The 461,373-nt window shown below is 41.7% G+C and carries 423 protein-coding genes, 7 tRNA genes, 2 rRNA genes, 1 other RNA gene, 4 pseudogenes and 1 riboswitch (1 of these 438 only partly in view); of the genes and pseudogenes, 304 read left to right on the forward strand and 133 right to left on the reverse strand.

The genetic code is table 11. From position 1 onward, the window contains the following. Positions 1-101 precede the first annotated feature (101 nt). The 13 genes from rrf (NH153_RS17245) to ung all read left to right on the forward strand — a co-directional run bounded on the left by rrf (NH153_RS17245) (position 102) and on the right by ung (position 10,201). Positions 102-216: ribosomal RNA gene (gene rrf / locus NH153_RS17245) — 5S ribosomal RNA — on the forward strand. Positions 217-274: 58 nt separating this feature from the next. After that, positions 275-389 (forward strand): 5S ribosomal RNA (gene rrf, locus NH153_RS17250). A gap of 617 nt (positions 390-1,006) precedes the next feature. After that, positions 1,007-1,435 (forward strand): FKBP-type peptidyl-prolyl cis-trans isomerase, encoded by a 429-nt coding sequence (locus NH153_RS17255; RefSeq protein ID WP_063706214.1) that lies wholly within the window; start codon positions 1,007-1,009, stop codon positions 1,433-1,435. Positions 1,436-1,519: 84 nt separating this feature from the next. Continuing rightward, positions 1,520-2,137, forward strand: coding sequence for a histidine phosphatase family protein (locus NH153_RS17260; RefSeq protein WP_063706216.1), 618 nt, complete (start codon positions 1,520-1,522; stop codon positions 2,135-2,137). Positions 2,138-2,197: 60 nt separating this feature from the next. Next, a riboswitch (cobalamin riboswitch) is annotated at positions 2,198-2,265 on the forward strand. Positions 2,266-2,368: 103 nt separating this feature from the next. Then, positions 2,369-3,199 carry an ABC transporter ATP-binding protein gene (locus NH153_RS17265; RefSeq protein ID WP_063706219.1) on the forward strand — a complete coding sequence of 277 codons (831 nt, stop codon included), beginning with the start codon at positions 2,369-2,371 and terminating at the stop codon, positions 3,197-3,199. Further along, the gene (locus NH153_RS17270) at positions 3,192-4,181 is read left to right on the forward strand and encodes a FecCD family ABC transporter permease (RefSeq protein WP_063706221.1); all 990 of its coding nucleotides are present in this window, start codon (positions 3,192-3,194) and stop codon (positions 4,179-4,181) included. The genes NH153_RS17265 and NH153_RS17270 overlap by 8 nt, the downstream gene beginning before the upstream one ends. 3 nt (positions 4,182-4,184) lie before the next feature. Next, positions 4,185-5,246 carry a nicotinate-nucleotide--dimethylbenzimidazole phosphoribosyltransferase gene (gene cobT, locus NH153_RS17275; protein WP_063706223.1) on the forward strand — a complete coding sequence of 354 codons (1,062 nt, stop codon included), beginning with the start codon at positions 4,185-4,187 and terminating at the stop codon, positions 5,244-5,246. A gap of 1 nt (position 5,247) precedes the next feature. Continuing rightward, complete coding sequence (locus tag NH153_RS17280) at positions 5,248-6,054, forward strand: adenosylcobinamide-GDP ribazoletransferase (RefSeq protein WP_063706225.1); 807 nt, start codon at positions 5,248-5,250, stop codon at positions 6,052-6,054. Further along, positions 6,051-6,578, forward strand: a complete 528-nt coding sequence (gene cobU, locus NH153_RS17285) for a bifunctional adenosylcobinamide kinase/adenosylcobinamide-phosphate guanylyltransferase (RefSeq protein ID WP_063707175.1) — start codon at positions 6,051-6,053, stop codon at positions 6,576-6,578. The genes NH153_RS17280 and cobU overlap by 4 nt, the downstream gene beginning before the upstream one ends. Beyond that, positions 6,578-8,062, forward strand: a complete 1,485-nt coding sequence (locus NH153_RS17290; protein WP_063706227.1) for a cobyric acid synthase — start codon at positions 6,578-6,580, stop codon at positions 8,060-8,062. Before cobU ends, NH153_RS17290 begins: the two co-directional genes overlap by 1 nt. A gap of 9 nt (positions 8,063-8,071) precedes the next feature. Next, positions 8,072-8,671: a cob(I)yrinic acid a,c-diamide adenosyltransferase gene (cobO, locus tag NH153_RS17295; protein ID WP_054562333.1), complete on the forward strand. Its 600-nt coding sequence runs from the start codon at positions 8,072-8,074 to the stop codon at positions 8,669-8,671. A 1-nt stretch (position 8,672) separates the two neighbouring features. Further along, entirely contained in the window at positions 8,673-9,530 is an 858-nt protein-coding gene (locus NH153_RS17300) for a cobalamin-binding protein (protein WP_063706229.1), read from the forward strand. Beyond that, entirely contained in the window at positions 9,527-10,201 is a 675-nt protein-coding gene (gene ung / locus NH153_RS17305; RefSeq protein ID WP_063706231.1) for a uracil-DNA glycosylase, read from the forward strand. The genes NH153_RS17300 and ung overlap by 4 nt, the downstream gene beginning before the upstream one ends. Before the next feature lie 32 nt (positions 10,202-10,233). Here ung and NH153_RS17310 read toward each other — a convergent pair whose 3' ends face one another. Continuing rightward, complete coding sequence (locus NH153_RS17310) at positions 10,234-10,422, reverse strand: DUF3545 family protein (RefSeq protein ID WP_063706234.1); 189 nt, start codon at positions 10,420-10,422, stop codon at positions 10,234-10,236. A 187-nt stretch (positions 10,423-10,609) separates the two neighbouring features. Then, positions 10,610-11,560 (reverse strand): transaldolase, encoded by a 951-nt coding sequence (gene tal, locus NH153_RS17315; protein WP_063706236.1) that lies wholly within the window; start codon positions 11,558-11,560, stop codon positions 10,610-10,612. Between the two features lie 221 nt (positions 11,561-11,781). Between tal and yaaA the strand changes: the two genes are divergently transcribed. The 3 genes from yaaA (at position 11,782) to NH153_RS17330 (ending at position 14,034) form a co-directional block, all read left to right on the forward strand. Beyond that, positions 11,782-12,561: a peroxide stress protein YaaA gene (gene yaaA / locus NH153_RS17320; protein WP_063706238.1), complete on the forward strand. Its 780-nt coding sequence runs from the start codon at positions 11,782-11,784 to the stop codon at positions 12,559-12,561. Positions 12,562-12,679: 118 nt separating this feature from the next. After that, positions 12,680-13,615, forward strand: coding sequence for a mechanosensitive ion channel family protein (locus NH153_RS17325; RefSeq protein ID WP_063706240.1), 936 nt, complete (start codon positions 12,680-12,682; stop codon positions 13,613-13,615). 161 nt (positions 13,616-13,776) lie between these two features. Continuing rightward, complete coding sequence (locus NH153_RS17330; protein WP_063706242.1) at positions 13,777-14,034, forward strand: ribbon-helix-helix domain-containing protein; 258 nt, start codon at positions 13,777-13,779, stop codon at positions 14,032-14,034. Between the two features lie 228 nt (positions 14,035-14,262). On the opposite strand, the gene NH153_RS17335 is transcribed toward NH153_RS17330, so the two are convergent. From NH153_RS17335 to NH153_RS17360, 6 genes are all read right to left on the reverse strand, one after another. Next, positions 14,263-14,766: a hypothetical protein gene (locus tag NH153_RS17335; RefSeq protein WP_063706244.1), complete on the reverse strand. Its 504-nt coding sequence runs from the start codon at positions 14,764-14,766 to the stop codon at positions 14,263-14,265. 271 nt (positions 14,767-15,037) lie between these two features. Continuing rightward, the gene (gene serA, locus NH153_RS17340; protein ID WP_063706246.1) at positions 15,038-16,267 is read right to left on the reverse strand and encodes a phosphoglycerate dehydrogenase; all 1,230 of its coding nucleotides are present in this window, start codon (positions 16,265-16,267) and stop codon (positions 15,038-15,040) included. Positions 16,268-16,281: 14 nt separating this feature from the next. Then, positions 16,282-16,935 (reverse strand): ribose-5-phosphate isomerase RpiA, encoded by a 654-nt coding sequence (gene rpiA / locus NH153_RS17345; RefSeq protein WP_063706249.1) that lies wholly within the window; start codon positions 16,933-16,935, stop codon positions 16,282-16,284. Positions 16,936-16,989: 54 nt separating this feature from the next. Beyond that, positions 16,990-17,586, reverse strand: coding sequence for a 5-formyltetrahydrofolate cyclo-ligase (locus NH153_RS17350; RefSeq protein ID WP_063706251.1), 597 nt, complete (start codon positions 17,584-17,586; stop codon positions 16,990-16,992). Positions 17,587-17,599: 13 nt separating this feature from the next. Further along, on the reverse strand, positions 17,600-18,166 hold the full coding sequence (locus tag NH153_RS17355; RefSeq protein WP_063706254.1) for a hypothetical protein: 567 nt from the start codon (positions 18,164-18,166) through the stop codon (positions 17,600-17,602). 117 nt (positions 18,167-18,283) lie between these two features. After that, complete coding sequence (locus NH153_RS17360) at positions 18,284-19,801, reverse strand: S10 family peptidase (protein ID WP_063706256.1); 1,518 nt, start codon at positions 19,799-19,801, stop codon at positions 18,284-18,286. A 244-nt stretch (positions 19,802-20,045) separates the two neighbouring features. Between NH153_RS17360 and NH153_RS17365 the strand changes: the two genes are divergently transcribed. The 5 genes from NH153_RS17365 to mrcB all read left to right on the forward strand — a co-directional run bounded on the left by NH153_RS17365 (position 20,046) and on the right by mrcB (position 25,772). Then, positions 20,046-21,275, forward strand: coding sequence for a diguanylate cyclase (locus NH153_RS17365; RefSeq protein WP_063706258.1), 1,230 nt, complete (start codon positions 20,046-20,048; stop codon positions 21,273-21,275). A 181-nt stretch (positions 21,276-21,456) separates the two neighbouring features. Further along, a complete protein-coding gene (locus NH153_RS17370; RefSeq protein ID WP_054554260.1) occupies positions 21,457-21,795 on the forward strand; it encodes a P-II family nitrogen regulator in 339 nt (112 codons plus the stop codon). Between the two features lie 9 nt (positions 21,796-21,804). Continuing rightward, positions 21,805-23,034: an ammonium transporter AmtB gene (locus NH153_RS17375; protein WP_063706260.1), complete on the forward strand. Its 1,230-nt coding sequence runs from the start codon at positions 21,805-21,807 to the stop codon at positions 23,032-23,034. Positions 23,035-23,194: 160 nt separating this feature from the next. After that, the gene (locus NH153_RS21665; RefSeq protein ID WP_082401591.1) at positions 23,195-23,356 is read left to right on the forward strand and encodes a YqaE/Pmp3 family membrane protein; all 162 of its coding nucleotides are present in this window, start codon (positions 23,195-23,197) and stop codon (positions 23,354-23,356) included. A 91-nt stretch (positions 23,357-23,447) separates the two neighbouring features. Then, the gene (gene mrcB, locus NH153_RS17380) at positions 23,448-25,772 is read left to right on the forward strand and encodes a penicillin-binding protein 1B (protein ID WP_063706262.1); all 2,325 of its coding nucleotides are present in this window, start codon (positions 23,448-23,450) and stop codon (positions 25,770-25,772) included. On the opposite strand, the gene NH153_RS17385 is transcribed toward mrcB, so the two are convergent. The 8 genes from NH153_RS17385 to NH153_RS17420 all read right to left on the reverse strand — a co-directional run bounded on the left by NH153_RS17385 (position 25,756) and on the right by NH153_RS17420 (position 39,663). Further along, complete coding sequence (locus NH153_RS17385) at positions 25,756-27,411, reverse strand: methyl-accepting chemotaxis protein (RefSeq protein WP_167350248.1); 1,656 nt, start codon at positions 27,409-27,411, stop codon at positions 25,756-25,758. The two genes, mrcB and NH153_RS17385, sit on opposite strands and share 17 nt — an antisense overlap. A 344-nt stretch (positions 27,412-27,755) precedes the next feature. Next, positions 27,756-30,683, reverse strand: a complete 2,928-nt coding sequence (locus NH153_RS17390; protein WP_063706267.1) for a TonB-dependent receptor — start codon at positions 30,681-30,683, stop codon at positions 27,756-27,758. A gap of 490 nt (positions 30,684-31,173) precedes the next feature. Then, complete coding sequence (hemL, locus tag NH153_RS17395; protein WP_063706269.1) at positions 31,174-32,454, reverse strand: glutamate-1-semialdehyde 2,1-aminomutase; 1,281 nt, start codon at positions 32,452-32,454, stop codon at positions 31,174-31,176. 72 nt (positions 32,455-32,526) lie between these two features. Beyond that, complete coding sequence (locus NH153_RS17400; RefSeq protein WP_063706271.1) at positions 32,527-33,543, reverse strand: aspartate carbamoyltransferase; 1,017 nt, start codon at positions 33,541-33,543, stop codon at positions 32,527-32,529. 104 nt (positions 33,544-33,647) lie between these two features. Beyond that, complete coding sequence (locus tag NH153_RS17405) at positions 33,648-34,082, reverse strand: CopD family protein (protein ID WP_063706273.1); 435 nt, start codon at positions 34,080-34,082, stop codon at positions 33,648-33,650. A gap of 20 nt (positions 34,083-34,102) precedes the next feature. Then, positions 34,103-35,785 carry a chloride channel protein gene (locus tag NH153_RS17410; protein WP_063706275.1) on the reverse strand — a complete coding sequence of 561 codons (1,683 nt, stop codon included), beginning with the start codon at positions 35,783-35,785 and terminating at the stop codon, positions 34,103-34,105. 99 nt (positions 35,786-35,884) lie between these two features. Next, a complete protein-coding gene (locus NH153_RS17415; protein WP_063706277.1) occupies positions 35,885-37,216 on the reverse strand; it encodes a transporter substrate-binding domain-containing protein in 1,332 nt (443 codons plus the stop codon). A 71-nt stretch (positions 37,217-37,287) separates the two neighbouring features. Further along, on the reverse strand, positions 37,288-39,663 hold the full coding sequence (locus NH153_RS17420; RefSeq protein ID WP_082874101.1) for a diguanylate cyclase domain-containing protein: 2,376 nt from the start codon (positions 39,661-39,663) through the stop codon (positions 37,288-37,290). A 180-nt stretch (positions 39,664-39,843) separates the two neighbouring features. On the opposite strand from NH153_RS17420, the gene erpA reads away from it, so the two are divergent. The 4 genes from erpA to NH153_RS17440 all read left to right on the forward strand — a co-directional run bounded on the left by erpA (position 39,844) and on the right by NH153_RS17440 (position 45,227). Continuing rightward, positions 39,844-40,182 (forward strand): iron-sulfur cluster insertion protein ErpA, encoded by a 339-nt coding sequence (erpA, locus tag NH153_RS17425; RefSeq protein WP_036966451.1) that lies wholly within the window; start codon positions 39,844-39,846, stop codon positions 40,180-40,182. Between the two features lie 104 nt (positions 40,183-40,286). After that, the gene (locus NH153_RS17430) at positions 40,287-41,378 is read left to right on the forward strand and encodes an efflux RND transporter periplasmic adaptor subunit (RefSeq protein WP_063706279.1); all 1,092 of its coding nucleotides are present in this window, start codon (positions 40,287-40,289) and stop codon (positions 41,376-41,378) included. A 2-nt stretch (positions 41,379-41,380) separates the two neighbouring features. Continuing rightward, on the forward strand, positions 41,381-44,455 hold the full coding sequence (locus tag NH153_RS17435) for an efflux RND transporter permease subunit (protein WP_063706281.1): 3,075 nt from the start codon (positions 41,381-41,383) through the stop codon (positions 44,453-44,455). Positions 44,456-44,987: 532 nt separating this feature from the next. Next, entirely contained in the window at positions 44,988-45,227 is a 240-nt protein-coding gene (locus NH153_RS17440) for a helix-turn-helix domain-containing protein (protein WP_054562310.1), read from the forward strand. A gap of 118 nt (positions 45,228-45,345) precedes the next feature. On the opposite strand, the gene NH153_RS17445 is transcribed toward NH153_RS17440, so the two are convergent. Genes NH153_RS17445 through NH153_RS17460 form a run of 4 tightly spaced genes read right to left on the reverse strand, consistent with a single transcriptional unit; the run spans position 45,346 to position 49,080 of the window. Next, positions 45,346-46,725 carry an AmpG family muropeptide MFS transporter gene (locus NH153_RS17445; protein WP_063706283.1) on the reverse strand — a complete coding sequence of 460 codons (1,380 nt, stop codon included), beginning with the start codon at positions 46,723-46,725 and terminating at the stop codon, positions 45,346-45,348. A gap of 36 nt (positions 46,726-46,761) precedes the next feature. Next, positions 46,762-47,379, reverse strand: coding sequence for a peptidylprolyl isomerase (locus tag NH153_RS17450; RefSeq protein WP_063706285.1), 618 nt, complete (start codon positions 47,377-47,379; stop codon positions 46,762-46,764). A gap of 2 nt (positions 47,380-47,381) precedes the next feature. After that, positions 47,382-47,933 carry a YajG family lipoprotein gene (locus NH153_RS17455; RefSeq protein ID WP_063706288.1) on the reverse strand — a complete coding sequence of 184 codons (552 nt, stop codon included), beginning with the start codon at positions 47,931-47,933 and terminating at the stop codon, positions 47,382-47,384. 13 nt (positions 47,934-47,946) lie between these two features. Then, positions 47,947-49,080, reverse strand: a complete 1,134-nt coding sequence (locus tag NH153_RS17460) for a methyltransferase (protein ID WP_063707179.1) — start codon at positions 49,078-49,080, stop codon at positions 47,947-47,949. Between the two features lie 41 nt (positions 49,081-49,121). On the opposite strand from NH153_RS17460, the gene NH153_RS17465 reads away from it, so the two are divergent. From NH153_RS17465 to nqrM, 11 genes are all read left to right on the forward strand, one after another. Next, the gene (locus NH153_RS17465) at positions 49,122-49,709 is read left to right on the forward strand and encodes an alpha-ketoglutarate-dependent dioxygenase AlkB family protein (protein WP_063706290.1); all 588 of its coding nucleotides are present in this window, start codon (positions 49,122-49,124) and stop codon (positions 49,707-49,709) included. Positions 49,710-49,782: 73 nt separating this feature from the next. Then, a complete protein-coding gene (locus NH153_RS17470; RefSeq protein ID WP_054554277.1) occupies positions 49,783-50,094 on the forward strand; it encodes a BolA family protein in 312 nt (103 codons plus the stop codon). A 221-nt stretch (positions 50,095-50,315) separates the two neighbouring features. Then, positions 50,316-51,509, forward strand: a complete 1,194-nt coding sequence (gene fabV / locus NH153_RS17475; protein WP_063706295.1) for an enoyl-ACP reductase FabV — start codon at positions 50,316-50,318, stop codon at positions 51,507-51,509. A 348-nt stretch (positions 51,510-51,857) separates the two neighbouring features. Continuing rightward, complete coding sequence (locus NH153_RS17480) at positions 51,858-53,201, forward strand: Na(+)-translocating NADH-quinone reductase subunit A (RefSeq protein ID WP_063707181.1); 1,344 nt, start codon at positions 51,858-51,860, stop codon at positions 53,199-53,201. A gap of 4 nt (positions 53,202-53,205) precedes the next feature. Then, complete coding sequence (locus NH153_RS17485; RefSeq protein ID WP_063706296.1) at positions 53,206-54,408, forward strand: NADH:ubiquinone reductase (Na(+)-transporting) subunit B; 1,203 nt, start codon at positions 53,206-53,208, stop codon at positions 54,406-54,408. Next, the gene (locus NH153_RS17490; RefSeq protein WP_063706297.1) at positions 54,401-55,153 is read left to right on the forward strand and encodes a Na(+)-translocating NADH-quinone reductase subunit C; all 753 of its coding nucleotides are present in this window, start codon (positions 54,401-54,403) and stop codon (positions 55,151-55,153) included. Before NH153_RS17485 ends, NH153_RS17490 begins: the two co-directional genes overlap by 8 nt. After that, positions 55,153-55,785 carry an NADH:ubiquinone reductase (Na(+)-transporting) subunit D gene (locus tag NH153_RS17495; RefSeq protein ID WP_063706298.1) on the forward strand — a complete coding sequence of 211 codons (633 nt, stop codon included), beginning with the start codon at positions 55,153-55,155 and terminating at the stop codon, positions 55,783-55,785. Before NH153_RS17490 ends, NH153_RS17495 begins: the two co-directional genes overlap by 1 nt. Positions 55,786-55,795: 10 nt before the next feature. Beyond that, entirely contained in the window at positions 55,796-56,404 is a 609-nt protein-coding gene (nqrE, locus tag NH153_RS17500; RefSeq protein ID WP_016708692.1) for an NADH:ubiquinone reductase (Na(+)-transporting) subunit E, read from the forward strand. Positions 56,405-56,423: 19 nt separating this feature from the next. Further along, on the forward strand, positions 56,424-57,650 hold the full coding sequence (nqrF, locus tag NH153_RS17505; protein ID WP_063706299.1) for an NADH:ubiquinone reductase (Na(+)-transporting) subunit F: 1,227 nt from the start codon (positions 56,424-56,426) through the stop codon (positions 57,648-57,650). A gap of 112 nt (positions 57,651-57,762) precedes the next feature. After that, complete coding sequence (locus NH153_RS17510; RefSeq protein ID WP_063706301.1) at positions 57,763-58,794, forward strand: FAD:protein FMN transferase; 1,032 nt, start codon at positions 57,763-57,765, stop codon at positions 58,792-58,794. A 340-nt stretch (positions 58,795-59,134) separates the two neighbouring features. Further along, the gene (nqrM, locus tag NH153_RS17515) at positions 59,135-59,347 is read left to right on the forward strand and encodes a (Na+)-NQR maturation NqrM (protein ID WP_036966498.1); all 213 of its coding nucleotides are present in this window, start codon (positions 59,135-59,137) and stop codon (positions 59,345-59,347) included. 124 nt (positions 59,348-59,471) lie between these two features. Here the strand turns inward: nqrM and NH153_RS17520 are convergent, their stop codons facing one another. After that, positions 59,472-60,821, reverse strand: a complete 1,350-nt coding sequence (locus NH153_RS17520; RefSeq protein ID WP_205630236.1) for an alpha-L-fucosidase — start codon at positions 60,819-60,821, stop codon at positions 59,472-59,474. Positions 60,822-61,066: 245 nt separating this feature from the next. Here NH153_RS17520 and NH153_RS17525 point away from each other — a divergent pair, with 245 nt between their 5' ends. Then, positions 61,067-62,044, forward strand: coding sequence for a transposase (locus tag NH153_RS17525; RefSeq protein WP_063706306.1), 978 nt, complete (start codon positions 61,067-61,069; stop codon positions 62,042-62,044). Positions 62,045-62,257: 213 nt separating this feature from the next. Here NH153_RS17525 and NH153_RS17530 read toward each other — a convergent pair whose 3' ends face one another. Next, positions 62,258-63,613 carry a M14 family zinc carboxypeptidase gene (locus NH153_RS17530; RefSeq protein WP_063706308.1) on the reverse strand — a complete coding sequence of 452 codons (1,356 nt, stop codon included), beginning with the start codon at positions 63,611-63,613 and terminating at the stop codon, positions 62,258-62,260. A gap of 415 nt (positions 63,614-64,028) precedes the next feature. On the opposite strand from NH153_RS17530, the gene NH153_RS17535 reads away from it, so the two are divergent. The 6 genes from NH153_RS17535 to cyoE all read left to right on the forward strand — a co-directional run bounded on the left by NH153_RS17535 (position 64,029) and on the right by cyoE (position 69,607). After that, positions 64,029-64,448, forward strand: coding sequence for a hypothetical protein (locus NH153_RS17535; protein WP_063706310.1), 420 nt, complete (start codon positions 64,029-64,031; stop codon positions 64,446-64,448). A gap of 235 nt (positions 64,449-64,683) precedes the next feature. Beyond that, a complete protein-coding gene (gene cyoA, locus NH153_RS17540; protein ID WP_063706312.1) occupies positions 64,684-65,598 on the forward strand; it encodes a ubiquinol oxidase subunit II in 915 nt (304 codons plus the stop codon). A 2-nt stretch (positions 65,599-65,600) separates the two neighbouring features. Then, positions 65,601-67,589, forward strand: coding sequence for a cytochrome o ubiquinol oxidase subunit I (gene cyoB, locus NH153_RS17545; RefSeq protein ID WP_063706314.1), 1,989 nt, complete (start codon positions 65,601-65,603; stop codon positions 67,587-67,589). Next, positions 67,586-68,221 carry a cytochrome o ubiquinol oxidase subunit III gene (cyoC, locus tag NH153_RS17550; RefSeq protein WP_063706317.1) on the forward strand — a complete coding sequence of 212 codons (636 nt, stop codon included), beginning with the start codon at positions 67,586-67,588 and terminating at the stop codon, positions 68,219-68,221. The genes cyoB and cyoC overlap by 4 nt, the downstream gene beginning before the upstream one ends. Further along, positions 68,221-68,580: a cytochrome o ubiquinol oxidase subunit IV gene (cyoD, locus tag NH153_RS17555; RefSeq protein WP_063706320.1), complete on the forward strand. Its 360-nt coding sequence runs from the start codon at positions 68,221-68,223 to the stop codon at positions 68,578-68,580. Before cyoC ends, cyoD begins: the two co-directional genes overlap by 1 nt. Positions 68,581-68,722: 142 nt before the next feature. Beyond that, positions 68,723-69,607, forward strand: coding sequence for a heme o synthase (gene cyoE / locus NH153_RS17560; RefSeq protein ID WP_063706322.1), 885 nt, complete (start codon positions 68,723-68,725; stop codon positions 69,605-69,607). Positions 69,608-69,686: 79 nt separating this feature from the next. Here the strand turns inward: cyoE and NH153_RS17565 are convergent, their stop codons facing one another. The 3 genes from NH153_RS17565 to ettA form a co-directional block, all read right to left on the reverse strand. After that, positions 69,687-70,595 (reverse strand): histone deacetylase family protein, encoded by a 909-nt coding sequence (locus NH153_RS17565; RefSeq protein ID WP_063706325.1) that lies wholly within the window; start codon positions 70,593-70,595, stop codon positions 69,687-69,689. A 53-nt stretch (positions 70,596-70,648) separates the two neighbouring features. Beyond that, positions 70,649-71,014, reverse strand: a complete 366-nt coding sequence (locus tag NH153_RS17570; RefSeq protein ID WP_063706328.1) for a PilZ domain-containing protein — start codon at positions 71,012-71,014, stop codon at positions 70,649-70,651. Between the two features lie 325 nt (positions 71,015-71,339). Then, complete coding sequence (gene ettA, locus NH153_RS17575) at positions 71,340-73,013, reverse strand: energy-dependent translational throttle protein EttA (RefSeq protein ID WP_063706330.1); 1,674 nt, start codon at positions 73,011-73,013, stop codon at positions 71,340-71,342. A gap of 199 nt (positions 73,014-73,212) precedes the next feature. Between ettA and NH153_RS17580 the strand changes: the two genes are divergently transcribed. From NH153_RS17580 to NH153_RS17595, 4 genes are all read left to right on the forward strand, one after another. Continuing rightward, entirely contained in the window at positions 73,213-74,160 is a 948-nt protein-coding gene (locus tag NH153_RS17580; RefSeq protein ID WP_063706332.1) for a homoserine O-succinyltransferase, read from the forward strand. Next, positions 74,150-75,217 carry a homocysteine S-methyltransferase family protein gene (locus tag NH153_RS17585; RefSeq protein WP_063706335.1) on the forward strand — a complete coding sequence of 356 codons (1,068 nt, stop codon included), beginning with the start codon at positions 74,150-74,152 and terminating at the stop codon, positions 75,215-75,217. Before NH153_RS17580 ends, NH153_RS17585 begins: the two co-directional genes overlap by 11 nt. Before the next feature lie 9 nt (positions 75,218-75,226). Further along, positions 75,227-77,857 (forward strand): methionine synthase, encoded by a 2,631-nt coding sequence (metH, locus tag NH153_RS17590; protein ID WP_063706337.1) that lies wholly within the window; start codon positions 75,227-75,229, stop codon positions 77,855-77,857. A gap of 389 nt (positions 77,858-78,246) precedes the next feature. Beyond that, a complete protein-coding gene (locus tag NH153_RS17595; RefSeq protein WP_082874102.1) occupies positions 78,247-79,287 on the forward strand; it encodes a GGDEF domain-containing protein in 1,041 nt (346 codons plus the stop codon). Between the two features lie 40 nt (positions 79,288-79,327). Here NH153_RS17595 and NH153_RS17600 read toward each other — a convergent pair whose 3' ends face one another. Together NH153_RS17600 and NH153_RS17605 are read right to left on the reverse strand one after the other, a co-directional pair. Further along, positions 79,328-79,525, reverse strand: coding sequence for a CsbD family protein (locus tag NH153_RS17600; RefSeq protein WP_054562286.1), 198 nt, complete (start codon positions 79,523-79,525; stop codon positions 79,328-79,330). Between the two features lie 195 nt (positions 79,526-79,720). After that, complete coding sequence (locus NH153_RS17605; protein ID WP_082874103.1) at positions 79,721-80,488, reverse strand: substrate-binding periplasmic protein; 768 nt, start codon at positions 80,486-80,488, stop codon at positions 79,721-79,723. 169 nt (positions 80,489-80,657) lie between these two features. Here NH153_RS17605 and hrpB point away from each other — a divergent pair, with 169 nt between their 5' ends. Then, the gene (gene hrpB, locus NH153_RS17610; protein WP_063706340.1) at positions 80,658-83,078 is read left to right on the forward strand and encodes an ATP-dependent helicase HrpB; all 2,421 of its coding nucleotides are present in this window, start codon (positions 80,658-80,660) and stop codon (positions 83,076-83,078) included. Positions 83,079-83,228: 150 nt separating this feature from the next. Continuing rightward, positions 83,229-83,666: a membrane-bound O-acyltransferase family protein gene (locus NH153_RS17615; protein ID WP_063706342.1), complete on the forward strand. Its 438-nt coding sequence runs from the start codon at positions 83,229-83,231 to the stop codon at positions 83,664-83,666. Between the two features lie 4 nt (positions 83,667-83,670). Here NH153_RS17615 and NH153_RS17620 read toward each other — a convergent pair whose 3' ends face one another. Further along, positions 83,671-84,762 (reverse strand): alkene reductase, encoded by a 1,092-nt coding sequence (locus tag NH153_RS17620; protein ID WP_063706344.1) that lies wholly within the window; start codon positions 84,760-84,762, stop codon positions 83,671-83,673. A gap of 99 nt (positions 84,763-84,861) precedes the next feature. Continuing rightward, positions 84,862-85,749 carry a LysR family transcriptional regulator gene (locus NH153_RS17625; RefSeq protein ID WP_063706346.1) on the reverse strand — a complete coding sequence of 296 codons (888 nt, stop codon included), beginning with the start codon at positions 85,747-85,749 and terminating at the stop codon, positions 84,862-84,864. Between the two features lie 110 nt (positions 85,750-85,859). Between NH153_RS17625 and NH153_RS17630 the strand changes: the two genes are divergently transcribed. The 7 genes from NH153_RS17630 to NH153_RS17660 all read left to right on the forward strand — a co-directional run bounded on the left by NH153_RS17630 (position 85,860) and on the right by NH153_RS17660 (position 93,683). Further along, positions 85,860-87,041, forward strand: coding sequence for an MFS transporter (locus NH153_RS17630; protein ID WP_063706348.1), 1,182 nt, complete (start codon positions 85,860-85,862; stop codon positions 87,039-87,041). A gap of 89 nt (positions 87,042-87,130) precedes the next feature. Further along, on the forward strand, positions 87,131-87,598 hold the full coding sequence (locus NH153_RS17635; protein ID WP_063706350.1) for a nuclear transport factor 2 family protein: 468 nt from the start codon (positions 87,131-87,133) through the stop codon (positions 87,596-87,598). A 293-nt stretch (positions 87,599-87,891) separates the two neighbouring features. Beyond that, positions 87,892-88,482: a transcriptional regulator BetI gene (gene betI / locus NH153_RS17640; protein ID WP_063706352.1), complete on the forward strand. Its 591-nt coding sequence runs from the start codon at positions 87,892-87,894 to the stop codon at positions 88,480-88,482. Between the two features lies 1 nt (position 88,483). After that, positions 88,484-89,947 carry a betaine-aldehyde dehydrogenase gene (betB, locus tag NH153_RS17645; RefSeq protein ID WP_063706355.1) on the forward strand — a complete coding sequence of 488 codons (1,464 nt, stop codon included), beginning with the start codon at positions 88,484-88,486 and terminating at the stop codon, positions 89,945-89,947. Further along, on the forward strand, positions 89,947-91,617 hold the full coding sequence (betA, locus tag NH153_RS17650) for a choline dehydrogenase (protein WP_063706357.1): 1,671 nt from the start codon (positions 89,947-89,949) through the stop codon (positions 91,615-91,617). The genes betB and betA overlap by 1 nt, the downstream gene beginning before the upstream one ends. A 129-nt stretch (positions 91,618-91,746) precedes the next feature. Next, positions 91,747-92,964 (forward strand): hypothetical protein, encoded by a 1,218-nt coding sequence (locus NH153_RS17655; RefSeq protein WP_063706359.1) that lies wholly within the window; start codon positions 91,747-91,749, stop codon positions 92,962-92,964. An 11-nt stretch (positions 92,965-92,975) separates the two neighbouring features. Further along, on the forward strand, positions 92,976-93,683 hold the full coding sequence (locus NH153_RS17660) for a TorF family putative porin (protein ID WP_063706362.1): 708 nt from the start codon (positions 92,976-92,978) through the stop codon (positions 93,681-93,683). 76 nt (positions 93,684-93,759) lie between these two features. On the opposite strand, the gene NH153_RS17665 is transcribed toward NH153_RS17660, so the two are convergent. The 3 genes from NH153_RS17665 to NH153_RS17675 are packed head-to-tail and all read right to left on the reverse strand — an operon-like array spanning position 93,760 to position 96,114. Continuing rightward, a complete protein-coding gene (locus NH153_RS17665) occupies positions 93,760-93,975 on the reverse strand; it encodes a hypothetical protein (RefSeq protein ID WP_063706364.1) in 216 nt (71 codons plus the stop codon). 48 nt (positions 93,976-94,023) lie between these two features. After that, entirely contained in the window at positions 94,024-94,914 is an 891-nt protein-coding gene (locus NH153_RS17670; protein ID WP_063706367.1) for a dienelactone hydrolase family protein, read from the reverse strand. A 48-nt stretch (positions 94,915-94,962) separates the two neighbouring features. Continuing rightward, the gene (locus NH153_RS17675) at positions 94,963-96,114 is read right to left on the reverse strand and encodes a hypothetical protein (RefSeq protein ID WP_063706369.1); all 1,152 of its coding nucleotides are present in this window, start codon (positions 96,112-96,114) and stop codon (positions 94,963-94,965) included. Between the two features lie 127 nt (positions 96,115-96,241). Here NH153_RS17675 and NH153_RS17680 point away from each other — a divergent pair, with 127 nt between their 5' ends. Then, complete coding sequence (locus NH153_RS17680) at positions 96,242-96,706, forward strand: MarR family winged helix-turn-helix transcriptional regulator (protein WP_054554315.1); 465 nt, start codon at positions 96,242-96,244, stop codon at positions 96,704-96,706. 86 nt (positions 96,707-96,792) lie between these two features. Next, complete coding sequence (locus tag NH153_RS17685) at positions 96,793-97,542, forward strand: RIO1 family regulatory kinase/ATPase domain-containing protein (RefSeq protein WP_063706372.1); 750 nt, start codon at positions 96,793-96,795, stop codon at positions 97,540-97,542. A 32-nt stretch (positions 97,543-97,574) separates the two neighbouring features. Here NH153_RS17685 and NH153_RS17690 read toward each other — a convergent pair whose 3' ends face one another. The 7 genes from NH153_RS17690 to NH153_RS17720 form a co-directional block, all read right to left on the reverse strand. After that, on the reverse strand, positions 97,575-98,987 hold the full coding sequence (locus NH153_RS17690; protein ID WP_063706374.1) for a family 43 glycosylhydrolase: 1,413 nt from the start codon (positions 98,985-98,987) through the stop codon (positions 97,575-97,577). 250 nt (positions 98,988-99,237) lie between these two features. Then, positions 99,238-99,708, reverse strand: coding sequence for a PA2404 family protein (locus tag NH153_RS17695; RefSeq protein ID WP_063706377.1), 471 nt, complete (start codon positions 99,706-99,708; stop codon positions 99,238-99,240). Continuing rightward, on the reverse strand, positions 99,708-100,859 hold the full coding sequence (locus NH153_RS17700) for a PepSY-associated TM helix domain-containing protein (protein ID WP_105175283.1): 1,152 nt from the start codon (positions 100,857-100,859) through the stop codon (positions 99,708-99,710). The genes NH153_RS17695 and NH153_RS17700 overlap by 1 nt, the downstream gene beginning before the upstream one ends. A 100-nt stretch (positions 100,860-100,959) precedes the next feature. Then, entirely contained in the window at positions 100,960-101,799 is an 840-nt protein-coding gene (locus NH153_RS17705) for a mechanosensitive ion channel family protein (protein WP_054562265.1), read from the reverse strand. Between the two features lie 33 nt (positions 101,800-101,832). Next, the gene (locus NH153_RS17710) at positions 101,833-102,543 is read right to left on the reverse strand and encodes an LrgB family protein (protein WP_063706428.1); all 711 of its coding nucleotides are present in this window, start codon (positions 102,541-102,543) and stop codon (positions 101,833-101,835) included. Continuing rightward, positions 102,533-102,886, reverse strand: a complete 354-nt coding sequence (locus tag NH153_RS17715; RefSeq protein ID WP_063706430.1) for a CidA/LrgA family protein — start codon at positions 102,884-102,886, stop codon at positions 102,533-102,535. The genes NH153_RS17710 and NH153_RS17715 overlap by 11 nt, the downstream gene beginning before the upstream one ends. 69 nt (positions 102,887-102,955) lie before the next feature. After that, positions 102,956-103,747, reverse strand: coding sequence for a crotonase/enoyl-CoA hydratase family protein (locus tag NH153_RS17720; RefSeq protein ID WP_063706431.1), 792 nt, complete (start codon positions 103,745-103,747; stop codon positions 102,956-102,958). A 258-nt stretch (positions 103,748-104,005) separates the two neighbouring features. Between NH153_RS17720 and NH153_RS17725 the strand changes: the two genes are divergently transcribed. From NH153_RS17725 to NH153_RS17745, 5 genes are all read left to right on the forward strand, one after another. Next, positions 104,006-105,208 (forward strand): efflux RND transporter periplasmic adaptor subunit, encoded by a 1,203-nt coding sequence (locus tag NH153_RS17725; protein WP_240494387.1) that lies wholly within the window; start codon positions 104,006-104,008, stop codon positions 105,206-105,208. 9 nt (positions 105,209-105,217) lie between these two features. Then, the gene (locus tag NH153_RS17730) at positions 105,218-108,331 is read left to right on the forward strand and encodes an efflux RND transporter permease subunit (RefSeq protein ID WP_063706433.1); all 3,114 of its coding nucleotides are present in this window, start codon (positions 105,218-105,220) and stop codon (positions 108,329-108,331) included. A 119-nt stretch (positions 108,332-108,450) separates the two neighbouring features. Beyond that, positions 108,451-108,771, forward strand: coding sequence for an HI1450 family dsDNA-mimic protein (locus NH153_RS17735; protein WP_063706435.1), 321 nt, complete (start codon positions 108,451-108,453; stop codon positions 108,769-108,771). 11 nt (positions 108,772-108,782) lie between these two features. Continuing rightward, positions 108,783-109,616 carry a DUF481 domain-containing protein gene (locus tag NH153_RS17740; RefSeq protein WP_105175279.1) on the forward strand — a complete coding sequence of 278 codons (834 nt, stop codon included), beginning with the start codon at positions 108,783-108,785 and terminating at the stop codon, positions 109,614-109,616. A gap of 14 nt (positions 109,617-109,630) precedes the next feature. Next, positions 109,631-110,095: a hypothetical protein gene (locus NH153_RS17745; RefSeq protein ID WP_063706437.1), complete on the forward strand. Its 465-nt coding sequence runs from the start codon at positions 109,631-109,633 to the stop codon at positions 110,093-110,095. A gap of 50 nt (positions 110,096-110,145) precedes the next feature. Here NH153_RS17745 and NH153_RS17750 read toward each other — a convergent pair whose 3' ends face one another. Beyond that, positions 110,146-110,631, reverse strand: a complete 486-nt coding sequence (locus tag NH153_RS17750; protein ID WP_063706439.1) for an FKBP-type peptidyl-prolyl cis-trans isomerase — start codon at positions 110,629-110,631, stop codon at positions 110,146-110,148. Positions 110,632-110,643: 12 nt separating this feature from the next. Beyond that, the gene (ygfZ, locus tag NH153_RS17755) at positions 110,644-111,555 is read right to left on the reverse strand and encodes a tRNA-modifying protein YgfZ (protein ID WP_063706441.1); all 912 of its coding nucleotides are present in this window, start codon (positions 111,553-111,555) and stop codon (positions 110,644-110,646) included. Positions 111,556-111,675: 120 nt separating this feature from the next. Between ygfZ and NH153_RS17760 the strand changes: the two genes are divergently transcribed. Further along, a complete protein-coding gene (locus tag NH153_RS17760) occupies positions 111,676-111,927 on the forward strand; it encodes an FAD assembly factor SdhE (protein ID WP_063706443.1) in 252 nt (83 codons plus the stop codon). Positions 111,928-111,982: 55 nt separating this feature from the next. Beyond that, positions 111,983-112,327, forward strand: a complete 345-nt coding sequence (locus tag NH153_RS17765) for a hypothetical protein (protein ID WP_063707192.1) — start codon at positions 111,983-111,985, stop codon at positions 112,325-112,327. On the opposite strand, the gene nadB is transcribed toward NH153_RS17765, so the two are convergent. Continuing rightward, positions 112,302-113,924: an L-aspartate oxidase gene (gene nadB, locus NH153_RS17770; RefSeq protein WP_063706445.1), complete on the reverse strand. Its 1,623-nt coding sequence runs from the start codon at positions 113,922-113,924 to the stop codon at positions 112,302-112,304. The genes NH153_RS17765 and nadB overlap by 26 nt on opposite strands. A gap of 404 nt (positions 113,925-114,328) precedes the next feature. Between nadB and rpoE the strand changes: the two genes are divergently transcribed. The 10 genes from rpoE to pdxJ all read left to right on the forward strand — a co-directional run bounded on the left by rpoE (position 114,329) and on the right by pdxJ (position 122,850). After that, positions 114,329-114,910, forward strand: coding sequence for an RNA polymerase sigma factor RpoE (gene rpoE, locus NH153_RS17775; RefSeq protein WP_036969086.1), 582 nt, complete (start codon positions 114,329-114,331; stop codon positions 114,908-114,910). A gap of 1 nt (position 114,911) precedes the next feature. Next, positions 114,912-115,538, forward strand: a complete 627-nt coding sequence (locus NH153_RS17780) for a sigma-E factor negative regulatory protein (RefSeq protein ID WP_063706447.1) — start codon at positions 114,912-114,914, stop codon at positions 115,536-115,538. Between the two features lie 4 nt (positions 115,539-115,542). Beyond that, the gene (locus tag NH153_RS17785; RefSeq protein WP_063706449.1) at positions 115,543-116,496 is read left to right on the forward strand and encodes a MucB/RseB family sigma factor regulatory protein; all 954 of its coding nucleotides are present in this window, start codon (positions 115,543-115,545) and stop codon (positions 116,494-116,496) included. 3 nt (positions 116,497-116,499) lie between these two features. Then, positions 116,500-116,949: a SoxR reducing system RseC family protein gene (locus NH153_RS17790; RefSeq protein ID WP_063706451.1), complete on the forward strand. Its 450-nt coding sequence runs from the start codon at positions 116,500-116,502 to the stop codon at positions 116,947-116,949. 70 nt (positions 116,950-117,019) lie between these two features. Continuing rightward, positions 117,020-118,807: a translation elongation factor 4 gene (gene lepA, locus NH153_RS17795; protein WP_063706453.1), complete on the forward strand. Its 1,788-nt coding sequence runs from the start codon at positions 117,020-117,022 to the stop codon at positions 118,805-118,807. A 26-nt stretch (positions 118,808-118,833) separates the two neighbouring features. Further along, on the forward strand, positions 118,834-119,769 hold the full coding sequence (lepB, locus tag NH153_RS17800) for a signal peptidase I (RefSeq protein WP_063706454.1): 936 nt from the start codon (positions 118,834-118,836) through the stop codon (positions 119,767-119,769). A gap of 2 nt (positions 119,770-119,771) precedes the next feature. Beyond that, on the forward strand, positions 119,772-120,449 hold the full coding sequence (gene rnc, locus NH153_RS17805) for a ribonuclease III (RefSeq protein WP_054554337.1): 678 nt from the start codon (positions 119,772-119,774) through the stop codon (positions 120,447-120,449). Next, positions 120,439-121,371 carry a GTPase Era gene (gene era / locus NH153_RS17810; protein ID WP_063706456.1) on the forward strand — a complete coding sequence of 311 codons (933 nt, stop codon included), beginning with the start codon at positions 120,439-120,441 and terminating at the stop codon, positions 121,369-121,371. Before rnc ends, era begins: the two co-directional genes overlap by 11 nt. A gap of 17 nt (positions 121,372-121,388) precedes the next feature. After that, positions 121,389-122,075, forward strand: coding sequence for a DNA repair protein RecO (recO, locus tag NH153_RS17815; protein ID WP_063706458.1), 687 nt, complete (start codon positions 121,389-121,391; stop codon positions 122,073-122,075). A 43-nt stretch (positions 122,076-122,118) separates the two neighbouring features. Continuing rightward, entirely contained in the window at positions 122,119-122,850 is a 732-nt protein-coding gene (gene pdxJ / locus NH153_RS17820) for a pyridoxine 5'-phosphate synthase (RefSeq protein WP_054554340.1), read from the forward strand. A 68-nt stretch (positions 122,851-122,918) separates the two neighbouring features. On the opposite strand, the gene NH153_RS17825 is transcribed toward pdxJ, so the two are convergent. Further along, positions 122,919-123,245 (reverse strand): hypothetical protein, encoded by a 327-nt coding sequence (locus NH153_RS17825; RefSeq protein ID WP_063706460.1) that lies wholly within the window; start codon positions 123,243-123,245, stop codon positions 122,919-122,921. 28 nt (positions 123,246-123,273) lie between these two features. Next, positions 123,274-126,042, reverse strand: a complete 2,769-nt coding sequence (barA, locus tag NH153_RS17830; RefSeq protein ID WP_063706462.1) for a two-component sensor histidine kinase BarA — start codon at positions 126,040-126,042, stop codon at positions 123,274-123,276. Positions 126,043-126,122: 80 nt separating this feature from the next. Here barA and rlmD point away from each other — a divergent pair, with 80 nt between their 5' ends. The 5 genes from rlmD to eno all read left to right on the forward strand — a co-directional run bounded on the left by rlmD (position 126,123) and on the right by eno (position 133,619). Next, positions 126,123-127,448, forward strand: a complete 1,326-nt coding sequence (gene rlmD, locus NH153_RS17835; protein ID WP_063706464.1) for a 23S rRNA (uracil(1939)-C(5))-methyltransferase RlmD — start codon at positions 126,123-126,125, stop codon at positions 127,446-127,448. A 7-nt stretch (positions 127,449-127,455) separates the two neighbouring features. Then, positions 127,456-129,615, forward strand: coding sequence for a GTP diphosphokinase (relA, locus tag NH153_RS17840; protein WP_063706466.1), 2,160 nt, complete (start codon positions 127,456-127,458; stop codon positions 129,613-129,615). After that, entirely contained in the window at positions 129,615-130,415 is an 801-nt protein-coding gene (gene mazG / locus NH153_RS17845; protein ID WP_063706468.1) for a nucleoside triphosphate pyrophosphohydrolase, read from the forward strand. The genes relA and mazG overlap by 1 nt, the downstream gene beginning before the upstream one ends. A gap of 157 nt (positions 130,416-130,572) precedes the next feature. Then, positions 130,573-132,207, forward strand: coding sequence for a CTP synthase (locus NH153_RS17850; protein WP_063706470.1), 1,635 nt, complete (start codon positions 130,573-130,575; stop codon positions 132,205-132,207). A gap of 113 nt (positions 132,208-132,320) precedes the next feature. Then, the gene (gene eno, locus NH153_RS17855; RefSeq protein ID WP_062566760.1) at positions 132,321-133,619 is read left to right on the forward strand and encodes a phosphopyruvate hydratase; all 1,299 of its coding nucleotides are present in this window, start codon (positions 132,321-132,323) and stop codon (positions 133,617-133,619) included. Positions 133,620-133,667: 48 nt separating this feature from the next. On the opposite strand, the gene mutH is transcribed toward eno, so the two are convergent. Beyond that, on the reverse strand, positions 133,668-134,339 hold the full coding sequence (gene mutH / locus NH153_RS17860; protein ID WP_063707194.1) for a DNA mismatch repair endonuclease MutH: 672 nt from the start codon (positions 134,337-134,339) through the stop codon (positions 133,668-133,670). Between the two features lie 540 nt (positions 134,340-134,879). On the opposite strand from mutH, the gene rppH reads away from it, so the two are divergent. The 17 genes from rppH (at position 134,880) to NH153_RS17945 (ending at position 150,967) form a co-directional block, all read left to right on the forward strand. After that, entirely contained in the window at positions 134,880-135,398 is a 519-nt protein-coding gene (gene rppH / locus NH153_RS17865; protein WP_063706472.1) for an RNA pyrophosphohydrolase, read from the forward strand. 33 nt (positions 135,399-135,431) lie between these two features. After that, positions 135,432-137,708 carry a phosphoenolpyruvate--protein phosphotransferase gene (gene ptsP, locus NH153_RS17870; RefSeq protein WP_063706474.1) on the forward strand — a complete coding sequence of 759 codons (2,277 nt, stop codon included), beginning with the start codon at positions 135,432-135,434 and terminating at the stop codon, positions 137,706-137,708. Positions 137,709-138,046: 338 nt separating this feature from the next. Continuing rightward, a complete protein-coding gene (locus tag NH153_RS17875) occupies positions 138,047-138,856 on the forward strand; it encodes a sulfite exporter TauE/SafE family protein (protein ID WP_055020682.1) in 810 nt (269 codons plus the stop codon). A gap of 14 nt (positions 138,857-138,870) precedes the next feature. Continuing rightward, positions 138,871-139,674, forward strand: a complete 804-nt coding sequence (gene lgt, locus NH153_RS17880; protein WP_063706476.1) for a prolipoprotein diacylglyceryl transferase — start codon at positions 138,871-138,873, stop codon at positions 139,672-139,674. Positions 139,675-139,687: 13 nt separating this feature from the next. Further along, positions 139,688-140,539 carry a thymidylate synthase gene (locus tag NH153_RS17885; protein ID WP_063706478.1) on the forward strand — a complete coding sequence of 284 codons (852 nt, stop codon included), beginning with the start codon at positions 139,688-139,690 and terminating at the stop codon, positions 140,537-140,539. A gap of 26 nt (positions 140,540-140,565) precedes the next feature. After that, positions 140,566-141,447 (forward strand): UTP--glucose-1-phosphate uridylyltransferase GalU, encoded by an 882-nt coding sequence (galU, locus tag NH153_RS17890; protein ID WP_063706480.1) that lies wholly within the window; start codon positions 140,566-140,568, stop codon positions 141,445-141,447. 610 nt (positions 141,448-142,057) lie between these two features. After that, positions 142,058-142,444: an SPOR domain-containing protein gene (locus NH153_RS17895; protein ID WP_063706482.1), complete on the forward strand. Its 387-nt coding sequence runs from the start codon at positions 142,058-142,060 to the stop codon at positions 142,442-142,444. 73 nt (positions 142,445-142,517) lie between these two features. Next, the gene (locus NH153_RS17900; protein ID WP_082874106.1) at positions 142,518-143,126 is read left to right on the forward strand and encodes an SPOR domain-containing protein; all 609 of its coding nucleotides are present in this window, start codon (positions 142,518-142,520) and stop codon (positions 143,124-143,126) included. A 111-nt stretch (positions 143,127-143,237) separates the two neighbouring features. Next, a complete protein-coding gene (locus NH153_RS17905; protein ID WP_063706486.1) occupies positions 143,238-143,831 on the forward strand; it encodes a DUF4402 domain-containing protein in 594 nt (197 codons plus the stop codon). A 19-nt stretch (positions 143,832-143,850) separates the two neighbouring features. After that, positions 143,851-144,318 carry a DUF4402 domain-containing protein gene (locus NH153_RS17910; RefSeq protein ID WP_063706488.1) on the forward strand — a complete coding sequence of 156 codons (468 nt, stop codon included), beginning with the start codon at positions 143,851-143,853 and terminating at the stop codon, positions 144,316-144,318. Between the two features lie 8 nt (positions 144,319-144,326). Continuing rightward, positions 144,327-145,118, forward strand: coding sequence for a fimbrial biogenesis chaperone (locus NH153_RS17915; protein WP_063706490.1), 792 nt, complete (start codon positions 144,327-144,329; stop codon positions 145,116-145,118). A 20-nt stretch (positions 145,119-145,138) separates the two neighbouring features. Next, the gene (locus NH153_RS17920) at positions 145,139-148,096 is read left to right on the forward strand and encodes a fimbria/pilus outer membrane usher protein (RefSeq protein WP_063706492.1); all 2,958 of its coding nucleotides are present in this window, start codon (positions 145,139-145,141) and stop codon (positions 148,094-148,096) included. Between the two features lie 13 nt (positions 148,097-148,109). After that, positions 148,110-148,712, forward strand: a complete 603-nt coding sequence (locus tag NH153_RS17925; RefSeq protein ID WP_063706494.1) for an SPOR domain-containing protein — start codon at positions 148,110-148,112, stop codon at positions 148,710-148,712. Between the two features lie 54 nt (positions 148,713-148,766). Then, complete coding sequence (locus NH153_RS17930; protein ID WP_055020737.1) at positions 148,767-149,360, forward strand: FlgO family outer membrane protein; 594 nt, start codon at positions 148,767-148,769, stop codon at positions 149,358-149,360. A gap of 14 nt (positions 149,361-149,374) precedes the next feature. Then, positions 149,375-150,049, forward strand: coding sequence for a FlgO family outer membrane protein (locus NH153_RS17935; RefSeq protein WP_054562231.1), 675 nt, complete (start codon positions 149,375-149,377; stop codon positions 150,047-150,049). Positions 150,050-150,052: 3 nt separating this feature from the next. Further along, positions 150,053-150,718: a FlgO family outer membrane protein gene (locus tag NH153_RS17940; RefSeq protein WP_063706495.1), complete on the forward strand. Its 666-nt coding sequence runs from the start codon at positions 150,053-150,055 to the stop codon at positions 150,716-150,718. A gap of 174 nt (positions 150,719-150,892) precedes the next feature. Beyond that, positions 150,893-150,967, forward strand: a tRNA-Arg gene (locus NH153_RS17945). A gap of 24 nt (positions 150,968-150,991) precedes the next feature. Here NH153_RS17945 and NH153_RS17950 read toward each other — a convergent pair. Together NH153_RS17950 and NH153_RS17955 are read right to left on the reverse strand one after the other, a co-directional pair. Beyond that, positions 150,992-152,056: a zinc-binding dehydrogenase gene (locus NH153_RS17950; RefSeq protein ID WP_063706497.1), complete on the reverse strand. Its 1,065-nt coding sequence runs from the start codon at positions 152,054-152,056 to the stop codon at positions 150,992-150,994. Between the two features lie 207 nt (positions 152,057-152,263). Next, complete coding sequence (locus NH153_RS17955) at positions 152,264-152,995, reverse strand: glutathione peroxidase (protein ID WP_063706499.1); 732 nt, start codon at positions 152,993-152,995, stop codon at positions 152,264-152,266. A gap of 109 nt (positions 152,996-153,104) precedes the next feature. Between NH153_RS17955 and NH153_RS17960 the strand changes: the two genes are divergently transcribed. Next, the gene (locus NH153_RS17960) at positions 153,105-154,004 is read left to right on the forward strand and encodes a LysR substrate-binding domain-containing protein (protein ID WP_063706501.1); all 900 of its coding nucleotides are present in this window, start codon (positions 153,105-153,107) and stop codon (positions 154,002-154,004) included. Here the strand turns inward: NH153_RS17960 and NH153_RS17965 are convergent. Continuing rightward, positions 153,987-155,177, reverse strand: a complete 1,191-nt coding sequence (locus tag NH153_RS17965) for a flagellar assembly protein FlgT (RefSeq protein ID WP_063706503.1) — start codon at positions 155,175-155,177, stop codon at positions 153,987-153,989. The two genes, NH153_RS17960 and NH153_RS17965, sit on opposite strands and share 18 nt — an antisense overlap. A 110-nt stretch (positions 155,178-155,287) precedes the next feature. On the opposite strand from NH153_RS17965, the gene NH153_RS17970 reads away from it, so the two are divergent. Then, entirely contained in the window at positions 155,288-155,746 is a 459-nt protein-coding gene (locus NH153_RS17970) for an LPP20 family lipoprotein (protein ID WP_063706505.1), read from the forward strand. 130 nt (positions 155,747-155,876) lie between these two features. On the opposite strand, the gene flgN is transcribed toward NH153_RS17970, so the two are convergent. The 3 genes from flgN to flgA all read right to left on the reverse strand — a co-directional run bounded on the left by flgN (position 155,877) and on the right by flgA (position 157,404). Then, complete coding sequence (gene flgN / locus NH153_RS17975; RefSeq protein ID WP_063706507.1) at positions 155,877-156,308, reverse strand: flagellar protein FlgN; 432 nt, start codon at positions 156,306-156,308, stop codon at positions 155,877-155,879. After that, positions 156,301-156,621: a flagellar biosynthesis anti-sigma factor FlgM gene (flgM, locus tag NH153_RS17980; RefSeq protein ID WP_063706509.1), complete on the reverse strand. Its 321-nt coding sequence runs from the start codon at positions 156,619-156,621 to the stop codon at positions 156,301-156,303. Before flgM ends, flgN begins: the two co-directional genes overlap by 8 nt. Before the next feature lie 78 nt (positions 156,622-156,699). Further along, positions 156,700-157,404, reverse strand: coding sequence for a flagellar basal body P-ring formation chaperone FlgA (gene flgA, locus NH153_RS17985; protein ID WP_063706511.1), 705 nt, complete (start codon positions 157,402-157,404; stop codon positions 156,700-156,702). A 142-nt stretch (positions 157,405-157,546) separates the two neighbouring features. Between flgA and NH153_RS17990 the strand changes: the two genes are divergently transcribed. From NH153_RS17990 to NH153_RS18125, 28 genes are all read left to right on the forward strand, one after another. Continuing rightward, positions 157,547-158,479 (forward strand): chemotaxis protein, encoded by a 933-nt coding sequence (locus tag NH153_RS17990; RefSeq protein WP_063706513.1) that lies wholly within the window; start codon positions 157,547-157,549, stop codon positions 158,477-158,479. 21 nt (positions 158,480-158,500) lie between these two features. Beyond that, positions 158,501-159,331 carry a CheR family methyltransferase gene (locus NH153_RS17995; protein WP_063706515.1) on the forward strand — a complete coding sequence of 277 codons (831 nt, stop codon included), beginning with the start codon at positions 158,501-158,503 and terminating at the stop codon, positions 159,329-159,331. Between the two features lie 135 nt (positions 159,332-159,466). Continuing rightward, positions 159,467-159,877, forward strand: coding sequence for a flagellar basal body rod protein FlgB (gene flgB, locus NH153_RS18000; RefSeq protein ID WP_063706517.1), 411 nt, complete (start codon positions 159,467-159,469; stop codon positions 159,875-159,877). A 2-nt stretch (positions 159,878-159,879) separates the two neighbouring features. Then, a complete protein-coding gene (gene flgC, locus NH153_RS18005) occupies positions 159,880-160,311 on the forward strand; it encodes a flagellar basal body rod protein FlgC (RefSeq protein WP_063706519.1) in 432 nt (143 codons plus the stop codon). A gap of 13 nt (positions 160,312-160,324) precedes the next feature. Continuing rightward, positions 160,325-161,008 carry a flagellar hook assembly protein FlgD gene (locus tag NH153_RS18010; protein WP_063706521.1) on the forward strand — a complete coding sequence of 228 codons (684 nt, stop codon included), beginning with the start codon at positions 160,325-160,327 and terminating at the stop codon, positions 161,006-161,008. A gap of 52 nt (positions 161,009-161,060) precedes the next feature. Beyond that, entirely contained in the window at positions 161,061-162,428 is a 1,368-nt protein-coding gene (flgE, locus tag NH153_RS18015) for a flagellar hook protein FlgE (protein WP_063706523.1), read from the forward strand. 160 nt (positions 162,429-162,588) lie between these two features. Next, on the forward strand, positions 162,589-163,353 hold the full coding sequence (locus NH153_RS18020) for a flagellar basal-body rod protein FlgF (RefSeq protein WP_063706524.1): 765 nt from the start codon (positions 162,589-162,591) through the stop codon (positions 163,351-163,353). Positions 163,354-163,374: 21 nt separating this feature from the next. Further along, on the forward strand, positions 163,375-164,163 hold the full coding sequence (gene flgG / locus NH153_RS18025) for a flagellar basal-body rod protein FlgG (protein WP_063706526.1): 789 nt from the start codon (positions 163,375-163,377) through the stop codon (positions 164,161-164,163). A 15-nt stretch (positions 164,164-164,178) separates the two neighbouring features. After that, positions 164,179-164,862, forward strand: a complete 684-nt coding sequence (flgH, locus tag NH153_RS18030; RefSeq protein ID WP_063706528.1) for a flagellar basal body L-ring protein FlgH — start codon at positions 164,179-164,181, stop codon at positions 164,860-164,862. Between the two features lie 12 nt (positions 164,863-164,874). After that, positions 164,875-165,969 (forward strand): flagellar basal body P-ring protein FlgI, encoded by a 1,095-nt coding sequence (locus NH153_RS18035; RefSeq protein ID WP_054553304.1) that lies wholly within the window; start codon positions 164,875-164,877, stop codon positions 165,967-165,969. 193 nt (positions 165,970-166,162) lie between these two features. Continuing rightward, complete coding sequence (flgJ, locus tag NH153_RS18040; protein ID WP_063706530.1) at positions 166,163-167,131, forward strand: flagellar assembly peptidoglycan hydrolase FlgJ; 969 nt, start codon at positions 166,163-166,165, stop codon at positions 167,129-167,131. A 13-nt stretch (positions 167,132-167,144) separates the two neighbouring features. After that, on the forward strand, positions 167,145-169,154 hold the full coding sequence (flgK, locus tag NH153_RS18045) for a flagellar hook-associated protein FlgK (protein ID WP_063706532.1): 2,010 nt from the start codon (positions 167,145-167,147) through the stop codon (positions 169,152-169,154). Between the two features lie 2 nt (positions 169,155-169,156). Continuing rightward, complete coding sequence (flgL, locus tag NH153_RS18050) at positions 169,157-170,389, forward strand: flagellar hook-associated protein FlgL (RefSeq protein WP_063706534.1); 1,233 nt, start codon at positions 169,157-169,159, stop codon at positions 170,387-170,389. 347 nt (positions 170,390-170,736) lie between these two features. Continuing rightward, complete coding sequence (locus tag NH153_RS18055) at positions 170,737-171,708, forward strand: flagellin N-terminal helical domain-containing protein (RefSeq protein WP_063706536.1); 972 nt, start codon at positions 170,737-170,739, stop codon at positions 171,706-171,708. A gap of 431 nt (positions 171,709-172,139) precedes the next feature. Further along, on the forward strand, positions 172,140-173,114 hold the full coding sequence (locus tag NH153_RS18060; protein WP_063706538.1) for a flagellin N-terminal helical domain-containing protein: 975 nt from the start codon (positions 172,140-172,142) through the stop codon (positions 173,112-173,114). Between the two features lie 162 nt (positions 173,115-173,276). After that, positions 173,277-174,248, forward strand: coding sequence for a flagellin N-terminal helical domain-containing protein (locus tag NH153_RS18065; protein WP_063706540.1), 972 nt, complete (start codon positions 173,277-173,279; stop codon positions 174,246-174,248). 86 nt (positions 174,249-174,334) lie between these two features. Continuing rightward, positions 174,335-174,757: a flagellar protein FlaG gene (locus NH153_RS18070; protein ID WP_063706542.1), complete on the forward strand. Its 423-nt coding sequence runs from the start codon at positions 174,335-174,337 to the stop codon at positions 174,755-174,757. A gap of 25 nt (positions 174,758-174,782) precedes the next feature. Further along, on the forward strand, positions 174,783-176,189 hold the full coding sequence (gene fliD / locus NH153_RS18075; protein WP_063706544.1) for a flagellar filament capping protein FliD: 1,407 nt from the start codon (positions 174,783-174,785) through the stop codon (positions 176,187-176,189). A 38-nt stretch (positions 176,190-176,227) separates the two neighbouring features. Beyond that, the gene (gene fliS, locus NH153_RS18080; RefSeq protein ID WP_063706546.1) at positions 176,228-176,656 is read left to right on the forward strand and encodes a flagellar export chaperone FliS; all 429 of its coding nucleotides are present in this window, start codon (positions 176,228-176,230) and stop codon (positions 176,654-176,656) included. Next, the gene (locus NH153_RS18085; protein WP_063706548.1) at positions 176,646-176,945 is read left to right on the forward strand and encodes a hypothetical protein; all 300 of its coding nucleotides are present in this window, start codon (positions 176,646-176,648) and stop codon (positions 176,943-176,945) included. Before fliS ends, NH153_RS18085 begins: the two co-directional genes overlap by 11 nt. A 7-nt stretch (positions 176,946-176,952) precedes the next feature. Beyond that, positions 176,953-179,031: a motility associated factor glycosyltransferase family protein gene (locus NH153_RS18090; protein WP_063706550.1), complete on the forward strand. Its 2,079-nt coding sequence runs from the start codon at positions 176,953-176,955 to the stop codon at positions 179,029-179,031. A gap of 135 nt (positions 179,032-179,166) precedes the next feature. Beyond that, positions 179,167-180,486 (forward strand): aminotransferase class III-fold pyridoxal phosphate-dependent enzyme, encoded by a 1,320-nt coding sequence (locus NH153_RS18095; protein ID WP_063706552.1) that lies wholly within the window; start codon positions 179,167-179,169, stop codon positions 180,484-180,486. 1 nt (position 180,487) lies between these two features. After that, positions 180,488-180,976: a GNAT family N-acetyltransferase gene (locus NH153_RS18100; protein WP_063706554.1), complete on the forward strand. Its 489-nt coding sequence runs from the start codon at positions 180,488-180,490 to the stop codon at positions 180,974-180,976. Between the two features lie 4 nt (positions 180,977-180,980). Further along, entirely contained in the window at positions 180,981-181,748 is a 768-nt protein-coding gene (locus NH153_RS18105) for a cytidylyltransferase domain-containing protein (protein ID WP_267894591.1), read from the forward strand. 1 nt (position 181,749) lies between these two features. Further along, positions 181,750-182,787, forward strand: coding sequence for a pseudaminic acid synthase (pseI, locus tag NH153_RS18110; protein WP_063706555.1), 1,038 nt, complete (start codon positions 181,750-181,752; stop codon positions 182,785-182,787). Between the two features lie 5 nt (positions 182,788-182,792). Next, positions 182,793-183,044, forward strand: a complete 252-nt coding sequence (locus NH153_RS18115; protein WP_240494388.1) for a phosphopantetheine-binding protein — start codon at positions 182,793-182,795, stop codon at positions 183,042-183,044. Next, positions 183,031-184,593, forward strand: a complete 1,563-nt coding sequence (gene pseG / locus NH153_RS18120) for a UDP-2,4-diacetamido-2,4,6-trideoxy-beta-L-altropyranose hydrolase (RefSeq protein ID WP_063706558.1) — start codon at positions 183,031-183,033, stop codon at positions 184,591-184,593. Before NH153_RS18115 ends, pseG begins: the two co-directional genes overlap by 14 nt. A gap of 4 nt (positions 184,594-184,597) precedes the next feature. Continuing rightward, positions 184,598-186,106, forward strand: a complete 1,509-nt coding sequence (locus tag NH153_RS18125) for a class I adenylate-forming enzyme family protein (RefSeq protein ID WP_063706560.1) — start codon at positions 184,598-184,600, stop codon at positions 186,104-186,106. Positions 186,107-186,152: 46 nt separating this feature from the next. Here the strand turns inward: NH153_RS18125 and NH153_RS18130 are convergent, their stop codons facing one another. Genes NH153_RS18130 through pseB form a run of 5 tightly spaced genes read right to left on the reverse strand, consistent with a single transcriptional unit; the run spans position 186,153 to position 191,503 of the window. Next, positions 186,153-187,235 carry an FkbM family methyltransferase gene (locus NH153_RS18130; RefSeq protein WP_063706563.1) on the reverse strand — a complete coding sequence of 361 codons (1,083 nt, stop codon included), beginning with the start codon at positions 187,233-187,235 and terminating at the stop codon, positions 186,153-186,155. Between the two features lie 3 nt (positions 187,236-187,238). Further along, complete coding sequence (locus tag NH153_RS18135; protein WP_063706565.1) at positions 187,239-188,387, reverse strand: Gfo/Idh/MocA family protein; 1,149 nt, start codon at positions 188,385-188,387, stop codon at positions 187,239-187,241. Positions 188,388-188,447: 60 nt separating this feature from the next. Further along, positions 188,448-189,332, reverse strand: a complete 885-nt coding sequence (locus tag NH153_RS18140; protein WP_063706567.1) for an aldo/keto reductase — start codon at positions 189,330-189,332, stop codon at positions 188,448-188,450. Continuing rightward, positions 189,329-190,492 carry a UDP-4-amino-4,6-dideoxy-N-acetyl-beta-L-altrosamine transaminase gene (gene pseC / locus NH153_RS18145; protein ID WP_063706569.1) on the reverse strand — a complete coding sequence of 388 codons (1,164 nt, stop codon included), beginning with the start codon at positions 190,490-190,492 and terminating at the stop codon, positions 189,329-189,331. The genes NH153_RS18140 and pseC overlap by 4 nt, the downstream gene beginning before the upstream one ends. 9 nt (positions 190,493-190,501) lie before the next feature. After that, positions 190,502-191,503 carry a UDP-N-acetylglucosamine 4,6-dehydratase (inverting) gene (gene pseB / locus NH153_RS18150; RefSeq protein WP_063707199.1) on the reverse strand — a complete coding sequence of 334 codons (1,002 nt, stop codon included), beginning with the start codon at positions 191,501-191,503 and terminating at the stop codon, positions 190,502-190,504. Between the two features lie 193 nt (positions 191,504-191,696). Here pseB and NH153_RS18155 point away from each other — a divergent pair, with 193 nt between their 5' ends. Together NH153_RS18155 and NH153_RS18160 are read left to right on the forward strand one after the other, a co-directional pair. Next, positions 191,697-192,482, forward strand: a complete 786-nt coding sequence (locus NH153_RS18155; RefSeq protein WP_063706571.1) for a flagellin N-terminal helical domain-containing protein — start codon at positions 191,697-191,699, stop codon at positions 192,480-192,482. Positions 192,483-192,624: 142 nt separating this feature from the next. Next, positions 192,625-194,064 (forward strand): sigma-54 dependent transcriptional regulator, encoded by a 1,440-nt coding sequence (locus tag NH153_RS18160; RefSeq protein ID WP_063706573.1) that lies wholly within the window; start codon positions 192,625-192,627, stop codon positions 194,062-194,064. 29 nt (positions 194,065-194,093) lie between these two features. On the opposite strand, the gene NH153_RS18165 is transcribed toward NH153_RS18160, so the two are convergent. Continuing rightward, positions 194,094-194,684, reverse strand: a complete 591-nt coding sequence (locus NH153_RS18165; protein WP_063706575.1) for a DNA-3-methyladenine glycosylase I — start codon at positions 194,682-194,684, stop codon at positions 194,094-194,096. Positions 194,685-194,812: 128 nt separating this feature from the next. Between NH153_RS18165 and NH153_RS18170 the strand changes: the two genes are divergently transcribed. The 31 genes and pseudogenes from NH153_RS18170 to NH153_RS18320 all read left to right on the forward strand — a co-directional run bounded on the left by NH153_RS18170 (position 194,813) and on the right by NH153_RS18320 (position 225,463). After that, positions 194,813-195,925 (forward strand): sensor histidine kinase, encoded by a 1,113-nt coding sequence (locus NH153_RS18170; RefSeq protein WP_063706577.1) that lies wholly within the window; start codon positions 194,813-194,815, stop codon positions 195,923-195,925. Next, positions 195,922-197,325 (forward strand): sigma-54-dependent transcriptional regulator, encoded by a 1,404-nt coding sequence (locus NH153_RS18175; RefSeq protein ID WP_063706579.1) that lies wholly within the window; start codon positions 195,922-195,924, stop codon positions 197,323-197,325. Before NH153_RS18170 ends, NH153_RS18175 begins: the two co-directional genes overlap by 4 nt. A gap of 170 nt (positions 197,326-197,495) precedes the next feature. Continuing rightward, a complete protein-coding gene (fliE, locus tag NH153_RS18180) occupies positions 197,496-197,828 on the forward strand; it encodes a flagellar hook-basal body complex protein FliE (protein ID WP_063706581.1) in 333 nt (110 codons plus the stop codon). A 20-nt stretch (positions 197,829-197,848) separates the two neighbouring features. Then, entirely contained in the window at positions 197,849-199,564 is a 1,716-nt protein-coding gene (gene fliF, locus NH153_RS18185; protein WP_063706583.1) for a flagellar basal-body MS-ring/collar protein FliF, read from the forward strand. Continuing rightward, positions 199,557-200,597 (forward strand): flagellar motor switch protein FliG, encoded by a 1,041-nt coding sequence (fliG, locus tag NH153_RS18190; protein ID WP_063706585.1) that lies wholly within the window; start codon positions 199,557-199,559, stop codon positions 200,595-200,597. The genes fliF and fliG overlap by 8 nt, the downstream gene beginning before the upstream one ends. A 3-nt stretch (positions 200,598-200,600) precedes the next feature. Continuing rightward, a complete protein-coding gene (gene fliH, locus NH153_RS18195; protein ID WP_063706587.1) occupies positions 200,601-201,419 on the forward strand; it encodes a flagellar assembly protein FliH in 819 nt (272 codons plus the stop codon). Between the two features lie 17 nt (positions 201,420-201,436). After that, positions 201,437-202,771, forward strand: a complete 1,335-nt coding sequence (gene fliI, locus NH153_RS18200) for a flagellar protein export ATPase FliI (RefSeq protein ID WP_063706590.1) — start codon at positions 201,437-201,439, stop codon at positions 202,769-202,771. Continuing rightward, complete coding sequence (gene fliJ / locus NH153_RS18205; RefSeq protein WP_063706592.1) at positions 202,771-203,226, forward strand: flagellar export protein FliJ; 456 nt, start codon at positions 202,771-202,773, stop codon at positions 203,224-203,226. The genes fliI and fliJ overlap by 1 nt, the downstream gene beginning before the upstream one ends. Positions 203,227-203,338: 112 nt before the next feature. After that, the gene (locus NH153_RS21985) at positions 203,339-205,768 is read left to right on the forward strand and encodes a flagellar hook-length control protein FliK (RefSeq protein ID WP_063706594.1); all 2,430 of its coding nucleotides are present in this window, start codon (positions 203,339-203,341) and stop codon (positions 205,766-205,768) included. Between the two features lie 72 nt (positions 205,769-205,840). Beyond that, complete coding sequence (fliL, locus tag NH153_RS18215) at positions 205,841-206,362, forward strand: flagellar basal body-associated protein FliL (protein ID WP_063706596.1); 522 nt, start codon at positions 205,841-205,843, stop codon at positions 206,360-206,362. 9 nt (positions 206,363-206,371) lie between these two features. Continuing rightward, positions 206,372-207,463 (forward strand): flagellar motor switch protein FliM, encoded by a 1,092-nt coding sequence (gene fliM, locus NH153_RS18220; RefSeq protein ID WP_063706598.1) that lies wholly within the window; start codon positions 206,372-206,374, stop codon positions 207,461-207,463. A gap of 22 nt (positions 207,464-207,485) precedes the next feature. Beyond that, on the forward strand, positions 207,486-207,887 hold the full coding sequence (gene fliN, locus NH153_RS18225; RefSeq protein ID WP_063706600.1) for a flagellar motor switch protein FliN: 402 nt from the start codon (positions 207,486-207,488) through the stop codon (positions 207,885-207,887). Then, positions 207,884-208,267 carry a flagellar biosynthetic protein FliO gene (gene fliO / locus NH153_RS18230; RefSeq protein ID WP_063706602.1) on the forward strand — a complete coding sequence of 128 codons (384 nt, stop codon included), beginning with the start codon at positions 207,884-207,886 and terminating at the stop codon, positions 208,265-208,267. Before fliN ends, fliO begins: the two co-directional genes overlap by 4 nt. A gap of 4 nt (positions 208,268-208,271) precedes the next feature. Next, on the forward strand, positions 208,272-209,012 hold the full coding sequence (fliP, locus tag NH153_RS18235) for a flagellar type III secretion system pore protein FliP (RefSeq protein WP_063706604.1): 741 nt from the start codon (positions 208,272-208,274) through the stop codon (positions 209,010-209,012). Between the two features lie 40 nt (positions 209,013-209,052). Then, the gene (gene fliQ / locus NH153_RS18240) at positions 209,053-209,322 is read left to right on the forward strand and encodes a flagellar biosynthesis protein FliQ (RefSeq protein WP_063706606.1); all 270 of its coding nucleotides are present in this window, start codon (positions 209,053-209,055) and stop codon (positions 209,320-209,322) included. Beyond that, a complete protein-coding gene (gene fliR, locus NH153_RS18245) occupies positions 209,323-210,102 on the forward strand; it encodes a flagellar biosynthetic protein FliR (RefSeq protein ID WP_063706607.1) in 780 nt (259 codons plus the stop codon). It abuts the gene before it with no gap. A gap of 9 nt (positions 210,103-210,111) precedes the next feature. Further along, positions 210,112-211,242 carry a flagellar biosynthesis protein FlhB gene (flhB, locus tag NH153_RS18250; protein WP_063706609.1) on the forward strand — a complete coding sequence of 377 codons (1,131 nt, stop codon included), beginning with the start codon at positions 210,112-210,114 and terminating at the stop codon, positions 211,240-211,242. A 71-nt stretch (positions 211,243-211,313) separates the two neighbouring features. Next, positions 211,314-213,425, forward strand: coding sequence for a flagellar biosynthesis protein FlhA (gene flhA / locus NH153_RS18255; protein ID WP_063706611.1), 2,112 nt, complete (start codon positions 211,314-211,316; stop codon positions 213,423-213,425). 19 nt (positions 213,426-213,444) lie between these two features. Further along, the gene (gene flhF / locus NH153_RS18260; RefSeq protein WP_063706614.1) at positions 213,445-214,926 is read left to right on the forward strand and encodes a flagellar biosynthesis GTPase FlhF; all 1,482 of its coding nucleotides are present in this window, start codon (positions 213,445-213,447) and stop codon (positions 214,924-214,926) included. After that, complete coding sequence (locus NH153_RS18265) at positions 214,919-215,779, forward strand: MinD/ParA family ATP-binding protein (RefSeq protein ID WP_036970099.1); 861 nt, start codon at positions 214,919-214,921, stop codon at positions 215,777-215,779. The genes flhF and NH153_RS18265 overlap by 8 nt, the downstream gene beginning before the upstream one ends. 26 nt (positions 215,780-215,805) lie before the next feature. Next, a complete protein-coding gene (locus NH153_RS18270; RefSeq protein ID WP_054562345.1) occupies positions 215,806-216,516 on the forward strand; it encodes an RNA polymerase sigma factor FliA in 711 nt (236 codons plus the stop codon). A 40-nt stretch (positions 216,517-216,556) separates the two neighbouring features. Beyond that, positions 216,557-216,940, forward strand: a complete 384-nt coding sequence (gene cheY, locus NH153_RS18275) for a chemotaxis response regulator CheY (RefSeq protein ID WP_016708035.1) — start codon at positions 216,557-216,559, stop codon at positions 216,938-216,940. Between the two features lie 17 nt (positions 216,941-216,957). Then, positions 216,958-217,725 carry a protein phosphatase CheZ gene (locus tag NH153_RS18280; RefSeq protein WP_063706616.1) on the forward strand — a complete coding sequence of 256 codons (768 nt, stop codon included), beginning with the start codon at positions 216,958-216,960 and terminating at the stop codon, positions 217,723-217,725. 15 nt (positions 217,726-217,740) lie between these two features. Next, positions 217,741-220,031 (forward strand): annotated as a pseudogene (locus NH153_RS18285) (chemotaxis protein CheA). 63 nt (positions 220,032-220,094) lie between these two features. Beyond that, on the forward strand, positions 220,095-221,258 hold the full coding sequence (locus tag NH153_RS18290) for a protein-glutamate methylesterase/protein-glutamine glutaminase (protein WP_063706618.1): 1,164 nt from the start codon (positions 220,095-220,097) through the stop codon (positions 221,256-221,258). Then, positions 221,251-222,015: a flagellar motor protein gene (locus NH153_RS18295; protein WP_063706620.1), complete on the forward strand. Its 765-nt coding sequence runs from the start codon at positions 221,251-221,253 to the stop codon at positions 222,013-222,015. The genes NH153_RS18290 and NH153_RS18295 overlap by 8 nt, the downstream gene beginning before the upstream one ends. A 6-nt stretch (positions 222,016-222,021) precedes the next feature. Then, the gene (locus tag NH153_RS18300) at positions 222,022-222,981 is read left to right on the forward strand and encodes a flagellar motor protein MotB (RefSeq protein WP_063706622.1); all 960 of its coding nucleotides are present in this window, start codon (positions 222,022-222,024) and stop codon (positions 222,979-222,981) included. Between the two features lie 11 nt (positions 222,982-222,992). Continuing rightward, the gene (locus NH153_RS18305) at positions 222,993-223,763 is read left to right on the forward strand and encodes a ParA family protein (protein WP_063706624.1); all 771 of its coding nucleotides are present in this window, start codon (positions 222,993-222,995) and stop codon (positions 223,761-223,763) included. Positions 223,764-223,765: 2 nt separating this feature from the next. After that, on the forward strand, positions 223,766-224,524 hold the full coding sequence (locus tag NH153_RS18310) for a chemotaxis protein CheW (RefSeq protein WP_063706626.1): 759 nt from the start codon (positions 223,766-223,768) through the stop codon (positions 224,522-224,524). 21 nt (positions 224,525-224,545) lie between these two features. Continuing rightward, the gene (locus NH153_RS18315; RefSeq protein ID WP_063706628.1) at positions 224,546-225,043 is read left to right on the forward strand and encodes a chemotaxis protein CheW; all 498 of its coding nucleotides are present in this window, start codon (positions 224,546-224,548) and stop codon (positions 225,041-225,043) included. A 15-nt stretch (positions 225,044-225,058) separates the two neighbouring features. After that, entirely contained in the window at positions 225,059-225,463 is a 405-nt protein-coding gene (locus tag NH153_RS18320; RefSeq protein ID WP_055020709.1) for a DUF2802 domain-containing protein, read from the forward strand. A 26-nt stretch (positions 225,464-225,489) separates the two neighbouring features. Here NH153_RS18320 and NH153_RS18325 read toward each other — a convergent pair whose 3' ends face one another. Beyond that, positions 225,490-225,798 carry an EscU/YscU/HrcU family type III secretion system export apparatus switch protein gene (locus tag NH153_RS18325; protein ID WP_063706630.1) on the reverse strand — a complete coding sequence of 103 codons (309 nt, stop codon included), beginning with the start codon at positions 225,796-225,798 and terminating at the stop codon, positions 225,490-225,492. 5 nt (positions 225,799-225,803) lie between these two features. Next, entirely contained in the window at positions 225,804-228,587 is a 2,784-nt protein-coding gene (fliK, locus tag NH153_RS18330) for a flagellar hook-length control protein FliK (protein WP_063706631.1), read from the reverse strand. Between the two features lie 102 nt (positions 228,588-228,689). On the opposite strand from fliK, the gene ccmA reads away from it, so the two are divergent. The 10 genes from ccmA to NH153_RS18380 are packed head-to-tail and all read left to right on the forward strand — an operon-like array spanning position 228,690 to position 236,405. Beyond that, positions 228,690-229,310, forward strand: coding sequence for a cytochrome c biogenesis heme-transporting ATPase CcmA (ccmA, locus tag NH153_RS18335; protein WP_082874107.1), 621 nt, complete (start codon positions 228,690-228,692; stop codon positions 229,308-229,310). Beyond that, positions 229,310-229,996 (forward strand): heme exporter protein CcmB, encoded by a 687-nt coding sequence (gene ccmB / locus NH153_RS18340; protein WP_054553246.1) that lies wholly within the window; start codon positions 229,310-229,312, stop codon positions 229,994-229,996. The genes ccmA and ccmB overlap by 1 nt, the downstream gene beginning before the upstream one ends. Position 229,997: 1 nt before the next feature. Beyond that, positions 229,998-230,735, forward strand: coding sequence for a heme ABC transporter permease (locus NH153_RS18345; RefSeq protein WP_063706635.1), 738 nt, complete (start codon positions 229,998-230,000; stop codon positions 230,733-230,735). A gap of 2 nt (positions 230,736-230,737) precedes the next feature. Then, on the forward strand, positions 230,738-230,941 hold the full coding sequence (gene ccmD, locus NH153_RS18350; RefSeq protein WP_063706636.1) for a heme exporter protein CcmD: 204 nt from the start codon (positions 230,738-230,740) through the stop codon (positions 230,939-230,941). Continuing rightward, positions 230,938-231,417 (forward strand): cytochrome c maturation protein CcmE, encoded by a 480-nt coding sequence (ccmE, locus tag NH153_RS18355; protein ID WP_063706638.1) that lies wholly within the window; start codon positions 230,938-230,940, stop codon positions 231,415-231,417. Before ccmD ends, ccmE begins: the two co-directional genes overlap by 4 nt. Before the next feature lies 1 nt (position 231,418). Further along, complete coding sequence (locus tag NH153_RS18360) at positions 231,419-233,374, forward strand: heme lyase CcmF/NrfE family subunit (RefSeq protein ID WP_063706640.1); 1,956 nt, start codon at positions 231,419-231,421, stop codon at positions 233,372-233,374. Continuing rightward, the gene (locus NH153_RS18365; protein ID WP_063706642.1) at positions 233,371-233,940 is read left to right on the forward strand and encodes a DsbE family thiol:disulfide interchange protein; all 570 of its coding nucleotides are present in this window, start codon (positions 233,371-233,373) and stop codon (positions 233,938-233,940) included. The genes NH153_RS18360 and NH153_RS18365 overlap by 4 nt, the downstream gene beginning before the upstream one ends. After that, the gene (locus NH153_RS18370; protein WP_063706644.1) at positions 233,940-234,401 is read left to right on the forward strand and encodes a cytochrome c-type biogenesis protein; all 462 of its coding nucleotides are present in this window, start codon (positions 233,940-233,942) and stop codon (positions 234,399-234,401) included. The genes NH153_RS18365 and NH153_RS18370 overlap by 1 nt, the downstream gene beginning before the upstream one ends. After that, positions 234,402-235,664 (forward strand): c-type cytochrome biogenesis protein CcmI, encoded by a 1,263-nt coding sequence (gene ccmI, locus NH153_RS18375; protein ID WP_063706646.1) that lies wholly within the window; start codon positions 234,402-234,404, stop codon positions 235,662-235,664. It abuts the gene before it with no gap. A gap of 9 nt (positions 235,665-235,673) precedes the next feature. Further along, positions 235,674-236,405: an MlaA family lipoprotein gene (locus NH153_RS18380; protein WP_063706648.1), complete on the forward strand. Its 732-nt coding sequence runs from the start codon at positions 235,674-235,676 to the stop codon at positions 236,403-236,405. Positions 236,406-236,470: 65 nt separating this feature from the next. Here the strand turns inward: NH153_RS18380 and NH153_RS18385 are convergent, their stop codons facing one another. Next, positions 236,471-237,694 carry an EAL and HDOD domain-containing protein gene (locus NH153_RS18385; RefSeq protein ID WP_063706650.1) on the reverse strand — a complete coding sequence of 408 codons (1,224 nt, stop codon included), beginning with the start codon at positions 237,692-237,694 and terminating at the stop codon, positions 236,471-236,473. 371 nt (positions 237,695-238,065) lie between these two features. Between NH153_RS18385 and putP the strand changes: the two genes are divergently transcribed. After that, complete coding sequence (gene putP, locus NH153_RS18390) at positions 238,066-239,577, forward strand: sodium/proline symporter PutP (protein WP_063706652.1); 1,512 nt, start codon at positions 238,066-238,068, stop codon at positions 239,575-239,577. A gap of 62 nt (positions 239,578-239,639) precedes the next feature. Here putP and NH153_RS18395 read toward each other — a convergent pair whose 3' ends face one another. After that, a complete protein-coding gene (locus NH153_RS18395) occupies positions 239,640-239,942 on the reverse strand; it encodes a YebG family protein (protein ID WP_063707201.1) in 303 nt (100 codons plus the stop codon). 246 nt (positions 239,943-240,188) lie between these two features. Here NH153_RS18395 and NH153_RS18400 point away from each other — a divergent pair, with 246 nt between their 5' ends. Continuing rightward, positions 240,189-240,482, forward strand: a complete 294-nt coding sequence (locus tag NH153_RS18400) for a ComEA family DNA-binding protein (protein WP_063706653.1) — start codon at positions 240,189-240,191, stop codon at positions 240,480-240,482. Positions 240,483-240,510: 28 nt separating this feature from the next. Here the strand turns inward: NH153_RS18400 and NH153_RS18405 are convergent, their stop codons facing one another. The 3 genes from NH153_RS18405 to NH153_RS18415 form a co-directional block, all read right to left on the reverse strand. Continuing rightward, the gene (locus NH153_RS18405) at positions 240,511-240,813 is read right to left on the reverse strand and encodes a DUF6170 family protein (RefSeq protein WP_063706654.1); all 303 of its coding nucleotides are present in this window, start codon (positions 240,811-240,813) and stop codon (positions 240,511-240,513) included. After that, positions 240,813-241,331: a disulfide bond formation protein DsbB gene (gene dsbB / locus NH153_RS18410; RefSeq protein ID WP_063706656.1), complete on the reverse strand. Its 519-nt coding sequence runs from the start codon at positions 241,329-241,331 to the stop codon at positions 240,813-240,815. The genes NH153_RS18405 and dsbB overlap by 1 nt, the downstream gene beginning before the upstream one ends. Before the next feature lie 129 nt (positions 241,332-241,460). Next, positions 241,461-242,612 (reverse strand): chorismate mutase, encoded by a 1,152-nt coding sequence (locus NH153_RS18415; RefSeq protein ID WP_063706658.1) that lies wholly within the window; start codon positions 242,610-242,612, stop codon positions 241,461-241,463. A gap of 334 nt (positions 242,613-242,946) precedes the next feature. Between NH153_RS18415 and NH153_RS18420 the strand changes: the two genes are divergently transcribed. After that, a complete protein-coding gene (locus NH153_RS18420; protein WP_138624597.1) occupies positions 242,947-245,943 on the forward strand; it encodes a bifunctional diguanylate cyclase/phosphodiesterase in 2,997 nt (998 codons plus the stop codon). 13 nt (positions 245,944-245,956) lie between these two features. On the opposite strand, the gene NH153_RS18425 is transcribed toward NH153_RS18420, so the two are convergent. Next, entirely contained in the window at positions 245,957-246,286 is a 330-nt protein-coding gene (locus NH153_RS18425) for an SUI1 family translation initiation factor (RefSeq protein ID WP_063706660.1), read from the reverse strand. Positions 246,287-246,419: 133 nt separating this feature from the next. On the opposite strand from NH153_RS18425, the gene NH153_RS18430 reads away from it, so the two are divergent. From NH153_RS18430 to NH153_RS18445, 4 genes are all read left to right on the forward strand, one after another. Continuing rightward, positions 246,420-246,725 (forward strand): STAS domain-containing protein, encoded by a 306-nt coding sequence (locus NH153_RS18430; RefSeq protein ID WP_054562148.1) that lies wholly within the window; start codon positions 246,420-246,422, stop codon positions 246,723-246,725. Then, positions 246,725-248,395: an ATP-binding SpoIIE family protein phosphatase gene (locus tag NH153_RS18435; RefSeq protein WP_063706663.1), complete on the forward strand. Its 1,671-nt coding sequence runs from the start codon at positions 246,725-246,727 to the stop codon at positions 248,393-248,395. The genes NH153_RS18430 and NH153_RS18435 overlap by 1 nt, the downstream gene beginning before the upstream one ends. Positions 248,396-248,440: 45 nt before the next feature. Continuing rightward, positions 248,441-249,100 (forward strand): GAF domain-containing protein, encoded by a 660-nt coding sequence (locus NH153_RS18440; protein WP_063706665.1) that lies wholly within the window; start codon positions 248,441-248,443, stop codon positions 249,098-249,100. Between the two features lie 73 nt (positions 249,101-249,173). Continuing rightward, positions 249,174-250,364 (forward strand): amino acid aminotransferase, encoded by a 1,191-nt coding sequence (locus NH153_RS18445; RefSeq protein ID WP_063706666.1) that lies wholly within the window; start codon positions 249,174-249,176, stop codon positions 250,362-250,364. A gap of 70 nt (positions 250,365-250,434) precedes the next feature. Here the strand turns inward: NH153_RS18445 and NH153_RS18450 are convergent, their stop codons facing one another. The 8 genes and pseudogenes from NH153_RS18450 to NH153_RS18485 all read right to left on the reverse strand — a co-directional run bounded on the left by NH153_RS18450 (position 250,435) and on the right by NH153_RS18485 (position 258,662). Then, positions 250,435-251,184, reverse strand: coding sequence for a DUF3379 family protein (locus NH153_RS18450; RefSeq protein ID WP_063706668.1), 750 nt, complete (start codon positions 251,182-251,184; stop codon positions 250,435-250,437). Beyond that, positions 251,184-251,738: pseudogene (locus NH153_RS18455) on the reverse strand (sigma-70 family RNA polymerase sigma factor); the annotation flags it as partial. The pseudogene NH153_RS18455 and the gene NH153_RS18450, both read right to left, overlap by 1 nt. 72 nt (positions 251,739-251,810) lie before the next feature. Then, positions 251,811-253,460, reverse strand: a complete 1,650-nt coding sequence (locus NH153_RS18460; protein WP_063706672.1) for a BatD family protein — start codon at positions 253,458-253,460, stop codon at positions 251,811-251,813. Next, positions 253,454-255,331 carry a vWA domain-containing protein gene (locus NH153_RS18465; RefSeq protein ID WP_063706674.1) on the reverse strand — a complete coding sequence of 626 codons (1,878 nt, stop codon included), beginning with the start codon at positions 255,329-255,331 and terminating at the stop codon, positions 253,454-253,456. The genes NH153_RS18460 and NH153_RS18465 overlap by 7 nt, the downstream gene beginning before the upstream one ends. Position 255,332: 1 nt before the next feature. Then, the gene (locus NH153_RS18470) at positions 255,333-256,322 is read right to left on the reverse strand and encodes a vWA domain-containing protein (RefSeq protein WP_063706676.1); all 990 of its coding nucleotides are present in this window, start codon (positions 256,320-256,322) and stop codon (positions 255,333-255,335) included. Further along, positions 256,315-256,755 (reverse strand): DUF4381 domain-containing protein, encoded by a 441-nt coding sequence (locus tag NH153_RS18475; RefSeq protein ID WP_063706678.1) that lies wholly within the window; start codon positions 256,753-256,755, stop codon positions 256,315-256,317. The genes NH153_RS18470 and NH153_RS18475 overlap by 8 nt, the downstream gene beginning before the upstream one ends. 2 nt (positions 256,756-256,757) lie before the next feature. Further along, the gene (locus tag NH153_RS18480; protein ID WP_063706681.1) at positions 256,758-257,702 is read right to left on the reverse strand and encodes a DUF58 domain-containing protein; all 945 of its coding nucleotides are present in this window, start codon (positions 257,700-257,702) and stop codon (positions 256,758-256,760) included. 3 nt (positions 257,703-257,705) lie between these two features. Beyond that, the gene (locus NH153_RS18485; protein WP_054553219.1) at positions 257,706-258,662 is read right to left on the reverse strand and encodes an AAA family ATPase; all 957 of its coding nucleotides are present in this window, start codon (positions 258,660-258,662) and stop codon (positions 257,706-257,708) included. Between the two features lie 335 nt (positions 258,663-258,997). Between NH153_RS18485 and fadI the strand changes: the two genes are divergently transcribed. From fadI to NH153_RS18500, 3 genes are all read left to right on the forward strand, one after another. Continuing rightward, complete coding sequence (fadI, locus tag NH153_RS18490) at positions 258,998-260,308, forward strand: acetyl-CoA C-acyltransferase FadI (RefSeq protein ID WP_063529462.1); 1,311 nt, start codon at positions 258,998-259,000, stop codon at positions 260,306-260,308. Next, the gene (gene fadJ / locus NH153_RS18495) at positions 260,308-262,533 is read left to right on the forward strand and encodes a fatty acid oxidation complex subunit alpha FadJ (RefSeq protein WP_063706683.1); all 2,226 of its coding nucleotides are present in this window, start codon (positions 260,308-260,310) and stop codon (positions 262,531-262,533) included. The genes fadI and fadJ overlap by 1 nt, the downstream gene beginning before the upstream one ends. Before the next feature lie 137 nt (positions 262,534-262,670). Continuing rightward, positions 262,671-263,201 (forward strand): GNAT family N-acetyltransferase, encoded by a 531-nt coding sequence (locus NH153_RS18500; RefSeq protein ID WP_063706685.1) that lies wholly within the window; start codon positions 262,671-262,673, stop codon positions 263,199-263,201. Positions 263,202-263,214: 13 nt separating this feature from the next. Here the strand turns inward: NH153_RS18500 and NH153_RS18505 are convergent, their stop codons facing one another. Beyond that, positions 263,215-263,601 (reverse strand): MmcQ/YjbR family DNA-binding protein, encoded by a 387-nt coding sequence (locus NH153_RS18505; RefSeq protein WP_063706687.1) that lies wholly within the window; start codon positions 263,599-263,601, stop codon positions 263,215-263,217. Positions 263,602-263,791: 190 nt separating this feature from the next. Here NH153_RS18505 and efpL point away from each other — a divergent pair, with 190 nt between their 5' ends. The 7 genes from efpL (at position 263,792) to NH153_RS18540 (ending at position 271,068) form a co-directional block, all read left to right on the forward strand. Continuing rightward, a complete protein-coding gene (efpL, locus tag NH153_RS18510; RefSeq protein WP_063706689.1) occupies positions 263,792-264,364 on the forward strand; it encodes an elongation factor P-like protein EfpL in 573 nt (190 codons plus the stop codon). Positions 264,365-264,508: 144 nt separating this feature from the next. Continuing rightward, complete coding sequence (locus NH153_RS18515) at positions 264,509-265,237, forward strand: RDD family protein (protein ID WP_063706690.1); 729 nt, start codon at positions 264,509-264,511, stop codon at positions 265,235-265,237. Beyond that, the gene (locus NH153_RS18520) at positions 265,234-266,184 is read left to right on the forward strand and encodes a stage II sporulation protein M (protein WP_063706692.1); all 951 of its coding nucleotides are present in this window, start codon (positions 265,234-265,236) and stop codon (positions 266,182-266,184) included. The genes NH153_RS18515 and NH153_RS18520 overlap by 4 nt, the downstream gene beginning before the upstream one ends. After that, positions 266,174-267,634, forward strand: coding sequence for a hypothetical protein (locus tag NH153_RS18525; protein ID WP_063706694.1), 1,461 nt, complete (start codon positions 266,174-266,176; stop codon positions 267,632-267,634). Before NH153_RS18520 ends, NH153_RS18525 begins: the two co-directional genes overlap by 11 nt. Continuing rightward, positions 267,624-268,772, forward strand: a complete 1,149-nt coding sequence (locus tag NH153_RS18530) for a DUF4350 domain-containing protein (protein ID WP_063706696.1) — start codon at positions 267,624-267,626, stop codon at positions 268,770-268,772. The genes NH153_RS18525 and NH153_RS18530 overlap by 11 nt, the downstream gene beginning before the upstream one ends. After that, on the forward strand, positions 268,769-269,752 hold the full coding sequence (locus NH153_RS18535; RefSeq protein WP_063706698.1) for an AAA family ATPase: 984 nt from the start codon (positions 268,769-268,771) through the stop codon (positions 269,750-269,752). Before NH153_RS18530 ends, NH153_RS18535 begins: the two co-directional genes overlap by 4 nt. Then, a complete protein-coding gene (locus tag NH153_RS18540; protein ID WP_063706700.1) occupies positions 269,749-271,068 on the forward strand; it encodes a DUF58 domain-containing protein in 1,320 nt (439 codons plus the stop codon). The genes NH153_RS18535 and NH153_RS18540 overlap by 4 nt, the downstream gene beginning before the upstream one ends. A 70-nt stretch (positions 271,069-271,138) precedes the next feature. On the opposite strand, the gene NH153_RS18545 is transcribed toward NH153_RS18540, so the two are convergent. Beyond that, positions 271,139-271,615, reverse strand: a complete 477-nt coding sequence (locus NH153_RS18545; RefSeq protein ID WP_063706703.1) for a DUF4234 domain-containing protein — start codon at positions 271,613-271,615, stop codon at positions 271,139-271,141. 221 nt (positions 271,616-271,836) lie between these two features. On the opposite strand from NH153_RS18545, the gene NH153_RS21790 reads away from it, so the two are divergent. Further along, on the forward strand, positions 271,837-272,031 hold the full coding sequence (locus NH153_RS21790) for a hypothetical protein (protein ID WP_138624605.1): 195 nt from the start codon (positions 271,837-271,839) through the stop codon (positions 272,029-272,031). Here NH153_RS21790 and NH153_RS18550 read toward each other — a convergent pair. Together NH153_RS18550 and NH153_RS18555 are read right to left on the reverse strand one after the other, a co-directional pair. Further along, on the reverse strand, positions 272,028-274,142 hold the full coding sequence (locus NH153_RS18550; RefSeq protein ID WP_420820060.1) for a sensor domain-containing protein: 2,115 nt from the start codon (positions 274,140-274,142) through the stop codon (positions 272,028-272,030). The genes NH153_RS21790 and NH153_RS18550 overlap by 4 nt on opposite strands. Positions 274,143-274,318: 176 nt before the next feature. Beyond that, on the reverse strand, positions 274,319-277,039 hold the full coding sequence (locus NH153_RS18555; RefSeq protein ID WP_063706707.1) for an insulinase family protein: 2,721 nt from the start codon (positions 277,037-277,039) through the stop codon (positions 274,319-274,321). Between the two features lie 195 nt (positions 277,040-277,234). On the opposite strand from NH153_RS18555, the gene sixA reads away from it, so the two are divergent. From sixA to NH153_RS18575, 4 genes are read left to right on the forward strand one after another with little or no spacing between them, the layout of a single operon-like run. Next, positions 277,235-277,711 carry a phosphohistidine phosphatase SixA gene (sixA, locus tag NH153_RS18560; protein WP_063706710.1) on the forward strand — a complete coding sequence of 159 codons (477 nt, stop codon included), beginning with the start codon at positions 277,235-277,237 and terminating at the stop codon, positions 277,709-277,711. 50 nt (positions 277,712-277,761) lie between these two features. Beyond that, positions 277,762-278,112: a RidA family protein gene (locus NH153_RS18565; protein ID WP_054562122.1), complete on the forward strand. Its 351-nt coding sequence runs from the start codon at positions 277,762-277,764 to the stop codon at positions 278,110-278,112. Beyond that, positions 278,096-278,572: an ASCH domain-containing protein gene (locus NH153_RS18570; RefSeq protein ID WP_063706712.1), complete on the forward strand. Its 477-nt coding sequence runs from the start codon at positions 278,096-278,098 to the stop codon at positions 278,570-278,572. Before NH153_RS18565 ends, NH153_RS18570 begins: the two co-directional genes overlap by 17 nt. Beyond that, positions 278,569-279,303: an SDR family oxidoreductase gene (locus NH153_RS18575; protein ID WP_063706714.1), complete on the forward strand. Its 735-nt coding sequence runs from the start codon at positions 278,569-278,571 to the stop codon at positions 279,301-279,303. The genes NH153_RS18570 and NH153_RS18575 overlap by 4 nt, the downstream gene beginning before the upstream one ends. Positions 279,304-279,305: 2 nt before the next feature. Here NH153_RS18575 and NH153_RS18580 read toward each other — a convergent pair whose 3' ends face one another. Beyond that, positions 279,306-280,226 (reverse strand): AEC family transporter, encoded by a 921-nt coding sequence (locus tag NH153_RS18580; protein WP_063706716.1) that lies wholly within the window; start codon positions 280,224-280,226, stop codon positions 279,306-279,308. A 24-nt stretch (positions 280,227-280,250) separates the two neighbouring features. Then, positions 280,251-280,808, reverse strand: a complete 558-nt coding sequence (smrB, locus tag NH153_RS18585) for an endonuclease SmrB (protein ID WP_054553197.1) — start codon at positions 280,806-280,808, stop codon at positions 280,251-280,253. Between the two features lie 101 nt (positions 280,809-280,909). Here smrB and prmB point away from each other — a divergent pair, with 101 nt between their 5' ends. Both prmB and aroC read left to right on the forward strand, forming a co-directional pair. Next, entirely contained in the window at positions 280,910-281,845 is a 936-nt protein-coding gene (gene prmB / locus NH153_RS18590) for a 50S ribosomal protein L3 N(5)-glutamine methyltransferase (RefSeq protein ID WP_063706718.1), read from the forward strand. Positions 281,846-281,910: 65 nt separating this feature from the next. Beyond that, a complete protein-coding gene (gene aroC, locus NH153_RS18595; RefSeq protein ID WP_063706720.1) occupies positions 281,911-283,008 on the forward strand; it encodes a chorismate synthase in 1,098 nt (365 codons plus the stop codon). 59 nt (positions 283,009-283,067) lie between these two features. Here aroC and NH153_RS18600 read toward each other — a convergent pair whose 3' ends face one another. Continuing rightward, positions 283,068-283,907, reverse strand: coding sequence for a LysR family transcriptional regulator (locus NH153_RS18600; RefSeq protein ID WP_063706722.1), 840 nt, complete (start codon positions 283,905-283,907; stop codon positions 283,068-283,070). A 101-nt stretch (positions 283,908-284,008) separates the two neighbouring features. Between NH153_RS18600 and NH153_RS18605 the strand changes: the two genes are divergently transcribed. From NH153_RS18605 to NH153_RS18640, 8 genes are all read left to right on the forward strand, one after another. Then, positions 284,009-284,659 carry a glutathione S-transferase family protein gene (locus NH153_RS18605; RefSeq protein WP_063706724.1) on the forward strand — a complete coding sequence of 217 codons (651 nt, stop codon included), beginning with the start codon at positions 284,009-284,011 and terminating at the stop codon, positions 284,657-284,659. 175 nt (positions 284,660-284,834) lie between these two features. Next, positions 284,835-285,998: a GGDEF domain-containing protein gene (locus tag NH153_RS18610; protein WP_063706726.1), complete on the forward strand. Its 1,164-nt coding sequence runs from the start codon at positions 284,835-284,837 to the stop codon at positions 285,996-285,998. 105 nt (positions 285,999-286,103) lie between these two features. Beyond that, positions 286,104-288,545, forward strand: coding sequence for an HD-GYP domain-containing protein (locus NH153_RS18615; protein ID WP_063706728.1), 2,442 nt, complete (start codon positions 286,104-286,106; stop codon positions 288,543-288,545). Between the two features lie 122 nt (positions 288,546-288,667). Further along, positions 288,668-291,844 (forward strand): HD domain-containing phosphohydrolase, encoded by a 3,177-nt coding sequence (locus tag NH153_RS18620; RefSeq protein ID WP_063706730.1) that lies wholly within the window; start codon positions 288,668-288,670, stop codon positions 291,842-291,844. Between the two features lie 90 nt (positions 291,845-291,934). Beyond that, complete coding sequence (locus NH153_RS18625) at positions 291,935-292,504, forward strand: elongation factor P hydroxylase (RefSeq protein WP_063707205.1); 570 nt, start codon at positions 291,935-291,937, stop codon at positions 292,502-292,504. After that, positions 292,494-293,636 carry an ATP-NAD kinase family protein gene (locus NH153_RS18630; protein ID WP_063706732.1) on the forward strand — a complete coding sequence of 381 codons (1,143 nt, stop codon included), beginning with the start codon at positions 292,494-292,496 and terminating at the stop codon, positions 293,634-293,636. The genes NH153_RS18625 and NH153_RS18630 overlap by 11 nt, the downstream gene beginning before the upstream one ends. 2 nt (positions 293,637-293,638) lie before the next feature. After that, positions 293,639-293,917 carry a YfcL family protein gene (locus tag NH153_RS18635; RefSeq protein WP_054553188.1) on the forward strand — a complete coding sequence of 93 codons (279 nt, stop codon included), beginning with the start codon at positions 293,639-293,641 and terminating at the stop codon, positions 293,915-293,917. 149 nt (positions 293,918-294,066) lie between these two features. Continuing rightward, positions 294,067-295,626: an AbgT family transporter gene (locus tag NH153_RS18640; protein WP_063706734.1), complete on the forward strand. Its 1,560-nt coding sequence runs from the start codon at positions 294,067-294,069 to the stop codon at positions 295,624-295,626. A gap of 145 nt (positions 295,627-295,771) precedes the next feature. Here the strand turns inward: NH153_RS18640 and NH153_RS18645 are convergent, their stop codons facing one another. From NH153_RS18645 to NH153_RS18655, 3 genes are all read right to left on the reverse strand, one after another. Continuing rightward, the gene (locus NH153_RS18645; RefSeq protein ID WP_063706736.1) at positions 295,772-297,595 is read right to left on the reverse strand and encodes a DEAD/DEAH box helicase; all 1,824 of its coding nucleotides are present in this window, start codon (positions 297,593-297,595) and stop codon (positions 295,772-295,774) included. A 147-nt stretch (positions 297,596-297,742) separates the two neighbouring features. Continuing rightward, entirely contained in the window at positions 297,743-298,006 is a 264-nt protein-coding gene (locus NH153_RS18650) for a GrxA family glutaredoxin (protein ID WP_054553185.1), read from the reverse strand. 118 nt (positions 298,007-298,124) lie between these two features. After that, the gene (locus tag NH153_RS18655; RefSeq protein WP_240494389.1) at positions 298,125-298,583 is read right to left on the reverse strand and encodes a TlpA family protein disulfide reductase; all 459 of its coding nucleotides are present in this window, start codon (positions 298,581-298,583) and stop codon (positions 298,125-298,127) included. 329 nt (positions 298,584-298,912) lie between these two features. Between NH153_RS18655 and NH153_RS18660 the strand changes: the two genes are divergently transcribed. After that, a complete protein-coding gene (locus NH153_RS18660) occupies positions 298,913-299,359 on the forward strand; it encodes an Hsp20 family protein (protein ID WP_063706740.1) in 447 nt (148 codons plus the stop codon). 39 nt (positions 299,360-299,398) lie between these two features. On the opposite strand, the gene NH153_RS18665 is transcribed toward NH153_RS18660, so the two are convergent. The 4 genes from NH153_RS18665 to NH153_RS18680 form a co-directional block, all read right to left on the reverse strand. Continuing rightward, positions 299,399-299,923: a hypothetical protein gene (locus tag NH153_RS18665; protein WP_063706743.1), complete on the reverse strand. Its 525-nt coding sequence runs from the start codon at positions 299,921-299,923 to the stop codon at positions 299,399-299,401. After that, on the reverse strand, positions 299,920-301,104 hold the full coding sequence (locus NH153_RS18670) for a peptidylprolyl isomerase (RefSeq protein ID WP_063706745.1): 1,185 nt from the start codon (positions 301,102-301,104) through the stop codon (positions 299,920-299,922). The genes NH153_RS18665 and NH153_RS18670 overlap by 4 nt, the downstream gene beginning before the upstream one ends. After that, positions 301,104-302,117 carry a phospholipase C/P1 nuclease family protein gene (locus tag NH153_RS18675; RefSeq protein WP_063706747.1) on the reverse strand — a complete coding sequence of 338 codons (1,014 nt, stop codon included), beginning with the start codon at positions 302,115-302,117 and terminating at the stop codon, positions 301,104-301,106. Before NH153_RS18675 ends, NH153_RS18670 begins: the two co-directional genes overlap by 1 nt. 117 nt (positions 302,118-302,234) lie before the next feature. Then, positions 302,235-303,785, reverse strand: a complete 1,551-nt coding sequence (locus tag NH153_RS18680) for a cryptochrome/photolyase family protein (protein WP_171038272.1) — start codon at positions 303,783-303,785, stop codon at positions 302,235-302,237. Between the two features lie 131 nt (positions 303,786-303,916). Between NH153_RS18680 and NH153_RS18685 the strand changes: the two genes are divergently transcribed. After that, positions 303,917-304,699 carry a hypothetical protein gene (locus NH153_RS18685; protein WP_063706752.1) on the forward strand — a complete coding sequence of 261 codons (783 nt, stop codon included), beginning with the start codon at positions 303,917-303,919 and terminating at the stop codon, positions 304,697-304,699. On the opposite strand, the gene NH153_RS18690 is transcribed toward NH153_RS18685, so the two are convergent. Continuing rightward, positions 304,694-305,155: a globin gene (locus NH153_RS18690; RefSeq protein WP_063706754.1), complete on the reverse strand. Its 462-nt coding sequence runs from the start codon at positions 305,153-305,155 to the stop codon at positions 304,694-304,696. The two genes, NH153_RS18685 and NH153_RS18690, sit on opposite strands and share 6 nt — an antisense overlap. A gap of 243 nt (positions 305,156-305,398) precedes the next feature. Here NH153_RS18690 and NH153_RS18695 point away from each other — a divergent pair. From NH153_RS18695 to purF, 22 genes are all read left to right on the forward strand, one after another. After that, a tRNA-Met gene (locus NH153_RS18695) sits at positions 305,399-305,475 on the forward strand. A gap of 291 nt (positions 305,476-305,766) precedes the next feature. Continuing rightward, positions 305,767-306,222, forward strand: coding sequence for a ribosome maturation factor RimP (gene rimP / locus NH153_RS18700; RefSeq protein ID WP_054553177.1), 456 nt, complete (start codon positions 305,767-305,769; stop codon positions 306,220-306,222). 38 nt (positions 306,223-306,260) lie between these two features. Further along, positions 306,261-307,760, forward strand: a complete 1,500-nt coding sequence (nusA, locus tag NH153_RS18705; protein WP_063706756.1) for a transcription termination factor NusA — start codon at positions 306,261-306,263, stop codon at positions 307,758-307,760. 25 nt (positions 307,761-307,785) lie between these two features. Continuing rightward, on the forward strand, positions 307,786-310,449 hold the full coding sequence (gene infB / locus NH153_RS18710) for a translation initiation factor IF-2 (RefSeq protein WP_063706758.1): 2,664 nt from the start codon (positions 307,786-307,788) through the stop codon (positions 310,447-310,449). A gap of 110 nt (positions 310,450-310,559) precedes the next feature. Further along, the gene (gene rbfA / locus NH153_RS18715) at positions 310,560-310,964 is read left to right on the forward strand and encodes a 30S ribosome-binding factor RbfA (protein WP_063706760.1); all 405 of its coding nucleotides are present in this window, start codon (positions 310,560-310,562) and stop codon (positions 310,962-310,964) included. After that, positions 310,964-311,908, forward strand: a complete 945-nt coding sequence (gene truB, locus NH153_RS18720) for a tRNA pseudouridine(55) synthase TruB (protein ID WP_063706762.1) — start codon at positions 310,964-310,966, stop codon at positions 311,906-311,908. Before rbfA ends, truB begins: the two co-directional genes overlap by 1 nt. Positions 311,909-312,018: 110 nt before the next feature. Continuing rightward, complete coding sequence (gene rpsO / locus NH153_RS18725) at positions 312,019-312,288, forward strand: 30S ribosomal protein S15 (RefSeq protein ID WP_054553172.1); 270 nt, start codon at positions 312,019-312,021, stop codon at positions 312,286-312,288. A 242-nt stretch (positions 312,289-312,530) separates the two neighbouring features. Continuing rightward, entirely contained in the window at positions 312,531-314,660 is a 2,130-nt protein-coding gene (gene pnp, locus NH153_RS18730) for a polyribonucleotide nucleotidyltransferase (RefSeq protein WP_063706764.1), read from the forward strand. A gap of 128 nt (positions 314,661-314,788) precedes the next feature. After that, positions 314,789-315,667 carry a lipoprotein NlpI gene (gene nlpI / locus NH153_RS18735; protein WP_063706770.1) on the forward strand — a complete coding sequence of 293 codons (879 nt, stop codon included), beginning with the start codon at positions 314,789-314,791 and terminating at the stop codon, positions 315,665-315,667. Continuing rightward, complete coding sequence (locus NH153_RS18740) at positions 315,651-316,853, forward strand: tetratricopeptide repeat protein (protein ID WP_063706772.1); 1,203 nt, start codon at positions 315,651-315,653, stop codon at positions 316,851-316,853. The genes nlpI and NH153_RS18740 overlap by 17 nt, the downstream gene beginning before the upstream one ends. 212 nt (positions 316,854-317,065) lie before the next feature. Continuing rightward, positions 317,066-319,858 (forward strand): monovalent cation/H+ antiporter subunit A, encoded by a 2,793-nt coding sequence (locus tag NH153_RS18745; protein WP_063706774.1) that lies wholly within the window; start codon positions 317,066-317,068, stop codon positions 319,856-319,858. Then, positions 319,858-320,202, forward strand: coding sequence for a Na+/H+ antiporter subunit C (locus tag NH153_RS18750; protein ID WP_063706776.1), 345 nt, complete (start codon positions 319,858-319,860; stop codon positions 320,200-320,202). Before NH153_RS18745 ends, NH153_RS18750 begins: the two co-directional genes overlap by 1 nt. Then, positions 320,199-321,716: a monovalent cation/H+ antiporter subunit D gene (locus NH153_RS18755; RefSeq protein WP_063706778.1), complete on the forward strand. Its 1,518-nt coding sequence runs from the start codon at positions 320,199-320,201 to the stop codon at positions 321,714-321,716. The genes NH153_RS18750 and NH153_RS18755 overlap by 4 nt, the downstream gene beginning before the upstream one ends. Continuing rightward, the gene (locus NH153_RS18760; protein WP_063706780.1) at positions 321,716-322,252 is read left to right on the forward strand and encodes a Na+/H+ antiporter subunit E; all 537 of its coding nucleotides are present in this window, start codon (positions 321,716-321,718) and stop codon (positions 322,250-322,252) included. Before NH153_RS18755 ends, NH153_RS18760 begins: the two co-directional genes overlap by 1 nt. Beyond that, positions 322,246-322,515 carry a K+/H+ antiporter subunit F gene (locus NH153_RS18765; RefSeq protein ID WP_063706782.1) on the forward strand — a complete coding sequence of 90 codons (270 nt, stop codon included), beginning with the start codon at positions 322,246-322,248 and terminating at the stop codon, positions 322,513-322,515. Before NH153_RS18760 ends, NH153_RS18765 begins: the two co-directional genes overlap by 7 nt. Positions 322,516-322,523: 8 nt before the next feature. Further along, positions 322,524-322,856 carry a Na+/H+ antiporter subunit G gene (locus NH153_RS18770; protein ID WP_171038274.1) on the forward strand — a complete coding sequence of 111 codons (333 nt, stop codon included), beginning with the start codon at positions 322,524-322,526 and terminating at the stop codon, positions 322,854-322,856. A 141-nt stretch (positions 322,857-322,997) separates the two neighbouring features. Next, positions 322,998-323,792 (forward strand): tRNA pseudouridine(38-40) synthase TruA, encoded by a 795-nt coding sequence (gene truA, locus NH153_RS18775; RefSeq protein ID WP_063706786.1) that lies wholly within the window; start codon positions 322,998-323,000, stop codon positions 323,790-323,792. A gap of 158 nt (positions 323,793-323,950) precedes the next feature. Then, positions 323,951-324,826 carry an acetyl-CoA carboxylase, carboxyltransferase subunit beta gene (gene accD, locus NH153_RS18780; protein WP_063706788.1) on the forward strand — a complete coding sequence of 292 codons (876 nt, stop codon included), beginning with the start codon at positions 323,951-323,953 and terminating at the stop codon, positions 324,824-324,826. Between the two features lie 25 nt (positions 324,827-324,851). Further along, entirely contained in the window at positions 324,852-326,117 is a 1,266-nt protein-coding gene (gene folC, locus NH153_RS18785) for a bifunctional tetrahydrofolate synthase/dihydrofolate synthase (protein ID WP_063706791.1), read from the forward strand. An 11-nt stretch (positions 326,118-326,128) separates the two neighbouring features. Further along, positions 326,129-326,785: an SPOR domain-containing protein gene (locus NH153_RS18790; protein WP_063706794.1), complete on the forward strand. Its 657-nt coding sequence runs from the start codon at positions 326,129-326,131 to the stop codon at positions 326,783-326,785. Positions 326,786-326,846: 61 nt separating this feature from the next. Beyond that, the gene (locus NH153_RS18795; protein ID WP_036969851.1) at positions 326,847-327,341 is read left to right on the forward strand and encodes a CvpA family protein; all 495 of its coding nucleotides are present in this window, start codon (positions 326,847-326,849) and stop codon (positions 327,339-327,341) included. A gap of 18 nt (positions 327,342-327,359) precedes the next feature. After that, entirely contained in the window at positions 327,360-328,886 is a 1,527-nt protein-coding gene (gene purF / locus NH153_RS18800; protein ID WP_063706796.1) for an amidophosphoribosyltransferase, read from the forward strand. A gap of 82 nt (positions 328,887-328,968) precedes the next feature. On the opposite strand, the gene NH153_RS18805 is transcribed toward purF, so the two are convergent. Next, on the reverse strand, positions 328,969-329,568 hold the full coding sequence (locus NH153_RS18805; protein WP_063706798.1) for a Yip1 family protein: 600 nt from the start codon (positions 329,566-329,568) through the stop codon (positions 328,969-328,971). A gap of 229 nt (positions 329,569-329,797) precedes the next feature. Here NH153_RS18805 and miaE point away from each other — a divergent pair, with 229 nt between their 5' ends. From miaE to NH153_RS18820, 3 genes are all read left to right on the forward strand, one after another. Further along, positions 329,798-330,556 carry a tRNA isopentenyl-2-thiomethyl-A-37 hydroxylase MiaE gene (gene miaE / locus NH153_RS18810; RefSeq protein WP_055021736.1) on the forward strand — a complete coding sequence of 253 codons (759 nt, stop codon included), beginning with the start codon at positions 329,798-329,800 and terminating at the stop codon, positions 330,554-330,556. A 225-nt stretch (positions 330,557-330,781) separates the two neighbouring features. Further along, the gene (locus NH153_RS18815; protein ID WP_063706801.1) at positions 330,782-333,004 is read left to right on the forward strand and encodes a GGDEF/EAL domain-containing response regulator; all 2,223 of its coding nucleotides are present in this window, start codon (positions 330,782-330,784) and stop codon (positions 333,002-333,004) included. Positions 333,005-333,009: 5 nt separating this feature from the next. Beyond that, positions 333,010-334,914: a sensor histidine kinase gene (locus tag NH153_RS18820; protein WP_063706804.1), complete on the forward strand. Its 1,905-nt coding sequence runs from the start codon at positions 333,010-333,012 to the stop codon at positions 334,912-334,914. Here the strand turns inward: NH153_RS18820 and NH153_RS18825 are convergent. The 3 genes from NH153_RS18825 to NH153_RS18835 all read right to left on the reverse strand — a co-directional run bounded on the left by NH153_RS18825 (position 334,904) and on the right by NH153_RS18835 (position 337,023). After that, complete coding sequence (locus NH153_RS18825) at positions 334,904-335,656, reverse strand: transporter substrate-binding domain-containing protein (protein ID WP_167350249.1); 753 nt, start codon at positions 335,654-335,656, stop codon at positions 334,904-334,906. The two genes, NH153_RS18820 and NH153_RS18825, sit on opposite strands and share 11 nt — an antisense overlap. 85 nt (positions 335,657-335,741) lie before the next feature. Beyond that, complete coding sequence (locus NH153_RS18830) at positions 335,742-336,476, reverse strand: UDP-2,3-diacylglucosamine diphosphatase (protein WP_063706807.1); 735 nt, start codon at positions 336,474-336,476, stop codon at positions 335,742-335,744. A gap of 55 nt (positions 336,477-336,531) precedes the next feature. Next, entirely contained in the window at positions 336,532-337,023 is a 492-nt protein-coding gene (locus NH153_RS18835; protein WP_054562080.1) for a peptidylprolyl isomerase, read from the reverse strand. A 178-nt stretch (positions 337,024-337,201) separates the two neighbouring features. On the opposite strand from NH153_RS18835, the gene cysS reads away from it, so the two are divergent. Both cysS and NH153_RS18845 read left to right on the forward strand, forming a co-directional pair. Further along, the gene (cysS, locus tag NH153_RS18840) at positions 337,202-338,581 is read left to right on the forward strand and encodes a cysteine--tRNA ligase (protein ID WP_063706808.1); all 1,380 of its coding nucleotides are present in this window, start codon (positions 337,202-337,204) and stop codon (positions 338,579-338,581) included. Between the two features lie 136 nt (positions 338,582-338,717). Then, on the forward strand, positions 338,718-339,602 hold the full coding sequence (locus NH153_RS18845; protein WP_063706809.1) for a DMT family transporter: 885 nt from the start codon (positions 338,718-338,720) through the stop codon (positions 339,600-339,602). A gap of 51 nt (positions 339,603-339,653) precedes the next feature. On the opposite strand, the gene folD is transcribed toward NH153_RS18845, so the two are convergent. Beyond that, positions 339,654-340,508, reverse strand: coding sequence for a bifunctional methylenetetrahydrofolate dehydrogenase/methenyltetrahydrofolate cyclohydrolase FolD (gene folD, locus NH153_RS18850; RefSeq protein ID WP_063706811.1), 855 nt, complete (start codon positions 340,506-340,508; stop codon positions 339,654-339,656). 341 nt (positions 340,509-340,849) lie between these two features. Here folD and NH153_RS18855 point away from each other — a divergent pair. The 12 genes from NH153_RS18855 to NH153_RS18915 all read left to right on the forward strand — a co-directional run bounded on the left by NH153_RS18855 (position 340,850) and on the right by NH153_RS18915 (position 351,004). Beyond that, positions 340,850-340,926 (forward strand) — tRNA-Pro (locus NH153_RS18855). A gap of 50 nt (positions 340,927-340,976) precedes the next feature. Continuing rightward, a tRNA-Arg gene (locus NH153_RS18860) sits at positions 340,977-341,053 on the forward strand. 23 nt (positions 341,054-341,076) lie between these two features. Then, a tRNA-His gene (locus NH153_RS18865) sits at positions 341,077-341,152 on the forward strand. A gap of 15 nt (positions 341,153-341,167) precedes the next feature. Next, a tRNA-Pro gene (locus NH153_RS18870) sits at positions 341,168-341,244 on the forward strand. A 125-nt stretch (positions 341,245-341,369) separates the two neighbouring features. After that, positions 341,370-341,446 (forward strand) — tRNA-Pro (locus NH153_RS18875). Between the two features lie 363 nt (positions 341,447-341,809). After that, on the forward strand, positions 341,810-343,114 hold the full coding sequence (gene tig, locus NH153_RS18885; RefSeq protein ID WP_063706813.1) for a trigger factor: 1,305 nt from the start codon (positions 341,810-341,812) through the stop codon (positions 343,112-343,114). A 274-nt stretch (positions 343,115-343,388) separates the two neighbouring features. Beyond that, positions 343,389-344,006, forward strand: a complete 618-nt coding sequence (gene clpP, locus NH153_RS18890) for an ATP-dependent Clp endopeptidase proteolytic subunit ClpP (RefSeq protein ID WP_063706814.1) — start codon at positions 343,389-343,391, stop codon at positions 344,004-344,006. A 135-nt stretch (positions 344,007-344,141) separates the two neighbouring features. Beyond that, positions 344,142-345,425 carry an ATP-dependent protease ATP-binding subunit ClpX gene (gene clpX, locus NH153_RS18895; protein WP_054553147.1) on the forward strand — a complete coding sequence of 428 codons (1,284 nt, stop codon included), beginning with the start codon at positions 344,142-344,144 and terminating at the stop codon, positions 345,423-345,425. A 143-nt stretch (positions 345,426-345,568) separates the two neighbouring features. Next, positions 345,569-347,929 carry an endopeptidase La gene (gene lon / locus NH153_RS18900; RefSeq protein ID WP_063706815.1) on the forward strand — a complete coding sequence of 787 codons (2,361 nt, stop codon included), beginning with the start codon at positions 345,569-345,571 and terminating at the stop codon, positions 347,927-347,929. Positions 347,930-348,126: 197 nt separating this feature from the next. Beyond that, entirely contained in the window at positions 348,127-348,417 is a 291-nt protein-coding gene (locus NH153_RS18905) for an HU family DNA-binding protein (RefSeq protein WP_175580427.1), read from the forward strand. Positions 348,418-348,614: 197 nt separating this feature from the next. After that, entirely contained in the window at positions 348,615-350,516 is a 1,902-nt protein-coding gene (gene ppiD / locus NH153_RS18910; RefSeq protein WP_063706816.1) for a peptidylprolyl isomerase, read from the forward strand. Between the two features lie 89 nt (positions 350,517-350,605). Further along, entirely contained in the window at positions 350,606-351,004 is a 399-nt protein-coding gene (locus tag NH153_RS18915) for a GNAT family N-acetyltransferase (RefSeq protein WP_063706817.1), read from the forward strand. Positions 351,005-351,124: 120 nt separating this feature from the next. On the opposite strand, the gene NH153_RS18920 is transcribed toward NH153_RS18915, so the two are convergent. The 6 genes from NH153_RS18920 to pspF are packed head-to-tail and all read right to left on the reverse strand — an operon-like array spanning position 351,125 to position 357,491. Beyond that, on the reverse strand, positions 351,125-351,886 hold the full coding sequence (locus NH153_RS18920; RefSeq protein WP_063706818.1) for an ATP-binding cassette domain-containing protein: 762 nt from the start codon (positions 351,884-351,886) through the stop codon (positions 351,125-351,127). Further along, the gene (locus NH153_RS18925; protein WP_063706819.1) at positions 351,886-352,878 is read right to left on the reverse strand and encodes a peptide ABC transporter ATP-binding protein; all 993 of its coding nucleotides are present in this window, start codon (positions 352,876-352,878) and stop codon (positions 351,886-351,888) included. The genes NH153_RS18920 and NH153_RS18925 overlap by 1 nt, the downstream gene beginning before the upstream one ends. 2 nt (positions 352,879-352,880) lie before the next feature. Next, on the reverse strand, positions 352,881-353,774 hold the full coding sequence (locus NH153_RS18930; protein WP_054562068.1) for an ABC transporter permease subunit: 894 nt from the start codon (positions 353,772-353,774) through the stop codon (positions 352,881-352,883). Continuing rightward, positions 353,761-354,795, reverse strand: a complete 1,035-nt coding sequence (locus NH153_RS18935) for an ABC transporter permease (RefSeq protein WP_063706820.1) — start codon at positions 354,793-354,795, stop codon at positions 353,761-353,763. The genes NH153_RS18930 and NH153_RS18935 overlap by 14 nt, the downstream gene beginning before the upstream one ends. After that, positions 354,795-356,402 carry an ABC transporter substrate-binding protein gene (locus NH153_RS18940; protein ID WP_063706821.1) on the reverse strand — a complete coding sequence of 536 codons (1,608 nt, stop codon included), beginning with the start codon at positions 356,400-356,402 and terminating at the stop codon, positions 354,795-354,797. Before NH153_RS18940 ends, NH153_RS18935 begins: the two co-directional genes overlap by 1 nt. Before the next feature lie 15 nt (positions 356,403-356,417). Then, on the reverse strand, positions 356,418-357,491 hold the full coding sequence (gene pspF, locus NH153_RS18945) for a phage shock protein operon transcriptional activator (RefSeq protein WP_063706822.1): 1,074 nt from the start codon (positions 357,489-357,491) through the stop codon (positions 356,418-356,420). Positions 357,492-357,679: 188 nt separating this feature from the next. Between pspF and pspA the strand changes: the two genes are divergently transcribed. From pspA to NH153_RS19015, 13 genes are all read left to right on the forward strand, one after another. Next, positions 357,680-358,342 carry a phage shock protein PspA gene (gene pspA, locus NH153_RS18950; RefSeq protein WP_063706823.1) on the forward strand — a complete coding sequence of 221 codons (663 nt, stop codon included), beginning with the start codon at positions 357,680-357,682 and terminating at the stop codon, positions 358,340-358,342. A 57-nt stretch (positions 358,343-358,399) separates the two neighbouring features. Beyond that, positions 358,400-358,633 carry an envelope stress response membrane protein PspB gene (pspB, locus tag NH153_RS18955; protein ID WP_036969793.1) on the forward strand — a complete coding sequence of 78 codons (234 nt, stop codon included), beginning with the start codon at positions 358,400-358,402 and terminating at the stop codon, positions 358,631-358,633. Continuing rightward, complete coding sequence (gene pspC / locus NH153_RS18960) at positions 358,630-359,031, forward strand: envelope stress response membrane protein PspC (protein WP_063706824.1); 402 nt, start codon at positions 358,630-358,632, stop codon at positions 359,029-359,031. The genes pspB and pspC overlap by 4 nt, the downstream gene beginning before the upstream one ends. Before the next feature lie 62 nt (positions 359,032-359,093). Beyond that, positions 359,094-360,506, forward strand: a complete 1,413-nt coding sequence (locus tag NH153_RS18965; RefSeq protein ID WP_063706825.1) for a YcjX family GTP-binding protein — start codon at positions 359,094-359,096, stop codon at positions 360,504-360,506. Continuing rightward, positions 360,503-361,537 carry a TIGR01620 family protein gene (locus NH153_RS18970; protein ID WP_063706826.1) on the forward strand — a complete coding sequence of 345 codons (1,035 nt, stop codon included), beginning with the start codon at positions 360,503-360,505 and terminating at the stop codon, positions 361,535-361,537. The genes NH153_RS18965 and NH153_RS18970 overlap by 4 nt, the downstream gene beginning before the upstream one ends. A 134-nt stretch (positions 361,538-361,671) precedes the next feature. Further along, complete coding sequence (gene megL / locus NH153_RS18975) at positions 361,672-362,853, forward strand: methionine gamma-lyase (RefSeq protein WP_063706827.1); 1,182 nt, start codon at positions 361,672-361,674, stop codon at positions 362,851-362,853. Between the two features lie 226 nt (positions 362,854-363,079). Then, complete coding sequence (phhA, locus tag NH153_RS18980; RefSeq protein ID WP_054553132.1) at positions 363,080-363,877, forward strand: phenylalanine 4-monooxygenase; 798 nt, start codon at positions 363,080-363,082, stop codon at positions 363,875-363,877. 9 nt (positions 363,878-363,886) lie between these two features. Beyond that, positions 363,887-364,231: a 4a-hydroxytetrahydrobiopterin dehydratase gene (locus NH153_RS18985; protein WP_036969771.1), complete on the forward strand. Its 345-nt coding sequence runs from the start codon at positions 363,887-363,889 to the stop codon at positions 364,229-364,231. Positions 364,232-364,351: 120 nt separating this feature from the next. After that, positions 364,352-364,921 carry a hypothetical protein gene (locus tag NH153_RS18990; RefSeq protein WP_063706828.1) on the forward strand — a complete coding sequence of 190 codons (570 nt, stop codon included), beginning with the start codon at positions 364,352-364,354 and terminating at the stop codon, positions 364,919-364,921. Between the two features lie 699 nt (positions 364,922-365,620). Continuing rightward, a complete protein-coding gene (locus NH153_RS19000; protein WP_063706830.1) occupies positions 365,621-366,418 on the forward strand; it encodes an RHS repeat-associated core domain-containing protein in 798 nt (265 codons plus the stop codon). Positions 366,419-366,429: 11 nt separating this feature from the next. Then, a complete protein-coding gene (locus NH153_RS19005; protein WP_063706831.1) occupies positions 366,430-366,909 on the forward strand; it encodes a hypothetical protein in 480 nt (159 codons plus the stop codon). Positions 366,910-367,144: 235 nt separating this feature from the next. Next, positions 367,145-367,381 carry an RHS repeat-associated core domain-containing protein gene (locus NH153_RS19010; protein WP_063706832.1) on the forward strand — a complete coding sequence of 79 codons (237 nt, stop codon included), beginning with the start codon at positions 367,145-367,147 and terminating at the stop codon, positions 367,379-367,381. Positions 367,382-367,545: 164 nt separating this feature from the next. Further along, on the forward strand, positions 367,546-368,007 hold the full coding sequence (locus NH153_RS19015) for an ankyrin repeat domain-containing protein (protein ID WP_063706833.1): 462 nt from the start codon (positions 367,546-367,548) through the stop codon (positions 368,005-368,007). A 35-nt stretch (positions 368,008-368,042) separates the two neighbouring features. On the opposite strand, the gene NH153_RS21870 is transcribed toward NH153_RS19015, so the two are convergent. Then, on the reverse strand, positions 368,043-368,516 hold the full coding sequence (locus NH153_RS21870) for a hypothetical protein (RefSeq protein WP_167350247.1): 474 nt from the start codon (positions 368,514-368,516) through the stop codon (positions 368,043-368,045). 177 nt (positions 368,517-368,693) lie between these two features. Here NH153_RS21870 and NH153_RS19025 point away from each other — a divergent pair, with 177 nt between their 5' ends. Together NH153_RS19025 and NH153_RS19030 are read left to right on the forward strand one after the other, a co-directional pair. Further along, positions 368,694-369,302, forward strand: coding sequence for a hypothetical protein (locus NH153_RS19025; RefSeq protein WP_063706835.1), 609 nt, complete (start codon positions 368,694-368,696; stop codon positions 369,300-369,302). A gap of 331 nt (positions 369,303-369,633) precedes the next feature. Continuing rightward, positions 369,634-370,212 (forward strand): annotated as a pseudogene (locus tag NH153_RS19030) (RHS repeat-associated core domain-containing protein); the annotation flags it as partial. 556 nt (positions 370,213-370,768) lie between these two features. On the opposite strand, the gene NH153_RS19040 reads toward NH153_RS19030, so the two are convergent. From NH153_RS19040 to map, 6 genes are all read right to left on the reverse strand, one after another. Further along, complete coding sequence (locus NH153_RS19040; protein ID WP_240494390.1) at positions 370,769-371,860, reverse strand: efflux RND transporter periplasmic adaptor subunit; 1,092 nt, start codon at positions 371,858-371,860, stop codon at positions 370,769-370,771. Further along, positions 371,857-374,967, reverse strand: coding sequence for an efflux RND transporter permease subunit (locus tag NH153_RS19045; RefSeq protein ID WP_063706837.1), 3,111 nt, complete (start codon positions 374,965-374,967; stop codon positions 371,857-371,859). The genes NH153_RS19040 and NH153_RS19045 overlap by 4 nt, the downstream gene beginning before the upstream one ends. A 192-nt stretch (positions 374,968-375,159) precedes the next feature. Then, positions 375,160-375,558: a hypothetical protein gene (locus tag NH153_RS19050; protein ID WP_063706838.1), complete on the reverse strand. Its 399-nt coding sequence runs from the start codon at positions 375,556-375,558 to the stop codon at positions 375,160-375,162. 208 nt (positions 375,559-375,766) lie between these two features. Then, positions 375,767-376,594 (reverse strand): 2,3,4,5-tetrahydropyridine-2,6-dicarboxylate N-succinyltransferase, encoded by an 828-nt coding sequence (gene dapD / locus NH153_RS19055; protein WP_063706839.1) that lies wholly within the window; start codon positions 376,592-376,594, stop codon positions 375,767-375,769. A 9-nt stretch (positions 376,595-376,603) separates the two neighbouring features. Next, a complete protein-coding gene (gene glnD, locus NH153_RS19060) occupies positions 376,604-379,222 on the reverse strand; it encodes a [protein-PII] uridylyltransferase (protein WP_063706841.1) in 2,619 nt (872 codons plus the stop codon). Positions 379,223-379,234: 12 nt separating this feature from the next. Then, a complete protein-coding gene (gene map / locus NH153_RS19065; RefSeq protein WP_267894590.1) occupies positions 379,235-380,044 on the reverse strand; it encodes a type I methionyl aminopeptidase in 810 nt (269 codons plus the stop codon). Positions 380,045-380,291: 247 nt separating this feature from the next. Here map and rpsB point away from each other — a divergent pair, with 247 nt between their 5' ends. The 14 genes from rpsB (at position 380,292) to NH153_RS19135 (ending at position 393,675) form a co-directional block, all read left to right on the forward strand. Beyond that, positions 380,292-381,020: a 30S ribosomal protein S2 gene (gene rpsB / locus NH153_RS19070; RefSeq protein WP_054553123.1), complete on the forward strand. Its 729-nt coding sequence runs from the start codon at positions 380,292-380,294 to the stop codon at positions 381,018-381,020. 103 nt (positions 381,021-381,123) lie between these two features. Next, the gene (tsf, locus tag NH153_RS19075) at positions 381,124-381,975 is read left to right on the forward strand and encodes a translation elongation factor Ts (protein ID WP_063706846.1); all 852 of its coding nucleotides are present in this window, start codon (positions 381,124-381,126) and stop codon (positions 381,973-381,975) included. 151 nt (positions 381,976-382,126) lie between these two features. Beyond that, positions 382,127-382,876: a UMP kinase gene (pyrH, locus tag NH153_RS19080; RefSeq protein ID WP_063707209.1), complete on the forward strand. Its 750-nt coding sequence runs from the start codon at positions 382,127-382,129 to the stop codon at positions 382,874-382,876. A 14-nt stretch (positions 382,877-382,890) separates the two neighbouring features. Then, on the forward strand, positions 382,891-383,448 hold the full coding sequence (gene frr / locus NH153_RS19085) for a ribosome recycling factor (protein WP_063706848.1): 558 nt from the start codon (positions 382,891-382,893) through the stop codon (positions 383,446-383,448). 104 nt (positions 383,449-383,552) lie between these two features. After that, entirely contained in the window at positions 383,553-384,332 is a 780-nt protein-coding gene (locus tag NH153_RS19090) for an undecaprenyl pyrophosphate synthase (protein ID WP_054553120.1), read from the forward strand. Between the two features lie 22 nt (positions 384,333-384,354). Beyond that, complete coding sequence (locus NH153_RS19095) at positions 384,355-385,221, forward strand: phosphatidate cytidylyltransferase (RefSeq protein ID WP_063706850.1); 867 nt, start codon at positions 384,355-384,357, stop codon at positions 385,219-385,221. Beyond that, on the forward strand, positions 385,218-386,417 hold the full coding sequence (gene ispC, locus NH153_RS19100; protein ID WP_063706852.1) for a 1-deoxy-D-xylulose-5-phosphate reductoisomerase: 1,200 nt from the start codon (positions 385,218-385,220) through the stop codon (positions 386,415-386,417). Before NH153_RS19095 ends, ispC begins: the two co-directional genes overlap by 4 nt. A 1-nt stretch (position 386,418) precedes the next feature. Continuing rightward, positions 386,419-387,771, forward strand: coding sequence for a sigma E protease regulator RseP (rseP, locus tag NH153_RS19105; protein WP_063706854.1), 1,353 nt, complete (start codon positions 386,419-386,421; stop codon positions 387,769-387,771). A gap of 106 nt (positions 387,772-387,877) precedes the next feature. Then, positions 387,878-390,349, forward strand: coding sequence for an outer membrane protein assembly factor BamA (bamA, locus tag NH153_RS19110; RefSeq protein WP_063706856.1), 2,472 nt, complete (start codon positions 387,878-387,880; stop codon positions 390,347-390,349). A gap of 12 nt (positions 390,350-390,361) precedes the next feature. Beyond that, positions 390,362-390,880: an OmpH/Skp family outer membrane protein gene (locus tag NH153_RS19115; protein ID WP_054553115.1), complete on the forward strand. Its 519-nt coding sequence runs from the start codon at positions 390,362-390,364 to the stop codon at positions 390,878-390,880. Between the two features lie 9 nt (positions 390,881-390,889). Beyond that, positions 390,890-391,930 (forward strand): UDP-3-O-(3-hydroxymyristoyl)glucosamine N-acyltransferase, encoded by a 1,041-nt coding sequence (gene lpxD, locus NH153_RS19120; RefSeq protein ID WP_063706857.1) that lies wholly within the window; start codon positions 390,890-390,892, stop codon positions 391,928-391,930. Positions 391,931-391,940: 10 nt separating this feature from the next. Continuing rightward, a complete protein-coding gene (gene fabZ / locus NH153_RS19125) occupies positions 391,941-392,393 on the forward strand; it encodes a 3-hydroxyacyl-ACP dehydratase FabZ (RefSeq protein ID WP_054562040.1) in 453 nt (150 codons plus the stop codon). A gap of 2 nt (positions 392,394-392,395) precedes the next feature. Continuing rightward, complete coding sequence (gene lpxA, locus NH153_RS19130) at positions 392,396-393,166, forward strand: acyl-ACP--UDP-N-acetylglucosamine O-acyltransferase (RefSeq protein ID WP_063706859.1); 771 nt, start codon at positions 392,396-392,398, stop codon at positions 393,164-393,166. Between the two features lie 140 nt (positions 393,167-393,306). After that, positions 393,307-393,675, forward strand: a complete 369-nt coding sequence (locus tag NH153_RS19135) for a septal ring lytic transglycosylase RlpA family protein (RefSeq protein ID WP_063706861.1) — start codon at positions 393,307-393,309, stop codon at positions 393,673-393,675. Here the strand turns inward: NH153_RS19135 and cydC are convergent. Genes cydC through NH153_RS19160 form a run of 5 tightly spaced genes read right to left on the reverse strand, consistent with a single transcriptional unit; the run spans position 393,672 to position 400,062 of the window. Beyond that, a complete protein-coding gene (cydC, locus tag NH153_RS19140) occupies positions 393,672-395,432 on the reverse strand; it encodes a thiol reductant ABC exporter subunit CydC (protein ID WP_063706863.1) in 1,761 nt (586 codons plus the stop codon). The genes NH153_RS19135 and cydC overlap by 4 nt on opposite strands. Next, positions 395,425-397,185 carry a thiol reductant ABC exporter subunit CydD gene (gene cydD, locus NH153_RS19145; protein WP_063706865.1) on the reverse strand — a complete coding sequence of 587 codons (1,761 nt, stop codon included), beginning with the start codon at positions 397,183-397,185 and terminating at the stop codon, positions 395,425-395,427. Before cydD ends, cydC begins: the two co-directional genes overlap by 8 nt. Next, the gene (gene cydX / locus NH153_RS19150) at positions 397,175-397,327 is read right to left on the reverse strand and encodes a cytochrome bd-I oxidase subunit CydX (RefSeq protein WP_054553108.1); all 153 of its coding nucleotides are present in this window, start codon (positions 397,325-397,327) and stop codon (positions 397,175-397,177) included. Before cydX ends, cydD begins: the two co-directional genes overlap by 11 nt. A gap of 12 nt (positions 397,328-397,339) precedes the next feature. After that, entirely contained in the window at positions 397,340-398,479 is a 1,140-nt protein-coding gene (gene cydB / locus NH153_RS19155; protein ID WP_063706867.1) for a cytochrome d ubiquinol oxidase subunit II, read from the reverse strand. After that, the gene (locus tag NH153_RS19160) at positions 398,476-400,062 is read right to left on the reverse strand and encodes a cytochrome ubiquinol oxidase subunit I (protein WP_063706869.1); all 1,587 of its coding nucleotides are present in this window, start codon (positions 400,060-400,062) and stop codon (positions 398,476-398,478) included. The genes cydB and NH153_RS19160 overlap by 4 nt, the downstream gene beginning before the upstream one ends. Positions 400,063-400,485: 423 nt before the next feature. Between NH153_RS19160 and lpxB the strand changes: the two genes are divergently transcribed. The 6 genes from lpxB (at position 400,486) to NH153_RS19190 (ending at position 408,441) form a co-directional block, all read left to right on the forward strand. After that, a complete protein-coding gene (lpxB, locus tag NH153_RS19165) occupies positions 400,486-401,643 on the forward strand; it encodes a lipid-A-disaccharide synthase (RefSeq protein WP_063706871.1) in 1,158 nt (385 codons plus the stop codon). After that, positions 401,633-402,238 carry a ribonuclease HII gene (gene rnhB / locus NH153_RS19170; protein WP_063706873.1) on the forward strand — a complete coding sequence of 202 codons (606 nt, stop codon included), beginning with the start codon at positions 401,633-401,635 and terminating at the stop codon, positions 402,236-402,238. Before lpxB ends, rnhB begins: the two co-directional genes overlap by 11 nt. Next, on the forward strand, positions 402,238-405,729 hold the full coding sequence (gene dnaE, locus NH153_RS19175; RefSeq protein ID WP_063706875.1) for a DNA polymerase III subunit alpha: 3,492 nt from the start codon (positions 402,238-402,240) through the stop codon (positions 405,727-405,729). Before rnhB ends, dnaE begins: the two co-directional genes overlap by 1 nt. A 16-nt stretch (positions 405,730-405,745) precedes the next feature. Beyond that, complete coding sequence (gene accA, locus NH153_RS19180; protein WP_063706877.1) at positions 405,746-406,702, forward strand: acetyl-CoA carboxylase carboxyl transferase subunit alpha; 957 nt, start codon at positions 405,746-405,748, stop codon at positions 406,700-406,702. Positions 406,703-406,793: 91 nt separating this feature from the next. Beyond that, positions 406,794-408,104 (forward strand): tRNA lysidine(34) synthetase TilS, encoded by a 1,311-nt coding sequence (tilS, locus tag NH153_RS19185; RefSeq protein WP_063706880.1) that lies wholly within the window; start codon positions 406,794-406,796, stop codon positions 408,102-408,104. Beyond that, complete coding sequence (locus NH153_RS19190) at positions 408,097-408,441, forward strand: hypothetical protein (protein ID WP_063706882.1); 345 nt, start codon at positions 408,097-408,099, stop codon at positions 408,439-408,441. Before tilS ends, NH153_RS19190 begins: the two co-directional genes overlap by 8 nt. Positions 408,442-408,466: 25 nt before the next feature. Here NH153_RS19190 and NH153_RS19195 read toward each other — a convergent pair whose 3' ends face one another. After that, entirely contained in the window at positions 408,467-409,363 is an 897-nt protein-coding gene (locus NH153_RS19195; RefSeq protein ID WP_063706884.1) for a GGDEF domain-containing protein, read from the reverse strand. A 139-nt stretch (positions 409,364-409,502) separates the two neighbouring features. Between NH153_RS19195 and NH153_RS19200 the strand changes: the two genes are divergently transcribed. Next, complete coding sequence (locus tag NH153_RS19200) at positions 409,503-411,476, forward strand: monovalent cation:proton antiporter family protein (RefSeq protein ID WP_063706886.1); 1,974 nt, start codon at positions 409,503-409,505, stop codon at positions 411,474-411,476. A gap of 7 nt (positions 411,477-411,483) precedes the next feature. Here NH153_RS19200 and NH153_RS19205 read toward each other — a convergent pair whose 3' ends face one another. Then, positions 411,484-412,629 carry a patatin-like phospholipase family protein gene (locus NH153_RS19205; RefSeq protein WP_063706888.1) on the reverse strand — a complete coding sequence of 382 codons (1,146 nt, stop codon included), beginning with the start codon at positions 412,627-412,629 and terminating at the stop codon, positions 411,484-411,486. Between the two features lie 134 nt (positions 412,630-412,763). On the opposite strand from NH153_RS19205, the gene NH153_RS19210 reads away from it, so the two are divergent. Both NH153_RS19210 and ffs read left to right on the forward strand, forming a co-directional pair. Beyond that, the gene (locus tag NH153_RS19210; RefSeq protein ID WP_063706890.1) at positions 412,764-413,627 is read left to right on the forward strand and encodes a DUF3014 domain-containing protein; all 864 of its coding nucleotides are present in this window, start codon (positions 412,764-412,766) and stop codon (positions 413,625-413,627) included. 136 nt (positions 413,628-413,763) lie between these two features. Beyond that, an RNA gene (gene ffs / locus NH153_RS19215) (signal recognition particle sRNA small type) lies at positions 413,764-413,860 on the forward strand. A gap of 227 nt (positions 413,861-414,087) precedes the next feature. Here the strand turns inward: ffs and NH153_RS19220 are convergent. The 3 genes from NH153_RS19220 to NH153_RS19230 form a co-directional block, all read right to left on the reverse strand. Then, positions 414,088-415,467 (reverse strand): alpha-amylase family glycosyl hydrolase, encoded by a 1,380-nt coding sequence (locus tag NH153_RS19220; RefSeq protein ID WP_063706892.1) that lies wholly within the window; start codon positions 415,465-415,467, stop codon positions 414,088-414,090. Positions 415,468-415,714: 247 nt separating this feature from the next. Further along, the gene (locus NH153_RS19225; RefSeq protein WP_063706895.1) at positions 415,715-415,915 is read right to left on the reverse strand and encodes a hypothetical protein; all 201 of its coding nucleotides are present in this window, start codon (positions 415,913-415,915) and stop codon (positions 415,715-415,717) included. A gap of 225 nt (positions 415,916-416,140) precedes the next feature. After that, the gene (locus NH153_RS19230; protein ID WP_063706897.1) at positions 416,141-417,931 is read right to left on the reverse strand and encodes an ATP-binding protein; all 1,791 of its coding nucleotides are present in this window, start codon (positions 417,929-417,931) and stop codon (positions 416,141-416,143) included. Positions 417,932-418,209: 278 nt separating this feature from the next. Between NH153_RS19230 and NH153_RS19235 the strand changes: the two genes are divergently transcribed. The 5 genes from NH153_RS19235 (at position 418,210) to NH153_RS19255 (ending at position 421,483) form a co-directional block, all read left to right on the forward strand. Next, positions 418,210-418,509: a hypothetical protein gene (locus NH153_RS19235; RefSeq protein WP_063528276.1), complete on the forward strand. Its 300-nt coding sequence runs from the start codon at positions 418,210-418,212 to the stop codon at positions 418,507-418,509. Between the two features lie 187 nt (positions 418,510-418,696). Beyond that, entirely contained in the window at positions 418,697-419,542 is an 846-nt protein-coding gene (locus tag NH153_RS19240; protein ID WP_063706899.1) for an HDOD domain-containing protein, read from the forward strand. A 152-nt stretch (positions 419,543-419,694) separates the two neighbouring features. After that, positions 419,695-420,417, forward strand: a complete 723-nt coding sequence (locus tag NH153_RS19245) for an SIMPL domain-containing protein (protein ID WP_082874109.1) — start codon at positions 419,695-419,697, stop codon at positions 420,415-420,417. A gap of 3 nt (positions 420,418-420,420) precedes the next feature. Beyond that, positions 420,421-421,170 carry a hypothetical protein gene (locus NH153_RS19250; RefSeq protein WP_063706901.1) on the forward strand — a complete coding sequence of 250 codons (750 nt, stop codon included), beginning with the start codon at positions 420,421-420,423 and terminating at the stop codon, positions 421,168-421,170. 79 nt (positions 421,171-421,249) lie between these two features. Further along, entirely contained in the window at positions 421,250-421,483 is a 234-nt protein-coding gene (locus NH153_RS19255) for a hypothetical protein (protein ID WP_063706903.1), read from the forward strand. Here NH153_RS19255 and NH153_RS19260 read toward each other — a convergent pair. The 3 genes from NH153_RS19260 to NH153_RS19270 are packed head-to-tail and all read right to left on the reverse strand — an operon-like array spanning position 421,480 to position 425,465. Continuing rightward, a complete protein-coding gene (locus NH153_RS19260; protein WP_058586251.1) occupies positions 421,480-421,860 on the reverse strand; it encodes a diacylglycerol kinase in 381 nt (126 codons plus the stop codon). The genes NH153_RS19255 and NH153_RS19260 overlap by 4 nt on opposite strands. 20 nt (positions 421,861-421,880) lie before the next feature. Further along, on the reverse strand, positions 421,881-423,506 hold the full coding sequence (locus NH153_RS19265) for a phosphoethanolamine transferase (RefSeq protein ID WP_063706905.1): 1,626 nt from the start codon (positions 423,504-423,506) through the stop codon (positions 421,881-421,883). Positions 423,507-423,521: 15 nt separating this feature from the next. Next, complete coding sequence (locus tag NH153_RS19270) at positions 423,522-425,465, reverse strand: LTA synthase family protein (RefSeq protein ID WP_082874111.1); 1,944 nt, start codon at positions 425,463-425,465, stop codon at positions 423,522-423,524. Positions 425,466-425,640: 175 nt separating this feature from the next. On the opposite strand from NH153_RS19270, the gene NH153_RS19275 reads away from it, so the two are divergent. The 4 genes from NH153_RS19275 (at position 425,641) to NH153_RS19290 (ending at position 430,229) form a co-directional block, all read left to right on the forward strand. Next, the gene (locus NH153_RS19275) at positions 425,641-426,315 is read left to right on the forward strand and encodes a response regulator transcription factor (RefSeq protein ID WP_063706907.1); all 675 of its coding nucleotides are present in this window, start codon (positions 425,641-425,643) and stop codon (positions 426,313-426,315) included. Beyond that, entirely contained in the window at positions 426,315-427,724 is a 1,410-nt protein-coding gene (locus NH153_RS19280; RefSeq protein ID WP_063706909.1) for a sensor histidine kinase, read from the forward strand. Before NH153_RS19275 ends, NH153_RS19280 begins: the two co-directional genes overlap by 1 nt. Before the next feature lie 75 nt (positions 427,725-427,799). Beyond that, on the forward strand, positions 427,800-427,988 hold the full coding sequence (locus NH153_RS19285; protein ID WP_054553751.1) for a DUF3185 family protein: 189 nt from the start codon (positions 427,800-427,802) through the stop codon (positions 427,986-427,988). A 66-nt stretch (positions 427,989-428,054) separates the two neighbouring features. Beyond that, on the forward strand, positions 428,055-430,229 hold the full coding sequence (locus NH153_RS19290; RefSeq protein ID WP_063706911.1) for an exonuclease domain-containing protein: 2,175 nt from the start codon (positions 428,055-428,057) through the stop codon (positions 430,227-430,229). Between the two features lie 40 nt (positions 430,230-430,269). On the opposite strand, the gene queC is transcribed toward NH153_RS19290, so the two are convergent. Further along, the gene (gene queC / locus NH153_RS19295; RefSeq protein WP_267894589.1) at positions 430,270-430,950 is read right to left on the reverse strand and encodes a 7-cyano-7-deazaguanine synthase QueC; all 681 of its coding nucleotides are present in this window, start codon (positions 430,948-430,950) and stop codon (positions 430,270-430,272) included. Positions 430,951-431,072: 122 nt separating this feature from the next. Here queC and queE point away from each other — a divergent pair, with 122 nt between their 5' ends. Next, the gene (queE, locus tag NH153_RS19300) at positions 431,073-431,738 is read left to right on the forward strand and encodes a 7-carboxy-7-deazaguanine synthase QueE (RefSeq protein WP_063706915.1); all 666 of its coding nucleotides are present in this window, start codon (positions 431,073-431,075) and stop codon (positions 431,736-431,738) included. Positions 431,739-431,775: 37 nt separating this feature from the next. Here queE and NH153_RS19305 read toward each other — a convergent pair whose 3' ends face one another. The 3 genes and pseudogenes from NH153_RS19305 to NH153_RS21675 form a co-directional block, all read right to left on the reverse strand. Then, positions 431,776-432,741, reverse strand: coding sequence for an acyl-CoA desaturase (locus NH153_RS19305; RefSeq protein WP_063706918.1), 966 nt, complete (start codon positions 432,739-432,741; stop codon positions 431,776-431,778). Positions 432,742-432,814: 73 nt separating this feature from the next. Then, complete coding sequence (locus tag NH153_RS19310) at positions 432,815-433,303, reverse strand: DUF6622 family protein (protein WP_063706920.1); 489 nt, start codon at positions 433,301-433,303, stop codon at positions 432,815-432,817. A gap of 244 nt (positions 433,304-433,547) precedes the next feature. Then, positions 433,548-433,658, reverse strand: a pseudogene (locus tag NH153_RS21675) (thioredoxin-dependent thiol peroxidase); the annotation flags it as partial. A gap of 518 nt (positions 433,659-434,176) precedes the next feature. On the opposite strand from NH153_RS21675, the gene NH153_RS19320 reads away from it, so the two are divergent. Beyond that, the gene (locus NH153_RS19320; RefSeq protein WP_138625736.1) at positions 434,177-436,384 is read left to right on the forward strand and encodes a hypothetical protein; all 2,208 of its coding nucleotides are present in this window, start codon (positions 434,177-434,179) and stop codon (positions 436,382-436,384) included. Between the two features lie 313 nt (positions 436,385-436,697). On the opposite strand, the gene bcp is transcribed toward NH153_RS19320, so the two are convergent. Beyond that, a complete protein-coding gene (gene bcp, locus NH153_RS19325; protein ID WP_055199277.1) occupies positions 436,698-437,177 on the reverse strand; it encodes a thioredoxin-dependent thiol peroxidase in 480 nt (159 codons plus the stop codon). A gap of 10 nt (positions 437,178-437,187) precedes the next feature. Next, positions 437,188-437,721: a glycine cleavage system transcriptional repressor gene (locus NH153_RS19330; RefSeq protein ID WP_063706926.1), complete on the reverse strand. Its 534-nt coding sequence runs from the start codon at positions 437,719-437,721 to the stop codon at positions 437,188-437,190. 368 nt (positions 437,722-438,089) lie between these two features. Between NH153_RS19330 and bamC the strand changes: the two genes are divergently transcribed. Both bamC and NH153_RS19340 read left to right on the forward strand, forming a co-directional pair. Continuing rightward, entirely contained in the window at positions 438,090-439,151 is a 1,062-nt protein-coding gene (gene bamC, locus NH153_RS19335; protein ID WP_063706928.1) for an NlpB/DapX family lipoprotein, read from the forward strand. A gap of 71 nt (positions 439,152-439,222) precedes the next feature. Next, positions 439,223-440,590, forward strand: coding sequence for a YjiH family protein (locus NH153_RS19340; protein WP_063706930.1), 1,368 nt, complete (start codon positions 439,223-439,225; stop codon positions 440,588-440,590). 33 nt (positions 440,591-440,623) lie between these two features. On the opposite strand, the gene NH153_RS21680 is transcribed toward NH153_RS19340, so the two are convergent. Together NH153_RS21680 and NH153_RS19345 are read right to left on the reverse strand one after the other, a co-directional pair. Next, positions 440,624-440,770 carry a DUF2897 family protein gene (locus NH153_RS21680; protein ID WP_082874112.1) on the reverse strand — a complete coding sequence of 49 codons (147 nt, stop codon included), beginning with the start codon at positions 440,768-440,770 and terminating at the stop codon, positions 440,624-440,626. Between the two features lie 40 nt (positions 440,771-440,810). Continuing rightward, positions 440,811-441,347: an acyloxyacyl hydrolase gene (locus tag NH153_RS19345; RefSeq protein ID WP_063706933.1), complete on the reverse strand. Its 537-nt coding sequence runs from the start codon at positions 441,345-441,347 to the stop codon at positions 440,811-440,813. 235 nt (positions 441,348-441,582) lie between these two features. On the opposite strand from NH153_RS19345, the gene NH153_RS19350 reads away from it, so the two are divergent. After that, the gene (locus NH153_RS19350) at positions 441,583-442,176 is read left to right on the forward strand and encodes an MlaC/ttg2D family ABC transporter substrate-binding protein (protein WP_063706935.1); all 594 of its coding nucleotides are present in this window, start codon (positions 441,583-441,585) and stop codon (positions 442,174-442,176) included. Between the two features lie 301 nt (positions 442,177-442,477). Continuing rightward, entirely contained in the window at positions 442,478-443,815 is a 1,338-nt protein-coding gene (locus NH153_RS19355; RefSeq protein WP_063706937.1) for an ankyrin repeat domain-containing protein, read from the forward strand. An 83-nt stretch (positions 443,816-443,898) separates the two neighbouring features. On the opposite strand, the gene NH153_RS19360 is transcribed toward NH153_RS19355, so the two are convergent. The 5 genes from NH153_RS19360 to NH153_RS19380 are packed head-to-tail and all read right to left on the reverse strand — an operon-like array spanning position 443,899 to position 447,434. Continuing rightward, complete coding sequence (locus NH153_RS19360; protein WP_062566939.1) at positions 443,899-444,354, reverse strand: DUF2069 domain-containing protein; 456 nt, start codon at positions 444,352-444,354, stop codon at positions 443,899-443,901. Then, entirely contained in the window at positions 444,351-444,905 is a 555-nt protein-coding gene (gene wrbA / locus NH153_RS19365) for an NAD(P)H:quinone oxidoreductase (RefSeq protein ID WP_063706939.1), read from the reverse strand. Before wrbA ends, NH153_RS19360 begins: the two co-directional genes overlap by 4 nt. Continuing rightward, positions 444,905-445,252: an arsenate reductase (glutaredoxin) gene (arsC, locus tag NH153_RS19370; protein WP_063706941.1), complete on the reverse strand. Its 348-nt coding sequence runs from the start codon at positions 445,250-445,252 to the stop codon at positions 444,905-444,907. The genes wrbA and arsC overlap by 1 nt, the downstream gene beginning before the upstream one ends. Positions 445,253-445,306: 54 nt before the next feature. After that, entirely contained in the window at positions 445,307-446,767 is a 1,461-nt protein-coding gene (bepA, locus tag NH153_RS19375) for a beta-barrel assembly-enhancing protease (protein ID WP_063706943.1), read from the reverse strand. Position 446,768: 1 nt separating this feature from the next. Then, positions 446,769-447,434, reverse strand: coding sequence for a hypothetical protein (locus NH153_RS19380; RefSeq protein WP_063706945.1), 666 nt, complete (start codon positions 447,432-447,434; stop codon positions 446,769-446,771). Positions 447,435-447,589: 155 nt separating this feature from the next. On the opposite strand from NH153_RS19380, the gene NH153_RS19385 reads away from it, so the two are divergent. The 3 genes from NH153_RS19385 to NH153_RS19395 all read left to right on the forward strand — a co-directional run bounded on the left by NH153_RS19385 (position 447,590) and on the right by NH153_RS19395 (position 451,242). Next, complete coding sequence (locus NH153_RS19385; protein WP_063706947.1) at positions 447,590-447,808, forward strand: hypothetical protein; 219 nt, start codon at positions 447,590-447,592, stop codon at positions 447,806-447,808. Continuing rightward, complete coding sequence (locus tag NH153_RS19390; RefSeq protein ID WP_063706950.1) at positions 447,801-448,868, forward strand: AI-2E family transporter; 1,068 nt, start codon at positions 447,801-447,803, stop codon at positions 448,866-448,868. Before NH153_RS19385 ends, NH153_RS19390 begins: the two co-directional genes overlap by 8 nt. A 118-nt stretch (positions 448,869-448,986) precedes the next feature. Further along, on the forward strand, positions 448,987-451,242 hold the full coding sequence (locus NH153_RS19395; RefSeq protein WP_063706952.1) for an aminotransferase class V-fold PLP-dependent enzyme: 2,256 nt from the start codon (positions 448,987-448,989) through the stop codon (positions 451,240-451,242). A gap of 64 nt (positions 451,243-451,306) precedes the next feature. Here the strand turns inward: NH153_RS19395 and NH153_RS19400 are convergent, their stop codons facing one another. Next, entirely contained in the window at positions 451,307-452,338 is a 1,032-nt protein-coding gene (locus NH153_RS19400; protein WP_063706954.1) for a LacI family DNA-binding transcriptional regulator, read from the reverse strand. A 348-nt stretch (positions 452,339-452,686) separates the two neighbouring features. Between NH153_RS19400 and pgi the strand changes: the two genes are divergently transcribed. The 5 genes from pgi to NH153_RS19425 all read left to right on the forward strand — a co-directional run. Continuing rightward, complete coding sequence (gene pgi / locus NH153_RS19405; protein ID WP_063706956.1) at positions 452,687-454,333, forward strand: glucose-6-phosphate isomerase; 1,647 nt, start codon at positions 452,687-452,689, stop codon at positions 454,331-454,333. A gap of 269 nt (positions 454,334-454,602) precedes the next feature. After that, on the forward strand, positions 454,603-456,075 hold the full coding sequence (gene zwf / locus NH153_RS19410; protein WP_063706958.1) for a glucose-6-phosphate dehydrogenase: 1,473 nt from the start codon (positions 454,603-454,605) through the stop codon (positions 456,073-456,075). A gap of 5 nt (positions 456,076-456,080) precedes the next feature. Next, positions 456,081-456,791: a 6-phosphogluconolactonase gene (gene pgl, locus NH153_RS19415; RefSeq protein ID WP_063706960.1), complete on the forward strand. Its 711-nt coding sequence runs from the start codon at positions 456,081-456,083 to the stop codon at positions 456,789-456,791. Positions 456,792-457,446: 655 nt separating this feature from the next. Beyond that, positions 457,447-460,083 (forward strand): TonB-dependent receptor, encoded by a 2,637-nt coding sequence (locus tag NH153_RS19420; protein WP_063706962.1) that lies wholly within the window; start codon positions 457,447-457,449, stop codon positions 460,081-460,083. Between the two features lie 156 nt (positions 460,084-460,239). After that, positions 460,240-461,373: the 5' portion of a tryptophan halogenase family protein gene (locus tag NH153_RS19425; protein WP_063707217.1), read on the forward strand. The gene runs 414 nt beyond the window's last position; 1,134 of the gene's 1,548 nt are visible here — the first part of the coding sequence; its start codon is at positions 460,240-460,242; its stop codon lies off the right edge, out of view.

The following is a 461,373-nucleotide window of genomic DNA, read 5'->3' on the forward strand; positions in this document are numbered from 1 at the left end:
GCGTAACAGACAGAAGTTAAGACACTAAAGTAGACATTTACTTGATATCAGAATTCCGAATTTATTAATTTGCTCTGATGAGCGAATTAAAACCAAATTTGCTTGGTGACAATAGCGTTTTGGACCCACCTGACCCCATGCCGAACTCAGTAGTGAAACGAAACAGCGCCGATGATAGTGTGGCATTTGCCATGTGAAAGTAGGACATCGCCAGGCTCCAAATTCAGTCGCAAGACTTTAAATTAAAAATAATAAGAAAATTGAAAAGAATTTTCTTGGTGACAATAGCGTTTTGGACCCACCTGACCCCATGCCGAACTCAGTAGTGAAACGAAACAGCGCCGATGATAGTGTGGCATTTGCCATGTGAAAGTAGGACATCGCCAGGATCCAAATTAGAGAAAGCCCGATTCGAAAGAGTCGGGCTTTTTTCGTTTTAGCTATCAGCTTTCAGCCGTCAGACGTCAGCTGAAATACAGAGATATCAGAGGTTAGATGTCAGTTGAACTGTGTGGTTGTTTAGTACCGAGACTCCCTCAGCAACATCCCCGTAGGAGGCACTTCAGTGCCGAATAGACAGGAGACATCAGACGTCAGATAATAGATGTTAGTTGATCTACCGGGTTGTTATGTAACTGAGTCACCCTCAGCAACAAAACCCCGTAGGAGGCACTTCAGTCGAATTCAGACCAGAACAAACATATTCATGGCTAAAGCCAATCCTACAAGCACACTTTACCTAAAGCCTAAAGCCTAAAGCCTCCGGCAGAGGGAGACGCAGCACCAAACAACCCCACCGTGCGGCTGAACGCTGACGGCTGAAAGCTGATAGCTCTGTGTTGGGTTTCGCTGCGCTCTACCCAACCTACGCCAGATCCTCAAACTTTACTCTTTCTAACTCGTATCTTTCCCCTCTCTAACTTGCAACTTTACTCTCACAAACTTGCTTCACTTACCTTGTTATGCGATAAAGCGTTTTATATTTGTAATACAATTAAGGTTTGCTGTGTCTCGTAAGAAAACGACCAAGTCAAAAGGCTCTTCAGGTTTAAATCGTAAAAATAGTGAAGCATTTATTGCTAAGTTCTCATCGCATCCAGATACGCATCTATGCCCGTCGGGTTTAATGTATAAAGTGATTGATGATGTTGCAGGAGAGAGCGTATCAGAGTTCGATACAGTGGTTATTAATCAACGTATTATGCTTGCAGATGGCAGTGTCATTGCCGACAGTTATAAAGCGGGTATGCCTGAGGTTTTCGCATTATCCGAAGCTATAGAAGGGTTAAGAGAAGGGTTGCTATTAATGAATATCGGCTCTCGTTATGAATTTGTGATCCCCCCAGAGCTTGCTTGGGGTAAAAAAGGTAACGGTGGCAAGATTGGCGCAAATGCAGTGCTGCATTTTGATGTTCGTTTAATGCGTTTAGCTTAACTCTCTGAGCATAACAGCCTTAGCATAAGTCGACAGAGTATATAAAACGCGTTAACGTTCACTATTGGTATACTGAGGAACATTATGGACGCATTTACTTCACGAGTTTACTTTCTTCGCCATGGCGAAATCGCTACGCCTGGAATTCTTTCTGGGCAAATCGATGTCGATTTATCAGAGCTTGGTCTTAAACAAATGCGCCAAGCTTCTGCTGAGCTCATAAATTTAAATGCCATATATAGCTCTCCGCTAAAGCGTTGCTCAGTCCACGCTGATTATTTAGCAAAACAACACTTATGGCATGTACAGTATAATAATGCCCTGAAAGAGTTTAATTTTGGTGATTGGGATGGCCAAGATTACCAACAGCTTTGGCAGCAAACGAGTAAACCTCATATCGGTGATTTTTGGCAGCACCCTTGGCAAGTAAACGTACCTAATGGTGAATCTATGGCAGACTTTTACGCTCGGGTAGAGGCATGGTGGCACACGTTTTTGCAATCATTGTGTGAATCTAAGCATGAACAGTCATTGGTAATTAGCCATGCTGGGGTGATTAAACAAATTCTCGCTATTGTTTGTCAGATGCCAAAACAATCAGCCACACATTTAAATGTTTTCCATATTCCTTATGCAGGGCTAATTACAGTTGATGTATATATAGATGAACAAGGACAAGCTTGGCCTAAAATTGTTTTTTAGCCATCTAGAGCGATATTCATTGAATTATTTACTTAGCCCGCCATAATACTCATATGCTATGGAATGGGGTGAAATTCTCCAGCTGTTCCCGCAACTGTAATCCATCTAAATAATGGTCAGCCAGATACTTAGCACTAACAATTAATCATCGAGCGGGTCAACTCACGTCATTTTCTGGTACTTACCAGTGCTTTCTTGTGCGTTGCGATTACTCGCCAAGAGAGAATAAGCTTGCAACAAAATAGCCTTAGCGCTGCGCCATTAATATCAGTGTCTGATTTAAGTTGGGGTACTGCGAATAAAACGATACTTAAATCAATTAACCTTGAGTTAAAAGCAGGGCAATTTATCGGTCTACTCGGCCCTAATGGGGCGGGTAAATCAAGCTTGCTGCGTTGCCTTTATCGTTACTTGAAACCTCAGCAAGGGGTTGTGCTGCTTAGCGGTCAAGATATTTGGCAAATCAGTGCTGATGAATATGCAAAGCAGGTTGCTGTGGTTTTACAAGAGTCTCCATCGCAGTTTAATTTGTCTTTGTTCGATGTAGTGAGTTTAGGCTTAACACCTCATAAGCGACTTTTCAGCGGCACTTCTGCCAATGATAAGCAGCGAATATATCAAGCTATAGAGCAGGTTGGTTTGTCTCATCATAGTGAGCAAGCATTTGATTCGCTCTCAGGTGGCGAAAAGCAAAGAGCGCTTATTGCACGCTCTATCGTACAACAACCTAAGTTGCTCATCATGGATGAGCCTACCAGTCACCTTGATGTTAAATACCAAATTCAAATAATGGAATTAGCAAAGTCCCTTGATGTGACTGTGCTTGCCTCGTTTCATGACTTAAATCTTGCCGCGAGTTTATGTGATGAACTCATCGTGATTGATGAGGGGTGTTTGGTTTGTCAGGGGCAACCAAAAGCGGTTCTTACTGAGCAGCTGTTGAGTGATGTATTTGGTGTCTGCGCAGCGGTATCTGCTCACCCGCAATCAAGTACTGATAAGTTTATTCCGCACATCACTTATTTTTATGGCTATCAGACACAGGAGCATCAAAATGACTGATGCAATGCGTTTAAGTATATGTGTTGTCGTAGGGCTTATTAGTTGTTTTTTAGCACTGAGCTTTGGTGCTGCAAATACGCCACTGAGTGATGTTTTTAATGGCTTGTTTAGTCAAGGTAGCGATGAATTTGTACAGCGTATTATTTGGCAATTGCGTATGCCAAGAACGGTGCTGGCATTTTTAGCGGGATCTGGGCTGGCTCTGGCAGGACTAATTTTACAGACTGTAACCCGAAACCCGCTTGCTGACCCTTACTTGTTTGGTATTTCTTCTGGGGCTTCATTTGGTGTGGTGTGTTTTATAGCCCTAACCGGTGTGAGTTTTGGCTTTAGTATGTCAGTTGCTGCATTTGCCGGAAGCTTACTTTCTATGCTGTTGCTTATTGCTATAGCAGGGCGTCGTCATGTTGGCCAAGTTGAAGCCATGTTACTCGCTGGTGTTGCTTTATCTTTTTTATTTAGTGCTCTGACTAGTCTGCTGCTTTATTTTAGCGATCCGCAAGCCATCACCGCCATTTTGTTTTGGACGATGGGCAGTTTTTCTCGTGCCCAGTGGGACACTCTTTGGCTGCCATTTGCCGTTATTATTGCCTGTATGACGCTGATGATTGCATTTCGTCGTCAGCTAAATGCAATGCTGCTCGGTGATGAAAGTGCAGCGACTTTGGGTATTCATGTGCAACGCTTTCGGATCATGATGCTGCTGCTAAGTTCATTAATAACAGCGGTGCTTGTTGCTATGTGTGGGGGTGTTGGTTTTGTCGGCCTGATGATCCCACATATTGTGCGCTACTTTTCGCCGCAAGGCAGCAGCCATAACTTAGTTATGACATCCTTGGTAGGTGGCATTTTTATGGTGTGGGTCGATGTGTTATGCCGAACCCTATTGAATAACCAAGAACTACCTGTTGGTGTGATCACAGCCGCTATCGGTAGTGTGTTCTTTTTATTCTTACTTTATTTTCGTAAACAGAGCAGGTAGCTAATGTTTAATATCATGCCTCTTAATCAGCAATTTTCAGCTTTAATTCAACAAAAAATAGACCTTAAAACAAAGCCGCTAGGCGCTTTAGGTCAGCTTGAAAGTTGTGCCAAACAATTAACGCTTATTTTTTCAAAGCAGCTTGATAGTGAGCAGGCGCTAGTTGCCTTTAAACCGGTTATTTCAAACCCTTCTCTAATTGTATTTGCGGGCGATCATGGTGTGGCAAGCCAAGGTGTGTCAATTGCTCCTAGCAGCGTTACATCACAAATGGTGGCAAACTTTGCAGCAGGAGGCGCTGCGATCAACGTGTTTTGCCGTCAGCTGGGCTGGCAGCTGGAAGTTGTTGATGCAGGAACACTCAGTACTTCACACGATAAAAGTGTGCATAACCAGCGTTTAGGTGACATCACTGCACCACTGAATACAGAAATGGCCATGTCACTTAGCCAGGTTGAAAAAGGGTTTGCATTAGCCAAGCAGCGAGTTCATTCACTCTATGAGCAAGGCTGTAATACCATCGCCTTTGGTGAGATGGGCATTGGCAATACCACAAGTGCTGCGGCATTAATGGCTGCCTTGTTGTCGTTACCAGTCAGCCAATGTGTTGGTAAAGGCACAGGTGTGAGCGACGAGGTTATCGCTAAAAAAATCAAGGTTGTCGAGCAAGCCCTCCAATTGCATCAAGCTCATTTTGACGACCCATTAATGACGCTTGCGGCATTAGGTGGTTTTGAAATTGTTCAGATCACCGGTGCTATTTTAGCTGCTGCGGAGCTTGGCATGGCCGTGATCGTGGATGGCTTTATTTGTACTGCAGCGGCACTTGTTGCAACTCACATTAATGCAAACGCTCGCGATTACATGATATTTGCTCATGCCTCTGATGAACAAGGGCATAAAGCAATGCTCAATGCCTTGCATGCAGCACCATTATTGCAGCTTGATTTACGTTTAGGAGAGGGCACCGGGGCTGCGCTTGCTTTACCTTTACTGCAAGCATCTTTGGCGTTTTATAATGACATGGCAAGTTTTGCCGATGCCAATGTTGAGCAAGTTGTCTGATATGAGCGCTGAACAACACACTTCTGATTCTATCCCAAGTCAGCTTCAGCTATTTTTGCTAGCGCTTAGTTTTTTAACGCGTATCCCCGTTAAATTAAACTTTGCAGTATCGAGTCAGGCACTCAATCAGGCCAGCCGCTATTTTGCATTGGTCGGTGTGATATTAGGTGCACTTTTAGCGTTGAGTTTTTTACTGTTAAGTTGGTTATTCCCTGCTGCCATTGCAGTCGCGTTAGTTATGGCGTTTAGCTTGATAATCACAGGGGCATTTCATGAAGATGGCCTTGCTGATGTCTGGGATGGCTTTGGTGGTGGTTGGCACGTTGCAGATAAGCTGAGCATTATGAAAGACAGTCGCTTAGGTACCTATGGTGCTGCAGCGCTTGTGATGGCCTTATTAATTAAGTACCAAACACTTGTAGCACTTAGTGAAGTAACCAGTACTGTGATTATTGCACTTGTTTTAGGGCAAAGCTTAAGTCGGGTTGTCGCAACAAGTTTAATTGCAGACATGGACTATGTAAGTCAGGACGCCACATCTAAAGTAAAACCAATTGCGATGCATTTAAGCACGCAAAGTTATCAAATACTGTTAGCAACAGGCGGTGCGGTGTTAGCAATTGCATGGTTGTTTTTTGGCTTCACTTTAGGGCAATTATTAATACTCATCAGTGTGCTTTGTGTTACTCGCTTACTATTGAAGCGCTGGTTTGAAAAACAGCTATCAGGCTACACCGGCGATTGCTTAGGAGCAGCCCAGCAAGTATCTGAGCTTGTTACTTACCTTTGCTTGGTGAGTTTATTATGAGCCAACAACATACTTTAATTTTAGGCGGTGCTCGCAGCGGTAAAAGCCGTTTTGCTGAGCAGCTGGCAACAGATTCAAACAAGCCGCTTATCTACATTGCCACAGCAAATGCGGGTGATGAAGAAATGACAGCCCGAATTAACAGGCATCAAGCAGAGCGCGCTAAGCATTGGCAACTTGTCGAAGAGCCTTTGTATTTGGCTAAAGCACTACAACAACATAGCCGAGCTGAAAACTGTATTCTAGTGGACTGTTTAACCTTATGGTTGAGTAATTGCTTATGCCAGCATGGTGAAGCATTTTGGCTTGAGCAAAAAGCGGCCTTACTCGATGTGCTATCGCTATTGCCGGGTGAGGTGATTTTTGTCAGCAATGAAGTCGGTCATGGCATTGTGCCGCTCGGTGAATTAAGCCGTCAGTTTGTTGATCATTCAGGTTGGTTGCATCAAGCCTTAGCACAGCAAGTTGCACGTGTTGAGTTTGTAATTGCAGGTCTTGCACAAACTTTAAAAAGAGAACAATGATGAAAACATTAATGGTGCAAGGCACGACCTCAGATGCAGGTAAAAGTACCCTTGTAGCAGCACTTTGCCGGATCTTTGCAGAGCGAGGCATAAAGGTTGCGCCCTTTAAGCCACAAAATATGGCGCTAAATAGCGCCGTAACCGCAGATGGTGGCGAGATAGGTCGCGCACAAGCTTTGCAAGCTGTGGCCGCAAAAGTCCCCGCAGAAGTCGATTTTAACCCTATCTTATTAAAACCTAACAGTGATACTGGGGCGCAGGTAATCGTTCATGGTAAAGCGCTGTCGAATATGGAAGCGGGCAGTTATCACGACTACAAAAAAGTGGCGATGGATGCAGTTCTTACTTCGCAGCAGCGCTTAAGTGAGCGTTTTGAATTACTGGTTGTGGAAGGTGCTGGGAGCCCCGCAGAAATTAACCTGCGAGAAAACGACATTGCTAATATGGGTTACGCTGAGGCGGTTGATTGCCCAGTGATCATCATTGCCGATATCGATAAAGGCGGCGTTTTTGCCCATTTAGTCGGAACATTAGCCTTGTTGTCTGAGTCAGAGCAGGCTCGCGTTAAAGGCTTTGTAATTAATCGTTTTCGGGGGGATATTGCGTTATTGCAAGGTGGCCTTGATTGGTTAGAGCAATACACCAATAAACCAGTGCTTGGGGTGCTACCTTATTTACATGACTTAGCACTCGATGCTGAAGATGCCGTTGCTATAACTAATCAGATCGATAAACCACAATTACGCATAGCAGTGCTGCTACTTCCTCATATTAGTAATCACACAGACTTTGATGCACTGCGATTACAACCCGAAATCGATTTACAGTATGTACGTCATACCCAGGCTATTCCAAGTGTTGATCTGATTATTATTCCGGGCAGTAAAAATGTACTGAGCGATTTAGCGTTTTTAAAAAATGAAGGTTGGCATAAACAAATAACACGTCATTTACGCTATGGCGGTAAAGTGCTAGGAGTATGTGGTGGGCTGCAGATGTTAGGCAACTACCTTGCAGATCCATATGCTGTGGAGTCTAATTTAGGCAGTGCTGAAGGACTCGGACTTGCTGACTTTGAAACGCAATTAGGGCAACAAAAAGTACTAAGCCAAGTCTCTGGCATTCTTCATTTAAACAATCGCGATAAAGCAATTTCAGGTTATGAAATTCACGCCGGGATTAGTCAAGGGCCGGCACTTGATAAGCCATTTTTGAGTTTTAATGAACACCCAAGTGGATTCAAAGTAGATGGTTTTATTAGTGATGATAACCAAGTAGCAGGTACTTACTTACATGGCTTGTTCGATACCCCTGAAGGCGTATCTGAGCTAATAACTTGGCTTGCACCAAATAGCCAAATTAAGCCGATTGATATTAACTTAAACCGTGAACAGCAGTTAAACCGTTTAGCTAGTGTAGTAGCAGAGAATCTCGATATTGAACAAATCATCAATATTTATGAGAACTTCAGTTTAGAGACATAAGGAACAACAATGAGCGAACAGAATCAAGATAAGCACCAACAACGCCAGCAAAAAGTAAAAGAAAAAGTCGACGAACGGATTGCTGCTGCACAAAAAGAGCAGGGTATTTTTCAGGTTATAACTGGCAACGGTAAAGGGAAATCGACTTCTGGGTTTGGTACTGTTGCACGTGCGGTAGGTCACGGAATGAAAGCAGCTGTATGTCAGTTTATTAAAGGCACATGGGAGTGTGGTGAACGCAACCTACTCGAAAAAGCGGGGGTTGAATTTGTTATTATGAACACCGGTTTTACTTGGGAAACACAAAACAAAGAGTCAGATACCGCTGCTGCGCAAGTGACATGGCAAGAAGCAAAAAGAATGCTGAAGGATGAGTCAATTAACCTCGTTATGCTAGATGAAATAACCTATATGATCACCTACGGCTATATTGATTTAGACGAAGTGCTAGAAGCCGTTAGCTCTCGTCCTGCTATGCAATCGGTGATTATTACAGGTCGTGGTGCGCACCGTAAACTAACCGACTTAGCTGATACAGTCAGTGAAGTCAGAAACGTAAAACACGCTTTTGATGCAGGAATAAAAGCGCAAAAAGGGTTCGATTTTTAACATGAGAACCATCAAGTTTGCACTCTTAGGTGTTTTATTTTATTTGCCTGCATTGGCTCAGGCTCATGAAATTAAAGAGCCGCAGCGTATCGTAGCCTTAGCACCGCACATTGTTGAAAACCTATTTGCGATTGGAGCAGGAGAGCGCATTGTCGGTACCGTTGACTATGCAGACTTTCCTCAGCAAGCGAATGATATCGAACGAGTAGGCGGCTATTACGGAATTAACATGGAAAAGCTGTTGTCGTTAAAACCAGACTTAGTTCTGGCTTGGAAAACGGGTAACAAAGCCGAAGATCTCGCTTACATTGAAAAATTAGGTATTCCGGTAGCGTATAGCAATCCAAATCAGGTTGATAATGTGGCTGATGAACTACGTAAACTAGGCACGCTTACGCATTTGCAAACCAAGGCAAATAAAGTAGCTAAAGAGTTTGAAACTAAACTCAATGCTATTCGCAGAGCGCAAGAAGGCAAACCGAAAGTCTCGGTGTTTTATCAATTATGGCCTGAGCCAATGATGACAGTTGGCGGAAACACTTGGATCAATCAGCTATTAACTATTTGTCATGCGGATAATGTGTTTGCTAATAGCGATACCGACTACCCGCGCATTAGTATTGAAAATGTATTGGTTGCCAATCCAGAGGTAGTGATTATTCCAGATGAAAAATCGAAAAAGCCTCAGCCAAAAATTGATTGGCGACAATGGCCTGAACTACCTGCGGTGCAGCATAACCAGTTTATTAGTGTAAACGCAGACTTATTGCACCGTTTTACAACCCGTATGCTTGATGGTTTGACCGACATGTGTGGTAAAATAGACGTTTCTCGTCAGCAAATACAGGCTTCAAAATGATCGATTGGCAAACATTTCTAGATACCGAGCTTGCTAAACCCTACATGCAAGAAACCTTACAATATGTGGCCGATAGACGCGCAGCAGGCGTTAGCGTTTATCCCAAAGATGAACAGGTATTCTCTGCTTTTGATGCCACCCCTCTGAGTGAAGTCAAAGTGGTTATTTTAGGGCAAGATCCTTATCACGGAGAAGGCCAAGCCCATGGCTTGTGTTTTTCGGTATTGCCTGAAGTTAAAAAGCTGCCGCCGTCTTTGAAAAACATGTACAAAGAACTGGCAACAGATATCGAAGGTTTTGAGATACCTCATCATGGCTATTTGCAAAGTTGGGCTGAGCAAGGCGTGTTTTTACTCAACACTGTACTAACGGTTGAGCAAGGTCAGGCTAATTCTCATAAACACCTTGGTTGGGAGCAATTTACCGATGCAGTGATTGCGCTTATCAATCAGCACTGCGACGGTGTGGTGTTTGTGCTCTGGGGCGCACATGCTCAGAAAAAGGGTAAGCGCATTGATACCTCGCGTCATCATGTGATCCAAGGTCCGCATCCATCACCGCTTTCTGCACATCGTGGCTTTTTTGGTTGTCAGCATTTTTCAAAGACAAACCAGCTACTTACTGATCAAAATAAAGCACCAATCAATTGGTCATTGCCACAAATTCTATAGAAAAAATGCAAAAGGCCCTTACGGGCCTTTAATTAAAAATCTAATTCATCAAGCTCAATGCTTTCAGTGAAATAGTCTAACTCCTGTAGTTCTTTGCGAAGTCTGTGCTTATCTTTCAAAGCTTCGATTTCGCGCCATTTTCTTTTTTTGTTTTTTTGAGAGGTCTTTCTTGTTGTACTAGGACCTTCTAATATTTCTAAAATATCGTCTAGGCTATCCATGAACTTCTCCTATTGATTTTTTTAACCTCGGAAATACCTATACCACAGGCTGCTCAAAAATAGAATAAAAAAGTGACAATACTGTTACAGAACTGTGATTGATAGATGAATAGATCAATGAGCGGAGATTTTTTAGAAACAAAAACGCCACCTAGCGGTGGCGTTTTAAAAAATGATGTCGTGTGAATTACATCGCTTTGAAGCGAGCTTCTAATTCAATTTGAGCTTCAGCAAAAGAGCGGATACCTTCAGCTAATTTCTCTGTTGCCATAGCATCTTGGTTGTGTAACCAACGGAACTGGCTTTCAGTTAATGGTGCTGGTTTTTCTTCAACAGTAAAGTCGCTCTCTAGTAGGTATTCTTGTGCATCTGTTAATTGGCCAAGCTCTTCTAAAAGTGCTGGGCTAATCGTTAGCTTATCACAACCTGTAAGCGCGATGATTTCGCCTGTGTTACGGAAGCTTGCACCCATAACAACCGTTTTGTAATCATGGCGTTTGTAGAATTCGTAAATGCTACGTACTGACTGCACACCAGGATCGTTTAGCGGATCTGTTGGTTTTTCCATGCCGTTAGCAACGTGCCAGTCTAGGATACGGCCAACAAAAGGTGAAATTAAAAATACATTCGCATCGGCACATGCGCGAGTTTGTGCTTCAGAGAATAACAGCGTTAAGTTACACTTAGTGCCTTCTTTTTCAAGCTGTTCTGCAGCTTTGATGCCTTCCCAAGTTGATGCAACTTTGATTAGGATTTTATCTTTGCTAACGCCTTCTTTTTCGTAAAGGCTCAGTAACGTATGTGCTTTGTCGATAGTCGCTTGGGTATCAAATGATAAACGTGCGTCAACTTCTGTTGAGATATAACCCGGAACGATTTCGCTAATTTCTTTACCAATTAATACAGCAAAGTAATCACATGCTAATTCAAGTTGTTTAGCTGCATCTTGCTCGGTTTCTTTGGCATATTGCCACGCTTTATCTAAATAAGGCTTATACGCTTCAATTTCACTGGCTTTTAAAAGTAGAGATGGGTTTGTTGTTGCATCTTCTGGTTGGTGCTTTTTGATAGCTTCGATATCACCTGTATCTGCAACAATAGATGAATGTTGTTTAAGCCTTTGTAGTGCTGAAGTCATTTGCTTTCCTCATTCCAAGCAAGTTAATAGAAAATCCATTATAGCGGCCTTAATGCTGCAACACTATGACAGTGTTTAATAGGTCAAATGTCCTCAATTTGGAAAACTAAGGCATTATGTATGAAAGTGCAGCGGATTAAGGCAGGACGAAACAAAACGTGCATTTTGATTCAATTAATGTTGAAATTGACATCAAACAAATTACAAGTCAATAGCTAAGTATGATCACTGTTATTTCACCAGCAAAAAATTTAGATTACGAAACACCAGCCACGACCGATAAATTCACTCAACCTGAATTACTCGAGCACAGCGAAGAGTTAATGTCAGTTTGCCGTGATTTAACACCAGCTCAAATTGGTAGCCTAATGAAAATCAGCGATAAACTAGCTGGTTTAAATGCAGCACGATTCGCTGAGTGGTCACAGCCATTTACGCAAGATAATGCAAAACAAGCGGTGCTAGCATTTAATGGTGACGTATACGGTGGTTTAGAAGCGCAAACTCTTAGCGATGCTGACCTTGATTACGCACAGTCAAACTTACGTATTTTGTCTGGCCTTTATGGTGTGCTTAAGCCATTAGATTTAATGCAAGCTTATCGCCTTGAGATGGGCACTAAATTAGAAAACCCACGCGGTAAAAACTTATATCAGTTTTGGGGCAGTGTCATCGCCGAAAAGCTTAATACAGTGCTTGCTGAGCAAGATAGCAAGTATTTAGTAAACCTTGCTTCGAACGAATATTTTAAAGCGGTTGATAAAAAAGCATTAAACGCACAAATCATCACCCCACATTTTAAAGACTGTAAAAACGGCCAATATAAAGTGATCAGCTTTTATGCTAAAAAAGCTCGCGGCATGATGGCGCGTTACATCATTGAAAATAAAATTACCCAATTAAGTGATTTAAAAGATTTCACCGTTGCGGGTTATTATTTTAGCAGCGATGCAACAGTAAAAGAATTAGAGCCTGTTTTCTTACGAGAAGAACAAAACTAATTCTGAGTTTAAAAGAATTTGTTAAAGCCGTGCTAAGCACGGCTTTTTTGTGCTTGTATGAAACTGGCGCTTATTTTGCAAAACACTTGTTATGTTTCTTAATGTATCAGGTAGTCGCATGTTAAAAATACCAACCGTCGGTGAGGCCGAAAAACTTATAGAAGAAAAGCTCGGTGGCTGGGTTGATATCATCATAAGCCATATTCCAAATTTCATTGTCGCAGTGATCATCACCATTGTATTTTCATTGCTGGCGCGTCTTGTCGGTTCAATGCTCAGAAAACTATTACGACGTTCATTAGAGTCTTCACAAATCGCCGACTTAATGTCATCGATAGTGAAGGTTATCGTGTTATGCGTAGGTTTATTTGTAGCCCTTGATTTCTTGGGCCTCAGAGGCACGGTCACCTCATTACTAGCCGGTGCGGGTATCGTAGGCCTCGCTATTGGTTTTGCCTTTCAGGATATGACAGAGAATCTTATAGCGGGTATTGCTATGGGGATTCGCAAACCATTCAAAACAGGAGATGTAATCCGCACCGAGAGCGTGTTTGGTACCGTTAAGGCGATTAACCTTCGAAATACCCTCATTGAGAATTTTTATGGACAACTCATCTTAGTGCCTAACAAGATTCTATTTAGAAATATACTCAGCAACTACAGCACCTTAGGTGTGCGTCGTATCGAGGTGCCTGTGGGTATTTCGTATGCCGACGACCCCGAGCAAGCCGCTGAGGTGATTGTTAAAAAAATCAATGAGTTTGATTTTGTTATTAAACAAGAAGAAACCGCCGTATACGCCGAAAGCTTTGGTGATAGCAGTGTCAACTTATTGGTTTGGTTTTGGATTAAATATCCCGGCGAAGCGGATTTCATGACCGTTCGTCACAAGGCTGTTGTGGCAGTAAGAAACGCGCTAAGCGAAGCTGACATGACCATCCCATTCCCAATCCGCACATTAGATTTTGGTATCAAAGGCGGCGAGAAATTAAATGCCATGATAAGCGAAAAACACCAAGATAAAGACGTAGAAGCACAAGCGACTGGTGAGTAAAATTTACTGACTCATCGGCGTGATTTACACAGGGAAGTGTTTGAGGGGGGGGAAGCCAAGTAAAAGGTATAGTTGATTACTAGCACCAATAAGCTAAGCTTGATTGTAGTAGTACTAAGTAGGATTATATCTGGATTTGATCTGTTTAAGATGAGTAAATTATGGCGATGGTAAAAAAAAGTATCACTGTGACTGCCCAACAAGAAAAATGGATGCAAGCACAGCTCGCTTCAGGTAATTATGCGAGTGACAGTGAGTTACTTAGAGATTTGATTAGAAAAGAGCAAATGCGAGCTTCTGAAATTGAAGCTATTCGTATGAAATTGATTGAAGCAGAGAAAAGTGGACTTTCAGATAAATCACCAAGTCAAATGTTAGCTAGTTTCAAGGAAGAAGCGAGTAAGGATGGGAAGTTATAAACTTAATATTCAAGCCGAAGCTTCTTACTCAGTGATTATTGCTGCAATACCTAATTTTTAAGCAATAACAACGATAGCTTTCTAGGCAGAATGAATAAGTGAGCGCTCTCAATATTTTGGATGTTGCACAGTTTTGCCCAACGCCTCTGCCGATAATATCCTCTTTGCATTCCATGCTTTCACGTCTGGAACACTGAAAAATTATCTATTACAACTTTCATGTTGTAGCTATTTACATTCCTTATAAACTCTTTGTAAGATCTCACGTTTTGTGGGTATATCATCTCTTTGATTTTCAATGTTATAGATACTATCTACATACCCATTCATTGTAGTTAATCTAGTGATAACGTTATCAGTCATATTAAAAGCATTACAAGGCATTATAAACATACGTGTAGAAGTATTACCGTTCCAGTTAGTTACCCCGCTTGGTTTTCCGTAGAATCTATTACCATCCAGTTTTATTTCAAAGCCATCTAAATTTTCAATCCCTTCCCATTGTACCCAGAGCTTAACAGTTCCATCATCTTCAATTACTGCTCTTGTAAACCTGTATGCGGGGGTAAATGTAGAATCTCCCTCAAAGCGGGCATTGCTATCATAAATTTGCCAGTAAACTTCTTTATGACTTTTTCCTGTCATTGGATCAACATAGGTTTCTGTACTAGTTGATTTACAACCCACAAGAGAAGTAATTATGCTGACAGTAATTAAAAATAATTTTTTCATACTAATTCCTTTACTCGAATTAAAAAGCCTCCCAAATAGCTGTATAAAAAGGAGAGGTTGTTCCGTCAATAAAATATTTTTTACTCAACTAATCTTAACGCGAAATAAATTTCACGCCTATAATAAAGTATTGCACCCTAAAAACAGGTATGCTCAAATCGGCTTATCGCTGACAGCTTGAGGCTTACAGCTTTGTTAAAGTTTTGTCCTACAAAAAAAGCGCAACCAGTTTAACTGTTTGCGCTTTTTTATCTATTCGATATGCGAATTATTAGTGAAGGATACGGGCTCTAATTGTACCTTCAACAGCACTTAGTTCTTTAAGTGCCACTTCTGAGTGATCTGTATCGACATCAATAACTACGTAACCAATTGCTTCGTCAGTTTGTAAGTATTGAGCTGCGATGTTGATACCGTGCTGTGCAAACGCTTGGTTAATTTGCGTTAGGATACCCGGGCGGTTGTGGTGTACGTGTAATAAACGGCTACGGTTTGCAAGCTCAGGTAGTGATACTTCAGGGAAGTTAACCGCAGTAATGGTTGAACCATTATCTGAGTACTTAGCAAGTTTACCCGCTACTTCAATACCGATATTTTCTTGTGCTTCTTGAGTTGAACCACCAATGTGTGGCGTCAAAATCACGTTATCAAAACCACGTAGAGGAGAAACAAACTCTTCATCATTAGATTTTGGCTCTACAGGGAATACGTCAATTGCAGCGCCGCTCAGCTTTTTCTCACGGAGTGATTCAGCTAGTGCATCGATATCAACAACGGTACCGCGAGATGCGTTAATTAAAATAGCGCCTTGCTTCATTACTTCAAGCTCAGCCATACCGATTAGGTTTTTCGTTTGCGGCGTTTCAGGAACATGTAAGCTAATAACATCAGCACGTTGTAATAACTGAGTTAGGTTATGAACTTGCGTTGCATTACCTAGTGTTAGCTTGTCTTCAATATCGTAAAACTCTACGTTCATACCGATATTTTCAGCCATGATACCTAGCTGTGTACCAATGTGGCCGTAACCAATAATGCCGAGTGTTTTACCACGGGCTTCGAATGAACCATTGGCTGATTTTAACCAACCACCGCGGTGTGCTAGGGCATTACGCTCTGGAATACCACGAAGCAGTAATAAGATTTCACCAAGTACTAATTCTGCAACAGAGCGGGTGTTTGAGAATGGCGCGTTAAATACCGCAATACCACGTTCACGGGCACCTTGCAGGTCGACTTGGTTAGTACCGATACAGAAGCAGCCGATTGCGACTAGCTTTTCAGCTGCTTCTAATACCGCTTCATTAATATGAGTGCGAGAACGAAGGCCTACAAAGTGCACATCTTTAATGCGCTCAATTAGCTCGTCTTCAGGTAAGGATGTTTTTACGTAATCAATATTGCTGTAGCCATTACGCTTAAGCGTTTCTACAGCACTTTGGTGCACGCCTTCCAGCAAGAGAATTTTAATTTTGTCTTTTGCTAACGATACCTTACTCATATCCTCATTCCTATTTACTTTATTTGCGGCCCATTTTTGGTGCCGATAATGACTTTATCTGCACCGCGATGGGCAAATAAGCCGTTTGTTACTACACCAACAATCTGGTTGATTGTTAGCTCTAATTCTTTGGCATTGCTGATATCTAAATTATGTACGTCTAAGATGACGTTACCGTTATCTGTTACAACACCTTCGCGGTAAACAGGGTCACCGCCAAGTTTAACAAGTTCACGCGCTACATAGCTGCGTGCCATTGGGATCACTTCAACAGGAAGTGGAAATGCGCCTAATGTTGTAACTTCTTTTGATTCATCAACAATACATACAAATTGCTTTGCTACTGCAGAAACGATTTTTTCACGAGTTAGCGCAGCGCCACCGCCTTTGATCATTTCATTGTGTGGGTTGATTTCGTCTGCGCCATCAACATACACATCAAGACTTGATACTTCGTTTAGCTCAAACACTTCAATACCCAGTGCTTTTAACTTTTCTGTCGAAGCTTCAGAGCTTGAAACCGCACCAATAATGGTGTCTTTTACAGTACCCAGTGCATCAATAAAATGATTTACTGTAGAGCCTGTACCTACACCAACAATGGTATTTTTGTTTACAAACTCGAGAGCTGCCCAGGCAGCGGCTTTTTTTAATTCATCTTGCGTCATAATTATGTGCTCAGTTAGCTGTCAGAGAAGGCCTATAGTATACAAACAGTTTGCTTACCATTGGTAGATTTTCTCTGGGGTTATAATGTGTTTTAACGGTACATCCCATGATTCAATCGGCAATGCCGGCACATGCTGACATTGATGGGCAAGACCAATCAAAATTGGTTTTTGCCAATTCTCTAGGTAATACCGAGCCAACGTTTTGTCATAAAACCCACCGCCCATTCCTAAACGGTTACCTTGATCATCAAATGCCACTAACGGCATAAGTAAAATATCAAGCTTGTCTAAAGGACATATTTGACTGCAATTTAACTTGGGCTCCAAGATACCATAGCGATTTGCAGTCATGGGTGAATTTTCTTCATACCTCTGAAAGTATAAAGTTGTGCCATTGAAGGGGTGAATTATAGGTAAGTATAAATGCTGTTTTTGCATCCATAATTCTTTAATTAACAATGAGGTGTCTAATTCTCCGTCATTACTAAAATAAATGCCTATGTGGGCATTTTTGGTGGTTTTTAGTGATTTTAAGTGTTGAGTAAAATTCATTTTCAGCGCAATTGCTGCATTTTTTTGTTGTTCTACAGTCAGTGAATTGCGCTTTTTTCGAATGGATTGTCTAATTTCTGCTCGTGTGTTGCTCATGTCAATATTAGTATTAACTTTCTAAAAAGGAGAAAAGTTCAGGAAAAAGTTCCACCACACCTAAAATGATCAATAGCACAATGACCATCGCAATAAGCGAATAGAGTAGGGTGTTTGAACGCTTTTTAACGGGCTCTGTTAATTCTTCTTCAAGCAGTAGATCATCTTCTTGCCAGCTATCGTCGCTATCAACAACGCTGTTGTTCTCAAGTTCAGGTAAACGTTGCTCTAAGTCATCTAGCTTTTCTTCTAGGCGAATAAGGCTACTGGTGATGTAATCAAGCGCATCAAAAATGCGTTCTTCACGCTCTTTGGTTTGTGCTGCCGCATCTGTTGATTGCGTGCTGGTGGCTGCTTGATTAATTGGTTGGAGCTTGGCTTTAATACCTACACTGGCTAATAACTTAGCTTGCTTTAATGCTTTGTCTTGCTCGCTTGGTGCAAATAATGGCTTATGCTCAAACAGGGCAGCGACTTTGTCAGTGGTTGTTTTTAGTTTTGCGGCTAGTTGCTCTGTTGCTTGTGCTTGCTCAACACCGGCCTCAAGCCCTGCAAACATTACACGAAATTTTTCTGCCATTAGCTGATTATCCAAATCCTTAAATCAATGACTTGAGTATATACCCAAAAAGATTAGCGGAAAAACAAAAGCCCGTATAAAACGGGCTTTTTCTATTTTGGTTTGCAAATACGCTGGTTAGTATTTAGCAGCTTTGCCTTCGACTGGGAGTGATTTAAGGATAAAATCACGTAAGTCATTGTTTGATGACTCAAGATCTGCATGACGTAAATACATCATGTGACCACTGCGATAGCCTTTAAAGCTTAAGCGGTCTTTCATTTTGCCACTTGGGTCTAACTGCCACATTGTGTATTTAGCATCAAAGTAGTTTGTTGCACCGTCGTAGTAACCAGACTGGATCATCACGTTTAAGTATGGGTTTTGTGCCATCGCTAAACGTAAGTTTTCACCAGTATTGTTGCCTGTGCGATCCCAAGGGTGCACATTTCCGAACAGGTTATATTTGATATCTGTTTTGTAATTAAGCTCTTCACGAAGGTAATAGTTAATTGCAGGCGTGAATGAGTGTAACCATGACGTAAGCTCAGCCCAGTAATCAGGAGACTCACCTGCATCACGTTTGTCGATACCTAGGTAACGAGAATCTAAACGACCAACCGTTTGACCACGCTCACGTAATAGTTCTTTCCAGAAGAAGTTTGTTGGAATATCTAAGTTGTTTTGCTCAACAAACTTTTCAGATAAACCCGCGTATTTAGCTGCTTGCTTGATGATGGCTTGTTTTTCATCTGCAGGTAAGAAACCACCTTTAGCAATCGCTGGTAAGAACTTATTCACTGTGAATTGTTCAACTTCAGGAAGTAACTCGTCTAAGTCTTTTGCTTGTAAGTCTGCGCTAAGTGCTTTGTGGTACCAAGCCGTTGCCGCAAAGTAAGGTAAGCGGTTTGCAGCTTCTACAGGGCCCTCACGTTTAATACCAATTTCAGTTGGTGATACTAAAATAACGCCATTGATATACATCCACTGACGGTTTTGTAATTCGTGAGCAAGACCCGAAACACGAGTCGTACCATAGCTCTCACCAATTAAGAACTTAGGTGAGCGCCAGCGCTCGTTGCGCGAAACAAAGGTATTTAGCCACTCTGCTAAGTATTTGATGTCTGCGTTAACACCAAAGAACATTTTTTGCTGGTCGGATTTACTTGGTAGTTCACCCTTCTCGTTTTCAAGAACGCGCGAGTAACCAGTATTAACAGGGTTGATATAAACGATATCAGCCACATCTAAAATTGAATAAGGGTTATCTTTTACACCATAAGGTTGAACTGGGTAGCCCTCGTCATCAATTTTTAATACACGTGGTCCAGTATAAGCAAGGTGCATCCACACAGAGGCAGAGCCAGGGCCGCCGTTGAACGAGAATACAAGAGGACGTTTTGTTCTGTCGTCTACTTTATCGCGAGTATAATAAGTATATTGCAGTGTTGCGACAGCATTGCCTTGCTCGTCCCATACTGGTTGAGTGCCAGTGGTTGCGGTGTATGAAAAGCGTTCACCATTAATGCGGGCTTTGTGCTCAGTAACCACTTTACTGTCTACGTCGATGCGACGTTCATTATCAGCAAAGCTTGGTGTGCTGAAGGTCAGAGTTAGTGCTGTCACTGACAAGCCAATAAAACTAACTAGTTTCATGTTGATTCCTTATTATTCGAATTGCAGCTATTAAAAAGTAAAGCCAACTCGATGACAAACTAATGAGACTAGTGACCAATATTAGCCGTTAAACAGAAAAATAGCCGAAAATGCTGAGCGGATTACAAAAAAGTGCATTTTTTTAGCAAAGATATTTTGCTTAATTATTTAGCTAGATTAAAAAATGACGTATATTTAGCGTGTTTATAATCTGTGTACACGTGCTTAAGAAAGAGAAGTTGCAATGCAAAGAGTATTAGTAGTTGAAGACAGTAAAGTAGTACAGCAAGTGTTACGTCACCTCGCTGCTCACTATTTAGATGTGGCTGTCGACTTTGCGTGGTCTTTAAAAGAGGGCGTCTCTTTAATATCAGAGCACGATTACACCTTGGCTTTAGTCGATTTAACGCTACCTGATGCGATGAACGGCGAAGTAGCTAAATACACCTTATCAAAAAACATCCCGACCGTTGTTCTGACATCAAAGATTGATGAATACATTCGCCAGCAAATGTTAGAGCTGGGAGTGGTTGATTATGTCGTTAAAGATAACCGCGACTCCTACCATTATGCGATAAAACTTGTTGCACAATTACTTAGAAACGATGGTAGCAAAGCGCTGGTAGCGGATGACTCAGTACTAAGCCGCACTTTAATGAAGCAAATGCTCGAAAAGCAATTATTTGATGTGCGTGATGCCCAAGATGGTGAGCAAGCACTCCAAATACTTAAAGATGACCCTGAAATCAAGCTATTACTTACTGACTATGCTATGCCAACGATGGATGGTTTTGAGCTAGTTAAAGCGGTACGTAATTTCCGCGGCCGTGATGACTTAGCAATTATCGGCTTATCAGGTGCTGGTAAGCATGGGTTATCGGCGCGCTTTATTAAATACGGCGCAAACGACTTTTTAACTAAGCCGTTTATGAATGAAGAGTTTCATTGCCGCGTTATGCAAACCATGGAGCAGCTTGCTTTAATAGCAGATATAAAAGAAAGCGCATACCGCGACCATTTAACAGGCTTGCATAATCGTCGCTATTTTTATCAATACGCTGAAAAACTGCTTAAAAATGTTGAGCAAGAAAACGTACTGGCTTTGCTTGATATCGACTTCTTTAAAAATGTGAACGACCAGTTTGGTCACGAAGCCGGTGATCAGGCACTAAAACAAGTGTCTTCATTTTTAAAGACTAAATTTGATGACTTCACCATAGCGAGAATTGGCGGCGAAGAATTTGCTGTGGTACTGCATAATATGGATTTAGCTAAGGCCGAATCAAGGCTCAATACCTTCAGAGAGCAGTTAGCGAGTCATGCCTTTTCAATTAATGGTGAGCCTTACTCATTAACCATGAGTATTGGTATGACCCAATTCCAAAAAGTATCGCTTACAGCCGCAATGCGCATTGCTGATAAGGCGCTATACCAAGCTAAACAGCAAGATCGGAACTGCTTAGTGAAGCTATAGTTGTGCTAATTGCACCAGCGCTGGTTAATTGTTAAAAAAATGCACCATTAGGGTGCATTTTTTTTGTGCAAAAACCAAATTTGTTTTTTAACTTATTGAAAATAAATAATAAAAAATAGTGGCACAAAGGTTGGATTGTATAAGCCAACAGGATAACAATAAGCGTCCGAAGGGGGCCACTATGAAAATGATTAGTGCAATAATAAAGCCATTCAAACTTGATGATGTACGTGAAGCATTGGCTGATTTAGGCATTGAGGGGATGACAGTTGTCGACGTTAAAGGCTTTGGCCGTCAACGTGGTCATACTGAGCTATATCGTGGAGCTGAATACCAAGTCGATTTTATTCCAAAGATCAAACTTGAAATTGCAACTCGTAGCGAAAATTGTCAACGCGTTGTTGAAACCATCACAAAAATTGCTTCAACAGGCAAAATTGGTGACGGCAAAATTTTTGTTTACGACCTAGACCAAATCGTTCGTATCCGTACTGGCGAACTTGATGAAGAAGCAATTTAAGGGGGAATTATGGAAAACACTATCGTAGAGTTGAAGTTCTCACTCGACACATTTTACTTTTTGATGTCGGGTGTTTTAGTAATGTGGATGGCGGCTGGTTTCGCTATGCTTGAAGCAGGTTTAGTTCGTGCAAAAAATACAACAGAAATTCTAACTAAAAACGTTGCACTATTTTCTATTGCCTGCACTATGTTTTTATTAGTGGGTTACAACATCATGTATGTTGATAACGCAGAAGGTGGTTTTATCCCTTCATTTGGTGCATTAATTGGCACTCAAGCTGCTGATGCAAATCACTCTTTAGAGTCTGATTTTTTCTTCCAAGTTGTGTTCGTAGCGACAGCTATGTCAATCGTATCTGGTGCGGTTGCTGAGCGTATGAAACTATGGGCATTCTTAGTATTTACCGTTATCTTAACGGGTTTTATCTACCCAATCGAAGGCTACTGGACATGGGGCGCAGGCTTCCTTTCAGCAATGGGCTTTGTTGACTTCGCAGGTTCTGCCATCGTTCATGGCGCAGGTGCTGCTGCAGCGCTAGCGGGCGTACTATTCTTAGGTGCTCGTAAAGGTAAATACGGCAAAAATGGTGAAATCTACCCAATTCCAGGTTCTAACTTACCGTTAGCAACATTGGGTACATTAATCCTTTGGATGGGTTGGTTTGGTTTCAATGGTGGTTCTCAACTACTTGTATCTGACGCTGAAAACGCAACTGCAGTAGGTAAAATCTTCTTAAACACTAACGCAGCAGCAGCATGTGGCGCAATTGCAGCACTGTTTGTATGTAAAGTGTTATGGGGTAAAGCAGATTTAACTATGGTTCTGAATGGTGCATTAGCAGGTCTGGTAACCATTACAGCAGAGCCAGCATCACCAACACCATTACTTGCTTGTTTACTTGGTTTATTAGGTGGTTCTCTGGTTGTATTTAGCATCGTTGCTCTTGATAAAGCAAAAATCGATGACCCAGTAGGTGCTATCTCTGTACACGGTGTATGTGGTGCATTAGGTATCATGTTAGTGCCACTTTCAAACTCAGATGCAACCTTCGTTAATCAATTAATTGGCTTAGTATGTATCTTAGGATTTGTGTTCATCGCGTCATCAATCGTGTGGGCAATCCTGAAAAATACCATGGGTATCCGTGTTACCGAAGAAGAAGAATTAAACGGTATGGATCAACATGACTGTGGTATCGATGCTTACCCAGAGTTTGTATCAGTTCGCAGTAACTAATCTCAGTGCGTGCAATTGCACGCACACAACAATATCATTGTGTGTTCAAATCAAAGCTCTACTTAGGTAGGGCTTTTTTGCATTTAAATAAGCCTTTTCTGATAGGCGAAATAGCTATTTGTTGACTATGCTTAATATTCCAAACTAACAAGGAAAAACGATGGATAACAAACTCTTGCTTATAATAATTTCGCTGTTTTTACCGCCTGTTGCGGTATTTTTAAAAGCGGGTGCGGGTAAAGACTTAGTGATTAACATTATTCTATGCTTTATCTTCTTTATACCTGCTGTGATCCACTCACTCTGGTTGTGTACACGCTAAACGAGTTTAAGTGACTGTTAATTTTACAGGTGTTAACATTACGCTATTCACGGTGTAATCCTGTAAAATTAACTGACCTATAGCGAACTCAATGGCTGATAAAAAAACTCCTGCAAAAAAGTCGTCTAGTAAACCGAAGGCGTCGTCAAAAAATACTACCGCTAAACGTTCAAGCTCATCGCAAGCACCAGCGAAAGCGGGTGTGCTACGAAAACTTTGGTCAATTTTTTGGAAATTAACGATGGCAGTCATTATTGCCATGGTGCTGTATCTTATTTATTTGGATGCAAAAATTACTCGCCAATTTGAAGGCAACAAATGGCAGTTACCCGCACAAGTATATGCCCGTGCAATGAGCTTTTATCCTGGGCAGTATTTATCTCAGCAAGAGGTCATTTGGGAGCTAAACCGTTTAAATTACTCATCTGTAAATAAGCTAAGCCGAACAGGTCAGTATGTTAAATCTGCTAACAGTATTAAAGTGTACCGTCGTGAATTTGAGTTTTATGATGGCCTTGAGGATGCACACGTTATTGAGCTGCGTTTTTCAGGGCAGAAATTAGCAACCATCAAAGATAAATTTGGCCGTCGTTTAAATAATGCTCGATTAGAGCCTGTTCAAATAGCTCGTATTGGTAATGACTCAAAGCAAGACCGCGAGTTTGTGCCGCTTGATAAATTTCCGCCGATGCTAAAGGACACTTTACTGGTGGTTGAAGATCGTAATTTCTATCAACACCATGGTGTATCTGTGTGGTCAATTATGCGTGCTTTATACAGTAATATTAAAGCCGGACGTACAGTGCAAGGGGGCAGTACATTAACCCAGCAATTAGCAAAGAATATATACCTTACCCGTGAGCGTTCACTGGTGCGTAAGTTTAATGAAGCGCTTATCGCCTTGATATTAGATTACCGCTACAGCAAAGATGAAATTTTAGAAGCCTATCTGAATGAAGTGTATTTGGGTCAGTCTTACAATCAAGGTGTTCACGGTATGGGTCTTGCCGCTGAGTTTTATTTTTCAAAGCCTGTGGATGAGCTTGAATACGACCAAATTGCGCTATTAGTGGCTATGGTTAAAGGTCCTTCATATTACAACCCGCGTCGTTATAGTGAACGTGCAATGGAACGCCGTGATCTAGTACTACGTTTAATGGTTGAAAATAAGCTAATTGATACCCGTGAATATCGCGCAGCATTAAAGCGCCCTATTGATATTGCACCAATGAAAGACAGCCTGCAAAAGTCATATCCTGGTTACTTAGAGCTTGTTGACCGTGAGTTAAAACGTCTATTACCCGATCAACAAGTGTTGGATGCGGGGGTTCGAGTATTCACCTATTTTGATTTACAAAAGCAAACGGCCATGGAAGAGTCGGTTGAAGCAAGCCTACCATACCTTGAAAAGCGCCCTAATACCGAAGAACTTGAGGCGGCGATGATCTCTGTTAACGTTGAAAAGGGTGGGGTATCGGCGTTAGTTGCAGGCCGTGACGTGCGTTATTTTGGTTTTAACCGTGTGCTTGATACCAAACGTAATATTGGCTCATTGGTTAAGCCTGCGGTTTATTTAACTGCGTTTGAAAGTGGTCAGTTTAATGTTGCCACATTGGTGGATGACTCACCGCTGCAAGTGACTAATGAGCAGGGTAAAGTGTGGCAACCTGAGAACTTCGACAAGCAGTTCCGCGGCCCTATGCCTCTTTATAAAGCATTTAGTAACAGTATTAATATTCCTGCGGTTAACACGGGTCTTGATGTTGGTGTAGATAAAGTCGCTGATACCTTGAAGCGTTTAGGTGTAGAAGGACGTATTGATCAATACCCGTCGTTACTTTTAGGTGCACTTGAGCTATCTAGCTTTGAAGTAGCGCAGCTTTATACAACCCTTGCCGCAGATGGTCAGTACCGTGAATTAACGTCTATTTCAGCCCTTACAGACTCAGTAGGTAAAGTGCTTTATAAGCATGATGTCAGCTCACAAAAACGCTTTGATGATGCATCAATTTACATGACGAAGTATGCAATGAAGCGCGTGACTAAAGATGGCACGGCTAAACGCCTAAATGCTCATTTCCCATCGATTCAGCTTGCTGGTAAAACAGGCACTAGTAACGAATTACGCGATAGCTGGTTTGCCGGTTTTGACCAAAACACCGTGACCGTTGCATGGATTGGCCGCGACGATAACAAGAGCACAGGTTTAACTGGCAGTGTTGGCGCACTAGAAGCTTACATTCGTTACCTTAAACCACTCAACCCTGAAGCCATAGCAGATACTCGTCCGGCTTCTATTCGTTGGGCATTCATTAATGAAGAAACCGGCCTGCAAGCGCCTCCGGGTTGTGGCAAAGTGGTGCAGCTCCCCATTCGTGCAAGCGAGTTTGAGCCTAGACCTAATTGTCAGCGTTAAACTTGGCCATTGAATTATTTAGCTCAACACAAAGTTGAGCTAAATTTTGTACGCTATCCATTGCCATTAGTGCACTTTTCTCAGTATCTTTGGCAAGATCTCTGACATCTTCAGCGTGGTGTAAAGCGTTTTGAATGGCAGTGCCTTGCTGGCTGACTTGCACTGCAATTTGTTTTCCTTGCATGCCAATATCAGACATTGATGCTGCGACAGCTAATAAGTTATCTTTAGTGTGCTCAGCGCTTTGTGAACCTTGCTCCATCTTCTGTACACTTGCTTGCATTTTATCTTGGGTGAGTTTTGTTGCCCCCTGTAGCGAATTAATTATTTGATGGATCTCATGAGTTTGCTGCTGAGTGCGTTTTGCAAGTGTTCTTACCTCATCTGCGACTACGGCAAAGCCACGGCCTTGCTCACCGGCTCTGGCTGCTTCAATAGCTGCATTCAATGCAAGTAGGTTAGTTTGCTCGGCAATTTCATTAATACCATTACTCACGCTGCTAATCGCTTGGCTATCTTTCGCTAGTAAAGCTAAAGCGGCAAGACCCTCGTTAAACTCCTGCTGTAAAAGGCTCATATGTGTGGCTAAGTGTGCACTTTCATCTGCCCCTTTTTGCACTTGCTTAGCGGCTGACGAGGCTAACTCAATGGCTTGTGATGCAGACACTTCAACATGCTCTGCTGCTTGATTCATTTCAGATAACGATTGGCTAATCGTGGTAACTCTTTGCTGTTGTATTTGCACATCTTGATTCGTTTTTTCCGAATGATTCGTAACGCTATTCGTTGTTGCTATGACACTATTTGTTGTGTGTCTAACTTCATTCACCATTAAAGTAAATGATGCCAGTACATGATTAAATTCTTTACCAATTGTGGTTAGTTCATCATGTCCCGTTACGTTTAAGCGTGCTGATATATCACCTTGTGCTGCGCGGTTAGCCGTTTTAGAAAACAGATCTAATGTATCAACAACGAGCCGATAAAAGCCAAGCATTAAGTAACTGGCAATCATCAAAGACAAAAGAGCAGCTGCAATAACTAGATACAGTATGAATTGCTGCTGGCTTAACTTGTCGCTGATGATGCGCATAAGAGTGGGTTCAGTGGTTGCTATATAGCGCTCAATGCTTTCTTTTAAGCTGGTTTTTAAACTTAAAAATTGTGCTTGGCTCAATTCAATCGTATCTGGCTCGAGCAGCTTCTGAGTTATCTGTTGTGAGAACTGAGTTATGTTTTCAATGAGTGCCTCAGCAGCAGGGGAAAGCTGCTCTTTTAAGTTACTATCTTGTTCAATTGCAATCGTGAACGCATCTTTAAATTGCGATGATAGTTGCGGTAGCGCTTTAATTTGATTGGATAAAGTAATAAAACTTGCAGGTGTGAACTGGCCCTGTTTTAGTACTTGCTCAGTGCTCTGATAGGTTTCATTCAGGTGATAGATTATGTCAGGTAAGTGAGTGACAAGGGTGCGATTTAAATAATTGATTGCTAAATTTTGACTGACTGCTAATTGTGACTCAATTGATACTTGCTCCAGAATATTGCCAGTATTGTTAGCATTTTTTAAATACCCAAGTTGCTGCGCTGAGCTCTGCATTGCTTGTTGATTGTTATCGACAACATGTGTCAACAGCAAACGGTAACTCGTAATTCCTTTGTACTGTTGTTGTGAAATTTTAATATTTTGATTTAAAAGGCTTATTAAGAAAAACAAGCTAAGGCAAAGTGGGAAAACCAATAAACCAAATAGTAAAGTTATTTTGTGTTTGTACTTAAGTTGCGCCATTAAATTAACAGCAGGTGTAATTAGCCTATTCACAGTTGCCTCGAAACATTGTCAGTCGAAACTAGATAGACCGAGTTTAGGGCATATATTATTCAAAAATGTTAGAAAGTGATTGTTGTAATGGTTGTTATTAAAATAAAAGCCTCAAAAAGAGGCTTTTAGAGTCATTGCTTTTCTTACTAATTTAATGGAAATTAAAAGTCGTAAGAAGCAGATAGTTGGACTCGACGAGGAGATTGATAACTTTGCGCTAAGCCAAATGTTGCACTGTCATCACCAGCCGCCACTTCAGCAACTTCGTCATAACGAGTTGCTGTAGATGCATCAAATACATTGAAAATATCTAATGCGAAGCGTACTTTTTGATCATTGAAATGCAAGTTGTACGTAAAGTTAAGATCTAATCGAGCTGTCCAGGGAGTTGTTCCCATGCTGCCGCGAGGGTAGCGTTGATCGCCTACATAATAGGTGTCGCCATAAGAATATTTGTCTGGGTCTGGTGTATACCCTGCACCTAACGCTGTCCAAGGACGACCTGAAGCAACATTTAAGTTTGCACCTATTAAGAAGTCTTCAGTAACTGCATATGCACCGTAAACTTTAATATTGTGACGACGGTCCGCTGGTAAGTTACCGTTAGCACCATCCATTAGATAAGGGTAATCCCAGTCTTGTGTTAAACCTGCATCATCTTGACCATTATCAGATTTAACAAACCCTTCTGTGTTACCGTAGTTATGAGACCAAGTGTAAAGGGCTTTTAATGACCAAACTTTATCCCAGCTCTTCTCAATTGAAAGGTCAACAGCAGCGTAACGACGCTTCGCATCTGGATAACCTAGCTCTTCAGCCGTGAAGCTATACTCTTCAGTTACACCGTCACCATCTAGGTCGAAGTTAAATGTTGCACCATTACCTGGGTTAAATAAGAACCAGTTTTCACCAAGGTACTCTCCATCTTCATCAGTAAAGATATATGAGCCATCATCAATTTGATTGCCCAGTGTGCGGTATGTACCTTTGATGCTCCAAGACCAATCATCATTTATAGCCGCCTGATAACCAACAATAATTTCATCATTGTACATTGGCTCAAGATCTTTATCTGCTAAGGTATTTGATGCTTTTGCAGTACCGTCACCACCATTTGAAATAGCGATATCACCTAATTGATTGCTCAAACCTACAGGAGTACCGTCAGGATTAAGACCTTCATACTCGTACCAAGTTTGAATATATGTTTCAGCACCAGCAAGACGAATATTGGTATTTGCAGCAACTGGTAAATAATAGCGACCTGCGGTAACGAATAATTTACTATCGCCATCACCGTTAATATCCCAAGATGCACCTAACCTTGGAGCAATCTGGTTGTCTATAGAAACAAACTCATCGCCATCCGCGTTGTAGTTTGTGAAGCTGTCATTACGTAGACCTAAAGTTAGTGTTAGGGTATCAGTAACAGCCCATTGGTCTTCAATATAAATCGCCCAGTTTTCAACTTCGAATTCACCGCCATTCTTATAGTCACGAACACGAGTTGTTTTCATTTCTTCCGGCAGGACATAGCCATTAGGAAGACGAGCACCTTCTTCGTATGTTCTGTAATAATAGTAAACACCACCAGAGTTAATCGTAGTTGCATTTGATGTATTGGTTTCTGAGTCATAACCAAATCTTAATGTATGCTCATCATTTAAGTACCAATCAAAGTCAACACGCAATTGCTCTCGTTTATCTTCATTAGAGCCTACGGTGAAGTTTACATAACAAGTAGTATCAACACCTAAGTCCGCGTCATAGCCGGTAGGGCAGTCATCAAAGTCTGAGTAATCAGTTTCTGAGAATTTAACTTCACCGTACATAGCAGACACGCTTAAGTCATCAGTCAGATTACCTGTATAACGTACTGCAAAACTTTCACCACCGCGCTTGTGATAAGCTGTACCGCCATCTAATGTGTAGTTACCAGTACCATTCGGGTCTTCGATTGTGCTTTCAGAGTATGTGCGTTCATCACTAAAACCCCAAAGCATTAATTGATGATCCTCATTAATGTTCCAGTCAATACGGGCTAGATAGTAAGGGTCATCATCTTTTTCTTTTGTTAGAGAAGTTTGAGAAGCGTTACCGTATTCTTCTTCATTATCTCGGAAGGTATAAATCCCATAGAAGAAAAGCGTATCTTCAATTAACGCACCAGATGCATAAATGTTTGTTTCAAATGAGTTTACATAGTCATCTTGGTTGTTTACATATAAATCACCAATACAGTGCCCATCAGCATCTTCACAACGATCATTTTGTAAGTAAACTGAATTTGGTGATTGCTCTCGCAATGAATCAGGCGAGTAAATTGATTCAACACCAAAGTGAAAATCATTAGTACCTGATTTTGTTACGGCAGAGATTAGGCCACCTGTAGTTCGACCAAACTCAGATGAATAACCACCCGTTTTTACTTGGAAACTATCATATGCAGAGAATGGGATTGTCGCGCCACCCAAGCCATTACGGAAGTTAGTCATATTCAGACCATTTACGTAATAAGCATTTTCAGCAACAGATGAGCCTCCAAAAGATGCTTGATCGCCAAATCGGCTATCACCTTCAGTTGCACCCGGTGCTAGTAAAGCAACCGATGTTAGTGAGCGAGCGACTGGTAATAATTCAAGCTCTTCTGAGCTAATGTTCAATGATGATTCAGTAACAGAAACATCAACAGCTCGAACTGCGCCACCAACAACTGCAATACGTTCAATATTACCTTCAACTAATGGTATTTCGAGAAGTGCAGTTTTACCGACACCGATAATTACATCGTTGATCTGCGCTTTTTCAAAACCAGCCTGTGACACTGTTACGTTGTACTTACCTACAGGCACTTGGTTAAGGTTGAACTGACCATTTGCATCTGCAATGAGAGTTTTTTCATAACCTTTAGTTTTATCGGTAATAGTGATTGTTGCGCCTGCTAAAGAAACGCCAGACTGAGTTATGAGATTACCTTTGATTGCCCCATTAACATTGTCAGCCATGGCTGGCATAGCTGCACTTAAGGTCATCGCAACAGCAGCAGCTGTAAACGAACGCTTAAATGTTTTTGAAAAGTTGTTTTTCATTGAGCTTTCCCTGTGAAATTTTAGATTTGTTGTTATTTGTTAATAACCTTCACACCTTGCATTTATTTTTCTAAGGTTTTTACCTTCAAATAAAGGGTGAAACAAATTGGTAACACATTAGGAACATACTGATCAATTATTTATATTATAAATGCGATAAAACAACATAAAAACGGCTTGGAACGATCTAAATTGGTATTTAAATTGGTTTTATATACAAAAATAAAACAAATGTAATTATATGTAATTTTCTTAAGTATTTCTTAATTCTAGGTTTATTTATTTTAAAACAGTGAGTTGGGATGGTTTTATGTGTGTTTTAGTTACAATGAAAATAAAAATGCACCAATGATATACTTGCTATGTATAAATAATGTTTTAATTGTAATATTTTATTGATTTTTATTTTCCGGTGGGGATGTATTTATATTATATTTTGGGGCATCGAAGAATAGGCCACCGATTAAAGTGACCTATTTTATTTTTTAGATTAAAGCTTCGCGAATGCGCGCTCTGCAGCTGCAATGGTGTCGTTGATCTCTTTTTCAGAGTGTTCAGCGCACACAAAGCCAGCTTCAAACGCTGAAGGAGCTAGGTAAACTCCTTCTTCAAGCATTAAGTGGAAGAACTTTTTGAAGCGCTCTAAATCACACTCAGTCGCTTGTTGGTAGCTAGTTACTTTTTCTTTATCAGTAAAGAAGAAGCCGTACATACCACCTGCATAGTTTGTTGTAAGTGCAATGCCTGCTTTTTTCGCAGCGGCTTCAAAGCCTTCACAAATTGCTTTACTTTTAGCTTCTAGTTCATCGTGTAAACCTTCAGCACATAATAGCTCAAGTGACTTTAAGCCTGCTGCCATGGCAATTGGGTTGCCTGATAATGTACCCGCTTGATAAACAGGGCCAACAGGTGCGATGAAATCCATGATTTCTTTCTTACCGCCAAATGCACCCACTGGCATACCGCCACCGATTACTTTACCTAAACACGTTAGGTCTGGTTTGATGTTGTAGTAAGCTTGTGCGCCACCTAAGGCAACACGGAAACCTGTCATTACTTCATCAAAAATAAGCACAGATTTGTATTCATCACACACCTCACGCAGACCTTCTAAGAAGCCTGGTACAGGTGGAATACAGTTCATGTTGCCAGCAACTGGCTCAACGATGATACAAGCGATTTCGTCAGCGTATTTTGCAAAAATTGCTTTTACTTCATCAAGGTTGTTAAACGACACAGTTAAGGTGTGCTTAGCAAAATCTTCAGGAATACCTGGTGAGTTAGGTACACCCATAGTCAGTGCGCCTGAGCCTGCTTTTACTAGTAGTGAGTCAGCATGACCGTGGTAACAGCCTTCAAACTTTAAGATTTTGTCACGGCCAGTGAAACCACGTGCTAAGCGAATCGCACTCATTGTAGCTTCAGTCCCTGAGCTTACCATACGAACTTTTTCGATAGATGGTACTAGCTCTTTTACTTTTTCGGCCATTAAGATTTCAGTTTCGGTTGGCGCACCATAGCTTAGGCCATTTTCAACGGCTTCTAATACCGCTTGTTTAATGGCAGGGTGGTTATGACCCATGATCATTGGTCCCCATGAACCAACGTAATCGATATAACGGTTACCATCAGCATCAAAGGTAAAAGGGCCTTCTGCTTTAGTGATGAATAAAGGAGTACCGCCAACGCCATTGAAGGCACGAACTGGTGAGTTAACACCGCCTGGGATTGATTCTTGCGCGCGATTAAAAAGATCTTGGCTAATTGTCATGAATAGTCCTATTAGGTTGTCACGTTAAATGAGTTGGTTTGCGAGGGCTCAACGAGCCCCAAACGAAGCAAGTTAGCTATTACGTTTACGGCTAAACCAAGGCACGTCGACTTCATATTGCTCAACTTTGTCAGCAACATCTAAGGTTAGAGCAAACAACGCCATGCGAATTAACACGCCATTTTGTACTTGGCGGAAAATTGCTAGGTTGTCGTTGCTATTTAAATCGTTATCAAGCTCGTTTGCCTCTAAACGGCTGTCACGAGGGAGTGGGTGCATCAATACAGAGTTTGGCTTACAGTGTGCGTTGTAAATAGCCTGACTGATACGGAAACCACCACGGTATTTGTTAGCTTCTTCTTGTGAAGGGAAGCGCTCTTCTTGGATACGGGTTTGATACACAATATCGGCCGCCAAATTGCCTTCCATTTTATCAACAACTTGAATTTTATGGCCTGCGTTATCAACGGCATCTAAAATGTAGTCTGGCATTTGTAAGCCATCAGGTGCCACCATAGAGAATTTAACGTCTTTATAATGACACAGTAATTTAGATAAAGAGTGCACAGTACGGCCATATTTTAAATCACCCACTAAGGCAATATGCATACCGTCGATACCTTGGTTGAAACGGCCAAGTTCACGTTCAATCGTTAATAAGTCAAGTAAGGCTTGAGTTGGGTGCTCATTCGGGCCGTCACCGCCATTAATCACTGGCACGTCACACCCGGTGGCAAACTCAGCAACAGAGCCTGCGTCAGGGTGGCGCATTGCGACTGCATCTGCATACGCTGAGATAACGCGAGCGGTGTCATACAAAGACTCACCTTTTGCAAGCGCTGAGCTTTGCATGCCTGTTGTTTCGCGGACTAAACCACCTAGTAAGTTAAATGCCGTACCAAAACTTACGCGAGTACGCGTGCTTGGTTCAAAGAACAAGTTCGCTAAAATTGCGCCCTCTAAAACATTGGTGCGCTTTTGCTTTTTAGCATAAGGCTCCATTTTCTTAGCAACTGCAAAAATACGTTCAATACAATCTCGATCAAGCTGATTGACCGACAGGATATTTTCACCTTGGAAACTTAGCATGGGGTTTGTTCCTAATCACATTTATAGGGCGCTGGCACTCGGTATGGGAGGCCGCATAAATTTGCGCAGTACTATAGCAAATTTTTAGCGTACACAGCAGCAAATTATAAGTTAGGTTTAATAATTGCCAGTGCCACTATAGCTAAAAGGATGAGTACCGGAACTTCATTAAAAATACGGTAAAAACGATCGCTGCGTTTATTGCGATCATGCTTAAAATCAGCCAGTAATTTAAAGCAGTAGCCATGATAGATATAAAGAATAATTACTAATACGAGTTTGTAGTGCAGCCACATACTGTATCTAAACCAATCACGGCCATATTCAACAATAGTTAAAACGCCAAACACCAGTGTTAAAACGGCAAACGGGGTGACAAAATACAGTAAACGGCGCTCCATTACTTTTAGCATTGAGTTACAGGCTTTTTCTTCGCTCATCGCGTGGTAAACAAACAGTCGTGGCAGGTAAAAAATACCGGCAAACCAAGCAATCATAAAAAATACGTGGAAGGTTTTATAAACTAATAGCGCAGTCATTTAAGCATCCATTTTAATTGTTATAACAAGCTGTTGCGTATGGTAAGGATATGTCTGATTTGGTCCCAACGCAAAAGACCCATAATTTGTTGGTTATCAAGCAGGTTGTAAATATACACCGCACCGCTGCGTTTATCTTTAAGTAAATCAAAAGCATCGGCTAAAGTCGCCTGGCTGCTAAGACCGGCAAGGCTGACATATTTGATGTTACTGTTTTGGTCAGACATCAAACTTAAATCATATTCTGCAAGGCGATAGCCATTTTCTTCGTCATGGACAATAAGCGGTGTTTGGCTATCAAGGGCATCGAGCGATTTTTTGATTTGTTGTTTGTCGTCACTGTAGAGTAGTTTGAACTGCTCATCCATTTCATCCATCACACCTACTTTTTGTAAGGCTTCTGTGGCAGGGGATATTTGATATTCAAGCCCTTGGAAATCGAGTTGTTGCATAAAAATAGAGCGGTTACCAAAAAACTGCAACGCCGTGACATAAGCCGTTGAAATCACCAACATGGCTGGCACAATAATCTCTGGGCTTGAGGTTAACTCCATAACCGTAGTGAGTGCTGCTAGTGGTGCGTGCAATGTGGCAGCCAATAATCCCGCCATGCCAAGCATGCTATAAGTCCCTGTGATATCAACGCCCGGACTAATAAACTGCGCGAAAAAGGCCATTAAGGTGCCCATTAATACCCCAAGCCCAATGACTGGGCCGATAATCCCGCCAGGGATACCCAAGCCAATAGCAAATAAGGTGGCGAGTAATTTGGCAATCAAAATGGTTGTTAAAAACTGCACATCATCTGGTGATTCAATGGCAATAGTGATAGCGCTCATACCCGAGCCCATCGCATGGGGAACCATATAAGCAATTAAGCCCGCGATTAAACCTGCCAGCAATAGACGAGGGAACATACTTAGCGGTTTAAAGGTGCGGATTATAAGCATCAAGTTTTGGTTAAATGCATAAGCAACAGCACCAAGTGCCATACCAAATATGATTAAAAATGGGTAATGCCAGCCACTCAATGGATTCATGGTTATAAGGGCAAGCTCTGAAGCATCACCAAATACAAATTGAGTTGCTAATGCACCGGTAACCGCAGCGAGCATAATGGGCACGAAAATATGCACTTTATATTCCCTGAGCACTACCTCCATTACAAAAATAACGGCAGCAAGTGGGGTGTTAAATGAAGCCGCAATCCCGGCTGCTACACCGCATCCAGTGAGGGTACGCATGGCATTGTGTGGAAGATGTAACTTATCGGCCAATAAACTGGCACCTGTTGCACCCATGTGTACTGATGGGCCTTCTCGACCGACCGAAAAACCACTAATAAGGGCTAATGCACCACCGACAAATTGGTTTACCGTGTTGTAAAGCGGCATATGGCCATAGTGTTTTTTAATGCGGTGGATTACAAACGGAATACCCAAACGATAATGTTTAAATCCTGTAAGCGCCGCAAATAAGGCAATTAACAGCGCTGCACCAACTGGAAGTAATATTCGCTCAAAGGTCGGTAATGTTGTGAAGTCATCTGGCTTATCTAAAAATAAGCTTTGAAAAAACATGATGGTAAGGCGGAAGAATATGATTAACACTGCCGCAATTAGTCCTGCACTTACACCAAGTAAGCACAATTGCACAGATGTTTTAGGCTTTGCTAGGCGACGTCTCAGTCTCTCAAGCCACATGCATATTTCCTCACAGCACTTTTGAGCCGCAGTTTAGCAAATCAAATTCACTAAGTCGTTGGGATTTTATAATTTTATCCGCTTTTTGGGTAAATATAGCTAATCTGTGCCGTGTTGATTAATTTGCTGTGTTAATTCAGGTAAGCGGGCACGAATGGCGTTGGATAATTCATCTACAAGCGGGGCGTGTTTTTTATGAATAATGGTATTAACAGCCATTTGCCTTAATACAACCACAGAGAAGTCTTTTTTATAGGTATTGATATCATTATTGAGCGCAGGATAGAGAGCGTAATCAACACGGCCTTTTTTTAGCATGGTAAGCGTGTGACTTAAATCTTCGTTGTGCATGATCTCAGCTTTTATATCAAATTCGTTGAGGATTTCGACATCACCAATCGAACTCATAACCCGATTGCGAGGGTCGTATAAGTTATCCCGATCGCATGGCAGCGATTTTCTACATAGGAGCACCAAGTTGATAATACCAAGGCTTGGTTCTACGACAATAACATTCTCGAACTTTTTAAGGTTGCTTTTTGAACGCACGATATCGCCATCAACAATGCCTGCATTAAGTAATAACACACCTCTGCGGGATGGCGTTGCTTGCATTTGAGTTTTGATATTTAAATCATTATAAACCTGTTCAATAAACGCTTTAAAAGGGGCTATTCGCGGTATGTCTATATAGGTTAGTAACAACTTATTTGGTCGAGAGTAGTTTTGCACTAAAGATTGTTTAGCGGCAAATAAATCATTAAGTAAGGCAATTTTAGCTTTGTTTTCAGCGTCATTACGTATGCCAATCACTAATGGGAAGTCGGTAAATTGACTCACTATTTTGGGCTCTGGTAGGTTTTGCTGCTCAGCAAAATAGTTAAGTACTTTTGGTGCAGTAATCGCAAAATTAATCTGCTTAGTTTGCATCAAGTGAAATAGTTCTTCATCGTTTGCTGTTTGTACTATGCTACCTGCATAGGATTGAATCACTTTTTCAACCACATCTGGATAGATATAAGGCTCAACAACGCCGACTTTATTTTCACTAAAAAGCTGCTCAATATTTTCAAAATCTTGTGGGTTAGATTGGGTGGTAATGACGGCTAATTGAGAATTTAAAATAGTGGGTGAGGCAACAAACCCGGGCATCATTTCAGAGGGCCAAGCAGGGTAATAGCCTAGGTAGCCAGTTAACTGGGCTTTTTTTATTGCATCTTGCCAAGGTAAATATTCAACCTCAAGGTTTATCGATTTTTTAGCAAGCGTATCTCTTAATAATGCAATGGCATCGCCGCCATTTGCCATTGTACTACTTGCATAAGGAGGGGCTTCTAAAGAGGTAATTTTCCATGTTTCTTGGTACGTAGCATTGGCAACTGCAAATGAGCTGAAAACAAGTACGATAAGAGGAAAAATTCGAGTAAGCATGGAAACAGAATTATCATTAATTGTTTAATAAGTATACGTCTAATTTAAACTTAATAGCATTTTTTCTTTGCTTATTTGCAGCTAATAACATTACAGCTAAAGCAGTGATGTTTTTGGTCATACATACGTTTATCGGCCATGCTTAGCAACTCATCAAATGATTGGGCATCGTCGGGGTAAAGGGCAAAGCCAACACTTGCCTCAACAAGCAAGTCACCACACTCTGATTTTATCGGCGCCTTAATTGCGCAGATCAAACGTGATAGTGCACGGTTTATTTGTACTTGGTTCTCTATGTCGGTCACAATAACCACAAACTCATCACCACCAATGCGAGCAACGCAATCGGTCTTGCGAGCGGTGTCTTGCAGACGTTTGGCAACCTCTACCAGTACTTTGTCTCCTGTGGCATGACCGTGGGTATCGTTAATTGGCTTAAATTTATCAAGGTCAAAATACAGGCAGCCAACTTTAGAGCCAGTTCGTTCCACTCGCGCAAACTCTTGCTTGATAAATCGCTCAAGGGCGCTGCGATTCGCTAAACCTGTTAGGTGATCTGTTTGCGCTAATTGCCTAATTTTTTTCTCTGCCATAACACGTTTCGTGATATCGAAATTAACGCCAATCATACGGTTGCCGTATATTCGTCCATCGGCGTTGATATAGCGAGTTTTGCCAGAAGGTAAAACAATTTGAAACTCAGCATGAAACTCTTCGCCATTTAAAATTGCGAGTTTTAGCTTGTTTGTCACGTCTTCATATTCATCTGGGTGCAAGCTATTTGCCCAAGCTGAATAGTCCCCTTTAAATTCTGATTTTGGGATTTCAAATAAGGTGTGCATCCAGTCATCCCAAATCAGTTCATTGGTTTCAAAGTTCCACTCCCAAATACCAATATGGGCCGCATCAGCGGCCATGGCCATGCGTTGGTGTAAGTTTTCAAGCTCGGTTTTAGCTTGTTTTAGTTCAGTGACATCTTCAGAAACGTCCAATAAATACTGCGCTTTACCATTACTGTCTTTAATGGTGAGTTTTCGTGTTCTTAAGTAATGGGTATTGCCATCAATAGTAACTGGCTTTTCCTCTATAGTAAGGGTCTCATCACTTTTCAATACATCGCGGTCAGTTTGCACGAAGCTCACTGCTTGCTCATTACTGAAAATATCAAAGTCATTGAGCCCAATAAGTTGGTCTTTATTTTTGCCAAGTAATTGTTCGCCGGCTTTGTTGACATGGCTAAATGTTAAATGCTCAGCATCTTTAACAAACAACATGATGGGTAAATTATCGAAAATGGTTTGCGTGAAGGCCTCTTGGTTTCGAATATCAGACAAATCTTTTATCGTCGCCACATAAGGTCCTGACTCTTTTTTACCAATAGAGCTGATGGTTAACGTAATAGGAAAACGTTTTTTATTCGATCGTTGTCCTTTTAAGAGTCGACTGCTACTTTTTCCTGCCGTCCTTTTGCTAAGCTGTGAGTCTCGAAGAATCTCATCCAGTTCTAACGATTTTTCAGGGATTAGGGTACGAATATGCTTGCCTATTAAATCATGCGGCTGATAACCAAATACATGGATTGCAGCGGGGTTTGCAAATTCAATTTTTCCTTCATTATTAAAGCTAATAACCACATCTTGTACGGTATTTAGTACAGCTTTTAATTTCGCTGATAATAAGCTCCTTGCTCTGAGCTCAACAACACCCAATACAAACAGGCTTAATGCCACCAGTATAATGATAATAAGTTGTGCTAACGTCGAGTAGTCGTGAGTTGTAACATAGGTGGTGTATTCAGTTTCAAAAACCGACATCGAAATCATACCGATGTAATGCATTCCTGAAATTGCACTGCCCATTACCAAGGCAACAACTAGATTCATCCGTGTTTGATGAACCCCTTTGGTAAGTCTTAGTTCGTTAATTTTTAATGCAAGGCCTGACAACACAACCGCTACTATAATCGATAACGAGAATAACCAAGGCTCATAAGCCATATTGGCAGGCATAACCATCGCCATCATGCCAACAAAGTGCATCGAGCCAATGCCAGCGCCCATTAGCACACTTCTAAAAAGTAGCCCTTTGTCGGTTTGTAGTGCTGGTGATAGGACGATGTAACTGGCAAAGACACTTGGCAAAATTGATATCAAGGTAATGCTAATGTTGTATTCAATCGGGATGGGTAAGTTGTAGGCAAGCATGCCAACAAAATGCATACCCCAAATACCTATACCTAAAAAACACGACGCCATGATGGTCCAGATCTGACTTTCATTTTTTAGATAGGAGTGTTTGATGCGAGCTGATAATAAAAAAGAAATATACGAAGCAAATACGGCTGTAAGAATAGAAGCAAACACAAGGAGTAAATCGTATTCAGCCGGAATGACCTGCGCACTGCTTAATTGATCAGTTATAAAATGCAGCCTGAAATGCTCTATCACAATTATCTTCCCTCAGTGCAAAATCACGCCAGTCTAAATGTAGTACAAATTAACTTTAGTCCAAGGCAAATGGGTTATCCAGTTCGCTTGTTTATAATTGAGTTGACTCGTTGTCGATACTTGATTAAAACACTCGGGTATTAGATAATTGCAACCATTATAGGTTTTGAGGGTTTTGGTATGTCAGATGAGTTACCAATCAAGTTCAGCGATGCAGCAGCTGTTCGAGTTAAACAGTTAATCGAAGAAGAAGAGAATCCAGATCTTAAACTACGTGTTTATGTAACAGGTGGTGGTTGCTCAGGTTTCCAATATGGTTTTACTTTTGATGAAAAAGCTAACCCTGGCGATTTAGAAATTGTTAAAAATGGTGTAACGCTCGTTGTTGACCCTATGAGTATTCAGTACTTGGTCGATGGTACCGTTGACTATACTGAAGGGCTCGAAGGCGCACGCTTTTTTGTTAATAACCCTAACGCAACAACAACCTGTGGTTGCGGAGCCAGCTTCAGCGTTTAATGAATTATTTATGAAAGCCACTTAATGTGGCTTTTTTATTGCTTTAACTTCCCATAACATCCCGCCTTTGCTAAATTTTACGCATTATCAGAAGGAATTTTGCGTTGCCAAATATAATTAAAACAATAGAAAAAAAACCTTATATTTTAGCCATTGCCATTGTTTTGGTGATTGTACTGTGGATGCTATCTGGGGATAGCAAAGCAGATCAAAAAGCACAGCAAAGTGATGAGCATGCCCAAGAGCGATTACCTAAAGTTCAAGTGATGCCGTTGGTTGCTAAGAATATTAATAAAAACCTGACCTTTTATGGTAAATCAGAGCCTGACAAAATAGCGAATATTAGCGCAAGGCAAGCAGGACAAGTACTCGAAATATTGGTTGAAGAAGGTCAGTTTGTTAAACAAGAACAGGTTATTTTACGCCTCGATAAATCAGATTTAGCCGCTCAAATCACATCAGCAGAAGCCTTAGTTGCACAGTATCAAACTGAATACGAAGGCGCGCTTAAACTTAATCAGCAAGGTTTACAAAACAAAGTATTGACCATGCAAGCACAAGCAATGTTGCAACAAGCAAAAGCAACCTTGGTAAGCCTTGAATTAAAACTAGAGCGTACAGAGGTGCGTGCTGCTTTTGATGGCGTTATCAACAAACGTTTAGTCGAAATTGGTGATTATGTTGGCATAGGCGACCCTATTTTACAGCTTGCTGATTTAGACCCGTTAATTGTCAGAGCCGATGCGACTCAAAAAGAAGTACAAGGCTTAGAAGTTGGACAGGCTACTTTTGCTCATGTTTTAAATGACAAAACCTATCCGGGTCGAATTCGTTACATTGCATCTGTTGCGGATGACAGCACGAATACATTTCGTATTGAAGCGGCATTTGAAAACCCAGGTATGAAATATAAAGCAGGCTTTTCTACTCAGCTTAATATTGAGTTGCCAACTGAACCTGCCATGTTATTAAGCCCGGCTTTTATGGCGCTAGACGAACAAGGGAATATCGGGGTAAAAGTCGTTAATGACGACAATATTGTTGAGTTTAAATCAGTAAGTCTTGCAAAAACCACAGAGCAAGGCGTTTGGCTTTGGGGCTTAGGTGAGAAAGCGAATGTTATTACCCTTGGTCAAGGCTTTGTGCGTGCCGGTGACAAAGTTGAGCCTGTGTTTACTGAAGCAACGAGCAACTAGGTATGAAAAACTTAATCGAAGCGTCGTTGACTCACACGCGTACAGTTTTATCTATTTTCATCTTGTTGCTGATCTCGGGCTGGGTGACATATCAAACCATCCCTAAAGAAGCGAATCCTGATGTCACCATTCCTTTTATTTATGTGTCGATTATTCATGACGGTATTTCCCCTGAAGATGCTGAGCGGCTATTAGTTAGGCCAATGGAGATTGAGCTCCGCTCGATTGAAGGCGTAAAAGAAATGTCAGCGGTGGCAAGTGAAGGGCATGCCTCTGTGACCCTTGAGTTTATCGCGGGTATGGACCCAAAAGAAGCCTTAGCTGATGTACGAGATAAAGTTAGTTTAGCTAAGGCAAAACTGCCTTCTGAATCAGAAGAGCCAGAAGTTCATGAAATCTTGATGGAAGATGAGCAGCCAACCATTACATTAACCTTGTCAGGTGATGCGCCAGAGCGAGGTTTACTCACTCTTGCCCGTAATCTTAAAGATGAACTAGAAAGCATTTCTAGCGTATTAGAAGTTGATGTAGGTGGTGACCGCGAAGATATGGTCGAAATTGAGGTCGATCCACTTGCGATGATTTCTTATGGTCTTGAACCGAGTGACATCATTCAACTGCTATCAAATAACAACCGCTTAGTTGCTGCAGGGACACTCGATACTGGTAAAGGACGCTTTGCTGTAAAAATCCCATCGGTATTTGAGACAATTCAAGATGTGATGGAGCAACCGGTGAAAGTCGTTGGCGATAGAGTGGTGCGTTTTATGGACGTAGCAAAAATTCGTCGAGCGTATAAAGACCCAACCTCAATCGCACGTATTAATGGCCGCCACGCGGTTTCGCTGGAAGTAAAAAAACGTGCTGGCGAAAATATTATTGATACGGTCGATCAAGTTAAAAAAGTGGTGAATGAGGCCAAGAAAATTTGGCCTGATCATATACGAGTTGATTACACCGGCGACATGTCAAAAGACGTGAAAATGATGCTCTCTGATCTGCAAAATAATGTGCTGTCTGCTGTATTGTTGGTGGTTATCGTTATTGTGGCGGTACTTGGCGCGCGCACCGCCTTCTTAGTGGGGATTGCCATTCCGGGCTCATTCTTAACCGGGATTTTAGTGATCTCTGTGTTTGGTTTAACGGTGAATATCGTGGTGCTTTTTGCACTCATCATGGCTGTCGGTATGCTGGTGGATGGCGCAATTGTTGTTAGTGAGTTTGCAGATAGAGCAATGAGTGAAGGCAAACCACGCAAGGCTGCTTATAAATTGGCTGCTGAGCGCATGGCGTGGCCAATCATCGCTTCTACGGCAACGACATTAGCGGCCTTTGCACCATTGATATTTTGGCCGGGAATGATGGGCGAGTTTATGAAATACTTGCCGATTACGCTTATTGCCACCTTGTCTGCGTCATTACTTATGGCATTGGTGTTTGTGCCAACTATTGGTGGATTAATAGGAAAGTCACGGCCGCTCTCTGAACAGCAAAAACAGGATTTAGAGTTAGCAGAGTCCGGCGATTTAACGCAAATCAAAGGGATGCTTGGGCGTTATATTCGAGTGCTTGATTATGCAACAGAGCGCCCTTGGTGGAGCCTAGCTGCTGCAATCGTGTTTTCTATTTTGGTATTCTTTGCATTTGCTGTCTCTAAGCTAGGCGTTGAGTTCTTTCCTGATGTTGAGCCAAATGGCGTTAATATCAAAGTACGTTCTTACAGTGACTTATCTATATTTGAAAAAGACGTGATTATGAAAGACATTGAGTCACGCATTTTAAAAGTGGAAGGTATTAAAACTTTGTATGCTCGTACTGGCGGTAAAGATCAGGTAGGCACGTTTAGAATGAATCTAAAAGACTGGGATGAGCGTCCACCTGCCGAAGATATAATCAGCCAAGTTAACGAAATCACGGCAAGTTATGCCGGTGTCGAAATTGAACTTCGTAAAGATGAAAATGGCCCCGGTGGTGGTAAAGCGCTAAGTATTGAGCTGAGCTCTCGGTTTGTTGATGTGCTTAATAGTGAAGCAAAGCGAGTAAGGCAAGCCATCGAAAATGATGGCGCGTTTCGAAATGTTGATGATAGTGCTTCAAAACCGGGCATTGAGTGGCAACTTAAATTGAATCGTTCGGATGCGGCTCGTTTTGGTGCGGATGCCAGTATGCTAGGGGCGAATGTTCAGCTTATTACTAATGGTTTAAAACTAGGGGAATACCGCCCCGATGATGTTGATGACGAGATTGATATTCGCGTACGCTTTCCTCATGACAAGCGAGATTTAGGGCGTCTTGAAACGTTACGTGTAAAAACCATACACGGACAAGTGCCAATTAGTCATTTTGTTGAGCGCCAAGCAGCTCCTAAAGTGGATACTATCCGCCGTGTTGATTCTCAGCGCGTTGTAACCGTTAATGCAGACATGAAGCCGGGTGAACAACTTGCCAAAGCGTTGCCGCGCTTACAAGCGCAGTTAGAAGAGCAAGGGTTAGACCCGCGCGTGAAAATTAAAGTGCGCGGTGAAACCGAAGATCAAGATGAATCAGAAGCCTTCCTTGAACAGGCTTTTGTGGTTGCTCTGTTTGTGATGGGTATCATTTTGGTGACACAATTTAATAGCTTCTATCAGGCATTTTTGATTTTAAGTGCCGTGCTGTTTTCAACTGTGGGTGTATTCTTGGGCTTAATCGTATTACAGCAACCGTTTGGTATCGTGATGTCGGGCATTGGGGTTATCTCGCTTGCCGGTATTGTGGTTAATAACAATATAGTACTGATTGATACTTATAATGTTTTACGTAACCAAGGTCTGGCAGCAAAAGATGCGATTTTACGAACGGGTGCTCAGCGTTTAAGGCCAGTATTGTTAACGACTGTGACCACCATTTTGGGATTAATGCCGATGGTACTGCAAGTGAATATTGACTTATTTAACCGTCATATTGATTTTGGTGCGCCATCTACTCAGTGGTGGGTGCAATTGGCAACAGCCGTTGCGGGTGGTTTAACATTTGCCACAGTATTAACACTGGTACTTACGCCTTGTTTGTTAATGCTGCGAGACCGTCGTCGGTAATCGGTAAATTCGTTACTGATTAATTAAAAATGAGTGACCCTAGTGTTGGGTCACTTTAATCATCAGTAAAAAGAAGCCTAAAACTAACGCAGAGGCGATTAAAATATACACAAACCCTTTCTTGCCTTGCTTAATTGGTACACGATTTTGTTTTAAAAATAGGTACCATGCGACACATAGTACAATTGGCAACAAAAATAATATACGAAACATTTCTTAACCTTTTTCAGTATTTACATACACTTTAAGCATAAATATGCAGATTTTAAAGTGATACTTTCATCTTGTTAGACTTCCAATTGATCAATTTTTTGGTACAGTTAACCAGTTAACCAGTTAACTATAGAGCACATGCTTTAATTTTAGCTACACTTAGACTTGTATACTAAAACGGTCCATACCTAAAAGGTGGACATTTGTATAATTAATCATTCAAACTGAAAATTATTAGTATATAATGTGTCCAAGAGTGAGACGGGCAAATTTCACTCTTAAATTATTAACTTGAATCATCTAGTAGGAGATGTATTTTATGATGGGTAAAACAGTTTCTTCTGAAGAAAACTCGAAATTAACGAAATGGCTTAAAACTAAGCGTCATGAAAAAGGTCACACAATGCGTAGCCTTGCACAGGTTTTAGGTACGCCACATTCTTTCATTGGTAAAATTGAAAACCAAGAACGTCGTTTAGATGTAATTGAATTCATGCGTTATTGCGATGCTTTAGAAGTTGACCCATACGAAGGTCTTAACTTACTTAAAGACGCTTAATTATTCATTACTAAAAGTGAAACGCCGCTTTTAAAGTAATACAAATAGTGCAAGGAAGCGCTATTTAAAGTCCCTCCCTTGCATTTTCCTCACTTTAATCACATACGTATCAAATTTGTTAATTATTTTGATGATAGTTGTTTTCTAACGCATAAAGCTTATGGCGAATTAAGAATAAAAATACCAGTGATGGGATCACCATCAATGCAGTTAGTACAAAGAACATCGCCCAGTTTCCCCCCAACCAGTCATCAATAACGACGCCGCTGTAGCTTGAAAGTAACGTCCTACCTAAATTACCTAACGAAGCAAGTAGCGCATAGTGGGTTGCACTAAATGCTCTGTCGCATAGCATTGATATAAACGCCACCATGGCAACCAGTGACCAAGCTTGAGTAAAACCATCAACGATAATAGCAAACGCGTACAAGCTTAGTTTAGGACCTGCAATCGCAATCCAAGCAAAGGCTAAGTTTGAGGCTGCCATCGCAATACCACTAATAAATAAGCCTTTAACAATACCATAGCGTTGATTGAATAAGCTTCCTAGAAAAGTAAAAGCAATGGTGAGTACTGCAGTACCCACTTTGGAGAAGGTCGCAATATCGCTATTTGAAAAGCCCACTTCTTTATAAAACACGATAGACATTCGCCCTAAAAACGCTTCACCGATTTTAAATAAGAAAATAAAGGCTAATAAAGCTAATGCTGTTTTTACGCCATTGCGGGCGAAGAAGGTTCTGAAAGGGTCAAAAACGGTCACAGCAAGCCAAGCAATAACTTTAGCAAAGCGAGTCTGCGTACTTCCAGCCAGCTTTTGTTGATAGGTTTGCTCAAGCTCTGCTTGTACAGCATCGCGATTTGATTCGGGCTCTTTTGCCCAAAATACGCTGCTCATTAATAGCAGCATCACTACAGATAAGAAAAAGTAAACTTGCGGCCAATCAATGGAAGGAATGTCAGCCATATAAAATGGCAGGGCACCCAATAGGGCGTAGCCGCTCCACCAACCGGAGGTGGCCATTGCAGCCGCTGCGGTGGCTTTATGGCTTTCATTTTCGGCCAAAGTATCAATACGAAATGCATCAATAGCAATATCTTGAGTCGCAGAAGCGATTGCAATAACTAAACACAGCGCGGCAGCAAACCAGAGGTTAGCTTTAATATCGAGCCCTGCAAGTGAAAAGGTGCCAATAAAAATAACTGACTGACAAAGTAAAATCCAGCTACGGCGCTGGCCAAGCCAGTTAAACAAAACAGGTAACTTTACACGGTCAACAAGCGGTGACCATAAAAAGTTAATGCTATACGCGCCAAACACGATGCCAAATAACCCTATCATGCTGCGGCTTAGCCCTTCATCTTTTAGCCAAGCCGACATAACAGAGCCAATCAATACCCAAGGAAAGCCGCTGCTGATACCAAAGATAAATATATTGATTAAACGTTTATCTTTGAAGTACGAGAAATACTCTGAAATAGAAAGGGTTTTTGTCATAGTGTTGCCAGTTTTAGGGGCATGCGCCCCTATTTATTATTTATTAGCGTCAAGCACTTTTACGTTTAAGATAACAACAGGATCTTTGGGTACGAAGCTGTAACCAATTTTTTCGTTGAATGCAGTTTCTACACGCATTATTTTGTCTAATGTCTCGTAGCCATCCATTACCATACCGAATACAGCAAAACCCCAATCTCGACCAGGGTTAAGATGGTCGTTGTCGTCCATGTTGAAAAAAAACTGACGTGTACCCGAGTGTGGTTTGCGGTCTTGGTATGCCATAGCGATGCTATACATATCATTTTTTAAACCGTTACCACTTTCATTAAAAATCGGGTCGTTTTCATGTAGACCATCATAGTCTTTATCGTAACCACCGCCTTGAATAACAAAGTCACGCTCGTTGTCTTCATCACGTTCAACACGGTGAAACACACTACCTTGATAGCTACCATCAGCAACGTAAGTCAAAAAGTTATTTACTGTGATAGGTGCGCGCGAACGATCCATTTCGACCACAATACTGCCAAGGGTCGTGACAATTTCTACGCGAGGAAACATGTTATCTTTTTGAATGAATTTACCCTCTGTCGCTGCGAATGAACTGTGAGCAAAAAGCAAAATAAAACTGAGTAAAAAAATACGCTTCATAGTTAACCTTCTAAATAGGCGATTAATTCTGGGTCAGATACAATGCGGGTAATTATTTGCTCAGTCAACTTATTCAGCTGACCTTCTATTTTTGCACGGTCATGACTAAGTGGCCCTTCAAGGTTGGCATTACCTCGGTATACTTTGCTGAAAGTGCTTGAGTTTCTGATCACTCTTAAGCCTAACTCAATCGTTGCATCGCTTGTATGTGTCATCATTTTTTCAGTAACCACAGCTTGCAACTGGTGAATATCTAATTCAAATCGCGTTGAGGCAAGGTTAGATATATTTGCACCATTACGGCTTAACGCACTGTCTAAGGCACTTTTCACAGAGTCAGTAATTCCAGGGCTGGCAAGCGTTTTAGTTTTATCTGATTCAATGATTTTCAGAGTTACATTGTCGCCACGTAAATCAATTACGCTAGTACTTACACTGGTACTAAGATTTGAAATTTTCCCGCCTTGATAAACCGGATTCAATATTAATTGATTTGGTTGGTTGCTACACGCCGCAAGCGCAAGTACCGCACATAAAGGTAGTAGTTTTTTCATTTAGTCAGCTCCATTAATTATTCTTTGTTGCACTCAATACGACAAATTTTTTGTTAGACCCTAATAGCTTACAATTGCCGAACATGCGTTTTAACTTTTCATGATAGTCTAGATGACGATTACCAATAATTCTTAATTCACCACCGTGCTTTAATGTGTGTTTCGCCTGTTTGAACATTTGCCAAGCAATATGATCGGTGACCGCTTGCGCTTGGTGGAATGGCGGGTTACATAAAACAAGGTCTACACTGTTAGGTTGAAAATCGGTTAAGCAATCGTTTTGGACAAACTCACACTGGTCTAATTGCTCTGGTAAATTGTGTGTGATGTTTAATTTGGCTGATTCAACGGCCATATACGATTCATCAACGAAGGTTACATGGGCTTTAGGGCAACGTTTGAGAGTCATCAAGCCAACAACACCATTACCACAGCCTAAATCAATAATGCTGCGAGCTTTACTTGTTTGTGGCAAATAGTTAAAGAAAAAACGCGCGCCAATATCTAATGAGTCACGAGAAAATACATTGGCATGATTTTGAATTTCAAACTCACTGCCTTCAAGCGGCCAGTAAACTGGGAAAGGGGCTTTTTTATCAAGGTTACTTGTTTTACTAATGATTAATCGAGATTTTTTAACTGCTAAACTCGTTGATGTTTCCCCAATATACTGACTAAAAGCCTTAATTGTTGAGTTATGAATATCTTTCGTTTTACCCCCTGCAATGACGTCGATGTCCGCAGGTAAAGCAGTACTGATTGCAGCAAGTTGATGCTGCAAGTAGCCTAAATTGCGTGGCACTTTTAATATCACTAAATCAACCTGATTAGGTAATGCTGCTAATGAGTCCAGTTGCGTTAAAGAATTTGTCGATAACTCATTGGCCTGTAAATTATAACGGGTAGCTTGATGAGCAATATACGAGTCATTAACTGAATAAACTGTTAATGTATTAAAAGCACAGGCTAGGGCGCCAAAGCTATCATTGAGTATTAGAATTGAATTTGCGTTTGGATAGTGCTCTTGTACGTAATCGATAAGGTACTCATCGCCTGAGTCCCACGCTTGAAGACTGCGATTTTTTTGATCTAACGGAAAGCGTTCTAGTGTATAGGTGTTATCACCGAGCTGTGCTTGGGTGGTCATCATGATTTTACGAAAGTATTAATGTATAGGTAAATTCTAACATGCAACAGCCAAACGCCAACCCTAATCATTTGCCTGATGGGTTTTCTTACCAAGCTAATGCATTGAGCGCACAAAAAAGCCTCGAGTTATTTTACTATCTTCAGCAGCATCTTAATTGGCAGCAACCAAGTATAAAGGTATATGGAAAAAGCCATGTGATACCGCGTTTGCAATGCTTTATAGCTGATCAGGACGTAAATTATGGCTACTCGGGTTCACAGTTAATCGTTGAGCCATGGCCAGAGGTGCTTGATGCTATGCGTATACGCTTATCAAGAGCTTTGCAGATACCATTTAATGCGCTTTTAGTTAATTTGTATCGAGATGGTCATGATTGTATGGGCTGGCATAGTGACGATGAGAAAGAACTTGGTGAGCAACCAACTATCGCTTCAGTTTCACTTGGTGCTGAACGCGTTTTTAAAATAAAACACAAACATAATAATGAACAACATAGCATTGTGCTGCAAAGTGGCAGCTGTTTAATCATGAATGGTTTTAGCCAGCGTGATTACCAGCATAGTTTGCCAAAGCAGCAAAGACTTAAACATCCTCGAATTAATCTTACCTTTCGTTCAATCGTATAAAATCATTGGCAAAATGAGCCATGCCCTTGATATAGTAGCTGGCAATTATTTTCTTATTAAAGGTCTATGACAGATGTCAATGCAACAACAAATTGAGCAAAAGCTCGCTGCGGGTATCGAATGTAAACACCTGAATGTTGTCAATGAAAGCCATATGCATAGCCGTGGAACTGAATCGCATTTTAAAGTGGTGGTTGTTAGTGAAGAATTTGCAGGTAAACGTTTACTTGCCCGTCACCGTCAAATTAATGAACTATTAAAAGATGAATTAGCAAACCACATTCATGCATTAGCGATTCACACATTTACTCCAGAAGAGTTCAGTGAACAACATGGACAGGCACCTGAATCACCAAAATGCTTAGGTGGTTCAAAGTTCGACTAACATAGCGGGACAGTCACCCAAAGTTTGAAGGACAGTCACTCAAAGTTAGAAGGACAGTCACTCAAAGTTAGAAGGACAGTCACTCTAAAAGGCTTGTCACTTGGGGTTTTAAGCTCGAAAGATTTAAGTGGGTCTGAAAAGTTTTACTGATCAGACCTGTATTTTAACTATTAGCCTTTAAACTAGCGCTAATTTTTATTGTGATAGATATAGGATGATCAATGGTCATTAAGCCTAAAATTCGTGGATTTATCTGCACTAACGCGCATCCAGTAGGGTGTGCTGAGCACGTACAAGAACAAATTAATTATGTGAAAGCGCAAGGACCACTGAGCAATGCACCTAAGAATGTATTAGTGATTGGTGCGTCTACAGGTTACGGCCTAGCATCACGTATCACGGCTGCATTTGGTGGCGGTGCTAAAACGTTAGGCATTTTCTTTGAAAAAGAAGGAAGCGAACGTAAAACAGGTTCTGCAGGTTGGTACAATACTGCGGCTTTCCAAGCAGCGGCTGAAGAAGCTGGTTTATGGTCTAAAAATATCAATGGCGATGCGTTTTCTAACGAAATCAAGCAAAAAGCAATTGATATTATCAAAGCTGATTTAGGTAAAATTGATTTAGTTATCTACAGCCTTGCGTCTCCTCGTCGTACTGATCCAAATACAGGCGAAACTTACTCATCTACGCTTAAGCCAATTGGCGCTGATATCACCACGAAGAACTTAAATACTTCAAAGCGCGTGATTGATGAAGTAACCGTTGAAGCAGCAAGCCAAGAAGACATCGACAATACAATTAAAGTAATGGGCGGTGAAGATTGGGAAATGTGGATTGACGCATTAAAAGAAGCGGATGTACTAGCTGATAACTTCAAAACAACCGCTTACACTTACATCGGTAAAGAATTAACATGGCCAATTTACGGTCATGCGACAATTGGTAAAGCGAAAGAAGACCTTGACCGTGCAACGCAAGCAATCAAAGAGTCTACAAAAGACTTAAATGGCGAAGCGTATGTTTCTTCATTAAATGCGGTTGTGACACAAGCAAGCTCGGCAATTCCAATTATGCCTTTATATATCTCTGCTTTATTCAAAGTAATGAAAGCAGACGGCACATACGAAGGTACCATTGAGCAAATTCATGCGTTATTTACTGAAAACCTTTACGGCGAGACCCCACGTTTTGACGAAGGTGGTCACTTATTCCAAAACTACAAAGAGTTAGAAGATGATGTTCAAGCTCGTGTTCAACATGTTTGGGATACAGTAGATACAGATACGATTGACGAATTAACGGATTACGTGGGTTACCACAATGAGTTTTTACGTTTATTCGGTTTCGGTATCGACAGTGTAGATTACGAGCAAGATGTGAATCCTGATGTTGCGATTTCACAGCTTATCGATTAATCGCTGAACAAATTTGTTTTTAAAAAGTCGCTTTTTTAAGCGACTTTTTTGTTTCTGGATGAAAATAAATCTGCATCAATAGCACTTTGGTCTATATTGAATTTTATTCAAACGGTTTTTGCAGTCTAAATAACCACATCTGTCGTATAAATTTAATATTTGCTCTCGCATAGTCACCCTGATTGATGTTAAAATTCGGGTAATATATGTGAGGAGTTTACCGCGTTGCTTGTTTGGGGTGTTCAACAAGCTGTTCTTTGATACTTAGAATGTGACTTGAGCATATCAAATAGCGACGTGGTTGGTACGATTTTTCAGTTTCTTTCCGTTAATGTAATGCAAGTGCGTATGATCAACATAAAAAAAGGTCTGGATTTACCGATAGAGGGCGCACCTCAGCAAGTTATTCATGATGGTTCTGCCGTCAAACGTGTAGCTGTGCTAGGTGAAGAATATATTGGTATGCGTCCAACCATGCATGTTCGCGTGGATGACCAAGTCAAAAAAGGCCAGGTACTTTTTGAAGACAAAAAGAACCCAGGCGTCTTATTTACTGCACCAGCTTCTGGGGTAGTTAAAGAAATCAATCGTGGTGCTAAACGTGTGCTGCAATCTGTTGTTATTGAAGTTAATGGCAGTGAGCAAATCACCTTTGACTCTTTCAAGGCCGACGAGCTTTCGAGCTTAGACCGTGAAAAAGTGAAAGAAGTACTAGTTCAGTCAGGTCAATGGACAGCACTACGTGCTCGCCCATTCAGCAGAGTAGCTGCTTTGGATGCAAATCCTAGCTCTATCTTTGTGACGGCTATCGACACTAACCCGCTAGCTGCAGATCCTGCAGTAATCATTGCTGAGAACACTCAAGCATTTGAAGCTGGTTTAGCTGTGGTATCTCGTTTAACTGACGGCAAAGTATTTGTTTGTAAACAAGCAGGTAGCCAAGTGCCTAGCTCATCAATCCCTCAAGTAGAAGTACATGAGTTTGGTGGCAAGCATCCGGCAGGTCTTGTTGGTACACACATTCATAACTTAGACCCAGTTTCTGCAAGCAAGCAGGTTTGGCACTTAGGTTACCAAGACGTAATCGCGTTTGGTAATTTATTCCTGACAGGTGAAATCTTCACTGACCGTGTAGTTTCGCTTGCTGGTCCTCGTGTTAAAAACCCACGCTTAGTGAAAACTCAGCTAGGTGCATCTTTAGATGATTTAGTTGCTGGCGAATTAGAAGACGGTGATAACCGTGTAATTTCTGGTTCTGTATTATCAGGCGCTATTTCTCAAGGTCCACACGCGTTCTTAGGTCGTTACCATGTTCAAGTATCTGTATTACTTGAAGGTCGCGAAAAAGAGCTATTCGGTTGGATTGCACCAGGTGCTAACAAGTTCTCAGTAACACGTACCTTCTTATCTCACCTTACTCCTAGCCGTCTATTTAATATGACGACTTCAACAGGTGGTTCGAAGCGTGCCATGGTTCCAATTGGTAGCTATGAGCGTGTTATGCCTTTAGACATCCTACCTACACTATTATTACGTGATTTAATCGCACGTGATCTTGATGGTGCAATTGCGTTAGGTGCGCTAGAGCTTGACGAAGAAGATTTAGCATTATGTACCTTCGTTTGTCCTGGTAAATACGAGTACGGTTCAATCCTACGCGATTGCTTGACTACGATCGAGAAGGAAGGCTAGAGAGATGGGTTTAAAGAAATTTCTAGAAGATATTGAGCCGCATTTTGAACCAGGTGGTAAACACGAAAAATGGTATGCGCTTTACGAAGCTGCAGCGACTATTTTCTATACGCCTGGTTACGTAAATAAAGGCAAAACACACGTTCGCGATAACATCGACCTAAAACGTATGATGATTTTAGTGTGGATGGCGACGTTCCCTGCAATGTTCTTTGGTATGTTCAACATCGGTCATCAGGCCGCAGGTGCTTTAGCACAAGGTTTTGAACTAGCAAACACATGGCAAGTTGGTCTGTTCCAATTATTCGGTGGTGAATTAACTGCTGAATCTGGTTGGGGCGCGAAAATGTTTTACGGTGCCTGCTTCTTCCTACCTATCTATGCAGTAACGTTTGCTGTAGGTGGTTTCTGGGAAGTACTATTTGCTTCAGTGCGTAAGCACGAAGTAAATGAAGGTTTCTTCGTAACATCTGTATTATTCGCACTAATCCTGCCTGCAACGATTCCTTTATGGCAAGTTGCACTAGGTATTACGTTTGGTGTTGTAATCGCTAAAGAAATCTTTGGTGGTACAGGTCGTAACTTCCTTAACCCTGCTCTTGCCGGTCGTGCGTTCTTATTCTTCGCATACCCAGCGCAAATTTCAGGTGACACAGTATGGACTGCAGTAGATTCATTCTCTGGTGCGACTATGCTTGGTCAAGCAGTGGTTGGTTCACTTGATTACAACAACATGGAACTATGGTGGAATGCGTTCTACGGTTTCATTCAAGGTTCTGTCGGTGAAACGTCAACACTAGCACTATTAATCGGTGGTTTATTCCTAATTTATGTGCGTATCGCTTCTTGGCGTATCGTACTAGGTGTATTCCTAGGTATGGTTGCAACGGCATTCTTACTAAATACAGTTGGTTCTGAAACTAACGCAGTATTTGCTATGCCTTGGCACTGGCACTTAGTGCTTGGTGGTTTTGCATTTGGTATGTTCTTCATGGCAACAGACCCAGTATCTGCATCATTCACTGACAAAGGCAAGTTCGCTTACGGTGCGTTAATCGGCTTTATGGTTGTAATGATCCGTGTTGTTAACCCGGCATTCCCAGAAGGTATGATGCTAGCAATCTTATTTGCTAACTTATTTGCACCATTATTCGATCACTTTGTAGTGCAAGCTAATATCAAGCGGAGGTTGGCACGTAATGTCTAGTAATAACGAATCAATCGGCAAAACGCTATCCGTTGTTGTTGCACTATGTTTAGTGTGTGCAGTAATCGTATCGTTTGCTTCAGTTCAGCTTCGTCCTTTACAGCAAGCTAACAAAACACAAGATATTCAACGTAATATCTTAGCGGCTGCAGGTGTTGCAGTATCAGGTTCTGTATCTGATACATTCAACTCAAAAATCGAAGCTCGCGTTGTAGACATGAACACAGGTGAGTTTGTTGAAGGTGTTGATCCTAACTCATTTGATTTCGAGAAAAGCAAGTTCGATCAAAGCATCAGCTTCGCGTTAAAAGCAGAGGGTATTAAAGATATCGCTGGTATTCAGCGTATGACTAAAAACTCGCCTGTATACATCTCGAAAAAAGAAGATGGTTCTATTGATGCAATCATTCTACCTATCCAAGGTTACGGCCTTTGGGGTGTAATGTATGGTTTCCTAGCGCTTGAAAGCGATGCTGAAACTGTTAAAAACATCAATTTCTACAAGCACAACGAAACGCCAGGTCTAGGTGGTGAAATCCAAAATCCACAGTGGACTGCTAAATGGCAAGGTAAAGAGTTACCAATCAATATCATGAAGAGCGGTGCGAAGAACGAACATCAAATCGATGGTCTTTCTGGTGCAACATTAACTTCAAACGGTGTTGATCACACAGTTGACTTCTGGACTGGCGAGCATGGCTTTGGTCCATTCCTTGCGAAAGTACGTGAAGGAGCGTTGAAATAATGGCTGATACTAAAGAAATGAAGTCGGTCCTATTTGGCCCGGTATTCGCAAATAACCCAATCGCACTACAAGTACTTGGTATTTGTTCTGCGCTAGCGGTAACATCAAGCTTAAAAAATGCACTAATCATGTCAATCGCATTGACACTAGTAACTGCGTTTTCTAGCTTCTTTATCTCGTGTATTCGTAACCAGATCCCTTCATCTGTACGTATCATCGTGCAAATGACGATCATCGCATCACTAGTAATCGTTGTTGACCAAGTACTACAAGCATTCTCTTACGCTACGGCAAAAGAGCTTTCTGTATTCGTTGGTCTAATCATTACAAACTGTATCGTAATGGGTCGTGCTGAAGCATACGCAATGAAGTCACCACCAGTAATGTCTTTCTTAGACGGTATTGGTAACGGTTTAGGCTACTCAGTAGTTCTATTAACTGTTGGTTTCATCCGTGAGTTATTCGGTAAAGGTTCACTATTCGGTGTTGATATTATTCCACTAGTACAAAACGGTGGCTGGTATCAACCAATGGGTCTATTGATTTTACCACCGAGTGCGTTCTTCATTATTGGTTTATTCATCTGGGTACTTCGTACCGTGAAGAAAGACCAAGTAGAAGCAAAAGCGTAAGGGGCGAGCAGTGGAACATTATATTAGTTTATTTGTAAAAGCGGTTTTCATCGAAAACTTAGCTTTAGCCTTCTTCCTAGGTATGTGTACTTTCCTTGCAGTATCAAAGAAAGTAACTACGTCAATCGGCCTAGGTGTGGCAGTTATCGTGGTACTAGGTATCTCAGTACCAGTAAATAACTTGGTTTATCACGCTGTTCTTGCACCAGGTGCATTAGAGTGGCTTGGCTACCCAGAAGCAGACCTTAGCTTCTTACGTTTCTTGACTTTCATCGGTGTTATTGCAGCACTTGTACAAATTCTTGAAATGGCATTAGATAAGTTCTTCCCTGCACTTTACAACGCGTTAGGTATCTTCTTACCACTGATCACAGTTAACTGTGCGATCTTCGGTGCGGTATCTTTCATGGTTGAACGTAACTATAACTTCGGCGAGTCTGTTGTTTATGGTATCGGTTCAGGTGTGGGCTGGGCACTAGCAATTACTTTACTTGCTGGTATCCGTGAAAAAATGAAGTACTCAGACGTTCCTGATGGCTTACGTGGTTTAGGTATTACTTTCATCACTGTTGGTCTTATGGGTCTTGGCTTTATGTCATTCTCTGGTATTTCACTTTAATAGGTAGCGAGGATAAATCATGAATGAGATTTTCTTAGGTGTTGGTGTTTTCATCGCTATCGTTGTTATTTTAGTTTTAGTTATCATTGGTGCTAAATCTAAATTAGTAGCAAGCGGCGATATCACCATCGGTATTAATGGCGACCCAGAAAAAACTATTACAACATCAGCAGGTAGCAAGCTTTTAGGTGCACTAGCTGATTCAGGTATCTTCGTTTCATCTGCGTGTGGTGGCGGTGGCTCTTGTGGTCAGTGTCGTGTACACATTCATTCAGGTGGCGGTGATATCTTACCAACAGAACTTGATCACATCTCTAAAGGTGAAGCTCGTGAAGGCTGTCGTTTAGCGTGTCAGGTAAATGTTAAAAACGACATGGAAATTGAACTTGAAGAGTCAATTTTCGGTGTTAAGAAGTGGGAATGTACTGTTATCTCTAACGATAACAAAGCAACGTTCATCAAAGAACTTAAGCTTGGTATTCCTGATGGCGAATCAGTACCGTTCCGTGCAGGTGGTTATATTCAAATTGAAGCACCAGCTCACCACGTTAAATACGCTGATTACGATATTCCTGAAGAGTATCGTGGCGACTGGAACCACTTCGGTTTCTTCAATCTGGAGTCTAAAGTAGATGACGAAACAATTCGTGCATACTCTATGGCTAACTACCCAGAAGAAGAAGGCATCATCATGCTTAACGTGCGTATCGCTACGCCGCCGCCAAGAGACCTAAGCCTGCCATGTGGTAAAATGTCTTCGTACATTTGGTCACTTAAAGCAGGTGATAAAGTGACTATTTCTGGTCCATTCGGTGAATTCTTCGCGAAAGACACAGATGCGGAAATGGTATTCGTAGGTGGTGGTGCAGGTATGGCACCAATGCGTTCACATATCTTTGACCAACTTAAGCGTTTAAAATCTAAGCGTAAGATGAGTTTCTGGTATGGTGCACGTTCTAAGCGCGAAATGTTCTACGTAGAAGATTTTGATGGCTTAGCTGCAGAAAACGATAACTTCGTATGGCACACAGCACTGTCTGATCCACAACCAGAAGATAACTGGGAAGGTTACACAGGCTTCATCCATAACGTACTTTATGAAAACTACTTGAAAGATCATGAAGCGCCTGAAGATTGTGAGTTCTACATGTGTGGTCCTCCAATGATGAACGCGGCAGTTATCAACATGCTAAAAGATCTTGGTGTAGAAGACGAAAACATCTTATTAGATGACTTCGGTGGCTAACACCATACACAAAACAATAAGTTTTGGTTAGAATACAGGCCTCGTAGCACTCAGTGTTACGAGGCTTTTTTATTTCTATACCTAATTGTGTGGTATCCAAAAGGTGAATGCTATGAATAGAGTGTTTTATCGCCAAGGCTTGATGGCCTTTTTCCTACTAACTATGACTTTACTCATGGCTGGCTGCAGTCAAGCTGATAAGGCCGAAGAGCTTTATTTTGAAGGTAAGACTATGGGGACTACCTATCATATAAAGGTGTATGCAGAGCCATCGCAACTTGCAGGTGTTGATTTACATCCTGAAATTAAGCAAGTGCTTAAAGATGTAAACCAATCAATGTCGACTTACATTCCTGATTCAGAAATTAACCAGTTTAATCAACTACCAGCAGGGCAGGTGATGCCAATTAGTGCTGATTTTAGAAATGTGGTAGCTGAATCAATCCGCCTTGGTGAATCAACAAAAACGTTAGATGTCACTATGGGGCCCCTAATTGACTTGTGGGGCTTTGGTCCAGATAAAAAGCCAACTAAGCGCCCAACGGATGAAGAGTTGGCTGCAATGGTTGCTAAAATTGGCGTTGATAAGCTTAAACTTACTGATGCGGGTTTGATGAAAACAATTGATGGTTTAGAGCTGTCATTTTCTGCAACAGCTAAAGGTTATGGTATTGATAAAGTAGCAGAAGTAATTGAAAGCCATGGCCTGACTAATTATATGGTTGAGATTGGTGGTGAGCTACGTGTATCGGGTATTAAGCCAGACAACATCACGTGGAAAATTGCAATTGAACAGCCAGATGCTGAGCCAGGCGTTCGTAAAGTACATAAGGTAATTGAACCAGGTACCAATGGTATTGCGACATCGGGTGATTACCGAATTTTTTACGAAATGGATGGTGTAACATATAGCCACTTAATTGATCCAATGACAGGCATGCCGAGTCGTCATGATTTAGTATCTGTAACTGTATTAAGCCCATCAGCAATGACAGCCGATGGTTTAGCTACCGCACTAACTGTGATGGGCATGGAGCGTGCGCAGAAATACGCAGAAGAGCACGATTTGCCTGTGTATTTAATTGGTAAGTCTGACAATGGCTTAGTGACATATTCTAGCCCCGCTTTTAAACCTTATTTGTAGCAGGGCAAGAAGCAGTGTATACCCAAGCCGCCCCAAGATGCAGAATTCAGCGTTTCACAGGTGCTTAATATCAAGGCGTTACTTTGCAAAATGGCAGTCCCTTTTAAGAAGTAACAACGATGAGAGTAAGCGCCTGTGAAGCACCCAAAAGGTTGGTTTAAAAGCGATTTATACTGCGTTATTGATTTTAACAATAGAACCACTATTGCTTGCAATCAATGCCTTGCCTAAATCACTTTTAATTCCAACTGAAACTCGCACCTTGGGGTGGTTTGGGTATATAATACATGCAGCCCAATACATTGGGCTTGATTTAATTGCTGACGATAGGGGCAAAGCAATGTCACTTTTTCTTCTAACATTTGGTCTACTTATTTTAATTGTGGCAGCGATGGCTGTCGGCATGATTGTGCAAAAGAAATCTATGGCCAGTAGTTGTGGTGGCTTAGGCGCTGTTGGAATTGACAAAGCCTGCGACTGTGACGACCCATGTGACAAGCGTAAAAAGCGCATGGCAAAAGAACAAGCCTGGAAAGAGAATCAAATTCTTTAACCACAAAAAAGCGCCTAGAGGCGCTTTTTTAATACCTAAAATTTACAAGGACAGTCACTGTTAAATATGTTTTATGTGGACAGTCATCTTTATTTTTAAACCGTGGCTTTTAACTTTTTAGCGGCTAATCATTTGGTTTTAACGTTAGCTCAATGACCTGAACGTACTCTTCATTATCAAACTTCAAATTTTCTAACGTAATAACACCTTCAACTTGTTTAAAGTTAACAGGTTTTGAGGTCTTTAAATTTGTTGCAGACTTGATAGGAGTTGCAAGTTCTATACTTAATGTATCTGCTTGCCAGTTGAGTATATGAATAAAAATACTCTCATTATTATGAGTGCTCACTCCCCAGTTTTGCGGGGAAATAGGGCCGCCTCGAGTGCCGTATATACTCTTACCGAACACCTTTAGCCACTGACCAATTTCGGCAAAGGTTTTTAGGTTTTCTGGTTGGATTTTACCGTTTGGCATTGGGCCTGTATTAAGTAAATAATTAGCGTTTCTTCCAGCGGCACTTACTAAGGTTTGCACGAGCTCTTTAGTCGTTTTGTAATTATCATCAGTTAAACTGAATCCCCAGCTACCGTTCATTGTTTGTGCCATTTCTAATGGTAATTTACCTAACCGTTCTTGATTAGTAGGAAGCTGTTGTTCAAAGCCCTGATAATCCTCACCTGGAACAGTGAATCTGTGGTGGTTATTTACGATTAAGGTTGCAGGCTGTAGTTCATGGATCATTTTATAAGTGCGTTGTAGTTGCCAGTTATCCCAATTGTGGGAGTCTTCTTGATCCCACCAACCATCAAACCAAATACCACCAATTGGCCCATATTGAGTTAAAAGCTCTTTTAGTTGTGCATCTTGAAATTGCAGGTATTTTGCCCAATCACCACTTTTTTCTCGTTTGGTGTAATGGCCTGTTCGACCCCATGGATAGTAATCTGGGTGATGCCAATCAAGTTGTGAATAATAAAAGAAAAGTTGTAAACCATGTTTTTGAGCCGAGTTAGCGAGCTCTTTGATAGGATCTTTTTTATAAGGTGTACTATCGACAATATCAAAATTAGAAACTTTACTGTCGTACATGGAAAACCCATCATGATGCTTTGAAGTAATAACAATATACTTTGCTCCAGCATCTTTAAACGCCTTAACCCACTGTTCTGCATCGAAGCCTGTTGGGTTAAAAAATTCAGCTAAACGTTGATACTTGGGCCCCGAAATTCGTAAGTCTTCCATGATCCACTCGGCTCCATACGGGCTTCCTACACCACCAAGTTGACTATACAGTCCCCAGTGTAAAAAGATACCAAACTTATTATCTTGAAAACGTTCTCGGGCTTTTATGTTTTCAGGAGCGGGTGTGTAGGCTTGTGCTTTATCTGGGTCAATTGCAACCCCGGTTCCAGCGTGCCCAAGGCTCGAAAAAACAAGTAATAGGTTGATCAGTACGCAATTAAATGTACTCACTTTATACCTCATAAACTAGATTCTTTACTTAAAAGTAGCAGGAAATCATTGAGCGAAAAGTAAAGCAATTATGCATATTCGAAAATTTTATATATGCAGAAACAAAGGAATACGATGTTAAAAGTAAAACTCATTTACACGGACAGTCACTTTTAACTGTTCAGTTATTATTGCGGCAAAACAGATTTTGTCTACACTTTAGTTACAGCTAATGGATTTCAAATTATCAGTTCAAGGAGTGGACGATGGCTTTAGCAAGGAAGCGGCAAATCTGTTTGTCGAACACCAAGTATTACCATTGTGTTTCCCGTTGCGTTAGACGCGCTTATCTTTGTGGAGAAGACGCACTCACAGGTAAATCATATGAACACCGTCGAGGGTGGGTTGAAGAACGCCTACTTTTTCTTGCAAAAGTGTTTTGTATTGATGTGTGCGCTTATGCGGTGATGAGTAACCATACTCATGTTGTGCTTTATGTTGATGATAAAAAAGCAAATAGGTTATCGGATAAGGCCATTCTCTTACGTTGGTTTAAGCTCAGTAAAGCAACGCCTTTAGGTCAAAAATTCCTTCATGGTCAGCCGTTAAGTGACGGCCAACAAGTCTTCTTAAATAAAGAGGTTACTGAATACAGAGCGCGCCTTTCGAGTATTAGTTGGTTCATGCGAATGCTAAATGAATATATTGCCAGACGTGCAAATAAAGAAGACGAGTGCACGGGGCACTTTTGGGAGGGGCGTTTCAAAAGCCAGGCGCTCCTTGATGAACCTGCTCTATTAGCATGCATGGCCTATGTTGATTTAAACCCTGTTCGTGCAAAGGTCGCGAGATCGCCTGAACAATCTAACTATACAAGTTTTAAAAAGCGATGCCAAAGCGTAAAGGATTCAAAACAACCTAAGTTACTAGCTCGTTTTGTTGGTGGGATGAGTGAGTATAAATCAAAGGGAATACCTTTTGAGTTAAAGTCATACCTGTTACTGGTCGAGCAAACTGGGCGTTGTATTTGTACGGATAAGCCCGGATATATAGAGCATCATTTACCTCCTATTCTTGAAAGGCTGAATTTCGAACCGAAAAAATGGTTAACACTAACAACTCAGTTTGAAAATTTATTTCATGGAGCTGCAGGTAGAGCTGGGGCTATTGAACGTTATTGCAGTAAAACTGCCCGTAAGCGACGAAGTAACCTAACAAGCTGTAAGTTATTACTTGCTAGCTAAGCTTTAAAATAAATCTCTTTTAATTTTTGTAAATTATTGCTGCACTCTTGTACTTTCCATTCGCAGATAGCTATACCTTTTATCCTGGTTTTTATTTGCGTATTAAGCCAATAGGGTAGGTTGCCTGCGGAACGAATATTTTAGATCAAATAATCTAAGGTCTTTGAAGGTTTAGCAGGCACTTTTAACAGTGCCTGTCTTTCCAAATCGTGTTTATTCTAAATTGATTAACTCAGCCCCTAAAATAGCGTACTTATTTTTACCGTTTGCTTGTAAGAAAAAGGCGGCAGGTGCATGAAGTGAAGGTATTGATGTGAATACACTTTTGCACGCGTATACAGGCCATGTTGTAGCGTTATCTAGCATACTAATGTCGCCAGAAAAGCAATTGTACCCTTGTTTTAAAAGCGCTTTATATTTACTTTCTGTAAGCGTCAACGACTCATTTAAAACAAAACTGTTACCGGTTCTAAAGCTTAGGCTGCTTGCATCCAAACTCGTGTAACCTTGACGGATACTGCTTATATCACCCAATTCTTTAATTGTGGGTGACTGTCCTTTGTTATTGACTGCAATATCTATCTGGTAATCACCTAGCTCACTCTTTACAGTTACATCGTCTATTAGTAAGTCTACCCAATTGTCTTTAGCATTAAATGGAATGGCGTGATACTGGGCTATTTTAGCGCTTTGCCACTCTCCCGAAGTTATTGAATCAATGGTCTTTTTATATAAAACACGGTTAACTTTACGGGCTATTTGTCGGTTTGGGTCGTTTGGGTAAGCACCTGATTCAATTAATATAGTTCGGATACCTTTTTCTGAAAAAGTATCACCAAAACTACGGTAAGAGTAACTGTCGTTGTACTTCCCCAAGTGCCCTGGGATCATGGTTTCAACCGTTTTGGCTAAATGAGCAATAAACTGCATAGTCTCACCACGAATTTTATTTACTTCTCTTGCTTCATTATAGGCAGGTGCTAGCACTGAAATAGAGGTTTGTTTTCCCATTTTACCTGCACCGTAATATGCATTCTGATCATGTAAATTAAAGCCGAAGTCAGGTTTGAATTCATTTGCTGCAGCCATGAGTATTTGTCCTTCTTTTGTGCGAAGGGATTTTGCATCACGATTTAAATCAATGCCTTGAGCATTATGGCGGGTTTGAACAGCAGCGCCGTCTGGGTTCACCATCGGGATTATGAGAAGGGTTATTTTCTGTTGCCAGCTTTGTAGCCATTGTGCGTTTTCATCTGCGGTTATAAAGCTTAAAAAATCCATCAGTGCGGCAGTTGCTGTATTTTCATCGCCGTGCATTTGGCTCCACATCATCACTTTGATTGGGCCTGTGCCGATTTTAAGAGAATTAAGTGCCTGTCCTTGGAAAGAGGTGCCGATTTGTTTTAATACGACGCTGGGGTGTTTTGCTGCGCTTTTTAAGTGGGGTTCTATATCGGCGTAGTAAATCGCAGGTTTATCTAAGCCAGCTACAGCGGTATCTTCAATCGTTTTTGCAATTGTTGTATTACTCAATGCCAAAAGGGCTGTGGCGAGTGCGTATTGGCGCATAATTATCTCTTTTATTCTTTATTTTGATATTTGTAAGAATATTATATTTTAACTTGTTTGGCTAATCCTTGTTCAGTAATAAAGCTTCGATTGCTACTGACTAAGTATGCTTTAAATCGCTATTTTTATGCTATTTTCTTTTTCTTCATTGCTTTTCGCTATATAAAATACAGTATTAATTTTAATTACTTAGCTTAAAAAAAGACTGATTTTTTACGTTTTGTTATCAAATTGATAAACAACACTTAACCTTGCGCTGTTAAATTCTACTTGTACCGTCTGTTGACTTTGTTATACTCCACATCGAAATTTCAGTAATTACTGAAACTTTATTGATGAAGATCATGTTACCGCATTAAAAAATAGGGTAAGCCACTTACCTGAAATGCAGTAAAAGCGATAAAAGGCGTGAGTTTTGCGAGCAATTAATCAGTCACAAGGTGTCAAACAGTCTAGTTTAGCTAGATTGCAATTGGCTGCGCGTGCGTTTTTTGCTGGTAAAGAATTAATGTCAGTTTTAGCCTTGTTGCTGATTAATTCAGCTATGCTAATCAACGGTACATTAGAAGATGCTCACGGGCTAAGAAGCTTATTAAGCGAAGGTGCTTTATACGAAACACCATTACTTAATGTCTTGAGCTTTTTAGCTTACCCAGTGGTGTCTTGCCAGTTACTAATTGGTCTATGCTGGTTGGTCTTCCATTTCTTCCCTGCGCGTCGTGCAGGTGTCATTTTACGTAAAGCGGCCTTCGCTGCGCGTGAAACGATAAAGTCTTTAGTAGTACACAGCGCTCATGGCTGTCGTGCTCCTCCTCGTGTAAGTGGTTGTCTGTAAATAAGCTTTGTTGCTTAAGTTCAGCCATTTTAGTCGTTTACTAAGTTGTCTTTACTAAGCACCTAGTGGGCTTTTTACGCCCAAATTTCAGTCAGCCAACCTAAAATCCCTCACTTTTTAGCGTGTCGATTTGTCGTGCTCGTTAATCAGCAGGGGATATCTGTAGCATCTGTTGCAGAAAAGCGTCGTGTACTTATTTCGACAAGTGTTAACTTTTAGGTTGTAGGATATTCCTTTGTCAATTCGAAACCTTTGTAATATTGCTCTAGCGTCTTTAGTGCTTGCTTTGTCAGGCTGTAAAGGCGGGGTACTCGATCCAAAAGGTCAAATTGGTGTCGACGAGAAGTATTTAATTATCGTAGCTACGGTGTTAATGCTGATTGTTGTAATTCCAGTTATTGCCATGACAATTTATTTTGCATGGAAATACCGTGATGGACGAGATCAAGAAATTTACGCTCCAAAGTGGGCGCACTCTACCAAGATTGAAGCTGTAGTTTGGACCATTCCTATCATTATCGTTGCGATTTTAGGTGTGATCACATGGCAGTCAACACAACAACTTGACCCATATAAACCACTTGAAGGTAAAGGTAAGCACCTTACTGTTGAAGTTGTTTCTTTGAACTGGAAATGGTTATTCATTTATCCAGAGCAAGGTATCGCAACAGTAAATGAACTTGTTTTTCCTGCCAATGTGCCAGTGCAGTACAAGATCACCTCTGAAAGCACCATGAACTCGTTTTTCATCCCACAGCTTGGTAGCCAAATTTACTCAATGGCCGGCATGGAAACAAAGCTTCACCTAATCGCTGATGAGCCTGGTACTTTTAAAGGTTTCTCTGCTAACTACAGCGGCGCAGGTTTCACTGGTATGAAGTTCGATGCCATTGCAACAGCCACTGAAGCTGATTTCGATGCATGGGTTAACAAAGTGAAAAACACCGGTTCTGCACTGACTAAGCAAAGCTATGTTGAGCTTGCAAAACCAAGTGAATACGACCCAGTTAAATACTATGCCAGCGTAGATAAAGATATGTTCCATTCAATCGTAATGAAATATATGCAAGCGCATGGCTCACACGCTGCAATGCAACACGCTATGCCTGAGCACTCTGCTCACAAGAAGCACAGCGAGGACGAGGAATAATCATGTCGTTGTTAGGTAAATTAACATTAGACGCAATCCCGTACCATGAACCAATTATCATGGTTACCATGGCGGTCGTTGCTGTCTTAGGTCTGTTAGTGGCAGGCTTAGTAACAAAATATAAAAAATGGGGCGTGATTTGGCACGACTGGATCACCTCAATCGACCATAAGCGTTTAGGTGTTATGTACATCATTCTTGCGCTTATCATGCTTTTCCGTGGTTTCGCGGATGCTATTATGATGCGACTGCAATTAGCAATGGCTACCGGCGGTGCAAGTGGTTACTTACCACCAGAGCATTATGACCAAATCTTTACGGCGCATGGGGTGATCATGATCATCTTTATGGCGATGCCGTTTATGATTGGTTTAATGAACATCATTTTACCTCTGCAAATTGGTGCTCGTGATGTTGCATTCCCATTCTTAAATAACCTTAGCTTTTGGTTAACTGCTGGCGGTGCAATTCTTATCAATATCTCATTATTCTTTGGTGAGTTTGCAAAAACGGGTTGGGTTGCATATCCACCGTTGTCTGAATTGTCATTCAGTCCAGGTGTCGGGGTCGATTACTATATTTGGGCCTTGCAGATATCCGGCTTGGGTACCTTATTAACAGCGGTAAACTTCTTAGCAACCGTATTTAAGATGCGTGCGCCAGGCATGACATTGATGAAAATGCCAATTTTCACATGGACATGTACATGGGCAAATATCTTAGTGGCAGCATCGTTCCCTATTTTAACAGCGGTACTGGCAATGCTTACCCTTGACCGTTACCTAGACTTCCACTTCTTTACGAATGCGGCTGGCGGTAACGCGATGATGTACATCAACTTATTCTGGGCATGGGGTCACCCTGAAGTTTACATTCTGATCTTACCTGCGTTTGGTATTTTCTCAGAAGTAATCTCTACGTTTGCGGGTAAACGTCTGTTTGGTTATAAGTCGATGGTTTACGCAAGTGGTGCAATTTCAATTTTAGGTTTCATCGTTTGGCTTCATCACTTCTTTACGATGGGTTCAAGCGCTAACGTTAATGCCTTCTTTGGTGTTATGACCATGGTTATTGCAGTACCGACCGGGGTTAAGTTGTTTAACTGGCTGTTCACTATGTATCGTGGTCGTTTACGTATTACTGTGCCTGTCCTTTGGACTTTAGGTTTTATGGTGACGTTCACTATCGGTGGTATGACGGGTGTTCTACTTGCAATTCCAGGTGCTGACTACGTATTACATAACAGCTTATTCTTAATCGCTCACTTCCATAACACTATTATTGGTGGTGCGGTATTTGGTTACTTAGCAGGTTTTGCTTACTGGTTCCCTAAAGCAATGGGCTTCAAGCTTGATGAAAGCTGGGGCAGAAAGTCTTTCTGGTGTTGGTTAATTGGTTTCTTCGTGGCATTCATGCCGTTATACGTACTTGGTTTCTTAGGTATGACACGTCGCTTAAACCACACTAACAACCCTGATTGGAATATCTGGTTATACATTGCAGCTGGCGGTGCGGTAATCATTCTGTTCGGTATCTTATTCCAAGTTGTACAACTTGTAGTGAGCTTCAAAAACCGCGAGCAACTTGATGATACAACGGGCGATCCGTGGAATGGTCATACTCTTGAGTGGGCATCTGCTTCTCCTCCGCAGTACTACAACTTTGCAAAAATCCCACATATTGATGACATCGATGCGTGGACAGACATGAAAGAAAAAGGCCTAGCTTACAAACAAGAAACGTCTTATAGCCCAATTCACATGCCAAAAAATACACCGGCAGGTGTGTTAATGAGCGCAGGTATAACAACCTTCTGTTTTGCCATGATTTGGCACATTTGGTGGCTTGCAGCCTTTGGTTTACTGGGTGCTATCGTTGTATTCATCAAGCGTTGTTACACCAGCGATGTAGATTACTACGTGCAACCAGATGAAATTGTTGAACTAGAAACGGCTCACAATACAGCCGCTACGAAGGAGGTGAATGCATGAGTGCCATTCCTGCTGGACTAGACACCTTAAACGGCGCACACGGTCATGTCGATGCACATGACCATGAGCACCACGATACAGGTGGTAACACCGTATTTGGCTTCTGGCTATACCTTATGACTGACTGTCTGCTGTTTGCATCATTCTTTGCAACCTACGCAGTATTGTTCATGAACACCGCTGGCGGTGTGTCGGGTAAAGACATTTTTGAACTTGATTTTGTGGCGGTTGAAACCGCAGCACTACTACTTAGTAGTATCACATTTGGCTTTGCGATGATCTCTGCTCACGGGCAGAAAAAGGCGGCTACGTTAACTTGGTTGCTGGTTACCTTTGCTTTTGGCGCTGTGTTCATTGGTATGGAAGTGTATGAATTCCATCACCTAATTGCACACGGTAATGGCCCACAACAAAGTGCCTTTTTAACATCGTTTTTCTCTTTAGTGGGCTTACACGGTCTTCACGTTACTGCGGGTCTAATTTGGATGACGGTAATGATGATTGAAGTTATTCGCCGTGGTTTAAACCCACAAACAGTGACACGCCTAAGTTGTTTAAGCTTATTCTGGCACTTCTTAGATGTGGTGTGGATCTGTGTATTTACCGTTGTTTATTTAATGGGAGCAATGTAATGAGTCACAGTGAATCACATGTAATTAATAACTTAGAAGTACACGCACATAATGAGCAATCACATGGCAGCGTTAAAGACTATTTAATTGGTTTTGTATTGTCAGTGATTTTAACGGCTATTCCATTTTGGGCTGTAATGAGTGGTTCGTTTTCTAAAACGACCACCGTATGGTGCATAGTGAGCATGGCAATTGTGCAAATTTGGGTGCATTTGAAATATTTCTTACACCTAAACTTCAAAACTGAAGACGGCAAAGCAAGTTCAATGTCGTTTATCTTTAGTGCTTTAATCATCGTGATGGTGGTTGGTTTGTCGGTGTGGATCATCTACGAATCGAACGCCATGATGATGTACTAATAACAATTACTTTGTAATTGGTAAAAAGATTTACGAAAGGAGCTGGTTAGTCTGAGGTTGTGTCTCCAGTTCTTACAGTCTGTTACTAACTAGTTTCTTTCGTAATATTGCGTTTGTGCTGAAAATTAGAGGAGTCGAGGAAGTGTTTCGACGTTATTTAAATGTCACTAAACCTGGCATTATCATGGGTAATTTGATTTCTGTCGCGGGGGGATTCTTGCTAGCCTCTCGTGGTGACATTGACCCATGGTTAATGATCGCAACCTTGCTAGGGTTATCTTTAGTAGTGGCATCAGGATGCGCGATTAATAACGTAATTGATCGTGATATTGATGTTGCTATGGCGCGCACTCGCAAACGCGTCACAGTGACTGGCGAAATGTCAGCAAAGGCGGCTATGGCACATGGCATCGTGCTTGGTGTTATTGGTTTCGGTTTATTAGCTGTGTATACCAACGTAGTGGCACTCTTATTTGCTACTTTTGGTTACGTCATCTACGTAGGTGTGTACAGCTTATATATGAAACGTCGTTCTGTGTATGGCACCTTTGTAGGTAGTTTATCTGGCGCAGTACCGCCTGTTGTGGGTTATTGTGCCGTGACTGGGCAGTTTGATGCCGGTGCTGTGATTTTATTGGTCATGTTTAGTCTATGGCAAATGCCTCATTCATATGCAATTGCAATCTTTCGTTATAACGACTACCAAGCGGCCAGAATTCCCGTGTTACCTGTAGCGCAGGGGATCGAGAAGGCAAAGCATCACATTGTTTTATATATCGCCGTGTATGCGTTGGTTGTGATGTTATTAACCATTAGTGGTTATACAGGTTTAGCCTTTATGGCTGTAGCCTGTACAACGAGTTTTTGGTGGTTGCTAATGGCGCTCCGTGGCTATCGTCGCAATATTGATATAAGCGGGTGGGCGCGCCAAGTGTTTGCTTTTTCAATTGTAAACATCACGGTTTTGAGCATAGCGATGGCTTTAGATTACCATTCAGTAGCTCCACAGCTACTTGTTTTAACTTAGAAAAAAGTTGCTAACATATCCCAATGTTACAGTAGCAAAGGCCCGGAAGTCTCCTCCGGGCCTTTTTTCTTTATCGTTTTTAAAAGCGGGCAGCTTGCTCTACCACAATGCCATGACGAGCCGCTAAACGGCGATGGTCCTTATCATAACCACCTCCAATTACTGTTGCGACAGGCACATTGTGCTCAAGGCAACGCTTGAGAACTAAATGGTCGCGTTGCTCAATCCCTTGCCAGCTTATATCGAGTTTCCCTAAACCATCTTGCTGCCAAACATCAACACCTGCATCATAAAGCACTAAGTCTGGGTTTAAGGTGTTTAATAAATAACTCAGCGTATCGTCAACTACGCCTAAGTATTCACTATCAGCGACATTCGGCGCTAAACCTATGTCTAAATCACTGGCTGATTTGCGAAACGGAAAATTCTTCTCACAGTGAATAGAGCAGGTATAAGCATAAGGCTGATGCGCTAACATCGCAGCGGTACCATCACCTTGATGAACATCTAAGTCAAAAATAAGTACATTGGTCACTTCACCACTTTTTATCAGGGTTTCACTGGTAAACGCGAGGTCGTTTACCATGCAATAGCCCGAACCAAAATCAGTATGTGCATGGTGAGTGCCTCCAGCTAAGTGGCAAGCAATACCATGTTTAAGTGCTAAACGTGCCGTTTGCAAGGTGCCCAAAGGAGCGGTAAAAGTACGTGCCATTAGCTCTTTTGACCAAGGTAAGCCAATGCGGCGCATTGCTTTTTCATCTAATCGATTGTGCCAAAGGTCGTGGATATAGTTTTCGCAGTGCACTAATTCAAGAGGCTCAGGGCTGCCGAGCAGTGGTTGAGTTAGGTTATCATTTATTAATCCAAGGCTTTGTACATGCTCATATAAATAAGCAAACTTACTCATCACAAAGCGATGGTTAGGATCGAAACTAAACGAGTAATTTGGGTGATACACCAAGGGTAAGTGGGGATTTAACTGCATAGCTCATTGAATAGCTGAATTTGCTACAGCATAACGAATCTACCGATAAAAGTTTACTCTGGCGCGTGAATTAAATGGCCTAACTCGCGATGTAATAATGCTTCATCACCCAGATTTAGCTCAATCAACCGTTTTAAGTGAGTAATACTATCAATATCGATATGTTCACAGCGAAGGCCTGCATGTTGATGCTCAACATGACATAGCTCCACTTGCATTTTAATCTCGATTGATGACTCTGGCAGGGTAAAGATTAAGTCAGCTTTACTATGAATAGGCACTAAAAATGAATCACTTTTAGTAATAAGCGCACCTTGCAAAGATAGATCAAGTAACTGACAGTGATAGTCGTTACCTTCAATGCGAAGTATCGCAGGGCAATAAAATAATACCCGCGAAAACTCTCTGCGTTCATTCATAGCTGTATCTCCAACTTTATTAACGTATACCAATCCTTAATAATACTTAATCATTTTGAGGGATTAAACCTGTCGCTAACTGCGTTAAAAACTTCTGATTTACGACTGCATGGATGCAGAAGGTAGAGCAATGCAGGAGCAATTGCCGAGCATAACTAAATAACGAAATTTTTGCCTTGCTATCAACGAGGTTTCCTTGCCTCAAAATTGACTACATAATTAAGCGAATTGGTATTAATAAGTATAGATCATAATGGAGTGAGTGATAGTAAAGCTTACTGCAACAAAAAAGCCCCTAAGTTGGGGCTTTTTAAGTATCAGCTAATTAGCCAATTTTTTTGTATTTAATACGCTTAGGTTGTGCCGCTTCTGCGCCTAAGGTTTTCTTCAACCACTCTTCGTATTCTGTGTAGTTACCATCGAAGAAGTTAATTTGGCCTTCGTCACGGTAATCAAGAATATGTGTAGCAATACGGTCAAGGAACCAACGGTCATGCGAGATACACATTACACAGCCAGGGAACTCTAAAATAGCGTTCTCAAGTGCACGTAGTGTTTCAACGTCTAGGTCATTGGTTGGCTCATCCAGTAGTAATACGTTACCACCTGCTTTTAATAGCTTAGCTAGGTGTAAACGGTTTCGCTCACCACCTGATAAGTCTTTAACGAATTTTTGTTGGTCGTTACCTTTGAAGTTAAAGCGGCCAACATAGGCACGGCTTGGGAATTCAAAGTTACCAATTTTCAATACGTCTTGACCGTTAGAGATTTCTTGGAAAACCGTGTTGCTCTCGTCCATGTCGCCACGGAACTGATCAACCGTTGCAAGTTCAACGGTTTCACCAACAATGATCTCACCGCTATCTGGCGTTTCTTCACCACTTAGCATTTTGAATAGTGTCGATTTACCCGCACCATTGGCACCGATAATACCTACGATAGCGCCTTTCGGCATTGCAAAGTTTAGGTCATCGATTAATACGCGATCGCCAAAACTCTTCTTCAGGCCTTTCACTTCGATAACTTGGTCACCTAAGCGTGGACCCGGTGGAATGAATAGTTCATTCGTTTCGTTACGCTTTTGGTAATCGTTTTGCTGTAGCTCAGAGAACTGTGCCATACGTGCTTTAGACTTAGCTTGACGGCCTTTCGGATTTGAACGAACCCATTCAAGTTCTTGTGCGATTGATTTTTGACGTGCTTTTTCAGATTTCTGTTCTTGTTGTAAACGTAAATCTTTTTGCTCAAGCCACGATGAGTAGTTACCTTCCCAAGGAATACCTTCACCACGGTCAAGTTCTAAAATCCAACCTGCTACGTTATCTAAGAAGTAACGGTCGTGGGTTACAGCAACTACGGTACCTTCGTAGTCGTGTAAGAAGCGCTCTAACCAAGCAACTGACTCAGCGTCTAAGTGGTTGGTCGGTTCGTCAAGAATAAGCATATCTGGTTTTTCAAGTAGTAAACGACAGATCGCAACACGGCGACGCTCACCACCCGAAAGGTGTTCAATTTTTGCATCCCAAGGTGGAAGACGTAATGCATCAGCTGCACGCTCTAACACGTTGTCGATATTGTGACCATCGTGTGCTTGGATGATAGCTTCAAGTTCACCTTGCTCTTTCGCAAGTGCATCGAAGTCAGCACCGTCCATTGCATACTCGTTGTATACTTCATCAAGACGATTAAGTGCATTTTTAACTTCGCTTACTGCTTCTTCTACTGTTTCGCGAACTGTTTTGTTCTCGTCTAGCACGGGTTCTTGCGGTAAGTAACCGATTTTAGTGCCTGGTTGAGGGCGAGCTTCACCTTCAAAGTCTTGGTCAACACCAGCCATAATGCGAAGTAACGTTGATTTACCTGCACCGTTTAGACCTAGTACACCAATTTTTGCGCCTGGGAAAAAGTGTAAAGAAATATCTTTTAAGATAGTGCGCTTAGGTGGCACAACCTTAGAAACTCGACTCATCGAGAATATAAACTTATCTGGTAACACCATGAAAGGAGCCTTCAATTTATAAGAAAAATTAACAGCGTATATTGTAGAGGCTCTGTCGCGTATACGTCAACGAAACAGGCTTTTATGGGCTTTGCTTTCAAACAAATAAAATTCATTTGGACATCTAAACATCTAGAGGTTGAAATTTCTAACTATCCGTTCATAATTAGCAGTCAGATAAGTATGCTCGGAGCCAGCTATGCCCATTACAGTAAAAGATGAATTGCCAGCCATTGCAAAATTACGCCAAGAAAACGTGTTTGTAATGCCAAAAAGTCGCGCGAAAACGCAAGAGATACGCCCAATGCGTTTGGCCATCTTAAACTTAATGCCAAACAAGGTTGAAACCGAAGTGCAGTTTATTCGCTTGTTAGCTAATTCACCGCTACAAGTTAATGTTGAGCTGTTGCGCTTAGATACTCACCGCACCAGTAGTCACTCTGAGCAGCACATGGATACGTTTTATCGCTATTTTTCAGAAGTGAAAGATAATAACTACGATGCCATGATTATCACTGGGGCGCCGCTTGCTCATTTAGAGTATGACGAAGTTGCTTACTGGGACGAGCTAAAAGTTATTTTAGATTGGGCTGAGCAACATGTTACGTCTACGCTGTTTTCGTGTTGGGCGGCCCATGCGGGTCTATATCATCACTATGGTCTTAAGCGCGAACTTAAACCAAATAAATTAAGCGGCGTATTTACCCATAAAAGTTATTTTGACCATGCAGCACTCACTCGTGGTTTTGATGATACCTTTTTAGTGCCACACTCTCGCTATGGTCATATTGATATCGACAAGATCACTGCCTGCGATGATTTGGTGGTATTAGCTGGTTCTGAGCGAGTAGGTGCCTACTTAATTAAAAATAAATCAGGCAGCCAAGTGTATATTACGGGCCATCCAGAGTACGATGCACATACCCTTAAAGGGGAGTATTTGCGTGACCAAGAAAAATCAGCGGATGCACCTAAGCCAGAAAATTACTTCCCAGACGATAACCCAGACAACGAACCGTCGAAGACCTGGCAAAGCCATGCCTTTTTATTGTTTTCGAATTGGTTAAACTATTATGTGTACCAAACTACACCGTATGATATTAACTTAGTTAGCCAAGATGTAAGGACTAACAACTATGCCGAGTAATGCAGTGAATAAACGCGAACAATTAACCGAGGCGCTAAAACAGCGAATTTTAATCCTCGATGGCGCGATGGGCACCATGATCCAAGAACATAAATTAGAAGAACAGGATTATCGCGGTGAGCGCTTTAAAGACTGGCATGTACTTATTAAAGGCAATAACGATTTATTAAGCCTGACTCAGCCAAAAATCATTGCGGATATTCACCGTGCCTATTTAGAGGCGGGGGCTGATATCATCGAAACGAATACCTTTAATGCCACGACTATTTCGATGGAAGATTACGATATGGCGAGCCTTAGCCGCGAAATCAACCTCGAATCAGCGAAACTTGCACGCAGCGTCTGTGATGAGTTTGAAGCAAACGATCCTAGCAAACCGCGTTATGTAGCCGGTGTACTTGGACCAACATCAAAAACCTGCTCTATCTCTCCAGATGTAAACGACCCGGGTTACCGTAATATCAACTTTGATAAGCTGGTGGCTGCGTATGTTGAGTCGACACTGGCACTGATGGAAGGTGGGGCTGACCTTATTTTAATAGAAACCATCTTTGATACCCTTAATGCTAAAGCGGCTTCGTTTGCCGTAGAAGAAGCATTCGAGCAAGCTGGTCGTAGTTTACCGGTGATGATCTCAGGCACCATTACCGATGCCTCAGGCCGTACTTTATCAGGACAAACCACAGAAGCATTTTATAACTCAATTCGCCATATTAAACCGCTATCAATCGGCCTTAACTGCGCCCTTGGCCCTGATTTACTGCGTCAATATGTTGAAGAGTTATCACGTGTTTGCGAAACCTTTACCTCGGTGCATCCCAATGCCGGTTTACCGAATGAGTTTGGTGAATATGATTTAGAAGCCCCTGAAATGGCAAAAGAAATTATCGACTGGGGTAAATCTGGCTTTATTAATATTGTAGGTGGTTGTTGTGGCACCACACCGGCTCATATTAAGGCGTTTGCAAAAGGCCTGAGTGGTGTTAAGCCACGTCAATTGCCAGAGCTTGAAGTGCGTATGCGCTTATCGGGCCTTGAAGCGTGTAACTTAAACTAGGAAACCGACATGACTGACCAAATTGCTGTATTTACTAACGTCGGTGAGCGTACCAATGTAACTGGTTCGGCTATGTTTAAGCGCTTAATCATGGAAGAAGATTACGAGACCGCTCTTAACGTTGCCCGTGAACAGGTAGAAAATGGCGCGCAAGTGATTGATATCAACATGGATGAAGCCATGTTGGACTCAAAAGCGGCGATGGTAAAGTTTTTAAACTTAATTGCCTCAGAGCCTGATATCTCAAAAGTACCGATCATGGTCGACTCATCGAAATGGGACGTGATTGAAGCGGGCTTAAAATGTATTCAAGGCAAAGCCATTGTAAACTCAATTTCACTTAAAGAAGGTGAAGAGCCGTTCATCCGCCAAGCTAAGCTAATTAAACGCTTTGGTGCCGCAGCAGTTGTAATGGCGTTTGATGAAACAGGGCAAGCTGAAACCGCTGATCGTAAGTTCGAGATTTGTCAGCGTAGCTACAAAATTCTTGTTGAAGATATTGGCTTTCCGCCTGAAGACATTATTTTTGACCCGAACATTTTTGCTGTTGCAACGGGCATTGAAGAGCACGATAACTACGCGGTTGAGTTTATCGAAGGTACGCGCCGAATTAAGCAAGGCTTACCGCACTGTAAAGTGTCGGGTGGTGTATCGAATGTGTCGTTCTCGTTCCGTGGTAATAACCCAGTACGCGAAGCTATTCACTCTGTGTTTTTATACCACGCGATTAAAGCGGGTATGGACATGGGCATTGTAAATGCGGGTCAATTAGCGGTTTATGATGATATTCCTTTAGAGCTGCGTAAAGCCGTGGAAGATGTGATCCTCAATACCGACCCAGGTGCTGGTGAGCGACTAGTTGAACTTGCACCCAAATACTCAGGTATGGCGCAAGCGGAAAAAGTTGAAGATTTAGAATGGCGTACTTGGCCTGTTGAAAAGCGTCTTGAACATGCGCTAGTAAAAGGCATTACCGAATACATCGATGAAGATACCGAAGAGTGCCGCAAGGGCAAAGCTAAGCCTATCGAAGTGATCGAAGGCCCGCTTATGGACGGCATGAACGTCGTTGGTGACCTATTCGGCGCGGGTAAAATGTTCTTACCTCAGGTTGTTAAGTCAGCTCGTGTAATGAAGCGTGCCGTTGCCTATCTTGACCCTTTCATTGAAGCTGAAAAAGAAGAGGGCGCAACCAATGGTAAAGTGGTTATGGCAACCGTTAAGGGCGACGTACACGACATTGGTAAAAATATCGTAGGCGTGGTACTGCAATGTAATAACTACGAGGTTATCGACCTTGGTGTGATGGTGCCTGCAGAGAAAATTTTGCAAACCGCCATTGACGAAAAAGCCGATATTATTGGTTTATCAGGGCTTATTACCCCATCCCTTGATGAAATGGTGCATGTTGCCAAAGAAATGACCCGTCGTGGTTTTGAATTACCGCTACTGATTGGTGGTGCAACAACCTCTAAAGCGCATACCGCGGTTAAAATTGAGCCTCAGTATGATAAAGGTGTGGTTTATGTCAATAACGCCAGCCGCGCTGTGGGTGTGGTTTCTAATTTATTGTCAAAAGAGTTAAAGCCGGCATTTTTAGAGAAAACCAAGGCTGAGTATGAAAAAGTACGTGAACAACAAGCGCGTAAAAAGCCACGCTCAAAACCAGTTACTTTACAGCGTGCTCGTGACAACGCAGTAAAATTGGATTGGGACAACTACACACCACCTGTGCCGAAAAAGCTAGGTGTGACTGAATTTAAAAATGTTTCGATTGCGACGTTAAGACAGTACATCGACTGGACACCTTATTTCATGACGTGGTCAATCGCTGGTAAGTATCCACGTATTCTTGAAGATGAAATTGTGGGTGAACAGGCTAAAAGCTTATTCGCAGATGCTAATGCAATGCTTGATGAGCTAGAGCAATCAGGTGCACTACAACCTCTAGGTGTCATTGGTTTATTCCCTGCAAACCGAGTAGGGGATGATATTGAGATTTACACCGATGAATCGCGTACAACGCTTTTAACTACATCGTGTCATTTACGTCAGCAAACTGAAAAAACCGAGTTTGCTAACTACTGTTTAGCTGATTATATAGCGCCTAAAGGCACCCCAGATTACTTTGGTGCGTTTGCGGTTACTGGTGGTCTTGAAGAAGACGACCTTGCCGATGCCTTCGATGCTAAGCAAGATGATTACAATAAGATCATGGTTAAAGCCGTTGCTGACCGTTTAGCAGAAGCGTTTGCTGAATATTTGCATGAGCAAGTACGTAAAGAGTATTGGGGCTATGCGGTAGATGAAAACCTATCGAATGATGAACTTATTCGTGAAAACTACCAAGGTATTCGCCCAGCGCCAGGTTACCCGGCTTGTCCTGAACATACAGAGAAGAAGAAAATCTGGCAGTTACTTAATACCGAAAAGCGTATCGGCATGAAACTAACAAGTTCATACGCAATGTGGCCGGGTGCGGCGGTTTCTGGTTGGTATTTCTCTCACCCTGAAGCTAAGTACTACGCAGTGGCGCAAATTCAAAAAGATCAGGTTGAAGATTACGCTAAGCGTACCAACATGACTCTTGCAGAAGCTGAGCGTTGGTTGTCGCCTAATTTGGGCTATGAACCAGAATAATAACCTTTAGTTATTAGCTTTTGTTTAAATTAAAAACGAGCCCACAAATGGCTCGTTTTTTATGCTCATTTTTTATCATACTTTTTTCTTTTTAATTGTTTTAATACTGGCAAATTCCTTCTAATTTAAATATTTGTGTTAAAGTTATACCAATTCGCTTAATAAAGTGGTCTATTTTGAGGCAATAAAACCTCGTTGATAACAAGGCAAAAATTTCGTTATTTAGTTGTGCTCGGCAATTGCTCCTGCATTGCTCTACCTTCTGCATCCATGCAGTCGTAAATCAGAAATTTTTAACGCAGGTAGCGACAGGTTTAATCCCTCAAAATGATTAAGTATTATTGCGGATTGGTATTGTTGAGATTGATCAAGAAATCTAAGGTGAAATTGTGATTGATACAGTGAATGCAAGCGACAAAGATAAAGCACGATTTTTACGTGTTTTTGCATTTATTGGTTCGATCACTTCGTTTTTAATGGCGATCACCAGCTATCAAGATGGATACCATGCCCTTAGCTATTTATTGATTATTGGCGGCTTTGTGTTTGCCTCACCTTTCGTTATTAAAAATCGTGACGAAACCATAGCAGTACTTATGCTGTACGCTCTCTATTCGATGATGTGTTTTTTAATCGTATCAGGAGGTAGTAATGGCACGGGGCCATTGTGGTTGTTTATCGTATCTCCTGTGACCTTTTTTATTCGTGGCTTAAAGCGCGGAGCGTTCGATCTTATCTTGCTTGCCAGTATTATCTCGGTGCTTTTCTATTTTACCGATCAATTTGGTTATTACAGTTATCCGAGTCATTATTTTCCTACACGTGTCATGCTGTGTTTCTCGATTTTATGTATTTTGGGTGGCTTCTACGAATATTACCGCAACAAATACAGTTTGCAGTTAATGGAACAACTTAAGCTTAATCAAAAGCTTGCACGTACTGATGCGATGACTGAACTCGCTAACCGTCGCTACGCAACTGAGTGCTTGCAAGATAAGCGCTTTTGCGAAGGGGCTGTGTTCTTGCTGATGGATGTTGATAACTTTAAGCAAATCAACGACACCTACGGTCATCAAGTGGGCGATGAGGTGCTAATATTTTTCGCTGATGTCTTTAAAGAAGTGTGCACAGAAGAAGATGTTATTTCCCGTTGGGGCGGCGAAGAGTTCTTAATTGTGATCCCAACAGGGTATGAGCTTAGAGCCAGAAAAGTCGCTGAAAAAATCCATAAGAAGCTTGCTGAAAAGCCATTTACGAGCGGCCAGCATCGTTTTAATGTCACCTTAAGTATTGGTTTGTACGTGCGCGTTGCTGATGAGAGCGTGGATCACTGTTTGAACATTGCCGATAAACGGCTTTACCGCGCTAAATCGCAAGGTAAAAATCAAACGGTTGCTGAAGTTGATTTAGCGAAGCATGAGCCGGCTTGATAAATAAAGCCGCAATTAGCGGCTTTATTGATTGCTCAAATTAATGGCTTTTTTCAAAGTCGCTGACTTCACGCTCAGCTTCTTCCTTCGATTTACCGTATTTTTGCTGAAGTTTACCAACCAGCTCTTTACGGCTACCTTCAATTTTATCTAAATCATCATCGGTAAGGTCACCCCATTTACGTTGTGCTTTACCTTTAAGCTCTTTCCAGTTGCCTTCTAAACGATCGCTGTTCATCATAATCTCCTTACTTTGTTAAACATTCATCTTAGTAATAGCAATCGCTGTACCAACTTGGCGAATTTATTAACTGATTGATTTATAGTTGTTTTATGCTTTTACATATAATGAGTGGAATTTAAAAGTTTGCAATTACTACGTAGTTTTTAGAATCAGCCTGTAATATTTTCTGTTGCGCTAGTTTTTAGATACTTAGTGGCTTTTAGATGTATAGCGATTGATTATCCGCGTGTATTCTTCAGTTGATTTTAGTTTACGTAAGTTCTCGTTAAACTGGTCTCTTAAGGCTTCGTCTCGGAATAAAAAGCCACTGGGATTTTTGCCAAATAACGCAAATCGTTGTACAGGTTTAGAGACATCAATTTCGTCATTGATATTAATTAACGCTCGATAATAATCAAAAATTTTACCGTCCATCTGGATCACCTCGTAGCGCTCTCGATACAAAAGCTGTACTTGTGCAAGTTGATCATAGGTTTCTGCGTATTGTGGGTTTTCTCTGGCCATTGCTTGATATTCTGGTGTGAGTAATTCTTTTGCACCTTGCCATGAAAGAACACTAAAGTGTTTTAATTGTGCAATAGAGCTAAGCTGCAGGTTTTGCTTGGCCAGACTAAAAGCGAAGTTCTCGTAGCTGTAAGCAATATCTGAAAAGTAACCGCTCATTTGATGGGTTTCGATAATTTTTTCATTAATATCAGACACAACATCAACTAAGTTCTCAGTATACAAAGGGATCCGCCTTGCATAGGGAACGTAGACAAAGTGTATTTGATAACCGTGAACACCGAGTGTTGCACGAAGTAAGTCAGGAATAATACCTGTGTTGTCTTCAACCATCACCCAAGGTGGTAGTGTATTGCCAAGTGCAACCGTAATTTTTTGCTGACTAAACGCTTTTTGAAACGGGAAAACTAAAAGTAGCAAGGTGATTAAAATACGGGTGTAAATCCTGAACAAGTTAATTCCTTATTCTGATTTTTGTTTGGTCGTTTAATCAAGAATAAGTCTAAACTGGCAGAATGCAATGTTTTCACTTCTAAAGCCCGAGATAGAAAATAAGCCTATAGCCATCGCAATTTTTAGTTTTTTGATACAATGCGCGAAAAGAAAGTAAGAGATACCTAACGTGCTGCCAGTTCAAGATATTTATCAATCCCTGTTAACCACATTACAGAGTAACCCAATGGCTTTATTGCAAGCGCCACCGGGAGCGGGTAAATCGACATGGCTGCCTCTTACCCTAATGCGCGAAGGTCACTTTAAACGCATTGTTATGTTAGAGCCAAGACGACTGGCCGCACGCAATATTGCCCAGTATTTGGCAAGTCAGCAGAATGAAAAAGTCGGTGACAGTGTCGGCTTACGCATTCGTGGCGAATCAAAAGTAAGTTCTACAACTAAACTCGAAATTGTCACTGAAGGTATGCTGACGCGTATGTTGCAAAATGACCCAGAGCTTAGTGATGTTGATTTACTTATATTTGATGAATTTCATGAGCGCTCAATTGCCGCAGATACGGCTTTGGCATTTGCCCTCGAAACACAGGCGGCACTTCGCGATGATTTAAAAATCTTACTGATGTCGGCAACCTTAGATGGCGATCGTTACAGTGAGTTTTTCAGCTGTCCGATTATTTCATCACAAGGACGAAGCTACCCCATTGATGAAGTGTATATTCCACTTAAAGACGAAAGCCGTTGGCTCGATGACATACCTGCACTAATAAAACAGGCGCTTAGTGAGCAAACGGGCAGTGCTTTAGTATTTTTACCAGGGCAGCGTGAAATCATGCGCGTTCAGCAGTCTTTAAATGATTTAGGTGATAGCGTCGAAGTATTTAGCTTGTATGGTGAGCAAAATAAAAACGAGCAACAAGCTGCTATCGCGCCTGCTAAACATGGTAAACGCAAAGTGGTATTAACCACCAATGTCGCTGAAACCAGTTTGACCATTGAAGGAATACGCATTGTGGTTGATAGCGGCAAACGCCGTGCTGCCAATTTCAATTTAAAAACCGGTGTTACAGAGCTCGTTACGCAAAGTATTTCTCGTTCTTCTGCCATTCAGCGCGCTGGTCGTGCTGGGCGAATTGAGCCGGGGGTTGTGTATCGATTAGGCTCTAAACAAACTTTTGAGCGCCGTAATAGCCATGATGCGCCAGAAATTCTGACCAGTGATATTAGTCAGTTGTTATTAGAGGCAAAGCAGTGGGGGGCGTCACTTGCTGAGCTTAGCTTACTCGACCCACCTAGTAGCCAGCAGATTAAACAGGCAACGGCACTTTTGAAAATGCTCGAAGCTATTGATGAAAATGAAAAGCTAACAGCCCTTGGCAGCCAAATGCTGAGCTATGGAGCCGATATTCGCCTCTCGCATATGCTCATTAAGGCAAAGCAACTAGAGCAGCGCATGCCTGGTATTTATGTATTAGCGGGGTATTTAACGGCACTGCTTGAAAGCCGCATTAGTATGCCAGCTGATCTTAATTTGGCATTGCATAGCCAGCACAGCAAACCGCATCCAGTATTTAAGCAGCAATTAACATATTGGCTATCGCGCTTGCAACTCAAGCCGGTTAATGAGCTTAAAACAGAGCACTTGTCGCTGCTGGTGGCACTTGCCTTTCCTGACCGCCTAGCCAAAAAGCGCGGTAATGGTTATTTACTTGCCAATGGTGCGGGCGCCGACTTAAGTGAGGAGTTTTGGCATAACGATGATTATATTGCCATTGCACATATGGGCGGCCATAAAGGAAACCGTGTTTTTGCTGCTGTTGCCTTTATGCCAAGTGACCTTGAAGATGAGCTTTCGCATTTATTTACTGAGCAAACTCGCTGCGAATACGATGAAAAAGCAGGGCGTTTTATCCATCAAGATGAGCTCAAGCTCGGTGCTATCACCATAGCGAGTCAGCCAAGTAAACAGCCCCTAGATAAGAGCGAACGCACTAAAGCGTGGTTAAACTTATTTAGTAAGCAGGGGTTTTCGTTATTTAATGAACAGCCCGACAGTGAGCAGTTACTTATTCGAATGAGTTTGGCAAGTAAGCTGTTACCAGAATCATTCCCGCTTTTAAGTCATGATGAATTAATTGCCGATAACCAATGGCTTGCACCTTATTTGGATGATATTAAAAACCTTGAGCAATTAAAAAAGTTCAATTACAGCGAAGCAATTAAAAGCTGTTTTGATTGGCAGCAGCAAAGCTTATTGAATGAATTACTGCCCTTACGATTAACGGTGCCAAGTGGTTCAAATGTAAAAGTGACCTATCAGCTTGATGGCCCTGCGAAGCTCAGTGTACGCATGCAAGAAGTGTATGGTATGACCAGCACGCCTTTGCTGGCACAAGGTAAACTGCCATTATTAATGGAGCTATTATCACCAGCGAGGCGACCGCTGCAGTTAACTCAAGACTTAGCTAACTTTTGGCAAACGAGTTACCGCGATGTGCAAAAAGAAATGAAAGGGCGTTATCCAAAACATTTTTGGCCAGACGACCCAGCCACCAGCCAAGCAACTAATAAAGTAAAAAGTAAGATGTGATTTTAATGAAGCTGAGTGCTTAGCTCAGCTTCATCACTTGCCTTAGAGCTGCATGCTTCATAAACCGTTACAATTTCCAGCCTTGTTTTGGTATCCCTTTTGTTGACTGTTTAGTAGTCTAATTGAGTCATTAGTAAAAAGAGAAAGCCAGTGTCTGCAGCTATTACCCTTGCTCAATATGTTAAAAAACGAACAGGTGTGCCTCTGGGGCATAAAGATTCGCTGCGCAATATGCTGACACGCTCGCTGGGTGCGAGCTCGTTTTATCTGTTTTGGCGATATTGGAATCCGGTGTGGAGCTATTATTTATCTCGGTATGTAATGAAGCCTTGCAATGACATTATGCCGGTTTGGTGTGCGGTTGTTGTTACTTTTGCTGTCAGTGGGGCGCTGCACGATTTAGCAGTGAGTTTAGTGAAGTTAAAGCCACTATTCTTTTTTACTCCTTGGTTTACTGTGATGGGCGCTTTGGTATTAGTAAGCAAGTACAGCCAAATACAGTTTAGCTCTGCTCCTTGGTTGTTTAGAGCGCTCGCCAACATCAGCTTTATTGTATTGAGCTATTGGTTGACGAGCCACCTTTTTTAGTGCGTTATTGCGTTGCTAAGGGGTAGTCAGTGTAGCCTTTAGCACCGCCTCCAAATAGGGTATCTGGATCATGCTGAGCCAGTTCAATGCCTTGTTCAATACGCGCTGGCAGATCTGGGTTGGCAACAAACGGGCGACCAAAACCAATTAAATCAGCCCAGCCTGCGGCTAATGCTTGCTCTGCTTTCTCGTCAGTGTACTTGCCTGCATAAATCATTAGTCCAGCATAGTTCTTACGTAGCGCTTGCTTAAAACTTTGCTCCATTAAAGGCGCATCATCCCAATCAGCTTCGGCAATGTGCAGGTAAGCAACGTTGAGTTTATTGAGTACTTTTGCTGCGCCAATATAGGTTTCGAACGGGTTTTCATCGACCGTCCCATTGAGTGTTGTGAGTGGAGCAAGGCGTACGCCAACACGCTCAGCGCCAATTTCATCACATACCGCTTGTGTCACTTGTTGTAAAAAGCGTAAGCGGTTTTCTAAACTGCCGCCGTATTCATCGGTGCGTTGGTTCGACTCTGAATCAATAAATTGATTAATTAAGTAACCATTGGCAGCATGAAGTTCAATACCATCAAACCCTGCATCTACAGCATTACGGGCAGCTTGACGGTATTCGTTTATAACCTGTTTGATGTCGTCGTGGCTCATTGCGCGTGGCTGTGCTGTGGCAACAAAATCGGGTTTGTCATCTTCATCAATAAAAACTTTGACGTCTTTAGCTGCAATCGCTGATGGCGCAATTGGTTGCTCACCACCTGTGTTACTTGGGTGAGATACGCGGCCAACATGCCAAAGCTGAGCAAACATAATGCCACCAGCTTGATGAACTTTGTCGGTTACTTTTTTCCAGCCAGCAATTTGCTCGGCAGTATAAATACCCGGTGTCCAAGCATAGCCCTTACCTAGGGCTGATATTTGTGTGCCTTCGCTAATAATTAAGCCGGCGCTGGCACGTTGTGCATAGTAGTCGGCCATTAACTCATTGGCGATATCACCCGGTTGTGATGAGCGAGAGCGAGTCATTGGTGGCATGACAATGCGGTTTTTTAGTGTGTGACCGGCAAGTTGTACGGTATCGAATAATTTGTTCATTACGGCTCCTTGAAAGCGAATATGCTTTCAGCATAACGAAAATTATTTATGAAATTAATGCCACTAATCACAAAACACTTTTGTTAAAATTGCAAAAAACTACAGCGTTAACCTGGGTGCTATAAAGTCTAAAAACGCTAATACTCGTGATGAAACACCACTGTTTTGATAATACACCGCATGCACTTTTTCGCGGCGATTAGGGCTCAGTACCTCGCCTTCGAGCACTTTTACTAAACTGCCTGCTTTTAAATCTTCGTTGATCATAAATTCCGACAACAAGGTAATGCCGTGACCTTGAATACAAAGCTGGCGCACAGTTTCACCACTTGATGCACTGATTGAAAATTTTAGGTCTAAAGGCGTGGTTAGCGGCCAGTGATTTAAATGCGGCGCATCGGTAAAACCAATAAGCTGGTGCGAGGCTAAGTCGGTTAACTCATTTAAAGGTGATGAAGTCTTTAAATAATCCGGGCTGGCAACGAGCTGTAGTTTGCTAACTCCCAAAGTGCGCGCATGCAAGTTTGAGTCAGCAAGCTCGCCAATACGAATAGCAATATCGGTTTTATGCTCAAGCAAATCGATAATGTTGTCGTGGCTGGTGATCTCAAGTTTTATGTCAGGATAAGCTTGGTTAAAGGCTTTTAAATGTGGCGCTAATTGGTGAAACACAAAAGGACTTGCAGCATCGACTCTTAATTTTCCTGATGGGGCGCAGTGTAGAAGCTTTAAGGCTTCTTCGCCTTGTGCAAGCTGACTCAGTGCTTCTCTAGCATAGCCTAAAAATAACTGACCTTCTTCGGTCAGCTCAATGCGCCTTGTGGTGCGGTTGAATAAGGTAACGTTTAATGATTTTTCAAGCCGAGTTACCGCCCGTGATATTTTTGCAACTTGCTCATCTAAGGCATTGGCTGCACTTGAGAACCCGCCGGTGTCAACCACGCTAATAAATGCTTCTAAATCTTGGGTGTTGGAGATCACGCTCATGGTTTTACCTTTTCATTTTTGACAAAAGTATTTTGTCACTACTGCTATTTTTTGCAAATTTAATTTTAGCCACAATAGCCGCACTTTCAAAATTAAACAGAGGATATGTGATGCCAATAGCATTACTTGCGTTAACTCTCAGTGCGTTTGCCATAGGCACCACTGAGTTTGTGATTGTCGGCTTAGTGCCAACTATCGCTAATGATTTAGCGGTTTCGTTACCGAGTGCCGGGCTACTTGTTAGCTTGTACGCATTAGGGGTTGCGGTGGGGGCGCCAGTATTAACCGCGCTTACCGGACGCTGGAATCGAAAACATGTATTACTTAGCTTAATGAGCCTATTTGTAATCGGTAATTTACTGGCTTGGCAAGCACCTAGTTATGGTAGCTTGATCACCGCAAGGATTTTAACAGGCCTTGCCCATGGGGTGTTTTTCTCAATTGGTTCAACCATCGCTACTGGGCTTGTCAGTAAAGATAAAGAAGCCAGTGCTATTGCGATTATGTTTACTGGTTTAACGGTTGCATTAGTAACCGGTGTGCCATTAGGGACTTGGATTGGTCAGCACTTTGGTTGGCGAGCGACCTTTTTAGTGGTGTCTTTACTGGGCTTAATTGCACTTGTTGGTAGCGCGTTTTTAATTCCGAGCAATTTAAAGCAAAGTAAACCGGCTACTTTGAGTGAGCAATTAAAAGTAATGGTGCAGCCTAGGCTTTTACTCGTGTACTTGATGACCATACTTGGTTATGGTGGCACATTTACTGCCTTTACCTATTTAGCGCCTATTTTAGAGCAGCAAACTGGATTTGCATCAGCCACCATTAGTTTAATTATGCTGGTATATGGGGTATCGGTTGCTGTTGGCAATATCTACGGCGGTAAATTAGCCGATAAAAAAGGCCCCATTAGTGCGCTGACTATTATCTTTAGTGCTTTAAGTATTGTGCTGTTAGTGCTGACCTTTACCATGCAATCTAAAGTCACTGCGGTACTGACCATACTTGTATGGGGGGCATTTGCGTTTGGTAATGTGCCTGGGCTGCAAGTTTATGTGGTTAAACTTGCCGAAAAGTTTACACCCAATGCCGTCGATGTGGCCTCTGGGTTAAACATTGCTGCGTTTAATATCGGTATTGCGCTGGGCTCAGTGTTAGGTGGCATTGTCGTTGAAAACTACTCATTGCAAGACACTGCTTGGATTGGTGCTATCATCAGTTTAGCGGCGCTAATTGCAACACGATACAGCGGTTATTTAGATAAACGTGAGATCATAAAGCCACAAACAGCTTAAAACTAAATTGTTGATAGTTCGATGCTTTGTCGTTATTTTAGGTGCGTAGTTTGATTATTAGTCATTAACTAAAACCACAAGGAATAACGATGAAGCCCCTTTATTTTCTAGCTATTTGTTTGCTAAGCACATTTAGCAGCCAAGCAAAGCAAGCTAACCCAGAGCTCACAGCATTAGCACAGCAGTACTTTAATACCATGGTTGCAACACAAGCACCCAATGCCACCAACAAAGAATTAGAAGCCTTTTTAGCTTTATTAACTGACGATGTAGCAAATCAACACTTACCTTATCAAACAGATGATTCAAGAGAGCCAGATGGCAAAGCGATGATGCGTAAAGGCATGACTTTTTACCTTGGGGCGCACACTGAATACCAAGCAAACTTACTCGATACCTTTATTTTTAATGATTCTGCCATTGCTTTGCGTTATACCCATCACGCTAAAGGTATACACCCACAAAACCAGCAAGAAATTGAATACACGCAAACCATTATGGATGTGCTCGAAATCGAAGATGGCAAGATAGCGGTGATTCGTAAATACCACGAATGAGCTTAGCTTAACTTTTAGCCTAAAATGAGCGCTTTTATAAGCGCTTTTTTATTAAAAATACGCCTGCAATAAATTTTCTCTTTTTTCCGCATTTCAGCTTAAATTCATACTTTTTAGGCTTTATTTTGAATAAATTTAAAACTTTTTTATATTCCGGATAATAAACGTAAGAACAGTGGGTTAGCTTAACTTACGAGTGTAGCTTTGCGGTTGTTTACAATTTGTCAACCTTGAATTGCCATGCTCATTACCTTAACCTTTATTTTAATTGAACGTTCAATCAATAAAAAATTATGCCGAAAGTTGGAATGGAACCTGTTCGTCGTCAGCAGTTAATTGACGCCACAATAGAGTCGGTTGCAGAGCTTGGTTTGCAAGGCACCACCATAAATAGCATTAGTAAAAAGGCAGGCTTATCGTCTGGCATTATCAGTCATTATTTTGGTGGTAAGCAGGGCTTAATTGAAGCCACTGTGCGTTATTTATTGACGAGTTTAAAGCAAGCTCTGATGAATCAAGTAACGCCGCATACTAGCCCAGAGCAACGATTAATGTTTATCGTTGAAGCAAACTTTTCGCGTATTCAGCAGCAAAGCAATAACACCAAAACTTGGTTGAGCTTTTGGGCGCATTCTATGCACGACGCCCAGTTGCATCGCTTACAAAACGTAAATAGTAAACGTTTATTTAGTAACTTATTAAGCTCATTCAAACAGTTAATGAGCGATAGTGATGCCAACTTAGCTGCTGAGTTAAGTGCAGCCATGATCGATGGTTTATGGCTAAGAGCCGTATTAAGTAAGTCAGACCAAGATCAATTCGAACATTGTGAGCAATTAGCTAAAGACTACATTCGTTCACTGATAAAACAGTATGGAGCCTAAAATGACCACACCTGTTTACGAAAATTTTATTAATGGCCATTTTTTAAAGAATCAAACTGGCGATACCTTTGCAGTTAAGAATCCTGCAACGGATGAAGTAATCTATCACGTTGAAATCGCTGATGAGTTTATTCAAAACGCGTCAATCGAAAGCGCAAAACAAGGGTTTGCAGCGTGGTCTGCAATGACGCCAATTGAGCGTAGCCGTATTTTATTAAAAGCCGTGGCAATCTTACGCGAGCGTAACGATGAACTGGCAAAAGTAGAAGTACTTGATACGGGTAAGCCTTGGCAAGAAGCCGAGTGTGTCGATGTTGAAACTGGCGCCGATGTTATCGAATATTTTGCTGGTCTTGCTCCTGCACAAGTGGGTCAGCAACAAATGGTTGGCAATGATTTTTACTACACTCGTAAAGAGCCTTTAGGTATCTGTGCCGGTATTGGTGCATGGAACTACCCACTACAAATTGCTTGTTGGAAATCAGGCCCAGCACTGGCTGCGGGTAATGCGGTTATTTTTAAACCTTCAGAAGAAACACCACTTGGTGCAATTAAACTTGCAGAGATTTTCATCGAAGCGGGTGTACCTGCTGGCGTATTCAACGTCGTGCAAGGCGCTGCTGAAGTAGGGCAATGGTTAACAGCAAACCCAAATATTGAAAAAGTGTCTTTCACTGGTGAAGTAGGCACAGGCAAAAAAGTAATGGCAAGCGCTGCTGGTTCACTTAAAGATGTGACCATGGAGCTTGGTGGTAAGTCACCGTTATTAGTATTTGATGATGCCGATGTATCACAAGCTGTTAGTGCGGCAATGCTAGGTAATTTTTATACGCAAGGCGAAATCTGCACTAACTGTACGCGCATTTATGTGCATAAAAATGTTTATCAGCAGTTTATTGATGAGCTGAAAACACGCACTGAGCAAAATATTATTGCTGGCGACCCAATGGATCCTGAGGTGAATTTAGGGGCGCTTATCTCTAAAAAGCATCAAGAGCTTGTACTTGGCTATATCGATAAAGGTATTCAAGAAGGCGCAACCTTATTAACCGGCGGTAAGGCACTATCACCAGCATCTGCTCCAAACGGCTACTTTGTGGAACCGACCGTTTTTGTCGACTGTAAAGACGACATGACCATAGTTAAAGAAGAGATCTTTGGCCCGGTAATGAGCGTGTTGGTGTTTGATGATGAAGATGACGTTATTCAGCGTGCAAACGATACCCACCTTGGCTTAGCCGCAGGCGTGTTCACTAAAGATATTCAGCGTGCACACCGCGTGATCCACCAGTTACAAGCCGGTATTTGTTGGATAAACAGCTATGGTAATTCACCTGCAGAAATGCCCGTAGGTGGTTACAAGCAATCAGGTATCGGCCGTGAAAACGGTATCGAAACTTTAGATCACTATACCCAAACTAAATCGATTTATGTGGGTATGAGCAATATAGAGAGTCCATTTTAATGAGTACACAGAACTATGATTACATCATAGTCGGTGCTGGCTCAGCAGGCTGCGTGTTGGCAAACCGACTATCAGCAGACCCTTCCAATAAGGTGTTATTACTTGAAACGGGTGGTAGTGATAAAAGCATTTTTATAAAGATGCCTACCGCGCTATCAATCCCAATGAATACTGACAAATATGCATGGCAATTTCATACCGAGCCAGAGCCATATTTAGATAACCGTCAAATGCACTGCCCACGAGGTAAGGTGTTAGGTGGCTCATCATCGATTAACGGCATGGTCTATGTACGTGGTCATGCCAAAGATTTTGATGAGTGGCAGCAACACGGCGCTAATGGTTGGGATTATCAAGCATGCTTACCGTACTTTAAACGTGCAGAATCATTTTACTTAGGTGGTAACAATTACCGTGGCGATAACGGTCCATTAGGGGTTAATAACGGTAATGAAATGGCTAATCCGCTTTATAAAGCCTTTATCAAAGCGGGCCAACAAGCAGGTTATGCGCAAACTGATGACTACAATGCAGCCCAGCAAGAAGGTTTTGGGCCAATGCATATGACAGTTAAAGATGGCGTAAGAAGCTCTGCTAGCCGTGAGTATCTAGACCCAGTTAAGTCACGTAAAAACTTAACGCTAGTCACCGGTGCTTTAGCTGAAAAAGTTTTGCTAGAAGGCAAAAAAGCCGTGGGCGTTGAGTATTCAGTATCTGGCTCTAAGCAGCAAGCATTTGCAGCAAAAGACGTTATTTTAAGTGCGGGCCCAATTGGTTCACCGCATATTCTGCAATTATCAGGTATTGGTGATAAAGACATCCTGAGCGAAGCGGGTGTTGAGGTTAAACATCACTTACCAGGTGTTGGCCAAAACTTACAAGACCACTTGGAGTTTTACTTCCAATATAAGTGTAAGCAACCAATTACTTTAAACGGCAAATTAGGCCTTGTTTCAAAAGGGCTAATTGGGGCTCGTTGGTTATTAAATCGCTCAGGTTTAGGGGCGACTAACCATTTTGAATCATGTGCATTTATTCGCTCAAAACCGGGTGTTGAATGGCCAGATATTCAGTATCACTTTTTACCAGCAGCCATTCGTTATGACGGTAAGAGTGCCTTTGATGGTCATGGTTTCCAAGTTCATGTTGGGCATAACAAACCAAAAAGCCGTGGTGCAGTAACGATTAAGTCGGCGGATCCTCAGGTTGCGCCTAAGATCCAATTTAACTACTTACAGCATCAAGATGACATTGAAGGCTTTAGAGCTTGCGTACGTCTAACTCGCGAGATTATTGAGCAAAGTGCGTTTGATGAATATCGCGATGGTGAAATTCAACCCGGTAAAGATGTTCAAAGCGATGAAGAAATTGATGCGTTTGTTCGTCAAGCGGTTGAGAGTGCTTACCATCCGTCATGTTCGTGCAAGATGGGTGAAGATGAGATGGCCGTGGTTAACTCGCAAACTCAAGTACACGGTATCGAAGGTTTACGGGTTGTGGATTCATCTATCTTCCCAACCGTTCCAAACGGTAATTTAAATGCGCCAACCATTATGGTGGCAGAAAAAGCGGCGGACCACATTTTAGGTAAGCCTGTGTTATCGGCATCAACTGCAGATGTTGCCATGGAAAAACAATGGCAATCAACGCAGCGTAGTTCGGAGATCTAATAAGGCCACCCGCAGTTTCGGCTGTGGGGCTTGCAGTGGCGCGCATCACGAGTTGTTTGTGGTGCGTTAATGCGAGGAATAAAACTGGAGAAACAATGAAGTATTATTACTTATTTTGGGGGGGTAACTATGACCTTTTGGCTTAGTGCTGGCATCATTTTTACCCTGTTAGCAATTGCGGTTATTTTATTTAAATGGGGTACGGTTAGGTGTGTTGGCGTCACACCGGTTAGAACGTTTACGTTCATTGCAATTTTATTTACATCGGGCCTAGATGTTGGCTTGATTATGTTTCCACTGACAGAGTTTGCAGGTTATGCAGACATAAAAGCAAGCCCAGAGTATGCGTTTGCCAATCCATTAGCCATCGAGTTTGGCTTTTGGGGCTTCTTGATCTGGGGATTTTATTTCCTTACGTGCTTTTATTTCTGCGTAATAGAACCCAAAGTAAAGTTCTTTGAAATTGCTTGGGTAAGACTAATTAATAACATCGTTATTATTGGTACATGCGCATTTACTGCATTTTTACTGCTGTCGAATTTACCTTGGTACCTGCCGTCGCTTGGTGATGGTGAGTCAATTATTCCGACATTCTACTTAATGGTGTTTGCAGCGATTTGTTTTGCTGTTTATTCGAGCACAGACATTAAATATGTACGCTTTTTAAGTATTTCTACTACTTGGTTGTTTATCGCTTTAATCGCATTTATGTGGTTCGGTGCCTTTGTGGGTTCTGATGCACAAACATCAGCATTTGTTGATAACCTTACTTTAATCGGTGGTTACTTTGGCAACATCAATGAGTTTGTATTACCACTAAATGATTACCATGCCTTCTACCTGTTTTGGTGGTTTGCTTGGAGCATCATGATTGGTCAATTTACTTCGCGCTTTGTGGGTGGTTTAAAAACTTACCAAGTGCTGGCGGCTATGTTGATTTTCCCGTCTATTCCAATCGCTATCTGGTTTAGTGTTTTGTATCAATATCATGAAGCGGGTATTGCAACAGCAGGCCTGAAAAACATCGCTATGGTGTTTGTTGGTGTGGTGTTTGTGATCAACTCACTTGATTCTTTGATCCGTTTATACACAGATAATCTAAACTTAACGGTGAAACGTTTAGGTAAATTTAATTATATTGCCTTAAATGTGGTGGCGCTTTCATTGTTAACCCTGTTGTTTAAGTTCGACTTTTTACAGATCCAATGGGTTGGTGCGCTCGTTATTGCGTTATTTTTCGGCTGTGCTGCGTTTATTGGCTACAGCAAGTTAAAAACAGTGAAAAATATCGAAGGTTCACCAAAAGACAATAAATTAGATTACACAAAAATAGAAACAGTTAGCTAAGGGAAACCAACATGACAACAAGACAAACAGTATTAGCAGCAGCGTTGCCATTGGCATTACTGTCGACATCAGCCATGGCTGACTTATCGACTACGGTTACATTGGCATCGGATTACACCTTCAATGGTGTAAGCCAAACCATGAATGACCCCGCGATTCAGGGTAGCTTAGATTATGCCTTTGCAGATTCAGGTATGTATGTAGGTACGTGGGCTTCAAATGTAGATTTTGGCGAAGGCACCGACATCGAGTGGGATGTGTACTTTGGTAACTATGCTGAGTTAACCGATGCTCTTAGTGTTGATTATGGTATTGCCTACTACTCGTATCATGGTGAAGATCACTCGAGCGATGGTAATTATCCAGAGGTGTATTCGAAATTTGGTTACGACAGCAGTATAGGCCAAGTAGAATTTAACTTGTGGTATAGCTGGGATTATTTTGGCACCGGTGCAGGCCATTTAATTTACATGGTCGCTCACACATTTGAAGTTGCACCAAACCATGCTTTTCGTGCTAGTTTTGATGTTTCTAACTCATTAGATGGCGATAAGTTTAGCTGGGATGGCAGTGATAAGTCATACAAGCATTATCGTTTAGCGTATCAAACGAGCTATGCGGGCTTTGATATTGAAATTGCAGGTGAAAATACCAGCATTGATTCTGAATATGCAGATGAGCGAATCGTTGCGTCAATTTCTCGCAGCTTTGATTTATAAGTAGGGCTTTATTAGCACAGCTTTAATAAAAACGGCTAACCAAGGTTAGCCGTTTTTTATGTCTAGAAAATGAGTATTAAATCTCTTCGCCTTCGTGTTGCATCGCTAAATCATCAAGCTCCGCAAGGGTGTAATCAAAACCACTGGTATCGACTTCGTAGCGTATTTTCACGCCAAAACCACCTTGGCAAAGGGTCGCAGTGACTTTAGCCACTGACCAATGCTTAAGCTTGTTTAAAAACCGATTGGCGGTTTGCTGTGAGTCAAAGCGATAACTGACTTGCGATTCCATCTCTTTTCTAGCCTAAAATTTTTTCGAGAGTGTATGAAATTGCTCTGTTTAAATCAATTTCTCATTGAAAAACGCCAGTGTGCGCTGCCATGAAAGCTCTGCCTGTTTTTCATCATAACGAGAGGTAGAGTCGTTATGAAAGCCATGGTTTGCCTTTTCATACATATGCATAGTGTAAGGCACTTGATGCGCTTTTAAGTCGCTCTCGTATTCTGGCCAAGTTGCATTAACGCGGTTATCAAATTCAGCTAAGTGTACAAGTAGCGGGGCTTTTATATTTTGTCTCAGCTCTTTAACAGCTGGAGTGCCGTAATAGGGCACGCCCGCATTAATTAATTTGCTATCAACTGCTGCTAGGTAGTTAACCATATAACCACCAAAGCAAAAGCCTACCGCACCGAGTTTGCCATTACTATTTGGGTGTCTTTTTATGTATTCAGCTGCGGCAATAAAGTCTTGTTGGATTTTTTCTTTATCCATAGAGCGCTGCATTGCGCGACCTTCATCGTCATTACCAGGATAGCCACCAAGAGGGTGTAATGCATCTGGCGCAAAGGCAATAAATCCAGCTTTGGCAAGGCGGCGAGCAACATCTTTAATATAAGGGTTTAAGCCTCTGTTTTCGTGGATCACTAACACTAATGGGTGCTTACCCGTTAAGTTAGCGGGTTCGACTAAATAACCTTTACCTTCGCCATGGCCTTTAAACGAGTCAAAGGTTTTATAGCTGGCTTTGATATCAGGGTCATTAAAGGACACTTGCTCAGCTAATGCGTAGTTTGGCAGTAAAGCGCTACTTAGCATTGCCATTGAATAACCAAGGGCGACTAAGCCACCCAGTTTTTTCATAAAGGTACGGCGGTCCATCAAGCCATGGGCGTATTCATCGTACCAATCGAAAGCTTCTTGGGGAATGTGGTTATGGCGTTGCTCAGTCATACTTATATCCTTTAAAAACGAGTTAGGTTTATAACTTTAGCTGAAATATCAGCGATTAACAGCCAGTTGCTTTGTTTGTATTACCACATCCATAAAGCGGCGCTGCCAAATGGCCTTAAAAGCTTTGTTGAACAGGTATAAAAAAATCAACGGCATTAATAACAGTTTTAAAATCAGCAGTGACAAGATATTCAAAAAGTCGATAAATAAGTCTTCGACGGCAGCTACCATATTGCTAATGCCAGAGGTGACGGTGTCTATAATTTTACTCACTTGAGACGATTGGTCTTGATTGAGTGATGCGTTAAGGTTTTCTAGTTGTTCGTTTAAGGCGTCTTTGTCAAGATTCAGCTGTCTTTGCTGGTTTAGTACTGCATTAAACTGCGCTGTTAATTGCTGCTTTTTATCAAGTAATGGCTTGGCTTGTTCAAGCTCAGTAAAGGTCAGTCGCTCAGACAAGCTGCGAGTTGCTTGAATCGCTTCTATTTGGCTATCAACCTCTGCCAGCTTAACTTTGAGTTCTGTCGCTTGCTGGTGGTTTTTTATCTGCTGCTCATTTAATAGCGAGAGCTTGTCGAAGATGGTTTGTTTTTCATTATCGACCTCGGCCTTTAGCTTGGCAGATAGGGCAGAGGTATTATTTGCACTGCTATTCACCGTCTCGACTTTTTCGCTCACCAGTTCACTTTGCTGGTTTATTTGCTCATCTAAGAATATTTGACTAACAAGGCCTGTTGTAAGCACCACAGCAGGCACTAAAAAGCGAATTAAAATTAAGCTCGCCATAATCTTATGACGTAAGTTAGGAAAATAGTCACGCCATTCACATATAAAGTAAGCGACGACCGAAACAGTAAAAACACCACTAAAAATAACCCCAGAAGAAATGGTGTATAAAATGCGCTGTAAAAATAACGAGCCTATTGCAAGGCGCATAGCATCTGACATGTATTCAGCTAGGTCATTTACTGGGTCGAGTAGTTGTGCAGGTTGAATACTCGCAATACCAATGCCCACTTCGGCTGATTGCAATAGCGATATAGCAGCATTAACTGTACGAGAAGAAGCGTACACTAAGGTTGATTGTACAAGGGCGCTGTCGATAAAGCGCATAATGAAATGGTTATAATGCTCTAGCCAACAAAGAAGTAGCAGTATTGTAAGAGATAAATACTTGATAATATGTTGTTTAGTTAGCATAACGCCCCCGACAGTTAGTACGCTTGTTCACGCTACACTATTCATAGCCGTTGAAGCAATCTAATAGGATTGAATTATTTTGCTGATTAACTGTCTATGAATTGCTATTCATCGCTTTAGAGGAAATATGAAAGAACCTGCATCAATTGGCCAGTGCTGTATTGAAGATTTAGATCCCGTGCAAGACTTAGGTCGCTTAGTCTCTTATTTACGTTCAAATCTGGTGACTCATCTTGATAATGCGTTAGAGGATAAAGAGTTAACCTCGGCTCAGTACATTGTGGTTGTGCTACTTGCACGCGGTAAAGTAAATACCTTGGCTGAGCTGTGTGAGCACATGGTGTATGACCGCGGTGCCATGAGTCGGTTACTTTCTCGTTTAGAAGACAAGGGCTTAGTTGCTAAAAAGCAGTCAGTTGAAGATCGCCGTTCAACTCTTTTATGCCTCACAGAAAAAGGCCAACAGCTTTACCCAGAAATTTTACCCACTGTAAATGATATCTATCGCAAAGCACTCACAGGCTTCTCTGATGATGAGCAAAAGCAACTCGCAAGCTTGTTGTTTAGAGCAATTCATAATTTAAAAGCATAAATTTCTCTAAGCGGTACATTGTCGCTGAAGGTTCATTTTGATAATATAGTTGCCTAGGCATTTAATTTTAACAAGTCCGGATTGTTATGTTTGAATCATCTTTGCTTGCGCAGCTTCACGCTCAATTTCCAGCTCATCAATTTAGCCCAGAAGGTTTGTCGGTTGTTCACACAGGCCGCTTTGCCAATGCCATTGTTTATCGTTATAAAGACGCGAAATTTGATTTAATTATTAAAGATTTTCAGCACAGCCCATGGTGGGTGAGAAAAACCATCGCGCCGCTTTTTATCAATCAAGAGTACAAAGGGCTGGCACGCCTGCAAGACGTAGACGGAGTGGTCGATAACTTTTGCCGTTTGTCATCAATTGCCATTGCTTATGATTTTATTGAAGGCACGCCACTTCGCCAGCTTGCCTTGCAACAGCAGCATTTACCGAGTGATTTCTTTAAAGAGTTTGAGCGTTTGGTCGCAAAAATGCATCGCCGCGGGGTGGTGCACCTCGACTTACGTAATTTGGGAAATGTGATTTGTTCAAAAGATGGCAAGCCATACATTATTGATTTTCAGTCAGCGATTCGCTTTGCACGCTTTCCGCGCTGGTTACAGCGTTTTATGCGTGGTGCCGATATGAGTGGGGTTTATAAGGCGTGGCAGAAGTTAGCCAATGACTCGTTACCGCAAACAAAGGCGGATTATTTGCACGACTTTAATCATGTGCGTAAGCGTTGGATTTTTAAAGGTTACCCGATTCAACGTGCCTATTTGTGGTGTAGCGGGGCTGTAACTCAGATTCTTAATTCTGACTTTATTCGCAGTATTTTAGATAGATTGTAAAAAGCGCGTTTGCACGCGCTTAGTGGGGAGAACTAGTATTTAGGCCAGCCGTTCGCATCCCAATTCAGGGTGCTGATGAGCAATTTAGGGGTGCCATTATCACCTGCATCATAGGCATGACGAACAATCACATCGGTATTTAAAATGTCTTGTCCACCTGGACCTACCCATTGGCTATTACCCGCATCAAGAATGCTACCGCCGCTAGCTAGCATGTCGGTGCCATTTTTATCTAGGTATGGACCGCGGATGTCACTAGAGCGGCCGTACGCAATGCGGTAAGTGCTATTCGTGCCGTCGCAGCATTTGCCAACCGACACAAACAAATAGTAGTAACCTTGGCGATACACGATGGTAGGTGCTTCGATACCACCTGAGCGACTTGCTAAAGAGTAGATTTGGCCAAATGGTTTCATGGTCATAGGGTTAATTCGCGTTAGTTTAATACCCGAATTCCATGAGCCAAAGGCAAGCCAAGGTGCACCATCTTTTGCCACCACAAGATCAGGGTCAATAGCGTTGTAATCATTGCTATTAGTCGTGTTAATGACTAAACCATCATCACGCCAATCACCGGTTGCTACACTGCTTGCTGAGGTAAGGCCAATAGCACTGACACGTGAACCAAAGGTCGAAATAGCATAATAGAGCCAGCTGCGGCCGTTGTAGCTTTTTAATTCAGGCGCCCAGACATCAATTCCATCATGATCTGGCACATAGTTACTCCACCAGCTTAAACCATTTGAAAAAATTGGTAGGGCATCATTCCAATCAACACCGTTGCTTGAATATTTTCCGTAAATACCAGGTCCTGTTTGAAAAACCCACCAAGTGCCATTTTCATAGCCAAGGGTTGGATCGTGAGTGACTAAACTACCTGTTAGTGGCCAGTGGTTTGCAGCGCCATTGCTCGTTGATGGATCCCAAGGGGTTGATTCAACATTAGCAAGCTTAGTTAGCTGCCATTGCTGCGCATCGCTGCCGTTGTAGCTCCACTGGCTAATATTTGCGCCATCGTTGCCATCAAAAGCATATAGGTCAAGAGCCTTACCACTGTGATCGTTAATAAAGCTGTAATAGCCGCTACCTTCCTCATTAATTTGCCAGTGTTGGCTGGCAAGATTAGCGTACTCATATTGCACCACATTGCCGCCATCGGCGGTCGAGAAGTCAAACACCTCTAGGGCTTTACCACTATTTAAGTTAATAACCGAATAGTTGCTGCCACCTATGTTGGTGATTAACCAGCGCTGGGTGTCGTGATTAGTGTCAGCCCACTGACTAACATTCGCACCGTCGTTGGTTTGCGCGCTGGCTACTTCAACAAACTTGGCACTGTACTTTGATTTAATGGTGTATACGCCATTGTCAATCGCATAAGCACTGGGCAGTATGAGGGTTGTTGCCAAGCTGAGCGCAGCTAGCGCTTTTTTTGAAAGTATCATTGTGTCTCCAAATCATTGTTATTGAGCTTTCCTTGTGTGTTTTGCTCCATGGATGAGTTTTGATCAACACCATCCCTATTAAGAGGATTGCTGCAAATGAAAACTATTTATAATACTTTATTATATTATTACTTTTGTAAAGGTGATCGGTAAAAATAATTAACAAAAATTTTACCTTTAACTATTTTGAAAGGGACTTTAGTATTTAGCTGAGATACAAAAAAGCCACTCAGTGAGTGGCTTTCGGATGTTATTGAGTAATAAACTGGCTGGGAATATCCCATTTGAGTGTATGAAGTTGGCCTTGCCAAGTTTGGATGGTGATCCACAATTTATCATCAGCTGAGATGGTTTCAGGGGCTATCGCGTGGGCATGCTGGCCATGATTGGTGCCATGCATTATGCCTTCTTCATCTTTAGCAAACTCAGTCAGTGGTAAAGGTGCTTGGCCAATATTTAAATACGCCTGACGAACATTGCTTATGTCACCTTGATTAAAGGCGATAAAGAAATCTTTAACATACTCATTGTGGTGTGAATACGGGGCGTCTTCATTAAGTGGCATTGGAGCGATTTTAAATTCGCCCGCTTGTTGTTCTTGCCAAAGAGCAGGAAACTGAGGGTTTAATGACTGATAAATAAACCACACAGGCAAAGCCAGTACCACAGCATGTAAAACATACTTTTTACGTTGCCACCAAGTTGCTTGTAAACGAGCCATTAGTTTGCCTCCTGAACGTTATTCACTGGCGCAGCTTGGCGCGCTTTTACAGGTTTGTTATTTACTAATTTTGCGGCGTACATCATAAAACCAGTGATCGACATACCACTTAAAATCAAACCAAAGATAAACCAAATAACTTTTGTCCACAGACCGCCAATATTACCGTAATGCAGCGGATCGGCGATATGCGAAAGGGTAAGTAGTCCCGACATGGTTTCTGGGCTCTTGCTTGCTGCAATTTCACCTGTCCAAGGATTGATTGAAGTTGAGTAAGCGTAGTTATCGTAGAAAATAGTATCGCCACTGCCCATGATATTAAACATGCCGCGGTTATGCTCTGGCAGCATCACATAGCTAGGTTTGAAATCTGGGTATTTCTCTTTGGTAATAGCCAGTGCCGCTTTTAAGTCGGTTGGCGGTGTTTGTTTATCCGCAGGTAAAGTTGACACTGCCACGAGCGGTGCGTGCTCTTCAATGTCTATTTCGTTATGCCACATGATGGCTTGCACCAAATACCACAGACCTGTAAGTGCCATTACTGCCATAAACCAAATTGACCAAACACCACTTAGGGTATGTAAATCTTTTAGAAAGGTTTTTTTACCTTGGTTAAAACGTAGTTTCGGCTGACTAAATGCGCGCCAAAAGTTTTTATAAATCACTAAGCCTGTTACTAGTGCACCTAAAATAACAAAAGCCATAGCGCTGACGAGGTAGTAACCTACGCTGTAACCTTCTTGCCAAGGGAAGAATAGCCAGCCGTGTAGGGTACGCATAAACTCAATGAATGAGATAGTGTCATTAACCGCTTGTACTTCGCCTGTGTATTGATTGACGTAAGCCACAGCGTAAGGTTTGTCGGTATCAGTGAAAATAACCGCATTAACCAAGTAAGGCTCATAAGTGAGTACACTCATTACATCGGCAGTCGGGTAGGCTTTTTCAACGCTATTAATAACTTGATCAACACCAAGGGCTGGTAAATCATTCGGGTTGTTTGCGCGTGCTTCACTGTTGGTCAGCCAAGTAAGCTCATGGCTTATAACAGATACAGTACCTGTGACGCAGATAAAGCAAAATAGCACCCATACTGGGAGCGAAAACCAACCATGCAGTTGGAACCAAAGACGTTTACTCATGGTAAAAATAGTCCGACGTTAATTGATGATAGTAATTGTTATCATTTAAATTGTACTACAATCTTTTGAACAAACACAATCTCTGTCGACGAGCTGCAAAAAAGGCGCTTTAAGCGCCTTTATCATTAGTTTGATTGAGGGTAACAATTCGTTGTGGGAAAGGAATTTCGATATCCGCTCCTTGAATTGCTTTAAATACATTGCGGTTCACTGCTAATTTGGTCTCAATAATTTTGGTGGTTGGCACCCAAAAGCGATAGCTCAAGGTAACACCGCTTTCAGCAAAGCGCTCAATACCGACTTGTGCATGAGGAGAGTCACTAACTAGTTCATGCTCGTCTAACACTTTTTCGATAAGCTCAATAGCGAGGTCTGCATTGGCATCATAGGCGATGTCTATTTCACCTTTAACTAATGAATAGCTAAACGAGTTATGTAAAATCTCACCAACAATATGTTTGTTAGGAATGGTGATTTCGACTTTTTCTTCGTTAATCAGAATTGTGTGACCAAGCTCAATGGTTTTAACTTGCCCACTCACGCCTTTTACTTCAATAGTATCGCCAACAACAAATGGCCTTGTTGCAATGATAGCAAGGCCCGCACCGTAGTTTGAAAGCATGCCTTGCATTGCTAAACCAGCACCGAGTGATGCAGCACCAATGGCAGCGACAAATGGGGTAACGCTAATGCCAATTTTGCCAAGGGCAATAACCAAGAACATAATGATCAGCAATACTTTGATGACATTACTGACAAAGTTGGTGAGGGTAATATCGATATTGTGACGCTGCATGAGACCTGCAACCATATTCGATACTTTTTGCGCAATCCATAAACCAATAAATAGAATTAAGATGGCACCTAAAATTTGCATACTGTAGGTGACCAAATATTCCATAATCAGATTGTAGTATTTTTCGACTTGCTGAATTTCTGAGTCAATCATGTGTTTTCCTAACAAGGTTACTGCGAATTCTGACTATACCAGAACATGCTGAATAACAGGATAAAGTATCGGCACTATTATCGCGCTGAGTAGCGCACTTAATGCCATCGCCACAGAGGCAAAGGCACCGGCTTTTGGCTGATCGCTAATTAATGATGCTGTGCCAATGGCATGACAAGCGGTACCAATGGCAACACCTTTTGCTTGTGCATTGCGGATATTGATAAGCGAGAAAATCAAATTACCAAATATAGCCCCAAGTACGCCAATAAAAATCACCATGGCTGCTGCTAAAGAAGGTATGCCGCCTAGCGACTCTGTTACTAACAAGGTGATGGGGGTAGTGACAGACAAACTTGCTAAAGATGCGCTTAGCTGTGCAGGGGCTGCAAAAAAATAACATATTAGCGAGGCGACTAAGGTGGCATTCATCACCCCTAAACTACAACTTATAAGGATTAGTAGCAGGTTCTTTTTGACATGGATAAATTGCTGATAAAGCGGTAAAGCCAATGCCACAATGGCAGGCTCAAGTAACCAGCTTAAAACTTTACTGTGCTCGGCAAAAGGCTCATAGGGGAGCTTAAGCGCCACTAACAACGCTGCAGTTAACACAATTGCCCAGCACACAGGATTACTAAGCGCTTTAGCCGTAGCGTGCTGGGTTTTCGCGTTTAAAAACCGCAGAACTAAGAAAAGTACAATAATGCACGGGACGCTGAGCCACCATAAACTAACTGTCATTTTCACGGCCCTTAAAATAGGTGATAACAGTGCCTATGAGTAAAACACTGGTCAGTGGCACGACAATAAAAATAGTCAGTAATAAAGGCCAGTTCTGCGAAATTAAACCTAGGTGCTCAATAATGCCAACCCCAGCAGGGATGAAGAACAACGGCATGTAATTAAGTAAAGGGCTGGCTGTTGGTTTTAAATGTTGTTCTTTTACGAGGCCCGTTAATAGTAGCATGAGCAGTAACACCATACCGAGTAACGGGGCAGGGAAAGAGCTTTCAAGCAAAGCCGTTAAAAACTTGGCAACGGCTAAGCAGGTAAGAATAATGACACTACTGATAAGGTATTTCATAAGTCAGGATAATTGCGAATAAAGTACAACTACATCATACCCTTGTCAGTTGTACTATGCGACTTTAGCTTACCATGATTTGGCATTATTAAACTGAATATCCTCTGCGCCTTTCGCCTTTGCAATCGCTTTTTTAGTATTTGGATTCATCAGTAAGCGAATTTGACTCCAGGTTTCTTTAGCGAGAATCTTGCGTTGCTGTGAACGGTAGCTTTGCTGAGTAATTCGTTTAATTGCAGCAAGGGTATCCGGCGAGCGCGCCATGAGGGTTTCTAGTACAGCATCGGTTTGTTTATCAACGTCATCAGTGAGTTGTGTAACTAAGCCATACTCTTTTGCGTCTTCAGCCGAGACCGGCCCTGCATGACTTGCCAACCAAAGTGCTTGGTCACGCTTCATTAAGCCAGCAAGCACCACGTTAGCTCCCATATCAGGACACAAGCCCCAACGCGCTTCCATGATCGCTAATTTAGCGTTTTTATCGACGATGCGGTAATCAGCACCGAGTGCGATTTGCATACCGCCACCAAAGCAGTGTCCGGTTACTTTTGCAATCACCGGAATACTTAAGTCTTGCCAACCTAGCACTACTTTTTGCGCTAAGTTTTGGTTTCCTGGTAACCACTTGAATAAAAGCTTGATGATATTGCTTGGCTTTTTCATTACCGCAGCAACATCCAGTCCAGAGCAAAAGTGTTCGCCTTCGCCAGAGATAACCACCGCACGTAAGCTGCGATCGCGTTTAATTTTTTTGATTACGTTTGAAAGCTCGACAAACATGGCAAAACTGAGCGCATTTTGTTTCTCTGGACGAGCAAGGCTAACCCATGCGACTTGTTGTTTTATTTCTAGTTTTATCATGGTAACTCCTCTGACCTGTTTGCTAGAGCTTACGAGTTAATTACAACTAAGTAAAGAATTGCTGATGTGTCGCAAGGAATCATTATATTTTCCAAAAATGGGTAACCTTGTCATATATTTAGTTACAAATTGGTGTATATTTTTAAAACAAAGATGCTAGTTCATCGCTAGTTTGATTTTGTGATTAGTTAGATACTTTCGCAAAATCCCATGACACGACTAGACTTAGCTTTAAGTCGCGCTACAAGGAGTAAATATATGCTGATGCGCAAAACAGCTCGCATAACAAAACAATCATCTCGTTCTTTGGCTTTTGCTGCAATTTCTGTAGCATTAACAACCACATTGGTTGGCTGTTCAGATGATAAAGCACAACAACAAGCTACGCCGCCACCGGCTGTATCAGTATTTAATGTCGTCACACAAGAAGTTGGTAATTACCGAGAATTTGTTGCTCGCACTGAAGCATTCCAAGAGGTTGCGATTAGAGCCCGTGTTGAGGGTGAACTCATTGAACGCCACTTTAATGAAGGCTCATCGGTTGAAAAAGATCAGCTCTTACTGCGTATTGACCCATCTGAGTACCGCTCGACTGTGTCAGAAGCTGAAGCTGATTTAAAAAGTAAAATTGCCGCAGCAGGCGCCGCTGAACGTGATTTAAAGCGTGGTAAAGATGTGGCAGCGCAAGGTTTTATTTCGCAATCAGACCTCGATAAACTAACCACTAATTTTGAGCAAACCACTGCAGCGGTAAAAGCCGCAGAGGCTGAGCTTGAAAAAGCGAAACTCAATTTAGGGTATACCGAAATTCGAGCGCCGTTTGCAGGGCGCATAGGTAAAGTAAACTATGACGTGGGAAATATTGTCGGCCCATCATCCAATGAACTAGCAGAGCTGACCGATGTCGACCCAATTTATGTGAGCTTTCAGGTTGAAGAAGCTGACTACATCTCTTATCGCCAAAATCATCAAGCACCGTCAGATAAAGACCCTCGTGATGTGCCTATTGATTTAACTTTACGCTTACCGAACAACTCGACTTTCGCTGATAAAGGCGTACTTGATTTTGCTGATACCAAAATTAACCGTAATACAGGCACGGTTGAACTTAGAGCTGCATTCGATAACCCAGATGGCATTGTCATGCCGGGCTTATTTGTCACCTTGATCGTTGAAAGCACCAATAAACAAGACTTGGCACTCATTCCTCAAGTAGCGGTACAAGAAAACCAGCAAGGTAAGTTTGTGCTCGTTGTTGATGACGAAAACAAAGTGGCTATGCGGATTGTTAAACTTGGTCGTCGTATTAATGCGATGTGGGTGGTTGAGTCAGGCTTAGAGGCTGGTGAAAAAGTCATTATTGAAGGTTTACAAAAAGTTCGCCAAGGCGCTGAAGTGAAAGCTGTTGAAAAAAATGTCGATGAAACAACCGGCACTATTTCTAGCAAAGCTAACTCTTAGGAGTGAGATATGATCAGTAAAACTTTTATATCTCGCCCAAAATTTGCCTTGGTAATTTCGATTGTTATTACCATTGCGGGTTTAATTTCAATGGCTTTACTGCCAGTGAATATGTACCCGCAAATTACCCCTCCGCAAGTTCAAATTAGTGCCAGTTACCCAGGTGCAAGTGCGCAAATAGTTGAAGAGTCGGTGATCCGGCCCATTGAAGAGCAGGTTAATGGTGTTGAAGATATGATGTATATCGAATCAACATCGTCGAATAACGGCACGGCCAACATAACTGTGTATTTTAAGGTCGGCACAGATACAGATATTGCCCAAGTTAACGTACAAAACCGTGTGGCACTTGCTGAAGCAGGCTTACCTGAGGAGGTTAAGCGCCAAGGTGTGTCGGTTAAGAAAAAATCGAGCTCGATGCTACTTGGTATCAACTTGTACTCTAACCAAGAAAATATCGACGCTATTTTCTTAAGCAACTATTCAACCAACTACTTAACCGAGCCTCTTGGCCGTATAAATGGAGTTGCATCTGCTGAGGTAATGGGGGAGCAAACCTATTCAATGCGCTTGTGGTTACGCCCAGATCGAATGGCATCACTGGGTTTAACTGTGTCAGAGGTTCAAGCCGCGCTACAAGAGCAAAATACTATCGTAGCAGCAGGTAAGCTGGGGGCTGCCCCCTCAGCACCGAGCCAGCAATTTGAATATTCGATTCAGGCAAAAGGGCGCTTAAAAACCCCTGAAGAGTTTGGTCAAACTATTATTCGCTCGAGTAAAGATGGTAACTTTGTGCGCCTGCACGATATTGCCCGTATTGAATTAGGTGCAGCAAGCTACAGCACAACAGCAAAGTTAAACCAGCAAGACACTGCATTTATAGTTATTTATCAGCTAACAGAAGCGAATGCGACGCAAGTTGCCAACGATGTAAAAGCACGTATGGCAGAGCTGGCTAAACAGTTACCTGATGGTGTTGAGTACTCAATTCCTTATGACACGACAGAGTTCATTAATCGCTCGATTGATGAAGTGGTTGTCACCCTTGTCCAAGCGGTGGGCTTGGTTATTTTAGTGGTATTTTTATTCTTACAAAATTGGCGCGCTACGCTCATTCCAACGGTGGCTATTCCGGTATCTTTGGTGGGGACTTTCGCGTTTATGATGATGATGGACTACTCCATCAACTTAATCACCTTGTTCGGTTTAGTGCTTGCAATAGGTATCGTAGTAGATGATGCCATTATTGTTATTGAAAACGTTGAAAGAATACTAAAAGAAGAAAAGCTACCAATTAAAGAAGCGGTTACCAAAGCGATGGAGCAGGTATCGGGGCCAATAGTGGCAACGACCTTAGTATTGCTTGCGGTGTTTGTGCCAGTAGGCTTTATGCCGGGAATAACCGGGGAGCTTTATAAGCAATTCTCGGTGACGATTTCTTTTGCGGTACTCATTTCATCTTTAAACGCACTGACATTAAGCCCTGCATTGTGTGCTTTATTGTTAAGCGAAAAGGCCATGAAGCCGATTAAGTGGTTAGCCCCGTTTGAAAACATCATTACCCGCTCAACCAATGGTTACAGTAAAGTTATTAACTTTATCCTCAAACGTACAGCGAGAATGGCACTGTTTGCGGTGGTTATTTTTGCTGCTGCAGGGTGGCTAGTAAAAACAGTGCCTACAGGCTTTGTACCAGCAGAAGACCAAGGCTTTCTTTTTGTTGATGTGCAATTACCTGATGCCGCAGCAAGCGGTCGTACCCAAGAAGTGATGCACAAGCTGGGGGATATTGTTAAAAATGAACCAGCGGCAACCGATTTTATTGCGGTTTCTGGTTTCTCATTACTCGGCGGTGCGGGTTCTAATAATGCGCTTGGTATCGTGGTACTCAAAGATTGGGAAGAGCGAACCAGCCCTGAGCTTGGTTTACGTGCTGTATTAACCCGTTTAATGGGGCAGTTTTGGGCAATGCCAGATGCGCAAATCATGGCCTTTAATCCGCCTGCAATTCCGGGGCTTGGTAACAGTGCTGGTTTTGAGTTTAGATTACAAGACAGTGAAGGGCGTGAGCCTGCTGAGCTTGCTCAAGTATTAAATGGCTTAATTTATGAAGCAAACCAGCGTCCAGAGCTTTCAAATGTTTACAGTACATTTAGAGCGAATGTGCCGCAGTATTTCCTTGAAATTGATCGCAATAAAGCAAAGGCTCAAGGGGTGGCGCTTAGCGATATTTTCTTAACCTTACAGGCGCAACTCGGCTCGTTATACATTAATGACTTTAACCAGTTCAGCCGTACTTACCGCGTTATCATGCAGGCAGAAAGCCGTTTTCGTCAAAACCCAGCAGATTTACAGTACTACTATGTACGTAATGATGAAGGGGCAATGGTGCCGCTCACTACATTAGCTAAACTTGAGCCAATCCTAGGTCCTACAAGCTTAACGCACTTTAACTTATACCGCAGTGCAAGCATTAGCGGACAACCGGCAGCGGGTTATGCCAGTGGTGATGCGATTAAAGCGATGCAAGAGTTGGCCGAGCAATTACCAACAGGCTACGTGTATGAGTGGGCTGGGCAGTCTAAACAGGAGATTGAAGCGGGTAACATGGCGCCAATCTTATTTGGTTTAGCGGTGGTGTTTGTGTATCTATTCTTAGTAGCGCAATACGAAAGCTGGACAATTCCGTTCTCGGTCATTGCAGCAGTGCCGCTGGCGTTATTTGGTGCCATGCTTGCGTTGTATGTGATTGGTATGGAAAACAACATCTATGCACAGGTTGGTTTAGTGCTACTGATTGGCCTTTCCACTAAAACTGCTATCTTGATTGTTGAATTTGCTATGGAAGAGCGCGCGGCAGGGAAAGGTATTTTTGAAGCGGCCCTCAACGCGGCAAAATTACGATTTAGAGCGGTATTGATGACGGCACTGTCGTTTGTGCTTGGCGTATTACCGCTGGTGTTTGCAAGTGGCGCAGGGGCGGGTAGTCGTATATCGCTCGGTATTACCGTGTTATTTGGGATGTTAGCGGCAACCATTTTTGGTACTTTGCTTGTTCCGCTATTTTATACGCTCGTGCAATCAATGCGCGAAAAAATAAAAGGCACAGCAACCACAGAGTAAAAAGTCTTATAAATTACAAAAAAGTCAGGGTAACCTGGCTTTTTTTTTGGTAAAAATCAAAACAGGTTTGTTATCATAGCCAGATTCAAAAGTGACACACATGTGCAGAGGTTTAAGGAATGGCTGGTCCACGCTTATACAGTGAAGAAGAAGTAACACATCAGGCGTATGATATCTTTTTAGAGTTAGCACCTGATAACTTAAGCGAGCAAGATATTGCTGATTTTAACGAGCACAGAGAAGAGCTAGGTTTTATTGAAGAAAGTGAGCCTGACGATCAGTGGCAAGATTTTGTCGCATTAGAAATTGAACCTGAGCTATTTGTGCAAGTCTTAGTAGGACTTGAATTCGACAATCAAGATATTTTGTTTGCGAAAATTTTAATTAGCCGAGACAAAGATGCACCGTTTTGCCACATTCTTTGGAAAGATAGCGAATAACTCTCCAGCCAATGTTTGACTCTAGTTTTAAGACCATAAAACGAATTTTTTTGGCCGCCTTGCTTGTTAGCAGTGGGCAGGCTTTTGCTGTTGATCCGTTTGAAGACTTTCACGAATACGGGCAGCTATCAGAAGAAGAGATCCATCAAATCCATAAAGGCGAATTGCTATACGGAGATATGGAGTTTGGTTTTATGGTAAGCCGTGGCAATACCAACTCAACCAGCTTCAAACTCAAAGGTAACCTTTATCAAGATTTTGAAAAATGGCGTAACCAATTTAAGCTCGATACCTTATATAAACGTGACCGCAACGAAGAAACCGGCGATGAAGAAGTTTCTGCTGATCGTATTTTCGTGTCAGGCCAAGGTAACTATAAGCTAAATGTAAAAAGTGAGTCATTTTTCATTTATGGTGACTACGAGCGAGATAAATTTAGTGGTCTTGAGTTTAAGAGCACCATAGCGACGGGTTACGGTAACCGTATTTACCAAGGCAGTAAAAATAAAGTCGATATCGATGTGGGGCCGGGTTTATATCGCTCAGTGGCGGATCAAGATACAGCCACTGAAGAAGATGAAACAAAAACAGGTTACCTGCTTCGTTTAGCGCTGCAGTGGGAACGGACAGTCTCCACTCGTACTCGCTTTAATCAAGATGTGAGTTATGAACAATCGTTATCGGGATTAAACTCGCGTTTAAAATCAGAAACGTCATTGATCAGCAAAATTATGGGTGATGTATCACTCAAATTTACCTATATGTATCGCTATAACTCAAAACCAGAGGAAGATAAGCTCAAATACGATTCTGAGCTGAGTGCGACCTTTGTTTATAGCTTTTAAGAGAATCTCTTCGTATGTATCAACATAAGCAGTACGCTATTTTTATCTTTGTAATCTTAGGCTGGATAGGCGCTTTTATTGCCTTAGCTTGGAATTTAATTGGCGCCGATATACCTCTTATGGTGTTTAGCGCAATTCTAGTGCTGGTGGGCTTTTTGTTCCATGGCTTAACAATAAAAGTAAGTGATAAAACGGTAAGTTGGGCATTTGGGCCAGGTGTGTTTGGTAAAACCGTTAGCTTTGATGAGATTGAGTCTGTTCGAGCGGTAAGTAACTCATTTCGTCATGGTGTAGGCCTGCGCATTACGCATGATGGGTGGGTTTATAGTGTTTCAGGGTTCAGTGCAGTCGAACTGGCAATGAAAGACGGTACACACTACCGTTTAGGAACCAACGACCAAGAAGGTTTACTGGCTGCGCTTAGAGAGCATATTGCTGAACCAGAGCCAGCACTGGATGCACAGAAAGCAGCTGAATAAGCACTGAGATATAAAAAAAGCGCCAATGGCGCTTTTTTTATAGTCATGGTTTAGTGGCTGTGACCACAACCACCTTCACCGTGCACATGACCATGTGCTAATTCTTCTTCAGTTGCATCACGCACTTCTAGCACTTCAACATCAAAATGTAGGGTAATACCTGAAAGAGGGTGGTTACCATCTACAATAACGTCTTCGTCTTGAATTTCGATGATCATCACTGATTGATCACCGTCATCTGTCGTAGCGCGGAACTGCATACCCACTTCAATTTCCATACCTTCAAACATTGATTTTGGTACGGCTTGCATTAGATCATCATGGCGCTCACCATAGCCTTGCTCTGGTTCAACAGTAACGCTGAATGTATCACCCGCTTCTTTACCTAATAGCGCATTTTCGAGGCCTGGAATTAAGTAACCCGTGCCAACGATAAACACCAGTGGCTCACCATCGAAAGAATTGTCGATGGTATTTTTGTTATTATCCAATACTGAATAATGCATTTTTACCACTTTGTTTGCTGCTACGATCATAGTCATTCCTATTTATTCATCTTCGAGAGAGTAAGGCAGAGCTTGAATTGATAACTCTACCTGAGGGAGGTGTTTAACTCGTAAAATCTGACCAGCTTCATTGTCGTTTGGGAGCACAATCAGACCCATTAAAGTTTGCGTCTGTTGATTATAACTTTGGCTGATAAGCTTGCCAGCACGGCGCCAGTTTTCGCCTAGTTGAGTTTCGAGTTCAAGCTCATCAAGTAAACCATCTGCTTTACCAGATACGATATACATAGCGCGTTTATTTTTGCCTAAGTATTTCATGCGGGCGACAGTTTCTTGCCCTGTGTAGCAGCCTTTTCTAAAGCTGATACCACCGAGCGCTTGCAAGTTAACCATTTGCGGCACGTACTCGCCAACTGCGTCACTATTTAACGATGGCTCACCTGCTGCAATAGCAGCCTGTTGCCATAGCGCGTCATCATCAAGGGCTGTAACGTTATCAGGCAAACTAAACTCATCATTTACCATAAGTAATACGCGGTTATCAGCTAGCTTTAACGCTTTACCGCCAGCAAAATCGACAGCGCTGTGCTCATCGTCAAATTTAATTGCTAAGGCGTCTAAAGTCGCTGTTAGGTCATCGCCTAATAAGCCAATTAGCTGATTTTCGCATTGCTGAATTTCTACTTGCGAAAATACCGCATATTTTTTTAACTCGACTAGTGATTGCTCAACTTCAGGTTTTGAACCTGCAAGGTAATAGCTATCAAGATATGAAAACAATCTAAACACACCCCAAAGCTTGCCTTTTGCATTACAGTGACCAGCCCATAGGAAGTTTTCATTATTTAGTTTGTTGATATCTTGAGTAATTTGTCCGTGAAGGTAAGACAACTTATCTTTGCCTGTTAGGCTGATAAGTGAATGAGATAAAGGACATGCGTAAACAGTCGACATAAAAACCTTCTTTACGATATGAATGAGCGCTAATGATAACTTAGTTAGGGTAGCAATTTAAATAGCTGTTTATTCGATGGCAATTTGGTAAACTGCAGACAAATAAGTACGAGGTTTAAAATGACTGAAATTCACAGTAAAGAACGTATTCGTTGGGCATGCCGTCGCGGTATGTTAGAACTTGATGTTTTATTTATGCCATTCGTTGAAGAAGCGTTTGACTCACTAACAAAAGAGCAACAAGCAGTATTTCAACGCTTACTTGAAAGCGATGATCCTGATTTATTCGCTTGGTTTATGGGCCACGAAGAGTGTAAAGACCCTGAACTTAACGGTATGGTCTCGTTAATTTTAGACCGAGTTCGTGTATAGATTTACCGTTACAAATAATACCCCAGACCACAAACCCTTTGTGGTCTTTTTTTGCTTGATAGCCATCATTTTATGTTTTGCTTATCAGCATATTATCGCTCAGCTGTTGGCATGTTTATGCTGTCTTATCATCGCCGTTATTAGCTTCAAAAAAGTCCAACAGTCACAACCTGAAAAGGGTGTTGTCATCTTAGAGCAAACGGATCTTAGGTTTGCAAGCGACACAATTAACATGCAAGGCCAGATAACGGCTAAAAGTTATGTGTTTGCTAATTTTGTTGTGCTGAGGTTAGCTGGGTTTTATCAATCACACTGGCTGATTATAAGCGCAGCCAGTGTTGATGAAGTGAGTTATTCGCGTTTAAAGCGCGCGATTATTGCAGTGCAGCAACCGAATTAGGGGTTAATATTGTCGGCGTTGGGTTTTCGTTTTGCTCAGGGTAATCAATCGTGTAATGAAGACCACGGCTTTCCTTACGCTCAAGGGCACTGCGAATAATCAGCTCTGCAACCTGTACTAGGTTTCGAAGTTCTAATAAGTTATTTGTCACTCTAAAGTTCGCGTAATAGTCGTGAATTTCTTGCTGCAGTAATTCAACGCGGTGAAGTGCACGCTCTAAGCGTTTTGTTGAGCGCACAATACCCACGTAATCCCACATAAATAGTCTTAATTCATGCCAGTTGTGAGTAATAACGATTTCTTCGTCTGAGTTCGTTACGCGGCTTTCATCCCACTGCGGCAGAGCTTCAAGAGCTGGGCTTGCATCGATTTTGCTTAAAATATCTTTCGCTGCGGCATGGGCAAACACGATACATTCGAGTAACGAATTACTCGCCATACGATTTGCGCCATGTAAACCTGTGTAAGCCACTTCGCCAACCGCATAAAGGTTGTCTAAATCTGTACGGCCGTTAAAGTCAGTCATAACACCGCCACAGGTATAGTGTGCAGCCGGCACCACAGGAATGGCTTCTTTCGTAATGTCGAGGCCAACACTTAAACATTTGGCGTAAATAGTCGGGAAGTGCTCAATGATAAAATCTTTATCTTTATGGCTAATATCCAGATACACGCAGTTAGCACCAAGGCGTTTCATTTCAAAATCGATAGCGCGAGCAACGATATCGCGTGGAGCAAGCTCTTCGCGCTCATCAAAGTCTTTCATAAAGCGAGTGCCATCAGGGCGTTTTAAATACGCACCTTCACCGCGCATTGCTTCTGTGATCAAAAAGTTTTGCAGCTCTGGGTGATATAAACTCGTCGGGTGGAATTGGTTAAATTCCATATTGGCAACACGGCACCCTGCACGCCATGCCATTGCAATACCATCACCACTCGATACATCAGGGTTAGAGGTATATAAGTACACCTTGCTTGCGCCACCCGTTGCAAGTGATACAAACTTGGCAGCGATAGTTTCAACTTTTTTGTCAACACAGTTCCACACATATAAACCATGAATGTGTTTGCCTTTTTTACCTAGGCTTTTATCGCTGATCAAATCAATCGCATTATAGTTTTCTAATAGGGTGATATTAGGGTGTGCTTGCACTTGGCTAATTAAAGTTGTTTGCACAGCTCGGCCAGTTGCATCGGCAGCATGCAAAATACGGCGATGACTATGGCCACCTTCGCGAGTTAAATGAAAACGCTCTTTACCTTTTGAATCAAATTCCATATCAAAAGGCACACCTTGCTCAATCAGCCACTTTAAACATTTTTTAGCATTGCTCGCTGTGTAGTGAACCGCATCACGGTCACACAAGCCACCACCAGCATCGAGTGTATCTTCAACATGCGATTCAATGCTGTCATTCTTTTTATCAAATACTGCTGCAATACCACCTTGAGCATATAAGGTAGAACCTTCGGTTAATGCGCCTTTACTAAGGACCGTCACTTTACAATGGTTAGCAAGCGATAAAGCAAGAGAAAGGCCTGCGGCGCCGCTGCCAATGATAGCGACATCAGTAATGTGATGTTTATTTTGGTTCATGTCTGTGGTCTTTGCGGTTACAATGCTCGGCTAGTAGTGCCAAAAGTTTGAGCAAATAAATTTTTATGTGGTATACGTATATGTACCATATTTGCTTTAACACTATTAGTCATTTTAATACGTTATACCAATCTTATTAGTTTTATCGTCACATAAACAGTTTATTGTGAGCTGTTTTGAGCTGTGAAGTTTACTGACGCTGTATTGAGATAACCGTTGATTTTTCAGCAGTTATTAGGATTGTCGTGTAATAAGATTGGTATGACTCAATTTATTTGCGTGCTATTTTATAAAAAAATCATTTTAAACTGAACTTTTATATTCATGGTGCAGTCAGAGTTTGTGTAAACAATGGCGAGTATATGAATAGCAAGCAAGAATCAAACAGAGGAGTACCGGCTCGAATGAGCGAGCAGGATTTGGATTTAGCGCTAGTTAAAAGGGTCCAGCAAGGAGATAAAAACGCCTTCAACCTATTAGTTAGAAAATATCAGAATAAAATTGCAGGTTTGATTTCACGTTATGTATCAAACCAAGGTGATGTTGCTGATGTCGCACAAGAAGCCTTTATTAAAGCCTACCGTGCATTGCCTAACTTTAGAGGGGATAGCGCCTTTTATACTTGGTTATACCGTATCGCCGTAAATTGTGCTAAAAATTACTTAGTTGCGCAGGGCCGTAAGCCCCCAGCTAACGATGTTGATGCTGAAGAAGCAGAATTTTATGACAGTGCAGATGCAATGCGTTCAAACGCATCGCCAGAAAACCTGTTATTAAGTGACGAAGTACGTGCTGTAATTTTTAATACGATTGATAGTTTGCCTGAAGATCTAAAAACCGCGATTACCCTTCGTGAAATTGAAGGTATGAGCTATGAAGAAATAGCCGTGGTTATGGATTGCCCTGTGGGAACGGTGCGTTCACGTATTTTCCGTGCCCGTGAGGCGATTGATAATAAATTGAATCCATTAATAGGTGAGTCTTAGTATGACAAAAGCAGACGTTAACAAGTTGGATAATGAGCAGTTATCCGCGTTACTTGACGGCGAGCAGCAGTTAACTGATCAAGCGATCACAAACGACGATGTGTCTACATTTGGTCGTTACGCAATGATTGGTGATGTAATGCGTGCTGAGGCAAATAATAACGCTTTTAACTTTGACATTGCAGATGCAGTGGCTGAAGCACTTGAGCAAGAACCTGTTTACGCTGATTTCGCGAATAAAACAACGGCACCAAAAAGCGAAGAAATCGTGGCGGCAACAGGCACAGATAACGTGGTAGCATTTAATTGGCGTCGTCCATTTGCCCAAGTGGCCATTGCTGCAAGCGTTGCTATGTTTGCGATTGTGGGCGTACAAACTTTGCCACAAAACACCGAAGCGCCACAAAATGACATTCCAACCTTACAAACAGTGCCGTTAACCGGTATGGCTTCTCCTGTAAGTTACTCATCTGAGCAACCTGCATTAGAAAACGCTCAGCAAGGTTTACGTGAATTACAACAGCAACGTATTGGTGCGTTAGTTCTTGAACACCAACGTCAAGCGCGTGTTGCATATTCGCTAGAAGAATCGCAAACTGCAGATAATGCAGAAGAGGAAAAAAACTAATTAAATGAAAGTTTTTACTTTTATTTTGTCGCTGGTATTAACGGCCCCTGCCATTGCCAGCGACGAAAATCCCGCCAAAACATTATTACATGATATGGCTACGGCCGTTCATACTCGCAATTTTGACGCATCGTTTGTGGTTGTAAAAGGCCAAGCGATGGAGCCGTACCGCTGGCTACATGCAAAACAGGATGATATTGAGCTAGAACATTTAAGTTTACTAAATGGTGCTGGTCTTGAAATGGTTCGCGTTGATGATCAAGTTACTTATTTTGAACCGCATTCAGAGCCTTACTCAGTTAAAACAGATTCTATTGCCGGACCTATTCCTGAAGTACTTTTTAAAGATATCGATAGATTAAGTGCCCATTATGATTTTGTACTGGGTGGAAAAGGTCGTATTGCAGGGCGCTCTGCACAGTTAGTGCGTATCGAATCTAAAGATGAATACAAGTACAACTATTGGATTTGGCTCGATACTGAGTCTTCGTTGTTACTTAAATCAGCCTATGTAAATCACAAAGGTGAGATGCTAGAGCAATTACAGCTAACTCATATTAGCGTTACCGAGCAACCTGCGCCGATGTTAGTTGAGATGCAAAACCGTGAGTTTCCTGCGGTGCTTTCAACCAATGATATTGCCAGTGATAGCGACGGCGCAGCAAATGATTGGAAAATTGGCTGGCTCCCTGATGGCTTCAAACTGTTAAAATCAGACCGCCATAAACTCGACCTAAACAATGAACTTGCTGACTATTATTTATATTCAGATGGGTTTGTTGAAGTGTCTGTTTTTATTCAAAGACCACTACCAGGTAAACGTGCAAGTGGCGCGTTATCATCGGGTGCAACAACGGTGTATGTGCACAATGGTGGTAGCTTTGATGTATCGGTTGTTGGTAATATCCCTGCTATGACAGCCAAAGCTATAGCTGAGTCGGTAGCGCGACCTCTTTAAATCATGATTGAACAAACACTCACTGTCGTGTCGGTTAAAGGCACGACAGCGAATTTAGAAGCCGAACAAAAGCAGGCCTGTGCCGGCTGTAATGGTCGCTGTGGTTCGCAAGTTTTTGCCAAACTGTTTGGCACAGCCAAAAAAACCTTCCCTTATACCTTTGATACAGAGCTACAAGTAGGTCAAAAAGTAACCTTGGTACTTGATGATAGCCATTTGGTCAAACATGCTATGGCTGTTTACATGTTGCCGCTGTTATTCAGTTTGGGTTTTGCTTTAATCGCATTTGCGGCATTTTCGCTAACCGAAGGCTGGCAAATTTTAGCGGCTGTGATCGGCGGTTTAACAGGCTATGCAATAGCAAAATCAAGGGTTAAGAGCCTTAAACATGATATTAAAGTAATAAAAATTCACCCAATTACTATTCCTTTCACTCAAATAGATGGTGATTAAAGCCAATTAAATGTAAAATTGTCGCTTTATACACTTAGTCCATTTTATATAGAAGTTTAGAATCCAGTTTATGAAGCATATCCGTAATTTTTCGATCATCGCCCATATTGACCATGGTAAATCGACTCTCTCTGACCGTCTTATCCAAGTCTGTGGTGGTTTAACAGACCGTGAAATGCAGCAGCAGGTGTTAGACTCAATGGACATTGAGCGTGAGCGTGGTATTACCATCAAAGCGCAAAGTGTAACGCTAAATTATAAAGCGAAAGATGGCGAAACATACCAGTTAAACTTTATCGACACGCCAGGACACGTTGACTTCACTTACGAAGTTTCTCGTTCACTTGCAGCCTGTGAAGGTGCACTTTTAGTTGTTGATGCGGGTCAAGGTGTTGAAGCTCAAACTTTGGCTAACTGCTACACAGCAATCGAAATGGATTTAGAAGTTATTCCTGTTCTAAACAAAATCGACTTACCACAAGCCGATCCACTTCGTGTAGCTGAAGAAATTGAAGATATCATTGGTATTGATGCCCTAGATGCTGTGCAATGTAGTGCGAAAACCGGTATTGGTATCGAAGACGTACTTGAAATCATTGTTAAAGATATCCCGCCACCAGAAGGTGACAAAGATAAGCCACTACAAGCGCTTATTATTGACTCATGGTTTGACCCATACCAAGGCGTTGTATCACTTGTGCGTATCAAGCATGGTGAATTACGCTCGGGTGATAAAATTAAGATCATGTCGAATGATCAGGTTCATATCGCAGATAAAGTGGGTATTTTCACACCAAAACAAACTAACACGGGTATCCTAAAAACCGGTGAAGTAGGCTTTGTTATTGCGGGTATTAAAGAAATCCATGGTGCACCAGTAGGTGATACCATCACTTTACAACGTAATTCTGCTCCTGAGCGTTTACCTGGCTTCCAACGCATTAAGCCGCAGGTTTATGCAGGTATGTTCCCTATTTCATCAGATGACTATGAGTCTTTCCGTGATGCGCTTGATAAATTAAGCTTGAACGATGCGTCGTTATTCTTTGAGCCAGAAAACTCTACAGCACTAGGCTTTGGTTTCCGTTGTGGCTTCTTAGGTATGCTACACATGGAAATCATCCAAGAGCGTCTTGAGCGTGAATACGACATTGATCTTATTACCACTGCGCCAACAGTAATCTACGAAGTAGAAACAAAAGACGGAACTAAACAGATTGATAACCCGTCTGACTTACCACCGGTAAACAACATTATTGAAATCCGTGAGCCAATCGTTGAAGCTAACATATTAGTTCCACAAGAGTTTTTAGGTAACGTAATTACACTTTGTGTTGAAAAACGTGGTCTACAAACTAAAATGAGCTACCATGGTAAGCAAGTTGCGGTGACATACGAATTACCGATGGCTGAAGTAGTCATGGACTTCTTCGATAAGTTAAAATCAACAAGCCGTGGTTTTGCATCGCTTGATTATAACTTTAAGCATTTCCAAGCTTCAGACATGGTACGTGTTGATGTACTTATTAATGGTGAGCGTGTTGATGCGTTAGCGATTATCGTACACCGTGATATCGCTCAATCACGTGGACGTCAGTTAGCTGAAGCACTGAAAGATTTAATTCCACGTCAGCAGTTTGATATTGCGATTCAAGCGGCAATTGGTCAGCATGTTATTGCTCGTACAACCGTTAAGCAATTACGTAAAAACGTAATCGCGAAATGTTACGGTGGTGACGTGAGCCGTAAGAAGAAACTGCTACAAAAACAAAAAGAAGGTAAAAAGCGAATGAAGCAACTAGGTAACGTTGAAGTACCTCAGGATGCATTCTTAGCTATCCTTAAAGTTGGTAAATAATTAGAAGTAAATAAAGGAATTAATGCATGGCGGGTTACTTTTCTATTTTCTTAGTGTTGCTAACGCTAGGCTCAGGATTAATTTGGTTAATCGACCACTTTATGTTTGCGCCAAAACGTCAGCAGCGCATTGCCCTTGCTCAAAATGCAGCAGGTGGTGAATTAGACGAAGAAACCGCAGCATTAATTGCGCCTGAGCCAAGTATCACTGAAACGGCTAAGTCAATTTTTCCGATGATTGCAGCGATTACGATTTTTCGCTCTTTCATTTTTGAACCGTTTCAAATTCCATCTGGCTCAATGATGCCAACCCTATTAGTGGGTGACTTCATTTTGGTACAGAAGTACTCATACGGCATCAAAGACCCAATTTGGCGCAGCCAGTTAGTTGATGTAAGTGAACCTGAGCGTGGTGATATTGTGGTATTTAAATACCCATTAGACGAGCGTGTTGATTACATTAAACGTACGATTGGTTTACCGGGCGATAAAATTGTTTATCGCAATAAGCACCTTTATATTCAGCCAAAATGTGCAGAAGGTGTGACGCAGCAAGGTGATTTGCTGTGTAATGAATACAACAAAATTGATATGGAAATCCTCAATAGTGACGAGTTCAAGCAGGGTTCGATGAATTTAGTGCGCTTAGAAGAAAACCTAAGCACAGTGAATCATAATATTTTGATTAACCCGCAAGCTCCTGAAATGAAAGGCCGTTATTATCAACAACCGGGTACACGCTCAGACGAGTGGGTTGTTCCTGCCGATCATTATTTCATGATGGGTGATAACCGTGATAATAGCCAAGACAGTCGCTTTTGGGGCTTTGTACCAAAAGAAAACTTGGTAGGTAAAGCCGTCTTTATATGGATGAGTTTTGAATTTGAAAATGGCCCAGATGACTTTTTACCAGGCTGGGTTCCAACTGGTGTTCGTTTTGAACGCCTAGGTAATATTCAGTAACGATGAAAAAAAACGTAACAGAGTTATACAACAAAATAGGTTATACATTTACTGATCAAGCTTTGCTTGAGCAGGCAATGACGCACCGCAGTCATAAAGGCCAACATAATGAGCGCTTAGAGTTTCTGGGCGATTCAATTTTGAGCTTTGTGATTGCGAATGCGCTTTATACTAAATTTCCAAAAGCACGCGAAGGTGATTTAAGCCGCATGCGTTCGACCCTAGTGCGAGGTCAAACCTTGGCTGAATTTGGCCTTGAGTTTGGCTTAGGCGATTACTTACGCTTAGGTCCGGGTGAGCTTAAAAGCGGTGGTTTTCGCCGTGAATCAACCCTTGCTGATGCCGTAGAGGCGATTATTGGTGCGGTGTTCTTAGACTCAAACATTGAACAATGTGGTGAGTTAATTTTAAGTTGGTACGAGTCGCGTCTTGACGCAATTTCACCGGGCTTAAATCAAAAAGATCCGAAAACATTACTTCAAGAATACTTACAAGCGCGCAAATTATCGTTACCTGGCTACACTGTAATTGATACAAAAGGCCAAGCGCACAATCAAACATTCACGGTTGAATGTATTGTTGAAGGGATGGATAGCATTATCTCAGTAGGTAGCTCACGTCGTAAAGCTGAGCAAAAAGCCGCTGAAAAAGCCTTAAAGATACTTAAAAATGAATCTTGATGATTTAATTAGCAAAGAACCTGCAGAGCTAGATACGCACTGTGGGATGGTTGCCATTGTTGGCCGCCCAAATGTAGGTAAATCAACCTTACTTAACTATATTGTTGAGCAAAAGGTGTCTATTACTTCTCGTAAGCCACAAACCACGCGTCACCGTATTATGGGTATTCATACCGAAGGTAAATACCAGGCTGTTTATGTGGATACACCAGGCTTACACGTAGAAGAAAAACGCGCAATTAACCGTTTAATGAACCGTGCTGCATCAAGCTCAATTGGCGATGTAGAACTGATCATCTTTGTGGTTGAAGGCACACACTGGAACGAAGACGATGAGATGGTACTTAACAAAGTACGTCAAAGTGGTCGCCCAGTGTTATTAGTTATGAATAAAATTGACCAAGTGAAAGACCGCGATTTAGTGCTTCCGCACATGCATTTCTTGGGCAATAAGTTTGATTTTGTTGGTATTATTCCTGTTTCTGCGAAGCAAGGTAAAAATATTGAATTAATCAAACAAGAAGTAACCAAACGTCTGCCGCTTTGTGAGTTTTACTTCCCTGAAGATTACGTTACGGACCGCTCAATGCGTTTTATGGCGGCAGAAGTGATCCGTGAAAAGCTGATGCGCTTTATGGGCGATGAGTTACCGTACTCAGTGACCGTTGAGATCGAGCAGTTTAAATGGCAAGAAAACGGCGTTTGGCAAATCAATGGTTTGATCCTAGTTGAGCGTGAAACGCAAAAGCGTATGGTGATCGGCAATAAAGGCGAAAAGCTTAAAGTGATTGGCCGTGAAGCCCGTAAAGATCTTGAAGGCATGCTTGATAACAAAGTGTTTTTAGAACTTTGGGTAAAAGTGAAATCAGGTTGGGCCGATGATGAGCGTGCACTACGTAGCCTTGGCTATGGTGAAGACTAAGTAAAGTCCTACACGCCATGGATAGCGAATTCTACACAGCATACTTGCTGCACCGACGTCCATTTAGTGACTCGCAAGTCATGCTTGATATGCTGGTAGAAGGCGTAGGTCAGCTAAGAATGCTGGCTCGCATTAGTGGCCGCCAGGCCACTAAACATAAAGCACAATTACAACCTTTCCAATCACTGCTTGTACAATACAGCGGTAAGTCTGATTTAAAATACATCAATCGTTTTGAGCCCCATGGCGGGCAAACAATGTTAAAAGGCACCGAGCTCTATTGCGGCTTCTATATGAACGAATTAACCAATCGTATCGTACCTATCAATGAGCCGATGGAAAGCGTTTATCATTTGTATAAACAGCATCTTGACGAGTTATCAACCACTAAAAACCTACAAGCAGTGCTGCGTTCTTACGAGTTTCAACTTTTAGAGATGCTGGGTTATGGCGTTGATTTTAGCGTTGATGCCGAAGGGGATGAAATAAACGATGCAGCAAATTACCAGTACTTTGCTGAATACGGTTTTTTACTGCATGACGACCCTCATAGTGGTTTTTCAGGAAAGCAATTAAATGCCATAGCGGCTCATGACTTTAGCGCCCCTGATGTGTTATATATGGCAAAGCAATTAAGTCGATACCTACTCAAGCCTTTACTTGGCAAAAAGCCATTAAAAAGCCGTGAGTTATTTATTAAGTAGGCTGATGAACAGCCTTGAATCGTTGTTTTAAACAGGTAAAAAAATGAAAGATATTCTTCTTGGTGTAAACGTTGATCACATTGCCACTTTACGCCAAGCGCGTGGCACGAGTTACCCAGATCCTGCGCATGCTGCAGCTGTTGCAGAGCATGCTGGTGCAGATGGTATCACCATTCATTTGCGTGAAGACCGTCGTCACATTCAAGACCGCGACGTATATGTGATGGCAAAAACGATTCAAACACGTATGAATCTTGAGATTGCAGTCACCGATGAAATGATCGACATCGCCCTTGAAGTGAAACCTGCTTATGTTTGTTTAGTGCCTGAAAAGCGTGAAGAGCTTACCACTGAGGGTGGCCTTGATGTTGTGGGTAATTTTGAAAAAGTAAAAGCAGCTACAGAAAAGCTAACAGCAGCAGGAATTAAGGTTTCGTTATTCATTGATGCTGACAACGCGCAACTTGACGCTGCAAAAGCATGTAATGCTCCTTACGTTGAAATTCACACCGGTGCTTATGCCGATGCTGAAAATGACGAAGAGCTTCACACTGAGCTTGAGCGCATTCGTAGCGGCGTACAATATGCTGATAGCCTAGGTTTAATCGTAAATGCAGGTCATGGTCTTCATTATCACAATGTAAAACCCATTGCGGCAATGCCAGAAATTTATGAGTTAAACATTGGTCATGCGATTATTGCCCGTGCAGCGATTGATGGTTTAGAAAAAGCAGTCAGCGATATGAAACGTTTAATGATTGAAGCAAGACTTTAGCTGACGGCTTTAATAAGAGCCAGCAAATTTCAATACTGAACGCGGTGGAGATAATATCCACCGCGTTTTTATTTGTTCAGGTAAACAATAAATTCTGAGAGGTAGGATGATAACAGTGGCGATAGGCAGAGTAGGGTTACTATGTAATGATGTTTTTTCTTGAAACTTTTCAAAACACCATCATCTATGGCCGAAAATTCACCTTTCTTAACTGAATGAAACACAATTGAGTTAGGTTTTACTCCCATTAAACGGGCTTTATTCTCGTATTCTTGCCATTGCTCTGTGTAATTGATCTTTACGTAATCGTTTACCATTCCACCAAGCTTTTTATAACTGAGAATAAACCAAAAGAACGATAATGATGTAAAAATCAAAAATAAAATAAAAAACATTAATCTTCCTTGATATTCATGCTAACTTTTATCGTTGTTGCTCAACCATTCCCGCATCACTTAACAAATTATTCAGCTCATCAATTAGCTCAAATAATTCAGGTTCAATGTAATTTAAATCGCAATCGCTTTTTAATGCTGTTTCGAGGGTTTCTGCGAGGGATTTAAGTTTGGGGACGCCGGTGTAACAACATGCGCCATGGAACTTGTGGACTATGCTAAGTACATGTTCACAGTCTTCTTTTTCTATAGCTTCATTGAGTAGGCGTAAGGTCTCAGGCACGCTGAGTAATAGCATGTTGAGCATTTCAAGCGCTAGCTCTTCTTTACCGCCAGCGCGTTGAAGTGCCAATTGCCAATCGAGGCGGGCGCTTTCAAATGGGGGCTCTGAAGCTACTGTGGCAGTTTTGCTGCGTTCGCGATTAATCGGCGATTGCGGGCTATGATCGCTGATTATTTGTTTTAGCATATCTTCATCAATAGGCTTAGTTAAGTAGCCTTTAAAGCCATCTTTAAGCAGTTGCTCTTTTTCACCTGCTAAGGCGTGAGCGGTTACCGCAATGATAGGCGTATCTTCATTAAGAGATGACTCACGTATGAGTTTGCATGCTGTAATACCATCCATAATTGGCATTTGGATGTCCATGAAAATCAGGTCATATTTGTGGCTTTTACTTAAGCTGTAAGCTTGTGAGCCGTTGTGTGCGGTATCAATTAGCTCAATTTGTTCTTCAAGCAAGGTACAAATAAGTTTTAGGTTGGCATCGTTATCGTCAACAACCAGTACTTTTAGTGGTAATAACTTTTCATCACCTTGCTCAATATTATGCACCGGGTGATCAAGGCGGTAAGGCGCAGCAAGTACCTCACATAATTTACGGTGGTTAAGCGGTTTGCTCAAGCAAGCATCTGCACCACTACCAACAAAGGCTTCACGCATATTATGCGAAACGGTATTGAGCATAATGTATAAATAATCAGTGACAGGGCGCACTGCTTTTACATAACTCTTCAGTTGCTGCATATCGTCGATTGTGGCGGTATGGCCAATAATACAAATATCGTAGCTGAAGTCTTTGTTGATCTCATTTAAGAAGCTTTCTTCATCCATGCAGGCGGTAACGCGAGTTTGCCATTCATGCAGTAGCGATAACGTTGCTTGATGGGTATGCTCATGAGGCTCAAGATACAGAATACGTTTATTGATCAGTGATTGGGTCGGTAAGTCACTGGTAATTGAGTTACTTGGCGTTCTGAATACGGCATTAAACGTAAAGCAGGTACCATTACCAGGTGCTGAGTTTAGAGTAATGCGGCCATTCATCGCTTCAACAATATGTTTAGTGATGATTAAACCAAGGCCTGTACCACCAAATTTACGGGTGATACTCGAGTCTGCTTGGCCAAATGGAGTAAATAGCGCATCTTGTTTATCCATTGGGATACCCACACCGGTGTCGGTCACAGACACCAAAATAGAGGCGCGCTCTTCATCCAATAAACGGTAGCCAACATCAACCTTGATAGAGCCTTTTTCAGTAAACTTAATGGCATTACTTAACAGGTTGATCAAAATCTGTTTGAAGCGTGTCGGATCGCCAGTGAGGTTATCAGGCACTTGCGGGTGGATAAATATAGAGAGTTCAAGTTGCTTTTCGTGAGCACTTGGCGCCAGTAAGGTTAGTACTTCGTTTATATTATCACGGAGCTGAAACTGCATTGATTCTAGTTCCATGGCACCGGCTTCTAATTTCGAAAAGTCGAGAATATCACTGATAATAGTCATTAAGCTGTTAGCCGAAAGCTCGATGGTATCGAGATAATCTTTTTGATGCTTATTTAGCGGAGTCTTATAAAGCTGGCGTGTAAAACCAATTACACCATTTAACGGTGTACGTAATTCGTGACTCATTTTAGCTAAGAAGTCAGATTTAACTCGGTTCGCATCTTGCGCGTCTTTTTTAGCAATACTTAACTGAATATTTTGGGTTTCGTATTGTTCGAGTGTTTCGCGATAATCTGAGGTTGCTTGGTCAATGTGTTTTTGCATCTCATCACGTTGCATGACCATGGTTTCAGAAATGGTGTTTAAGCCTGCGCGTAGTAATTCAAACTCACCAAACATTTTTTGGTCAAGCCCCGTATCGACTTTACCTTCAATAAGCTTGTCGGTAGCTAGTACTAACTTATTAAGTGGCTGAATAAACATACGAGTCAATCTAAATGCTAGTACGGTCGCAAGTATTAGCGCCAGTAAAATTACCACGCCACTGACCAGTAAGGCTCGTTGCTGGCCAATAATGGCTTGTTGTTTATTGAGCATGATCACCACAGTACCTAGTGATGCTTGATAGCTGTGATGATTCCAAATCATGTCTTGGCGGCTATGATTAATTATCGCAGTAGAGAATGTTAGATAGTGCTCAGAATTTTGTACTTGAATGCCATCCATGCTGTTTGCATTGCTTTTGACAATTTCTTTGAATTCACTTTGGTATTTACTAAAAATCACCAACTCATTGTTTTCATCGAAAATAGCAATGGATTGGATAGCAGGGGAGTGTTTGTTATGTGTATGACTCACTAAGCGAGTTAATAAGGCTTTATCACGCTTTATTAAAGGCTGCTCAACGGCAATCGCGAGGGGCTCAATGATAGTTACACCCTGCTGATATAAAATTTCATCGAGCTCAATGTAACGATTTATTGTAAAATAACCGCCCAGCAACAAGCCTATGATCACAGTCGGTATAAGTGTAAGGGTTAAGACTGAGTCACGTAAGCCAAATTTAGTCATAAAGAATGTTGTTATCATTATTATCGTTGTTTAAGAGTATATACTTACTCCCGCTTTATCAATAATTAAGGTGTTGCCCGATGGCACAGATTTTCAAAGCCAAAAAAAAATCCGTTTCGCAAAAAATGCTAACCCTCAATGTCACAGCTATGGACCACCAAGGACGAGGCGTTGCTAAGCAAGGAAATAAAGTCTGTTTTGTTAATGGTGCTTTACCGGGTGAAGAAGTAAAAGCCTTGTTGATTGAAGATAAAGCGCGCTTTGCCAGTGCAGATTGTAAAAAAGTGCTATCAGCCTCAGCGCATAGGGTTACTCCTTTTTGCCAGCATTATCAAGTGTGTGGTGGCTGTCAGTTACAACACCTTGATGCAAAGCAGCAACTCGTTGAGAAGCAAGCAGCGGTGAGTCAGCTATTTAGTAAATTTGCTAAAGCCGATGACTTAAATTGGCAAGCACCTTTGCTCAGTGATGAGCATCATTATCGTCGCTCTGCGCGTATTGCTGTAATGCACGACAAAGCCGCCAAAAAAATGCGAGTGGGGTATCGAGCTCAAGGCTCTAAGCAACTGGTTAGCATTGAGAACTGTGATGTACTTACTGGCACTTTTAGAGATGTTTTTACGGTCTTTGATGTTCTTATCAACAGCCATTCAGGCCTGAGTAGTATTAGCCACTTACAATTATGCGAAGCTGATAATGCAGCCTTTGTGGTCATTAGGCACACGAAAGCTATTAATCAAGAGTTAAAAGCCATTGTCGTCGCGGCCTGTAATGAATATAGCTGGCGTGTTGTTTGGCAATCACAAAGCGGTGAAATTGATCACAGTGACCACCCTATGCCGTACTACCAGATACCAGGTTATGATTTACGCTTTGAATTTGGCCTTGAAAACTTTATTCAGGTTAACCCGCAAGTGAATCAAGCCATGTTGCATCAAGCAAAACAATGGTTAGATTTACAAGGTCATGAGCAGGTACTGGATTTATTCTGTGGTATTGGTAACTTTTCATTATTGATTGCAAAGTATGCTAATTATGTTATTGGTGTTGAAGGGGTCGATTCTGCGGTTGCATTAGCAAAACAAAATGCGCAAACTAACTCATTGTCGAATACCGATTTTTATTGCTTTGATCTAACACAATCAATGCAATCAGCTGCTTGGTTTAGTGCCAAACTTGATGTGTTAGTGCTTGATCCATCACGTACTGGCGCAATGGCCATTTTAGAGCAGCTACCACTTACTCAGTTTAAAACGATTTTATACGTCTCTTGTGATCCTGTTACTTTAGCCCGTGACAGTGCAATTATTCTACAAGCAGGCTTTAGCATTGAAAAAATTGGGCTTATGAATATGTTCCCACATACCGGGCATATTGAAACGATGGCGTTATTTCACAGGAGGTAAAGCGCACATGGTAGCCACTAGACAGTCACATCAGCTAACAAAGCCGAGTGATTTTGCCAGCCGTATCGAGCTGTTAGCGCTAACAGAAGACAAACATACCTTATTAGAGCAGGCTCACCAATTGTGCCTGCATTGCGATGATGCAAAACGTGAAAACACAGCCATTGAAATGGTGGAGATTTTAGCTGAGCTTAATTTAGATGCAGACTCGCTTGCGACAGCATTTTTAACGCCTTATTTTTTAGCTGAAAAAATCTCGATTGAGACAGTCACCGACAAGTTGGGCAATCACGTTGCATTATTACTAACAGGCGTAAGCCAAATGGCCACCATTAGTACCTTAGCCCATCAAGGCAAAGGTACAGTGCAAATCGATAATATCCGCCGTATGTTACTAGCCATGGTTGAAGATGTGCGCGCCGTGGTGATCAAACTGGCAGAACAGGTCTGCCACTTACGTGATGTGAAAGACGCCAGTGAAGAAGAGCGCGTTATTGCCGCTAAAGAAACTCGCGATATTTTTGCACCCCTTGCTAACCGATTAGGCATTGGTCAGCTTAAATGGGAGCTTGAAGATCTTTCGTTCCGTTATCTGCACCCAGAGACTTATAAAAACATCGCCAAACAGCTGGATGATAAGCGCCTTGCTCGTGAAGCTTACATGGAAAACATGGTTGCTTTAGTCAAAGCACGCTTGGCTGAAGCAGGTATTGAAGGTGAGGTATATGGGCGACCAAAGCATATCTACAGCATTTACAAAAAAATGGCGCAGAAGAACTACGAGTTCGATCAGCTTTTCGATATTCGCGCTATGCGCATTGTGGTAGAGCGCCTACAAGATTGTTATGCGGCGTTAGGTATTGTGCATACCAATTGGCGTCATTTAAATAAAGAATTTGATGATTACATAGCAACACCAAAGCAAAACGGTTATCAGTCGATTCATACCGTGGTATTTGGCCCTGAAGGTAAAACTGTCGAAATCCAAATTCGTACGAGCGACATGCATCAAGATGCAGAGCTGGGCGTTGCTGCGCACTGGATGTATAAAGAAGGTGCACTACCAGGGCGTGGTTCAGGCTATGAGCAAAAAATTAGTTGGTTACGTAAGTTACTGCAATGGCAAGAAGAGGTTGTTGATGGTAGTGACTTAGCTGAAGAGCTCAAAAACCAAGTTGTTGAAGACCGTGTTTATGTGTTCACGCCAAAAGGCGATATTTATGATTTGCCACTGGGCGCGACACCGCTTGATTTTGCTTATTACATTCACTCAAATGTAGGGCACCGCTGTATTGGCGCAAAAGTGTTTGGCAAAATTGTGCCTTTCACTTACCAATTAAGTACTGGTGATCAGGTTGAAATTCTAACTCAAAAGCAGCCTAACCCAAGCCGTGATTGGTTAAACCCATCGCTTGGTTATATTAAATCATCACGAGCACGCTCTAAAATCCATCATTGGTTTAAGCAGCTTGATCGGGATAAAAACTTAAGTGCTGGTAAAGAAATTCTTGAAACTGAGCTCCAAAAGTTAGATTTAACAACCAAAGATCTGGCGCCTGCAATCGAGCGCTTTAATTTACGCGGCCTTGAAGATTTGATGGTGGCAGTAGGCGCAGGTGATGTTCGCTTAAATCAGTTATTAAACTTTATTAGTGATCGTGATGATGACGAACCGCAAATTAAGTTTAAAAAGCCAAAAAGTGTCTCTGGTGATAAGAACGGCATTGTTGTTGATGGGGTAGGTAGCTTAATGAGCCATGTTGCGAAGTGCTGCCGACCGGTGCCTGGCGATGAAATCATTGGCTATATCACCCAAGGGCGTGGTATTGCCGTTCACCGTGAAGATTGCGATTCGTTTGAAAAGCTTAAGAATAATCATCCTGAGAGGGTGATATCGGTAAGTTGGTCAGATGATATCAATGGCTCTTACTCATTAACGATAAAAGTAGAAGCAACGGATCGTTCAGGGCTTATTCGAGATATCAGCTCAGTACTTGCCAATGAAAAAGTGAATGTGCTGAACATGAACGTTAACACGGTTGAAGATAAACAGCTTGCTCTGTTTTCAATGCAGGTAGAAGTGCATGACTTATCAAGTACCAACCGCTTATTGTCGAAGCTTCACCAAATAGAAGGTGTTCATGAAGCAAAGCGTGGTCATTCGTAATGGCAGATAAACACGCTATTGAGCAATCGCTTGCAATTATGGCCAAACTGCGGGACCCAGACTCTGGGTGCCCGTGGGATTTAAAGCAAGATTTTAAATCCATTGTGCCGCACACCCTTGAAGAGGCTTACGAAGTAGCAGACTGCATTGAAAAAGGTGAACTTACAGAGCTTAAAAGTGAGCTTGGTGATTTACTGTTTCAAGTTATTTTTTATGCTCAACTTGCTAAAGAGCAGGGCTTATTTGATTTTGCCGATGTGGCCAATACGCTTAATGAAAAACTAGTCCGTCGTCATCCCCACGTCTTTGCAGAGCAAAGTGAACTGTCGGATGCAGAGCTTTCAGCGCAGTGGCAAGCTATAAAAGCACAAGAGCGAGCAGAAAAATCAGCCTCGCCACAAATGAGCCTGTGGCAAGACATTCCGGATGCAATGCCAGGTCTTTCAAAAGCGAAGAAGATTCAACAGCGCGTAGCAAGCCTTGGTTTTGATTGGCCAAGTTATCATGGTGCACTTGATAAAGTTGCTGAAGAAGTCGACGAAGTAAAAGAAGCGCTGGCTCATGATCCATACTCAGAGCACAGTGCAGAAGAGCTTGGCGATTTACTGTTTGCAACGGTAAATGTAGCCCGTCATATTAAGCGCGATCCAGAGCAATTATTACGAAGTGCCAATGCTAAGTTCGCGTCACGCTTCGAAAAAGTGGCTGCTTACCTAGATGAACGTGGCCAAAGTTTAGAAACGGCTAGCCTCGAAGAAATGGACAACGCATGGGAAGCCATTAAAAAGCAGGCAAACTAAGTCAGTAATGATACAGCTTGGGTACAGTGTAACCGAGCTCGTTTTTTGTGCACTTATTTGCTAATTTTATCTGGATTGATAGCAGCCCCTTTGCTATAATATCGCCCCGTCTTGATTCTATATTATTCCTTTTAATTCCTGATATTCTAGGGTTCGCATGAGTACAAAATTTATCTTCGTAACTGGCGGGGTTGTTTCTTCGTTGGGTAAGGGTATTGCAGCAGCGTCATTAGCCGCTATTTTAGAAGCACGTGGTCTTAACGTGACTATTTTAAAGCTGGATCCTTACATTAACGTTGACCCAGGCACTATGAGCCCAATTCAGCACGGTGAAGTATTTGTAACTGAAGACGGTGCAGAGACTGACCTTGACTTAGGTCACTATGAGCGTTTCATCCGTACCAAGATGACTAGCCGCAACAACTTCACACAAGGTCGTGTTTATGAAGATGTATTACGACGTGAGCGTCGTGGTGAGTACCTTGGTGCAACAATTCAGGTTATTCCACACATCACAAACGACATTAAGCAACGTGTATACGACGGTGCTGAAGGTCGCGATGTAGCAATCGTTGAAATTGGCGGTACAGTTGGTGACATCGAGTCACAACCTTTCTTAGAAGCAATTCGTCAGCTAGGCACTGAAATTGGCCGTGAGCGCGCTTTGTTTATCCACCTAACGCTTGTGCCATTCTTAGGCCCTGCAGGTGAAGTTAAAACTAAGCCAACTCAACACTCTGTAAAAGAATTACGTTCAATTGGTATCCAACCAGATATCTTAATCTGTCGTTCTGATCGTAAATTACCGAATAACGAGCGCGCGAAAATCGCACTTTTCACTAACGTTGAAGAGAAAGCTGTTATTTCATTACCAGACGTAGAAAGCATCTATAAGATCCCTGCGTTACTTAAGTCACAAGAATTAGATAACTTCGTATGTCGTCGTTTCTACCTTGAGTGTCCTGAAGCAGATTTATCTGAGTGGGAGCAAGTGTTATATCAAGAGTCTAATCCTACAGGTGAAGTGACAATTGGTATGGTTGGTAAGTACATCGAACTACCAGATGCATATAAATCAGTAAACGAAGCATTAAAGCATGCGGGTCTGAAAAACCGTTTAACAGTGAACATTGAATACGTTGATTCACAAGACTTAGAAAGCAAAGGTACAGAGTTACTGTCTCACCTTGATGCTATCTTAGTACCAGGTGGCTTCGGCGGCCGTGGTGTTGAAGGTAAGATCTTAGCGGCTAAATATGCACGTGAAAATAAAGTTCCTTACTTAGGCATTTGTTTAGGTATGCAAGTAGCGCTTATTGAATATGCGCGAAACGTTGCAGGCCTTGAAGGTGCAAACTCAACTGAGTTTAACGCTAAATCAGCACACCCAGTTGTTGGTTTGATCACAGAATGGCAAGATGCTGATGGTAACGTTGAAGTGCGTGATGAGCAATCTGACCTAGGTGGTACTATGCGTTTAGGTGCTCAGAAGTGTCATTTAACACCGGGTTCTAAAGTAAGCGAAGTGTACGGTAGCGACGAGATTGTTGAGCGTCACCGTCACCGTTACGAAGTGAATAATCACTACGTAGAGCAGCTTGAAAAAGCAGGTTTAAGTTTCACTGGTTTATCTGAAGATAAGAAACTAGTCGAAATTATTGAGAATAAAGATCACCCTTGGTTTATTGCCGCGCAATTCCACCCGGAATTCACGTCAACACCACGTGATGGTCACCCGCTGTTTGAAGGGTTTGTTGCAGCTGCACACACTCACCAAAAAGCGTCATCGTAATTTAAATAGGCCGTGCTTTATGCACGGCTTATTTGTTTTAATAAGCCAATGGCATTAAGGATAATTAATAAAATTGGCACAAACTCACCATTTTCGGGAAAAGAGGAATCAAGATGTCAGAAATCGTAAAAGTGATCGGTCGCGAAATCATGGACTCGCGTGGTAACCCAACTGTTGAAGCTGATGTACATTTAGCTGATGGTTCATGGGGCCGTGCTGCAGCACCATCTGGTGCATCAACAGGTACTCGCGAAGCGCTTGAATTACGTGATGGTGATAAAGCACGTTACCTAGGTAAAGGTGTTTTAAAAGCAGTAGGCTATATCAACAACGAAATCGCTGAAGCGCTTAAAGGTCAAAACGCAGTTGATCAAAAAGCGGTTGACCAAGTAATGCTTGACTTAGATGGTACTGAAAACAAAGAAAAACTAGGTGCTAACGCTATCTTAGCTGTGTCTTTAGCAACAGCTAAAGCGGCTGCAAACTCAAAAGGCGTTGAGCTTTATGAGCACATCGCAGACCTAAACGGCACACCAGGTGTTTACTCAATGCCATTACCTATGATGAACATCATCAATGGTGGTGAGCACGCTGATAACTCTGTTGATATTCAAGAGTTCATGATCCAGCCAGTTGGCGCTACAAACTTCCGTGAAGCGTTACGTATGGGCGCTGAAGTTTTCCACAGCTTAGCAAAAGTACTTAAAGCTGAAGGTCACTCTACATCAGTAGGTGATGAAGGTGGTTTTGCTCCTAACCTTGAATCAAACGAAGCGGCACTTGCTGCAATCAAGGTAGCTGTTGCAAATGCAGGTTATGAGCTTGGTAAAGATATCACTCTAGCTCTAGACTGTGCTGCATCTGAGTTCTACGACAAAGAAGCGAATATCTACGACCTTAAAGGCGAAGGTAAAAAATTCACTTCTGAAGAATTCAACCACTTCCTTAAAGGCCTTACTGAGCAATACCCAATTGTTTCAATTGAAGACGGCTTAGATGAGTCTGATTGGGATGGTTTCGCACACCAAACACAACTAATTGGCGACAAAGTACAATTAGTAGGTGACGATTTGTTCGTAACTAACACGAAGATCTTAAAGCGTGGTATTGATAACGGTATTGCTAACTCAATCCTAATCAAGTTCAACCAAATCGGTTCATTAACTGAAACGCTTGCTGCTATCAAAATGGCTAAAGACGCTGGCTTCACAGCTGTTATCTCACACCGTTCAGGTGAAACTGAAGATGCGACAATTGCTGATTTAGCAGTAGGTACTGCAGCTGGTCAAATCAAAACGGGTTCATTAAGCCGTTCTGACCGTATTGCTAAGTACAACCAATTACTTCGCATTGAAGAAGTATTAGGTGAAAAAGCACCTTACAACGGTCTTAAAGAGGTTAAAGGTCAGTAATCTGGCTTAGCTATCAAGACTCTAAAAAACCTCCTTCGGGAGGTTTTTTTATAGCTGAAATTGTTGTTTTAGGATCTCGCCGGTGAAGCTTGTTTTTAGATAAAAGCCGCGAGGTAAGGTTTGTACTATTTGGCCATTCGGGCCAATCGCATCAGTCAGCGCTTTGCTATTGGCAGCTTTTGGCCTTATTTGCATTACATCACCTAAATGACCCGAAATTTCATCTACGCGACCAAGGGCGATTAGCTCCATTTGTTCTTCCCAATCACGCTGTAAAAGGGCATCTTGCTCTGCGCTTGGCTGCCATAAAAAGCCGCTGCCTATGGTACGGTGAAAAGGCAGTATTTCGCGTTCGCCTAAAATCGGTAACCATAAAACATGATTTAATTTTTTACGAACCGTACTTTGCTGCCAAGTCATTCCTGTTACATTTAAAAGCGGCGTGACTGAAACAAAGGTTGTTTCGAGTGGTTTGCCTTTAAATGAAATCGGTAGCGTTTTTAACTCAATGCCTAATTCTTCAAAATCAGGTGTTGGCTTTGAACCGGCTGTTGCGCCAAGAACATATTCAATAAGTTGCCCAGTCCAGCCCTTTTCACGTAGTAAATCGTCAGGAGTTTTAAATTGATATTGCTCAGCTAATTGCCCTAAGGTGAGGCCGGCAATAGCATCAACACGTTGCATTAATTCGTTTACTGAGGCTGGTTTTATTGGTCGCATAAGGCGTTTATTTGATTGTCTAATTATCCCGTTCATGATAGCAAATACGCGCCTTAGTGGATATCTTTGTGTTTGGGTGTTTTTTGCGCATGTTAAGTGTGAGCTAAAAATAACCAGTGTTACTTTTGATTGTTAAGCTCTAACTAGTTGATATTAAATTAATTTAATGTTTTTATATGGTGTTTCCATTTCATTAATTAATCAGTTGTTTGTATAAATACAGATATATAAACATGTTTATCCACAGTTTCTGTGGAGAAAGTGGATATTTCAACGGTTGATTGTGGATTTGTTTGCAATTTAGGCATGGTTTATAAAAGTTATGCACAAGCTGTGGGTAAGCTGATAAAAATACGGTTGTAAATAGTTATTTTATTCAAACGCCGCATTTTTATAAAAATGACTTCGTAACACCTTGATTAAAAGCATTTGTTGAAAATTTTATTTTCAATCTAATTTAGGCTTCGGTGTAAAGTGTTTGCTGTATCGCAGGTTATGTGGAACAATCAATAAAAATCGACTTACAAATGAGGCACTAAGGTGATTGATGCCGAAGGTTTTCGTGCCAATGTCGGAATTGTAATTTGCAATAATCAGGGACAAGTATTTTGGGCTCGTCGCTATGGTCAGCACTCTTGGCAATTTCCCCAAGGTGGTGTTGATGACGGTGAAACAGCAGAGCAAACCATGTACAGAGAATTACACGAAGAAGTGGGCTTGCTTCCTGAAGACGTTGAGATCGTCGCAAGTTCTAAACATTGGTTACGCTATAAATTACCCAAACGTTTAATTCGCAGAGACTCAAGTCCTGTGTGTATTGGGCAAAAGCAAAAATGGTTTTTACTGAAACTTCGTTGTAAAGATGAAGATGTAAATTTACTTAAAACTCATCACCCCGAGTTTGATGATTGGCGATGGGTGAGTTATTGGTATCCGGTTAGGCAAGTTGTTTCGTTTAAGCGCGATGTATATCGTCGAGTAATGAAAGAGTTTGCTCCGTTTGCAATGCCGTTTAATAAACGAGAGCAACAAAAAGATCATTGGCGACAAAAACGATAAGGCCTGCCTTATCTAAATTAAAGGAGCAGCATCATGTTAGCCACGCTCAGGTCAATTGCTGAGGCAGTGTCGCAACAGGCGGACTTAAACAGTGCGCTAGGGTGTTTTGTGCAAATGGTAAAAGATGCCATGCAAACACAGTGCTGCTCGATTTATTTTGCAGATTACAGCCAAGACAACTTTGTATTGATGGCCACCCAAGGCCTAAACCCAGATGCAGTGGGTAAGTTTCGTATAGGCTTTACCGAAGGCCTCGTTGGTCTTGTTGCTCAGCGTGAAGAGCCCATTAATATTGCTTTTGCAAAGTCACACCCACGTTTTAAACTCTCACCTGAAGTTAATGAAGAAGGCTACAACGCGTTTTTGTCAGTGCCAGTTGTGCACCAGAAAAAGGTTTTAGGGGTTATTGTTGTTCAACAAAAACTAGCCCGTGTGTTTAGCCCTGACGAAGAGTCATTCTTAATTACGCTTTCAGCACAGCTGGCTTCTCAGTTAGCTCATGCCGAAATAAAAGAAATATTACGCGTTGATGAGTTTTCCCACCAAACCTCGGTACTTAAAGGGGTATCAAGTGCACCAGGTATTGCCATAGGCGAGGCCTTTGTGGTGATCCCTAAGCTCGACTTCAATTCGATTGAATTACAAAAAGATGACGATGTAGGCACACAGCGAAAACTATTCACACAAGCAGTCGCTGCAACGCGTAACGAGTTTAATACCTTATCGATGACGCTGAGTGACTCTATTCCACAAGAGGCGCTCGCGGTTTTCGATGTTTATCAGCAGTTACTTGACGCCAAAAGTCTTGGTCAAAATGTTGAAGCGCAATTACAACAGGGCTGGAATGCTAAAAGCGCACTGAAAATTGTTATTGAGAAATTAGTTACTCAATTCAATGCGATGCAAGACCCTTATATTAAAGAGCGTGCCGTTGATGTTAAAGACATTGGTTTGCGTGTATTACACCATTTAGTGAATACCGAGCATGCGGCAAAGCCTTACCCTAAAGACACTATTTTAATTGCCGGTACATTAACCCCTGCCATGCTTGCTGAAGTGCCAAAAGGGCACCTTGCTGGGGTCGTGAGTGTTAATGGTGCGGCAAATAGCCATGCTTCTATATTAACGCGTGCTATGGGGATCCCAGCAATTTGGGGTATTGAAGATGTGCCGCTATTGCAGTTTGAAGGTAAGCCGATGATCTTAGACGCCTATTCTGGACGTTTATATATCTCGCCTTCGCAAATGCTGCAAGAGGAATACACTCAGCTTAAATTTCAAGAAGCATTATTGAACGACCGTTTTGTGGCAGAGCAAAACCTCGATGCAGTTACTAAAGATGGTGAACACATTAGTTTGTTACTTAATGCGGGCCTTGAATTAAATACTGAGCATGATAATAAGCCATTTTGCGATGGAGTTGGTCTTTATCGCACCGAAGCTTGGTTTATGCAAAAAGGCCAGTTTCCTTCACAGTCAGAACAAGAAAAGTGGTATCGCGAAGTGCTAACGAGTTATCACCCTAATCCTGTGGTGATGCGTACACTTGATATAGGTGGCGATAAGGTTTTAGATTACTTCAATATAACGGAAGAAAATCCATTTTTAGGTTGGCGCGGTATTCGTGTGACCTTAGATCATCCTGAGCTATTTTTAGATCAACTCAAAGCAATGCTTAAAGCCAACATTGGTCTAGGTAATTTAAAAATTATGTTGCCAATGATCAGTGGCTCAGAGGAAGTAGATGAATCGTTAAAACTACTCGAACAAGCCTATTTTGAGTTAAGTGAGCAATACCCCGAACAGGCAATAGAACGGCCAGAAATCGGGGTGATGTTAGAAGTCCCTTCGAGTGTATTTATGCTTGAAGAGTGGTCGCAAAAAGTCGATTTTTGTTCTGTGGGTAGTAACGATTTAACTCAGTATATGCTGGCTGTTGACCGTTCAAATGCCCGTGTTGCTGAGCTATTTAACCCTTATCACCCAAGTGTTCTTAGAGTGCTGTTAAAAATAGCACAAGAGTGTCAGCAACATGAGCTGCCATTTAGCTTGTGTGGCGAGTTAGGCGGCGACCCAGAAGGAGCACTATTGCTTATTGCGATGGGGTATCGAAGCTTGAGTATGAACTATGCTTCGATTAGTAAAATTAAGTTTGTGCTTAGGCGACTAAATGTCAGTGATATGGAAAAGTTACTTGCAGAATGCTTATTACAACCAACCGCAAAACATGTACTTAGGTTGACACGTAACTTTATGATCGAACATCAACTCGGTGAATTATTTTACACCCCAAGCCAAGGCCAATCATGAGGGAAAATTGTGCTGTGAAGCTCCTATACCCAAACCACCTCAAGATGTAGAATTCAGCGTTTCACAGGTGCTTAATATCAAGGCGTTACTTTGCAACAATGGCAGTCCCTTTTAAGAAGTAACAACGATGAGAGTAAGTGCCTGTGAAACGCCCAAAGGGTTGGTTTAAAAGCGATTTATACTGCGTTATTGATCTTAACAATAGAACCACTATTACTTGCAATCAATGCCTTGCCTAAATCGCTTTTAATTCCAACTGAAACTCGCATCTTGAGGTGGTTTGGGTATATATATTAGTTTAGTATATGTATATAACAAATTGAATATATGAGTGTGCTATGCATGACGTAATACTTTTAATGGTGTACTGCGCCATTTTGGGCAGTGTGGTTGGCTTTTTAGCTGGATTATTAGGCATTGGTGGCGGTCTTATCATCGTGCCAGTACTTAGTGCGCTATTAGTGTCGTTTAATGTTGCCGATCCAAGCCATGTATTAGTCATTGCGATAGCAACCTCGTTAGCATCCATTATTTTTACCTCGACTTCTTCAGCCCTTGCTCATCATCGCAATGCTAACGTGCCTTGGGAAATTGCCCCGTGGGTTATGACTGGCGTTGGCCTTGGGGCCTTAATCAGTGGCTTTGCAGCAAGCTTTATCCCAGAGCAGCTACTGCGCTTTGTTTTTGCCGGTAGCGTGGTGTTTATCGCGCTCAGAATGGTGTTATCGACACGAAAAAAAGCAGCCAGTGAAAAGCCGCTTCCATCAGGGCCTATTCTTGGTTTTTTATGTGCCATAATGGGGGCGCTGTCAGGACTAATTGGTATTGGCGGCGGGGCGCTTATTGTGCCGCTACTGCATTATTTTTCTGTTGATATTAAAAAGGCCATTGGTTGTGCTGCTGCATGTGGTATTGTCATTGCCCTGTTCGGCTCGGTGGGTTACGTATCTGCCGGCTGGCAATTAACATCTTTCAGTGATGGATTTGCCGGATTTGTGTATTTACCTGCGTTAGTAGGGATTGTGGTTACCTCGTCGCTCATTGCGCCAATAGGTGCCAAAGCCACGCACTATTTGCCTGTGGCAACAATAAAAAAAGTATTCGCGCTATTACTTGTCATAATTGCGCTTAAAATGGTGTTTAGTTAAAGGTTTTTATTTTTATGGCTCTTCAATTTCCAGATATCGATCCGGTTATTTTTTCGGTAGGCCCGCTCAGCGTACGTTGGTACGGCTTAATGTATTTAATTGGTTTTGCTTTGGCGCTATGGCTTGCTAATCGTCAAGCAGAAAAACCAAATTCAGGTTGGACAAAAGAACAAGTCAGTGACTTGCTCTTTTACGGCATGCTCGGGGTGATACTCGGTGGTCGTATTGGCTATGTATTGTTTTATCAGTTTAGTTACTTTATTGAAAACCCATTGTATTTGTTCAGAATTGACCAAGGTGGTATGTCGTTCCATGGTGGTACGCTAGGTGTAATCACCGCTATTGTGGTGTTTGCTTGGACACGTAAAAAGTCATTACTTGAAGTGGGTGATTTTGTAGTGCCACTCGTGCCGCTAGGCTTATTAGCAGGTCGCATTGGTAACTTTATTAATGGTGAACTATGGGGCCGAGTCACAGATGTGCCTTGGGCATTTATCTTCCCATCAGGTGGCCCAGAGCCGCGCCATCCTTCACAATTATACGAAGCCTTTTTAGAAGGCCTAGTGCTGTTTTTAATCTTACAATGGTTTATCAAAAAGCCACGTCCAGCGGGCAGTGTTGCAGGTGTGTTCTTACTCGGTTATGGCGTATTCAGATTTACCGTAGAATACTTCCGTGAGCCAGATGCCCATTTAGGTTTATTTGCAGGCATAATTTCAATGGGGCAAATACTGTCATTGCCGATGGTAATTGGTGGCCTTGGTTTGTTAATATGGGCCTATAAAAAGCCGCAACACAGCGTGGCAAGCAAAGCATAACAAGAGCAAATCAATGAAACAGTATTTAGATTTATGTCAGCGCATTGTTGACGAAGGTGTGTGGGTTGAGAACAAGCGCACAGGAACCAAATGTTTAACCGTTATAAATGCCGATCTTGAATATGATGTGGCAAATAACAAGTTTCCGCTCATCACCACGCGTAAGAGCTTTTACAAAGCGGCGATAGCGGAGCTATTAGGTTATTTACGTGGTTACGACAGCGCTGCACAGTTTCGTGATATCGGCTGCATGACTTGGAATGCAAACGCAAACGAAAACAAAGCTTGGCTTGAAAACCCACATCGTCGTGGTGAAGATGATATGGGCCGTGTATATGGTGTGCAAGGCCGCAGTTGGCAACGCCCGGATGGCAGTCACCTTGATCAGTTAAAAAAAGTCATTGATAACTTATCTAATGGGATTGATGACCGTGGTGAAATTGTGACTTTTTACAATCCGGGTGAGTTTGAACTAGGTTGTTTACGTCCTTGTATGCATACACACACCTTTTCATTACTGGGTGATACTTTATACTTAACATCATACCAACGTAGCTGCGATGTACCGCTAGGCTTAAACTTTAATCAAATTCAATGTTTTGTGTTACTTGCTTTAGTTGCACAAATCACCGGGCATAAACCGGGTAAGGCATATCATAAAATAGCAAATGCGCATATTTATGAAAACCAACTTGAGTTGATGCGTGATGTGCAGCTCAAGCGTGAGCCATTCGCGTCACCAGAATTAAAAATAAACCCAAATATTAAATCACTAGAAGACATTGAAACCTGGGTTACAAAAGACGATTTTGAAGTAGTAGGTTATCAGTGTCACGATGCAATTAAGTATCCGTTTTCAGTGTAACAACAATAAAATTTAAGGAGAAATCAATGAAAGCAGTGATCCCAGTTGCTGGTCTTGGCACGCGCATGTTACCTGCGACTAAAGCAATCCCTAAAGAAATGCTTCCTATTGTTGACCGACCGCTGATCCAGTACGTTGTAAATGAAGCAATTTCAGCAGGAATTAAAGAAATTGTTTTAGTGACACATTCAAGTAAAAACTCAATTGAAAACCACTTTGATACCAGTTTTGAGTTAGAAGCAACGCTTGAAAAGCGTGTAAAGCGTCAGTTACTTGCAGAAGTACAATCAATCTGTCCGAAAGATGTAACAATTATTCATGTTCGCCAAGGTGAAGCGAAAGGCCTTGGTCATGCTATTAATTGTGCTGCACCTATCATAGGTGATGAACCATTTGTTGTTATTTTACCTGATGTGATTATTGATGATGTGGCAAGCGACCTTAAAAAAGATAACTTAGCTGAAATGATCCAGCGTTTTGAAAACACCGGTGAGAGCCAAATCATGGTTGAACCTGTGCCACAAAGCGAAGTGGATAAATTTGGTGTCGTTGATTTAGGTGATGTAAAAATTAATCAAGGTGAGAGCGCAGCTATTTTAAACATGATTGAAAAGCCTCCAGTTGATCAAGCTCCATCAAATCTAGCTGTTGTGGGTCGTTATGTACTGAGCAAAAATATTTGGCCGTTACTTGCAAAAACCCCAGCAGGCGCTGGCGACGAAATCCAATTAACTGATGCCATTGCTATGCTAATGGAAAAAGAAATAGTTGATGCCTACTCAATGAAAGGCAAAAGCCATGACTGCGGCAGCAAAATTGGTTATTTAAAAGCTATTGTTGAATTTGCACTACGCCGTGATGAATTCAAAGACGAGCTTACAGACTTCATAAAGTCGCTGGTTAAATAATCAATTCTAATTACCTAGTTGAAAATTATGTAAAAAAAGTGTCTATATGGCACTTTTTTGTTATTTACATGATCCCCACAATTGTCGATTATTACCCAATAAAGGATTTTTCTGATATACCTAGCTCTTAACGCATTGTTAAGATTAAAGATCAGTGAGATGCTTATATATCCCTGTAGGATAGTTAAACTTAGCTATACTTATAAAAATACCTATGTAAAAACGGATTTTTATTGCTTTAGGTTGTCTAATATGAAAACTTAAGTAGTAGGGTGTCATTAAGTTTTTATTGCAGTAAGTTAAGCACTGTACTGAAAATATTATAATAACAAATAATGTGTTAGAGTTTTCTTATGCAACGTCTCAAATGATGTTTATGGCTTTTGTATAGGCAAGTGCTAACAGATAGACTTCTTTAAAAAGAAGCAAATTTTTAATGGTACGTTTAAGAATCCTACTTATGAAATATTGCTCAAAACCTTTGCGTTACAGTATATGCCTATTGGTGTTATTGACTGTGTCTGGTTGCAGTAATAAGGCACTTCCAAATATCTCCTTTAACACGCTTTCTGTTTTCAATATTTTTCAGTACCTAAGTAATAATAAGGTAATGCAAAACTCATTCTTATTGGCACAAACCCAAAATGAACCTGTCAGTACAATGCTTGATCAAGCAGACACGTCGCAAGCATTGTCAAACGACTCTACAGACGTTGTGAAACCCGATTATGCATTTGCTCTACAGTTAGCATCGGTTAATTCTGAGCAAGGCCTTGCTTCAACATTAAAAAAAATGGCTAAACGAGCACCCAGTATTTTTCAGGGAAAACCGATACTCAATGTCGAAGTCGCAGATGTAAATGAGCATACCTATTATCGACTTAAATTTGGTGGCTATAAATATTTGAAGAATGCCAAAGCTGACTGTGAAGCGATTAAGCGACAAGGCATTGATTGCTGGGTTAGCAACTACACTGACAACCGAATTTATTTCTAGCGTCAAATATTCGCGCTAAAGGTGGCATTTTTATTGCTACCATTTAAGTCTGTTTTTTAGAATTGACGTCACCATGCATTTTTCTATTTTTTCTAAATATCTATTGATAACCATCAGCTTAACTGCTTTAACAGCATGTATGATGAGCCAAGAGCAAACCCAGCCAGCTTATACTGAGCAGCAAGTACAGCAATTTGCTGCCGAGTGGCAAAACCAACAGCCGAGCATTGAGCGCCTTTCAGCCATGGAAAAAGACCTTGCGTTGTTAATCGAAGTGCTGTCAGCTAATAGTGATTTAACCGTAAAGCCATCACAATTTGAGCCACAAAATGATGTGATTATTCATCAAAGCGAACAAACGCAAGCGCAGCAAACATCATCAACAGATTCACTTGAGGCGATTATTGCAGCAAATAAAGCCGCTGAAGCGGGCGTGCAATTAGGTTTATATTTAACGCCGAAAAAAGTTAGTTATCAGGTCTTAAAGCTCAAACGTGATTATCCTGCTGCTTTAAATGGCCTTGATTTTCGTTTTAAAACACGAGAGCAAAAAGGCGTAACCTTGTATGGATTAAGGGCTGGTCCATTTGAAAATTATACTCAGGCGACAGCATTTTGTGAGATAGCGAAAAGAATGGGGCAAACCTGTGTGACGGCACCATTTATTGGAGAGATGCTTTAAGCATCTTTCCTCTTAAAAATTAGGTAATTAATCTTAAAGTATTTGTTCTAGTGGTCGATAAAGCTTAAGATACAGAAAAATGGCTTAGCCATTTAATTATAAGGACTTAATATGAAATTACCTCTTTCTTTAATTGCATGCTCATTAGCATTTTCTGCTTTTTCTTCTTTCGCCACTACAGAATCTTTCAGCGCCACAGTAAAGGTTCAAAACTCAGTTGTTTTAACAAAAGGAAATGATCTAGATTTTGGTACCATTCGTGCTGTAGCGGACCCTTTAGGTGTTGCACAAGCAGTTTTAACTATTAATCCAGAACCTGATGCAAGCCCTGTTTCGACAAGAATAGATTTATCTCCTGCGATTATTTCAATTATAGAGCAAGGAGCACCAGCTTCATTTACGGTATCAGAGGCGGTGCCAAATGCGCGTTTGTCTATTACCGATCCAACAGCAAATACATTAGAGTCAAGTGGCCAAGGTTTAAATGAGCCTAACTTTATTGTTGATGGTTGGAGATATTTTATTACTTCTGGGCCAAATGCAAATGCTTATTACAATACAGCATCGCCAAACCTAACGGCTGATGCAGATGGCAGTGTTGAGTTTAACATTGGTGCTAATTTATCTACCGCAAATACAGAATCATCTGAACCCTATCGTGATACTGAATACACTGGTACTTTCCAACTAGAAGTTGCCTACTAATATTTCTAGGTAATTTATCATGCGCTTTTTGCTTTTAGCCAGCGTGCTATTTACAGTGTTCTCAACGCCGTTGCAAGCTGCGAGTACAGAGCAGCAAGCGCTTGATTTTGGTACTCTAGTTATTCTAGCTAATACAAATATTAGTTCTGTAATTGTCAAAGATGATGGCAGTATCAATACACAGGGCTCTGTGTATGTACTTAAAAATGGCCGCCCAGCAGAATTATTACTCACTGGCTTACCAGCCAGAACTCAGTTAGAGCTAAAGCCACTTTCGACAACTCAGCTAATACATGATGTAGATAGCAGTACAAGTGCTGAATTTTCTGTACGTCTTAATGGTTTTCCTAAATATGTGATTACCAATGAATTTGGTGAGGCAAAAGTATTTATTGGCGGTACTTTAACGACAGATCGTAGTGCTAAACCATACGCGGATGGTCAGTATTCTTCTTCAACTTATTTAGAAATTTCAGTCAATTACTAAGGATAGATATGTTCGCAAAACGTCTTTTATGTGGACTTTTTTTTGTTTTTTTCAGTCAATGTGCAACGGCAAATTTACTTATTTCACCAACGCGAGTTTCATTTGATGAGCGCCAACGAAGCGCAAAAGTCACCGTTATTAATAGCTCAGAAGAGTACCGTACATACCGAGTTGTATGGAGCGAAAAATTAGCGCTTCCTGGTGGGGGATACCAAACACTGAGTGAACCAGTAGCAACGAGTCTTTCTCCTATGGCGCGCTTATCACCAAAGCAAATTCGTTTAGCACCGGGCGAAAGGCAAACGATTAAAATAGCGATTAGAAAGCCTAAGGATTTGGCTAAAGGGGAATATCGTTCTCACTTATTATTTCAAGCCTTACCAAATGAAGATAAGGCAGCTAAGGCCGGGCTCAAAGTGAACATGATTTTGAGTTTTAGTATTCCAATTGTATATCGTGAGCAAGGTGAGCTGCCAAAAGTTGCGTTTCAAACTGCAGAAATAGTTGAAGACTCGGTAAATAAAACACCAAAAATTGCTGTTAAATTAACTGAAAAACAAGGTTTTAGTAGTTATGGTCGACTTAGCGCGTATGTCACTAATTCGGCGGGAAAACAAGAAAAAATCGCTGAAATCGGGAATCTAAGTTTATATCCTGAAATTGAACAAGCGACAGTATTGTTAGATTTGTTCTCTGGCAAACAGCTGCCAAAACAAGGGAATATTGAGCTTAAATATGAAGGTGCAGATGAGTATGAAGGCGTCGATTTTGGCTCATATTCATTGTCTATTCGACATTAGGGATTAATTCGAAAACATTTATGAATCGCTTATTTGCGTTAGGGCTTATGCTATTAAGTCCTATCAGCTTTGCTAATTCGACTGTGAGTACAGAGGATGTACTAGCTAGACTCAATGCCATAAAAGCTAAGTTAAATGGCGAACAGCTCCATGTTTCACAATCTAAGCCTACACATAATTCTGCACACACCTTAGTCACCCAGCAGCGAATTGCGACTGGGGAGTTTTTGCTATTTTCAATTTATTTAAATGAAAATTACCTCGGTGAGGTTTTTGCCCTTAAGTCTGATCAAGACATTTTATTGGGGCTTTCAGGGCTAGTTGATATCTTACAGCTAGCAATTAATGTCGATTTATCGGCCAAGAGTGCAGAAGGTTGGTTCATCAATAGTAATAACACTTTTCAATTAACAGCACAAAAAGAGCTGATTACAAATAACAAGAAGTGGCAGCTTACTGAGCAACAAATTAGTGTTGACGATGATATTTATATAGAAGCTGCAGTACTTGCTGATGCTTTTGAATTTAAGCACAGCTCTGACTACGCAAGCTTAGAGTTACATATTGAAACTGAGTCTGTTTATCCTGTTGCATCGCAAGCGCAGCGTCATAAAAAACAACTGCAAAGCTACAGTAGCCAAAAGCAAGCAACTTTACCTTGGAAACCAAGCCCATATCAGGCCTTATCTGTCCCTGTGGCTGACTTACAATTGAACTATACCCAAGATAATGATAACAGCCAGACAAGTTACTCATTACTTGGCTCGCAAGACTTTGCTTACTTAACGATGGAATACTTTTTAGCGGGTCGTGAGAATGACTTGCTGAACAACTCAAGGTTAACTTTCTCTAGGCAAGATGTGAATAATCAATTGTTAGGTCCACTTGCTGCAAGTCTTATTGAAGTAGGGGATGTAACAGCTACGCAAGTTGGCAGCCGTTATAACAACCAATATGGTCGTGGGGTTAAAATATCGAATTATCAACTTGGGCAAGCTATTGATAATAATCGGGTGAATCTAACCGGTGCAGTGCAGCCTGGTTGGGATGTTGAATTATATCGTAATGGTATTTTAATTGAACAGCAGTTGAGTTTGACCGATGGACGCTATGTTTTTGCTGATGTTGATTTACTATTCGGTGAAAACAACTTTGAGTTGATTTTTTATGGTCCACAAGGACAAGTAGAGCGGAAAACTGAATATTACTACATTGATGGCACGCAGCTTGAACAAGGGGAAGCAGTCTATGAGCTATCTGTTTCAGAGCAAGGCAAGCAGTTATTGGGCAACAGTAACTATAGTGTAAATCAGGGCTGGGTTGCTGCGGGGCGATACCAATATGGTGTGAGTGATAACATTGCCATGTATTCAGGCTTCATGGCGCAAAAACGAGAGCAAGATGAGCTGTATCATGTTGCTCTTGGAACGAACCTTAGCCTGTTAGACAGGTTATTGGTTAATCTTGAATATGAAGAAAATAATCAACAACAAAGCGAATTTGAATTAACAACACGAACTAAATTGGCTGATCAGTCTCTGCTATTTAGCGCAACGAACCGTACTGATAATCAGAATGGTCGAGATATAACGCTCAAGAGCTATCAGTTTGATATGTCAGGTGAGCTGATGAAAAATGATTTTGGGCGGCTCAATTATCAAAACAACTTTCTGATTCAACATGCACAAAGCGTTGATTTAAAACAAATTTATAATCGTTTAAATTACAGCTATGCAAACGTCTCTATAAATAATTTATTGCAGTGGCAAGACTTAAGTGTTGGGCAAGAAAGTGTTGATGGTACGACGCGTTTACAAACACGACTGGGCAGAGTGTATAGTCGGTTTGGGGTTAATTATCGACTCTCTCCCGTTAGTGAAATAGCAAGTTATGAAGCTGAGTTTAGCAGAAGCTTGGGCCCAAGCCTACAAGCAGAGCTAACTTTAAGGGACTCTCTAGATTACGATGTTCAGTCCGCTGAATTAGGTTTAACGTGGCAAAATGACAGGATTAACTTAAGCAGTAATGTTAATTACGATAGTAATGATCAGTGGCAAATTCGCTTAAATAGTCGATTTAGTTTTGGTTTTGATAGTCAATATAATCAGCCATTTATGAGTAATAGAACATTGACCAATACTGGTAGTTTGATGGTTAATGTGTTTTTAGATGAAAATGATAATGGCATTAAAGATGGCAATGAAAAGGGCTTGGTGGGTGTTAAAGTAAAAGGCTTACAAAATTATCGCCAAGCTATTACCGATGAACAAGGTATTGCGATTCTTTCAGCTATGCCAGCTAATCGCACAACAGATATCGTGCTCGATCGTGACAGTTTTGCTGACCCTTTTATGATACCCGCCCACGATGGTTTCTCCATAACACCACGAGCTGGTTTCGTTGAGTACATGGATTATCCAGTAAATAATGCTAGCGAAATCGAAGGCACCGTTTATCAGCAGACAGAGCAAGGGACGAATGTTCAACCCTATGCCAAAATTACCTTAGTGGATGAACAAGGCAATGATGTAGCAATTACACAAGCGGCTTATGATGGCTATTACTTGTTTACTGATATTAAACCCGGTAAGTATCAGGCGATTGTTGATAAACAATACCAAGGCCAAAAGTCACTGGTAAGTAATCAAACACACAAAATAGAATTATCGCCCAAAGGTGATGTACTGGTGGGGGTTGATATTACTTTGCGGCCACTTAAAAAGCGTCAGGGCTACATTGCGAGTATTGGCAAGTTTAATTCACTAAAAATATTAAAGGTGTATTACTCATTGGTGAAACAGCGTTTAACACAACAAGGCTTTCAGAGCGCTTTCTACATTCACGATAAAGAAAATGCACACTACACGCTTGCAGTTGGCTTTGACGCACAATCTGCAAATGAGCTTGAACAGCAATGTGCGCAGCTAATATCACAAGCAATTAAATGCCACGTAACTGAACAGCAAGTTCAACACTAGCAAGGAGCAAATTATGGTTTTTACTACTTTTCAAAATCTGAAGAAAGTATGGTTAGTCTTACTGGTGACTCCTATCATTGGTTGCCAAAGCGTGACAGAGCCAAAAGTGAGTGAAGAAAACTTAGTAAAAATTAGCCAACAAGAGCTTCTGGAGCTGAGGCAATCGCATCAGCAATTCCAAGCAATGAAGCCAGAGCTAGAACGTTTGCTCTCAATTGAAAGTGAGTTAACCTTACTCACTGAACAACTTACTTTATTAAATGCGCAGCAAGCAGAGCCTGTAAAGGCAAAAAAGTCACCAGTAACCGCTCCTCAGTTTATAGCCGAGCCTACAGCTAAGTTTGCACTACAACTTGCTTCCGTAACAGAGATACCTCGACTAACAGCTCGCCTTGCTGAAATTAAAAAACAAGCCCCAGCGCTATTTAATGGCCAGTTTATTGCTAATGTAGAGTCCGTAACAGTGAACGGCAGCACTTTCCATCGCTTAAAAATAGGTGCATATCAACAAAAGCAGCAAGCAACTAATGATTGTAAAAAGTTAGCATCAGTCGGTGTGGCATGCTTGGTATCACATTATGTGCAGAATCCACTTGATTTATCCCATCAACAATAATACTTAGGCATAATTATTGCTTTGTACTTACTAAGTTTAGTGAGGATGGCAATTATGCGCCTGTTATTTTATTCAGTTTTTTTAGTGTTGGTGGGTTGTAGCTTAACTGAAGAGCCACAAAAAACGCCCCCTAGAGAAACCCCAAAATCGCCGATGGCACCTTATACGGTGCATCAATACGTTGCTGATTTAAGTAGTCAGCTGAGCCGTATTCAAGGCCCTTACAAAGGCAATGCACGTATTGCTGTGACCAGTTTTTATATGGCTGATGGCTTAGGTACTGATTTAGCAGAAGATCAGGGCAGTGGCTTGAGTCAGCAAATTCAAGAAAGTTTATTAACGCAATTTACTCAGCTTGGTTTTCATACCATTGAGTATCGATTAGAAAATACTTTAAATTTGCAGCAATCGGCCGATAGTGTACTTAGTCGTGATGTAAATACCTTACGTCAACGTCAGAATATTGACTTTGTTATTACCGGCACACTGACGCGGCAACAACATGCCTACATAGTAAATGCCCGATTAGTGAATACCAAAGATCTGCGAATTGTGTCAGCAGCAAGCACTGAGATCCCTATCAATGTAATGTGGGGCGCTGAAAAAGTTCAGCAACGTGATGGCCAGTTGTATCGAAGCGAATATTAAGAGGAACTCATTTAATGAAACGTTTAATTTTAACTTTATGTTTGCCGTTTGGCTTTGGTTGCTCATCAATGTTAACTGGTGATGCAACACAACACGAAAATGATCCTCAGTTAGCTGCGCAAAGAGAAGTTGCCGCGCCGCATAGTAATGACAGTGTGTTTCAAACCAATCAGGCGGTAATGAATAACAGCACTTTTACAGCAGCCCCAACACGTAAGAATATCAATCACTATGTGCGTGGCATCATGCAAGACTTAGTTGAAAACTTGCAATATGTTAGTGATAACACACCAGTTGCTGTTTCAAGCTTTGTGTACCTTGATGCAGATTACAACTCAACAAATTTGCTAGGTAATCAAATTGCCGAAAGTTTTATTCATGAACTTCACGCGTTTGGTGTGCCTGTCATTGATTTTAAAACCACGGATTATATGCGTGTTACGCCAAGTGGTGATTATGTTTTCAGTCGTGATTATTTAGAGCTTAGCCAAGACCAAAACTTCAATTATGTATTGGCAGGTACTTTGGTTAATCATCAAAGTGGTGTGCTCGTGAATGCGCGTATTGTTGGCTTAGCAAGCAAAGCGGTTGTTGGGTCGGCGCAAGGCTTTATCCCACAGTCAGTGGTTGATGCCCTGGATAGTACTAATCGAAGTGATGGCATTACACTAAAACAAGCAAGTGAGTAAGCTATGAAAGGTTTTATCTTCGCATCGTTAACGCTCGTGCTTTCTGGCTGCCAATTGCTGCCAGAGCAATCAGCAGAGCCGCAAAATACAGCTCAACATGCACCGGCATCAGCAAGCACTCAAGTCGATTACGTTGCTATGCTGCAAGTGCTTGAACAAAAAGATATGCAGCAGGATAACGCTAACCATCGCCTGTTTGTGCCTTATCAACATCATAAAACCGTTGTTAATTATGTCGAGCAAATGGCGCTTGAGTTAGTGGATACCATGCAACAAGAAAGCGATTTAGGTATTGCCATTACCACTTTTGTGGATTTAGATGCGAGCTTAAAAACCAGCTCTCAGCTTGGTAACCAACTTGCCGAATCAATGATGTATCAGCTGCAAAAATTTGGCTTTGGCGTTGTGGATTTTAAAGCGATGGATGTCATTACTGTAACCTCACATGGTGATTTTGTGATGTCGCGTGATGTAGAAGAGTTAGCTGAGCGTCGCATTGCTAGCCATGTACTCACAGGCACGCTGATATACCGCCCTAATGGAGTTGAAGTGAATGCCCGAGTAATTAATTTAAACTCAAAGCTGGTTATTGCCAGCGCACAAAAAGTGATCCCATATTTTGTGCTAAAACATGAGTCAATCCAATCAGCAACAGCTCGCGTTAACTAGCCTCATTATTTTGCCAATCGGCTTACTCACAAGTCGATTGGTTTATTCTCTTGATTACCAAAGCCTTAGACCGTTATAATTTTTACGTAAGCTACAAGCTACAAGCTACAAGCTACAAGCTACAAGCTACAAGCTACAAGCTACAAGCTATAAGCTTTACTTCAGCTTTCGAGTGGCCTCTTAGTTAAATGGATATAACGGCCCCCTCCTAAGGGGCAGTTACAGGTTCGATTCCTGTAGGGGCTACCAAGTTTCTCAGCAACCCCAATTAAATTAACCCGTTACTTTTTCAAGCTCACCTGTGCGCCATGGTTCAATGATGATTTTGATATGGTCGTTTGGTTTAAATAACGTATCGAAGGCACCTTGTACGCCGTCGATGCCGACTTTACCAGTGCGCATTTTTTGCCATGCAATTTTGCCTGACGCGATGTTCTCAAGTGATTGTGCAAACTCTTCTGGCTGGTAGTAATAAGAGAAAATAAGGTCTAACTCTTTTACTGTGGCATAGGCAAAGTTAACGTTGAGTGGCGCGGTATGTACACCTGTTACAATGATTTTTGCTTTTGCTGGCGCACGTAAAATGTAGTCGTTTAATAAACGGCTTACACCGGCACATTCAAAAATAACCACCTTGTTATTACCCGCAAGTGCTGCGGCTTTAGCGACTTCATCATCAACCATAGGGTTAACATATTCTGTAGCGCCAAATTCAAGGGCAATTTGTTTTTTGCTCTCTTGTGGATCGGAGGCAACGATGTGTTTTACGCCCTGAAGCTTTAACGCGGCAATTGCAGCAAGGCCAATTGGGCCACAGCCAACGACAATGGCTACATCATCATTATTCATTTGTGCGCGGTTTACTGCGTGTAGGCCAACGGCAAGAGGCTCTGTAATGGCTGCTGCTTCTGATGGAACAGCATCAGGAATAGGTAATAGCAAGGCTTCATCAACAATAAAGTATTCAGAATAGGCACCATATAGCCCAGGGGTTACACCTACGCCAGCGCCGCCAGCTGAAAGTAAAATAGGCACTGAGGTGACACGAGTACCTGTCGCTAATTCGCCTTTTGTATTGGGGCCGTAGCTAACGATTTCAGCCGCATATTCATGGCCTAATAACACTTCTTGGTCATCGCCTGCATCTTTTGCCATGATGCCGAGGTTTTTATAGATATCGAATACATCGCTGGTGTGGCGGGTAATATGAATATCTGAACCGCAAATACCGCACGCTAGGCTTTTTACCAGTACTTGACCGGGTCCAGGAGTAGGGATATCAATTTGTTTTACATGCAGCTTGCCATTTTGCATGGCAACAGAATTCATTTGGCTCATATGTGTGTCCTCTGTGAATGTGAAGGAAGTCCTTCATCGGTATTCTCTACACTAAGTCATAGTGCTAGTGAATATCTTGACTTTTTACGACAGAAATAGAACAAATTGCGCCAATGAGAGGCTTATACAGGGGCTAAGGGTTATTAAGTTGAGGCGCTTTTAATAATTGGCCAAAAATACAAAAGGGAGCAACAAGGCTCCCTTTCTTTAAGCTGCAAAGTGCTTTTCTAAATCGTCAGAGCCACCAATGTGCTCACCGCCAATGAATACTTGCGGCACTGTTTCACGACCTGAAATCGCTTTTAAACTCGTTAATGATGCGTTTTGACCTAATACGATTTCTTCATACACATACCCTTTTGCATCTAGTAGCGCTTTAGCTTTTGTACAGAATGGGCAATTAGGTTTGGTAATAATGCTCACTGATTCTGGTTTTACTTGTGCAGGGTTGATGTAATCAAGCATGGTATCTGCATCCGACACCTCGAATGGGTCGCCTGGCTTTTGCGGCTCAATAAACATTTTTTCGATAACGCCATCTTTTACAAGCATAGAATAGCGCCAGCTACGCTTACCAAAACCTAAGTCGTTTTTATCGACTAGCATACCCATGCCGTCAGTAAATTCGCCGTTGCCGTCTGGCAATAGGGTAATATTTTGCGCTTCTTGGTTTTGTGCCCACGCATTCATTACAAACGTATCGTTTACAGAAATACAAACAATCTCATCAACACCGTTTTGTTTAAATACAGCAGCTAGCTCGTTATAACGTGGTAAATGAGTTGATGAGCAAGTTGGTGTAAATGCGCCAGGTAATGCAAACAGCACAACCGTCTTACCTTTAAAAATTTCGTCAGTGGTTATTGATTTCCACTGCTCGTCTACACGTGTTGCGAATGTAACGTTTGGTACTTTTTGGCCTTCGATATTGTTTAACATTGTTTTAATTCCTCTTGATTTGTTGAGTGCCATTATGCGATTTAATTTATGATAGCTCCAATCGTTTGTTTGTATTAGTATGATAGGTAAAAGCTATTGGTGGTGTGGTATGAATTTAAAAGACTTCGAATATGTAAAAGCGGTGGCACAATATAAGCACTTCAGAAAAGCAGCCGATGCCTGTTATGTCAGCCAGCCGACACTGAGTGGGCAAGTTAAAAAGCTTGAACAAGAGCTGGGAGTGATCATTTTTGACCGTTCTACAAAACAGGTTACGTTGACTGTGCAAGGTGAGCAATTACTTAAACAAATCACGCTGATCCTAGAACAAACTCAAGTGCTTAAAGAAATTGCCGCCAGCTCACACGACCCTCTAAAAGGGAAAATAAATGTGGGTATTATTCCAACTATTGCACCTTATTTACTGCCAACACTCTTAACCTCGATGAAGCAGGCCTTTAGTGAAACCCAGTTTTCATTTATAGAAATGCAAACAGCGCAAACGCTGGTGGCGCTGGATAATGGTGAGATTGATATTGCAATTGTTGCAGATGTGGCAGGCTTGGCACCGTATCATGTGTCGCCACTTTATAAAGAAGACTTTTTAGTCGCAGTCTCTGAGCAGCATGCTTTAGCAAAACACGCTGAAGTTGCTTTAGCTCAATTGCATGAATGTGATTTATTAATGTTAAACGAAGGGCATTGTTTTAAAGAGCAAGCCGAGCAATTTTGCTTTTCTGCTGGGGTTGAAGTTTCGAACCAATATAAAGGAAATAGTATAGAAACCTTACTCGCGCTTGTGGCAATGGATGATGGGGTAACTTTTGTTCCTAAGCTGGCATGCACACCACGTGAAGGGGTGAAGTATTTAGCTATCTCACCAAACCAGCAACGCCAAGTTGTTATTGCAACACGCAAGCATTACCCGCACATAGCCGGTGTAGAGCAATTAGCCCGTTGGCTAAATGCTCATGAAGGCTTACAAGCTCATTTACTTGCTAGCAGCTAATTCAACAATATCGTTTATTTGAATATTAGGCAGTGGTTGCTTATCAATACTCATGGCCACTGCTGATTGCTGATAAAGCTGAGTCACTTTTACTTGATTAAGTGTAGTGATTTTATGGGGGAGTTTATTACCCTGTGCATCCGTTAAGTAGTTATGATGCGCAATGTTTAAAACCTCTCCCTGTTCAAGGCCGTGAGCCTTCCCTAGGTTAATGATCAGTCTATCGTTTTCGATATGCAGTATCTTACCTTGCGTGGGCAAGCAGGCCATGGCGGCTTGTAAGTCATAGGTTAGGGTTTGGTTTATATCACTAATAGCTTGGCCATAATCGGTTGCCCAAAATCGGTCGCTGTAAACATCGATGATCTCGGTTTTTTTGTATGGCCAAATGCCTTCTGTTTGGTAGCTTTTCTGCCAGAGTTTTTCGTAAGTGGTGCCATCAAATAATACATAATCCACTTTGTATGCACGTTTGAAACTATCATCTTGCCAAAATGCATAGTCATTGTTGATCTTATGATTAACCGATAAATCACGAATACGGCTCAGTAATACATATTGCGAATTACTGCGGCTAGTGATCTCCTCAAGTAGCGCGTTACTGTAATCGTATTGCTGAGTGAAAAAATGGTCTACTCGCAGCGGCATATTGTAATAGGCTGTCGGTTTAGCCGCCATTTGCGTATTACCTAAGCTGGCATATAAGTGCTCACTGATGGCTTTATTTACGTCAAAAATTTGGCCCATACGCGCTTGCTCGCGATTGGCAAGTTGGCTTTGTGTTACGGCAATAAATTTGGTGTATTGGTTTGCTGGGCATTCTTCAGCTTGAGCAAAAATATCGAGGCGAAGCGTGATGGCATAGGTGTCGTTATGGCGGTCTTCGCTGATCAATTCTATTTTTTGGATTTCACCGTGGCTGCTTATTTTCAGTTGATCTTGTGTCAAAACCCCGTCAACTAGAGTCTGAACAGAGCTTACTCGAGCCCCAGAAAACACTAAAGCCTGAGTTATGGCATCTTTAATAGCGGCAGATTTGGCTTGGCTTGTATCGCCATTTTTCACAACCGCATGGCCTGTAGACTCAAACCACTGAGCTAAGCTATTGTTAGAAAACAAAATTGTAAAGGCTAAGCCAAGACCTTTTAAGCTGGCTATTGTTTTATTTTTCATGCTGACACCTAGCATTAAAACCAATGAATAACCTAAATGAGCAAGGACTGTACCACAGTGGCATTAAACGTGCATATTTGTAGCCAAAGAGTTTTAAGCGGAAGCAAATTATGCGAGCACTTCTATTCGGTGGGCTGGTTGCCTGCGCAGCATTGACCGGCTGCAGTAGTATTTTTGATAAACATGTAGAATACACTTACATTGAGCCAGATAGCTACCCAGTGCTTAAAGCGGTGGGGTATGCACCAATTAGTGCTCAACCAGGTAGCAATGAATCGCAGCGTACTTTACTTGCGATTAAAGCCTCAAAGCTTGAAGCGTATCGCGAGCTTGCTGAGCAAGTTTACGGGCAAAAAATTTCCGCAGGCACCACAGTACAAAACAGTGTTGCTCATAACGATCAATTACAAAGCCAAGTACAAGGTGTGATCAAAGGGGCGCAGGTTATTAAAACCTACGCAGTAGGGGATACCTACGCAACTGAATTACAGCTTGATATGAAACGAGTACACGACTTATACATTGGTGAAGTAAAGCCACGCCAAGTGAAAAAAGTAACGTATTATTAGGTGCAACTTAGTCTAGCTGTAACCTATTGGTTTGCAACGTAAGTTCAAAGCATAAGTTCAGCAAATTCTGCGAGCATTAAAAAAGCGCGATAACTCATTAGTTGTCGCGCTTTTTTAATGGAAATGACATTTAGGCTTTCAAGTTGTGAACGATTTTCTTATCGCCTTGAATTACGCTGCCACCTTGGTCGTAGGTCATCGATGATGGAGCGCCGATTAAAATATCTTTAAGTTGCTTAACACTTAGCTGTGCTTGATGGGCCGCGTGAGCGTTTACATCGTTTTTCTTTTTGCAGCTAGTCAGTAGGGTGTTTACTTGTTTGATAAGTGCACTTACTTCGTCATCTTGCGATTCGTTGTGTGCGACAAGTTTTTGGACATCTTTATCAATTGTTTGAATTTGCTGGAGCAAAGAGATTTTTTGTTGGGCAATACTCTTTAATCCTTCGCCACGCTTTGCAGCAATGGCTGTCAGTTCATCATCTAAAAGCGCAGCAATAGACTCCAAGCACGAAACTTGTTGTGTTAGTTTGCTAGCAATTAAATGATTATGATCAGCCATACACATCAAACTCGAATGCGGCGATGTTCTTCGCTAGTTTTTCAGCATCAATTTGGTATTTACCTTCACTGATTGCTTTTTTCAGCTCAGCAACTTTGTTGCTGTCGAAGCCTGATGACTGCTCAGCTTTTTCTTGCAAAGATTTAAGCTGTCTAGCTTGAGGAGTTAAGCTCACAGAATCTGCACTTGCTTTTGGTGCGGCCGATTTCGCAGCGGCTGCATTAGCATTATCTTTTTGTAAATCAAGCTTTTTTTGCTTGGTATTTGTCAACACAGAAGTTTGTTGTTGACCATTATTGACATTGCTTACCATAATTTTGACCTATACATTACCCAACATATGCCTTTATATCGGCGGGCACAGCGGATACTTTAGCATAAATATAAAAAATTAAATATTTACTTGTACAGACTCGACCCCATCCACACGTGCATTTAATACTTTACCTGATTTTTTGTTTTTTACACGTACTAATTCGTCTAACGTGCCATCTTCTAAAGCAATTCCCGTGGTTTTAATTCTCAAACCGCGTAACGAAGCATAAATAGTAACGTTATCGCCTTTACAAACCATACAAACCTGGCTCATAACAATAGGTGTGCCATCACGTAAATTGCGCTTACTGCGACTGCCAATGAGTATAGACTCATCTTGTACATATTGCGTTCTGACAAATTGTTTAGGTTTCATTTCTAGGCGCAAGTGCTCTGCTCGAATAACCTCGCCACGTGCTAAGTTAGTGGTAACAACAACCACAGGTTCGAGCTCTATAATGCGAACGTGAACGTATTGGGTCCAACTATTTAAGTCTTGGCACTTAAGTTGTACAGTTACCTGCCGATTAAAAGGAGGCTCTGTCGGTAACTCTTTGTTTATTGGTGACTCACACAGTCTCTCTGGAATGCGACCATCTAATGGTAAAGCACTAATTTGCGGTGTGGTGTCCAGATCAGGGAGCTGTTCACTAACAAAATCGACAGCGATTTGTTGAAGTTGCTCGTTATTATAAACTTCAGCCTGTAGTTGTGTTGCAAACAACAGGCTAGTAAGAAAATAAAAAACACTGTATCTTCGGCTTTTTTTTAACAAACTCATATTGTTTCGACTATGCTTATTGTTGAAAACAAGGTATAAATATTTTGCGTCAAAAAACAGACGCTTCGTAACCTTATGTAGCTTTAACACAAAGAAGGCAATTATTGTTCCAGCTCTGATTGTTTATCTTTAGGAGATTGAAATGGCAGGCATTTTAGACTCAGTTAACCAGCGTACTCAGTTGGTTGGGCAAAACCGCCTTGAATTACTATTATTCAAACTCAGAGGGCGACAACGCTTTGGTATCAACGTGTTTAAAGTAAGAGAGGTTCTGCAATGCCCACCACTTACTAACATGCCAAAATCAAATGCGTACATTCGTGGTGTTGCGCATATCCGTGGTCAGACTATCTCAGTGATTGATTTATCGATGGCTGTGGGTGGCCCTGCAATCGAAAACATTAAAGACAGTTTTATCATCATTGCCGAGTATAACCGTTCAGTGCAAGGTTTCTTAGTTGGCGGTGTTGAACGTATCGTTAATATGAACTGGGAAAAAATAATGCCGCCACCATCAGGTGCTGGTCGTTATTCATACCTAACAGCAGTCACAGAAATTGAGAACGAGTTAGTTGAAATTCTTGACGTTGAAAAAATCTTAAATGAAATTTGCCCAGTGAACACCGAAGTGAGTGCTGAGGTTGTTGGTGATGGCGAAATTCAGCGTGATTTAGGTGAGCGTATCGTCTTTATTGCAGATGACTCTGCGGTCGCTCGAAATCAAGTGAAACGAGCGCTTGAACCGTTAGGTGTGCAAACTGAGCTTGCTAAAAACGGTAAAGAAGCATTACTACGTTTACGCGAGATTGCTCAGCTGGATTGTAAAAATGATATCACTGAGCGCGTTGGCTTATTGATATCAGATGTAGAAATGCCAGAAATGGATGGTTATACACTGACCGCCGAAATCAAAGCAGATCCAAAATTATCACCTTTACATGTGATCTTGCATACCTCTCTAAGTGGGGTATTTAACCAAGCAATGATCGAAAAAGTAGGTGCCGATGATTTTATTGCAAAATTTAACCCAGATGAATTAGCAACAGCTGTGAAAAAGTGGGTTCATTGTGATTAATTATTTATAGGTGGTATTACTTTGGAAAATAAGCATTTACAACAAAGCGAATACGATCAATTCCGCTCTTTCTTAGAGCAACAATGTGGCATCGTGCTTGGTGACAACAAACTGTATTTAGTTAAAAGTCGTCTTGCACCGCTGATGGCTCGCTTTAATGTTGAGTCATTATCACAGTTGGTAAGTAAAACTTTAAGTCCTCACGAGAGGCAGCTTCGTGCCGCTGTGGTTGATGCGATGACCACCAATGAAACGCTTTGGTTTCGTGATCAATACCCGTTTGAATTATTGAAAACTAAGCTGTTTCCTGAGCTTAAAGATGTGCGTAGGCCACTTAAAATATGGTCAGCGGCAAGTTCATCAGGGCAAGAGCCGTATTCAATTGCCATGTCGGTTGCCGAGTTTCAGTCTAAAAATCCGGGAGTATTAAAAATGGGTGCGCAAATAATTGGCACTGATATTTCTAATACCATGCTTGATATGTGTAAAAATGCTGAGTATGACGCCTTGGCACTTGCTCGCGGTCTGTCGATGGAAAGACGTCAAAAATTCTTTAAAGACAGCGGCAATGGAATGGCTCAGGTTATTGACCCAATAAGAAAAATGGTCAGCTTTAGACATTTAAACTTATTGGATTCATACGCTTTAATGGGCAAGTTTGACATTATATTCTGCCGCAATGTGTTGATTTACTTCTCACCGGAAGTAAAAGCGAAAATCATTGCACAGTTTGCGCAAGCTTTAAACCCAAAAGGCTACCTGTTTTTAGGTGCGTCAGAGTCAATGGCGGGCTTAAGTGATAGCTTTGATATGGTTCGTTGTAACCCGGGTATCATCTATCAGAAAAAGTAAACTCTCCTTAGCAACCTAGTTCTTAGGTTGCTAAATAAACCTATTTTTCAACATCTTATATAATTAAAAATCACTCTTTATTTTTGGCTTACCTTTTGCATTATCCCCTGTAGAGTCAATTTTTTGGAGATGGTTATGGCTATCAGTTTTGATAAAGCATTTGGTGTTCATCCTCATGCGATGTTGATCCGTTCACAACGCGCTGAGTTATTAGCGACAAATATCGCTAATGCTGATACGCCGGGCTACAAAGCGAAAGATATCGATTTTGCCTCGGCATTAAAAGCGGCAAAAAGCAACCAACAGGGCGGCAACAGCATGGTTCGAACCGATGCAAAACATATTGCCGGAGGCAGTCGTTTTGTTGGTGGTGCAGAAATGTTTCGTACGCCAAATCAAGCAGATACAGGTGATGGTAACTCTGTTGATATACAAGTGGAACGAAACTTGTATGTACAAAACTCATTAGAGTATCAGGCAAGCCTGCAATTTATGAGTAGTAAAATTTCAGGCCTTAAAAAAGCCCTCGGTAGTCAAGGAGCTTAATCATGAGTTTGTATAATGTTTTTGATATTTCAGCAACCGGTATGACCGCGCAAAATGTTCGCCTAAATACCACAGCCAGTAATATCTCGAATGCGAATACGATTAGTTCTAGCCAAGACAAAACGTACCGAGCGCGCCATCCTGTTTTTGCCGCTGAGTTGACTAAAGCGTCATCATCACAAAGCAATCCTCAGGGCTCTTCTGTAGGCGTTAAAGTGTTAGGCATTGTAGAGAGCGATAAGCCACTACAAATTGAATATAACCCGAACCACCCAAGTGCGGATGAAAACGGTTATATCTACAAACCTAACGTTAATGTCGTAGAAGAAATGGCAAATATGATTTCTGCCTCTCGCTCTTACCAAACAAATGTGCAAGTTGCTGATGCAGCTAAGCAAATGTTAAGTAAAACACTGTTGTTAGGACAACGGTAATCGAGGATAAGTTATGAGTAACGACATCAGCTCTGCATCATCATCCTATTTGGATAGCTTGCGTTGGAATCAAAGCAATACGCAAACAACTGAAGAAGACAACAACACGCTTTCTCAGGAAGATTTCTTTTCGTTGTTAACACAGCAGTTGTCGTTCCAGGATCCGAGTAATCCAGCAGATAACGATCAAATGATTGCGCAAATGACGAACTTCACTATGGCTGAAGGTATTTCAAACTTAAATGAAAAGTTTGATTCACTCACTGCGTCAATGACATCGAACTCTGCATTACAAGCTTCAACACTTGTGGGAAAACAAGCACTGCTTGAATCTGACACCATTGATTTTGATGGTGAAAATGCAGCAAAAGGCTCGGTGGTTGCAGAAACAGCGGTTGAAACACTGACGCTGAGAATTACAGATTCATCAGGCCAGTTAGTACGCACCATTGATTTAGGATCTCAGTCAGCAGGTGCACTGCGTTTTGAGTGGGATGGCAAAGATAACGATGGCAATGTACTCCCTGAAGGTGAGTATGACATCAGTGCTGAAGGCTATGTAAATGGTGACTACAGCAGCCTGCCAATGGCGACCTTTAAAAATATTGAAAGTGTCAATATCAATGGTAGCAGCGGCATTATCGTAAATACAAAAGAGGGTGCGGTTAGGCTGACTGATATAGCTGAAATCGCATAAGTAAAAAAAGGTTTGGGTTAGCTTAGGCTAAGAGATAGGTTAGAGGTGAGTTATGAGCTTCAATATTGCATTAACAGGTTTAGCAGCCGCGCAAAAAGATTTAGACGTTACCGCAAATAACATTGCGAACGTGAATACTACGGGCTTCAAAGAGTCTCGTGCAGAGTTTGCTGATGTGTACGCATCATCAGTATTTAGCTCTGGTAAAACAAAAAATGGTGACGGTGTAAGAACAACCATGGTGGCACAGCAATTCCACCAAGGTTCGTTATCATTCACAAATAACTCTTTAGATTTAGCGATTACGGGTGAAGGTTACTTCGCAATGGCTAATGACTTAGGTGCACAAGACTTTACTTATACGCGTGCTGGTGCGTTCAAACTTAATAAAGATAACTTTATTGTTGATGCGAGCGGCAATTACTTACAAGGTTTCCCTGTTGATGAAGCAACCGGTGATACAACCTCTGTTAGTTTAAGTACTTCATCTGCACTACAAATTCCTGATGCTTCAGGTTCACCGCGTGCAACGACGAATGTTTACTCATCATTTAACCTTGATTCGCGTGCCTCTGCGCCAACAGTGACACCATTTGATCCTGAAACAAGTGCGACTTACAACAGTTCAACGTCGACAACTGTATATGATTCATTAGGTGAGCCACATATTTTACAATTCTTCTTTGTGAAAACTGACTCAGCGACTACAGGTAATGAGAATGAGTGGGAAGTGTATGCAACACTTGATGAAAAGCCATTTGATTCTAGTGGTGTAGAGCAAACAACAACACCTTATACTCCATTAACTACATTCCAATTTGATGCGAGCGGTTTACCACTTAGCACGGATGGTGTAGCAAATACAGATACAACTTTTAATCCTTTAACCCTACCAAATGGTGCCGGTGCTGCAACAGGTCTATCTGATTTACTTTCTAATGGTGCGAGCTTCCCAGATGATGTAACAATGAACTGGCGTGATGAAGCGGCAACAGCGAATAAAGTACCAACTCAATATGCAAGTAACTTTGAAGTGAAAGCACTTGAGCAAGACGGTGCGACGGTAGGTCGTCTATCGGGTATTGATATCGGCTCTGATGGTAAAATTGTTGCATCGTATAGTAATGGTGATACCTCGTTCTTAGGTCAAGTTGCAATGGTTCGTTTTTCGAACTCACAAGGTTTACAGCAAGTAGGTAATACTTCTTGGAAGAAGAGTTTAACGTCAGGTGAGCCAATTGCTGGTGAACCAGGTTCAGGTACTTTAGGTTCAATCAACTCATCAGCACTTGAGCAATCAAATGTTAACTTAACGAATGAACTTGTTGATTTGATTAGTGCGCAGCGTAACTTCCAAGCTAACTCACGTGCGCTTGAGGTTAACTCAACGCTACAACAAAACATCCTACAGATCCGTTAATCTTAACGGCTCTAAGCATAATCCGACACGAAGGCTGCTCCCTCTATTGGCAGCCTTTTTTCATTCTAGCAGCTCATTTTTCTCTCCTATTTCAGCGTCAATTTTACTTTGGCACTTTTATTGCATTTCTTAGTTATCGTATTTTTAGTGAGTCAATGTTATGGACAAAATGGTCTACATTGCCATGTCGGGTGCTAAGCAAAGTTTGCGCGGTCTTGAGCTCAAGGCTAACAATCTTGCGAATGCTAACACCACTGGCTTTAAAGCTGATTTTGCACAAGCTCGCTCTATGCAAGCCTTCGGTGAAGGTCTGCCATCTAGGGTGTTTGCAATGCAAGAACGCCCAGGATCTAACATGCAATCAGGTGGTTATGTAGAAACTGGCCGTGAGCTTGATATTGCTATGAGTGACCGTGGTTGGTTGAGTGTACAAGATGCCTCAGGCAATGAGGCGTACACCAAAACAGGCACATTAAACATTACTCCAGATGGCGCGTTGATCACCAGCCATGGCCGTCAAGTAATTGGCGAAGGTGGTCCAATCATTCTGCCATTACCTATCGAGAAAGTTGAGTTTAGTGAAGACGGTGCTATTCAGGTTCGCCCGCAAGGTGCACCAGCGAACTTTTTAGAAGTGGTTGATCGCTTAAAAGTGATTGAGGCTGATAACACTCAGCTTGAAAAAGGTAATGACGGTTTATTTCGACCAAAAGAAGACATGCTGATCAATGACCTGTGTGGTTTTTGTGATATTTCGCCAAATGTGAAAGTACTATCGGGAACGCTTGAAATGTCAAACGTAAACCCGGTGCATGAAATGGTCGACATGATCAGCAATCAACGCCAATTTGAATTACAAGTTAAATTGATGAAAACAGCCGAAGAGCTCGATGAGCGTCAAGATCAGCTGTTACGCATTGTTTAAGATGACTGAGAGGGTAGAGTTATGAATCCTGCATTATGGATCAGTAAAACCGGGCTTGACGCCCAGCAAACCGATATTTCGGTGATCTCAAATAATCTCGCGAATGCCAGCACGGTCGGTTACAAAAAAAGCCGCGCCGTATTTGAAGATTTACTATATCAAAACATCAACCAACCAGGTGGTCGTTCGTCACAAGACACTGAAATGCCATCAGGCTTAATGCTTGGTGCGGGTGCCAAAGTGGTTGCCAACCAAAAGAACTTTTCACAAGGTAACATGCTTACCACTGAAAATTCATTGGACTGGATGATTTCAGGCCCAGGTTTTTTTGAAGTGCAATTACCAGATGGCAACATTGCCTATTCGCGTAACGGTCAATTCACGACTGACGAAGATGGCCGCATTGTAACATCGGGCGCGGGTTTTCCTTTGCAACCGGAAATGAATGTTCCAGACGATGCGCAATCAATTACTGTTTCACAAGACGGTGAAGTGTCAGTGCGTATTTCAGGGCAACCAGACAACGTGGTCATTGGTCAGCTAACGATTAGTGATTTTATTAATCCATCGGGTCTTGAGCCTATGGGACAAAACTTATACACAGAAACCGCTGTAAGTGGTGCGCCGGTGCAAGGTAACCCAGGTATCGATGGTTTAGGTACGGTGGTTCAAGGTTCCCTTGAAACCTCTAACGTGAATGTAACTGAAGAGCTTGTTAACTTGATCGAAACACAACGAATTTATGAAATGAATTCAAAAGTGATTTCAGCGGTTGATGAAATGCTTAGTTACATCAATCAACAGCTTTAATGGGTAGGAGGCAGCATGCGTAATATTATCTTAGTCACATCGGCAGCATTAATGCTGGGTGGTTGTATGACAACGCAAAATCATCATGTGGTTCAGGATGACCCTTACTATGCGCCTATGTACCCTGAGCCAACAACAGAGCCGATGGTACCTACAGGGTCGTTGTTTGATAGTTACTCATCAAATGATTTGTACTCGGATAAAAAGGCACTGCGTGCTGGCGATATCATTACGGTTAAATTGCAAGAATCAACGCAAGCCACCAAAGCCGCTAAAACCGAGACCGACAAAGAAACGGACGCCAGTTTAGACCCTGTTATAGGCCTTGGCGGTAATCCGGTCAACATTGGTGGTGACAGCATTCAATTTGGTATTGGTTCTGGGGCATCATTTAAAGGTGACTCAAAGTCTAACCAATCAAACAGCTTATTTGGTGATATTTCTGTCAATGTGATGCGTGTTCTACCCAATGGCAACTTGGTTATTCGCGGTGAAAAATGGCTCACTTTGAACACAGGTGAAGAGTTTATTCGCTTAGAAGGTTTGGTTCGCCCTGAAGATGTTGCCGCAGATAACACGGTCACATCAAATCGTATTGCCAATGCGCGCATTCAATATTCAGGTAAAGGGCAAATTCAAGAAACGCAAAGTGCAGGTTGGCTGTCTCGTTTCTTTAGTAGTTCGCTTTTCCCATTTTAGAGGAATAAAGTCATGAATGGGTTTAAATACATCATCGCTCTTTGCTTAATTAGCCTGCAGTTTTCTGCACAGGCTGAGCGAGTCAAAGATGTATCTATGGTTGAGGGCGTGCGCTCAAACCAATTAGTGGGGTATGGTTTAGTGGTTGGTTTACCTGGCACTGGTGAGCAAAGCCGATTTACACAACAAAGCTTTAAAGCCATGCTGAATGGCTTTGGTATCACTTTACCTGATAGCTTAAAACCTAAAATTAAAAATGTTGCTGCTGTGGCAGTGCATGCTGAGTTACCAGCGTTCAGAAAGCCTGGTCAAACCATTGATATTACCGTGTCGTCTATTGGTAGTGCGGGCAGTTTACGTGGCGGTACATTGTTACAAACCTTCCTAAAAGGGGTTGATGGCAATACTTATGCAATTGCGCAAGGTAGTTTAGTGGTTGGTGGTTTAGGTGCTGAAGGGGCTGATGGTAGCCGTGTAATTATTAACACGCCTACAGTGGGTCGTATTCCAAATGGTGCTATTGTTGAACGTGCTATTAAGAGCCCGTTTATGCAAGGTGACTACATTACCTTCAATTTAAATCGTCCAGATTTCACAACGGCAAAACGCTTAGAGCAAACCATTAATGATTTAGTGGGTCCTGACAGTGCTCAGGCAATAGATGCAGCCTCTGTGCGTGTATTGGCACCGCGTGATGCATCTCAACGTGTCGCGTATTTGTCTACCCTTGAAAACTTAGAGTTTAAACCGGCAGATACCGCAGCAAAAATTATTGTCAATTCGCGAACAGGCACAATTGTGATTGGCAAAAACGTGAAGCTACAGCCAGCAGCTATTACCCATGGTGGTTTAACGGTCACCATTGCTGAGCAGCAAAATGTCTCACAGCCAAATGCCTTAAGTGATGGTGAAACCACGGTTACCAATCAAAGCATTATTGATGTCAATGAAGATGACTCACGTGCTTTTGTTTTCAATCCGGGTGTTAATCTAGATGACCTCGTTCGCGCAATCAATGAAGTGGGGGCCGCGCCGGGTGATTTAATGGCAATCCTTGAAGCTTTAAAAGAAGCGGGGGCGATAAACGGGCAACTGGTTATCATTTAAATTAAAACGCGCTTTCGGGCGCGTTTTTTGTTTTTATACCTCTTAATCCTTCAGTGTATAAATATCAGTCAAAACCTTGACCCTGAAGTTACTCCACTCCTATATCCTTTATTAGCCATTCATTTATAAAGTTTTTTATTGGCGCAATTTTTGCATTTTAATTTTCATTATTAACTATTGTGTCAAAAAGCTGATGGATACTAATCATCTCGACAAGCAAAACTTTTTTGATTTAGGCAACTTAGACTCGTTACGTCAAAGTGCGCTAAAAAGTGATGCCTCTAGCGATGCGTCAAAAGAGGCGCTGAAAAAAGCGGCGGCACAATTTGAATCTATTTTCACTCAAATGCTGCTTAAAAGTATGCGTAAGGCAAATGAAGCGTTTGAAGATAAAGACAGCCCATTTAATTCAAGCGGTGTTAAGTTTTTTGAAGAGATGCATGACCAACAGATGTCGGTTGAGCTTTCATCAAAAGGTTCGCTCGGCTTAGCTGATTTAATTGTTCAGCAGCTCTCGCCTGATGGTAAACAGTTTACCCCGGGGTCTGTGCTTAGAACGACGGCTGAGTTTGATAGTGATAAACGCGCCCGCGGCGTAGCGAATGACAGCCACGACATTAAATCTGAGTCACAGCCTGTTGCAGATACATCAGCAAACGAGCAAACAGATAATCGTTTTGAAGATGCTGAGTCATTCATTAGCTCTATTTGGGAGCACGCAAAAAATGCAGCACAGAAGATTGGTTTAAACCCTGCAGTGATGGTGGCTCAAGCAGCCCTTGAAACAGGCTGGGGAAAACACATCATCAGCAAAGCTGATGGCACAAGTAGTAACAACTTATTCAATATTAAATCGGATAGAAGCTGGCAAGGTGACAAAGCGAGTAAAGTCACGCTTGAATTTGAACAAGGCGTGCCTGTTAAAAAGCAAGCTAGTTTCCGCTCTTATCAATCGATTAAAGACAGTGTTAACGATTTTGTGGATTTCTTAAATGAAAACCCACGTTATCAAGAAGCACTTAATAATACCGCAGAGCCTGCTGCCTTTTTAGATTCGTTACAAAAAGCAGGTTATGCAACTGATCCAAATTATGCCGATAAAATTAAGCAGGTATTGAAGCGTGTTGAGCTTCAAAGCGTCGCTGCTTCATTGGTACGTTAAGGAGTAGACCCTCATGTCATTTAGCTTATATGACATAGCAAATGCCGGTGTAAGAGCTAACTCTGAGCTTTTACAAACCACCAGTAAGAACATCGCCAACGTTAATACCGAGGGCTATGTACGTGAGCGCACTGAGTTCACAACCATGATCGATAACCAAGTAGGTCGTGGTGAAACGTATCGTTTACTGAATGAATTTGCGCAAAAGCAATTAAATAGAGATACCTCAAATAAAGCATTCTTTGATCAGTTTGTGACAGAAGCAAGCCGTGTAGATAGCTTGTTCTCAGAAGAGTCAAACAGCTTATCAACTAGTATCAACTCGTTTTTTAACAATGTACAAGAAAGCTTAAATCAACCGTCATCAACAGTTGCACGCTCATTAGTAATGACAGATGCACAAAACTTGATTGATCAAATGGACAGATTATCGAGCATTGTGGTCGACCAAAAAGCGGTGGTGAATGAGCAGCTAGAAATTTTTTCTGAAGAAGCCAATAACCTGATCCAAAATATCAGTGATCTAAATACTAAGATTGCCTCAGTTCACGGTACTGATCGTGAGTCAGTATCAAGTGGTTTATACAATGAACGAGATAAAGCGATTCGTGATTTATCTGAGCTGATTGATATTGAAACACTCGATGGTAATAACGGCGAAAAACAAGTGTATTTAGGCTCTGGTCAAGCACTTGTCATGCAAAGTGGCTCATTTAACCTATTTTCATTCAGTGGCGATCCTGATCCTAATTTTAAAGAACTGAGACTCGATGTGAACGGTGGCAAAGCTGTGCCGCTTGATGTCGATGTGAGTAAGTTAAAAGGTAAAATTGGCGGCTTGTTGGCGTTTCGTGACGATATTTTAGTGCCAGCGCAAAACCAACTTGGTCAAATGGGATTAGCGTTAGCTGATGCCTTTAATCAGCAAAACCGTTTAGGTATGGACGCTAATGGTGAAATTGGTGGTGATATATTTGCAATTCCAACCGTTGATGCGTTTGGCTATCAAGCTAATACGGGCACATCAACAATGACGGCAACGGTGGAACCAGGTAAAGGCAGCGAATTGCCAGCGAGTGATTTTATTATTACCTATACCAGTGCAACCACCGTTGAAATTCAGGCAATCGATAACAAAGGCGAACCTATTGGCACTGCGTCAACAGCCAATGTAACGGCAGGAGTGATTGACTCATCAACCATCACTGGCGGTGAGGCATTTGGCTTACAGCTTAATGTATCAGGCACAGCAAATACTGGTGACCAATTTATGGTGAAGCTAAATTCACAAGCTGCAACGACCCTAGAGCTTGCAACTGAGCGCCCTGAAGACCTAGCGTTAGCATCACCTATTCGAACTGCGAACGATATCAATAATACCAGCGATGCAAGTATTTCTGCTGGCACAGTGTCTGATATTGATAACTCAACGGGGATCACGGTTGGTCCACCACCGAGTTTGGCGAATGGTGATATCACACTCGTGAAAACGGCGAATGCTAACGAATATCAAATCACAGACGGCAACGGTACATCGACGTTTACCATAACACCGCCTGCTGAGAATATTCTTGCTCAAGCTGGGGCACCTTATGATACCTACGGTTTTGACTTCAATATTGAAGGCTCACCTGCAACAGGGGACACCTTCACACTTGAGTTTAACACCGGGGGTTTTGATGATAACCGCAATGGCTTGCTATTAGCTAATTTACAAAACGGTGAGCTAGTGCGTCAAAATGTTGAAGCAAGTAGTACTGCTGATAATCATAAAACCTTTAATCAAGCTTATTCGGCCATTGTCACTGATATTGGTGTTGTGACCAGTCAAGCTCAAACCAATGGTGCGGCTTTTACAGCATTGGCTGATCAGTCTGAAGCTTGGTATGAATCGCTATCAGGTGTAAACCTTGATGAAGAAGCTGCTAACTTACTTCGTTTTCAACAATCGTATGCAGCATCAGCACAGGTACTTGCAACAGCACGTACTATTTTTGACACCTTATTAAGTGCGGCGAGGTAATTATGCGTATTTCAAATAACATGATGTATAAGAATAACCTTAATTCTATTCTTAACTCACAGCAAAATGTTAATAAGGCACAAGAACAGGTTAATACTCAAAAGCGCGTATTAACTGCTGCTGATGACCCTTCTGCCACGGCTCGGGCTTTACTTTATAACGATCGCATTCAAGGCAACGAGCAGTTCACAAAAAATATCACTATGTTGAATAGCCGTTTAACGACAGAAGAAAGTGTACTGCAAAATATTAAAGGTGCACTTGAGTCTGCGTATACGTTATCTATTCAAGCAGGTAATGGTGCCTATAGTGATATCGACCGTGAAGGGATCGCTGAAGAAGTTAAGGCACTGCAAAGCACTGTACTTGATCTAATGAATGCAAAGACCGAAGACGGTAAGTTTATCTTTTCGGGCTATCAAGATAACACTCCTTCTTATAGTTACAATAGTACGTCTGGTCGCTATGAATATGGTGGCGATCAGGGGCAACATAAAATCAAAGTGGCTGAAGGTGTAGAAATCAAATCAAGTGACAATGGTTTTGATACGTTCGAAAAAGTAAATGCACGTCTAAATGTGGCCTCAAACGACGGCACTGTTTCAGGCGGTATTACAAGCTCAAAAATTTATGTGACTGAGCAAGCAGATTTCGATAAATTCCACCAAGCTAATTACAACGCTGATCCTGCTGCGGCTGCAAATGCCAATACATTAAGCTTTATTACCACTACAGGTACACCTAATACTTATGTGGTACAACAAGCGGGTGTAACAATTGACAGCGGCAGCTTTGAAAACGGTAAAATCGAATATCAAGGTATGGAAATTTCTGTTTCGCCTGTTGCAAACGGCCAAATCGATGTAGACCTTGAAGCACCACAAAAAGAAAATGCGTTAAATACCTTGGACGATCTGATTGCAGGACTCACAAATCCTAATTTAACCCAAGATGAGTTTGATCAGGTTTTAGCGGATGCCATTGTACAACTCGATAATGCCAAAAATCAGGTTTCTCTTGTTCAGGCTGGCTTAGGTGGTCGGTTAAATACGGCCAAGAAAATCGAACAATCTAATAGTGACTTAGATACCAGTAATAAAGCAGCAAAAGCGGAACTCGTTGAGCTTGATATGGCTGAAGCGATTACTGAACTGACCAAACAAGAAACATCACTGCAAGCTGCACAAGCAACATTTGGCCGTTTGGCTAACCTATCATTATTTGATTACTTATAATTTATCTAGGTTAAGCTCATTTTATGAGCTTAACCTATAAAACCTACCTTAAGCTTTCCACTTAAACAGCTGTTTTAACGCACTCTTTGTCGCGTTTTGAGCTTCAGCAATACTTCACAGTAACGATTTTAATGACAACCAGAAGCTATGTTTAGTTAAAAATATTAAATATTTTTCATTTAAATACAGTGTGTTAAATAAAAAATGAAAAATTGTTTAAAAATTCACTAAAGGATTTTTTGAGCGGACCGATAACTTAATTAACCAAGCAGAGTAACAAATAACAGTTACCGCTTAATTAGAGTAAGTTTGAGAGTAAATGATAAGTTTACTTCGGGAGAAATATCATGGCACTTTATGTAAATACAAATGTTAGTTCATTAAACGCTCAAAGACAATTAATGAATTCTGGTAACTCACTTGATACTTCATTCAAGCGTTTATCATCAGGTCTTCGTATCAACAGCGCAGCTGACGATGCGGCTGGTCTACAAATTTCTGACCGTTTAACATCACAAATCAACGGTCTTAACCAAGGTAACCGTAACGCGAACGACGGTATCTCTTTAGCGCAAACAGCTGAAGGTGCACTAGACGAAGTAACATCAATGTTCCAACGTATTCGTACTCTTGCACAACAAGCGTCGAATGGTTCAAACACTGATGAAGACCGTTTAGCGATTCAAGAAGAGATTCGTTCATTATCAGCAGAGGTTAACCGTGTAGCTGAAGATACAACATTCGGTGGTCAAAACCTTCTTGATGGTACTTATGATGCTAAATTCCAAGTTGGTGCTGATGCAGTTCAAACTATCGGCTTCAGTATGCAAAACGTAGGTGGTACAGCTGCGACAAACAGTATCTCTACAAATGGCGGTTTCACGTTATCTGGCATTGCTGGTGTAGCGAGTGCTGTAGGCGGAAAAGGTTTAACAACGCTAGCGGCTGGTGTATCTGATATCTCTGGTTCTGCAATCGGTGCAACAAGTGACTTCCAAACTAAGTTCAGAGAAACATCTATCAGTGTGTCATCTCAAACAAATGCACAATACGTGTTAGCTGGTATGGATGCGATGATTGCGGTAGTTGATAAAAAGCGTGCAGAGCTAGGTGCGGTTCAAAACCGTTTCCAATCAACAATTCGTAACCAAGCTAATATCTCTGAAAACTTAAGTGCAGCTCAGTCTCGTATTAAAGATACAGACTTCGCGACTGAAACAGCTAACTTAACTAAGATGCAAATCTTACAACAAGCTAGCCAAACAATCTTGAGTCAAGCTAACCAACGTCCTCAAGCGGCATTAAGCTTACTAGGTTAATAGTTGGGAATTTGAGTTAAAGTGAAGTCAAAACTTTGACTTAAAGAAAAGCGCCTTTGTCTAATGGGGTATTAACAAAGGCGCTAAGATAGGATTATAAAGCGGAGGCGCTCAAAATCCTGACAGTAGTGTTCTAACATTTGTAAGAACATAAAATATAAAGCACAGATTATGCCATAATTTGTGTTATTAAACCCACTCTTAAACTTATCTCTCTTAAGGCTCCTAAATGGAGCCTTTTTTCATTCCTTTTTTAATCTTAATTAATAGTTGGCCTATTAATTGCTCTATTTACTTCAAGTTAATTAACTAACAAGCAAAGTGGCAGTTTTTTGCCCCAGGCGACTTAGATTTGCCGCTGTAAGGGTCACTTTGTCAAATTCACTTTTAAATAAGTGACTTTACTTTGACAGATAAGAAGAGAGTTTATTATGGCTTTATATGTAAATACTAATGTTAGTGCATTAAACGCACAAAGACAGTTGGATAGAACAGGTGGCGATTTAGATACCTCGTTTAAACGCCTTTCATCAGGCTTACGTATTAATAGTGCAGCAGATGATGCGGCTGGTTTACAAATTTCTGACCGTCTACAATCACAAATTTTGGGTTTGAATCAAGGTAACCGAAATGCGAATGATGGTATTTCACTTGCTCAAACAGCTGAAGGTGCATTAGATGAAATTACATCGACTTTTCAGCGTATCAGAACTCTAGCTCAACAAGCCGCTAACGGCTCGAATACTGATGAAGATAGACTGGCAATCCAAGAAGAGATCCGTCAACTGTCTGCAGAAGTAAACCGAATTTCAACCGATACTACTTTCGGTGGTCAAAACTTATTAGATGGTACTTATAAAGCTAGCTTCCAAGTAGGTGCTGACGCTGTTCAGGTTATTGGCTTTAGTATGCAAAATGTTGGCAGTACAGCGGCTACAAACAGCGTTTCAGCGAATGGTGGCTTCACTATGTCTGGTATCGCGGGCATTGCTTCAGCTGTTGGTGGTAAAGGTTTAACAACACTTGCTGCAGGTGTATCAGAAATTGCTGGTTCAGCTATCGGTGCTACAAGTGATTTCGCGACCAAATTTACAGAAACAGGTATTAGTGTATCTTCACAGACTAATGCACAGTATGTTTTAGCGGGTATGGATGCGATGATTGCGGTCGTTGATAAGAAGCGTGCAGAGCTAGGTGCTGTGCAAAACCGTTTCCAATCAACAATTCGTAACCAGTCAAATATTTCAGAAAACTTATCTGCTGCAAAATCACGAATTAAAGATGCTGACTTTGCTTTAGAAACAGCTAATTTGACTAAAAACCAAATTTTACAACAAGCAAGCCAAACAATTTTAGGTCAAGCAAATCAACGACCTCAAGCGGCTTTAAGCTTGTTACAAGGCTAAAATTAAAAATTAGTTAAAAAAATTTACAAATAAAGCTAAAGCTTTCGCTTTATCGTCCGATAAACGAGTTAGAGAACTATCAATCTAGGACTCTAAGTCGGTTAAACAGCAGGGTAGGGGTATCCCGCTGTTTAGCTATAAAATGATAAAGCGGAGGCTAATATGGCTTTATATGTAAACACTAATGTGAGTTCTTTGAACGCACAAAGACAGTTAAGTAAATCAGGTACTTCACTTGATACTTCTTTCCAACGCCTTTCATCAGGCTTACGTATTAATAGTGCAAAAGACGATGCTGCAGGTATGCAGATCGCTAACCGTTTAACAAGCCAAGTTAATGGTTTAACGCAAGGTAACCGAAATGCGAATGACGGTATCTCTTTAGCGCAAACAGCTGAGGGTGCACTAGACGAAGTAACGTCAATGTTCCAACGTATTCGTACTCTTGCACAACAAGCGTCGAATGGTTCGAATACTGATGAAGATCGTTTAGCACTTCAAGAAGAAATTCGTTCACTTTCTGCAGAAGTTAACCGTGTTGCTGAAGATACAACGTTCGGTGGTCAAAACTTACTTGATGGCACATACGATGCTAAATTCCAAGTAGGTGCTGATGCTGTGCAAACTATCGATTTTAGTATGCAAAACGTAGGTGGTACTGCTGCAACAAACAGTATCTCTACAAATGGCGGTTTCACGTTATCTGGTATTGCTGGTGTAGCGAGTGCTGTTGGCGGTAAAGGTTTAACAACGCTAGCTGCTGGTGTATCTGATATTGCGGGTTCTGCTATCGGCGCAACAAGTGACTTCCAAACTAAGTTCAGAGAAACATCTATCAGTGTTTCATCTCAGACAAATGCACAATATGTGTTAGCTGGTATGGATGCGATGATTGCAGTAGTTGATAAAAAGCGTGCAGAGCTAGGTGCGGTTCAAAACCGTTTCCAATCAACAATTCGTAACCAAGCTAATATCTCTGAAAACTTAAGTGCAGCTCAGTCTCGTATTAAAGATACAGACTTCGCGACTGAAACAGCTAACTTAACTAAGATGCAAATCTTACAACAAGCTAGCCAATCAATCTTAAGCCAAGCAAATCAACGCCCTCAAGTAGCGCTTTCACTACTAGGCTAATATTTGTTTTATAAGTCACTTCAGGCTCAGGAAATTTGCTTCGAAGTGGCTTATACTTACCGAGTAAGATATTAAGAGGTGTTACTATGATAGATCTTAATTCAACGCAAAGGTCTAATGATAACCTTACTGCCGGTGGAAATTCTGCAAATTTAAAAGCCGAAATAGATGATATTAAAGCAAATAAAGGCACAGAAATTGCTGGTAGAGAGCCCGTGGATATTGAACAAGTTTCAAAAAGAAATGAGCAAAAAGACAAAAACGATCTAATTGCCGAAGTAAAACAAAACCTTGAAAAACTCAATAGCTATATCCCAGTTACATCAACAAATTTAATTTTTGAATTTGATGAAAAGGGAGATCCACCCATTATCAAAGTTCTTGATAAAGAAAATGACGAAGTAATTCGAGAAATTCCAACAGAAGAATTTCGTGAAGTGGCTAAAGCTTTAGAAGAGTTTGCCGATAAATTAAGCAATAAAGGTTTGTTGTTCGATAGAACGGCATAGCAATTAGTATTTTAGGAGTATTACTATGGCATTAATTACATCTGCTGGGGTTGGTTCTGGACTTGATCTGGAAAGCATCATCAGTGCGACACTATCAGCTGAGAGTACCCCTAAATTAAATGCGCTCGCTGAAAAAGAAGAGTCTTTACAGGTAGAGCTTTCGTCTTTAGGCGAAGTTAAATCTGCAATGTCAAAGCTTCAGGATACTATTGAAAAGTTAGCTGATATAGATAACTTTAACAAGCGAATTGCGAACATTAAGCAACCGACCAGTGATGATGGCGACCTCATATCAGTAACACCAACTTCAGATATTTCACCTGGGGACTTCAATATTGAAGTGGTAGAGCTTGCTCAAGGTAGTCGAGCGACATCTAATGCTGGCCTATTTACCTCAACAGATGATGTTGTTACTGCTTCTGGTGGTACATTGTCTTTTTCTGCAGGTGACAAGAGCTTTGACTTAACACTCGATGCGGGTGCAACGCTTGCTGATTTACGTGATGCAATTAATGATTCAGACGATAACTTTGGTGTTACTGCTAATATCATTAACACGGGGACTGAATCAAAGTTAGTTCTTACATCAAATGTATCAGGTGCAGGTAATGATTTAGTTATTACCAACGATACGGCCGAACTTGATAATGTTTCAACACTTGCTAATGATGGCGTTACTGCAGGCGGTATTGCAATTGCTTCAGGTGATGAAGCTAAAAGTGCAGAAATTAAAGTGGATGGTATTTCAATTGTTAATGATACCAATACATTTAAAGATGCTGTACAAGACATGACAATTGTTGCAAAGCGACAAAGTGTTGACGGTGAAACGGCAAAGTTATCTGTAAACGTTGACACTGAAAGTGTTACTAAGCTAGTTGATGAGTTTATCGCGAACTATAATAACCTAATAGGTCAAATAGGCCTACAAACGCGTGTAGGTAAACCTCTAAATGCAGATTCAACAATTCGTTCATTCGATTCTCAATTAATTAATGCTCTTTCAACACCTATTACGGATGCAGGTCCGTTTTCAAGTATCTTTGATATTGGTTTAGGTGTTGATAAAGATGGTTACTTGGAAAAATCTAGCCTAGTCCGTAGCTTAAATGAAGCTATGGATGAGAATTATGATGATATTGGCAAGGCTTTTGCAGGTGAAAATGGGATAGCAAAACAATTAGAGTCTCTTTTTGACAATTATTTAGACTCTAAAGGAATCATGAATCAACGAGAAACTAACTTAAATTCTCAACTTGATGACCTAGAAGATGATGTTATTAATCATGAATATAGAATGGAAGAGTTAGAAGCAAGACTTCGCCAGCAATATGCAGGCTTAGATGTGTTGTTAGCGCAAATGCAGTCAACGCAAACGTACTTAAGTGCACAACTATCTAGTCTTCCAGGATTTACTAAGTCATCATCATAAAAGTTATTTTTCTCTTTGTTTAGGCATATAGGTGAACCATGTACAACGCAAAAGTTAAAAATTATCAAAAGGAAGCACTTAAAACTCGCATTGCAGGTGCTGACCGTTACGAAATCATTCAAATGCTAATGGCTGGCGCTATTGAAAAGATGGTGCTGGCGAAAGTGGCAATTGAAAAAAGACACCTTGAAGCCAAAAGTGAGCATCTATCAAAAGCATCAGCGATTCTTGAAGCGCTAAGAGGATGTTTAGATTTTGAAGTAGGTGGAGAGGTTACTGAAAACCTTTATGCATTGTATTCGTACATGATTGACCGGTTGTTAGATGCAAGCATTAAGAATGATCCTGAAATAGTGACTGAGGTCTCTAACCTTCTTAAAGAAATTAAGTCAGCGTGGGATGCCATTCCGCATGATGTTCGTGAAAAAACACTTTTAGATAATGGTGTAGACGCGAATGTTGGATAATCAATTAGCTGACTTTGAGAAGCAAATTGATCAAATCAACTCATCATTAATCAAGGAAGATTTTGAACAATGCGAATCTTCTTTTAAAAAATTAGACCATGACATTAGAACTTATTTTGATCAAAATGCTCCCTTAGTTGATTCTAATGTTGAGGTTTATCAAGTATTTTATGATAAGTTCGTTGATTTAGTGACTAATTTAGAAAACCGAAAAAAAACATTAGCCAAAACGATAGCGTCCCAGTTACGTACCAAAAAGAAGCTCGATGTTTATAAAAGTATCAAGTAGGTAAAAAATGACCAAACTCCCCTCTGTTGAGGCTCAAATCGAGTCCCTTTCAAATAAAATCGATGAGACAATTGAGCAGCAAAGAAGAGAGCAAGAGTTCGCGGATAAGGCAAATTCTAAGTTTGAAGAAAATCTTTTAGCGTTTAAGCAATATTTCCCTGAAATTTTTGAAAAATTCCTTAAATACGAACCAAGTGAACACTTTCAATTTATTCTAAACGACAATGGCACTGCGAATATTATTGATTATGAAACAAGAGTGCCTATGTACTCTTCAGATCCTATTAAGCAAGCTGTTGAGCAAGTTCATAAAAACCTCGAAAATCCAATTTTAGGCAAAACCGATCACTCAGCTATTTCATCTGTAGAGAATCCGTTAGATTTTATTCATATCGATTTGATGAATAATTTAGGGAAGCTTTTTGGTGAAGCAAAGGCCAATTTACCTGTCAATAACTCATTAGATGAGAAACTGCCAAGTCTAATGTTGTTTGGTATTGGCCTTGGTTATCACTTACCTGAACTCATTGAAAAACGTGAAATTAGTTTTATAAATATCATTGAGCCTAACGAAGATTACTTCTTTGCAAGTTTATTTGTAGCTGAATGGAAGAGTATCTTAGAAAGTATTGATAAAAATGGTAGCTTTCTTTACCTAGGTATTGGTAAATCTGAAGACGAAGTATTCAAAAATATCTATGACAGAAGCCGTAATGTAGGTATCGCGTCTGTTAGCTATACTTGGTTCTATCAACATTACCCATCTCAAAAAATGAATAAATGGATTGATGAGTTTAAGACTAATTTTCATCAATTTTTTACCGGTTTTGGTTTTTTTGATGACGCTATGATGGGCATCGCACACACGCTTGGTAATTTAGAAAATGAATTTAATCTAATGAGCGTGCAAAAGCCAATGAACAAAGAGATGGCTGAATTTCCTGTAGTTATCATTGCGAATGGACCATCTCTCGACCAAGAAATAGAATTTCTACAAAAACTGCAAGACAAAGTCGTTATTCTATCTTGTAATTCAGCATCAACGGCTTTAGTCAAAAAGGGAATTATTCCTGACTTTCATGTTGCTTTAGAAAGAACAGAGATGACCCATGATTTCTTACGGGACTTTTTGCCTGAGTCTGCTCGTAAGAAAATGAATTTGCTTGTTACGAATGTGATGCACCCAACAGTTTCTAGTTTATTTCCTTGGACGGGGTTTGGTCTTAAAGGGAATGAATCTGCAACTCAGTTAGTACATTTAGCTCAATTTATTAATAGAAAACCAATCACTGAGGTGCTTTCTTACTGTAACCCATTGGTTGGTAACACTGCGTTGAGTTATGCATGTCATCTTGGTTTTAAGAATATTTACCTCTTTGGTGTAGATAACGGCTATGTTGATGAGGATTATCATCACTCTAAATCGAGCTTTTATTACAACAAAGAAGGTCAGGTAGAACATAAGCCTTTAAAGATAGGTAAACAAATCGCACTGCCAGGAAACTTTGTTCCTACTATACTCACTGATGAATTTATGAGTGTAGGCAACATTCAAATGGAAAAGTTAATAAATTCATTCCAAAATCAGGGGATTAACTTTTATAACTGCAGTAACGGTGCAAAAATTAAAGGTGCCACACCTCTGCATTCTGACTATATCTACTTAGAACCTACTTCATTAAGTAAATCAGCAGTCGTTGAGTATGTGAAGGAGCACCGTTTCTCTACGAGAGTCGATTTAGGTGAGGTTGAGCCTTTACTTCATTTCGAAGAGTTTACAGAATTCTGTAAAACAATGGCAGAAATGCTAAAAGAAGAAACGGCTATTCGCTCTGATGCACTCAACAACCTACTGAAAAGTGTTCGTTATTTATATTCTTTTAAAAATTCAGCGAAATATTTAAACGTATTTTTGCTGTTTGAAGGTGAAGTGCTTTATACCACGTCTTTATTAGTATCATTACTTTATAACTATGGTAATGAAACGGAAATTTTAGAGTACTACAACAAAGCACTTGACTGCTGGATTTCATTTATTGAAGGTGCTCCTGACTATTACAAAGAAAATGTACGACTATGTAAATAAAGATATTTTTAATAGAATTTATCTTTATATCTAATAGGTTCACGATAAAAATTTGGGCTTGATATATTCATCCAGTCAAATGTTTGAATATATCAAATGGATAATACACTCCCTTCAGTAGAAGAATTTAAGATTATGACCGCAAAAAAAACAACAAGCAGCATTGCTCTTCAAAAAAGGGCAAAAAGTATCATCCCAGGATTAACCCAATTGCTTTCTAAGCGACCAGATATGTTTAGTACCAATATTTGGCCTGGGTATTTTTCTAAATCAAAAGGATGCCAAGTGTGGGATCTTGATGGTAATGAGTACCTCGATATGTCTATTTCGGGTATCGGTGCAAATATTCTTGGTTATGCGGTAGATGAAGTTGATGATGCGGTTATTAACTCTATTCGCAATGGGGTTAGTTCTAGCTTAAATTGCCCTGAGGATGTTGAGCTTGCTGAGAAGTTATTAGAATTACACCCTTGGTCTGAAGAAGTTAGATATGCCCGTTGTGGCGGTGAAGCAATGACTGTCGCAGTGCGTATTGCACGAGCAGCAACAGGTAAAGATAAAATTGCTTTTAGTGGTTATCATGGGTGGCATGATTGGTACTTATCAGCCAATGTTACAAGTAATAGTAATCTTAACGACCATTTAATTCCTGGCCTTTCACCTAAAGGTGTTCCAAAGGCGCTAGCAGGAACAGCACTCCCTTTTCCTTTTAATGATATCGAAGCGCTAGAGCAGTTAGTTGCTGAAAATGGTGAAGAGCTTGCAGCTATCGTGATGGAGCCAATGAGAAATTTTGCCCCATCTGAAGAATACTGGCAGCAAGTTGAGGCCATTGCAGCACGATTAAATATCCCATTAATTATTGATGAAATATCTATGGGCTTTAGGATCAACTGTGGCGGATCGCATTTGAAGCTGGGTATTAATCCTGATATTGCAGTTTTTTCTAAGGCAATGGCTAATGGCTATGCTATGGCTGCCGTCATAGGCAAGTCTAAATGGATGGATGCAGCACAAACTAGTTTTATATCTAGCACTATGTGGACTGAACGAGTAGGGCCTACAGCTGCATTAGCAACGATCAACTATTACGAGCAACACCAAGTCCATGAGCATCTAGCCGTAATCGGTGCAAAAATTAAGGATGGCTGGCTAAGTTTAGCGCAAAAGCATGGCCTTGAAATTCATGTTTCTGGTATTGATGCCCTTTGCCACTTTAGTTTAAAGAATGAAAACTTTTTGACGCTTAAATCCTACTTTATTGAGAAAATGTTAGAGCAAGGTGTATTAGCAACTAATATGTTTTACTGCATGTATGCGCATAAAGAGCACCACGTTGAGACTTATTTAAAAGCGGTTGATAATGCGTTTTCGGCCATAGCCGATGCGATTGAAAACCCAGAGTTACTGGCACATGTTATTCCATCAACCTCGGGCTTTAAAAGGCTGAATTAAGATGAACTTACTGACTTCAGATAGGTTTAAACTAAGATACTTAGAAGCAGCGGATGCATCGGCTAAGTATTTAAACTGGTTGAATTCAGGTGTTAGCGAATTCATCCTAAATAAACCAGAGTCTAACAGTGGCCTTGTTGCATATATTGAAGAGCAGCTTGCAGATAAAGATGTGTATTTTTATGGCATTTTTACTCTTGATTGTGATGAGCATATTGGAAATATTAAGTTTATCATCAAAGGAAAAAGCCGCGATTGTGTTGAAATGGGTATTCTGATTGGTGAAAAAGCGTGGCATGGCAAAGGGGTTGCAAAGGAAGTAATTGAATGTTTTGCACGCCATGCAAAGCAGCAATTAGGTATTACTAAAATGCAGCTTGGTGTTGACTCAGCTAATACTGCTGCCGTTTCGGCTTATTATAAAATAGGTTTTAAAGTTGTAGATGATGGTCGAAATGATGGCGGTCTAACAATGTTATGGGAGTTTTAAGTTGTTGAATACTTTTACTGAACAGCTTGTTTCAAAGCTTCTGAACAACGATTTTTATATTGTAATTCAAGCTAGAATGACGTCATCTCGTTTACCTAAAAAGGTAATGCTGCCTCTTGGAACAAAGCCTGTATTAGAAGTGATGCTTGAAAGATTGGCTCCTTTTAAAGAGAAGATCATTATCGCGACAACAGATGATGGCACTCAACGACCGATCACTGAGTTGTGTGAACGACTGGGTGTGAAATACGTTGAAGGTGACACTAACAATGTATTAAGTCGCTATTACCTAGCTGCACAGTCTGTAAATGCAAACTCAGATACTGTGATTGTTCGTTGTACCAGTGATTGTCCTCTCATTGATTTAACTGAAACCGCACGTGTTATAGACCACTTCTATAGTGTGCGCAGTGAGTATGATTATATTTCGGCTGGCCCTCACTGTGGTTTTCCTAATGGTTTTGATACAGAAGTGTTTACTTTTGAGGCGCTTAAATCAGCCTTTGAATGTGCAACAGAAGATTTTGAAAAAGAACATATGACGCAATATATTTGCAGAAATATGAAAGTGGCTGACTATAAGAACGTTGATGATTTCAGTCATTGGCGTTTAACTTTAGATGAGCCAGCTGATTATGAGTTAATTAAAGCCATTTATAGCTTATTCGATTACCGTACTGATTTCACATTTGATGAATTAAAACAAATGCTAAGCTCTCATCCTGATATACTTAAGATCAATGAGCACGTAGAACAAGTTCAAGTTGGGTAATATGTTTAAGAAAGAATTTAAAATAGCTGATACATGGGTAGGGCACGATCACCCTTGTTATATCATCGCTGAAATGTCAGCTAACCATGGTCAATGTTTAAATAAAGCTAAAGAGTTAGTTCATGCCGCTCATGAAGCCGGTGCTGATGCGATTAAGCTACAAACTTACACCGCAGATACTTTAACCATGGATTGTAAACTTCCACACTTTGAAGCGACGGGTCCATGGCAAGGTCAATACTTACATGATTTATACAAGACAGCTTATATGCCTTGGGATTTTCATGCGGAACTGTTTGAACTATCAGCAAAACTTGGACTTACTTGTTTTTCATCACCATTCGATAAATCGGCAGTCGATTTATTAGCACAATTAGATGCTCCAGCCTATAAAATTGCTTCACCTGAACTAATTGACCACCAATTAATTCGTGATGTTGCCGCTACTGGTAAACCCGTAATTATGTCTACAGGTGGTGCGACGTTAGTTGAAATTGCTGAGGCGGTAAAAGTCGCAGAAGATGCGGGTGTTACTGAACTTGCATTGATGAAGTGTACAAGCACTTATCCTGCTCCTGCAGAGACTATTAATTTGCGAACTATCCCTCATATGCAACAGGCTTTTCAATGTCCGGTTGGTTTATCTGATCACACACTGGGAAATGATGTGCCACTGGCTTCAGTTGCCGTCGGGGGATGCATGATAGAAAAGCACTTTGTATTAGACAAAACAGATAATACTGCAGATAGCTTTTTTTCAATGACCCCATCGGAGCTTCAGGCTCTTGTTCATGGTGTGAGACAAATTGAAAAAGCACTGGGCAAAGTTGATTATCCATCCGTTGCCTCAAAAGCACGTCGCTGTGTTTACATTATTAAAGATATTAAAGCTGGAGAGCAGCTGAGCCCTGAGCATTTGAGACAAATGCGTCCTGGGGGCGGCGAAATTATGCCAAAAGAGCTGCCAAACCTTATTGGACGAACAGTTAATAAAGAATTACGTTGTGGCACTCAATTGTCTTGGAGTGACCTAAAGTGAGCGATATGAAACAAGATTTAATTCAATCGGTTCAGCAATTTTTATTAGAACGCGGTGTATTTGTTGAAGATGCTGACATTGCTGAATATGACTTTGTAGCTGCGGGAGCGTTAGACTCATTTGAGATACTGAGCCTTATTATGAGCTTAGAAACTGAATATGGTATCGCGGTTCCTCCAGAGTTAATGGTCGACGGTGAAAATGCAAAGGTAGGAAATTTAGCGACTGCGTTAGTGAAGTTAAATGATAGCAATTAGAGTCGATACACTATGTGGCTTGGGTCACTTTATGCGTTGTAAATGGCTCGCGTTAGAGTTGCAATGTTTAGGTGAAGAAGTTGTTTTTTTAGTCGATACACAATTGTCGGATCATTTAACTAAAGAACTCGGAAATATACATTTATTACCCTATGCAAAAACACAGATAGAAGATGCGGCTAACTGTGTTCAGCTTTTCAACGAGCAACAGCTCATTATTGATAAATTAATTATTGATAGCTATCGTTTTGATATTGAATGGGAATCAGAGATGGCTAAACATGTGCCATCAATTATTGCGGTTGATGATCTTGAAAGAGAGCATTTAGCAGTGCTGGTTATCGATAGTAAATGGAATGCTGAAAAGACTTCGTCACGTTATCAAAGTACTGCACTTGAATCACAACAATTTTTACTTGGTCCTGATTTTTCGATGCTGTCTAGGGCTTATCGAAACTGCGCGCAAACAGAGCGCTCAAATAAAGAGCTTATGTTCTCTCTCGGCGGTGGTGGCGACTGGAAACAGCTTACTGAAATCATACGATTAATTCTTGAAACAGCGCCAGAGTATAAAGTTAATCTAATTATAGGCCCTAATGCTACATCCGTTACTCAGCTACATGAGTTAGCTTTAGGTCACTCACAATTAAATTTAATTGAAGCACCTCGTTGTTTAGCAAACTACTATAAAAGCTGCACCTTGTTTGTTGGCGCTTTAGGCACATCCTTGTATGAGCTGGCTGCGACTAAAACCCCTGCGTTAACGTTCTCAATCGCAAAGAATCAAGAAAATCAACAAACTGCATTAGATGATTTGGGGCATTATTTTCATATCCCAAACTTAATTGACTATCCACCAGAACAGGTTTTAAAGTTAATTTTAGCAATGCTACAAAATATAGAACGTATCCACCTAATGCGTGAAAACGTTGCTGTAAAAATTGATGGCGAAGGTGCAAGTCGTGTTGCTAAGTTAATTACTTCAGAGCTTGCTTCTAGCCAGATTACTCAAGCCAATAGCAACTTAATTGAAAGCCAGTATCAGCATTTAACCGACACAATCACGTTAAGGCGAGTGGTTGATCAGGACATAAACCGCTATTTGGCAGCGAGAAACTTACCGAACAATGCATGGCGAATGACGATCACAAAAGATATCGATCAACTTGATCATTATTGCTGGTGGTTTGCTAATCGACGCGATTCTTATGTTATGGAAGTTAAAGGCAAGCCGTTACTTTACGTTTGGCATCAATTGTATGAAATAGAACAGCAAAATTATTTAATTGGTGGCTGGTTTGCAGCAAGTGACGATGTTAATTTTGCCCATGCTCAACTAGTATTAGATTGGCAACTAAAAGAGACTGAGCAAACATACCCAGGTGCAATGTGGGTAGCCGTTATTAATAAAGAAAATAAGTTTGTAAATTTGCTTAATCAGCGAGCAGGATTTAAATCTATTGCAGGGGATGCGAAAAAAATGGCAGTGACCCAACATTTATTTCCAAATGCTTCGATTGATGATTTTAATTTTGTAGGAAAAGGGTGAGTAGGTGGATAAAGGTATTTATGAGTTATTTGCTACGAATGTCGCTAACACTCCCACTAAGGTAGCTGTCGTTTTTCAACAGCAAAGCGTAACGTATGATGAATTAAATCAGCAAGTTATTAAGCTTACTAGCCACTTTTTAAAACAAGGTGTTACGCAAGGCCAACGTGTTGCAATATTTGCACCTAACGGTATTGAATTTATTGTTTCGCTGCTGGCAATCGCTAAATTAGGTTTAGCCGCTGTGCCGTTACCTGTTAGCTTAAAAGGACTTGCTCTGACGGTTGCTCTTAAGAAAACCCCCGTTGCTAAGGTGATTGCTTGGCCGACCATTAGCAAATCACTTCTTGCAGATAACCTTATTGAAGCTGAAAATTTAATAACATTAGGCCAAAGTGTTGCTAATGAAACAAATTGGCTTTGTGTTCAACAAGCTGAAGCAGAATGCTTTTTTACTGATGCAATTGATACGCAAGCACCTTACATCTTGACCATGACTTCTGGTTCTACCGGTCAACCTAAGCCAATAGTGTTGAGCCAAGCTTGTAAAGTAAATAGAGCATTTGATGCGACCATAAACTACTACGGATTAACGTCCGATGACGTTATTCTCGTAGCGACTCCTATGTACCACTCGCTAGCTCAGCGTGGTGTGCTCATGCCGTTGATGCTTGGTGCAACAACGGTTGTATTACCAAAGTTTAATTTGAAGCTATGGCTACAAGCAATTGAACTGCACCAAGTGAGTTTTCTATTTGCCGTTTCATCTCAATTAGTAAGCTTAATTCAAAACGGTGTTGAAGGGCATGACTTGAGCTCTTTACGTTGCCTAGTATCCTCTTCGGCGGTATTAGATAAAGAGAGTAAACAAAGCTTACTTTCTTTGCTTAGTTGCCGTTTACACGAGTGTTACGGAGCTTCAGAGGTTGGTGTTGTGACTGATTTCGCGGTATCAGAACACCCTGAATTGAGCGGCAGTGTAGGCAATGCTTTACCATTTGTGACTGTGAAAATTACCGATGAGCATGGCCAAGAATTAGCTGCAACAGAAGTTGGAGAAATTTGTTGTAAAACAACAACCGGGTTTAGTGGGTATCATAAATTACCGGAAAAAACGCGAGAAGCTTATTATCTTGGTGATTTTTTCAAAACCGGAGATTTAGGTTACCTCGATGAGCAAGGCTATTTATATTATGTCGGCCGTAAAAAAGAGTTGATCTCAAGTGGGGGGATCAATGTATACCCTCAAGATATTGAAGCCGTGATAAAAATGCATCCAGACATTGAAGATTGCGTGGCTTTTTCAATTCCAGACTCTCAGTTTGGTGAGGTAATAAAAGTTGTTTATACGACGCTTTCGGCGTCAGTAAATGAAACAGAATTAAAGAAACTGTGTTTACAGCAATTAACCGATTATCAACAGCCTAGAGTGTTAGAGCAAATTGATAGTTTTGAAAGAAGTAGTTTAGGCAAAATTCTTCGTCAGTTGGTCAAAGAAAAGTATTCGCAATAGCCATAAGTTGGCAAAGCAGCCTATGAAGGCTGCTTTATAAAGTTTTTTATTTTGGAATTGCGTACAGTATTATCTCTAGACCGAAATCGCCATGACAATGAAGTTTGTACTCATAATTAGGGTTATAGCTTTCAATTTGCTGAGCTATTTGCCAAAGATGAGCAGGCTCATGATAGACGGAAATAGCGAGTAGCGGGGATTGGTGCGTTATAATTTCTTTTGCGCCCTTCAATGCATGTGGCTCTGCGCCCTCGATATCCATTTTAATGAAATTAACCGCAGAGGCTATGCTGGTATCATCTAACGCTATAACAGGCAGAAGTAAATTGTTGTCTGTGATTTGCTGTGAGTCAGCAAACTTGCCTTGTGAAAGGTCTGCACTGAAGCTCAATATTGTATTTTCTTCCCATACACCACATGGAAATAAATAAGTCTTAATACCTTGAGAGACTAATTCTTTCGCTGTTTTGTTTAATAAGTGGAAGTTCTTTGGATCAGGTTCAAAACACTGCATTGTGTTTAACTGTATATCTGCTTCTTTTAATACTTGTGCTGCACTTGCAAGTGTATCGCCGATATATGAACCGCAATCAATAAAGTTAATCCCTTTTTTCCAAAGAGGAAGTTTCAGTAACCAAGGTGGAAAGTATTGGGTTTGCCAGTCGTTTTCAACATAGCTTTCACTAGAGGGTGAGCTACGAAATGCGATGATATCATCAAGACACTTTTTGCTCTCATCATCGCTTAGTCTTTCTTTAAGCCAAGTTAACTGTTCTTTGTCGTTCTGTGTGCTAGAGATTAGTTTTGCTCGGTAATCCTTTGAAATAAAACGTTCTAAAACATATGGGTAGCTATTAATGATTTCATTCATGTTTAGGCATTCTTGAACACCCATTCCAATTAGATCCTGCTTAATAGCTTCACTTGTACAAGATACCGATACAAGCATGGTTACATTTTTATTGGCAATATTGTCAGGTTTGTAAATTGGACAGCCTTGGTACTCAGTTTCTTGCGTGTATAAATCGACAAAAAATTCTATTTTAATTCCATGTTCTGAAAGTGCATGATAGATTTTTTGCCCATTACCACCGGCGCCATAGATTGCTATAGGAAGGTTATTCATCATAATTTAATTACCTCTTTTAAGCTTTATCCACTGCGCTGACTCGACTGATTCTTGCGCTGCTTTAAATAAGTTCAAGCCGTCTTTTGCTTGCTCTAAGCCAAATACATAGTCATTTTTTTTGTCTGTACCAGCTAAGTAACAGCAAAGTTCTTCGTAAATATCTGTATATAAATTAGAAAAGGCTTCAACAAATCCTGTTGGGTGACCTGGCTTCATTCGGTTATATCTAAATTGGTTAGCATACTCACACTGTCCGGCTCTATCTAAGATTTCTCTGCGACCGTCATTGTAGTTTAACTCTAATTCATCAGGGTTTAGTTGGAACCAACGCGCGCTTCCTTTATCACCGTATATTCTGATTTGAAGTCCATTGCGGTGGCCAATAGCCGTTTTTGACATCCACATACTACCCTTGATGTTATTTGGGTAGTTCAGCAACATATTTACATCATCAATTAAATTTGGGTATTGAGAATGGTTAGTAAACTGTGCGATTGTTTCCGTTGGCTCCATTTCAAGTAAGTATGTTGATAAGTGGTGTAAATGCACCCCTAAATCCAAGCAAATGGTTGGCACTTCAAAATCTTTTAATCGCCACGCTTGTGGCATCGATGGTTTACCTGCAATATCTGGCGGCCTTCTGAATCCCTCTTGTGGCATTTCAAGGTGAATTTTTTGGATAGTGCCAAGTGCACCTTGCTTTACTAGGTGTTTCAACTCTCTGACCATCGCATAGCCACTGTAGTTGTATGTAACAGCTAGAAAGTGTTTATTTTTATCGTAGCAGGCTTCAATTTCAGCGACTTCAGCAGGGCCGGTAACAAGTGCTTTTTCGCAAATAATCGGTAAATTCGCCTTTAGAAGCGTGGTTATTACCTCAATATGATGGGGTGTTGGTGTCAGTATAACAAATGCATCAACATGGTTTTTCTCTTGCTCTATAAGCTCTTGCCAATCGTTGTATAAATGCTTTTCTGAAACTCCCCATCTCTGCGCTGTTGCACTATTTTCATCGGGGTTTCTTGAAAAGGCACCTGCAACTACTGCAAACTTGTTATCGAGTTGACTTGCGGCGAAGTGAACATAGCCTACAGCTGAGTTATTGCCACCGCCAATAAAGGCAAGTTTTAATTGTTTATTATTGTCATTCATATATATCTGCCTTTTTTGATCATAGCCATTTATCGGCAATCAATCATTTTTCTAAACTATTTATAGTTGCCAATTTGCTGGATTGGTGAGTCTTGGATCATTAACCGTCATTTCTTTGAGCACGTCGTGAGAGATTTTGATGCTGCTTTGATAGGCCTCTAAAATTTGCTCTAACTCGGACTCTGAGTTCACACCGACAACTATTTTATCTATTTCATCTTCTTTTAAAGCATATGCAAGGCTGAGTGTTAGTGCCGATACACCAAGATGCAGCGCTAACTGATGAAATGATTCTAAATTTTGCTTCCAAGGTTTAAAGTAACTAGCTAACTCATTGATGGGCATTAATAACAAGCCTTGTAAAAAACAAGATCTAGCGTGCACTTGAGTGTTGTTTTTACTTAGTAATGAAAGAGCGCCAGTGTCTTTAAAGTAGGTATCAAATGCATTGTAAGGTATTTGCACAAGGTTAATTTCGCTCAACTGTGTGAAGCTATCCACCTCTGCACCTGAATACAAAGAAACCCCTTTACTCGCTAATTGATTTTCTAATTGTCGTTGTTTTAAACACGCTAAAACGGGCGCTACACCTTGTTTCTCAATGTCGCTTGCTTGGTGAAATAGGATTGCATTTAGTTTTTGAGTTTTAAAATCTGAAAAACATTGCTCAATTAATGCAATGTAATTATCTGCATCCTGATTAGAAAATTGCTCTTTTTGTAGAGGAGGTAACTTAGTAACTATGTTAAAGCGGTCATTAATCGAAGGATAGGATGCCAACACTTGGTGACTCTCGCCGTAACCAAGTGCGGTATCTAATGTTGTAATGCCTGCGTCTTTTGCAATATCTAAAATGGCATGAGCCTTGGCAATGCTTGGTTGACCAAGCTTATTACTGACACCGTAATTCAAGCCAAATTGCACTGTACCTAGAGCAAGCTTCATACTAAACCAATCAATGTATCGATAACGAATTGCTGCTCATCTGCTGTCATAGTTGGGTGCAGAGGAATAGTAACAGCCTGTTTATAGTAGCTTTCTGCATTAGGGAAATCACCGTCCGAAAAGCCTAAAGCTTGATAATAAGGCTGTAAATGGATCGGTATATAATGCAAGTGAGCAATAATTCCTTGCTCGCGCATGCCTGTGATGACCGACTTATGTTTTTCTACATCACACTGTGTTAAACGAACAATATATAAATGGTAGCTAGAGTAACAATCATCCGATTGTGTCAAATGAGCTACCGTTGAATTTGCAAACGCATGGTTATATGTTGTTGCAATGTCGTTTCGCACTGATACAAAGTTGTCTAGCTGCTTTAATTGACTCAGTCCTAAAGCGGCTTGCATATCCGTCATTCTATAATTAAAACCAAGCGCTAGCTGTTGATAATACCAAGGGCCGTGACTTGGCTCGGTCATTTCTTCAGAAATATTAGTAATACCATGGCTTCGCAAGCGGCTCATTTTTTTGTTGAGCTCAGCGCAGTTGGTAACTGCCATACCCCCTTCAGCAGATGTGATTATCTTGACTGGATGAAAGCTAAACACAGTAATATCTGAATAAACACAGCTGCCAACTGGCTTGTCTTTATACTTTGCGCCAATAGCATGCGAGGCATCTTCAATAACCTTAAAACCATACTCTTTGGCAAGTGCATTGATTGCAGCCATATTGCATGACTGACCAGCTAAATGAACAGGGATCACGACTTTAGGGAGTCGCTGGTTTTGTTTGGCTAATGTTAGTTTTTCTTTAAGTGCTGCAACAGACATGTTGCCTGTTTCAAGGTCGATATCAACAAAGTCGACCTCTGCGCCACAATACAGCGCACAGTTACTCGATGCGACAAAGGAGATTGGCGACGTCCATACAATGTCACCTTTACCTACGCCTAAAGCAAGGCAAGCAATATGTAACGCTGAAGTCGCACTGTTAGTGGCACAGGCATAGTGGGCACCACAATATTCTGCAATGGCACTTTCAAATGCAGGAACCGCAGGTCCCTGCGTTAGCCAGTCAGACTTTAATACATCAATTACGGCATTGATGTCATCCTGTGAAATACTTTGTTTGCCGTAAGGAATTACCTTATTCGTCATAATGAAGTATTACAGTAACGCTTGGACGTTGAAGTTTTTAATTTCTTCAATGCTCATATAATCTGGGTTATCGAGAGAGTTATACTCGAAACCTTGAGCAACTTGCTCGCCTTTTTCACCCAGTGCATTCACCGTAAAATCATTGCTACGACTACTGAATTTTATGCCCGGAGCGATTACAAAATGATCGCTATATTCGTACGTTTCAAAGCATAAGTCGGCAGGACACATCACTTCGTGTAACTTTTCACCTGGGCGAATACCAATTATTTTAATTGGTAAGTCAGGTGCCATGGCTTTGGCAAGATCAGTAATGCGAATTGAAGGGATCTTCGGTACGAAAATCTCACCACCTAACATACGCTCAAAGTTAGTTAGAACAAAATCAACACCTTGTTGCAGGCTAATCCAGAAGCGAGTCATTTCTTCATGAGTAATTGGTATATGGTCGCGGCCTTGGTCGATAAACTTTTGGAAAATAGGCACAACAGAGCCACGCGAACACACTACGTTACCGTATCTTACGACAGCAAAGGTTGTTTTATGACCGCCAGCAATATTATTAGCAGCAACAAATAACTTGTCTGATGCAAGTTTAGTCGCACCATATAAATTGATTGGGTTCGCGGCTTTATCAGTTGACAGTGCAATGACTTTTTCTACGTTATTATCAAGGGCAGCATCAATGACGTTTTCAGCACCATTAATATTGGTTTTGATACATTCCATTGGGTTGTATTCAGCGGCAGGTACTTGTTTTAATGCTGCTGCGTGAATCACATAGTTTACGCCACGCATAGCTCGACGAAGTCTTTCTTTATCACGAACATCGCCAATGAAGTATCGCATACACGGTTGGTCAAACTCTTGCTGCATTTCAAACTGTTTTAGTTCGTCCCGTGAGAAGATAATAATCTTCTTAGGTTTATAACGTTCTAGTAGCGTTTTGACGTATTTTTTACCGAATGAACCGGTACCACCGGTAATTAAAATTGTTTTATTGTCGAACATAGCGTTACCCGAGTTATTTTTCATTGGCGTTTGATACGCAAAGTGAGAATTTTGACACAATTCTCAGTAATTTAACTATTAACTAATACACTAGCAAGTCAGATGCCAAGTTAATTTATCTAAACCATGGTACAAAGTACAAAATTTGGCAAATTAAGCTATAATTTAAGCAATCGGTTTGTCGGAGGCCGCCATGAAAATTCAATCACCCAATACTGGGTTTTTAAACCAAACTCAGCAAACGAGTAATAAGCTTGCTGAGCAACTAGCGTCAGGTAAAAAAGTAAACTCAGCGGCAGATGATGCCGCTGCATTGCAAATTATTGATAGATTAACGTCACAACAAGATGGCTACAGCCAAGCAATTAATAATGCGTACGATGGCATTTCTTACTCGCAAGTAACAGAGTCAAATCTATCTGGTGTGAATGATGCCGTTTCTCGCATACGAGAGCTGTCTATTCAAGCGGGTAATGGTGCGCTCACAGACAGTGATAGGGCAGCACTTCAAGAAGAAGTGTCGCAATTACAAACGCAAATTTCAGAAACGTTTGAAAATGCGACATTCGGTGGTAAACCTTTATTTGATGGTGAGCAAGTGTCGTTTCAAGTTGGTCTTGATGCCAACACCACACAATCAGTGACGCCATCTGATGGTAGTATTGCTTCAGTTATTGCGGGAATCGATATTTCAACCCAAGCAGGTGCTCAAGCTGCCATTGATATTAGCGACCAAGCAGCAGAGGAAATTAACACCCAAAGAGCTGAGCTAGGCGCTTTTCAAAACACCTTGACGAGTACGATAAAAGGTTTAGGTAACCAGCGAGAGAACATTGCTGCGAGCCAAAGCCGAATAGAAGATACTGACTATGCAAAAGCCGTGTCTGATCAAGTAGCTAATGATATTTTATCGCAAGCATCGGTTGCCTTACGTGGTCAGGCTAATCGTTCAGCCGAGTCTATATTAGGTTTACTTTAATTCTTTAGTATTAAATTTTAGTGCTAAGTGACTATTTTTTGGCGTTGATGTCAATAAATTGCCGCTTAGCGCTTGCATCCCTCCTAAACTCGCTTACAATTTAGAAATTAACTAACCTCGTGGTAACTGTGGTTCGCCAATAATGATCTTAATTTTAGACAATAATAATAATCGTGCGATAGGTTTACATGCAGCACTTACCTTCATTGGTGAAACTGCACAATTAGTTGATGAGACTTCATTACAGTCTTTTTGTGAAAAACATCAACAGCAAGAATGCATGGTCATTCTTGGTGCTTTACAGCAGCTAAACCACGAGGCTGTGATCAAACAGTTTCCTGCCATTCCGTTTTTATTAATTGGTGAAACACTCAAACCGCTGCTAAGCATTGCTAATGTAGTTGGTTTAATTTGTGAACCGTTTAACCATGATGTAACTACTCAGCTATTGCATGATTGTCAGCAATATCAACGCATGCTACCGGGTGACCATAAACAAGCGAAATCTAACAAATCATTTGATGGTTTAGTCGGTGAAACCGAAGCTGTAAAAGATGTGCGCTTTTTAATTGAGCAAGTAGCAAAAACCGATGCCAATGTGCTGATCTTAGGTGAGTCAGGCACAGGTAAAGAAGTTGTTGCACGTAACGTTCATTTACTCTCTAAACGCAATACAGGGCCATTTGTGCCGGTAAACTGTGGTGCTATTCCTGGTGAACTACTTGAAAGTGAGCTGTTCGGCCATGAAAAGGGGGCCTTTACGGGCGCTATTTCTGCACGCAAAGGGCGCTTTGAATTAGCGCAAGGCGGCACGCTGTTTCTAGATGAAATAGGTGATATGCCTTTACAAATGCAGGTTAAACTACTACGTGTGTTGCAAGAGCGTAGCTATGAGCGAGTAGGGGGTACTAAGCCTATTCAAGCTGATGTACGCATTATTGCTGCAACTCACCGCAACCTTGAAGAGATGATTGAAAAGGGCGACTTCCGTGAAGACCTTTTTTATCGCTTAAACGTGTTTCCAATTGAAAACCCTTCGCTAAGTGAGCGTGCTGACGACATTCCTCTGCTTTTAAAAGAGTTAATGCGTCGTGTGAACGAGCAAAGTGGCACAACGGCCAAATTTACTGAGCGTGCGATTCAAAGCTTAAAAGAGCATGCGTGGCCGGGGAATATTCGTGAGCTTGCTAACTTAGTTGAGCGCATGGTGATCATGTTCCCTGATAAAGTAGTTGATGTGCCAGATTTACCAGCTAAATATCGTTATATCGAAGTTGAGGCTTATGAGCCTGAGTACCCTGAAGAGTTGATGGAGCGAGATGCTTTCAACGATATTTTCAGTACCGGCTTTAGTGATTACGATGAGGAAGAGCTTGATACCCCAGCTACAACGGTAGACTCGGGTTTATTACCTGATGAAGGGATTGAGCTGAAAGAGTATCTTGCTGAGCTTGAAATCAGCTTAATCAGCCAAGCATTAGAGCGCTACGATTATGTTGTTGCACGTGCTGCAGAAATTTTAGGTGTAAGACGCACCACACTGGTCGAAAAAATGAAGAAATACAACCTAACGCGCGACTAAGCCGCGTTAGGTGTCTTGCTCGGTTTTATCTATTCGTATTCACTGATTATCTCAGCTTTTCTAAAGCAATCATTGCTATGGTCATTGACCATACCGCAGGCTTGCATATGCGCATACACAGTCGTTGGGCCTAAAAATTTAAAGCCACGCTTTTTTAAATCTTTGGCAAATGCTGTTGAGGCTTCAGTAATAGCCGGATAGTCTGCTAATTTATCGAGGTCGTTTACCAGTGGCTTGCCACCCACAAACTGCCATTGGTAGTTTGAGAAACTGCCAAACTCCTTTTGAATTTCAATAAAACGCTGCGCGTTATTGATAGTGGCAGCGATTTTAGCGCGATTACGAATAATGCCTTCAAACTGCATTAACCGTTCGACGTCGTCTTCGGTCATTTTGGCAACTTCTTCAACAACAAAGTTTTTGAAGGCACTTCGATAGCCATCACGCTTTTTAAGTATGGTATACCAACTCAGTCCCGCTTGTGCTGACTCTAAGGTTATAAACTCAAATAAGCGGTGATCATCATATAATGGCACCCCCCATTCTTGGTCATGATAGGCCACATAATCTTCTTTGCTGGTATCGAGCCATGGGCAACGACAATGGTGTTCTTTTTGCATTATTCCCTCGCGATTGTCATTTTTTTGTCAGTGTTGTTTTTGTCTTTAATCTATTGAAATAAAACAAAAATAAATTTGGTACGGATTGTGCATTTGACTAGGTAGACACGATTTTTTGAGTATCGATTATGGCCTTAGCAAATGTCCTAAAACCACAATTTATCACAGCCAAACAATATAACCCATGCTTACAGCAAGAAGAGTATGTGGGTGAATTGAGTGAGCTGCGCCAACAAGCCAGTTGGTTAGGCCACTTGGTTGATACCATGCCTGCGGGTGTGGTGGTTTTAGATGGCCGAGGCATGATCGCAAAAGCCAATCAAATTGCCATTGATATGCTAGGTGAGCCGCTTGAAGGTGAAAAGTGGTTTAGCGTTATTCAACGTTCATTTCGACCAAAGCAAGACGATGGACATGAAGTATCACTTAAAGATGGTCGATTAATTAAGCTTGATATTACTGCGCTTGCTCCAGAGCCTGGGCAGTTAATTCTAATGACAGATTTAACTGAAACCAGACGCTTACAAAAGCGAGTTGCACATATGCAGCGCTTAAGTGCGCTTGGCAAAATGGTTGCTTCGCTTGCTCATCAGGTCAGAACACCGTTATCAGCTGCCATGCTTTATGCCGCAAATTTAGGCTCAAAGCGATTGCCAGAAAGCTCGCGTGGTAACTTTCATACAAAATTAATGTCGCGTTTAAAAGATTTAGAAACCCAAGTGAACGATATGCTGTTATTTGCCAAAAGTGGTGAGCAACAAGTAGTCGAAAGCGTTTCAATGCAACAGTTACTTAATGAAGTAAAAGCCGGTGCTGATGCGATGGTTGCGCAAAATAACAGTGAGCTAAGCGTGAACTTACCAGAGCCAGATATTGAAATTGTGGGTAATAAAACAGCTCTGGCGAGTGCTATTCAAAACCTGATCCACAACAGTATTCAAATTATTGGCTCTGAGGCTGTGGTAACCCTGAGTGCTGAACGTGACGAAACTAGCGAAAACTGTGTTCGCATTAGTGTCAGTGATAATGGCCCAGGTGTTGATTTACGCCATGCCAACAAATTATTCGAACCTTTTTATACTACCAAAAGCCAAGGCACGGGGCTTGGACTTGCTGTTGTAAATTCAGTCGCCAATGCGCACCAAGGACGGGTTGAAGTAACTAATAATGCTCATGGGGGAGCATGTTTTAGTTTGATCTTGCCAATTAGTGCAGAACCAATGTCAGCGGAGGCAAAATGAATACTAACTCTATTTTAGTCGTTGAAGACGACGCAGGCTTACGAGAAGCACTGATCGATACCCTTGAAATGTCGGGTATTGATTGCGTTGCTGCAGATAGCGCTGAACAAGCGATGATCTTACTTAAGCAAAATAGCTATTCATTGGTTGTTAGCGACGTGCAAATGGGCGCAATGAGCGGCCTTGACCTGTTACGAAGCATTAAACTTAATTATCCTGAGCTGCCAGTATTAATGATGACAGCCTATGCCACCATTGATGATGCTGTAGAGGCAATGCGTTTAGGCGCGATTGATTACATGGCAAAACCGTTTGCCCCAGAAGTGCTTCTTAACATGGTGAGTCGTTATTTGCCTGAAAAGGAAAAAGAAACCGATGGCCCAATTGTTGCCGATCCATCGAGCATTAAGTTATTAGAACTTGCCAGTAAAGTAGCGCGCTCAGATGCCAGTGTTATGGTGCTTGGCCCAAGTGGGTCAGGTAAAGAAGTGTTGGCTCGTTTTATCCACGATAAATCAAACCGTAGCGATGCCCCCTTTGTGGCTATTAACTGTGCTGCTATTCCTGAAAATATGCTTGAAGCAACTTTATTCGGTTACGAAAAAGGGGCGTTTACTGGCGCTATTCAAGCCTGTCCTGGTAAATTTGAGCAAGCTCAAGGTGGTACCATCTTACTTGATGAAATTACGGAGATGGATTTAGGCTTACAAGCTAAATTACTGCGTGTACTGCAAGAGCGCGAAGTAGAACGTTTAGGTGGCCGTAAAACCATAGAGCTTGATGTACGCGTACTGGCTACAAGTAACCGCGACTTAAAAGAAGCGGTGAGCGAGAATCTGTTCAGAGAAGATTTATATTATCGCTTAAATGTGTTCCCGCTAATGTGGAAACCATTAGCAGAGCGTCCGGGTGATATTATTGTATTGGCCGAGCATTTAATTGAGCGCCATTGCCTGAAAAGTAAAGAGCCTATTGCGCTATTAACCGAAGGAGCTAAGCAAAAGCTGCTAGCGCATGCTTGGCCGGGTAATGTGCGCGAGCTTGATAATGTTATTCAACGTGCGTTGATATTATGTGATGGTAACAGTATTCATCAAGATGATGTCTTTATTGAAGAATTACTCACGGTGGATATAAAACCAGTCGCTACGCCACCACACAATGCACCGGCTTATCAAGAACAGCCTGTTGACGTTAATCTAGATACTGTGCCACAAATGAGTGAGCAGGGTAACTACAAAGACGAGCTTAAAGACAAAGAGCATCGTATTATTTTAGAAACCTTAGCGCGCTGTAATGGTAAGCGTAAAGAGGTTGCAGAAACCTTAGGTATTAGTCCGCGCACGTTACGTTATAAATTGGCGCAAATGCGTGACTTGGGTATTGCCTTACCTGCATAAACTCCCACCAAAAAGTTAGTTTAGCAAGCTCACATTTTTGTGAGCTTGTTTGCTGTCAAAACTCTGACAAACAAAATAAACACGTTAAATTATTGATATATATTGATTTATTTTGTGGCATGATTTGTGCTTTATCAGTGCATAAGTAAACTGCATTGTCAGAGAGTATTATGAAAGTTCAAAACAGCGCATTATTTCAAGAAATGCAATCTATGGCCTTAGAAGCAGGTCGTAGTAACTCAATTAATAATTTACCAACACAAACTCAGCCAACATCATCGGCACAGTTTGGTGATTTACTTACCAATGCACTTGATACAGTGAATGGCTTACAACAAGAAGCAAAACAAAAAGTAACGGCAATGGAAATGGGCGACCGCAGTGTTTCTCTTGCTGACGTTATGATTGCTTCGCAAAAGTCATCAGTCGCTTTTGAAGCAACGGTACAGGTTCGAAATAAGCTTGTTGAAGCTTATAAAGAAATCATGAACATGCCTGTTTAACTAGGTAGTGGAGAATTATTGTGGCGCAATCTAATCAATCAACTGATCTAGCCTTAGCCGGCGGTGGTATCGATTCAAACGATACCGATGATCATCAAGAGCAAAAGTCAGGCTACTTAAGTGCCTTAAACGGTGTAGACGTTTTACGCCAGGTTACTTTAGTGATTGCTTTGGCAATCTGTTTGGCTATCGCAATTTTTATTATTATTTGGGCTCGTCAGCCAGATATGCGTCCGCTTGGTAAAATGCCAACGGAAGAGCTTATTCAAACGCTGGACTTTTTAGACGCTCAAAAGATTGATTACGAACTTGATGGTAATGTCATCTCTGTTGAAGAAGGTGAATACCAAAACATTAAATTATTGATGGCTCGTGAAGGCCTTGAGCAAGCGCCAAGCTCAGGTACTGACATCATCATGCAAGATATGGGTTTTGGTGTAAGCCAACGCCTTGAACGTGAACGTTTAAAACATGGTCGTGAGCAACAGCTTGCGCGTACCATCGAAGAGCTAAAAAATGTTACTCGCGCCAAAGTACTTTTAGCTATTCCAAAAGAAAACGTCTTTGCTCGCCGTGAAAAGCAACCTTCAGCAACTGTTGTATTGACCTTAAAACGTGGTCGTACACTTGATGGTGAAGAAATTGACTCAGTGGTTGATATTGTTGCATCAGCGGTGCAAGGCCTATCGCCAGAGCGCGTTACTGTGACTGATCAAAATGGTCGCTTACTTAACTCAGGTTCACAAAATTCACTTGCTGCTCGCTCTCGCAAAGAATATGAAATTGAGCGTAAACGTGAAGAAGAATACTTAAATAAAATCGACAGCATCCTTATTCCTGTTGTGGGCTTAGGTAACTATACAGCGCAAGTTGATTTAAATATGGATTTTAGCGCCGTAGAAGAAACACAAAAACGTTATAACCCAGACCTACCTGCTGTGCGCAGTGAAACGACATTCGAAGAAAATAACATTGGTGGTCTTGCTGTGGGTATTCCAGGAGCACTCACAAATCAGCCGCCAGTAAATTCTAATATTCCTGAAATTGCAGGCCAAGGCAGTGCGGGTTCAGCAACAAATCCTAGTCGTTCGCATAAAGAAGCAACACGCAACTACGAGCTAGATACAACAATCTCACATAAACGTCAGCAAACAGGGGTTATTCGTCGCATCAGTGTGTCAGTTGCCGTTGATTATGTACCACAAGTAGGTGAAAACGGTGAAACGACCATGGTTCCTCGCTCTGTTGAAGCATTGTCAAATATCCGTCGTTTACTACAAGGTGGTGTAGGCTTTGACATGCAACGTGGTGATGCACTTGAAGTTGTCACAGTGCCATTTGTTCGCGAAGACACAGAAATGGCAGCCGAAGTGCCGCTTTGGGAACAAGATTGGTTCATGAAGATGCTACGCTTAGCATTAGGTGCACTGGTTATCATCGTACTGATTGTATTCGTAGTAAGACCAATGCTGAAACGTCTAATCTACCCAGACGATACACTTGAAGATTATGATGAAGATGCATTAAGTGCAGGTGTAGATATTGGTGATAGTACGCTAGATATGCTAAATAAAGAATTTGACTCTGCTGCTGTAGGATTCTCAAGTGATGGTACACTACAGCTGCCAGACTTACATGGCGATGAAGATTTACTCAAAGCAGTTCGAGCATTGGTTGCAAATGAACCAGAACTGTCTTCTCAAGTAGTGAAAGCGTGGTTAACAGAAGATGACTGATCAAGAACAAAAACAACTACCACCGGCGTTTGATGTTGATAAATTAGACGGTGTTGATAAGGCGGCAATCTTATTGCTGAGCTTATCAGAAGAAGATGCTGCGCAAATCCTTAAACACTTAGAGCCAAAGCAAGTGCAAAAAGTGGGTATGGCAATGGCTGCGCTAGATGATTTATCGCAAGCGAAAATTAGCGCAGTACATAATTTGTTTATTGAGCAAATTCAAAGCTTCAGTACCATTGGTTTCCAATCTGAAGACTTTATCAAAAAAGCGCTTACTGCAGCTCTTGGTGAAGATAAGGCTGCCAGCCTTATCGACCAAATTGTTATGGGTTCAGGAGCGAAAGGTCTTGATTCATTGAAGTGGATGGACTCAAAACAAGTAGCGAATATTATTCGTAATGAGCACCCGCAGATTCAAACCATTGTTTTATCCTATTTAGAACCTGAGCAATCAGCTGAAATCTTGTCGCAATTCCCAGAAAAAGTGCGCTTAGATTTAACCATGCGTATTGCTAACCTTGAAGAAGTTCAACCTGCAGCATTGCAAGAGCTGAACGAAATCATGGAGAAACAGTTCGCAGGCCAAGCAGGTGCGCAAGCTGCGAAAATGGGCGGCTTAAAAGCGGCTGCTGATATCATGAACTACCTAGATACCAATATCGAAGGTCAGTTAATGGATTCAATCCGTGAACACGATGAAGAAATGTCGCAGCAAATCCAAGACCTTATGTTTGTATTTGAGAACTTAATGGACGTTGAAGACCGTGGTATCCAAGCGATCCTGCGCGAAGTACAGCAAGATGTACTGATGAAAGCAATCAAAGGTACAGATGAAGCCCTGAAAGAGAAAATCTTGGGTAATATGTCGAAACGTGCCGCAGAGTTACTTGCTGATGATTTAGAGGCGATGGGCCCTGTTCGTATTAGTGAAGTAGAAGCAGCACAAAAAGAAATTCTTTCAACGGCACGTCGTTTAGCTGACTCAGGCGAAATTATGCTTGGTGGCGGTGGTGGTGAGGAGTTCCTGTAAACCATGACTAAGCCTTCGTTTCATACCGGACGTCCTGTGCATGCCAGTGAAGCAGTCGATGAATTACTGGAAAACTGGCCGATTCCTGATGTTGCACAAGATACCCGAAAACTGGCAGGGCGCTCTACAGCGTATGGCACGCCTTTAGCTGACTTATACCGCAAAGAGCAGCAAAAACAGCAGGTTGAAGAACAACCTGAAGAGCCTGAGATCCCAGCTTTAACCATGGCAGAGCTTGAACGAATTCGTCAAGATGCCTTCGAAGAAGGGTTAAAGCAAGGCCATGAACAAGGCTACATTGATGGCTTTGAAAAGGGCGCACATGAAGGTAAAGAAGCGGGCTTTAAAGAAGGCGTTGAACTTGGTAAAGAACAAGGCCAAGAAGAAATCAAGCCAATTTTAGAAGAGCAACTAACCACGTTAAGAAGCTTACTTGATAGCTTATCTCAGCCATTATCAAAAGTTGATGAAAGTGCAGAGAAGCAGTTAGTGCAGTTAGCAGTGATGCTGACAGAGGTCTTAGTTTACCAAGAAATTAAAACCTCCCCAGAGATTATTTTGCATGCATTAAAGCAAGCCATTGACGCATTAGGTGAAGAGCAAGCGAAAGTACGTATTCACTTACATCCTGATGACATCGCTTTAATTACCGAAAGTTATGGCGAACAAACCATTGCAGATAACCATTGGCAGTTAGTGGCTGAGCCAACCTTAGAGCGTGGTGGTTGTGAAATTAAAACCCCGCAATCATCGCTCGATATGACAATAAAAACCCGCGTCAAAGAAACGTTGGAAAACTTTTTGCATAGTAGTGGTATCTAACACTTTTTAGGCTCATCATGAGTGCTCAATCAATGACTCTTAGCGAACGCTTACAGCGCTATGAAAAACATATCAAGGCTCCTAAACCGGCTGTTGCCGGTATTCTGACGCGTGTTGTCGGTTTAACACTGGAAGCAAAAGGTCTTAGAGCGCCCGTTGGCAGTCAATGTAAAATTGAGACGATAAACGGCTTTGTTGATGCTGAAGTTGTGGGGTTTAACGACCAAACACTTTATTTAATGCCAAATGATCACATCTCTGGCGTACTGCCTGGTGCGCGAGTTATCCCAAAAGTAAACGAAACCGGGTTGCCGGTTGGCATGAGCTTACTTGGCCGAGTGGTGGATGGTCTTGGTCGCCCACTTGATGGCTTAGGTGCTATTAATGCTGAGCATTACCTAAAGTTTGCGCAAAACCCAATTAACCCGCTGGCAAGACGTCCAATTAGTCAGCCTATGGACGTGGGTGTACGAGCCATCAATTCTGTTATTACCGTAGGTCAAGGCCAGCGTATGGGTCTGTTTGCAGGCTCTGGTGTCGGTAAGTCAGTGTTACTGGGGATGATGACCCGCGGATCTGAAGCGGATGTGATCGTGGTAGGGCTTGTGGGTGAGCGTGGCCGTGAGGTAAAAGAATTCATTGAAGAAATCCTTGGCGTTGAAGGTCGTAAGCGCTCAGTGGTGGTTGCAGCTCCTGCCGATGCTTCGCCATTAATGCGTTTAAAAGGCTGTGAAAGTGCAGTGACGATTGCGGAATACTTCCGCGATCAAGGCCTTAACGTGTTGTTATTACTTGACTCTGTTACCCGTTATGCCATGGCACAACGTGAAATCGCCTTAGCGGTTGGCGAGCCTCCGGCAACCAAAGGTTACCCGCCTTCAGTATTTGCTAAATTGCCTGCGCTGGTGGAGCGTGCTGGTAATGGTGGTGAAGGGCAAGGTGCCATTACAGCGTTCTTCACTGTACTTAGTGAGGGCGATGATATGCAAGACCCAATCGCTGACTCGGCCCGCGCTATTTTAGATGGTCACATTGTTTTATCTCGAGATTTAGCCGACAGTGGTCATTATCCAGCCATTGATATCGAAAAATCGATTTCTCGTGTTATGCCACAGGTTGTTTCAGAAGCGCATATGCAACAAGCCCGAGTGCTTAAGCAAGTGTATTCAATGTATCAACAGAACAAAGACATGATCACGTTAGGGGCCTATCAAAAAGGCACCGACCCTATGCTCGACCAAGCAATCAATATGATGCCGCGAGTCAATCAATTCCTTCAGCAAGGCATGAAAGACGTTATTAGTTATGATGATGGTCTGCAAGGTCTTGCGCAGTTATTAGGACAAGGCTAATGGCTAAAAGTAAACTTGATTTATTGTTAAAACTTGAGAGCGATAAAGAAGAATCATTACGTATGGATTACTTAAAAGCGCAGCAGCACTTACAAAGTAATCAACAAAAACTGCAAGGGTTGAATAACTTTCGCATGGAGTATTCTCAGCAGTTACATTTGAAAGGGCGTTCTGGTTTGTCTAGTGCCGGGTTTAGTCAATATCATGCGTTTATCGCGAAAATTGAAGAAGCCATACGCCAGCAAGCAAGTACTGTGAATACTGCAAAACAAGTAGTCACTCAGCGAAAAGCCTTGTGGTTAAAACAGCAAGTTAAAGCAAAAGCAGTGGCGAAGTTGATTGAAAAGCAAGCTGAAAAGCAAGCGATGCTGGTGGCGAAAGCAGAGCAAAAAATGTTAGACGAATTTGCTTCAAATCAGTTTTATCAGCGTCAGCTTAAAAACGCACTTCTCTAAAATTCTAACCTTTTTAGGCATGTTAATTGCATTTACTTAATCAGAAGCATTAATTTTGGCACTTGCGGCGGCAAATTGCCTCATTTCTTTAGGTTACTAGGTTAGGTGAATTATGGCGATCAGTGATATCAATTTGCAGGTTAAAACTGAGCAAGGTACTGGTTTTTCAGGCAAAGACATAGAGTCTAACGAAAAAGCATCGGGATTAAGCTTTTTAACTTCACTCACAGAAGCAAGTGAAGCGGCAAACGCGCATGCAAGTACCAAATCTCAACCAAAAAGTGATACCGACACCGACACTGACTCTGTTGATGAAACTAAAGCTATTAGTCTTTCTGAAGAGCCTAAATCAGATGCCAAATTAGGTGATGAGAACACAACTAGTGATGCTAAAGTTGCAACTGCTACCACGTCTACAGAGCAGCAATCTAAAACAAGTCCAGATATTCGTAATGAAGCTGTAACTAAAGAGCAAGGCGATGAACTCGCCCTTGTCGAAGACGAAGAAAATTCATTACTTTCACAAATAAATGCAGCTCAAGCAATGAGTACGAAAGTTAATAAACTGATTGGAAATAATGAGTTTAGTCCGGTGGTTGTTGATAAAAAGCCAACCCCAATCGATACTATTACACCGGTTATACCGTCACCGATGACAGAGGTTGCAAAGACCGATGATTCAAAAATCGTAGCACAAGATGACAATTCTGTATCAAGCTTATTACACAAGTCAAAAGTTGCGACAGCGGTTGATAGCCAACTAAAAGCGATGGGTGATTTACCGCCAAAAGATAGCGTGACCCCCATTGTTGATAGCCCATTAACCGATAAAGAAAAGCAGGGTGTGTCTGCTGTTAATACGCCTGATACAAAACCTCAGGTGGCTAACATTGCCAGTGCAGCACAAGTAATTGACAGTAAAGAAACAGCAGTTGATGTAGACGCTCTTTTAAATAGCGCCAAAAAACAATCAGCGAATGTAGACACATTAAAATCATCTGAAGAAAAAGTGCCTGATACAAATGAGACAAGCAAAGTTGCTTTAAACAAACTACTTAGCGATACAGATAATGGCACTCAAAGTGATGTGAAAACGGCTGATGTGACGGCAAAGCAAGCACAAAACAACGGTGATAAGTCAGCGGTAAATCTAGCTACTGATGAGTTGGTAGTTCAAAAAAGCGATGCAGCAAGCGCAGCGAGAACATCAGACAAACCAACTGACGCAGCAATCAAGTTAGAACTAGCATTTACAGAAAAACCAGTAACAGATAAGTCAATCGTTAGCCTATTTGCAAAAGTGCAAAGTGGTGATGGACAAACGGTAAGTGAGTTCGCTAAGGGGTTATCTTTAACGTCTGAACAACAAAAGCAACTTGAGCAACAAATAAATCAACTAAAAGCTGATAACAAGCTTGGTGCTGATGAGGTGGCAACAATCAAGTCGCTATTGACTGATGTGATGAGTAGTAAGCCTACAACACAAACTACACAGAGTGTTGTATCACAACAAGCTGTAGAGCCAGAAATTGCTGATGACAGTCAGACGCAGCAAGACGTTAAACTCGCAGATAATAAAGCCCTTGATAGCAAACTGCCTGCAAGCGTAGAAAAGCAGCTTACTGCTCTTAGTAAAGATGAACAGCAAGCACTGTTAAACAAAGTGAATGCTCAGCTTCAAACGCTAACGCCGGGCACAGCTCAGTACGAAAAATTATCTGCGGCACAAACGGTGCTTACAGAGGCAATTAATACCCCTGCAACAGCCAGTACAGCGATGCCAGTAAGTGCAGTAACGGTCAATGCTGAAAATAATAAAGCGAAACAAAATAACACAGCGCAAGTTGCAGCGCAGGTGAGTGAAGCGATTGCTGGTGAAGACGTCACCGCAGAGCAAGAGGTTAAGCTCAATAGCGAACGCACCCAAGAGGCAGTGACGCCCCGTGTGGCGCAATTATTTAATCAATTAACGGCGCCATTGAATACGGCGACTCAAACTGGTGCTTATGAAGTGGCGCATCAGCAATATGAGCAAGCGCTTGATGTACAAACAATGCATACGCAAACAACACAAACGCAGGCTCAATCTAAATCAGTGAGCGTTGACCCTGGTGTAATGCAAGCGATAAACATCATAAAAAGTGATGCAGCGAAGATGCTTCAAGAGCGCGTGAGTGCATTATTAAATATTAATAATAAAGAAGCTGAAATTCGCTTAGACCCGCCAGAAATGGGCAGTATGCAAATTCGTATACGTAGTGATGCTGAGCAAGCTCAAATTAATTTTGTAGTGCAAAATCAGCAGGCTAAAGAGGCATTAGAGCAGTCAATGCCACGTTTAAGAGAAATGTTAGCACAACAAGGGATTGAGCTGGGTGAGAGCAGTATTCAGCAAGGTAGCCCTGAGCAACAAGATGGGCAGTCAGGGCAGGGGCAGTTCGCTGGAAATCAACAAACAGATGAGCAACAACCAGAAGTATCAGCGCAAAGCTCAGAAACTTCTCGACAACAATCGTCATCATCAATAGATTACTATGCATAAGTCCTGCTATTATAAGAAATAAAATAGTTACAGCATGATGAGCTAATAGCTGTAACGCTGAAGGAATTGACAATGGCCGAAGAAGCAAATTTAGAAATAGAAGATACAGGTAAAGGCAAAAAGAAGCTGATTATCATCATTGCTGCTGTAGTGTTGATTGTTGGTGCAGCAGCAGGTTACTTTTTGTTTATGGGTGGTGATGCTCCGGAAGAGAGTTTGGCAGATGAAACAACCGCTGCTGAGGTTGCTGCACCATCAAGTTCGGCACAAGTTGGCTCAGCCCTTTATGTAGCCATGCCACGTCCATTTGTTTTTAACGTGCCAGGCGCTAGCCGCGACCGAATCGTGCAGATAAAAGTACAGTTGCTAGTGCGTGGTGAAGTAAATGAAGAAACTGCGAAAAAGCATATTCCACTTATCGAAAGTACATTGTTAAGCGTACTTTCTACCACGACAGCTGATGAATTAGGTACCAGCGAAGGTAAAGAATCAGTGCGTGTAGCAGCACTTGAAAAAGTGCAATCAGCATTAAATGATGTTGAAGGCAGCAAAGTGATTGAGCGGGTATTATTTACCGGCTTTGTGATGCAATAAGGGGTCAGCGTGAGCGATTTATTATCTCAAGACGAAATTGATGCGCTCTTACACGGCGTTGATGAAGTCGAAGAGGAAGATATTCACGACGGTGATGATTTAGACAGTAATACTCTACAGTATGACTTCTCATCACAAGATCGTATTGTCCGTGGTCGTATGCCGACCTTGGAAATCGTGAATGAACGTTTTGCCCGTCATATGCGAATTAGCCTATTTAATATGATGCGCCGCACCGCTGAGGTGTCAATTAACGGCGTGCAGATGATTAAGTTTGGCGAATACATCCATACCTTATTCGTGCCAACCAGCTTAAACATGGTCCGTTTTCGTCCGTTAAAAGGGACTGGCTTAATTACCATGGAAGCGCGTTTAGTATTCATTTTGGTGGATAACTTCTTTGGTGGTGATGGCCGTTATCATGCAAAAATTGAAGGCCGTGAATTTACCCCAACAGAGCGCCGTATCGTACAAATGCTGCTTAAAATCATCTTTGAAGATTATAAAGAAGCATGGGCACCAGTTATGGACGTGTCTTTTGAGTACCTTGACTCAGAAGTAAACCCTGCAATGGCTAACATCGTAAGTCCGACCGAAGTCGTTGTTATTAGCTCTTTCCATATTGAGCTTGACGGTGGGGGTGGTGATTTCCATATCGCATTACCTTACTCAATGCTTGAGCCAATCCGTGAATTACTTGATGCTGGTGTGCAATCAGACACTGAAGATACCGACTTGCGTTGGAGTAAGGCACTGCGTGATGAAATCATGGATGTTGAAGTGGATTTATCAACGCAATTACTTGAAGTTGATTTAACGCTGCAACAAATCATGGAGCTTAAAGCTGGCGATATTATCCCTGTTGAAATGCCAGAACATATCACCGTATTTATTGAAGAGCTGCCGACCTTTAGAGCGAAAATGGGTCGTTCTCGTGACAATGTGGCACTCCAAATTAGCGAAAAAATTAAACGCCCTGAATCAGTTAAGTCAGAACTACATGTGTTCACAAAAGGTGGCAAAAAACTGGATTCAGATGCAGAATTAGCAGAACTAGAAGAAGATCTACATTTATCTGAAGGTGTAGATTTAGACTGGTAGTCGATTTATAAGGTTAAACATAATGAGTGATGATCAAGATACAATGGACGAATGGGCAGCGGCCTTAGCCGAAGCTGAGGAAGCCGAAAATGCCTCAAGCGATGCTGCTGTGGCAGAGCTTGATGAATTAAAAGATGAGAGACATGAGCTCTCTGGCGATGAAAAACGCAAACTCGATACCATCTTAGACATTCCCGTCACTATTTCGATGGAAGTGGGTCGTTCAAAAATCAATATTCGTAATTTACTACAGCTAAACCAAGGTTCAGTGGTTGAACTAGACCGTGTTGCTGGTGAGCCTCTTGATGTGTTGGTTAATGGGACGCTTATCGCTCACGGTGAAGTCGTTGTGGTAAACGATAAGTTTGGTATTCGTTTAACTGACGTTATTAGCCAAGTTGAACGTATTAAAAAGTTACGATGAATGTGTTAATCGCTTTAGCGAGTGCGTCGAGCACTGCATTTCCAACGGCATCACCGACGGCAGATTTACTGTCTATGGTGATGTCTTTGCTTTTAGTGTTGGTCGTTATTGTTGCATTGGCTTTTTTGGTAAAAAAATTAAACCCAAATCTTGCCAATAGTGATGAGTTTAAAGTTGTGCGTAGTTTGCCTTTGGGCTCTCGTGAACGCTTAATGGTCATTGAAATTGATAACGCTCAGCACTTAATTGGTGTGACCCCGCACAGTATTAATTACCTGCACAAGCTAGAAACACCATTACAAGAAAAAGAATTGCCAGAGCTTGCTAAAAAATTTGGTAAGTTACTGAACCCACAATCACCTTCAAATAAAAAGAATTAACGCTATGATCAAGTGGATACTTATTTTAGCAAGTGTGTTATTTCTGCCATCAGTTAATGCTGAGGGTATAGAAGCACTGACCATTACCACCAACCCTGATGGTTCTCAAGATTACTCTGTGACGCTACAAGTGTTAGCGATAATGACAGCGCTGAGTTTTATCCCAGCTGCGGTCATTATGATGACATCATTCACTCGGATCATTGTGGTATTGGCTATTTTGCGTCAAGCAATCGGTCTGCAACAAACTCCATCGAATCAAATATTGTTAGGTATGTCACTGTTTTTAAGTATCTTTATTATGGCGCCAATTTATCAACAGGTGAATGAGCGTGCTATAGAGCCTTACTTAAATGAACAGGTTACCTCCGTGCAAGCGTTAGAGCTTGCCAAAGAGCCAATGAAGGCGTTTATGCTTTCGCAAGTTAGGGTTAAAGATTTAGAAACCTTCGCGAAAATAGCCGGTTACGACAAACTCGATTCGCCAGAAGACACGCCGCTTATTGTGTTGATCCCTGCGTTTGTTACCAGCGAACTGCAAACAGCCTTTATCATTGGCTTTATGTTTTTTATCCCATTTTTGATTGTGGATTTAGTCGTCGCTTCGGTATTAATGGCAATGGGTATGATGATGCTTTCACCAATGATTGTGTCGTTACCCTTTAAGATCATGCTATTTGTGTTAGTGGATGGTTGGAGCCTAGTAATGGGCACGCTTGCGAAGAGTTTTGGGCTTGGGGTATAGCGATGCAATTCAAGGCACTTAATTAGGTCGGAGGCACAAAATGGAACCAGAAATTTTTGTCGATATACTAAGTGATGCTTTGTTTTTAGTCATTAAATTAGTATCGGCTATTGTGGTGCCAGGCTTGTTAGTTGGTCTTGTTGTTGCTGTTTTCCAAGCGGCAACCTCAATCAATGAGCAAACATTAAGCTTTTTACCACGCTTACTAATCACTATCAGTGCGCTTATTGTTGGCGGTCACTGGTTTACCCAAGAACTCATGGATTATTTTATTCGATTAGTGATGTCGATACCGGAGATTGCAGGCTAAATGGAATTTCCGTTTGCTGTCATCATTCAATGGCTCAGCGACTTTTTGCTGCCTTTGGTGCGTATTAGTTCCATGATTATGATCATGGCAGGGCTTGGCGCCAGGAATGTACCAACCCGTATTAAGCTAGGTTTAGCTGTGGTGGTCACCTTTGTCGCTGTGCCTATGCTGCCGCAAGCAACTTTTAATAATCTGTTCTCGTTTGAAATGGTTCTTGTGGTAATTCAGCAAATGCTGATTGGTGTGGCAATCGGGTTCGCATCAACCTTACTCCTTAATACCTTTGTTCTTGCTGGACAAATACTTGCGATGCAAACCGGTCTTGGTTTTGCGTCTGTTGTTGACCCATCAAATGGCTTAAACGTGCCAGCAGTTGGTCAGTTTTATTTGATTCTGGCGACCTTACTGTTTTTTGTTTTTAATGGTCATTTAATGATGATCCAAATGGTCATTCATAGTTTTGAAGTCTTACCAATCGATGGTAATTGGTGGTCAGTTGATCACTACTGGGATATCGTTACGTGGGGTGGCTGGATGTTCACTACCGCTTTGGTACTTGCTTTAGCACCACTGACAGCCATGCTGGTGATTAACATGTCGTTTGGTGTAATGACCCGTGCAGCACCGCAGTTAAATATTTTTTCGATTGGTTTTCCGTTTACCTTAGTGGCAGGGCTCGTGATTATTTGGGCAACGCTAGGTAACTTCATGACTCAATTTGAGTTTCAGTGGTTAAAAATGGTTGAGTTAATGTGCAGCCTTGTTGGTTGTACACCTTAGGAGCACGCCATGGCTGAAGATTCAGGTCAAGAAAAAACCGAAGAACCCACCGGGAAAAAAATAGACGACGCCAAGAAAAAGGGTCAGGTTGCTCGCTCGAAAGAGCTAGGCACCATGTTCGTACTTATCTTCTCGGCAGTCTCGCTATTGCTGTATGGCCCTGAAATTGGCAAAGGTCTGTATAATGTGATGGGGCGTTTATTAAGCCTTAATCGCAATGAAACCTACGATACCACTAAGATGTTTTCAGTGTGGGGCATAGTCGCAGATGCGTTATTATTCCCCATGGCTATGTTCGTATTGATCATCGTAATAGCTGCATTTATTGGTAATACGCTCTTAGGAGGCTATAACTTCAGTTGGCAAGCGGCAGCACCAAAAGCAAGTAAAATGTCGCCTGCAAAAGGCATTAAACGTATGCTCGGCCCGCAAGCAGGGGTAGAGCTGGTTAAGTCAATTTTAAAATTTGTTGTGGTTGCCGGTTTTGCGGTGTTCTTAATTAATACCTTTTTCGATGAAATTCTGCATTTAAGTATTGAAAGCGCGCCGGGTAATTTTATTCATGCTCTCGAAATCCTATCTTGGATGTTCTTAGGTTTGACTTGTACTTTGATACTCATTGCTGCGATTGATGCCCCTTATCAAAGCCATAAGCACCACAAACAGCTTAAAATGACCCTACAAGAGGTGAAAGACGAATATAAAAACTCTGAGGGTGATCCGCAAATAAAAGCCCGTATCCGTCGTACACAGCGTGAAATGTCGCAAAGACGGATGATGCAAGATGTACCCGATGCTGATGTTATCGTAACCAACCCGACGCACTACTCAGTCGCGCTTAAGTACGACACAGCCAAGGCTGGCGCACCAATTGTGATTGCCAAAGGGGTCGATGAGCTTGCCATGCAAATTCGTAAAGTAGGTAAGGGGAATGATGTCCCCATTGTTGAATCGCCAATGCTTACACGTGCCCTGTATCACACCACCGATGTCGGCCATCAAATACCCGATCAGCTATTCACTGCTGTTGCGCAAGTTCTGGCTTATGTCTTCCAGTTAAAACGCTTCCAAAAAGGACGTGGAAAACGCCCTGTACCACTCAATAAAAAGCTCCCAATACCCGATGCTTATAAATATTAATAAGTAGCAATGTAACTTGGAATAGTTATTGCAAATTCCGTGTAGTGTCAATTTTTTGAAATTGTTGAATTATGGAATTTAAAGCGGTATTACAACAACTTAACAGAGATAAAAAAGAATATGCGAAGGGTATCGGCACGCCATTAATGGTACTTGCTGCGCTGGGCATGGTGATTTTACCCCTGCCACCATTTCTTTTAGATATTCTTTTTTCGTTTAATATCGCGTTAGCGCTGGTGGTGTTGCTGGTCACGGTTTACACCATGAAACCCCTTGAATTTGGTATGTTCCCCGCGGTACTACTAATTGCAACTATCATGCGCTTAGCGCTGAATGTCGCCAGTACCCGTGTAGTATTACTCGAAGGTCATAATGGTGGGGATGCAGCCGGTAAAGTTATCGAGGCCTTTGGCTCGGTTGTTATCGGCGGTAACTATGCTGTTGGTTTAGTGGTCTTCCTGATTTTAATCATTATTAACTTTGTGGTTATCACCAAAGGTGCTGGCCGTATTTCAGAAGTATCAGCTCGCTTTACTCTTGATGCAATGCCAGGTAAACAAATGGCGATTGACGCTGACTTAAACGCTGGTTTTATCAGTGCAGAGCAAGCCCGTGAACGCCGTGAAGAAGTAACCCGCGAAGCCGATTTCTATGGTTCAATGGATGGTGCGAGTAAGTTCGTAAAAGGCGATGCAATAGCGGGTATCGTTATTCTAGTGATTAACATCGTTGGTGGTTTATTTGTTGGTATGATCCAACATGATTTATCGTTCAGTCGTGCAATGGAAGTGTATACCTTACTGACCATTGGTGATGGTCTTGTTGCACAGCTACCTTCACTGTTACTGTCAATCGGTACTGCAATCGTTGTTACCCGTCAAAATGAATCGCACAATATGGGCGATCAAGTTAAGAACCAGTTAGGTAACGAAAAGTCTCTTTATATCGCATCAGGTATTTTGATCATCATGGGTCTAGTACCAGGTATGCCGCATATCGCATTTTTAAGTTTAGGTGCATTACTAGGTTACCTTGCTTATTTCACCCAACAACAAAAAGCCAAAGCTGAAGCCGAAAAAGCAGAGCAAGAAGCAAATGGTGGTGCGCCAGGTACAGGTGTTGCTAATAAACAAGAGCAAAAAGAACTTGGCTGGGATGACGTACAGCAAGTTGATGTTATTGGTTTAGAAGTGGGTTATCGCTTAATTCCACTTGTTGACCAATCTCAAGGTGGGGAACTGTTAAATCGTATCAAAGGTGTGCGTAAGAAACTGTCTCAGGAGCTTGGCTTCTTGGTACCTCCTGTGCACATTCGCGATAACTTAGAACTTGATCCGAATGCTTACAGAATCACTATGATGGGTGTTTCAAGCGGTGAGGGTGAGTTGAAACATGGTGATGAGTTAGCAATCAACCCAGGCCAAGTATTTGGTCCAATCAAAGGGGTTGCAACAAAAGATCCTGCATTTGGTCTAGATGCAGTATGGATCAAACCTGATCAAAAAGATGAAGCACAGTCACTTGGCTATACTGTGGTTGATTCCGCGACTGTGGTTGCAACTCATATTAGTCAGTTACTCACTAATAGCGCAGCTTTACTACTGGGTCATGAAGAAGTTCAAAACTTATTAGATATGTTAGCGAAGAGCCATCCTCGACTTGTTGAAGGTCTGGTTCCTGACGTATTACCACTTACTACTGTTGTTAAAGTGCTACAAAACTTACTCAATGAAGGGGTAGCAATTCGCGATATGCGTTCAATTGTTCAAACCCTTGTTGAGTATGGCCCGCGTAGCCAAGACCCTGATGTACTAACGGCTGCAGTGCGAATTTCACTGCGCAGACTTATCGTTCAAGACGCTGTTGGTATGTCTTCTGAGATCCCTGTCATAACCTTGGCGCCTGAGTTGGAACAGATGTTGCATCAGTCACTTCAGAATGCAGGTGACGAAGGTGCCGGAATAGAGCCAGGCCTTGCAGAGCGACTTCAACAATCATTGAATGAAGCGCATCAAAACCAAGAAATGGCCGGTGAACCTTCGATACTGTTAACGTCAGGAATGTTACGTACTGTGTTATCTCGCTTCGTTAAGTACACCATCCCAGGTTTAAGGGTGATGTCTTACCAAGAGGTACCAGACGAAAGACAGATTAAGATTGTCAGCTCAGTAGGCCAACAATAGGATAGTAAAGGGGTGAACCATGAAAATTAAACGTTTTTTTGCTAAAGATATGCGCACTGCACTGAAAGAAGTGAAAGATGAACTAGGTGTTGATGCGGTTATTATGTCGAACAAAAAGCTTGCTAACGGCGTTGAAATCGTTGCAGCAGTAGACTATGACAAAGCAGCCCCGAAAGCCGAAGCTAAACCAGTAGTGGCACAATCAGCACCTGCTCCACAGCATAACTTTGTTAAACCTGAGCCTATGCGTGCTAAACCTGAGCCGCAAGCGAAAGTTGCTGATAGCCTACAAGCGTTACTTGAGCGTCAAGCCCCACGCCCTCGTTCGCCAGAGCTTGCATCAATGTTTAGCCAATCTGGTATCGATACCAGTGAGCACTATCAGCCTAAAGCACCTAGCTATCAGCAACAACAACCTGAGTATGCACACGCTCCTCGTTTTCAACAACAAGCAGCGCCTCGTGTGCAAACTCAAGCACATAGCTTAGGTTTTGATGACGACTTAGATTCTGGTTTTGATGATTTAGATTCACCTGCAGAGCACAAAAGCGCTGCGCCAGCTAATCAATCAGAAATGACGACCATGCGCGAAGAAATGAACGCGATCCGTCAATTACTTGAACACCAAGTTTCTGGCTTAATGCAACAAGACATGGCTCGTCGCGATCCGACTCGTGCGTGTATGATTGACCGTTTAGCAGGTATGGGCATTGAGCGTAATGTAGCAGAGCAAATGGCGTGTTTCATTCCTGACGATGTATCTCGCCAACAAGCATGGCAAGCATTACTGCAAATGGTTGAAAACCAAATGCATACAACGAATAACGAAATATTGCGTCAAGGCGGTGTATTTGCGTTAGTGGGTCCAACAGGCGTTGGTAAAACTACCACAGTTGCAAAACTAGCTGCATTAGGTGCGCAAAAATATGGCGCCGATAAAGTGGCGTTGATCACTACTGATACTTACAGAATTGGTGCCTACGAACAATTGGCGACTTATGGTCGTATTATTGGTTGTGGCGTAAAGCAAGTAAAAGATGCGAATGAATTAGCAGAAGTGTTATACCATTTACGTAATAAGCGTCTAGTATTAATAGACACAGCGGGTATGAGCCAACGCGACTTACGTTTAACTGAGCAATTAAACACCCTAATGCGTAATCAGCGTGTTGATATTCGTAGTTATTTAGTATTAAGTGCAACAGCACAGATTAATGTCTTGCAAGAAACCGTAAGACACTTTAAAAAGGTTCACCTAAGTGGCTGTATCTTCACTAAATTGGATGAATCTTTAAGTTTAGGTGAGATTATTAGCATAGCGATTCAAAATCGTCTGCCAATAGGGTATCTTACTAACGGTCAGCGCGTTCCTGAGGATATTCGCGTAGCGAATGCTGAAAAACTAGTGAAAAAAGCTGAACAATTGTATTTAAAACGAGCAAAAGCACAACATTCAAGACGTCAAGCAGTAGCGTCGAACACAGTAGGGATGTATGATTAACACAGTATTAGATCAAGCAAGCGGCCTGCGCAAAATGAATCAAAATAATAATAGTGGCGTTAAAGTTATCGCTGTTACTGGCGGTAAAGGTGGTGTGGGTAAAACCAACGTTTCACTCAATACCGCAATCGCATTAGGTCAGCTAGGTAATCGTGTATTAGTATTAGATGCCGATTTAGGTCTGGCAAACTGTGACGTAATGCTTGGCCTTCGTGTTGAACGTAACTTATCTCATGTTTTATCAGGCGAGTGTGAGCTTGATGAAATTCTTGTTGAAGGCCCTGCAGGCATCAAAATTGTACCAGCAACGTCTGGCTCACAAAGCATGGTGGAATTAACACCTTCAGAGCATGCAGGCCTTATTCGCGCTTTTAGCGAGTTAAACACCGAGTTTGATATTTTAATTGTCGATACCGCCGCGGGTATTTCTGACATGGTATTAAGCTTTTCTCGTGCAGCCCAAGATGTTGTTGTGGTTGTATGTGATGAACCTACCTCAATTACCGATGCTTACGCACTTATTAAAGTCCTGAGCCGTGAGCATGGCGTATACAAATTTAAAATCGTTGCCAATATGGTGCGCAGTATGCGTGAAGGGCAAGAATTATTTGCTAAACTTTCAAAAGTAACGGATCGTTTTTTAGATGTTTCAATGGAGTTAGTAGCAACCATTCCTTATGACGAGAACATGCGTAAATCAACGCGTCGTCAAAAAGTGATTGTTGAATTATTCCCGAACTCACCGGCAGCGGTGGCGTTTAAAACATTAGCAACAAAAGCAGTTAAGTGGCCGATCCCTAATCAACCGTCTGGCCATTTAGAATTTTTTATTGAAAAACTAGTAAACGGCTAACTATGACAACATCGGTGAATAAAGCGATGGGATATCAATCAGCACAGAATCTGAATGCGATTGTTGAAAAACATGCCTCTTTAGTTAAAAAAGTGGCGTGCCATCTAATTGCTCGTTTACCTGCCAGTGTACAACTCGATGATTTAATTCAATCAGGTATGATTGGCCTGATTGAAGCGTCAAAAAACTTTGATGCAAGCAAAGGTGCAAGCTTCGAAACTTTCGCAGGTATTCGTATTCGTGGTGCGATGTTAGACGAAATTCGTAGAGGTGATTGGGCTCCTCGCTCAGTTCACCGCAATGCCCGCCTTGTGGCTGAAACCATATCTGAATTAGAAAGTACGCTAAATCGTGAACCAAAAGACACTGAAGTAGCTGAAAAACTTGATATTACACTGGATGAGTACCATCATATTCTACATGATGTAAATTCGAGTAAAGTATTAGGTATAGAAGACTTAGGCGTAGATGAAGACGTCATCACACCAGTAGGTCAGGATTTAGGACTAGACAAACCGTTTAATAACGTTAAAAATGAGCGGTTTAACCAGTCTCTATTAACGGCAATCCAATCGTTACCAGAAAGAGATGCTCTTGTTTTGTCTTTGTACTACAACGACGAAATGAACTTAAAAGAAATAGGACACATACTCGATGTTAGCGAGTCGCGTGTGAGTCAAATACATGGTCAGGCGATGATTAAGCTCAAAGCAAAAATCAATGACTGGATTAATTAGTAGTAAGTAAATAAAGGTTCAAACCTCACCGGAGGATGTTTTGGATAAAAACATGAAAATTCTTGTTGTTGATGATTTTTCTACAATGAGACGTATCATTAAAAATCTATTAAGGGATTTAGGTTTTACCAATGTGCAGGAAGCTGACGACGGTTCAACAGCATTACCAATGCTACAAAATCAAGAATTTGATTTTGTTGTAACAGATTGGAACATGCCTGGTATGCAAGGTATTGATTTGTTACGCGCAATTCGTGCTGATGATAGCCTTAAGCATATTCCTGTATTAATGGTGACAGCTGAAGCGAAAAAAGAACAAATTGTTGCTGCTGCTCAAGCAGGTGTTAATGGCTATATCGTTAAACCATTCACTGCTGCGACACTTAAAACCAAATTGGAAAAAGTGTTCGAACGTTTAGGTTAATCTAAGGGGAGAGGCTTATGTCAGCACTTGCTGCGCCTCAAATAAGTTTAGAGCAAGCTCGTCAACTTGTTGAGTATCTTGAAAATGGTGAACAAGAAAAAGCCGATAAGCTGATTCTTGAAGCTGCATCGAAAGAACAATCAGAGTTGTTTGCTGAAGTCGGTAAATTGACGCGTCAGCTTCATGAAGCGTTAAAAAACTTTGACTTAGATACTCGTCTCGCCGATTTAACTACCGAAGCGATCCCAGACGCTAAGCAGCGCTTAAATTATGTTATGGAAATGACAGAAAGCGCCGCAAATAAAACCATGGATGCGGTTGAAGCAAGTTTACCGATTGCACAACAACTTGCTGATGAAATCGCAACAATAAAACCCACTTGGGATCGTTTAATGAGCCGAGAAATTGAACTCGGTGAATTTAAATCGTTATGTCATAGCTTAGATAAGTTCATGAATAACTCGCACACCAAAACCGACGAATTACAAGGTTTGATGACTAATGTGTTGATGGCTCAGGACTATCAAGACTTAACGGGGCAGGTTATCCGCCGAGTCATCGAATTAGTGCGTGAAGTAGAAGACAGTTTAATTAATCTCTTAACTGTGTTTGGCAGTCAAGAAGATGGTCATCAACAACAAGAAAAACAGGCCATAGAAAAAGCACCTGCGACCAGTGATACACTAGCAGGTCCTGAAGGGCCGATTATTGATAGTGAGTCTCGCGATGATGTTGTCTCAGGACAAGATGAAGTCGATGACCTATTATCAAGTCTGGGCTTCTAAGAGGAGAGTAGCTGCATGAGCTTTGAAGTCGATGAAGATATATTACAGGATTTCCTTGTTGAAGCAGGGGAAATCTTAGAGCTTTTGTCAGAGCAATTAGTCGAGCTTGAAAATAACCCAGAAGACAAAGATCTTTTAAACGCCATTTTTAGAGGCTTTCACACTGTAAAAGGTGGTGCAGGCTTCTTGAGCATGACAGAGCTTGTTGATGCGTGTCATGGTGCAGAGAATGTTTTCGATTTATTACGTCAAGGTGTGCGTACAGTTACACCTGAGCTGATGGATGTAATCCTACAGGCCCTCGACACTATCAATGAAATGTTCGCTACGATTCAAAATCGCGAACAACCAGAGCCCGCAGATCAAGCCCTATTAGATGTTCTTCATAAATTAAGCCAGCCACCTACAGCAGAAGAGCTCGCTGGTGAAGATATTTCTGTAGCAGGCGATGTTGCAGTTGCACCTGAAGAGCCTGTTATTGAAGAGCCAGTTGTCGATACGCCTGACGTTACAGCTGATATCGCGACAGATAATATTGATGAAGATGACCCATTTGCTTTCGACATGTTGTTTGATGGCGGTGGTCTTGCAGATAGCAAGCCTGAATCACAGAACATTGACGAAATCACCGAAGATGAATTTGAAAGCCTACTTGATGAGCTTCATGGCAAGGTCCTGCTTCAACCACGCCAGATGTAATTAGTAGCGACAGTGACGACATCACTGATGACGAATTTGACAGCTTATTAGATGAGTTACACGGCGTTGGCAATTTCGGTGAAGTAAAACAAGATAAAGTTGCTCAGCCAGAACCTGTTAAAGCTGCTGAACCTGTTGCACCAACACCTGCTGCAGAAGCAACAAGTAGTGGTTCAGACGATGAAATTAGCGATGACGAGTTTGAAGCCTTACTTGACGAATTACATGGGAAAGGCAGTGCGCCACAGTCTTTAGAAACGGCAGCGCCAGAAAAAGCCCCAGAAACGCCTAAAGCGGAGCCTGCAAAACCTGCTCAACCAGCAGCTTCAAAACCTGCGGCTCAACCTGCACCAGCAGCAAGTAAACCAGCGCCAGCTCCAGCAAAAGCACCGGAAAAAGCTCCCGTCGCTGCAGCAGCGCCAAAGAAAGCGCCACCACCACAGGCTGAAACAACCGTACGTGTTGATACAAAACGCCTTGATGAAATCATGAATATGGTGGGTGAGTTAGTATTGGTTCGTAACCGTTTGGTAAGCCTTGCTAATAACAGCAACAGCGAGTCAATGGGTAAAGCTATTTCTAATCTAGATGTGGTGACAGCAGACTTGCAAGGTGCGGTTATGAAAACCCGCATGCAGCCAATCAAGAAAGTCTTTGGTCGTTTTCCACGCGTTGTTCGTGACTTAGCGCGTAGCTTAAGAAAAGACATCAACTTACAATTAGTTGGTGAAGAAACCGATTTAGATAAAAACTTAGTAGAAGCTCTGGCCGATCCTTTAGTGCACTTAGTGCGTAACTCGGTTGACCATGGTATTGAAATGCCTGATGTGCGTGAAGCTGCAGGCAAGCCGCGTACAGGTACTGTAACCCTGTCGGCTTCGCAAGAAGGTGATCACATCCTACTTACTATCCGCGATGATGGTGCGGGTATGGATGCAGAGAAACTGAAGAAAATTGCGATCACCAAAGGTGTTATCGACCATGACCAAGCAAGCCGTTTATCAGATACAGAAGCATATAATCTAATTTTTGCGCCAGGTTTCTCAACGAAAGAAGAAATCTCTGATATTTCAGGCCGTGGCGTGGGTATGGATGTAGTGAAAACTAAAATCACCCAATTAAACGGCTCAGTTAATATTCAGTCTGAATTAGGTGTAGGGACTGCACTTGAAATCAAGGTGCCGTTGACGCTTGCGATTCTACCAACCTTAATGGTTATTGTTGGTGAGCAAACATTTGCTTTACCACTTGCTGGTGTAAGCGAAATATTCCATCTTGATTTAACGAAAACAAACGTAGTGGATGGTCAGCTGACAATTATTGTACGTGAAAAAGCGATACCGCTTTTCTACTTACAACATTGGTTAGTAAAAGGAGCCAACCGCCAAGAGCGCAAAGCAGAAGGTCACGTGGTTATTGTTCAAATAGGCACTAAACAAGTGGGCTTTGTGGTTGACTCGTTAATTGGTCAAGAAGAGGTGGTAATTAAACCTCTTGATGCATTATTGCAAGGCACACCGGGTATGGCTGGTGCAACCATCACGTCTGATGGGGGTATCGCACTTATTTTAGACGTACCTAGCATGCTGAAGCACTACGTTGGCTAATAATAAATAGTAAAGTGCAGCGCTCAAGCTGCACTTTCAATGAAATAAAACAAGAGAGTGCCAATGGCAGTCAAAGTATTAGTTGTTGATGATTCAAGCTTTTTTCGCCGTAGAGTGAGCGAAATTTTAGAGCAAGACAGCAATATTCAGGTAATTGGTTTTGCCGTAAATGGTCGTGAAGCGGTAGATAAAGCCCGTGAATTAAGACCTGATGTAATTACTATGGATGTTGAAATGCCAGTTCTTGATGGCATTAGTGCCGTGAAAGAAATAATGGCAGCAACACCGACTCCTATCTTAATGTTTTCATCACTCACCCGTGATGGCGCAACAGCAACCCTAGATGCACTGGATGCTGGGGCGTTAGATTTTTTACCGAAAAAATTCGAAGATATTGCCCGCAATAATGAAGATGCAATTGCGCTTTTACAAAATAAAGTAAAAGAAATTGGTCGTCGTCGACTTTCTCGCTTTACGCGTCCAGCGCCAGTGACCAGAACAACACCGACATCTGCGCCAACTCGTAGCACAACGACCAGCAGCGGTATTGTTCAGCCTGATCGTAGCTTTAGTCGTACTGCGACAGCGCCTGCTAGTTCATCTGCTGGATCGTCTTCATCAGTGAGTAGTATGCGTGCCTCCGGTAAAAAATATCAGTTGGTTGCGATTGGTACTTCAACTGGTGGGCCTGTGGCACTGCAAACAATTTTGACTCAGTTGCCAGCTAACTTCCCACACCCTATTTTGCTGATTCAGCATATGCCAGCGGCGTTTACGCCAGCCTTTGCTGCAAGGCTTAATGGCCTATGCAAAATCAATGTGAAAGAAGCGCAAAATGGTGACCGTTTAGTGCCAGGGACAGCTTATTTAGCACCTGGTGGTCAACAAATGCTGATTGAAGGGCGCGGCGGCTCTCGCACACTACGTGTGTTTGAAGATGACAGCCCGCGTATTACCTACAAACCTAGCGTCGATGTCACCTTTGCGAGTGCCGCAAAAACCTTTGCCGGTGATGTGCTGGCGGTAGTCTTAACTGGTATGGGCGCAGATGGCCGTGATGGTGCACGCATGCTCAAGCAAGTGGGTGCAACCATTTGGGCGCAAGATGAAAAAACTAGTGTGGTGTACGGTATGCCACAAGCTGTTGCAAACGCAGGATTAGCGAGCGAAAGCCTCGCACTCAATGATGTTGCAGCGCGCTTAACTCGTGAGACTGGCTGTGGATAAGCTCTCGTTTCTTGGCTTAATCGTTGCCTTAGGCGCCATTGCTTTTGGTTATGCACTTGAAGGCGGTGTTGTCAGTGCATTATTCAATGGTCCGGCGCTGATCATTGTTTTAGGTGGGACACTCGGGGCTGTGATGCTACAGACTCCTGGTAGTGTCTTTACCAAAACGCTTAAGATCAGTCATTGGGTGTTCTTCCCTCCGTATCATGATATTGAAGCTGCTATAGAACAAGTGAAGCGTTGGTCACACAAGGCACGTCAAGAAGGTTACTTAGCACTAGAATCTGAAGCATTATCTCATTCAGACCCGTATGCGGCAAAAGGCTTGAGTCTACTTGTTGATGGGATTGATGAACAAAAACTCAGAGATACCCTTGAGATTGATTTAATGCTAGAACGCGAACGCTTACTCGAGGTAAGCCGAGTTTACGAAGCCATGGGCGGTTATAGCCCTACAATTGGTATTCTAGGTGCGGTACTCGGGTTGATTCAGGCCATGCAATTTATCACCGATCCTGAAAAACTGGGTGCCGGTGTGGCTACTGCGTTTATCGCTACCATTTATGGTGTTGGTTTAGCCAACTTACTCTTTTTGCCAATGGCGAATAAGCTTAAGCAGCAAATTGAACAAAAAATGCTGTATCATGAATTACTTGCTGAAGGCATTATTGCTATCTCGCAAGGTGAGAGCCCACTAAATATCGAACTAAAACTTGAGGCGTATCGTGTAGAACGTCCAAGCTTAGTTGACGAGTAATTTAACATGATGCGCCGTCGCTTGCGTCATAACACGTCAAAAAACCAACACACCGAACGCTGGCTAGTTTCTTATGCCGATTACATGACCATCATGTTTGCTTTTTTTGTGGTCATGTATGCAATCGCAATTAGTAAAAATGAAGACTTTCAAATTCTCTCAGACTCTCTTGAACAGGTGTTTGAAAAGTCTGCTCGTCAGCAACAGCAGGTGGGCACAGGCGTTAACGGCACGGGCATATTAACTGACAGAGTCAGCACCGAGAACGATATTTTGTACGGTGAGAGCATTCGTAAAGAAGAGCAAGGGCCTGAGTTACTCGATGGGCAAAGCGAAACCAGCAATATTGAGAAAAAACACCTCGGCAAGCCTCTTGACAGCTTACTCACGAAATTGCAGTCTGCGCTCATTGATGAAATTCGTGATGGCGAAGCAAGTTTAGAGCTTCATCAAGATTGGCTTATCATTGAATTAAGCTCTGGAATGCTTTTTTCATCGGGCAGTGCCGTTGCACAGGAACGAGCCAAACAAGTCGTTGGCTTAGTAAAAGATATTATTGCCCCTGTTGATAATTACATTCGCGTGCGTGGTTATACCGATAATGAAGGTATTCGCAATGAGATGTTTCGTTCTAACTGGGAGTTATCGGTAGCGCGGGCTACATCGGTACTCGTCGAACTTGAAAGTTTGGGTATTAATCCAGCGCGTATGGCCATTGAAGGTTACGGACAATACTCACCATTTGTGAGTAATGATACCGAGCAAGGGCGTGCTGAAAACCGTAAAGTGGTGGTCGCCTTGTCAAAGTATGGCCTACCACCTAAAGAGCCAGAAAGCTCAGAGCAAGAGCCACAAAATCAAGCACAAGATACAACTGAAATTGAGTTGCCAAGCAATGATAACACCATTAAAGTGATTCAATTACCACATGGTGGTATTAGGATTACCACGCGCAATGAACAATAATAAGGTGTGATGTGAAAGTTTGGACCGTAGCGAATCAAAAAGGTGGGGTAGGGAAAACCACCACAGCCGTTAGCCTTGCTGGCATTCTCGCTTTACAAGGGAAGCGCGTGTTACTTATTGACACCGACCCGCATGCATCACTCACTTATTACTTTGGTATTGATTCTGAAGATCTTGAAGTCAGTGTGTACGATATATTTGCACGCGGCAACAGTATGGCAAGTGAAGAAATTTTACAGGCTTTATGCCCATCAACACTTGAAAATCTTGATATTTTACCTGCGACTATGGCAATCGCGACGCTTGATAGAAGCATGGGTAATAAAAATGGCATGGGCTTAATACTGAAAAAAGCACTCGCCAAGATTAGCGAGCATTATGATTACGCGATTATTGATTGCCCGCCTGTTTTAGGCGTTTTGATGGTCAATGCTCTTGCAGCTAGCGAACGAATTTTAGTGCCAGTACAAACTGAGTTTTTGGCTTTAAAAGGGCTTGATCGTATGATGCGCACCATGGAGCTGATGCAAACATCACAAGCCAAACAGTATCAATATACGATTATTCCAACAATGTATGACAAACGCACTAAAGCATCACTTGAAGCTTATAAGACTCTGCAGGATAATTACAAAGACAAAGTATGGTCAGGTGTCGTGCCTGTCGATACAAAATTTAGAGATGCTAGTTTAGCACAACAAGTGCCGATTCAATTTTGCCCGCGTTCACGTGGGGTATTTGCCTATCGCGCACTGCTTGATTACTTAGTTGCACAAGGTTAGAGATGAGTAAGCATTTATTTGCCAATGAAAAAGTGATGACCCAATATTTGGGCGCTTTGTTGTGTGAAGATGAGCCTACAGACCAAAACCTTGAGCCTGTCGCAAAGCTGTTAGAGCAGGTTAAAGAGCCAGAAACAAAGACAGAAGAAAAGCTGACGGAAATTCTGCCTACCCCAGAACCTGTTTTACCAACCCCTGAACCGACTAAAGAGCTTGAGAAAACCGAGAACCAAGCTAATATCAAAGATATAGTTGAAGAACCTAAAGCAGAACTGGTTGCAAAAACATCGTCTGATCGCCAAGAAGACTATTTTGATGGTGAATTTCAGGCATTGTTCTTCGAAGTGGCGGGGTTAACGCTCGCCGTGCCGTTAAAAGCATTAGGGGGAATTCATCAGCTGGCAGAGGTTAACCAATTATTTGGTAAGCCTAAATGGTTTAAAGGCGTGATGCTGAACCGTGAAGAAAAACTGAATGTTGTTGATACTGCACGTTGGGTTATGCCAGAAAAATATGATGAAAAATTAGAACAATCATTAAATTATCAGTATTTAATCACCTTAGGTGACAGTCAATGGGGATTGTTGGCTGAAAAGCTCGTCAATAATATTACGCTTCGAAAAGAAGATGTAAAATGGCGAACTAAATCAGGTAAGCGGCCTTGGCTTGCAGGTGTCATCAAAGAGAAAATGTGCGCCTTGATTGACGTTGAAAATTTATATCAATTGCTAGAGCAGGGCTTAGACAGCCGTGAGCAGTAACTATTTTTACGGAGTAATAGCATGAGTGGAGAAAGACTACTGTCAGCTAATAAAAATGCTGATAGCAACGATGAAGTGTTACAGTGGGTAACCTTTAAACTTGAAGAAGAAACGTACGGCATTAATGTAATGCAAGTACAAGAAGTACTTCGCTATACTGAAATTGCTCCTGTACCAGGTGCACCGTCTTATGTGTTAGGTATCATTAACTTACGTGGTAACGTTGTGACGGTAATCGACACGCGTGCACGTTTTGGTTTAATGGGTGCAGAAGTCACTGATAACTCACGTATCGTGATCATTGAAGCTGAAAAGCAAGTGATCGGTATTTTGGTCGACAGTGTGGCTGAAGTGGTTTACCTACGTAGCTCTGAAATTGATAGTGCGCCAAATATCGGCACAGAAGAAAGTGCTAAGTTTATCCAAGGCGTATCTAACCGTGATGGTGAGCTATTGATCTTGGTTGATCTTAATAAATTACTAAATGACGATGAGTGGGACGAGCTAAGCGCACTATAAGCGTTTGGAAATTATATGCTGTTATACTCTTTGTTTGGTGCCTCAATCTTACTTGTATTAGTGTGTTTGGGGCTTATTTTTGTCAATAACAATAAACAAGCGGCGGCAATTCAGGCCAAGCAAAAACAGCTGCAAGAAGCTCAACAGCAATTGAGTATTCTTCGTAGCGAAGTGGCTGAAATGCGTGCCGGCATGCTAAGTATTGGCAAACGTGTTGTCGCTGTTGAAGAAAAAAGTAAAGAGCTTGAACAGCTGCAAGATGCACAGAAATATGATGATCCGAATGCGAAAATTTATTCGCGAGCGGTTAAAATGGTTGAGCTAGGTGCTGATTTAGAAGAAATAATTCGTGAATGCGAATTACCCAGAGCCGAAGCTGAGCTACTCATGTCACTTCATAAACAAAAAGGCGCCCAATAAGGCGCTTTTTTATTTGAATCTGAGCACTAGGCTTGAATGTTGAGCTTACCCTGAAAATCGTGCCAACCCGGCGGAAATTTACCCCGCAATACGTACGAAAAAGCAATTAACTCAGCAATGACATAGTAAAGCTCTTTCGGTATTTCTTCACCTAACTCAAGATGAGACAGAGTTTGGGCTAAATCAGCATCTTGGTGTATCAGAATACCTTTTTGCTCGGCGAGCTTGATTATTTCTTCAGCCAATTCACCAAAGCCTTTACTGGTCACTTTTGGCGAGCTGCCAGCTTCGTAGAGTAGGCCTATCGCAGATTTATGCATCGCGTGTTCACTCATAAAAATTACACCTTAATGTTGATAATCGCATGCGATTTATAAAAAGCCTGATGGTTTGACACACCTTGCTGCAGGTTTAGTTCTCCCACATTTAAGCCATGGCTTGCAAGCTTATGACGTAACGTTTCTAAGTGCGGATGAGCGAGTGCGGTTACTTCTTGCGAAGAAGCAAGTAACTGACAATCAACCGCTTTATCCATCACCTCTGCGGTAATTTGTAACTTGCCAAGCTGTGCATAGTCAAAGTTTAACCGCACAAACCAAACATTTTTTGCTTCGAGTTTATTTTTACTTGGCTTTTTATACTGTCCTAAGCTGATTTCTGTTTGCCCTGTTTCAGGAGGTAACTTCATCGGCAAGAAAAACTGCGCCAAAGCACTGTTATCTTGTTGCTGATTGATGGGCGTTGTCTGCACTTGGGTCAGAGTCTGTTTGAGTTGAGATACTTCAGCGGCCATTGCTTGCATCGTTGGCTGTTGCAATTGCTCGAGTAACTTGCTGCCGTTAACGGCTTTAAAATTGGGCACTAACACTTGCAGTAATGCATCAAGACCTGTTTGATTATTGAAGCTAATACTCGTTGGTGCTTGATTGATAATGGGTGCTGCCAGTGAAGCCACCGCTAATTGCTCTAAACCTTGGCTAAAGCTCGCTTGCTGAGTTTGGCTAGGTAATGCGGTTGGTCTGAGAATACTTAAAAGCTCTCGCTCAATTGTTGTCGGGTGCATGTTTTGACTAGAGATCATGCGATTAAACGCTTGATTCACGAGTCGATTCAAATCTACCGAAGACGAGGTGTTTTGCTCACTCAGGGCTACAAGTTTTTCTGTTAATTGCACTGGCAGTGGCGTACTTATTAACGGCTTACTTTCCGGAAGTGGTAATAACTTAGCAATCAACGCGGCTTCAATGGGCCTTATCGGCAATAAGGGTTGAGCTAAGTTTGGCTCTTTTGCTGCTAAAAAGGGGGCATGCAATTGAGTTTGCTGCTGAGCAACTTTTTGCAACCCTTGAGCTTGTTCACTAATTGCTTGAGTCGCTAATGCGGTTTGTTTTATTGGCTCATTAGGTCCTGCTACAAGGTTTTTAGCCACAGTTTTTATAACTTGCTCAGCGTGTTGCTGCAAAGGTGCTGATGACCCTTTTATCTCTGGCTTTACATTTTGCGTCAGCGAATTGGGTGCTGTGCTTAATGGCGTCTGTTTAGTTTGAGAGGCCGGCTCACTGGCATTGTTGAGTACTGAATTAGCAAAGTTACTTTTAACTTGAGCGAGTTGCTCTGAGGCTGGTTTGTCAGGTTTTATGGCAGTAACAGCGCTGTTAACCGCTTTGTTGTCTGCAGGTGTTTGTTGCAAAGCCGTAACCGTTTTCAAAGCAGGATTCTGCGCTTTACTATTGATTGCTATTTGTGTGACAGGGAGCTGCGCGCTGACAAGCGGCTCCAAACTGACTTTTATGCGTTGCAATAACTGTATTAAAGGCGGCGCATTATTATAGCTTACAGGTAAACTCACTTGCTTTGCCGACAGAGTGATTGTTATTGGTGAGTCTGGTTGTTTAGTTGTGGGTAATGGTCCATTCGCTGCAATTGAGTCACTGGCTTTTGGGGATATGTGAGGCGCCGCTTGTTGTAATGCGCTTTGCTGAACAGCGGCAAACTTTACAATGTCGATTTGTTTGGCATTAAAACCTAGTTGGCTAATTGTGTTTTTGCTATCAACCGGCTGACTGGTTGACTGATTAACCGTTGCTTTTGTGGTGGCAGGGAGCTTTTCAAAATAGCGCACGGCATCACTAATACGCGTTTTTAAATCAGCAAAACTGTCTTTTAGCCAGGAGCTGATTGGAGAGTGTGAGCTACTCGATGGCGCAAGCAACGCACTCTTAGGTTCAACTGCTTGGCTTTTTAACGCTTGAATGAATGTCTCTGACAGCGAGTTCTTCAACAACACTTGCTGAACTGGCATTTTATTTACTAGTTCTAATGTTTCTTTAACTGAGTGAGGGGTTACTTTTAGTGCGTGTGGATGAAATTGCCACTGCGCTTGAATTTGCTTAGCTTGCTTTGGTGAAATAGTTGATAGCGGCAATGTTAATTCGTTGCTTTGCTTGCTGGCAACGCTCAGCTGCACTTGTTGCCCAGCTAATTTTAAGTTCATTTCGGGGGTTAGCTTTGCCACCAACTCAGCCACTTTTTGTTGACTAACCGTCTGTTGATGAAGTGAATCTCCAAAGCGGTTAATAATGTTTAAGTTAAAGCTGCTTTGTTGGTTGGTCGCTGGGAGCAAAATAGCTTTAAGTGGCGCTTCGGCTTTTAAAAGTGCAACAAGGCTATTGTTAAGGGCAAACTCAGCCTTTAATGCGGGTAGTTGTAACAAGGCCTTGCTATCTGCAATTTGAGCAGGATAGGGCGCGGTAGTATGTGCATTTCCTTGCGTTAGCAAGTTCAGCAGTGCTTGTAATTGCTGGCTTTTACCTAGTGTAATCGTCAGCGGTGCTGGTGTAATACTCAGTTGTTTACCATCACTACTTAATTGAATATTGGCCGCTAAAAAGCGCTCAGTTTTAAGGTTTTCTTGCTCTGTTGATAAGCGTAATGTTTGCCATGAGTTATTGATTAGCACGTCCATTTGTACACTGTGCTTACCAATCACAATATTACGGGCAGTCACGTTCTGCTCAGCCAGCATTTTTAAGGCATCATTGGATGAATGCTGTGATGCGCTGCTTATCGCTTTTGGATCAAGGTTAAGCTGAGTGCTGAGAGTCAACTGGCTTTGTTTATTCATTATTTTAGATCAAATATAAGTTAATCGTTTTAAAGCAATATTCGTATTACCCTATCATTATGGTAGACTAACGCCTAATTTTGGGTATAGAGAATCGTCATCTTGTTACACATTAAGGCCGTCACCTGCATCAAGCAAGATCGTTGTTTGTTTGCGGATCTTAATTTCAGCTTGAAATCGGGACAAATTATGCAATTAGCTGGTCCGAATGGGGCTGGTAAAACATCATTATTGCGTATTATCGCGGGTTTCGCTATGGCGGATGAAGGCGATGTATTTTTCCAAGAGCGTTCTATTTCAAAATACTATGATGAATATGCACAAGAGCTGCTGTTCATTGGCCATAAAACGGGTGTAAATACACAGCTTACCGCCCTAGAAAATGTCGCATTTTGGCTAAAAATTAATGGCTACGATAGTAAACAAGACTTGTATCCGATCCTAGCTAAAATTGGCTTGGTAGGTCTTGAAGATGTGCCTGTTCGTATGTTGTCAGCAGGGCAACAGCGCCGTGTAGCTCTAGTTAGGCTGTGGTTAAACAATGCCAAACTATGGATCCTTGATGAGCCATTTACTGCACTTGATAAAAGCGGTGTTGCATTTTTGCAAGAACGTTTTGTCGAGCACTTAAATGCAGGTGGGGCGATTCTTTTAACCACTCACCAAGATTTAACAACACAATTTAGTGATCTAAAAACAGTGACTTTGGAGTATCGCCACTGATGGTAAAACAGCATTCGTATTGGCAATTATTCTCTGCGGTTTTTTCTAAAGATCTTAAATTAGCGTTTCGTCAGCGTGCTGAAATCGTTAACCCTATCTTGTTTTTTCTGATTGTTATTACACTTTTTCCGTTAGCAATTGGCCCTGAGCCCGGTCTACTTGCTCGTATGGCGCCAGGCATTATTTGGGTCGCTGCATTACTGTCAACCATGTTAGGCCTTGATAAGCTATTTCGCGATGACTATCACGACGGAACATTAGAGCAATTAATCGCGTCGTCATACCCATTACCGTTGACGGTGCTTGCAAAAGTGGCTGCTCATTGGGTGATCACGGGGCTGCCATTAGTACTGATGACGCCGGTATTTGCTTTGTTATTGAATTTAGAAAGTTCAGCGCTGTTAGCAACCGTTCTAACATTATTGTTGGGTACGCCATTGCTTAGCTTCATTGGCGCAATTGGCGCTGGACTGACTGTGGGACTGCAAAAAGGCGGTATTTTGATGAGTTTGCTTGTTTTGCCTTTGTATATCCCTGTACTAATTTTTGCAACCTCGGCTATTGATACCAGCTCTATGGAGCTTGCCTATAGCGGGCAGCTTGCAATCCTTGGTGCCATGCTAATCGTAGCGATTATAGCGGCGCCAATTGCCATATCGTCAGCATTGAAAGTGAGTGTAAGTTAATATGTGGAAGTGGTTACATCCCTACGCAAAAGCAGATCGTGCTTACCAATTGTGTAACACCTTACTGCCTTATTTCGCCGTCGTTACGGTGGTTTGTATGATTGTTGGATGGGTCTGGGGGCTTGCTTATGCCCCTGCCGATTACCAACAAAAAGACAGCTACCGAATTATTTTTATCCATGTGCCTTCAGCTATTTTATCTATGGGCGCTTACTCTTCTATGGCGATTGCAGCAGTGATCGCACTAGTATGGCAATTACGTAATGCAGAGCTTGCTGTGATTGCAATTGCACCCGTTGGGGCATGTGTGACAGCGATAGCATTAATCACCGGTGCAGCATGGGGTAAACCTATGTGGGGCGCATGGTGGGTATGGGATGCACGCCTTACGTCTGAGCTTATTCTGTTATTTTTGTATTTAGGCGTTTTATCGCTTTATCATGCTTTTGAAGATAAAAAAGCAGCGGGTCGCGCAGCGTGTATTTTAGCCATTGTTGGGGTTATCAACTTACCGATTATTCACTTCTCGGTAGAGTGGTGGAATACCTTGCACCAAGGTGCAACTATTACAAAATTTGATACTAAAGCCATTGATCCAAGTATGTTTTGGCCATTAATGGTGAACATTGTTGCGTTTGCAGGTTTTGTTGGTGTGGTGACCTTAATTCGCCTTAAAAACGAAATTTTACAACGTGAAAAGCACCGCCCGTGGGTGCGTGATATGCTTGAGCGAGGTTAATCATGCAGTTTGATTCTTTTGCAGATTTTATTGCCATGGGTGGCTATGGCTTTTATGTTTGGTTGTCTTTTGGCAGCTGTGCATTGATTTTACTCGGTATTTTATTTAGTTCGTTAAACGATACAAAACGTATTTTCTCTTCAGTAAAGCAGCAAGCACTACGTGAAGAGCGCATTAAGAAAGCGAAGCAAGAGGCAGGGCAATGAATCCAAGACGTAAAAAACGTTTATTAGCTGTTGTAGCCATTATTTTTGGTGTGGGTGCAACCATTGGTTTAGTGCTGTACGCACTGCAAGAAAACATTAATTTGTTCTATACCCCAAGCGAACTTGTTGAGGGTAAAGGCCCGAACAAAGAAAAACCGCATGTCGGTCAAAAGCTCCGCATTGGTGGTATGGTTGTACCTGGCTCAGTTGTACGTGACGAAGCAAGCTTGAAAGTGAGCTTCAAATTGATCGATAAAGGCCCTATGGTGACAATTAATTATCAAGGGATATTGCCGGACTTATTCCGTGAAGGCCAAGGGATTGTGGCACAGGGCGTGTTAGTAAAAGCCAATGAAATTGATGCCTTTGAAGTGCTTGCAAAGCATGATGAAGAATACATGCCAGCAGAGGTTGCTGAAGCTGTGAAGGGTATCAAACACGAGAAACCGACGTATAACTTAGATAGCGGCAATTAATATGATCCCAGAACTCGGTTATTTTTCTTTAACACTGGCCATGGTGCTCAGTGTTTTACTGTGTATTTTTCCTTTGTGGGGGGCGCATACCGGCAATTTACGTTTAATGCGCGCAGCCCCATCACTGGCAATTGGTCAGTTCGTCTTTGTGCTTTTATCATTTGCAGCACTTATTTATGCCAGTTTAACCGATGACTTTACCGTTTCGTATGTTGCTTATCACTCAAGTAGCACCTTACCTTGGTACTACAAAATTACCTCGACATGGGGTGGCCATGAGGGAGCAATTTTACTTTGGTTAGTGATGCAAGCGGGTTGGACAGCGGTTGTTGCAATGCGCTCGCAATCATTACCTTGGGTTTTACGTGCCCGAGTACTCGGTGTACTAGGCTTTTTAGGCGTTGGCTTTATGCTTTACACCTTATTAATGTCGAGCCCATTTGAGCGCCTATTACCGTATTTCCCAGTTGAAGGTCGCGATTTAAATCCGTTATTGCAAGACCCTGGCATGATTATTCACCCGCCATTGCTTTATATGGGCTATGTGGGTTTATCTGTGTCGTTCTCATTTGCTATTGCGGCACTACTTACCGGAAAGCTTGATAATACCTGGGCTAAGTGGTCTCGTCCTTGGACAATGACTGCATGGGGCTTTTTAACACTCGGTATTACCATCGGTAGTTGGTGGGCATACTCAGAACTTGGCTGGGGTGGCTGGTGGTTCTGGGATCCAGTTGAAAACGCATCATTAATGCCATGGCTTGTGGCAACCGCATTGTTGCACTCATTATCAACCACCGAAAAGCGTGGTGTCTTTAAGTCTTGGACGGTATTACTCGCTATTGCAGCATTCTCTTTGAGCTTACTGGGTACCTTTATTGTGCGCTCGGGTATCATTGTATCTGTGCATGCATTTGCCTCAGATCCTAATCGCGGTATGTTTATTTTAGCTTTCTTAGCCATTGTTGTGGGTGGTGGTTTATCGCTTTATGCACTGCGTGTATCACAGGTGAAAAGTGAAGGCCGTTATAAGTTTGCTTCGCGTGAAGTTGCGCTTTGGCTAAATAATATTTTCTTAGTTGTGGCAACGCTAATTGTATTGTTGGGTACATTATTGCCAATGATCCACAAAGAACTTGGCTTAGGCAGTATCTCGATTGGTGAACCATTCTTCAACAAGATGTTTGCGATTCTACTGGTTCCGTTTGCCATTTTAATGGGCATGGGCCCGCTATTACGCTGGAAACAAAATAAATGGTCGATGCTGCAAAATAAATTTGCACTCTCGGCCTTCGTAAGCCTAGTAGCAACAGCAGCGTGGTTATATTCAAGCTACGATGTGATTGCACCTATTACCTTTATTGCAACAACATTAGCGGTATGGATTTTTGTTACTACTTTGGTTGATTTAGCGGCAAAAGTAACTATTCATAGCTCGCTTGGCGAAGGCTTTAAACGATTAGGGTTAAGTTATTGGGCGATGGTTTTAGGTCACATTGGTTTAGCATTTGTGATTGCTGGCGTAACGCTAACCTCTGCTTACTCAGTTGAGCGTGATGTATCAATGAAGCCAGGCGAAACCGTGGCATTAAATGAATACCAGTACCGCTTTGATGGTGTTAAAACAATTCGTGGTGCTAACTATAGCGGCCATGCTGGTGTTGTCACCGTACTGAAAAACGATAAACAAGTAACCGTGTTACACGCTGAGAAACGTCGTTATGACATCGGTATGCAATTTATGACAGAAGCCGCTGTGGATGCTGGTTTTACACGTGACTTGTATTTAGCACTGGGCGAGCAATTAAGCCAAGGTGCGTGGTCGTTACGTATTTACCATAAACCGTATGTTCGTTGGATGTGGCTCGGTGGTATTTTAATTTCATTGGCTGGCTTTTTAGTGCTTGGTGATAAACGCTATCGCCAAAAATCGACTAAGCAGGAGGCATCAGCATGAACCGTAAACTACTCGCGCTAGCACCGTTACTGGTTTTTGTTTTACTGTGTGTGTTTTTATACCAAGGTTTGTTTGCTAATCCGCGTGAGCTACAAACAGGGCGTATTGGACACGCGATGCCTGCATTCAATTTGCCCGATTTGATGGATGAGTCAAAACGTTGGACAGATGCCGACTTAAAGGGTGAAGTGTACCTACTTAATGTGTGGGGCACATGGTGCCCGACCTGTTTAGCTGAGTTAGGTTACTTGACTGAGCTAAGAGAGCAGGGTGTTAAGATTGTTGGCTTATACTACGAGCAAGGCTACGACCCAGACTTTGATGGCCAGTTTGATATTAACGCACTACGCGAAGATGTCACCAGTATGCTTAATCGTGCTGGCGACCCGTATCAATTCAATATCTTAGATTTAAAACGCACATTAGCCCTTGATTTAGGGGTGTCTGGCGCGCCAGAAACCTTCTTAGTTGATAAGCAAGGCACCATTTTGCTGCACCATACCGGTGATATTAACCCACGTGTATGGCGAGCTAAATTCGCACCGTTAATGCAGGAGCTACAGTAATGAGACTCGTGATTTTTTTAGCAAGTTTGCTTATCACGTTTAGCGCATTTGCAGAGCAAGACAAATATCAATTTGATGATAAAGAGCAGGCCGTACGTTTCAGTGAGCTTACCAAAGAGCTGCGTTGTCCTAAATGTCAAAACCAAAACATTGCCGACTCAGACGCGGTTGTAGCCAAAGACTTGCGCGATAAAGTGTTGGCGCTGGTGAAAGATGGTAAAAGCAAAGATGAAGTCATTGATTATATGATTGACCGTTATGGCTACTTTGTACATTACGACCCACCTGTAACGCCAGCAACGTTAGTGTTATGGGTATTGCCAGTATTGATTGTGGTACTTGGCTTTGGCTTTATCGTTTTACGCCAACGTAAGGCATCAGTAAAACAAACATGGACAGAGCAAGACGAAGCGTTACTTGCAAAGTTAATTGAACAAAATCAACGTCAGGAGCAAAGCTAGATGGCATTAATGTGGGCTTCTTTTGTTTTACTCACACTGATTGCATTGCTATTTGTTGTCGTACCGTTTTTTAAACGCGAACGTATTCAACGCCTTGATCACAATGCAAACTCGGAATTAATCCGAATTTATCATCAACGTTTAGATGAGCTTAAAACTGAACTAGATAACCAACGTATTGATGCACAAATGTACGATGAGTCAGTTATCGAACAAAAGCGTCGTTTGCTCAATGAGTTGTCTCCAGAAAAAGCGTTAAACAGTAAAGGTAATAACCGTATTTTTGCACTTACTGGCGCAGGCTTTTTAATTGTTTTAACAGCCATCTTTTATGGTTATACGGGTAGCCAGCAGCAAATTAAAGGCTGGCATGACGCGATGGCAAATCTTAAGTCATATGGCGAGCGTGCCGTGATGCAAGAAGGTGAGCCGTTAACACCAAATGAGCTACAAGCGTTTGCGTTAGCACTGCGTACTAAGCTTGATCAAAGTGGTGATGACGAAGTGGCGTGGATGCTACTTGGTCGAGTTGCAATGTCATTAAATGAATTTGATATGGCAATGCAGTCATTTGATAAGGTTCTTAAAATGAACCCAGATAACAAGCAAGTGCTGATCAGCTACTCGCAAGTACTGTTAATGGAAGGCAGTGATGCGAATATGTCTCGTGCTGCGACGATGTTATCAAGAGTGTTAAAAGCCGAGCCAACTAATATTGATGCAATCTCATTATTAGCCTTGATTGCGTATGAACGTAAAGATTGGCTACAAGCTAAAACTGCATTTGAAGTATTGCTTGCAAGTATGCAGCAAAACGATCCGCGTTATAGCATGATTGCAGAGCGTATTGCTGAAATTGATGCCCACTTAAATAATGAGCAGCAAACAACGAATACAGAGTTAGCAAAAGCGTCAAACAGTGAAATTAGCATCACAGTTGATTTAGACCCGGCACTGGTTGATTCACAGCCACAAAACGGTACGTTATTTGTTTTTGCTAAAGCAGCCAGTGGCCCACAAATGCCATTGGCTGTGGTTAAAATGACCGAATACAGTTTTCCGCTAACCGTGACGTTAAGTGATACGAATGCCATGGTTGATGGCTTGAATCTATCGAGTGTAGATAAAATTATTTTAACTGCGCGTTTATCAAAAGATGCAACTGTGGTAACTTCTAGCGGCGAGTTGGAAGGCAAGTCGGATGTCTTAGAGCGTGCAAACGTTAAAGAATATTCGCTGCTAATTAATGAGTTAATACCGTAAGGATAGCCGATGTTTAGGCACAGTATATTTTTTATCTTTTTTGTAGTGCTTGCAGGATGCGCACAGATACCAGAAGAAAAAGTGGATGAACGAGATCCTCTGCAATCATTTAACCGTCCTATGTATGATTTTAATATGGACGTACTTGATGCGTATATTCTTCGCCCAGCAGCCGTTGGTTACATCACAGTAACCCCCGCACCGGTTAGACGCAGTATTGTTAATTTTACCGATAACATCACTGCACCGACTGACATGGTTAATGCTGGTTTACAGGGTAAACCGGGTAATATGGGCATTAGCTTTGCGCGTTTTTTAGTGAACTCGACGGTGGGCTTACTCGGCTTTTTTGATGTTGCTTCATCATTGGGTTTAGAAATCGTTGATGAGGACTTTGGTCAAACCCTCGGCGTATGGGGAGTGGGTGATGGTGCTTACTTAATGATCCCAGGTATGGGGCCAAGTACTGCACGAAACTTAACCGGTGATGTGGTCGATAACTTTGTGTTACCTGAAATCACCTTAACGACGCCACAGACTATATTGGTGTTTGCACTGAAAGCAGTTGAGGCACGTGCTTCATTAATGCCGCAAGAGAGCTTATTAAATGAGTCGCTTGACCCATATATCTTTATGAAGGATATCTACTTCCAGCGTCAATTGTATGAGCTATATGACGGCAATCCGCCAGTAGAAAAAGAGCCTGATGATTTTGATGAAGACTTTTTAGAGAATCTTTAAGATTATTCAACTCAAAAAAATGCCAGCAATTGCTGGCATTTTTTATATCTTTAAGCGAATTGGTATTAATCCCCAAACACACTCATTTGGTCATTAGACCAACTTAATGCATCGTGGTAAGCGTCTGGTACTTCTTCAGGCTTAAGACCCAACTGCTGTTGGATTTCTTTCGCTTTTTCCCAATCTGCTTGCTCATAAAATTTTACAAGGTTTAGATAGGTAGCGAGTAAGCCTTCACCTTTAAGCAGCGCATCTTTTATTTCGACGGTTAGCGGTAGCTTATTCATTACGCTTGGCATGTCTTCATCTAAGATAGCATCCATCAACGACATCATACCCGTTAAGAATGCCATACCTGTATCTCGCAATTTGCCGTGGCTGATTGCGAGTAATTCAGCAAACCGAGCACGGGTTAACGAAAGGCGAATAAGCTCAGCAGGTTTATCCGCTGAAACTTGAGCTGCAAATAGCAGCGACAAGAAACGTTTAATTTCTTCACTACCTAATACGATAAGTGCTTGTTTAATAGTACTGATTTCAGCGCGACGTTTAAAGGCCGCTGAGTTTGAGTAGCGTAGCAACTTATAAGACAAGTTAACGTCACGTTCAAACACCTCAGTGATTTTTCTGAGGTTTAAATCAATACTCGATGTTTCGTATAGAAGCTCGGCAAGAGCCATCTCAGAAGGTGGTAAAGTTTTACTTTGTACCATCTCAGGTTTCGAAAAGAAAAAGCCTTGAAAGTAGCTAAAGCCCATTTCTAGAGCCAGCTGATATTTCTCGTATGTTTCCACTTTTTCGGCAAGCAACTTGATATGCGGATGAGGTTTGATTGCCTCAATAACCGCTTCAATTGACTCTTGATCGCAGGTTAAAAAGTCAATTTTGATCATATCGATATACGGATAAAAATGACGCCAGACAGGTTGGTGTATGTAATCATCAAGTGCCAGTGTATAGCCTCGCTCTTTTAGATCTTTAACCAGCGCAAGTAAACGTTTACCAGGTTGAATAGTTTCAAGAATTTCGACAACGACTTGTTCTTTACCCAATAAAAGTGGGTAGCCTTTTTGGAGTGTCTCTAAAGTGAAATTAATGTACGCTGGTTTGTTATCCGTTAAATCTTCTAAACCAAAATTGAACTGACTACCTTCAATGAGTCGTGATGTTGCTTCATCGCCATCAATGTCTGGAAACACGTTATCTACGCCATCCCTAAACAGGAGTTCGTAGCCGACAAGTTTCTTTTCCTTATCTAAAATAGGTTGGCGTGCAGCGTAAAAATACATAGTCCTAGCATGTCCACTTCGGTTAATTCATTTATCCATGAGCAATATATGCCATTGTGCCTGAAATAGCATTAATTAAATGCGCGTATTTGAGGATAAATACTGATTTTGTTTTGATCTTAAGACTAGGATAAATTGTGATGAAATTCTATAACTTGCGATTAAATATCACATTTTTGTTATGAAAAGGTTGTAATTCTGTGCCATGTCACTCAACGGCTTGATTGGAGTTGTAGGGGGGAAGCGTGTTATAGTCATGGGTGATATCGGTTTTTACCCCAATAATGTCTTTAAATTAAATAACTTGCGAGTCATTATTCGGATTAAAAGCCAACATTAATCAATTATTGGAGGCTAATTTGGAAACAGGAATGATAATTTCGTTAGCATTGTACTTCATCGTTATGCTGGGGATTGGGCTATATGCTTATAAGCAATCCACAGATGATGTATCAGGTTATATGCTAGGTGGTCGTAATTTATCACCAAGTGTTGCAGCGCTTTCAGCTGGCGCGTCAGATATGAGTGGTTGGTTGCTGATGGGCCTACCTGGTGCAATGTACTTGTTTGGTTTAAGCAAAGTTTGGATTGCTATAGGTCTCGTATTAGGTGCTTGGGCTAACTACTTTTTAGTTGCACCTCGATTACGTGTGTACACAGAAAAAGCAAATGACTCAATCACCATTCCAGATTACTTCGCTAACCGCTTTGATGATAATAAAAATATACTGCGTGTTATTTCTGCGATTGTAATCATCGTTTTCTTTACCTTGTATACCTCATCAGGTGTTGTTGCTGGCGGCAAGTTATTCGAAAATTCATTTAATATGAGTTACGAGATGGGTCTGTACATTACAACGGGTGTTGTTGTTATTTACACCTTGTTTGGTGGCTTCTTAGCAGTGAGCCTTACAGACTTTGTACAAGGCTGTATCATGTTTATCTCGCTACTGGCAGTGCCGATTGCAACCTATACCATGCTTGATCAACCGTTTATGGATACCTTAGCAAATGCACGTTATGACTTACTGCTAAGCTCACCGAAAGACACTGAGATCCACGCCCTGAATATGATGGATTGGTTTGCCGGTGGCTCAACGATTGCCATTATCTCTGCTATGGCATGGGGCCTTGGTTATTTTGGTCAACCACACATTATTGTGCGTTTTATGTCGGTACGTTCTGTTAAAGATATGCCAACTATGCGTCGTGTGGGTATGTCGTGGATGACACTTTCAGCAATTGGTGCTGTATTAACAGGTCTTTTTGGTGCGGCATATATGCTTGAGAACCAAATGCCAATTGATGATAAAGAAACCATTTTCTTAGTGTTGTCTGAGCTAATCTTCCATCCTTTAATTGCAGGCTTCTTATTAGCAGCAATTTTAGCCGCCATTATGAGTACCATCTCGTCGCAGTTATTGGTGTGTTCAAGCTCACTTACAGAAGATTTTTATAAAATCTATTTAAACCGCAATGCATCACAAAAAGAGCTTGTTTTAGTCGGCCGTATCAGCGTAATGCTGGTAGCAATTCTTGCTATTTACCTCGCTTATGACCGTGATAGCTCGATTCTTGATTTGGTTAGTAATGCTTGGGCAGGTTTCGGTGCTGCATTTGGCCCATTAGTGCTGCTTAGTCTTTACTGGAAACGTATGAACTTGCAAGGTGCGATTAGCGGTATGGTGGTCGGTGCTGCAACAGTCCTGTTTTGGATTTACGCGCCAATTACTATTAATGGTCAAACGCTGAGTGCACTCCTTTATGAGATTGTCCCGGGCTTTGTTTTATCGACTATTGCAATTGTCGTAGTGAGCCTGATGACGGCTGTGCCGAAAAAAGAAATCACAGATTTATTTGATGAAGTTGAATCATCACTGTAATTTTTGATTGAGTACAAAAAAGGGCAACTGATGTTGCCCTTTTTTATGATCTAAATTTGCTTTTAGCTAGCCGCTTTTTCTTTTATATCTGATACGTTATCTGCAGATTTAGCTTTTTTAGGTTTCGGCTCTACTTCTTTAGCGCCTTTAAGCACCGCCATAAACTGATCTTTTTCTTTTGCCATTTCAAGTGCCAGCGATTCAATTTGTTGTTCGCTTAATGGTACATCCACTTTTTCAAGCATTAGTTCTAATGACTCAGCAATGTCGAGCATTTTGTCATACGCATCAGCTTCTTTTTTAGTAGTAAACGTCATGCGCTCGACTCCGTTTCTTTCTACAACATATTTAACAACAACAGCCATGATTTCTCCTGCATTTAAGCGTGGCATTTGCAGCGTAAAATCGCCACCTTGATTACTGTTTTTATATACAGTAATGCTTCGCGCTTTACTTTGCAAGTAGCAAGCGAAAATATTTATTCAGCAAATTTGACAATAATAGGGATATTAGCTTTATTTAAAATGTTACCCAAAGTTAAACACAAGCGATGGAGTGAGTGTTGGGTAACGGCTAATTATCTGTCCAAGATGGACATCATGGAGGAAATTATGAAACTACTATCAAGTATTTTACTTGCCACTAGTCTTACATTACTGCCAACGACACAGGCATCAGCCGACACACCAACCAAAGCAACACAAGTTAAAATGCAAAAGCTGAGTATTAATAAAGCCAGCATTGAGCAGTTAACTCAGTTACCAGGAATCGGTGAATCAAAAGCGAAGGCGATTGTTGAACATCGTACTAAGCAAGGTCCGTTTAAATCGGTTGAACAATTAAAAGAAGTAAAAGGAATTGGCGATAAGCTATTTGCTAAACTTGAGGGGAAAATTACATTATAAACAGCAGGCTATACACCTAAACAGGGCGTTATTCGCCCTGTTTAAATTCATCGATAGCTTTGTCTAAATGCGCTAACGCGAACATGTTTTCGATAGGTGTTGTGATAAGAGGGTAACTTAAACCTGCTAACAACAACCAAGGGATGAGCATCCAGCCTTCAAAGTAAGCTAAACCTAAAAATAATGGTGCTAAAAAGGCAAGCTTGCACACCGATAAAATAATTTTTTTGCTCGGGCTTAAATGAGCCAAAGCAAGGGCAATAATTTGCTGGCGTTGCCTTACTTTAAATGCTTTTAAAGCGGGGATTTGACTAGTAAAAAAATAAATCATTACAGCGACTTTTTGCTCACTAAACGGCTAACTACTACGGCTATAAATACCACTGAAAACGCCGCAAAAATAACTTCCATCCAAGCCGGCATACTCATAGAAGCAAACTGCCAATCGATATTGCCGCAATCACCTGTGGCTGCAAAGAAGCTAGGGATCCACTCATGCAGTGGCATAAAGCTTGGGAAGTTAGGTTCAAATGCACAACTAAATGCAAAAGGGTCGGTATTGTTTTGCATTGCAATATGTTCTTTAGCAATAAAGTAACCCCAAATTGCAGAGACACCCCAAGTGGCAAATGCAACGAGTCGAAGAACCATATTTTGTGGGTTAATCGCACCGATAACACCCGCAGCAAGTAAGCCTAGAACAGCAGTACGTTGATAAATACACATAATGCAGGGTTCAAGCCCCATGTTGTATTGGAAAAATAACGCGGTGACTTCGAAAGCGAGGGAGATAAAGGCTAATAATAACCAAGGTGTTCTTTTAGTTGCTAATTCTGCTAACCAATTCATGAAAGATCCAATGTCTAATTGTTTTCAAGATTATGCTTAGACAGGGCAGTGGGTGCAAGTATCTAAGATGAAATTATACGAAAAAGGAGCCAACCAGCTCCTTTTCATTCATCTTATCTAGGCTGCCTATTACACACTAACAGCTTGCAAAGACTCACTTTGATAACAGCCTAATACACGTGTGTACTGGGTGTGTTCTTTCAACTCTTCAAGCGCTTGCTTAACATGTAAGTCATCTAGGTTTGCTTCAAGGTCAACATAAAACACTTCTTCCCATGGGTTACCTGGAACTGGGCGAGATTCTAATTTTACTAGGTTGATTTGATGATGCTTAAAGATCATTAAGGCATCAGCCAACGAACCTGCTTGTTGTTTGGTGGCCATAATTAAACTGGTTTTAGTTGGAATTTGCTTTGATACTTGCAGCGGTTTACGTGCGACAACAATGAAACGGCTGTGGTTTTCGCTTTGGTTTGCAAGGCCTGACTTAACGACTTCTAATCCTACGTTTTTACCTGCTTGCGCTGAACCGATAGCGGCGCTATTTGCCGTTTCTACCGCTGATTGTAATGCATGGAAAGTTGAATCACAGGTTTCATGTTGAATATCACCTAAACCCTGAATGAAGCGGCTACATTGAGCAAACGGCTGTGGGTGAGCAAAGATTTTATTAATATGAGAAAGCTCAGTCCCTGGCATTGCTAATAAACAGTGTTCAACGCTGTGAGTTACTTCACCAACGATTGAAACTTGCGCATGTTGTAATAAATCGAAAACTTCATTGATACTTCCTGAGCTGGTGTTTTCAATTGGTAGTAAGCCAAAATCAGCTTGGCCACTTTCAACCTTACCAGTGATTTGTTCAAAGCTTGAGCAGCCCATTTCAATGACTTTGCCAGGGCGGCGGCTGAAATATTTATGACAGGCTAATTGGCTATAAGAGCCTTGACCACCTAAATAAGCAACGCGGTGCGTTTCGCTCATCGCTTCTGGGTTAAGATTCTTTTGTAGCATGGCTTGTTGGTTTAAAACCGAATCTTCAAGAATGGTTTGGAACACATTATTAATGTAGTACGCATCCAGTCCTAGCGACTTACCATAATTGATAAGCTTTTCGAGTAATGCTTGTTCGCGAGCTTCATCGCGGATTGGTTTGTTATTAGCAATTTTATATTCAACTACGCTGTGGCTAATACGGCGTCTTTTAGCCAGTAACACTAGTAAGTCGGAATCTATTTCATTAATATCGTGTCGTAACGCATTTAATGTATCAATGCTCATGTTGGTTTCCTCATTCCAAAACAGTGCACAAACAAAAAAGCCTCCCAAGTGGGAGGCTTTAGCTATTCGGTGAATTTATCTCGCAAACAGTTAAGCCTCCTCTATCTAAAGAAGCTAAAAAACGAAAAGTAAGTGCGAGAGATAATTTGTTTCATTGGATTAATGTAAAAACACTTGTACGTAAAGTCAACCGCCGATCGCAGCTAATTTAGAAAACATAGGTGTTTACTCAGAAAATTCATTTATATTTATAAAAAATTTATAAATATAAAAATGATTCTGGTATATTTGTTTTTGCACAATAAATAATAACAATTATTAATAAGGTAGTCCTGTGGTGTATCGACGACCGCCATCACGTTTTGGTGTGAATTCATTAAGTATGAAATTGTCGCTGCTGATCTCTGCGATCTGTTTGATTGCGGGTATATGTGCTGCGGCTTTGATGCTTAAATCTGAAGAAAAACAGCTTGTTTTTGAAGAGCATGAGCTTTTAAAGCACTCTAGTGAACGCTTGAGTCGTCAGTTTAACCGCTTGATTAAAACCAAAATCAATATTGCTGAGCAGGCGAATAACGTCGTAAGCAGCCAACTCCTTCACAACGAATCGCATTTACAAAGTAAACGCAGCGCAGAACTCAAATTTGCCCTCGATGGCAGTATTCGTAGTACCTCAGAAGATGGCTTATCGGCTGCGTTTCTCCCTCAAGATAAATATTCTGAATTTTATAAACAGCTTATAAACGATTCTGAGTCACTCTGGAAAATCGTTTCACCGACCTTAATTCAAGATTTCTTTAATTTTTACCTTGTCACCAAAGATAACTTTATTCGTATCGCACCACCTAACTGGGCACTCAATGTACCTGGTAGTTTTGATTTTACCAAAGGCGAGACATTTAATTATGCTCAAGCTGCGACTAATCCAAGCCGAGAAGCGGTGTGGTCAAAAGTGTATTACGACACTATTTGGCATAAGTGGGTGGTTAGTGTGCTTGTGCCAATCTACCTTGATAACGAATTTTTTGGTGTCACGGGCAGTGATATCGCGCTTGAAACCTTATTGGCACAGCTGCCTATTGGTGACCGAGAGCAGCATTTGTTGGTGTTCGATGCAAAAGGTCAGCTATTAGCTCACCCAGATTTAGATAAAACAACGCTTGAGCAATATGGTCGTGAAGGTAAAAAATTACTGACCGAAGATTTTGTAAACCCTGATCTGCAAAAACTCGTGTCTGAAACCATTCGTTTAAAGTTACCTGAGTCGGCAAATTCATTCGTACAAGATGGTGAAACCCACATTATCAATATCCGTAAAGTGGAAAACCTCAATTGGTATATTGGTATCTATAAAAAGCGCTCGTCGGCACTTTCAGCCCTTGAAGAGCTAAAAGTAAAATTCTTCGGCTTGTTTATCTTGTACGCTATTTTAGTTGCCTTGTTATTGCATCAAGCACTTTATCAACTGGTACTGCGTCGTATTCATTCATTGGTTAATGCCGTAGTTAGTTTTGGCAAAGGGCAATTGCAAACTGAGTTTCCAAAGGCCAATAAAGATGAAATTGGCACGCTAAATGGCTCATTTAGAGATATGGCTATTGAAATTCGAAAGTTGATTGATGGCTTGAACCAGCGCATTAGTGAAAAAGAAATTGCTGAAAAAGCGGCGAATCGCTTATCTAAAGCTGTGGCTTTCTCTGGCACCGGTGTGGTGATCACCAATCAAGATTTTGAGATCAAATACGTGAACCCGAAAATGGTTGAAATGACCGGTTTTGAGGAGCGTCACTTTATTGGCTCACCATTGATGAACATTATCTCGCAGGAAATGGCGATTTTGGTCGATGACATTGATATCGACTTACGCAGCCGAAATTACTGGCGCGGGGATACCTTATTACAAGCCAATGAACGTCAATCTGTTTGGGTTTCGCTAAGTATTTCACCAATTCGTGAAGATGGTGGTGAGATCACCAGTTACGTGGCATCAGCTCAAGATATTTCGTTCGTAAAAGAAAGTCAGCGTAAGATGGAGCAACTGGCTTACTTTGATACCTTAACTGGGCTTGCTAACCGAACTTTCTTCAGAATGCAGCTGCGTAAATCAATGGCACTTGCTGAACGTGGTCATTATGCATTTGCTTTATTCTATTTTGACTTAGATGAATTTAAACGTATCAACGATACGCTAGGGCATGATGCAGGCGATCAATTGTTAGTTGAAGTAGCCAACCGTTTGAAAAAGCGTTTGCGTACCGAAGATACAATAGCGCGGTTAGGCGGCGATGAATTCGCGGTCCTGTTAAGCGGTATTGAGCATCAAACTCATGCTATGGAAGTGGCGAATACGATTCAGCGCACGCTTAATGAACCAATCAAATTAGGCAACAATGAAGTGATCATCAGTGCCAGTATTGGTATCACGATGGCACCGTTTGATAGCCAAGAAGAAGATCAGCTACTTAAACATGCTGACCTTGCTATGTATGAAGCAAAAGCGAAAGGGCGCAATACCTTCCACTTCTATAGCCAAGAACTTAATGCCGCAGCAAACGAGCGCTTATTTATTGAAAATGAGTTACGTACGGGTATCCGCGAAGGGCAGTTTAGAGTTTATTATCAACCACAAGTTGATTGTCGCAATAATCAGGTCGTTGGCTACGAAGCGCTTATTCGCTGGTTCCACCCAAATGAAGGGATGATCCCACCGACTAAGTTTATTCCTATTGCTGAAGCAACCGGCTTAATTGTTGAGTTAGGTGCGTGGATCTTGCAAGAAGCGTGTGAGTTTGCAGCGCGTCTAGCAAGCCAAGACTTAAAGAATAATATTTCAATCAATCTATCGGCACGTCAATTTAAAGATGCGAACTTGGTGTCGACACTTGATAAAATCATCAAGCAAACCGGGGTTGAGCCTAAGCGCTTACACCTTGAATTAACTGAAAGTATGCTAATGGGGCATGTTGAAGCTGCGATTTTACAACTGCATCAGTTAAAAGCGTTGGGCGTATCAATTTCAATTGATGACTTTGGTACTGGCTACTCGTCACTGAGTTACCTAAAACGTTTCCCTGTTGATATTTTGAAAGTTGACCGCTCGTTTGTGAAAGATATTCCACAAGACAGTAATGATATGGAAATTACCGCTGCGATTATTGCTATGGCACAAAAGCTGAAGCTTAATGTTGTTGCTGAAGGGGTAGAAACCATTGAGCAGATTGAGTTTTTACAAAACAATAATTGCTATATCGTGCAGGGTTTCTATTACAGCCCACCGGTGTCTGAAGATGAACTGCCAGCGCTATTTGAGCGCTTAAAATTAAAGAACTAAAAAGGGGGGGCGATTAGCCCCCTGCAATTTTTACTTTAAATTTTAACCCTTCGAGAATCGCTTTTAACTTATCCCTGTCATCACCCTGAACCTCGATGATACCTTCTTTGACTGCACCACCTTGGCCCATTTTACTTTTAATGGTTTTGGCTAATTTTTTTAAGTCGTGCTGCTCGCTGTCGATACCAACAACTAACATCACGCCCTTACCTTTGCGTCCTTTGGTTTGACGTTCAATGCGTAAAAAGCCGTCTTTAAAAACTTTACCTTGGCTTGGTTTACTTTCTTTAGGTTGCTCAATGCGACCCGTTGCAGTTGAATAAACTAGATTGTTATCGCTCATGGTAGATCTCGTTATAGAAGCTTGGCTAAATGATAACAAATTTCATCCTAAGTGTTTTAATTTTTGGCTTATTTGTTTTAAGCGGTTATATTTAGTTAAGTATCAGGAAAGATTTGTTTATTAGGAGTTTATTATGAGTTTAACGCGCAGCACTTCTGCTGATGGCGCTATATTAACTGTACAAATCAAAGGAAAATTTGATTTTAATTTGGTGCAATCTTTTCGTCAGGCGTATGCCGATCTCAACGACAATATCGATAAAGTGGTTATAGACCTTAGAGAAACAGATTACATGGACAGCTCAGCGTTAGGCATGTTGCTGAACATGAAAAAAAACCTAACAGGCAAGGTTGAAACAATTCAAATTAGTAACTGCCAACCGCAACTGAAAAAAATCCTGCAAATCTCACGTTTTGATAAAAAGTTCGATATTGATTGATGCTTAATATTCTGGTTGTAGACGATCTTGCCTTAAATCGTCGCTTATTAACCGTGATGTTAGAGCAGCAGGGCTACCGTGTTTATACCGCTGAGAACGGTCTTGTTGCTTTAAATCTGCTCGAAGAACACACCATTGATATTGTGTTACTCGATGTCATTATGCCTGTGATGGACGGCTTTGAAACCGCAGCGATTATCAAAGAGCGCTTTAGCCAAGTTTACTTACCGATTATTTTTATTACCTCATTAGAAGACGAAGCGAGCTTTGAGCGTTGTTTAGCGGTTGGTGGTGATGACTTTTTGCATAAGCCGTTTCAAGAAGTGATTCTTAACGCGAAAATTAAAGCGCATAGCCGGATCAGAAATTTAAGCCAAAAGGCAAGAGAGCAAAATCTACAACTTGAATATCATCAAAATCAAGTCGAACGCGAACATGAAATAGTCGAACATATTTTTAATAATGCTCTTGAGAACCAACAATCTTTTCCTAAGCATTTAGATTTTCATTTATCGCCTGCGGCTATGTTTAATGGCGATATGTTTTTGGTCGCACAAAGCCCATTAGGTAGCTTATATTGCATGCTTGGTGATTTTACTGGTCATGGTTTAGCCGCTGCAGTCGGAGCTCTCCCTGCTTCAAGAGTATTTTATACCATGGTGAGTAAGGGCATGTCTGTGAGTGATATTGCCGCAGAAATCAATTCAGTATTAGGTAAGTTATTACCAGGCCACATGTTTTGTGCTGCAACCATCATCGAGCTTAGCAGTACCGGAAAAAGTATCTCGGCATGGCTAGGGGGCTTACCCGATACCTATATCATCAACCAAAGCGGTGAAGTTATTCGTACCCTTGAATCTCAACACATGGCACTGGGTATTTTAGAAGAAGATGAATTCGAACGTGCACTTATTCATATTGAAGTAGAAGACACATGCCGTATTGTTATGGCAACCGATGGTATTATTGAAACGACTAGTCCACATGACGAGTACTTTGGTGAGCATCGCTTTAAAAAGGTGCTTGCTTCAAAACCGGCTATTTCTACTGAGCAAGTACTTGAACGAGTCAATAAATTTGCCCGTGGTAGTAAACAACAAGACGACTTGAGCCTCGTATTATTAAATTGCTTACCAATGCGCGAGCCTGAGCAAAAATCAGAGCCGCTATCCGCATTACCTTTTAATTTTTCTTTGAGTTTAAATTCAAAGCAAATCAAAAGCACCGATCCGGTGCTGGAAGTCGTTGATGTAATAAGCAAAGTAGCAGGGTTAAATGCACATCGCGCTAATATCTTTTTGATACTCTCAGAGGCCTACAATAATGCCTTAGACCACGGGGTGTTAGGCCTCGACTCAGAGGTAAAAAATCAAGAAGATGGCTTTTTAATTTATTATCAGCAGCGTGAAGAGGCACTCGCAAATTTAACCGATGCCTTAATTATTATTGATATTCGCTATTGCCCAGAAGAACTTGCTTTATATTTTACTGTTTGCGACTCAGGAAATGGTTTTAGCAAAGAACAGGCAAATCAACAAAGCCTTGCAAGAGAGCATGGTAGAGGCTTGTGTTTGCTTGGGGAAGTAGCTTCAAAAGTGACCTTCAATAGTGCAGGCAACCAAGTCGAAATTTATTATCAATTAACAGCAAGCAGTACTAGCTCACACTAAAATCGCATGTTATCATTCTGGCATTATAGATGTTTGGATGGCTAAATGATTTCTAACTACTTATCGACAGCTCAGCTTGAATTACCAGAAAATTTGGTTGCTGAGCAATTATCAAACCTTGAACATTATCTTGCAGAGTCAGCTTTACCAGCAGTGCGTTGGGAGTATCAAATTCCTGAGCTAGGCGAGGGTGGTGCATGTAGCTTATTTGGTTACTTACAAGATGAACCATTCAAATTAAACGAGTATGTTGCTGCTGATACAACGAATACAGAAAAGTTAGCGAAGCTTCAGCAAATTATCGATTTTGTTGTTGCTCAGACTCACGTTGATTGGTTCGGCATTTATCAAGCAACAGAGACAGAGGAAGGTCGTCAGTTACTAAAATTGGTTTATCACGGTGCACCGAGTCGTCCTTTATTCCCGCTTACTGAAGCGTTTGCTAAAGGCAGTAACAATGTTCAAGTTGCGCTTTCTAAGCAAGGCCGCGTGATTAATAACGTAGCCGATTACCTTGCACAAGGTGGTGAGTATTATACCTGCGATCCTAAAGTGAAAGCAGAGACGTGCTTACCACTGTTGTCAGACAAAAATGAATGCTTAGGTATTATAGATGCAGAAGCATTTAATAATGATTTCTTTGATCAGCAAACCCTTGCATTACTTGTGGCTTGTTGTATTAAAATTCCTCAACTCTTGGTCTAATTTAACTAGTAATCAGGCTGGGTTTTTATGTTAAGCTAGTGGCAACGCTAACCCCTATAAAAAGAGATAGTCAATGTTCTCAGAATTAAAACCATTACCAACAGATCCTATTCTTGGCCTAATGGCGGCCTTTAAACAAGATACAAACCCAAAGAAAATCGATTTGGGTGTAGGTGTTTATAAGGATGAGCAAGGCAATACGCCGGTATTAAAAGCGGTTAAAAAAGCGGAAGCGTTTCGTTTAGAAAACGAAACCAGTAAATCGTACATTGGCTTGGCAGGTAACCTAGATTACTGTCAAAAAATGGAAAACTTATTACTGGGTGAGCATCCAGCACTTTTAGCTAACCGTGTTCGCACTGCACAAGCACCAGGTGGTACAGGTGCATTACGTGTTGCAGCTGAATTCATCAAGCGTTGCAACAAAGATGCGACTGTATGGGTAACTACGCCAACGTGGGCAAACCACATTAGCTTATTTGAAGCGGCAGGCTTAACAGTAAAAGAATACCCTTACTACGATTACGAAAATAAAGACCTTTTATTTGATGACATGATTAACACCCTTAAGCAAGTACCTAAAGGTGATGTTGTGTTATTCCACGCATGTTGTCATAACCCAAGCGGTATGGATTTAAACGCTGAGCAATGGAGCACAGTTGCTGATCTTGCTGTTGAAGTTGGTTTCACGCCACTGGTTGATATTGCTTACCAAGGTTTTGGTTCAAGCCTTGAAGAAGACGCAGCGGGTCTTCGTAAATTAGCAGCAGCGGTTGATGAGTTAATCATCTGTTCTTCTTGCTCGAAAAACTTCGGTTTATACCGCGAGCGTATCGGTGCATGTTCAATCATTGCTAAAGATGCAGCAACTGCTGATATCTCTAACTCAGTATTATTAAGCGTTGTACGTAGCATCTACTCAATGCCGCCTGCACACGGTGCTGACATTGTTAGCACTATTTTAGGCAGCACTGAGCTGACGCAAATGTGGCATGACGAGCTTGATGAAATGCGTAACCGTATTAATGGTTTACGTACTTTAATCAAAGAAAGCTTAGCAGCAAAAGGCATTGACCAAGATTTCTCATTTATTGACCGTCAAAATGGTATGTTCTCATTCCTAGGTATTAATAAAGAGCAAATCGAACGCTTACAAAAAGAGTACTCAATCTACATTGTTGGTTCTAGCCGTGTAAACGTAGCGGGTATCAGTGATGCAAACATTGATTACTTTGCAAATGCAGTAGCAGACGTTTGTAAGTAACCTGCTTTATAGCGATAAAAAAACCGCAGTGACTGCGGTTTTTTTATGCCTGTATTATTACGGGTTGCTATTAATGCAGCCAGCGAATGGCATCATTGATCATACTGTTGTAGCTATCAAGCGGAGCGCCAATACTCGCTATTAAGATAGTATCCGCTCGCTCACCGCGGTTGATGTGACCCGCGAAACGCTCATCATTGAAATCGTCAGAGCCGGTACCAAATGGTTGCTCGTCAGAAGGCACAATGAATACCGTCATCGGGCCAAAATCAGACTCAAACACCAAGTGCAGACCTTTTTTGCCTTGAAAGTCACAAAACATTAAATAAGTTACTTTACCTGGTAGCTCATCTAAATGTCCGCCAATGGTGGCAAACTTTTCGTTCACATAGGCAAGGTCTATTGCTTCATGTTTATCCAGCGAGCCAATCTCATGGTAAAGGTGCGCAAAAGCATGCTCACCGACACTGTATAACGTATGTTGTTTGTTAGTAACAAAGAACACACTAATTGCCACTAAAAACGACGCTGCAGCGGCTAAATACAGGCGATTAAAGGCAAAGCGCGACTTAGCCTCTATAATGGTGTCTAGCGGCTGCTCTGAAGGCGCGTCTTCAGCGTCATAAGTATTATCAATAATTCGCTTCGCTAAATTTTCAGGCACAGGAATGTTAAGTGCCTTGCTAAGATCATCGTCAAAGGCACGTACATCATCAATAAACGCCTGTTTATCTGTGTCCTGCTCGGCAAACGCTTCAAGTTCCTTATCAATAGTGCTTGGCTCGGCGAGGATGCGGCGGCGAAACTCGAGTTCATCCATTAATTTGATGCTCCTCTAAGTTGGTCATCATCACTGCTTAAAGCCTCTTTAAGCTGGTTTCTGGCACGGAAAAGTCGTGTCATGACAGTATTTTTATTTAAATCGAGGATCTGGGCGATTTCATCGCCAGAGCAACCCATTACCACTTGCAGCAGCAAGGGCTCTCGATACTCTTCAGATAACTTTCCAATTTGTCGTTGAATCACTGTTTGTTCCATTTCAGCATCAAGAGTTGTACTTTGTTCATCTACAAGGGTGTCGTTTTCAACATCGGCGTAATCAAATTGTTTACGTTCAAAGCGGCGTGCATTTTCACGGCGTAAAATCGTCAACAGCCAAGGTTTTACCGCTTGTTGATCTTGCAGTGAATCGAGGGCACGCCAAGCCCTCAGGAAGGTTTCCTGCACTAAGTCTTCAGCAATGTTCTGATCACGACACAACCAATATGCAAAGCGAAAAAGCTCACTGTGGTAGACATGAACCAGCGCTTCATATCGCTTTTGTTTTTCTGTCATAGTAACTAAGACCTGCCTATCAGAAAAAAACTTTCTGAAATTATTATTTTTTTCTTAAAAAAACGGCTAATTCAAGATTAGCCGTTTATATTCAATCTATTAGATTAGTTGTTAATCGTAAAGATTTTTTAATTCAGTAGCATTACTTGTCGATTTAGCGTGCTTTGTTGCTTGGCTTAGCAAGTTGACGATTAAATTTAAATCAACGTGTTCTTCTGCTGAACTATAAAGTTTAGTGCGTAATTTAGCAATTTCATCATTAAGTTGTGTATTTTTGAGTGATGCTTGCAAACACTCGATGGCCGCAGCATTTTTACCTGTTTGCTGCTTAGCATAACGACTTAAGGCATTATAAAACGCTGAGCAATTATTTTGTTTTGCTAACTGCTTGAGCTCATTTAATGACGCCGACGACACGCTCGTAGGTAATGCTTCCGAGGTCGATTGTTGAGGGCGCTTTTTAATGTAAAGCACTAAGGTGATTAACCAAAGTCCATAGCCGACAATTGCCACGATAATAAGCCATAAAGGCGTAGTGACTTGCGTAACGGTTTGTACATCCGCAGGACCTTTACTCACCATGCTTGAACTATTGTTTTGCGGGGCAGTGATGGCAGGGGCTGTGGGAGTAAGTGGATTTGTACTTGGCACAACGGTTAATGTACGTGCTGGAATGGTGGCATAGCTAATACGATTGATTTTAGTATTAAACCAAGGCAGCTTTATTTCAGGCAATGTGTAAGTACCCGGTGTTTGCGGTAACAAAGCATAAGAAGCTGTTTGCTGAGAAATAACACGACCATCACGTACTAAGTGGTTATTTTCTTTCGCATCAGGGTAGCTTCTAAAGCCTTGCACCTGTGGCATATCGATATCTGGAAGTTGCTCTTTTGTCACACCTAACGCAGTCAAAGTAATGGTGCGAGTGATAGGGGTGCCAACTTCAACAGTGTCATCTTTTGGCTGCCATTGCTCATCAAGATTGACCAACTCACTCGGTAACCAAGCGCCTGTGTAGTTATCTGGAATTGGTTTAATTTCCACATCAACATCTTCGCCCATCGCTGAGACAGCCATTTGACGGTAGTTTTGACGAATACGGCCATTGAACACAGGAGCCGTGATAGTATTCACGCCACTTTTTTGTGGCTGTACTAAGTACTCACGGGTGATCACTAGATAGCGTTTACCATCAATTAACTCATATTCTTCAGACTGCTTGTTAATCGGTGTTAACTCAGCGTTCTCCATTTCTGGTGTAGTTAAGTTGCCATCCAGCAATTCTTTGTTGTTGTCTAAATACAATTTAACCGTATAAACACCGGCTTCTTGCACGTATAAGCTAGTTGGCTTGATGCTGGTTTTAATGAAGGCTTCTTTATTTTGTTCAGAGGTTTGGCTGCGTTTAGCCACCGTTAGCTCAATGGGTTTTGAACTAACACCGGCAACAGTAAAGGCAGGGATGGTATAAGTGCCTTCTTTACGGGTCATCAGCTTTACAGACCAGTTGGTTTGCTTGCTGATTTCACCATTAATAATATTGGTGCGAGAGCTGACACTGGTTGGCCCTACAACAAAGTCTTTTAATAACACCGAAGTGTCAGGTTGCTCGCTGTTAATAGAGTCGTCTGCTGAGATGGTTAAAACAAAAAACTCACCAGCAAGGACAGGGTTTTTATCAACACTTGCCTGTAACTGGGTGGCAGCCCAAAGCGGCGCTGCCGCGATTAGCAATAAACAACATAATAATCGCATTACCATGATTTTTCGGCTCCTCGTGGACGACGTTGATAGTTTCGTTTTTGTGCTTCTAATTGCATTTTATTTCTTAATAAGATCGCAGGATCATCGGGAACTTTGCGCAGCAGCTGGTTAAGTTGCTGAGCTTTCTCTTTCTCTTCATTAGTCAGTTCAGCAGCTTGTGCCTGCATGGCTTGTTGCTCTGCTTGCTGTTTAGCTTGTTCATCACTTTGCGAAGGCTGTGGCTGGGCATCTTGTTGCTCGGGAGCTTGCTCTGGCTGTTGTTCACCTGATTGTGACGACGTGTCTTTTTCAGATTGCATTTCAGGTTTGTTTTGCTGGTCACTTTCAGACTCGCTTTGTTCACCTTTTTGATCTGATTGCTCACCTTGCTCAGACGGTTGTTGGCCATCTTGCTGCTCACTTTGCTCAGAGTTTTCGCCTTGCTGGGAGTTTTCACCCTGTTGCTTTTGCTGGTTATCTTGCTGACCATCAGAGTTTTGTTGATCATTGTTTTGCTGTTGATCTTGTTGCTGTTGTTGTTGCTCTTGCTGCTGCAATAACTGTTCAACGAGGGCTTGGTTTTCTTTTGCCTCAGTGAAGTCATTTTTAAGCTGTTGGGCTTGCTTATACGCTTCTATGGCTTGTTCTAGCTCACCCGCCTTGGCAAGGGCATTACCGTAGTTGTAAAAGCCCGTCGCAGATTTATCTTCACTAAACGCATCCATGGCAGCTTGGTAATTACCTTGCTGGTAAAGGGCGGCGCCTTTAAGTTGCGTGTTTTCAGCTTGAGCGGCTTGTTCAAATTGATTTTGCTGGTAGGCATCAAGAGCGCGTTGGTCTTGGTTTTTAAATACCTCTGGTAATTCAGCGGCGTATACTTGTTGCTGAGGTAGGAGCATAACAAACAAAAAGCCAAGTACTAGGCTGCTACGGCGAATTAAAAATAGCGCTAACGGCAATAAAATAATCAGGCCGTAAATACCTGCATCAACTCGCCATAATGCTTGGCTTTGTTTCTCATCTTTGAGTACTTCAGCATTAGCAGTGGGGGCAAATGTTTGAATATCTTGATTACTGGTTTGATACAGTGCAAATTTGCCACCGCTATTACGTGCAAGCGCACTTAAGCGGCTGATATTTAGCGTCGGAATCACAATCTGCCCTTGCATATCTTTTAAAAAGCCACCTTCTGGTAACTTAATCGGCGCCCCTTGCTCTGTGCCGACGCCATAGACATTTAAGCGATAATTAGACTGAGCAGTAAAGCGGCTAATATCTTCTTGATCTAAGCTATCAACCCCATCGGTGACTAAAATAATATCACCATCTAAATAGCCCGCTTGTTTTAGTAAATCGTCGGCTTTTTCTAGGCCTTCAATAACATTTGAACCTTTGCTCGGCATGATATCAGGGCTTAGACTTGGGATAAGGTTAGCCAAGGTGCTGGCGTCATTGGTTAGCGGCGAAATTGTGAATGCAGAGCCTGCATAAGCGACCAATGCCGTATCACCTTCTTTGAAAAGCTCAATCATATCAAGTGCTTTAAAGCGAGCTTGAACTAACCGGCTTGGTGCGATGTCGGTACTGAACATGGAGTACGACATGTCCATCACAATGACCCGTGCATTCTTTGCTTGAAACACCGGGACTTGTTTCTTCTCAAAGCTTGGACCTGCTGTAAACACGATGGCTAACAGAGTAAATACAGCAACTAGCCAAAGCGGTTGGCTTTGTTTTTTATGATTGTCGCTCATTATAAACTGCGCCAAATGGGGCGCAATTAAATCAGCAGGGGCGCTTTTTTTGTTGCGTACCAACAGCACACTAAAAATAATCAGCGCGGGGATTAATAACCAAAGTAGGGCAGGGCGAATAAATTCAAAATCCATACTAGCTCTCCTGCTTAAATTGGCGAATAAAATTGACTAGCATTGCTAAACCGATAAATCCAAGTGCGACAAGCAGTGGAATATAAAACAATGAAATTTGTGGGCGGAACGTTTGCTCATAACTACTGATAGGCTCAAGTTTATCGAGCTCTTGATAAATTTGCTGTAAACCAGCGACATCTTTTGCTCTAAAGTATAAGCCGCCAGTTTGCTCGGCAATGCGTTTTAGTAAAGTTTCATCCAAGTTACCACCACTCATACCACCCACATTAAACAGGCTAAAGCCACGTTTACTATCTGAGCCAACCCCTATGGTATACACTTTAATGCCTTCTTCGCGGGCTAACAGTAGCGCATCTTCAGGATCAAGGTTACCGGCGGTGTTTTGACCATCGGTTAATAGCACTACGATACGGTTACTTTCATCTTTATTAGCAAAACGTTTTACGGATAAACCTAACGCATCACCGATGGCTGTTGCTCTACCTACTAGGCCAATCTGCGCTTCGCTGAGCATTTGGCTCACCGTTTTAACATCACGGGTAAGGGGCGTTTGTAAAAATGCGGTATCCCCAAATAAGATAAGACCAAGGCGATCACCTTGACGCTGCTCGATAAAATCACTGAGTACAGCTTTTACCATAGTGAGCCTATCTACATATTGATTATTTCGATACTCCATATCTTGCTCTGTCATTGAGCCAGATAAGTCCACCGCAAGCATAATATCGCGTCCTTCATTAGGCAGCGTGATCGGTTCATCAAGCCAAGTTGGGTTTGCAATAGCGACAACCAAAGAGACCCAAACAGCCCATTCGAGAATCGAAACTTTGCGGCTATGTTGTTGTACTGCTTGATTATTTAAGCCAAGTTTAGCAAAGCCAGGAATACGTAAACGTAACTGCCCTTGTTGTTTTAAGGGCATGAAGCGGCTCAATAACCAAGGCAGTGGTAAAAGTACAAAACACCATGGCCAACTAAACTCAAACATTAATTGGCTCCTTGAGTTTAAAGTTGCTGATAGCACTGCGCAATTTAGCCCCAAGCTCAGCATTATTACTATGCTGTTGATAAAGCGGCATTAGTTCATCATAACTAAAGTTGTCGCCACTGAGCTTAGATAAACTTTCTGACCATTTAGCCAAAGGCTGAGAGGCAAGTTGGCTGTTGTAATAATGGCGAGTTAAGCGTTTTAAAATAATGTGCAGCTCTTGCGTATCCTCATCGCTGAGGGTTTTGCTTAATTTAATGGCTTGTTTTTTGGCTTTTTTAAACTGCTGGTTTTTATATAAAAGCACTAAGCCGATAATTAATAACGAACCAACTAAGGCGATGATCAGCCACCAAATTGGAGCAAGTGGCCACCATGCAACCTCGGTCGGTGCAATGACATCATGTAAGCCATCTAGCGGATTTTTTTGCATTGTTACTTTCTCACTAATTGCAGCTCAAGTGGAGTGGCTGCACTGAATGAAATTAAACTAAGCCCAGATTTTTGTAAGCGCTTTAATCTATTAGAAAACGACTCTTCGGCAGACTTAGCAAAGCGCTCGCGAAATTGCTTATCCATTAACGGTAACGCAAGCTCTTGGCCATTCGCCGACACGGTCACAGTTTGTTTAAAAGCAGGTAGCTGGTGCTCGAACGGATCGCTAATATGGCAACCAATCAATTCACAGTGTCTGCTGAGTATTTCAAGCTGTTTGAAGCTTGCTTCATCAAGCGCACTAAAATCGGAGACGATATAAACCAAGCTTCCTGGTTTTGCTAAATGATTAAGGCGTTTAAGGTTTTCGCTGAATAAGCTGGAGGCTGTTTGGTCGATATTAGCCAGTGCTTGACTGTGAATATCACATAAGTTGTGACAAAGCTTTAACACGGCTTTTTCTCGAGAGGTGGGTTTTAATTCGTGATGACCTTGCTGATTAAACACCAGACCACCGATGCGATCACCTCGTTGGCACGCTGACCAAGCAACCAATGCGCTGATATGCGCTGCTTGCACCGATTTTAACAGTAACTTTGAGCCAAATAGCATCGAGTTAGAGAAGTCGGTAAAGACAAAAACAGGGCGCTCTTTTTCTTCTTGAAACAGCTTAGTGTGGGTTTCGCCAGTGCGTGCAGTAACACGCCAGTCGATAGAGCGTATGTCATCACCGGCTTGGTAATGACGCACCTCGGCAAACTCCATACCGCGGCCTTTATGGGGCGCAAGGTATTGCCCAGCTAAGCTGTTTTTGATTTTTACTTTGGGCGCAAGTTCTAGCAAACGAGCTTTGGCTTTGTAATACATCAACTCTTTGAGTGATAAATTGACGCCTTGACTATGACTCGCTGCTAACCACGCCGCTGGATCAAATTGGCTCGACATAGCTTATGGTACTGCCACCAATTCTAAAATACGGCTGATCACATCGTCTTTACTGATACCATCGGCCTGTGCTTCGTAACTTAAGATAATACGGTGACGCAATACATTGTGCAGCACAGCTTGAATATCATCAGGCGCAACAAAGTCACGACCTTCTAGCCAAGCATGCGCGCGGGCACACTTATCAAGGGCAATCGTTGCACGTGGGCTTGCGCCATATTCAATCCAGCGACCAAGTTGCTCATCAAGCTCTGCAGCTTCACGAGTGGCAACAATTAACTGTACTAGGTATTTCTCAAGCGGCTCAGCTAAATACAAACCTAATATCGCTTTACGGGCAGCAAATAGCTCACTTTGACTAATTTGCTGTGTCGTAGCTTGCTTGTCAGAAATAGCCTCGCCACGGGTTAGACGTAGGATATCTAATTCGTGTTCAGCACCCGGGTAATCAATGCTCAAATGCAATAAGAAACGATCAAGCTGAGCTTCTGGTAGTGGGTAAGTGCCTTCTTGTTCTAGAGGGTTTTGGGTTGCCATAACCATAAAGAGATCAGACAGTGGATAGGTGTTTTTACCCACCGTTACTTGGCGTTCAGCCATGGCTTCAAGAAGAGCTGATTGCACTTTAGCAGGAGCACGGTTTATTTCATCTGCCAAAATTAGGTTATGAAATAACGGGCCTTTTTCAAATACGAACTCACTGGTTTGCTGGCGATAAATATCGGTACCTGTGACATCTGCAGGTAATAAGTCTGGGGTAAATTGCACACGTTGAAAGCTGCCTTCAACGCCTTTTGCTAAGGCATTCACTGCACGTGTCTTAGCAAGACCCGGAGGGCCTTCTACTAATAAATGGCCGTCTGCCAAAATCGCGATTAACAGTGCTTGAGTTAATTGTGGTTGGCCGATAATTTGCGTGTCTAGGTATGATTTTAATTGTGAAAATGCGTTAACTGCCATAATAAAAAGACTGTCCTAAAAGCGTGAGTCAAAAATTGTTTTTGTTATGCGCCAATACGTTACATTCAGTGCCGATAAATTCTTTTCGCGGTACCGTGATGGGGCGCCATCAACAAGTTATAAGGATTCAAAAGTTATAACACAAGTGTTAGACAGAAAATCCTCAAATAGTTCGTTATTTTTTAAGGATTTTTAGCCTACCATATAAATTCGGTGTTTTTTGTAAATAGGCCGAAAAAAGCCTATGGTTGAAAACTTACTATTGGCATTCGTACACGGGTTGTTTTAGAATCAGGAAAAACAAACAGGTCAGACCTGTCAGCGGGAGAGCATAAATGTCTGAGCAAAATATACTTAAAACAGCAAAAGGCGATCGTATCGCTATCGTTAGCGGCCTGCGAACGCCATTCGCAAAGCAAGCCACAGCATTCCATCATGTACCAGCCCTTGATATGGGTAAGTTAGTTGTCAACGAAATGCTTGAGCGACTTAACTTCGATAAATCTGAAATTGACCAACTTGTATTTGGCCAAGTAGTGCAAATGCCAGAAGCGCCAAATATTGCCCGTGAAATTGTACTAGGTACGGGTATGCCTGTTTCTGTTGATGCTTATTCTGTTTCGCGTGCGTGTGCGACAAGTTTCCAAGCCATTGCTAACGTAGCCGAGTCAATTATGGCAGGCTCAGTGCAAGTAGGTATCGCTGGTGGTGCTGACTCATCGTCTGTGTTACCCATTGGTGTTAGCAAAAAATTAGCGGGTAGCCTTGTTGATTTAAACAAAGCACGTACGCTTGGCCAGCGTTTAAAGATTTTCTCTAAACTACGTTTAAAAGATTTACTTCCTGTTCCGCCAGCGGTCGCTGAGTACTCTACTGGTTTATCTATGGGTCAAACAGCAGAACAAATGGCAAAAACGCATAACATTAGCCGCGAAGATCAAGATGCTTTAGCACATCGTTCTCATACCCTTGCAAGCCAAGCGTGGGCAGATGGTAAACTGAAAGACGAAGTAATGACTGCCCATGTTGCGCCTTATAAGAGCTTTATTGAGCAAGACAATAACATTCGTCATAACTCAACAGTTGAAGGCTACGCGAAGTTAAAACCAGTATTTGACCGTCAACATGGTTCAGTGACTGCAGCTAACGCAACGCCATTAACCGATGGTGCCGCTGCGGTATTAATGATGAGCGAGAGTAAAGCTAAAGCATTGGGTTACAACATTTTAGGTTATGTGCGTAGCTTTGCTTTCTCAGCAATTGGTGTACATGAAGATATGCTAATGGGTCCGGCACACTCAACGCCAATTGCCCTAGATAGAGCAGGTATCACACTAGCTGATTTAGATTTAATCGAAATGCACGAAGCATTTGCAGCGCAAACACTGGCTAACATGAAGATGTTTGCGTCAGATAAATTTGCACAAGAAAAGCTAGGTCGTAGCAAAGCGATCGGCGAAATTAACATGGACAAGTTCAATGTTTTAGGTGGCTCACTTGCATACGGTCACCCATTTGCGGCAACAGGTGCGCGCCTGATCACGCAAAGCTTACATGAACTTAATCGTCGCGGTGGCGGCTTAGCGCTTACGACTGCGTGTGCAGCGGGTGGCTTAGGCGCAGCCTTTGTATTGGAGAGTGCGTAATGACAGATTCAGTATTTAGTTTATCAGTGGCTGATGACGGCGTAGCCGTTGTAACCATTGATGTGCCGGGTGAGAAAATGAACACCCTGCGCAGTAGTTTTGCAGAAGATTTAAAAACCTTACTTAAAGACGCACAAGCGCAAGCGGTAAAAGGCATGGTATTTATCAGTGGTAAAAGCGATAACTTTATCGCTGGTGCTGATATTAAAATGCTTGATAGCGCTAATAGCCGTGAAGATGCATTAGCGTTAAGCGAAATGTGCCAGCAAGCATTTTTCGATATGAAAAAGCTGCCTTTCCCAACAGTGAGTGCCATTCATGGTGCGGCATTAGGGGGTGGTTTAGAGTTTGCTTTAGCTTGTGATTATCGCGTGTGTTCAGACAGCGATATCACTAAGCTTGGTTTGCCAGAAGTACAGTTAGGCTTATTACCTGGTGGTGGCGGTACTCAGCGCTTACCTAAATTAGTTGGTCTACAAAAAGCACTTGAGTGGATGCTTACTGGTAAGCAAGTACGTGCTAAGCAAGCGAAGAAAACAGGCTTAGTAAATGATTGTGTTCCACACAGTGTATTACTTGACGTTGCTAAAGAGTTTGCCCTGAAAGGTAAGGCAAAGGTCACTAAACCAAAGCTAGACCGTTTAAGCCAATTACTTGAGTCAAACCCATTTGGTCGCAATATTATTTTCAAAAAAGCACAAGAAAACGTACTGAAGAAAACAGGCGGTCACTACCCAGCACCTTTAGCCATTATTAAAGCGGTTCGTGCAAGTGTTGAACTTGATCAGTTAAAAGCATACAAAACTGAAGCTGAAGGCTTTGCCACGCTGGTAATGAGCGATGAGTCAAAAGCATTACGCGGTATTTTCTTTGCAACCACTGAAATGAAAAAAGAGTGGCGTAATGATGATGCACCAGCAATCGCTAAAGCGGCAGTATTAGGTGGCGGCCTAATGGGCGCGGGTATTGCCCATGTTAGTGCTGTAAAAGCCGGTGTTCCTGTGCGCATTAAAGATGTGGCTGAAAAGGGCATCAGCAATGCAATGAACTACAGCTATAAAATTTTAGATAAAAAGCAAAAGCGTCGTATTTTATCTAAAGCAGAGCTACAACAAACCATGAACCGCATTACCGGTACTACCGATTACAGTGGCTTTAAACACATTGATATCGTTATCGAAGCAGTGTTTGAAGATCTTGCTTTAAAGCAAGGTATGGTGGCTGATGTTGAACGTGAATGCCAAGACAACACTATTTTTGCAAGTAATACCTCGTCATTACCGATTGCACAAATTGCTGCGGATGCAGCACGCCCAGAAAATGTAATTGGTCTGCATTACTTCTCACCAGTTGAGAAAATGCCACTTGTTGAGATCATTCCTCATGCTGGTACGTCTGAAGAAACCATCGCTCGCGTCGTTAACTTTGCCCGTAAGCAAGGTAAAACACCGATTGTGGTTAAAGACATGGCTGGTTTCTATGTAAACCGTATCTTAGCGCCTTATGTCAATGAAGCGGCTAATTTACTGCTTGCAGGTGAGCCGATTGAAAAGATTGACCAAGCATTAGTAGAGTTTGGTTTCCCGGTAGGGCCTTTAGCGTTACTTGATGAAGTAGGGATTGATATCGGTTCTAAAATTGCGCCAATCCTTGAAAAAGAATTGGGCGAGCGCTTTAAAGCCCCGGATGCCTTCAATCGCTTAATCGACTCTAAGCGTTTAGGTCGTAAGACTGGCCGTGGTTTTTATCTTTACGACAAGAAAGATAAAAAAGTGGATGAGTCAGTATACGAGCTTCTTGGTGTTACGCCATCACCTCGTTTAAACAAGAGCGAAATTGCTAAACGTTGTGTTGCGCAAATGCTAAACGAAGCGGTACGCTGTTTAGATGATGGCATTATTGCAAGCCCGCGTGATGGTGATATTGGCGCAATTTTTGGTATCGGTTTTCCACCATTCTTAGGCGGTCCATTTAGCTATATGGATAAACTGGGTGCAGCACAAGTGAGCTCAGAAATGGCGACTTTTGCTAACTACAACCCAATTTTCACACCTTGCGATACGTTAAAAGCAATGGCTGAAAAGGGTGATCGTTTTTACCAAGCAGAAAGCGAAGAGCCGGCAGTAGCTGAAATCGCGCCAGTCGATCCGGTTGAAGTAACCAAAGAAGTGGTCGAAGACGAGCAAGCGTCAGAAGTCGCGGATACAGAAACGACCAAAAGCTAATTCTTTAAATTGATTAGTTAATATAAAAGCCCTGCTCATTGAGCGGGGCTTTTTGTTTCGATATTGGCCATAAGTGGTATTTAACTCGTGAAGTCGGTTTGTTATAACTAGGTTTATTTACAAAGCGATTAATCACCATGACTCTCACCACTGCGCGATTAACATTACGGCTATTAAATGCCGATGACTGGCCATTGTTTTATACTTTGCATAATGATGCCGAAGTTATAGCTAAATGCTTCGATAAGCCCTCAGAGGCGCAGTTACGTGCTAAGTTTAATGAACGTTTAAAGCCTTGGCAGCCAAATACGAATTCACCACTTTGTTTAGTTATTGTTGAAACCAGTACCGGTAAAGAGGTGGGTGTAACTGGCTTTACCTCATCAACAGTGCCAGATAGTCAAGAGGTTGGTTATTTGCTACTGCCTAATTTTCATGGTCGTGGCTATGCTACAGAGTCTTTGCAAGCAGTGCTTAATTACGCCACATCAGAGCATGCGGTGCGTGAATTTAAAGCGGTTGTCACCGAGGGTAATATCGGTTCGGAAAAAGTACTTGAGAAGTGTGGTTTTCAGTTAGTCGAGAAGCAGCTAGATGCGTATGCCATTGGCGGCGTTTTGTATACCGATCATCATTTTCATTTAAGTTGCACTGATCACAGAGTGTGATCAGTGCGCAATTTTACAGATGAAGCGCAATCGCTTTTCTGTCTTTTTCTGGCATATTCGCAACCACTAAATCAAACGAATTATCGATCATTCGTTCAATCTCTCCTTGTGGTACGGTGCCATCTAAAATAACCGTATTCCATAAACGTTTGTTCATGTGATAACCCGGGATCACCGACGGGAAAATATCACGCAGTGCTTGGGCTTCATCTGGATCGCATTTCAGATTTAGCCACCATACAAGATTACCTTCATCGTCTGTTTGACCTTCTTTGCCCTCGGCAAGGGTAGCAAACATTTTATGATTCACCTTGTAAACGTCGACATCTTGGCCAAATGGTTGGGTGATCATCACCAATGGCTTTTTCATTAAATACTCGTGTACTGTGTGTTGATTCATGATCCAATCCTTGAAGTCATTTTTCGTAGTTATAAACATAGCAGCTTTTTCGTAGTTTGGAGACAACTATTGTCATAATTTGCTGAAAAATCGAATAAATAACGGGCATGAGTGAAAACTGCAAATTTTTATTGAACAAAAGCCATTACGTGGTAAATTTCTGTCATCAAAAAACGATAGGAATACACCCATGCCTAAGGCAAGTGAAGTTAAAAAAGGCGCCGCTATCGAGCATAACGGCCGTGTTTTAGTAGTTAAAGATATTCAACGTTCTGTACCACAGGGTCGTGCTGGTGGTAGTTTATACCGCATGCGTTTATACGATGTAGTAACAGGCGGTAAAGTTGATGAAACTTTTAAAGACAGCGACATGCTAAAGCTAGCTGACTTAACTCGTCGTGAAGCAATGTTCTCTTACATTGATGGAGACGAATATGTTTTTATGGATAACGAAGATTACACGCCTTACAACCTAAATAAAGAAGCGATCAGTGAAGAAGTTTTATTCGTTAATGAAGAAACTCAAGGTCTTCACGTTATTGTGATTGATGGTGCTCCGGTTGGTTTAGATTTACCATCAAGTGTTGAACTTGTTGTAGAAGAAACTGACCCTTCAATCAAAGGTGCTTCTGCAAGTGCTCGTTCTAAACCTGCGCGTTTAACAACAGGTTTAACAATTCAAGTTCCTGAGCATATTTCGACAGGCGATCGTATTCGTATCAACACTGTTGAACAAAAATTTATGGGTCGTGCAGAAAAATAATTCTGAGGCTCTTAAAAACCGGCTTAATGCCGGTTTTTTTGTTTTATTTGTAACGTGCTCATAACAAAATTCATTGAAAAAGGAACGAAAAACGCGCATTATTATTAGCTTACGAAAACAATAATAAATACCAGTAGTAGATTAATGTTAAACCACGGATTGGAAAACAGAGAATACATCAAACTCCCCGAAGGCGTTGATATCGCCATCACTCCCGCCGGCGTTGTTGCGCGAAGCTATGCTTACATTATCGATTTTCTTATCCGTAGTTTGGTTTTACTTGCTGTGGGTACTGTATTGGCATTTTTTGGCGATGCAGGGCAAGGACTTATATTAATTGCTTACTTTTTAATTTCATGGGGCTATAACATCCTGTTTGAAATGGAAAGTGGCCAAACGCCGGGTAAAAAACGCCTTAAAATCCGTGTTGTGCAAGACAATGGCTTACCAGCAAGCTTCTCGCAAATAGTGGTGCGTAACTTACTACGCCCAGCAGATATGCTGCCGATAGGCTACTTCTTAGGCCTTGTGGTTATGTTGTTTAACAACCGTTTTAAACGCATTGGTGATTGGGCTGCAGGCACCATGGTCATTTACGACGATGAGTTAGCTACGCGCCCTGAATTATCTCAAGGTGAAGTGCATATTCCGACCATCAGCTTAACCACCGAAGAGCAATTAGCTGTGCTTGCTTTTGCTGAGCGTCATGATGAATTATCTGATGCAAGGCGCCGTGAGTTGGCAGCTATCTTAGCTGCACCGTTTTCTGCTGAAGAGCATGAGATTGAGGCGCAGCTCGTTAGCTATGCACGCCACTTTGCTGGACAATCTCAACACGATAGCGATTACCCGCAGCAGGAGGGTAAGCAATGAAGCAAACTCAATTTGTAAAATCAAATAGTGTCAGTTGGGATGAATTTGAAGCGCTTTGTGAACAAAATAATGCAGAGTCTTTACCTGTTAATTTCCCTAATTTGTATCGCAAAGTCTGTAATGATTTAGCTATTGCCCAAAGTCGTCAATACAGCCCAGTGTTGATTGAGCAAATAAACAGGCTGGTGCAGTTAGGACAAAAGCGCCTTTATTTATCTCGAAGTAATCAATTCTCTGAAATATGGCATGTGGCACGCACGGCATTTCCGCGTGCACTGTATGAAAATCGTTTCATGCTTGGCATTAACTTATTGGCATTTTGGGGATTGGCCTTAATTGCTTTTATTTGGGTGACAATCGACCCTGATGCCGCGTATACATTTTTAGGGCAAAGCACCGTTCTTAATATCGAACAAATGTATAACCCAAGTGGTAGTGTTCAATCAGCAGAGCGCGGTGCATCACAAGATCTGATGATGTTCGGGGTCTATATCTACAATAACATTGGCATTGCATTTCAGATGTTTGCAGGTGGCGTGTTGTTTTGTGTTGGCGCTGCTTTTTTCTTGTTGTTCAATAGTTTTTATTTTGGTGCCGTTGCGGCTCACATTGTGAATGTTGGATTTGAAGGGCCGTTTTTCTCGTTTGTGATCACCCATGGCTCGTTTGAGTTAACCGCTATCATTATTGCTTCAGCGGCGGGGTGTCAAATAGGCTACGGCTTGTTAAATCCAGGGCAGTATACCCGTGCATATGCGATGAAACAGGCTGCACAAAAAGCACTTCCGCTCATTGTTGGCGCATTTTTGATGTTAGTCATTGCCGCTTTTATCGAAGCATTTTGGTCACCTCGTGATATTGCTAACGAAATTAAATATTTAGTTGGCAGCGGTTGTTGGGCCTATGTCATTTTTCGCTTATACAGGGGAATGCGCTATGGAGCTTAATCGTCTTAGCTTCAATCCGCGCAAGCGCAGTGCTTACGAGACCTTTGATTTAACAGTGTTGTTAGTTAAGCAGCATGCTGTGGCGTTGGTCTCTTTGTATTTGATGATGGCCGTGCCTGTATTTCTGATTGTTAGCTTCTTAGTGAATTGGGGCATAGGTGGCTTTGTTGTTTGGTGGCTTAAACCTGTATTTGAGCGACCTTTACTCGATTACATGTCAAAAGCGGTTTTCAATCAGCCAGTTAACATAATGAGTAGCTTAAAGTCACTCAAGCAGTTAAAAATCGCTGATATGCTAGCGCATTTAACCGTTTTTAGGCTCAGCCCAAACAGAGCGTTTTTAGCCCCTGTAGAACAACTCGAGCGACTATCAGGCGAGCGCAAAACTAAGCGTAAGCGAGTTTTATTTGCTTCAACTAAGCCAAAACAAACATTATGGATGCTGTTTTGTGTGCATTTTGAATTCATCATTTTAATGGGGATATCGGCGCTGACGATTGCGCTTGTGCCCCATTCATTTTCTGCACAAGAAGCGATGTATCAGCTATTCGAAGCGCCAGTTTGGGTTGAGATAGCATTTAACTTTATCTATATCATCAGTATATCGTTAGTTGCACCGTTATTTGTAACAGGTGGTTTCCTTGCTTATTTACACCGCCGTGTCGAACTAGAAGGCTGGGATATAGAGCTGGCTTTTAAAAATATTCGCACCCGTTTGGCAAGCGTCGTCAGTGCCGTGACGCTATTTATACTGATAACGTTTACGCTGCAACCATCAACAAGCTATGCAGAGCAAATCGATAAACAAGCGGTAAAAGAGCAGGTTACAGCACTCTACAATGAGCCTAATGTCATTGAAACTGAGACCACGTGGGTGCCAAATATCGAAGCAAAAGACAGCTCATCAGAGAGTGATTGGTCTTGGCTTATCGATGTGTTTACTGCGATTGGTGAAGTGTTTGGCATATTTGTTTGGGTACTGGTCGGCCTATTAGTTATTTGGCTAGTGTATTACCTCATGCAAAAGCGCGGGTTTTTTGCAAATTTAAGCTTACCAGAGCGTACAAAAGTAAATGAAGAGCCAGTGATCCCCACTTTATTTGCTGAAATTAAAAGTAAAGATTTACCTACTGATTTAATTGCCGCAGCAAAGCAGTGTTTTGAGCAAGGTGAGCACCGCTTGGCACTGGCATATTTGCTTCATCATGCGCTGAGTTGGGCACAGCAACAGCATGAAGTGCGCTTGCACCGCTCTATGACTGAGCGCGAATGTAAACGTGCAATTGATGCAAGGGTGCCAAACCAAGGACAAGCGATTTTTGCCCGCTTATTTTCTGCGTGGGTCACGGTTGCTTGGGGTCATAAAACCCCTGATATCGACTTTATCGAGCTGACTGAGCAAGTTACTACTATGACAGCAAAGACTAAGGAGCAAGCCCATGAAGCTTAAAGTTGTGCTCATAGCGGCGCTAGTGGTGTTTAGCTTATTTGTTATTGCTGGTATTGCTTCTTTAGATTGGCAGAAAAAAGAAATAGAAATTGGCTTTCATAGTGATGTGGCAAAAGATAACTTCACGATGGCTAAGCGGCTACTTAAAGCCAATGGTATCGATTGGAATAAAAACAAACGCTTGGCAGAACAAGCACAAGGTGATGAGTTAAACATTGACCCGCAAAGTATCTTAATTTTGGATGAGGCGGTGCTTGCTGACTCTTACCAGTTAGATGTACAGCTTGCTGATTGGGTTGGTGAGGGCGGACGTTTAATTTATGTATTAAACAGGCAGCGCGATGAGCTGGCGATTGATAGCACCGTATTTTTTAGTCAGCTTGGCATCAATGTAGAAAGCCAAGAAGATGTGTTTGAATATGATTTTGCGATGCTCAAAGAAGGGAATAAAAATAGTACGCTGTCAATCGATGAAAACACTCAGCTTGACCTTGAGCTAAGCCGTGCCTTTTTTATTGAAAACTGCCCAGGTGTGAGTACCAATAATGATAATGGCGACACCTTGATGTGTGACTTTGCATTTGGCCAAGGTCGGATCATCGTGATGCCTTCACTGTTACCTTTTACCAATTATCGACTTCGCCATCTTGATCATGGCAGCTTATTACTTTGGTTAAGTAAAGGGGCTGAAAAAGTAACCTATGTACCTTATCTAACTTACCCAAATTGGTTTGCCAAATTATGGCACTGGAGCTGGCAATGTGTGGTGACGTTACTGTTATTAATTGTGCTTGCAGTGTGGCATATCAGTAGTCGCATCGGCCGCTCTTATGCACCTGACTTTGACATAAAAACCAGCTTTAATCAGCATATCCGTGCAGTGGCGAGCTTTTATTCTGAGCATGGTCACGAAGCCGTGTTATTTGCTGCACTAAAGAAAGATTTTTACGCCAAAGTTGAGTCGCGGGTACCTAATTTTAAAATGCTCAGTGTAGAAAAGCAGGCGCAGATCATCGCTAGTTTAACTCATTTTGAAAAACAACTAGTGGCTCAACTACTTGCTAGCAAGTTGCCTGAGTCAAAAGAACAACGAACAGAATATATAAAACGATTCAAACAATTAAGGAATGCCTTATGAGCACGGAATTGGACACTAATCGCATGAGCTTAGTTGAGGCAGCTGATGCAGTAAAACAAGTAAAGCATAACATTTCGCGTGTGTTAGTCGGTCAAGATGCCATTGTTGAAGATGTGCTTACCGTGCTATTTGCAGGTGGCCATGTGTTACTTGAAGGGGTTCCTGGGCTTGGTAAAACGCTATTGGTTAGAGCCCTAGCAAAAAGCTTAAATGTGGACTTCTCACGCGTGCAATTTACGCCGGATTTAATGCCATCGGATGTTGTTGGCCATAGTTTGTATGACATGAAATCAGGTGAGTTTAATATTAAAAAAGGTCCCGCTTTTACTAATATTTTGCTGGCTGATGAAATCAACCGTGCACCAGCTAAAACGCAATCAGCCCTCCTTGAGGTGATGCAAGAGCAACAAATCACCATTGATGGCGAGTCATTATCTATTGATTCACCATTTATGGTATTAGCCACTCAAAACCCATTAGATCAAGAAGGGACTTACCCACTGCCTGAGGCTGAATTAGACCGCTTTATGATGAAAGTGGAGCTTGGTTTTCCTTCTCATGAATCGGAAGTTGAGCTTTTAAAACTGAATACACAGATTGTTTCTAATGAAACCAAAGTAGAGCAGCTGCCAGCAGTCTTGGATGCTAAGCGTATTGCAGACATTAAACAGCTTTGTGCAGATATCTTAGTGGACGAACAAATACTGAATTATGCCGTCGATATCGTGCGTAGTTCACGAACGTGGCAAGGCGTGCTGCACGGCGCAGGGTTACGTGCCTCAATTAATATCATTAAAGCCGCAAAAGTAATGGCATTAATGAATGGCCGTGACTTTGTAACCCCAGATGACGTGAAGTCAGTGTCAGTGAATATTTTAAGACACCGATTAATTTTATCAGCTGATTTGGAGCTGGAAGGGGTGTCATTTGATGAAGTGATCAGTGCCATTTTAGCCAGTGTTGAAGCGCCGCGCTCATGAAACGCATCAAGCATAGACCTGCAAAACGCTTAGTGCAATTAACCGCTTTGTTGCTGTTATTCTTGCTTGTCTGTGCCATTGCATCGGTTGACAGCTTAGTGCTAACGGCCTTGTTAATAGTGCCCTTATTGGTCGCATTTGTCGATTATATGGCGGCGAAGTCAGAGCCTTTACTTGAAGTAAGTGCACAAACGAGTCTCAACATGGCTTTGTATCGACGCCAAGTATTGCAGGTCGTGATTAAAAATAAAGCGAAGCATGCGACGATGTTAGATGTCAGCGTTCATTTGAGTAATGCAATTGAGCTGCAAAAGCCACAGCAAACGGTGTTTATAGATGCTATGCAGCAAGCAAAGCAGAGCTTTAGTTTACGTGCTCACAAACGAGGCGATGCGCAGATCAGTGCCATTGAACTTAGGGTCGGGTCGCCATTTGGCCTTTGGCAAACAAACTGGTTAGCTGCGCAAGCGATTCAATTAAAAGTGTATCCCGATTTTAGCCGTGTTACCTCAAAGCAACATTTAAGTGGCGTAGTGAATAAGCCTATTTCAGGTTTAAAACTCACTAAGAAGCGCGGTGATGGTATTGAGTTTCAGCAGTTACGTGAATACCGCCAAGGTGATAGTGTTAGGCAGATAGATTGGCAGGCGACCAGTAAGCGTCGAAAACTCATTTCTCGTGAGTATCAAGAAGAGCAAAACCAACACGTCATTGTGATGCTCGATGCCTCCAAAAAAATGGCCATAGAAGCCAATGAGGGCAGCCACTTTGATCATGCTTTAAATGCATTATTACTGCTGTCGCACACAGTTTTAAAGCAAGGTGACTGGTTTAGCATGCAAAGCTTTAACCAAAACCTGCGCTGGTTACCCGATGTAAAAGGCGCACAGAATGTATCACGGGTAATGAATCACTTTTATGATCTATATCCAGATAAGAGCAGCAGTGACTATTTAGTGGCTGTGAACCAATTAATCGCTAAACGCAGTAAACGGTCTTTAGTGTTATTAGTGACCACCCTTGATGAGCAAAGTATTGATGAGTTGATGCCTGCAATTAAGCTATTACAAAAACACCACTTAGTTGCGCTTATTAATATTAACAATCGTGCCGTGAGTGAAGTGCTCGATGAGCCTATTGAAAAGTACGAAGATGCAACCAGCTATTGTGCAGCATTAGCGCTGTTAAATTCACATAAAGCCAATATGGCAAAGCTGAAAAAACAAGGGGTGATAGCCATAGACTGTAACCCTGAGCAGCTACTACCGCATGTGCTTAACACCTATTTAAATGTGAAGCACTCCGGGGCATTGTAATACTAGCTAGCAATAAAAAAGGCATTGAATTCAATGCCTTTTTTAATAAATAACGAAATCTATGAAACGATTATTTCTGATTATCAATAGCTTCGTTGATTTTGTATTGGAAATAAATAACGTTAAAGAAAAACGTTAAAATACCACCTAAATGAACTGGTTCATTGCTGCCTTCATTAATCAACTCTTTAATTGATGTACGAAGAGAGAAAACTAATACAATCCCAACAACAAAAGAAGCCAGCGAAACAAGCGCAGATAAACCTTCTGGAATAGATGTGAATGCTAAACCAATGTTAATTGCGTAGAGGGCAACATAGCCATAAACTAGGTTTTGACTTACCTTATGTTTAGCTAGCGTATTTGCTTGATTGGTCCGGCTTACTAGCCAGTATACGGCGTAAATACCAAATGTGAAAAGGCATAAAAAGAACACGCCCCAAGCAGAGAAGCGGTCAAAGTTTAAAATAGGTCTATTACCGCTGGTATTTTGCTGAGTAAGCTCAGCTTCTGGTGCTTCATAAATGTTAGCTGATTCTTCAGACATAACGATTCCTCATAATTATTTTTGTATATTCCTTTGTGCAAATTGCACGTACCGATAATAGCAGTGAGCTTGGTTTTTGTACATCATTTCAACAGCCTAGAAAGTAAGGCCAAGTAGCATCAAGGTCAGTATAAATAAGCCTTATAGAGGGTATAGCATGAGTGAAGTTTTAAAGCTTGCTGAAATTATGTACACTGCCGCTGATTTTAATGAGGTGCTGTGTGTTATTTGTTATTTTGAGCTGTGTATTTATTTTGGTGATGTATCTTGAGTCTCTGTCTAAAGGGATGCCTGTAAAGCGCTGGATGCTGTTAGGTGGAGTGCTTGGGCCTGTCGCTTGGTGTTTGTTTAACGTGCATTACCGACGCGCATTTGTGCGCCATGTTGGCCGACAATCGTGTGGTTGGCGACCTTAAGCTTTTACAGTTTTTAGAAGACTTGGTGCAGATTTATCGAGTTGCTTTTGTAAGAATGCGGTAAATTCAGGTTGAGATAACGGTTTAGAATAATAATAACCTTGGACTGTTTGACACTTTAACTGCTCTAACATAACGACCTGATCAGCTTGCTCAACCCCTTCTGCAACCACATGTAAATCAAGGTTATGAGCAATGGTCACAATTGAGTCGACCATATTACGACCACGTTCTGATTGCATGTCGTCAATAAAGGCTTTATCAACTTTCAAGGTATTTAGTGGGAACTGTTTTAGATAGGCTAATGAAGAGTAACCCGTACCAAAGTCATCCATTGCAAGGTGAATACCACGAGCACTGAGTGAGCGCATGACTGCAATTGCTTCGTTCGGATCGTCCATAACCGTACCTTCAGTGATCTCAAGCTCAAGGAAGTAAGAGGGCAGTTCATTTTTTTGCAAAATTACATCAATACGAGTGGTTAAATCAGGTAAGCTAAACTGCTTGGCCGATAAGTTTACTGCCACACGACCGCTGAATAAACCTTGATCTATCCACGCCTTTACATCGCGACACGCTTTGTTTAAAACCACTTCACCAATTTCGATTATTTGCCCAGTTTCTTCAGCGATAGGAATAAACACACCAGGGCTTATGACGCCTTTTTTCGGAGTAATAAAGCGCACAAGTGCTTCCATACCATCTAGCTTACCAGTACGAATATTCATCTTCGGTTGGTAATACACCTCAAAGTGATCTTCTTTTAGACCGTAACGCATCAAGTTTTCGATTTGTAAGCGTTTAACCGCTTCACGGTTCATGGTGTCGTTGAAAAACAGGTAGCTATTACCTTTTTTCTTGGCGTGATACATGGCTGTATCCGCATTTTTAAGCAATAGTTCTGGGGTGTTGCCATCTTCAGGGAACAGTACAATCCCGACACTCGAGGTGATCACCAGTTCGTGACCCGCCATATTGAAAGGCGTGGCAATTGCAGCTAAAAAGAGTTTAGCCATTCGAGTGATGGTATGAATATCGTTGGTGCCCGACATTACCAGCGCAAACTCATCACCGCCTAGGCGATAAAACACATCTTTTTCGCGGGTTAACTTATTCAAACGCATCGCAAGCTTAGACAATAAGCTATCACCAAGTTGGTGACCCAGTGAGTCGTTAATCTTTTTAAAGTTATCTAGGTCAAACACTAACAAAGCGTGATGGTTATCTTGTTTAGCAAGCTTTTTCAGGTTAGTGAAAAACAAATTTCGGTTCGGTAAGCCCGTTGTGCGGTCGCGATTAGATAAGTTATGTAATTGTGATTCGGCTTTTTTTCGTTCTGTTTGATCTGAAAACACCACCACATAGTTACAAATTTGGTTGTGCTCATTTTTGATTTCATCAATTGAAATTTCAATCGGTAACAACTGTCTTTTTGCATTGCGAAGTTTTACCTCTTGTTGCCAATGCTCCGTCGCTTTTACGGTGGCTTTAATTTCATCCACATAGCTTTGGTCATAACCATTTAAGGTAAAATCTTTCTTTAAATATTGTTCGCGGCTGCCACCAAACAAAGTCAAAAAGCTCGGGTTTAAGTCAACCAGCTTGAAGTTTTTATCGTAAATGGCGATGGCGTCAGTTAACGACTCAACGCATTTTGCAAACAGGTTTAAACGTGCTTCAGTTGATTTAAGCTGAGAAATATCTCGCACTGTACCTGTCATACGTAAAGGGTTTAGGTTTGCATCTTTTTCGATGATCTTGCCGCGATCCAGTACCCAGTGCCAGCGATCAAAACTGTCTTTTATACGGTAGCTCGCTTCAAAGAATGCGGTGTGTTCAGCAAAGTGTTTTTTTAGCGCTGTTTCGACGTGTTGTAAATCGTGAGGGTGAATCAATTCGCGGTTAGGGGGAAAGCCACTGCTGCTGTTTGTATCTGAGGTGTATTTATCATTTATTCGCAGCACTTCACCGGTTTTAATATTCCAATCCCAAAGTGTGTCACCACTGCCTTCTACGGTACTTTTTAAGCGATGTTCTGAAATTCGAAGTTGCTGACGTGAGCGTTTTAATTTAAAAATGACAAATAATAGGTACGGCAATAACAGCATCATGATAGCGCTTGGAATAAGCAGCAATGTGCTCTGTTCCAGCTCTATAGGGCTGGCGGATGCTGAAAAAATCCCAGCCATACTTATTGTTAAAAAAGCAGAAATCATTTTTATTATTTTTGTCATTAATGCATTACCGTAATTCGCACCAATTAATCTAATCTAAGCCCGCGTCCGAGTCAAAGAGAATGCGAAGAAAGGGTTGCTTTTGGCTGTTTTTTGGCCTTTGGCTCACTTAAAAGTTCTATTCTTGGTCGGTTATCGCTAAATGTCTCGGTAATATACTGCTGCATTTGAGTAAGGCTTAACATATCAAGCGCCTCTAAAAGCTGCTGTTGCATATTAAATTCAGTATCGCGATTACCAATTGCTAACCATAAACGTTGCGAGCGCAGGCGTAAATTTTTATCTTTTTCAGCAATGTGTGTGACAAGACCCGCTTTGGCATCGAGCCATTGTTGTTCAGTAATACTGTTTATTTGCGAGACATAATTGCTAATAAATTGCTGATGACGTTTCAGTATCTCATCTGCACTATGCTTAGGTGACTGCACATAAAAAGCGATACCTGCACGGGTATTAAATGGGGCATAGCCCGCTCCAACCAAATAGCCAAGTTGTTGTTTGGTTCTTAACTCATTAAAGTAGTCTTGATTTATTAAATGATTAAGTACCATCATTTGCACTTTTTCAGTGGTGTCATCGGTGCGTGCTTGGTAGTAAAGCACCATCGCATGATCGCTGCAATTTAACGTAAAACGCTGTTGCTCAACATCGGTAATATCATTGAGTGGTCGCGTTAAATCAATAATCGTGGTGCTGCCAGCTAAGTGTTCAGTCACTTGCTTTTGAAACTTAATAGCATCACTGCGCTGCCAGTTACCATGTAAAAAAGACTCAACATGCAAAGCTTTAAAAAACTCATTTCTAAAGCAATTAAACTGATGGAAACTGGTATCTTTTAAAGCTTGCGCTAAGGCATTCGGCTCTGGGTTCCACGGCATGATTTGCGCACCCAAAATACTAAATAACTCACTGACGGGTTTATTTTGATTGCTGTTTCGCCAGTGTCTCACAAGCTGCTTTTTATACTCAGCAAAGCGTTTTGCACAGATCTCAACATTAAAGAGCGCATCCAGTAATTCATTAACGAGCTCTAACTGACTCGATGAAAGGCCCGCAGTGTGTAGGGTTAAGCCGCCTTGGTGCGAGGTTAAATGATAACTAAGGCCTGCCAATTCTGCCGGATAAAATTGCTCAGCTACACTGTCCATAAACAGGTCGGCAAACAAGCGGGTAAGCGCCATGTGTTTAACATCTTTAATCGCAAAGGTTGAGTCCATTGCTAAGTAAAAGTGTCCTTTAGCCACCCGAAAAGTCGCATCTTGTTTGAACCAAAAATCAAAGCCCTCTCTTTTGACTAATAATTCTGGTTCATTGGTTGGCTCATCTAATGGCAGTAGTTCAACATCTTTAGTGAGATAGGGGTTGGCACTAGGCAAGCACATCTGTGGTAATGGTGTGTTTATTTCACTGAGTGCTTCAAGCCAACTTGTTGAGATATCTTCTACTTTATAGGGGGTATTGTACCAAGCGGTGGTGTGCTCTGGTTCAACACCTGGATGGATTAGTACCAAGCGCATGTTGTCAGGCGTGAGCCATTGCATGGCAATTTCGTGGGCGCAGCGATTAAAGCCTTCCATTAAATAATCGCCTTGCACATAGTTGGCTTCATCGTAATGCTGCATATTAATGCTTAAGTTACTCACCCAATCAATTAAGCGCGCTTTTTCTTGGTTATCGAAGGCGATTTGTAATAGGTTCTTTTTATCTTGATAAAGACGCGGCAATTTATCGCAGTTTTGGTTGATTAAGCAGATATACTCAAACACCATTTCGACGATATCTTCATAGTATTCAATACCTTCATCAGTTAACGCCATGCTGATATTAAAATCTTTGAAGTTACTACCATTAATACCGCCACCTGCTGACAGAGCATTGATCCAACCTTGCTCTTTTAAAATAGAATATAGCGACCCTTTGCCTTCGTAGCCGAGTAAGTGGGCAATAAAACTAACGGTTTTGTGACGATAAAAGTCATCAATATTTGGCATCGCAAAGCTAATAATGAGCTTTTGCATATGTTTATGAGGTTCAATGTGTAACACCTTACCTAAGTCTTGTTTACGGTAAAGTGGCTGCTCTATAATCTCTTTACTTTTAGGCTGCCCTTTTATTTCGCTAAAAAATTGTTTTACCCAAGTTGTCATGGTTGCAATATCTTCATTGCTACAGATCACCAGTGTCATCCACTGAGCCTGATAATGACTATCGAAAAAAGCGCGTAGCTCATCACTGATGCAACCTTCACGATCCGCAAGAGTTTGCTGATTACCGACCGAAAACTTTGCAAAAGGGTGAGCTGGGTTCACAGTTTCTTTGTGAGCCTGATAAATACGTCGGCCATCATCTTTTATTTTTAGCTTAAATTCTGCATCTATAGCATTACGCTCTTTACTGGTTTCTTTAGGATTTAATAGGGGGGCAATAAAAAAGCGGCTAAATTGCGCCAGTGCTTCAGCAAACTGTTGGTTGTTAATATCAAAGAAGTAGCAAGAGTGCTCTGTGCCAGTCCACGCGTTGGTATTGCCACCAGACTGTGATACAAAATTGGAAAATTCGCCCGATTCTGGGTACAAATCAGTGCCTAAAAAAAGCATGTGTTCCAAAAAGTGCGCGAGACCTTGTCTATCAAGGGGATCGTCGAAATGGCCTGCATTGATTGCCATAGAAGCCGCTGATTTTGTTGACTCTAAGTCTTGCACTAAAAGTACTTTTAGACCATTGTCCAGTGTTAGGGGCTGATATGTTCTGTTATCATTGCGGCTGATATTCAAAAGATGCTCCTGAAAGAATGCGTTAATGTCTTAACAACAGATGATATTTTCAGGAAAGCTAAAAAAGACAGAGCTACGAAAATCTACCTGAATATCATAAGCGGATGTTTAATGTATCTAGTGATGATATTCTAATATAGCGAACAATCAAGCAAACTGGCTACTGTTTTATATTCTTTAATCGGTTGATTTTTTATGAAAACAATCTTAATCATGCGCCATGGCGAAGCTACGCCAATGCAAGCAGATGATGCAGCAAGACAACTGACCGAGACCGGTCACCAAGAAGCCAGTAGAATGGGGCAGTGGTTAGCAACACACCATAAACCTGACGCTTTGTTGGTAAGTCCTTACATTCGTGCACAACAGACTGCTGCCGATGCGACACAACATATTTCGTTACAATTTAATGAAACCTGTAGCGATATTACCCCTGATGGTGTTCCGCAAGTTGCTGCTGATTATCTTGAAACGCTGATTGCTATGCATCCACAGTGCAACACCTGGTTAGTCGTTGCCCATATGCCCATTGTTAGTTACTTAGTTGATCAGTTAAGTCCTGGTCATATGCCAATTTTCAATACTGGTGCGGTTGCTGTTATCGAATATGATGAACATAAACAGCGCAGTCACTACCTCAGTATTCACTCGCCAAATAACGTCGAAATATAACAGTGGATTTGCTAAATTAGCGCCACTGTTAATTTTTTTAAGTTCTTACTATGACAATCGAACGTTTACAAACCGGTGCGCGTATGAGCCGCATCGTTAAGCATAACGGCACTGTATACCTATGCGGCCAAGTTTGTGCTGATGCTGAAAAAGATATCACCGAACAAACTCAAACCATGTTAGACAAGGTCGAAGCGCTACTTATTGAAGCGGGTAGTAGCAAAGAGCACATGCTAAGCGCCACAATTTACCTGAAAAGCATGGAATACTTTGCACAAATGAACGCTGTTTGGGATGCATGGGTACCACAGGGTCATGCACCTGCTCGCGCTTGTGTTGAGGCCAAAATGGCGCGCGATGCGCTATTAGTTGAGATTTCTGTCGTTGCAGCCGTTAAGTAACGAGCAGCGTATAGCGCAAATGATTGCTCGCTTTAATGAGCAATCAGGGCGCGAAGTGAGTGAACTGCCAAGTTGGCATTTTTGCGACAATGAGCAAGATGCCAATGACTGCGCATTGCTGGTTTTAAATGGTGTAAAACAAGCAACAACCCCTTCACTTTATTGGTTTAAAGCCAATAATGAAGCCCTTCCTGAAGTTGGTGATTTAGCCATTTTTACCAATTGGCAGGGACAGCCACTCGGCATAATTGAAACCGTCTCTGTAACTATTACCCCATATAATCAAATAAGCGCCGATTACGCCGCATTAGAAGGCGAGGGCGACAAAAGCCTTGAGTACTGGCAGCGTGTGCATTGGGATTATTATCAGCGAGAGCTCGCAGGTACAGGCTATCATTGTCACCCTGAGATGCCGTTGGTGTGTGAGCAGTTTAAGTTAGTTTTCAAGGAGTCAGAATGAGCACGAATCCTGTGGTTCTTATTACCGGAGGCGGCCGCGGTATAGGCGCAGCGACAGCAAAGCTGTTTGCTAAACATGGCTATGATGTGTGTATTAATTATAAGTCAGATCAAGCAAGTGCAGAGCAAGTCGCTGATAAGTTAAAAGCCTATGGCGTGAATGCGTATTCGTTGCAAGCTGATATTGCCGATGAGCAGCAAGTGCTCGCCATGTTCGCTAAATTAGATGCTAAGGTTTCGCGGTTAGATGTATTAGTTAATAACGCAGCGATGATGATGCCGCAAATGCCGTTATTAGAGATGGATGCTAAGCGTATCAACGCTATTTTAAGTTGTAATGTTACTGGCGCCTTTCTGTGTGCGCGAGAAGCAATAAAGCGTATGGACAAAGGTAGTATTGTCAATGTTTCATCGGGTGCGTCGCGAACAGGCTCGCCAAATGAATATTTAGATTATGCCGCATCCAAAGGAGCGCTTGATACTTTCACGATTGGCCTTGCCAAAGAAGTCGCGAGTAAAGGTATTCGGGTAAACGCGGTAAGGCCAGGCCTTATTTATACCGATATGCACCGTGATGGCGGTGAAGCAAACCGAGTCGATAGGTTAAAATCTAAGTTGCCACTAGGACGCGGTGGTGAGGCTGATGAGGTCGCTTCAGCAATTTATTTTTTGGCAAGTGAGCAAGCCTCATTCACAACGGGCAGTTTTATCGATGTATCTGGTGGCTTATAAAACTAAAGTAAAATACTTAACCAAATACTAAAGCTCACTACACTCAATACTGTTGAAAGCACGACGCTACTTGCCAGTGTTGCTTGGTGTTGCTTAATTTGATTGGCGATTAGATAAGCGTTGACCCCTAAAGGAGAAGCGCTTAAAAGTACTAACACGTTCAGTAATGATTGCTCTAGGTGGAATACGCTGCCTGCAAAAAAGTAGACCCCGCACGGTAACACAATAAGCTTGATGATGGTTGCGATGATTGAGGCTTGTAAGTTGTCGGCCACTTTATAAAACGCAAGGTTCGCCCCTAATACAAAAAGCGCACAGGCAATGGCAGGTTTGGCAAGTAGACTCAGGCCATTTGCCAAATCATCAAAAAGTGTAAAGCCAAGTAGGTTAACAGCCAAGCCGCTACTGATACTTAACACGACTGGATTCAGCAGCATGTTTTTAGCAAATGCTTGCCAAGAGAATGTTTGCTGCGACTTCGCACTGAGCAAAAAGGTAAGGGTAAACAAAAGTGCGCTATGAAAAGTAATGATCATAAACACAATGCCAACCATCTGTTGCCCAAGTGCAGCAATAATAATAGGCAAACCTACCAGTACCGTATTTGAGTAACTACTGCCAAGAGCAAATACAGCATGACGTGACGGCGCAGAGTGCTTGCTAATGAGATAGTGGTCAATCACATAGCCCAGGGCGTAAATGGCCAGTACTGGGATGTAAAAGCTCAAAAACCCTGCAATAGACACACTATTTTGTAAATCGGCTTGGGCCATATTTAAAAATAGAAAAGCAGGCACACTGATGTAAAAAGTAAACTTACTTAACCCTGCAATATGCTCTTTCGATAAAAATTTGCTTCGCGAGCTGATGTAACCACTTAACACGATAAAAATCAGTGGAAAGATAATCGAAAAAATATGCACTTTAGGCCTTATGACAAGAAGACGTTAGCGTCTGAACTCATCACTTTGTGGAAGATTAATTAAAATAAGTACCGCCCCTTTACCACCAAATTCAAGGGGTGCTTGGTGCATCGCAATCACATCAGGGTGTTGCACTAAATATTGCGGTACCTTGTGTTTAAGTATGCGCTCACCAATGCCATGCACAACACAAGCGCAATAGTAATGCTGTTTTTTACACTCATGAATTAATCCAGCTAGCTCATCTTTGGCTAATTCTTTATTTAAGCCATGTAAATCAAGGGTTAACTCAGGTGGGTAATCTCCACGGCGAAGTTGCTTTGCTAAAAAGCTATCGTGACCTGGTTTGACATAACTTACAGTGCCATGAGTGTCGATGTCTGGTACATATTCATCAGAAAAGAAAAATTCTGCCTGATGTTGCTTTTTTTGCTGGGAAAATTGCTTCGCTTGTGACACTTTAGGCTTATTGGTGAATCGAATAGTGTCTTGTTTAAATGCTTTGGCACCACTGATACTCTGACGAAATAAGTCAATATCGTCAGTGCTGATGTGGTTGTTGGCGTGGGGATCTTTTTTCATGGCGGCAGTCTAAACAAAAAAACGCTAAAAATCGAGTAAAAACCAACTGAAAAGACGGTACAATACGCGTCAGAACAGACTTTGAAAGTTAAGGAACATACATGAACCATTTCCAGATTGAAGACGCAATTTTAGACGAGGCAATTGCAGAACTTTCAACGTTGCATGATTGGTTACGTTGGACAACCAGTCAATTTGCCAGCAGTGGTATTTTCTTTGGGCACGGCACAGATAATGCGTGGGATGAAGCAGTTAGCTTATTGTTACCCGCATTAAGTTTGCCAATCGATGCGCCAAAAGAGCTAATGCATGCGCGTTTAACCAGCACCGAGAAAAACCGTTTAGCTGAACTAATTGCAGAGCGTATTAATGATTGTACGCCAGTACCGTACCTGACCAACACCGCGTGGTTTGCAGGTATGCCGTTTTATGTTGATGAGCGCGTGTTAATTCCACGTTCGCCATTTGCTGAGCTAATAAACAATCGCTTTGCACCTTGGTTAGAAGAGCCAAGCTCAGTAACGCGCATTCTTGATTTATGCACTGGCTCTGCATGTATTGCTATTGCACTTGCACAAGCATTCGAAGATGCACAGGTTGATGCGGTTGATATTTCATATGAAGCGCTCGAAGTTGCAGATATTAATATTAGCGATTACATGCTAAATGACCGTGTACTGCCAATTCAATCAGATGTGTTTAGTGGTGTTCCGGGTCAAAAATATGACCTGATCGTAGCTAACCCACCGTATGTTGACGCTGAAGATATGGCTGATTTACCTCGTGAATTCCATCACGAGCCAGAGCTTGGTTTAGCATCGGGTCATGATGGTCTTGATGTTACTCGCACCATCCTAGCTGAAGCTGCAGAGCATCTAACTGATAACGGTTTGTTATTTGTCGAAGTTGGTAACTCTATGGTACATATGGAAGAGCTGTACCCAGGCGCACCATTTGAATGGATTGAATTCGAACAAGGTGGCCTTGGTGTGTTTGTGATCAGCAAACAGCAGCTTGTTAACTATTTCGAAGATTAACAGCAGATTTTAAAAGCCGAGCCTGAGGGCTCGGTCTCAGTAGTCATTAGGAATGAGGAAAATTAATGGCAGGTAATAGCATCGGGCAACTATTTAAAGTGTCCACCTTTGGTGAGAGCCACGGCGTTGCATTAGGCGGCGTTGTTGATGGCACACCAGCAGGTCTTGAAATTAGCGAGGCCGATTTACAAATTGATTTAGACCGTCGTAAGCCGGGGCAAAGTCGTTATACAACACAGCGCCGCGAAAGTGACGAAGTAAAAATTCTTTCTGGTGTTTTCGAAGGTAAAACCACAGGTACTAGCATAGGTTTACTGATTGAAAACACCGATCAACGTTCAAAAGATTACGGCAAAATTGCCGATGTATTTCGCCCAGGTCATGGTGATTATACCTATTGGCATAAGTACGGTATCCGTGATTATCGAGGTGGTGGTCGCTCTTCTGCCCGTGAAACGGCGATTCGTGTAGCGGCGGGTGCAATTGCAAAAAAATACCTAAAACAATTTCATGGTATTGAAGTACGTGCTTGTTTGAGCCAGCTTGGGCCAATTAGAGCTGAAGATTACAACTGGGATGAAGTGGAAAACAATGCATTTTTCTTCCCGGATCCGAGTAAATTAGATGCGCTTGATGAATACATGCGCGACCTAAAAAAACAAGGTGATTCGGTAGGCGCTAAAGTTAAAGTGGTTGCTAAAAATGTGCCTGTTGGTCTCGGTGAGCCAGTATTTGATCGCCTAGATGCAGAGCTTGCACACTCATTAATGAGCATTAATGCGGTAAAAGGCGTTGAGATTGGTGATGGCTTTGATGTGGTTGAGCAAAAGGGCTCTGAACACCGTGATGAGTTAACTCCTGATGGGTTTACATCAAATCACGCGGGCGGTGTACTTGCGGGTATCTCGACAGGGCAAGACATCATTGCCTCTATCGCACTTAAGCCAACTTCAAGCATTACCATACCGGGTAACAGCATTAATACCAGCAACGAAGCGGTAGAGATGATCACCAAAGGACGTCATGATCCCTGTGTAGGTATTCGTGCTATTCCTATTGCTGAGGCGATGATGGCGATTACTTTAATGGATCACTTATTGCGCCAACGTGGTCAAAACCCACATGTAAGCCACGAACATGGACCAATCAAAGGTTCTATTTAAGCGCAGTATTAAATAAAGTAAACGCAGTTAATGAGCGCGATGATTATCATCGCGCTTTTTTATGTCTTAATCATTTCGACAAGCTGCTTAAGCTGTTCATGACTGAGAGGGTTGTGGGCGTGATTACCGTATAGCAGGACGATATCAATGACAGGCAGTACCGGAAGTGAGTTATCGCTCATCTCTTCCACACCCGATTGCATGCTTATTCGCGCCATACTGCCAATTGCCAGCCCTTGTTTAATCAAGCCATGTAACGCTCCCGCTGAGCCACAACAGGCAATAATATTAAAACGACGCTCGGCCTTTAATAGACCCTCAATACTGGCTTGGTGAAACTTACAGTCTCGTTGAAACAAGGCGATTGGAAGTGGGGTTGAATCGTTAATCTCAAAAGCAGGGCTTTTCACCCACACGCCTTGGCTTGATTGCAATAAGTAGCCTTCTTCGCTGTCTGGCGAGCGAGTGGCAATCACCAAATCGAGCATACCTTGGTCTAGTTTGGCTCTAAGCTCAGTACTAGGGGCGCAGCTTATTTGTAAATCCAGTGCATTAAACTGTTGGTGTAAAGCATCAACAAGCTCTGGTAGTAAAGAGTGGGCATAGTCATCAGGACAACCAATGCGCACACGTAAATTGCCAGTGCCTGCTTTTAATTGCTTAAAGGCTTCATCATGAAGCGCTATCAATTGCTTTGCATAGCTTGCTAGCTGGTGGCCTTGATGGGTTAGCACCAACTGACGGCCTTGCTTTTCAAATAGCGGACTTGCGAGGTCTTGTTCAAGCTTTTTCATTTGCATACTTACCGCAGATTGGGTTCTGCAAATTTGTGCTGCAGCACGGGTGAAACTGCCTGTATCAACAAAAGCACAAAAAGTTCTGAGGGCATCAATATCCATAATGTATCAGCTTTTCTTATAGGTAGCATAAAAACAATTGGCGAGTAATTACCCAATTGCTGTTTTATAGTGGGTCTAATCTAAACGTTAAAGGAAGCACAATGCAATTATTTATTGGCAATAAAAACTACTCAACTTGGTCATTGCGGGCGTGGTATTTACTAAGTAAATTCAATATCTCTTTTACAGAGCTGCAATTAGTTTTAGATACGCCTGAGTTTTATGAAGCATTAAAAAGTAAGTTTCCCGTGCAAAAAGTGCCGGCCCTTATTGATGCTGAGTTAATCGTGTGGGATTCACTCGCTATTTGTGAATACATCAATGATGCTTATCTAAATGGTGCGGCTTGGCCTAGTGAAATAGCCCAAAGAGCAAAAGCACGCAGTTTAGCGGCTGAGATGCACTCTGGTTTTGCTGCACTTCGCAATGAAATGCCAATGAATATTCGGGCTAACAGGCATGTTGAATTATCAGAGCAAGCTAAAAAAGACATTGCGCGTATCGATGAGATATTTTCTGCTCAGCAGCAAAGTTACCCTAATGCATGGTTATTTGGTGAGTTCTCTATTGTTGATGCGATGTTTGCACCTGTGGTGCTGCGCTTCAAAACGTATCAGGTGGAGCTTTCGCATGCTGCACAAGCTTATTGCCAGCACGTACTTAGTTGCCCGGTAATGCAAAGCTGGATCAGCGAGGCCCTTAAAGAAACCGATATTGTCGACTGTGATGAAGCAGGTGAAGAAATCAACTAACTGAAATTTAGAGTATTTTCCTATTTAATTTATTGTCTACTATACTTTTATTTGGGGTTTTTTGTCGTATTTTTATACAAAAATACTAGTTTAATTAATGAGCATACACTCTATACTAGAGTAGTTGCTCTTTAATCTAACACCCCTCACTTCCTTTCGTAGTAGGCATTTATTTATGGGCGCTTTTGCAGCAAAATTATTAAACGAAGATATGTCGATTGAGCGTTATGCTTGCCAATTTAAATCGTTACAGGTTGAGCAAGCATTTTTGCAAAGTAAATTCGTACAAGATAAAAAAATAGCTCAATTTCTTACCTGCTTGATTGCAGTAGTCACTTTTTTGGTGACATTCTTTGATAAGATGATCATTCAAGCGAGCTTTTGGCCCGATATTGCCCTGATCGGTAGAGCCGTTACTATATCAGTTTGTTTAATAAGCGCTTTTGGTTTAGGTTTTATAAAAACTCCAGGGCAGTTAAAACCCGTAATAGTCGTGTTTATGGTGTTTTTATTTTTGAATATCCAGTTCATGGTTGTCACCTATGAGCGAAATTATATTTTGCACATGTTTTTTGATGTGATCATTTTGATCACCTTTTACTTTTCAACATTGTTATCTTTGAAGTTATCTTTGTTTTTAGGTGTTGCTTACAGTGTCTTCGCTGTGATTGTTATTTACTCCTATAAAGATATATCCACTCACTCATTTTATGTGGTGATCTTAGCGCATGTGGCTGCAAATTTAGCGGGGTTGATCATGGCAGCTCAAGAGCACACGATGCGCCGCGCACTATTTGTAAGAAATACTCAGCTTGCCCAGCTTGCCCATGAAATGAAAACCCAAGCCCTTAAAGATGCACTTACTCAGCTGCCCAATCGCCGTGCTTTTGATAATGCCTATGAAGAATATCAGCGGTTGGCTAAGCAACAGCAAGGTGAGGCAAAACAAGTGTGTGTTATTCTGGCTGATATTGATTATTTTAAACGTGTGAATGATACCCATGGCCACGAGGTGGGGGATGTCGTGTTACAACGTTTTTCTGCTTTTTTAACTCACTCACTACGTACATCTGATGACGTTTATCGTTTTGGCGGAGAAGAGTTTGTTATTGTGCTGCCACTATGCTCTGTGCCTGATGCAACGGTTATTATCAATAGTATGATTTCACGATTGAATAGTGAAGTGTGCGAGGTTGGTGAGTTGTCTTTACCAATTCGCGCCAGCTTTGGTTTAACTGTGATGCAAGAAGAGCCTAAAAAATCAGTTATCTCACGGGCTGATGCTGCGCTTTATCAGGCGAAAGATGCAGGACGCAATCAATTAGTCATCAAACTATAGGGGCTGAAAAGTGCACAAATACATGTACCTTATTGTTGTTTCGATATAATCTTAAAGTATCATTTTTTAAAACAATCTGAATTATTAGCTAGCAAGGAGTCGCGAATGCTATCACGCCATGATAAGGGCTATAAAATTTCAATCAGAGCCAGTGTTCTACTGGTATTCGCTCTCGCGAGTTTACTCACTGGCGTGGTGGCGATTAGTCTGCATTATTATTTTAGTGAAAAACTGATACTACAAACTAAATCTGAGCAATTTAAGCAAACTAGCCAACAAATAGCTGATCACATCACCCGAATCAATGAGCGAGCCGATAATACCTTGAGCGTGATGATCCACGACACGCGACTCTTTTCGAATAGCCAAGATAATAAAGGCATTTTACAGCATGTTTTGCTTGAAATTTTAACGCGCCATCCAGACTTTTATTCACTCATTCTTGGTCATGCTAATGGCGACTTATTGCAGGTTATTAATTTAAAAGGCTATGCAAAGCTTCCTCCATCGTTCCAACTTGATGAAGACGATCATTGGCTGGTTTACCAAATTACTGGGCAGGGCAGCGATCGTAAGCAAGTAACCACGTATTTAGGCGAGTCGCTCAACGTTCGTAAAAGAGACATTAAAGCGACAGATTACGACCCGCGCACCCGTGTTTGGTTTCAGGATGCAACCAGTACTTCGGTGACGAAAACCGAGCAGTACGTGTTTAACGTGTTTGATGTACCAGGTTATACCTACGCAATAAAGTCAGCGCAAACAGGCGATGTATTAGCGATTGATATTGCCAGTGCAAGCTTGAATCATTTTTTAACCGTGCAACAAACTAAAATGAAACACTTGGTTGAAAGTGAAATGTATGTATATCGGGGCAATGGCGAAATTATTGCAACCAGTAAAAATCAAAGCCATCAGCATACCTTTGATGATTTATCTCAGTTGATTAAATTGGATGAACAGCAATCAGGGCTTGCTAATAAAGCGCATCAATTTGGCAAAATGCTGAGCGTCCATGAAAAGGGCATAGAAAAGTACATGTTTGTGCTGCCTTTGCCGCTCAGTAGCGATATGCAATCTGATGAAGTGGATTACTTCACCGTACTGGTATCTAAAGAAGATGTGTTAGCAGTAATTAAAGAAAAAATACGTATTTCAATTTTAGCGACGGGCTTATTTTTACTCTTGCTACTGCCCGTTTCTTGGTTTTTTGCCTCTTCAATCGTTAACCCAATACTGAAACTAGTGGGTGAAAATAAAAAAATTCAACAGCGCGATTACAATGAGGTTTCAACGCTTTCGAGCCATATTCTAGAAATTCATTATTTAGCTAGTTCAATGGTCGATATGAGTCGCTCCATTGAGCAACATGAAAATTCACAAAAAGCGCTGATGGAGTCTTTTGTCGAGCTCATTGCGCAAGCCATTGATGATAAATCACCGTACACGGCAGGGCATTGTGAGCGTGTGCCAGAGCTGGGTATTTGGCTTGCAGATGCGGCATCTGGTTCAACCGATGAGGCGTTTTCTGAGTTTAGCTTTAAAACCCCGGATGAGCGACGCGAGTTTCGTTTAGCGGCGTGGTTACACGACTGCGGTAAAATCACCACACCAGAACATATTGTTGATAAAGGCACTAAGCTTGAAACCATTTATAACCGCATTCACGAAGTACGCACCCGATTTGAAGTGCTGCTACGTGATGCAAAAATTGCCTACTACGAGCAACTATTAGCGCACCCAGAGCAGCAATCTGTGCTTAAGCAAAAGCTTGAGCAACAAACAGAAAAGTTACACGCTGATTTTAGCTTTATTGCCGCCTGTAATGTCGGTGGTGAGTTTATGGATGAAGCGCAGTTGTCTCGCTTACATGAGGTTGCTAGCATCAAGTGGCAGCGCTATTTTGACGCAAGTTTAGGTTTATCGCCCCTTGAAGAAATGCGTATGGCTGATTTGAAAAATCAGCATTTACCTGTCGAAGAGTCACTCCTGAGCGATAAGCCAAGTGATTTAATTCCACACGAAAAAGCCGTTGAGTACCCAGAAAGTTTGGGCATTAATATGGCGATTCCAGAGTATAAATATAACCTTGGCGAAGTCTATAACTTGTCGGTGGCGCGGGGCACGTTAACAGCGGAAGATCGGTTTAAGATCAATGAGCATGTGATCAGTACAATTCGTATGCTTGGGAGTGTGCCATTCCCTAAAGAGTTAGCGAGAGTTCCGCGTTATGCATCAACCCACCACGAAACCTTAAAAGGGACTGGCTATCCGCGAAAATTAACCGCTAAGCAGTTATCAATACCTGAACGTGTGTTAGTACTTGCTGATATCTTCGAAGCATTAACCGCGGCAGATAGACCTTATAAAAAAGCAAAACCTTTGAGTGTTGCTGTTGATATTTTAGCGAAAATGGTCGAAGACGATCACATTGACCGTGACGTATTTGAGCTCTTTTTAACTTCTGGCATTTACCTAAAATATGCAAAACAGTTTTTACATGAGTCGCAAATCGATTCGGTCGATATTCAAAAATATCTAAGATAATTATTTGCTTATGCTTTAGGCTAATATTGCAGTGTTTTTGTTTGTAATACAAAGTTATTGGTGTATACATATTATACAAGCTAATATTATTTACGAACAAAGCATTGCAAGGAGATGCATAAGTGCTGGTATCTGCTTTTCAAAAACTCAAACAAACAATACGTTTCTCGATTCGTCTTACCGTTGTTGCGGTGTTCGTATTAGCCACCTCATTAACAGCCCTGATTGCAATTAGTCTGCAATATTATTTCAGTGAAAAAATGGCCTTAGAAGCCAGTGTTAAAAACTTTAATTTAGCCACTGGCTCTGTCGCTGATTACCTTACCGGTGTCAATGAAAAGTCGGAAAACACGCTAAGTGTAATGGTACAAAACAGTAGCCTTATCAGTGCCGACAGCGAAGATAAAAGTGAACTGAGAAATGTCATGAGTGAAATCATGCAGCTCAATCCATTGTTTTATGCCTTGTATGTTGGCTATGAAAATGGTGACTTTTATGAATTAATAAATTTAGAAAGTAGTGAAATAGTTCGTCAGCAGTTGCAAGCCATCGAAGCCGATCGCTGGGTCGTGATCCACATTACCGGCGAAGGGGCTGAGCGTGTTCAGCACACCCATTATTTTGATCAGCAATTTAATTTACGCATTTCTCAAACTAAAGGTACCAGCTATGACCCCCGAGAGCGTTTGTGGTTTAAGCAAGCAAATTCTGCCCGAGTCAATAAAACCAAGCCGTATTTCTTTACCCACCTGCAAGCGCCCGGGCAAACCTATTCGATAAAGTCGGCAAGCGAAAACAGTGTCTTAGCGTTAGACGTTAGTTTGTCGAGCATCTCTGAATATTTAAGTAAACAGCAAAGTAAAATGAGCAGCCAGTATTTAAGTGAGCTGTACATATACAATAAAGAGGGTGAAATTGTTGCCTCTAATCAACAAAAAAATAGCTTACGTCTGCCAAGGCTTGAAAAATTGCCTCTGACTGAAGAGCAGCAAAGTGTATTGGCAAAGTATCCTTATTTAAGCGTATCAAACGAGACAAACTGGCCACCGATGGATTTTAGTGTCGGCGGAAACCCCAAAGGCTATAGCATTGATTATATTAATGGTTTGGCTGAGTTGCTTGGAATTAAGGTGACCTTTATCAACGGTTTTACTTGGTCTGAGTTTTTAACGCAATTTGCAAAAAATGAAATAGACATTATTCAGCCTATATTTAAAACGCCTGCTAATGAGCCACTTGGTGTAATGAGTGAAACCATGGCAAGGTTGCCGTTTAGCATAATTACTGCACAAGGCACCACACCGGTTGTCACCATGAAGCAGCTAGCGGGCAAACAGTTGGCGATAGGCGAGGGCTGGTCGGTGATTAACGTGATCAAAGAGCACTTTCCCGACATCGACATTGTTGAGCTACCAAGTACAAAAGCGGTACTTGATGCAGTTAGCCAAGGACGGGTCTTTGCAGGCTTAGATAACGAGGCGGTGTTCAAATACACCCAAAAGCAGTTTTTTATTGATGGCATTCAGTACAATCAGCTAGATACATATAGCCACGACCTTTTACCCGATACCCTGCATTTATTATTTCACCCAGAAGATGAAGCGCTTAAAGACTTAATTGATATGGCAATAACACACCTGCCAAATTCGTACATTGCGGCACTCGAGCGTAAATGGTTAGGGAGCGATCCCAATCAGCAATCACAAGTGATTGGTACCGTGCCATATCCTGAGTTTTTAAGTTTAATCACAGATAAAACAAACTTTGCCCATTTACGTTTGATGACCCTAAATGGCATTGAAAAATATGTGTATATCACTCCGCTTTCAGAAGGGGGCAGTAATAGTGATTACTTAGCGATAGTGGTGCCGAAAGAAGGCGTTTTGAGCTCTACCCATGAAAAAATTAAGCTTTCTATTTTTATCACTGCCGCATGCTTAATTATGGTATTGCCGGTGTCATGGTTTTTTGCCTCACCCATCGTTGCACCTATTAAGACCTTAGAGGGCGAAAACTTAAAAATTAAACGTCGACAGTTTGATCAAGTATCTACATTAAAAAGTAGTATTAAAGAAATCAATAACCTGGCTAGTTCCATGGTGCAAATGAGTCAATCTATTCAGCAGCATGAGCAAAAGCAGAAAGCCTTAATGGAGTCATTTATTGAGCTTATTGCACAGGCTATCGATGATAAATCGCCTTATACAGCAGGGCACTGCGAGCGGGTACCAGAGCTGGGCATTATGCTGGCCAAAGCGGCCTCAAACTCAAATGAACACGCTTTTAAAGAGTTTGCCTTTAAAAATAAAGACGAGCTAAGAGAATTTAGCCTAGCAGCTTGGCTACATGACTGCGGTAAAATCACCACCCCAGAGCATATCGTAGATAAAGGCACGAAGTTAGAAACCATTTATAACCGTATCCACGAAGTGCGTACACGGTTTGAAGTACTGTGGCGAGATGCAGAAATCGCTTATTTAAAAGCGTTGCAAAGCTCACCAGAAAAGCAACCTGAGCTTGAAGCTGAGCTTGGCAAACGCCAATCACAATTACGCAGTGATTTTTCGTTTATCGCAGCGTGCAATGTGGGTGGCGAGTTTATGGATGAAGCAAGTCTTGAGCGCTTAGAGGCACTCAGTAACATTACGTGGCAGCGACATTTTGACGATAAGATAGGGCTTTCGCCAGTGGAAGAGCTGCGAGTTCACAGCAACGATGAGCAACTGCCTGTGACTGAAAAGCTACTTTCTGATAAACCTGAGCATTTGATTGCCCACGATAAACCAATACAGTATGACGAGCGCTTAGGAATTCAAGTTACTATTCCTGAGTATAAGTATAATCTTGGCGAGTTGTATAACTTACAAATTCAACGCGGTACATTAACAAACGAAGACCGCTTTAAAATCAATGAGCATATTATCAGCACTATTCGGATGCTCGATAACGTACCATTTCCTGATGAATTAGCTCGTGTGCCTCGTTATGCCTCGACCCACCACGAAACACTCAAAGGCACAGGGTATCCACGTAAGTTGTCTGCGGATGATTTATCAATACCAGAGCGCGTGTTGGTGCTGGCTGATATCTTCGAAGCATTAACCGCAGCCGATAGACCATACAAAAAAGCCAAACCGCTGAGTGTTGCCATAGATATTTTAGCCAAGATGGTAGCCGATCAACATGTTGATGAAGATGTATTCAAATTGTTTTTAACTTCAGGTATTTACCTTGAATATGCAAAACGCTATTTAAACCCAGCACAAATCGATGATGTTGATATCGCAAAATACCTGTAACTGAGGGTAGTTGCTTTTACTTTACAGTGAAAAGTCCGTACAATTCGCCTCGTTTTTAGTGACGCTTTTAACGAGATGAATTCAAGCCGTATGCATCAGATTGCTGACTTAATCGCTATTTTTGAAAACACTTTTTATCAAAGCCATAACACGCGTTTGATAAAGGGTGATGATGAACCTATTTACCTACCTGCTGATGAGCAAACGCCTTATCACCAAATTGTGTTTGCCCATGGTTTTTATGCCAGCGCCTTACACGAAATTGCCCATTGGCTAGTGGCTGGAGAGGCGCGTCGGTTAAAAGAAGATTATGGCTATTGGTATTGCCCTGATGGCCGTGATAAGCACCAGCAAGCTGAATTTGAAGCGGTTGAAGTAAAGCCCCAAGCTATCGAATGGGCGCTCAGTACCGCAGCGGGTTTCGATTTTAATGTATCGGTAGATAATCTTAATGGCGAGCAAACCTGCCGATTTGATTTTCAAGCGCGGGTTCACCAGCAGGTGTTGAGCTTTTTAGCATCTGGCTTTAATCAGCGCACAACAGCACTGCTTAACGCATTGAGCGATTTTTATAATACCCCATGGCCATTAACGGCTGCACAGTTTACATGGCAGCGTGATTATCAGGACAACCCAGGAGCTTTATCTAATGCAGTTTAAATTAGGTTTAATTGTAAACCCGGTTGCCGGCTTAGGTGGCAGTGTCGCATTAAAGGGCAGTGATGGCGCAGAGACAGCTGCAAAAGCAATGCAACTTGGCGCTGAGCCAAAAGCAAACTTACGCACCAGAGCAGCGCTTGAAGTACTGCTTGCCCATCAAGATGACTTAACTATTTACACTGTAAACGGTGAAATGGGTGAGCAAACTGCAAGCCAACTTGGTTTTAATACTCATGTTATTTACCAAACAAATGATATCACTACACCTGAAGACACAGAGCAGGCTGCTAAGTTATTAGTTGAGCAAGGTGTCGACCTTATTTTATTTGCGGGTGGTGATGGCACTGCTCGCAATATTTGCCACGCGGTTGGTGATAGTACCCCTGTGCTGGGTATTCCTGCTGGTTGTAAAATCCATTCTGGTGTTTATGCAATAACCCCCAAAGCAGCTGGACGTGTTGTTGAGATGCTAGTTAAAGGTGAACTTGTAAGCCTTGGTGATGCCGATGTGATGGATATCGACGAAGAGGCATTTCGCGAAGGTACAGTAAAGGCTAAGCGCTACGGCGAAATGCAAGTGCCAAGTGAAGTGCGCTACGTACAAGCGGTTAAAAATGGCGGTAAAGAAACCGATGAATTAGTGCTTGCCGATATAGCTGCCTATGTTGTTAGTGAAATGGATGAAGACTGCTTGTATGTGATGGGCAGTGGGTCTACAGTCGCGGCAATTATGGAAGAAATGGGTCTTGAAAATACCTTGCTAGGCGTAGACTTAGTGGCAGACCAAGAGCTTGTTGCGCAGGACTTAACTGCCCAGCAATTACTTGAGCTCACAGAAGGTAAAGAAACCAAGTTGGTGATCACTTTAATTGGTGGCCAAGGCCATATTTTCGGTCGAGGTAATCAGCAATTAAGCCCGGCACTTATTCGTGCCATTGGTCGCGACAATATTATTGTGGTAGCGACGAAAACTAAATTACAGGCCTTGAATGGCCGACCACTGATTGCCGATACGGGTGATAGTGAACTAGACGATGAATTAAGTGGTTATATTCGAGTAACCACAGGTTTTAATGACCATATTATGTATGCAGTGGGTCATCAAGATGGGCTGCACCCAGAGGAGAAGTAACAATGAGTTTAGTAAGTTATATTGATGCAGCGCAGCAATATTTTGATGATTTAGTCGATAAAGCAACAGACGACGAGTTATTTGCTGGTGGCTATTTGCGTGGTCACTTTGACTTAGCTGTAGGCTATGCACAAGTAGAAGAATTAAACTTATCGATTGATGAGCTAAACAATCAAGTTGAATCTAGCCTCGTTAAAGCTTATCGCAACGGCGAGCTTAACGAAGAAGATAAAGAGCTTGTTGTGCGTCTGTGGGATGAAGTAAAAGCACTTGCAGCTTAATTGACTTAAATAGAATCTAAAGAAGCGGCCTTTTGTCGCTTTTTTTACATATTCACATTACCTTTATTGGGTAATTCCATTAACTTAAAATTTACCTCATTGCACAGATGCGTTAAGGTAAAAAAGATATTTTTCCAGGGAATTTGAAAATGAATAACAATAATGATGTGCAGGCACCAAGTGGTGCAATCGCACGTTTTCTAAATACGATTGAAAGGGTGGGTAACAAACTACCTGATCCGGCGATTATATTTTTAGTCGCAATGCTGCTTATTTGGTTTTTATCTTGGCTCTTTTCGGGCACCACATTTGATGCAATCGACCCGCGCACCGGTGAAGCGATTGTAGTGCATAACTTATTAGCAGGGGATTCCCTTGCCACCTTTTTGTCTTCAATGGTGAAGACCTTTACTGGCTTTGCGCCGCTTGGTGTGGTGCTGGTTGCTATGTTAGGTGTTGGTGTTGCTGAGCATTCTGGCTTTATCAATACTGGCCTTAAATTAATGTTAAAGGTTACGCCTAAGCAGCTTTTAACACCGTCTATTATTTTAGTGGCGATTGTCAGCCATACCGCTACGGATGCGGGTTATGTATTAGTGATCCCACTTGCTGGGGTAATCTTCTATGCGATGGGGCGTCATCCGCTTGCTGGTATTGCTGCAGCATTTGCGGGGGTAAGTGGTGGCTTTAGCGCAAACTTTATTCCGTCTGGGATTGACCCGTTACTGCAAAGCTTTACCCAAAGTGCCGCACAAATTATTAACCCAGATATGGCGATTAACCCGCTCAATAACTGGTTTTTCACCTCAGCTTCGAGCTTATTTATTATCTTATTAGGCTGGTATATCACAGATAAAATCATCGAGCCGCGTTTACAAAACACGCCACTTGATGGAGATACTGAAGACTTACCTGCATTTGATGAAGCGCGCAGTGATGAAAAACGTGCGTTTTATATTGCAAGTACAGTGATGATTGCTGGCCTTGCTTTACTTTGGTTTGTTTCGGCCCCAGCAGACTCTGCGATGCGAAGCAGCGATGGCTCATTAACTAATTTCCGTTCACCGTTAATGCAATCAATTGTACCGCTTATCTTCTTACTGTTTTGGATCCCAGGTGCCGTTTACGGTTTTGCCGTGGGTACCTTCAAAAGCTCTAAAGATATGATAGATGCAATGAGCAAAGCGATGAGCGGTATGGCTTATTATATTGTTATGGCGTTCTTCTGTGCGTTATTTATTGCTGCATTTAGTAAATCAAACCTAGGTGCATTACTTGCAATTGAAGGAGCAGAGCTGTTAAAAGCAATGGCACTACCAAGCTCAGTAACGGTGATCGGTATTATCTTTTTAACGGCGTTTGTGAACCTGTTTGTTGGCTCAAGCTCCGCAAAATGGGCGTTACTAGGACCAATATTTGTACCCATGCTGATGCAACTGGGTATTTCACCTGATTTAACGCAAGCTGCCTACCGTGTAGGTGACTCAAGCTCGAATATCATCACGCCACTAATGCCATACTTCCCATTGGTTGTTGTGTACTGTCAAAAGTATGTAAAAGGCACCGGTATCGGCACCTTAATCGCGATGATGTTACCGTACTCAATCGCCTTCTTAATCGGTTGGAGTATCTTCTTACTCGCGTATTGGGGCTTAGGCATCCCACTTGGCTTACAATCAAGCTACGCATACCCAGCCATCGGCTCATAAGGATTAAAGTAACAAAGCCTCAGTCATCCAGCGTGAGGCTTTAAAAATACTGAAGGCTGATAGCTGACGGCTGACAGCTTTACTTTAGACACAAAAAAACCTTGTCACTCTCATGACAAGGTTTTTTTATTGCTTAAAGCTTCAATTAGTTCGCAGTGAAGCTCACTGGACGACGCTCTTTACGAGGGCCACCACGTTTTTCACCACGATCTTTGAAGTTACGCTTTTTATCACCACGATCACCGCTTGGGCGCTCAGAGCGAGGTGCAGCAGTTGGCGCTGGACCTTGATCTTGTGTTAAAGACATATTCATTGGGCGCTTACAGATAAACACCTTTTGGAAATGGTCTAACACGTCTTTTGGCATGTTTTGCGGTAACTGAACCGTACTGTGCGTGTCATGAAGACGGATATCACCGATGAACTTGCTCGAGATATCAGCTTCGTTAGCAATCGCACCAACGATATTTTTAACTTGTACACCGTGCTCACGACCTACTTCGATACGGTAAGTATCCATAGGACCCATGTTACGGCTGTTGCGCTCACGTGGCTCACGAGGTTTACGCTCGCGTCCTTGACGGTCGCCACGCTCAGCACGATCACCACGTTCGTTACGACGACGGTCGTTACGCTCGCCACGCGGTTGAGCTTTAACTTCTTCAACCTTGATTGGTGATTGTTGCTGCGCTAAACAAAGTAATGCACCTGCTAAGTCTTCAGCACTTAACTCAAGTTTTTCTGCCATATCAGCAGCAACTTGATTGAAGAAAGTGATGTCTTTGTTTTCAAGAGCAATTGTTAATTTGTCTTGAAGTGCTTTGATACGCTTTTCTTCAACTACTTTAGCAGTCGGTAATTCAACTTGTGCGATATCTGATTTCGTATGACGAATGATATTTTTAAGTAAATAACGTTCGTTATGTTTTACGAAAAGAATCGCTTTACCTGTACGACCCGCACGACCAGTACGACCAATACGGTGAACGTAGGCTTCTGAGTCTTGTGGAATATCGTAGTTGATTACTAGGCTTAAACGGTCAACATCAAGACCACGTGCAGCAACGTCTGTTGCAATAACGATATCAACTAGGCCGTTTTTCAAACGGTCTACTGTGCGTTCACGTGCTTGTTGGTTCATGTCACCATTAAGTGGTGCAGCAGAGAAACCTTCATGCTCAAGTAATTCAGCTAATTGTACAGTGTCGTTACGTGTACGTACGAAAACAATCGCGCCATCGTATTGTTCAGCTTCTAAGAAGCGAACGATAGCTTTGTTTTTGTGTACGTGTGCATTCCAAAATACTTGTTCAACAGTTGATACAGTTGAGTTACGAGCAGAAATATGAACTTGCTCAGGCTCATTCATGTACTTGCTGCTGATATTTTGAATTTGCTTTGGCATAGTCGCAGAGAAAAGACATGTTTGCTTTTCACGCGGCGTTTGCTCCATGATACTTTCAACATCATCAATGAAGCCCATGCGTAACATTTCGTCTGCTTCATCAAGAACAAGGGCTTGTAAGCTCTCAAACTTGATTGTGCCACGGTTAATGTGGTCGATTAAGCGGCCTGGCGTTGCAACAATGATTTGCGCGCCACGACGAAGTGCACTTAATTGGATGCTATAGCTTTGGCCACCATAAAGGGCTAAAACTTCAACACCACGAGTATGCTTAGCATATTGTTCGAATGCCTCAGCTACTTGGATCGCAAGTTCACGCGTAGGCGTTAAAACAAGGATCTGTGGCTGTTTCACAGACGGGTCAATATTATTTAGTAACGGCAGAGCAAATGCTGCTGTTTTACCTGTACCCGTTTGCGCTAGTCCCAGTACGTCCTTTCTTTCTAGCAATAACGGTATACATTGAGCTTGGATTTCAGATGGAGTCTTGTAACCCAACTCTTCAACTGCTTTAAGGATTGCAGGAGAAAGATTTAGAGATTCAAACGTGACTGGTTCTGACATTAATACGCCTCAACGAATTTAAAGAGGCGCGCATTGTATAGGAAATACAAGGCAATTGCTTGTATAAATTACAACTAATTTGTATGTGGTTGATGTTGGTCATAATTTAATCAGTTTAAATTTGCCAAAATCAACCACGTTTACAATTTATTGATATAACCCTAAATTTTCTTTAGCGTACGCTTCGAATTCAGTGAAGCCACCAATGTGGGCTTGGTCAATAAAAATCTGTGGTACAGTTGGGCAAGGTTTGCCAGCAGACTGTTCTAAATCTGCTTTGCTGATACCTTCTTTAATGATATCGATGTAACGGTATTTAAAATCGTCACGCTCGTTAGCTAGTTTTTCAGCAACGTCTTTTGCACGAACACAGTATGGGCAGCCTTCACGGCCAAAAATTACAGTTAACATATCGCTCTCCTCGATGTGAATGTGTTTATCTGGTTATCATCTTAACGAATTAAATGAATAAAAACAGTGCATAAAATCGATTGCTCTGTTCTGTTTTTTCTCATTATTAGCGATTGAGCTAATCAAGCGTTCGCATTCTAAGACCCAGTTCTGTTGAGTAACCCATAGAATGTGCAGTAATGGCCAATTGCTCATCAATAACATAATAAGTTGGGTAAGCACTGATTTTGTAATCTTGACCTGTACTTTTACTGCCAAGCAATACAGGCATAGTCAAATCGAGCGAATCCGTAAACTGTTTAACTTCGGCAATGCTTTGGTAATCGAGAGCAATCGCTATCGCATTAAGCTTACCTTGCTGATAGGCGGTCTCTAAATTCGGCATACTGTAACGACAAATTGAGCACCATGGCGCAAAGAAATACACCACTGTTTGCTTGCCTTGTAATTGTGCAATGGTCATCCGCTCTGTCTGATCTTTTAACGTGGCTAAATTAAAATAAGGGGCAGGGGTTTTATCAGTTGAGAGTAAATTTCGTTGTTGAAATAAGGTTACGGCATACACAATGACCGCCATTAAGACGACATTTTTTAGCACACTGATAAATTTTTTTAAAAAAGTTGGATTTTTTTTCATTGTTATTTTGTACGTGTTTAGCCCTTTAAAATCAACTTATTCAGACCCGTTTGAGGGTGTTTAAATTTCATTTAATTTAAAAAAATTGCAATTTTTTTTGCTAAAAATCTTGAAAAGATTTTGCCCGCCCATAAATAGTTTAGTGAGGACGCCTGATGGGTCCCAATCAAACTAAAGTAATTGAAATATATAGTATTAATTTAACTTTGTTAGCGCTGGTTCAAAAGAAGAGTACTAACAAAATATCGCTTAAATATGAGGATATAATTATGCGTACAGTAGACTTATCACCACTTTATCGTTCATTCATCGGTTTCGATCATTTAGCATCATTAATGGATGCGGCAGCACGCACAGACAAGCAGCCAAGTTTTCCTCCGTATAACATCGAAGCACTCGATAAAGACAAATATCGTATCACTATGGCCGTAGCAGGTTTTAGTGACAGTGAGTTGACCATTGAGTCAGAAAACAACACCTTAAAAGTTAGCGGTACTAAAGCTGATAAACAAGATAATGCGGAACGTAAGTTTATTCATCAAGGCATTGCAGAGCGTAACTTTGAACGTAAGTTCCAGTTGGGCGACCACGTTAAAGTACTTGGCGCTGACCTTGAAAATGGCTTACTAAGTATCGATTTACAACGTGAAATTCCAGAAGCACTAAAACCACGTAAAATCGAAATCGGTAACGGTAAATTACTCGAAAATAAGTAATTTCCAACAGCATTGTTTCCCCTAGTTAGTTTTGCCGCCTCATCTGAGGCGGCTTTTTTCGTTATGCTTTGCAATTAATTCTGCTTGCATCGTCTTTAAAGCCGAAATTTTATCGACGGCTTCATTAAGCTTATCTTCTGACAATCCCGCTTGCTTACCACGTTCTAAAAGGGATTCGAGAGTAGCAATTTTACTTTCTGCGGCATCAATAAAGCGAAGCTCTAGTTCAGTTTGCTGCGCTTGATGATATTTCTGATATGCTTTGTGATCATTAAGATCACCTGTAAACCGCTTTGCTTGCTGGGGCTGCTTTGCAATAGGGGCTATATAATCAGGTGTGGTGATTATCGCTTTGATGCTGGCATTGTCGATTTGCTCAATGGCTGGGTGGGCTTGCTTTTCGAGCGTGCTGGTCAGTGCTTGCTGATCATGAACATCTTTCTTTTCAACCTCAACGGACATCGGTGCTTTTTTAGCTGGCGCTAAACTAATAGGGTGAGTTTGCAGATGAATAACAACGGCAGCGCTGAACAGTACCATGAGTGCTAAAGCTAACCATTTCATAGCTTAACGCCATGGTGTGTTTGCCACGCCAACCATTGTTGTTGATAGCTGCTTTTGGCTTTTTCAATTGCGATGGCTTTTTTAGCTTGATAGCGCACGGTTTCGTCATTTGCGTTAAAGTAGCCAAAAGTATGATCATAGCTCATTACTACCACCCATAAACCATTCGGTGAGCGTATTACCTCACTCAACTGTTGAGGTTTTTGTGTGAAAGCTAATTGTACTGCCCAATTTCGTTTATGCTCTCGGGTTAAGAGGTTTTTATATTGAGTGTAAATATCGGGCTGATTTAATTGCTTTAGTGCGTGTTGTATTGAACTTGTTTCTGCTTGCTTTCTAAATGCTAACGCTGCTTCTCTTTCGGTAAATTCGCCGCCATGGGCCTTAACCGATTTTAGATAATGAAATTTTTCTTTGTGTTGTTGGTAATATTGCTGGATTTCAGTGCCAGTTACGGTGCTTTCTAAGCGAGTTAGTACTGGGCTATCAACATGCATAATACCTTTTATGCCTAGCCAGCTTTGAATTGAAGGTCTTAAAATATCGCCCATGGCGATAGAATAAAGATGGGGTAGCGAAAGTTGCCGTGTTTGTAAGACTACGTCAGCTTGCTTTAAATGCAAAATAAATTGTCGATGTTTTAAAATTTCGGTTTTGAACAAGTCGCTATCCCCTTGATGCAAACGAAAGCGAGTCTGCATAGAAAGAGGCGCAATAAATTCGTACAGCGTCATTGAGTTTTCAAACAAATTGAGTTTAATAGCATTGAACTGTTTGATTTGGTTATCACTGTACTGACCATTTAGCGGGTATTGCCCTAAGTTGGTTTTCAGCCAGTGTTTATCAAATGGTTCAAGCCCTGTTGTAGCTGGTTTATCGGTGAGATTTAGCTGATGAATAAACAGATTATCTAAGTAGCGCATAACATGGTAATGAGTCGAAAAGCCAACGCTTGCTTGGCGCTCTACAAGCTCTGGCATGTTTTTCTGTGCGTACTCAAGTAAAAATTGATTTTCGTAAAGGCGTTCACGTGTTTGCTGTTTGCTAATCTCAGGGCGTTGTTCTTTGTAGACCTGCCACATGAGATCAATTTCAGATTCCGTGTATTGATTAAACGCAGCAACTGCTAGGTTGCTAAAAAGCAAACCTAGCAGTGCTGTCAAAATGTAAAGCCCACGCATTATCGAGCAACCATGGCATGATTAAGTAGGTGAACCACCATTGCAATCGCATGAGGAACCACTTGTTTTGCAGTATCGAGTCGGTCGTAATGATCTTCTGAATTTAACACGATCCCACCTTGTGCATACGAAAATGCCCCACCTTGGGTTAATAAGGGACGTACATCAGTTGATTGTGTATCTAATGCTGCAAAGGTCGCCATTGCTTGTGTAACAAGTGCTGGATCATTGAGGTTTTCTTGGTCGTAATAATCATTCACCCAACTTTCCCAGCTTGAGTGATTTAAATCAGAGGTTGTCCAAGTATGATGAGGCTGGAGTAAATCGGTGGTGTGAAATACAAAACCTAAAATCTGTGGATTTCCGCTTTGTAAGTAACTTTGATACCAGTATTGCCCTAAGTTATCGATAGGTTGGAATGGCATTTCCTCAAAATCATCATACATGCTGTAACTTGATTGGCTATCTATACGGTAATGGGCTTCAGTAACGCCATAGCTATTATATTTTGAAGAGTCAGCATTGAACCAGCCTGTTTCGCCACCTTTACCATCATCTAGGTAATCGCCTTTGAGCCATGTCGCTGCAAGATTATCAACCGTCCCCCACACCGTCAGCTTTTGATAGTTGTAGCCACCAAAGTCGTTGCCGTGTTGATCAGCACCTTGCGTGTGATTTTGAAAGTGCCAATAACTGGTGTATTTCACGATACTTTCTGCAGCACCCCAAACTGGTGCTTGTACACAAGAACCTGTAATAGCACCACAAAAAAACGTGTCCTCAAAATCATCGACGTCATAGGCTGCTTGACCAAGTAGCTCGCCAAGTTGAGTGATAGTCATATTATTTTGCTGTGCATAGCTGGCTAACGCAGCGTATTGTGTTGTGCTTGGGTGTTGTTGCATGTAATTAACAGCATCAATCACTATACGTTTGTGGGTTTCTTGACTAAACGCATGTACGTTACTGCTGCATGCAACTAAAAACGCTGCGCTAATAAGTGTTTTTTTCATTGTGTCCTCATAGTGTTATTTAATATGCAGCGCTATTAAAAAAGAGCGTGATTACACTAGAGTGACAGAAAAATTAAACATTTAATTAACAACTTTACCTATTTTGGTTCTTTGTCATTACAGCTTTTCTAGATTATCTAAGCACCAGCTAGCGCGCTTGAGTGTTGCTTGCTGAACAGATTCATCTTGTTTATACCAATTGTTATAGATCATACCGATGCGTGGGTTTTGTGATAGTTGCTGTTCGTGCTCTAACATAAAATGCCAATATAAACTGTTGAATGGGCATGCATCATCAGTGGCTTTTTCTTTGATGTTGTAGCTACAGTGTTTGCAATAATCACTCATTTTGTTGATGTAATTACCACTGGCCGCATAGGGTTTAGTTGCAATTAATCCACCGTCAGCAAATTGACTCATTCCTCGTGTGTTGGGCATTTCTACCCATTCTATTGCATCGATATAAATACCCAGATACCAAGCATCCACTTCACTCGGTTCTATAGCGGTTAACAAGCAAAAGTTACCCGTGATCATCAAACGTTGAATGTGATGCGCATAAGCCGTTTGCAAGCTTTGTGTAATGGCATGGTGCATACAATTCATGTTTGTTTTGCCATGCCAAAAATAGTCAGGTAGGGCGCGCTTGGCATTTAAGGCATTTTTGCTGGCGTAATCAGGCATATTTTGCCAATAAATACCGCGTACATATTCACGCCAACCAAGGATCTGACGGATAAAGCCTTCTACTTGTGCAATATCAATCTGCTGTTTTTCAAAGCTGGTTAATACCCGCTTGATGACTTGCATCGGGTGCAGCATTTTGGTGTTTAAAGCAAACGATAATCGGCTGTGATACAAAGACCATTGATGCGCTGATTGGCACGTCATAGCATCCTGAAATTGACCAAAATGCACCAGTAAATGGTCGCAGAAGAAATCGAGCAATTGTTTTGCTTCAGCGCGGGTTGTTGGCCAGATAAGTGTTTCACTACACTCACCAAAGGTGTTTACTTGGTGCTTTTCAATCCGTTTTAGAATGTGGCTTACATTATGGGCGAAGCATAAGGGGGCGGGAATTTCTTTAAGATCGCTTGGTTTTAACTTGTTTCTATTTTGCTGATCAAAATTCCACTTGCCACCACGAGGTTGGTTATCATCGTCCATTAAAATAGTAAAACGTTTGCGCATAGCACGATAAAAAAACTCCATTTTTACCGGCTTATTTGGCTTAAAGTGCTGGTCAATGTCATTAAAAGGTAGTAGAAAGTGTTCCGAATCAACCGCATTGACATTAAATTCGCTCTGCTTTGCAAAATCAGCGAGTTGTTGTTTCAGGCGGTATTCGTCAGGGTATTGGTACTCTATATTGTGGCACTGATAATGCTTAGCTAACCGGGTGAGTAGTTCAGGTAATGAAGCATCGTTTTGTGTGTCATCAAGTGTAAGGTGCAGACAGTTTAAGTTTGCTTTTGTAAGTGCTTTGGCAAAGTTTTCCATTGCTGCGAAGAAGGCGACCACTTTTTGCATATGATGCTTTACGTAGTCTGTTTCTTGTTTTAACTCAGCAATGACATACAGCGTATCTGGTTGTGATTTTTCTTTAAACCAGCTGTGGCTTGCATTAAGTTGATCGCCAAAAATAAATCGCAGGGTAGAGTATTGCACTTCTAAAAACCTTTGCAGCAAGTAATCTAGGTAGTTACGAAATAAACACCAAGATAGATCGATAATTTTAGTCTATATATAAGGTACTATTATGAAGTTCATAATGAGTCATTTACTAGGGAAGGCATGACATGACACTTATTCCATTAAAGCTAAACTTATTATTTATAAGTCTCTTAGTTTGCCAAACAGCGCACAGCACTGTGTATCACTGTGAGAAAAATGGTATTGCTGAATTTAGTCAACAGCCATGCGGCAAAGATGCAAAGCTAATAACTATAAAAGAGCAAAACCCACACCTTTCGAGCTCGTCAGAAAATACTGCACAACCATCAGCAGATAAAGATACTGCAGAGGTTGATCGTTACATTCGTTTAAAGCAAATTGATGCACAAATAGCAGAACATAACAATAAAATTGACACATTCAAGCTCAAAATGGACAGGGAAATAGTGGCTTTATCTGAGCAATCAGATGCTCAGCTACGTAACTTGGTAGGGGCTAAAAAACAAGCGGCTATTGCCAAGCAAATGACCGCGGTATCTGAGCGTTACGGCGTGCTTATAGACAGTGAGCAGCGCAGTATAGATAGACTCACGGCTGAAAAATACACGTTAACTTCATCTGCAAATACGGTTGCTAATAATGAGGTTGCTAGTTTTATTCGCTCAAAACAAATTATGCGTAAAATTTCAGAGCATGAAAATAAAATAGATACTTATCAAAGTGAGTTAAACGTACAAATCTCAGAGCTTGAGCAACAATTAAATAGCCGCCCTCGAAATTTAGCTGATGCAAATAGCGATAGTGCCTTAGCAGACAAAATGACTGCGCTAACTAGCCGCTTTAATACGCTTATCGCCATTGAGCAAAAACAAATCGACAGACTCAACAGCGAATTAACTAGGTTATGAGCTTAAACGTGCCGGACAATACGCGCTAAACGACACCACATTTGAGTAAGCAAACAAGTAACTTTTGACAATATTGGCAAATATACGCATAGCTTGCAGCCAAGCATGTTTTAATTGCGTGTTGATGTGATGCATATACGATTTGCGGGTTTCGATAAATGCGTCGCAAAGGATATCGATGTCCTCAAACGACACATTTAAAAAGCTGAGATTATTTGCTAGATAATGAATAAATGGCGTCACTTGCAATAGATCATCAAGGTGGCTCACTACTTTGTTAAGCGCGCAGTACAAGATATAACTGCGTTTAGTTATACTTTCGTGTTCAGGCACTGACATGGTTAATTTACGTGAACAAAGACTACGATGATATGCGCTTGTAAACTGATGAAAATCGGGTTTTAGCAATTCAATATCTTGTTGTAGCAGTCTTTTTTGAAACGAAGAGAGACTCATAGTAAATCGCTTAATAGCCAAGGCTATAGGTTGTTCTTATTATATGACTAAATATAGACGAGATTTTTCGGTAATGGGAAATTTTATGACAAGGTTGTCATAAAATTTTTAGGTAAAAAATAGTCTAACTAATTCATGCCGGAAGGTTGCTAATTGAGCGTTACATGCTTATAATAGCCGCCATTGAATTGAGGTGTTTATCGCTCAATCAGACGATATTAAGATACTTTTAATATCAATTGGCGCGGGATGGAGCAGCCTGGTAGCTCGTCGGGCTCATAACCCGAAGGTCGTCGGTTCAAATCCGGCTCCCGCAACCAAATACATGCTAAGGCATTGTTGAGTGTACTTAGTATACACAGTAAGTTTTTACTGTATGAAGTCGCGCATTCTGGTAATGCGCGTTTTGCGTTTAGGCTATCTAGTTTAATTTAGTCAGGTGACTGACTCGCAACCAAGCTTGGCCCTAGGCCACACAGTTTTATGCTTTAGGTGTGACGCCCCGCTTGGTTCGGGGCGTTGTTGTATCTGCTTGGCGGTGATTTTAAATCATTATTAAACTCAGTATTTCAGGGCTATATGCCCTTTTTTTGTTTGTATGGAGGATTTTCGTGACAAAACTTGAGCAAGATTTAGTAGCCATGCTCTCACCGGCCGTTGAAATGTTAGGCTTTGAGTTACATGGTCTTGAGTTTGTGCAAGCTGGTCGCCACTCTACATTACGTGTTTATATCGATCACGATGCAGGGATTACGGTGGACAATTGTGCCGACGTTAGTCGTCAAGTTAGCGCAATTTTAGACGTCGAAGACCCAATTACAAATGAATATGATTTGGAAGTTTCGTCTCCTGGTGTTGATCGTCCATTATTCAAACAAGATCACTACGAGAAGGCGCAAGGAGAAGAAGTACGCGTGCGTACAAAGCTTCCACAAGATGGTCGTCGTAATTTTAAAGGCGATTTAGTATCAGTTAGCAGTGATATGATCACACTTTCAGCAGATGGCACTGAGCATATGATTATGATCAGTAACATTGAACGTGCGAACATCATCGCAAAATTTTAATTCGAGTGCGAAGGAATAGGGCAAGCGAGGCATAACCCATGGCAAAAGAAATATTATTGGTTGCTGAAGCCGTCTCCAATGAGAAAGCGGTTCCAAAAGAAAAGATTTTTGAAGCGTTAGAGTTCGCATTAGCGACTGCTACAAAGAAAAAACACGATGGCGAAATTGATGTTCGCGTATCAATCGATCGTAAAACAGGTAATTACGACACGTTCCGTCGTTGGAAAATTGCTAACGTTCTTGAAGATGGTTCACTAGAACATCCTTACAGCGAAATCACGCTAGAAGCAGCACAAGTTGAAGACCCGTCTTTACAACTTGGTGATTACGTTGAAGAGCAAATCGAATCAATTAAATTTGACCGTATTACAACACAAATGGCTAAGCAAGTTATCGTACAAAAAGTACGTGAAGCTGAGCGTGCATTAGTTGTTGAAGAATACAAAGACCAACAAGGCGAATTAGTAACAGGTGTTGTTAAAAAAGCAACCCGTGACGCTATCGTACTTGACCTTGGTAACAATGCTGAAGCGGTTATCTACCGTGACGATATGTTACCGCGTGAAAACTTCCGTCCAGGCGACCGTATCCGTGGTCTTCTATACGAAGTTAAGCCAGAAGCACGTGGCGCGCAGTTATTTGTAACGCGTTCTAAGCCTGAAATGCTAATGGAACTTTTCCGCATTGAGGTGCCAGAGATTGGCGAAGAGATGATTGAATTACGTGCCGCAGCACGTGATCCGGGTTCTCGTGCGAAAATCGCTGTTAAATCTAACGACAAACGTATCGACCCAGTTGGTGCGTGTGTTGGTATGCGTGGTGCACGTGTACAAGCTGTATCAAGTGAGCTTGGTGGTGAGCGTGTTGATATTGTTCTTTACGATGACAACCCAGCGCAATTCGTTATCAACGCAATGGCGCCAGCTGAAGTTGCGTCAATCGTAATGGACGAAGATACGCATTCAATGGATATCGCTGTTGAAGCAGACAACCTTGCACAAGCAATCGGTCGTAACGGTCAAAACGTACGTCTTGCTAGTCAGTTAACTGGCTGGGAATTAAACGTAATGACAGTAGATGACATGCGTGCGAAGAACGAAGCTGAATCAGACAAGCTAATCAACTTATTCACTGAATACCTAGACATCGACGATGAGTTTGCAACATTACTTATCAACGAAGGTTTCTCAACGCTTGAAGAAGTAGCTTACGTACCAGCTTCTGAGTTCTTAGAAATCGACGGTTTAGACGAAGAAACAGTTGATATCTTACGTTCACGTGCAAAAGACGCGTTAACCACGAAAGCACTTAAAACAGAAGAAAGCCTAGAAGGTGCAGAGCCTGCAGAAGACCTACTAGCACTTGAAGGTTTAGAGCGTCACCTTGCTTTCGTAATGGCAAGCAAAGGTGTTGTTACACTTGAAGACTTAGCTGAGCAAGGCATTGATGAGTTAGTGGATATCACTGACCTTTCAGAAGAAGAAGCTGGCAAGCTAATTATGGCTGCGCGTAACATTTGTTGGTTCGCAGACGAGTAATTTATTAACGGAGGTATTACACACTATGGCAGAAGTAAATGTTGAAAAACTAGCCGGAGATATTGGTACAACTGTTGATAAGCTACTACAGCAGCTTGAGCAAGCCGGTATTCCTAAAAAAGCAGGTGATATGGTAACTGAGTCTGAAAAGTCGACGTTATTAGATCATTTGAGCAAGCAGCATGGCGGCACGGGCTCTGAAGGTCCAGCTCGCATGACTTTGCAACGTAAGAGCAAAAGCACGCTGAGCGTGACTGGTTCAACAGGTAAAGCAAAGTCTGTACAAGTTGAAGTACGTAAAACACGTACTTACGTTAAGAAAAGCGCCATTGAGCAACAGCAAGAAGAAGAGCGTTTAGCTGCTGAGGAAGCTGCACGTAAAGCAGCAGAGCTTAAAGCCCAGCAAGAAGCTGAAGAGCTTAAAGCGAAACAAGAGGCAGAGCGCAAAGCGAAAGAAGAAGCTGAGCGTCAAGCCAAAGAAGAGGCTAAACGCAAAGCTGAGGCTGAGCGTAAAGCGAAACAGAAGCAGATGACCCCAGAGCAAAGTGCTAAGTCTGAAAAAGATCGCGCCGAAGCTGAGCGTCTGCAAAAAGAAGCAGAAGAGGCCGCATTGAGAAAAGCTGAAGAAGAAGCGAAACGTCAAGCAGAAGAGGCAAGAAAGCTAGCTGAAGAAAATGAAGCTCGCTGGAAGAAGGAAGAAGAAGAGCGTATAGAGCGTGAAAAGAACGCTGATCACCACCTTACGACTTCTTCATACGCACGTGCAGCAGAAGATGAGTCTGATGCTCGCGAAGAGCAAAGTGCTCGTCGTGCGAAGAAAAAGAAAAAAGGACCTCAAAAAGAGAAGCCATTAACTTCTGGTCCTAAAGGTAAAAAAGGTAAGTTAAAAGCACCTACCTCATTACAACACGGTTTCCAAAAACCAACAGCAGACGTGAAAAACGAAGTACGTATCAGTGAAACAATCACTGTTGCAGAGCTTGCATCACGTATGGCGGTTAAAGGTGCTGAAGTTGTTAAAACAATGATGAAGATGGGTGACATGGTTACCATCAACCAAGTGATCGACCAAGAAACAGCACAACTTGTTGCTGAAGAAATGGGCCACAAGGTTATCATCGTTAAAGAAAACGAATTAGAAGAGAAAGTACTAAACGACCGTAGCGAAGAAGGTAAAGCGCTTCCTCGTGCACCGGTTGTAACAGTAATGGGTCACGTTGACCACGGTAAAACGTCAACACTTGATTACATTCGTTCAGCAAAAGTTGCCTCTGGTGAGGCTGGTGGTATTACACAGCACATCGGTGCATACCACGTTGAAACAAATGGTCACATGATCACGTTCTTAGATACTCCGGGTCACGCCGCGTTTACATCAATGCGTGCTCGTGGTGCGAAAGCAACGGATATCGTAATCCTAGTTGTTGCTGCGGATGATGGTGTAATGCCACAAACTAAAGAAGCGGTTCAGCACGCCCGTGCTGCTGGCGTTCCTTTAATCATCGCAGTTAACAAGATGGATAAAGAAGGCATCGACCCAGATCGCGTTAAGAACGAATTAGCACAGCTAGACGTTATCCCAGAAGAGTGGGGTGGTGACACGCAATTCGTACATATCTCTGCAAAAACAGGTTTAGGTATTGATGACCTACTTGAAGCAGTATTAATGCAAGCTGAGATCCTAGAATTAACTGCACCAACTGAAGGTATGGCGGCAGGTGTTGTCATTGAATCGCGTCTTGATAAAGGCCGTGGTCCAGTTGCGTCAATTCTTGTTCAGTCTGGTACGCTTAACCAAGGTGATATCGTACTGTGTGGTCTTGAATATGGCCGTGTTCGTGCGATGAAAGATGAAAACGGTAAAGACATCAAGTCTGCGGGTCCATCTATCCCAGTTGAGATTTTAGGTCTATCTGGTATCCCTGCGGCTGGTGACGAAGCAACGGTAGTTAAAGATGAGCGTAAAGCTCGTGAAGTAGCGCTTTACCGTCAAGGTAAATTCCGTGAAGTTAAACTTGCTCGTCAGCAAAAAGCGAAGCTTGAAAACATGTTCTCTAACATGACTGAAGGCGATGTATCTGAAGTTAACGTAGTACTTAAAGCAGACGTTCAAGGTTCAATTGAAGCAATTGCTGATTCATTAACTAAACTATCTACTGATGAAGTTAAAGTGAAGATTGTTGGTTCAGGTGTAGGTGGTATCACTGAAACTGATGCAACACTTGCAGCGGCGTCAAACGCAATCGTTGTTGGCTTTAACGTTCGTGCTGATGCATCAGCTCGTAAAGTTATTGAGTCAGAAAACCTAGACTTACGTTACTACAGCGTTATCTACAGCCTGATTGAAGAAGTTAAACAAGCGATGTCAGGTATGCTTGCACCAGAATTTAAGCAAGAGATCATTGGTCTTGCTGAAGTTCGTGACGTGTTCAAGTCACCTAAGATTGGTGCAATCGCAGGTTGTATGGTTACTGAAGGTATCGTTAAGCGTAGCGCGCCTATCCGTGTACTTCGTGATAACGTGGTTATCTATGAAGGTGAACTTGAGTCACTACGTCGCTTTAAAGATGACGTACAAGAAGTTCGTAACGGTATGGAATGTGGTATCGGCGTTAAGAACTACAACGATGTTAAAGTTGGCGACCAAATCGAGGTATTCGAGACGGTTGAAGTACAACGTTCACTTTAATTTCGTTTAAGTCACTATTTTAAATGGGGGCCTAGCCCCCATTTGTGTATTCGTAATTAAATTAACTTATTCTTTAACATCAATAAGTTATTATTTTAGAGTGAAATGAAATGAGAGAATTTTCTCGCACTGATCGTGTTGCACAGCAAATTCAAAAAGAGATTGCTGTTATTCTTCAACGCGAAATCAAAGATCCACGCTTAGGCATGGTGACAGTGTCTGCGGTTGAGGTATCTCGCGACTTATCTTACGCAAAAGTATTTATCACAGTGTTTAACACTGACGATGAAGATAAAGCCAAGCAAAGCGCTAAAATCTTAAATGAAGCAACGGGTTATATTCGTTCTTTATTAGGTAAACGCATTCGTGCGCGCATCATGCCTGAGCTACGTTTTGTTATTGATAACTCGCTTATGGAAGGTATGCGTATTTCAAACTTGGTTGACTCAGTTATCCGTGAAGACAATGCTAAGCATGTAGACGAAGACGGCAGCGAAGAAGGCACTAAAGACTAATGGCTAGACGCAGTAAAGGTCGTGCTATTGACGGCATCTTATTACTTAATAAGCCGCAAGGTATTTCATCGAACAAAGCATTGCAGCAAGCAAAGGGAATTTACTTTGCTCAAAAAGCAGGCCACACCGGTGCGCTTGATCCGCTCGCGACGGGTATGCTGCCTATTTGTTTTGGTGAAGCGACTAAGTTTACCCAGTTCTTGCTTGATACTGATAAAACCTATGTTGTGCGCGCCAAACTTGGTGAGCGAACCACTACCTCTGATTCAGATGGTGAAGTGGTTGAAACGCGCGAAGTATCGGTCACGCGTGAACAATTAGCTGAGCAAATTGCCAGCTTCTTAGGTGAGTCGGATCAATATCCTTCGATGTACTCAGCGCTTAAATACCAAGGTCAGCCTTTGTATAAATATGCCCGTGAAGGCATTGAAGTACCCCGTAAGTGTCGAAAAATTAATGTATTTAGTTTAACGCTTGATGAGTTTGATGAAGCGAACAACGAAGTACAAATGACGGCACATGTGTCGAAAGGTACTTATATTCGTACTATTGTTGATGATTTAGGTGAAAAGCTCGGCTGTGGTGCGCATGTTATTATGCTGCATCGTAGTGCGGTAGGGCATTATCCAAGTGAGAAAATGGTTACCCTTGAGCAACTTGAAGAAAAGCTACAACAAGCGAAAGCTGATGATGTTGCGCCTTCAAGCTACCTCGATGAGTTATTACTGCCAATGGATACTGCTTTGGTTGATTTACCTGTGATTGAAATTACCCAAGAGCAGGGCGTGGCATTTAGCCATGGTCAAACCGTGGTTATTGGTAAGCCTGTCCCCGATGGTGTGGTTAAAGTCATGGCTGATGGCGTGTTCATTGGCACTGGTGAGCGTCATAAAGACGGCCACTTAAAATCAAAACGCGGTTTATCAAATCAACTACCTGAGTAAAGATTACCTTGTAGTTATGAGCAAAGCTGGGTAGAATACGCCCCGCTCAATCGTTTTGGCTGAATTAGTGATCGGCTAAAACACAATTTAAATTAATTTTTGGAGTTACTATGTCACTAAGCAATCAAGAAAAAGTTGAAATCATCGCTAAATTTGCACGCGCTGAAGGCGACACTGGTTCACCTGAAGTACAAGTTGCACTTCTAACTTTCGATATCAACAAGCTTCAAGGTCACTTTGCTAGCCACAAGCACGACTTCCACTCACGTCGTGGTCTTCTTCGCAAAGTAAGCCAACGCCGTAAACTGCTTGACTACCTTAAAGGTAAAGACATTGCACGTTACACTGCGTTAATCCAAGAGCTTGGCCTACGTCGCTAAGAACTAGATTACGAGAAAAGGGGCTATTTAGCCCCTTTTTTTGTGCGCGTATGAAAGGTATACTAGCGCACACCTAGGGAGTGGATGCTTCCTAGATATCAAAAAACATCATTGCCAATTGTAGTACTTAATTGATTTTTCTTAAGTTTAATTAAGTACTGTAATTGGTACTTTGATGGACTATTTTTTACCAATTCGGAGCACTGCTCTGAGTTGCTTTTACATTTAAAGGACATTTTTAAGTGCAAGCAATTATTAAAGAATTTCAACTAGGTCAACACACTGTGACCCTAGAAACGGGTGCTATCGCTCGTCAAGCTGACGGCGCAGTACTAGCAAGCATTGGCGACACTTCAGTATTAGTTACTGTTGTTGGTAAGCGTGATGCACAACCAGGTCAAGACTTCTTCCCACTAACAGTTAACTACCAAGAGCGTATGTACGCTGCGGGTCGTATCCCTGGTGGTTTCCTTAAGCGTGAAGGTCGTCCAAACGATGGCGAAACGCTAATCGCTCGTCTAATCGACCGTCCAATCCGTCCACTTTTCCCAGACGGTTTCGTAAACGAAGTACAAGTAATCGCGACAGTTGTTTCTGTTAACCCAGAAATCCAACCTGACATGGTTGCTATGATTGGTACTTCAGCAGCACTTGCTATCTCTGGTATTCCATTCAATGGTCCTATCGGTGCATCACGTGTTGGTTTCATCAACGGTGAATACGTACTTAACCCAACACTCGCTGAGCTTGAAGAAAGCCAATTAGACCTAGTTGTTGCTGGTACTGATAACGCAGTACTTATGGTTGAATCAGAAGCTGAAACGCTTTCTGAAGACGTAATGTTAGGTGCGGTTGTTTATGGTCATGAGCAATCTCAAGCTATCATCAACGCAATCAACGAGTTTAAAGCTGAGGCAGGTAAACCAGCTTGGGATTGGACTGCTCCAGAGAAAAACGTAACACTTGCTGAGAAAATCTCTGCAATCGCTGCTGAAAAAGTAGGTGAAGCATACCGCATCACTGACAAAGTAGCGCGTAAAGAAGCGCTAGGTGTAGCGAAAGAAGAAGTCGTTGCTACATTAACAGCTGAACTTGCTGAAGGCGAAGAGCTAGATACGCAAGAAGTTGGCAAACTATTCGGTTCTTTAGAAAAAGAAATCGTTCGTGGCCGTATCATCGCTGGTGAAAAACGTATCGATGGTCGTGAACCAGACATGGTTCGTGCACTAGACGTAATGACGGGTGTATTACCACGTACTCACGGTTCTGCAATCTTCACGCGTGGTGAGACGCAAGCACTTGTGACTGCAACACTTGGTACTGAGCGTGATTCACAGTTAATCGACGACTTAACAGGTACTAACAAGCATCACTTCATGCTTCACTACAACTTCCCTCCGTTCTGCGTAGGTGAAACAGGTTTCGTAGGTTCTCCTAAGCGTCGTGAAATCGGTCACGGTAACTTAGCTAAGCGTGGTATTGCTGCAGTATTACCAACATTAGCTGACTTCCCATATTCAATCCGTGTTGTTTCAGAAATCACTGAATCAAACGGTTCATCGTCTATGGCATCAGTATGTGGTACGTCACTAGCACTTATGAACGCGGGTGTACCAATCAAAGCATCTGTTGCTGGTATCGCGATGGGTCTAGTAAAAGAAGGCGAAGATTTCGTTGTTCTTTCAGACATCTTAGGTGATGAAGATCACTTAGGTGACATGGACTTTAAAGTAGCAGGTACTTCAAACGGTATCACTGCACTACAAATGGATATCAAGATCGAAGGTATCACTAAAGAAATCATGCAAATCGCGCTTAAACAAGCGAAAGCTGCACGTCTACACATCTTAGGTGTAATGGATGAAGCGATTTCTGCTCCTTCTGAAGAGTTATCTCAATTCGCACCACGCATCTACACAATGCAAATCCCTGCGAAGAAAATTGCTGAAGTTATCGGTAAAGGTGGCGCAACTATCCGTCAACTTACTGAAGAAACGGGCACAACGATTGAAATCGAAGATGACGGTACAATCAAGATCGCTGCAACTGACGGCATGAGTGCAAACGAAGCTATCAAGCGTATCGAGCAATTAACTGCTGAACTAGAAGTAGGTGCTATCTACACTGGTAAAGTTGTACGTATCGTTGATTTCGGTGCGTTCGTTAACATCCTTCCGGGTAAAGACGGTCTAGTGCACATTTCACAAATCAGCACAGAGCGTGTTAACAACGTTACTGACCACCTAAGCGAAGGCCAAGAAGTTAAAGTTAAAGTTCTTGAAGTAGATCGCCAAGGTCGTGTACGTCTAAGCATTAAAGAAGCAATGGAACCAGCTGCTGAAGAAAAAGCAGAAGAGCCAAAAGACGCTTAATGATGATTGAATAACCAGTTATTTACTGGATATAAGAAAAAGGGGCTGTTTAGCCCCTTTTTTTATGCTTTAATGAAACCTATCCGCTTCGCCTTTGTCTACAGAGAATTCAGGTATTAAGGAATTTAATGATTTTTAAACACTTAGCATTGACCGCTGTGGCTATTTTTTCTTTAAGTGCATGTCAAACAACCTCACAACCTGAGTCAGTCCCTATTGTTAATGTGCCTTTCACTGCACCTTTAGCGCCTGATTTTCGTAATGAAATTACAATTGCTCGTTATTCTGAATTATTAAATCGTGCTGATTTAAGTAGCGAACAACAAGCAAAACTTTATTATGACCGTGGCGTATTATTTGACAGCTTAGGCATGTCGACATTGGCACGTATTGATTTTAATCGTGCAATTAAGCTCAAACCTGATTTAGCAGAGGTGTATAACTTTTTAGGGATCCACCACACATTAATGCAGCAGTATGAGCAAGCGTATGAGTTTTTTGATTCAGCACTTGAATTAAATGAGCAGCATGAATATGCCTACCTAAATCGTGGTATTGCGCTTTACTACGGTGAGCGTCCATTACTTGCACAAGATGATCTTCAGCAGTTCCTTAACCGTTCACCGAGTGATCCGTATCGTGTTTTATGGCTTTATTTAGCTCAATCAGAGGCCGATAAAGCACAAGCCTTGATTGATTTGAAAGCGAATGCACAAGGTGTTGATGAGTCGCAATGGGGCTATCAATTGCTGGCACTTTATTTAGGTGATATCAGTGAATTTGAATTCTTATCTGGCATCATCGAAGGCGTTACTTCCGAGCAAGAGTATGCGCATCGCCTGTGTGAAGCTTATTTCTACCTAGCTAAGTTACATCAAGCGGCGGGTAACGACTACCTCGCAGCTGATTACTTCAGACTTGCCCTTGCCACCAATGTGCATGAATTTGTTGAATACAAATATGCCCGTTTAGAGCTTGAGTTAATGGCTGGTGAAAACGCAAGCTAAGTTTTTTTTTAGTGTTATTCTGATACTGAGCTTGGGGTGTATTTCAAGCTCAGTGCCTCGTTTTATTCCTGCCTATCTTTACTACGCGAACGTTAATCCTTCACAAGCAACGGCTATTTATTATCTTGCACCAAGTGCGATAAATGCCCAGCAATTAGAATTAAGTAACGCACAACTTCGACAGCTTGCACAGCTTAATGACAGTAGCGCAGCGTATCAACTTGCACTCAGGTTTTTACAACACGGGGATTACAAGGGGGCAAAACTATGGTGGCAGCCTTACTTTTCTGACTTCACAACCACACAGCAACTCACGTTATCAGATAAGCTTGTTGCAACAACGCAATGGCATGAACTCGCTCGCCTTTTTCAGGCCGGTCAATTACCACAGGGCAGTGCAAAACAGGCTTTTCTATTGCATCAAAAAATGCCGGTTGAGCAAATAACTTCTGCGTATGCGCAGCAACAACAGTTTGTGTTATCGGCTGTGCATTTACAGCCAAGTGATCAATGTCGGTTTAATGTTCTAATGATGACAGATCACTACAAAGGCATCGCGACCTTAAAGCACTTTAAACAGCAATACACTAATAAACCTGAGCCAGCAAAGGGGAGCTTTTGTTTCACCGACATTGTCTATGTGGCAGATACGTTTAACTGTGATGGCAGCAGTGGGGCACTGAGCTGTAACTGGCAAAATGCGGCAGCGCGTTCATGGCCTGCGGGGTTTGATTTTATTGTCATGATGTCGCAGCAAGGAGCTGCAAATGTGCTTGGCGGGATCATGCATATCAACTCATCGCAATCTTATGCGGTGTTTTTACATGAGTTGATGCACTTTAATGGTTTTGAAGATGAGTATGCGTTACCAGAGCAAAAACAGCAGTGGCTTTGTAAGCAGCAAGGGCAGGTTGCGCCCAATTTGTTTATTGCTAACCAATCTTCTCCTCCTAAAGGGTGGCAAAAGAGTCTCGCCTGTGGCAATAAAAAAGCGTATAAGCCCAGCCCTAACTGGTCAATTATGCAATACCAAACGATGGGGTTGTCAGCGCAATATCGGCAACTTTGGCAAAAACAAATTAACCAGCCCTTAACACAGCCTGTTCGGTTTTCTGAATATTTTGCATTTTTAGGAGTAAAGCCTGTATTTACAACGGCTTCAAGAGAACAGAAATTTTCTGACTAATCGTCTATTTATTGCTATTTTAGTATGCGAGTCGGTTAAAGTTTGAGCAAATAGGTCTGTCTCCTATAGACAAAATAGCCCCTGATCAGTATAACTGTACGCACTATAAGCTTTTTTTGAAGCCAACTTTAAACCATCCAAATGAACAGTACGCAACTAATTAAAACTAGCAGCAGTATTGATATTCTTATGACACTAAAAGGCTCCTAATTATGACTTTGCTCTGGATACCCCTGTTATCCTTAATCGGCAGTGTTATTTCATCCTGCACTTCAAAACTAACACGAAATCAAAGTACCGCTTTGACTATGTTAGCGCCTTTGATTGCCCTTGGAATTGTATTTTCGTATACCCCTGCGGTGTTTTCTGGCGAAACAATTCGCTATAGCGCGGATTGGATCCCACTTTTAAACATGCAAGTTTCGTTTCGACTTGATGGTTTGAGTTTACTGTTTTTATATATGATCTTGGGGATTGGTACCCTCGTGATCTTCTATGCACGTTACTATTTAAGTAGTAATGACTCTATGGCAAAGCTATTTTGCTATTTAATGCTATTTATGACCGCGATGGTCGGCATTGTGATGTCGAACAACGTGATCCAGTTATGGTTTTTCTGGGAGCTAACCAGTATTAGCTCATTCTTATTGATTAGCTACTGGTGGCACAAATCAGAAGCCAGAAAAGGCGCACGCATGGCACTTGCCATAACCGGTGCAGGCGGTCTTGCGTTGCTAGCAGGTTTATTGCTGATTGGTGATATTGTTGGTAGTTATAACCTTGATGTAATCCTCGCAAGCAAAACCCTGATCCAGTCACATGGCTTGTATGAAGTTGCCTTGGTATTAGTGCTGTTAGGTGCGTTTACTAAATCTGCGCAATTTCCTTTTCACTTTTGGTTACCGCATGCCATGGCCGCACCTACTCCGGTTAGTGCTTATCTTCACTCCGCAACCATGGTTAAAGCGGGTATTTTCTTATTAGCGCGTTTTTATCCAGCCCTTGCAGGCACAGACATTTGGTTTATTTTAGTAGCCATGACGGGTCTTGCGACCTTACTCGTTGGTGCTTATATCGCTTTATTTAAACATGATTTAAAAGGCTTACTAGCGTATTCAACAATCAGCCATTTAGGTTTAATTACCTTATTACTTGGCTTAGATACTGAGCTTGCTACGGTGGCAGCTATTTTCCATATTATTAACCACGCAACGTTTAAAGCGTCGTTATTTATGGCAACGGGTATTATTGACCATGAAACCGGCACCCGAGATATGCGTAAGCTTAATGGTATGTGGCGCTTTATGCCTTATACCGCAACGCTTGCCATGGTCGCAGCCGCAGCCATGGCAGGGGTGCCACTATTAAATGGTTTCTTATCGAAAGAAATGTTTTTTGCTGAAACATTACACCAACAAGTATTGGGTTCTATGTCATGGTTAATTCCGGTATTAGCGACAATTGCCGGAGCGCTCTCTGTCGCCTATTCAGCGCGTTTCATTCATGATGTTTTCTTTAATGGTGACCCTGTCGACTTACCAAAGCAGCCTCATGAGCCACCGCGTTACATGCGTGTGCCAATCGAAATATTAGTGGTGCTGTGTTTATTAGTAGGTATGTTCCCTGACTTTGCTGTAAGCGATATTTTGGCTTCGGCCTCATTTGCAGTGCTAGGCAATGTTGCTCCTGAATACACGTTATCAGTGTGGCATGGCTTCAACTTACCGCTGTTAATGAGCTTCATCGCAACGTCGTGCGGTGTATTAATTTACATTCAACGTAAACATTTATTCCATTTCCAAGCGTCATTACCGACCTTAAATGCGAAGAAAGGTTTTGACCGCGGTATGTACGGGCTAATTAAGTGGTCTCAAGAAAGAATTAATCGCATCGAAAATGGTTCATTACAGCGCTATGCGTTTGTGATGATCACTGTGGTGTTGTTGTGCGCAGGTTGGCCATTATTCGAAATGCGTCAGCTGGCGGGTGCAAATGGTTTAACGCCAATCGATTTCCATAATGCGATTGGTGCTGGTCTACTGGTGATTGGTGCGCTTGCAACGGTTATCTGGCATCGCTCACGAATGATTTCGTTGATTATGATTTCGATTGTAGGCTTGATGGTATCGGTGGTATTTACCCGTTTCTCAGCGCCAGATTTAGCACTGACTCAGTTAACTGTAGAAGTCGTGACGGTTATCTTACTTATGTTAGCGCTGTTCTTCTTACCACAGCGCACTCCGAAAGAGTCTAGCTCATTACGTATATTGCGAGATTTAGGAATTTCATCAGCTATTGGTGTTGTTGTAGCAAGTATCTGTTATGCCTTATTAACCAGACCACTTGAGTCGATTTCTGACTTCTTTATTGCCAATGCTAAAACCGGCGGTGGTGGTACTAACGTGGTGAACGTGATCTTAGTCGATTTTAGGGGCTTTGATACCCTTGGCGAAATTACCGTACTAGGTATTGCTGCATTGGGTATTTATAAACTGCTTATCAACTTGCCACTGTTTATGCCAGCAAGTGATAGCGAAGGTCGCCCTTGGGCGCGCGAACGCCACCCAATTTTGTTAGCGAGCATTTCGCAAAGTTTATTACCACTGGCTTTATTGGTTTCTGCGTACATCTTCTTACGTGGTCACAATTTACCTGGCGGTGGCTTTATTGCCGGTCTAGTGACTGCAATTGCGTTTATTTTACAGTACATGGCAAATGGTTCGAATTGGATTTCAGAGCGCTTTGATGTTAACTACCGCAAGATAATCGCTTCGGGTATTGCCATTGCTTTATTAACGGGCTTAGGTAGTTGGGCATTTGATCGTCCATTCTTAAAAACATGGTTTGATTATTTTGATATTCCGTTAGTCGGCAAGACTGAGCTTGCCAGTGCTATCGTGTTTGATTTAGGTGTGTATTTAACCGTTGTAGGTGCAACGCTGATGATTTTAGCAAGTTTAGGAAAACTGACTGCTGATACACCCAAGCAAGAGGTAAATATTTAATGGAAGTGTTGTACGCATCATGCGTGGGCGTGCTGGTTGCATGCGGAATTTATTTAATTTTGAGAGCGCGAACGTTCCCGGTGGTACTGGGTTTGACCATGCTTTCTTATGCAGTAAACCTGTTTTTATTCTCATCAGGACGCTTGACCATTAATAAAGCCGCTGTATTAGGCTCTGGCAGCGAATATGCAGATCCATTACCGCAAGCGCTGGTTTTAACTGCCATTGTAATTGGTTTTGCGATGACTGCGTTTGTGGTTATTTTAGCGATTCGCGGACGCGCAGATTTAGGGAATGACCATGTCGATGGTCATATGGTTAAGTCGTCGAAGGAGCAAAAATGATACAGCATCTCGCTTCTTTACCGATTTTAATTCCTATGCTGGCTGGCGTTTTGCTATTAATGCCGCCTTGCGGAAAGAACTTACAAATTCGCCGTGTAACCTCTGTCATTTTATCTTTGGTTACAGTCTTGGTGAGCGCCTATTTGCTGTTTTATATCAACAGTACTGCACCAATGGTTTACGCCATAGGTGATTGGTCGGCGCCATTTGGGATTGTACTTGTCGCTGACAGACTTGCGACATTATTAGTGCTGCTTACTAGCTTCTTAGGGGCGGTCGTGGTGCTTTATAGTTGTGCTGGTGATGACAAAAAAGGCAGCTTTTTTCACCCATTAGTGCACTTTTTGATTTTAGGCGTGAACGGCGCGTTTTTAACTGGCGATGTATTTAATCTATTCGTATTTTTCGAAGTGTTACTTATTGCATCCTATTCATTATTAATGCACTCAGCGGATAAACACAGCACCCGTGCTGCATTACAATACGTGATTTTAAACCTGATTGGCTCAAGCGTATTCTTAATTGCCTTAGGCGTACTATATGGTGTACTAGGTACGTTAAATATTGCTGATTTAGCACAAAAAGTCCCGCAATTGACAGGTGATGATGTTTACCTAGCTAAAATTGGTGGCTTACTGTTAATCGTGGTATTTGCCTTAAAAGGCGCGTTATTACCTTTGCATTTATGGCTACCAAATACCTACGCAAATGCGATGCCGCTGGTTGCAGCCTTATTTGCCATTATGACTAAAGTCGGTGTGTACGCCATGCTTCGTATTTATACGGTGATCTTTGGTGAGAACGCGGGTGAGCTTGCTCACATGGCACAGCCTTGGTTATGGGGCCTTGCACTCGCAACCATCGTGATGGGAGCAATTGGTGTATTAGCGAGTCAAGATTTTAGAAAGTTGATAGCCAATTTAGTGATTGTCTCTGTCGGTACATTAGTGGCACTCGTTGCAATTCAAAATGTCTCGGCAACAGCGGCACTCCTTTATTACCTTGTGCACTCAACGGTAATTTGTGCCGCGCTATTTTTAATTGCCGATTTAATTGCACAGCAGCGTGGTAAGGTTGCGGACCGTTTAGTCGCAGGGCGTCCCGTTGCGCAGCCATTCTTACTGGGTATTTGTTTTGTTATCGCCGCACTTGCAGTGGTTGGTATGCCACCACTATCTGGTTTTGTGGGCAAAATTTGGATTCTAAAAAGCACCCTTGATAGTGAAAAAGCCATGTTATTCTGGCCAATTTATATTCTTGCCAGTCTTGCGTTATTAGTCGCAGTTTCTCGTGCTGGCACAAGCTTATTTTGGGATCATAAACACAAAGACAGCGAAGCAATTGAGGGCAGCAAAGCACACCCTTTAAAAGTAACCGCGGTAATTGCTTTGTTGGCATGTTCACCTTTAATGGTTGTTTTTGCCGGTTCAATTTCTGATTTTATGTTAGCAACCTCAGAGCAGTTGTTTGATATTAATACGAGCATCAATGCTGTATTACAAGGAGGTCAATAATGCGTTTAGAAGCTCGTTTTCGTTGGCTGCCGACACCTTTTCGCAGTGTTTTATTGTTTGTTGTGTGGCTGTTATTAAATAACAGTGTGTCACCGGGTCATCTGTTATTAGCCGCGTTTTTTGCCATCACTATCCCGTGGATCACCTTTCCATTTCGTGATCCGCAACCACTTATCGTGAAACCTGGTCTGGCATTTAGACACTTAATGTTAGTTCTGTACGATATTGTGACGGCTAACTTGCAAGTGGCACTGCTGATTTTAGGACCGACTAAAAAATTGCGTCCGGGTTTTGTAAAAGTGCCTTTGGATTTAAGTCATGAAATGCCAATTACAATTTTGGCAAGTACCGTGTCGTTAACGCCGGGTACTGTAAGCGCAGAGGTGTATCCTATTCCTGAGTCACTTGAAGAGGGCGAAGTTATTGAGCAGCGCTATTTATTGATTCACGTACTCGATTTAGCAGATGAGCAAGCGTTAATTAGTACTATTAAGCAGCGTTACGAAGCACCGCTTAAGGAGATTTTTCGATGCTAGATACCGTTTTTTTAATTGTTTATGCCATGATTGCAATCTCGTTATTGCTAAATCTATGGCGCCTAATCGTTGGTCCGTCGGTGCCAGATCGCATTTTAGCGCTTGATACTATGTTTATTAACACCATTGCTTTGATCATTCTTTATGGCATGAGCATGGGCACGGGACTTTATTTTGAAGCGGCATTATTAATTGCGATGCTAGGTTTTGTAAGTACAGTAGCGGTGTGTAAATACCTGCTACGTGGCGACATTATTGAATAAGGTAACAGATAATGAGTGAGTGGATTGTTTCAATCTTATTATTAATTGGTGGTTGCTTTATTCTGATAGGTTCAATTGGTCTTGTGAAAATGCCTGACTTTTTCATGCGTTTACATGGACCTACCAAAGCAACAACCTTAGGAATGGCATCGCTATTGATTGCTGCAATGGTGTATTTTAGTTACACCAATGAGGGGGTGAGCGTGAAAGAAATTCTTATTTCAATCTTTTTGCTTATCACCGCGCCTATCAGCGGCTATATGCTGATCAAATCGGCTATCCATCATAAGCTGCGTGCTAAAGACGGCACCAAGGGCCTAGACAACATCGAAGAAGATTAATCCCAGCTCGCACTTATCGTTAAGCGAATTGGTATGATATCTGAGCAGGCACAGTAATGTGATCGACCACGGTGGCTTTTATTGCGCTCGTAGATCGCATAAAATGCCCCGTCATTTAGTTCAGTAGGTAAATAGGTCATTATGCGAGTAGCACTTGGAGTAGAGTACAACGGCGCACGTTACAGTGGTTGGCAACGTCAATCACACGTCAATAGCGTACAACAAGAAGTAGAAACGGCGTTGTCGCGTATTTGTAATCATCCAGTTGAAATTGTTTGTGCAGGTCGCACCGATGCCGGTGTTCATGGCACCGGGCAGGTGATCCATTTTGATACGCATGCTGAGCGCGAAATGGTCGCGTTTACAATGGGTATGAACACCTTACTACCAAAAGATATTTCGATTCGTTTTGCTGAACCTGTCAGTGACGATTTTCATGCTCGTTTTAGTGCCACAGCTCGTCGCTATCGTTATGTGATTTACAATTACACCTATCGTGGCGCCATTATGAGCGAAGGTGTGACTCATTTTCATCACCCATTAGACGAAACTAAAATGCAAGAAGCCTGTCAGTATCTAATAGGTGAGCATGATTTTACGTCTTTCAGGGCGCTACATTGCCAAGCGAATACAGCAAATCGCACTATCCACCACTTGTCGGTAAAACGCCAAGGTGATTATGTGATCATTGATATTAAAGCGAATGCGTTTTTGCATCACATGGTTCGAAACATCACCGGCTGTTTAATGGATATAGGCTTACATAAGCATGAGCCAGTGTGGTTAAAAGAATTACTTGATCTAAAAGAACGTGCTAAAGCGAGTGCAACAGCAAAAGCGGCGGGTCTTTACTTAGTTGATGTGGATTACCCTGAACATTTTGGCATTCCTAAAACACCATTAGGGCCTTTGTTTTTACCTGATTCAGACAGTTAGACTTTAGTAGACTACTACTAAGACCAGTTTTTTATATCGTCTGCGGGTAATTCATGTTTTAATTGAAAAAATCTGTCTGTTTATTTGTTATCAGAAACACAAGCGAGTGTTTCCAATTAAACAGACTGCGACACAGAACAGCATTAAGAGAGTTGCAAATGAGTTGGTTAGAAAAAATCTTACCTAAAACGACCAAATCGTCAGGTCGTAAAGAAATCCCTGAAGGGGTTTGGGCTAAGTGTACAGACTGTGATTCAATTTTATATAAAGCAGAATTAGAAAAAGCACTCAACGTGTGTCCTAAATGTGATCACCACATGCGTTTAGGTGGCCGTAAGCGCCTTGAAAACTTTTTAGATGATGCAGAACGTCAAGAAATTGGTGCAGAGCACGAGCCAAAAGACGTTTTAAAATTTAAAGATTCTAAAAAATACTCTGACCGTATTACCCAAGCACAAAAAGCAAGTGGCGAGAAAGACGCACTTGTTGCAATGAAGGGCCGCCTAAAAGGTATTCCTGTTGCTGCTGTTGCATTTGAATTCTCATTTATGGGTGGTTCAATGGCGTCAGTGGTTGGTGCACGCTTTGTTGAAGCTGTAGATCAGTGTTTAGAACACAATATGCCGCTTATTTGTTTCTCTGCATCAGGTGGTGCACGTATGCAAGAAGCACTTATGTCATTAATGCAAATGGCTAAAACAAGTGCTGCGCTAGCGAAAATGAGCGAAAAAGGCTTACCGTTTATTTCAGTATTAACTGATCCAACAATGGGTGGTGTATCGGCATCATTAGCAATGCTTGGTGATGTAAACGTTGCTGAACCTAAAGCGCTTATCGGTTTTGCTGGTCCTCGTGTTATCGAGCAAACAGTACGTGAAACGCTTCCTGAAGGTTTCCAACGTAGTGAATTCTTGCTAGAGCACGGTGCAATCGACATGATTGTAGACCGTCGTGAAATGCGTGACACCCTTGCACGTATCTTAGCGAAATTTATGAACTTGCCTTCTACTGAACAAGAGCATAGAGTAGCGTAAATTTCAGCTTAACTGATTAAACGCTATGACAGAAATCCTTCCTAGCCAATCATCAAGTCTTGATGATTGGCTTTGTTATTTAGAAAGTGTCCATCCTGCCAATATTGAAATGGGCTTAGAGCGCGTTGCACGCGTTGCTAACCAAGTCGGCTTACTCGATACACCTAGCAAAATAATTTTAATTGCAGGGACTAATGGTAAAGGGACCACCGCTCGCTGTTTAGAAAGCTTATTACTTGCTCAGGGTTTTAGTGTCGGTACGTACGCATCTCCTCATCTAATTCGTTACAACGAACGCGTGCGTATTAATGGCCAAGAGCTTGATGATCAATTCCATGTTGATGCATTCGATATGCTTGAAAAAGGTCGTGGTGACACACCGCTGACTTATTTTGAATACGGAACACTGGGCGCACTGGCTATTTTTAAACGTCACGCTGTTGATTATGTGCTGTTAGAAGTGGGTCTGGGTGGTCGTTATGACGCCACTAATATCGTAACCCCATTTGCATGCGTGATCACCACAATAGATTTAGACCATAAAGAATACTTAGGTGATACCCGTGAATTAGTGGGTTACGACAAAGCCGGTATTTTTAGACCGAATACGCCTGCCATTGTTGGCGATTTAGCGATTCCGCATACAGTGACTGATTACGGCAATGAAATTAACGCTGATATGGTGTTATCAGGCCGTGATTTTAAATTCACAGAAGACAGTGAAGGCTTTAACTGGCAGTACCAAGATAACGATTGGCGCTTAGCTAAGCCTGCTATCCCTTGTCAAAATGCTGCAACAGCGTTGACCTTATTAGCTAAACTTGAGCTATTGCCAAGTGAGCAACTAGTTCGCGATTGCCTGGAAAATTTAACCGTAGAAGGGCGCTTTCAACAGCTCAGTGAGCAGCCGCTCATTTTTACAGATGTGGCGCATAATCCTGAATCTGCTCGTTATTTGGCACGTAAATTAAGCGTGTATAAAGATCAAGGGTTTAAAATTCATGCATTAGTCGCTATGCTTGCAGATAAAGATAAAGTGTCTGCCATGTCGGCTGTCGCAAATGTAGTTGACCAATGGTCGTTAGCAAGCTTAGATTGTTTCCGCGGAGACAAGGTTGAGAATCTTGCTAACGCACTTGCAGAAACAACATCAACAGCGCCTAGCACGCAATATGAGAGTGTTGAAACTGCATTAGACACGTTATTACCAAATGTCGATGAAAACACGCTTGTGATTGTGTTTGGTTCATTTATAACAGTGGCTGCAGCCATCAATTACTTTAAAAAATAGAGAGGAAATCGGTGAACGCAGGGTTTATTAATCGCTTAGTAGGTACCACCATTGTGGTTGTAGCGGCTATTGTCTTCATTCCAAATATTTTGGATGGTGAAAAGGTTCATTATACTGAAGGCTTTAAAGCAATTCCTGAACGTCCTGAGTTCACTACGATTGATTTACAAGAGGCGATTGATAATAAAGTCGCCTCTGCTGAACAACCGTCACAAACGCCAGTTGAAGATATTCAAGCCAACGATGCTGAGCTTGCTGCTAATGAAACGCAACAAATCGTCGATGATGCACCGCAAATGGTCGAAGCATCAACAGATGAGCCTGTGGTTCGTAAAACTGAGCCAAAAGTTGCAGTCCAAGAGCCGGCAAAGACCGTTGTCAAAGCTCCAGAGCCAACCCGTAAGCCAGAAGAAAACCTCACACAAATGGCTTATGTTATCCAATTGGGTAGTTTTTCTCATGCACCTAATGTGAAATCACTACAAGAAAAACTAAAAGCGAATGGTTTCAAAACCTTTACGCGTCCAATCAAAACCCCGAACGGCACACTGACAAAAGTCTTTGTAGGTCCTTCACTTAGCAAGAAAGAGTTAGAGAGTAAGCTTCCTGAGTTAAAGCAGTTAACCAAGTTAAACGGCAAAGTCACTCAGTTTGAAATTACAAAATGATCTGGCAATTCTATAGGTAGTCTTATAGAATGCGCCCCAAATTAACGACTAGTTGGTTCTTATGATCTGGGTTGATTACGCCATACTTGGCATTATTGCACTATCCACTATCATCGGCTTAATACGTGGCTTTGTAAAAGAAGCAATGTCATTAGCTGTATGGGCTGGCGCATTTATCATCTCTAGTTTGTTTTACCAATATTTAGCATCCTTCCTAACAAGTATTTCAGAACCCCTTTTAAGAAATGCAGCCGCAATAGCCATATTATTCTTTGCGACACTCCTGTTGGGTGGGTTACTAAACTATATTTTAGGTGAGCTTGTACAACGTACGGGTTTATCTGGCACAGACCGTGTTTTTGGCATAGTGTTTGGTGCTCTTCGTGGCGTGTTGGTCGTAAGCGCGTTACTCTTCTTTCTTGATGCTTTTACCGGTGCACCTAATACGCATTGGTGGGGCAACTCTATTTTGATTCCAGAATTTGGCTTTGTTGTTGAGTGGTTCTTTTCGTACCTCGAAAACAACTCGAGCTTTTTAAATTCTGTAAACCGTTAATCGGCGAGGATAAATTTAATGTGTGGTATCGTTGGCATAGTCGGAACTTCTCCTGTTAATCAGGCGTTATATGACGGCTTAACTGTTTTGCAACACCGCGGTCAAGATGCAGCTGGCATCATTACCATTGAAAACAACACGTTTAGCTTACGTAAAGCCAATGGCCTTGTGAAAGATGTGTTTCATACCCGTCATATGAAACGCCTTCAAGGCACAATTGGTATTGGCCATGTTCGCTACCCGACAGCTGGTTCTTCTAGCTCGTCAGAAGCGCAACCTTTCTACGTTAACTCACCATTTGGTATTGCACTTGCGCACAATGGTAACTTAACAAACGCAGAAGCATTAAAGCAGCAATTATTTTCAGAAGCTCGCCGTCATGTTAATACAACATCTGACTCTGAAATCTTACTTAACATCGTGGCACATGAGTTAAGCAAGTCAAACAAGCTAAAACTTGACGCTGAAGATATCTTCAATGCAGTGACCGAAGTAAACAATAAAGTAAATGGTGGTTATGCAACGATTGCAATGATCATCGGCCACGGTATTGTTGCGTTTCGTGATCCGAACGGCATTCGTCCGTTGGTGTTTGGTAAGCGTGAAACTGCAAATGGTACTGAGTACATGTTTGCTTCAGAAAGCGTGGCATTAAAAACCGACGGTTTTGAGTTTGTTCGTGACGTAGCACCAGGTGAAGTGATTTACGTAACTGAAGATGGTCAGTTTTTCTCACAAGCGTGTGCTGAAAAAGCAACTTACTCGCCATGTATCTTTGAATTTGTTTACTTTGCGCGCCCAGATTCAACGATTGACCGTATGTCTGTTTATGCGACACGCGTAAACATGGGTACTAAGTTAGGTGAAAAAATCGCACGTGAATGGGCTGATAAAGATATCGATGTGGTTATTCCTATTCCTGAAACGTCGTGTGATGTAGCGCTTGAGATTGCGTCAGCACTTAACCTGCCTTACCGCCAAGGTTTTGTTAAAAACCGCTACATTGGCCGTACCTTCATCATGCCAGGTCAAGAAATGCGTAAGAAATCAGTTCGTCAAAAACTGAATGCAATTGACCGTGAGTTCAAAGGCAAAAACGTATTACTTGTTGATGACTCAATTGTTCGTGGTACAACGTCAGCGCAAATCGTAGAAATGGCTCGTGAGTCAGGTGCGAAGAATGTTTACTTCGCGTCAGCAGCGCCAGAGATTCGTTTCCCGAACGTATACGGTATTGATATGCCATCGGCAGCTGAGCTAATTGCGCATGGCCGTGAAGTGGAAGATATCAATGCTAGCATCGGTGCAGATGGTCTTATCTATCAATCGCTAGATGACCTAATCTCAGCAGTAAGCCAAGAAAACCCAGAAATCACCCGTTTTGAAACATCAGTATTCGATGGTCAATACATCACAGGTGATATCGACCAAGATTACCTAAACCACATTGACCGTTTACGTAATGATTCAGCGAAATCAACCCGCGAAAACGCCATGTCAGCGAGTTTAGAGCTACACAATCAAGAAGAGAACAGTGCTGATTAATCAGTGCAAATCTATTTGATATAAAAAAGGAGCTGAATAGCTCCTTTTTTGTTTGTGGAAAGAAAGGAAAATAACAATGTACTCAGGTAAACATAGGGTGGACGATTCCATTAGTCCATAAGATAGCTGTCGCAGCTAAAATAATCACCAGTAATATCAGCCCACACGTGACCACCGAACTGGCATAAATAAAGCCTCGCTCCTCAGGAATGTGCATCAAAATTGGCACTCCCGTGTAAAGCAAGTAAACAGAGTAGGCAAGTGCTACAAGGCCTACACACACCACAAACCAAAGTTCAGGTAAAAATGCCGCAAATGAAGACATAAATACCGGCGTTGCTGTATATGCAGCGAGCTCTAAGGTTTGTGTAAAGGTGGGTTTTGCACCAAAGGTAACGGCCATCCAATGTGCTAAGTAAGCAAGTGCAAAAACGCCCGCAATCAGTGCAAAGTACATCGCGATAGCAATGAGTAATGCACTATCATGGGTTAAAAACACTGCATCGCCAGAGCCAATACTCCAACCTAAATATACAGATGAATAGTAGCCCATAATTGAAGGAATACTGGCAATTAATAAAATGTGCGACAAGCTATAGCGCAAGCTTTCGTGGCGGTTATCAATTGTTTGCCATTCTTCGAGTGGGTGGGCGTACAAGCCCCATAAGTGGTTTAGAATCATAATCAATGCCCCTGTAAAAAGGAATGTGAGCTGTTTTATTTTTGTACAGCTTTGATTAAGTTATGGTTCAGTAATTAAACCTTGTCAAGAAGCTGCAATAATCGAAATGGTCGATAAAATGTAACTCTTTAGTGCATATAGAAAATTAGCTTGCACTGATATGGGTCATGGAATGCGGGCTTATTTATGTGATAAAATCGAATCAAGATTTTTGATGAGAAGTTATTCAGTGCCTTATTCTGATTTGTTAGCGCCCATTCATTCTTTTTTAAAGTGCGAAACACCCGATGAGTGGATTGCTGCGGCAACCAAAAAAGAAAACTTAGATGTGGTTTTAATCGACCATCTTATCTGCGAATTAAAAGCAGCTCAGTCTGCCATGTTTTTAATTCGTAAGTATGCAGTTGATAAAGAAAGTAGTGATGCTTTGCTTGAGTGGTTAAAACCATTTGAGACGCTTGTATATAAGCGAGAAGGAGATTGGCGTGAGCTTGCTGATAAAAACAAGCTGACTAAATCAATGATCCCAAAATCGAATTCACCATACGGGCAAGACCTTATCGATAAAATGGTGATGCTCATTAAAGAAGAACTACATCACTTTTATCAAGTCCTTGAGATCATGGATGAATACGGTATTGAATATAAAAGCATTACTCCATGTCGTTATGCGAAAGGGATGCTGCGCCACGTGAAAACTTACGAGCCTGATGCTTTGGTTGATAAGTTAATTATCGGTGCTTATATCGAAGCCCGCTCATGTGAACGCTTTGCTAAATTAGCCCCGCATGTTGATAAGCGCTTAGGTGATTTTTATATCTCACTACTGCGCTCTGAAGCGCGACATTACCAAGATTATTTAACTCTTGCGCAAGAAATCAGTGAGTTTGATATTACCGAACGTGTTGAATTTTTTGGTCAACTTGAAGCTGAGCTTATTTCAACCCCAGATGAAGACTTTAAATTTCACAGCGGTGTGCCTGCATAATATATTAAATCAGAGCGCCTGTTTGGCGCTCTAATTCATTTATCTTGCCAAATTTAGTGGGTTTTACCCCCTATTCAAATTAACTAATTCTCATTACTTTTCTAATACTTATTCATTTATTGTTTTAGTAAATAATTTGTACCTTTTAAAATCTTGCACTACCTTTGACCTAGGTTGCTATTAACATTCGTAAAATAGAATCATAAGTTGTTAAAAGGAGAAGTCATGCGTGATTCTAATGTGCCTTTCGAGTTTAAAGAAGATGCTTCTGAACAATCGTATGCCCAAAAAACATGGAAAGTTTTAACGGTTGAAGATGACTTAAACTACCAACAAGCATTACTAAACAGTTTTAATGCCATATCTCTAGATAACAATGAGTCTCTTGAGGTATTTACGGCAAATTCAGTGTCAGAGGCATCGTCTGTGTTATCGCGTCACAAAGATATCGCTATTGTATTTCTTGATGTGGTGATGGAAGAAGACGATTCTGGCCTTAGACTTGTAAATACCATACGCCACGTATTAGGCAACAACGATATACGCATAGTGCTATTAACAGGGCAGCCAAGCTTTGCCCCCGAACCGCAAGTAATGCAATTGCTTGATATTGACGAATATTGGAATAAGTCTGACATGACGGTAGATAAACTTAAATCTATCGTTAGTAGCCATCTTCGTACGTATCAATATATTTCGCAAATCTCAAATGCCAAACAAGGACTGCAGTTAGTACTTGATGCGGCAAGAAGCATTAATAGTAAACACGACATACGTGCATTTTCTCATGCGGTGCTAGATGAAATAGGTAAAATTTTGCATCTATCTAAGGGAGGCGGCGTATTATGCGTTGGCAATGAAAAGCACGTTGATAAACACCCAAAAGTTCTTACTAGTGTCGGTTGTTACAGAGGGCTTGATGGTAAAGAGCTCAGCACAGATGTGCTCAGTGAAGAAGCACAGCAATCGTATATTTTAGCCAGAGATAAAAAAGAGCATGTGTTTTCTGAGCATTACAGTGTTTTTTATTTTGATACCGCTGATGTTGATGTTAGCTATTACATCACGATTGTTAAATCAGATGTTCCCATCGACGAGCATAATGTATTTTTACTAAAGGTATTTAGTGAAAATGTCAGTACAGGCTTTTCGAATATTGCACTGATGAACCGGCTTACTGAGCTTGCTTACACCGATATAACGCTAAACATGCCCAACAGGAACTGGCTCCAGCGCGAAATCGATAATATGAACAAATACGAACAAGCTGAAACTCAGTTAGTGGTGTTTGAGATACTTCAGTTTGACGAAAAGTCTTTTCGGTTTGGTCATGAATTTTGTAAAAAAACACATCTAAAAATGCGCGAGAATATTTTGCAAGCCTTAGCGCCGTATCACCCTCGTATCGCTGTTTTTAAAAGTGATTGTTTAGGTGTTTTAGTGTCAAGCCATGCATTTGAAGATGAAAGCGTTGTTGACTCTTTAAAACGTCAATCTTTTGAAATTGATGGGGTAAAACAGTTTTTAGATGTGCGTATTTTAGTTATGCAGCTAATCGCCTTTGAAGATCATAACGCAGAGCAAATATTCAATTTAGCAGAGTCTACTCTTAATGATGAAAACACACAAAGAGCTGAGCTTCTCTATTATACGTTAGATAATACCAAAGCGATTACACGGCGCTATGAATTGATGCAAGAGCTGCGCACCGCAATACGCAACAAAGAGCTCCAAGTAGCCCTACAACCCAAGGTTAATTTAACCACTAATGAAGTCATTGGTTTTGAAGCACTGGCGCGATGGCAAAGAGGTGATGGAACATTTGTCAGACCCGATGAGTTTATTGAACTTGCCGAAACTGCTGGACTTATTAGTGAGTTAGATAAGTTGATTTTTGACAAAATAATGCAAACGATTAACCAATTTGCAGAGCAGGGCGTTAGTTTGCCAATCGCGTTTAATGCCTCTACGTTTGATTTGTTAGCCGATGATTACTTTGTTGAGATTGCGGCACGTATTGAGGAATATGGCATTTCACCTTCGTTACTTGAGCTTGAAGTAACAGAGACCCAAGCAATTTTTAACTATGAAAAGATCAATGCATGTTTATGTCGTTTTGCCGGTTTAGGGATAAAAATTAGCATTGATGATTTTGGGACAGGTTATTCATCGCTCGCCCATGTTAGTGAAATACCAGCACAAAATATAAAAATAGACCGCTGTTTTGTGAGCAATATTCAAGACTCGAGGTCTAATCAACATATTATCGAAATGATTATGCTATTAGCAGAAAAATTCGGTTTTGAAGTAACAGCGGAAGGCATTGAAACGGAGGCTGAGTACGCTTGGCTCGTTGAAGCTGGTTGTAGTGTAGGGCAGGGTTATTATTACGCTAAACCCATGTTTTATGATGATGCATTGCAGTGGCTAAAGGGCCGGTCTAACTAACTATTATGGTAGAAGTAAATCACCAATATGAGTTACTAAAGAAAAGGCTACTTATAAAATTTGTGGTTATTGTCATTGGCAGCTTATTTATAAGCGCTATGGTTTATTTACTGCAATACCAAATACAAAAAAGTAATGTCACGCTTTTACAAGATAACACCTTACTTGCAGCGCATAATACCTTTAGCAGAGAGTTGGGTGATGTGCGTAAAGTGGTTAAATTGCTGGTGGCTGACGAAGCGCTAAAACGCCACGTATCCGACGCTGAACTTGAACAACAAATACAAACTCATTTTGTTAATTTTGGTTTAGCTGCTGACAGCATTTCTCAAATACGTTGGTTAGATAGCCAGGGCCAAGAACGGTACCGCGTTAATTTTAAAGCTGGTAAAGCCCAAGTTGTGGCACCACAACAGTTGCAAAATAAAGGTAATCGTTATTACTTCACTGAAGGAATTGCGCACAGTAAAGGTGATGTATACATCACGCCAATAGATTTAAATGTTGAACGCGGCGTTGTCGTCGCCCCATATGAGCCGACATTGCGCGCATCCTATCGAACCACGAACGACACTTTTGTGTTAGATGGGTTAATTGTTGTCAATTTTGACCTATCGAAAACCTTACAACAAATTAAGTCACTGAGTACTTTGCAAGCTCAAATACAATTGGTTAATGGCGAAGGCTATTGGTTGTTAAATCCTGATAGTAAGAAAGAGTGGGGCTTTATGTTAGATAAGCCACAACTCACTCTCAGCGAAGATGATGATCAGTTATGGCAAACAATTGCTGAATTACCGAAAACGCAGCAACTTATTACATCGCATAGTCGTACAACCAGCTTTTTAAAAATGAATCTCGGTAATAATAATGACAATGCATTAAGTAATATCATTGTGCTGGTAAAAGCGGACAATTCAGTACTGAGGGAGATATTTTTATGGTCATTTGGCATTGCTTTGGCATGTGCTGTTTGTCTAATTACTATTGCTGGTTTGTATTTAAAGCGTAGTTATCGTGATCAGTGTCAAATCATTAAAGCAACAGCAAATTTAGAAAATGAGCAGCAGGAGCTGGTAGCGGCTAATAGCAAATTACAACGCTATATAAAACAGCAGCATCAATTACAGGGGGAGTTGATTGAAGCGCAACGGTTGTCATCGCTCGGTTTAATGGTGGCCGGTGTCGCTCATGAAATGAATACCCCATTAGGTGGTGCTGCTATTTCAGTATCAAATGCACAGTTAATTAATCAACAACTCAAAGATAAAATTGACCAAGGCTTCACAAAGCAGTTTTTAGAAACGAGAGTTGAACGTATTGCCGATAATTTGTCGCTCTCAAAAGTAAATTTAGATAAAGCGATCGCTCATGTGAAAAGCTTTAAAGAAATGGCCCATGATCGCTCGAATGATCAACTTGTTAGCTTTAATATCGAAAATGTCACCCATGATCTTCTACTGGGTTTAAAATCTCGCTTTAAGGCCTCTAAAGTAACAATTGAAACGCACATCGATGTCAAACAAGACATCACGAGTCGACCTGGGGTTATTTCACAAATTATAGAAAGCCTAATCGTCAATGCAATTTCTCATGCCTTTAATGAGCATGACACAAAGCAGGTTCAGTTAGCTGTTTATCTAGAAAGTGACAATACATTATGTATTAAAGTGTCTGACAATGGCTCAGGTATAGATGAATCCTTGCGAGAACAGCTATTTGATCCTTTCTTCACCACATCAAGAAAACACGGTCACACTGGGCTTGGGTTGTATCTTGTTCATCAGTGGGTTACAAATGTTCTAAAAGGTAAGATAAGCTTAGTCGCAACTAATGAACTGCCAGAAAATATTGCAACACAGTTTAAAATCACGCTACCGATTAGTATTTCAACGAGCACTAATGTTTAGCTAATAATTGATGGATGCTTGCAATTTCCTCTGCACTGAGTTCATAGCTTTTAAATATTTCATCCAGCTTTCCCGAGTTTTTTAAAGACTGCACGCCTAAATATAAGCTTTGCTGAAATAGCTCAGCGTGAGGGTGATCTTTTTTGGTGATCACATGTAAATACTGAGTGGCAAGGTAGGGGCTAATTATTTCTAATTCTGTTTGTTTTGCTTGCTGTAACCGTTCACTCTTGTCGAGCCAATAGAGTGCGACCTCCTTAGTACCGGCAACTAAATCAACACGGCCATGCTTTAACAGTAATAAGCTTTCAATCAAACTATCTGTAGTTGTTATGGTCAGTTCAGGATGCTGTTCGAATTCGTCACTCACCACATAATCTTCGCCTTTGCTGATTGTATATGGCTTTAATGAATAGAGTGATCCGGTAAAGGTGATGTCTTTGCCCGCCTGCTTAAATAATACCGTATGAGCCGTTGCTAAGGGTTGTGAGTAGCTAAATTCTCTAGCCCTTTGCTCTGTATAAAAAGCCCCTAGTACAGCAACACGTTTATGGCGCTTAGCAAGTTTTAAAGCGCGCGCCCAATGGGTGTATTCAATCGTTGCTTGGTGTTTTTGGCTTTTAAGTGCTGCAATAATGACTTCGTGCAACCAACCCGGCTCGCTCTTATTATTAATAAAGTAAGGCGGGTATGGTTCAGTGACCAGTTGCCAAGTTTGGCTATGGACTGAAAAGCTAAACAAAAAACAGCAACAAAAACAGCTTAATCGACTCATCATAGATAATGCGTTTTTTACAATACTGTTTAAAGCATAGTTAAAATACTGGCTATTTAAAGGGTGAATGGATTAGTTTTTGCTGCTCAGGTGTAACTCTTAAGTATGACCCTTGTTCATACCAGTCACCCAACACTGTGCGCGTTAGTGTTTTACCTGCGTGATTATAATGGTGCACATTCGGGCGGTGGGTATGGCCGTGGATCATATTAGCAACCTGATGTTTTTCAAACATGGCTAATACTGCATCTTCAGTCACATCTAGGATTTCTAATGCTTTGCCGGCTTGACTTTGTTTTGATTTTTCTCGGGCGTTGCGGGCAATCTTTTTGCGATACCAAAGCGGCATAGCAAGCATTAATTTTGGCCACCACCAACCACGGCTTTTTTTACGAAACTGTTGATACTCAATATCTTGAGTGCACATTTCATCACCGTGCAAGATAACTGTTGGAGTACCGTATAAATCAATAACAACTTGCTCAGGCAATAAAGTCATACTCGCGCTTTTAGCATAGTCTTCTCGCATGATAAAATCGCGATTACCATGGATAAAAAACACCTCAGTACCACTTTTACTGGCTTGGCATAAACGTGCGGCAACACTCTTTGAAAGGTCAGTTTGATAGTCATCACCGACCCATACTTCAAAAAAGTCACCCAAAATATACAGCGCATCAACGTCATCATTAATAATCTTGCTATCAAGAAAATCAAAAAATGCCGCTGTGATGTCGGGGCGGTTTTCTGTTAAATGGAGATCGGCAATAAAATAACTTTGATTCATGGTTACTCGCAAAAAAGCGGGCAACAGGCCCGCTTAAAAAGACTAAACGATTAAATTAGCTAACCGTTACTTTTTCGATGATGACATCTTCAAGAGGTACGTCTTGGTGGAAACCCGCGCTGCCAGTAGCAACACCTTTGATTTTGTTTACCACGTCCATACCTTCAACAACTTCTGCGAACACGCAGTAGCCCCAGCCTTGTGATGTTTCACTGCTGAAGTTTAAGAAGTCATTGTCGTTAACGTTAATAAAGAACTGCGCAGTTGCTGAGTGTGGATCCGGCGTACGTGCCATTGCTAATGTGCCTACTTTATTCGCAAGGCCATTGTTTGCTTCGTTTTCGATAGGGTTGTTTACTTCTTTTTGAACCATACCAGGCTCAAAACCACCGCCTTGTACCATAAAACCATCAATTACACGGTGAAAAATAGTGCCGTTGTAAAAGCCAGCGTTTGCATACTCTAAGAAGTTTTTAACAGTGTTTGGTGCATCGCTTTCGTGCATCTTGATAGTGATGTCACCAAAGTTTGTGTGTAGTACAACCATGAGGTTTCCTATATTCAGGTTTAATAATGGGGCTATTTTATAGTAGTTGCCTTGGATTAACAAAGAGCTTGTTTAAAACGGTTAACAAAGTGCTTATTCAATTGATAAAGCGCTAGAGCAGCGGCTTTGCAAGTGTTACCATAGAGAATCTCGAAACACCGTTAAGGACATTTTATAAATGGTACAAATTTACAACACACTTACGCGACAAAAAGAGCAGTTTAAACCCCTTGTTGATGGCAAAATCGACATGTACGTGTGTGGTATCACCATTTATGATTACTGTCACATTGGTCATGCGCGTACTTTCGTTGGTTTTGACGTTATTGTTCGTTACCTACGTCACATTGGTTACGATTTAAAATATGTTCGTAACATCACTGATGTTGACGACAAAATCATTAAGCGTGCAAACGAAAATGGTGAGTCAATTAATGATTTAACGACTCGTATGACCAAAGCAATGCATGAAGATTTCGACAGCTTAAATATGCTGCGTCCTGATGTTGAGCCAACGGTGACAAACCATATGAATGAAATCATCGCGATGGTTGAGCGTTTAATTGCCAAAGGCCATGCGTATGTTGCCGCAGATGGCGATGTATTGTTTGATGTGTCTACATTTGAGCAATATGGTGCGTTATCGCAACAAGACTTAACCATGCTACAAGCCGGTTCACGTGTTGAAGTTGCACAAGATAAGCAAGACCCACTTGATTTCGTGCTTTGGAAAAAAGCCAAGCCAGGTGAGCCATCTTGGTCATCACCATGGGGTGAAGGCCGTCCAGGTTGGCACATCGAATGTTCGGCAATGAGCTCTAAGCACTTAGGTGAGCATTTTGATATTCACGGTGGCGGTTCAGATTTACAGTTCCCGCACCATGAAAACGAAATTGCTCAGTCATGCTGTGCAAATAACGGCAAATACGTAAATACGTGGATCCACACGGGTATGGTACAGGTCAATAAAGAGAAGATGTCTAAGTCATTAAACAACTTCTTTACCGTACGTGATGTGTTAAAAGAGTACGATGCTGAGTCAGTGCGTTACTTCTTAATTTCAGGTCATTACCGTAGCCAGCTTAACTATTCGCAAGAAAACCTTGAGCAAGCACGTTCGTCACTTGAACGTATTTACACTGCACTGCGCGGCGTAACACCAATCGAATGTGATTTAGCTAGCGATGAATATGTGGCTAAATTCAGAAAAGCGATGGATGATGACTTCAACACACCAGAAGCACTGCCTGTATTATTTGAATTAGCGAAAGAGCTAAACCGTGTTAAAGACAGCGATGCAGAGCAAGCAGGTAAACTTGCTTATGTTCTGCGCAGTGTTGCAGAGGTACTAGGCGTTGCGCAACAAGACCCAGAAGCCTTTTTACAAGGAGGTCAAGCTGATGACGAAGTAGCGCATATTGAAGCATTAATTGCAAAACGTAATGAAGCCCGCGCAAGCAAAGATTGGGCGGTAGCTGATGAAGCACGCGATGCATTGAATGCACTCGGTGTGGTACTTGAAGATTCTGCTGGTAAAACAACGTGGCGTAAAGCTTAAGTATCTATCGAAATATAATTCATTAAAAAGGTTGCCAACGAGGCAACCTTTTTTTGTTTTTAATCGATACAGCTATTGACCTCAACTTTACTTGAGGTTTTACCTTGTCATCTCTTCGTATTAACAAGGACAGACATTGAATATTTTACTTGCCATGATCCCCGCCTTTTTATGGGGCACCACCTATGCGGTGACCAAATATGCGACACCAGATTGGCCGCCACTTTTATTAGGCGCATTGCGAGCACTGCCTGCAGGGCTACTCCTTTTATTACTTAAACCTAGTTTGCCGACCCGCTCTCAGTGGCTTAGTTTATTGACTTTAGGTGCGGTGAATATCGCGCTATTTTTTGCGTTTATTTTTATCATGGCGGTGAATCTTCCTGCTGCGATTGCTGGGGTAGGGATGGTGTCTGTGCCCGTTGTGGCTTTGTTATATGCCTGGCTTGGCAAAGGGCAGCGACCTGCAAAAATTCAAGCATTTTGCGCTATGGCGCTGGTGGTATTGGCGTGGTTGTTGTTTGACCCAGCACACGTGGCATTAAATGTATTGGGAATAGCGGCTTTATTGGGTGCCTTACTGACTATTGTGATTGGTAGCACCTTAGTACAAAGCTTGTCGGTGCACATACATTGGTGGGTGGTACTTACTTGGCAGTTAATTATTGGGGGCACTATTTTGTTATTGGCTGCGTTTATTGATGGCAGTTTACTTCACCCTGAGCAATACCAAGTGGTATTCGAGCCTGTTTCAGCGCTGCAATATTCGGCGTTATTTTGGTTAATCGTGCCCAATACCGCAATTGCTTATATTTTGTATGTTTGGTTATTAGGGCGCATGACTGTGGCTGAGTTTTCATTCGGTACGATAGCTAACCCAATTGCAGGAATAGTATGTGCAGTTTTGCTCATAAACGAACAATATCAAGACTGGCAATACCTATTAATGTTTATGATGATTGTGTTTTCAGTGCTCCCCCAGATGCTAAAACTTAAGCAGTTCAAACAACAAAAAACTTAAAAGCAAAAAAGGCTGCCAATTGGCAGCCTTTTTTGCGAACATAATTTTTTGTTAGCTGTGATATTTTTCACATGCTTCAAGCGTATTTTCAATTAAGCTTGCCACAGTCATTGGTCCAACACCACCTGGTACAGGGGTAATGAAATGTGCTTTTTGTTCCGCGACGTCATACTGAACATCACCAACAAGCTTACCTGATTCAAGACGGTTAATACCCACATCAATCACAATAGCGCCTTCTTTAACCCATTCACCCGGAATGAACTCAGGTTTACCCACCGCTACAACTAATAAGTCGGCACGGCGAACATGAGTTTCTAAATCTTGAGTGAACTTGTGACATACTGTTGTAGTACAGCCAGCAAGTAAAAGCTCAAGTGACATAGGACGACCAACGATGTTTGAGGCGCCAACAACAACTGCGTGCATACCTTTATAACGAACACCCGTTGAGTCTAGTAGGGTGATAATCCCTTTTGGCGTACAAGGGCGAAGTGCCGGCATACGCTGTGCTAAACGACCAATGTTATAAGGATGGAAACCATCAACATCTTTATGTGGTGTGATGCGCTCAAGAATTTTTTCAGCATCAAGACCTTGTGGTAAAGGTAACTGTACTAAGATACCGTCTACTTCTTTGTCTTCGTTTAGTTGATCTATTAATGCAAGTAAGTCTTGCTCAGTCGTGTCGCCAGGTAAATCGTAAGACTTAGATACAAAGCCGACTTCTTCACATGCTTTACGTTTAGAACCAACATACACTTGGCTAGCTGGATCTTGACCAACTAGCACGACTGCTAGTCCAGGAGCGCGTAATCCATTCGCTACACGCTCTGCAACTCGCTCTGCTACATTGCTGCGTACTTGTTTAGCTATTGCCTTACCATCGATGATGTTTGCCGTCATGGGTGACCTTTCATTGGGGTTAGTTAACTTGATACTGATACATCTAAATATGATTATCCAATAAAGGGGGCGTGGATACACAAATCATGTTTGTTTGATCATATTTATTTATGTTGCGTATTTTCGCAGAAAAGCATCATAGCGCCAAGATGCAATCTTATATAAAGCGCTACTTTATAAAAAAGAGTTCAAATTTTAGCTTATATTTGCAATATTTAACCATTGTGAGCTAAAAGTGACCGATTGAATTATTTTCTTAAAAAAATGTTTGACCTAACTCGGTCAAATCACTATTATGCACCCCGTTGTTAACGAGGTCACTCGCAAACAACGGTAAGCATCGGCGATTAGCGCAGTTTGGTAGCGCACTTGGTTTGGGTCCAAGGGGTCGCAGGTTCAAATCCTGCATCGCCGACCACTTCTTCTTTAAGAAGCGGCGCTTACAGGCAAACTTATGAAGTTTTCGATGCGCCCGTAGCTCAGCTGGATAGAGCAACGCCCTTCTAAGGCGTTGGTCGAAGGTTCGAATCCTTCCGGGTGCGCCATTTGAAAATATGTAAATGCCGTGGTGATTGTAGCTCAGTTGGTAGAGCCCCGGATTGTGATTCCGGTTGTCGTGGGTTCGAGCCCCATCAGTCACCCCAATTTACTTAAGATATCGGCGATTAGCGCAGTTTGGTAGCGCACTTGGTTTGGGTCCAAGGGGTCGCAGGTTCAAATCCTGCATCGCCGACCACTTTTAGAAAGTTCAAGGTCAAAGAACGATTGTTTTGGGTATATCCAATTCAGTTGAAGGTGCAAATTTTGCATCGCCGACCACGTTTCTTAAGTGGTCTTTATTTTCAAAACTTCTCTCAGTATCGGCGATTAGCGCAGTTTGGTAGCGCACTTGGTTTGGGTCCAAGGGGTCGCAGGTTCAAATCCTGCATCGCCGACCACTTTTAAAATTTATGCTTCATTCCCTCTATTCGAAGCCAGTTAATTCTTTTCAATACCTCTAAGCAAGCTTAATTCTCCTTTGTTAATTTATTGCGTTCGTTTTTTACGCACTTAAACGCTGAATGCTGCTATATACGCCAAATAATTGCCCCCTAGACTCGACTATCATAAATATTAGGTTATAATGCCGCGTCTATTGTTTAACATAGTGCCCATAGAGGCAAAGCAGCAATGGTATCTCATGGTTACAATGCGCCGTTTTAAGTTGAATTTTTCAGCATTAAAACTTGCTATCACTCATGGAGATCACCTTGTTTGTAAGGAAGGCGAACAGTCGCCAAAATTGAAGATTGAGGTAAATCATGCAAGTTTCTGTTGAGACGACTCAAGGCCTTGAGCGCCGTCTGACCATCACCGTTCCTGCAGAGAACGTTGAGACTGAAGTTAAAAAACGCTTACAACAACTGTCTAAAACCCAGCGTATCGATGGTTTCCGCCCTGGTAAAGTTCCAGCGTCTATCATCAACAAGCGTTATGGTGCTGCAGTACGTCAAGAAGTTGCTGGCGAATTAATGCAACGCAACTACATTGAAGCAATCGTTTCAGAAAAAATTAACCCAGCAGGTGCACCTACTTTCGCTCCTAAAGCGTTAGAAGCTGGTAAAGATTTAGAATTCGATGCAACTTTCGAAGTTTACCCTGAAGTTGAAATCCAAGGTTTAGATAAAATCGCTGTTGAAAAACCAGCTGTATCTGTAACTGACGAAGATCTAGCTAACATGCTAGAAACTTTACGTAAGCAACACGCTACTTGGGCTGAAGTTGACGCAGCTGCAGGCGAGAAAGACCGTGTAACTATCGACTTCGTTGGTTCTATCGACGGTGAAGAGTTCGAAGGCGGTAAAGCTGAAGACTTCCCTCTAGAACTTGGCCAAGGTCGTATGATCCCAGGTTTCGAAGACAACATCGTTGGTAAAAAAGCAGGCGAAGAAGTTGTTGCTGAAGTAACATTCCCTGAAGAATACCACGCTGAAAACCTTAAAGGTAAAGCTGCTTCTTTCGCAATCACTGTGAAAAAAGTTGAAGCGCAAGAGCTTCCAGAGCTTAACGATGAGTTCGCAGCTAAATTCGGTGTAGCTGAAGGCGGTGTTGATGCTCTTAAAGAAGAAGTTAAAAAGAACATGACACGTGAGCTTGACCAAGCGGTTAAAGCTAACGTTAAAGACCAAGCAATCAAAGGTCTTTTAGCTAACAACGAAATCGAAGTGCCTAAAGCGCTAGTTGATCAAGAAATTGATGCACTACGTCAGCAAGCTGCACAACGTTTCGGTGGCAACGCTCAAAACATGCCTGAGCTTCCAGCTGAATTATTCCACGAGCAAGCTGTTACTCGCGTTAAAACTGGCCTATTACTAGGTGAAGTAATTAAAGCGAACGAGCTTAAAGTTGACGACGCTAAAGTTGAAGAGTTAATCGCAACTGTAGCTTCTGCATACGAAGATCCAACTGAAGTAGTAGAGTACTACAAAGCAAATGATCAACTTATGCAGCAAATGCGCAACGTTGCTATGGAAGAGCAAGCAGTTGAAGCTATCCTAGCTAAAGCAAACGTGACTGACGTTGAAAAAGCATTCGACGACATCATGAATCCACAGCAAGGTGCTTAATAAGTCATTGACTTAAGCTCTCGCTAACGATTAAATGGCTCGTGTTACCCTGTATTTATACAGTGTACTCGGGCCATTTTAGTTTGTGCTAAGTAGTTTCTCAAAAAACAACAAAACTGATGTTAATTCAGAACTTTTTTCGACGAGGATTGAATTTGTTCTGATAAGTTCCTATATACTTATAAAGATTGAACAGACAGCTTAATTAACATTAGTATAAATGTGCTTTCCTTATAGTAAGGATGAGTCGCAGCGGATAAGGAATTAAATAAGAATGAATAGCGGTATGATAGACCCTCTAAACGCATTAGTCCCTATGGTTGTTGAACAAACAGCGAAAGGTGAGCGCTCATATGATATTTACTCACGTCTTTTAAAAGAGCGCATTATTTTCTTAACAGGCCAAGTTGAAGATAACATGGCTAATTTGATTCTTGCACAAATGCTTTTCTTAGAATCAGAGAACCCAGAGAAAGATATTTACCTTTATATCAATTCGCCTGGTGGTTCAGTGACTGCTGGTATGGCAATTTACGATACCATGAATTTTATCAAACCTGACGTAAGCACAATTTGTGTTGGCCAAGCGGCAAGCATGGGTGCGTTTTTATTATCAGGTGGTGCTAAAGGTAAGCGTTTCTGTTTACCGAATTCACGTGTGATGATCCACCAACCATTAGGTGGTTTCCAAGGTCAGGCGTCTGACTTTGAAATTCACGCCCGTGAAATCTTATCAATTAAAGATAAGCTAAACCGTTTAATGGCTGAACATACTGGTCAGCCGCTAGAAGTTGTATCTCGTGATACCGATCGCGACAACTTTATGAGCGCAAGCGAAGCTGTTGAATATGGCCTAGTTGACTCAGTATTTTCAAGCCGCGATTCGAAGTAATCTGAATAGCTAATAATATCGTATTGTTAGCTATCACCCTTTACTATGCGAAAACTAATAATCTTTGATATAGTTAAACATAGTGAATTAGCAGTAGCCTCGCGCTGCTGCCAACGTAATAAATGAGGTAGCTGAATGTCTGACACTCCTACAGACGGCGACAAAAGTAATAAATTGTTATACTGCTCTTTTTGCGGCAAAAGCCAGCACGAAGTTCGCAAATTAATTGCTGGCCCTTCAGTATATATTTGTGATGAATGTGTTGAGCTGTGTAACGATATTATCAGGGAAGAAATCAAAGACATTGCGCCGAAGCATAATGCGTCTGATAAACTGCCTGTGCCGAAAGAAATTCGTAATCACTTAGATGATTACGTGATTGGCCAAGACCACGCGAAAAAAGTGCTGTCGGTTGCGGTATACAATCACTATAAACGTTTACGTAATCAAACAATCAATGCGGATATAGAGCTTGGTAAGAGTAATATCCTATTAATTGGCCCTACAGGTAGTGGTAAAACATTACTTGCTGAAACCATGGCTCGTTTACTTGATGTGCCATTCACGATGGCTGATGCAACGACACTAACTGAAGCGGGTTATGTAGGTGAAGACGTTGAGAACATTATTCAAAAGCTACTGCAAAAATGTGATTACGACGTTGAAAAAGCGCAACGTGGTATTGTCTACATTGATGAAATCGACAAGATTTCTCGCAAGTCTGATAATCCATCGATTACCCGTGACGTATCAGGTGAAGGTGTACAACAAGCCTTACTTAAACTAATAGAAGGGACGGTTGCGTCTGTGCCACCACAAGGCGGTCGTAAACATCCACAGCAAGAGTTCTTGCAAGTAGATACATCGAAAATTCTATTTATCTGTGGCGGTGCATTTGCTGGCCTTGATAAAGTGATTGAACAACGCAGTCATAAAAATACCGGCATTGGTTTTGGCGCTGAAGTTAAGCAATCATCAGGTAGTCGCAGCCTTAGCGAAACATTTAAAGATGTTGAGCCAGAAGATCTAGTTAAATATGGTTTAATCCCAGAGTTTATTGGTCGTCTTCCGGTTGTTGCAACACTAACAGAACTAGATGAAGCAGCGCTTATTCAAATCTTAAGTGAACCAAAAAATGCATTAACTAAACAGTTCTCTGCATTATTTGCGATGGAAGATGTTGAGCTTGAGTTCCGCGAAGATGCATTGAGTGCGATTGCTCACAAGGCAATGGAGCGTAAAACAGGTGCCCGTGGCTTACGTTCAATCGTTGAAGGTGTACTACTTGATACTATGTATGAATTACCTTCGATGGATGATGTGAGCAAAGTGGTTATCGATGAAACCGTTATTAAAGGCGAATCAGATCCAATTTTGATTTACCAAAGCGGTAACCAAGACAAAGCTGCATCAGAATAAAACTGTAATAGTTTAAAAGTTAAGCAGTTGAACACGAAAAAGGAGCCAAAGGCTCCTTTTTTTATAAATATGTTGAACTTTCCCTTACATATCCCCATATACTTGAGTAATCTTTAAAATAAATGAAGTGCGAAGAGAATATAATGACGCTTGAGAGAACTGATCGAGTCGAAATCCCCGTGTTGGCACTGCGCGATGTAGTGGTGTATCCACACATGGTGATCCCGCTATTTGTTGGTCGTGAAAAATCAATAAAATGCCTAGAAGCGGCGATGGACAAGGACAAACAAATTTTCCTAGTGGCGCAAAAAGACGCCTCTGTTGATGATCCACAGCAAGATGATATCTACCGTGTTGGCACCATTGCCACAGTACTTCAGTTATTAAAGCTGCCTGATGGCACTGTAAAAGTGCTAGTTGAAGGCACGCAACGTGCAAGCGTTGAAAAGTTTTTAGATAACGATGATTTCTTTGTTGCAGAAGCACAGTTTATTGAATCAGGCCATATCGACGAACAAGAACAAGATATCTTCATTCGTAGTGCTGTGAGCCAGTTTGAAGGTTATGTAAAGCTTAATAAGAAGATCCCACCTGAAGTACTTACTTCAGTATCAGGTATTGATGAAGCTGCACGCCTTGCCGATACTATGGCAGCGCACATGCCACTGAAGGTTCCTGAGAAGCAAAAAGTACTTGAGATTGCAGATGTCACTGAGCGCCTTGAATACTTAATGGCACTTATGGAAGGTGAGATCGATTTACTGCAAGTTGAGAAAAAAATCCGTACACGCGTTAAAAAGCAGATGGAAAAATCGCAGCGTGAGTACTACCTCAACGAGCAAATGAAAGCGATTCAAAAAGAGCTGGGCGAACTTGATGATGTACCTGATGAATTCGAAGCGATTAAAAAGCGTATCGAAGAGTCTGGCATGCCTAAAGAAGCGCAAGAAAAAGCCAATGCTGAGCTTGCCAAGTTAAAAATGATGTCGCCTATGTCGGCGGAAGCAACTGTAGTGCGCTCGTACATTGATACGCTTATCAATGTGCCTTGGAAAAAACGCTCTAAAGTGAAAAAAGACTTAGCTGGCGCACAAAAGATTTTAGATAGCGACCATTACGGCCTAGATAAAGTTAAAGAACGCATTATTGAGTACCTAGCGGTGCAACAGCGCACTAATAAGCTAAAAGGTCCAATTTTATGTTTAGTGGGCCCTCCTGGTGTGGGTAAAACCTCATTAGGTCAGTCAATTGCGCGTTCTACCGGTCGTAAATATGTGCGTATGGCATTAGGTGGTGTACGTGATGAAGCAGAAATTCGTGGTCACCGTCGTACTTACATTGGTTCAATGCCAGGTAAGTTAATCCAGAATATGACTAAAGTTGGTGTGAAGAACCCATTATTCTTATTGGATGAAATCGATAAGATGTCATCAGATATGCGTGGCGACCCAGCATCAGCATTACTTGAAGTACTTGATCCTGAGCAAAATAGCCATTTTGCTGATCACTACTTAGAAGTTGATTACGACTTATCAGACGTGATGTTCGTGGCAACGTCAAATAGCTTTAATATCCCAGGTCCATTATTAGACCGTATGGAAGTTATTCGCCTTTCGGGTTACACCGAAGACGAGAAGCTAAACATTGCTAAGCAACACTTAATTCCTAAACAAGTTAAGCGTAATGGCTTAAAAGATGACGAAGTTGAGATTGCTGACAGCGCAATTATTGGCATTATCCGCTACTACACTCGTGAAGCGGGTGTTCGTAATTTAGAGCGTGAAGTGTCAAAACTATGCCGTAAAGCGGTTAAGAACATCTTACTAGATAAAGACACTAAGAAAGTTGTTATCGACGATAGCAATCTTGAAGAGTTCTTAGGTGTGCAGCGCTTTGACTATGGCAAAGCTGAAGACGGCGACCGCATTGGTCAAGTAACTGGCCTTGCATGGACTGAAGTAGGTGGTGATTTACTGACGATTGAATCAGCAGCCGTACCAGGTAAAGGCAAGCTAACTTACACCGGTTCACTTGGCGATGTGATGCAAGAGTCAATTCAGGCTGCAATGACAGTCGTTCGTAATCGTGCTGAAAAATTACGCATTAATAGCGACTTCTACGAAAAACGTGACATTCATGTGCACGTGCCTGAAGGTGCGACACCAAAAGATGGCCCAAGTGCTGGTATTGCGATGGTAACTGGTTTGGTATCAAGCTTAACGGGTAACCCGGTACGCTCAGATGTTGCGATGACGGGTGAAATCACGTTACGTGGTGAAGTATTACCAATTGGTGGCTTAAAAGAAAAGCTTCTAGCCGCACATCGTGGTGGAATTAAGACCGTTATTATTCCAAAAATTAACGAACGTGACCTAAAAGAGATCCCAGACAACGTATTAGAGGGCCTTGAAATTCACCCAGTTACATGGATTGATGACGTTTTAAAACTGGCTTTGAAGCATCCAGTTGAGAGTTTTTCTGTCGAAACTGAAAAAAACCAGTAAAAAACCGCAAAAAAGTGCAATTAGGGGCTTTTCAAATACAAAGGGTATGATAAGTTAAGCACTAGTTTTCAAGCCTAGGCCTTATGTGGCCTAGGGTTGAGAAAAATATAATAAACTGAGCATAAACTTAATTTGCTCATAAATTTTCAAAACAGTGATGTTATTTTTTATAAAAACAATCGCTCTTGATAATAACAATGAAAGAGGATGATATTGTGAATAAATCTCAATTAATCGATCAAATCGCAGCTGACGCTGACATTTCTAAAGCGGCTGCAGGTCGTGCACTAGATTCATTCATCGAGGCTGTTTCAGGCGCTCTTAAAGATGGCGATTCAGTAGCGCTAGTAGGCTTTGGTACTTTCTCAGTACGTGAGCGTGCAGCACGTTCAGGTCGTAACCCGCAAACTGGTGAGACTATCCAGATTGCTGCAGCAAACATTCCTTCTTTCAAAGCAGGTAAAGCGCTGAAAGACGCAGTAAACTAATCAATAAAGATTAGTTGGTGAGGGATACCTAAGCACACTTAAATGAATTTAGGTAACTTATCACCAGTTACTTCAAGTGAAAAAGCGTATCTGGTAAGATACGCTTTTTTTACATGAGCAGGGTTGATACCAATCCGCAATAATTTTTAATTCGCTAATTGGTATAATTTGTACCTGATCAGAATAGAGATAGATAAATGCTTGAGAAAATCAGAGAAGGTTCGCAGGGACCTGCAGCCAAAATTATTTTAGGCGCGGTGATTTTATCTTTTGCTTTAGCTGGGATCGGTGGTTATTTAGGACAAACCACAGAGCAACCCGTTGCAGAAGTAAATGGAGTTAAAATTAGCCAAACCGAGTTCAGCCGTGCATACCAAAACGAACGTAACCGTTTAGAACAACAATTTGGTGAATACTTCGCACAAATCGCTGCTGATCCAAATTACATGGCACAAATCCGCCAAGGCGTAATTGACCGTTTAGTACAACAAGAATTGCAAACTCAACTAGCGGCAGAATTAGGTCTTCGTGTAAGTGATGAAAGTGTTCGTAAAGCTATTTTAGAAATGCCTTACTTCCAAGTTGGCGGCCAGTTTAGCAACGACCGTTACTTACAAGTTATTCGTCAAATGAATTTCCAACCAGACGCTTTCCGTGAGTATTTACGTGAAGACATGACACGCAGCCAGTTGGTTGGTGCAGTTGCTGGTACTGATTTCATCCTAGAAAACGAATTAAACAACAACGTAGCGCTACAACAGCAAACGCGTAGTATTGATTACCTTGTTGTGACAAAAGAATCATTACAAGCGGGTGTAGCGGTGAGTGAGCAAGAAATTGCTGATTACTATGAATTAAATCAACCGCAATTCTTGGCTCCTGAGCAAGTATCAGTTAGTTACATTGATTTAAATGCAGCAAACCTAACGCTAGATTCAAGTGTTTCAGAAGACGACATTAAAGCGTATTACGAGCAAAACAGTGCCCAGTACGTTGAACCAGAAAAGCGTCGTGTATCGCACATCTTAATTGATAACAGCGAAGATGATGATGCAGCAAAAGCGAAAGCAGAAGAGTTACTAGCACAATTACAAAATGGTGCTGATTTTGCCGAGTTAGCTGAATCGTCTTCAGATGATGTTGTGAGCGCTGAAATGGGCGGTGACTTAGATTGGATTGAACGTGACATGATGGACCCTGCGTTTGAAGATGCAACTTATGCTCTTGAAAATAAAGGCGACATTTCAGACGTTGTAGAATCAGAATTTGGTTACCACATCATCAAACTTACTGACATTCAAACACAACAAGTTAAGCCATATGCTGACGTAAAAGATGAGCTTCGTGCTGAACTTGAACGTACTAAGAAAGTAAATGCGTTTTATGAAAAGCAAACTCAAATGGGTGAGCTGGCGTTTGAAATTTCAGATACTTTAACGGATGCCGCTGAAGCTGCTGGTGTTGAAGTACAAAAAACTGAACTAGTGACACGTAACTCGTTACCTGAACCACTAAACAATCCACAAGTGATTGCTGCTATTTTCTCTCCTGAAGTGTTAGAAGATCGCATGAATTCAGAAGTGATTGAAGTGGGTGATGAGCATGCCGTTGTTGTTCGTGTAAACGATCACAAAGCGGCGACAACGAAAGCGCTTGCAGATGTTTCTGAGCAAATCAAAGCGACGTTAGTTGCACAAAAAGCATCTGAACTTGCTAAAGAAAAAGCACGCACACTGTATGCTGACATCGAAGCAGGTAAGAGCTTAAATGATGTTGCACAAGCTGAAGGCTTAACAGTGCGTCAAGAAGCTGCACTTGCTCGCCAAGCTTACACAGTTTCACCTGCGATTGTTCAACAAGCTTTCAAAATGGCTCACCCTCAAGGTGCACCAGTGGTTGATGTTGTTGACTTAAACAATGGTGATGCGGCTATCGTTGCACTAAAAGCAGTTAATCCAGCGGCTAACGCTGAAATTAACGAGCAACAAAAGCAAAACATCACTATGGCTCAAGTGAATAAAAACTACATGGTATTCATCGCTGCACTTAAAGCACAAGCAGATGTAAAAGTACCAAAAGTTGTGCAAGCTGCTGAATAAGTAGCAAAATGACTTAAATAAAAGGCGCCTTATGGCGCCTTTTTTGTTACCGTTGAAGCTAATCGCACTCGCAACTACAAGGAGTATTTATGGAGTATCGCCTAATAGAGCAGTTACCAAGTGCAGAAGAATACTGTGCAATGCGCCTTAAGGCTGGCTTATCCGCTCGTTCATTAGCAGCAGCGAAGGCGGGATTGCCAAACTCTCTCTATGCTATTTGTATTCGCAAAAACAATGAGTTGATTGGCATGGGTCGTGTTATTGGTGATGGTGGTTGTAATTTTGAAGTGGTTGATATTGCTGTATCACCTGAATATCAAGGGCAAGGGTTAGGGCGTGTGATTATGGAACATGTTGACCGCTACATCGAATCTGCCGCTTATGAAGGTAGTTACGTCACTATGGTCGCCGACAAACCCGGCTTTTACGAAAAGCTTGGCTACAAGTTTGTCGCACCACAAAGCCAAGGGATGTATAAAAAGTTTTGATAAGAGTAAAGTTGCAAGGGGAAAGAGTAAAGTTAATTGAGTGATCAAATCTCCCGCGTGGGAGGCGTTTTAACGCCGAATTAAACTGACAGCTTACGGCCGATAGCTGACAGCTCACCATCAGCAATTCAATAACTTCTGCGTCACCACCGACTGTGGATCTTGGAAAATCGCTTCCGTTTGGCCGTATTCAACAATTTCACCGTGATCAAGTACCACAAGTTGGTCGCTAATATGACGCACTAAACTTAGGTGATGCGTAATAAGCACATAGCTAAGGCCGGTATCTTTTTGTAGACGCAGTAATAAGTTTACCGTTTGTGCGCGCACAGATGGGTCTAGAGACGATAACGCTTCATCGAGCACCACAACCTTAGGATCTAAGATTAAAGCTCTTGCAAGCGCTATACGTTGCAATTGGCCGCTACTAAACATGTGTGGGTAATAGTGTTGGTGGTCTAATAGCAAACCCACTTTTGCGAGAGTTTGTTTTATTTTTTCTTCACGCGCTTCTTTGTTTAAATCAGTGTTGTACTGTAAACAGTCATTCAGCATGTCGCCTATCGTCAAACCCGGGTTTAACGACGCTTCAGAGTCTTGGAAGATCATCCGAATGTGGCGACAGTCGTTATCACGTAAGCCATCATTTTCGATGATATTGCCATCGAGTAGAATTTGCCCTTTATCGGCGTTATCGGCTCCAGCCAGTAATTTTGCCAAGGTACTTTTACCTGAGCCAGTTTCGCCAATAATGGCTATCGTCTCGCCTTGTCCTAAGCAAAACGAAATATCTTTTAGAACAGAGAATCGTTTACGCGAAAACAAGCCTGCACGTAGGTTAAAACTCTTTGATAACGCTTGAACTTTTAACAGCGGTTGCATTATTTCATCGCCTTAATTAATGGGAAATGGCAGGCATAACTGTGGCTGTGATGCTTGGTCAATTTCGGTGTTACCACACATTCTTTTTGTGCTTGTGGGCAACGCGGCCCCAAACGGCAACCTATCGGTAGATGCTGTAAGGTTGGAATGGTGCCCTTTAGCGCATAAAAAGGCTCTTTATGAGCAAGCCCTTGCTCATAATCAGGTAAACTTTTTAACAGTGCTTGAGTATACGGGTGGTGCGGCTGGCTAAAGATACGATTTGTTGGACCTGCTTCAACCATTTGTCCGCAGTACAATACATGCATACCGTGTGACCACTCGACAATTTCTTCAAGCTCGTGAGAAATCATCAAAATCGACATGTTTTTTAGCTGGTTCAAGCTCTTTAATAGCCTAAAGACTTGCGCACGAGTGGTGCTTTCAAGGGCTGTCGTTGGTTCATCGGCAATCAGTAGTTTGGGTGTACGCGCAATTGCCATGGCAATCATCACCTTTTGACAAATACCTTCAGAGAGCTCATGAGGATAGCTGTCGAGCACCTTTTTATGATCTTTAATACCCACCTTATGGATTAACGCTTTAACACGATCTTTTCGTTGTCTATTACGTTTTAAGAAAAAACCACTGGTTTCTTGTGCGGGTAAGGTCTCGGCAATTTGGTCAAATATCTTGGCTGTTGGGTCGAGGCAGCGGCTAGGATCTTGGTAGATCATGGCAATGTCTTGACCAACCAATTTACGGCGCTGTTCGTTAGATAAGCGCATTAAATCAACACCACGCCAATGCATGCGGTCTGCGGTAATATGCCAGCGCTTGTTCAAAACCCCAACAATAGCTTTTGCAATCAAGCTTTTACCTGAGCCTGACTCACCAACCAATGCATGTACTTCACCTTCTTTTAAGGTCATGCTCACTCTATCTACCGCACGAATAACGGTATCTGAGGTACGTAACTCTATCGTGAGGTTGCGAATATCGAGTAATTGCATAATTAGTCGGCCTTACGTTCTTTAAGCACTTGGCGTAAACCGTCACCTACTAAATTGGTAGACAGTACTGCTAAAAATAATAATACGCCCGGTAAGCCAACAGTCCAAGGGGCAAGGTAAATTAAACCCAGATTCTCAGCCAAAATGGCACCCCATTCTGTGGTGGGCGGTTGTGCACCGAGTTTTAAAAAGCCAAGCGCTGAGATATCCAAAATAGCCGTAGAAAGCGCCATGGTAAAAATAACCACAATATGCTCGTAAATATTCGGAAAGATACCACGGGCGAGAATATGCCAATTTGACGCACCATCCAGTTTAAATGCCGTGATGTAATCCTTGTTTAGCTCTTCAACAATCAAGTTACGTACAGAGTGAATAAACTGAGGCAGCAAGGCTAGAATAATTGCCCATACTGTATTCATCAGGCCTGGACCAAGGATCGCGATAATAATGATGGCAAGCAACAGTGAAGGTATCGATAAGGTAATATCGAGCAAGTGATTTAAAAAACTTGAACGAATACCACGGCTGATCCCAGCAAAAGTACCCACTAATACGCCAATCACTGTGGTGATCAAAGCCGCGACAACCGATAAACCAAACGTGTAGGTCGCGCCATTCATTAAGCGTGAGAGCACATCACGGCCTAAATCGTCGGTGCCTAATAGAAAGCGTACATCTCCAGCATCATGCCAAGATGGCGGTAACAGCAGTGCATCACTGTGTTGCTGGTTAACGCCATAAGGGGCAAGAAGGGGAGCAGATACAGCCAGTAACACTAAAGCGATAAATAACCATAAACCCACAAGGGCAGGGTGATTGGTTTTAAATTTCTTCCAAAATCGCGCCAGTGGCGATTTATTCGACTCTTCAGAGAATAAATTAAACTTTGCCATGAGCTTGGTTCCGCGATAATGGGTCGAATAAGGTATAAGTGAGCTCAGCAATAATCGTAGCTAAAATAACGAACATAGAAACAGCGAGTAAGCCACCTTGAATGGCAGGGTAGTCACGCTGATAAATACTATCGATTAGCCAACGACCAATGCCTGGCCATGAGAAAATAACTTCGGTGATCATCGCAAGGGTGATCAAGGTACTAAACTGTAAACCTATTTGCTTGATAACCGGTAGCAGCGCATTACGCAGTGCGTGGTGAATAATCAGCTGAGCACGGTTTAAGCCTTTTGCTCGCGCTGTTTTAATATAGCTTTGGTCTAACACTTTCAACATTGAATCACGGGTAAAACGCACTAATACTGTGGTTGGATACATAGCCAGTACTATGGTTGGCAAAGTTAAATGATGCAATGCATCTAAAAATGCCATGCCGTGGTAAGGAAAGTCATCAACAATAATATCAATGAGAATAAAGCCAGTCACTGGTTCAATTTCATAAAGTAAACCCATGCGGCCAGACATCGGAAACCAGCCTAACTGCAGTGAAAACACCATGATCAACAACAGTGCTAACCAAAATACGGGCATTGAGTAACCAATCAGCGTGCCTGAGTTTATAAATTTGTCTGGCCAACGTTTGTAATAGGCAGACGCCAAAATACCCGCAGGTACGCCAACAGCAACAGAGACAAACAATGCATAAACACTTAACTCTAGTGTTGCAGGAAATAAGTCTTTGATATGTTGAAATACACTTTCGCCTGATGCAAAAGAGACACCCCAATCACCGTGTAAAATACGGTCTAAAAAGGCAAAGTATTGCACCACATAGTTGTCAGTAAAATGGAACTTATCTTCAAGCGCACTGGTTTGTGAGAAGGTGCTGTTCGTAATACCACTTAAGTTAGTTAGCGCATCACCCGGAAACAAAAAGCTTAATGAAAAGGTAAAGATACTCAGCGTCAGCATCATAAACATTAACAAGGCGAAGCGGCGAAGAATATAATCAAGTATCATTATTCTTTCCTCGCATTAGCAAGCGAGATACCGCCAAATGGACTCAAGCTGATGCCTTTTACATCACTACTTGCGGCTTGAAAGCGCATGCCATGAGCAATCGGTAAAATAGGCAGCTCTTGAACAATAATGCGTTGGGCTTGATTGTAATATTGTTTACGTTTTTCTATGTCGGTGGTGTCAAGCGCTTGAGTCAGTAATAAGTCAAACTCAGGATCACACCAATTAGCCGGGTTTTTACCGCTGAAGGTAGCGGTGCAGCTTAATAACGGACTCATAAAGTTATCTGGGTCGGGCGTATCCGCAGCCCAGCCAAGTAATACGCTATCGTGTCTATGCTCACCAACGCGTTGTAAAAAGGTGTTCCACTCGTATTCTACGATATTGACGTTAACGCCAATCTTACGTAAATCACTTTGCATTAGCTCAGCCATTTTACGGGCATTGGGATTATAAATTCGGCTTACCGGCATGGCCCAAATATTCATATCAAAGCCATCTTTGTAGCCCGCTTCGGCAAGTAAAGTTTTGGCAAGTGCAGGGTTAAATTCTGGCATCGCTTTTTGCGCTTCAAATGCCCACGAAGCAGGAGGCAGTAAAGACTGCGCTTTAATCCCATTACCGTAATACACCGCTTGCATAATTTTATCGATATCAATGGCGCTCGCGAGTGCTTGGCGTACACGCACATCATCAAAAGGTGGGCGCTCAGTGTTAAAAGCCCAGTAACCAATATTTAAGTTTTGCTCTTTTTGAACTTTAATGTCTTCGCGTTGCGATAAAATACTCAGCTGCGCGCTGCTTGGATGCGCAGTCACATCACATTCTTTAGTGAGCATTTTTGCAACGCGTGTGGTGCCGTTTGGCGTAATGTCATACACCAGTTGCTCAAGCACAACCGGATGTTTCCAGTAGTCTGGATTGCGGTAATAGCGAATTAAACGGTCGCGGCGGTATTCTTTATATACATACGGGCCCGTACCAACCGGGTATTGGTCAAATAAGTTTTCTTGATTTCGAGCTTTAAGCTGCATGGCGTATTCTTCGGATAACACCACGGCAAAGTCGGTTGCTAGGTTTGCTAAAAAGCTGCTTTCAGCATTATAAAGTTCAAACCGTACTTGGTAATCAGAAACACGCACAATACGGCGAATAAGCTGATCAATACCCACACTTTGAAAATAAGGGTAACTGGCATCACCAACAAAGTGATAAGGGTTGTAGACGTCGAATAAGCGGCTAAAGGTGAAAATGACATCATCTGCGTTAAAGTCACGGGTTGGGGTAAAATATTTTGTGGTATGAAATTTAACCCCTTTACGTAGGGTAAAGGTGATTGCTTTACCATCTGGGCTAATTTTCCAATCGGTTGCTAATTCTGCCTGAAATTCGGCAGACACCGGATCAATACTCAGTAGTCGGTCATAAAGCTGATTGGCGATAATATCGATAGTTGACCCCGTCGTTGTCACTTGCGGATTAAACGACACAGGGTTTGCTTCAGCGCAATAGACCAAGCCCTGGTTTTTTTGTTCTGTGGTTTTTTCTTCGTTATCTAGGCAGCCTACTAAGCACACCAAAGACAAAGCAAGTAACGGTTTAAACACCTGATTAGCCTCTAACTATTGCTGCTGATCTAATAAATTGTATTTTTTCAAATAGCCACGTAATTGATGATACGTTAATTCTAAGTGTTCTGCAGTTTTCTTTTGGTTAAATTGACTATGTTCAAGTGCTTTTTTAATGACATCAATTTCAAAGTCGTTAGACAGCTGCTTTAAATTACAAGGAAATTGAATGTCGGGCTTATTGAGTGTCACAACATCTTGATTTTGTGTAGTGGCAATAGGCGCTGCTTCAACGTTTGTAACGGGGGCACTGCTCACGGCTGCTTTTACACGCTGTTTCGGTCTAAATTTACTCGCAAATGGGTCTAAAATAATCTGGTGAACGGGAATATGTTCGTTACCATGGCGATACAGGCTACGTTCAACCACATTCTTTAATTCACGAATATTACCCGGCCAATCATAAGATTGAAGCGTTTCGATGGCGCTTCGAGTAAAGCCACTAAATAGCTCCCACTCAAGGTCGCGGGCCATGTTAATAGCAAATTGTTCTGCCAGTAACATGATATCTTCTTGGCGTTCACGCAATGGAGGTAAGGTAATAACATCAAACGCGAGACGGTCGAGTAAGTCGCTTCTAAATTCGCCTTGCTCAGCAAGCGTTGGTAGGTCTTCATTGGTTGCACACACTAAACGGGTATCGACTTTAACTGTTTGCTTACCACCGACGCGTTCAAACTCGCCGTATTCAATAACGCGTAGCAGTTTTTCTTGCACCATCGCAGAGGTGTTGGCTAATTCATCAAGGAATAGTGTACCGCCATTGGCACGCTCAAAGCGGCCTTCGTGGCGTTTACTGGCACCGGTAAATGCACCACTTTCATGACCAAACAATTCGCTTTCGAGCAGGTTTTCGTTAAGCGCTGCACAGTTAAGCTTTATATAGTTTTGATCCCAGCGCTTAGATAAGAAGTGCAAACGGGCTGCAATAAGTTCTTTACCTGTACCGCGCTCACCAATAATAAGAACTGGCTTCTCTAAACTTGCTAGTTGCGAAACTTGATCAAGTACACTTAAAAAACTGTCAGATTGGCCGAGTAAATTATCCTGTTGGCGAAATTGGCTCATATTCCCTAACTCTTAGTCATTTTTACTAAGATCTAGTGTATTTCATTATCTTGGAGAACTAAAGAAATTTATAAATTTAGTTTAACTGTTTGAATGTATTGGGTTATTCTAAGTTTATTAAAGTTGGCAAGCATATTGATACTAGATATACCAACTGATTAAGTTAAAACACCAAAGAGGTAAATGTTATGGGAATTTTTTCACGTTTTGCAGACATCGTTAATTCTAATATCAATGCCATCTTAGATAAAGCAGAAGACCCAGAAAAAATGGTTCGCCTGATCATCCAAGAGATGGAAGATACATTAGTAGAAGTTCGCTCTACATCAGCTAAAACACTTGCTGAGAAAAAAGAGCTAGTACGTCGCGTTGACACTTTAAAAGTTCAAGTTGCAGACTGGCAAGAAAAAGCTGAATTAGCACTCAGTAAAGACCGTGATGATTTAGCACGTGCAGCACTGATTGAAAAGCAAAAGTCAGCAGATGCAGTCGCCGCTGTTGAATCTGAGCTGGAGCATGTAGAGTCTCACATCGAGAAATTACAGCAAGAAGTAAGCACGTTACAAGAGAAGCTTGCTGATGCAAAAGCGCGTCAAAAAGCAATCATCTTACGCCAACGCTCTGCAGAGTCGCGTCTTGAAGTTAAAAAAGCACTCGACAGCTCTAAAGTTGAAGACGCTTTAAACCGCTTCGAACGTTACGAAAGTAAGATCGATGGTCTAGAATCACAAATAGAGTCTTATGATCTTGGTAAAAAATCATTAGCTGACGAAATTGCTGGTCTTCAGCAAGACGAAAAGATTGATGATGAGCTAGCTGAGCTTAAGAAAAAACTAGCAGATAAAAAATAATAAATGGGGGCGAGTCCCCCAATGCTTAAACACATAACGGATTGACAGGAGAGTACCATGTTCGACGCAGAAGTTTTGATGGCACCGATTATTGTTTTTATGGTGGTTGTTGCCCCACTTTGGCTAATTTTACATTACCGTAGTAAAAAACAAGTGAGCCAAGGTTTAAGTGAACACGAGCACCGCCAATTATTAGAGCTTGCACAAAAAGCGGATAAAATGGCAGAGCGTGTTGAAACATTAGAAGCCTTACTTGATCAAGAGGCTCCGCAGTGGAGACGTAAAGTATGAGTACCAAACGCGAATTATTTAGAGACGCAGAGCGCGGTAAAATAGCTGGCGTATGCGCAGGTATCAGCGATTACTTTAACATGGAGCTTTGGCTGGTACGCATTTTAGTGGTGACAGCAGTACTATTATCAGGCGGCCCGTTTATTGTTGTTGCTTACATTGCTGCTTGGTTTATTTTAGACAAAAAACCGACTGAAAAAGCAGATAAAAGCGCAGACAGCATTCACCAAGACCCGCTTGAAGTAAAATTTAAAGTATGGCAAAAAGGGGAACCACCTCGCCGTGCATTGCAAGATTTAAAAGATCGTCTTGCTCGAGTTGATGGTCGTTTACAAGAGATGGAACGCTATGTCACATCAACAGAATTTACGGTTAGCCGTGAAATCAACAAACTTTAAAGGACATATACGCACCTTGTTTGCATCGTGATACCCAGCGCAAATAAGGTGCTAGACACTTTATGAGCCAATCATTCGCAAAGAACACCTTTAATTCGTTAAAAAATAAAGCGGAAAAAGCCCTTCACCGTAGTTTAGACCAACACGTGAAGTTAGCCGTCACAGGCTTAAGTGGCAGCGGCAAAACCGCTTTTATTACCGCCTTGGTTAAACACTTAACCAGCCAAGCTGACGATAAAAACTTACCTTTTTTTGATGTGATGCGCGAAAAGCGTCATATCGCTACAAAAATAGTGCCGCAGCAAGCACTGACAATTCCGACATTTGAATATACCAATGCATTAGCAGCGTTGTTACCTGTTGATGGTGAGCCAGCATGGCCTGCCTCTACCGAGCGTATTAATACCTTACGTTTGGCAATTAAATACCAAAGTAATTCGGGGCTGCGTGGTCATTTTGCACCGCAATCAACACTCTATTTAGACATTATTGATTACCCTGGTGAATGGTTACTTGATTTGCCAATGCTAGAGCAATCATTTACTGATTGGTGTGAGTCACAATACTCACTCTTGCAGCAAACAGCACGCAACGAAAAAGCGAAGCCATTTTTAACCGCCCTTGCTGAACTTGATTTATCCGCAAATGTTGATGAGAGCAAACTTGCTGATGTTGCTACGCTTTATCAGCAGTTATTGATCGGTCTTAAAAAAGACACCAAGCTTGCCATGTTACAACCAGGTCGCATGCTGATGCCTGGTGAGCTTAAAGGGGCGCCGCTACTGCAGTTTTTCCCAGTTGCGCATGTGCCTGATGACATAACCGAAGGGTCGAATTTAGCGCATCTTAAAAAGCGCTATAAAGCCTATGTAAAAGAGGTTGTAAAACCTTTTTACGAGCAGCATTTTCGTCATTTTGACCGACAAATTGTGCTAGTGGATGTGCTCAGTGCCTTGAATGAAGGCAGCGAAACGCTGCATGAGCAAAGCCGTGTTATAAACCAATTGCTGGCGCACTTTAATTATGGTGAAGCAAGCTTCTTTAAACGTTTGTTTAAACCAAACATCGACAAGCTACTGTTTGCGGCCAATAAGTCAGATCATATTAGTGCGCAATATCATAAAGATTTAGCGCTATTGCTTGATTCAATCGTGCATGACCAAACGAATCATTTAAAGTTCGAAGGTGTGCAAATCGAAACCATGGCAATGTCATCTATCTGCGCTACAGAGCCGCGCCAAGTGGCTGAGAAAGGCCAGCAGTTAGCTTGTATTTATGGCAAGCCTTTAGGCGAGCAAGAATGGCTGACGTATTTACCGCCGCAGCCACCGTCACGCCTGCTCAACAAACAAGAGTGGCCAAAACAGGGCTTTGAGTTCTTATCGTTTTCGCCACTGCCATGCCCTGATAAACGGTTAAAGCATATTCGTTTAGATCATGTCATGCAGTACCTGATAGGAGATAAACTAACATGAGTGAGCAACCAAAGGAGATGAACTTTCAGGCAGGTCGCCGTATTTCAAGCTCTGCAAGCAACGAAGCTCCAACGAAGGAGTTAACTGTTGCTAAAGTGATAGAAAACGCCGAATTTATCGACACTGAAGAAGATCAGCAAGATAGCATTGAGCTTGAGCCTGTGTATAAAAAGTCTAAATGGCAAACCCTAAAAGGGGTGTTTGTTGTTAGCTTTTTAATTTTAGTGCTACTTGAGTTTGCGATGTCATTGTTTGTGACGTTTCAGCAATCAATTATTTTAGGTTCGGTGTATTTAACGGCTGTTCTCAGTGGTGTGCTATTGATTGCCCGTGTTATTTGGCGCGAGTACCGCATGCTAAGAAGTTTAAAGCGTAATCAATTGCATCGTACCGAGGCCGACCGCTTACTTAATAGCGAGCAAGTAGGTGAAGCATTACCATGGCTAGAAAAGCTTAATAAACATCAGGAGCTTACTGGATTTGAAGAGTTTAAGCAGCAAATAGCAAGTCACCATACCGATAAAGAAATCATGACCTTATATGCCGATAGCTTATTGGTCAGCCAAGATCAGCAAGCAAAAAAACTGATTAACCGTTTTGCCACTGAGTCTGGCTTATTGGTTGCGCTAAGCCCTCTGGCTTTAGTTGATATGATGGCGGTGCTATGGCGTGGCACTAAGCTCATTGAGCAAATTGGCCGTATTTACGGTATTGGTTTTGGTTATGCAAGCCGTATTAAATTGTACCGCTTATTAGTGAAACAAGTATTGTTTGTTGGTAGTGCAGAGTTAGTTTCAGATTTAGCAGCAACGGCACTAAGCGCTGAATTACTGGGGAAATTGTCGGGCCGTGCAGCGCAAGGGCTAAGTGCAGGTATTTTTACCGCGCGTATAGGGTATAAAGCGATGGAGCTTAGTCGCCCGTTACCTCGCTTAGAGCATAAGCGCAGCTTGCTAAAAGAAACCGCCAATAGTATTGCCCGTAAAATTGCCTCACGTACGAGCGACAAAGAGACCGAAAATACAAAATGACAACTTTTGTGTACAGTTAATAAAAACAGCTGAGTGATATTTAGCCATCTGAGCATCCGGCATGCTTGTGCATCGTGGGTATCTACGTTTTATTTATGAGTATGAAGTACTGATAATAAAAACGAGAACACACAATGACTAAGCATCACTTACATACACAATGTATTCATGGTCCAGAAAAACCAAATGACCCACATGGCGCACTGAGTGCGCCGCTTTACCAAACCTCTACCTTCGCATTTGCTAATGCAGCCCAAGGTGCAGCCCGATTTGCTGGCGAAGAGCAAGGCTTTATTTATACCCGTTTAGGTAATCCGACAACCCAAGAGCTAGAACAAAAAGTGGCTCAGTTAGAAAATTGTGAAGCAGCGGCTGCCACAGCGACCGGTATGGGTGCGGTGTCTGCGTCTGTGCTTAGCTTTTTACAACAAGGTGATCACCTAGTCGCATCAAGCGCGTTATACGGTTGTACCTTTGCATTTTTTGCTCATATGTTGCCGCGCTTTGGTATCGAAGTTACTTTTGTTGATATGACCAATGAGGCTGAACTTCGCGGTGCGGTAAAAGCCAATTCAAAAATGATTTTTGCAGAAACGCCAATTAATCCGACCATGGCGGTGCTTGATCTAAGTTTAATTGCCGATGTTGCCAAGCAGCATCAGCTGATAAGCGTTATCGACAATACCTTCTTAACGCCTCTGCTACAGCAACCTACCTCGTTTGGTATTGATATTGTGGTACACAGTGCAACTAAATACCTAAATGGCCATGGTGATGTGGTGGCAGGGCTTGTATGCGGCACAGAGGAGCATATCAACCTGATAAAAATGACGGTGCTAAAAGATATTGGTGCAACGATTAGTCCTCATGATGCATGGTTAATTAATCGCGGTTTAAAAACCCTTGCTGTACGCATGGAGCGCCACTGTGCAAGTGCACAAATAGTTGCTGAATATTTAGAGCAGCACCCGTTGGTAAGCCAAGTTTACTACCCAGGACTTAAATCACACCCGGGTCATCAATTTATTGGCTCACAGATGAAAGCCGCTGGTGGTGTTATTGCCTTTGAAATAAAAGGCAGCCTTGAAGATGGCGAAACATTTATAAATAACACCCAGCTTTGCACGCTTGCTGTCAGTTTAGGGGATGCAGAAACCCTCATTCAACATCCTGCATCGATGACACATTCGCCTTATACACCTGAAGAAAGGGCAGCAGCAGGGATCAGTGATGGCTTAATTCGATTATCAGTTGGTCTTGAGGATGTTAACGATATTATTAACGATCTTAAAACTGCATTTACATTCATTGGTTAGGTTGTAATTTTAAGTTTACACCAGGAGATGTTTTCAACCCTTTAAAAACGTGGTGTGTAAACTTTTCGATCTTTTGATGTAATTTTATGTTTACGTTAGGGCTGTTTCTGCAAACCTTAGAAACAGCCTTAACTATTAAAATTTCGCTTACTTTTACATAGTATCGGCTTAACAAGTTAATGAGATTCTGATCAATGCTGATCAAGATTTAACGAAGAAGGTTATTATGGCTAAAGCAAGTAATTACACCTCCAAGCAACCTGATGAAAATGGGGTTATCCATTGGAGCGAAGAAGAAAATAAAATATGGTCTGAGCTAGTTGCTCGCCAACTCGCTTGCATAGAAGGTAAAGCCTGTGATGAATATTTAGCAGGTCTTAAGAAAATTAATTTACCAACAGATCGTATTCCACAACTTAGTGAACTCAACGAAGTGTTACTTGAAACAACGGGCTGGCAAGTTGCGCCTGTACCGGCACTGATCGATTTTGATGAGTTCTTTCGATTACTAGCAAACAAGCAGTTCCCAGTAGCGACTTTTATTCGCAGCCGTGAAGAGTTTGACTACTTACAAGAGCCAGATATCTTCCACGAGATTTTTGGTCATTGTGCGATGCTTACCAACCCAGCATTTGCTGAGTTTACACACAAATATGGTCAGTTAGGTTATGCCGCTGAAAAGAAAGATCGTGTTTATTTAGCGCGCCTTTACTGGTTTACCGTTGAGTTTGGTTTAATGCAAACCGAACAAGGTCTGCGTATTTATGGTGGTGGTATTTTATCAAGCCCAGGCGAAACACAGTATGTGTATTCAGATAAGCCAGAAATCAATGCGATGAATGTGCTTGATGTATTACGTACACCTTATCGTATTGATATTATGCAGCCTGTGTACTACACCATTAACTCAATCAATGACTTATTTGATATTTCACAAATGGATATCATGTCGCTGGTGAGTAAAGCAAAAGAATTAGGGCTACATGAGCCAAAGTTTCCTCCTAAAGAAAAATTAGCAAGTTAAGGATTTATAATGTCTTCATTAAGCACACAAAAGTGTGAAGCGTGTCGTGCGGATGCGCCTAAAGTATCTGATGCTGAATTAGCAGAATTGATCAAAATGATCCCAGATTGGGTTCCTGAAGTGCGCGACGGCATTATGCAATTAGAGCGTGTTTACAAGTTTAAAAACTTCAAGCAAGCACTTGAGTTCACTAATAAAGTGGGCGATATGGCTGAAGAAGAAGGTCACCACCCAGGTCTGTTAACCGAGTGGGGCAAAGTAACCGTTACTTGGTGGAGCCACTCTATCAAAGGGTTACACAAAAATGATTTTATCTGTGCTGCTAAAACAGACGATGTATTCGCTGCACTGTAAATTTTAAGTTCTGCCCAGAACGATAAAAGGCGTAACCTCAGGTTGCGCCTTTTTGCTTTTTTAGAGTCCAAGAATTAACATTGAACTCTTATCTTTGCGAGAACACTAGAAAAGTAAATAATGAAAAACAAAGCGCTTATTTTGCCATTCCTACTCATTTTACTGCCCCTAATTGATAGCTTGTTTATCCCGCAAACATTTGGTATTCAATGGCATAGCCCTAAGCTGATGTATCAAGTAGGCGTGGCGCTGATGATTATAAAGCTCACTATGGTTGCCATTGGGCTTTGGTTATTATTAAAAGCAAAGCGCCTTTATATGGAAGCCAGTAAATCGACCCGTATTCTTAAATTTTCAGTCTTTTTACTCGGCGGCTTACAAGTGGTGATAATAACAGCAATATGCTTTTGGTATTTAGTAGCGGGTACGCAAGCGAAACACTTTATGCTGCAAGACAACATTGCTGTATTTACCGCTGATTATGGCGTATTTGCACCGGTACATCATGAGTTCTCATTTATATGCTTTGATGCCAATGGTTTTTACCACATGCAACCAATTGCCCAGCTACCTTGGCTCGGAACTTTTACGTTTACTAGCCAAGATTCGCGTTTGATCATTCAACATAAAAACCAAAGTGGCGCGAATACTCAAGAAATTTCATTAAAGGGGTTTGGCTGTTTGCAGTGAGAGGTGGTGGCTTTGTGAAAGGAGGCTGCGATTATAAGTGGTTTTCTGAATACATGCACTGCAGAAGCCATTATCAGCTATTTTAAAATCATAATTGTGACATAACACATGGAGACAAATTGAACAGTTTAAGGATAGTAAAATACACTTTAGCCATGCTGGCTTTGAATACCGTATTAAGTACTTTTATCACTCTAATAATTGGTAGTGATAATTTAGCTTCACTCTCATTCGGCAAATATTTTACATATCAGTTATTACCATCTTATTTATTGAACGCGGCTATTTATACCGTTATGGCTAAGCGCAATGTTGTAAAAGCTTGGAATTATGGCCTAAGTGTATATTTACTGAGCTTTATAGTGGGAAGTCCACAATTCTAAGTTGTCGTATAGGAAATTGATTAATGCTTAAAGAAAAAAATTTTTTTAGACGCCCAGTTAAACATGCATTATGGGCCACGTTACTTATTATGATATTTGTAACTATCAGACTCGCTATAGGAGAAAGGGTCGGTACAAATTTTGAAATAGCCATAAGGTATATTTTTGCTTGGCCTTTTGTTTATGCTTGCGTTTACATCTTACTAATTGTTTACCTGTACTTTAACCCAGATGCAGATAAACCAAGGAACAAAGATTAAAGTTATGTCCCTGCCTCCAAGTAACCAATAGGGTCAGTTCTAACCAATAGGTGAAAATGAAGGGCCATGTCTTACTTTTGCCCTTGGTAAGCCTTAACTGGCAACTTATTAGTGAAATGAATGGCTCAGGTTCAATTGTCGCTACGCATAAGTATGGCCCATTTGGAGTGCCGATTAATACCAGCTCATCACGTTTCCGTTATACTGGGCAAATCTTAATCCCAGGTACTAAGCTTTATTACTACAAAGCACGGGTTTACAATCCGAAGCTCGGCCGTTTTATGCAGACCGACCCCATCGGCTACGAAGACGGCATGAACTGGTACGCCTATGTGGGGAATGATCCGATAAATGCGACGGATCCAACGGGGAAATCCACTGTAAATATAGAAATTCAAAGAACTTCGGAAACAAAAGTTAGCACCGCTGGCACAATTAAAGTATCAAGTGATGGCTCAAAACAAACGTTTTCTGGTCGTACATTAGAGCCTCCCAAAAGTCCTAATAACGACCCAAAAACAGGTAATGGAACTGTACGAATGAAGCAGGGGTCTTATGATGCCTTTGTTCGTGGACCGTCAAAAACAGGCAATTATAATAAACCACAACTTAAGGGCAATATTCTTGGCGAGGATGGGAAAGACCATAGTGCGATACAGATTCATGCCGGGAATAAAGCAACTAATTCCGAAGGGTGCATTTTAGTTGGAACAAGCGCAAAAACTGATTGGGTATCTAGTAGCCGGACTGCACTAAATGGTGTAATGGGGGTTATAAATGATACGATCGCAAATGATGCAAAAACAGGGGTTCCAACAACTATAACCGTCACTATTAAAGATATAAAACCATGAAGGAGTCAGTAATGAGATTGTTAATGGTTTTCTCATTAATTCTAATGTCTCTGAATGCACATTCAGCATGCAGTAGCTTGAACGATTCAAAGGACAGCTTCGTTAATATGTGGGAGATAAGAACATTATCAGGACAAGAAAGCTGGATTAAGTGTGCTTCTGAATCTTGGTATTATTTTGAAAATAAGGCAAAGGTACAAGATTCTGAATTTAGGTATAAAATGTCGTCATATTTGATGTCTGCACTTCACTTCAATCCTGATAATTTCTTCGTTGTTATGGAGAATGAGGGGTACCTGTTTGATAAGTGGTTGCGGTATATACCAAATAGGATGTTTACTTGGTATAACGATGGAGAGTGTGGATATAACCCTGAAATTATTCAGTTGAAGAAATTAATTGAAGGTGTTGATCTGGAGACCAAAAAGCTAAAAAGTTATAAAGATTTTGCTAGTACGTTACAAAGTGTTAGCTGCTTTGTCGTGGACTGATTTTTGAAGTAGTTGAATTGGTTCAATAGCTTTAAAGTTCAAGCCTCGCTCATGCGGGGCTTTTCTTTGCATGAAAAGTTCAGTTTCACCAGCACCGCCAACTACAGCTGTATTTTTGCGTTTGACTACAGGCATTTTTGCGTGGTCCATTCCGAGAAGACATGAGGTCGAAACTGGAATGAAGGGGTCAGGTCTTGCTTTTTGCCCTTGGTAAGTCTGAAGTGGCAACTTATTAGTGAAAACGAATAGCTCAGGTTCAATTGTCGCTACGCATAAGTATGGCCCATTTGTAGAGCCGATTAATACCAGCTCATCACGTTTCCGTTATACTGGGCAAATCTTAATCCCAGGTACTAAGCTTTATCACTACAAAGCACGGGTTTACCACCCTGAATTAGGGCGTTTTATGCAGACTGTTCCCATTGGATATAAAGATGGGATGAATATGTATGCGTATGTAGGTAATTGGTGAGGTAGTAGTTTTAGATAGACATGAGCAAAGTGGCAATAATGAGACTTATCACGGTCATGTACAAAGTACTATCACAGATCAGAAAACAAGAAATGCGGCTTCAAAACTACCAAATGTTGTGGTGAACAAAAAAGGGAAATGGAAAGTTAAAAAGAGAAACTAAAATGAATGAAAAGTTTGTGAATACATTATCAATACTGCATAAAACGGCATCTGTTGTTGAGGCAACTAACTTCTTAAATGAAGAAGTAAGTGCAGACATTAAAGCGCAAGGGGGTATTACACCGCTGCACTTTAATGAAAATTATAAAGTCTTGAAACTTCTTATTGATAGAGGAGCTGATGTCAATGCTCCAAGGGATGATGGACAGACTCCACTTCATATACAAAATGATTCTAAAATTGTTCAACTGTTGATCGACAATGGTGCAAACGTTAATGCGTTAAATATGTATGGTGATACTCCTTTGCATTTATCGGAAACTTTGGAAAAAGTGAAGCTTTTAGTATCAAATGGGGCGGATATTAACATTTTGAATGAAGATAATGAGCTACCTGACGATTGTTATGGTGAAGACATGGAAAGTCAAAATATGATTAACTTTCTAGTAAGTATGCGAGATTAATGTGTTCGTTGAATCCAAAGCCTCGCTAGTCGGGGCTAGGATTCAACAATCGAGATCAAATAAACTTTGCTCTCAACCCAAAGCCAGCGTAAGCTGGTTTTGTTTTTTTGGGTCAATAAAAATAGTCGTTTGGTGCCAAATTCAATTGGGTGATCTGTTCTGGTGAAAAGCCGTGGTGAAGGAGTTGGAAATCTCTCATCTGCACTTCGGCTTTTTTTTCCTTCGCCAATAACCTGATAAAGGCTACCGCTAGAGAGAGCCGGTAGGGTCAAGTCTTGCATTTTGCACGATCTTTTCGGTACAGCCTCGCAGGCGTAAAACCTCGTGTCATAATGTTGATGATAAATTTTTTTGTAAATTAACCATTTGTTAAACGAATATGTTGAAATCCAACCCATAAAACGAGTCAAAAACGTCGAAATCAAAACCATAAACACCCCCAAAAACGTCGAAAACCAAACCATAACTACCATATCAACATACTCATCTTTTACATTTATTAACGTCAAGCTGAAGCTATACTTATGAATTGGGCTTCATCAAAAAGAACTTAGAATCCAAGAACAGAAAGAAATGAATGCTGCTGGCGGAGTTGATAATCTCGACAATAAGATAAACTCTGTAAAAGAAGCAGATTGGGAAAAGTATGGTATCCCACCGCTGAATAAAAAATGAGGATTTAAAGTTTGAAAAACGTAGATGAGTTAGTAGTCAATCTGACTCACTTGATGAACCATAAGGACAAAGTTCCAGAGGAAGGTTTCATTGAGTTAATGGGCAAGATACTTGGAAACAACCCATCATTGGGGTGGGAACTTGGTCCTTCCCCGGAGAAAGGTGAGATCGATGTACTGTCGATATCGACTGGTGATGATGATGAATTTTATGAAATTCGTGATATGGACATTTTTCCAATAGATGGCAGCGGGTGGCAGATCGTTTTAGGGGTACCTCCTCGGAACTGGGAAATGTTTTTCTTTATTTCATCTGAATCTAATGAAGAGATTGAAGTTGATGCAAATAATTGGTTGTATTCTGCGACATGGACAGATAATTGTGTCGATATTGAAATGTCAGGCCCAAGACAAGATTTAATCGACAAAGGCATTATAGATGACGCTTTGAGGGTCGTGCTGGTCGGTGAGATTGGCGAATTGAACTTGCGATCATTTGTTCGAAGTTTTAAATTTTTTGACGGTCATATAGATGAAAGATTTAAATCGATAAAGAGCTTGAGAAAAGACTTTTCCAGTCATTTTGATAGTTGTTTTTACAGAACTTTTTTGGTTTCGTAAATTGAGATTACGTTCCATATTAATTGATTCAACTTTCTTGAATCCAAAACCTCGCTAGTTGGAGCTAGGATTCAACCAAACTAGCAATACTTGCTCTCAACCCAAAGCCAGCGGAAGCTGGTTTTGTTTTTTGAGGTCAATGAAAATAGTCACTTGGTGCCAAATTTAATTGGATGATTGCTCAGGGCTGAATCCGTGGCGAAGGAGATGGAAATCTCTCATCTGTACTTCGGCTTTTTTTCCTTCGCCAATAACTTGATAAAGGCTACCGCTAGGAATAAAGGGGGTAGGTCTTGCTTTTTGCCCTTGGTAAGTCTTACTTTATCACTACAAAGCACGGGTTTACCACCCTGAATTAGGTCGTTTTATGCAGACTGTTTCCATTGGATATAAAGATGGGATGAATATGTATGCGTATGTAGGTAATGATCCGGCTAATATGGTTGATCCTAACGGTCAAACTGGGCAGCGTATTTCGTTTTCCTATAAAGTAGGTCCGCTAACGCGAAAGGAGGCCGAGAGAATAAATACAAATGCTGGGCATGTTAACAATCTTACGGCTACCGCAGCCGGAGTCATTGCAGCTCGCATTCATCCATACTTAGCGCCTACTGGACTGGCTGTCGACTCCTATCTTACTGAAGTTGAGTTTGCTCTTTCTGAGGGTGATACAATTGAAGTAATAACAGAACTCGAAATTACGTCAACTTTTGATAACGATTCTGGCTACAAAGAGGTGGGGAACTCATATAAAGTTATCAACTCAGGTGGTGAAACTATTTATCAATCTATTCACGGCGATATAAACAATCAGGAGAGAAATGAATCGCCCGACCAAACTACAGACCGAGTGCCATTTAAGGATAAGGTCAGTTGTACTGGGACGAGGATAAAAAGAGAAAGTTGTTAAATTAAAAATGGTGCTTTAGAGGAATTAAGTTTATGATCCGAGAATACTTTAAAAAAATATATAAAATATATTCTAGTAAATATATTTATATAAGTGTATTTATATCAACGTTGATAGTTCTATACTTGTTTGATGAAAATCATATTCTTGTTAAATTAGTTATATTTATTGGGTTAATCTTATTGTTTAATTTTACCTTTATTAGGTTTGAGAAAAAGAAAAGTGATAAAGGGTCAACTAAATAGGTCGCCTCTTATAATTCAATTCCATTAAATCTAAAGTGTTGTTTACCAAATTATTTATCATAAAATTTGGCAGGGTTATGACGGTTTTTCCCACGCTTTTATCGAACGATTTTTAGCCAGGCCAAATTTCCACTATACGTTATCTCATACCCGGTCATAACATTTACCAAAAAAATAAAGGGGTCTTGTCTTGCTTTTTGCTTCCTAGAAAGTCAAAAGCAAGCGCAACTCTTAATAATCATTACTACCCTTTATCATAACTGCCAGCTCTTAAAATATTTAATAGCTGGCAGTCATCTCAAGCCTAATAGTTATTGCTTTACCTGAACTTCGACTTCTTGCCCGGTTTGTAGTTGCTCGGCGCCGCGTACTGCCACTTTATCGCCCGCATTTAAAGTGATGTTAGAAGTCGGAGTGACTTCAACCAGTTTATCTTTGCCATTACCTACTTTTACGGGAATTTGCAGGGCTTTGTTGTCGTTGTCGATTTTGACGATATGGGTGCCTTTTTTGCGTAAGATCAGCGCATCGCGATTCACCAGTAGTACATCCCCTTTGCTTTTTAGTGGCACGGCTACATCAACCAGTTGGCCAATTGCCCATGTTTGCTCGGCGTTATTTGCTAGTAAGGCACGTACTTCTACGGTTTGTGAACGCGGATCGGTTGATGGGATCACCGCTGTTACGGTGGCTGTTGTCATATCTGGGGCTGATAAGTCGCCGGCTTGAATCGGTAACTCTATGCCTTTGTGTAAAAACTTTAAGTATTTAACAGGCACGTACAAACGCACTTCTAGGTTATTAATATCGAGCAGGGTGACCAGTTCATCAGCACGATTTATTTCGCGACCAGCGCGTTTAAAACGCTCGCTGATCACGCCGTCAAATGGGGCGCGAACCGTTGCACGCGAAAGCTGATCGTCTATTACTTTTAATTCAACCTTAGCCAGTGCGATATCAGATAACGCAAGGTCATGCTTATTTTGCATATCATCGACTTGGCTTGCTGCAGCACTACTGGCTTTGGCGAGTTTTTGTAAACGATCGAGCTCTTGTTGATATAAGCGTAGGTTTATTTTGGCGCGATTGAGCATTTCTTGCTGGCGTGCTTTTTCAAGTTCAAGCGGGAAGGTGTCCATACGAACTAGGGTGTTGCCACTTTTAACCAGAGTACCTGGCTCAACAACATATAATAAACGCCCGCTTACGCCTGCTGTTAGGGTTACATCATCTTTGCCATACAATGTGCCGCTGACTTCAATTTCGCTTGTCAGTGGAGCTTGTGTGACGGTTTCTACCGTAACCGGCACGACTGCAAAGGCGTTAAATGCGATAAGACTGAATAGCGCACAAAAGCGAGCGGTTAATTTACGAAAAGGTGTGTTCATTGTTTTAATACTCATTGATTCGATACCAAGCTTAAAGGCGTTTTTTCTGGTTGCTGTTTGTTATTAACGGGCGGCAGCTGTCTGCCAAGTTGTAATAAACTTGGCATTAATATCAGGGTGAATAGGGCACTAATGGCCATGCCGCCGACAATCACAGTGGCAAGGCCACGGTAAATTTCTGATCCTACCCCCGGCATTAGCATCAGTGGCAGCATGCCAAATAAGCTGGTTAAGGTACTTAAGTAAACGGGTCTTGCACGCAGCAGCACAGCTTGGCGAACGGCGTCTTCTCGACTGAGCCCAGCGGCCATTGCGACACGGGTTTGGTCAACCAATAAAATGGCATTATTTACCACCAGACCCAGCAAGATAATAAAGCCAATCATGGTCAGTAAGTCGAGCGATTGGAAGGTAAATAAGTTAAGTACGAATAGGGCCAGTACACCGCCTGCAATTGCCAATGGCATGACCAGTAAAACTAACGCGCTGTCTTTGGCTGACTTAAACAATGCGGTCATTAGCAAGAATAAAATAAACAGAGCCAAAATAAAGTTGATTGTCATTTCTTGCATGGCCGAATTCATCTTTTGTGCGTTACCCGCCAAAATCGCGCCAGAGCTGTCAGGCAAGCTTGCACGAACTTTTGGCATAACTTGCTCTGAGAGAATAGTTTGCGCTTGTTGCAAGCTCATGTCTGCTGGTGGCGTGACAACAATACTCACGGTACGGCGGCCATTAACACGTCTAAGCTGGGTTGGCCCCACGGTGCGCTCAATATTGGCAAGTTCGCCTAAGGTTTGAATACCTGATTGTGGGGTCACAATGGGCAGTGCTTTAAGCTCCTCTGGAGTTTGCCACGGTATGCCACGCAAAATCACGTTCATGCGTTCGTTGCCATCAAAGTATTCATTAACAAATAACCCACCTGTGTAGGCTTGCACTGCCTGAGATACATCACGACGAGTTAGCCCTGCTTGGGTTATACGACGGTCATTGGGTGTGAGCCTAAGTTCTGGCTCTGCCATATCGAGTCGTGGTTGTGGCCTTGCAGTGGCATTCGGCATTGCGTCGGTGACTGCTTGAAGCGCCACATTAGCACCGGCTATTAGTTCGTCCATATTCGGACCAGTTAAATCGATATTGATATTACGACCATCACCGCCATTAGCAACTTGGATCATCGACCCTCTAAAGAAGAATACTTGGGTGTCGGGTAAATCAATGAAGATTTCTTCTCGGGCTACCTTCATTAATTCTTCAACACGTTGCGGATCGGCAGAATAAATAAAGCCGCCAGCATTCGAACCAAAAGCATAAAAGTTAAAATCTTTTATCCCCGGCTCTTTTTCACCTGTGTAATAAGGCATTAAGCGCTTTTTAATACGCATCAGCAGCTCTTCTTCCATAAACTGCACATTGCCGCCAGGCGGGGTATTTAAGTTAAAGAAAAAGCCATCGGTTGGTGCGCGCGGCATAAAATCAGTTTTCGGGAGCATGGTCATGGTTGCGACGACTGAGCCACCCAATAACGACACTATCCACACTATTTGTTTAACGCGGGTATTGGTAAGCGCCATGATGAAGTTAGTTAGCTTATGCCAATATTCACGATAAGGATCCGCTTTGAGTTCTTTGTCTGGCCAAAAATGGTTAGCCAACGGAATAAGTGTAATTGCGCAAATCATAGAGGCAATAACAGCAATAGATAAGGTGAGCGCCAAGTCAGAGAATAACTGCCCCTCAATACCTGCCATAAATAAAATTGGCAAGAAGATAGCAACGCTGGTGGTGGTTGAGGCAAATAAAGCGCCTGTTACTTGAGCTGCGCCTTTTAGCGCGGCTTTTTTACTATCAAAGCCTTCGCTTCTGAGCCTTGCGATGTTTTCTTGCACTATGATGGCGGCATCAAGTACTAAGCCAACAGCAAAGGCAAGGCCTGCCAGTGAAATAACATTTAAGCTACGGTCAAAAATATTCAATGTTAAAAGCGCGACTAACAAAGAGACAGGAATTGTCGCTGCAATGACAAACGTGGCCTTTAAGCCCCTAAAGAACAGCCACAAGATTAAACACGACAGCAAAACACCTAGGCCTAAGTTACTTTTAACTAACGACAAGGCATTACGAATATGCACTGAGGCATCAAAACTTAATTCAATCGCTAAGCCATTCTCAGCCAGCGGCCCTTCGTTTAGTTCTTTAATAGCAAGGTTAATGTCGTCGAGTAAGGCAACGGTATTGGCTTCGTTAGCGCGCGAAATACGAATGTAATACGCGGGTTTACCATTTCGACCACTCATCCCTAAACGGTCAGAGAAAGTGCGCTCTACACTTGCGATATCGCCAAGATAAATGGGTCTATCGCCTGAATAACCAACGCGCATTTGTGCCATGCTCGATAAATCATATTGCCCAGTAAAGCGCACGGTATATTGACGACGGCCAACATTGGCAAGGCCACCAGAGGTATCGCGTGAGCTGGCTAATACGTTACTAATTTGGTCAAGGCTGACGCCAAGTGCAGCGGCTTTGTGAGGGTCAAAGGTAATACGTAATTCTTTTGGTCGTTCACTGGCTAAGTCAACGCGGGCAACACCAGGGATACGTGCCAAACGGGGCTCAACAAATTCATCGATTTGTTTTTGGAACTGCGCCATGTCTAAATCAAGGCTGTCGCTATTAAAATCTTTTGGAGTGACCAGTAACGTTGCTGCGGCTTCACCATTATTACCGCCAGCAAAAACCACAGGATCAAATGCATCTAACGGCAGGGGCGGCGCTTGGTTAAGGCTTGTTAACACATCAAGCATGGCCTGTTGCATGTTTTGTCCAACAGCAAAAGTCAACGTGATAGAGCCATTGCCACGGTTAATGTAAGTATTAACCTCTAGCGCACCCGGGGTGTTTTTTACTGCGTTCTCAAGCGGCTCAATGATCACCGATTCAATCTCTTCAGGTGCAGCTTGTCGCCAGCCAGAGAAAATAGTGATCTGCGGTTGCTCAATATCTGGTGTGAGCTGAATTGGCAGCTTAAAAATACTCAACATGCCAAACAACATAATCAACACCAAGATGACAATAACACTCGCAGGGTTTTTCAGCGAACTACGTGTCAGGTTCATTGTGTGTGTTCCAAAATCAATTTGTCTGCATTGTAGTGCGATGTAAAAAAAGTGCCAGTGAGGTAAATGAAATGTATGTCAGAAGTAACGCTGAATAGCCGTAATTAAGCGATAAAATGTGTATTTGAAATAAGATGTAACAATTTAGCCGAGGAGCTTTAAGTTTTAAGCCCTAAGTAATAGAGTCTGAAACTAGTGAGTCGTATTTTTTCGGCGAAGGGAAGCAACATTTTGCTCAAACACACGCTTTACTTCTGCACTGTAGTGATTGTGGTCGTTAATGGTGATAAACGGATTCGTGAAACTAACATCACAGAAAGCTGTATAACACTGGATTTTAACTGCAACTCGATCGGGTGTTGCAAGGCCATCTAAGGTCGTTTGCAATGCTTCAAAAACATAATCTTTATTAACGTGCGATGTTAAAGCAACTTCAAGCTCTTTGACCTCAGTGCGATGTGAATTTGTGTCGGTGACAAAAAAATCGTATAGGTAGCTACGTGATGCAAACAGTATGATTGCAACAAGATAGAATAGTCCTGTGTAATAAAATAATTCCGTGTGGGTAAAACTCCGAAAAGACTTGAACATTTTCACTATTATTTTTTGTTTGTTTTTTATACTAAAACATATTTGTGAGTATATCTCAACAAACTAGCTAAAAATCATTGCATTACAGATAATAAAAAAGCGCGAAACTAGTTAGCATCGCGCTTCTTATCTCAAACTTAAGCTGACGGCTGACGGCTGACGGCTGACGGCTGACGGCTGACGGCTGACGGCTTAAAGCTCCGCTTTATTATTCATCAATCGAGCGAAGTAGGGCATTAATACCTACTTTTTCGCGAGTTTGTTGATCAACTTTTTTCACGATGATGGCAGCGTATAGGCTGTGCGAACCATCTTTTGACGGTAGAGAACCAGGAACAACAACCGCACCTGCTGGCACTCGACCGTAATGAGTTTCGCCAGTTTCACGATCATAGATACGTGTGCTTTGGCTGATGTAAACACCCATTGAAATAACCGCACCTTCTTCGACCACAACGCCCTCAACAATTTCAGAGCGTGCGCCGATAAAACAGTTATCTTCGATAATAGTTGGGTTTGCTTGCAGTGGCTCAAGTACACCACCAATGCCCACACCGCCCGACAAGTGAACGTTTTTACCTATTTGTGCACACGAGCCAACCGTTGCCCATGTATCAACCATCGTACCTTCATCAACGTAGGCGCCAATGTTGACATAAGATGGCATTAGCACCACGTTTTTACCTACGAAGCTGCCTTTACGTGCCACAGCATTTGGCACAACACGCATCCCGCCTTGTTGGAATTGCTCTGGTGTATAGTCGCTAAACTTAAGGGGTACTTTGTCGTAAAACTGATTAACACCATCGCTCATTGGTTGGTTATCACGAATACGGAAAGACAGTAGCACCGCTTTTTTCAACCATTGATGTACAACCCACTCACCACTGATTTTTTCAGCAACACGCGCAGCACCGCTATCAAGTAATTCAAGCGCGTCGATAATTGCTTGTTTAACTTCACTTGATACTGTGCTTGGGCTGATGCTATCGCGGTTGTCCCAGGCGTTTTCGATCATGGTTTTTAAATCTGACATAAGATCCTCTTATTCGGTTTCTGCGTTGAGTTTTTTACGCAATGCTTGATGAATTTTAGCCTGTTCTTCGTCTGTTAATGCTTGGTATTCGTTATTTGATACCACGAAGAAATCTTCTGCACGCTCACCAACAGTGGTGATCCGCGCGGCATGAATATGTAATAAGTGTGCTTGAAATACTTCCGCAATTTTCGTTAATAGACCCGGAATATCCACCGCTTGAATTTCAATTAAGCTGCGATCTTTACGCGCATGCGGTCTAAGCACAATTTTTGGTTTGATATTAAAATCTTTGAAGCGCTGTGAGCGGTTCTTTTTGATGCGAATTTTCTTTTTCGGATCGCTAATCGCCTGTTCTAAAGCGCGTTTAATACCTTGCGCTCGGTTACTTGCAATTGGGTCACCATTAACCTCTAAAATAACAAAGCTAAACAGCACGTAGCCATCTTTAGTGGTTAACACTTGTGCATGTTGAATTTGCGCTTTTTTCGAACCAATAACGCTCACAAGACGGGAGAATAAACTTCCCGAGTAAGGGCTGTAGGCAAACACTTGCGTACCACCGTGCATTGCGGTGTCAGACACGGTCACACTTGGTAGGCTTAAATCTTCACAATTTAATAAGTGTTCTGTGTGCCACGAAATTTGTTGTTCGCTAAAAGCGGTAAAGTAATTGGCTTTAAAGCGGCTCCAAATTAAGTCGATCTGATCTTCGTTACAGCCGTGATTCAATAAGCGTTGTTTAGCTTGCTGCTTTTTATCTCGAATTTGGTCACGTTGGTCCATTGGATTTTCAAGCCCTAAGCGCAGTGCTCGCTGGGTATGTAAATACAGCTCACGGAGTAGGGTGTTTTTCCAATCGTTCCACAGATTATCGTTGGTCGCGCGAATATCGGCCAACGTTAAGCAGTATAAGTAATCGAGCTGACGCTCATTTTTTACTTTGCTTGCAAAGTCTTTAATCACATCAGGGTCATTAATATCTTTACGCTGCGCCGTGACCGACATAAGTAAGTGATTAGCTACTAACCAAGAGATGAGCTTACCGTCTGATGATGGGAAGCGGTGCAATTTAGCAAACGCAATCGCATCAACTGAACCTAGCTCTGAGTGATCGCCGCCGCGCCCTTTGGCGATATCATGAAATATACCGGCTAAATAAAGTAACTCAGGTTTATCCATGCGGGTGACGATTTCACTACAAAGTGGAAACTCGCTCACTTTTGACTTATCAAAATACTTATAAATATTGTTAATAAGCTTATGGGTGTGCTCATCCACGGTATAGGCATGAAATAAATCAAACTGCATTTGCCCGAAGATGTTTCGCCACTGTGGTAAGTAGGCGGCAATAATGCCGTGCTTGTGCATTAGCGTAAATGCACGGCCCATACCGTTAGGGTGTTTTATTAAGCGTAAAAATGCTTCGCGACAGGCGGCGTAATCTTGTAAATCACCCAGTAAACGACGACGCACTTGGCGCATTGTACGTATGGTACTTGGGTAAATATGGGTGATCTCAGGGTTATCAGCAATATGCTCGAACAACACAAATAGCTGATCCCGACGAAAGAACACCGACGGATTTTTTACACGAATTTGATGGCCAATGCGCTCAAAGTTACGATCAAGTTCAATGACAGGTAGCTCACCGGCACCCGGTAAAATGCTTTGCTCGAAATATGACAGCAGCATTTGGTTAAGCTCACGTACGCGACTCATGATCCTGAATAAGCGTTTCATCATGCGCTCAACCGAAGCTTTACCATCACTACCAAAGCCGAGAATTTCTGCAGCGTGAGGTTGGTGATCGAACAGCAAACGGTTTTCAGAGCGCCCCGCAGCTAGGTGCAGTGCAAAACGAATATTCCAGAGGTTTTCTAAACACTCTAGTAGTTCTTGATATTCTTCATGGGTGAGGTAGCCGTGATTGATCAGCTCTTGTAATGTTTCGGCTCTAAAGTGCTTTTTAGCAACCCAAATAATGGTTTGTAAATCTCGCAGGCCACCTGGGTTCTCTTTGATATTTGGCTCAAGGTTATAAGCCGTACCATGGCATTTTCTATGGCGTAGATTTTGTTCTTGTACTTTCGCCAAAAAGAATTCGTCTGAGCGCCAAATTGGCGAATCAATTAAATGATTTTTTAATTTTTCGAATTCGATGTGATTACCGAAAATTAATCGACTCTCAAGTAAACTGGTAGCAAATGTCACATCTTCGCGTTTTTGTTCTAATGCTTGTTCTATGGTGCGAACGCTGTGACCAATTTCTAAATTAAGATCCCAAAGCATGGTGACGAACTGGCCAATTTTCTCACACACAGCTTCGCTTGGCTGTTCACTCACCAGTAGCATAAAGTCGATATCGGAGTAGGGATGCAGTTCACCACGACCATAGCCGCCCACAGCAATTAGAGCTAAGTCACTTTCGTGAGAAAGGTCGTAATCGTGAAACAATTTAATTAATAGGCGGTCGATAAACTCAGCGCGGGCATTAATTAAGTTGCTAACGGGTTGTTTTGAGAATTCGTTCTGTAGCCATTTATAAAAATAACTAGAACAGTCGCGATAATCGCTAAGTTGCTCAGCTTGGCTGAGCAACTTTTTTACTTTATTGGGTAATGCCACAGGGGCTGGCTCCTAGTGTTCGATGATCCTGTCGATAGTATCATCTGATCGGAGCGTTAAAATTTCAACACCATTTTCAGTCACTAACAGGGTGTGTTCCCACTGCGCAGACAATGAACGGTCTTTTGTTACAACTGTCCAATTATCTTTAAGTAACTTACATTGACGTTTACCAGCATTAACCATTGGCTCGATTGTTAAGCACATACCCGCTTTTAACACTTCGCCAGTTCCAGCTTTACCATAGTGCATTACTTGTGGTTCTTCGTGGAACTCAGCACCAATACCGTGACCACAGTATTCGCGTACGATTGAATAGTTAAAGCTTTCTGCGTATTTTTGAATTGCAGCGCCAATATCACCTAGGCGAACGCCTGGTTTTACCATTTTAATTGCAAGGTAAAGGCTTTCTTGTGTGATATCAGCAAGGCGTTTGCCTTGGATATTAGGTGTGCCCACATGGAACATTTTAGATGTGTCGCCGTGATAGCCATCTTTGATCACCGTAATATCAATATTTACGCTGTCACCTTCTTTAAGTGGTTTGTCGTTAGGAATACCGTGACAGATAACATGGTTCACTGAGGTGCAGATTGATTTTGGGAAACCGTGATAATTAAGCGGTGCTGGAATAGCATCTTGAACATTAACGATATAATCGTGACAAATTGTATTTAGTTCATCTGTGGTTACACCTGGCACCACATGCGGTTCTATCATTTCAAGTACCTCGGCGGCTAAGCGCCCGGCAACACGCATTTTTTCGATTTCTTCAGGGGTCTTGATCACAGCACTCATTGAGGCTCCAAAGTTGTTTTTCAGGTCAGTTTTCAGTGCACAAATTTTGCACTAGACGTTGAGTTTTCAATTTTAATATGGTATAAAGCGCGCCGTCTTTTTACAAATAAATTCTTAACTGATTTTTTGTATTTAAGGCAAACACAATTTTATTTTAACACACACACGTATCGTCACATACACTTGGGTGCACTTAAGTTACAAATTAACTACGGTGTTGGTGCTATGGGATATGTGGAGGCCTAACCCTAAATTATAGAGGATTATACAAATGGCAAACGTTTCAATGCGCGATATGCTTCAAGCTGGTGTTCACTTTGGTCACCAAGCACGTTACTGGAACCCTAAGATGAAGCCTTTCATCTTCGGCGCTCGTAACCGTGTTCATATCATCAACCTAGAGCAAACTGTACCAATGTTCAACGAAGCACTTAAGTTCTTATCGAACGCAGCTTCTAACAAAGGTAAAGTACTTTTCGTTGGTACTAAGCGCGCAGCAAGCGAAGCAGTTAAAGAAGCAGCTCTTCAAAGCGAGCAGTTCTACGTAAACCACCGTTGGTTAGGTGGTATGTTGACTAACTGGAAAACAGTTCGTCAATCAATCAAGCGTCTTAAAGACCTTGAAGCGCAAAGCCAAGACGGTACTTTCGAGAAATTAACTAAGAAAGAAGCGTTAATGCTTACTCGTGAAATGGAAAAGCTTGAAAAGAGCCTTGGTGGTATCAAAGATATGGGCGGTCTTCCAGACGCGCTTTTCGTTATCGATGCAGACCACGAGCACATCGCTATCCGTGAAGCTAACAACCTAGGTATTCCTGTTGTTGCTATCGTTGATACAAACTCTAACCCAGACGGTGTTGATTACATCGTTCCTGGTAACGACGATGCGATCCGTGCTATCCAACTTTACACAGGCGCTGTATCAGCTGCGATCACTGAAGGTCGTGAGAACAACATCGTTGCTCAAGCTGAGAAAGACGACTTCGTAGAAGCTGAGTAATTAGCTGTCATCAAGTCTTCATCTATTTGAGGTGAAGACTTGTTATTCTTGTTAAGCGGCCTATACCGCTTCCCTATAACAGAATTCAATTGAGGATATTCTAATGGCTGTAACTGCTGCCCTAGTTAAAGAATTACGCGAGCGCACTGGCGCTGGCATGATGGATTGTAAAAAAGCGTTAACTGAAACTAACGGTGACATCGAGTTAGCGATCGAAAACATGCGTAAGAGCGGTGCTGCAAAGGCTGCTAAAAAAGCTGGTAACATCGCTGCTGAAGGTACAATCTTAATCAAAGAAGGTAACGGTTTCGCTGCTCTTCTTGAAGTTAACTGTCAAACTGACTTCGTTGCTAAAGATTCAAACTTCCTTGGCTTCGCTAACGAAGTATTAGATGCTGCTGTTGAATCAAAAGCTGACATCGAAGCACTTAAAGCACAGTTCGAAGAAACTCGTGTTGCTCTAGTTGCTAAAATCGGTGAAAACATCAACGTTCGTCGCGTTGAGTACATCGACGGTGACAAACTTTCTTCTTACCGCCACGGCGACCGTATCGGTGTTGTTGTAGTTGGTGACGCTGACGAAGAAACTCTTAAGCAAGTTGCTATGCACGTAGCTGCGTCTAAGCCTGAGTTCGTAAACCCAGAAGACGTACCAGCTGACGTTGTTGAAAAAGAAAAAGCAGTTCAAATCGACATCGCGATGAACGAAGGCAAGCCTGCTGAAATCGCTGAGAAAATGGTTGTTGGTCGTATGAAGAAATTCACTGGTGAGATCTCTCTTACTGGTCAAGCTTTCATCATGGAACCTAAGAAAACTGTTGGCGAAATTCTTAAAGAGAAAGGCGCAACTGTTACTAACTTCGTACGTTTAGAAGTTGGTGAAGGTATCGAGCGTAAAGAAGAAGACTTCGCTGCTGAAGTAGCTGCTCAAATCGCTGCTGCAAAAGGCGAGTAATTTTCTAAGTTAGTGACGTAGGGCAATTAGATGAAATTAATCTGCTATTAGCTTTTGCGTCACTGATGAAAATTCTTTAAAATAACCGCGTTTTATGTGTAACCATAGCGCGGTTATTTTTTATCTCATTACTAAGGCTGGCCCAAATATTATGACTATCAATCGTAAACCTATTTTTAGACGTGTTCTTCTTAAACTTAGCGGTGAAGCATTAATGGGAGACGAAGGCTTCGGCATCGACCCGAAAGTACTTGACCGTATGGCTCAAGAAATTAAAGAACTTGTAGAGCTCGACGTAGAAGTAGGTTTAGTTATCGGTGGCGGTAACTTCTTGCGTGGTGGTTCATTGGCAGAAGCGGGTATGAACCGCGTTGTGGGTGACCACATGGGTATGCTTGCCACTGTAATGAATGGTTTAGCAATGCGTGATGCACTACACCGTGCATTTGTAAATTGCCGTTTAATGTCAGCTATCCCGCTTAACGGTGTGTGTGATGCTTACAACTGGGCAGAAGCTATCAGCCTATTAAAATCTGGCCGTGTTGTTATTTTCTCAGCAGGTACAGGTAACCCATTCTTCACGACTGATTCTGCAGCGTGTTTACGTGGTATTGAAATTGAAGCAGATACTGTAATCAAAGCGACTAAAGTTGACGGCGTTTACTCTGATGACCCAGTGAAAAACCCAGAAGCTACACTATATCGCCACTTAAGCTACAATGAAATCATTGAAAAAGAGCTTAAGGTTATGGATTTAGCTGCATTTACGCTGGCGCGTGACCACAACATGCCATTAAGCGTATTTAACATGAATAAATCAGGCGCGCTTAAGCGTGTTATTATGGGCGAAGATGAAGGAACGCTTATCTCTTCACAAGCCTCAGATGAAACTAGCAAATAGATTAGGATTGAACCGTGATTAACGATATCAAAAAAGATGCGTCAGAACGTATGCAAAAAAGTGTTGCGGCACTAGGCAGTCAATTATCTAAAATTCGCACAGGCCGTGCACACCCTGCATTACTTGACGGTATTCAAGTGTCTTACTATGGCGCTGATACACCATTAAACCAAGTTGCTAACGTAACAATTGAAGACTCTCGTACACTTGCAATCAGCGTGTTCGATAAGTCACTAGCGCAAGCAGTAGAAAAAGCGATCATGGCTTCAGACTTAGGTTTAAACCCGATGTCTGCAGGTACTGTTATTCGTGTTCCACTTCCTCCACTTACAGAAGAGCGTCGTAAAGACCTTATCAAAATCGTACGTGGTGAAGTTGAAGGTGGCCGTGTTGCGGTACGTAACATCCGTCGTGACGCGAATGGCGATATCAAGAGCTTATTGAAAGAAAAAGACATTTCTGAAGATGAAGCACGTCAAGCTGAAGACGAGATCCAAAAGCTTACTGACAAATTCATCAAAGAGATGGATGCACAGTTAACAGCGAAAGAAGCTGAGCTAATGGAAATCTAATTGTCGCTGTTTATCTTTCAGGCATTGATACTGAAAGCGAACAGCAGCAACTAAATTTATTAGTTTTGAAACGCCGTCTAGGGTATACTAGACGGCGTTTTTTTATGGAATACTCGATATTTATGGTTCTTAACGCTGATAAAATTTCCCAGCAAAGTTTGCCTAAGCATGTCGCTATAATCATGGATGGCAACGGACGTTGGGCGCAAGCGAAAAATCGCCCACGTGTTTATGGGCACAAAAAGGGCGTTGATGCGGTTCGTCAATCAGTGCAATTTTGTACTCGCTTAGGTATACAGTCGTTAACACTGTTCGCATTTAGTAGCGAAAATTGGCGACGTCCAGAGGACGAAGTAAATACGCTTATGGAGCTATTTTTATTCGTTTTGGGCAAAGAAGTTAAAAAACTTCATAAAAATAATGTAAAGCTGAACATAATTGGTGATTTATCACGCTTTTCAGAAGGTTTGCGCAATAAAGTTGATGCAGCCCATGAATTAACCCGTAATAATACGGGTCTACAGTTAAACGTAGCAGCTAATTATGGTGGGCGTTGGGATATCACTAACGCCGCAACAACGCTTGCGAAAAAAGTCGCAGCCGGTGAAATGGCTGCAGAAGACATTACTGAAGAGCTAATGGCCGAACAAATGAGTATGGCTGATCAAGGTGAACTTGACTTAATGATCCGCACTGGCGGAGATTTACGCATCAGTAATTTCCTTTTATGGCAAGCGGCTTATGCTGAGCTTTACTTTACCGATACGCTTTGGCCAGACTTCAATGAAGCTGCATTTGCTGACGCTATCGCATGTTACGTTGCCAGAGAGCGACGATTTGGTTGTACAGGCGAACAAATAAAACAATTACTCGCCGAGACCTAATTACTAGTTGAAGGTACACACATTGCTAAAACAACGAATTTTAACCTCGCTCGTGTTGGCACCACTTGCACTTATTTTGGTTTTTTATACCCCATTAACACTATTTAGTTATATCGCCGCCGGTATTGTTTTACTTGGTGCATGGGAATGGTCTGCGTTTATGGGCCTGTGCGATAAAGTTAAGCGTTTTGGATTTGTTGCAGCAACGGCTGCGTTTTTGGCACTACTCAACTGGCATTGGCCAATTGAATCACTTTGGCAAAATGGCCAATTAGTGGGTGATGCAAACTATTTATTTACGCTGTCATTTGCATGGTGGATTGTGGCGACTTACTTAGTTTGGCGCTACCCAGCAATGGCTAAAGCATGGAATGAAGGCATTGTCATGCGTGCTATTGCAGGCTTTTTAACCTTAGTCCCACTGTGGCTTGCATTAAATACGCTACGCAGCGCAGGTTATGGCGAATCAACTCACTTTGGCTCAATGCTTATCTTGGTTGTACTTGGTATCGTTTGGAGTGCAGATATTGGTGCATACTTTACCGGTAAAAACCTAGGTAAACACAAGTTAATGCCTAAAGTGAGCCCGAATAAAACCATCGAAGGTTTATTAGGTGGTGTGGTTGCCTCAATTATTTTTGTACTCGTATTTTGTCACTTCACCAATGTTGATATGGCTGTGTGGCCAATTTATGCCGTTATGACTGCATTTATCGCGTTATTCTCAGCGGTGGGCGATTTACTAGAAAGTATGTTTAAACGTGAAGTCGGCTTGAAAGACAGCGGTTCATGTTTACCTGGGCACGGCGGTATTTTAGACCGTATTGATAGCTTAACCGCGGCTGCGCCAATCTTTGTACTTTGCTATGCATGGACATTAAGTTTATGAGCAAACTAGAGCAACTTGTCGTATTAGGCGCAACTGGCTCAATCGGTTTAAGCACCTTAGATGTTGTTTCTAGAAACCCAGAGCGCTTTGCGATTTTTGCATTAGCAGCAGGTAAAAATGCTGAAAAAATGGCTGAACTGTGTATCGCACATCAGCCTAAATTTGCTGTTATGGCTGACCAACACGCTGCCAAAGCCCTCCAACACTTACTCGCTAACAGTGCGTGTAAAACTGAGGTGCTAGCAGGTATTGAAGCGATGAGTGAACTTGCTGCTCACGTTGATGTTGATGCTGTGATGTCGGCGATAGTGGGTGCTGCGGGTTTGCTGCCGACGTTAAGTGCGGTTGAAGCAGGAAAAAAAGTACTGCTCGCTAATAAAGAATCACTCGTTATGTCGGGTCAGTTGTTTATTGATAAAGTAAAACAACATGGCGCTACCTTATTGCCAATCGATAGCGAACATAATGCTATTTTCCAGTGTATGCCTGCATCGCTACAAACTGCATCGGGCTTACTTGCCGATCATGGTGTGAGCAAAATTTTGCTTACTGGTTCTGGTGGTCCTTTCTTAACGCGTGATTTAGCGACATTACCATCCGTGACTGTAGCAGAAGCGGTGGCACACCCTAATTGGTCGATGGGACAAAAAATATCTGTCGATTCAGCCACTATGATGAATAAAGGCCTTGAGTTTATTGAAGCCAAGTGGCTCTTTAACTGTCATGCCAGCGACATAGAAGTCGTGATCCATCCACAAAGTATTATCCATTCAATGGTGCAATATAAAGATGGCTCAGTGCTTGCGCAAATGGGCAACCCTGACATGCGCACACCAATAGCTCACGCATTAGCCTTTCCTGAACGTGTTGATGCCGGTGTCAAACCGCTCGATTTTTCACAAATGGCAGATTTTACCTTCACTAAGCCAGATTACGCTCGTTACCCTAATTTAAAACTTGCCATTGATGCGTGTGAAATGGGGCAAGGTGCAACAACGACGGTCAATGCGGCGAATGAAATAGCCGTTGCCGCCTTTTTAGGTGGGCAAATCGGCTTCACAGATATTTATCGCGTTAACGCTGAAACGCTCAATGCAACACAAAACATTAATGTGCAAACGCTTGATGAGATTTTAGCTTGCGACCAAGCTGCACGTTTAAAAGCAACTGAGTTTGTCAAAAGAGGCATCAACTAGCATGTTTGATTTTTTCTGGAATCTTGGTTCATTCATTCTTGCCCTGGGTATTTTAGTGACTGTGCATGAATATGGTCATTTCTGGGTTGCGCGCAAAGCGGGTGTGAAAGTGCTGCGTTTTTCAATTGGCTTTGGTAAGCCATTAGTCAAATGGTACGACAAACAACAAACCGAATATGTGATTGCAGCTATACCACTGGGTGGTTATGTGAAAATGCTTGATGAGCGTGTAGATGAAGTGCCGCCAGAGCAGCGTCATTTATCATTTAATGCTAAATCAGTAAAAGCACGTATTGCGATTGTGGCTGCAGGCCCGATGGCAAACTTCTTATTTGCTATTTTTGCCCTTGCTGTAATGTATATGGTGGGCGTTCAGTCATTAAAACCTGTGGTGGGTGAAGTGACTCAAGGCAGCCGTGCTGCTGCGGCCAATATTGAGCCAAACCAGCAAATTATTAAAATTGGTGAAGACGACATTAACACTTGGCAAGATGCCACATTCTCGTTAATGAGTCGCTTAGGTGAGCAAAGTGTTGTCATCACGCTTCGTGATCAGAATTATCAAAAGCATGTGCGTACTCTTAATTTAGATGGTTGGAAGTTGGATCAACAAGATGTTCCACCATTAACCTCTATTGGTATTGTGCCATTTCGCCCGAAAGCACTTCTAGAAGTGGCTATGATCAGTAAAGGCTCTGCGGCAGAGGCTGCGGGCTTGCAAGTTACAGATAAAATTATTGCCGTAAATGGCGAAAATATCAGCAGTTGGAGCGAGTTAGTTTCACTAATTCAGCAATCACCTAACAAATCCTTACAATTTAGTGTACAAAGGCAAGATAGTATAAAAGAGCTGTCAGTGACGCCACAAAGCAGAACCAATGATGCGGGCGTTGCTCAGGGCTTTTTAGGTGTGTCTCCGGTGGTTGAGCCATGGCCAGAAAACTATATTGAAACTAGACATTATGGCCCAGTCGATAGTATTGTGCTGGGCATACAAGAAACATGGCGTTTAATTACCCTTAGTTTTGACATGATTGGTAATTTAATTACCGGTCAGGTGTCGGTTAAAAATTTAAGTGGCCCGGTGGGCATTGCAGTTGGTGCGGGAACTAGCGTAAGCTATGGCTTGGTTGCATTTTTAAGCTTTTTAGCATTAATTAGTGTAAACCTTGGCGTATTTAACTTATTACCGCTGCCAGTGCTAGATGGTGGGCACTTAATGTATTACATAATTGAACTTTTTCGCAAAAAGCCGGTCTCTGAAAAGACGCAAGAATTTGGTTTTAAAGTGGGGGCCTTGTTGCTTCTGTTTTTAACATGTTTCGCTTTGTTCAATGATGTATCGCGTTTATAACAAATAAGCGAAAAATTCCAATTTGAACACGATTGTAAAACACCGCAAAAGTTAAATTTATAAGGTGTTGAGCGGTAATACAGTTGTAAAGGATAAAGATAACAAAATGGCTATAAAAAAACATTTGGCAGTTTCAAGTTTATTAGGTGCTAGCTTTGCAGCCCTAGGCCAAAACTCCTTTATTGTAGATGATTTAAAAGTTGAAGGTTTACAGCGTGTTGCACTAGGTGCAGCGTTAACGCATATTCCGATCAACGTGGGCGATAATATTGATGAGTACACAATTTCTAGAACCATAAAGGCTCTCTATCGTTCAGGTCACTTTGACAATATTAAAGCATTACGTGATGGCAATAGTGTTATCTTCCGTGTGACTGAGCGCCCAACGATCAGTATGATCGAGTTTGATGGCAATAAAGACATCAAAGATGAGCAGCTTAATGAGTCGCTAGACCAGCAAGATATCCGTACTGGTGAGCCGCTTGATAAAACAGTCCTTGATAACATTGAAAAAGGCTTAGTTGAATTCTTCCACAGTATTGGTAAGTACAATGCAAAAGTGGATGTAAGCATTACTAAGTTACCGCGTAACCGTGTAAAACTTCTATTCAAATTTGATGAAGGTGACGCTGCGTCAATTCGTCAAATTAACTTGGTTGGTAACGAACTTTTCTCGGATGAAGAGCTACTTAAATTAGCTGAATCACAGCAAGATTTACCGTGGTGGAAATTCATGTCGAGTGACCGCTACCAAAAGCAAACCATCGAAGGCGATTTAGAGAAAATTCGTAGTTACTACTTAGACCGTGGTTACCTACGTTTTAATATCGATTCGACACAAGTATCAGTAAGCCCAGAGCGTGATTCTGTTTATGTAACAGCAAATATCACTGAAGGCGTTAAGTATAAAGTGAAAGGCTTTGACTTTATTGGTGACTTGTTAGGTCGTGAAGAATTAATCAGAAGTGTTATCCCACTGAAAACAGGTGAGCTTTATAACGGCTCTGTGGTGACATCGTCTGAAGAGTTTATCAAAAGCTACTTAGCACGTTTTGGCTATGCCAATGCTGAAGTACGTACCATCCCAGAAATTGATGACGAAAATAAAGAAGTACAATTAACGCTTTCTGTTAATCCGGGCAAGCGTGTTTATGTTCGTCGTATCATCGTAGGTGGTAACCAAAATACTTCAGATGAAGTAGTACGCCGTGAAATGACGCAACTTGAAGGTGCATGGTTATCAAATCAAAGCCTTGAGCGCTCTAAACTACAAATTCAGCGTTTACCGTACATGGAAAGCGTTGATTTTAACGTGGTGCCAGTTCCTGGTGTTGATGACCAAGTTGATGTCGATTTTACAGTTAAAGAACAATCTGCAGGTAGCTTTAACGCAGGTCTTGCGTATGGCTCTTACTTAGGTCTGCAATTTAACATCGGTGTGAGTGAATCAAACTTCTTAGGTACTGGTAACCAAATTGGTTTCAACATTAATACCTCGCGCGGTTCTGAGCGTATTAGTGTGTCATACACTGACCCTTACTTTACGCCAGACGGTGTATCGCAAGGTAGCAGTATCTTCTACAGTAACTATGATGCGAGTAAATTCAGCCTAATCGACTATAAATCGAAGAGTTATGGTATTGGTACTAACATCGGTTTCCCAATCGATGCAGTAAACCGTATTAACTTTGGTGTTCGTTGGGTGCAAGAAGAGTTATCTGATATTGCAGAATACGAGCAAACACGTGTAATTCGTGAAACTTTCTTAGATCCAGATAACCCAGATGCGGGCTTCGACTTTACTAAGTACGAGTTAAGTGCAGGTTGGTCGCGTGTAACTGTTAACCGTGGTTTATTCCCAACAGCAGGTTCACGTCAGTCGCTTAACTTAACAGCGACAACGCCGAACTCAGATTTACAGTACTTTAAGCTAAATTATGACTCGCGTTTTTACTGGCCAATCAGTAATGACCACCGCTGGGTATTCTCAACGCGTGCAGCACTTGGTTATGGTAATGGTTATGGTACAACCAATGGTTATGACCAAACACTGCCGTTCCAAGAGTTCTTCAGAATTACTGAAATGGAACTACGTGGCTTTGACCGAAATACGATTCTTCCACGAGCTGTATCACGTTATCCGCAAAGTATTCCTGGTACACCATTACCTGATGGTACTACAACAGGTAGTATTGGTGGTGCGTCAGAGTTTGACCAACTTCAAACAGCAGGCCGAATTGGTGGTAACGCCAAAGCGGTAGCAGGGATGGAGCTTATTGTTCCAACACCTTTCTTAGATGAAGAAAACACCAGCTCTGTACGTACTAGCTTCTTCGTAGATGCTGCAAACGTATGGGATACAGAGTTTAATATTGACCGTTATCAAAACCTTTCAACAGACGAGCGTGCAAAATTGGATGATTACTCAGATCCGATGCGTTTTAGGGTTTCAACTGGTCTTTCTCTACAATGGATCTCTCCGATGGGTCCAATGCTGATCAGTTTTGCGTATCCATTGCAAAAAGAAGAAGATGACGATACGAAGACCATCAGCTTTAACATTAGTAATACATTCTAAAGGAGTTTTTTCGTGAATAAATCAATTAAATCAACAGCTTTTGCACTACTTGCTACTTTATCTATGGGTCTATCTACTAACGCATTCGCGCACAAAGTAGGTATCGTTGATATGCAAGAAATCTACAAGCAAATCCCACAAATGGCGAAAGTAGAGCAAACTTTAGAAGCTGAATTCTCAGAGCGTCGTCAAGAACTAGAAAAACTTCAAGGTGATATCCGTTTTGAAGCTGAAAAGTTCAAGCGTGAAGCAACAACGATGAGCGACAAGCAAAAAGAAGAATTACGTACTAAGATTCAAGGCATGCAGCAGCAACTTGCTGAAAAAGGTCGTCCTTTAGAGCAAGAAATCAAAATGCGTCAAAACCAAGAACTAGCTAAAGTTCAAAAGCTAATCTTAGATGCAATCGAAGAAGTAGCGAAAGCTGGCAAATTCGATGAAGTTAAAGTTAAAGAAACAACGATTTATGTTAACCCTAAAACTGTCGATGACTTATCAAGCAAAGTTGTTGAAAAAGTAAGTAAGCAATAGAAATCATATATGCAAAACTACACGCTTTCGCAGATAGCGGATCTTCTGGGCGCTGACCTTCAAGGTGACGGCGCCACAGAGATTAAAAAAATATCTACACTTGCAAATGCCCAACATGGGCATATTGCATTTTTGGCGAACAAGAAATATCGCTCGCAATTAGAAGATACTCAAGCAAGTGCGGTGATTTTATCACCGGCAGATGCTGAGTTTTTTTCGGGTAATAAACTCATTGTTGCTAACCCTTATGTTTGTTACGCCAAGCTTGCCCAGCTAATGGATACCACACCGCGTGCAGCTGTGACAGGGATTCACCCAAGTGCAGTCATTCACGATTCAGCCTCTATTGGCGATAATGTCGCGATCGCTGCCAATGTGGTGATTGAAGCGGGCGCTGTTATAGCAAACGATGTGCAGATTGGCCCAGGCTGTTTTATTGGTGAGCACGCAAAAATTGGTCAAGGCACTAAGCTTTGGGCAAATGTAAGCGTTTACCATGAAGTAGAAATTGGTAGCGATTGTTTATTCCAAGCGAACACGGTTGTGGGCAGTGATGGTTTTGGCTATGCCAACGAGCGTGGCGAATGGGTGAAAATACCACAACTTGGCCGAGTAATCATCGGTGATAAGGTTGAGGTAGGGGCGTCTACTACGATTGACCGTGGTGCACTAGACGATACTATCATCCACAGCAATGTAATTATCGATAATCAATGTCAAATAGCGCATAATGTCGAGATCGGTTCGGGTACAGCGGTTGCTGGCTGTTCTGTGTTTGCAGGTAGCACTGTGATCGGTAGGAATTGTCAGATTGGCGGCATGGTAGCAATTAATGGTCACATTAGCGTATGCGATGGTGCTATAATCACCGGCATGAGTATGGTGACTAAGGCAATCACAGAACCTGGAATTTATTCTTCAGGCTTGCCACATCTAACCAACAAAGAATGGCGACGTAGTATTGCCCATATCCGTAACCTTGGCGATATGAAAGACCGCATTAAAGCACTTGAGTCACTGACTAAGTCACTCAATATTGAAGACAAATAAGGATGCTATTTTGGCAAATGAATTAAATAGTCTTGATATCCAGGATATCTTGAGTTTACTTCCGCATCGTTACCCGATGCTACTTGTTGACCGTGTACTTGATTACACGCCAGGCGAGTCGTTACATGCGATTAAAAATGTAACAGTGAACGAACCTATTTTTACGGGTCATTTTCCTAATCAACCTATCTTTCCAGGTGTGTTGATTTTAGAAGCAATGGCTCAAGCAACTGGCTTACTTGGCTTTAAGACAGTTGAAAATCGTAGCGATAACGAACTATATTTATTCGCAGCGATCGACAATGCGCGATTCAAACAGCCGGTATTACCTGGCGATACCATGCATTTGCATGTAGAGTTTGTAAAAGAGCGCCGCAATATATGGAAATTTGCAGCAGAAGCAAAAGTTGACGGCAAAGTAGTGTGTACTGCCGAAATCATGTGTGCGAGAAGAGAGTTTTAATAGTGATCCATCCTACGGCGATAATCGAACCAGGTGCAAAACTTGGAAATAACGTATCAGTTGGCCCTTACAGCTATATCGGTAACGATGTAACTATTGGTGATAACTGTATCATCGAATCTCATGTGGTTGTAAAAGGCCCATCGACGATTGGTTCTGGTAACCATATTTTCCAATTTGCTTCGGTCGGTGAAGCTTGCCAAGACAAAAAGTACGCGAATGAGCCAACGACTCTGATCATTGGTGACAACAACGTGATCCGTGAGTGTGCGACAATTCACCGTGGTACGATTCAAGACCAAGGTGTAACAAAAATTGGTAGCAACAACTTATTTATGGCTTACACACACGTTGCACATGATGCAGTTGTGGGCGATAACGTTATTTTTGCTAACAATGCCTCTGTTGCTGGCCACGTACACGTAGGTGACTGGGTGATCCTTGCAGGTAACTCAGGTGTTCACCAGTTCTGTAAAATTGGTTCACATGCCTTTGTAGGTATGTACTCAGGCGTTAATAAAGATGTACCGCCATTTGTAACTACCATTGGTACGCCGGCTGGCCCTGTAGCAATCAATACTGAAGGCATGAAACGCCGTGGCTTTGAGAGCGATGAAATCATGGCAACACGCCGTGCATATAAAACGCTTTATCGTAAGAGCTTAGGTGTTGAAGAAGCAATCGCTGAGCTACGTGAAGATGCTGCGAAGTACCCAGCTGTTCAGCTGATGATAGACTTCGTGAAAAGCTCTGAGCGCGGAATTATTCGCTAATCATAAGCGAACTTCTATAAAAGCCACCGTAAGGTGGCTTTTTTGTTTTTATACTCATTCGCTTAATTAGGTAAGTTGGTATAGTTCAGGTTTTGCTAAGTCAGTGCTTGTTATCTTCATGGCAAAAAGGAACTAGTAATATGAATAAACTCATCGTCTTTGCATTGTTAAGCTTAATTTTAAGTGGTTGTAGTAGTGCGCCTTCGGTATCTAAAGGAGCAATAGAAAAAGGCAAAGCCAGTTATTACGCTGATAAATATCACGGCCGAACGACAGCAAGTGGTGAAGTGTTTAATCAACAGGCATTGAGCGCGGCTCATCAAACGCTTGGCTTTGGTAGCAGAGTAAAAGTTACTAATATTGCTAACAATAAAAGTGTGATTGTGACTATTAATGACCGCGGCCCATTTATCCGCGGTCGAATTATCGATTTATCAAAAATGGCGTTTTCACAAATTGCCTCAGTAAAGCAAGGTGTGATTGACGTCACCGTTGAGCGGCTCGATTAAAAGCGGGTAATAAGCTCTACGTAGTCGGCTTCATTCGCCACTAATTCAGCATGACTCGCAAAGGCTCTTACTTGTCCTTGCTCTAACCAAATAACCTTATCAACACGACTTAGCATTGCTGGGTCGTGGGTAATGGTCAGCATGGTTTTATCTGCCCATATTCTCTCAACTGTAGTCAGCAAGTTTTGCTTAGTGTGATTATCTAAGCTCTCTGTTGGTTCATCCAGAATGATTAAATTACCTTGCCTTAATAGAGCTTGAGCAATGGCAATACGGCGTGACTGACCATGAGAAAGCTTTCTGCCTGCGGTGCCTAAACGAGTGTTTAGCCCATCTTTTAAGTTACTAAGCCAAGAGCCAAGTTCAGCGTGTTCACAGGCTTCAATAAGCATCTCATCTGTCGCATCAAAAGCTGCATAGCGAAGATTTTCACGTAGCGTGCCATCAAAAATATGATGCTGCTGGGCAACTATCGTTAGCTGCTTAAAGCGTGTTGCAGTGCTTAAGCTTTCAAGTTCAAAGGTATCTAGTTTGGTAGTGATCTTTAATGAGCCTGATTGCAGCGGCCAAAGGCCAGTGAGTAAGTTAACTAGAGTGGTTTTGCCACTGCCACTGGCACCGACTAGGGCAACTTTACTGCCTGGTGCAATTGTAAAATTGATATTGCTAAGGGCTTTGCTTTTTGCACCCGCGTATTGGTAATTGACCTCGCTTATCTCAAGGCCAAGTCCAGATTGATCCGCTAATTGGTTTGCTAACTGATCGTCTAAGTTGTTTGGTTTTTCGGCTAAGCTGTTGTGTTTATCTTCAAGATCGAACAGTCGCTTTGCGGCACTTAAAGTAAGCGGCAATTCAATAAATGCAGTAGGCAGGGTAAGCACGGTTTCAAAACTTGCTAGTACAAATAACGCGAGCATCGCCAGTTCAACGTTTTTCATGGTCCCCATTGCAACTAGCGGGATTATCATAAAGACACTTGCCAGCATGGTGAGTTGGATCACTAAAGTGCTTAAACCATTACTATTTGCCACGGCTTTGTGGCGATTATAGAGCTGGTTGTTGTATTGTTTACTGAGTGAATCACAATGCGCTAATTGCGCCGCGTGTGCTTGATAGACAGCAAGCTCTCTGGCACCTGATAGTGTATCAGCTAGTTCAGCTCTTAGCTCTGCGGAGAGCTGGGTTTCGGTATCCGCTTGTTGGTGAAGCTTATGGCTTAACAATGCGGGAAGCAGCACGCCAATAATCATCAGCGAAGTAAAGCACACTAATGCAACCTCAGCATTATACATAGCCATGAAGGCCATCACGATAGGAATGCTGATCAGAGCGACAATAATCGGCAGCAGTACATTGAGGTAAAATTTATCCAGCGCATCGACATCGTTCTGTAGGCGGTTAAATAAATCGCTACTACGCGTCATTGCTAAGTCAACGTTGTTTAGCTGGCTTAGAGTCCTGAACATGTTTACGCGAATTTCGCTTAGTAATAAGAAGGTGGCGTTATGAGTTATCATCCGCTCACCGTAACGAGATGCTGTGCGCACGATAGCTAAAAAGCGGATCACCCCAGCAGGGGTAAAGTAATTCATTTGCACACTAGCGATTCCCGCCGCTGCCATGGCTGCTAAAAACCAGCCCGAAATTGCAAGCAATCCGACATTAGCAAGTACCGTTAAGCTTGCTAAAAAAGCCCCTAAAAGCAGCATGCCAGTATGAGGTTTGCACAGTTTTAATAGACGTATAAAGTTATTCATTGGCGTCACCTTGGCTCACCAGTTTAGCAAATAGGCCAGCTTGCTTAGTGAGTTGCTGGTACTGACCAGCTTCAACAATGTGACCTTGTTGCATAACGTAAATATTGTCGGCGTGTTTAACCGTATTCAGTCGGTGAGCAATAACCAGCACTAAATGGTCTTTTGCATAATCGCGGATCGCTTGGTTGATTAAATGCTCGGTTTGGCTGTCTAAGTGAGCGGTAGGCTCATCTAGCATTAGCACAGGGGCATTCTTCAAAAATGCACGGGCAAGGGCTATGCGCTGCTTTTGCCCACCAGAGAGGCCTTCTCCTTGTTCACCGAGCAAGGTGTTAAAGCCATCAGGTAAGGCTGTAATAAATTCAAGTGCACCTGCTTTACTCGCTGCTTCATCGAGTTCTGCTTGGCTTGCATCAGGTTTAGCTAAACGCAGGTTCTCTGCAACGGTCCGATAAAATAACGTGGCGTGTTGTGGGATCCACGCCAGCTTTGCTTGCCAATCAGCTAATGCAGTATCACTCAGTGGTTGCCCGTTAATGCTAATGGCATTGTTGGCTTGATGATGAAAGCCCAATAGGCAATCAAACAAGGTACTTTTACCCGAGCCACTTTCACCCACAAAGGCAATTAAGCCTGTGCTTGGCAGGCTTAAGTTGATATCAGTTACCCCCTCGTTTGTTTCTGGGTAGTGAAAGGTAAGTGCATTCAGCTGTATGTCTTTTAGCGGTAACTTAAGTTTAGATGACCCGACATGTTCATCAACATCGCTTTGATTGATTATGTCGACCATACCAGCTGCGGCGCTGATCCCTTCGAGTTTTGCATGATAATGAGTGCCCATTTGTCGAAGTGGTAAGTAAAACTCAGGGGCCAGTAGTAACACCACAAATCCAGTGGCAAAATCGAGCGTACCAAAAAATAATCTAAAGCCAATGATAACGGCAACAAGTGCCACACTAATGGTGGCTAAAAACTCAAGGGCGAAAGACGATAAAAAGGCGACTTTCAATACTCCCATAGTTGCACCACGGTAATCATCAGAAATCTGACTGATGCTATTTAGCTCACGCTTGGTTGCATTAAAGAGCTTGAGTTGAGTCAGTCCTTGTAATCGGTCAAAAAAGTAATTGCCAAGTACCGCTAGCTGTTGCCAGCGGTCTTGGTTTAACTGCTCCGCTTTATGGCCCACTAAAATCATAAAAAAGGGGATCAGTGGGGCAGTTAAAAGGAATATGAGGCCTGCTTTGTAATCGGTTGGAAAAATCACCACTAATATCGCTAATGGAATGAGCGCACTGTAAGCCACACTTGGAATGTAGTTGGCGTAATATTGATGCAGTGCTTCAACCCCATTATGTAAGGTGTTAAGTGTTGCGCCATGACCTTTTTGTTCACTGTAGGCTGGCCCAAGTTTGCTGAGCTTTTCTAGCAGTGTATTACGCATCACGTTCTTTATTTTTAACGCGGCGAGGTTACTCACCCGTTCACTTAGCGCAACCAACAACGCGCGAACTATAATTAGCCCTGCCAACGGCCATAATAATGGGCTTACGGCTTGCAAGTTTGCTTGTTCAAACATGACTTGATGAGCCGCGTTTGCAAGAAGGTAACAAGAGGCAATCATTAAAAGGGCGTTGAGTGTGCCCAGACTAATGCTTAATTTAAGAAGTCCTGAAGCGGACTGGCTATACTGCTTTAAAAAAGCGCGCAGCGTTTGCTGCTGCGCGCGATTTGGTCGGGGTTTAGTTGTCATCAGTGTTTTTGAGTCTCGCGTACAGCTCTAGCTCATCATCAGCAATCGAATCTTTATGTTGGTGAAATTCGTACCACATTACGTTGATCACCCCAAGTGTACAGGCTAATAGAACACCTAAAATCCAGGCAAAATACCACATATTTAAATCTCCTTAATAGCTACCGTGCGTGTTGTTTTCAATTTCACTGATGGTTACTTTGCGCCACATCTTCACATAACACCATGTTGTGTAGATAAGAATAAGTGGTACAAAAATAACCGCAGCGATAAACATCACGTTAAGTGTCATATGGCTCGAAACTGCATCCCACATAGTTAAACTAATATTAGGGTTGTTGCTCGAAGGCATTACAAACGGGAACATTGACATACCAGCAGTTAAAATTACGCCTGCAAGCATTAAGCTTGATGCGATCAGGGCCATTGCTGGTTTTTGTAATTTAGATAACACAATTGCCAGTGCCGCCATCACGAATGCTAGGGCAGGAAACAGTATGGTTAATGGCATTTTTGTATAGTTATCAAGCCATGCGCCTGGTGCCTGCGTGACTGTTTTAGCAAGCGGGTTTGCAAAGCCTTGAGTATCACCCATGCTAACGATTTTATAACCGTCAATTTGCGATACCCACACACCTGCTAAGGCAAACAACACAATAAACGCCATCAGTGCATATTGACCATATTGTGCTGAGCGTTTAGCGACTTCTGCATCAGTACGAAGTTGTAACCACATACCTGCGTGACCAACCAGCATCAGTAAGCTTACTAGGCCAACAACAATGGCAAACGGGTTTAATAACGCAAAGAATGAACCTTGATAACTAACACGCAATAGGTCGTCGATATGATAAGGCACACCTAATAATAGGTTACCGAATGCCACGCCAAATACCAGAGCCGGAATAAAGCTGCCTGCAAATAGGCCCCAATCCCAGTTATTACGCCAGCGTGGTGATTCTATTTTTGAGCGATAATCAAAACCTAGCGGTCTGAAAAATAACGCAAATAACACCAGCATCATAGCAAAGTAGAAGCCTGAGAACGCAGCTGCGTATACCATAGGCCAAGCTGCAAACAGTGCGCCCCCAGCGGTAATGAACCAAACTTGGTTACCATCCCAGTGAGCGCCAATGGTGTTAATAACTGTACGGCGTTCAACATCGGTTTTACCAACTAGGCGAAGCAAAATTGCCACACCCATGTCCATACCATCGGTCACTGCAAAGCCAATCAGTAAGACACCAATTAACAGCCACCAAATTAGTTTGAGTGTTTCGTAATCAAAAATCATGACTGAGCTCCTTGGCTTGCAAGTGAATCCGCTTTAGCAAGTTCATGGTGATATTTACCGGTATGAAGTGAGCTTGGGCCTTGTTTAATAAAGCGCAGCATCAGCCAGCCTTCTACAGCAGCAAGACCTGTATAGAAAACTAAGAAACCAGTAATACTAATCAATAAGTCATTCACCGTGAGTGACGAGGTTGCCAAGAAGGTCGGTAGAATTTCCGAAATTGCCCACGGTTGGCGGCCGTACTCCGCAACAATCCAACCAAATTCAATGGCAATCCAAGGCAGAGGAATACTCCATACCGCAGCCCATAATAACCAGCGCTTTTGCTCAATAATGCGGTGTGCGTTGTAATAAAACGCGAGAACAAATACGCCAAGCATAATCACACCACAGCCAACCATGATTCTAAATGACCAGAACATAGGGCCGACTTGAGGAAATGAGTCTTTCACTGCTTTTTGAATGTCTTCTTCTGTTGCATCTACCACGTTAGGGGTATAGCGCTTAAGCAGCAAACCGTAGCCAAGGTCTGCTTTTAAAGTATCAAATTTTGCAATGTTTTCTGGGGTGTCTTCACCACCACGAAGTTTTTCTAAATATTCGTATGCAATTATGCCATTACGAATACGCACTTCGTGTTGTTCTTCAAGATCTTTAATGCCCGTTACTTGCTCGTCAATAGAGCGAGTCGCAATGATACCCAGTGCATAGGGGATTTTTACTGCGGCGTGAGTAACTTGCTCTTCAGAGTCAGGAATACCGACTAGCGTAAATGCAGCTGGGGCCTCTTCGGTGTGCCACTCAGCTTCAATGGTTGCGAGTTTTACTTTTTGTACCTCGCCAACTTCGTAGCCAGATTCATCACCAAGTAAAATCACACACAGAATAGACGCTAAACCAAAGCCTGAAGCGACCGAGAATGAGCGCTTAGCAAAAGCAAGGTCGCGGCCTTTTAAGATGTACCAGCTACTAATACCAAGTACAAACATAGATGCTGCAACATAACCTGCTGATACGGTGTGAATAAACTTAACTTGTGCAACTGGGTTAAATACCAGTTCAGCAAAGCTAGTCATTTCCATACGCATGGTTTGGTAATTAAATTCAGCACCTACCGGATTTTGCATCCAACCATTGGCAACTAAAATCCATAACGCAGATAAGTTAGTACCTAATGCCATTAAGAAGGTTGCAGCTAGGTGTTGGCGTCGTGTCAGTCGTTCCCAGCCTAAAAAGAACATACCCACAAAAGTTGATTCTAAGAAGAAAGCCATTAAGCCTTCAATCGCCAGTGGTGCGCCAAAAATATCGCCCACATAGTGAGAGTAATAAGACCAGTTGGTACCAAACTCAAACTCCATGGTTAGACCCGTGGCCACACCAATCGCAAAGTTAATACCAAACAACTTACCCCAGAACTTAGTCATATCACGATAAATTTCGCGACCTGTCATCACGTAAACGGATTCCATGATCACTAAAATCCACGTCATACCTAAGGTAAGGGGAACAAATAGGAAGTGAAATAGGGCAGTGATTGCAAATTGCAATCGCGATAGATCCACAAATGTTTCATCTATCATCGTTTAGCTCCTTGTTAGCGGGTGCGGTAGACACGACAAATTATTGGTTATGAAGTTTCAGTAATTATTGAAACTTTGTGAATATTAAACTTGTATTCATTTTAGTCAATAGGAAAATACGAAATAAAGATGAATTAATCCTGCTCATCTTTTCTACAGATTAGAGATAAAGCTCTAAAGTTTCAAATATTTAATCGTTATAAAAAGTCCTGTTGCTATGGCCCATTTAATTCTTTTATAAAATCTTTTTATAAAGTGGCCAACAAACCCGCAGCCTGCAGATGCAAAAAAGTGCTTAACCATTGAGCAAGTCGTCATGCTTATTTCGATTTCTAGTATTTATTAACTCTGTGACATTTATCCGACTGCTAAAACACGGTAAACTCATTTTTATTAGTGCCAAAAGTTGCGAATTATCAACGAATGAAAGAACAAACAAAGCCGTTACGTATTGCCTTGGTGGCAGGTGAGTTATCAGGTGATATTTTAGGTGAAGGGCTAATAAAAGCACTTAAACGCCGTTTTCCAGATGCCATTTTTGAAGGGATTGCTGGCCCGCGTATGCAAGCGGCTGGTTGTAATACATTATTCGATATGGACGAATTATCAGTAATGGGCTTGGTTGAAGTACTTGGTCGATTACCGCGCCTACTTAAAATACGCAAACAACTGGTGCAGCATTTTATCGACAACCCACCAGATGTATTTATTGGCATTGATGCGCCTGACTTTAACTTACGTGTCGAAAAACCGTTAAAAGACGCAGGAATCAAAACGATTCAATATGTTAGCCCGTCAGTGTGGGCGTGGCGCGAAAAACGTATACATAAAATCAGTGCTGCCACTAATTTAGTGCTGGCACTTTTACCGTTCGAGAAAGCCTTTTACGATAAGCACGATGTACCTTGTACGTTTGTGGGCCACACACTGGCTGATGATATTGCCCTTGAGCATGACCAAACTGAGGCCCGTAATCAGCTTGGCTTAGCACAAACTGACAAAGTGCTTGCATTACTTCCAGGTAGCCGTGGTTCTGAAGTGGGGCTTTTAAGCGAAACCTATATTCAAACGGCGGCGAAATTACAAGCGCAAAATCCTGACCTTAAAATTGTGGTGCCGTTAGTCAATGAAAAACGAAAAGCACAATTTTGTGAGATTTTAGAAAAAACAGCCCCAGATCTAAAACTGCAATTATTGGATGGTCAGTCAAATCTTGCAATGCAAGCCGCTGATGCCATTTTACTTGCCTCAGGTACCGCAACACTTGAAGGTATGCTGTATAAAAAACCGATGGTAGTGGGCTACAAAATTAAGCCACTCAGTTACTGGATTTTCAAAACGTTATTCACTTTTAATATTAAGTATTTCTCGTTGCCTAATTTATTAGCCGACGAAGAACTCGTTCCAGAATACTTACAAACTGAGTGTAACGTTGAAAACTTATCAGCAGCGCTAACACCTATGCTTAATAGCGATAATAGCGAATTAAAAGCGCGCTTTTTAGCCATACATAAAAACATTAGATTAAATGCCAATGAACAAGCTGCAGCAGCAGTCGCGGAGTTACTAAATGCAAATTGAACGACCGAATGTTAATTATATTGCTGGTGTAGATGAAGTTGGCCGAGGCCCATTAGTAGGTGATGTTGTTACCGCTGCGGTAATACTTGACCCGAATAACCCCATTACCGGGTTAGCAGATTCTAAAAAGTTATCAGATAAAAAACGCCAATTATTAGCCGCAGAAATAAAAGAAAAAGCCCTGTGCTATGCCATTGGTCGCTGTAGCCCAACTGAGATTGACGAGTTAAACATTTTACACGCTACTATGCTCGCGATGAGCCGCGCAGTTGAAGGCTTAAGTGTAAAACCTGAGTTTGTTTTTATTGATGGTAATCGAGTGCCTAGCCAGTTAACTGTGCCAGCACAGGCGGTTGTAAAAGGCGATAGCCTCGTCGAAGAGATTTCGGCGGCATCTATTTTAGCGAAAGTTGCTCGTGATGATGAAATGATTGAGCTTGATAAGCGTTATCCTGACTATGGCTTTGCAGGCCATAAAGGCTATCCGACTAAAGCACATTTTGCAGCACTTGAACAATACGGGGCAATTGCAGAGCATCGTAAAAGCTTCAAACCTGTTCAGCGCATTTTGGCGTTAAAAGGAGAGCAACTGTAATGCCTGCGCCGCAATTTGTTCACTTACGTGTTCACTCAGATTTCTCTATGGTGGATGGCCTAGCTAAAACTAAGCCAATTGTCGCTAAAGCAGAAGAGCTGCAAATGCCAGCGCTGGCCATCACCGATCAGATGAACTTGTGTGGTTTGGTGCGTTTTTATGGTGCTGCCCATGGTGCCGGTATTAAGCCTATTGTTGGTGCTGATTTTTGGCTAAGAAGCCCTGAATTTGAAGATGAACCTAGCCGAATTACTATTTTAGCGAAAGATAACGAAGGCTATAAAAACCTCACTTTATTGATCTCTAAAGCATACCAACGAGGGCATTTATTTCATCGCCCAGTGGTTGACCGTGAATGGCTGGTGGAGCACAAAAGCGGGTTGATTTTATTATCAGGCGCAAAAGATGGCGATTTAGGTAAAGCATTATTAAAAGGCAACCCAGCTCTTATCGAGTCTGTGGTAAGCTTTTATAAACAACATTTTAGCGATCATTACTACATTGAGCTTATTCGTACCGAACGTGCTTTAGAAGAAGACTATTTGCACTTAGCTGTTGAGCTTGCTGCAAAAGAGCAGTTGCCTGTGGTGGCAACGAACGAAGTGGTGTTTTTAAAACCAGAGAACTTTGAAGCTCATGAAATCCGCGTAGCAATCCATGATGGTTACACCTTGGATGACAAACGTAGACCAAAACGGTTTTCTGAGCAGCAATACCTTAAAACAGCTGATCAAATGGCTGAGCTATTCAGCGATATTCCCGAAGCGTTAGAAAACACCGTTGAAATTGCTAAGCGCTGTAATGTGACCGTGCAGCTCGGAACTTACTTCTTACCAGATTACCCAACCGGTTCGCTGAAAATTGAAGACTTCTTGGTGAAGGTCTCTGAAGATGGTCTTGAAGAGCGTCTTCAGTTTTTATTCCCCGATGAGCAAGAGCGTAAAGAAAAACGTGGTGAGTATGATGAGCGTCTGAAAATAGAGCTCGACGTAATCAACCAAATGGGTTTCCCAGGTTACTTCTTGATCGTAATGGAGTTCATTCAGTGGAGTAAGGATAACAATATTCCGGTAGGTCCAGGGCGTGGTTCGGGTGCGGGTTCATTGGTTGCTTACGCACTAAAAATTACCGACCTCGATCCACTCGAATTTGACTTACTATTCGAACGTTTCTTGAACCCTGAACGTATTTCAATGCCCGATTTCGACGTCGATTTCTGTATGGATAGGCGTGATGAGGTAATTGATCACGTAGCAGCGCTTTATGGCCGTGACGCGGTATCTCAGATCATCACCTTTGGTACCATGGCTGCAAAAGCGGTTATCCGTGACGTAGGCCGTGTACTTGGTCACCCTTACGGCTTTGTTGATCGTATTTCTAAACTAGTACCGGGCGATCCGGGCATGACCTTGGCTAAAGCGTTTGATGTTGAGCCGCGTTTACAAGAAGCCTACGACGGTGATGAAGAGGTCAAAGAGCTTATTGATATGTGTCGCATCCTTGAAGGCTGTACACGTAACGCCGGTAAGCATGCTGGTGGTGTTGTAATATCACCCACCACAATCACTGACTTTGCCGCTCTTTATTGTGATGATGAAGGTAAATTCCCGGTTACTCAATTTGATAAAAACGACGTTGAGACGGCAGGCTTAGTTAAGTTCGACTTCTTAGGGCTAAGAACACTCACCATCTTACAGTGGGCGCTTGATATGACCAATGAGCGCTTAGCCCGAGAGGGTAAAGAGCCGGTTGATATCAACGCTATTCCACTTGATGATAAGCCAAGTATTGAGTTACTACTTCGCGCCGAAACCACCGCGGTATTCCAGCTCGAATCCCGTGGTATGAAAGATCTTATTCGTCGTCTAAAACCCGACTGCTTCGAAGATATGATCGCACTGGTAGCACTATTCCGCCCTGGTCCATTGCAATCAGGCATGGTAGATAACTTTATCGACCGTAAGCATGGCCGCGAAGAGTTATCTTATCCTGATGTGCAGTGGCAACACGATAGCTTGATACCCATTCTAGAACCGACCTATGGTATCATTCTTTATCAAGAACAGGTAATGCAGATTGCGCAGGTACTGGCTGGTTATACGCTAGGTGGCGCTGACATGCTGCGTCGTGCGATGGGTAAGAAAAAGCCAGAGGAGATGGCAAAGCAACGTTCAACCTTCGAAGAAGGAGCTGTTAATAACGGAGTTGACGGCGAACTTGCAATGAAAATCTTCGACTTGGTAGAGAAATTCGCAGGTTATGGTTTTAATAAATCTCACTCAGCTGCTTATGCTTTAGTGTCGTATCAAACGTTGTGGATGAAAACCCACTACCCAGCAGAATTTATGGCTGCGGTAATGTCGGCGGATATGGATAACACCGATAAAATTGTTACCTTGGTAGATGAATGTGAAAACATGAAACTGATCTTGTTACCGCCGGATGTAAATGCCGGTGAGTACAAGTTTACGGTTAATCTACAAGGTGAGATTGTTTACGGTATCGGTGCGATTAAAGGGGTAGGTGAAGGTCCGGTTGATGCCATTTTAGAAGCCCGAAGCCAAGGTGGTCCGTTCAAAGACTTATTCGATTTTTGTGCCCGTGTTGACTTAAAACGTTTAAACAAACGGGTTGTTGAAAAGCTGATATACGCCGGCGCCTTAGATCAGTTAGGCCCTGAAAAAACACAGCCTGCACGTGCTACTTTATTAGCAAGTTTGCCAGATGCAATGAAATCAGCTGAGCAACATCATAAGGCTGAAGCAATTGGTCAAAGTGACTTATTTGGCTTACTGGCTGTTGAACCTGACGAAGTTGAGCAAGCGTTTAAAAAAGCAACGCCATTAACCGATAATGAGTGGTTAGATGGTGAAAAAGAAACTTTAGGTCTGTATTTAACGGGTCACCCAATTAATCAGTATCGTAAAGAGTTAAAGTATTATACGTCAGGAAAACTCGTCGATTTACAGCCAACTAATCGCGATGTGCAGTCAACGGCTGCGGGCTTAGTGATTGCAGCGCGTACACTGATTAACAAAAAGGGAAATCGTTGGGGTCTTATAACTTTAGATGACAAGAGTGCCCGTATTGATGTACGCTTATTCCCAGAACAGTTTGAAATGTACCAAGATTTGCTGCAAGTAAACAATATCTTGGTAATATCTGGACAGGTCAGCTTTGATAACTTCTCCGGTGGCATTACAATGACCGCTAGAGACATATGCACCATCGCTGAGGCACGTGAAAAACGTATAAAAGCGATTAAAATGACCTTGAACATGGTGCAAATCGAGGCGAACTTCTTCGATAATTTACAAAAAGTACTGGAACCTTATAAGTTTGGTACTTGTCCTATTAAAGTATTCTATCAACGTCCGGATGCGTTGGCTGAGATTACCTTAGGAACCGAATGGTGTGTTACGCCGAGTGATGACTTAATTCATAAGTTATCGCTGATGGCGGCGCAAGATGTAGAACTAGAATTTAATTAATTAGGTAGTTTAGAGCATGAGCCTCAATTATCTTGATTTTGAGCTTCCAATCGCAGAATTAGAAGCAAAAATTGAAGAATTACAAAATGTAAGCCGCGCTGGCGAATTAGACCTTGGATTAGAAGAGGAAGTCAGTCGATTAAAAGAAAAAAGTGCTGAAATGAAAGAGAAAATTTTCTCTGAATTAGGTGCTTGGCAGGTTTCTCAGTTAGCCCGTCATCCGTTGCGTCCTTATACTCGTGATTACATCGAGCGCATTTTCACGGAATTTGACGAACTAGCAGGCGACCGTACTTTTGCTAACGACCCAGCTATTTTAGGTGGTGTTGCACGTTTTGAAGGTCAACCAGTGATGGTTATTGGCCAGCAAAAAGGGCGTGACACAGCTGAAAAAATTAAACGCAACTTTGGTATGCCAAAGCCAGAAGGTTACCGTAAAGCATTACGCCTAATGGAAATGGCTGAGCGTTTCAAAATGCCTATCATGACATTTATCGACACCCCAGGTGCATACCCAGGTGTTGGCGCTGAAGAGCGTGGTCAAAGTGAAGCAATTGCACGTAACCTTAAAGTGATGGCAGCGTTAAAAGTACCAACTATCTGTACTGTAATTGGTGAAGGTGGTTCTGGTGGTGCATTGGCTATTGGTGTGGGTGACCGCGTTAACATGTTGCAATACAGCACTTACTCTGTAATTTCGCCAGAAGGTTGTGCATCAATCTTATGGAAAAGTGCAGATAAAGCACCATTAGCTGCAGAAGCAATGGGTGTAACAGCTGCACGTGTTAAAGAGCTTGATTTAATCAACAACGTCATTGATGAGCCGCTAGGTGGCGCACATCGTAATTACGATGCGATGGCGCGTAACCTTAAAAACCAACTTAAGCGTGACCTTGCTGACTTACAAAGCCTTTCAACTGATGAAATGCTTGATCAGCGTTATAAACGTTTAATGTCGTTTGGTTATTGCTAAACACAGCTTATAAATGAAAAAAGCCGCTTTTGCGGCTTTTTTTGTTTTATAATGCCGATAACACAGACGCTTGTATACCCATTGGTTTTTAATGCAAACATCAGATTTATTTCACCATTTTTTAGCACAACTACAGCCTTTGCTGACCGCTCAGCACAGCCGCTTTAGTGTTGCCTTATCGGGTGGTGTTGACTCGGTAGTGTTATTACATTTGATGAAGCAAGCTCAACAGCAGTACTCTGAGCTTAAGCTTGAAGCTGTGTATGTTAATCATGGTTTGAGTAAGCATGCCTCTGAATGGCAAGGATTTTGCCAATCGCTGTGTGAAGAGATCGATGTCGCATTTAAAGCCGTGCAGGTTGAAATTCAGCAGCGCTCGCGTACTTCACTCGAAGCACAAGCGCGAGAGGCTCGATACCAAGCCCTCGACGAAAACTGTATGTCAGGTAGCGTATTATTACTTGGCCAGCACTTGAATGATCAACTTGAAACCTTCTTACTTCGCCTAAAACGCGGTTCAGGCTTACAGGGTTTAGCGTCAATGCAACAACAGCGCTTATTAGCATCTGGGCGATTATGTTTTAGACCGCTGATTAATATTACTCGTGAGCAAATTGAACAGTTTGCTGATGAATTTGCTATTTCGCATATCACCGATGACTCAAATATTGATGAACGCTTTGACCGTAATTTTTTACGTCATCAGGTTATGCCTATTTTAACGGAGCGTTTTCAAGGGTTTGAAAAAAGTGCAGCGCGAAGTATTCGACTGTTACAGAAACAGCAAACGCTACTTGATGAATATACGCAAAGTGACCTTGCACAGTGTCAAAATGCGCAGGGTGGCTTAAGTTGCCTGGCAATTGCGCCCTTTAGCCAGCCTAGACAAGCAAACCTTGTGCGTGCGTGGCTGAATCAGTTTACCCATCAACTGCCTTCAGAAAATCAGCTACAGCAAATTATTGAGCAAGGTTTAACGGCCAAAGCCGATGCCCAGCTAAAAATTTGTCTGCAAAGCGGTGATGTTCGTCGTCATCAGCAGCATTGGTACTTTGTGAAAGAGCAGGCAATACCTGAGGCGATGGATATAACTTTGCAGAGCATTGTACTGACAGATGGCCGAACGCTAGCCGTGAAACAGGGCAAGGGTATTAGAAAACCACGGCAGGATGAGCAGGTACGGGTTGAATTTAATAGGCCGCAAGCGCGTATCAAACCATTGCATAAACCAGGCTCAAACACCTTAAAGCATTGGTTTAAAGATGCCAAAGTAGCTCCTTGGTTACGTGCGCAGACACCACTTATTTTTTATAACGATCAACTTGTGCAAGTTGTTGGCTACTTTGTTAGTGAGCAGCACAGTGTTGATGATGGAATTCTATGGGAGACACTTTATGAGTGAACAACCACATGTTGGTTTATCACTAGTTAATAAAGCACCACTTGGCTTTTTGCTGTCGGTGTTAGTGGCTGTTATTGCTGGTTTTGCTTATACAGAACTGACAATAAACACACTTTTATATGCGCTTGCTGGCGGCCTTGTTTGCTCGTTATTGCTACTAGGTTACTGGTCAGGTAAAGGTGGTATTTTCTTTATATTGGGCGTGCTAACGCCTTTGGCATTAGTGATGGTATCGCCCCTTACCACCATGGCTGCCTTACTTTACTTACTAAGTGGCTTTTTCTGTGGTTTTTGGTTGGTATTACTTGGTTATAAACTTATAAATAAAAAAGCCTAGCGGGGGATGCTAGGCTTTCTTTTCATTAAAATGCTCTTGCGCAATTTCTTCCAGCTGCTTTTGCCTTATAAAGCCCTTTGTCAGCACGGGCAAACACTTCGTTTTCGCAGTCTTGGTTATTGGCGAGTGTATAACCAATACTTGATGTAACATCATACTGTGTCATCAAACCGGATTGAGAAACCAAGCTCATAATGCGATCGGCAATCACTTTATTAGTGGTAAATTCAGGATCGTCAATTAACAATGCAAACTCATCTCCACCAAAGCGGAAAATTGAGTCGGTACCGCGCACACTACTGCGTAATACATTGGCAAATTCTTGCAGCACATCATCGCCAATTTTATGACCAAAGTTATCGTTTACTTGTTTAAAGTTATCTAAATCAAGCAGCATTAAACTAAATGGGCGATGTTGACGGCGGCAACGTTCTAGCTTTTGTGCCAAGCTGTCATTAAATTGACTACGGTTGTTTAAGCCTGTTAGCGCATCTTTAGTCGCTAAACGTAATACGCGGGTATACATAAGTGCATTACGTAATGGGTAAACGAGTGCTGTATGAAGCTGCTTTAATTTTGCTTCAATCGCTTTACCCATAGGGAACTGGCTAAAATAAATTAACTGCCCTAAGCGTTCACTTTCGATATCTAAATCAAAAGAGTACGGTGTTTGACTGGTATCGCTGCCAGCACTTTGTGACACTCCGAGTGCAGATTGGAATTGTAATCCAGATAAATTGATCAATTGCTTTGCGTGCTCTGCAAAAATCGTCAAAATACCTTCGATTGATAACGTGGTTTGTAACCTCGCGACCAAGTCATGTGGACTATTCGGTTCACTTATTCGGTAATGCTCTGCCGAAAACGGCAGAAACTCGCCTCGCGCAGACACCCGCTGCGTCAAAATATGGACATTTTCCATGATAATTCTCCCCCCGGAGTGTTTAGATACTCCTACATAGCGAGATTTGTGCCACATTTTTAAACTGGCTGAAAAACAGAAGGTTGCTATATTTAAAGGAGGGTACAGCTTTATCATCAAGTAGAAGGGAGTTTATTGCTTGCAAAATGTGCTGATTCAAGTGTTTGGCTTGCTCGTCGCTGCCGTATTATTTGTTTGGTTCTTCAAACGAATTGGTTTACCACCTATTCTTGCTTATCTTGCCACCGGTGTGCTGGCGGGGAGTCATGGTATTGGCTGGATGGCACAAAGTCATGAAATGCACTTTGTTGCCGAGCTTGGCATTGTCTTTTTACTGTTTAGCTTAGGGCTTGAGTTTTCATTGCCGCGTTTAATGGCAATGCGCAATATTGTATTTGGTCTTGGCTCTTTGCAGGTTGTGGTAACCAGCATTGTATTTATGCTTATTTTACTGCTGCTAGAGCACAGCCTTTTAAATAGTTTTACCATTGCCAGTTTAATGGCGCTGTCTTCAACGGCGGTGGTAGTTAAGTTACTTAAAGAATCTGGAGACTTAAACCAGCGCCGCGGCCAATTGGCAATAGGGGTGTTGCTGTTTCAGGATATTGCCGTTGTCCCTTTACTCATTGTCTATCCTTTATTGGCTCAAAGTGGCTCTGAAGAAATTGTCGGCGCACTGGCTTTTGCACTCACCAAAGGCGCTTTAGTGTGTATTTTATTGTTTGGTATAGGTAAATGGATTTTGCCTAAAGTATTTAGTGAAATAGCGCTGGTAAGAACCGATGAGCTATTTATGCTAACGACTTTATTGGTCGCCTTGTTTGCCGCAGGCTTGACTTACCTATTTGGCTTATCAATGGCGTTAGGCGCCTTTTTAGCCGGCATGATGTTAGGTGAAAGTCATTATCGTCACCAACTAGAAGCCGATATTAGACCGTTTCGCGACATATTAATGGGGCTATTCTTTGTGACCGTCGGTATGCAGCTAGATGTGCTTTATGTGCTCAATAGCTGGTATTGGATCATCATCGTATTAATTGGCTTATTGCTATTTAAAATTGCGGTGCTCGCGATTGCGGCTCAAGTGATGGGGGAGCGTAAGCAAGATGCCGTATCGGCGGGCATTATGCTTTGGCAAATGGGGGAATTCGGCTTTGTATTAATTGCACTTGCTTCGCAGCACTTGTTGATAAGCTCAGAGCAAGCTTCGTTTTTAATAGCCGTTGGCGTACTTTCAATGGCGCTAACGCCTTATCTTATCGAAAAAACACCGCTCATCCTTAAAAAACTCGGCCTTTTAAGTCATGCCGGGCAGTATTGGCAACAGCCTGCTACTAGTAGTCCCTTGTATCAAAATCATGTCGTTATTTGTGGTTTCTCACGGGTTGGGCAAACCGTTGCGCGCTTTTTAAAGCCAGAAGCAATTGAATACGTCGCCGTTGAAAGTAACCCCATCTTATTACAAGAAGCAAAAGCGGCCGGTGAGCCAGTGATATTTGGCCATGTAAATCAAAAAGATATTTTAAAATCAGCGGGCGTAGAGCGGGCAAGGCTAGTCATTATTACCTTTACTGATTTTGAACAAACGCAAATAGTCGTTGATGCGATTAAACAAATTGCGCCCAAGGTAAAAATACTGGTACGAATGCGTGATGATACTGAACTTGAAACCCTCAAAGAACTCGGCGTGACTGAGGTGGTGCCAGAAACCCTTGAAGCAAGTTTAATGTTGGTTTCGCATGTGCTGTATATGTCTGGCGTGCCGATGACACGGATCATTCGCCGTGTAAGTAAAGAGCGGCGCAACCGTTATAAGTTTTTAAATGGCTTTTTCACCGGCGATAAACTTGATGGCGAAGAGGCAAGTTCAGACAGGCTTGAGTATTTACATGTTATAGCACTGCCTGAGCATGCTTATGCGGTAAATCAGAAAATTAGTGAGCTTAAGCTTGAGCAGCGCCGTGTGTCGGTAAGAGCGCTGCGCCGACAAGACCGCGAAATTGACGCGCCTTCATCACAAACCATTTTATTGGCAGGCGACATTTTAGTGCTGCAAGGCAAGCCTAGGCGAGTAGAGCGGGTCGAACGGTTTTTACTCGATGGTATGGAGTAACAATAAGTTACTCCAGCTCTAAAAACTTACGAATTTCAGGTAATTTTTTGAGACCGTCTTGGTAACCAATTTCTATAAGCTTTTGGGTATAACGCTTTTCAAACAGTAAGTAGCTCGTTAAACTTGATTGTGAACGTTTTTTCACACCGATCATACGCAATAACAGTTTGATTGCCATGGGCATGTCATCATAAAACTGAGCAGCAATTGCATTAAAGTTTTGCGATGGGTTGATCACGCAAGTTTCGATTTGTTTTAACTCTTGGTGTTTGTCGCGGGCAGGTAAAAGGCTCAGTGTGCGATTGATACGCTGTAAGCGCTCTAAATCAGACTGTAGCGTGTCGGTAAAGACGCTATCGAGTAAGTGACCAGCAATATTAGAAAGACCCGGGTAATGAGGCTGATAACCCGGTGGGTGCAATTCTTTTGGTTCATCAACACCAATAATAAAGATTTTTTCAGCACCTAAGTGTACCGACGGGCTCAGTGGTGAAAGTTGGTGAATAGAGCCGTCGCCAAAATAGTGGTTATAAACATTCACACTTGGAAACACCATCGGAATAGCGCTGGATGCCATTAGGTGATCAACATTAATGCGAGTTGCTTGCCCCTCACGTTTTGCTCTGCGCCAGGGCTTTTGTGTCAGTGACTGAAAAAAGGCCACAGAGTCACCGGTAGTATAGCTCGAAGCAGTAATCGATACTGCATCTAGGTAGTTTTTATGTAAATTCCGTTCAATACGCGATAAATCGAGTATTTCGTGCAGTAGTTTTCGCAGCGGTTTATTGTTCAGCAAACTCGCTGGTGGGTGATTAATATGTTCAGATTGAAAGCTCGTGAGCATGTTGCGAGTAATATGCAAAAACACACTTAAAAAGTCGCTTTTATAAACCTGAGAAGTCGAAAAGTTTTTCCACACCCATTCAAGTTTTTTGCATGCTAAATGTGCACACGATGCATAACATGCTAACGCAGCGGAATTAATTGCGCCAGCTGATGTCCCATTAATAATAGTAAAGGGCAGCGGTGCTGTGCGAGGCATACTTTGCGTTATCGCTTTAAGTACACCAACTTGATAAGCCGCTCGCGCGCCACCACCTGTTAGTAATAAAGCGATTTTAGAGTGCTGTGTTTTTTTTAACTTACTGCTCATGGTTGCATTTAAATACTTGTGCGTCTTTACTTTATTTATCAACTGTAAGTCTTTAAGCTAGAAGAAGCAAAGATTAGCTCAAGGCTAAATGTTTTTTTCGTATTTTTTATCTGTTTTATTTTAAGGGAGTGTCTATGTCAGAGCATTCGTCAGAACCTGAAGTACAAAAGGGTTCATCAAATAACAACCTGATTTTTGCGGTGGTTATTCTTCTCCTTGTAGCTGGTGTAGCAGCGTTTATTTTATTGAAACCCGAAGATAAACCAGTTCAAGTTGTTGAAGACATTGTTAGCGAACAAGCGCCAGTTGTTGAGTATCAAGAGCCTGAACCAGAACCTGAAATGACAGAGCCTGAGCCAGAGCCCGTTGTTGTAGATACTGCACCAGAACGTACTCCAGAGCCAGTTCCAGACGTTGAGCCACTACCAACGTTAAATGAAAGCGATGATGTGGTGATTGCGCGTATGGATGAAGTACTAAGCGACCAAGTGATGAGCTTAATGGTGACCGATGATCTTATTCGTCGTGGTGTTGTGTATGTTGATAACATTGCAAAAGGTAAAGTGGCATTAAGCCATGCGCCTGTTGAGCGCCCTAAAGAGTCGTTTAAAGTTATTGAGGGCGATATCTTAACAATCGACCCAAATAGCTATGAGCGTTACACGCCATACGTAAAACTATTTACTAGCCTAAGCGCTGCTCAAGTTATTCGTATGTACGATGAATACAAACCACTTATCAACGAAGCTTATGCAGAAATTGGCTACGAAGGTGATGCATTCACAGGCACGCTAGAAGAGGCGATTGACGTACTGCTTGATACACCTGAGCCAAAAGGTGATATGCCGCTTATTCGTAACTCAGTTACGTATCAATATGCTTACTCAGAGTGGGAAAGTCTACCTGATGCGCAAAAACAATTGCTGCGTATGGGTCCAGAAAATATGAAAAAAGTGAAAGCTGCGCTGCGCAACATTAAAGCTGAACTTGAAAAGTAAGCAATAACCCCCTTAATGACAGTGCGATTGTATACCAAGTATGCAATCGCACTTTCTTTTTCGAATACCCCTTGAATAACAGGCTAAAAGTAGAGATAATCCCTCCCGCGCCAAACAAGGCCCTCAATGGTAGTCTTATTGGTCCTCTCGCAACACTAGCAGGTGAACCTGGTCAGGCCCGGAAGGGAGCAGCCACAGCGTGTGACGTGTGTGCCGAGATGCGGCTGGTAAGACTGCCACCCAAAATCTTCTTTGGGTGACTTTCTTCATACTTATCTCTTTTTTAAACACGCTTTCGATACCCGCTTTAATTTTCTATTAAATTACACCGATTTATTAGCTGGTATGAATGATGTCTTCTTTCTTACAATTTACTTTAGAACCTAGAACCTAGAACCTAGAACCTAGAACCTAGAACCTAGAACCTAGAACCTAGAACCTAGAACCTAGGCTCTTAAAACTATTTCACAAACACTCTAAATCCCCACGCCGGAATTGTGAGTTCTGTTGTTTCAGTAAATTCTATTAGCTGTTTTGAAAAAGCATCCGTGTATTTACCCAAAAACAATGGCTCTTTAAAGCTAACTGTTTGTGGCGCTTTCGATAGGTTGAATACGGCAAATACTTTATCGTTGCCTTTTGCACGAACAAAGCTTAGCACTTGTTTTGGTGCGGTGTTTGGTACATGCACCATACGGCCGCCAAATTGGCCATTCCACAGTGCTTCATTATTATGTTTGAGTGAAAATAGTGATTGATATAAGTCACCGATAGGGTGCTTTTGCCATTTGAATGGGTCACGTTCGAAAAAGGCGAGGCGTTTATCGTTACCTGCTTCTTGACCGTTATAAATCATCGGGAAGCCTTCACCAACGACAGATAATGCAATAACGGCTTCAAGTGCATCGCCATAGTTTTCGAACATGGTGCCTTCCCATGCATTAGTGTCATGGTTGGCAACACCTACAAGGCGGTAAGCCTCGGCTGGGAATGCACTTTCGTTCCATGAGTAATAAACGAAGAGGGCGCTGACATCAGCATGACCATTGACGATTTTATGCATGTGCTCAGACCATGACCACGCGTAAGTCATATCAAAGGCTTCGGCATGTAAATCGCGAGACTCCCACTCAGCCAGCATTAAAACAGGCTTTATGTTATCAAGCTCACGGCGGACATTATTCCAAAAATCTACCGGCACAAAGCCAGCTACATCACAGCGATAGCCATCAATACCGACTTCTTTTACCCAGTATTTCATCGATTCTGTCATGTATTCACGTAGAGCAGGTTTCGAATAATCAAAGTCAATAATGTCAGACCAATCCCACCACGGTGTTGGCCTAAATTGGCCTTTGTAGTCTCGGTCGTACCAATCGGGGTGTTCATATCGAAGCCAGTTATCCCAAGCACTGTGGTTTGCTACCCAATCTAAAATGACGTACATCCCCATATCATGGGCTTTGTTCACAAAGGCTTTGAGGTCTTCAAGTGTGCCAAACTCAGAGTTTACTTTACGGTAATCTTTTACAGAATAAGGGCTACCTAAACTGCCTTTGCGATTTTCTTCACCAATCGGGTTTATTGGCATAAGCCAAATAATATCAACGCCTAACTCTTTCAAGCGTGGCAATTGCTGCTGTGCTGCATTAAAGGTGCCTTCTTTAGTGAATTGACGCGTATTTAATTGATAAAGCACCGCATTTTTTGACCACTCAGGATGAATTAGTTTTACGTAAGGCTTGGGCTCATAGGCAGTGTTTGCAGTTTTAGTGTGTGTACATGCAGTAATGAGGCTTAGCAATAAAATAAGCAAACTTTTGGTTAGCAATGAATTCATGTTAGACCTTGTTGTCGGTTTTAGTTGTCGTGTAAAAAACACGCAGTCTGATAAATATATACCCTGATAATGAATGTAACAAATATGTGCATACGTATTCACAATGCAGTTACATAATCGATTAAGGTCTTATTTAATGGCTTAATTATAGGGGGTGGCGGATAAATACTTAAATGATTAAATAGGGTGGGGAAATATGTAAAAACGACAGCCAGGTGTAGCCAAGCTGTCGTTTAAATATGCTGAGCTAGGCTGAAATCATAAAAGCCGATTTACTGGCATCCCAGCTGATCAGTTTTTTAATTTCCAGCTCTTTTATAATGGTTAGTAATTCAGAGTCACTTAGGCAGCAGCCTTGTTTTAGTTTATCGAGTGATATCTCTTTATTACGGCTATGAAGCTTAGAGGCCAACATAATACGGTAGATTAATTTTGACTTACGGTTCATAACGCATCTCCTCCACATTTTTGTTGATAGCGTTTTAGTTGCTACTTGGTTTTTATAATTTGGTCTAATGTGTACTGATGATTTTTTCGACTATGAGGGATCTTTTTAGCCAAGTCAATCAATATAGGATAAAAATCATACAATATTGAATCAGCAGGATAAACGTAGAAGTGAAATTGTAACGCATTGAAAGTAAAGTAAAATAAAATTTTCTGTTTGGGAAGCCTAGTCTATGAACTCGTCACGGCTAATTGCAATGACATCATGCAGCGCTTTAAATAGTAAATGCTTTTCAATGGGTTTGCCTACGTGGCCATTAAAACCACAGTTCATGTATTCGATGATATTTTCTTTCATCACGTTGGCAGTCAAGGCAATAACAGGCACCTCTTTATCAATGCTACGAATATGTGAGCAGGCTTCGATTCCCCCCATAGTTGGCATTTGTATATCCATTAAAACTAAAATGGGGTTTAGTTGTTTAAATAGCTCGACTGCTTCAGCGCCATCTTTTGCAAAATGAAGATCTGCGTTGGTTTCTGCAAGCATCGATTTGATGATCATGGTATTGAGTGGGTTATCTTCAGCAATTAGTACAGTTTTAGCCGATAAGTCAGGCGCGGTTACATCGGTAAAGCTATCATGTAAGTGCTGCTTTTCAGATACTTTGAGCGGTAAATAAACGGTGAAATGGGTGCCTTTACCGAGCGCGCTGTCTACATCAATACTGCCATTCATACGGTTAATAAGATTCGCGGTGATCGACATCCCTAATCCAGTCCCGCCAAAACGTCGTGTTATACTGTTATCGGCTTGCTGAAAACGGTTAAACAGATGCATTAAACCTTCTTTATTCATACCAATGCCGGTATCAATTACTTCTATCTCAACACCTTGTTTTTGGCTTTGCGAAGATTTATTAATTTTTACTTGCACGCCACCTTGCTCGGTAAATTTAACGGCGTTAGAAACCAGGTTTAAAATAATTTGTCGAACCCGAACTGGGTCTCCTATCCATAAATCTTCAACGTCATCGTCTATATCTATGTTTAGTTCGATTGCTTTTTCGTTACAAAGCGGCAGAAAATCAGAATTGATTGATTCAACGACCTTCGACATCGAAAAGTCCACCTGTTCAATTGAAAGCTCGTTCGCCTCCATTTTCGAAAAATCTAAAATATCGTTGATGATAGTAAGGAGTGATCGACAAGAAAACAGTGCCTTAGACACAACTTCTATATTTTTCGGTTTTTGAATATTTGGCTGCAAAATTTGTAAAAGCCCCATAATGCCATTAAGTGGGGTACGTATTTCATGACTCATATTAGCTAAAAATTCTGATTTTATTCTCGCGCCTTCTAAAGCGCGCTCAGTAAGCTCAATCTGTTGTTTATAAGAGTTTGAAAGCTTTCTAAAGTAAATAAGCAATATGCTAGTGAGCAATATAATTGTTAACACATGCACGATGTAAGCAATTTGGAAGTTTTCATCAATGGCGATGCTTTTATCTTGAAGCATTAACTTTACATGCCGCTCGAACGCGGCAAGTGCCTTCAACGCATCTGTATCATCTACTTTTACAGTGGTATCTATCTGCTCGCTAGTCGCGCCATTAGCTATCATTCTTAAAACAATATCGAGTTTATCTTCATATTCAATAACCGTTTTTTTAACGTCAGTAAGCGCAGTCTGATCGTACTCTTTTATTGCGCTAAGTTTGGCAAGGATCTCTTTTATTTCGATGAGTTCCTTTTCAATGGGCGGAAGATACAGTTCTGTATTTTTTCTGAGCACTAGGTTTTTAAAATGGTGAATAAAGCCACCATACCCGAGTTTTTGAATTAGCTTGTCGTGGAGTACATAAACGTTAGCGGCGGTTTTTGAATAGTCATGCCATTGTGAGTCGACATTTTTGTAAAAGAATAATGAGGTAACAGTGAGCGACGTTACTAATGCAATCACGATAATTGCATTCACTTTCAACTTGTTTTTAGTTTGCTGCAACGCTTTTGTCATCAGTTTACCGCACCTATCTTGCTGTTAATTTAAGCATAGCAGTATTTTTTTCGTTCACATAAGAAAGGCCTATGTCAGAATGACTTTTTGTGAGGATAATAAAAAACCTTAACAACTAAGCTAAAAATAACTTAAAGCGAATAATTAAGTTTTTTTAAAAAAGTTTGAAATCAATTTCACTGTACTTTTTTTGTACGTGGTGTATCTTAAGTTGGTACGAAATTTTAAGGTTTCATTGAGTGTAAGTTAACACTCATCTGTTAATTGGAGTAAAGGATATGCACGCACACACAGTCAAAGAATCAACAGCGACTATTCAATCGGGTGTCGCAAAAGCGGATGGTAAGCTTTTAGTGACTGAACAAGAGATTGTTTTTGAACCGTTTAATAAAGAGTTAGGCTTAGGTCCATACACACTTTCACGAGCGCACATCAATAACGTTGATAAGTGTTCGGGTAAAGGTGCGGGTATTCTACCAATTACAGCAGATGGAATTCGCATTACTCTAAATAACAACGATGTATTTGAGTTCATCCTAGCAAACCCTGATGAGTGGCTAAGCGTACTTGCCCACTAAGCAAATCTTCAAAAAGTCGGCATATTATAGCAAGTTGTCATAATGTGCCGTGTTAGCCTTTCATTAATTATTTTCCTTTCTTCGCAACACATTGATCTCAAACAATACTAAGGCGAACTTCTTAGGTTATTTTACACATCTAAACCATTAAATTGCTCGTTGCTTATTAACGGAGGCTCTTGGGCAAATGATCAACTTAGATGAACAACGCCTAGTTTCGCTTGAACGCGGTTTTCATATTCCACCAAAACCTGAGCTATTGAGCCAAATTGCCGATGAAATGCAAAAGTCGGATGCAAGCTTAGATAAAATAGCCAATTTGATCTCTCGAGACATTAGCCTGTCGGCCTTATTATTAAAAACTATAAATAGCCCGGTGTTTGGCTTACAACGCACCATTAGTGATATACGCCAAGCGGCGATGTTTTTAGGGTTAGATCAGCTTAATCGGCTAGTCACCTTAGCCTTGCTTAAGCAAAATTTTAAAGGTAATGCCTGTATTAGCTTAGAGCGCTTTTGGGATGAGTCGGTTGAAGTTGCAAATGCCTGTGTACTGCTAGGAAACAGTTATAAGTCATTAATGCCAGTGGACGAGCTTTATTCATTAGGGCTTTTCCATAATGTCGGTATTGCTGCTATGGCATTAAAGTTCAGAGATTATGTTGATGTTCTTAAACAAGCAAATCTAGCTAAAGAGCTGGCTATCACCGACCTAGAACAGGCTCGTTATCAGTGCGATCATGCGGTGATTGGTTATTTTATCTCGGTATCATGGCACCTTCCAAAGCCACTTTGTCATGTTATTTTAAATCATCACAACACGCACTTTTTAGAGCAAAACAATGATGAGCAACAACGTATGGCGTATGCCATCTTAAAATGCGCGGAGAGTGCTGTGGACTATGCCCGTCACCAACAGTATTCGAGCGAGTGGTTTAAAATTAAAGAGCAGTGCTTTGCAGAGCTGGGTATTGTTGATCAAGATTTTGCCGATATGGTCGAAGATTACGTCGACAATGCGATGGCTAGTTAAAGCCAATTAGCGTTTATTTCCTATCATCTTAACTTCGATGAGTTTGCGAGTGGTGAGTTATCATCACTCGCTTTTTTATATCGAAAGAAAGTATGCATTACTATACTTTCCTGCTGTAGCAAGGCATCATAACTTTTTTCTAAGGAGAGGTTATGATGCTTAAATCTTTGTTGTTACTGGTTTTATGTAGCAGTTCTGCGATGGCTGCTACAAGTCTGCCGGATAATCGTCATATTGTTGTTAAAGGTGAGGCTGTTGTACGTACTGCCCCCGATAGTGCTGATATCACGTTAGAGTTTGAAGTTGTAAAAGCTGAAAGCGTGCAGGCTAAGCAGCAAGTAGATGCGCAAGTCAATGAACTCCTTGCGGGCTTAAATAATTTCTTTATAGACGAAAAAAGTATCTCTGCGGGTCGAATTTTCGTAGAGCCGAACATGCGTTATGACGAAAATGATAATCAAGTTAAAGATGGTTTTCGAGCCACGCGAAAGGTCAAAGTCAGCCTTAAAAAACTCTCCCTTTTGGACGGATTTTTAAATTTTGCGCTTAAAGTGGGTGTCAATCAAATCGAGCAAATTCAACTTTTATCAACCAAAGCCTCAGATTACGAGCAAGCCGCTCTTGATAAAGCAGTAGCGAATGCCAAACAGCAGGGAAGTAGCCTCGCTAGCGCATTCGAAGCGAAACTTGGTCGGGTGTATAGTATTCAATCGCAAGAGGTAGGTAGTCACTTTGGCTATGGTAGCAATACAAATATTGAACGAATTATGGTTACGGGCTCACGTATGAATACAGTCCCAGAAGGTAAGTATCTACAAGAGTCGATTACCTTCAGAGCAAGTGTCAATGTTGTGTTTGATTTGGTGGTTGAGTAATTAATGAGATTTTTTAAGTACAGCGTTTATCTATTCCTTTTGTTGATGGCATTCAGTGGTCTTGCCGCAACAAAGCACCTAAATATCGTCAAACCTGTGGTTGCGGTATTTAAGGCGGGTGACAAAGCTGCCATTGCCAAGCGAGTGCATTATCCTTTGCAGCGTAAAGCGCCGCTGCAAGCAATAGAAAATGAGCAAATGCTCATAGAAAAGTTTGAGCAAATTTTTGATAAAGAGTTTGTCGAAAAAATCGTGAACTCAAGTATTCGCCATGATTGGGAAATGATGGGGTGGCGTGGCATTATGTTTGATTCAGGCAAATTGTGGTTAGACTTTGATGGCTCCATTTGGGCTGTGCCTTATGAATCAGAGGCAGAAAAAGCACGACGCGAAGCATTGATTGACGAGCAAAAACAAGCATTACACAAAAGCCTCCGTGAATTCACAAAGCCGATACTAACGTGGCAAACTAAACAGCATTTAATTCGTATCGATGAACTGGCTGATAATCAATACCGCTATGCAGCATGGGAGGTTGATCAATCAATGCAAGATGAGCCAAGCCTAGTGATAACAGGGGGCACATTAAGTTTTGATGGCAGTGGGGGGAATCATTTTTACACCTTTACTAACAACGGTTATCGTTATGTCTGTCATGTTACCGTGCTTGGTACTGAGCACTCACCGCCGGGGCTTTTAGAGGTATTTAAAAATAATGTACAGATATTGTCTGAGCCTGCTTCAAGTTTTTAGGCTGTTTTTCTTATTTTGTACTACACTGATTCTTTCAAAGGAGTCTCGTTCTAAGGAGTCTCATTTAAAGGAGTAAGTTGTGGGTACAAAGTTCTGGATACTAAGAGCCGCTAAAGTTTTTACGCTGGTGGCTATTTTGTTATTTATGGTGGAAATTCTAAAAGGTCACGAGACGCTCAGCGCGTTAGGTTTTGCGCTGCTTTGGTCTTTTATTGCCACGGCCATTTTTATCGCAACCCGTTTATATCATTCATCAAAAGGGCGCCACTGTGCACTTTGTAATGACACCCCTGATGATAAAAAAGCGAGTTAGCTTAGGTTATTAACAAACACGCCGCCCCATACCAACGCACAAATCGTTAAAGCAATCAGTACGGCTGCGGATCCTAAGTCTTTAGCTAGGCCTGATAATGGATGAATTTCAAGGCCTATTCGGTCTATGGCGGCTTCAATTGCCGTATTGACGACTTCAGCAAACATCACAAATAGCACTGATACAAGCAGCATAATTTTCTCATACAGGCTAATCTGCCAAACAAAAACCACTGCTATGGCAAGCACCAACAGAATCAGCTCTTGTTTAAAAGCAGACTCATGCTTTGCTAACCACGTGAATGCACGTTGGGAGTTTTTGAATGCGAGGCGAATACGTTTAATGCCAATGGGTTTGTTAGTGCTATCAAATTGCATGGTATGAAATCTCTATTTCGTTAGCTTTGTGTTGAGCAAGCATTAAAGATATCTTGCTCTGGGTGATATTCAGTGCTTTGTACATGGGTTAAGCCAAGTAAGGTGTCAAAAATGTTATCGTGCGAAAAAGCATGGTTACGCTGCTGTTCGATACATTGATTAAAGCGGGTATCGGCGAGTTTATTACTCCAAAACAGCATAGGCACTTGGGTTTGCTCTTTAGGCGCTAACGCATACGGGAAGCCATGTAAGTACAAGCCTTTTTCACCTAGTGATTCACCGTGATCAGAAACATACAGCAGGGCTTTGTCATCCGCCTGACTGTTTTGCAGTAAATTAATAAGTTTACTGAGCACTAGGTCGGTATAAGCAATGGTATTATCATAGGTGTTTGTGAGTTGCTCACTGCTACAATTTTGGATATCGCTACGTGGGCAATCAGGCAAAAATTTACTGTCTTTTTCTGGATAGCGGCGATAGTAGGTTGGCCCATGTGAACCAATCATATGTAACACCACTAGTTGGTGTTTCGCATCACTTTTGGCAAGCTTTGCAGCTAACTCTTCAACCAGTACTTCATCAAAACAATAGCGTCCGTCACAAAGTGGGTTGCTCTTTGTAGGTTCTACAGTTTGTGAGTTTACCCGTACGCAAACCCCTTTACAGCTGCTATTGTTATCAATCCACGTTACTTCGACACCACTTCGTTGAATGATATCTAGGGCATTTTCTTGGCTTTGCGCGATGCGAGAATCATAGTGATTGCGGTCTAAGCGCGAGAACATGCAAGGTACAGAAATGGCCGTTGCGGTGCCACATGAACTAACATCACTGAAATATTTAACGCCAAGTTTAGGGGTATATTGATTAGTTGGCTTGTCGTAACCTTGCAGTGAAAAGTTTGCTGCACGGGCTGTTTCACCTACCACCATAATCGTCAGTGAACTTTGTTGCTTAGCTAATAGGTGCGGTGTTTTATCTAAGACTTTAAATGGTAAAGGTGGATAAAAATAATTATCGCGCAGGTACTTATAGCCCGCAGTATAAAATGCAAAAGGGGTAATGTAGCTGGTTAATTGGCGATTATTTCGCCCTACAGATGCGTAATCTTTATAAAAAGGAACGGCAATAACAGCTACAGCAATAAACGCTGTAACGTTAAGAAGCGCAAAGCTTTTAAGACGAACACGAAAGTTTCCGACAATTTTAAAGCGAGAAAACAAGTAAGCAGGCAGTACGCCTAGCACAGCAATAAAAGCGATAACTTGTACATTAAGGTATGAAAATGCCTCGCCTGAATTTGTTTCTAAGATATTTTGCAGCATGCTTTTATCAAAGATAACACCGTAATTTAAGGTTGCATAAAACAACAACGATGAAACCACGATGCTTGTTAAAAGTACCGGTTTAACAAAGGTGATTAGCGATAACCAACTTAACACCATTGCCGTCAGTGCTAATAAGAAAAACGGTACGCTTGCTATAAATAACCAATTGACATGTTCAGGTTTGCTGGCTGCTTCAAGCATGTTAAATAAAAACAGGCCATTAAATGCAATAACCAAGTACAACGACACCAGCCAGACAAATTGGCTGTAGCTAACGTGCCATTTTTTAGTAAGGAGTTGTTTAATTTGCATGCTCATAATCATTCCTCATCGCTACGATTTATTTGGTAAGCGATACAACTGTTCGGTATAAGCTAAATTGCTAAATAAGACGTGCGCTAATGCTTTTTTGGCAAGCTCAACGCTGCTATCTGTGTTATCGATAGCTACTTGCGTTTTACTTGCAGGGTCATAGCGCCAATAGCTCACTTTTTGGTTTGGCATCAGGATCACGGCTTCACCATTTTCTACGTAAGCAAAGTTGTCGTAGTACTGCATCATGGCGCGCTCAACAGGGTATTGTTTCGTTAAATCATAACCAAGCATAGGGGTTGCTTGCTCAACGCCTAATAACGACAACAAAGTAACAGGTAAATCAATTTGGCTGACTAAGCGAGTATCGCGCTTTGCATCCATATCACTATTAAGGATCACAGCAGGGATGTGGAATGATTTAAGCGGCACAGGCTCTGAACCAAACACGCGCACATCATGATCTGCAACCACTAAAAAGACGGTGTCTTGCCAGTAATCTTGCGTTTTTGCCTTCGCGATGAATTTACCAAGAGCATAATCAGCATATTTGATTGCTAGATCACGTTTGTAGTTTTCTGGGTCGTGGCCTTCAGGCAGTGTTACTTTACCTTCTGGAATATCGAATGGATCGTGGTTACTTGAGGTAAACACAAGGCTGAAAAATGGTTTGCCTGATTTATTTAGCTCACTTAGCTCTTTATCAGCTTGATTGAACAAGTCTTCGTCGCTTGCTCCCCATGACGAAATAAACTCAGGGTTTTGCATGTCATTAATATCTACAATATCGCTAAAACCATTGCCTAAGAAAAAGCTTTTCATATTATCGAAATGACTTTCACCGCCATAAATAAACTGGGTGGTATAGCCTGTGCGGCTTAATACGTCAGCAAGTGAGAAAAAGTTACGCTGAGATTTAGAAAGTTTGACCACCGAGCGCGAAGGTGATGGGGTAAACCCAGTTGTTACCGCTTCGATACCGCGCACTGAGCGTGTGCCAGTGGCATATAAGTTATCAAATCCCCAGCCTTGTTGATAAAGCTTATCTAGTTCAGGAGTCACACCAATGCCACCTAGTTCACCAACAAAGCGTGCGCCTAAGCTTTCTTCTAAAATGATCACTAAATTCTTTTGTTTGCCTGTGTTAAAAGGTGTGTTGTTGGCAAGGGTAGGAATACTCTCAGTGATAAACTGTTGTTTATAGGCTGCATGCTTTACTGTTTGTAAAATCTCATCACGTGGCATGGTACCGTATAAACTACTGGCATTTTTTTCATTACTCATATTCTTAATAGCAAATGCAACACTGTAAGTTGAATTAAGGGCTAAGGAGTTAATCAGTGAGTCACTTGAAAAGTACACTAATGCAGGGTTTAACGGGCGATGGCTGACAGTGCCTCTTGCGCTAATTAAGCAAACTAATAAAGTCGTAACGAGTATCACCACTTGGCTAACCGTTTTAGCATTTTGCTGCTTGCTAAATGCTGCACTTATAAAACGATACGCAAACACACAACTAAGCGTTGCAATAATTAGGGTGCTTATCATGGCAAATAGGTGGCCATGTAATAGCATAGAAAAGACTTCTTGAGGGTAGTCTAGGTATTCGACAAATAAACGATTTGGTCGTACATCGTACTGGGTAATAAACGCGGGAGTCGAAGCCTCAACAACCACGATTAAAGTCACAACTATGCTGCTATAAAGAGTAAAAACATGCTGAAAAAAAGCAGTTTTGCTGCGCAAAAGCACATGAGCGAGTAACATTAAAACAGCCAAGGCTGACAAGTAGCCTAAGCTGCTTAAGTCAACTCTTAAGCCGCCAAATAAAACGGCTAGGCTATCGCCATCAGCTAACCTTTGGTGTTGCCATACTAGCAAGGCTATTCTCGACAGTATAAATACTGACATTAATATTAATGAAAAACGGAACAAAGGTTTTAAAATAGAGAGTTTTGCTGTCATAGTCGTACTTACTTAATCGAAACTACGGCAATACTAGGAGTCGAAACTTAAGAAATCCTTATGGTAATCTTAATATTTTCTAAACTAGAAAAACTTCAGTAAATCTTAAGTGAATCTTAAGATTCAAAGCGTAAGCTGATGACGCTAAAGCGGTTTTTACCTAAATGAGTAACATATGAAATTGTTGATTATAGAAGATTCGGTGTCATTAAGACGTAGTCTACGAATTGGCCTTGAGAATCTAGGTTTTACTATTGATGAAACCGGCGATGGCGCTGAAGGGTTGAGTATGGCAATGACAGGTGAGTACGAATTAATCATACTCGACATTATGTTACCCAGTATTGATGGCATAACGTTATTACAAACCATAAGAACAAAGCAGCTCGACGTGCGAGTGCTTATTTTATCAGCCAAGCAAGAACCAGAAGATAGAGTGAAAGGGCTACTCACCGGGGCCGATGATTACCTGACCAAACCATTTTCGTTTGATGAGCTGCATGCAAGGTTATTAAATTTAATGCGTCGCGGCGGCTTGAAAACAATCAGTGATGTGATCCGCATTGATAACTTGGCTTTAAACTTACAATTAAAACTTTTGCAAGTTAACGAGACCGTTATCGATTTAACTCCTAACGAATATAAAATAGTCGAGTGCTTGTTTAGTAATCAAAACAAAGTGATCACAGCTGAAAAGTTAAGTACCTATATTGCTGGTCAATATGACCTAGTTTCAAAAAACTCTATTGAAGCGCATTTATCCTCAGCGCGTAAAAAGGTGAGGGCAGCAGGTGGCGAGTTACCTATTCAAACTAAGCGTGGTTTTGGTTATATCATTCAAGGAAAATAATGAAATCAATTCGCAGTAAGTTGGTTGTTACTCTTTCGATAGCAATAACAGGGCTTGTATTAAGTATATTATTAGCAACGGACATCGCTGTTGATAGCTGGGTTGATAATGAATTTAATCGAGGCTTACATTCTAAAGCTGGCATGCTGATGACGCTGGTTCATGAAGATGAAGAAGGGTTGGCTTTTAATTTCTCGAGTGAATTTATGCCAGAGTTTGATGGGCAGCTTGAGCCTGAGTATTTTCAGATGTGGACTGAGGAGGGGGTGTTTACACGCTCACAAAGCCTTAATTTATTTGCGTTGAAGAACCTTAAGTTTGAAGAGTTAAAATTGGGTGAAACGAAAATAATGAGCACCCAGCTACCGGATGGTCGTGATGGACGAATCATTTATACTCGTTTTCAGCCGCAACTTGACTCGCACTCACATAGGAATTTTTATGATGGAGTGAGTAGACCACATCACACCACGCTTACTTTGGCTTATGCCGCATCTTCTGAAGAAGTTGATTTTATTTTGTGGTTAATTGACGTTATTTTTATTGTTACCACAGTGACCGTCATTGTGTTTATTCGGCTTTTTGTTCGCAAATCAGTCGACAGTTCTTTAGCGCCGCTGAATAAACTAAATCGGGATATTAGTAGGCTTAGTATCGCGGATAAAAGTGCCGTGATAACAATAAAAGAGCCTGTTAAAGAGCTGCAACCTATTGTTGATAGCTTAAATGCTTTTATCCAAGAAAACCGCCAGCTTTATTTTCGTGAAAAACGCTTAACCTCAGATATTGCTCATGAGTTAAAAACGCCGATTGCTGAGCTTATTAATATGGCTGAAGTGGCCATTCTTTTTCCAAATGAAAAGGAGTTTGAGGCAGACTTTAAACCCGAAGTGCTAAAAATTAGCCAGCGCTTAAAGAGCATTGTGTCGAACTTATTATTGCTGCATAAGTACAGTGATGAAGCACTCCCAAAGCAAGATGCATGTGATTTAAACCAGGTTATTTTACGTATCTTAGAAAAATATGATTTAGAGCGAATTAAGTTTGAGTTTCAAGATGATATTCCTGCCATTGTCAGTAACTTATTTGCCCTTGAATCAATCATCACCAACCTTGTAAATAACGCCAAGCAATATAGCCCTGATAAGAGCGTTGTGACTGTATGCACACTATTGAATAAAGAGGATAAGCTGCAATTCACTGTTACAAATGAATTAAAAGTGCCTTTAACAGAAGACGATTTGAGCCAGTTATTTGATCCACTCTGGCAAAAAGACAGTGCCAGAACCTCTAATGATAACTTTGGGTTAGGCTTATCTATTGCCAAAGCGTTAAGTAAAGCAATTGATGCTGAACTTCAGGTGTCGTTAAGTGGGCAAAACATAACCTTTAGTTTGATTATTTCTTAAGGCTTTGCAGGCGTTTAATATGTGTGCAACACTGAGGTTATCAAAAAGAAATTAATAACAATAAGGAACAACACGATGGGAAAAATTATAGGTATTGCTTTAATCGTTATTGGTGTGGCGCTAGCCGTATGGGGGTATAACGTGTATGACTCTGCAAGTGCGCAAATCAGCCGCACGTTTAGTGGTGATACACCAATTGAAGCTTGGCTCGGTATGGTCGGGGGCGCAATTTGCGCAATTGTGGGTATTTTAAAAGTTAAATAACCGCAAACATTGAAATCAATTAGCTAATACCTGATACTGTATTTATATACAGTGTCGGGTTTGGCTATGAAAACACAATTACCAGCAAAATATTATTTAAGTCACTTCTTTGAGCTTGCTGAATTTATACAATCTCATTGCAAGCATTTGCTTTTAGAAGCGCAGCAGTTATTTCTTGAAAAACTCCTTCAGCTGGATGAGCAGAGCTTATGTACTTTACTGCGTATTTATTCTCGAAAGCCAAAAATCGTTGCGTTGTCATCATTAAATTATGAAGAGATCCCTAATCTGCACGGTGCTATTTTTAAGCTAAAACGGCAAGGGCTGGTGGCACATCCCAGCAGCGACGAATTAGATCTATTACTTGAGCATTTAACAAAACCAACCCTGTTAACCTTATTGGCAAACGATGAGTTAATGGCGACTCAACCTGATTACAAAAAGTCAGCCAGTAAACAGCGCTTAACCCAACTGTGTAAAGAACATATTGATCGCACCCACAGTGAATTAGAGGCGTTGTTTAGTCAGTTCGTGGTCAATAGCCGAAGTCAGTTTTATGAATATTTTGAGTTTTTACATAGCGGCCGACTAAGTGGCGGTGATATCAATCATCAAAATCGTTTTGTGATGCGTGATTTAGGAATTGCAAAAGTACGTGGGGATGTTAATGAGAGCATATCGCGTTTTCAAACACTAGCCGAAGCACAAACGCATTATCAATTAAATAAGCTGCGAATGCAGTTCAAAGAAAGCGAGTCACACACAGAGTATCAGAACTTAGCCCAAGCACTTTTAGCCATTAGCTCAGAAGATGAATTAGCCCAGAGTATCAAAAACAAATTACTGATCCGCTTATATAAGCAGCTTAAAGAGCATGACTTAGCATTTGCATTTGAGTTACTTGAGCACTGTGAAGGCAGCAGTGAAGCGCAAGAGCTGGCAATTCGCCAGCGTTACAAACAAGGTGATAAAAGCTGGGTAGAACAAAAGCTTGAGCAAGTTATTCAAGACCCACTTGATGATGGCATTTTGTATTTTGCGGAGGACTTTTTACAGCGTAAATATAACAAGCAACAACGCTCACGCTTAACACAAATGCTCATTAATACAGAGCATCAATTGGAGGTTGATGACATTTACCGAGGCGATGTTGAGCAAGGAGTGTGCGAGCACTATCAACAGCTTGGCAATACGGTATTTTTTACTGAAAATAATCTTTGGTTGAGTCTTTTTACCTTAACGTTTTGGCAAGAACTCTTTATAGAGACGCCGCATCCGCCGTGTAATGAATTTGATCTATATCCAAAGGTGTTGCTTGCTGATTGTTTTTACACAGTGCAACAAACACAAATTGAACAAAAGCTTGCAAAATTCACTAGCAATGAAGCCTTGTATAAATATATCTGCAAAAACGCAGGGCAGTTTTACGAAGCCCCCAATAGCGTGTTTATGTGGCACAGCGATATGTTAGAGCCGCTAGAGGTATTAATAAAACACAGCCCGCTGACAAATTTAAAAGCGCATTTACTACAAATGACAAAAACCTTTAAGCAGCTTAAAGATGGCTACCCAGATTTGATGGTGCTTAAAGAGGATAAGCTCACCTTTGAAGAAGTGAAAGCCCCTGGCGACAAACTAAGACGTAACCAACTTGTCAGTATTGAGGTGTTAAAACAACATGGCTTTGCAGTGAATATCGTTGCGGTAAATTGGTTTAATGATCCGAATCGAATTTACAGTGTGGTGGATATAGAAACCACAGGTGGTGTTCAAGGTAATAATAAAATTACCGAAATAGCGGTTGTGCAGTTACAAGCGGGCGAAGTAATCAACCAATGGGCGAGTTTAATCAATCCTGAGCGTAGTATTCCTGCTTTTATCACCAAGTTAACTGGGATAAATGCCGCTATGGTACGTGATGCGCCACGCTTTGAAGAGATTGCCGATACACTACGCTCACTATTAAAAGGCAGTGTATTTGTTGCCCATAATGTGAATTTTGATTACGGCTTTATTCGCAAAGAATACGCTGCAATCGGGCAAGGCTTTAAAATGCCAAAGCTCTGTACCGTAGTTGAATCTCGCAAAGTATTTCCAAAGCTTAAGTCATATTCGCTCGGTAACTTAGCAGCACATTTTGAATTGAATTTAACAAATCATCATAGAGCGTTAGCTGATGCAACCGCCACAGCAGAGCTGTTAAATCTGATTCAACAAACACAATCAAAAAAGGCGAGTTAAACTCGCCTTTTAAACTTAAACTGTCCCATTCTAAATTAGGTTATTCGTATTCGATAGGGTCGGTAACGTTATTTAATGCAAAGGCTTCTAAGCGCTCTTGGCAAGCACCACATTTACCACAGGCTTTGTCACGACCGTTATAACAGGTCCACGTTTGGCTATAATCAAGGCCCATTTTCAAACCGTCTGTTAAAATGTCGATTTTAGTATTGTTTAAATACGGGCTGAAAATCTCAACAGCATCGTAGTTGGCAATACGGCAAACATCATCCATCTTTTGTACGAACTCAGGACGACAGTCTGGATAAATTGCATGATCGCCTGAATGGGCACCGTAATAAACTTTGCTGGCTTTTAAAGACACCGCATAACCCACAGCCAGTGATAGTAAAATCATGTTGCGGTTAGGCACAATTGTGCTCTTCATGCTTTCTTCTTCGTAGTGGCCTTCTGGCACATCGATATCATCAGTCAGTGATGAACCACCAATGAGTTGGTTGATTGCTGAAATATCAACAATCTTATGAGAAACACCTAACTTTTCACATACTTGAGCGGCTACTTTAAGCTCTTTAACATGACGCTGGCCGTAGTCGAAAGACAGGGCATACACTTCGTGGCCTTGTTGCAGGGCTTTATTTAATACGGTAAATGAGTCCATACCGCCGGAATAAATCACAACTACTTTTTGCGTCATATCTGTTTTGCTCTTACTTTTGATAGAGGTTTACTTCAGGGCGCGATATACTACACGGCTCGGGCCTAAATAACAATTTTTGCGCGTGTTTTTGGTTTTTTTGATGGTATGTATTTTATACCGTTGCGTCGTAAGTGAGATGTCTTTTGTACAAAATTAACGAAGTGTTTGAAACAATTCAAGGTGAAGCGAGTTTTACGGGTACACCTTCAATCTTTTTACGTTTACAAGGCTGCCCTGTGGGTTGTGCTTGGTGTGATACAAAACAAACATGGGACGTTGATAATGTATATAAAGTGTCACTTGATGAGACGGTAGAGAAAAAAGCAGACTCAGATCATTGGGCGGAAGCAACTGCGGAGCAAGTGTTAGCGCTATTTAAAGAACGTGGCTACAACGCAAAGCATGTGGTGATCACCGGTGGTGAACCTTGCATGTACGACCTAAATCCAGTGTGCGAGCTACTACACGCAAATGGCTACTCAACTCAAATTGAAACCAGCGGCACATTTGAAATTTTAGTCCCAGAGCAGACATGGGTCACTGTATCACCAAAAATTAATATGCGTGGTGGCTACAACGTATTACGCAGTGCTATGCAGCGTGCTGATGAAATTAAGCACCCAGTTGCAATGCAAAAGCATGTGGAAGAGCTCGAAGATTTATTCTTAAAAACAGGTGTGAATCCACGTTTAGTGTATCTGCAACCAATTAGTCAAAAGACCTCAGCAACCAAACTTGCCATTGAAACCTGTATTGCAAAGAACTGGCGTTTATCGGTTCAAGTACATAAATATTTAGGAATTAGCTAGTTTATCTGGCTAGTTCCGACTGCGAATTTCTCGATTATTATCGAACTTTATTTATAAAGTTTGCTATTTCACATTGCTCTGGATATCGCCTAACTTTATTTGATAAATTTTGCTGCTCAAGAAGTAGCTCTTGTCTTGGTGGGAGATGTTCTGGGAGCTTAATATTGTAAACAAAACCTAAATTATTCAATGCATTTAGCACCCACCATCCAGGATCTGGCTCATCTTTATATAGACCTAACATAGCTGAGCCAGGAAAAGCGTGATGGTTATTATGCCAAGCTTCACCCATGGACATAAACCCAGCAACTCGAATATTATGACCTTGCACAGCAGCTCCTTTAACATACCAACTGCGTTCACCCTGATTATGGGCAAAATAACCAATTAACCAGTGGCCGCCAACAGACACTACAACACGAACAGACAGTCCCCACACAAGCCAGCTAATTCCTCCGATGAAATACAAAGGTAATCCTATTAATAGTGCTTGTAATAGCCATGTTGATTCTAAAAATTGATAAAACGAATTGTCTTGAACTTCTGGCTCTATATTAAATTGAGGGGGATGTTTAAGTTTTAGTTCGCAATTTAATTGCCACCATGCATCTTTAAAAATAGACGAGCCATGAAGTAGGTAATCATGGCAATGAGTTTGTCTTTGTGCCCAGTCTCGCAAATCATGTTGCTTTAACATACCTATAGGACCTGCCATGCCCACTAAAACGCCTAAATACACAAACAGGTATTCCATCCATTTTGGACATTCATAAGAGCGATGAATTAACAGTCTATGCATACCTAAAGAATGACCAAAGCATAGAGTGATACTCGTCAGAATTAAAAAAATAAAAAATGCAGAGAAGGTAAAAAAGATAGGAGCTGCGATAATCGCAATTAGTAAATTAGATAAAAACCATAAGGATTTAATAGGACTCCAGATAACGACACCAGATGATGCTGCATTTAAGTGAGTTGCAAAAACTCTATCGGTATCAATCATCTAAATCCTTAACTTATGAAAACAAATCCTAAATATAGCGCTAATGTGGAACTTTACAGTTGCTCTCTTGTTTTTAAGAGGATCTGACTTTTAACACTCTGATTGCTCGGGCGATGAAAGTGCCCGATAAGATGCCGTAAAAAGCGGCAAGTGATAACACGAGAGCGGCATTCGCAAAAAGCTCTGGCTTAATACTTGTTAAAACACCCACCGTATATTTGGTAAAGAAGATAGCCATGATGAATATCATTGGCCACCAACTGCCAGGTACTTTGAAAGACGCGCTTTGGGCTTGATAACTTGCTGATGAAGCAGAAAACAGCAATAAACCAATGATCGTACTGCTCAAAACGCCAGCTAGCCAGAGCAACATAATCGTTAAGCTATAACCAAAGCTTGAAGTCGCACCAAAAAATGATAAAGCAAGCATACCCAGCGGCAGTATCAATAACGTGGACTGCTTTACATGGCGCTCGCGAGTTTGTTGCCAACCAACAAAAATAAGGCCAACAAACAGACCATAAACCCAAAGTGGTGTGTGAGTTAAAATTTCAATAATCATCTTACATCCTTGTTTTTATTATTTTTAGGAAGTTATTTAGTCGTGTCGTTTAAAGCGCAGCGCGTGTTCCTATTTTATCTGCTATTTATAAAAGTTTGTCAATTGAGTCAGTAGCCTTTAAAACAAAAAAGCGTTGCACTATGGCAACGCTTTTTTACTATGTTCTCGTAACTCGTAACTCGTAACTCGTAACTCGTAACTCGTAACTCGTAACTCGTAACTCGTAACTCGTAACTCGTAACTATCAATTCTGCGCTAAATAATCCAACACCACTTGATGATGGTCTTTGGTTTTGAACTTCTCAAACACATGTTTGATGTTGCCGTCTTGGCCTACAAGGAAGCCAATACGATGCTGATTTATACTCCAATTTAAGTGCACATTTAATTGAGAGTCATAGTCTGCAGCTATTTTCTTGGGTGTGCAATTAACATTTTGCATATAAAGTAACACCACCAATATTGCCATCTATGTAACATAGCTATGAAAGCCATCCTAGAAAGTAAGCTGTACTCCTAACCCAAGTGAAGAATAGAAAAGCTACTTTATAATTTCTAAGAGCAGAGTGATTATTTTTTTTGGATTTGATAACCTATGAAGATAAAAGGAATTATACATAAGACTAAAACTTGTACTATCTAACAAAGTTCATTTCGGAATTTCATTCCATTATTGGTCACACTTACGCAATTATTGCTGGTTTCGTAGCTATTGGCATTCCACTTTCAATTCAGTTTTCAGCCCAATACTCTGATAAACACGACAATGCATTATTATCAACTCGATTGACGAGAGGAAAATGGGTAAACCCTAAGTCCATATTGGTCTTGTCTTTTATATACATAGCCTTAAGCTTACCTTTCTTAGGCTTTGTGTCAGATAAACATTCTTTTTTATACCTCAACAATACGTTCATAATATGTATACAGCTATCACTCCCAATCATATTTATTGTATTAATGTGGTTTACTTTCTACTTTTATTGGCGGCTTTTTAATAATATTACTATTAAGTCAAGCACTCAGATCCAGAATTATTTGCAAATAGATAGGAGGTCTTCAACTAGCTGGCTGACAAAATTTTTAGAGCCGTTACTAACAAAAAAAAGTAATTTAGCAGAGATTGATAGCATAAACGCAGGTTTAGAATTATTAATTTATAATATAGAACAACGTAGCTGGGATCTTGATTTTAAAGAAGTCCTATCTCAATTTCATGCAACTATCAGTCTTAGGTTTGATAGTAGTAGGCAAATAAAAGCGGTCAAGCTCTCAGCTAATGACTTAGCTGTTATAAAAAATTATTGGAATACGCTATTAAGACTTGTTCGGCACGCTAGAAAAAACGAAGACATCGCCATGTCTTTTCATACTCAACGCCTAATAGCAGATGTTATGTCTTGGATTGTATATAATCCAGAGCGCCAATTAATTACATCAGAATCATTCCGCGATGAAACAAGTTCAAAAATATGTTGGGTATTAGATCTTTATCAGTTAGCTCGCTGGCAAGGTTATCAGACAACAAACGGTATTGACTTAATTCTTGAATGTGAATGGTTTCATTACCTATTTTATGCATCAGATAAACTTGATTTAAAAACTTCAACTGATGGGTTACAGGAATTTCATAAATTAGCCATAGATATTTTTGACATAATAGCTAAATCTCATCCGCATAAGGTCATTACTTTTATAAAAAATATTTCAGATGCTGTGAGTTTTGGGCAAGAGCAGCAATCCTACTACTCCCACATGCTAGATGAAGAAATAAAATGGGTAAGCAACTTTTGGATAGACTTTAACAAAATAAACTTCAGCATAGATAGTGTTGATGAAATAATAAATAAAATAAGTTCATTATCTAACGGTGAGGCTTTTGAAAAATATAAGAATAGTTCAACATCGAAGCCTCTTAATGAACTACAGCTAAGAACTATTCTATCAATAATAAAAATTGACGAAATCTTTGAACGTATACACTTTAAGCTTGTTAAAAGAATGGGGTGGGATGTCACTGCTAGGCTTGCATATTATCAAAGGTGGGTTGAGTTCTATGAATGCTTGTATTGGAAGCAACCAAAAGAAGCTGATGCAAATTACTGCGGAGAAACGCTTTTAGCGCATAGTTCAAATGAATTAACAAATCTTATCTTTGTTGATTATCAGCAAATCGAACACTATTGGAGATTCAAAGAAAGGCATGCAATAAAAACTTACGCTTACAGAGCGTTCCTGTTTCAATTATGCTTTTTTGCTGAGCAAGGTGAAGAACCTAAATTAATTTATACGTCAGGTCAGTTTAGCGAGCTTTCAACGCAGCTTGATATTTTGGAATCTCTCTTGAAACAAGAGAGGTACATTAGAAGCCTCAGGTGCTGGAACCCTCACGTTACCAATGTTTGTAACAACCTTAGAAAATCTATACAAAACTTAGAAAAGCGGAAATTGAGATTCATAACTCACTCTAAGATTAGTGGAGAGAAATGGCACGAACTTCAAGAGTCTATTGAAAAAGGTTGGGAAAACACTATTAGCTTGGGTAATGTAATTGATATTGAATATAGCCATGAGGTAGCCAAGAACAAGCTTTTGCTTTCAAAATACTCAGTTAAGAGAGAAAACTTGATAACAGGATGTAGCTTTAATGCCTACTCACCAAACATGAGTCAGCTTAATCACACTAGATTTATTACAATGCTGTACAGAACATGCTTATCTTTTGTTAAAAATCAACAACAGGAAAAAATTATACTACCCGAAGAAACTCCCGCTCTATATTTTTCAACGCAAGAGAACTTAAAACTGCTTGGGTTTAAACGGAGCAGAACAATGTTCTGGGAAAATGAAAAACATAAAAATATCTTAGCAATTAGTGCTGATAGTCATCTGTTAGTAGATTGTTCGAAAGTTAAACTTAAAATAACAAAAAATCTTTGCTCACAAAGGCATTCTCCATTATTTATATCATTAAATGACTTAAATGAGCCTATGGTGCAAGTTAAAGCAGAAATGTATTTTGATTTAGAAATTTTAGAAGGAGGAGCTTTTATTTTTGAAGAGCCCTTCAATGAAATTTAGCAATATTGCAACTTAAAAAGGCAACTTTTTTACTCTGAAATTAAACTATCTATTCTAACAATAACTTTTTGGCAGCAAGGAGAGATTAAAATTTCAATAATCATTTTACATCCTTGTTTTTATTATTTTTAGGAAGTTATTTAATCGTGTCGTTTAAAACGCAGCGCGTGTTCCTATTTTATCTGCTATTTATAAAAGTTTGTCAATTGAGTCAGTAGCCTTTAAAACAAAAAAGCGTTGCACTATGGCAACGCTTTTTTACTATGTTCTCGTAACTCGTAACTCGTAACTCGTAACTCGTAACTCGTAACTATCAATTCTGCGCTAAATAGTCCAACACCACCTGATGATGGTCTTTGGTTTTGAACTTATCAAACACATGTTTGATTTTACCGTCTTGGCCTACAAGGAAGCTAATACGATGAATTCCTTCGTATTCTTTGCCCATAAACTTCTTATAGCCCCAAATACCAAAGGCATCAGCAATCGCGTGATCTTCGTCGGCTAATAAATCAAAGTTAAGCTCTTTTTTGGTTTCAAAATTCTTTAAACGCTTGATTGGATCTGGGCTGATACCCACAACACGCGTATTTAATTTAGCAAGCTCAGCTTTTTCATCACGTAAGTTCTCTGCTTGTACAGTACAACCTGGCGTTGACGCTTTAGGGTAGAAATAAACCAGTACTTGCTGCTCTTTTAAAAGATCAGCGAGTACGATAGTTTCGTCATTCTGATTTTGTAAGCTAAAAGCAGGGGCTGTATCGCCTGCTTGTAATGGATTAATTGTTTTCATGCTTTGCTCCTTAGCGAATGCGTCTGAAAATATAATCTACGTTCAAACTACGAGAAAGATCTTCAAAGCTCACTTTAAAGTTATCGATATCGACTTCAACAGGAATATTAAACTCGAGTTCACAGCGCATTTTAAGCTCGTCATCTTCATCGTAGGTGTCTGACTTAAGAGAACAAATACTAATGTGGTTATCAGCAAAAAAGCGCGTAACTTTACTTAATGTTCCAGGTGTATCAATACCTGTGTATTCGAGGGTGTAACCGGCACAAAATTCACATGCAACATGACTTGCAGTGCGTTTCATCATGGTTAAAAGACCAAGTTCCATACCTTTAGTTGGCAATGTGTGTTCAATGCGGCTAATAGCCGACATGTCACCTGCTAATAGCATGATAAAGGTAAATTCGTTGCCCAAAATAGCAATGCGACTGTCAATTATATTGCAATGGCAATCACTCACTAACTGAGTCAATTCGCTAACGATACCGGGTCTATCTTCGCCAATCGCAGTGAGCACTATCTGATGATTTGTAAAAGCAGTCATGGAATTTTAAATACCTAGTAATTAACAATACCAATGGATATAAGCTTGAATAAGCTTTGATTTCACGTGAGTTTAATAACGCACGGCGGCGAAGTTTAACATAATTTGCACCGTTAACGATAGCGGCGATTAATTAAGCCGTGAATAAAGTACGCTCTTTCTTGTTTTTAGGGGCATCAGAAAGTACCATAGTTAAAATTTTGCAAGGCGATAAGCATTCAAACACGTTACGCTAGCCCAATCTATTCGGGTTTTTTGCATAAAAACAATAAATGTAAAGTTAAAAGTGATTTTACAGTGAACCAAATCGGCATTACCCACTCATACATTTGTTAAAAAAATTAAGGGTTTGCTAAGGAGAAATATCTGTGCAGTATTGGATCTCAAAGGCGCTTGCTGTAAGCGTAATGGTAAGTTTAACTGGGTGCGGTGTATTCACCGATGAAGCGCACCACAAACGTAATTATCGTGCTAATGATGCGGTGAAAGCACCAGCAGGGTTAGCGCAACCAGCTCAAGATCCAACTTATAAAATGGATGTTGCGCAATACGACAACAATCCTGAAGCTAAAAACTATCGTCCGCCAGCGCAAGTGATTACTATTGCTCAAGGTACTTGGGTTGAAGAAGGTGACACAGAAGCGCGTGTTTATTTTGATAAAAACGATGGTATAGAAGATTTAGATGTCTTTATCTGGGACTCTATCAAAGCCGTTTTAGCTGAAAAAAATACCGCCGCTTTAAAAGAAGACAAAGCTTCAAATTCAATTGAAACAGGTTGGTATGCCATTATTAAACCTGAAGAAGGTTGGTTCTGGGAAACCGAAACAGAAGTATCTCAACAGCGCTTCATCTTCACAATTGAAGAAAAGTCACATCAACGTACAGCCTCATTAACGTCTAAGCTTGCCGATTATAAGAGCGATTCTGTACCGCTAACGCCGTTACTTCAACAACAACTAGAAGTACGCGCATTAAATCAAGTGATTGCAGAGTTTGATTACCGTTATCGTCAGCTTGAAGTTGAAATGCGCAAACAACAAGGCATTATTTCTTTAGAAATGGGCTTTGATAACAAAGGTAATGCAGCACTGGTTACTGAGCAAGATTACAACATGGTGTTTGATCGTTTCTCTGGTTTCTTAGAGCGTCTATCTTTCACTATTGTAGAAATTGACCAAGAACGTGGTTTGATCACGGCTGATTACAAAAAGCCTGAGTCAAGCGTATGGGATTCAATTTGGGGCGAAGAGTTAGCTGAGCTGCCAATTGAAGATGGCCAATACCAAATTCTTGTTAGCCGCACCAATGATGGCGGTACAAGTTTAACGTGGATGGACTCTGAAGGTTCGACATTAGAGCCTGGTACAATGAATGACCTCCAGCAAGCATTAGAAAATGCACTGCGTCAGCGCGGTATCAATATTTAATAATTAAAAAAGTTAAAACCACCACAAAAAGAGCTTAGCCGCTCTTTTTGTGGTTTTTACAGGTTGAAAATATGTCTAACTTAAACACAGCAAATCGCAGTGACTTGCGAACCTTGTTTACCTTTTTCGTTCCTTCACTTATAGGTGTCTTCTTATTTATGACGCCGGTACCCATAGGTGAAGCAATGACCATTCCGATTGCTGTTATGGCAAAAGCAGTACAGGAGTGGATTGCCCCATTCGCATTGGGTTTGATCACCAGTATTGTCTGCATCACCGGTATTTTATCTTTAGTGATAAAGCTATTTAAGCCACAACCATTACTTAAGTTCTTTATAATTAAGCATTTATTTGATGTTAGTTGGCTTTGGCTGAGTGTTCGATTACTGGGCATGGTATTTATCGTTCTGACCTACACAAAGCAAGGGCCAGAAATGATTATTTCCGGTAATACGGGGGCGTTGGTACTCAACGACTTACTGCCAGTATTATTCTCTGTATTTATTTTAGCGGGATTACTATTACCGTTATTACTAAATTTCGGCTTGTTAGAATTAGTCGGTACCTTATTAACTAAAGTGATGCGTCCGCTTTTTGGTGTGCCAGGCCGCAGTGCGGTTAACTGTGTGGCATCATGGTTAGGCGATGGCAGTGTGGGTATTTTGATGACCGCTCGCCAGTATGAAGATAAACATTATACGCAACGAGAAGCGGCTATTATTGGTACCACATTCTCTGCTGTATCAATCACTTTTTGTTTAGTTGTTATAGGCCAAGTAAAGCTTGAGCACCTTTTCGCACCTTTCTATTTAACTGTGTGTTTAGCGGGTTTAGCAGCAGCATTAATTGTGCCTCGTTTACCTCCACTGCGCTTCAAAAAAGACCTCTATGTAGATGGTACAGAGCCTGATAAAGATGCTGAGTCAGTGCCTGAGGGTAAAACATTGGTTGCCCATTCACTTGATGTTGCATTGGCAAAAGCGCGCACTGCACCTGGAGTAGGCGGCACACTAAAAGAAGGCTTACATAACGCATTTGATATGGTATTTGCAGTATTACCTGTGGTTATGGCTGTGGGCACATTTGCTTTGATCATTGCTGAATATACGCCAATTTTTGAGTACATGGGCAAGCCATTTGTACCATTCTTAGAGTTACTACAAGTACCAGAAGCTGAGGCTGCTTCGCAAACAATTATGGTCGGCTTTGCTGATATGTTTATTCCGTCAATTCTTGCAGCGGGTAGCATTGAAAGTGATGTGACGCGCTTTATTATTGCTGCAATGAGTGTGACTCAATTGATTTATATGTCAGAAGTAGGTGCATTGCTTTTAGGTAGCAAAATTCCGGTGAATATTGTTGAGTTGTTTTTAATCTTTATTTTGAGAACCTTAGTGACATTACCGGTGATTGTCTTAATGGCGCATTGGTTAGTGTAAGATAAATTTAAACTTACAACGAAAAAGCCCTGATCATTTATCAGGGCTTTTTTTATCTTTTTCATCATCTGTTTTTGGTAGTTTGAAATCCATTTTCGCCGCATGTTTTAGCAGCAATAAATTGCCAATAACCACCCCAAATACAACGACAATGACCGCAATAATTTGCCATGTTTCCATTTTTAAATCCTGCAGTTATACATGGCTTTCATAGTAGCACTTAAAACCGTCTAGCATAAGAAAAAGAAATGAAATCAAGGCCGGGGTTCGGGCTTTTAAAGCCAGCATTGGAGTAATGTAAATATCTTAGTGCTAACGTAGAGCCACCCCCTAAGTCAGCAACTAAACCCAGCCTATCTTCAAACTGATAGTGAGTACTGACATTTTTGCCGGCAAAATGGGTGTCATCTAACAGGGAAACGCCAATGCCAAACTCCACATACACAGGCATGCTTTTCACGTTGAATACAGGGTATTGGATCACTGGAGACATGGCTAACACTACATTGGTTTGATGTTTGTTATGTTTACCATATTCCCAAATATTAAAGCTTGATTCGAAGTAAAGACGGGCGTGTTGCAAGGGCAACATTTCATTGGGTATATGATATTGATAAGCCAATTTTAAACCTTTTACATCTCCTTCCCCTTGAATGTAATCAATGGCATAACCATGATTTGAAGCGGCATAAATGGGTGCTGCTAAGAGTGCAGCTGCACTTAACATTAGTGCTTTTAATGGGCGTTTTAGTTTCATCTCGGTACTTCTCATTATGACTGTGAGCAAGTAGATAAGGGCGAGGGGGAGGGCTTTTCAATGTGCGTAAATACACAGACGCTGTGCACATTCTCATATTTTTTAGCAATTAACTGAAAACTATGGGGAAAATTGATTGGTGCTTAATTGGCATTAAAACGGTGTCGGATTGTTTCTTTTTTTGTGGATTTATTATCGGTATATTAGCGAAAATTTTCGTTAAGAGGTGAATACGATGACCAAACTAGTTAACTCATTTTTGCTAATTGCAGCTCTTTTTACTGCATCTACTTTTGCCAGCGAAGACAGTTCGCCTAAGCAATTATTAGAGTCAGTCACAGCAGATTTATTTGTTGATATTGCAAATGTGAATGCGAAAGGTGATGCAAGTTCAGAAGCGATGGCAAGCATTGTTGAAAAACGCTTATTGCCACACATGGACATTAAGTTTGTATCGTATAAGCTTTTAGGTAAGCACATTAAGGGCTTACGTCGTGAGCAAGCTGTTGATTTTATAGCAGCAGTTGAGCATTACTTAACTGTCACTTACGCTGGCGCGCTGATGAAATACACAGGCCAAAAAGTTATTTTTGACCAATCACAACTCATCGACGACGGTTATGCAACCGTTAAAACGCAAATTGTTGATGACAACGCACCAGCCATTGATTTGCACTTTAAATTACGTCAAGGCAAAGATAAGCAGTGGAAAGTATACGATATCGTTGCTGAAGGCATCTCACTGTTAAGCGCGAAGCAAAAGGAAGTTTTACAACGCATCAGCCAAGTTGGCATTGATGAAGTAACACACGAATTAGCAAGTAAGTAAGTTAGCCCAAATGCTCGATTAACTTCACCTCATCGGGCATTTTAGCTACTTTCAGTCTCCAACCAAGCAGTGAGTACCGTCCATGTGCCGCTGCTTTTCTATTTTCTTTAAAAATCACCTACTTTGCGCTAGCACCTGTAAGCCTCTGTGGTAGAATCATGCTACTTTTCTTGTTTACCAAAGTATCTGTTCAGATACTGTGTTATTGGTCGCAATATTAAGCAAACTGTCAGTTAAATTTTGCTATAACTAATTGCTTAATAAGACATCGAATAATGTGCAGCGGAGTTGTGTTTTTTTAATGGAAAATGTACTGATTTGGCCAAAGGAATACCCGTTACTGATCAAAGGATTAGCTGAGCAAAACGGGGCCTATATTTTAGATGCTTTAGAAGCTTGGCCGGCATGTCGTTCTACTAATGAAGATGACGGTGTGTGTACGACGGTTCTTCCGCCGATTTATTATCTTACTTGGTTGACTCCTCTTGAACCGTTTGAAGAGTGCTATTTCCAACATATTTCTGAGTTTGATGAAGCGGCGTTGCATTATATTAATGCTATGAAAGCGCACTTTTTAGAAAATGACTACACACCAGAAAGTCTTGTTTTAATGTTGTGCCAGCGCTTAGAGAAATACGCCAGCGCATTCGCTCAATCAGCCGTTAAAACACCTATTACACTCATCCATCAGTTATTTAATCGTCGCTATTTTACTGTGATTGAACATGTTCTTAACCACGGTGCAAAAATGTCTGCGGACGATGTTTTAGAGCTGTGGACCGAAGTTGATTTTAGAGATCGTTTTAGTGGTTTTATCCCTGACTCTGTGGCTGATCTTGAACCACTAACAGTGCTAGCGGCCGAAAAAGTTGCCCATGGTGAAGATTACTTTACCTTGTTGAAACTGGTGTCTCCGGATGTTGATTCGGCCTCGTTACTTGAACAAGCTTTACTTGCTCATTTAAGTCATGAAAATGCTAAACAAACCATGGCAAAACGTTTTATTGAGCAAGGTGCAACCGGTGCATTAGCTGACGAAAACGGTAAAACAGCCTTTATGTGGGCGACCGAAAAAGGCTATGTGAATGTTGTTGAGACTATACTTGAGCATCAAGATAAAAAAGCCCGAGACAACAAAGGGAATACAGCATTACATTACGCTGTATTAGCCGAGAATGGACCTTTACTCGTGTTGCTTTTAAAAGCGGGTTATGACTTTAGAGTGCGTAACAACGACGGTTTAAGTTGCTACCGATTAGCAGTAAGCATTAAAGCAGATAACTTAGTGAAGTGCCTTGAGCATGACTTCGGCATTAAAGAGCTTTCGCCAGAAGGGCAGTTTGATCGCGTTAAAAAAGTGCACTTACTACACGCGATTGTAACCTTGTTATTACCTGTGCAGTTGTTCTTCTTTTTTGATGACAGTATTGCCATTAAAAGCGAATTAACGCTGAGCTTTACGCTGGTTTCGATCTTATGTTTTTTCTTTGCTACAAGCTTGAAACGCTGTGCACTTTACCCGCATATCCGTCATCCATGGGGGCTGTTTATATTAAGACTGTTCTCATTGTTTAGCTTAATTGGCCAAGTGGGTCTAGCAAGTATTGTCGCGCTAGCCACCTTAGCTGAGTTGGTGTGATGACATAAAAGCTATATCAAGTGACATAAAAAACGGCAACCTAGGTTGCCGTTTTTTATTTCATTTTTGCAAAACAAACGTGTTTATTTGTCGTGCTCATGTGCCGCTTTTTCTTCAGCCAGCTCTTCTTTTAATTTACGTATCTTAAGGCCAAGTTCTTGTCCACGATGGCGTGCATAATAGGTGCAGCCAATAAACATCAGACTGGCAAAAGTTAACTCAAGTAATACCCAAATCAGCTGCTCTTGTGCGACCCATAGTAATGTAAAACCATGGATGAAATAGAACATTACGATAAAGTTCGCCCACGCATAGGTATAAGGTTTATCTTGAATGATGCCCTTAAGTGGTAACAGCAGAGGCAGTATATATACAACAAAGATAAAGGCGTTACTGTGGCCTTCTCTTGGGGCAATTAAAAACAGCCAAATTGGCATTAAAACTAATAAGCCGATATAGCCAATCAGCGCAAAACGTTGGAATCGTTTTGTAATTGGTTTTTTGGCAACAGGCTGATTCAGCTCAGGTTCCAAGCTCATTTTAATTTACTCGCAATCAGTGCCAAGCGTTTTCCAACGCTTTGGCAAATTTTAATTTCGTCTTTACTTAATACATTGCTGTTATTGCTACCGGCCACATGAGTTGCACCGTATGGCGTACCGCCGGTTTCAGTTGCAAGTAATTCAGGCACCTCATAAGGCACACCTAGCAACATCATGCCGTGATGTAACAGTGGTAATGATAGATTCAACAAGGTGGCTTCGTTACCACCATGCATACTGCTTGATGACGAAAAAACACAAGCTGGTTTATCTATCAGCTGACCTTTAAGCCACAGATCACTGGTGGTTTCCCAGAAGCTTTTTGCTTGTGAGGCCATCATGCCAAATCGCGTAGGGGTGCCAAAGGCCAAGCCATCACAATTAATAAGATCATCTTTGCTGATCACAATATCGTGTGGCTGTCGCTTTACAAATGTGCGCAGCAAGGCTGTAGCACCTTGTTGCTCAATCGACTCGGCTATCTCATGGGCCATAGCTTCTACAGAGCCATGGCTTGAGTGATATAGCACAACAATGTTTATAGCCATTAAAGTACGCTTAATACGTTTTCTGGCGGACGACCAAGGGCTGCTTTACCATTGTGCTCAACAATAGGGCGCTCGATGAGTTTAGGGTTTGCAACCATCGCTGCAATTAACTTGTCTTCGTTTTGTTCGTTCTTAAGTTCAAGTTCTTTGTAGATGTCTTCTTTCGTGCGCATTAATTCACGGGCAGAGGTAAAGCCAAGTTGGTTAATTAAAGTCGCAATTTGCTGTTCACTAAGCGGAGTTTTTAGGTATTCAACAACACTTGGTTGTACGTTATTGCTTTCTAATAGCGCAAGTGTTTCACGCGATTTTGAACAACGCGGATTATGATAAATAGTCACAGACATGGTGTGTTCTCACATTTAATAATTTGGCTTATTTTAGGGCAAGCGCTGCGAGACTTAAAGTCTCGCAAGCTCTTTTTGTAATTGACGGTATTGCGTGAGTAGAGCTTTTAAACGCTGTTGTTTTACTAATTCTTCTGGCTCAACAAAGTTGAGTGCTTTTTGAATTTCATCCGCTGCTTTTAAATAAGCGCCATATTGGGCAAGCACATCAGCATGGGCTTCGTGATAAGAAGCCATGTTTTCTTGCTTTTTATAGACATCAGCAATGAGCTCTTTTGCAAGATTGTTTTCAGGTTTCGCTAATAAGTAAGATTTTAAAATACGCTCAGCAAGGTCAAATTGTTTTGCTTCCATCGCGGCATTTGCATAGTTTAAGGCAATCACCTGATTGTTTGGTCTATCGATATCTAGTTTAGCTAAAAACTCTACCGCTTCATTCGCTTTGCCTTGTGCAATCAATAAGTCGGTGTGGGTATCGATATAAAATAAGTTCTTTGGATCTTGCTCAAGTAATGGATTCAAAATGCTGGCTGCTTCATCAAGCTTTTTCTGATCTAATAAACTAATCCCTAAACCGTACTTGAGTGCCGTATCATTATGTACGGTGTTTTCACGCATTAATTTACGAAACAGATCTTCAGCTGCTTTGGCTTTTTGATGATAACGGGCAATAACACGGCTCTTAGCTAAGTTAAATTCTAAGCTATCAGCATAGTGTTTTTTTGGGTATTGCTCGGCACGCAAGCGCACATCAGAAACCCGGCTTTCAGGTAATGGGTGAGTCAGCAAGAATGCCGGCGGCTTATATTTATAACGGATTTGTGCAGCAAGTTTAGTTAAAAACTCACTCGATTGGCGAGGATCAAATCCGGCATTATTTAAGGTCTGCATACCAATGCGGTCTGCCTCTTGCTCTGCTGCACGGCTGTGAGTTAATTGACTAAATGCCGCTTGGGTTTGGTTTGCAGAGATAATTGCAATACCGGCATCAGGTGCCACAACGGTAGCTAAAATACCTGCAATCATACCTGCGATGGTTAACGCACTGTTATCTTGCTGTTGTTGAATACGACGGGCTAAATGGCGCTGCGTTACGTGAGCTATCTCATGTCCAAGTACTGAAGCAAATTGGCTTTCGTTATCCGCTTGAGCGATAAGACCCGTATGCACACCTACATGGCCACCGTAAAAGGCAAAGGCGTTAATCTCAGGATTGTTTAGCCAAAAAAAGGAGAATGGAAAACGTACATCGTTGGCATTCGCCACTAAACGTCTGCCTAGGGTAGTCAGGTATTCATCAAGAACAGGGTCATTCACAACCGGTGATGAGCCACGAATTTGCATCATCATCACTTCACCAATTGCTTGTTCTTTTTCAATCGGCAAAGCTTGTAAAGCTGAGGTCCCTAAATCGGGCAGCTTAAAGTTAGTTTGTGCCTTCAACGGCTCACTATGCAGTATCGAAAATGTGAGTAATGCACTGCATAGTGTAATAAAGGCTGATTTTAGTCGCATCTTATTCCTTGTTGATTTGCTCACCTAACATGACTTTTGCTATGTCTATTTCGTCGCTGCATGCTCGGCTGTCTTTTTCGCACAATTGATAGAAATCTTTTATTGTGACTCCATCTAGCTTAACAACGTTCAACTCTCGTTGTAAAAAAGTTATGATTTTATGCACTACTTTATGGGCATGAAGGATTAATGCTTTGTCAGCTTTATCGCCTCTTTCAAAGTAAAAAGCGATGAATTTATGAAGCTGGTTAAAGCGAATTAGGTTTTTCATGGTGTGTGGATCCCACACCTTAAATTCCATAAAGCGATTGTCTTTAATGTACTGATCTACTGTAACATCTTTTGCATAAGGATAGGCCCATAATTCGAAGCCTCGGTCGGTAAAACTTTGATGTAATGCGATACGTGGTTTTTGCTCACAGACAATTTCGCCCATGTCGGTTTCATAGCCGTCTAATAAATCGAGGTTCCAGTTGCGTGGATCAATTAATCGTTTCACCGCATTATCAAAGCCGTGATCCAAAATCCCTTCAGATTCGCTAACAGAAGATGCCACCATATGATAAAAAGGCGGCAGCTCGCCCCAATTTATTTGTTTTTTATACCAGTTAATCTCTTTAAGAGTTGGATTCGCAGGTAATTGCGCTTTATTATGCGAGGCAGGCATCTCGTTTCCTTTACTACCAGTTATTGATTAAGGATAAACTATTGTTTTGCGTGTTTTAAGAAAAAAATGAGTTGTTTCTCATTATAAAGACTTATTTTTGCAAGATGCTGACATCTTATACTTATTATTCATATTAATAACGCAGTTGATTCGCTATGTTAACGGTTGATTTAAGGGACTATAAGTGTCCTCAACAATTTATTCAGTTTAAATTAGGCTTGAATAAGGCAATATCGGCTCAACAAGCCGTGACTTTTACATTCAATGCTGCAGAGGCAACGGACGATATGCAGCGATTTTTAGAAAAACATCATTACCATTTTAAAATTGACCTAGAATTAGGTGTGCTAACCGTGGAGCCCATTCGTGTTTGAGTATGTAAAAGCCTGGTACGAAAATAAATTTTCAGATCCCCATTCAGTAACTTTGTTGTTACTGCTTATTGCAACCTTTGCATTTTTCTATTTTTTTGGTTCGTTAATCGTACCAGTGTTAGTCGCCTTGGTGATTGCTTATTTACTTGATTGGCCCGTTTCCCATTTAGAAAAGCTAGGTTTAAAACGGTTTACCGCGACGATTATCGTGATGTTGGTATTCAGTGGATTAATGATCACAATTATTGTTGGTATGGGGCCGGTGCTTTGGCAGCAAACCAGTAACCTTGTTCAAGAAACGCCTTATATGATCGAAAAGGGCAAAGCACTGCTATTACACCTTCCAGAAGATTACCCGAGTTTAATTACGGAAGATCAGGTTAAATCAATTGTTGCCAGTGTTGAAACCAAAGCCATTGAATTTGGCCAGTTAGTGCTTTCAGTGTCGTTAACCTCGATAAAAGACGTGGCGGCATGGTTGATTTATCTGATTTTAGTGCCGCTTTTAGTGTTTTTTATGCTTAAAGATAAGTTAGAGCTCACGCAAAGTGCTGAGCGTTTATTGCCTAAACAGCGCCGCTTGATCATTCAAGTTTGGCAAGAAATGAATCAGCAAATCATGAATTATATTCGCGGTAAGGTGTTTGAAATATTAATTGTTGGAGCAGCATCTTTTATTGCCTTTGCAGTACTTGATCTTCGCTATGCAGCTTTACTCGGTGTGTTGGTTGGCTTGTCGGTGCTTATTCCATTTGTAGGGGCGGCATTGGTGACCATTCCTGTAGCCGCCGTGGCGTTATTCCAGTTTGGTTTAGAAACACAATTTTGGACCATTTTAATCATCTATGGCGTGATCCAAGCACTTGATGGCAACGTGTTAGTGCCGTTACTGTTCTCTGAAGCGGTCGATTTAAACCCAGTGTTTATTATCGTTGCAGTACTGTTTTTTGGCGGTTTGTGGGGTTTTTGGGGGGTGTTCTTTGCAATACCGCTGGCTTCATTAGTCAAAGCGCTTATAAATGCTTGGTCTTCTAAGAAGGTTGAGCTAATAGAAAGTTAGCTTAGTCTTAAAAAGTATAGAAAGCGCACTTTACTGACTAATTGATTATTATAATTTAGCCGTGAAAAATGTAAAATAGGTTATAAGATATATCTTTTAGTAATATGGTGCGTTTTACATGGCAAATTTTTACCTTCCTGACGATGCTAATCAGCAAATTTATTTAGATGCGAATGCAACGACTCCTGTACTTCCTGAAATTGCCGATGTGGTTTCGCACACGATGCGAGTGTGTTTTGGTAATCCATCAAGCTCTCATATTACGGGTATTCAAGCAAAACACTTATTAGAGCAAACACGTAATAAAGCGCGTGAAGTTATTGGCGCGACTGATGGTGATATTTTATTTACCTCAGGTGCAACCGAAGGTATTCAAACAGCGGTTGTTTCAACACTGATTGCAGCTAAAAATCATCAAGTTGAAAACCCGGTATTACTGTATGGTGCAACAGAGCACAAAGCGGTGCCAAATACGCTCAAGCATTGGAACAGTGTGCTTGATATCAACGCTCAGGTGCTATCAATCCCTGTTGATAAAAATGGTATTTTAGATCATGAGTTTATTCGTAAACATGCTGCGAATGCACTGATGATTTGTACTATGGCAGTCAACAACGAAACCGGTGTATTCCAAGACTTAACCGCAATTGAGCAAGTTATTCGCAGTGAAAACAATAATGTGGCTTGGATGGTTGACTGTGTACAAGCATTAGGCAAAACCAACTTGGCGCTAAGCCAAACAACCATTGATTATGCCCCATTCTCTGGTCATAAATTGTATGCGCCTAAAGGCATTGGTGTACTTTATATTCGTAAAGGCAGTGCGTATACGCCATTTATTGCCGGTGGCGGCCAAGAAAGCGGAATGCGTTCAGGCACAGAGAACTTACCCGGTATTGCTGGTTTAAATAAGCTGTTCTCTTTATTACTTGATAAACAAAATCAAACATTTAAGCCGCTTGAGCAGTTACATGCTTATCGCGAGCAATTACTGGGTGCGCTATTAGATACATTTGGCAGTATTACCTTTAACCACAGTTTTGAGCATTCAGTGCCAACAACCTTGAACTTTGCGGTGAACGAATTAACCAGTAAAGAAGTAATGGATTTATTTGATGCTGCGGGTATCCGTGTGAGTGGCGGCTCTGCGTGTAGCTCAGGTGCAAATCGTAGTTTTGTTTTAGATGCGATGGGAGCCAGTGATTGGCAAAGTGAAAATGCGATTCGCATGTCATTCGGCCCGGCTGCAAGCCAGCAAGAAATTGACTTTGCTTGTGAAAAAATTCGTTCTTTAAAACCAATTCTAGAAGCAAACTGTTTGGTTGTGTCTGATAGTACATCGCCTCAGCAAGAAGTCTGTGCGATTGGCTTAACACAACTGCGCCATCAAGCTGCGTGCTGTTGGCTTTATGTCGACAGCGATAAAAATGCAGTGGTAATTGATCCTATTATTGAGCTTATTCCGCGTATGGCGAAAATTGTCGCAACACAAGGTTTAACAGTAAAAGCAATTATCGATACGCATAATCACCAAGAGCGTTTATCGGCTCGCTGTCTATTAACCAAAGAGCTCGCAGAGCGCTATGTTGTTAATGAAATAGATGAACTTGGCTGGCCTAAAGATTCAGCAGCTATCGAATTAAGCGGTGCACATTTAAGCAAAGTAGCGACACCGGGTCACAGTGATGATAGTGTTAGCTATTTATTGAAAGATACGCTAAGTGGTCATGTTAGCTATTGTTTCTGTGGTGATTTAATTTTACCAGGTGGCTTGGGAAATACGGCAATTAGCGGCGGCGATGCAGCAAAAATGGCCTTGTCATTAAAACAGCTTGCACTGGAAGTACAAGATTCAACGGTGATTTGTTCAGGTCATGATTATCAGCAATGTTTTGCAATGGATTGGCATGCACAAAAAGCAACGACACCGTTATTAGCAAAATTATTAAACGAGCAAGTATCAGATGCTCAGTTTGTTGAATTAAAGCAACAAGCAGATGAGCAAAAGCATTCAATGAGTCACTCTTTATGTGGCTATGTTGAAACACTTGAAAGTACGCCAATGAAACAGCTTGCTGCAACCGATGCTAAAGCAATGTTAGACGATAAGGGGACTTACCTAATCGATACTCGCGAGCCGTATGAGCATGGTGCGAATAATTTGGCCGAGTTATTTACTGTTGCTGAGAGCAAAGTGATCAACATTCCACTGAGCCGTATGGCAAACGCCATCGTTCAAGGACAGCTTGATAAAGACCATAGCTACATTTTGGTTTGTCGAAGTGGTAATCGTTCAAAACAAGCGGCAAACAATTTGTCTCAATTAGGCTTTGAAAACGTTTTTAATTTGAATGGCGGTTTAGCATTGCTTTAAAAAGTAATATCAATTCAGTCATTAAAAAGCCGCTATAAAGCGGCTTTTTCGTAACTTGTATAAATTAGGCTGTTGTAGGACCTGAGCTTTCCCGTACCACCAATGAAGGGGTAAAGGTTGTGATGATGTCTTTATCTTGATTGCGTGCACCACGGGTTTTTCTAAACAGTAAACGCGCTGCATGCTGTGAAATTACATCATTGGCTTGATGAGCCGTGGTGAGTTTTGGCCAAGTTTGACGCGAGAACGGTGAGTCTTCGAAGCCGGTAATTGATAATTGCTGCGGAATTTCAATTCCCATTAAGCGTGAGGCGAATAATGCGCCTGCTGCCATCTCATCGTTTCCGCCAAGAAGGGCGGTGATGTTTTTCGGATTACTTTCACCCAGCAAGGCTTTTGCACCTTCTACACCTGATTCAAATGAATATTGGCCTTCGTAGATCAGCTCATCATTTAATGGAATGCTGTGATCTTTTAACGCGGCTTGATACCCCTCTAAACGTTCAGTTGTTGATTTATGTTCTTTATCACCACACAGGAAACCAATATTTTTATGGCCAAGTGACAGTAGGTGAGCGGTGATTTCATACGCAGCTGCGTAGTCATTTACATAAATACAGGTATCTTGATTTTCTTCAGTCGGGCGACCAGAAAGCACGCGTACATAATGAATGCCCATTTCATCAAGCATCTCGATGATACTGTTTTGTTCTGACAGTGGTGGCGTTAACACAAGGCCTGCCAAGCGCGAGCGTTTGATCATGGTTTTAAAGTCTTCTTCCATGTTGCCATCAAGGTAATTACACGGATGAATAACCAGCTCATAGCCTTCTTCTTTACAACGCGAAAGGACACCGTTCTGCATGTCGATGACATAATAAGCATTCGGGTTGTCATAAACTAAACCAACAGTAAAAGACGATGTGCCTGCTAGGTTACGAGCTGCAAGATTTGGTTGATAGTTCAACGTGTTAACAGCATCCATCACTATGTCATAGGTTTTTTTTCTGACCGATGGCTCTTTATTAATCACTCGCGAAACGGTTTTCATTGAAACACCCGCGAGCTTGGCTACATCATTTATGGTTACTTTCATACTGTTACTTTATAGTTAGTTATATTTGTATTATAATAATATCGAAAAGTGTTCGCCAGAGCGCTTTTTCTGAATTGGTACATTAATATTTAATATAAGTTAGTTAGTGTATCTAATGTTCTACCAAATTAGCAGTAAAATAATTGAGATAATTTTTATGATACCGGTGTCAAAAGAGAAAAATTGCGCTATTATCTCGACTATAAAATGTAAAAGTAGAACATTGACAGCGTTGTCATTTTAACTTAGTGTTAATTTTCATCGTGTTTTTAATTGCTGTCTTTATTCAACATTAATAAAAAGATAGTTAAAAATCAGTTTGTTGCAAGTTTTGAGGGGATTATATATATGAGCAGCCGTTCGCAATTAGCTAGTTGGCAAGCACTATCTGAAAGTGCCAAGAAGATGAAACAAATTCATCTTAAAGATTTATTTGCCAAAGATAGCACGCGTTTCGAGCAATTCTCAGCTCAAATCCCAGGCGTATTATTCGATTACTCAAAACAACAAATTGATAAAACGGTTTTTGAACAGCTTATTGCTTTAGCGAAAGAGTGTGACATTAGCGCATGGCGTGAAAAAATGTTCAGTGGTGAGAAAATCAACTTCACTGAAGACCGTGCGGTACTTCATACTGCTTTACGTAACCGTGCTAATACAGCTGTGATGGTTGATGGCGAAAACGTAACAGACGCAGTTAACGCTGAGCTTGCTAAAATGAAAGCTTTTGTTAGCAAAGTGCGCAGTGGCGAGTGGTTAGGTTACACAGGTAAAGCGGTGAAAGATGTTGTTGCAATTGGTGTAGGTGGTTCAAACCTAGGCCCGCAAATGGCAACTGAAGCACTTGCAGCTTATGCTGATGACACATTAAATGTGCATTACGTATCAAATGTTGATGGCGTTCAAATTGCATCTGTTTTACAAGGTTTAGACGTTGAGACAACATTATTTGTAATCTCATCTAAAACGTTTACCACCTCAGAAACCATGACTAACGCTAAATCAGCCGTTGAGTGGTTTTTACAAACAGCCCAAGCACAAGAGCATATTGCTAAGCACTTTGTGGCTGTAAGCACCAATTTAGAAAAAACAGCGGCCTTTGGTATCGCTGATGAAAACGTATTCACAATGTGGGATTGGGTAGGCGGTCGCTTTTCTTTATGGAGTGCGATAGGATTACCAATCGCCCTGTACCTAGGCTTCGATGCGTTCGAAGAAATCCTAGAAGGTGCGTTTGAAATTGATGAGCATTTTAAAAATGCTGAATTTGAAAATAACGTACCATTATTAATGGCGCTTTTAAGTGTTTGGAACACAAGCTTTTTAGGCTATACGGCGCAAGCAATTTTACCGTATGACCAAGCACTACACATGTTACCTGCATATTTGCAGCAAGGTGAGATGGAAAGTAACGGTAAACATGTTACTTTCGCAGGTGAAACGGTTCCTTACACGACGGTTCCAATCATTTGGGGCATGACAGGTATCAATGGCCAACATGCTTTTTACCAATGTCTGCACCAAGGTAATGTGATTGTACCTGCTGACTTTATTGCTTCAATTGAGCCGCAAGTCAATGTTGGTAAGCACCATGATATTTTATTATCAAACTTCTTTGCACAAACCGAAGCAATGATGGCCGGTGTTGATGCAGAGCAAGTAACTGCAGATTTAACCGCGAAAGGTAAATCTGAAGCAGAAATTGCAGAATTATTGAATCACAAGATTCACCAAGGCAATCGCCCAACAACGTCAATGTTATTAGATAAAGTTGATGCGAAAACGGTAGGACGTTTAATTGCGCTTTATGAGCACAAGATCTTCTGCCAAGGCATTATCTTAGAAATCTGTTCATTTGACCAATGGGGTGTAGAGCTAGGTAAGGGACTTGCCTCTAAAATTGAAGCTGAATTATTTGATGACGCAGTAAGTCATCCACACGACAGCTCAACCAATGGACTGATCGCTTACTATAAAACACATCGTAAGCAGTAATAGATTCGCAGCAACAGCTGCAAACCGAATACCTTTGAACGGGTAGCGCTGGAGTTCTTAGGGCCTGTATTTTTGTGAGAGGATTTACAGAGCCCCTAAGACTCATTTACTTCAGCCAACATAAGAATAATGAGTAAGCTACTTACAAAAAAATTCAACAGGCTTTGTTAAAGGGATCATCTAACACAGCCAAATCAACCAGATAACAACACGCACTGCCATACTGCATGAGTCGATTAACATGGCATTGCCAATGTAGAGAGTGATATATGTTAAATCCATTTGATATCGTAATTTTTGGGGGCGGCGGTGATCTTGCGTTACGCAAATTACTTCCTGCAATGTATCGCGCTTATCAAGAGGGCAACCTTCCTCAAGGTTCTCGTATCCTTCCTACGGTACGCGAAGAAAGCAAACGTAAAGAATACATCGAAACAGCACATAAAGCGTTACAAGACTTTTTAGGTAAAGGTGAGTACAACGCAAAAGATTGGAAAGCGTTTTCAGCTTACCTTGTACCCGTTGTATCTAATGTGACAGAAGCCGACGATGACTGGGATAAACTAAGAGATATTCTTAATGAACACGATGCTGATAAGTCTCGTGTTTTTTACCTTTCATTACCACCTGCGGTTTACGGTAGCTGCTGTGAAATCCTATCTAAGAAAGGTTTAATCACAGAAACATCACGTGTTGTTGTTGAAAAGCCAATTGGTTACTGTGGTGAATCTGCTGAAGCAATCAATGCAAAAATTGCTGAATACTTCAAAGAAGAGCAAGTATTCCGTATTGACCATTACTTAGGTAAAGAAACCGTACAAAACTTAATGGCACTGCGTTTTTCAAACTCACTGTTTGAAAACCTATGGGATGCTAAATCAATCGATAACATCCAAATTAGCTTATCAGAAACCGTAGGCTTAGAAAGCCGCGCTGGTTTCTACGATAAAGCAGGTGCATTACGAGATATGGTTCAAAACCACTTGCTACAATTACTTTGTTTAGTGGCAATGGAATCACCAAACAAATTAAACGCAAACAGCATCCGTACTGAAAAATTAAAAGTACTTGAGTCGCTACGTCCGTTAGTGGCGGAAGATGTTGATGCAAACATTGTCCGTGGTCAGTACGTGCCAGGTAACTTAGACGGTAAAATTGTCCCAGGTTACTTAGAAGAATTAAACGAAGGCGCAAGTAAAACAGAAACTTTTGTTGCAATTCGTGCGCATATCGATAACTGGCGTTGGGCAGGTGTGCCTTTCTATCTTCGTACCGGTAAACGTATGAAAAAGCGTTGTGCTGAAATCGTTGTTGAATACAAAAAAGTGTCTCACAACGTTTATACCGACAACGTAGGTAACATTGAACCAAACCGTCTTGTTATTCGTCTGCAACCAGAAGAAACAATTCAATTAACACTGATGTCTAAGCGCCTTGATAACCTTGAGATGCAACTAGAGCCAGTAACTATGAACATTGAGTTATCGCAAGCGTATAGTAATGGTTTCCATTCAGATGCTTACAAGCGCTTAATGTTAGATGCCGCAGCAAATAACCCATCGCTGTTTATTCACCGTGATGAAGTGCGTCAAGCATGGAAATGGATTGACCCAATCATTGAGCGTTGGCAAGAAAAAGGTGCACCATCGTTATACCGTGCTGGTACATGGGGCCCTGAAGATGCAGATGAGCTTTTAGAAGAAAACAACCATGTATGGTTTAACACAGGCGATAAGGCGTAATTAAGATGGCAACAATTGTTGAAAAATTCTTTGCAAACAAAGACGAATTAACAGCTGAGCTTTCTTCAAGCCTTGAGCAAAGCCTTGTTGCTGGTATTAAAGAAGATGGTCGCGCGGTATTGATGGTATCGGGTGGCTCATCGCCAGCACCTGCTTATAAGCACTTATCAAACCTTGAGCTTGATTGGGCAAACATCGATGTTGCTATGGTTGATGAGCGTTGGGTTGATGCTGATCATGAAAAAAGTAATGAAGCATTTATCAAAAGTACGCTATTACAAAACCATGGCGCAGCTGCTAATTTCGTGACAATGAAAAATGACGCATTAACGGCGCAAAACGGTGTAGCTGAATGTGAAGCTGCATACAAAGCATTAAAGCGTCCTTTTGATGTGACAATTTTAGGCATGGGTCCTGATGGTCATACGGCTTCACTTTTCCCGCATGCTGAAGGTCTTGAACACGGCCTAGCAACAGATGATTTAGTATGTGCAATTAATGCTATCGAAAGTGACGTGACAGGTAAAATCACTGAGCGTATGACACTAACTTTATCTGCAATTGCAGATTCTAAAGTTGTGAAGCTTTTAATTAGCGGTGAAGAAAAACTCGCTGTTTATAAGCAAGCGAAAGAGGGCGGTGTAGTTGCTGACATGCCTTTACGTGCAGTATTGAATCACCCACATATCAATATTGAAGTTTATTGGGCGCCTTAATCGCCCGATTAAACTGAACTTCAAAAGCGAGCTATTATGCTCGCTTTTTTGTTTTTAAATACTCACCTTTAACGAGCATTTTTGCATAAACTCGTTTTCTTTAAATAGCCCGATAAAGAGTTAGACAAGTACAATAGGGCTCTATATAATTAAAATGACAACGCTGTCATTGTTATTGATTGTTATTCTCAAAGCCCCTTTAACTCATTCTGCCCAGAAAAAGTTAAAAATAATTTGTACATGACAGCGTGCTTTCAGAAACACGGTAGTTTTTTAAGCTAATTTATTGTTAGATAAAAGGTTTTATATAACTTTTAGTTATGGTTAATAAATACTCAGTGGAAACTAAAGCTTACAAAAATACATGTGATTTTTAGCAAATTTCAAAAACTCATCCTTTTGGTCTTTTCATCTGCAATATCACTCATGCTATATTTGCGCCGTTTATTTGTAACAATTCTTAAAAACTCAATATTAAATATTAGTTATATCAATAACTTGATTATTTCGTTGTAAATTTTTTGCACAAATTAACCAAAAAGATGTAGCACAAATGTAATTTAGAGTGTATGGTTTGTTACTAGATGACAGCGTTGTCATCATCACTGGGCAGAAGTGATATAAAAAACCAACAAAATGATTCAAGGGGAATCCTGTGTTAGCTAAAAATTTTAAGAAAAGCTTATTAGCAGTTAATATCGGCCTCGTAATGAGTGCTGGGTTCACTGGCGCTGCATACGCAGCAGATGAAACTAAAGTTCAAGAAGATGTTGAAGTAATTGAAGTTCGCGGTATTCGCCGTTCACTTGAAGCGTCTCTAAACACTAAACGTTTTGCAAATTCAGTTGTTGATGCTGTTACTGCAGAAGATATTGGTAAATTTCCAGATAAGAACGTTGCTGAATCACTAAAACGTATTCCTGGTATTACTGTACAAGGCCAATTTGGTGAAGCAGATGCGGTTTCAATCCGCGGTGCTGGTGCTGATTTCACTAAAACAACGTTAAATGGCCAAAATGTAGCTTCTACTGGTTGGTTCGTACTTGAGCCAGCAAAACGTTCATTCAACTACACTTTATTACCATCTGAGCTAGTAGGTGGTCTTGAGGTTTATAAATCTTCTCAAGCTGACTTAATTGAAGGTGGTATTGGTGGTACGGTAATCGTTAACACTCGCACTCCTTTAGACTTAGATCAACACACGGTATATGGCTCAATCGAAGCACAATACTCTGATGATTCTGGTGAAACAGATCCACAATTTTCAGGTCTTTACAGCTGGAAAAATGAAGACGAAAACTTCGGTTTCTTAGTTTCGGCAGTTTCACAAGAACGTAACTTACAGCGTCAAGGTAACGAAGCATTCTGGCAATGGGGTGCAGGTCCAGTTGGTTTTGAACAGGATCGTAAACGTACAGCATTCTCTACTGCACTTGAATACCAACCGAATGATCAGTTAAACATTGTTGTTAACTACATCGACATGCAGATGGAAGCGGACAATACTAACTATGCATTATGGTTAACTCAAGCTGATACAACTTGGGGTGACCAAAGCGAAACGACTTGGTTAGGTGGTAACGGCACCGGTGATAACCCTGGTGTTCAAGTTGCAGGTCCTCTAAATATTGCTTTCTATCAAATGCGTCCTCGTGAAGCGACGATGAAGTCTGATTTTGTTGATATCAACTTAGAATACACTGGTGACACTTATAAGATGAAGTTTGTTGCAGGTAAAACAACATCAAGCGGTGGTACAGACTTTGAAATGGTAATGGATGATGGTTTAAATCCAACTCTAGCTGGCGGTACATACGATTTCACTGGTGGTGGCCAATCTTGGAACCTGCCAGCAGACTTTGATATGTCTGAGTACAACCCAGGTACACTTGTAATGGGTACGGGTACTAACTTCAATGCGACACCAAAAACAGATGAAGAAAGCTTTGCACAATTCGATATCGAATTTATGTTAGACAATGACTTTATTACTTCTGTTAAAACAGGTGTTCGTTGGGCTGACCATGAAGCAACAAGCCGTCGCTTCGAATTCACACAAGTTGATGGTTTTGATAATGTTTATGACGTATCAAATGCTTCTACTGGCACTTATGATGTAGGCGCAGGTAGTTACCAAATTCAGCGTTTTGATGTTGATGCGATGAAGAAGTGGGCTAAAGCAAGTATCACTGGTAAAACAGAAGATTATGGTGCATACAGCCACATCGAAGAGACCAATATCGGCGCTTACATTATGGCTAATTACAGCGGCGAAAAATACCGTGGTAACTTTGGTGTTCGTTATGTAACAACTGATGCTAAATCAATATACTATAAAGGTGCAGATGTAAATGCACGTACATCAGAAGATGCAGATTACAATGAATTTTTACCAAGTGTAAACTTTGCATACGATATCTCTGATGACATGATTTGGCGTGTGAATGCGGCGCGTACAATGACCCGTCCACAATATAACGATATGTACTTCAATCCAAGTTTAATGGGTGTAAGTGACGACCTACCAAATAACCAACGTATTATTGTGGGTAATCCAGCGCTTAAGCCATTTACAGCAAATCAGTTTGAAACAGGTATTGAGTGGTACTTCAACGAATCTTCTTTGTTAGCTGCAACTGTATTCTACAAAGATGTATCAAACTTCATCGTAATCGGTCGTCGTGATGCAACTGCTGAAGAAGCAGCAGCATTTGGTGTTCCTGAGCTTACGGGTGACGAAAAAGATTTTGGTTACCAAATCGAAGAGAACTCAAACGGTCCAGGTGGTGAAGTCCTTGGTTTAGAACTTCAGTATCAACAAGATTTTGGTAATGGTTTTGGTACGTTAATCAACTATACATACACTGATGCTAAAGCTGATTACGCAACGTATAAAAATGAAGAGGGTGTAGAAGTTGGCGTATTCGATGATTGGAATGTCGAATTAACTGATAGCTCTGATCATGCGTTCAACGTATCTGGTTATTATGAAAATGAACTATTCTACGCTCGTTTATCTTACAACTACCGTAGTGAGTACATGATGCGTGAAGCAGGTTCATATGGAAACCGTTTACATGAAGGTTTTGGTAGCTTAGACCTTAGCGCTGTATACCATGTAACAGATAACGTTGATGTGAAACTAGACGTGGTAAACATCTTAGGCGAAAGCTCAGAGCAATTTGGTAATCACCAACGTCCAATGCCTTATAGCGGCTTTACTGACGGATTCCCTCTTTACGAGTATGAGCAAGCAACTCGTTACAACTTAGGTTTATCTGTGCGCTTCTAAGCATAGCTGCACCTATTCAATAAAAAGGGAGTTCAACTCCCTTTTTATTTGCCTTGAATTTAGTACGGTAAGTTTATTTAATCTCATCCCAAAGGTGTGATATTAAATAAGTAAACGATCTAGTAATGGTAATTTACTGGTAGGGTGAGTATTGACGTGCAAAAAAAAATCATAAAAAAAATAGTAATCGTGGGTGGTGGTACCGCAGGCTGGATAACCGCTAACCATTTAGCAAAGAAATTAGCTAAGCCAAATGGCATAGCAATTAGCCTAATTGAATCACCAAATATTCCAACTATAGGGGTTGGCGAAGGCACTGTGCCGGCTATGCGCGAAAGTTTGCGATATTTTGGTATTGATGAAGGCGAGTTTATTCGTCGTTGTGATGCCACATTTAAGCAAAGTATCAAATTTGTAAATTGGACACACGATCCTGCACAAGCAGGTCAGCACTATTATCATCACTTATTTGACTACCCATTGATAAACGAGTTTAACTCGACACCTTATTGGCTTATGCAAGAACAAGCCACTAAATTCGCTGATTCGGTTGCTGTGCAAGGCGCTATTTGTGACGCTAATCTGGCACCAAAGAGAATAACTGATAAACAATATCAAGGACATACGGCATATGCTTATCATTTAGATGCGGCCAAGTTCTCAATGATGCTGACGGAAAATGCCGTCAATAAATTGGGGGTCACGCATATCAAAGATGAAGTGATTGATATTCAACTCTCTGAACAAGGTGAAATTTCCTCTGTGCTTACAGAGCAGCATGGTGTTATAGAAGCTGATGTATTTATTGATTGCACTGGATTTAATGCTTTATTAATAGGCGAAAAATTGGGTGTGGACTTTGTCGACAAAAGCGATGTTTTATTTGCTGATCATGCACTTGCTATTCAGGTTCCTTACCTTAATGAGCAACACCCAATTGCAAGTCATACAATAGCAACAGCACAGACTGCTGGTTGGATTTGGGATATTGGATTATCAGAGCGTCGTGGTGTAGGGCATGTTTATTCGTGTAATCATATTTCTCATCAGCAAGCAGAACAACAGCTCAGAACCTATCTAGGGTCAGAGTTTGATCATCTTGAGCCACGCCTAATTAAAATGAAAATCGGTTACAGGGAAAAGTTCTGGCATAAAAACTGTGTGGCAATTGGTTTATCTCAGGGCTTTGTTGAGCCTCTTGAAGCAACAGGATTACTTGTATTTGATGCTACTGCAAGAATGCTTGCAGAGTTATTTCCGACAACAATTGAGATGATGCCTTTCGTTGAA

This window comes from Pseudoalteromonas gelatinilytica (genome assembly GCF_001641615.1).
Classification (GTDB): Bacteria; Pseudomonadota; Gammaproteobacteria; order Enterobacterales; family Alteromonadaceae; genus Pseudoalteromonas; species Pseudoalteromonas gelatinilytica.

Coding starts and splice junctions, on each gene's coding strand:
- NH153_RS18470 (WP_063706676.1), bottom strand. CDS start 256,322: ATGTTTGAGTTTAGTTGGCCATGGTGTTTTGTACTTTTACCACTGCCT.
- flgL (WP_063706534.1), top strand. CDS start 169,157: ATGCGTATTTCAAATAACATGATGTATAAGAATAACCTTAATTCTATT.
- NH153_RS18655 (WP_240494389.1), bottom strand. CDS start 298,583: ATGGCGGTCATTGTGTATGCCGTAACCTTATTTCAACAACGAAATTTA.
- NH153_RS17850 (WP_063706470.1), top strand. CDS start 130,573: ATGAGTACAAAATTTATCTTCGTAACTGGCGGGGTTGTTTCTTCGTTG.
- cysS (WP_063706808.1), top strand. CDS start 337,202: ATGGTACAAATTTACAACACACTTACGCGACAAAAAGAGCAGTTTAAA.
- fliR (WP_063706607.1), top strand. CDS start 209,323: ATGGAATTTCCGTTTGCTGTCATCATTCAATGGCTCAGCGACTTTTTG.
- era (WP_063706456.1), top strand. CDS start 120,439: ATGAATCTTGATGATTTAATTAGCAAAGAACCTGCAGAGCTAGATACG.
- NH153_RS18090 (WP_063706550.1), top strand. CDS start 176,953: ATGACCAAACTCCCCTCTGTTGAGGCTCAAATCGAGTCCCTTTCAAAT.
- fliL (WP_063706596.1), top strand. CDS start 205,841: ATGGCCGAAGAAGCAAATTTAGAAATAGAAGATACAGGTAAAGGCAAA.
- NH153_RS18745 (WP_063706774.1), top strand. CDS start 317,066: ATGACTTTGCTCTGGATACCCCTGTTATCCTTAATCGGCAGTGTTATT.
- NH153_RS18665 (WP_063706743.1), bottom strand. CDS start 299,923: ATGAAATGGTTAGCTTTAGCACTCATGGTACTGTTCAGCGCTGCCGTT.
- NH153_RS17720 (WP_063706431.1), bottom strand. CDS start 103,747: ATGATAAAACTAGAAATAAAACAACAAGTCGCATGGGTTAGCCTTGCT.
- NH153_RS18915 (WP_063706817.1), top strand. CDS start 350,606: ATGGAGTATCGCCTAATAGAGCAGTTACCAAGTGCAGAAGAATACTGT.
- rseP (WP_063706854.1), top strand. CDS start 386,419: ATGTTTGATTTTTTCTGGAATCTTGGTTCATTCATTCTTGCCCTGGGT.
- NH153_RS18425 (WP_063706660.1), bottom strand. CDS start 246,286: ATGAGCGATAACAATCTAGTTTATTCAACTGCAACGGGTCGCATTGAG.
- truA (WP_063706786.1), top strand. CDS start 322,998: ATGCGAGTAGCACTTGGAGTAGAGTACAACGGCGCACGTTACAGTGGT.
- NH153_RS18385 (WP_063706650.1), bottom strand. CDS start 237,694: ATGTATTTTTACGCTGCACGCCAACCTATTTTAGATAAGGAAAAGAAA.
- NH153_RS17955 (WP_063706499.1), bottom strand. CDS start 152,995: ATGTTAAACAATATCGAAGGCCAAAAAGTACCAAACGTTACATTCGCA.
- NH153_RS17875 (WP_055020682.1), top strand. CDS start 138,047: ATGCATGACGTAATACTTTTAATGGTGTACTGCGCCATTTTGGGCAGT.
- NH153_RS17675 (WP_063706369.1), bottom strand. CDS start 96,114: ATGCTAACTAAACAACATATTATCAAGTATTTATCTCTTACAATACTG.
- dsbB (WP_063706656.1), bottom strand. CDS start 241,331: ATGAATTGGTTAGCAGAATTAGCAACTAAAAGAACACCTTGGTTATTA.
- pspC (WP_063706824.1), top strand. CDS start 358,630: ATGAGTACCAAACGCGAATTATTTAGAGACGCAGAGCGCGGTAAAATA.
- fabV (WP_063706295.1), top strand. CDS start 50,316: ATGGTCATTAAGCCTAAAATTCGTGGATTTATCTGCACTAACGCGCAT.
- NH153_RS17580 (WP_063706332.1), top strand. CDS start 73,213: ATGCCCATTACAGTAAAAGATGAATTGCCAGCCATTGCAAAATTACGC.
- NH153_RS18100 (WP_063706554.1), top strand. CDS start 180,488: ATGAACTTACTGACTTCAGATAGGTTTAAACTAAGATACTTAGAAGCA.
- NH153_RS18545 (WP_063706703.1), bottom strand. CDS start 271,615: ATGTCTGAAGAATCAGCTAACATTTATGAAGCACCAGAAGCTGAGCTT.
- nqrF (WP_063706299.1), top strand. CDS start 56,424: ATGAATGAGATTTTCTTAGGTGTTGGTGTTTTCATCGCTATCGTTGTT.
- NH153_RS17885 (WP_063706478.1), top strand. CDS start 139,688: ATGAAACAGTATTTAGATTTATGTCAGCGCATTGTTGACGAAGGTGTG.
- NH153_RS18970 (WP_063706826.1), top strand. CDS start 360,503: ATGAGTGAGCAACCAAAGGAGATGAACTTTCAGGCAGGTCGCCGTATT.
- NH153_RS18290 (WP_063706618.1), top strand. CDS start 220,095: ATGGCAGTCAAAGTATTAGTTGTTGATGATTCAAGCTTTTTTCGCCGT.
- NH153_RS19005 (WP_063706831.1), top strand. CDS start 366,430: ATGAGATTGTTAATGGTTTTCTCATTAATTCTAATGTCTCTGAATGCA.
- mrcB (WP_063706262.1), top strand. CDS start 23,448: ATGGCTGATAAAAAAACTCCTGCAAAAAAGTCGTCTAGTAAACCGAAG.
- rnhB (WP_063706873.1), top strand. CDS start 401,633: ATGCAAATTGAACGACCGAATGTTAATTATATTGCTGGTGTAGATGAA.
- NH153_RS18280 (WP_063706616.1), top strand. CDS start 216,958: ATGTCAGCACTTGCTGCGCCTCAAATAAGTTTAGAGCAAGCTCGTCAA.
- tig (WP_063706813.1), top strand. CDS start 341,810: ATGCAAGTTTCTGTTGAGACGACTCAAGGCCTTGAGCGCCGTCTGACC.
- NH153_RS18805 (WP_063706798.1), bottom strand. CDS start 329,568: ATGATTCTAAACCACTTATGGGGCTTGTACGCCCACCCACTCGAAGAA.
- accA (WP_063706877.1), top strand. CDS start 405,746: ATGAGCCTCAATTATCTTGATTTTGAGCTTCCAATCGCAGAATTAGAA.
- NH153_RS17760 (WP_063706443.1), top strand. CDS start 111,676: ATGACTGAAATTCACAGTAAAGAACGTATTCGTTGGGCATGCCGTCGC.
- NH153_RS17750 (WP_063706439.1), bottom strand. CDS start 110,631: ATGATCGTAGCAGCAAACAAAGTGGTAAAAATGCATTATTCAGTATTG.
- NH153_RS19345 (WP_063706933.1), bottom strand. CDS start 441,347: ATGAAACTAAAACGCCCATTAAAAGCACTAATGTTAAGTGCAGCTGCA.
- NH153_RS17300 (WP_063706229.1), top strand. CDS start 8,673: ATGAGAACCATCAAGTTTGCACTCTTAGGTGTTTTATTTTATTTGCCT.
- pseG (WP_063706558.1), top strand. CDS start 183,031: ATGATAGCAATTAGAGTCGATACACTATGTGGCTTGGGTCACTTTATG.
- tilS (WP_063706880.1), top strand. CDS start 406,794: ATGCAAACATCAGATTTATTTCACCATTTTTTAGCACAACTACAGCCT.
- pspF (WP_063706822.1), bottom strand. CDS start 357,491: ATGAGCCAATTTCGCCAACAGGATAATTTACTCGGCCAATCTGACAGT.
- NH153_RS18130 (WP_063706563.1), bottom strand. CDS start 187,235: ATGATGAATAACCTTCCTATAGCAATCTATGGCGCCGGTGGTAATGGG.
- NH153_RS17310 (WP_063706234.1), bottom strand. CDS start 10,422: ATGGATAGCCTAGACGATATTTTAGAAATATTAGAAGGTCCTAGTACA.
- NH153_RS18065 (WP_063706540.1), top strand. CDS start 173,277: ATGGCTTTATATGTAAACACTAATGTGAGTTCTTTGAACGCACAAAGA.
- NH153_RS18630 (WP_063706732.1), top strand. CDS start 292,494: ATGCAGTTTAAATTAGGTTTAATTGTAAACCCGGTTGCCGGCTTAGGT.
- fliO (WP_063706602.1), top strand. CDS start 207,884: ATGAATGTGTTAATCGCTTTAGCGAGTGCGTCGAGCACTGCATTTCCA.
- NH153_RS17490 (WP_063706297.1), top strand. CDS start 54,401: ATGTCTAGTAATAACGAATCAATCGGCAAAACGCTATCCGTTGTTGTT.
- NH153_RS18115 (WP_240494388.1), top strand. CDS start 182,793: ATGAAACAAGATTTAATTCAATCGGTTCAGCAATTTTTATTAGAACGC.
- NH153_RS17290 (WP_063706227.1), top strand. CDS start 6,578: ATGAAAACATTAATGGTGCAAGGCACGACCTCAGATGCAGGTAAAAGT.
- NH153_RS18070 (WP_063706542.1), top strand. CDS start 174,335: ATGATAGATCTTAATTCAACGCAAAGGTCTAATGATAACCTTACTGCC.
- NH153_RS18465 (WP_063706674.1), bottom strand. CDS start 255,331: ATGGATTTTGAATTTATTCGCCCTGCCCTACTTTGGTTATTAATCCCC.
- NH153_RS18480 (WP_063706681.1), bottom strand. CDS start 257,702: ATGTCGAGCCAATTTGATCCAGCGGCGTGGTTAGCAGCGAGTCATAGT.
- NH153_RS18765 (WP_063706782.1), top strand. CDS start 322,246: ATGCTAGATACCGTTTTTTTAATTGTTTATGCCATGATTGCAATCTCG.
- NH153_RS17935 (WP_054562231.1), top strand. CDS start 149,375: ATGAAACGTTTAATTTTAACTTTATGTTTGCCGTTTGGCTTTGGTTGC.
- NH153_RS19270 (WP_082874111.1), bottom strand. CDS start 425,465: ATGACAGCAAAACTCTCTATTTTAAAACCTTTGTTCCGTTTTTCATTA.
- fliE (WP_063706581.1), top strand. CDS start 197,496: ATGAAAGTTCAAAACAGCGCATTATTTCAAGAAATGCAATCTATGGCC.
- NH153_RS19280 (WP_063706909.1), top strand. CDS start 426,315: ATGAAATCAATTCGCAGTAAGTTGGTTGTTACTCTTTCGATAGCAATA.
- NH153_RS17635 (WP_063706350.1), top strand. CDS start 87,131: ATGAAGCCCCTTTATTTTCTAGCTATTTGTTTGCTAAGCACATTTAGC.
- NH153_RS18925 (WP_063706819.1), bottom strand. CDS start 352,878: ATGCAATTACTCGATATTCGCAACCTCACGATAGAGTTACGTACCTCA.
- NH153_RS18265 (WP_036970099.1), top strand. CDS start 214,919: ATGATTAACACAGTATTAGATCAAGCAAGCGGCCTGCGCAAAATGAAT.
- cobT (WP_063706223.1), top strand. CDS start 4,185: ATGTTTAATATCATGCCTCTTAATCAGCAATTTTCAGCTTTAATTCAA.
- NH153_RS17905 (WP_063706486.1), top strand. CDS start 143,238: ATGAAATTACCTCTTTCTTTAATTGCATGCTCATTAGCATTTTCTGCT.
- NH153_RS17440 (WP_054562310.1), top strand. CDS start 44,988: ATGATGGGTAAAACAGTTTCTTCTGAAGAAAACTCGAAATTAACGAAA.
- prmB (WP_063706718.1), top strand. CDS start 280,910: ATGAACCATTTCCAGATTGAAGACGCAATTTTAGACGAGGCAATTGCA.
- NH153_RS19135 (WP_063706861.1), top strand. CDS start 393,307: ATGAATAAACTCATCGTCTTTGCATTGTTAAGCTTAATTTTAAGTGGT.
- NH153_RS18660 (WP_063706740.1), top strand. CDS start 298,913: ATGCGTACAGTAGACTTATCACCACTTTATCGTTCATTCATCGGTTTC.
- serA (WP_063706246.1), bottom strand. CDS start 16,267: ATGAGTAAGGTATCGTTAGCAAAAGACAAAATTAAAATTCTCTTGCTG.
- NH153_RS17445 (WP_063706283.1), bottom strand. CDS start 46,725: ATGACAAAAACCCTTTCTATTTCAGAGTATTTCTCGTACTTCAAAGAT.
- fliP (WP_063706604.1), top strand. CDS start 208,272: ATGATCAAGTGGATACTTATTTTAGCAAGTGTGTTATTTCTGCCATCA.
- rpoE (WP_036969086.1), top strand. CDS start 114,329: ATGAGCGAGCAGGATTTGGATTTAGCGCTAGTTAAAAGGGTCCAGCAA.
- bamA (WP_063706856.1), top strand. CDS start 387,878: ATGGCTATAAAAAAACATTTGGCAGTTTCAAGTTTATTAGGTGCTAGC.
- NH153_RS18670 (WP_063706745.1), bottom strand. CDS start 301,104: ATGCGTGGGCTTTACATTTTGACAGCACTGCTAGGTTTGCTTTTTAGC.
- NH153_RS18540 (WP_063706700.1), top strand. CDS start 269,749: ATGAAACGCATCAAGCATAGACCTGCAAAACGCTTAGTGCAATTAACC.
- flhB (WP_063706609.1), top strand. CDS start 210,112: ATGGCTGAAGATTCAGGTCAAGAAAAAACCGAAGAACCCACCGGGAAA.
- NH153_RS18985 (WP_036969771.1), top strand. CDS start 363,887: ATGTCTTCATTAAGCACACAAAAGTGTGAAGCGTGTCGTGCGGATGCG.
- NH153_RS17435 (WP_063706281.1), top strand. CDS start 41,381: ATGAAAAACTTAATCGAAGCGTCGTTGACTCACACGCGTACAGTTTTA.
- cydB (WP_063706867.1), bottom strand. CDS start 398,479: ATGATTTTTGATTACGAAACACTCAAACTAATTTGGTGGCTGTTAATT.
- NH153_RS19015 (WP_063706833.1), top strand. CDS start 367,546: ATGAATGAAAAGTTTGTGAATACATTATCAATACTGCATAAAACGGCA.
- NH153_RS18140 (WP_063706567.1), bottom strand. CDS start 189,332: ATGAAGCTTGCTCTAGGTACAGTGCAATTTGGCTTGAATTACGGTGTC.
- NH153_RS18135 (WP_063706565.1), bottom strand. CDS start 188,387: ATGAATGACAATAATAAACAATTAAAACTTGCCTTTATTGGCGGTGGC.
- efpL (WP_063706689.1), top strand. CDS start 263,792: ATGCCTAAGGCAAGTGAAGTTAAAAAAGGCGCCGCTATCGAGCATAAC.
- NH153_RS19195 (WP_063706884.1), bottom strand. CDS start 409,363: ATGGAAAATGTCCATATTTTGACGCAGCGGGTGTCTGCGCGAGGCGAG.
- ung (WP_063706231.1), top strand. CDS start 9,527: ATGATCGATTGGCAAACATTTCTAGATACCGAGCTTGCTAAACCCTAC.
- NH153_RS18365 (WP_063706642.1), top strand. CDS start 233,371: ATGAACCGTAAACTACTCGCGCTAGCACCGTTACTGGTTTTTGTTTTA.
- NH153_RS19220 (WP_063706892.1), bottom strand. CDS start 415,467: ATGAATTCATTGCTAACCAAAAGTTTGCTTATTTTATTGCTAAGCCTC.
- pgl (WP_063706960.1), top strand. CDS start 456,081: ATGGCAACAATTGTTGAAAAATTCTTTGCAAACAAAGACGAATTAACA.
- NH153_RS17485 (WP_063706296.1), top strand. CDS start 53,206: ATGGGTTTAAAGAAATTTCTAGAAGATATTGAGCCGCATTTTGAACCA.
- NH153_RS19355 (WP_063706937.1), top strand. CDS start 442,478: ATGGAAAATGTACTGATTTGGCCAAAGGAATACCCGTTACTGATCAAA.
- NH153_RS19260 (WP_058586251.1), bottom strand. CDS start 421,860: ATGCAATTTGATAGCACTAACAAACCCATTGGCATTAAACGTATTCGC.
- NH153_RS18440 (WP_063706665.1), top strand. CDS start 248,441: ATGATTTCTAACTACTTATCGACAGCTCAGCTTGAATTACCAGAAAAT.
- NH153_RS17415 (WP_063706277.1), bottom strand. CDS start 37,216: ATGCTTACTCGAATTTTTCCTCTTATCGTACTTGTTTTCAGCTCATTT.
- NH153_RS19400 (WP_063706954.1), bottom strand. CDS start 452,338: ATGAAAGTAACCATAAATGATGTAGCCAAGCTCGCGGGTGTTTCAATG.
- metH (WP_063706337.1), top strand. CDS start 75,227: ATGACTGACCAAATTGCTGTATTTACTAACGTCGGTGAGCGTACCAAT.
- NH153_RS19290 (WP_063706911.1), top strand. CDS start 428,055: ATGAAAACACAATTACCAGCAAAATATTATTTAAGTCACTTCTTTGAG.
- NH153_RS18175 (WP_063706579.1), top strand. CDS start 195,922: ATGAATACTAACTCTATTTTAGTCGTTGAAGACGACGCAGGCTTACGA.
- NH153_RS18010 (WP_063706521.1), top strand. CDS start 160,325: ATGAGTAACGACATCAGCTCTGCATCATCATCCTATTTGGATAGCTTG.
- NH153_RS17470 (WP_054554277.1), top strand. CDS start 49,783: ATGTCAATGCAACAACAAATTGAGCAAAAGCTCGCTGCGGGTATCGAA.
- fliJ (WP_063706592.1), top strand. CDS start 202,771: ATGGCTAAAAGTAAACTTGATTTATTGTTAAAACTTGAGAGCGATAAA.
- sixA (WP_063706710.1), top strand. CDS start 277,235: ATGAAAACAATCTTAATCATGCGCCATGGCGAAGCTACGCCAATGCAA.
- NH153_RS17510 (WP_063706301.1), top strand. CDS start 57,763: ATGAATAGAGTGTTTTATCGCCAAGGCTTGATGGCCTTTTTCCTACTA.
- NH153_RS19245 (WP_082874109.1), top strand. CDS start 419,695: ATGATGCTTAAATCTTTGTTGTTACTGGTTTTATGTAGCAGTTCTGCG.
- NH153_RS18565 (WP_054562122.1), top strand. CDS start 277,762: ATGACAATCGAACGTTTACAAACCGGTGCGCGTATGAGCCGCATCGTT.
- NH153_RS18515 (WP_063706690.1), top strand. CDS start 264,509: ATGTTAAACCACGGATTGGAAAACAGAGAATACATCAAACTCCCCGAA.
- cyoD (WP_063706320.1), top strand. CDS start 68,221: ATGAGTCACAGTGAATCACATGTAATTAATAACTTAGAAGTACACGCA.
- NH153_RS19225 (WP_063706895.1), bottom strand. CDS start 415,915: ATGAACCGTAAGTCAAAATTAATCTACCGTATTATGTTGGCCTCTAAG.
- NH153_RS19160 (WP_063706869.1), bottom strand. CDS start 400,062: ATGATAGATGAAACATTTGTGGATCTATCGCGATTGCAATTTGCAATC.
- NH153_RS17350 (WP_063706251.1), bottom strand. CDS start 17,586: ATGAGCAACACACGAGCAGAAATTAGACAATCCATTCGAAAAAAGCGC.
- NH153_RS17745 (WP_063706437.1), top strand. CDS start 109,631: ATGTATCAACATAAGCAGTACGCTATTTTTATCTTTGTAATCTTAGGC.
- NH153_RS17465 (WP_063706290.1), top strand. CDS start 49,122: ATGCAACAGCCAAACGCCAACCCTAATCATTTGCCTGATGGGTTTTCT.
- lpxD (WP_063706857.1), top strand. CDS start 390,890: ATGCAAAACTACACGCTTTCGCAGATAGCGGATCTTCTGGGCGCTGAC.
- infB (WP_063706758.1), top strand. CDS start 307,786: ATGGCAGAAGTAAATGTTGAAAAACTAGCCGGAGATATTGGTACAACT.
- NH153_RS18755 (WP_063706778.1), top strand. CDS start 320,199: ATGATACAGCATCTCGCTTCTTTACCGATTTTAATTCCTATGCTGGCT.
- NH153_RS19045 (WP_063706837.1), bottom strand. CDS start 374,967: ATGAACCTGACACGTAGTTCGCTGAAAAACCCTGCGAGTGTTATTGTC.
- flgA (WP_063706511.1), bottom strand. CDS start 157,404: ATGAGTTTGTTAAAAAAAAGCCGAAGATACAGTGTTTTTTATTTTCTT.
- NH153_RS18380 (WP_063706648.1), top strand. CDS start 235,674: ATGTTTAGGCACAGTATATTTTTTATCTTTTTTGTAGTGCTTGCAGGA.
- NH153_RS21985 (WP_063706594.1), top strand. CDS start 203,339: ATGGCGATCAGTGATATCAATTTGCAGGTTAAAACTGAGCAAGGTACT.
- fliG (WP_063706585.1), top strand. CDS start 199,557: ATGACTGATCAAGAACAAAAACAACTACCACCGGCGTTTGATGTTGAT.
- tal (WP_063706236.1), bottom strand. CDS start 11,560: ATGACTTCAGCACTACAAAGGCTTAAACAACATTCATCTATTGTTGCA.
- accD (WP_063706788.1), top strand. CDS start 323,951: ATGAGTTGGTTAGAAAAAATCTTACCTAAAACGACCAAATCGTCAGGT.
- NH153_RS19250 (WP_063706901.1), top strand. CDS start 420,421: ATGAGATTTTTTAAGTACAGCGTTTATCTATTCCTTTTGTTGATGGCA.
- NH153_RS17330 (WP_063706242.1), top strand. CDS start 13,777: ATGGCGATGGTAAAAAAAAGTATCACTGTGACTGCCCAACAAGAAAAA.
- cydX (WP_054553108.1), bottom strand. CDS start 397,327: ATGTGGTATTTTGCCTGGATTTTAGGTGTTCTATTAGCCTGTACACTT.
- NH153_RS18170 (WP_063706577.1), top strand. CDS start 194,813: ATGGCCTTAGCAAATGTCCTAAAACCACAATTTATCACAGCCAAACAA.
- pseI (WP_063706555.1), top strand. CDS start 181,750: ATGTTTAAGAAAGAATTTAAAATAGCTGATACATGGGTAGGGCACGAT.
- NH153_RS18460 (WP_063706672.1), bottom strand. CDS start 253,460: ATGGTAATGCGATTATTATGTTGTTTATTGCTAATCGCGGCAGCGCCG.
- NH153_RS17655 (WP_063706359.1), top strand. CDS start 91,747: ATGACCTTTTGGCTTAGTGCTGGCATCATTTTTACCCTGTTAGCAATT.
- NH153_RS19205 (WP_063706888.1), bottom strand. CDS start 412,629: ATGAGCAGTAAGTTAAAAAAAACACAGCACTCTAAAATCGCTTTATTA.
- NH153_RS18405 (WP_063706654.1), bottom strand. CDS start 240,813: ATGATTTATTTTTTTACTAGTCAAATCCCCGCTTTAAAAGCATTTAAA.
- NH153_RS17270 (WP_063706221.1), top strand. CDS start 3,192: ATGACTGATGCAATGCGTTTAAGTATATGTGTTGTCGTAGGGCTTATT.
- NH153_RS17680 (WP_054554315.1), top strand. CDS start 96,242: ATGAAAGAACCTGCATCAATTGGCCAGTGCTGTATTGAAGATTTAGAT.
- NH153_RS18635 (WP_054553188.1), top strand. CDS start 293,639: ATGAGTTTAGTAAGTTATATTGATGCAGCGCAGCAATATTTTGATGAT.
- NH153_RS17390 (WP_063706267.1), bottom strand. CDS start 30,683: ATGAAAAACAACTTTTCAAAAACATTTAAGCGTTCGTTTACAGCTGCT.
- NH153_RS18605 (WP_063706724.1), top strand. CDS start 284,009: ATGCAATTATTTATTGGCAATAAAAACTACTCAACTTGGTCATTGCGG.
- yaaA (WP_063706238.1), top strand. CDS start 11,782: ATGATCACTGTTATTTCACCAGCAAAAAATTTAGATTACGAAACACCA.
- NH153_RS18060 (WP_063706538.1), top strand. CDS start 172,140: ATGGCTTTATATGTAAATACTAATGTTAGTGCATTAAACGCACAAAGA.
- NH153_RS19350 (WP_063706935.1), top strand. CDS start 441,583: ATGACCAAACTAGTTAACTCATTTTTGCTAATTGCAGCTCTTTTTACT.
- putP (WP_063706652.1), top strand. CDS start 238,066: ATGATAATTTCGTTAGCATTGTACTTCATCGTTATGCTGGGGATTGGG.
- NH153_RS17360 (WP_063706256.1), bottom strand. CDS start 19,801: ATGAAACTAGTTAGTTTTATTGGCTTGTCAGTGACAGCACTAACTCTG.
- NH153_RS17910 (WP_063706488.1), top strand. CDS start 143,851: ATGCGCTTTTTGCTTTTAGCCAGCGTGCTATTTACAGTGTTCTCAACG.
- NH153_RS17930 (WP_055020737.1), top strand. CDS start 148,767: ATGCGCCTGTTATTTTATTCAGTTTTTTTAGTGTTGGTGGGTTGTAGC.
- NH153_RS18835 (WP_054562080.1), bottom strand. CDS start 337,023: ATGGTTGTACTACACACAAACTTTGGTGACATCACTATCAAGATGCAC.
- pspB (WP_036969793.1), top strand. CDS start 358,400: ATGTTCGACGCAGAAGTTTTGATGGCACCGATTATTGTTTTTATGGTG.
- tsf (WP_063706846.1), top strand. CDS start 381,124: ATGGCTGTAACTGCTGCCCTAGTTAAAGAATTACGCGAGCGCACTGGC.
- NH153_RS17565 (WP_063706325.1), bottom strand. CDS start 70,595: ATGCAGTTAAATCCCCACTTACCCTTGGTGTATCACCCAAATTACTCG.
- ygfZ (WP_063706441.1), bottom strand. CDS start 111,555: ATGTCGACTGTTTACGCATGTCCTTTATCTCATTCACTTATCAGCCTA.
- galU (WP_063706480.1), top strand. CDS start 140,566: ATGAAAGCAGTGATCCCAGTTGCTGGTCTTGGCACGCGCATGTTACCT.
- flgH (WP_063706528.1), top strand. CDS start 164,179: ATGCGTAATATTATCTTAGTCACATCGGCAGCATTAATGCTGGGTGGT.
- rbfA (WP_063706760.1), top strand. CDS start 310,560: ATGAGAGAATTTTCTCGCACTGATCGTGTTGCACAGCAAATTCAAAAA.
- dapD (WP_063706839.1), bottom strand. CDS start 376,594: ATGTCAGATTTAAAAACCATGATCGAAAACGCCTGGGACAACCGCGAT.
- nusA (WP_063706756.1), top strand. CDS start 306,261: ATGGCAAAAGAAATATTATTGGTTGCTGAAGCCGTCTCCAATGAGAAA.
- NH153_RS18930 (WP_054562068.1), bottom strand. CDS start 353,774: ATGGCAAAGTTTAATTTATTCTCTGAAGAGTCGAATAAATCGCCACTG.
- NH153_RS18920 (WP_063706818.1), bottom strand. CDS start 351,886: ATGCAACCGCTGTTAAAAGTTCAAGCGTTATCAAAGAGTTTTAACCTA.
- NH153_RS17895 (WP_063706482.1), top strand. CDS start 142,058: ATGCAAAACTCATTCTTATTGGCACAAACCCAAAATGAACCTGTCAGT.
- NH153_RS18500 (WP_063706685.1), top strand. CDS start 262,671: ATGACTCTCACCACTGCGCGATTAACATTACGGCTATTAAATGCCGAT.
- NH153_RS19380 (WP_063706945.1), bottom strand. CDS start 447,434: ATGCCTGCCTCGCATAATAAAGCGCAATTACCTGCGAATCCAACTCTT.
- NH153_RS17725 (WP_240494387.1), top strand. CDS start 104,006: ATGCTGATGCGCAAAACAGCTCGCATAACAAAACAATCATCTCGTTCT.
- NH153_RS19360 (WP_062566939.1), bottom strand. CDS start 444,354: ATGAGCTTGGAACCTGAGCTGAATCAGCCTGTTGCCAAAAAACCAATT.
- NH153_RS17600 (WP_054562286.1), bottom strand. CDS start 79,525: ATGAACAGCGATCGTTTAGAAGGCAACTGGAAAGAGCTTAAAGGTAAA.
- smrB (WP_054553197.1), bottom strand. CDS start 280,808: ATGAAAAAAGATCCCCACGCCAACAACCACATCAGCACTGACGATATT.
- NH153_RS17740 (WP_105175279.1), top strand. CDS start 108,783: ATGTTTGACTCTAGTTTTAAGACCATAAAACGAATTTTTTTGGCCGCC.
- NH153_RS18475 (WP_063706678.1), bottom strand. CDS start 256,755: ATGCAAAAAAATCCGCTAGATGGCTTACATGATGTCATTGCACCGACC.
- NH153_RS18325 (WP_063706630.1), bottom strand. CDS start 225,798: ATGAGTGAACACGCGATGCATAAATCTGCGATAGGCCTACTCTACGAA.
- flgE (WP_063706523.1), top strand. CDS start 161,061: ATGAGCTTCAATATTGCATTAACAGGTTTAGCAGCCGCGCAAAAAGAT.
- NH153_RS17375 (WP_063706260.1), top strand. CDS start 21,805: ATGGAAAACACTATCGTAGAGTTGAAGTTCTCACTCGACACATTTTAC.
- NH153_RS19040 (WP_240494390.1), bottom strand. CDS start 371,860: ATGAGTATTAAAACAATGAACACACCTTTTCGTAAATTAACCGCTCGC.
- NH153_RS17585 (WP_063706335.1), top strand. CDS start 74,150: ATGCCGAGTAATGCAGTGAATAAACGCGAACAATTAACCGAGGCGCTA.
- betA (WP_063706357.1), top strand. CDS start 89,947: ATGAGTACACAGAACTATGATTACATCATAGTCGGTGCTGGCTCAGCA.
- cydC (WP_063706863.1), bottom strand. CDS start 395,432: ATGAATAACTTTATACGTCTATTAAAACTGTGCAAACCTCATACTGGC.
- NH153_RS19330 (WP_063706926.1), bottom strand. CDS start 437,721: ATGACTGCTTTTACAAATCATCAGATAGTGCTCACTGCGATTGGCGAA.
- NH153_RS18165 (WP_063706575.1), bottom strand. CDS start 194,684: ATGCAAAAAGAACACCATTGTCGTTGCCCATGGCTCGATACCAGCAAA.
- arsC (WP_063706941.1), bottom strand. CDS start 445,252: ATGTCTGTGACTATTTATCATAATCCGCGTTGTTCAAAATCGCGTGAA.
- NH153_RS18530 (WP_063706696.1), top strand. CDS start 267,624: ATGAAGCTTAAAGTTGTGCTCATAGCGGCGCTAGTGGTGTTTAGCTTA.
- NH153_RS18035 (WP_054553304.1), top strand. CDS start 164,875: ATGAATGGGTTTAAATACATCATCGCTCTTTGCTTAATTAGCCTGCAG.
- NH153_RS17735 (WP_063706435.1), top strand. CDS start 108,451: ATGGCTGGTCCACGCTTATACAGTGAAGAAGAAGTAACACATCAGGCG.
- ccmI (WP_063706646.1), top strand. CDS start 234,402: ATGGCATTAATGTGGGCTTCTTTTGTTTTACTCACACTGATTGCATTG.
- pyrH (WP_063707209.1), top strand. CDS start 382,127: ATGACTATCAATCGTAAACCTATTTTTAGACGTGTTCTTCTTAAACTT.
- barA (WP_063706462.1), bottom strand. CDS start 126,042: ATGACTAAATTTGGCTTACGTGACTCAGTCTTAACCCTTACACTTATA.
- NH153_RS17630 (WP_063706348.1), top strand. CDS start 85,860: ATGCCAATAGCATTACTTGCGTTAACTCTCAGTGCGTTTGCCATAGGC.
- flgM (WP_063706509.1), bottom strand. CDS start 156,621: ATGGTAAGCAATGTCAATAATGGTCAACAACAAACTTCTGTGTTGACA.
- NH153_RS18520 (WP_063706692.1), top strand. CDS start 265,234: ATGAAGCAAACTCAATTTGTAAAATCAAATAGTGTCAGTTGGGATGAA.
- fliN (WP_063706600.1), top strand. CDS start 207,486: ATGAGTGATGATCAAGATACAATGGACGAATGGGCAGCGGCCTTAGCC.
- bcp (WP_055199277.1), bottom strand. CDS start 437,177: ATGAAAACAATTAATCCATTACAAGCAGGCGATACAGCCCCTGCTTTT.
- NH153_RS18645 (WP_063706736.1), bottom strand. CDS start 297,595: ATGTCAGAACCAGTCACGTTTGAATCTCTAAATCTTTCTCCTGCAATC.
- ppiD (WP_063706816.1), top strand. CDS start 348,615: ATGCTTGAGAAAATCAGAGAAGGTTCGCAGGGACCTGCAGCCAAAATT.
- NH153_RS19310 (WP_063706920.1), bottom strand. CDS start 433,303: ATGATTATTGAAATTTTAACTCACACACCACTTTGGGTTTATGGTCTG.
- NH153_RS18990 (WP_063706828.1), top strand. CDS start 364,352: ATGAAAAACAAAGCGCTTATTTTGCCATTCCTACTCATTTTACTGCCC.
- NH153_RS18905 (WP_175580427.1), top strand. CDS start 348,127: ATGAAAGAGGATGATATTGTGAATAAATCTCAATTAATCGATCAAATC.
- NH153_RS18160 (WP_063706573.1), top strand. CDS start 192,625: ATGATCTTAATTTTAGACAATAATAATAATCGTGCGATAGGTTTACAT.
- NH153_RS17335 (WP_063706244.1), bottom strand. CDS start 14,766: ATGAAAAAATTATTTTTAATTACTGTCAGCATAATTACTTCTCTTGTG.
- mutH (WP_063707194.1), bottom strand. CDS start 134,339: ATGCGACCAATAAAACCAGCCTCAGTAAACGAATTAATGCAACGTGTT.
- wrbA (WP_063706939.1), bottom strand. CDS start 444,905: ATGGCTATAAACATTGTTGTGCTATATCACTCAAGCCATGGCTCTGTA.
- lpxB (WP_063706871.1), top strand. CDS start 400,486: ATGAAAGAACAAACAAAGCCGTTACGTATTGCCTTGGTGGCAGGTGAG.
- NH153_RS17695 (WP_063706377.1), bottom strand. CDS start 99,708: ATGGCTCGTTTACAAGCAACTTGGTGGCAACGTAAAAAGTATGTTTTA.
- NH153_RS17530 (WP_063706308.1), bottom strand. CDS start 63,613: ATGCGCCAATACGCACTCGCCACAGCCCTTTTGGCATTGAGTAATACA.
- NH153_RS18485 (WP_054553219.1), bottom strand. CDS start 258,662: ATGGCAGTTAACGCATTTTCACAATTAAAATCATACCTAGACACGCAA.
- lon (WP_063706815.1), top strand. CDS start 345,569: ATGACGCTTGAGAGAACTGATCGAGTCGAAATCCCCGTGTTGGCACTG.
- NH153_RS19275 (WP_063706907.1), top strand. CDS start 425,641: ATGAAATTGTTGATTATAGAAGATTCGGTGTCATTAAGACGTAGTCTA.
- NH153_RS17525 (WP_063706306.1), top strand. CDS start 61,067: ATGGCTTTAGCAAGGAAGCGGCAAATCTGTTTGTCGAACACCAAGTAT.
- NH153_RS19340 (WP_063706930.1), top strand. CDS start 439,223: ATGTCTAACTTAAACACAGCAAATCGCAGTGACTTGCGAACCTTGTTT.
- NH153_RS17710 (WP_063706428.1), bottom strand. CDS start 102,543: ATGACAGTTAGTTTATGGTGGCTCAGCGTCCCGTGCATTATTGTACTT.
- NH153_RS18610 (WP_063706726.1), top strand. CDS start 284,835: ATGGGCGCTTTTGCAGCAAAATTATTAAACGAAGATATGTCGATTGAG.
- NH153_RS19190 (WP_063706882.1), top strand. CDS start 408,097: ATGAGTGAACAACCACATGTTGGTTTATCACTAGTTAATAAAGCACCA.
- folD (WP_063706811.1), bottom strand. CDS start 340,508: ATGACGGCAAACATCATCGATGGTAAGGCAATAGCTAAACAAGTACGC.
- NH153_RS17705 (WP_054562265.1), bottom strand. CDS start 101,799: ATGATTGACTCAGAAATTCAGCAAGTCGAAAAATACTACAATCTGATT.
- mazG (WP_063706468.1), top strand. CDS start 129,615: ATGGCAGATAAACACGCTATTGAGCAATCGCTTGCAATTATGGCCAAA.
- flhA (WP_063706611.1), top strand. CDS start 211,314: ATGGAATTTAAAGCGGTATTACAACAACTTAACAGAGATAAAAAAGAA.
- NH153_RS18085 (WP_063706548.1), top strand. CDS start 176,646: ATGTTGGATAATCAATTAGCTGACTTTGAGAAGCAAATTGATCAAATC.
- nadB (WP_063706445.1), bottom strand. CDS start 113,924: ATGAACCAAAATAAACATCACATTACTGATGTCGCTATCATTGGCAGC.
- NH153_RS17825 (WP_063706460.1), bottom strand. CDS start 123,245: ATGTTTTTTATTTTATTTTTGATTTTTACATCATTATCGTTCTTTTGG.
- NH153_RS18965 (WP_063706825.1), top strand. CDS start 359,094: ATGAGCCAATCATTCGCAAAGAACACCTTTAATTCGTTAAAAAATAAA.
- NH153_RS18095 (WP_063706552.1), top strand. CDS start 179,167: ATGACCGCAAAAAAAACAACAAGCAGCATTGCTCTTCAAAAAAGGGCA.
- NH153_RS18815 (WP_063706801.1), top strand. CDS start 330,782: ATGCGTGATTCTAATGTGCCTTTCGAGTTTAAAGAAGATGCTTCTGAA.
- NH153_RS18625 (WP_063707205.1), top strand. CDS start 291,935: ATGCATCAGATTGCTGACTTAATCGCTATTTTTGAAAACACTTTTTAT.
- NH153_RS18795 (WP_036969851.1), top strand. CDS start 326,847: ATGATCTGGGTTGATTACGCCATACTTGGCATTATTGCACTATCCACT.
- NH153_RS18550 (WP_420820060.1), bottom strand. CDS start 274,142: ATGATGCTGTTATTGCCGTACCTATTATTTGTCATTTTTAAATTAAAA.
- NH153_RS18310 (WP_063706626.1), top strand. CDS start 223,766: ATGAGTAAGCATTTATTTGCCAATGAAAAAGTGATGACCCAATATTTG.
- NH153_RS18935 (WP_063706820.1), bottom strand. CDS start 354,795: ATGATACTTGATTATATTCTTCGCCGCTTCGCCTTGTTAATGTTTATG.
- fadI (WP_063529462.1), top strand. CDS start 258,998: ATGTCTGAGCAAAATATACTTAAAACAGCAAAAGGCGATCGTATCGCT.
- flgN (WP_063706507.1), bottom strand. CDS start 156,308: ATGGCTGATCATAATCATTTAATTGCTAGCAAACTAACACAACAAGTT.
- NH153_RS19210 (WP_063706890.1), top strand. CDS start 412,764: ATGTCAGAGCATTCGTCAGAACCTGAAGTACAAAAGGGTTCATCAAAT.
- NH153_RS18395 (WP_063707201.1), bottom strand. CDS start 239,942: ATGGCTGTTGTTGTTAAATATGTTGTAGAAAGAAACGGAGTCGAGCGC.
- pgi (WP_063706956.1), top strand. CDS start 452,687: ATGAGCAGCCGTTCGCAATTAGCTAGTTGGCAAGCACTATCTGAAAGT.
- NH153_RS18270 (WP_054562345.1), top strand. CDS start 215,806: ATGGGATATCAATCAGCACAGAATCTGAATGCGATTGTTGAAAAACAT.
- NH153_RS18615 (WP_063706728.1), top strand. CDS start 286,104: ATGCTATCACGCCATGATAAGGGCTATAAAATTTCAATCAGAGCCAGT.
- NH153_RS18575 (WP_063706714.1), top strand. CDS start 278,569: ATGAGCACGAATCCTGTGGTTCTTATTACCGGAGGCGGCCGCGGTATA.
- NH153_RS17785 (WP_063706449.1), top strand. CDS start 115,543: ATGAAAGTTTTTACTTTTATTTTGTCGCTGGTATTAACGGCCCCTGCC.
- NH153_RS18525 (WP_063706694.1), top strand. CDS start 266,174: ATGGAGCTTAATCGTCTTAGCTTCAATCCGCGCAAGCGCAGTGCTTAC.
- cobO (WP_054562333.1), top strand. CDS start 8,072: ATGAGCGAACAGAATCAAGATAAGCACCAACAACGCCAGCAAAAAGTA.
- NH153_RS17730 (WP_063706433.1), top strand. CDS start 105,218: ATGATCAGTAAAACTTTTATATCTCGCCCAAAATTTGCCTTGGTAATT.
- NH153_RS19385 (WP_063706947.1), top strand. CDS start 447,590: ATGTTAACGGTTGATTTAAGGGACTATAAGTGTCCTCAACAATTTATT.
- ispC (WP_063706852.1), top strand. CDS start 385,218: ATGAGCAAACTAGAGCAACTTGTCGTATTAGGCGCAACTGGCTCAATC.
- fliD (WP_063706544.1), top strand. CDS start 174,783: ATGGCATTAATTACATCTGCTGGGGTTGGTTCTGGACTTGATCTGGAA.
- NH153_RS18320 (WP_055020709.1), top strand. CDS start 225,059: ATGCTGTTATACTCTTTGTTTGGTGCCTCAATCTTACTTGTATTAGTG.
- NH153_RS18650 (WP_054553185.1), bottom strand. CDS start 298,006: ATGTTAACTGTAATTTTTGGCCGTGAAGGCTGCCCATACTGTGTTCGT.
- fliI (WP_063706590.1), top strand. CDS start 201,437: ATGAGTGCTCAATCAATGACTCTTAGCGAACGCTTACAGCGCTATGAA.
- NH153_RS19090 (WP_054553120.1), top strand. CDS start 383,553: ATGGAATACTCGATATTTATGGTTCTTAACGCTGATAAAATTTCCCAG.
- fliH (WP_063706587.1), top strand. CDS start 200,601: ATGACTAAGCCTTCGTTTCATACCGGACGTCCTGTGCATGCCAGTGAA.
- NH153_RS18600 (WP_063706722.1), bottom strand. CDS start 283,907: ATGGATATTGATGCCCTCAGAACTTTTTGTGCTTTTGTTGATACAGGC.
- NH153_RS17790 (WP_063706451.1), top strand. CDS start 116,500: ATGATTGAACAAACACTCACTGTCGTGTCGGTTAAAGGCACGACAGCG.
- phhA (WP_054553132.1), top strand. CDS start 363,080: ATGGCTAAAGCAAGTAATTACACCTCCAAGCAACCTGATGAAAATGGG.
- NH153_RS19285 (WP_054553751.1), top strand. CDS start 427,800: ATGGGAAAAATTATAGGTATTGCTTTAATCGTTATTGGTGTGGCGCTA.
- NH153_RS18535 (WP_063706698.1), top strand. CDS start 268,769: ATGAGCACGGAATTGGACACTAATCGCATGAGCTTAGTTGAGGCAGCT.
- NH153_RS19000 (WP_063706830.1), top strand. CDS start 365,621: ATGAAGGGCCATGTCTTACTTTTGCCCTTGGTAAGCCTTAACTGGCAA.
- NH153_RS18675 (WP_063706747.1), bottom strand. CDS start 302,117: ATGAAAAAAACACTTATTAGCGCAGCGTTTTTAGTTGCATGCAGCAGT.
- fliQ (WP_063706606.1), top strand. CDS start 209,053: ATGGAACCAGAAATTTTTGTCGATATACTAAGTGATGCTTTGTTTTTA.
- NH153_RS17915 (WP_063706490.1), top strand. CDS start 144,327: ATGTTCGCAAAACGTCTTTTATGTGGACTTTTTTTTGTTTTTTTCAGT.
- NH153_RS17325 (WP_063706240.1), top strand. CDS start 12,680: ATGTTAAAAATACCAACCGTCGGTGAGGCCGAAAAACTTATAGAAGAA.
- pspA (WP_063706823.1), top strand. CDS start 357,680: ATGGGAATTTTTTCACGTTTTGCAGACATCGTTAATTCTAATATCAAT.
- NH153_RS18315 (WP_063706628.1), top strand. CDS start 224,546: ATGAGTGGAGAAAGACTACTGTCAGCTAATAAAAATGCTGATAGCAAC.
- ccmE (WP_063706638.1), top strand. CDS start 230,938: ATGAATCCAAGACGTAAAAAACGTTTATTAGCTGTTGTAGCCATTATT.
- NH153_RS18820 (WP_063706804.1), top strand. CDS start 333,010: ATGGTAGAAGTAAATCACCAATATGAGTTACTAAAGAAAAGGCTACTT.
- rlmD (WP_063706464.1), top strand. CDS start 126,123: ATGGCACAGATTTTCAAAGCCAAAAAAAAATCCGTTTCGCAAAAAATG.
- NH153_RS17480 (WP_063707181.1), top strand. CDS start 51,858: ATGATCAACATAAAAAAAGGTCTGGATTTACCGATAGAGGGCGCACCT.
- NH153_RS18430 (WP_054562148.1), top strand. CDS start 246,420: ATGAGTTTAACGCGCAGCACTTCTGCTGATGGCGCTATATTAACTGTA.
- NH153_RS19050 (WP_063706838.1), bottom strand. CDS start 375,558: ATGTTCAAGTCTTTTCGGAGTTTTACCCACACGGAATTATTTTATTAC.
- NH153_RS19265 (WP_063706905.1), bottom strand. CDS start 423,506: ATGAGCATGCAAATTAAACAACTCCTTACTAAAAAATGGCACGTTAGC.
- NH153_RS17990 (WP_063706513.1), top strand. CDS start 157,547: ATGGCAGGCATTTTAGACTCAGTTAACCAGCGTACTCAGTTGGTTGGG.
- NH153_RS18445 (WP_063706666.1), top strand. CDS start 249,174: ATGTTCTCAGAATTAAAACCATTACCAACAGATCCTATTCTTGGCCTA.
- cydD (WP_063706865.1), bottom strand. CDS start 397,185: ATGACAACTAAACCCCGACCAAATCGCGCGCAGCAGCAAACGCTGCGC.
- nqrM (WP_036966498.1), top strand. CDS start 59,135: ATGTCACTTTTTCTTCTAACATTTGGTCTACTTATTTTAATTGTGGCA.
- hemL (WP_063706269.1), bottom strand. CDS start 32,454: ATGACAATTAGCCAAGATCTTTTTAATCGCGCGCAAGAATCAATCCCA.
- ettA (WP_063706330.1), bottom strand. CDS start 73,013: ATGGTGTTACCAGATAAGTTTATATTCTCGATGAGTCGAGTTTCTAAG.
- NH153_RS17460 (WP_063707179.1), bottom strand. CDS start 49,080: ATGACCACCCAAGCACAGCTCGGTGATAACACCTATACACTAGAACGC.
- fliS (WP_063706546.1), top strand. CDS start 176,228: ATGTACAACGCAAAAGTTAAAAATTATCAAAAGGAAGCACTTAAAACT.
- NH153_RS19230 (WP_063706897.1), bottom strand. CDS start 417,931: ATGACAAAAGCGTTGCAGCAAACTAAAAACAAGTTGAAAGTGAATGCA.
- NH153_RS18415 (WP_063706658.1), bottom strand. CDS start 242,612: ATGAGCATTGATACATTAAATGCGTTACGACACGATATTAATGAAATA.
- NH153_RS18155 (WP_063706571.1), top strand. CDS start 191,697: ATGAAAATTCAATCACCCAATACTGGGTTTTTAAACCAAACTCAGCAA.
- NH153_RS17405 (WP_063706273.1), bottom strand. CDS start 34,082: ATGACTGCGCTATTAGTTTATAAAACCTTCCACGTATTTTTTATGATT.
- relA (WP_063706466.1), top strand. CDS start 127,456: ATGGTAGCCACTAGACAGTCACATCAGCTAACAAAGCCGAGTGATTTT.
- NH153_RS17965 (WP_063706503.1), bottom strand. CDS start 155,177: ATGAAAAATAAAACAATAGCCAGCTTAAAAGGTCTTGGCTTAGCCTTT.
- clpP (WP_063706814.1), top strand. CDS start 343,389: ATGAATAGCGGTATGATAGACCCTCTAAACGCATTAGTCCCTATGGTT.
- recO (WP_063706458.1), top strand. CDS start 121,389: ATGGATAGCGAATTCTACACAGCATACTTGCTGCACCGACGTCCATTT.
- folC (WP_063706791.1), top strand. CDS start 324,852: ATGACAGAAATCCTTCCTAGCCAATCATCAAGTCTTGATGATTGGCTT.
- eno (WP_062566760.1), top strand. CDS start 132,321: ATGTCAGAAATCGTAAAAGTGATCGGTCGCGAAATCATGGACTCGCGT.
- NH153_RS17625 (WP_063706346.1), bottom strand. CDS start 85,749: ATGAGCGTGATCTCCAACACCCAAGATTTAGAAGCATTTATTAGCGTG.
- NH153_RS17940 (WP_063706495.1), top strand. CDS start 150,053: ATGAAAGGTTTTATCTTCGCATCGTTAACGCTCGTGCTTTCTGGCTGC.
- dnaE (WP_063706875.1), top strand. CDS start 402,238: ATGCCTGCGCCGCAATTTGTTCACTTACGTGTTCACTCAGATTTCTCT.
- NH153_RS18400 (WP_063706653.1), top strand. CDS start 240,189: ATGAAACTACTATCAAGTATTTTACTTGCCACTAGTCTTACATTACTG.
- ccmD (WP_063706636.1), top strand. CDS start 230,738: ATGCAGTTTGATTCTTTTGCAGATTTTATTGCCATGGGTGGCTATGGC.
- NH153_RS17455 (WP_063706288.1), bottom strand. CDS start 47,933: ATGAAAAAACTACTACCTTTATGTGCGGTACTTGCGCTTGCGGCGTGT.
- NH153_RS17970 (WP_063706505.1), top strand. CDS start 155,288: ATGCGAGCACTTCTATTCGGTGGGCTGGTTGCCTGCGCAGCATTGACC.
- purF (WP_063706796.1), top strand. CDS start 327,360: ATGTGTGGTATCGTTGGCATAGTCGGAACTTCTCCTGTTAATCAGGCG.
- NH153_RS17370 (WP_054554260.1), top strand. CDS start 21,457: ATGAAAATGATTAGTGCAATAATAAAGCCATTCAAACTTGATGATGTA.
- NH153_RS17780 (WP_063706447.1), top strand. CDS start 114,912: ATGACAAAAGCAGACGTTAACAAGTTGGATAATGAGCAGTTATCCGCG.
- NH153_RS18450 (WP_063706668.1), bottom strand. CDS start 251,184: ATGGATGAACTCGAGTTTCGCCGCCGCATCCTCGCCGAGCCAAGCACT.
- fliK (WP_063706631.1), bottom strand. CDS start 228,587: ATGAATAAACAAAGCCAGTTGACTCTCAGCACTCAGCTTAACCTTGAT.
- NH153_RS17355 (WP_063706254.1), bottom strand. CDS start 18,166: ATGGCAGAAAAATTTCGTGTAATGTTTGCAGGGCTTGAGGCCGGTGTT.
- zwf (WP_063706958.1), top strand. CDS start 454,603: ATGTTAAATCCATTTGATATCGTAATTTTTGGGGGCGGCGGTGATCTT.
- rpsB (WP_054553123.1), top strand. CDS start 380,292: ATGGCAAACGTTTCAATGCGCGATATGCTTCAAGCTGGTGTTCACTTT.
- NH153_RS18690 (WP_063706754.1), bottom strand. CDS start 305,155: ATGAGTCTCTCTTCGTTTCAAAAAAGACTGCTACAACAAGATATTGAA.
- NH153_RS17570 (WP_063706328.1), bottom strand. CDS start 71,014: ATGAATGAACGCAGAGAGTTTTCGCGGGTATTATTTTATTGCCCTGCG.
- flgJ (WP_063706530.1), top strand. CDS start 166,163: ATGGATACTAATCATCTCGACAAGCAAAACTTTTTTGATTTAGGCAAC.
- NH153_RS21665 (WP_082401591.1), top strand. CDS start 23,195: ATGGATAACAAACTCTTGCTTATAATAATTTCGCTGTTTTTACCGCCT.
- erpA (WP_036966451.1), top strand. CDS start 39,844: ATGTCAGATGAGTTACCAATCAAGTTCAGCGATGCAGCAGCTGTTCGA.
- clpX (WP_054553147.1), top strand. CDS start 344,142: ATGTCTGACACTCCTACAGACGGCGACAAAAGTAATAAATTGTTATAC.
- aroC (WP_063706720.1), top strand. CDS start 281,911: ATGGCAGGTAATAGCATCGGGCAACTATTTAAAGTGTCCACCTTTGGT.
- ccmB (WP_054553246.1), top strand. CDS start 229,310: ATGGTAAAACAGCATTCGTATTGGCAATTATTCTCTGCGGTTTTTTCT.
- NH153_RS17280 (WP_063706225.1), top strand. CDS start 5,248: ATGAGCGCTGAACAACACACTTCTGATTCTATCCCAAGTCAGCTTCAG.
- betB (WP_063706355.1), top strand. CDS start 88,484: ATGACCACACCTGTTTACGAAAATTTTATTAATGGCCATTTTTTAAAG.
- flgG (WP_063706526.1), top strand. CDS start 163,375: ATGAATCCTGCATTATGGATCAGTAAAACCGGGCTTGACGCCCAGCAA.
- NH153_RS18750 (WP_063706776.1), top strand. CDS start 319,858: ATGGAAGTGTTGTACGCATCATGCGTGGGCGTGCTGGTTGCATGCGGA.
- cyoC (WP_063706317.1), top strand. CDS start 67,586: ATGAGTGCCATTCCTGCTGGACTAGACACCTTAAACGGCGCACACGGT.
- NH153_RS18020 (WP_063706524.1), top strand. CDS start 162,589: ATGGACAAAATGGTCTACATTGCCATGTCGGGTGCTAAGCAAAGTTTG.
- cobU (WP_063707175.1), top strand. CDS start 6,051: ATGAGCCAACAACATACTTTAATTTTAGGCGGTGCTCGCAGCGGTAAA.
- NH153_RS17365 (WP_063706258.1), top strand. CDS start 20,046: ATGCAAAGAGTATTAGTAGTTGAAGACAGTAAAGTAGTACAGCAAGTG.
- NH153_RS21680 (WP_082874112.1), bottom strand. CDS start 440,770: ATGGAAACATGGCAAATTATTGCGGTCATTGTCGTTGTATTTGGGGTG.
- bepA (WP_063706943.1), bottom strand. CDS start 446,767: ATGCGACTAAAATCAGCCTTTATTACACTATGCAGTGCATTACTCACA.
- pseB (WP_063707199.1), bottom strand. CDS start 191,503: ATGTTCGACAATAAAACAATTTTAATTACCGGTGGTACCGGTTCATTC.
- NH153_RS19235 (WP_063528276.1), top strand. CDS start 418,210: ATGCACGCACACACAGTCAAAGAATCAACAGCGACTATTCAATCGGGT.
- rpiA (WP_063706249.1), bottom strand. CDS start 16,935: ATGACGCAAGATGAATTAAAAAAAGCCGCTGCCTGGGCAGCTCTCGAG.
- NH153_RS17950 (WP_063706497.1), bottom strand. CDS start 152,056: ATGAGCCAAATGAATTCTGTTGCCATGCAAAATGGCAAGCTGCATGTA.
- NH153_RS18300 (WP_063706622.1), top strand. CDS start 222,022: ATGATGCGCCGTCGCTTGCGTCATAACACGTCAAAAAACCAACACACC.
- NH153_RS18055 (WP_063706536.1), top strand. CDS start 170,737: ATGGCACTTTATGTAAATACAAATGTTAGTTCATTAAACGCTCAAAGA.
- flgB (WP_063706517.1), top strand. CDS start 159,467: ATGGCTATCAGTTTTGATAAAGCATTTGGTGTTCATCCTCATGCGATG.
- NH153_RS18345 (WP_063706635.1), top strand. CDS start 229,998: ATGTGGAAGTGGTTACATCCCTACGCAAAAGCAGATCGTGCTTACCAA.
- nlpI (WP_063706770.1), top strand. CDS start 314,789: ATGATTTTTAAACACTTAGCATTGACCGCTGTGGCTATTTTTTCTTTA.
- NH153_RS18685 (WP_063706752.1), top strand. CDS start 303,917: ATGACACTTATTCCATTAAAGCTAAACTTATTATTTATAAGTCTCTTA.
- NH153_RS17660 (WP_063706362.1), top strand. CDS start 92,976: ATGACAACAAGACAAACAGTATTAGCAGCAGCGTTGCCATTGGCATTA.
- NH153_RS19305 (WP_063706918.1), bottom strand. CDS start 432,741: ATGATTGATACCGATAGAGTTTTTGCAACTCACTTAAATGCAGCATCA.
- betI (WP_063706352.1), top strand. CDS start 87,892: ATGCCGAAAGTTGGAATGGAACCTGTTCGTCGTCAGCAGTTAATTGAC.
- NH153_RS17900 (WP_082874106.1), top strand. CDS start 142,518: ATGCATTTTTCTATTTTTTCTAAATATCTATTGATAACCATCAGCTTA.
- flgK (WP_063706532.1), top strand. CDS start 167,145: ATGTCATTTAGCTTATATGACATAGCAAATGCCGGTGTAAGAGCTAAC.
- lepA (WP_063706453.1), top strand. CDS start 117,020: ATGAAGCATATCCGTAATTTTTCGATCATCGCCCATATTGACCATGGT.
- rpsO (WP_054553172.1), top strand. CDS start 312,019: ATGTCACTAAGCAATCAAGAAAAAGTTGAAATCATCGCTAAATTTGCA.
- NH153_RS17410 (WP_063706275.1), bottom strand. CDS start 35,785: ATGTGGCTTGAGAGACTGAGACGTCGCCTAGCAAAGCCTAAAACATCT.
- flhF (WP_063706614.1), top strand. CDS start 213,445: ATGAAAATTAAACGTTTTTTTGCTAAAGATATGCGCACTGCACTGAAA.
- flgC (WP_063706519.1), top strand. CDS start 159,880: ATGAGTTTGTATAATGTTTTTGATATTTCAGCAACCGGTATGACCGCG.
- pdxJ (WP_054554340.1), top strand. CDS start 122,119: ATGAAAGATATTCTTCTTGGTGTAAACGTTGATCACATTGCCACTTTA.
- lgt (WP_063706476.1), top strand. CDS start 138,871: ATGGCTCTTCAATTTCCAGATATCGATCCGGTTATTTTTTCGGTAGGC.
- NH153_RS17400 (WP_063706271.1), bottom strand. CDS start 33,543: ATGCTAAGTTTCCAAGGTGAAAATATCCTGTCGGTCAATCAGCTTGAT.
- NH153_RS17450 (WP_063706285.1), bottom strand. CDS start 47,379: ATGAAGCGTATTTTTTTACTCAGTTTTATTTTGCTTTTTGCTCACAGT.
- truB (WP_063706762.1), top strand. CDS start 310,964: ATGGCTAGACGCAGTAAAGGTCGTGCTATTGACGGCATCTTATTACTT.
- NH153_RS18370 (WP_063706644.1), top strand. CDS start 233,940: ATGAGACTCGTGATTTTTTTAGCAAGTTTGCTTATCACGTTTAGCGCA.
- cyoB (WP_063706314.1), top strand. CDS start 65,601: ATGTCGTTGTTAGGTAAATTAACATTAGACGCAATCCCGTACCATGAA.
- NH153_RS17670 (WP_063706367.1), bottom strand. CDS start 94,914: ATGACTGAGCAACGCCATAACCACATTCCCCAAGAAGCTTTCGATTGG.
- NH153_RS17260 (WP_063706216.1), top strand. CDS start 1,520: ATGGACGCATTTACTTCACGAGTTTACTTTCTTCGCCATGGCGAAATC.
- NH153_RS17925 (WP_063706494.1), top strand. CDS start 148,110: ATGGTTTTTACTACTTTTCAAAATCTGAAGAAAGTATGGTTAGTCTTA.
- NH153_RS18505 (WP_063706687.1), bottom strand. CDS start 263,601: ATGAATCAACACACAGTACACGAGTATTTAATGAAAAAGCCATTGGTG.
- NH153_RS17620 (WP_063706344.1), bottom strand. CDS start 84,762: ATGAACAAATTATTCGATACCGTACAACTTGCCGGTCACACACTAAAA.
- NH153_RS18360 (WP_063706640.1), top strand. CDS start 231,419: ATGATCCCAGAACTCGGTTATTTTTCTTTAACACTGGCCATGGTGCTC.
- NH153_RS17715 (WP_063706430.1), bottom strand. CDS start 102,886: ATGAAATACCTTATCAGTAGTGTCATTATTCTTACCTGCTTAGCCGTT.
- NH153_RS17685 (WP_063706372.1), top strand. CDS start 96,793: ATGTTTGAATCATCTTTGCTTGCGCAGCTTCACGCTCAATTTCCAGCT.
- NH153_RS18760 (WP_063706780.1), top strand. CDS start 321,716: ATGCGTTTAGAAGCTCGTTTTCGTTGGCTGCCGACACCTTTTCGCAGT.
- NH153_RS17495 (WP_063706298.1), top strand. CDS start 55,153: ATGGCTGATACTAAAGAAATGAAGTCGGTCCTATTTGGCCCGGTATTC.
- NH153_RS19240 (WP_063706899.1), top strand. CDS start 418,697: ATGATCAACTTAGATGAACAACGCCTAGTTTCGCTTGAACGCGGTTTT.
- rnc (WP_054554337.1), top strand. CDS start 119,772: ATGAAAAAAAACGTAACAGAGTTATACAACAAAATAGGTTATACATTT.
- ptsP (WP_063706474.1), top strand. CDS start 135,432: ATGTTAGCCACGCTCAGGTCAATTGCTGAGGCAGTGTCGCAACAGGCG.
- NH153_RS17920 (WP_063706492.1), top strand. CDS start 145,139: ATGAATCGCTTATTTGCGTTAGGGCTTATGCTATTAAGTCCTATCAGC.
- fadJ (WP_063706683.1), top strand. CDS start 260,308: ATGACAGATTCAGTATTTAGTTTATCAGTGGCTGATGACGGCGTAGCC.
- NH153_RS18640 (WP_063706734.1), top strand. CDS start 294,067: ATGAATAACAATAATGATGTGCAGGCACCAAGTGGTGCAATCGCACGT.
- NH153_RS18435 (WP_063706663.1), top strand. CDS start 246,725: ATGCTTAATATTCTGGTTGTAGACGATCTTGCCTTAAATCGTCGCTTA.
- megL (WP_063706827.1), top strand. CDS start 361,672: ATGACTAAGCATCACTTACATACACAATGTATTCATGGTCCAGAAAAA.
- NH153_RS17665 (WP_063706364.1), bottom strand. CDS start 93,975: ATGGAATCGCAAGTCAGTTATCGCTTTGACTCACAGCAAACCGCCAAT.
- NH153_RS19395 (WP_063706952.1), top strand. CDS start 448,987: ATGGCAAATTTTTACCTTCCTGACGATGCTAATCAGCAAATTTATTTA.
- NH153_RS17690 (WP_063706374.1), bottom strand. CDS start 98,987: ATGATACTTTCAAAAAAAGCGCTAGCTGCGCTCAGCTTGGCAACAACC.
- lepB (WP_063706454.1), top strand. CDS start 118,834: ATGGCGGGTTACTTTTCTATTTTCTTAGTGTTGCTAACGCTAGGCTCA.
- pseC (WP_063706569.1), bottom strand. CDS start 190,492: ATGACGAATAAGGTAATTCCTTACGGCAAACAAAGTATTTCACAGGAT.
- NH153_RS17960 (WP_063706501.1), top strand. CDS start 153,105: ATGAATTTAAAAGACTTCGAATATGTAAAAGCGGTGGCACAATATAAG.
- NH153_RS18830 (WP_063706807.1), bottom strand. CDS start 336,476: ATGAATCAAAGTTATTTTATTGCCGATCTCCATTTAACAGAAAACCGC.